Origin of the sequence: Acinetobacter sp. TGL-Y2 (genome assembly GCF_001612555.1) — a bacterium.
Lineage (GTDB): Bacteria > Pseudomonadota > Gammaproteobacteria > Pseudomonadales > Moraxellaceae > Acinetobacter.
This window is the reverse complement of sequence record NZ_CP015110.1, coordinates 57672-519044: the sequence shown is the minus strand read 5'-3', so window position 1 is coordinate 519044 and position 461373 is coordinate 57672. Positions and strand designations below refer to the sequence as shown.

Genomic DNA, 461373 nt, shown 5'->3' with positions numbered 1-461373 from the left:
CACGTGGACCTGTTGGACTTGAAGGTCTTACTTCACAGAAATGGATTGTACTGGGCGATGGTCAAATTCGTCAGTAAGCTAAGTTTTTAAGCGGAATAAAGCGCTCAAGCGGATGCATTCAAATCTAATTTTTTAAATATTTTTCACCTGTTCAGTTTCAACACTGAAGCTGAACAGAGCACCTACAGTTCCCTACCTTTAAATATTAGACTTCTTTCATAAGTCATTTTTTATTCAGCTCCATGTTGTAAATTCCAGCAATTAAATTGAATCTTAAGCCCAGTCTTTTTCCACGGTTACGATATCGCTCAGCAAGAATTTTGAAAGTTTTCAAACTACCAAATATATGCTCAATGCCAATTCTCCTTTTATTGATTTCTTGATTATACATTTTTAGCTCAGGATCCAGTTTGCAGCGCTTTTTTGCTTTTAATGGCAATAGGCTATTCGCATATACTGCATAAATCCCTTGATAGCCTTTATCTGCAAGAATGAAGGCACCTATAGGAATCTGATTCAAGTTACGTTTGAAGAGTTCAAAATCATGTACAGCACCACGACTCGTGCATAAACTTAGAATTTTCTGAGTCTTATAATGAATGATGGCTTGAACTTTGAAAGTATGTGCCTTCTTCTTCCCACTATAGCTTTTCTTCTGTTTTTTTAGGCCTTTGTATTGTAATTTCTGTGGCATCTACGATCACCACATTCCAATCAATGCCTTCGCCTTCTGGCAAATCCTTTGGTAAATTAAATAAATTCGACTTGATGAGGCAGTCCTCTACGTGGCGGACGATTCTTGAAGCTGTAGGCTCTGAAACACCATAACTTGTTGCGACATGGAACAATGTTCGGTATTCACGCCAATAACTTAAGCATAGAAGGATTTGATCTTCTATGCTCAATTTAGGTGGTCTGCCTTTGGCAGGAACATGCATATTAAGTTGCTCAACCATTAAATAAAAGGTTGACCATGAGATGCCTGTATATCGCTTGAACTGTGTTTCAGAAAGCTTTTTTGAATCGATGTATTTCATTCAAAGATTATGCATGATTATTGAAGAGGCTTTGGTACAAATAATCGGCAAAAGATTGATTATTTTTTGATTTATGAAAGAGATCTATTCTAATATCTATTTTTATACACTCTAAGCATCATTTTCGAGCCTTAATCTCAGAATCTAACCCTAAAGCCCTCATTTTAGAACTCCGATCTTAGAAACCCAATCTTAGAAACCCAGTTTTATAAACCTAGTCTTCAAACAAAAAACTTAGAAATATAATTTCCTCGCACCAATCTTAAGTACAACAATTTGAGAAAAAAGTATCAGAATGTTAATTTCAGAACCAACCATTTCAAAAGCAATAAGCCTAAGGTGACAAGATGTTCTATTACTTAATTATCACGACCTTTATTCTAGCCTTAAGTGTTTCATGGCTCGTCATGTGGCTTTTTTCCAGTTCAATTAATCAAATTTTAGCGCGGATTATCCATGATCCTATTCATCAGGCTTGGGCGAAGTACACCAAATTTTCAGGCATGGTGGTGGGCACGTCATCGGGCATTCGCATTTATGATATGGAGAAATACATCACGCCAATCAGCTACAACGGTGAAAATCAAAAAACTGTGATTTTAGAGCTGACTGAGCAGCGCTGGTTTTTAGAAATTTATCGTACAATTATTGAAACTTTACAAGGTTTAGCGTGGATGATGCTGTTATTTTTCATGGTGGCTTTGATTGCCTATGTGATTGTGCGTTGGTCTGAAATGAAGTACAAAAAGCCTTAAAATTTGAGCAAAAATTTGTTGAATATAGTACGAGCATGCTATTTTTATCAGTAGTCACGCAAGTTTAAGATTAAATAAAAAACACCAACATTTATTTAATAAATGCTTTTCCATTAATGGATAAATTTTAATGATTATTGGTCAACAGGTCGATAATGCTTAAGTCTAATCTCCTAAAGTCTATCTAGGAGATCAAAAAAACACATGATAAAACATCCCTATTGATCCGAATTGCATTGTTTTTAAGCAGCATGAAGATCACCTCAGGGATTAATAATTTCAATTAGAATTCGGGTAATAAAACGTGTCTATATCAGTATTGGTAATTAACTGTGGTTCTTCTTCAATTAAATACGCTTTGGTTTCTGAGCGCCATGAAGATCGTATTTTTGGTTTAGCTGAAAACTTAGGTTCTGCTGAAGCGCGTATTAAAGGCATCACCACAGGTGACAAAGCGCTTGAACTTTTGATTCCACATGCTGATCATGAAAAAGCACTGGAAACCATTTTAGAACGTTTGTCACATTATAACCCACAAGCCATTGGCCACCGTGTTGTACATGGCGGGACACTGACCAAAGCAGAATTACTCACCCCTGAAATTATAGATCGTATTCGTGCAGCGACACCGCTTGCACCATTACATAATCCTGCACACTTGGTCGGTATCGATGCCACCATGCGTCTGTTCCCTGAATTGCCTCAAGTCGCTGTTTTTGATACCGCATTCCATCAAACTATGCCTGCACATGCCTATCGCTATGCGGTACCAAAATTCCTTTATACTGAACATAACGTGCGTCGCTATGGTTTCCACGGCACCAGTCATGCCTATGTGTCTGAGCGTGGTTCAGAACTTGCGGGCAGTTATAAACAAGGCGGCTGGCTGACTGCACACTTGGGCAATGGTAGCTCGACCTGTGCCATTTGGAATGGTCAAAGTGTGGACACCTCTATGGGCTTAACCCCACTTGAAGGTTTGGTCATGGGTACTCGTAGCGGCGATGTCGATCCAAGCTTACACAGTTTTATTGCCAACAATTTAGGTTGGGACATTTATAAAATTGATAAAATGCTCAACAGCCAATCAGGGCTATTGGGACTATCGAACTTATCTAATGATATGCGTACTCTTATTGAGGCCTCAGAAGAAGGTAATGAAGATGCCGCGCTTGCCATTGAAGTTTTTTGCTACCGTTTAGCCAAATCTCTCGCCGCTTTAAGTTGTGGTTTACCGCGTTTAGATGGTTTGTTCTTCACCGGTGGTATTGGTGAAAACTCTGCCTACATTCGTGAAAAAACATTGTCATATTTACCGCATTTCGGTTTTAACTTTAGTCAAGAAAAAAATGACAGCTTAAAACGTGGTACTGAAGGTCGAATCGATGCAGGTACTGGACCACAAATTTGGGTAGTACCTACAGATGAAGAAGGACGCATTGCCAAAGAAACAGAGCAGGTTGTGATTCACGAGGTGAACCAAGCAACTTCAAAAAAGTCTGAGGCAGAATTTGCGATGGCATAAGCCTTCGCATTTTATGCATTCCAATCCTTATTTAAATTTTTGAAATTAGATTTTTTATGAAAACAATTGTACTTGTACCCACTGGGGAAGGCGTTGGACTGACGTCAGCATGTTTAGGACTGATTTATGCTTTGGAATGCCAAGGGGTAAAAGCAGGGTTTTTAAAACCTTTTTCTCAAGAAGCCAACAGTCATGGCGCAGATCGTACCACTGCCCTGTTTCGTCATATCTCTCAAAATGAAACAGTAGAGCCAATTCCATATAACACGTTAAACCAGCAGCTCAATGCGGGTGAAAGCGATGAATTACTCGAAGAAGCTGTACGGTTGCATCGTCAGATTGCCAAAAAGCATGATGTGATTATTGTTGAAGGTTTAGTACCGAACAGCCGTGATGCTTTTGCATCTGAGCTCAATGCCCAGCTTGCTCAAGCACTCGATGCGAAAGTGATTATTGTCAGCAGTGCAGATATTCATAAAGTGGTGGTTTCTGCTGAGAAAATTGACAGTCAATTGCGAAACTTTGGCGGTGCACACAACACACGTACTGCTGGCGTTTTATTTATGCGCACCAAGGGCTTGTCTGAAGAATCTGCACACATTCCAGTGACCATGGATCCAGGGTTACGTCTAAGTGCTGAAACTGAACGTTTTGTCGCTGAGATTCAAAAAACCCATCCTTGGATTGGTTCTGCTCAACTGCCTGTGATTGCGCTTGTTCCATTTAGCAATACCTTAAGCGTGCCTCGCATGTCTGATATTGCTCAACATATTCAAGCCGAGTGGATTAATTTAGGTGAAGCATCACAGCGCCGTGTATTACACAGCAGTTTATTGGCATCCAACATTGAACATGAATTACATAAATTTGTTGCGGGTGAACTGATTATCAGTGCATCTGACCGAATTGATGTTTTGCTCGCGGCCAGCCTTGCCAGCAGCAATGGAATTCCACTTGCAGGCTTGGTGTTGACTGAACATTATGCGCCAAATCCATTGGTGCTCGATTTCTGCCAAACTGCGATTAAACAAGGATTGCCCATCCTTCAAACACCATTAAGCACCTTTGAAACGGCGCAGCAGTTGTCGAATTTAAGCAATGAAATTCCGGTGGATGATACTGAACGTGCAGAACAAGTGACGCGCTTTGTGTCAAGCCATATCAATACAGAATGGATCACCCAGTTATTAAATGGCTCATACCAGCCACGTTTATCGCCATCAGCATTTCGTCATGAATTGGTTCAAAAGTCGATTGCGGCGAAAAAACGCATCGTACTTCCGGAAGGTGATGAGCCTCGTACCATTGAAGCCGCAGCGATTTGTCAATCTCGCGGGATTGCACATTGCATTTTGCTTGCGAAACCTGAAGCAGTCATTGAAATTGCCAAAGCGCGTAATATCGTCTTACCTGACAGTTTAGAAATTATTGATCCTGATTTAATTCGTGAAAATTATGTCGAAAAAATGGTTGAGCTACGTAAAGGTAAGCTCAATGACTTACAGGCGCGTGAACAACTTCAAGACACCGTAGTACTCGGCACAATGATGTTAGCACTTGATCAAGTCGATGGCTTGGTGTCTGGGGCAGTTCATACCACTGCAAATACCGTTCGCCCTGCCTTTCAACTCATTAAAACAGCGCCTGATTATTCATTGGTATCGTCTGTATTCTTCATGCTATTGCCTGACGAAGTCTATGTGTATGGCGACTGTGCGATTAATCCCGACCCAAATGCTGAACAGTTGGCTGAGATTGCCATTCAATCTGCAGACTCTGCAAAAGCTTTTGGTATAGACCCACGTATCGCCATGATTTCATACTCTACAGGCACTTCGGGTGCAGGTGCAGAAGTTGAAAAAGTGGCTGAAGCGACGCGTATTGCAAAAGAGCGCCGTCCAGATTTACTCATTGATGGTCCACTACAATATGACGCAGCATCGGTTGAAAGTGTGGGTAAATCTAAAGCCCCAGATTCACAAGTTGCCGGTCGCGCCAATGTGTTTATTTTCCCTGACTTAAATACAGGTAATACCACCTATAAAGCGGTACAGCGTTCTGCCAATGTCGTGAGTGTCGGTCCCATGCTACAAGGTTTAAATAAACCTGTGAACGATTTATCTCGTGGTGCATTGGTTGATGATATTGTGTTTACCATTGCTTTAACAGCAATTCAGTCTGAGCAACAGGAAAATTAATTTAATCTTTTAAGTTTATCGCCACCCTGTCGAAAGATCGGGTGGTTTTATTTTTTATAACAGCAATTATTTTAAATGATTATTAACTGATCTTATACGGAAATAATTTTATGGACTTTGACGTGAATGGATTTTTTTATACTGACAATTTCGGCGATGATTGTCGTAAATACTTAAATATTACAAGAAAAGCTACAACACTAACCTCACCTCAATTGATGATCGTAATGATGAATCCAGGTTCATCTGTACCAATAGATGAGACAGCAAATAACATCTTAACTCCCACTTTATATGACCCTACTCAGCTTCAAATAATGAGGATTATGGATAGAAAAGGAATAGATTTTGCACGCATTATTAATTTGTCCGACTTGAGGGAATCAAAATCTTCAAAATTTTATTCAAAAATTAAAAACTCCCGCAAAGATAATCAACATTCTATATTTCATGAATCTAGAATGAATGACTTAGCATCTTTATATGAAAAGAATGTTCTTGTAATTTTTGCATGGGGTGTTAATCCTGCTCTAGATGAACTAACGCAATTAGCTTGTAATACGCTCAAAGTTAGTAACCCGTTAGGAATTTTAAATAATAATAGGTATTATCACGCTAGACCAAGAACAGTATCAGAACAACGAAAATGGTTAGATTGTATTTTGAAACAAAAATAATTATATTTGTGTCAGAACAACAAATAAGATTAAAATTAGGCTAGATCTCCTTTTTGAGCGTAGATCCACTTTGCAGCAGATATATACTCAAGAATGCCCCTCCATCAAAATATTTGTAAAACATTTTAGTATCCCTCATTTCGAGATGAGTATTATGAAAAACTGATATGACACGTTTTTCGTCACTTATGCCACTTAACATCCATTCTGATACGCCAACATGCATATTAAACTTTTGCCCAAAAGCTATGCAAAAAAGCCACAATTGAATCAATTTGTCTTATAATTTAGCCCGCTAGCCAACAGCCCGCTCAAGAGATATTTGATATGACAACTATTATCAAGCAAGACGACTTGATCACATCGGTAAAAGATGCGCTACAGTTTATTTCTTACTATCACCCACAGGATTTCATCCAAGCGATGAGCCGTGCCTACGATCGTGAAGAAAACAAAGCTGCGAAAGATGCCATTGCGCAAATTTTGATTAATTCACGTATGTGTGCAGAGGGTCACCGCCCAATCTGTCAAGACACTGGTATTGTCAACGTATTCGTTGAAGTGGGTATGGACGTTAAATTTGATTTAACGATGGGCTTAGACGATGCAATTAACGAAGGTGTACGCCAAGGCTACTTAGAAAATTCAAACATTCTACGTGCATCTGTTTTAGCGGACCCTGCGTTCGGTCGTAAGAACACCAAAGACAACACCCCTGCTGTGATCTATCACAAACTTGTTCCGGGTAATAAAGTAGACATCACAGTTGCTGCAAAAGGTGGCGGCTCAGAAAATAAATCCAAACTAGCAATGCTTAACCCATCTGATTCAATCGTGGACTGGGTACTGAAAACTGTTCCAACCATGGGTGCAGGCTGGTGTCCACCGGGTATGCTCGGTATCGGGATTGGGGGTACTGCTGAAAAAGCCATGATGCTTGCCAAAGAAGCTCTCATGGAAGAAATCAACATGGACGAACTTCTACGTCGCGGCCCACAAAGCAAACTTGAAGAACTTCGTATCGAAATCTTCGAGAAAGTAAATGCGTTGGGTATTGGCGCACAAGGTCTTGGTGGTTTAACCACAGTTCTCGACATTAAAATCAAAGATTACCCATGTCATGCTGCTGGCAAACCAGTGGGTATGATTCCGAACTGTGCTGCAACACGCCATGCACACTTCACGCTGGATGGATCAGGGATTGCCAATATCGTTGCACCTAAACTGTCTGACTATCCTGCTGTGACTTGGGATTCATCAACCTCTAAACGTGTTGATCTGGATAACATCACGCAAGAAGAAATGAATGCTTGGCAACCAGGCGACACCTTGCTTCTTAACGGTACAATTTACACAGGTCGTGACGCTGCGCATAAACGTATGGTGGACATGATTAACAATGGTGAAGAACTTCCTGTTGACCTAAAAGGTAAGTTTATTTATTACGTTGGTCCTGTCGATCCAGTGGGTAATGAAGTCGTTGGTCCTGCTGGCCCGACCACTGCAACACGTATGGACAAGTTCACACGTCAAGTTTTAGAGCATACTGGCTTGTATGGCATGATTGGTAAAGCAGACCGTGGTCCGACTGCAATTGAAGCCATCAAAGATCATAAAGCGACTTACCTTATGGCAGTGGGTGGTGCAGCTTACCTTGTTTCTAAAGCGGTACGTCAAGCTGAAGTGGTTGCTTTTGCTGACTTAGGGATGGAAGCAATCTACAAGTTTGTGGTTGAAGATATGCCAGTATCAGTGGCTGTAGACGTAAATGGCACATCAATTCATGCGATTGCACCTAAAATTTGGCAGGCGAAGATTGGTAAAATCCCAGTCGTAGATGCTGCTGCTCACTAATATTTAAAATGTTATAAATAAAAAAGCACCTTCTGATGTGCTTTTTTATGAGAATCCTTCGTATATTTGAATCATTCGTTATAAGATTAAAACAGCTGATAAAACTCAGCTTTAAGTACTTTTATATTCGTATCAAAGCTAAAATTCCAATAGAGAACAGACAATGACTCATTTACTTCGCCATTTTATCGGTTCAACTTTACTTTCAGCGATAAGTCTATTTGTATTTGCTATCTCAACAACTTATGCAGCGCCTATTCAAAATGCGAGTGTCGATAAACTGATGCAACTTTCAAACATCAAAGGCATCCTTGAAAAATCAAATCAAGAACTTAAACCCATGTATGACCAGCAGGCAGAAACCATTTTAAAAGATACCTTGGCTGTAGACAGTTTGAATGAAGAAGAACAAAAGGCAGCCCTTAAAATATCAGAACTGATTGCTTCGCTCACATCGAATGTCACTGAAGATCAGCAATTTTACGACATGATCAGAAATGCCTACAAAAAAACCTATACTGAAGAAGAAGCACAGGCCTATATCACTTTTTTAAGCACCCCCATAGGACAATCGATTACTCAAAAAAGTACCTTATTGATGGGTGATTTAATGACGCAATCGATAGAAATTACACAGAAGCTTCTGGCCGATCCAAAGAAAAAAGCAGAATTTATGGCTCAATTTTCTGCCATCATGAAACCTTTGATCAAATCCAAAGATTAAATATCTGTTCTATATAATCCAATGATGCTTTGATGCCTGTAGATTACCAGGTCATTGGATTCCATAATTTAAAAGGTTGTTTCATACGAACATCGTCGCTGGCTTTGTACTTCCCACTGTCAATTTTTTCGCTGCTTTTTAAAATATTGCCTGTAGGTGTAACCTGTGCCACATAGTTTAAACCCGGTGATTTAAGCTGGGTCATGCCAATTTCTTTGAGTGCCTGACGCGTTGGCATTTGCATAAGAGGACCGACACGCAATAAATCAGCATCACCATTTGGCCCACCACGGAACTGCTCTTCTTCATATTTAAGAAAATACTGTTGACCCGCCTTCACACTAAAGTGAGCAGACAGTGGTTTTTGAAAATGCAGCACCGTTAAGGGACGGCTGAGGCTCAGTTGATAATCCCCCTCTGCCAATTCAATCCAATAATAGTGATTGCTGATTAGGCTCGGAATGCGCTTCCCATTTAAGAAAAAACTCTGTGCAATAATTTCTTGGCGATTCCACTTGCTGTCAGGGCGATACATATATAGGACTGCGGCATTGGGATGTTGCGGCTTGACCAGTTTAAAGAACTGTCCCGGCTGTTGATTTACCCATGAACCCACCGAAAAGCCTGTCACTTTATACTGATCTAATTTTGAAGAGATAAAACTCGGTTTTTCCGCAAAATCAACAGGATCTAAAGTAGAAATAATTTGGTTTTGAGCGACTTTGTCTTGACTCGGTGAATGACCACAAGCCACCAATCCACTGCTGCTTAAAAGAATAAAAGCCAAATAGCGCATGATTTTCCCTCATCACGTATTTTTTATTTTGTTTGAGTATAAATAATTTCCTATTTCGAGCTTAACATTTCGATGCAATATAAAAAATAAAAAAGGCGGGAAAAGTCACACTTTTCCCGCCTTTTCGGATGAAATACAGCGAATCAAAAATTCACTATAAAATCTTAAGCAGATTTACTGTCTAAAATTTTTAAATCCATTTTTTCTTCAATCACTTGTTCCATTTTTTGCTGACGCTCTGCTTGATACTCAGGCGCTGCTTTATCTTTGATGACCGCTTCATTGATTACCACAGTACCCACATCTGTACGACTTGGTAAGTCATACATGGTTTCAAGCAAGACATTTTCTAAAATTGAACGTAGACCACGCGCGCCAGTATTATGCTCTTGCGCTTTTTTCGCAATTGCACGTAGAGCGGACTCTTCAAAAACCAAATCGACATCTTCCATCTCGAAAAGGTATTGATACTGACGGGTCAAGGCATTTTTAGGTTCAGTCAGAATCTGCATTAACGCTTCTTCATCCAACTCTTCAAGCGTCGCGATCACGGGTAAACGACCGATGAACTCTGGAATTAAACCAAATTTCACCAAGTCTGCCGCTTCAACTTGACGGAACAATTCAGATAATTTTTTACCATCATCTTTCGTCTTCACATCTGCTGTAAAGCCAATACCGCCTTTTTCTTGACGCTGCTGTACTACACGCTCAAGACCTGAGAATGCACCACCACAGATGAACAAGATGTTCGAAGTATCAATTTGAATAAATTCTTGCTGCGGATGCTTACGACCACCTTGCGGGGGAATAGATGCAACCGTGCCTTCAATCATTTTCAAAAGTGCTTGTTGAACGCCTTCGCCAGACACATCACGCGTAATGGATGGATTTTCAGATTTACGAGTAATCTTGTCGATCTCATCGATATAAATAATGCCTTTTTGCGCTTTTTCGACATCATAATCCGCTTTTTGAAGAAGCTTCTGCACAATGTTTTCAACATCTTCACCCACATAACCCGCTTCGGTTAAGGTGGTTGCATCTGCCATCGCAAAAGGGACATCTAAAAGACGCGCCAAAGTTTGCGCAAGCAAGGTTTTACCTGAACCCGTAGGTCCAATCAGCAAAATATTACTTTTCGCAAGTTCAACTTGGTCATCTACTTTGCTGGCAGTTTGCGTCACTTTTAAGCGTTTGTAATGGTTATATACAGCAACTGAAAGGGTTTTCTTTGCCGTATCTTGACCAATCACGTATTGATCCAGTGCCGCACGGATTTCGTGTGGCTTAGGCAATGGACGCGTTGCCCACTCACCTGTTTCAACTTGTTGACTGGTCTGAACTAAGTCTAAGCACACATCTACGCATTCATTACAAATATATGCGTCCTCGCCTGCAATGAGCTTACCCACTTCAGACTGCGTTTTACCGCAAAATGAACAATGCTTTTGTCCTTGAGGATTTTCAGACATTTTCACTCCAAATATTTTATCTATGCTTTACAGCTTAAATTTGTGGACGTTTAGACAAAACTTCGTCGACTAAACCGTATTCTTTTGCAGCTTGCGCTGTCATAAAGTTATCACGATCTGTGTCACGCGCCACAGTTTCATAGTCTTGACCGCTATGTTCAGCCATTAAACGGTTTAAACGTTCTTTAATGAATAGAATTTCACGTGCGTGAATTTCAATATCAGATGCTTGACCACGGAATCCACCAAGCGGTTGGTGAATCATGACACGCGCATTTTCAAGACAGTAGCGCTTACCTTTAGCACCAGCATTCAATAAGAATGCACCCATTGATGCAGCTTGACCCATACAATAGGTCACTACATCAGGCTTGATGAATTGCATGGTATCGTAAATGGCCATACCAGCAGTCACAGAACCGCCTGGCGAGTTAATATATAAATGAATATCTTTTTCTGGATTTTCTGCTTCTAAAAACAGCATTTGCGCAACAATTAAGTTGGCCATGTTGTCTTCAACTTCGCCAGTTAAAAAAATCACACGTTCACGTAAAAGACGTGAATAAATATCAAAAGAACGCTCACCACGAGAAGATTGCTCAACCACCATTGGAACTAATGCGTTATCAATTGTTGGAACATACATACGTTATTTATTCCTGATTTTTTGTTACTCAACACATATTCACAATATGAGGGATAATTGTCGAAAATGCAAAATATTCCCCATTAAATATCAGATATTTTCAGAATAAGCATTGTGAATAGAGGACATTTAACAAAGATTCTACAGCATAAAAAAAGAGGCGCATGATGCGCCCCTTTTTTACAACTTTTGGCGATTAGCCTTGTTGTTGACGAGCTTGTTGCTCTTTCAACAATTCTTCATAGCTTACGGTTGCATCTGTTACTTTAGCAGACGCTAAGATGTAATCTACAACTTGGTCTTCTAACACAACACCTTCAATTTGAGCGCGTTGTTGTTTGTCATTTTTGAAGTATTCGATCACTTCAGTTGGATCTTCGTAAGAAGACGCCATGTCAGCGATATACGCTTCAACACGCGCTGGATCTAACTCAAGTTTAGCATCAGCTAAAATTTTGCTGACCAAGATACCCAATTTAACTGATTTTTCAGCTTGTTCTTTGAACAATTCATCAGGAAGCATGCTGCTGTCAAATGCTTTAGCACCTTGAGCACCAAACTGCTGAGTGAACTGCTGGATCATTTGTTGACGTTGACGGTCAACTTCTTGAGCCAACATAGACGCTGGAACTTCGACTTCGTTCGCCGCAACAAGCGCATCAAAAGTTGCACCTTTCACTTGGTTACGAAGACCGTTTTTCACTTCACGTTCCATGTTTTTACGAACGTCAGCTTTTAATTTCTCAACGCCTTCTTCTTCAGTTAAACCAAAGATTTTAAGGAATTCAGCATCAATTTCTGGAAGTTTAGGCTTTTCAACCAATTTAACCGTGATTTTGAACTGTGCAGCTTTACCCGCTAAGTTTTCAGCTTGATAGTCTTCAGGGAAAGTAACATCAATCACTTTCTCTTCGCCTTTCTTCATACCTACGATACCGTCTTCAAAGCCCGGGATCATACGACCTGAACCTAGAACAAGTTTAAAGTCTTCAGACGCGCCGCCTTCAAACTTCTCACCATCAACAGTCCCTTCGAAATCGAAAGTCACTTGCATGTCTTTTTTAGCCATGCCTTTGGTTTCAGCCCAATCTTGACGTTGCTTTTGAAGGTTTTCGATCATTTGATCTACGTCAGCATCATTCACTTCTGCTGTTTTACGTTCAACTTCTAAACCGTCAATTTTAACGTCAACTTCTGGATACACTTCAACAGTCGCTTCATAGACTAAAGCGTCATCTTTCATTTCAGTTTTTTCGATGTTTGGCATACCAACAGCGTTGATTTTCTCTTGTTGGATCGCTTCGAAAACTGTGTCACGGATGATATCGTTTACAACTTCTTGATAGATACCCGCGCCGTATTCACGACGTACAACGTCTAAAGGCACTTTACCTGGACGGAAGCCGTTAATCTTCGCAGTTTTAGCAGTGCGTTTTAAACGAGCTTCAAATTGCTCATTAACACGGCTCGTCGGTACAGATACATTTAAACGACGGGCAACGCCCGAAACCGCTTCAGAAGTTACTTGCATGGCTTCCTCGATATAGAAATAGTAATTGCAATTTTTAAAGAGCCACATTATATGACAACAAACGAAGATATACAAAATAGATTCAATTCACCATGATTTTTTTCTCAGATCCCCCCTTAAAGTGTTTTATATAGCGTAAAAACAGTTTTTTGCCATAATCTTGACTACTTTTTCACATCAACACGCATCTCGAATAATTTCTGTCTATTGATAACTTTCTATTTTTGATATTTTTATACCTCTTACTTACCCAAATTTTTATTATTTAATTCAAATTCTCATACTCAATGCTATAGTTTAAAATATACAAACAGCATATTGAGCAAAATATAAGATCTCTTTCATAAATCAAAAAATAATCAATCTTTTGCCGATTATTTGTACCAAAGCCTCTTCAATAATCATGCATAATCTTTGAATGAAATACATCGATTCAAAAAAGCTTTCTGAAACACAGTTCAAGCGATATACAGGCATCTCATGGTCAACCTTTTATTTAATGGTTGAGCAACTTAATATGCATGTTCCTGCCAAAGGCAGACCACCTAAATTGAGCATAGAAGATCAAATCCTTCTATGCTTAAGTTATTGGCGTGAATACCGAACATTGTTCCATGTCGCAACAAGTTATGGTGTTTCAGAGCCTACAGCTTCAAGAATCGTCCGCCACGTAGAGGACTGCCTCATCAAGTCGAATTTATTTAATTTACCAAAGGATTTGCCAGAAGGCGAAGGCATTGATTGGAATGTGGTGATCGTAGATGCCACAGAAATTACAATACAAAGGCCTAAAAAAACAGAAGAAAAGCTATAGTGGGAAGAAGAAGGCACATACTTTCAAAGTTCAAGCCATCATTCATTATAAGACTCAGAAAATTCTAAGTTTATGCACGAGTCGTGGTGCTGTACATGATTTTGAACTCTTCAAACGTAACTTGAATCAGATTCCTATAGGTGCCTTCATTCTTGCAGATAAAGGCTATCAAGGGATTTATGCAGTATATGCGAATAGCCTATTGCCATTAAAAGCAAAAAAGCGCTGCAAACTGGATCCTGAGCTAAAAATGTATAATCAAGAAATCAATAAAAGGAGAATTGGCATTGAGCATATATTTGGTAGTTTGAAAACTTTCAAAATTCTTGCTGAGCGATATCGTAACCGTGGAAAAAGACTGGGCTTAAGATTCAATTTAATTGCTGGAATTTACAACATGGAGCTGAATAAAAAATGACTTATGAAAGAAGTCTATAGTATTGATTATTTTTTTAACTCTATTTTTAAATATCTTCAATTATTAATTTTATTTCATTGTTAAAAATGATGATTTAGTATGATCAAGTAAATTTCATATTAAACATGTAAAGTTCAGCGCCTAGTTGACGATGTCAAATGAGACATTGTAATGACCAAAACTTCATGCATTCAAAATCCCAATCAAATTTCAACAATTGTAAGTTTTTTAGAATATCTATTATAATCATAAACTTAAATTAACAGTATTATGTTATTACATTTGTATTATAATTAATTATCTAATTGTTGAACGATAAATCCAATGCATCATTGGTGCGATTTATAACAAGAATCATTACTATTCGCATACAAATTCACAATGCCTATTTTGAGTTAGAAATGACCTTCATCAAAACCCGTAAGAAAATCGTATCATCTGCGATTGTGTCTTCACTCTCACTGATTGCTGGGAACGCAATGGCTCAAAATCAGGTGACCCAACTTGATACAATTCAAACTAAAGCAGACGCAGAACAAAGCTTAAAAGTAGATAAATCTGCAAACAGCAAATTTGTTGCTCCTCTTCTTGATACGCCAAAGTCAGTATCGGTCATTTCGAAACAACTGATTCAAGACACTCAAGTAACAACTTTAAGTGATGCTTTACGCACAGTGCCTGGTATTACCTTAGGCGCTGGTGAAGGCGGTAATCCGAATGGGGATCGTCCTTTTATTCGAGGTTATAACTCTGAAAGTTCGATGTATGTCGACGGCGTTCGCAATTCAACATCACAAAACCGCGAAATGTTTGCCATTGAACAAGTGGAAGTGACCAAAGGTTCAGCATCAGCTCTAGGCGGGGCAGGTAGCACTGGCGGTAGCATTAACATGATTTCTAAAGTTGCAAAACAAGGTGACTTTTTAGAAGGATCTGTGGGCGGTGGTACAGATGCGTATGCGCGTATCACTTTAGATGGTAACAAAGATTTTGGAAATGGAATTGCGGCTCGTGTTGCCGTACTGGGTCATCAAAATGAAAAAGCGGGTCAACATGATGGTGCTGAATACAAACGTGCAGGTATTGCGCCCAGTATCAGCTTTGGTCTTGATACAGCAACACGTGCAACCTTAAGTTATTATTATTTAAAATCAGACGATATTCCTGATTCTGGTATTCCGTATAACAATCCCTTTGCTGCAACAAATGCCAATGCAAACTTAAACGGCAATGGTAAGCCTATCGATATTAAACAAGGCATTTATTATGGCTGGAAAGATCGTGATTTTCAAAAACAGGAAAATCAAATTGGTACGATAAAGTTAGAACATGATCTGACAGACAATCTTACCTTGAGCAATACAGCTGTATATAACAATTCTAAGAATGATTATCTTTGGACCAATCCAGATGATTCAAAAGGAAATATCTACGATACTGCTTCAGGTGCCTTAACAGGTAATGTATGGGCACGTGCCAATTCTCGAGTTTCAGATACGACATCTTTAACAGATCAACTCGCATTGACAGGAAAATTTAACACTGGAAATCTTAAGCATAGTTTCAACTTAGGAGCTGAGTACTCAGACCAAGAAACAGACCGTACCCAATATATTATCAATGGTAAAGATGCTACAGGTACTGCTTACCCATGCTCAGGCGATGTTAATTCTACTGGCCCAGGTTGTATCAGTGTAAATAATCCAAACCAGTACCCTTTTGAAGGCTCGCTCAGCACTCAAGGGGCAGATCAATACAATATTGAATCTCAATCAACTTCGATTTATTTCCTTGACAGTATCGAATTCAATCCACAATGGATACTCGACCTTGGCGTTCGTTGGGATAAATTTGAAACCGAACAGGTCATGACTTACGGGGCTTTAAACAGTAATGTCACCAGTAATAAAGTTCAAGAAGGCGATCTACTTAAGCTTGATAGTGACTCAGACTTCTTTAACTACCAAGCTGGTTTAACGTTCAAACCTGTCGAAAATGGTTCAATTTATGTCAGTTATGCAACTTCAGCCAATCCTGTTGGAGTCGATGGTGGTGACGGTTCAGAAGCGATAGGCGCTCCAGGTCGTAACACGACTGAAGACCAAGCACGTGCTATCAATAATCTCAAACCAGAAGAAGTCAAAACCTATGAGATTGGGACAAAATGGGATTTGTTCAATGAAAAGTTAAATTTAACTGCTGCAATCTTCCGTACTGAAAAAGAAAATACACGTGCGGTCACCACAGATGGTTTTACACGCAATATCGGTGAAACTCGAGTTGACGGCCTTGAACTGGGTGTAAATGGTAACATTACGAAAAAATGGGCAGTTTCAGCTGGATATACGTATTTGGACAGTGAATTGGTTGATGATGGTCCAAAAGAAACAAATGAAGGTAATCAAGTTCAAAACGTTGCTAAAAACTCCGCAACATTATGGACAACATATCAAGTACTACCACAACTGAACTTAGGCGTAGGCGCAATTGCAATGGACAAAGTCTATGGCAATGCAGCCAATACTAAATTCGTACCTGGTTATGTTCGTTACGATGCGATGGCGCGTTATAATGTCAACAAAAATGTGGATCTACAGCTCAACGTCAACAACTTATCAGACGTTCGATACTTTAATAAGGCTTACTCTTCACACTATGCCACTGAAGCAGAAGGTCGTAGCGCCGTGTTATCAGCGAATTTTAAATTCTAAGCTTTAAATACGCGCTTTAAAAAGGAGATTGAATAGCCTCATAATGAGGCTATTTTTATATTCACAATAAATATTCAGTGTAGGTGCCAACGTGATTCATCATATTCCCAACGTACTCAGCAAAGAACAAGTTCAATACTTTCGCGACGAAATGGCTAAAGTCGAATGGGTCAATGGAAAAGTCACTGCTGGAACACTTTCTGCTGCAGTCAAACAAAACCAACAATTGGCTGAAGACCATCCCCTCACTCATCACCTGAGTACACTTATTTTAGAATCGCTGGGTCAGCATCCCCTATTTTTATCCGCAGCAATTCCACTCGATATTATTCCGCCCTTGTTCAATCGCTATGAACAAAATGAAGCTTTTGGTTTTCATGTTGATAATTCCATCCGTCGTATTCGTGGTAGTAATGACCGCCTACGTACCGATTTATCTTGTACGGTCTTTTTAAGTGAACCTGAAGAATATGAAGGCGGTGAACTCGTGGTTGAAGACACTTATGGCTACCATGAAGTCAAACTACCTGCGGGCGATATGATTCTCTATCCCTCGACCAGTGTGCACGAAGTTACTGCCATTACATCAGGTTGTCGTATTGCCTCATTTTTTTGGGTGCAAAGCATGATCCGTGATGATGCAGACCGTTTCATGCTCTTTAATTTGGATCAAAGCATACAAAAGTTACGTCTTGAACTGGGAGATCAGCATGCAGAAGTGATTAAACTGACCAGCATGTACCACAATCTGATGCGAAAATGGGCTGAACTCTAATTCGAGCGCAATCATTAAAAGCAATAAATTCGATGCTATTAGCTTAATTTCGAAAAATAAATAAAACCAAAAGCTAAATACTGAAAATATTTTTCACTAAGCTACATATATAAGAAATACTTTATTAAGATACGACTAAAATCTATAGAAATAGGAAAAACTTTTCGGCTCAGCTGGATTAAACTTTAAGCTATAAATTTACAAGAATACCTTTGGTAAAGCTAAATCATATAAATTTAAAGATTTATATTAAATCAATACCGACCTAAACAATGCTTGTAAATGGCTAAAATAGACACAATCTATCTTTGTAGCGCGCTGCCTTTACCCAAGATTCGAGCAACGCATACGACGCAAGGAGTTATCTCATGATGTTGGCAGATCCAAGTAAAAAATATCGTCGCATGTATCAACGTGTAGACTTGCCCGACCGCCAATGGCCAAATAATGAAATCAATAAAGCGCCAATTTGGATGAGTACCGACCTGCGAGATGGTAACCAAGCAATTTTCGAACCAATGGACATTGAACAAAAGTTTAAAATGTTCCAAATGTTGGTCAAAATTGGCTTTAAACATATTGAAATTGGCTTTCCTTCTGCATCACAAATCGACTTTGATTTCACGCGTAAATTGATTGAAGAGAATCATATTCCAGATGATGTTTATATCGAAGTTTTGGTACAAGCGCGTGATCATTTGATTAAACGTACCTTTGAATCATTGCAAGGCGCTAAACGTGCCATCGTGCATATTTACAATTCAAACTCACCGACCTTCCGTGAAAAAGTTTTGAATGTTGATGTTGCCGGTGCGAAGAAACTTGCAGTGAATGCCGCTGAAAAAGTCAAAGAATATGCTGCTCAATACCCTGCAACAGAATTCATTTTCCAGTACAGCCCAGAATGCTTTACAGCAACTGAACTTGAAGTTGCAAAAGAAGTCTGTGATGCAGTGACTGAAATTTGGGAAGCGTCACCCACCAATAAAGTGATCTTGAATTTACCTGCAACCGTGGAAGTTTCAGGCCCACATGTGTATGCCGATCAAATCGAATGGATGCACCGCAATATTGAGCGTCGTGATGGCGTGATCATTTCGGTTCATTGTCATAATGATCGTGGCTGTGGAATTGCGGCTTCTGAACTTGCCATTATGGCGGGTGCGGATCGTGTTGAAGGTTGTGTGTTTGGCAATGGCGAGCGTACAGGTAACGTGGACGTTGCAGCGATTGCATTGAATATGTATACCCAAGGTGTTGCGCCTGAACTTGATTTCTCAAATATCAATGAAATTATTGCCACCATTGAAGAGTGTACAGGTTTACCTGTTCATCCACGTCATCCGTATGCGGGTGATTTGGTCTTCACCGCATTCTCAGGTTCGCATCAAGATGCAATCAAGAAAGGTTTTGAGTTCCAAAAGAACCAAGACATGTGGGATATGCCCTACTTACCCATCGACCCTAAAGATTTAGGTCGTGATTATGATGCCGTGATTCGCGTGAATTCACAGTCAGGTAAAGGCGGAATTTCATATTTGTTAGAGTCAAATTACAATGTCGTGTTACCGCGTCGTTTACAAATTGAGTTTTCTCAATCTGTACAACAAGTCACGGATGAACAAGCCAAAGAAGTCACTGCACAAGACATTTGGGCGTTGTTTAATGAACAATATGTAAATACCAAACAAGGTTTTTACAACGTTCAAAACTATCGCTTGTCAGACGAAAATGGCAACCAAGTCATTACTTTAAATGTTGAAGTCGATGGTGAATCACAGCAATTACGCGGGGCAGGTAATGGTCCTATTTCTGCGGTATTAAATGCACTTCAATTGCCTATTGATGTCTTAAATTATGAAGAGCGTAGCATCAGTTCAGGTGCAAATGCCAAAGCTTTGGCTTTGGTTGAACTTCAAGTCAAAGGCACTGGTAAGTCTGCATTTGGTGCAGGCGTACATGACAATATTGTCACTTCATCCATTGAAGCGATTATTGCCAGCACCAACCGCTTGATCGCACAAGGTGTACTTAGCCCTGCGCAAGCTGTAGGCGCAGCGGTATAAGCAATTGCGATATGCAATAACATTAAAATGACTTTAGAAGGATACCCTCAAGTGGTATCCTTTTATTTATTCAAACTAAAGATTTAAGGCGAATCAATCCTGTGTCTTTTCCAGCTGACTCCGTGGGCTTAGTAAAGCCACAAAAGTTCCAATTTGAAGAACCACTCGCGTTAGAATGTGGTCGAATTCTTCCCTGTTTTGATATTATGGTCGAAACTTACGGTACGCTTAATTCGGACAAATCCAATGCCATTTTGATCTGTCATGCCTTATCTGGACATCATCATGCCGCGGGTTATCATCATGAGGATGATAAAAAAGTCGGTTGGTGGGATGCCTGCATTGGCCCGGGTAAAGCCATCGACACACTTAAGTTTTTTGTGGTGGCACTGAATAATATTGGTGGCTGTAGCGGATCGACGGGTCCCACCTCGCCAAACCCGGAAAATGAAAATCGACCGTATGGTCCAGATTTCCCACTTGTAACAGTACGTGACTGGGTAAAAACCCAAGCGATGCTGTCAGATCGTTTAGGGATTGATACTTGGTATGCGGTGATTGGTGGATCTCTCGGTGGTATGCAAGCACTACAGTGGTCGGTGGATTATCCTGATCGTTTAAAAAATTGTGTGATCATTGCCAGTGCGCCGAAATTGTCTGCACAAAATATTGCGTTTAACGAAGTGGCACGTCAGTCCATCTTATCTGATCCAGATTTTCATCATGGGCGTTATTTGGAAAATGACAGTTATCCAAAGCGTGGTTTAATTTTGGCACGTATGGTCGGTCATATCACTTACCTGTCCGAAGAAGCCATGAAACAAAAATTTGGTCGTGACTTAAAGTCCGGTAAATTTATGTATGGCTTTGACGTCGAATTTCAGGTGGAAAGTTATTTGCGTTATCAAGGTGAGCAGTTCAGCCGTAACTTTGACGCCAATACCTATTTGATTATGACCAAGGCTTTAGACTATTTCGATCCCGCGCGTGAGTATGAGCTTTCTCTGACTAAAGCGATGGCAAATACCCAATGTCGTTTCTTAGTGGTGTCATTTACCACAGATTGGCGCTTTACCCCGCAGCGTTCCCAAGAAATTGTTGATGCCTTAATTACCTGTCAAAAGCCCGTAAGTTATATTGATGTTGATGCAGAACAAGGACATGACTCGTTCTTATTCCCGATTCCGCTTTATGTAAAAACCTTAAGAGCATTTTTAGGTGGTCCTGAACATTTGAAAACTACGGCTCAGGAGGCAGTTTAATGCGTATTGATCAACAGTTAGCAGACAAATGGATTACACCGGGTTCAAGTGTGCTTGATTTGGGCTGTGGTGATGGTGAATTGCTGTCACAAATGGGGAAAAAACATCAAATTCGAGCATATGGACTCGAAATTGATCAGGAAAAGATTGCAATTGCCGTCAGTCGCGGGTTAAATATCATTCAACAAGACTTGAACCTCGGTTTGGGACGCTTTGCTGACCAGTCGTTTGACTATGTGGTTATGGCACAAGCTTTGCAAGCTGTAGACGCACCAGACGTGCTTTTGCGCGATATGGTTCGTGTTGGGAAGCAAGCGATTATTACTTTTCCTAACTTTGCGCATTGGAAGACGCGTTCTTTCTTGGCCATTAAAGGAAAGATGCCTGTTTCAGAAGCATTGCCGTATATGTGGTATAACACGCCCAATATCCACCTATGCACTTTTCGCGATTTTGAAGCACTGTGTGCTGAAAATCAGATCAAAATTATTGACCGACTTGCCGTGAATGGAAATCAACAAGGTAGCTTACTCAGTAAGCACCTTCCGAATTTGTTTGGTGAAGTCGCTATTTATCGAGTGAGCGCTCTATGAAAAAAAAATTATTAGGCAGTACCTTATTTTTGGGGTTAGTAAGCCTTCAAGTCCATGCGGACTATGTGCCAAAGCAGCAACAATCAATTTCGGCTCAGGCGGCACAGTACTCACGTATGCCAGTGGCTGATTTGCAAAGAGCTGCCAAAGCGGGTCAACCTGCTGCACAATTTTATCTTGCCAATCATTATCAGCAAGGTAAAGAAATCAACAAAGATTTAAAACAAGCATTTACATGGTTCAAAGCGGCAGCTGATCAAGGTATTTCAGCTGCACAGTTGAATGTCGGTCGTATGTACGCAGACGGCATGGGTGTCTCTAAAAATGAAGCACTTGCCCGTGCTTACTTTGAAAAAGCAGCCAGCCATGGCGATAACCGTGCCAGCTTTAACTTGGCTGTGATGGAAGAGCAAAAGAAAAATTACATGGGTGCATACCAGTGGTATGAACTTTCGACCCGTGATGGCATGCTGGACAATAAAGTTATCAATATGTCTGAAACCAAAAAGACCGCATTGGCTGCTAACTTAAGTCCTGAACAAATTCGTACTGCACGTGATCGTGCTGACAAATGGATTCAAGCACAGTAATTGCAAATGTCGCTAGACTGTCCTTTTAAAAATGCACCTTCGGGTGCTTTTTTATTGCCTCAAATCCCAAACAACTTTGCTACACTAAGCCCAATCTTTGGTTTTAATGATAAAGTTTTATGGCATCTACAGATTGGTTATCTCAAGGCACATTGGTTCTGGCAAGTAACAATAAAGGCAAAATTGCAGAGTTTGAAAAGCTGTTTGAGCAATTAAATCTTCCCGTTGAAGTGATTGCACAAGGCAAACTCAACATTGAAGATGCAATTGAAGACGGTTTAAGTTTTGTTGAAAATGCGATTATTAAAGCGCGCCATGCCGCTAAAATTTCAGGAAAACCTGCCATTGCAGATGACTCAGGAATTTGTATCCCCGTCTTAGGGGGGGCGCCAGGCATTTACTCTGCACGTTATGCGGGTGAGCATGGTGATGATGCTGCCAACAATGACAAATTATTGCGCGACTTAAAGCCACTGCGTAAACAAAGTGAAGTGATTGAAGCGTGTTTTGTCTGCGTTTTGGCTTTGGTTCAACATGCTGAAGATCCGTTACCGCAAATTTTCCAAGGCATTTGGAAAGGTGAAGTGCTCGAACACGCCCGCGGTGAACATGGATTTGGTTATGATCCGTTATTTTGGTTACCTGAACTTGGCATTTCAAGTGCCGAAATGATCAAACAAGATAAGAACAAAATCAGTCATCGTGGTCAAGCGATGCAGCTCTTTAAAGCGAGCTTAGAGCAGTAATTATTCATCAGAATTCATACTCTATGAAAAGATAAAAGATATCGGGCTATAGGAGAGGTCTCCATTTGAGCCCTCTCTTTTTTAAGTCTGGTGCTCGCATCCACATGTGTAGGTATAAATAAAACTTATAACTTCTGCATTCACCATTAAGTCCAAGTATGTAACACCAGCCCGTATATAGCCAGCAGGACAACACTGACCAACGTGCCAGAGGCGATATATTTTGCGGAGTGACCTGTTCCCTGATAATGCGTTTCTAAAGCAACAATATTCGCCGCAGGGGGTAAGAAGAAAAACATCAACATCACCGAAAAAATCACACCATCATGCGCTATAGGCAATACACGATAAGCCGCTAGACAAAACCCCACGCCAAGCACGAGTTTTTGTAGAGCGAAACCCAAACTTTCAATCAGATCTTGTTTTCGAATTTTAATCTGACTGAGCCACATCCCCAATATGCACATGCCCGTGAAGGTCATCAACCATTTATTCAGTTGATAAATTAACGCCACGAAACGATGATCTTGATATGCTGAAAAATCCCACAAGGACAGTATTGCCGCAATGCCGAGCGCAATAATCGGCGGTGATAGGCTCACTTTTTGAGCTATTTTAATCACAGGCTGTGGCTCGGTACTCACTGCCATAATGGCACAAATATTGCCAAAGATTGAACCCCCAATATACAGCGCCACCATAGGGCTACTGGCTTCGGCACCAAACAGCGCTAGAGCAAATGGAAACCCAAGCCAAGCCATATTTAAATAACTCAAACACAGCGCTTTTAACTGATCTTGATAACGAAAGTAAAAAAACACATACATCAAAAGGGAGGCAAAAAAGCTGAATAACATCAGCCAAACACTGCCCTGCTGATAAAACACCATGTTGTAGATAATAATCAGTGGAATGAGAATTCTGGCCAAAATCATGGCAAAAAAGGTGCGAAAACGTGTTAAGTGCTGCACCGCAAAATAACCAATTAAAAATGAAATAAAGGGAAGAATCAGTGCCATTGCATCTGCTGTCACGAATAAGGCTGCTCGTATGCTATCACAGCATATAAGCATTCATCGAACGGATCTGAGTATCTATTAAATGAATATTTCAGCGTCCTTTTCCTCTGTCCAATACACAGATTTATTCTTATATTTCTCACCTCTTTTTTACATTGTCGCCAAACTGCAACATTAACGTCAACGCAGTGTCATATTTACCTGTTCAAATCAGACATTATAAATTTGATAAGGTGACACTCATGGCTGGTCTGTCTATTTGGCACGTACTGATTTTTGCAATTGTGGTGCTTCTTCTTTTTGGTACATCAAAACTGAAAAATTTGGGTAAAGATGTGGGTGGTGCGGTGAAAGATTTTAAAAAATCGATTAAAGATGAAGATGAGCTCAACGCGTCAATCAGTGGATCGATGAGTGAACCGCGCACAATTGAACATCAAAATAAGCATGACTTAAACACCACCGCAAAACACTAAAAGGCGAATCTGCAATGCTCAATATAGGCATGACGGAACTTTTAGTGTTTGGCATCATTGCACTATTGGTTCTCGGACCAGATAAACTTCCTGAAGCTGCTCGATTTTCTGGAAAATGGTATGGAAAATTAAAGCGCCTCGTGAGCAATGTGCAAAATGATATTGATCGCGAACTACGTATGTCAGAGCTCAAAGAACAAATGCAAAACGAGATGAAGCGTATTCAAGATCTGGAACATAAAATGCATGCTCAAATGCAATTACTACAACAACAAAACCTTATGGCCCATAACGAGAACGAAAAAATAGCCATTTCAGACAATAAAAATTCTTCGCCCCTGTATATCTATGTAGAGCAAACGAAAAATAAAAAATATGCTTTGAAGCAAGCGAGCCTGTTCAGCGCTTTACAGCCTAAAAATGCAAACATGTCTATTCATCAAGTACCATCCACAATCATGTTGCAGGAGGCAGTATGAACCCATCTAGCTTGCCCAGCACAGTCGAGCCAACCGAAGTCACTGCTGCACTTGAAGAAATGCCCATTACCAAACATTTGGTGGTTTTAAGACAGCATTTGTTCAAAAGTGTAGGGCTAATTGTGGTGCTATTTTTTTGTTTATTGCCCTTTGCCAATACCAGTTATCAGTGGATGTCTGAACCTTTAAGGGCGCAGTTACCCATAAATTCATCCATGATTGCAACTGATGTCACCGCAACATTTATGGCACCTTTTAAACTGAATTTCTTTGTGGCATTGATGCTGGCGATGCCATTCATTTTGTATCAGATTTGGGCTTTCGTTAAACCTGCCCTATATGAAAAAGAAAAATCTTTGGCACTGCCTCTTCTGATTGGCAGCATCACGCTGTTCTATGCAGGCATCGCCTTTGCTTATTTTGTCGCTCTACCGTCGGTTTTGCACTTTTTTATCAGTGTTGCACCTGATACGGTTGCCCCAATGACCGATATCAACAGCTATTTAAGTTTCTGTTTGAAGTTATTTTTGGTGTTCGGGCTGACCTTTGAAATTCCTATTATCACCTTGCTCTTAATTTTAATCGGTGTGGTCTCGACCCAACAATTGGTGGAAAAAAGACGCTTTATTGTTGTCGGGTGTTTCTTTGTCTCTATGTTTGTCACCCCACCTGATGCCCTGTCCATGATCATGCTCGCGATTCCCATGTGGCTGTTATTTGAACTGGGCCTTGGGCTTGGAAAGTTGATCGAAAAAAGACGTGCTTAATCGATCATGATGATTTTAAAACAGACTTCGGTCTGTTTTTTTATGGTTGATGATTTCATCAAAGTGTCACCATACGGTCAAGGCATCGTCATAAACATCACTTAAGTTAGTAACAACTTTACACACTACCTAAAACCTGTGGACAATAAAAATGACTGACTTTACGCCATTCGATGATAACTACGATAGCAATACTTCAGGCAATCCAGAATTTACGGATTTACTTCAAAAAACCATTACACGACGTGATCTGATTACCAAAACAGCAGGTGGTGCAGTTGCGATCACGTTGGCCAGCACGTTGACAGGTTGTGGCGATGACGATGATTTTAATAACACAGCTCCACCTGTGAAGCCAGATGAAAATAAAACGCCAAGCTCACTCAAGTTCAAAACCGTTGATAAAAATAAACGTGACCAATTTACCGTGCCTGAAGGCTATGAAGCACGCATTCTATACGCACTGGGCGACCCCATTTCAGAAGGTCTAAGCGAATGGAATGAAAACCAAATTCCATCTGGCGCATCGTTTCTACGTCGTTCAGGTGAATGTCATGATGGCATGAGCTTTTTTGGGATGAGTAATAGCCGTTTTGATGCAAAGCAGTCTGCAACAGGTTTATTGGTGATGAACCATGAATATGTAGATGACAAAACAGTGCTACATCCTGCGATCAACACCATCAAAGCACCTGTACGCTCTGAAGATGAAGCACTTCGTGAAATTAACTGTCACGGCGTGTCAATTATTGAAATCCATAAAAACAATATGACCCAGCTCTTGAGCCTGAATAAAAGCTCTGTTTTCAACCGCCGTATTACCGCTGCATCGCGTATTAATTTTGCTGGACCTGTCAAAGGCAATGTGTTGGTACAAACCAAAATTAGCCCCAATGGTGACTTTACTCTAGGCACGATCAACAACTGCGGTAATGGCTACACGCCATGGGGCACTTATCTGACCACTGAGGAAAACTTTAACCAGTATTTCTCTCGTGATGATGCAAACCGCGATAGCAACAGCCTTGAATCTTTGGCACGCTACAAAATTCCATCTGCTAGTTCATATAACTGGCATACCGTACAAGCCACTGAAGTCTCGCGTACACCTGATATTCAAGGGATTCAAATTCAGGATATTTATGATCGCTGGTTAACCAAAGTCTCAGGTGCAAGTGCTGCAACAGATTTTCGTAACTCAAGCAATACCTTTGGTTGGATCGTGGAAATTGATCCGTTTGATAATCGTGAATATCCTGTGAAACGTACTGCTTTAGGACGTTTTGCGCATGAAGATTGCCGAGTCAGTCGTGCCATAGCAGGTCAGCCTTTGGCGTTTTATATGGGTGACGACTCGCAAGGCGAATACATTTATAAATTTATTTCAGATGCGAAATGGGATGCTAAAGACATTAACGCAGGCTACAAGGCTGGCGATAAGTATATGAACGCCGGCAAACTGTATGTCGCCAAGTTCAATTTTAATGATGCAACGCAAAAAAGCTCAGGTGAATGGATCGAGCTGAATATCAATAACCCACTGATTTCAGGCTACGCAAAGTATAAGTTTGCAGACCAAGCCGATGTTTTAGTCAATGCCCGTTTGGCTGGTGATGCTGTCGGCGCAACCAAGATGGACCGTCCAGAATGGGTGGCTGTGAATCCTAAAAATGGTGAAGTTTACGTCACCTTAACCAACAACTCACAGCGCGGAACGAATCACACCATTGATGCAGCCAACCCACGTCATTATGCAGACAATGACAAAGGTGGAATTGAAAAAGGCAACATTAACGGACACATCATTCGCTTCCGTGAAACAGGTGATACCGTTGCAGCGCTCAGCTTTGTTTGGGATATCTTCTTGTTTGGCGCAGAAGCAGATTCACTCCCGAATGTGAACTTGTCAGGTTTAAGCAACGCCAATGACTTTTCAAGCCCAGATGGCATGTGGTTCGATCCACGCGGTGTGCTTTGGATTCAAACCGATGATGGTGCTTATACCGACGAAACCAATTGCATGATGCTCGCAGCACTCCCAGGCGCGATTGGTGATGGTAAAGTGAATAGCGCTAAAGCAGGTGCATCAACTCAATTGACACCGACAGGTGCTGTGCTTGATGACAGTAAACTGCGTCGCTTCTTAACGGGTCCTGCGGGTTGTGAAATTACTGGGGTGACCATGACGCCAGATTACAAAGCGATCTTTGTTAACGTTCAGCATCCAGGTGGCGTGTGGCCATCCAATCATCCAAGTGCATTTAACCTAAGTAAAGGCATTAGTCCAAGCCGTCCACGCTCTGCAACCGTCGTGATTACCCGTGTCGATGGTGGAACCATTGCGGGTGAAGCGCTTGAAGAGCCTAAGAAAGAAGAGCCGAAGAAAACCGCATAATCGATTTTGAGTTTTAAAATGCCGACCTTTGTGTCGGCATTTTTTATTCTGTATTTACATTCATTTTTATGATCTTACCTTGATACTCACCCTGTTGAGTTTTCTCCAACCATTCAAAGTATTGATGCTTTAAACTGAGAAAATTCGAACACCGTGTGCCATAAACAGGACTTTGAATAAAGGTCGAGGACAACAATTCTTCCATTTCAATCGCAATACCCGTTTCTGGCAAAAGGGTTGGAATAATTTTTCGTTCATCTTCTAAGATGTCCCAAACCGCATATTCAATATCCCTTTGCGGTGTGTCATGATGTTGCAGCATCGGCAGAAACTCTTGGGTGAAGCGCTTACGTAAATGTCTGGTTTTTTCCCAATCATCGCTCATTAAGCCATTAGATACGACATAAACCCCTCTAGGCAAAACTTGCGGCGCTTCACCGCGATTACTCATATACACGGCTTGTGTTTGATCGCCCAAGAATAGATTAAAGCCTGCATAATCACATTGCACTTTTTCAATCTGTTTGGCAAAGCGAATGGGAGTTGCATCTGACTCTAGAAAGGCTTGAATCAGATGTCCACGAGACGTTGGATAAAGAGCTTTATGCCCACCTTCTCTAAAGTTGGTCACAACTGCCCATCGACCTTTTGGGGTTATGCCCATCCAGGTACCACCTGAATGTAAATCTTGCCCTGCAATAATTGAGCTATCTGGCCATGCATGAATGGTCGATGCGGGGCGATGATAGAACTCATCCCGATTCGAAATCATACACAGTGGTCTGTTTTCCAGTACTTGCCATGCGATTGCGACAATACACATTGTTCTGCCCTTTTAACTTTACACACTGAATGTACAACATTTTTTAAAGGTTTCAGCTAAAATCTGTGCAAAACAGAATATCAAGGAACAGGAATGCTGACCTACCCATCCATTGACCCCGTTGCGATATCGCTGGGTCCATTACAAGTCCATTGGTATGGGCTGATGTATTTGCTTGCCTTTTTATTCGCTTGGGGGCTTGCAAACTATCGGGCTAAACAGCGCGGTTGGACACCCGATATGGTCTCTGACCTCATCTTTTATGGTGCTTTAGGTGTGGTCTTGGGTGGTCGTGTCGGCTACGTATTTTTCTATGGATTTGAGCAGTTTTTGGCAAATCCACTGTGGCTGTTCCAAGTCTGGACAGGCGGCATGAGCTTCCACGGCGGATTCTTGGGTGTCATTCTGGCGATGCTGTTATGGTGCAAGAAATACAAAATGACATGGTTCCAAACCCTAGACTTTATTGCACCCTGTGTGCCAACAGGTCTGATGTTTGGTCGTATAGGTAACTTTATTGGCGGTGAGCTGTATGGTCGCCAAGTCTCTGATCCAAATTTTGCATTCGGGATGATTTTCCCCACAGACCCATTACAACTGGTTCGCCATCCCTCACAGCTGTATCAAGCGCTGTGTGAAGGTTTGATTTTATTCATTGTACTATGGTGGTTCAGCTCAAAACCTCGTCCACGTATGGCAGTATCTGCGCTGTTTCTGATCGGTTATGGTTTAGCTCGCTTTATCGTTGAATTCTTCCGTGAACCAGACAATGGTCAATTGTTTATTGCATGGATGAGCAAAGGTCAATTCCTGAGTCTACCCATGATTTTGATTGGTCTATGGATGATGTGGTATGCCTACCAAAAGAAAATTTATGACTGGGGTCCACAAAAGAATACTTGATAGCTAAAAATAGATTAAATAACTAAAAGCGAATATTGAATTAAATATTCGCTTTTTTATTCAATGACAGGCCCATAGGAAAACGACTTTAGAGAAATCTTTTTGCTTTAAATCTCTTGGGTGGATATACCATTGCGCAATACCGTTATCACACCACTCTAAGCCTTCATCAATATCTAACTGCATGAGCAATAGATAATCTTTAATTCCAAACTCAATTCGATTATCAGTGGAATGTAAATAATTTGCATATCCCCCTATTCTATGACCACCTTCTAATTGGAATTCTTCAGTGTAAGGTTTTTCATAATAATGATAGGCATGTAAGAGATCATCATCTTCCCAACTTTCAGCAACTTCATTGCGATTAAAAAGTAACGGCGCAAATCGATAATCAAAAAAAGTGATGTATTGTTGAACCTCTTTAAAAACCAGTCCACTTGCTCCAACCCATAATTCCTCTTCATCTTCAGGAATTTCAGAAAGCTGTTTTAATGTTTCACGATTTTTTAATAATTTTTCATTTTCGTCCACATCTGGAAAATATAGCACACGATGGTTTAATTGTAGTCTATCCAGACTTTCATCCATTCCCAAATCCCACTCTTTCATATTGAGATAAAACTGTAAAATTCCTTTTGCAGGAAAATTCTCTAAATGAGGAAAGTCCGAAAAATTGATCTGTGCCAAAAATTGTAAAGGCTCATTGGTCATCTTAGAACACGGATATTCAAAGTTTAAAGGTAAATATGGATATGCTCCTAAATTACTTTGCCATAAATAAATATGACTTTTTTCTTCACGATCAAACTCGATGCAAGTTTTTAAGGTTGATTCTATTTCCTTTAAAAATGGTGAAAACTGTGTAGGTAATTTTTCTATTTTTGACATTGTTATTATCCTTCTATAACTCTATATAGAAATAACTAAAGCTTATATTTGATCTTAATTAAACTATACTTATATAAACTTTTTTTTAAAAAAATATCTATGCTCGAATTTTGGTTTGACCCACGTGTTGCAACCCTACATAAATTCTTATTTTTTATCCTTCTCGCAGTCATCGCTGCGGTACTGTATTGGATGGATCCTTTACCGCTTCAAGCGATTTTAATGTTCGTGGGTACAGGGCTGATTTTCCTGATTTGTCGCTATTGCAAAATCCATTTTGCAGCCAAAAATCCCACCGGACTCTTGTATCGTGTATTGATTTGGATTCCCATTGCGCTATTACTCAGTCTCATTTTCATGCATATGAAAGACGGTGAAATATTACTCCCAGGCGCACAAGGGTTGGCCTTTATGGCATTGGCGATTTGTCTTTTTTCACCGTTGTCGCTGCTTAATCAAAATCAAAGTGAAAACACATAAGCCATGTTTAATTTTTGGTATTCTGAGCGTTGTACACGACCGATTAAACTCAGTGTCATAATTGGCACCTGTGTGGTGATTTTAACTGCATCTCAGTCATTACAACTCAGCACAACATTTACAGGATTCAGTTTAGCTTTAGGAGTTTTGCTACATTTTATTCGCGCGTGGTCACTGCAAATTAGACAAAACCACCCTGATAAAAAACACTTTCAACGACTCTTTTGGGGCACTCCGATTGTGGGAATATTGCTGTTAAGTCTGAGTTTAGCCGCAACAGATCTGATTTCGTTTTTGGTATTATGGGTGCAGTTACTGGGTTTTGTACTGATTGGTTTTTTCTTGGTTTCAACCGTAGAACATAGAGCAAAACGCAATGCTTAAAGTTTCTATTTGACCTAAGAGACTTAAAAAACAATGCCCAATCAGGTACACTGCTGAGTTAGACCAAACCCTCATCTGGAAGTCTTCAGTCGACTTTTTCAGGTCATTGAAACTTTATAGATTGTGCTACTTTTTTAGGAATTTTATGAAAGCGTATTTAGACCTATTACAACACATCCTAGACAACGGCGGCGATAAAGGCGACCGTACGGGTACAGGAACACGTTCAGTATTCGGTCATCAAATGCGCTTTGATCTGTCCAAAGGTTTTCCTTTATTGACCACCAAAAAAGTACACTTTCGTTCGATTGTGATTGAACTATTGTGGTTTTTAAAAGGTGATACCAATGTTCAGTATTTAAAAGACAATACGGTTCGCATTTGGGATGAATGGTCAACCGCAGAACAAACTGCACGTTTTGGTCGTCCTGAAGGTGAACTTGGCCCGATTTATGGTCATCAATGGCGTAATTTTGGCGCGACTAAAAAAGCAGATGGCTTGTATGAAAACGATGGCTTTGACCAAATTCAGTGGTTGATTAACGAGATCAAAACCAATCCTAACTCGCGCCGTTTAATCGTGTCGGGTTGGAATCCCAATGAAGCGGGTCAAGTGGCGCTACCACCGTGCCATACGCTGTTCCAGTTTTTTGTCCAAAATGGTAAATTGTCTTGTCAGCTCTATCAGCGCAGTGCTGATGTATTCTTGGGTGTGCCGTTTAACATTGCCAGCTATGCGTTATTGACGCATATGATCGCGCAAGTGTGTGACCTTGAAGTGGGCGATTTCGTCTGGACAGGGGGTGATACGCATCTGTATGCCAATCATTTTGAACAAGCAAAGTTACAATTGAGCCGTGAACCACTTGAACTGTGTCAGTTAAAACTGAATCCTGACATTAAAGACCTGTTTGCCTTTAAATTTGAAGACATTGAAATTGTCGGTTATGAGTCACATCCAGGCATTAAAGCACCTGTTGCGGTTTAATATCAATTACCCTCTAAAATCCCCCAATATTGGGGGATTTTAGAGCATTGCCTAGGATCATGGTTTGCGCTTTCACTACAATGATACTGAGTGCATTCAACGATATAAAGATATTGAGAAGATTATGGCATTTCAAAATTTAGAAGTGGTTCACGTGGTTGCGATGGATCAAAAGCACTGCATTGGTAAAGGCAATGACTTACCTTGGCACATTTCTGCTGACTTAAAGCATTTTAAAGACATCACCCAAGGCGGTGTAGTGCTGATGGGGCGTAAGACCTTAGAGTCGATGGGACGAACCCTACCCAAACGTGTGAACTGGGTGATTACCCGTGATACAGACTGGCATTTTGATGGAACCAAAGTCGCATACAGTATTGAAGATGCATTGACTCAAGCGGTTGCTGATGTTCAAGCCTCAGAAAAACCCTCCACATTGTTTATTATTGGTGGTGGTGAAATTTTCAAACAAACCTTGTCGATTGCAGATCGTTTAGAGCTAACCCATGTAGAACTCGATGTTCAAGGCGACGCACACTATCCAGATATTCCTGCTGAGTTTAAAAAGATCGCGTCTGAACAACATATCGACGACAAAACAGGGATTGCTTTTGAGTTCGCAACCTACCGAAAATAATCGATAATTTATACCTATAATGATCGAATATGCATAATATCGGCAACCGAGAGTTTTTCAGTGCGCTTGGCATGGGCGCACTGCATTTTGTATTTAGCATCTTCGTGGTTTTCTCCTCAATTTGGCTCTGCTTTGCACTTTGGATTCAGGAACCTTTCGGATGGCTGGTCAGTCGAGTGCTGATTGGGACATGGATTGCCTTCGCTTTAAGTATTTTGGGCATCTATGCCACTCAACATTTTTTTAGTCGTACTAAAGACGTTATTGTATATATTGTGATTTTCATCTTAAGTCTGGCTTGGTATTTCGGCTTAGAAGCCAAACAAGATCGAGAGTGGAGTCCAGAAGTCGCACGTATTTTAAATTACCAGCGACAAGGCGACATCGTTACGCTCAACAATGTCCGCAACTTTAATTGGCACAGCAATGGTACCTTTGATGAACGCTGGGAAAGTAGAATCTATGATTTAAATCAAATCACGGGCATCAATATTATTACGTCCTACTGGATGGGACCTCAGATTGCGCATACTTTGGTCAGCTTTGACTTTGCTAATACCAAACCTTTAACCTTCTCTATCGAAATTCGTAAAGAAAAAACCGAAGAATTCTCTGCCATTGGTGGCTTCTTTCGCAAGTACGAAGTCAGTTTAGTGGCTTCTGATGAAAAAGATATCGTATATACGCGCAGTAATATTCGAAATGAACAAGTGTATTTCTTTCCTGTCAATATGCCTCAAGCAGAGATGAAAGCCCTGTTTGAACAGTATCTACATAAAGCAGATGAATTAAACCAACAAGCAAAATGGTATAACACGCTGACCACCAACTGCACGACCTTGGTGTTTGATATGGTTCAAGCGGTGTCGAATAAAGAACTGCCGACAGATTATCGCTTATTGGCATCAGGATATTTGCCTAACTATTTATATGATCTGGGTGCAATCAATCAACACTGGGATATGAAAACTTGGTATCAACGCGCACATGTCAATCCAAGAGCCTTAGAATATAATGACTTTGATCATCAAAGCAGTTTAAATTATTCGGAAGTGCTTCGTTTGGGACTGCCTCAGAGCAATCCCGCTTTAGCGCCTTAAAACGCAGCTTAAAAAATGCAGCAAGATACACAGTTAATCTGGTGATTTTGCTATTTTTTTGCTTATATTAAGCAGACAACTAAACCAAATGGTTTGAGGGGATATTATGTTAAAAAAGTTACTCATTGTCGCTGCATTAAGTTCAACATTGGCATTCACAGGCTGTACAACCATGCAGAGCTCAGCGCAACAAGCAGAGAATCTGGCTTTATTGCAAAATAAGACTTGGATTTTGACGCATATTGGCACGGTAGAATACAAAACTGACCCAACAGCCCACAATGTACCCAGCATTCAGTTTGATGCAGCGACACAACGTGTAAGTGGTGCAGATGGCTGTAATCGTGTTATGGGTACATATAGCGTAGAAGGTCATCAACTGAATTTATCGCAGTTGGCGGGTACGCGTATGATGTGCCAAAATACCATGGAGCTTGCAGACAAATATAACCAAGCTTTGGCGAAAGTTGCAGGTTATCAAGTCTATGCGAAAACCTTAAGACTCTTAGACCGTCAAGGCAATCCAGTTCTACAATACGAGTCTACAATTCAACCGCGCTAAACGGATAGATTACAGCCTGTTCAATGCAGGCTGTAATCTTTGATTTAGGGAGAACGTGTCCCCATATATCAAACATAGATTGATTACATAGGATAAGACGATGCAACAAGCATTATTGGGTGGCGGTTGTTTCTGGTGTATAGAAGCAGTTTTTCTTCAGTTAAAAGGCGTGCACAAAGTCGTCAGTGGCTACGCAGGTGGTCATACCGTCAATCCGACTTATGAAGAAGTCTGCACAGGTGAAACCAATCACGCTGAAGTGATTCAGATTGACTATGATGAGTCGCAAATCTCTTATACACAATTACTCAATGTTTTCTTTGCACTGCATGATCCAACCACCTTGAACCGCCAAGGAAATGATGTCGGTACGCAGTACCGCTCTGTGGTGTTTTACTACAATGAAGACCAGCAGCGACAAACTCATGAAGTCATTGAATCGCTTAAAGCAATGGATTTAGACATTGTGACTGAAGTTAGCCCTGCCCCGACTTTCTATGCGGCTGAAGAGCATCACCAAAACTTCTTTGAAAAGAATCCAGGTCAAGGTTACTGTAACTTCTCCATTCCACCCAAACTCATGAAATTACGTAGCAAATTCCAAGATTTAATGAAATCCGAATAAGATTATTTTTTAGTTTTTGAGATCATCTTAAAAATTGAGTTCAAAAAAGCGACCTGATAATTTACATCGTCAGGTCGCTTTTTAAATATTCAGATTAATTATCCGTTGCAAAAGCAATATCGGAAAGCCCGGCTTCGCTTGCACGAGACATGACTTGTGCAACCGTGTCATAACGTGAATCTTTATCTGCTTTTAGAATAATCGTCGGTTGCTGTGCAGCTTGACCTGCGGTATCAAATCGCTTCTGTAATTCCTCAATCGTGATGATTTCAGCATCCCATGCCACTTCGCCTTGAGCATTAATGCTCACTTGAATTGACTCAGGGGGCGGATCAATAATATCCACCGTAGTTTTTGGTAAACTTAATGGAATTGATGGGTTTGCAACGGTTGCTGTCACCAAAAAGATGATCATCAATACCAACATAATGTCGATTAACGGGATGAGGTTCATCTCCGTCATGCCTGTTTCGTTGTCTTCACCCAATTGAAAAGCCATTAAACTTGACCTCCCACTAAACCGTCTTGTGTACTTTTCACTTCAGCTTTTTGCAATGACGAATCCTGCTGTAACATGGTATCAATCAACAAGCTATGCGCATGATCTTGTAATTCGTTGCTTAAAGTACGGTTAAAACGTACACAAATGTTGTATGCAATCACCGCAGGAATCGCAACCGCAAGACCAATACCAGTCATAATCAATGCTTCACCTACAGGGGTGGCAACTTGAGCAAGACCGGCTTGACCGCTTTTACCAACGGCAACTAATGCGTGGAAAATACCCCATACTGTACCGAACAAGCCAACAAATGGCGCAAGAGATGCAATGGTACCCAATACAGCAATGCCTTTCTCAGCAGAGGCTTTTTCGACTGAAATTTGACGCAATAATGCTTGTTCTGCCACTGCTTTACGCTGATCAAAACCCAGTGGCGCAAATTTAGCTTTCAAACTGTTTAATGCTTTCGAAAGTTGAGCATAAGCGTGTTCTTTCAGCTGACGTGTTCCCATCAGACGTAAAACGACGATGGTCCATGTCGCAATGGACATTGCCAACAACACGAAATACAGCGTTTTACTGACTGCATCTGCATGTTGCCAATACACTGAAAAGTTCATACTCGAACTCCTAATAATGGTTAGCCGTTAGAATTTAATTTTAATTCGAAGGGTTGCTCAGCCTTAAACGGATAAGCCACACCATTCTCCTTATAGGGTTTAAATTTTGCATTTTGTACCGAGCGAACAATTTTCTGATCCAATGCAGGAACCCCACTGGATTTGGTCACTCGAACATTGGTTACACGACCGCTTGTATCTGCTTCTATAGCCACCACAATGACACGGTCTGAACCTTGTAAATCTTTATTTGTATATGATGGTTTTGGTGAACGTACCCACGAAATTTGACCTTGACTCAAGGTTCTTGGGGTATTTCTTGCGGCTTGCTCACGCGCTAAACGATCACGTTCCGCTTGAGCCTGCTCTTGAGCTTTACGCTCGCGTTCCGCTTGATCTCTTTGTGATTGTTCGCGCTTTTGTTGCTCTAAACGTTCTTGATTTTGGCGTTGTTGCTCTAAACGCTCTTGCTCTTTTTTCAATTCTTCTTTGCGATCATCCACCACAATTGGCTTGGTCGCTTCAACTTTAGGTTTCGGCTTTTCCGCAATCACCTTGGGTTTGACTACAGGTTGAGGCTTTACCATTTTAGGTTCAGGTTTCGGCTGAACTTTTGGTTTTACTGGTTCTGCTGGAGGTGGCGGAGGGGGTGCATCTTCTTTAATTTGAACAAAACGTACCTTGATTGGATCTTTCTCAATTTTTTTGAGTTCTGGTGTCTTCATATGGCTCACCGCAAACAACACAGCCACATGCCCAATCACCACCGCCATAAGCGCAGCCAAGACTTTCTTTTTCATTGGGTTTGGAATATGTGACATTGGAGCAGAAGATTGACTCATTAAATTTTTGGACCTAATACAAGTGTTGAACTCCCAAAATGGTGAATTCAATCGAACTTATCGGTTAGCGCAATTAAAGTACGCCAATAATAAATGAGAAGTGTTTTCATTTGCAACTATTAATTCCACCCTTTTATGAGTTTTTTGAATCCCCAATAAAAAAGGCATACTTTAAGTATGCCTTTTTCGGTTTGTATCAAATACTTATTGGAATACCACTGTTTTATTACCATCGACAATAATACGATCTTCCAAATGCCATTTTACTGCACGAGCAAGCACGTTACGTTCAACGTCTTGACCCAAATCACGCAGTTGATCCACGGTGAAGTCATGGTTCACACGCTCTACATCTTGCTCAATGATTGGACCTTGGTCCAAATCTGCCGTTACATAGTGTGCTGTTGCACCAATCAACTTCACGCCTTTCTCATGCGCTTGTTTGTAAGGGTTTGCACCTACAAAAGCGGGCAAGAATGAATGGTGAATATTGATCACTTTCATTTCCCACTTGGCTACAAATTCTTCATCCAGAATTTGCATATAACGTGCAAGTACCAATAAATCATTGCCTTGCATCAGCTCATCAATGGTTGCATACGCTTCACGTTTGTTGTCTTTATTGACAGGAACAACTTCAAAAGGAATACCAAAGTTTTCAACTGACTCACGTAAAGCGTCATGGTTCGATACCACTTTGGTGATTTCACACGGCAAACCGCCACGCGCATGACGCCATAACAGCTCAAGCAAAGCATGATCAACTTTAGACACCAAAATACCGACTTTTTTCACATCAGCAACCAACGCCAAACGCCATTGCATTTCGTAGCGCTCAGCCACATTCGATGCGAACGTCTGTAAAATGTTTTCTTTACGACTTTGAAGATTATCTAACTCAAACTCAACACGCATAAAATAACGTCCGCCTTGAGCTTCTGTTGCATATTGATCAAGCGCAGTAATATTTGCCCCTTGATGATACAAAAAGCTCGATACAGCTTGCACGATGCCTGGCTTGTCTTCACAAGTAATCAGTAAACGTGCTGTGTTGGCAGTGGTCATATTCATGATGATTTATATCACTTAACAGTTAAATTGAAAAACAGCCGCGTATTCTAACGCTTTTTCACGGGCTTTCAAATTTTCTTTAATCAAATTAGTCGCGCTTATCTGCAGATAAACTGGCAAACAATTCAGAAGGTCCTAATGTCTCGAGCAAGCGCTCATAAGTTTGACGACTCTCGCCACGTAAATACGGCCCTTCCAAAAACACCATTTGACGTAGCGCTTGCCAGACCCATTTTTCATCTAAATGATTGGAGTCTTTTAAATGACCCGACATATACAGGAAGTTGGTCCAATTGGTCAGCACAATCCACAGGTTAATAATCAAGGCTTCAATTTCAGATGCGGTCATTTGCATCAGCCCAGCATCAACAAAGGCTTGATAAATCTTTTGACCCTGCTGCATCACTTTGCCAGCAAAGCGTGGATAAATCTTTCTAAAATCGTCATTGTTTTCAATTAAGTGATAAACATCGCGGTGCAAAAAGCGGTATTCCCACATTTGACTGCTTAAAACTTGAAAATAACGAACTTTATCATTCGCATTGACCGCACGGTCATCGGGTAAAGCCAGTAACTCAAGCGTGGCTTGTTGGTACTGCTCCATCAATTCTTTAATGATTTCTTGCTTATTGCGAAAGTGGTAATACAGGTTGCCCGGACTAATGCTCATCTCCGCAGCAATATGATTGGTGGTCACTGTACGCTCGCCGCGCTCATTAAAAAGTTGCAAACTAATCTGCAAAATCCTGTCTTTCGTTTTCAATGTTTTAGAGCTCGACATCCGCATACCAATTTTGACCATTTATACCGTTAGCAAACGCTAACACAAAAGTGACTTGACTTTTAGAGTAATTACTCTAAAAATGAAAATACATTAACCCTTACATTAGTGGTACTGGTCATGAACAGTCAAACAAAAACAAATCTTATGAAGACTGAAGCATCTGAAGTTCAACGCATCCATGACCTTCTTTCCCTACAGAAAGAAGCGTATCGACGTTATCCGCTGCCTACAGCACAACAACGCATTGAACGCTTGGCTCGTTTGAAAAAAGTATTGGTCAAATACCAAGACCAAATTGCAGAAGCCATTAACCAAGATTATGGTAATCGTTCAATTTCAGAAACCAAAATTGGTGAATTGCTGACGTGTTTAGAGCAGATCAAATATTATAGCAAGCATTTAACCCAGTGGATGAAACCATCGAAACGTCATATTGGGATTTTGCATCAACCAGCTAAAGCTTGGGTGCAATATCAACCGATGGGCGTGATTGGTATTATTGCGCCGTGGAACTACCCTTTACTACTGGCACTGAGTCCACTGATCTGCGCATTGGCTGCGGGTAACCATGCCATGATTAAAGTATCCAGTTCATCGCATCATTTTGGCTATGTCTTACAAAATGCCTTGTCTGAAGCCTTTCCTCAAGAATTGGTCGCTGTTGTGACGGGTGGTGGCGTCATCTCAGATACGTTTAGTCATTTGGCCTTCGATAAAATGGTTTTCACAGGATCGACCAATGTCGGTAAAACTGTCATGAAAGCCGCGGCTGAAAACCTAGTCCCTGTGATTTTAGAATTGGGTGGAAAATCACCTGTAGTGGTGCATCCGTCTATTGATTTAAATGTGGTGGCAGAGCGGGTTGCCTTTGGTAAGCTTTGGAATGCTGGCCAAACGTGTGTCGCGCCGGATTATTTGTATTTACCCCGTGGCAAAACTGCTGAGTTTATTCGCTGCTATAAAGCAGTAGTGAAAAGCATGTACCCAAGCCTCAAAGACAACCCAGATTACACCTCGATTATTAATGACAAGCAAAATCGCCGCTTACAAGGTTATTTAGACGATGCCTTAAAAAATGGTGCGCAAAGTGTCGAAATTAATCCACGTAATGAAGACTTAAGTTCGGTACGTAAGCTTGCTCCGACGATACTGACTGGGGTGACTGCTGATATGGAGATCATGAAAAATGAGATCTTCGGGCCGATCTTACCGATCTTAGAATATGATCAAATAGATGAAGTTATCGAGTTTATTAATGACCGACCCCGTCCTCTTGCATTATACTACTTCGACTTTAACGATGCGCGAGCTGAATATGTAGCTCAGCGCACTCATTCTGGACACTTTGGTCAAAATGCAGTTGTGACCCATGTCGCGCAAGATGACTTACCTTTTGGTGGTGTCGGCGCATCTGGAATGGGAAGATATCATGGGCCTGAAGGCTTCTTTAGTCTGTCTAATGAACGTTCGGTGATGTCTGTACCTAAGCTATTTAGCTTAAAATACATTCTGCCACCGTTTAATAGACCGATTCCAAGTCTGGTTAAGAAAGCCTTTCTTCGTTAAATGATCAAGGCATGATCTATCATACCTGATCACGTCGCATTTTTATCAATTCCGCTTGTCTTTTAAGCGGAATTTTGGTATAAAACGCCCCTTGAATGAATTCAATCCGTTTTTTTTGACTGGCCACACAGAATTGCTGTTGGCTAAATCAATGGAGTTACACCATGTCTAAGGTTTGCCAAGTTACCGGCAAGCGTCCAGTCGTTGGTAACAACGTCTCACACGCCAACAACAAAACTAAACGCCGGTTCCTGCCGAACCTGCATCACCACCGTTTCTGGTTAGAAAGCGAAAAACGTTTCGTACGTCTTCGTTTAACCACTAAGGGTATGCGTATTATCGACAAATTGGGTATCGAAAAGGTTGTTGCTGACCTACGTGCTCAAGGTCAAAAGATCTAAGGAGTCTGAACCATGCGTGATAAAATTCGCCTAGTTTCTTCTGCGGGTACAGGTTATTTCTATACCACGACTAAGAACAAACGTACTATGCCGGAAAAAATGGAAATCAAAAAATTTGATCCAAAAATCCGTCAACACGTGATTTTCAAAGAAGCTAAAATTAAATAATTTTAGATTTCTTAAAAAAGCGATCCTCTTTGGATCGTTTTTTTTCGCCTTTTTTTTGCTCGAGTTGTTAAACTCTATACGCGCTTTGGCACTGTTTGTGCTTATTTTGTACTGACTTAGGCTAGAAGCAGCTTATCCATTTATCTTCTATTCACTTGCCATAATTGAAGGGGGTTTTTAGTGCCACATGATGTAGATCTGATTATTTTGCTTGCGGTTGGTTTTGGTCTAGCCTTGGTGTTTGGCTATATCGCTGCTCGTTTACGTCTACCCCCCCTTGTTGGCTACCTTGTTGCCGGTATTGTTATTAGTCCAAAAACGCCGGGTATTGTTGCAGACCTCACGCTTGCCAACCAGTTGGCTGAACTTGGGGTGATGTTTCTCATGTTTGGCGTCGGGATGCATTTTTCACTCAAAGATTTGATGCAAGTTCGTCGCATTGCGATTCCCGGTGCAATTTTACAAATCACCGTGGCAACCTTGCTCGGTCTCGTCATTTCCATGACCTGGGGTTGGAGTTTTGGTTCCGCGTTGGTGTTTGGTCTCAGTCTGTCTTGTGCCAGCACTGTGGTGCTTTTAAAAGCATTGGGAGATCGTGGTCTACTCGACTCAGTGAACGGTAAAATCGCAGTCGGCTGGTTGCTGGTTGAAGACTTGGTCATGGTGCTTGCGCTGGTGCTATTGCCTGCAATGGCGGTACTTTTAGGCGGCAATGCATTAGAAGGTGCTGATCCTGACCAAAATATTTGGATGACGCTGGGCTTAACTTTATTAAAAGTCACCGGTTTTATTGCATTTATGCTGATCATTGGTAAACGCTTGGTGCCTAAGATCATGCAATTGGTCGTTCGTTTGGGCTCTAGAGAGCTGTTCACCTTAACGGTGGTTGCAGCAGCCATTTCCATTGCCTACGGCTCATACGCGATCTTTGGTGTATCTATGGCACTGGGTGCATTCTTCGCCGGTATGGTGGTCAAAGAGTCTGACTTTAGTCATCGCGCTGAAGAAGAAACGCTGCCTTTGCGTGAAGTTTTTTCGATCTTATTTTTCGTGTCAGTTGGCATGTTGTTTGACCCGAAAATCATCATTGAACAGCCTTTACATATTTTAGCGGTGATTGGCATCATCATGGTGGGTAAAACCTTGGCTGCTATGGCGCTGGTGTTATTTTTCCGCTACCCCCTCAACACTGCGCTAACGGTAGGCGCAAGTTTGGCACAAATTGGCGAGTTCTCGTTTATTTTAGCCACTTTAGGCTTATCAATCGGTTTACTGACCCTTGAAGCGCAGAACTTGATTTTAGCAGGGGCCCTGTTCTCCATTTCGCTGAACTCGCTGCTGTTCTCCGCAGTTGAACCGGTGCAAAAATGGATTCGTGAGCGATCACATTTGGCGCGGTTGCTTGAACGTAGCGGTGACCCACTTGCGATGCTCCCTGATGAAGTTTCTCAAGATTACTTACGGGATCAGGTGGTCATTGTTGGTCATGGTGAAGTCGGACGCCGTATTACTAAGACGCTCATGCAAGATGGCATTAAGGTAGTAATTGCAGAGGAAAATCGTGAAATTGTGGAAAATCTGCGTGAAAAAGGGATTGCCGCAGTGTCAGGTTCTGCCACCGAACCCGGTGTACTGATTCAAGCACATATTCAACATGCGCGTCTTTTGGTGATCTCACCGATGGATATTTTAGATATTCATAAGATCGTGGATACCGCTAAAATCTTGAATCCACAAATTCAAGTCTTGGTCTGTGCTGAAAATAAAGCTGAAGCGGATCTGATTCGTGCAGACCACCTAGGTGAAGTGTATCTTGCCAAGGAAGAGATGGCGAAAAATATGAGCAATTATATTTTGAATCAAATTGAAATTGCGCATCATCAGTCGCCTTCGCACTGATTGAGCACTCAGCTGCACATATAAAAAACCGCACGTCTTGTGCGGTTTTTTTGAAAGCATGGATAGATAGATCAACTCAAAAACTGCGGTTTTTCATCCAACACTTCAGCATTCCACTCATTTGATTGCTTTTCTAACAACGCCATTAAAGCCGCCTGAATCATGTGCTGCGCAATGACGGGCATTTGATCACCTAAAAGCGCTTTGATATCGTCATTAAATTGGATGGTGAGTAAAGGATCTTTTTCAGATTCAGCATTACGCAAAGCCAGCTCGCCACCTTCTAGCTGAACCAATTCCAGAATAGCCTCTTGAGTGCCAAACAACTCTTTTAACTGCTCTATAGACATACCACCCTCCATGACGCTCATGGTGGCAAAATGCTGAATGCACTTTGCATCACATCGACTTTCTTATATTGGAGCATATGAGCTAAATTTCAAGTCATTTTCTTAAACTGGCATGTTTAGTCTTAAAACTCAACCATTTCATTACGAAAACCATCAATGAGCTGGGTCAAATCACGATGCCATTCTCTTAAAATTTGTGCATCTGGCAACCATGCTTGTGGGGTTTGTGTCACCTTAATAATCAAATTTGAAGAGGTTTCTTGTTCAGGTTCAGGGGTACTCGGCTCAGGTGCATACTGACACATCCGATAGGCACGTTTCAGCTCTGCAATAAAACCATGCTTTGCCAATTGTTGTAATACGGTCACTTCAGGTGAGACTTGTCCTTTTTCTGCCATCAGCTCTTCAATCGATTTTAAGGTCGGCGCAGCGTCATTGAGTCGATAATACCGTACCAGTTCTTGCAGAAAAGCAAGCAATGCACCGTGCAAATGAAAGACCGCAGCTTCACGATGCGCTTGTGCCTGTTGCACATGATCAACTTGTTCAGCTTGCTGACATGACAAACGTGCAAAATATAATTTTTGGTTGGTACGATCAGCATGAAAGCGAGCTACACGGGACATGGACATCTTCCTTAAATTTGAACTTTTTGACTACACTCAAGAGTAAACTTAAAATTGTGAAGTTCACAATAAAAATAATGCTGATCCACTTTAATCAGACGAGAAAAAAGGAGCAAATGCTCCTTTTTGTTATTCCGCAACAGGTTTGTCTTCTGCTTGCTTAACGCGAATCCCTTGACCGTGTAAACGCAGTGTATTGAGCGCTTTAATCGCTTTCACACCTTCGCGTCCATTTGGCATTTCAACAAAGGCAAAACCTTTAGACTTCTTGGTGACTTCATCCATCACGATATTACATGCGTCTACTTTACCAAACTGTTGAAACAACTTAAGTAATTCAGGCTCTCGTACAGTACGCTCTAAATTACGAACTAAAATTTTCATCTTACAACCTTAAAATAGGCAAAATAATCAAAAAGCACTCGCCTACTCGACTTTTTGAACTTCGCAATTAAAAAAAAACCAAACAGCGCAATGTCGATAGTTTAATCGAGATCTATGCCAAAATCTAAATTAATCGACTGACGTTCAATTAAAGTACTTTTCACTGTTTGTTGACGGGTCTTGTAGTGGGTTTCTGTGGTACACAAATGTCGGGTCAAATCATTGAGAAAATAACTTTCAACTTTGCGCCCCTTCTCATCGACTTGCTCTTTCGCCCAAATGCTTAAATTTTGTTTGGTCAAAATCAGCTCATTTTGCGCACGTGTCAGCGCGACATAAAGCACACGGCGTTCTTCTTCGACATCATCAAAGTCACCTTGCGCACGTGCATTGGGGTACTGTCCTGCGGACACATTGGCCACATAACAGACCTTTTGCTCTGTTCCTTTGGCAGAGTGAATCGTGATCAGCGTCACCACATCATCTTGTGACTGACGTTCAATTTCACTGATCGAGACTGGATCGAGCACATAGGCCTCTAAAAATTCGCTCAATTGACTGTGTTTGGAGGCCAATTGTTTCACCAACTCAAAATCACCCTGACGGCGTTTCCAGTCTTTTTTATAATTTTCACTGAGCTGATGTTCAATCGCTTGTATCGCCAATCCCACACAGGCCTGTACTTCACTTCTAAGCACATCCATTTGTTTCATGATCAGTAAAGTTTCTTGCGGAATACGTCCAAACTTTTCCAGTTTATCGATAATTTTATCGGTGCTTGGTTCGAGCAGTAATTGCTGTGCTAGACGACTTGCGCCCACATCGCCCACACCATCCCACAGGGTTAAGAAACGCATCCAAGCGATATCATCCAATGGATTGGCAATCAGTCTCAATACACTCAACAGATCTTTTACATGTGCTGTTTCAAGCAGTTTCATCCCACCAATAAAACGATAAGGCACATTGGCTTGAATACAGGCTGCTTCAATATGGCGTGCGGCAAAGCTCGAACGTACTAAGACCATATGGTCGCGCCAAGGGCTGCCTTCTAAGAAATGGCGCTCTTTAATATCAATCGCAATCCATTTGGCTTCATCAAATTCATTCGGGAAAATATGCAACTTGGGTTTAATGCCATCCCCTCGATAGGCATCTAATCGTTTATCGTATTTAATTTCACTTTGATCGAGTAGCCAATTGGAGAGATCTAAAATCTCTTGCGTAGAACGATAATTTTTTTCTAATTTAAAAATTTCAGCATCGGGTACGCGGTCTTTAAAATGATGGATATTTTCAAAATCGGCCCCACGGAAACCATAAATCGACTGCGCATCATCACCCACACAGAACAAACTAACTTTGTCTTTTAAGGGTTCAAGCAGCGCCCATTGCAGTGGATTGGTGTCTTGCATTTCATCCACCAGCATATGCCGACAAATCGATGCCACATAATCCACCAGACCTTCGGACTGCTCTAAGGCAGACGCCACAATCGCCAAAATATCATCATAATCGAGAAAGCTACGTGCACGTTTTCGTGCCTCGTACTCTTTCATGATCTCTGCAATTTGATCTTTAAATGCCAAATGTTCAGGATGCTGCTTTTCTAAAGCCAAACTCAGTTTTTGACGTGTATTTCGTGCAAAAGAATACAAATCGCAAAGCTCCTGCGGCTTCGGCAATTGATTGGGATTCTTTTTGTCATCTTTACCGCGTATTAGGCGGAACATCATGATTTGGTCATCACGATCTATAATCGTGAATTGCTCCAAACCAAAGGCCTGCGGAATACGGCGCAGTAAATACATACAAAAGGTATGAAAAGTTGAGGCACGAAGTCCTTTGACTTGCTCACCCAGTGCCAATTCGACCCGCGCCACAATTTCACTGGCGGCACGGCGGGTAAAGGTTAAAATTTGAATTTGATTGGCAGGAATACCTTGCTCAATCAGGTAGGCTGCTCGCGCTACAATAGTCTTGGTTTTACCACAACCTGCCCCTGCAAGAACCAAACTGTGCTTGGTTTCAGTTGTCGCTGCTTGCTTTTGTTGAGCGTTTAACTCATTGATGAGCTGGGCCAGTGACATACAAATAATATCTTCAATATAAAAAATAGGATAGTAACATAAGTAAAAAAGTTAGATTTGAATGGCTTCACCCCAAAATAAGTATCACTTTGATTATGCAGAATACTATTCCACACCATATAGTGATAATGAAAATACTTTCACAAAGTTCGCCTTTCTTGTCGAATTCATTTTCACTCTTATTCTTACCTAACCATAAACTCAACAATAAAATTAAGATTAATACAACCAATCCCAGCATGTATGGAATTGCATTCAGTGCACTTAAATTCACAGCACTAATCATCTAGATGACATCCATTAAGAATTATTTTACTAACAGTATATTCCAAATTCTGCTTCCCATATTTTAATGCATTTTCTACATCCATCTGTGGCGGATTAATTGAAATAATTTGGCTAAAGCCATATGGATATAACTCTTCCACGCCCTCACCAAGCACACCTGCGAAAGCGATCACAGGTTTATTCAAAGCCTGCGCGAGCTGTGCAACCCCAAAGGGGGTTTTGCCCAATTGGGTTTGCCTATCTATTTTCCCTTCACCCGTAAAGACATAATCTGCGTTTGTTATTTTCTCAGCCAATTGGGTTTCTCGAATCATCAGTTCCACCCCCGACTGGATTTTGGTATGGGCAAAAGCCATCAGACCAAAACCGAGACCACCTGCTGCACCCGCCCCTGCCACATCACGTAAGTCGATGTTTAACTCCTTTTCAACCACATCTGCAAAATGCCGAAGATGATCATCGAGTTGTTGAACCATCTCTAGGCTAGCGCCCTTTTGTGGTCCAAAGACATAAGATGCGCCATGCTCACCGCAGAGTGGATTATTCACATCAGAAGCAATGATGATCTCGGTGTGTTTTAAACGCTTATCCAACGCTGACAAATCGATGCTTTTGATACGACCAAGCTGTCCGCCACCTGTGCTGACTTCCTCGCCCCATTCATCATAAAACTTGACACCCAAAGCTTGTGCCATGCCTGCACCCGCATCATTGGTCACGCTTCCACCCAAGCCAATAATGATTTTAGATACACCCAGATTTAAAGCATATTTAATCAGTTCACCCGTACCATAGCTACTGGTCAATAGCGGATTTCGCTGCTCAACAGCCAATAAATGAATACCGTTGGCGGATGCCATTTCGATGACGGCAGTGTGACCCGCATCAATCAAGCCAATTTCACTATGAAACTTTTGATGTGGCAAAGGTCCTGAAACTACACAGCTGTCTTTTTGACCTTTTAATGCAGTCACTAAAGCATCGACCGTACCTTCACCGCCATCTGCCATGGGAACAGACAGACAAATCGCATCTGGAAAAACCTGACGAATACCGCGTTGCATGGCAGCACAGGCCTGTTCAGCAGACATACATTCTTTAAAGCTATCGGGTGCAAGGACAAAGCGAAGTGGCATAATTGATTTTTTATGAAGAGGCTTTAGACCAACATACCTATTTTTTAAATCGAGATAAACGGTCATTCAAAAATATATGTGTTTAAGCCATAAAACTTTTGATGAATGCATGGAGTTGAATCGTAACCAGCTGCCTAGATCAAATCAGCGCTTAAGCATGTTTTGAGTCCCCAAAGCTCCTCTTATTCGGCAAGCTTGCCCTGCTGTGGATAAGTCATCCTTTATCCACACTGCTAAAATTACTTAAATAAAAAGTTTAAACACCATTTATTAGCGATAAAAAATGCCGACTTTCGTCAGCATTTTTCAGATTCTGAAACTAAAGTATTTAAGCTTCAGCCCATTTTCCATCACGATATACCATACTCCACTTGGTTTGTTTACCTTCAGCATTTTCAGAGCCAACATATTGTTCTTGGTTCTTACGACTGAATTTCACCAGTGTTGGATTGCCGTCTGGATCTTGATCTGGCGCCTTTAAAATAAATTGATACTTCGGATCAAGCTGTTCAGCCACAGAGCGCAGTTCTGATACCTTCGGTGCACGTGTTTCACGGACTTTAGGAAACTTGCTTGCTGCCAAGAATAATCCTGCCGCACCATCACGAAGGACAAAGAAGTCATCATGTTTGGTTGAACGCAAATGTTCCATTCGAATCGGGTCGACACGTGGAGGTGCAGGCTGACCGCTTTTCAACACTTTGCGGGTGTTGTCACAGCTGCCACAGGCAAAGTAAGGTCCAAAACGACCTGTCTTCAACTGCATTTCACCATCACACTTGTCACATGGAATACTTGGGCCGTCATAGCCCTTAATTTTGAACTCACCTTCTTCAAGTTCAAAACCGGCACAGTCTGGGTTATTCCCACAAACATGTAACTTGCGTCCGCCGTCAATCACGTAGCTGTCCATTGCGGTTTCACAAATTGGACAACGTTTTTTTGACATTAGGTCAGCAGTTTCTGCACCTTCATCATCCGACAAAACAGCAAGTGACTCAACAGGCGTCAAGTTAAACGTGCCCTTACAGCGCTCTTTTGGCGGTAAGTTATAACCCGAACAGCCCAAGAACACACCAGTTGTGCCCGTACGAATCTGCATCGGACGGTCACACTCTTTACAGTGAACCGATGCCACTTCCACAGGCTGATTACGGCGCATGCCGTCTTCACCTTGTGCCGTGGTTAAACGCTTTTTGAAATCACCGTAGAAGTTGTTCAGTAAATCTTTCCAATTACGCTCACCATCTGCGACTTTATCCAGCTGACCTTCAAGGTCAGCGGTAAAGGCATAGTTCATGAGGTTATTGAAGTTTTCGTCTAAACGATCCGTTACGATTTCGCCCATCTTCTCTGCAAAGAGACGACGGTTATCCAGCTTCACATAACCACGATCTTGAATAGTCGAGATAATCGCGGCATAGGTGGATGGACGACCAATGCCTTTTTTCTCGAGTTCTTTCACCAATGACGCTTCGGTAAAACGTGCAGGTGGCTTGGTAAAATGCTGCGAAGGATCAAGTTTATTTAGCTTCAGTACTTCACCGACTTTCACCGCAGGCAATAAAATATCATCATCTGCTTTGTTGGCACCACGGACTTTGGTAAAACCATCAAATACCAAAGTACGCCCTTTCGCTTTAAGCTCAACGCCATTGGCATTAACCAAAATCGTCGATGACAAATATTCAGCTGAGGTCATTTGACACGCCACAAACTGACGCCAAATCAGGTCATACAAACGCTGTGCATCACGATCTACACCAACAAGTTGATCACCGCTTAGGGTGATCGTTGAAGGGCGAATCGCTTCATGCGCTTCTTGCGCACCCGCTTTGTTGCCATAACGATTCGGTTTAGCCGGAATATAGGTTTCACCAAATTCAAGTTCGATGTAATTCCGCGCCATATTGACCGCATCATCACTTAAAAAAGTGGAGTCCGTACGCATGTAGGTGATAAAACCTGCTTCATACAAACGCTGTGCCATGGTCATGGTTTTCTTTACAGAGAAGCCCAAACGTGTGCTGGCTGCTTGTTGTAAAGTCGATGTGATGTAGGGCGCGCTTGGATTAACCTTGGTCGGTTTATCTTCACGAACTGAAACGGTATATTCAGCATCTTTTAGAATGTTTAGCAAAGCATCTGTTTGTGCTTTATTTTGCAGCTTTAAGGTTTTGCCACCTTGTTTGACTGCTTCTAAACGAATGTGATCTTTTTTCGACTGTGTATCTGCAAAAACCTGCCAATATTCTTCAGGAATAAATGCACGAATTTCACGTTCACGCTCAACCACCAGCTTCGCAGCGACAGACTGTACACGACCTGCCGATAACCCACGAGCAATCTTTTCCCACAGCAGTGGCGAGATCATAAAGCCCACAATACGGTCCAAGAAACGACGCGCTTGCTGAGCGTTGACTTTGTCTGTATCTAAGCGAGAAGGCTGTTTAAAGGCTTCTTGAATGGCATTTTTGGTAATCTCGTTGAAGACCACGCGTTGATAACGTGATTCATCTCCACCAATGACTTCTTTTAAATGCCAAGCAATGGCTTCCCCCTCTCTGTCCATATCCGTTGCGAGATAGATTTCATCGACTTGAGAGGCCAGCTTTTTCAGTTCAGCCACGACATGCTCTTTGCCCGGCAGCACTTCGTAATGTGCTTTCCAGTCGTGTTCTGGGTCTACCCCCATGCGATTGACCAATGCGGATTGTGCTTTTTCAGCCTTCTGCTCATCGGTCAACTTAGCACGTGTTGCGGTTTTTTTTTCCGTCGATTTTGAAGCTCCCGTAGGCAAGTCACGGACGTGACCTACAGAAGATTTCACAATATAGTTTGAACCTAAGTATTTATTAATGGTTTTCGCTTTTGCAGGCGATTCTACAATCACTAAGGCACGTTTTTTCCCAGCATCAGAGGTTTTTGCTGTAGCGCTTTTGGATGTGGACTTAGGAGCATTCGCCATAATGAACCGTTATTCCTATTTCTGTAAGAGTTAAATTTCAGCCAATTTTATTAAAAGTTCTTTCATATCATCAAGTTGTGTTGCTATCAAATCAGATTCTTCGTCCCAATAGAGCCCAACACAATTTGACTGCATATCAATAGCATAAATCCCCTTTAATGCAATGGGAAAATCATTAAATTTCTGATCACCCTGAACCACGTGAAGTTTTTGCTCTTCGACGCGTGCTCGCATTAACAGTAAACGACCTTCTGGAATAATGACACTATAGTACGCCACCATACTGGCACGATTTTCTGTCGCTTTTGGAATTTTCGTCCAATCCGGCGCCGCAATCAAACGGGGATGTAAACCCATTTTTCGTGCTTTATCACGCATGATACCGAGTGCTTTTTCTCTTGGACTGACACGTAAGCCAAAAATCGAACCCAATATAAAAACCACGATGAGGATCGTAATCCAAAGACCAGCATTTTCCATAATTCACCTTTTGATTCTTATATTAGAGTTGCATAAGGTGAATATAAAACGCAAGACGAAAATGAAAATAGCCCCAGAAATGCATCTTTAAGGCTACTTTTGCAAAATCCACACAGGTTGGATCCGCTCATTTAAAGCATGTTCTTGATAAAATTCCATCCATGACGCTGAAGATTCAATTGATGAATTTAAGCTTTTTCCGCATGCCCTCAACTGATATTCGACTGTAGGGGGTATTTCAAAATACATTTAATTGATGATCAGCTGATGCTTTTCTAATAACTTTAATAGTTTAGACAGGCTTTGTTGCACAAAGGTTTGAAAGGCAGAGCTACTCTAAGTGAGCCAAATTTAAGTGACAACTTGGGTATGAGGGCGACCTAATTCCGTAAATTTATTTAACACTGCTATACGTGCGTGAATCTCATTCACCTGACTAGGGAAACTCCTTGCTGTTAATTTATCGCCTAATAATTTGATGCAATGCATCTTGGTTTCTACCAAACTTCGACGGTGATAACCAGACCACCTTTTCCAAAGGGATCTTCCTGAGAAGCACTGCTTCGCAAGATTGACTGTTTTCAATAACTCATTCCGCTCTATAGACCTCGCTTGCTGATCTTTCCAAGGCTTTGCATTTTTCCTTGGTGGTATTACCGCATGTGCATCTCGATCTAAAATGACTTGTCGGCAATGCTTGGTGTCATAAGCACCATCCGTATAGACAGAATCAATTTGCTCATCCAAGGGAATTTGAGCAAGTAAATCTTCTAATACTTGTGAATCACTGACATCATTTGTAGTGAGTTGTACAGCCCGTATTTGTAGGGTTTTAGCGTCTATACCAATATGCAGTTTGCGCCATTGACGACGGTATTCAGGCTGATGTTTCTTACGTTTCCATTCACCCTCACCTAAAAATTTCAGACCAGTAGAATCGACGAGTAGATGTAGTCCATCACTACTTTTCTGATAGCTAATTGCGATATCAATATGCTTTTGTCTTCTGCATATGGTCGAATAATCTGGTGCTGCCCAATCTAATCCACAGAGTTTAATCAGACTTTGAACAAAGCCTGTGACCATACGTAAAGATAGGCGAAATAGAGATTTGATCATCAAACAGCATTGGATAGCGGTATCGGAATAGGTGTGATTTCGACCGTGTTTACCTTTTGGCTGGGCATACCACTGAGTGTTAGGATCAAACCAAATGGAGATATTTCCTCGGTTGATTAAGGTCCGATTATAGGAAGACCAATTGGTTGTACGATAAATTTTAGGCGTAGGCTTGTTCATTCAGAAATTATATTGCTGAATAAGCATCTAATGGTAGGTTTGTGCAACAAAGCCTGGCAAATGTATAACCTCTAATGATAAAAAGCGGCGTTTTGAAATCAAATGAAGACGATCATTCTCAATCGAAGCTCTCCATTAAATCTCTCTAAAACAGACTCGGCTTTAGAGAGATTATTGGAAGGAGTTTAATTAATTCAGAAACATTTCATGACTGTAAATGACCGAATTTCCATTCCAGTAAATGTAGCCTTTATCGAGCATTTCTTTGAGCAATAGTCGAACATCTGATTTTGGAAATAATTGCTCTAATAAATCACGTAGCTGATAAATATCTTTGGGTTTTTCAGACTTGAGTTGATTCAGCTTTTGAATGACTTCCATTTGAACGGGATCAATCTGCTCAAAGTTTTTAAACAAATCATCTTGAATGTTTTTAACTGCGATACGCGAGTCGACTTCAGCCAAAATTTGTTGAGAATTGGTCTGTAGTTTGGCAAGCAATGAATCGACTTTAGCCAGTTTTAATTCAGGTTGAATCGATGCGGGTTCAACATCAAGATCTAACTGTAGCCATTGTTTCAGAACTTTCTTACGAAATGAGATCTGTTCTTGTTCTTTTTTGACCAGTTTTAAATTGATCAGCATACCCAATATATGCTGGGTTTGATCTGTGTCTAGATTCAAAATATTGGCGATCGAGTTTTTGAGCTTCAAAACAGTATTCGGTTTACCTGACATTTTCGCCAAAGTATCACAGTATTTTTTAATCTGTTGCAGCTGTGGATTTGCCAAAATTGCATCAAGACTTGGAATCAAGCTTTTGGCTTTAGCATCTGCTGCATCACGTTTGAGCTGAATCAAATGACAACTGAGACCTGAGGCCGCCATCATCTCGATGAGCATGTGACTACTGTCCATGGTTGAAATGACTTCAATGTGGGCTTCAGGTTCAAGCAGCGCCAATAACTGCCCTACCACCACTGCATATTCAAACTCTTTTTCTTTGGCGGCTAAAGTATCTAAAACAATCACCTGACCACTATTGATCCAGCTCGCCAGTTCAGTTAAATCAATCAAAGGAAATTCAAAACGACCTTGTCCATTAAAGATATATAAAGTCGAAAAATGCTCAATAATATCTCTAAATAGTTGTGCTGTCGGAGGATTATTTTCCAGATCTAAAAGTACAACTTTGGCATTCATAGTCGTTTTCAAAAACTCGTAAAGTGAAGGGTTTATTACAACGCTGTTATCGATAAAGGTCAAATAAAATACATTCATCTGACAAGATTTAGATGAAGTGAACTCTTAATAATGCGGTGGACGGTCTGAAATCGGATCAAAGCTGGCAATTCCATCATCTAAGGAGGCGCCTTCAACACGTTGATACAAAATTTTCATTTGTTTCTTCAAATCATTGATTTCACGGTCTTGAATGGCAATTTGCGTGTTGAGTTGATCAACTAATTCATCTAAAAATGCAATTCGGACTTGCAAATCTTCTATGGGTGCGGAAAATGACGCCTGTTCATTAAAATTTATTTGTTTAGTCATTTTAAGTCCTCCTTGTAGGATTTCAGGAAACAGTATGGCCTATATTACGTTAAGGGATGTCCAACTTGCATTTGGCGGACCCTCCCTGCTCGACGGCGCGAACTTTAACTTAGAGCGCGGTGAACGAGTTTGTTTGATTGGCCGTAACGGTGAAGGTAAGTCTACTTTACTCAAGCTGATTGAGGGAAGCTTACTGCCAGATCGTGGTGAAGTTTCTTTACAAAATGGCATTACCATTTCAATGCTTGCTCAAGATGTACCCATGGATTCAGGCAAAGTGGCTGATATCGTGGCAGATGGTGCTGGTGAAGCAGCCACTGTGCTTCGTGCTTACCATGAAGCAAGTGATGCCTGTGTACTCGGTGATATGGAAGCATGTGACCGTATGGGCGAGCTTCAACACAAACTGGATCAAGTCGATGGTTGGGCACTTGAGACCAAAGTAAATTCAATTTTAAGTAAAATGGGTCTTGACCCAGATGCTGACTTGGCCGATTTGTCAGGTGGTCGTAAGCGCCGTGTACTGCTTGCTCGTGCCTTACTGACCCAGCCAGACGTATTGCTACTCGATGAGCCAACCAACCATTTGGACGTTGAAAGTATTGAATGGTTAGAAAAATTCTTGCTTGATCAAAACAATCTCACGCTTTTATTTATCTCGCATGACCGCTCATTCGTTGACAGCATTGCAACACGTATTGTTGAGCTTGACCGTGGCACGCTACGAAGCTACGAAGGTAACTATTCACGTTACTTAGAACTTAAAGCCATGCAAATGGAAGCTGAAGAAAAACAAAATGCTTTATTCGACAAAAAGCTGGCTGAAGAAGAAGTTTGGATTCGCCAAGGCATTAAAGCGCGCCGTACCCGTAATGAAGGTCGTGTGCGTGAACTCAAAGCCTTACGTGAAGAATCAAAAGCACGTCGTTCGCAGCAAGGCAAAGTCAATATGGGAACGCAAGATGCCAACCGTTCAGGCAAACTTGTATTCGATATTGAAAAATTAAGCGTCGCTTTTGGCAACAATGCACCCATCATCAGAGACTTCTCTGCACTGGTGTTACGTGGCGATCGTATTGGTTTAGTTGGCGACAACGGTGTAGGTAAAACCACCTTGATCAAAGCGATCTTGGGTGAGCTTGAACATACTGGTTCTGTGAAAACAGGAACGCAGCTTGAAGTGGCATATTTCGACCAATTGCGTAATGCCCTTGATCTTGAAAAATCGGTGAAAGATAACGTCTCTGAAGGTTCAGACTTTGTTGATGTTACCGGTGGTCGTCGTCATATTTATAGCTACCTACAAGACTTCTTATTCTCTCCAGAACGTGCACGTACACCTGTAAAAGCCTTGTCTGGTGGTGAACGTAACCGTATTTTGCTGGCGAAGCTACTCCTTAAACCATCGAACTTAATCGTGATGGATGAGCCAACCAATGACTTGGATATGGTGACGCTAGAGCTGTTAGAAGAAATGCTAGGCAGCTACAAAGGTACTTTGCTCTTGATCTCGCATGACCGTGCATTTATGGACAACGTTGTGACGTCGACTTGGGTATTTGATGGCAAAGGTCATATTGATGAATACGTCGGTGGTTATCAGGATTATTTAGAACAACGTCCTGACCAAACTGCGGTCGATCAAAAAAGTGATGTGAAAAAAGCCCTCGCCAAAGCTGAAGCAACGGCTGCAGCTGCTGCACCGAAAAAAGTAAAACTGAGCTATAAAGATCAGCGTGCTTTAGAACAATTGCCTGTTGAAATGGAAGCTTTGGAAAAAGAACAAGCCGACATCAATGCAAAACTTGCTGATGGATCACTGTTCATTTCAAACAATGATCAAGCGATGAAATTGTCTGCACGTTTATCTGAAATTGATGAGCAATTGCTTGAGAAATTAGAGCAATGGGAACAACTTGAAGAGATGAGCAAAGGCTAATCCTTTGGTCATTTTGACTGTTTAATTACTGATGTTTTAAACAAAAAACTCCGTCTACTTGACGGAGTTTTTATATCTAGATGTCTCTGCGCTTTCAGATTCTTAGGATTTAAACAGCCCTTGTTTTTCAATGAATGAAATAATCTCGGCTACACCCTCTTCAGTTTTCATATTTGAAAAAAGGAAGGGTTTATCACCCCGCATCCGTTTCGCGTCTTGATCCATCACCTCCAAATTTGCCCCCACCATCGGCGCTAAATCTGTTTTATTGATGATGAGCAAATCGGACTTGGTAATGCCCGGCCCACCTTTACGTGGGATTTTTTCACCGCCTGCAACATCAATCACATACAAGGTTAAATCAGACAATTCTGGACTAAAGGTCGCCGCCAAATTATCGCCCCCACTTTCAATGATAATCAGCTCTAAACCATCAAATTTTTCACACAGATCATCAATTGCAGCAAGGTTAATTGAGGCATCCTCACGGATCGCTGTATGCGGACAACCGCCTGTTTCCACACCGACAATTCGGTCTGGGCTCATCGCTTCATTGCGGGTGAGAAAGTTGGAATCTTCTTTGGTGTAAATGTCATTGGTGACCACTGCCATATTGTATTTATGACGTAAAGCACGGCATAAATTTAAAGTCAGCGCTGTTTTACCTGATCCGACTGGACCACCAATACCCACGCGAAGTGGCGAACGTTGTGTCATTTTTTATTTCCTTTTCCCTCTCCCCAACCCTCTCCCATAGGGAGAGGGGGAAGTTAGAATTCCCTCTCCTCTCAGGAGAGGGCTAGGGAGAGGTTTGTTTTAAATTTTAAGATCTAAACAATCTCGAATACTGTGTTTCATGATGCATACTGAGCATGGCGTACTGCGGTAAGGCACTACTCAGCTCATCATCTTTTAAGCTCAAGGCTTTCTCTATGGCCTGCGGAATTAGGCCATGCAAATGCCATAAAATCCGCTGTCCGCTCATCTGCCCAAGCGGAACAGTTTTGACTGCACCAAGTACTTGGTTTTCTAGAACGGTAAAGGTATAAGCGGTTAAAACATCCGCTTCATTGAGCGCCAAGCGACCGCAGAGCTGCCCATAAACAGGCACAAATCCCATCTGCTTTTTGACCAACACAGGCATTTTTAATACATCCCGAATCCAAGAATTCATCGAAAATGCCAACTGTTTTGATTCGGCTAAAAGCTCTTTAGACTCTCGACTGGCACGATAAAGATTGGCCCAATATTCAAATTGCTGTTCATCTGCATGAAACTGCATGAGACGTTTTAAAACAGGCAGTTCAAAACGTACCAACAGCATTTCCAGTACCTCTTCAAAGTAAGTCATACTTGAGGCTTCATCATGAATCATGCCGATATCAATCGCAGTTTCCACCCCTTGCGAATAGCAATATGCCCCAACAGGCAGTGCTGTGGATGACAACGTCAACAGTTTAAGCAGATGAGTGGCATTAGTGATGGGCATGCGCGTGAATCGCTTTGATTGGACTTAGACGATGCTCATGGGTATGTTGTGCATAGGCACCACTTTCAGGCTCAAAAGGATGATCAACCTCAGATACATTTAAACCTAAACCCATGACCATTTCTGCAAGCACATGATCAGGCTCAAAATACAGTGCTGCTGGCGTGAGCATGAGTGGCACATGACGGTTGCCCAAGTGATAGGCTGCTTTGAGTAAATCAAATTCAGTCGGTGCAGTGACTTGCATCAGTCGTTCTGCTTTGGCATCGACTCTTAAAATCTCGCCGTGTTCAGTGGCAATATATGATCCGCTACGGAGTATGCCTGTACGAGGCAAGTCTGCCCCAATGTCTGTTCCTGTTTTTAAGGTGGCACGAAAACGGCTTTTTTGGCGAGTGTCAAAGCTCAGTTCAACCGTTTCAAATGCGCTTCCCTCTGGGATATGTTCTATGCGCTGCGTATAGATATTCATGCTTTCCCTTTTGTCACGATTCAATTTAAATTTGAATGAATTAATACATCAAAACTAAGCATTATTCATGCCAAAAAAGTATTTTATTGGTGCAGTTTTCTTATTATTTCTCTATTAAACACTCATTAACCAAAGGCTTATTTTTAATATGTCTAAGCCCAAATCACCAAAATGGCCGCGATGACCACCAAGCCTAAGCCCCAATGTTCAGCCTTTGCTAACTTTTCCTTAAAGAAATAAGCTGAGATCATTAAACTAAATAGAATTTCAATCTGCCCCAAGGTTTTCACCACAGGCACACTCATCATACTCATGGCCGTGAACCAACCGAGTGATGCCATGAAACTACAGACACTCACTTTAAATGTGAGTCCTGCTCTTTGCCACATTGCAATCAAAGTCTGACGACTAAACAGACTCAGATAAATCAACATACTGATACATTGAAAACCAATCACAGACAGTAGCACCCATGCCGCACGGTGAATGATGGGCAACATGCTCAGTTCTAGACTTGCTTCACGAACCAGCAATGAGGTAATTGCAAAGCAAAAACCACTGCCAATACCTATGGCTAAAGTTTTGGCTGAGAATCCTGTAAAACCATGCCCACGACTCAGTAGAAATACTGCAAATGCACCCAGCAATACGCCAAACCATGCCCACCATGACAAATGATCTGACAGAAAAGCCACCCCAATGATCGCCGCTATAATCGCTTCACTTTTGGCAAGTCCAACACCAATGGCATAATTTTTTTGTTTAAACAGTTGTACCATTAAAGCTGTTGCCAGAATCTGACTGATTCCTGCAATCAAAATATAAACCCAATATTTTGTGATGAAAGTGACGGAAGCTGTGACTGGGGATAAATGATAAAGACTCCCCAGATAAAGCAGCGCAAACGGTAATGCAAAGATAAATCGTGCAAGGGTCACGCCCCATACATCGACCGTCGTGCTCAGTTGTTTTTGAAATGCATTACGCCATGCCTGCATAAAGGCAGCCATGAGGGTAAATAAAATCCAACTGAACGCCATACCAGCTCTACTTTGATTTGGAAAAGAGGTTTATTTTATGCCTTTGAATATCAGATGACTCATCAAAAAAGGCTCAGTCAGTAATAGCAAAAAGTTTGTAAAATTTTAACCCTGCTGAATGACTTATCTTAAAAAGTAGGCTTTCTCGATGGCTCGACGGTTGACTAAGCCTTGTACGGTTTGTCCGCCCGCTTTAATCCAGACATCGAACTGGCTGCTTGCGCCTGCACAATCGCCTTGATTGAGTAATCTGAGTAAGGTTGAATTTTTAAAGGCGCCTGCCCCAATGTTATAGGTGAGTGATACCAATGCATCAAACTGGTTTTGTGTGAGTGGGACTTTGACTGATGAACTGACGGCTTTTTCAAATCGATTGAGATCATGATGCATAAATGTTCTCGCTTGTTCGAGAGAACATTGATCATTCGGCTGTACAGGGATGCCATTGGGATAAACCGTTGTACCGTATCCAATGGTACAGACACCTGCACTATCGTGATATGCCTGCAACTTTAAGCCTTCAAAATTACCAATCAGATCAATGCCTGCTAGACTCAATTGCGTAATTTTATCTGATGCAAAACCATAGTCTTGATGAGATACGTCTTGATCGACCGCAACCCCAATATTGGAGTCAGAAGGACTGTTATTGTGACGAGCCTCTTTCGCTTTTGAAAATTCTTTCAGAAATGAGGTGATCAAGTTTTTCCAAAAAGTGCTCATTGATGATGATCCAAAGCATATAGTTATGAAATACAAAATTAGCTAAATACCATAACAAACTATTCGTTTCTATCGTTTACTCTTTGTATTTAGAAGCAGTCAGAATCCATACAATTCAAAGAGATTACGTTAATACAATTGTTCCTAATCTTTAATCAGCATTTAATTTCAAAAATATCACATAAATTTTATACCAAATATGAATAATCCCTCGAAAACTCAGGCACTCATTGGTGTCGGTATTATGCTAATCGATCAAAATCAAAAGATTTTATTAGGCTACCGCAATAAAAAGAATGAACCCGCAACTTGGTGTTTTCCAGGTGGAAAAATGGACGCGCATGAGTCAATTGAGTATGCTGCAATGCGCGAGCTTTTGGAAGAAACCGCTTTAGACCTTAGTCAAGATGTAGAGTCTATTCAACCATTGAATACAATAATTGATCAAAATTCAGATGCTGTGAAAGTCACGTTTGGAACGATTTATCAACTTTCAGATGAGAGTTTAAAAACTCAAATTTGCGTGACAGAGCCTGAGATTTTTGAGCGTTGGGAATGGTTTAATATCAATGAACTTCCACAACCTCTTTTTCCTGAAACTGACGTAATGATTAAATATTATTTAAATCAGCCACAGGATAAAGGTTGGGCTATCTACAGCATTGCACAACCTAAATGATAAACAATCAAAAATAGATAAGAATCTCATCATGTCTAAGTCATTCGCTGAATATACCGAAAATTTACCACATCGACCTATTTTGGAAAAAGCAATAAGCTTTTTTGAATACATCAAAAAAAAATTGCCGTTAATTGTGGTTGTGGTGCAGGAAATGAGTCTGCTTTTCTCATCAATCAAGGATTTAAAGTATATGCCTTCGATTCCTTTCTTGAATCCACAAGAATATGCCAAAAAAAATTAAGTATGGAGCCTAATTTTATATTTTCTCAACAATCATTCCAAACATATCCCTTTCCTCAAGCAGATCTCATTATTGCGCTTTTTAGTTTATTTTTTGTCCTAAGGCTGATTTTGAGCAAGTAATTAAAAATATTTCTAAGGCACCTCTTTCTAACGGGATATTACTCATTCAATTATTAGGTCATTCAGATGCTTGGGTAAAAAATAAACCTGATGTTTTCTTAGGCTTTTCCGCAAAGGAATTAGAATTGAAATTTTCTAAAGAATTTCAGATTTTATTTTCAGATGAAATAGAGGGCTATCGTCCCTTAGCAAATGGAAATATGAAATATTGGCATATACATACTTTAATACTAAAAAAATGATTAAATGAGTGCTTATCCAACTCATATAGAACATGTTTTTCGTAGATATTCCCTGTGGGTAATTCAGGGTGAATGAATTCCATAACTTTAGTCATGCCTAACCTCATCATCAGCTGTTCAGATGGTTGATTTTGGCAAGCGGTGAAAGCAACAATTTTTTTAGCATTTAATTCCTCAAACCCATACTTCAAAGCTGCCCTTGCTCCTTCAAAAGCATAACCACGTCGCCAAAACTTCTTTGATATTCTCCAACCAATTTCAATACACGGAGAAAGTTCGAATAGCGTTGGTTGACTATGCAATCCAATAAATCCGATAAACTCACCTGTTTCTTTCAGCTCTACAGCCCAAAAGCCCCAACCATTTTGCTGTATGAGTTCATGAATTTTTTTAGCCATCTCTAAACTTTTTTGAGGAGTTAACAATTCATAAAAATATCTCATCACATCTGGATCTAAACCCATTTTTACAAAGGGTAAGTAATCCGTTTCCTTCCATTGCCTTAATACTAATCTGTCCGTTTTTATCATTTTTAATTACCCATAGACGCTAAAAATTTAAGGCCTTCCAACAGTTAATTTTTTAATCAAACTCCTTAATGGCTACTATAACAAATTGAAATAAGTCAATTTAGATATTTGATAAAGACTTATTTCCAACAATGAGTCTTTATCACCCCGATCAATAATTTTTCTTTTTAATAACAAAAGTTAAAACAAGAAATACCTCTGCGCCATCGGCAATACTTCCGCAGGCTCACAGGTTAAAAGCACCCCATCCGCTCGTACTTCATAAATCTCAGGATCAACCTCCATTACAGGACAGTAGGTATTGAGCTTCATATCGGCTTTGGAGATATTTCGAGTATTTTTCACAGGTGAAATCAGCTTTTTCAAACCGAGCTTTTCAGCGACACCATTGTCAATTCCCGCTTGCGATAAAAAGGTAATACAGGTGTTATGCACACCACGGGCATTTGCCCCAAACATCGGACGGTAATGCACAGGCTGAGGGGTTGGAATCGAGGCATTAATATCCCCCATTGGCGCAGCGGCAATCATGCCTCCCTTAATAATCATCGAGGGTTTTACCCCAAAAAATGCAGGTTTCCAAAGCACCAAATCGGCAAGCTTTCCTTCTTCAACCGAACCAATTTCATGACTTAAACCATGGGTAATGGCAGGGTTAATCGTATATTTCGCGATATAACGCTTTACCCGATTATTGTCATGCGCAGCATTATCACCCTCAAGTGAACCCCGCTGAACTTTCATTTTATGTGCAGTTTGCCATGTACGGATAATGACTTCACCCACGCGCCCCATGGCTTGCGAATCCGATGACATCATGGCAATCGCACCCAAATCCTGCAAAATATCTTCGGCAGCAATCGTTTCACGGCGAATCCGACTTTCCGCAAAAGCCACATCTTCCGCAATTGCAGGATCTAAATGATGACAGACCATCAGCATATCCAAATGCTCATCAATGGTATTGATCGTATATGGACGGGTTGGATTGGTGGACGATGGCAATACATTCGGCTGACCAATCGCCTTTAAAATATCAGGTGCGTGTCCACCACCTGCACCTTCAGTATGGTAAGTGTGAATGGTGCGATTTTTAAAAGCAGCGAGCGTTTCTTCTAAGAAACCACTTTCATTTAAGGTGTCGGTATGAATCGCCACTTGTACATCATATTCATCGGCAACACTTAAGCAATTATCAATCGCTGCAGGGGTTGAACCCCAATCTTCATGCAATTTTAAACCCACCACCCCCGCTTCAATTTGCTCACGAATCGGATCGGGTAAACTCAAATTGCCCTTACCGAGTAAACCAATATTCATCGGTAAATCATCTATGGCTTGCAGCATGGTCGCAATATGCCAAGGTCCTGGGGTGACTGTGGTGGCTGATGTTCCTGCTGCTGGTCCTGTGCCTCCACCAATCATGGTGGTTGTACCTGACATTAGTGCGGTTTCAACTTGCTGCGGGCAAATCCAGTGAATATGCGTATCGATGCCACCTGCTGTCAGTATCTGCCCTTCGCCTGCAATCACTTCGGTGGCAGCGCCCAAAGGAATGGTGATATTGGGTTGAATATCGGGATTACCTGCTTTACCAATTTTCCAAATACGTCCGTTCTTGAGTCCGACATCCGCTTTGACGATGCCCCACCAATCCACAATCAACGCATTGGTAATCACAGTATCTGCAACGTCATCGGCTAAGAGTTGTGACTGCCCCATGCCATCACGGATGACTTTACCCCCGCCAAATTTAACCTCTTCACCATAGGTGGTGAAGTCTTGTTCCACTTGAATAAACAATTCGGTATCGGCTAAACGAACGCGGTCACCCACCGTTGGACCAAACATTTCCGCATAGGCACGGCGTGACATTTTCATGGCTTATATTTCCTTATTCTTTGATTCTTTTAACGCGGCTTCATCATCCAATTTCCCCATCACACGACCGGCAAAACCGTAGACTTCGCGCTTACCACTTAATGCCACCAACTCGATGTCTCGGCTTTGTCCTGGTTCAAAACGAACTGCTGTACCTGCTGCGACATTCAGTCGATAACCACGTGCCATAACCCGATCAAACTGCAAGGCATCATTGGCTTCAAAAAAGTGAAAGTGTGAGCCAATTTGAATCGGACGGTCACCTAAGTTTGCGACTGTCATTTTTAATTTTTGACGTCCGACATTCATTTCAATGTCTGTATCTGGGGTAAAGACTTCTCCGGGAATCATAGACTTACTCCTCTTTGCTCTTACTCACTAAATAATCGGCTGATGTACAGTCACCAGTTTTGAGCCATCTGGAAAAGTCGCTTCCACCTGAACTTCTGAAATCATCTCGGCAATGCCATCCATTACATCCTCTTTAGATAGCAAGGTCGTGCCATAGTGCATGAGGTCACTCACCGTCATGCCATCTCGCGCACCTTCCAAGAGTGCCGCTGATATAAACGCAATTGCTTCAGGGTAATTCAGCTTTAAACCTCTTGCTTTGCGACGCTCCGCCACCAAGCCTGCAGTAAAAATCAGCATTTTGTCTTTTTCTGTGGGATTCAGTTCCATAGTGATGTCCTACTCAATCTATATTTCGATGTTCTAACAAGTGATTAAGCAAGAACTGTGCAAGGTCGCATGTTCGCTTTATTTTAAATGTGTGGAATCTGGTAAAAATATGCTGTACATTTTTTAGTTGAACTATTTAGAAACGATATGCTGATAGGTTGTGAAGGATAACCATAAATTAAAAATCTCTTCACCCTCTGAGAGAAAGTTGAAATGACGAGGGTTAAATTTCAATTCACTTCTCATGAGTGATCATGAACTTACTCTTCCTCAGAACTCGAAAACTCATTTTGGAAAAACCGCTCCCTCAATCTCGTAATAGTGTTTCTCCTCTTAAATAAATAGGGTTTTAGCCTCCCTGAATAAGTTTTAAAGTAGCGCTTTGAAATAAAGTGTAAGAAAAGACAGGTTAGAGGAATTAAGTCCGCCAAATCCGTGGAAATTCTTCATCTAAACTAAACCAATAACGACGTAATCTGGCACGAATCGCAGCAAAAGCATCGTGGCATTGCCGAGCATCATGGCCCAAGTAACGTGCTGAGACCACATCCTCAAGTAAAGTCAAAGTCACGGGTGCTTTCATGCGCACCATCAGGTCACGAATAGTCCCCAGTTGTTGCTCAAGTTTCGATAAATCACGATGATGCACAGGTGCAACAGCCCAGAAACTTGCCAAGACCGCACAACCATTCATGCCTAAACATGACTGCAAAAAACGATCATTGCCTTTAAACCGTAAGCTATCTGCGATCAGCAGCTTGTTATTTCTCATTAATTTAAATTGATTTTGATACAACCCTTGGCTGAACTGTTCATGACGCGCCTGACGTCCTAGAACCAACATATCCCAACCGATAAAACTGGCCGTTTCAGCCAAATGAATTTGAGTTTCAGAATGGGCAAGCGCACCATTAAAGAGCATAGTTTCTTGTGGTAGCCATTCAAAAATAGCCTGATCTTTAATATGAATATCAATGTGTTGAAAGGCTTTTTTGAAATTGGTCTTGTACCACTTGCCGGCGCCGGGTGTTGTGACTAAAGCATGCGCATGAGCCTCAACATCAATATGAAAGGTCAGATGGTCTCCACCTGCAATCCCTGCGGGCGGGTGAACAATAATCGCGTGACAGACCCCGGTTTTTTCAGGCCACAGCATTTTCTGCACTCGGACAGGGCCATAATGTTTTCGATGCGCCAATACTGTGCGATTTTGCTCATGTTTAAATCCGAGATCTAACTTTGCAAACCAATATTGTGCATTTTCATGATGGTCTGGACTTAATGCCTGATTCATTCGCCTACATCTATCATTTTTACTTAAAGATAGTTCTGATTAAGCAATTAATACACCAAGCTTACTCATTTGCTGAATATCTCTATAAAAATGAATCTAATAGAAGATCAAACCCTTATTTCCAAAATTTTTCGGTGGGTTTCATCAACCAAAGCGACAGCATTCTGAGCAGCTGATCAAGTAACGGGTGTTGTAAAAGCCAGCAGCTTAAAACAGACAATACAAAACACAACGCAACTTCAATGCCCCAAGCGAACTGAAGTAAAAAGTGATTTTGAGATGAAAGATCCGTTAAAAAAGGATTTAATGACATCAAATGAGATATTGCGATGACCACAAAACCATGCAGCAAATACACCGGCAAAGTACGTTCACCTAAAGTGCGAAAGTTTGATCCCCAACGTGAGCTCAGCGCGAAAACGGCATAGATTCCAAAAGCGGAAAGCAGTAAACAGCCAATACGAATCAAACTGCCTTCAATCCAGTCCACCTTCAGTTGCTGATAACTCAAACTCCCATATAGCCAATAGGCTGACAGCTGCGTGAAGCTCATCACGGCTGCAATGACAATCAGAATCGCACTTGCTTTGGGCACCTTATATTTTTGCGTTCTGATCCATGAGATGATCCGCTTGCCATACAGATGCCCCATCATAAAAAATGGGAAAAATACCAAAATTCGCCCGATCGAATACTGATAATTATTCCATGTTGAAAAGCCGACCAACAAAGCCAGTATGATGGCAATCAAGAGCGGTAATTTGGTTCGAATCAAATAATGAGTCAGCGCTGTCCAGAGCATCATGCTGAGCAAATACCACAAAATCCAATAGGGCCGCTCAAACAGATTCCAACGCCACACCAACTTTGCTGTCCAAAGCGCATCAAATAAGGGATATAAAATTTGAAATGGCACGTATAAAGCCATAAAGAATAGAATATTTTTAAGCACATTTTTATCTTTAAACAACATGCCTGAGATAAAAATAAATGCAGGCATGTGAATACTATAGATCAGTCCTAAAAGCACATGGCTCTTGGGGTCGGACCATCCGATCATGCGCTCTAGAAAATGTCCAAAAACCACACAAAATATGAGTAATGCTTTACTGCTGTCTAAGAAGCTATCGCGCATGATTAAAAAAAACCACCAACTGTTCTGTTTATTTTAAGCACTTATTTAAAAAGTGGACATTTAAAAATACTGAAATCAATAAACCACCCAATTTGCATAAAATAGATTGCAAATTTATGCACAAAATCAGCTTCATGTTAAACTCAATCGATTCACGTCTTCCTTGTTCAAGTTGTTATGCCTAAAGAGCCAAATTTCCAGCCTGGTGAGTTTCAGTGGTCATTCTTATTGCCTAAATATTGGGGTATTTGGGTGGGTATTGTATTGCTGATGATTTTGGCCATTTTACCTTGGGCACTTCAGCATCGTTTAGCAGAAATTTTAGGCAATATTGCCTTTAAAAATCTAAAATCTCGTCGTGAAACCACGTTACGCAATTTAGAACTGTGCTTTCCAGAATGGATGCCTGAACTCGTTTATGAAAATGCACGCCAAGTCTTTATTGACCAAATGATTGGAGTGTTCGAAACCTTAAATGCTTGGTACTGCCCCCAATGGTTTAAAGGTCGTGTTTCAATTCAAGGTTTAGAGCATATTCATAAAGCGCAAGCCGAAGGTAAAGGTGTACTTTTACTGGGCATACATTCGACCTTACTTGATGCAGGCGGCTATATTTGCTCACAATTTTTTGAGCCCGATATTGTTTATCGTCCGCAAAATAACCCCCTACTCGACATGCTCATTTACCGTTGCCGCGCAACCATTTATGCCCACCAAATTGATCATGGCGATATGCGGGGCTTAAGCCGTCAGCTTAAAAATGGTCGAATGATCTGGTATAGTCCAGATCAAGACTTTGGCTTAAAGCAAGGAGTGATGGCACCCTTCTTTGGGATTCCAGCAGCCACGGTCACGGCACATCGTCGCCTGATGAAAATTGCTTCAGCAGAAGCGATTCCGCTTTATTTTTACCGCACTGGGGATATTTCCAATCCGCAGTATCATATCTTACTTGAGCCTGCTTTGGAGAATCTACCAAGCGATGATGAATTGGTTGATGCAACACGAACCAATCAAATCATTGAAGGGCTTTTACGCATCGCACCAACCCAATATATGTGGTTTCACCGCCGTTTTAAAACGCGCCCTGAAGGCTACGACAAGATTTATTAAAAGGTCATAAAGACTCTTCATTTGACGATCATTGTTATTGTCATTGTTAATCACGAAAATTTATTTTCATGGCGCTTGTAAGCCATCAAGATTGACTTTTAAAAGCTCGATGAAACTTGATAAGTCAACTATTAAAATGGCAATCAGTTCAAAAATACATTTGATCCTACCGTTACTCTCAATCATTTAATCGAATTAAGCGCAGAACTTGCAAGCATATGAGTTATCGATGATGGAAAGTCAATGAGAATCACATCTCCCATTATCCCATCAAAATTAACCTGACAAGATTCAGAAAAAGCATAAATTTAACCCGAGTTCTACATCCTGTAAAACTCGGGTTGATGAGGTTGTGCTTTTCAAAAGTATTCTTATTTTATAGGCTTTCCGTTCCTGCATCATATCCTTGATGACTATCCATCAGCTTCGTCTTCCATATTGGGATAGATCCATTCCCATTCCATGTGCCGATGAACTAAGCGTAAGCCCAATACCCATTTAATACTATTCGCCTCAGGACTAAATCCGTGTAAGCCTTGGATTACATGACTTTTGTAACAGTTTTCACTATAGCGCTGCACCCTATTAGGATGTCTTCACCCCATTTTTATAATCCTGAGCAATTTCATCGGTGACCATTTTCTCTTCACGTTCGGCTTTTTGAATACCTTCTTGAATCGCATCTTGTGCTTCTTTTTCATCAGCTTCAGTCTGTTCAAGCTCCTGTTGTATTTGTTCAAAAACTAGACCCGTTTGAAGCACTACATACACAGGGAAATGGTCTGATCCCATATGCGGTAAGCGCTTCATTTCGACCAATGCAAAGTCAGTGCTATGAAACACATGATCCAGAGACCAACGTAATAACGGATAATCTGCATGGAAGGTATTCACATAATGTCGTCCCACACGCGGATCAAGTAGCCCACTAATACGCTGGAACAAACGTGTGGTTCTTGACCAAGCCACATCATTTAAATCCCCCATGACAATACAGCTTTCATCCAAATCTTTAATCTGGTCACCCACGATCAGCAGTTCGGCATCACGCAGGGTTGAATCTTTGGCTTCGGTTGGACTCGGGGGCTTAGGATGCAAACAATAAATTTGCACGGGCTGACCTGACCTTAATTTAACCGTGGTATGAATAGAGGGAATTTCATCACTTAAAATAAATTTAACTTCAGTGTCTGACAGCTCCAACTTGCTATATAAATGCATCCCGTACAAATTGTCTAAAGGTACGGGAACACGGTAAGGATAATCTTTTTCTATGACACTCAGCTCGTTTTGCCAAGTCTGATCTGTTTCTAAGGTTAAGACCAAATCAGGTTGATATTTCTCAATTTCTTCAATCAATAAATGGTACTTGGTATTGGTGGTCAGCACATTCGACACCAACAGGGAAAGCTGCTTCTGTGCATCTAATTGCTCACCACGTACTTTCTTGACTTGTTTTTTCCAGATCAAGGTATAAGGCAGCACCATTTTCAGCTGATACGCTAAAGCTGCAATCAGGGCAATCAATACAATTTGGCGTCTTAAATCCCATGGGGCATCTAGCAGCAAAATTAAAACAAAGGCAATAACACCCAATGCCAAAATCTGTAGTCTTGGGAAATCGGCACCTCGAAACCACCATTCATCTCGAGGGATCAGAGACCAAAAACTTAACCATATTACCAAGCCTGCGATAATTTCCACCCAAATCATACTGTTTACTCTTTTGAATATTCTTAGTTTTTTTGCAATGAAATAAACTTTATCAATTTTGTATGTATCATAAAGCAGATATTCCCCTCAAGAATATTGATGTTTTGATTATGTAGCACTTGCAGTTGTGAACCCTTTTGATACACTCAAATCCCCTTTTTATTTTTTCACGCACCGAGGCACAATGACATGAAAGTAGGTCTGGTCGGTTGGCGCGGGATGGTTGGTTCTGTCCTGATGCAACGTATGGTTGAAGAGAATGATTTCGCTCATTTTGAGCCGTTCTACTTCTCTACCAGTAATGCTGGTGGTGAAGCACCTGCGTTTGGTGGTAAGACTGCTCCAGCACTTATGGATGCAACAGACATTAGTCGTCTGAAGCAAATGGATGTCATTATTACCTGTCAAGGTGGTGATTACACGTCTGACGTTTTCCCAAAGTTAAAAGCGGAAAACTGGAATGGCTACTGGATCGATGCTGCATCTACCTTGCGTATGGAAGATGAAGCAATCATCGTTCTAGATCCAGTAAACATGAACGTGATTAAAGATGGTTTAGTGAAAGGCACGAAAACATTCGTGGGCGGAAACTGTACTGTATCACTGATGTTAATGAGCATGGGCGCGCTTTACCAAAACAATTTGGTGGAGTGGATGACAGCAATGACTTATCAGGCAGCGTCTGGCGCTGGCGCACAAAACATGCGTGAACTGATTACGGGTATGGGTTATTTATACAACAATACCAAAGCGTTATTAGATGACCCACGTTCTCCTATTTTAGACATCGACTCTAAAATTGCAGACCTACAACGCAGCGAAGGTTTCCCATCGGCAAACTTTGGCGTACCACTTGCGGGTTCTTTGATTCCATATATCGACAAACAACTCGACAATGGTCAATCGAAAGAAGAATGGAAAGCGCAAGTTGAAACCAACAAAATTTTGGGCAATCAACAGATTGTTCCTATTGATGGTCATTGTGTGCGTATTGGTGCAATGCGTTGTCATTCTCAAGCTTTGACCTTAAAGCTGAAGAAAGATGTGCCACTGGATGAAATTGAAGACATGATTCGTCAATCTAATCCTTGGGCGAAAGTCGTTCCGAATACCCGTGAAGCATCGATGACAGACTTAACCCCTGTTGCAGTGACAGGAACCTTGACTGTACCGGTAGGACGTCTGCGTAAGCTCAATATGGGTAAAGAATACCTCGGTGCGTTCACAGTAGGCGACCAATTGCTTTGGGGTGCTGCTGAGCCTTTACGTCGTATGTTACGTATTTTGATTGATTATAAAAATGCCTAATCTTTGAAGTGAATTTTTAAAGATGCAAAAGCCGATCACATTTAATCGGCTTTTTTTGTAACTCCAATGTTAAAATTTTACATTCCTATTACAACTAGGTATTGTATGCAGATTGCCCTGAATCCTGTCAGCACAATGGATCGAAATGCCTGTATATAACAAACTAAAAATTGCCATTTTTGCCATTATAGCCTCACCTTCTCTTTCTGCCTTAACTATTGAACCTATCGAAATTTTATCGGATTCTGGCAATTTACTGTATGCGGAAATGAAATTCCACAATGCAGATCCAAACGCCAAAGTCGAAGCGAGTCTAGCTGAAACGCAAGATCTGATTGATTTAGGTTTAGCGCATCAACCGCCGGGCCATTTAAATTTTTTCACCCGAAAATCCCACGATGGAACAGGGGTGATTGTCATTACCTCATCTCGCCCCATGGTAGATGCCGAATTAAATATTTTATTAAAAATTAAAGAAGGCAGCGCCACCCATATTAAGCAAGTAAAGAAAACGCTGAAGCGTCCAAATAGTTCAGTCAAGGTTCCACTTTCTACTCGTGAAAACACACTTAGACCACAGACAGTGGTGAGCGAAAAAGATATTGCTTTAAATCTGCCGTCAAGCACCCAATATATAGCTCAAACCGCTGTTGCACAAAGTACGTCTCTGGCTTCCTCAACCAGCCAAGCAAGCCGATCAAACCCAATAGGCCAAGTAGCAGAGATACCACTCGCTATTAATGTTGCGCCCTTACCCAGTTTAAATCAAAACAATCAAGCTGTTGTCGTAACTAATACGTCCCAAATGGCAAGTGTAGCTGCTCCGCCTCAAGTGCCTACTACTCCAGTACCGACGAAAGTCGTCGCTGTACCTCAGCCAGTAGGCAATACAGCGGTTGTACCAGCTACTCAGCCTAAACTACAGATTGCAGCAAAGTTAGATGCACCTTTAAAAGCTGAATCGATTCAACCTAAGGCATTACAAAGCGCTGCAAAGCAAGCTGTAGACAAAAATATAGCCAATACAGCACTTGATAGCAAACCCAATAGTCCTGTAGAAAAAGCATCCGTTAAAGCTGCTCTACCAGTACAACAGGCAAAAGTACGAGCCGCACCTCAAAAAACATCACAACCAACACAATCATCACAGCAACATATTGTTCAAAGCAATGAGTCCCTGTGGAAAATTGCTGCCAATATTTCTGCACAAACCCAGCAAAGTATTCCTGACGTGATGAAAAAAATTCAAGCAGACAATGCCCATGCATTCATTGGCGGTAACATGAATCGAATTCGTAGAGGGGCTGCGCTTAATTTGGCGACCAGTTACAACCCAAAAGCCAAATTATCCGCAGTTCCAAGCGCGCCTCAAAGCAGCACGGCTCAAAAACAATCGGGTAAAGCCAAGTACAAAATTGACCAAGCAGAAATGAGCCTGATTACAGCCAGCCAGCAAGAGTCTGCACAAGGCTCTGCCCAACAAAAACAACAAAAAAATCAAACCTCTTCAGAATTGTCTGCAAAAGTTATGACAGCTCGTGAAAAAACGGTTAAATTACAGAAGAATGTATCTAAATTATCCCTGGCTTTACAACAAAAGGATCAAAGAATTCAATTATTAAATGCAAGACTTGCGCAGCTGCAACAACAATTGCAGCGCCAACAAGCTCAAGCAAAGAAGCCAGCTCACTAATTTCATTATTACAGGAATAAATTTCATTGTTTTCAATGAAGGGGTAAAAATATGTTGTACGTACTAATTCCTTGTTTAATCTTGCTTATTGTTGCTATTGTGCTAAAAAAGCGTGAAAGCGCAAATGAAGAAACTGGCGCTGAAAAAGGCAAAAAAACTGCCTCTAAAAAGACCAATAAAAAAGTACCTGCTCGCAGTCATCGTAGCTCAAATGCTGTGCCTGCTGCTACACGTACAACCACTCATGATACGGCGGTATCAACCGCAACGCCTTTAGACCCAGATTTCAAACGGACTATCGAGCAGTTAATTAAAGCCAAAAGCTATTTTTCAGCAGAAGCCAAAATTAACCAAGCGTTAAATCAAGACAATTCGCAACATGGGTTATATCTATATTTACTTGATATTCATCTCGCACAAAAAGATGAATTTGCAACCAAGCAATTGATCAATTTTTTACGTTCTTTAGGTCTTCATGAGCTTGCAGATCAAGCTGTACATAAGCAAACAAGTACAGCGACTGCACCACAGCAAGACATTGATCTCAGTTCAGGTTTTAATGCACCTGTGCGAAATTTAACGCCAAGTTCAAGCTCGCATGCTGCATTTGATGCGCTCATGGATCAAAACTCTGCAGCGACGCCAACGCCTCAAGCACCAGCGACTTTTGATTTAAATCTTAATGATGAGCCAGCTGTTGATCCGAATGACTACCGTGCTTTTGATTATGTGGTCGATGAGCAAACGTCGCCTCAAAAAGCTAAAACTGTAGAGCGCGATCATTCAGCTCCTGACATGCTCGCTTTCGATACGCTTACGCCTGTGCCTGAAACCTCTAAGTTTGTAGCACCATCAGCTGAAATTAAAACTGAGAAGACTGTACACATTGCACCGCTTGAATTCAATTTTGATTTAACGCCCCAAGCGCCTACACCTGTCACAGATACCCCCGCAGAAGTGCTGAGCCATCCGGCATTGGATTTTGACACTCAAGCGAAAAACGTGCCTCAAGATCAACCGATCATTGAGAGTAAATCCGAGTTTGAGTTTAATTTAGAAACGCCCGAGACCCCATCAAATCTTGGATTTGATTTTAAATTAGATCCCCCTGTTGCAACGAAACCTACTGATTTTAGCTATGATGCCCATGCGTTAAATCTAGCGCCTCAAGTGACTGCTGACACTCAAGCGGATACAGATCCTTTGGCACAGTCTTTTCCAGAGCTGATCAGTCACAATGAAATTCAACTGAACTTGGATTTGGCAAAAAAATATATCCAATTGGGTACTTATGCAGCAGCAACGCGCTTGCTGAATGAAAAAGCAGATCAATATTCTAGCGAGCAACGTGCTCAATCAGAAAAATTACTGAATCAAATAGCGTCATAAGCTTTTTCGTCTTAACATAAAGCAGTCATCCTTGGCTGCTTTTTTATTATGAAAAAAATTGCATTACTGTATATGGGCGGCACTTTTGGCTGTGTCGGTGAGCCTTTAAGTCCCATGCCAGAGGCTGAGTTTCTGCCGCATTTAAAGAAAATACTGCCCGTAAATCCTCAGATCGATTGCTTTAGCGCACCCAGTGTAAAAGACAGTAGTGCCTATACTGCAGTCGATTGGTTCTTATTGATTCAACAGATCCAACAGCTACAACAGCTACAAACACAAAATTATCAGCATTTTATTGTGATTCATGGCACCGACACGTTGAGCTATGCGGCTGCCACACTGGCACGTTTCTTAGCACGCTCATGTCATGTCATTGTGACAGGGAGTCAATATCCACTCCTCAACACGGCGGGACAGGATATTCGTGAATTGAGCGACGCCTTAAATAACCTTAATACCGCGATTCATCATATTGAAAAAGTATCTGCTGGCGTCTACGTTGCCTTTCATGATCAAGTCTTTCATGCCAGTACGACACTGAAAGTACATAGCACGGCACTGGATGCCTTTCGTGGCATAAGTTACGATGAAAAGATCGGGACGTCTGAACTACCACCATTTCAGATTCAAAATCAACATATAGACCAGATTGCATCACTGAATATTTTAAATATCTCCTTACAACCGATTGCGCAGCTGCAACTGAACCGACAACTGGAAGGTATTTTAAAGCAAGCGCCTCATGTGTTGATTATTCAAGCCTACGGTACAGGTAATTTGGCGGTCAATGAACCTATGATTACCCAATTCAAGTTGCTACAAAAACAGGGTTGTAGCGTGATTTTAGCCAGCCAAGTGGCTGCGGGGGGACTAGATCAGCGCTACGCCATCAGTCAATGGATCAAGCAATCCAATGTTTTGGTTAGTGATGCACAGAGTCATGCTGATCTTTATGCCAAAATTCTGAAAATGTATTTACAATACCCCTCCGCGAATCAATGGCATGACCATTGGTATAACCATTGAGATGAGCATTCAACATAGAGGTGGATATGCAACGTTTTGCCGTAGGGATTGAGTTTAATGGTGCACATTATCGAGGATGGCAAACCCAGCAATCTGGCGTCATCAGCGTGCAAGAAACCATTGAACAGGTGCTATCCAAAGTGGCCAATGAACCGATCATGCTACATGGTGCAGGACGCACCGATGCGGGCGTGCATGCCACCCATATGGTCGCACATTTTGACACTCATGCCATTCGTAGTATGGATGGCTGGCTCATGGGTTCAAACAGTCAATTGCCTAAAGATATTGTCATTTTATGGATAAAGGCAATGGATACAGAATTCCATGCCCGATTTAAAGCGCAGGCGCGTCGTTATCGCTATGTGGTTTATAACAGTCCAGTTCGACCTGCCTTGCTGCATAAACAAGTCACCCATATCTATGCATCGCTGAATATTGCGAAAATGATGCAAGCAGCCAAAAAGTTTGAAGGTACCCATAATTTTGAAAGCTTTCGTGCGGCTGCGTGCCAATCCAAGCAACCAGTGAGAACAGTCAGCCATTGCCGACTGATTCAGCACGGTGCTTATTTGGTTTTAGATATTCAAGCCGACGGTTTCTTGCATCATATGGTACGCAACATTATGGGGTGTTTGCTTGAAATTGGACAAGAGATGTACGACATTGATCATATTGATACTATTTTTGCAGCCGAAGATCGTAAAGCAGCGGGTGTGACGGCCCCTGCGGATGGCTTATATTTTATTCATGCCGATTATCCTGAGCGCTTTGAACTGCCAAAACCTGCCTTAGGCCCGCTTTGGCTGAATATGCCGGAATGAATCTAGATTTAAATGTAAAAATCCTCCCCTCTTGCGAAGCAGTGCTTCTCACCTTTTGGATAGGGAGGAGCTGTACCCTTAAAACTACAGTCATAAAAAATCCCTCTTTTTAGGAGGGACTTAGGGAGGTGCTTTGAAATTAACGCTGCTTTCGTTTACGATATTCCACAGGGGTTTCATTGGTCCAACGCTTAAAGGCCCGATAAAACGTACTCGGTTCAGAAAACCCTGTTAAATACACAATTCGCTCAACGCTTTCGTTCGTATTGGCCAAAAGCTTTTTGGCTAAACGACAACGATAATCCGATAGAATCTGCTGAAAACTGGTTTTTGCTTCAGACAACTGCGTACGTAAACGACGTGGTGTAATATTTAATTGTGCAGCAACGGTTTCTAAAGTGGTTTCACCACTTTCTAAGGTTGAACCAATCGCACGACGTACTTCACCCACCAGATCATAACGCGCCAGCTCTTGAAGCTTCTCAATGGCTAACTGTTCATGCAGTTGTAATAGCTCAGGTTCAGCTTGCCACAGTGGATAATCCAAAATGGTCGGATCAAAATACAAACGTGTCTCTTTCTGCCCCAGACTGACAGGACATTCATATACACGGAAATATTCTTCGTCGGATGCGCCCTCACTGAAGTTAAAGTCGATAAAAATCGGCTCAAAACGACCTTCTGTAATAAATTTAAAAAATCTTAAAATACCTGAAACCGCACATTCCGAAAAATGACGATTGACAATATTGTTTGCAAAATCGGGATTTACCCCATTGCTTAAGTAACAGCGGCCGTCTTCAATGACCAATTTTGCATGTAAAGCATCACTAATCAGACGTTGATACGCCAATGCACGTTTTAAGCCTTCACCAAAATTTTCAGATGAAATAAACAGATGTTCAATCACCTGACCACGATAGAGCGGTAGATGCTCCCCTAGATGTAAACCAATGTCTGGATCGCGACTGACTTCCTCAGCGGCCACCCAAAACGCATATTGCGCACCTAAGGGCGTACGGGCATTTTGATCGAGTTGGTTTAGGGCCACACCCGCTTTTGTTAATATTTCTTCTGTAGGCAATCCAGCACGACGTATCGCCTGATAGCCTAAACGCAGAACAACCGAAGCATCAGTTAGCTGACTCACGCAGTGCCCTTCCTTGTATGTTATTAATATTTACTTAAAACTTATGATTTAGATTACAGTCGATTGACCGAACTGACAACATAGTTCGGCATATTTTTGTTTAATTATTATATTTGTGTGTTCGCCTATTTTGACTACAGATACATTCGCTTCACAGCGTTTAACCTTGTATTTTTCCAAAATTTTGCCTATAATTTGCCCCTTTCCAATTTGATCATCAGGTAGGCTATGGCCAATAAAGAGGAACTTATCGAGTTCGAAGGCGTTGTCACCGAAACGCTTCCTAATACTATGTTCCGTGTACGTTTAGAAAACGGTCACGAAGTAATCGCACACATTTCTGGTAAAATGCGTAAACACTATATTCGTATTTTGACTGGCGACAGTGTAAAAGTAGAAATGACACCTTACGATTTGTCTAAGGGTCGCATTACTTACCGTGCACGCTAAGTGTTAGTAAGCAAAAAGCCACATTAAGTGGCTTTTTTTGTATCTACATTTTACTCAGTGTAATGCTGATGTCTTACATCCAATGGTTGTACATTCTCTCACGCGTTCGCGTAACCAATGATTACGCTCTTGCGTTGTGCTTAAACGACAACCAACATTTACACCTGTTGAAGTGGTGCATTCATTATCACGCTCACGAATCCAGCTCAGTTGCGATGTCTTCAAAATTGCTTTTTGATTACTGTTGAGCTTCGCTCGCAACAGTTGATAATTCTTATTGAGCTCAGCATCCGCACTTACATACACTTTATTCGTACAGTAGATATCATCATAAGTATTACGTGCCTGATCACAATTGTCCGCATACGTGACACTTGACCAAACCACAGCCACCATTAAAAAAAGGATTTTCTTCATATTTTTTACTCACTGCTTATTATTCATTTTTATACGCGTCTATGACGTCTTTATGTATTATGACTAAACAGTAAAATGAAAAATAATAAATTTTGTATCGATGATGACAGAATCACGCTTAAAAAGCTGAATGGTCTGCCACCACAATCCATTAAAAAGGCATTTCAAATGAATCTAGAACGCAGAAAAACAACAACATCATTTTTTTACCGTTACATTCGATTGGCTCTCATTCCTTGCATCGGGCTTACATTCAGTGCTTGTCAAACGACGCATCAGCAAAATAAACAAGCTCTTGCTCTGTATCTCAATCAATACGTAGGGGAACAAATCAATCAGTTGGAACAAAGCTTCAATCTCGATTCTTTTAATATTAAACTTAATCCGAATCCAATCATTACATCTGAACGCGCAATTTATAGTTTCGATCGCATACTGAGTATTCCCATCCCTGCTGGAAATATGATTAAAGATAGCCATGGAGTGATGATCCCTGTACAAATTTCGTCAGTCGACAACAATTACAAAACAAAGCAACCCTGCAATATCATCTTTGTCTTGAAAAATCATATTGTGCAATCTGTTTCAATAAAAGGTAAAGCTTGTTGAGAATACCTGCTCATTTACCTACAGGAATCAGTATAAAAAAACGCAGCCAAAGCTGCGTTTTAAATTTTAAAAAATCTTTTGAATTAGTTCAATGCAGCAACTACAGCTTGACCCATTTCTACTGTACCGACTTTTTTCATGCTCTCAGACATGATATCTGCAGTACGTAAACCTTGATCCAATACATGACCCACGGCATCTTCAATGGCTTTTGCAGCCACTTCCTCGCGGAAAGTGTAACGTAGCATCATAGCTACAGACAAAATGGTTGCAAGTGGATTGGCTACGTTCTGACCTGCAATATCTGGCGCTGAACCATGACATGGCTCATACATGCCTTTACCGTGTTCATCCAAAGATGCCGATGGCAACATACCAATAGAACCTGTCAGCATTGCAGCTTCATCAGACAAGATATCTCCAAATAAGTTACCGGTCACAATCACGTCAAATTGCTTTGGTGCACGGACCAATTGCATCGCTGCATTGTCCACATACATGTGTGACAAATTAATCTCTGGATATTCTGCTTCTTTCAAGTCAGTCACGGTTTGCTTCCAAAGCTCAGTCACTTCAAGTACGTTGGCTTTATCCACTGAACAAACTTTACCACCACGTAGGCTTGCCATTTCAAAAGCAACTTTAGCAATACGTTTGATTTCAGACTCAGCATATACATCTGTGTTGAAACCTTGTTTTTCCCCATTTTCAAGCACACGGATACCACGCGGTTGACCGAAATAAATCCCGCCCGTAAGTTCACGTACAATTAAGATATCTAAGCCCGACACGATTTCAGGTTTAAGACTTGAAGCATCTGCCAATTGTGGATACAAAATCGCTGGACGTAAGTTCGCAAATAAATTCAGCTCACTACGAATTTTAAGTAAACCACGTTCAGGTCGAATTGAGCGTTCAATCGTGTCCCACTTTGGACCACCGACTGCCCCCAACAAAATAGCGTCGGCTTTGTTGGCTTGAGTAGACGTTACCTCAGGATAAGGCAAGCCATGCGCATCAATTGCCGCGCCGCCCAATAAGCCATGCTCCCATGTTAAACCTAGATTGAATTTATCATTAACACGCGTCAGGACCTGTTCTGCTGCTTTTACAATTTCAGGACCAATGCCGTCACCAGCCAAAATCAAAATATGTTTAGACATGAGATGTTCCATTTAATAAGTAAGTTGTATTTCTAACGAGGTTTAAAATTTTTCTGCTCTACAAACTCACCCAAGCCATTTAAGACATTGTAAGGTTTGCAAAAGCGACGAATCGTTTTCGAATTTTGTTGTAAATCGACGCAGAGTGGATCGGGTGCGGACACCGTCAGCAAACTGCCCCTGTTCTGACCGCGTTTTCGGTACATTTTCAACTGATAGCGCTGATTTGCTTTAAACCGATGGATCAAGTGCAGGGTTTCTGCTTTATCTTGAGAAATCGGATAAAAGCGCACCACCAACTCATGTTGAGCCGCAGGCACAGACAAATAAATGGCATTGGGTTCTTTCACAGATGCCTTTTGTAAACGTACAATACCTTGCTGAATTGCCTGTTTTTCGAGACGATGATTATTCGCATCTACAATGTGGATTTGTCCCAAACGCTCAAATTCACAGTTTTCCGTGCCTTCACAAAAGATCAAAGCGTTGTATTTGGTTTGCTCAGTCTCTTTTACATTTTTAAGACGCGATGTATCCAAGCTCTGACAACCAGCCAATGTGAGCGTCAGTCCTGTCAAAATCGCTAATGTATTGAAAACCTTTGCCATGGTCTGTGCCCAACCTCACTCAAATTTGCAAAATGATTTAACTCAATCTGCAGCGATATTAACAAGAGTTGAGGATTTGCACTAGGGCACAATATCTCAAGTACTTAGCCACGAATCTCTTGATAAACCCAAGGGCGTGATTGCTGGGTTTTGGTTTCAAAGGCACGAATATCGTCTGCCGCTTGCAAAGTTAAACCAATATCATCCAAACCATTCAACAAGCAGTGCTTCCGAAATGGATCAACTTCAAATTTAAATGCTGCACCTGATGGGGTACGTACTTCTTGTGCTTCAAGGTCAATCGTGAGTTGATAACCTTCAGTTGCAAAACATTCTTGAAATAACTGCTCGACAATTTCTTCGGACAAGATCACGGGCAACATGCCATTTTTAAAGCTGTTGTTAAAGAAAATGTCGGCATAACTTGGCGCAATGACAGTACGGAAACCATATTCTTCAAGTGCCCACGGCGCATGTTCACGACTTGAACCACAACCAAAGTTGGCACGTGAAATCAAGATTGAAGCACCTTGATAACGTGGCTGGTTTAAAGCGAAATCAGGATTTTTAGGACGTTTAGCGTTGTCTAAACCCAAATAACCTTCATCCAAATAACGCAATTCATCAAATAAGTTTTCGCCAAAACCTGTGCGTTTAATGGATTTCAAAAACTGTTTTGGAATGATTAAATCTGTATCGACATTGGCACGGTCTAAGGGTGCAACGATACCCTGTTCAATGGTATATTTTTTCATATTGTTTGCTCCTATTAGCCCGAATTAGAATGAACGTACATCAACAAAGTGGCCTGCAATTGCAGCCGCAGCAGCCATTGCTGGACTGACTAAATGTGTACGACCACCATTACCTTGACGACCTTCAAAGTTACGATTCGAGGTTGAAGCACAGTGCTCACCTGGTTGTAATTTGTCAGCATTCATGGCCAAGCACATTGAGCAACCTGGCTCACGCCATTCAAAACCGGCTTCAATTAAAATTTTATCTAAGCCTTCAGCTTCAGCTTGTGCTTTGACTAAACCTGAGCCTGGAACCACCATCGCTTGTTTAATGCTTGCCGCGACTTTTTTACCTTGAGCCACTTCCGCAGCAGCACGAATATCTTCAATACGCGAGTTGGTACATGAGCCAATAAATACACGATCAAGCTGAATATCAGCCAATGCCTGACCGCCATTTAAACCCATATAGCGGTAAGCACGTGTCCAGTCATTGCGTTGTACCTCATCTTTGGCTTGCTCTAATGTTGGAACGGCTTGCGATACTGGAATCACCATTTCAGGTGACGTACCCCAAGACACTTGCGGTTCGATTTCTTCACCTTGAAGTACCACTACCGTATCAAAATGCGCGCCTTCATCAGAATGCAAGGTATTCCAATAGGCAACTGCTTGATCCCACTGCTCACCATTCGGTGCATAAGGACGGTCTTTCACGTAGGCAATAGTTTTATCATCAACTGCAACCATACCGACACGCGCCCCCCCTTCAATAGCCATATTACACACCGTCATACGCCCTTCAATCGACATATCACGGAATACTTGGCCACCAAATTCGATCGCATGACCTGTACCACCAGCCGTGCCAATTTTACCAATAATCGCTAAAACCACGTCTTTTGAAGTCACGCCTTGACCGAGTTTACCGTCAACACGTACCAACATGTTTTTCATTTTCTTTTGCACTAAGCACTGAGTCGCCAAAACGTGTTCAACTTCAGATGTGCCAATGCCATGTGCCAAACAACCAAATGCACCATGTGTTGCGGTATGTGAGTCACCACATACAACAGTCATTCCCGGTAAAGTTAAACCCTGTTCAGGTCCAACCACATGCGCAATGCCTTGACGGATATCATTGATATCGAACTGCACCACATTAAAGGTTTTACAGTTGTCATCTAAGGTTTGAACTTGAATACGCGAGGTTTCGTCCTCAATCCCAGCAATGCCGTCTGCCCGCTCTTTTCTAGATGTCGGTACATTATGATCAGGTGTTGCCACGTTAGCACTTAAGCGCCAAGGTTTACGCCCTGCAAGCTGTAAACCTTCAAAGGCTTGTGGAGAAGTGACTTCATGTAATAAATGGCGATCAATATAAAGCAACGCAGACCCATCATCACGCTGAGTGACCAAGTGATCATCCCATAACTTGTCATACAATGTTTTTGCTGGCTGAGTCTGGACGTTATGTTTTTTTGCGTTTTGAATTTCTGTATTTTGGGTTTCGCCTGCCATGTCGATGTGCTCCACTGGACTGGGTAAATTCATTCATTAATTCAATTATAACCACGAAATCACATAAATCTAATTTATCATTTTTATTAGTTTGTAAACTTTTTGGAATGTGAGTCGCCTCAATTTGTTACTCAAAAATTCGAATAAAATTCAATCTAAAAATCCGATCACTGTATTCAAAATATCCACCTTTACTTTAATAATGAGAATCATTATTATTTAAATCACAAAGACATCTTATTTAGAGGAACATCACATGATTCACGTTCAAAAGTTTGTTAACAACAATCAACGTATGTTTAAAAAGACTTTAAGTTATTACTTTATGCATTTAGTGGTTGCGATGGCTGTGGGATATTTAGTCACAGGCAGTTGGGCGATGGCTGTTGCATTCAGCTTATTAGAACCGACAGTTCAAGCGGTGGCTTTCTTTTTCCACGAAAAAGTGTGGGAACGTAAAGATTCAAAGCAGCTTGGGGAAGCCACCGTTTAAGGTATATATGTCGATGTTCCTCTGGAACCACCCATATTGGGTGGTTTTTTATTGTCTTTATCCAACTGATGTTACGTTTATCCGTGATGTTGAAATAGTGATTGCACCTCAATGCCCTCACTCAACTATGCAAGATTTTATTATTCAAAGAATAAAATGATTCGAGTAAAGACATTCAAATTTTCATTCACACGATTGAACGTCCAGTTTTAAATCACTGGATACAACTTTTGCTTTGATTTATTCTATAAATAGCATAACAATAGCATTATACATAAAAAATTTTTATAGGTATCTATAATGAATCTTGCTGCCTTTGAAGCCTTTATAAAAGTCATGGAAACTGGGTCAATTTCTATGGCAGCCGATCATCTGTTTATCACTCAGCCTGCTGTGACCAAACGTATTCACAGTTTAGAAGATTATTTTGGCGTGAAATTGTTTGAATCTGCAGGACGTGGGGTACAAGCCACGCATGCCGCGCACTCTTTACTGCCAAAAGTCAAAAACTGGCTGAATGAGTTGGGTGATATTCACCATACTTTAAGTCACGATCAAACCCAAATCAAAGGCAAGCTCAAGATTGGCACCAGCCATCATATTGGCTTGCATCATTTGCCTGCGCATTTAAGAAATTATGTTCAAGACTTTCCAGAAGTGACGCTAGATGTTCATTTTGTCGATTCTGAACAAGCGCATGAACAAGTGCTTGCAGGAGATTTGGAACTGGCATTTTTAACTTTACCGCCGAGTTTAGATGATCGTTTAAACTATGTGCCGCTTTGGAATGATCCACTGGTTTTTGTCGCTGCTGCTTTTCATCCTTTGGCGTCTGAAAAAAATCTCAGTTTAGAGCATTTGATGCAATATCCAAGTTTACTGCCTGCCTCTCATACTTATACGGCACAAATTACTTTGGCTGAGTTTGAGAAAAAAGGCTTAAAACCTAAAGTCACCATGAGCAACAACCCACTTGAGTCCATTCGGATGTTGGCATCCATTGGACTGGGATGGTCGGTTCTGCCGAAAACATTGGTCAGCCAAGATTTGGTGACTTTAGATTTAGATTTAGAAATGAAACGTCAACTCGGCATGGTTTGGCACCCTGCCCGTACCCAATCTAAAGCGGCGAAAGCACTGGTTGATTTAATGATTCATTAAGCTTTTAAAGCATTAAACATTTCAGCCCGAAATGTAGGTCAAAATTGCCGTTATTATGACGGCAGTTTTTATTTCTTAGATTCTCAGATCAATATGAGCGTTTTAACGCGTTCATTCAATTTGACTCAAATATAGGTCTCATTCTCCGTTGTTTATGCAGCAAAAAAGGATTAAATCCATGTATAGAGTGTTTGGATTGTTTGAAATGATTGAATGCTGCTAAATATTTATTATAGCTGCCTCCAATGCCGCTTGCCCTGCTTCTGTGGGTGCGGGTACGTATAATTCTGCTTCGCCCTCAATCACCCGTTCGCCATTTATGTTGCAAATGGTGTCAAAGTAAACCCGTTTACGTTCATGATCTACTTTGGTTACGATAGCGATGACATCAACAGTGTCACCCACATAAACTGGTTTTAAAAAGCGCAAATGGTGATTGACGTAAATTGCACCCGGGCCTGGAAGGTGCAGGCCAAAAATGGGAGAGAAAAAACTGGCGGTTAAAAATCCATGGGCAATGGGGCGTTTGAATTTGGTTTGCGCAGCCTAAGTTTCATCATGATGTATAGGATTGTTATCACCACATAATTTGATAAATTGAGCCATTTTTTCAGCATCTATCGTGCGGGTTAAGGTGTGTGATAAACCGAGATGGAAATCGTCTATGTGAGCCAATTTCATGTTTAGTCCTTAAAAATGCTATAGGAAGCTTTGAAGCGCCCTGTAAACCAGTCTGATTAGAATGAGCCGAACAGTGTCCCTAAGGTAATTGCTACAGTAACCGATATCATTGGAATCAATACCGTACACATGGCCACGTTGCCATAAGACTGCTTGTGCGTCATGCCACAAATAGACAGTAAGGTGATGACCGCGCCTGAGTGAGGCAAGGTATCCAAGCAGCCAGCTGCTAAAGCCGCAATACGGTGCAGTAACTCAGGGTTGATACCAGCCGCATTGGCCATGGCTAAGTAATCGGCACCCAAAGTCGATAAGGCAATCGACATACCACCAGAAGAAGAACCAGTAATGCCTGCCAAAATGTTCATGGCGATGGCTTCTGAAATCAACGGATTGCTTGAGACATTTAACACCATGTCGCGGATAATCACGAAGCCCGCCAAGGATGCAATGACCGCGCCATAGCCTACTTCAGAAGCGGTGTTGAAAATGGGCAACATCGAGCCCAACGCACCTTTATTCACTGTTTCTTTGAGGTTGTTCCATTTGCCCAGGCGTAACAAAATTAAGCTTAAACATGCGACCACCAAAGCAATCACCAATGCCCACAAACCTGTCTGTTTGCTAGGATCTAATTTTGGATAAAGTTCTTTAAACGAACTGAAGTCGATGCTTGGAAAAACAATGTAAGTAAACAAAGCATTGACGCCAATGACCAACAGAAGGGGTAAAAATGCTAAAAATACGGGCATTTGACCTTGAGAGGTCACGCCGTCTTCCAACTTTTCTCCTTCTTGGGTATCAATACCGTACCCTTCCCCATTTCTGTGGGCTTTATTGGCGCGACTTTGTAACCACATGCATCCTAAACCAAACATCACTAAACCAGAAATGGTACCAATACCTGGGGCTGCGAATACGTTGGTACCAAAAAAAGGAATCGGAATGGCATTTTGAATGGAAGGTGAACCGGGTAAAGCGGTCATCGTGAAGGTAAACGAACCCAAAGCAATAGCACCTGGAATGAGGCGCTTTGGAATGTTGGCTGCTTGAAACATGGACTTGGCAATGGGGTAAATAGCAAATGCCACCACAAACAGTGACACCCCCCCGTAAGCCAACACACCACATGCCAATACCACAGTCAAAATAGCGCGATTGTGCCCTAGTTTATTCATGATCGAGTTTGAGATGCTGGATGCAGCACCTGAGTCGACCATGAGTTGTCCGAATAAGGCACCCAATAAAAAAAATAGGAAAGAATTTTAATATATAGCCGCCCAAAGCAGACATAAAGGTTTCTGTGTATTGCGGCATCATGTAGATCATGTCACCAGACAGTAAAATGGCAACGGCCGCCATAATGGGGGCCAAAATCAGAACTGATATACCTCGATAGGCAAAAAACATCAGTAATGCCAATGAGATGATGATTGCTAAAGTGCCCATAACTTCTCCTTGTTTTTTATCTAGTCGTTATCCATAACGTTTTTTTCTGAAGACCTTGAATCATGGCTGCCTGATTAAGGTGACATCATCTTGATGCAAAGTCAGTGATACCAGTCAGTTTTACCTTAGCATAGCGAATTTAAATTGAGCAATTGATTTTCTTAAGTTAATAAGTGTGCTTACAGACTTTTTAGTTTTTAAGTTATGTGTAGATTGAAAGTAACACGGTCGTAAGGACTCAAAGAAATAATACACTTAAGTCTGGTGTGGTATCTGGTGCTTACATCACCTAAAGTGGCGAAAGCACTGGTTAATTTGATGAAAAAAATAAAGGTAGCGATAAAAAAGCCATCTAATCAGATGGCTTTTAAAAATTTGATTGTCACTATAGATTCATTATTTCACTGAATTTTCATGCAATGACTCATTCAGTTGATCCACCACCAATGCCCATTCACCATCCGATTTAATTTTTTCAGCCAAAAATTGACGCTGACCCGCTGACCAAAACTCAGCATCTAAAAGACTGACATGCGCATCCAACTGATGTGATTCCATAAAGGATTCAATCGCAGATTCACTTGCATCTAGACCTAATTGTTCAAATAAATGTGTCATACGCGGACGAGTATTTGACATACTTTTGTTCTCTCTTGATTGTTCTTCACCCACCATAACATGCTTTACTCAATATAAGAATACTGAATAAAATCGGGTTGTTGCTGAGGGAAATAGGTGTGTTGAATGATCGGTAGTATTACAAAAACCACTACAAGAAGCTGTAAAAATAGCCAAGTCAAAGGCACACTCCAAGTCACCCCTCAGCTTAACCGCAATATCTCCAAGCCGTCTCTTGGATTCGCCTGAAAGGCTTTTACCTTTTCGTTGACAAAACTTCGATAAAAAGAATCGCCAAACACGCTCAAACCCAATGAAATCAAAACATTTAACGCTGCAGCATATATCAAGGGAATACCTAAAACATAAAATACAAATACCCATGCCATGCTGATGAGTAGCGTATAAAATGCAAACATATACATCTTTCGATACAACAACCAAAATAGACCGAAAAATAGCCCTGCCCAGCAAAATCGATAGGTCTGGTTAGCCCATGAAGTCATATACTTTTGGGCGCGCGGGCCAATAAAAATTTGAGTAAGTTGTTCTATATTCATTTAAATGCTGACTACTATTTGAATATATTTGAATAAGTGATATTAACGATTTATTTTATGCTGAAGCTCAAGCCTCGCTCAGCCTTATATTTATAGGGGTGCTCGCTAAAGGCTTGTTGAAATTGAGTCGCATCCACTTGCGACCCAATAAAGCAAAAGATCAATGCCATTCCATCAAATTAGATCGACCAATCCTGAATATCCCAGCCCTGATCTTTTGCCAATATTTCAAGGCGATCATCAGGATTCACTGCAATCGCATGATCGGCATATTCAAGTAAAAAACGATCATTGATTGAATCTGAATAGGCCCAAGACTCAGTCACATTGCGCCCTTCAAGCCACTGATCCAGACGGGTCAGTTTGCCTTTTTGGTAACACGGCACATTCACGACTTTACCCGTGTATTTTCCATTGATCACTTCGGCATTGGTGGCAATAATCTCAGTAATGCCAAACTCACGGAAAATAGGTGCGGTAATAAAATCTGAAGTTGCGGTAATACCGACTAGAGCATGCCCAGCCTCTCTATGATGTTGAATCGCTTTAAACCCTTCTGGACGCATTTGACGTCGAATCACTTTTTCCATGAATAATTCATGTAGTTCAATAAGGTATGCATTGTCATGCTGAGTTAAAAATTCAAAAACGAATTCGTTATAGGCAATCGGATCGAGCTGCCCGGCTTTATAATCATCATAAAATTTGTCATTCATTTGGCTGTGTCGAACTGGATCTACCAAGCCTTCATTGACTAAAAACTCACCCCATGAATGGTCAGAGTCTGTATTTAATAAGGTGTGATCTAAATCAAATAACGCCAATTTCATGAAAATTCTCGTTCAAACTGAAATTTAAGAAAAAAAATGTAAATCTATCACCGCTAACCGATAGAAATTCGTTAAGATCATAGCAATTTTAAAACATTATTACTTTGAACTTTTCGAGCTGGGCATAGAGAGTGGATGCCCCCGAAACCAAAGTCAACGAATTTAATAAATTTTAGGTAGCCAAATGATCGACTCAGAAGGTTTCCGACCCAATGTCGGGATCATTTTGGCAAATGATATTGGACAAGTTCTATGGGCAAAGCGTATTGGACACAATGCTTGGCAATTTCCTCAAGGCGGTATCCATTTTGGAGAAACGCCTGAGCAGGCGCTTTTCAGAGAGCTGCGAGAAGAAGTTGGATTACTGCCAGAACACGTTCAAATGATTGCCCAAACAGAAGGTTGGTTGCATTATCGTTTGCCAATTCGATACATCAGATCGGATTCAGACCCAGTCTGTATTGGACAAAAGCAAAAATGGTTTTTATTGAAATTGGTGGCTTCGACCGCCCATATTCGATTGAATTTAAATGATCAGCCAGAGTTTGACCAATGGCAATGGGTCAGCTACTGGTATCCACTGGGTCAAGTGGTGAACTTCAAACGTGATGTTTACCGTCGGGCCATGTTGGAGCTGTGTATGCAATTGCCACAGCAAAATTTGGATCAAACAAAACGGATATAAATGCGTGTCAGTGAGATGCTGTCACCCATAAACCGAACACCCTAATCCCTTAAAGAGGAGCACACCTTCATGTCTAACATGCAATTAGACTCTTTACGACGCATTGTGCAAGAGGTCAATGCGTCTGTCAGTTTGCATGATTCTTTAGAAATTATGGTGAACCAGATTTCCAAAGCCATGCATGTCGATGTGTGCTCAATCTATCTTTTAGACGAACGCAATCAGCGTTATGTCTTAATGGCATCTAAGGGCTTAAATGCTGAGTCTATTGGTCATGTCTCATTACAATTGGGTGAAGGTTTAGTTGGCTTGGTCGGTCAGCGTGAAGAAATTGTCAATATTGACAATGCCTTTAAACATGAACGTTTTGCCTATTTTCCTGAGACAGGGGAGGAAATTTACAACTCCTTCTTAGGTGTGCCTGTGATGTATCGCCGTAAGGTGATGGGTGTATTGGTGGTTCAAAATAAAGAACCACAAGATTTCAGTGAAGCTGCCGAATCCTTTTTGGTGACATTGTGTGCTCAGCTTTCAGGCGTGATTGCACATGCACATGCCGTGGGAAATATTGACGTATTTCGTAAGCCGTCCAACTCCCCTACCTACAAAACATTTCAAGGTTCATCGGGTGCAGGCGGAATTGCACTCGGACGTGCGCTGATTCTTTACCCACCTGCGGATTTGGGTGCAGTTCCTGACCGTGAAGCCGATGATATCAGTGAAGAACTGGCTTTACTCGATCAAGCGGTCGCTGCTGTGCGTAATGAAATTCAGTCGCTTGATGATAAAATGCAAGACTCCCTCATGTCTGAAGAACGCGCATTATTTAGCGTGTTTTTACGCATGTTAGATGAAAATGCTTTACCTGCTGAAATTAAAGAACTGATTCGAGATGGCAATTGGGCACAAGGCTCGGTTAAGCGTGTGATTGATCGTCATATTGCAGTGTTTGCGCAAATGGAAGATGACTATTTACGAGAACGTGTCGCAGATTTAAAAGATCTTGGACGCCGAATTCTGGCTTCACTACAAGAAGATGACTTAAGCCATCGTGAAATTAGCAATGACAGTATTATTGTCGGTGATGAAATCAGTACAGCAGCACTGGTCGAATTACCCGTCGACCGTATTGCCGCGATTGTCACCTCTGAAGGCGCTGCCAATTCACATATGGTGATTGTGGCGCGTGCCTTAGGTATTCCGACAGTCGTAGGTGTTACAGAACTGCCCGTCAGTACCTTAGATGATGCGGAAATGATTGTCGATGCGTATCAGGGACGGGTGTTTGTGAATCCACCACGACGACTACGTCAGCGTTATAAAGAAATTCAAAAAGAAGATGAGCAAATTGCCAAAGATTTAAAACAGTACGAAACCAAAGATGCGATTACCCCGGATGGTGTTTCGGTTCGTTTATTCGTTAACACGGGTCTAATGATTGATGTGGTTCGTGGGGTGCAACGTGGCGCGAAAGGTGTTGGACTGTATCGTTCTGAAATTCCGTTTATGCTACGAGATCGCTTTCCAGGCGAAGAAGAACAGCGCGCCATTTATCGTCAACAGTTGAGTCACTTCGCCAACAAACCTGTCGTGATGCGTACTCTGGATATTGGCGCAGACAAAGACTTGCCGTATTTTCATATTGAAGAAGAAAACTCAGCATTGGGTTGGCGTGGCATTCGTTTTACGCTGGATCATCCTGAGATTTTTTCTTCACAAATCCGTGCCATGTTGAAAGCCAGTATCGGACTGAATAATTTGCACATTTTATTGCCGATGGTCACCAGCGTCAGTGAAGTTGAAGAAGCGCTGTATTTACTTGAACGTGATTGGATGGCGGTGCAAGAAGAAGAACAGGTGAAAATCAATAAGCCCAAAATTGGCATTATGGTTGAAGTGCCAAGTGTCTTGCTTCAAATTGGAGAGTTTGCTGAACTGGTCGATTTCTTCTCAGTGGGATCAAACGATTTGATTCAATATTTATTGGCCGTCGACCGAAATAATCCGCGCGTTTCAAGTGTGTATTCGCACTTCCACCCTTCGGTACTTCGAGCATTGCAGCGTCTGGTGCAAGAGTGCCATAAATACGATAAGCCTATCAGTATCTGTGGGGAAATGGCAGGTGATCCATTGTCTGCGATTCTGCTTATGGCTATGGGTTTCAATACTCTTTCAATGAGTTCAAGTAATATTTTAAGAGTGCGTAAGGCCATTTGTCATGTGCCTATGACGGATGCAGAAAAGCTGCTCGATGAAGTGGTAAAAATGAGTAATCCACTCATGGTGAAAAGTTGGATGGAATATTATTTTAAACATCATGGTTTAGCCGATATGGTGAAATCCAATCGAATGCTGAGCGTTTAAACACTGATCCAACTTGGCACACATATAGACTTTAAAAAAGGGAGATAATCATTCGAATATCTCCCCTTTTTATGTTTGCTATAACCGCGTTTTGCGTCTTTCTTTCGATCTACAAACACTTGGCTTTTATTCACCTCATGCATATGTTTTGCCACAAAGTTGTGTACCACAACCTCTGGCAATGCTTTTTTCTTTGCCATTTTACTCATCCTCATGATTGAACTGAATCAATACTTATAACACTTTTATGTCGATTAGATTATACGCCTAAAACGCGATCTGATCATAATTTATAAATGGGGCATATCTTCAGAATTTAAAGTCTACGGCCCCATTCATTTTCAAATTTAAAACTATAACAATTTAACGAACTAAGCTGCACCACGATGATGTACAGAGGTCGTAGGCAATACACGCTCTAATATCGCTGTAATGTCGATTTGAGTGATATCCACCATCCCTGCAACGCGCCCATGAAACGCACTATAACGTGTCTGAATAAATGCATCCGCCACAAAATCTGGTGCATAACGCTTTAATAAAACCGCTTGCGCCAAAATACTCAATCGACTGACCAAACTACGTCCCATAAACTGAAGCTCTTCACTCGATTGCTGGAATAATTTAAACAATCCTTGTAACTCATGATTCAAAATGTCATCTTCTGAGACTGTCGAAGCCAAATCTTGGAACAACAGCTCGATTGAATCGCGATCACGTTGAATCGCACGTAGCACATCGAGGCACATGACGTTACCCGAGCCTTCCCAAATGGTATTCACAGGTGCTTCTTTAAAAATACGCGCCATAATGCCGGTATCGACATAGCCATTTCCGCCAAAGACTTCCATCATCTCGCCAGTCAGTTCGACTGCGCGTTTACAAATCCAAAATTTCGATGCAGGCGTCATGATTCTTCTCCACGCCAAACACAAGGGATCTTCAGACTCATAACAATACGCCAGATGAAAACTGAGCTGAACGGCGGCTTCTGTTTCAAGGGCAATGTCCACCAATACGGCTTGCATTAACGGCTGCTCAGCTAAATATTTTCCAAACGCTTTACGCTGACGCGTATAAGAAACACATTGCACCAATGCCTGACGTAGCATGGCGCTTGAACCGACTGAACAGGTTAGGCGGGTATAGTTTGCCATTTCAATAATGGTCGGAATACCACGTCCCGCCTCGCCCATCATGATGCCCCACGCTTCATGAAACTCCACTTCCGAGCTTGAATTGCTGCGATTTCCGACTTTATCTTTTAAGCGCTGAATATGAATTGCATTTTTAGTTCCGTCCTCAAGCCAACGTGGCACAAAGAAACAGGTCAAGCCATCTTGTTCTGTTTTTGCGACCACCAAATGTGCATCGCACATCGGTGCGGAGAAAAACCATTTATGTCCCGTCAGTAAATAAGCCTGACCTCGCCCAGTCTCGCTCACTGGCACAGCAACAGTTTCATTGGCTCGAACATCTGAACCGCCTTGCTTTTCAGTCATGCCCATGCCAAGCCAGATCGATTTCTTTTGGCTTATGGGGAGATCACGTTCATCGTACTCGGTCGATAGTAGCTTATCGCCTATTTTTTTCCACAGTTCAGATTCTTTTTGAATGAGCGGAATACTGCCCAGCGTCATCGAGTTTGGGCATAAGTTTCCACATTCCACCTGTCCCCCTAAATAGAACTTAGCCGCCCAATCCACCCAACCGGTTTGCTGAGTAAAGTTTAAAAATGGATGCGCATGCACGGCATATTTTCGGTTTAAAGCCATCCATTTGTGCCAAGAGGGATGAAATTCGATACTGTCCTTACGTCGACCCCGCGCATCAAAGGCATGTAAAATAGGGCTATGCTTATTGGCTAAATCTGCATATTGATAATATTCTGCCGAACCCACCACATGACCAAACTCACTAAGGTGTACACGATTTCGACTGCCATAACGTTGCAAAATCTCTTGCAGAACTGCGTCAGTCTCATACACGTTATAGTCTTGCAACTCATCGACTTGATTATAAATTTGATGTGTCATCCATGCGTTCATTTGAATTTTCCTTATCTTTGTCTTTTGAGCGACCCTGTTCAGTATAATGAAAAACCCATACAATGCTGTTCAGCTTTTTATGATTTATTATAAACACTGCATCGAAGTCGAAATGGAAATGATCATTTTTATGCTGAATTAATTTAACAAAATTGCCCTCTATTCGCGTTAAAAAGCTCTAAATCGACACCTAAAATCTAGCTTTATCGTCTAAGGGTCAGCGCCATTTTTTCTTAAACAAATAGTGTTTAGAAAACACAATTAAAATTCAAATAACATGCTTCGCGCATCTTTTTTTTCGGCTTTGATTTAGATCACCATGATGTTTAAAGCTGGACCAAATATTTAAACTCAATATGAGATTTTAAATAGATCCTATTTAATGATTTGTATTTTTCCAAAATAACTTTTAAAGTGGAACAATAAAGGGATGAATCCTGATTTTTTCTCATAATACGTGGTTTAGTATTTGTGCTTTTCCACGGTTAAAATCTGACAATTTACTTTAACAATTGTCATTTATACGGAGCGTGTAAATACGTTGATCTCTTTAGATAGAAAAAAATGTGATTAGAATGATTAGCGTTTTAAATTTAAAACGATATTTATAAAAACGGAGAAATATAATGAGCCAAGACCCTAAAAAATGTCCTATCTCCCACCTAACGACTGCCTTTGGTGCACCTGTTGCAGACAACCAAAACAGTATGACGGCAGGTGCTCGAGGTCCTTTACTAGCTCAAGATTTATGGCTCAATGAAAAGCTGGCTAACTTTGTTCGTGAAGTGATTCCTGAGCGCCGTATGCACGCAAAAGGTTCGGGGGCTTTTGGTACATTTACCGTGACCCACGATATTACACAATATACCCGTGCAAAAATCTTCTCCCAAATTGGCAAAAAAACTGAAATGTTTGCGCGTTTCACCACGGTTGCAGGTGAACGTGGCGCAGCGGATGCGGAACGTGATATCCGTGGTTTTGCTTTAAAATTCTATACTGAAGAAGGCAATTGGGATCTAGTCGGCAATAACACACCTGTCTTCTTTATGCGTGATCCGCGCAAATTCCCAGACTTAAACAAAGCCGTAAAACGTGACCCGAAAACTAATTTGCGTAGTGCAACCAATAACTGGGATTTCTGGACTTTACTTCCAGAAGCACTACATCAAGTCACCATCGTGATGTCCGACCGCGGTTTACCCAAGTCATTTCGTCACATGCATGGTTTTGGTAGCCACACTTATAGTTTTATCAATGAAGCCAATGAACGTTTTTGGGTGAAATTCCATTTCCGTACCCAACAAGGCATTCAAAACTTAACGGATGATGAAGCTGCGGCAGTCGTAGCGGCAGATCGCGAAAGCAGTCAACGCGACTTATTTGATTCAATTGAAAAAGGAGACTTCCCGAAATGGAAACTTCAAGTTCAAATCATGCCAGAAACCGATGCTGAGAAAGTACCTTATCACCCGTTTGACTTAACTAAAGTTTGGCCACATGCAGATTATCCTTTAATTGATGTGGGCGAGTTTGAACTCAATCGTAACCCTGAAAACTTCTTCTTAGACGTTGAACAATCTGCTTTCGCACCAAGCAACCTCGTGCCAGGGATTAGCGTTTCTCCGGACCGTATGTTGCAAGCACGCTTATTTAACTATGCAGATGCACAGCGTTACCGTTTGGGTGTGAATTACCAACAAATTCCAGTCAATGCTGCGCGTTGCCCTGTACATTCAAACCATCGTGATGGTCAAGGCCGTGTAGATGCCAACTATGGTGGCTTACCACACTACGAACCCAACAGCTTTGGACAATGGCAAGATCAAGCCCAGTACCAAGAACCACCCCTGAAAATTTCAGGTGATGCGGCACATTGGGATTTCCGTGCGGATGACAACGACTACTTCAGCCAACCGCGTGCGTTGTTCAACCTTATGAACGATGAACAAAAACAAGCGCTGTTTAATAACACTGCTGGCGCTATGGGCGATGCACTTGATTTCATCAAATATCGTCATATTCGCAACTGCTATTCATGTGATCCAGCGTATGGTGAAGGCGTTGCTAAAGCACTAGGACTCACTGTTGCAGATGCACAAGCTGCACGTGAAACAGATCCTGCAAAAGGTCATCCTGGTTTCATCTAAGCTACGCGTATCTTCGAAAGCTTAGACACATCAGTTTAACCTCAAATAAAAAAACCACCTTCAAGGTGGTTTTTTATTTGAGCTAATAGCCAGTACTTAGCCATCATTAGCAATATTCATGTTCGAATTAAACAATCAACCGCTTGCCTTCGCGAATACAATAAAATGGACTCATCAGTTTCGATGAATGCTTCATGGCTTGATGCAAATCCAGTTCAGGTTGCTCACGGCTTTCGTCAGTCAACTGAAAAGTTCGATAATGAATCGCAAGTGAACGTCTGGCTTGTAGGTCAATATGCGCTTGAAAAGCGTCTTGTGGATTCATGTGCATATAACGCATTAAAGCTCGTGGCTCATACGCGCCTATGGGCAATAGAGCAACACGTGGTGCGCCCAAGCGCTTCTGAATCTCTTTAAAATGTGACGAATATCCAGTGTCTCCCGCAAAGAAACAATGTCCATGCTCAGAGACAATTGAAAACCCACCCCATAATGCTGCATTTTGATCGCGCATACCCCGCCCAGAACCATGCTGTGCAGGGGTATAGACAATTTTAATATTGTGCATGAGGGCAGATTGCCACCAGTCCATTTCAATCACATGAAAGACTTTTGGCAAATAGTAAGCGTTGCCTAAACCCGTATAAATAGGCATGGCAAACTTTTGATGTAACCACCTGAGACTGGCCAAATCCATATGATCATAGTGATTATGACTGAGTAACACCGCGTGAATGCGTGGTAGATCCTCTAAGGCAATACCTGCCGGTATCACGCGTTTTGGCCCCCGACCTTGCTTAGGGCTGGCATGTGCCGCCCACACAGGATCAGTTAAAAAATTATAGGGTCCGATTTGAATGAGTACCGTCGCATGACCAACGAACCAAATTTGCCAATCGTTTAAATCTGCATGTGGACGTTCTTCTGGCTTAGCTTTTTTAGCCGCCAAAAAATCGCTTTGCTCTTTCTTAAAATCACCCACCCATGTCGATGATTTACGGCGCATTAGCCATTTAAACAGATCCCAACGACGCCCACCTTCAGGATGTGGCAAAGGATTGGCAAAGCCATATTCATTATTAAATTGTTCAGACACAAAATTAAATTTAGGTTTTGCCCACGTATGACGTACGCAATCTTCATTTTCTAATTGATAATGTAGTGACGGTGTTTTATCCGCTTTAGTTTTTATACTCTTGTTACTCACTAAAGTGGAGTCTCCCATGCGTTCAATTTCTGTCAATTTAGACATTACGACTTTAAACATCCTTTCATTGGTTTCAACAGGTGTTTAGATGCCCTCAAAGACAGCTAAAGTTGAAAACAGACAATTATTGAGCATTTTTTTAGAATCAAATACTTATATTTGAATTCAGTACCCCTATCGACTCATATTAGCGAACTCAGCAGCACAATATCTTTATTATTTTGTTGTTTTTCTCAGTTCATTGAGTCAAATATGAACAGTTCGTTACTTAATCTGTCCAGATCAGATGCAATTCCACAGCGTTGTTATAGCTGGATTTAAATTTTAAGCTACATTGCCTTCAAGCCTAAATCGAGCGCTTCTTCTATGTTTTTGTCAAAACGGACAGCGATACTTTTAACTTTGGATTTTAGCACTGACCATGCTTTTTCAATTGGATTTAAATCTGGACTGTAAGCAGGCAAGTACATGATTCTACAGTTAAAGTCTTTGGCTAGTTTTTTGATATCTCCGTTCTTATGAATCGAAGCGTTATCTAGAATCAGCAGATGTCTTTTGGTCTTATCTTGATTATCTTTGGTTAAATTTTCAAGTAGATATCTCAACCATCCCGTGAACATTGCTCGATCGCATGAACCTTGAAAAATCAAAGGGTAAAGGAACTGATACGCTGAATTAGACCTCACAGCACTGATGATACTTAATCTTTTACCATGACCACCCAATTTTAAAGCAGCGCAACGACTGCCTAGTTTAGACCAACCATATTGCGCTGTATCTGTGGTGTTTATCCCAGACTCATCAATATAAAGAATCTGATCTTCCCCAAACTCCTCTTTCCATTGCGGAAGAAACCAGTTGAATACAGCCCTTGTTATTTTGTCGGCTTGCTTATAGAGAAAACTCTTTTTTTACGTGTCCAACCAAGTCTATGAATGGCTTTTAACAGGGTTGAGTAAAGGATTGGATACCCAAACTTTTGTTCAAATAAAGGGATGAGATCTTTCACTTGAGAAAATTCAGTAGTTTCAATAAAGTGTTTGAAAGCATCCATATCCTTGATTTTAGTGGGTCGACCTGCATTGATTTTAGGCTGTTTCAATTCTCCAGTGGTGTTTTGAAGAAGAATCCAATCATCCAAAGTGGTTCTAGATATTTTAAAGGTTTTACATGTATATGATTTGTGATTATTTTCTTCATAAAACTGCATGACTTTTTCACGTAAATCCACTGAATATACTTTAGGCATGATCTTGAACAAATTAATTTTTTATCATTGTATCCCAAAATAAGATTGCAGCTATACATTCAGGCATGAACGATTCGAATCAAAAGTTCTTTGTTCTTTTTTAAATATTGGTGGTTTAATCTTAGTTTGAAATATCGAGTTTTTGAGAAGACATTCGAACCTCATGATGTCCGAAGATGGTTTTATCTAAAATATCTGTCAAGCCGATTAAAGCGCTTTAAAACAGGTCTAAGCATTGAAATATCATAATCAATGCAAATCAGACAATATGACACCGAAAGCATACCAAACAAAAAATAAGTTTGAAATTTGCCTTTTATGTAGCTCAGGCTTCAATCATTTTAATATCGTTTCCCATGGTGATGAGAGAAATCTGTATGAAGAAAATCACGCTTGACTCTCTAGTGACCATAATCAAAACGAATATCCCCAAATACTCAATATACAACTAACCATTTATAAAATATTAATTATTTAGATAACAGATCTCATTTAAATTAATATTTAAAATGAGAATTACTCATCCATTAAAAATTTAGATACCCATTAAACTTGAGGATATTTATTAGCGAAATACTACAATCACATTCAACTTATAGCTGTTTATGCTTTATACTAAATTGTCTCAAAATTAAGATATTTTTTGAATTACTCTTTGGAAGAGTTATATGGAATTACGCCACCTCAGATACTTTATTACTGTCGCTGAAGAATTAAATTTTAGTAGAGCAGCTTTAAAATTATTTACTGCTCAGCCATCATTGAGTCAGCAAATTAAGGACTTAGAGGAAGATGTAGGTGTCCGACTCCTCAATCGTACGAAACGTAAGGTTGAACTCACCGAAGAAGGCGCTGTATTTTTAGAACAAGCGCGTTTAACCATTGCGCAATCTGAAAAAGCCATTGCTATGGCACGTCAAGTGTCTAAGGCCAAACAACAATTACTGCGTATTGGCTTTGTACCTGTTGCGGAAATGAAAATTTTTCCTTATGTCTTGCCTAATTTACGCGTACAAAGTCCTGAACTGAAAATTGAATTACAAAGCCTCAACAACAGTGATCAACTTCGTGGAATTAAAAAAGGTGAACTGGATATTACCTTTACCCGTGAAGATCTATCTTCAGATGAAATTGAAAGTCTATTCGTACTGCGTGAACCGTTAATTTTTCTCTTACCCAAGGATCATCCATTGGCGGATTACGAACGTATTCCAGTCAAAGCACTGGATGGCATGGACTTTGTGATTCCCTCTGAGTCTGAATCAAAACCCTTACATGACATCATTTTAAATTTCGCGCAGCTACATAACATTCGGTTCAATATTGTGCATAAAGCCGATAATATTTTATTTAATATTAACTCGATTGGAATGGGCTTAGGCTGCACCATTTTACCCGGCTATATTATTCCTCTGACCATGGAAAATACGATCATTCGCCCTTTAGAGATTGAATTGCCTTCATTAGATTTATTTGTGAGTTATCGTAAAAATACCACGGCAGTGGCTGTACAGAAGTTTATTGAATTACTCACCAAAGTGTTCAATCTCGATATTCATCGTGCTGACACTACAAAATAAAAATTACTTTTCCAAAAAAGCGCATATGACCTTTTCATACACGCTTTTTTATTAACAGCAAAACTTACATGGTTTGAGCACGAAGCTGAGCCACAATATTTTGCATGTCTTCCGGAAGCGGTGCTTCAATGACTGGATAACCTGGAATTTGTAGTCTCAGGGCATGTAAGCATAAACGACGTGCTTTCGGGCCTTTATAATCCGTTTCGTGACCGTATTTATCATCCCCCACCAAAGGATGACCAATACTTAAGCCGTGCACACGGATCTGATGGGTACGACCAGAAAGTGGAGATGCATACACCAAAGTGGCATGACGGAAACGCTCAGCGACATTCCATTGAGTTTTAGATTCCTTCCCATCTTTAGACACACAAACACGGCGTTCGCCATTGGCAAGCTCATAGCGATGCAAAGGCGCATTGATCAGTTGTTTATCTAAAATTACTTGCCCTTTGACCACTGCTGCATAAGTTTTTTGGATTTTGTGTTCACGTAACAAATCTTGCAATGTTTTCAATGTGCTGCGTTTTTTCGAAATCATCACTAAACCTGAGGTATCACGGTCAATACGATGAATCAGTTCAAGATATTTTTTACCTGATGCAGCACGTAAACCCTCAATTAAGCCGTACGCGACACCACTGCCACCATGTACAGCAATACCTGAAGGCTTATTGACCACCATTAAGCCCTCATCTTCATAGACCACACGGCTCAGCAGGCTTTGTGCAACTTTATCGGAAACAGGAACAGGCGTGTCATCTTTAGGTTCAAAACGAATCGGTGCAACACGAATCATGTCACCAATATTCAGCTTCGTTTCCGCTTTAATTCGTTTTTTATTGACCCGAACTTGTCCTTCACGAATTAAACGATAGATACGACTTTTCGGCACACCTTTTAAGCGGGAAAAAAGAAAATTGTCGATGCGCTGCCCCAATTGGTGCTCATCCACTTCAAACCAAGTGACGTCTTGCCATTCTTGCGTAGAATTCATACAGTTACGTTGACCTAAAAAAATACTAAATTTGATTAAAAAATGATCACTTAGACTATACTTTTCATCACAAATGACTGTATAGCCCATAGGCAGATGATCTAAGGTTTGCTATAGTCAGCGCACGGATACCGCCGTAAGTGAACATTAATTTAGAGATTTCAAAAACTTTGAAATTAAAAACTAACTTTTGATGTTTAGCATAATCTCGGAATGGTCCCAAAAGAATATGCCAACGCCGATGGCTTATTATATCGGCAAAAAGACAAACTGTTGCGTTTAATTGTGCTTTTGCACATAAATCAGTTTGTTTAAAAAATATGTCGCCAACGTCATGTTGGTTTTAAACGTAAACTGATACACATCAGAATAGTCGCAACCTGATTTAATATTCAGGCTACAGCGTTTGATGCATTGGATCTGCACATAAAGCACCGATACGATGATAATTCCGTATCAAGACGCTCTATCGAATAGAAGGGATGATCTTAAAGCTACGTGACAGTGAAAGTAATCAACATCCAATGCACCGTTTGTCCGCCAGTGAATATTCAGGTGTCTTTAATCGCTTACCGATTAAAGCCGTATTGCCATCATCAATACGTGAATCAAAAACCGAAGCCCACCAAAAAAGGCCGGTAAACCTCAGACTTCGAGAGGTTAATGCGAAGTCTGAGAATTGATCCATGAGGGTTGATGTTCGCTACGTGAATAGCGATTTTTGCTGTGTATCACTATTAGGTGCTACACCCATGAAACGTATGTTGATCAATGCAACACATGCCGAAGAAGTTCGCGTTGCACTCATCACTGGTCACCGTCTTTACGATTTTGATTTAGAAAATCGTACACGTGAACAAAAGAAAGCCAACATCTATAAAGGTCATGTGACTCGCGTAGAGCCTTCTTTAGAAGCTGTTTTTGTAGAATATGGTGCAGGTCGTCAAGGTTTTTTGTCGATGCGCGAAATTGCCAATTCCTATTACAAAGCTGATCCTCGTCAAACCTCTAATATTCGTGAACTGATCACTGAAGGCACTGAACTTCTTGTTCAAGTGGAAAAAGAAGAACGTGGCAATAAAGGTGCTGCCTTGTCTACGTTCATCTCTTTGGCAGGTCGTTATTTAGTTTTGATGCCAAACAATCCGAAAGGTGGTGGTATTAGCCGTCAAATTTCTGGTGCAGTTCGTGAAGAATTGAAAGAAATGTTGGCATCTCTCAACGTGCCTCGTGGTATGAGCGTGATCGTTCGTACAGCGGGTATTGGCCGTTCACAAGAAGAGTTGCAACTTGATTTACAACATTTGTTAGACCTTTGGGCACGTATTCAAACCACGTCAACTTCAGGTCCATCGCCAATGTTGGTTCATCAAGAAGCAGGCGTGGTGACACGTGCGATTCGTGACTACCTCCGTGATGACGTGGCCGAAATCTTAATTGACTCTGAGCAAGCGTATAACGAAGCCTATAACTTCGTAAAAGCGGTCATGCCCAATCAGTTAGATAAATTAAAAACCTATACTTTGAATGAGCCTTTATTCGCGCATTTTGCGATCGAAAGCCAAATTCAAACAGCCTATGAGCGTGAAGTAAAACTTCCTGCTGGCGGTTCAATTGTGATTGATCAAACAGAAGCCTTGGTATCGATTGATATTAACTCTGCAAAATCAACACGTGGCCATGACGTTGAAGATACGGCGCTAAGCACCAACTTAGAAGCAGCTGAAGAAATTGCTCGTCAACTTCGTTTGCGTGATATTGGTGGTTTAGTCGTGATCGACTTTATCGACATGACCAAAGAACGCAACCAACGTATGGTTGAAGCGAAACTTCGTGAGTCTACTCAAAGCGACCGTGCTCGTATCCAATTCGGTCAATTGTCTCGCTTTGGCTTAATGGAAATGAGTCGTCAACGCTTACGTCCTTCACTTGAAGAAGCCACAGGTTATGTCTGCCCACGCTGTCATGGCACAGGTATGGTTCGTGACCTGCGTTCACTTTCACTTTCGATCATGCGTAAAGTAGAAGAAATTGCACTGCGTGAGCGTCAAGGTGAAGTTCAAGTGGAAGTCCCTGTTGAAATCGCAGCCTTCTTATTGAATGAAAAGCGCCACACCTTGGTATACCTTGAACAAACCTCGAATGTCCGTGTGACAATCTTGCCTCACCCGCACTTAGAAACACCGCATTATGAAATCACTTATAATGCTGAAGGTTTCGCACCGACTAGCTATGAACGGACTGAAGCGACACGTTCAAGTGAAAAAGAGTTGGGGTACGAATCTTCTGACTGGCATTTGCAAGAAGAACCGATCGTTCAAACTGCGCCCGCTGCATCGCAACAAGATAAAAATATCAAACGTAAAAATGCCCCTGCTGCACAAACCAGTCCAGTGGCAGCACCTGCACCTGTTGCTCAAACACAAGCTATTGCACCTGCAACTAGTCCATGTGCATGGTTAGAAAATTTGTTTGTGCAAAAACAAGCATCAACCATCGATCAATCACGCACCGCAAATAATGCTGCCGCTGCGATTGAACAAATGGTCAATGGTGGTGCGGTAAGCCGTGGTCAATTCGGTCAAGTCTCACATGCTACACCTGTTGCCGTCGCTACTCCTGCTGTTGAAACCAATGCGTACATTTCACACACCTCTGCGACTAAGCATGAGGCACGTGAAGCGACTGAACGTCAACTTGAAAAAGAAGACCGTCCACAGCGTAACAACAATAAGAAACCTCGCAACAACAAGCCACGCGAACAACGCGAACTGAACCACGACCATCATGTAACTGAAGAAGTGGTTCAAGTACCGCGTCATGATCAACGTGTAGATCAACGTCAAGAACGCCATGATCCTCGTCAGGAACAGCGTCAAGACTCACGTCACTCTGAGCAACGTCAAGAGCGTCTTGACACACGTGAACAGCGCCAAGATCCACGTCAAGAACGTCGTGATCCGCGTCAAGACCCACGTCATGAACCGCGTAATGATGTTCATCAGGAACCACGTGAGCAAAAGCCACGTCATCCAAAGCGTCAACATCAAAATGATGCACAATTTGATGTAGCTCAGCCGCAAGATCAACAAGCGATTCCACGTCGTGAGCGCAATGCACAGCGTCCACAACGTCCAAATCGCCACCGTGATCCAGCCGCATTAAATGAACAAGCCGTAGTTGCTACGCCAGTGGTAAATGCAGCACCGCAAGTGAAAGTGGATGTGGTGGAAGTACCTCGTCATGCAGAGATGAAAACCGCTCTAATGGTCAACATCGATGAAGTGAAAAGCGAAATCGTGGCTTTAAACAGCACACAGCCAGAAACCATAGTTACTCCAGCTGAAGTGGCTGTACCTACCTCTGTAGAAACAGCACCTGTGATCGTGTCTACTCCTGCTGAAGCAAAAACAGCAACAGCTGTTGAAGCACCACAAGCTGAAGCGATAAAAGTAACTCAAGATCAACAACCTGTGCAACGCGCGGCAAATGACCCACGTCAACGTCGTCGCAATAAGCATAAGGATGCATCTAAAGGGAAACCGGTTGCGCCCAAAGTAAGCCCTTCCCAAGTTCCTGCTTTGGCACAGCACACGGTGATAAGTTTAATTCGCCAAGTTTACGGCACAGATTGTTCAGTTCTGATTGAACAATTTGGTTTAATCCCGACCTTCAACCGTGCTTTGCAAAAATTTGCGGACGAGTACGCAGCAACCTTAGCAGTGACATCGACTAACTCTGTCACTGAGAAAAAACCAGTGACACGTGATGCGGTCGTTTCAAATGCAGAAGTTGAAGCTGAACCAGCGCCAGTGTTGGATTTAACTCCGCCTAAACCAGTGACTGACACCCGTGTAGCCAATGATCCGCGTGAGCGCCGTCGTCTTGCTAAACTTGCTGCTGAACAAGCCAAACAAGCACGCCTAGAAGAAGTTGCTCAAGTCGAGTCTACTCCTAGTGAAAATCCTGTAGAGCCTGTAACTGAAGCACCTGTTGCAGAAACTGTGGAAGCGGTAAAGGTTGAGCCAGCGATTGCTGAGCAAGAACAACCGAAGCCTGCTCAGAAAGCTGAAAAAGCGACTCAGAGCAAAGTCAAACCTCAAGCGTCTGTAAGCACTGAGACAGCAGCGGTTAAACCTTCAGAGCCTAAGATCAAAGCTGAGCAACCAGCAGAGACAGCAAGCGAAGCCCATGATGAAGCGAAAGATGATGCTGACACCGATGAGGAAGACAAACCGATTCGTCCACGTCGTCCACGTGGTCGCCCTCCAAAAAAGGTAACACCACCGACTGCTGAGTAATTTGCTCAAAGTACATTCATTTATGATAAACCTAGTCATTACGATGGCTAGGTTTTTTTGTTATGGTCGATAAAGTTTTATCTTGATTCGCGCAGCTCTTGAATATCGTTAAAACATGCGCTACAAAATAAAAGCCAGCAAAAACACATTGAAATGTAAAGTTAAAGCATATTTAGATATTAAAATAACTGGAAATTGAAGAGATATGAGCCAAGACCCGAAAAGCGATCTGATTGGACTTTCAGATGTTGCAGCACGTTTACCGAACCTTTTAAAAAAACTTCCACATATCGCTGTTGGACTTAAACAAGCTTATATCCGAACCCCAAGTAGCCCTGCGGGCCTAGCAATGGCTTTTGAACGTGCGCTAAAGCGTAATCCGACTGGGATTGCCTTACTTTTCGAAGACCAGCGCTATAGCTACCATGCACTGAATCAATGGGCCAATCAAATTGCGCATCTTTATCTAGACAAAGGCGCAAAAAAAGGCGATGTCGTTGCAGTAATTATTGAAAATCGCGCTGAGCTGATTGCTACCGTGTTGGGTTTGGCTAAAATTGGTGTGATCAGTGCGCTAGTCAACACAGCCCAAACAGGAAAAGTACTGACGCATAGTATTAATCTAGTCAAACCGATTGCGGTCATTGTGGGTGAAGAATGCCGCGGCGCGGTGGATGAAATTCGTGAGGCTTTAAAGCTATCAAATGAGCACTTTTATTGGTTTGCAGATCAGAATACCCGTCAGAATGTGGGCGAGGCTCCTTCTGGTTATATAAATCTTGCTCAAGACATCAAAGCTTTCTCAAGTGAAAATCTAGATGAGACCAAAACGGTAACCGGGGCAGATGGTTTATTTTATATTTACACCTCAGGTACAACAGGCTTACCCAAAGCGGTGGTCTTCTCCAACAGCCGCTGGATGCTGGCTTACGGCACTTACGGCCATGTGCTCAATTTAAATAAAGACGATGTCATGTACGTAACATTGCCGCTTTATCATGCAACGGGTATGGTGGTGTGCTGGTGTGGGGTCATTGCGGGTGCAGCAGCTTTAGCGGTTAGACGTAAATATTCGACCTCTGCTTTTTGGTCCGATGTGCAAAAGTACAATGCCTCAGCTATTGGCTATGTTGGTGAGCTCTGTCGTTACCTCATGGACGCCCCATCTAACCCTCAAGAACGCCAGCACCGCGTCACCAAAATGATTGGGAATGGCATGCGTCCTAATATTTGGCATAAATTTAAAGACCGCTTTGGCATCGAAGAAGTTCTTGAGCTGTATGCGTCAAGTGAAGGTAATGTCGGTTTTTCCAATGTTCTTAACTTTGACAATACGGTCGGCTTTTCTCCAATCCCCTATGCCATCGTTCAATATGACAAAGAAAAAGAACAACCGATTCGAGATCCAAAGGGTTTCTGCATCAAAGTTAAAAAAGGCGAAGTCGGTTTACTGATAGGGAAAATCACCAACCGCTCACCTTTTGATGGCTACACCGACCCTGAAAAAAATAAATCTTCAATTATGAAAGATGTTTTTACACGTGGAGATTCATATTTCATCACAGGTGACTTGGTGCGTGATATTGGTTGTCGTCATGCACAGTTTATAGACCGCCTAGGCGATACCTTCCGCTGGAAAGGTGAAAATGTATCGACCACAGAAGTTGAAAATATCTGTAGTGACTATGAAAAAATCACCGAAGCTGTAGTCTATGGGGTCGAGATACCCGATACCAATGGTCGTGCCGGTATGGCCGCGATCACTTTAAAAGAAGGTGAGACGCTAAATGAGCAAGATTTAGCCCAAATGGCGCAGCGTTTTAAGAAAGAATTGCCCATTTATGCCGTGCCTGTTTTCTTGCGTGTACAAGAAACGCTCGAAACCACAGGTACATTTAAATATCAAAAGAGTAAATTAAAAGAACAAGGCTATGATTTAAGCAAAACCTCGGAGCGAATTTTGATTTTATTGCCCGATACAGAAGCCTATTGCGAGTTAAATGATGAAATTTATGCGAATATCGAACAGTATAAGTATCGTTTTTAACCGCCATTTGAGTGTTTTTTGACTATAAAATAGTAAATCGTGTCATTTCTAGCCAAACGTAACAAAGTTTTATAATTTTCGCTTGCGCTCTGCTGATAACTTGCTAAAATACGCAACATCAAAACGAGATGGGTCGTTAGCTCAGCTGGTAGAGCAGCGGACTTTTAATCCGTTGGTCCCGCGTTCGAATCGCGGACGACCCACCATCTTTTGTTTTGAAACCCCTATGGGTCGTTAGCTCAGCTGGTAGAGCAGCGGACTTTTAATCCGTTGGTCCCGCGTTCGAATCGCGGACGACCCACCAAATTCTTAAAAAACCCTATCATTCTTTGATAGGGTTTTTTATTGTCTCACATTTAAGATCCAGCATTTAATCTACTAAATTTAAGGTACTGCATTGAGCACTTAAAAGCTCATTCAGAGAATAATATCAAATCCCTTGTGCTGCTTATGTTATGGATGCTTAGGCTGTTTAACATCAGTTGCTTTCATTTGGATTAAGCTTTTTCTTCAGGATATATTCTTGCTGAGGTAAAAAGCTTGATTTAATGGATCAGCATGAGCAATTTTTTCTAAGTCCATTTTAAAATTCAGGTCAGGTTGAATCCCATAATAGAATTTAATGCCATTTTGTCGTTGCACCACGATTTGATGATTGATCTCATCATAAGATCAACGATCTTGATGATATTGATGTGAGGAATTAAACATAATCTTGCCCATATATACAATGCTTCGATGCGCCGTTCCATCTGCCAATAAATTGAGAATGAAATTCGCAGTTCCGCGCTCGCACCCTACATACGGATCTGAACAACTGATGTCAACCCGATAACGACCTACGTAAGGCATAGCATTTTTATTTAATGCCAAAGGTGTCTTGCGCTCCTCCATGTGCACGGGCATCGTAGCCTTACCCGCCAGATCAGTCAGCTTATGTCCAGTATCCTGTGCAGGACCTAGTGTAGTGTCTTGTGCATCATCATGATCCAGCTTTGCGCTGACTCGATGTCCACCATTGAATCTGTATTATGACAAGCGCCCAAGAACAGACTGACGGAGCAAATGACATAGAGTATTCGTTTCATAAGTATCAACACGTCATCGAATCAAGCACAAGAAGAGTTTTTGAAATAAATTTGCAAACGATAAGTGAGATTGTAGCGCAATTATGAGCAGGCCTTACAACCTCCAATACGCGATTCATATGGCAAAAAATATCAATAAAATTAAGCTGATCACTGAACTTCGTATCATTTTTCAATTACAGAATTTTACATTTTAATGGGGAATGCGGCTTTAAAAACCCAACCTTCATCTCCATAAAATATTCATACATCTGAGATATCTTATTGAGCATATCTAAGATATCTGATTGAAATAATTTTGAGTTATCTCATGAGTTATTGATGATGTATTCATATTTCTAGGTTTTAAGGAGACCTCAATGACCAATGTTGGTTTATATCGCTCTAATCGCCACAACATGATTGCGGGAGTAATGGGTGGTATTGCTGAACGTTTTGGTTGGAATGCGAATTTACTGCGCATTATTTTCGTGATCATATCGCTGATGAGCGCTGCATTTCCAGGGCTTTTAGTCTATTTGGTGCTGTGGTTAGTCATGCCAAAAAAGAATATACGCCTTGATCCGCACTCACCTTATGCAGGGCCTATTCGTACTTTAAATCAGGATTAACCAAGGCAAGCTTAAGGATTAAACCATCCGCTGCTCTGCTTTATTTTTGCTACGTCATCTCCCCCCAAGATGTCGTAGCTTTTTTTGTTTTAGATTCCCCGTCATTTCGTACTTAAGGTCATTTTCTTATTTAAACTCACTTTGAGATCTCTGCATCAGTTGTTGATTCAAGGCGGCAATCATATCCGCGCGACTAATCATGCCCACCAACTTTTGCTGCTCGACCACCGGTATATAATTAAATGAGCGCTCAACAAAATAGGGAATTAAGTCTTGAATGGGTTGTTCGGGCTTTACCGTGACGACTTGGTGTACCATGATGTGTTTGACTTGATGTTGCCACTGAGTACGCAGATCTGAAACTCGCTTAAACCATTCCATGACTTCATAAAGCGCCAAGGTGCCCACCAACTGTTCTTGCTGATTGGTGACAGGCAAACTCATTAAATTCATCGATTTAAATTTATCTAAAGCCACCAAAATATCATCTTGTTCATTCAGACTCATGACGTCTTTACTCATAATATCTGCGCAGATGAACTGCGTTGTTATACGTGCTTGAGCTTTTTCTTGTGCTTTCAAAATCAGTTTTTGTAGATCATATTCACTGATGTCTAAGAGTTCGGTTTGTTGTTCGAGCACATCTTGAATATCTTGCGGTTGAATGCTCACCTTTTGAGTGGGGGTGGGATCTTTTGTTCTCTCATTGAGCTGTGCGACTTGGGGATACTGTTTACCCAAGATACGGTTAAACGCGATAGCAACGATCAACAGTAAAATGGAATTAAGGAGTACGGGCGCAAATAAAAATTGATAGCCCAACTGATGAACACTCTCTCCCCCCCAACACTGCGGTAATCGCCACCGCGCCACTCGGCGGGTGTAAAGAATCGGTGCTTAGCATGAGAAATATTGACAATGCCACCGCGACACTAAACGCCACGGTTAAATGCGGAATAAAGAGATAACAGCTCACGCCAATGAAAGCCGCAATGGTATTCCCTATCACCACATTCCACGGTTGAGATAAGGGACTTGCAGGTACAGCAAACAGTAGAACCGAGGAAGCGCCCATCGGGGCAATATACCAAGCGTTGATATCGCCCAAGATCCACCAACTGATGAGGGAGGAAAGCGCAAGCCCCAGCAATGCCCCTAAACCACAGAGCATTCTTTCTTTTAAAGACAAGACTTTGAAATTGGGTTTAAGGATATTGAGCCAATGCAATTGAGTATGAAACACCGCAGTGCCTGCTGGTTATTGTATGAAGTTCAAATTATAAAAGCTTTAACCATGAAGCGGTATATCTCATCCGACTTAGGCTGCGCTCTCATTGCTAGGAATGATCAAGGGCTGCATGCTGATGAGCTCGATGTCGCCATAATAGGTCGCAAAAGCCACATCACTGGCATCAATCCCTGTTGCAATCCGTATCAAATCTTGTGGATTGGCGAGTCGTGTTGCATCAAACAGTACCCATCCACCCTCCAAATACACTTCAAAGATGGCATGAAAATCGGGGCTGAAATTTTCAATATCGACATAACCCACCACCATACGGGCAGGAATACCCAATGCACGGCAGATCGCGATACCCAAATGCGCAAAGTCACGACACACGCCTGCACGTTGAATCAGTACATCCGAAGCCACCGTGTTTCCATCCGATGAGCCTGACTCATATAGGATTTGCGCATAGATCCACTGTTCAATGGCCTTGATCCGTGTATAGCCTTTAAGCATCTCGTCAAAAGTACGAGTTGCCATTCCAACTAACTTTTCAGAGTCACAATAGCGACTGGCCAATAAATACGGCAATACCTCATTGGGCAAATCTGCGATCTCTAATTCTTTAAACTGACTTGGATCTATAGATGCTTGCTTTTGAACCGTAGCTGTATAACGAATCTCAAATACATCACAGGGTTCCACATTGAAGCGAACGTAACGGTTTTGATGTGTGGCATCGGAAAACTCATGCCATTTTACAGCCGGATGAAACTCAAGTTGTTCATTGAGAATCTGTTGCTCAGGATGCTGGGCGGCCTGGATCTGCAACAGCATGTTGGTGGTGGTGTTAATTTTATACTGCAATACACAATCAATCGTGTAGAGGTTCATGGCTTTACTCATTTTTTAAATTATCGTTGTGGGTAAAGATATAGGAGCATTTTTGAAACTTCTTAAAGTATAGTTGTTCTAGTTTGAAAGAGAAGAAAATAGTGCCATGAATAAAAAATCGATTTATAAATTTTAAATTTATTTATTAAAAATAAAAACTTAGACATAATAACAAAATAAACTCTAAGCTAAATTAAAAATCAATGAATCAGAATCGTGATGACCTTTTAAAACATCTAGCTGCATCTTTACAGGATGCCAAGAAAGATGGAGGCGCAATACTTCTAGTGGGTGCAGGTATTTCTGTATCCGCAGGTATACCTCCTGCTCAAAAACTCATGAAAATCGCGATTGAGAATTTCCCAAATTATTTTACTGAAGAAGAACAACGTCTTGCCCAAGAGGATTTAAGTCAGCTTCAATACAATGACATTATGACCAAACTTTCTAATGTTAAAAGGAAAGAGTTGTTTAAATGGTTTATTGAAGGGAAAAAAGAAAAAGGAATTGAAAAAGCTAAACTTAATTTTGCCCATATCGCAATTGCAGAACTTTTAAAACAAGGTTATTTCAGCCGAATACTCACCGTTAATTTTGACCCTTTACTTATTCATGCTTGTTATATGGTAGGCATGTACCCTTTCCCTGCAATTTATGATTTAGGTGCAATGGGACAAGTAAATGCAGAGCTTTTGCATGATCCCAGTATTGTTTATTTAAATGGTCAGCATGTCGGTTTTGTACAACGCAATACAACGGATCAACTGAAAGCACATACAGAAACACTAACTCAAATCGTGCGCTCAACTGGATGTAATAAAACTTGGGTGGTTGCAGGCTATAGTGGTGAAAATGATCCATTGATGGATGCTTTAAACGAATTGCGTCCATACAATAATTGGCTCTATTGGCTAGAGTACAATAATCAGGTTTTACAAAAAGACAGTCATCATTTTTTAGAGAATGATGAAGAATCCAAAGTAGTATATGAGTGTGATGCTGATGAAACTTTTATGGAAGTTGCAGAACTTTTGAATTGCAGTTTAGATTTTATAGAGCGTCCTTTTACTGAACTTGAACTTTACACTAAAGAAATCAACTTCAATACTTCAAAATCCAAAGGTAATTTATTACTTTCCAAAGTTAAAAATTATATTTCCATCTTAAAAAATGATGCAGTAATCAATAAATTTAAACTTGCTGAGATTGTCACAGACTACATTGGAAATGAAGAGTTTCATTCTTATTCAGATGACCCAAACTACTCAAGAGAAAAACTAATTTCCACATGTGAAGAACTCTATCCAATATTAAAAGAAACTTTGTCTGGTGATTTTTTTTATTGGTGGGCTAGCGCATATTTTGGTTCAAAGTATATTGATAAACTTGATCGAAATAGCCAAATAGACAGCTATAATAAAGCCATTAATATTTATAAATTAGGTGTGGGAAAAGACCCATCCTACGGAGGAAACCATCATTTTTTGGGTTATTGCCAATTAGAATTATCAAAATTAGTTAATGAAAAAAAATTAAAAAATATACTTCTAAAAGAAGCCATCTATAATTTTAGAAATAGTTGGGAGAGTATTGAACATATCATGTACTCAGTTGAGTGTTTTATTGAGCTTGATAATTACAAAGGTTTAACTAATTTTCTAAATGAATCGATAGTTCTAGACGTCGTAAAAAATCATAAAAATTATGTATTTCAAGCCGAATACATCGCTCCATTACTTAAAAGCCCAGAATTCTGTAGTTGGTATGAAGATACTTTTGAAGAAGACCCTAAGTTGCTCAAAAGCAAACGATAGGATTCCTTTACTTAACCCTTTGCCACTCCCCTGCAAAATCCTTATACTTAGAGCCAATTTTTATCTCATTTTAAGTGGATGACCATGAGTCGCGCCATATCGCATATTGATACATTTCAAGGCTTAATTCTTGCCTTACAAACTTATTGGGCTGAACAGGGTTGCGTGATTTTACAACCTTACGATATGGAAATGGGTGCAGGGACATTCCACACTGCAACATTCCTTCGTGCTTTAGGCCCTGAAACTTGGAACGCGGCTTATGTTCAACCATCACGTCGTCCAAAAGACGGTCGTTATGGCGAAAACCCAAACCGTCTACAACACTACTACCAATTTCAAGTGGTGCTTAAGCCAAACCCAGACAACATCCAACAGTTGTACCTTGACTCGCTTAAAGCGATTGGTATTGACCCATTGGTACACGACATTCGTTTTGTCGAAGACAACTGGGAATCTCCAACACTCGGTGCTTGGGGCTTAGGTTGGGAAGTGTGGCTCAACGGTATGGAAGTAACGCAGTTCACGTACTTCCAGCAAGTCGGTGGTGTTGAATGCTACCCTGTTACAGGTGAGATTACTTACGGTTTAGAGCGCCTTGCAATGTACTTGCAAGGTGTAGATTCTGTTTATGATCTTGTTTGGACCAAAGGTCAGTTCGGTACAGTAACCTATGGCGATGTGTTCCACCAAAACGAAGTGGAACAATCAACCTATAACTTCGAATATGCCAACGTTGAAAAAATGTTTGAATTGTTCGACTTCTATGAAGCTGAAGCGACGCGTCTCATTGAAGCTGAACTTCCACTTCCTGCATATGAACAAGTGATTAAAGCATCGCATAGCTTTAACTTGTTAGACGCGCGTGGTGCGATTTCGGTAACTGAACGTCAGCGTTATATTTTACGTGTACGTACTTTGGCACGTTCAATTGCGCAAAGTTATGTCGCTGCTCGTGCGAAATTGGGCTTCCCTATGGCTGAGCCCGCACTTCGTGACGAAGTATTGGCACAGTTAAAAGCTCAGGTTGAAGCAGAAGCAAAAGTTGAATCCAAGGAGAGCAAATAATGTCTAAACATACCATTTTGTTCGAATTGGGTTGTGAAGAACTTCCACCAAAAAGCTTAAAAAAATTACGTGATGCACTGCAAGTAGAAACGGTAAAAGGCTTAAAGGATGCAGGCTTGGCTTTCGATTCAATCGAAGCGTATGCAGCACCTCGCCGCCTTGCACTTAAAATCGTGAATGTTGATGGCGCGCAAGCGGACACGCAAAAACGTTTTGACGGCCCTGCAAAACAAGCTGCATTTGATAGCGACGGCAACCCAACAAAAGCTTTAGAAGGCTTTATGCGTGGTCAAGGCATCACTGTAGATCAAGTATCGACTTTCCAAGCGGGTAAAGTTGAGAAAGTGTGTTACTTCAAAGACGTCAAAGGTCAAAGCCTTGATGCGCTTTTACCGCAAATTTTGCAAAATGCCTTGGATAATCTTCCAATTGCAAAACGTATGCGTTCAGCGGTAAGCCGTACTGAATTTGTACGCCCTGTAAAATGGGTTCTATTGCTTAAAGATAATGCTGTAATTGATGCAACCATTCAAGATCTCAAAGCGGGTAACGTGACCTATGGTCACCGTTTCCATGCGCCTGAAGCCATCACGTTAACGCATGCTGATGAATATCTTGCGAAGTTAAAAGCAGCTCACGTTGTGGCGTCTTTTGAAGAGCGTCAAGCAATTATTGATGGTCAAGTCAAAGCACTTGCTGATGAAGTCAATGCCATTGCAATTGTGCCAAGCGATTTACGTGATGAAGTTACAGCACTGGTTGAATGGCCTGTTGCGTTACGTGCAAGTTTTGAAGAACGCTTCCTAGCAGTTCCTCAAGAAGCACTGATCACCACCATGCAGGACAACCAAAAGTACTTCTGCTTAGTGAACAGCGACGATAAACTTCAACCGTACTTCATTACGGTGTCAAACATTGAGTCGAAAGACCCTATACAAATTATTGAAGGCAATGAGAAAGTTGTTCGTCCACGTTTGTCGGACGCTGAATTCTTCTTCTTACAAGACCAAAAACAACCGCTTGCTTCTCGTAAAGAGAAATTAGCAAACATGGTCTTCCAAGCAGAACTCGGTACGCTTTGGGACAAGTCTGAACGTATTGCAAAATTAGCTGTGGCTTTAGCGCCGATTACAGGTGCTAATCCTCAAGATGCTGAAAAAGCGGCGCTTCTTGCGAAATGTGACTTAACTTCTGAACTTGTGGGTGAATTCCCAGAACTTCAAGGCATCGCAGGGACTTACTACGCACGTCTTGAAGGCGAAAATGATGAAGTGGCTGAATCTTTAGGTGAGCAGTACCTTCCTAAATTCGCAGGTGATGTTTTACCTAAAACCAAAACAGGTACAACCATTGCCCTTTCGGATCGTTTAGACACACTCACAGGTATTTTCGGTATTGGTCAAGCGCCTACAGGCTCTAAAGACCCGTTTGCACTTCGTCGTTCTGCCATTGGTATTTTGCGTCTAGTGACTGAAAACGAGCTTGATGTGTCGATTGAAGACCTCATCAAACTTGCACTCGCTGCTTATGGCGATGTATTGAAAGATCACGACAAGACTTTAAACGATGCAGTTGCATTCCTTGAAGGTCGTTACCGTGCGAAATACGAAGACCAAGGCGTTGCTGTAGATGTGATTCAAGCGGTTCAAGCTTTGTCGCCAAAATCACCACTTGATTTTGACAAGCGTGTAACTGCGGTGAATCACTTCCGTGCATTGCCTGAAGCGGCTGCCCTTGCTGCCGCCAACAAGCGTGTTGCCAACATTCTTGCAAAAGAAGCTGAGCCTACGGGTGAAATCGTCGAATCTAAGTTAGTTGAAGATGCTGAAAAAGCATTGTTTGCTGAACTTGCGAAAATTACACCTGTGGTTGAGCCGTTATTTGCTGCGAAAGACTATACTGCTGCGTTGTCTGCACTTGCTGCACTTCGTGCGCCAGTGGATGCCTTCTTTGAAGGTGTGATGGTGATGGCAGATGATGCTGAACTGAAAGCAAACCGTTTACGTATGCTTGCACAGCTTCGTGATTTATTTACGAAAGTGGCTGATATTTCGGTGTTACAGCACTAAGTAGAATTTGAAATAAAAATAAAACCCTGCTAGTAATAGTGGGGTTTTTTATATCAAAGTAGAATTATTATAGGAACAAAAAATATACTTTATAATTTTTTGTGATTTCAAGAATAATATAAAATAAATATCTAATTTTAAAAGATAAAATCCATGAAAAAAATTATTTATGCCATTTTCACTTTATTTATAGTAAATATCACCGGATGCAAAGATGAATATAAAGAATCATCATTTGAAAAAGATATTCCAATAGTAAGAAGCAATACAATTTACTTTCTGGGAAGTAGTACAATTGAATATTTCACACCATCATTAAAAATGTGGCCTGAAAAATATCAACTTAACACCATAAATTTAGGAAAAGGTGGTGAGTTAATTGATACGATGTGTATAAGAATAGGTGCACTTCCAGCACACGCAACATTTAGTAAAAACAAAATTAAAATAAACGAAAAAAATTATTTTAAAGCAGATTGGGGTATTGATAACTCTTTAAAGCCTTTTGAGGCAAGAATCGTAGACATAGATGGTATAATAGGAGTTGACACAGAAGGTTATTACTTCGAATCTCAGCAGGAAGCGTATATTGATATCAATCAAGCCTATCCGATTAAAAGCCTACAAAAACTAATACCAGATTCAATATTTATTCTGAATCTTGGTAAAAATAATTTATTGAATCTTTCTCACGGTCAAGATAGTTATAATTATGTTTTTGACAAGACTAAACAATGTGCTGAATGGATAAATAAAAATATCACATCACGTACTATTGTGGTGGGTCATTTTACTGCTGTAAATGCAAATGATGATTTATCATCAAATATCCAAGCTCTAAATAAAGATTTAAAATTATATTATTCAAGTAATTTTTTTGATTTGAATTACTTATTAAGCGATAGGAATATTTGGCAAAACTTACAAATTACGCCAACTACATCAGATTATGAGGCTCAAGTAAAAGGCGATCTAGCAGTAAGTCTGTCAAGCGATTCAATTCACTTGAACAATAAAACTAATCAATTTATAACCGATCAGATTTATAAAACCATGATAGAAAAAAAATGGATTAATTAAGCAACAATTAGTGTAAAATTCAATCAATTTTTCTTGCAAAATAATTAAATTGCTACAGAATTATCAAATTTATTGATTGTTGCAAGAAAATGGTTTCTTTTCCAAAAAAAATTATAGGCCTAGATTTACTTAGATTTATAATGGCGATTTTAATGGTTCTTTATCACGTACAAGTAAACTTAGAAAACTCTATTTTAAATAATTTAAGTTTAAATGGTTTTTATGGCACTTCTGTTTTTTTTATATTATCAGGCTTTATTCTATCTCATGTTTATTTAAAAAAGATCAAAGCAGGTGATTTTTCAAATCGTGAATTTCTAATAAAAAGGTTTAATTCACTTTACCCAATTCATATTTTCACAATGCTCTTGGCGGTTTTTACTTTTATATTTCTAAGCATTTTAACAAATAAGCAATTCCCAATAGAGGTAGACTATCAAACAGTCCCTACAATACTTCCATTGGGTCAAATAGAATTGCATATAAGCGACATTAAAAATTATATAATCCAAAGCCTATTACTTATACAATCTTGGGAAAATCGCTATCTTTTATTAAATGGTGCGGCTTGGTCGGTCTCAGCTCTTTTTTTCTTTTATGTGACATTCTATTACTTAGCTTCATGGATATCTAGTAAAAAAAATCTATTTATTTTATTAATTTTGATTTGGATGATTTCTTTATTTTACCCATTATACATGATTTCGAACTCTGATTTTAGTTCAGAAAGCCTAGGTATTCTTCACCGCAATCCCATACTAAGATTATCAGACTTCTTGGCAGGAATAATTTTTTATTGTATTTGCAATAAATATCCGTATCAAAATAAATTGAAATTTCCAAGTTTAATTTTTGCAATATTCGGTTTTTTTGCTATTTATTATTTTGTAAAATTATCTCCTTATTCTGGTTATGTACTTTCACACAATGGCTTATTTTTATTTACCCAACTTGCTTTAATTTATTATTTTTTAAGCTTTAATATTAATAGTATTAAGATAAGCAATCTAGTTGAACGCTTAGGTAAGGCCTCTTTGACAATTTATATGCTTCATCTACCACTGTTAGCAATTTATTTTATTCTTTATAAGTTAGTTCTAGCATCGCCACATTCTAAAAGCTTTACAGAATTAATAAATAATGCAAAAAATATCAACAACTTAGACAGTGTAGGTCTCATTGTATTTTTAATAATTTTGATTCCCTTGAGCATATGGATTCAGGAAAAAATCTTTACACCTTTGCAATTTAAATTAAATAGTAAGATCCTGAAGTCTAAACTCGATAGAAAACCTATCAAATCTTAATAGCCTTGGGTTGGTTGATACATAAAAATTTATCAATCAACCCTTATTATTAGAGTAATTTATATGATTTATAAATATTTTTTTACTACATTAACCTCAATATTATTAGCAGGCTGTTCAAATCTTCTATTAGACTCAAGTACACCTATGGTTCTAGAACAACACAAAAACATCTCTGCCCAACCTGAAACCAAACACAATCTTGCCAGACTCATCAAACAATCAGACAACTGCGTCATCGAGTTCACAGGCAACTTCCAAACAGGAAAAGCCACCGAATACTGGATTTTTAAAGGCGATCAACTGATTTCTGCATACACCAACTTAGACACGCAAGCAGAAGATAAACAAGTGATCTTCCATGTAAATGATCCAGACAAGCAAAAAAACTTCAAATCACTGAAAAACAATTTCTCTAAAAAGAACCTTGCCAAATGTGATTAATGAAAGCTAAAACACCATTAGAAAGTCCAAATTGGGCTTTCTAGTCCTTCACATCCGCGCGTATCATCACCGCTATTTCTCAATATTTTGCATTTACACAAACTTCACCATGTAACTCAAAAACAGCATCAGTTTTATTAGCTATTTAAAAACAATAAATTGCAGCATCGTGTTCAAATAGAGATATTCACAATACATTCATCTTTGTAACTCAGCCGTTGATGGCGTGTGTGGCTTTCATCACAAATCCGATATTCCTAAGCATTAGTCTTTAAGATGCATCCTGTCTGAACTTGATCGTCCATTTCAACGCATGAGCCATCAAGTTGAATTAAACAGGAGACACGCTATGAACAACGCAATAAAAACCACACTAGTTGTAACGTCACTTTTCGCTTCAGCATCTATTTTTGCCAATACCACCACCACAGGTGCATCGGCTTCGGGTCAAGTCACTACTTCGGCTGAAGTACAAACCAATCATAAAGGTGTAATTAGTTCCTTAAATCAAGGAGTACATAATGCCGCAGATAAAGTCGGTCATGGGATTGAGAAAGGTGTAGACAACACCAAGACCTTTACTCAAGAGAAATGGCAAGACACTAAAGAATTTGCCTCTGAAAAAAATGCAGTCGCGAAAGAAAAAACACAGGCTGTAAAAGACAAACTTTCAGAGAAGTCCGAAGCAAGTAAAGATGCCACCAAAGAGAAAAGCAAAAATGCTCAGGAAAAATTAGTGGCCGCGAAGGACAAAACCAAACAATCTGTAGCGAATGGTTGGCAGAAGACCAAAGGCGTTTTAACTCCTGATGCTAAACAAGCCGGTCTAAGTTCAAACAGTAATATTGAAGTAAATACACCGGTGGGTAGTGCCAAAGGAAGCTTAAGCACTGATGGTAATGTGAAAACACAATAAGCCTTGTGCCTGAAACGAGCAGCTTTGCGTAACATCCAATTTGCGCTGAGCGTCGCTCACTTGAGATCATCCTCCTCATTTAAACTCACAGAAAAGCTCACCTTTGGTGGGCTTTTTTGAATGAAGATGAGCTAAGCGCAGATTAAAATCAGCTATTTATAAATAGGATTTTGATTTTATTTCTTTTAAAATTTGATTGTAAATCATTAAATATTACAGTCACTTGCTCATATTATTTATGTATAGCTCTGGTTAAAAACCTACACCAGCGATGAGGCTCAGATTACTATTATGAACAGATTTGATGAGGTGATGATGCAAATACAATCAAAACCTCCATAGAGAAAGGGACACTTGCCACAATGAATATCAACAAAATCGCCTTACTCAGCTCGGCCTTGCTAATCAGTACACCACTTTTTGCCGATACTCAAACCAATAGCACCACAAAAACAGCACCAAGTTATGGTGATAATCCCAATTTACTCAAAGTTCTGGCAGTAAAAACTCAAGAGAAAGTACAATCCACCGCTGAAAAAGTAGGTGCTGCCACTGAGCGCGGGATTGCCAAGATCAAGCCAACGGTCGATAACACTTGGAACGGCACCAAAGAATACACCTCTGAACAAGCGGTGATTATGCGTGACAATACCCGTGAAGGGATTGATGTCGCGGTGCAAAAAGTCAAAAAAACCAAAGAGAATATTCTAGGTAGCAATGCGCCCAACAATGTACCCATCGAACGTGGCAGTTTAAGCCAACAAGCGAATACTGTTCAGCAAACTAACACCGCTCAACAACCTACACCGCAATATATTACGCCTGCCGTAGCGCCTACAGCTGTGGTACAAGAGACTCCCCCTGTGAGCCCAGCTTTAAATCAAGACAGTCCAACGACTGAAGCTGAAATTCAAAGACAGTCACTGCCTATACAGAATACTACTCAGAACAGTACTACTCAAAACAGCCAAAGTAGCACCAGCAATGATGATGCGGATGAAGGTCTGCCTCGATAATTCACAATGAAATAAAGTGTTCAACGGATTAAGTAGCATTTGAAATCAATGTAAGGATGATAGACCTCTCCCTAACCTTCTCAGACAAAGAGCAGGTTAGGTGCTCGAAAATGAATGCTTTAAACGCTTAGGTTTAAATCAAGTCACTTTAAAATCAATTCACTTGGCGAATAGGTGTACCTTGTTGAAACGCTTCGAGGTTTTCTAGCATTTGATCGACAATCCGCTATCGTGCATCTCGGCTTCCCCATGCACTATGTGGGGTAATGATTAAGTTTTGAATCTCATCGTTATTCAAGGCATCAATTAAGATATTGCCCTGTTTCGGCGGTTCAAGCGACAATACATCTGTAGCTGCCCCTGCAATTTTGCCTTGCTTCAAGGCATCGACCAATGCCTGTTCATTGACAATCCCCCCACGCGCGCAGTTAATTAAAAATGCCGTTGGTTTCATTGCATCAAAAACATCAGCATCAATTAAATCACGGGTATCTTCCGTTAAAGGACAATGCAGGCTCAGATAGTCCACTTGACCGATCAAGTCTTGAAAAGGAATACGATGCAACTGCTGAGGACGGTTCGGTAAGGCACCAATCAGCACCTTCATACCAAAGGCTTGTGCCAGTTTTGCAACTGCCTTGCCCAGTTCACCATAGCCCACAATGCCCAAGGTTTTGCCTGCCAATTCTACAATCGGGAAATCGAGTAAACAGAACTGAGAAGATTGATTCCATTGCCCTTGCTTGACTGCTTGGTTGTACTGAATCACAGAGGTGGATAACGCCAATATCAGCATTAAAGTATGTTGAGCCACCGCAGAGGTGCCATACGCCTGACAATTACATACCACGATGCCCTGTGCTTTGGCTTGCACCAAATCCACATTGTTGGTGCCTGTGGCTGAGATCAAAATCAATTTCAGCTGAGGGTTTTGTTTCAAGGCTTGAGCATTTAATAGAACTTTATTGCTAATCACCACATCTGCATCACGAATCCGCTCAAGCACTTGCTCGCTAGCTGTTTGGGGATACATGACCCATTCATCAAATACAGCCTCTAATGCTGAAAAATCTAAATCCTGCTGATCTAAAGAATGTTGGTCTAAAAATACTGCTTTCATTGGTCCTTCCTTTTAGCTGTACGGCAAAGCTTCTTTTATTGAGTTCTGAATTTAGCTGATCTTTATTCATGCATGACTGCATTGAAGCCTGAATTTTTCCCGGTGTTAATGTCTGTGTATACGCCGTTAAAAATAAGAAAATGGCTTCTCTCATCTGGCTTATTCCTTCTTTATATCCAACTGAAATGAATCATTTTTTAATGCGGTTAAGTAAGCAATCGCCATTCGATATACCTCTTGGCAAATCGCTTCTGATATATAGTTTTCCGTATAAAAACCGTGCTTCATGCAGGTAAACACCACCTCAATCAGAATGGTTAAAGTGTCTGGATTTAAGGGTACATAGTCATCGACCTGAATCGCAGTTAATGCATTTCGAATACCGCTGCTGACTTTACGCAGTTCTATTTGATATTCCACATAGGACTGCGGTGTGACTGGTCCACTTAAAATCAGCAGGCTTGCAATTTTAGACTGATTATAAAATTTCGCTGTGGTTTCAATCATTGCCGCCGTGATTAAACGTCCATACGTGGTGACTGATTCATTGGGATTCGACACCATTACTTGTAGCCCAACGGTCTTGAGCTGATTTATCAATTCATACAAATGTTGCAAGGTAATATGATGCAATAAATCGTATTTGGTCGGAAAAAACTGGCACGCGGCACACCCGAAGCATTGGCCACTTCATAAATATAAATCTTTTATAAATCAGTAATTAACATCAATCCCCCTGTGCTTTTGAGCACTTACTCCATGCGTTTTTGCGTCCGCTCTTGCTTGGGCTGGTTTAATTGTTTGCTCATTTTTTTAGATTCGGCTGTTGACTGAGTTTGTACCAATCATATACTTTCACCTGAAATCCGACATATGTTGGATTTTAGACACACTCCTTGCTATATGCTTTGTGGTACAGCTTTTTTGTTTATGAGCATGGCGAAACTCCGCATGAAAGCGCTAAGCATAAAGCAGCCGGCCAATCGTATTTGGACATGGTTTGATCAGACTACCAAATTCTATGCCGTGAGTATCGCTGTACCGAACTTCTTACGTACACTCAGCTTACACTTTACCAGTTCAAACATTCATTATTATGGTGATGTCGAAGACGGTAACGTGGTTCAGCAGTGCCAAATTTGGACAGATTGGCGGATGAAGCCCCTGCAAGCCTTTTGCTTTAACTTTGGCGGCACACATGGCATTCATCACTTTGTGGTACGTGATACCTTTTATATTCGTCAAGCCATTGCGAAAAATTGCTACCCTGTCATGCGTGAAAATGGCGTGCGTTTTAACGACTTTGGAACATTTAAACGAGCCAATCGTCGTTTAGAAAGATCTAAAAAAATTGCATGATAGACCAAACAAGGCTTTCGAATAGAAAGCCTTGTTTGTAAATAAAAAGCACATGAGTCTAAGCCGAATCAACTCACCACAAACTTTTGTAATTCATTTACTGTGTCAGACTCAAAGATGCAATTCCCCAATTCATCACAGTGCATATATAAATTCTTATATCCCAAACTATAAAAATCAGCGCCCTTCTTAATCACTAAAGGATTCATGTCTGAACTTAAAGATTCATCATGTTTAATCAGCTTGGTGACACGGCGGTCATTCATACAAATCAAATAATTTTGTTTTTTAATCTCAATTTGCGCAAGTCCGCTGTTTTCCACATGCAAAGGAATAATGTATTTTCCATTTAAATCAATCACTTGCTGATCATAGCTTTCGAGTTTTTGCGTAATCACATTGAAAACCAAAACTTTGCCAAAACTGTCGAGGAGTTGCGTTCGATTTTCAAAGGGCAAATTTACTGAAATACCCAATTTTTGCAGATCTTGCTCATCAACCCGTTTATTGGTCAATAAAATTCGGGTGATGGTTTGCTTAAGACTGGCATCGAAAAAAGTGCTGTCGAGCTGCAAATCAATGGTTTTTAAAATTTTGCCTAAAGCTTCATTATGCGTACCCAATAAATGTGCTATCACACTTCGATAATAGAACTTGCTGTTCTTTTTGACGGCGCGAATCTGCTGATAAAAATAGGTTCGATCAAAGGGATGTTCGATAAAATCATGCAGTAAAGCGGAGTTTGCGAGCACCGCAATGGCATCATGCCCCGTATAAGGCAAATGCAAAGTATTTAGCTGCGGAATTAACGGTTCAATTTTGTCGTAATGCTCACGATCCAAATCAAAATAAGGATCATAAACAATAATATATTCACAATCTTCTACAATGTCTTCGGCCTGAATGCGCATATTGGCATTCAGCTCCTCATCATAAAAGTCAGTATATCTGCGGTCATCCACTTCAGTGGGATCAATAGAATACTGCGGCACCATGGCGACTACGCGGGTCATGCCAAAGGCTTTGGCGTATTTAATTGCCGCATAGCCTCCCATAGAACCGCCATAAGCCACAATCGATTTAAACTGCGCCAAAATAGGCTGTATGGCTGCCAAGACTCCCAACATACTCACCGCAGGAAACCATGACTTCTGCTTCGGCATAAAGCCAATCACGCTGTATTCGTATTTACTTAATGATTTTTCTGCATTAATGGAATTTCCTTTGGCACGTGTGATTAAGTCACCAAAGGATAAAACCAAAGTTTCAGATGTTCCCTTTAAGTAAATTGCTCTGATGTGTTCGTCTTCAAATACTATCTGCTTATCCATGGCAATTTCCAAAAAAGGCTCTCATAACTTTTGTTTGCAAAATGAATCAATCCTTCACTTGCCTCGGCATTCAACCAAGTGTCATATTTTATAGATACTACTCAGATTAAAAAGCGCAAAATATGACACATTCATTGCACCCTGCTGCTGAACATGGGTTTAGTTCTGCCGCTGAACTGTATCAACAGGTTCGCCCCAACTATCCACAAGCCATCGTGCATTGGCTCAAAGAGGATTTAAACATTAATCCCCACTCCAAAGTGATTGATTTGGGTGCAGGCACGGGCAAGTTTTTAGATTATCTTAAACAAGCCACTACAAATATTATTGCGGTTGAACCCATTGCAGAAATGCTTGAGCAACTGAAAATAATACATCCTGAGGTACAAACACAACAAGCCTCTAGCGATCAGATTGCACTAAATGACCACAATGTTGATGCTATTTTATGCGCACAATCTTTTCACTGGTTTGCAAACATGGAAACCTTAACGGAAATGCACCGCTTACTCAAACCTCATGCCAGTTTAGCGTTGATATGGAATCAACGCGATGAAACCGTAAATTGGGTCAAGGCATTGGCGCAGCGACTGGCAGAATACGAAGCAGATACGCCACGTTTTCACAGCAATGAATGGCAAAATGTATTTGAGCAACAAAATTTATTTCAACTTGAAAGTAAAAAGGTCTTTGCTCACACACATACAGGCACAGTTGAAAATGTGGTGAGTAACCGTTTGCTCTCGACCAGTTTCATTGCAGCAATGCCAAGAGCACAGCAGCAGCAACTTAAAAATGAATTTGAAAATATTGTCGCAGAGTACACGTCCAAGCAACCTCAAGACGAGATCAGCTTCCCCTATCTCACCTATGCGTATCACTTTAAAAAAACCAGCTGATTTAGGGTGTAGAATAATCTGAGTAGCACACCGCGTCATACACAGCATCGTTTCAAATAAAATTTAAAATACTCAAAGGAACAGTCGAATGATCACATCTAAACGGCATCCGCTTTTCACCCCTATTCTGCTGATCAGCGCAGCCCTGATCAGCCCCTTAGTGCTTACCGCCTGTTCAGAATCCAATACACCGCTCAAGACTGAAGTTAAAGAATCGACTGATCCATCTGATGATTTAAAAGCACAAATTGAAGCAAAGCCCATTAAAACTTTTAGCAGTACACCGCAAGATGCTCATGATGTGGCACTTTTAAATGAATACCAAAGCAGTTTTAACGCATTAAGCAATGATTTAGAAACTGAGCTAGCGAAATTGGAACAACAAGGTCAACTGAGCGAAGAAATGAACAGTCAAAGAAAGCGCGATTTGATCTTGTCTTCATTAAACATGCTGAAGGAACTAGATTTAAAAACAGAACAAGGTCGTTATATTCAAGGTCTCTTTTATCAGTACTGGGAAAATCAAAGCAAAGTTTATACAGAGCTAGAAAGCTCGAACAATGGCGAGTTGAAAAATCCAGCGGATGCAGTTAAAAATATGAGTGACTACTATACTGCACAAGCTCAGTTACAGCACTGGATCTCCATGACTCAATAATGGTTCATACAAAACTCCATGGGAAACTTCAATAAAAAAAAGGAACTCAAGTCGTTCCTTTTTTTAATACCTATATTTCCAAAATCCACCTTTGCTGTAACACAGATTGAAGATTCAAAAACATTTTGAAGGAATAAATTAGGAAATACGCACACGACACTGCCACTGCTGTTCAGGTTGCTGGGTGGTTTCCCAAGCTCGCACATGAACCAGCTCAATCAACTCTTGACCCGGCTTTTCGGCATGAAAACGAAAAGACTTTTCACCACCTACTCCCAACATACCTTCTTCAGCTTCACCGGCTAAATAACTCTCTTCAACTTTAAACAATTTTAGAGGTTGCAATAATTGCCACTGAAAACCTGTGCTTGGATTTTCGGGTGCATTAAACACCAAGGTTTCACCGACTTTCATGACCATCAAGCTTGGGCATTTTTGCGCTAAGGTATAATGATGCATTTGCCCCTCACCTTGGGGTGTCGAACTTTGACATCCCGTCAAAGCCAAACCAGCCATCACACCACTTAGTAAAAACAAGGCTTTCATATCCATTACTCTTGTGGAGTTAATCTAAGGAATGAGTTTGAATGAGGTCTACAGATAAAGCTGTTTCAGCCTTGGGTTAGGTGTGTTGATCATCCAAATCCATTTGAAATAAAGCTTAATATGTCTAGCTTTAATTTATCCACCTTAGCAAAGATGCCAAATATGATCAAATATTAAGCTTAAGCTAATGGTATCCATCTACGCTGAAAAATCAGATTAGATATTTTGTTTCTCGACCCACTTGATTGAATCAACACGAATCAATTTACATGCTCCATCACCTACACCATTCCAATCCAGTGCAGACTTCCAGACTAAGTCTCTGGCATTGATTTGCACCAAATCGCCTTCGATTTGTACCAGATCACCGCGTTTAACTTGCTTAATTTTTTTGGCAATTTCAGGGTTGGCAGGAATAATGTGCATATTGCTTACCAATTGGGTCGCCAGTTTTGGCGGAATGGGTGGTTTAGCCATTTTCCAATTTAAATAACGATCATATTGATTGATTGAAATCTGACGCGCAATTTCAGGTTCAGTAAAAATACCACGCGTAACTGCATAATCTATTGGGGAAAACTGGGCTTGTGCATCATCGGTATATTCTTTTGAACCCAATATACGAAACTCACCATGAAAAGGTTCCAGCACTGAAATTTTTTGTGTATTAGAGACAGGGGCCAAACCCTTGGCAATATTATAATCCGTGGTGTGGACTGCCTGCGCATGTAAAGCACTGCTTGCCAATAATGCAGCAAAGAATATCTTTTTCAATGTTGAACCCTTATTTTCATTACATCTACGAACAATATAGAGCTTTATACGAGAAGGAAGATTTAAAAAAGGTAACAATATATCGTGAATTCGTCATTTTTTGTCTTTGGAACGAGTTTCATTGTGTGTTTGAAAATGAACAATGACGATAATTGACACTATATCCCACGCAAACTTTCTCGCTATTTTCTTTAAAATCATCATCCTTCAAATCAATCTTCTTTAAAATCGATTCGAACCGTCTCAAAACGAACACGCCCTTCATGAATCGCTTGTGCAATCGCCATTTGTCCTTTGGTCAGCCTTGCGCCGCCACTTTTAATATCGATCAGCACCACTTCAATATCTTCTGCTAGACCGTCACCATCTCTAAAGTCGGTATAACCATCAAATACCACATAATCAATCGGGTCGCCTAAAAATTTAGCATCGCTAGGTAAATACCGAAACTCAGGCATGATCGGTGCCATTTGTTCTGCCATTTTGCCCTTAAGTACCGCACGACTGGTATTGACACTACGCTTTTGTGCTTGTACTAACCGTTATTGATACTCTAATTCCAATTCAGCAATGTATTGCTCATATTCAGCTTTGATTTTTCCGTTTCGTGTACTGGACAACACAATGGTGGTCAGCACCACTCCAATACATGCCCCTATGAGCATTGCCATCCAAATGGACATTTTGGCTTCCCTAAAGGTGAACTCAGCCCAATGTAAACAAGATCTAGACTTTTGTCATGTATACACGCTTTTTAGTAAAATAATGCTAAGCTAGAAATTGGACTTCCTTTGCATATTTATAAAAATGTAGGCTCATGAAAACGATATTGATTGCAAACCAAAAAGGTGGCTGCGGCAAGACCGTAACAGCAATAACACTTGCAACTGCACTTGCCCAAAAAGGATATAAAGTGGCACTGGCAGATGCAGATAATCAAAAATCGGCTTTGCAATGGCTCAAACAACGTCCTAAAGAGGCCACCGAAATTCAAAGTTTAGATTGGCGTCATGAGAAATCAATTGGCGATGCACCCAAACATATTCAATATCTCATTATCGATGCGCCTGGTGCTTTAACGGGTGAACATGCTGAACAGTTGATTAGTGAATGTGATGCCGTAGTCACACCTTTACAGCCTTCTTTTTTTGATATTGACAGTACTCGTCGTTTTCTTAAACATATCCAAGAGATTAAGCGCATTCGTAAAGGCAAAGTTGAGGTTTTTTTACTGGCCAACCGAGTCAAACCGTCAGGTGCCAGTGCCAAAGACATTCAACAGTTTTTTGCCAAAATTGATCAAGAGCCTGTGGCGTGGATAGCAGAGCGTGCAGCTTACGGCACATTGGCGATGCAAGGTTTAAGCGTGTTTGATAAAAATCAGAAAGTATACTTGGCAATACAACAACAATGGCAACCCCTGTTAGATGCTTTAATTGATGATCCGAGTGATTGGTTCTAAACAAAGTAAGAAAGTTAACCCGTGGTAGATCAGCACTTTTTTTTAAATTTCGGATATGATGGGTTCCCCTCATTCAAAAAATGAAGTTTTCAAAAAAGGAATTTCATTTCTTTGAATATTAAAAATAGATTAGAGATATTAGTGCAAGATTTTAATCCGACCTTACAACGCGCTCTTTTATTTGGACTGTTCTTTATTCTGATTTATTTGGGATATGACATTCTAAAATACTTTATTGTCCCTGTCCTTTGGGCGTGTATTATCGCCTATATGACCTGGCCACTGTATAAACGTATTCTAAGGATATGTGGTGAAAATCGTCCCACACTAAGCGCAACTCTCATGACCTCATTACTGATGCTGGTGGTGGGTATACCGTTTGTGTTTGCTATTTTTTTACTGCAACACGAAGGTCGTAATCTATTTTTTGACATTCAACGCCAATTGGCATCGGGTCATTTGTCCGTTCCTGATATGGTTCGTGATTTACCCATTGTCGGTAAAGAAATCAGTCGAATTGTTCGTGAAATCAATGCCGATCCAAACTCATTGTTTAGCAACATTAGCACTTGGGTTCAAGGCCATTTGAACTACGGTAAGCTCGTCCTCAGTGAAATCACCAAAAATTTGGTTAAACTAGGATTTGCGATGATGTCGCTATTTTTCTTCTATCGTGATGGTCAAACCATTGTGCAACAAGTCAGTAAAGCCATGGAAAAAGTCATTGGCCCGCGGATTCAGCACTATATTGATACCATTTCTGAAACCACACGCGCAGTGGTCTATGGCGTTGGCTTAACCGCACTTGCACAAGCGATTTTAGCAGGCGTGAGTTATTACGTAGCAGATGTCCCCAATCCGATGGTTTTAACCATTATGACCTTCCTCATGGCACTGATTCCTTTTGGACCTCCAGTAGCCTATGGCGCAGTTTCACTATGGTTATTCTCACAAGGTCAAACCGTTGAAGCGATTGGTGTAATTGCATGGGGGGTTTGCGTGGTCAGTACCGCAGATAACGTGATTCGTCCTTTGGTCATTTCAGGTGCCACCCAAATTCCATTCTTATTGATTATGTTTGGTGTACTGGGTGGTTTGGCCAGTTTTGGCTTAGTTGGTTTATTTATTGGCCCTGTTATTCTTGCAGTGCTATTGGCAATTTGGCGTGAATGGTTACACGAAACCATTGAACCAGAGCCTGTGCCCAAAGCCACCATGATCTATGACGACGAAGACCTGCCTAGACTCTAAGTGCTTTAATTTACATTGAAAATGGTTAATAAAATCATACAAGAGAAACACCGATAAACATTGTTTCATGCTTTTAAGTTTGTTTGAATGGGATTAGATATTCAAAAAATAAGGATGAAACAATGAGATTGCAGGTTTTAAAAACAGCACTACTTGCCACTGTAGTGGGCATGATCAGTGTAGGTTGTAGCAGTAATCAGCCCCATAGCGAGCAAAAATCTCAAAAAATCTCTCATAAGAACAATGCGCCCATTCAAACCATTGCCGTGAATGCTGTGTCAGCACAAGGCATTGACGCCAAAATTGGTACAATCTCTTTTCAAGACAGTCCACAAGGCTTAGTGATCACACCTAAACTTTCAGAACTCCCGTCAGGTTTTCATGGCTTCCATATCCATGAAAAAGGTTCATGTGCGCCTGCGGAAAAAGATGGGAAAATCGGTGCTGCCTTAGCAGCAGGCGGACATTTTAACCCGCATCAAGCCGCAGGTCATGGGACGCCCAATGAAGGACACCTCGGTGATTTGCCAGTACTGAATGTCGATTCAACTGGTGAGGCTAAAACAGCTGTGGTTGCTCCGCGTTTGAAGTTGGCTGATATTCAGGGTTTAGCGATTATGGTTCATGCGGGGGGGGATAACTATGCAGATCACCCTAAGCCTTTAGGTGGTGGTGGTGACCGTATTGCCTGTGGTGTGATTCGTTAATCTAAATGATAAAAAGCTTGTGGATAAGTTTAAAGTTATTCACAAGTCCTCTCTCAAGGAGTTTTCTCACTCATTTGTAAAATAATGGGGTGATTAAACCCATCTTTAAACAAGCTATCGGATAAGAATAACAATTTATAAAACCCTTCAACAGAGTCAGCGATGCTCCCATTAAATAATGAATCAACCATTATCGAACCCTATTCGCTGCATGTTATTCATGGCAAATTTCAGAAAATTTTCCTAAAAATGTCAAAGGTCTATCGCGATAGCCTCTATTGTTCTGATTTTTTAGATGTGCAACAAGCCATTTTAGAGCATTACAGACAGGCGCTGGGCTACATGAATAAATCGATCATGGAAATTTATACCCAACACCCACTCACTCAAATCCATTCTTGCAACTTAGCCCACATGATTGGGCTTACGCCCCAATATTCATCCAAAATACCTTTACATCTACCACCCCAGATTTCAATCCATTCGATTCAACAGCAGATTCATCAATTAAACATTGAGATTGACCAACTTGCATTTATGGTCCGAGATTACCCTAACTTAGAAACTCGCGTCCATGTTTTATTCTTTGCTAAAGCAATGACCGAGCTTTTTGAAATTCAGCAGTTCTATATTTATCCCTTTTATCCAAATCTTATTCCTCTTTATTTAAGAAAAGGAATTTATAACAAAATTTAGAAAAGACCATTCAATAGAAACATACAGCAATCATAAAAAATTCGTCTTAAATTGACACTTTGCTCAAAAAAGTACAGTCTAGAAAAAATACAAAATCATCTATCCCAATAAACCACTTAATCATCCATGTGAAAAAATTGTGAATCACTTTAAAGCGTTGTTTTTAGACTTCAAATCCAATTCGATTTTGATTTATTGCTTACAAATTCTGATTGTTTTGTCTGGGACAACCTTAGGTTTATTGTTCTTGGGTTTTCAGCAGCTCATTGTTCCTGTGACCTTAGGCGCGATTGCAACCGCCCTCACCGACTTTGATGACAGACTCAGTATTCGTTTACGTAACTTATTTTATGTCTGTATTTTATTCTTCAGTGTCAGTAGCATCTTAGAATTTTTACATCCCTATCCCTTCATTTTCATCGTGTATTTATCGCTCTCTAGTGTCGCACTGATGTTGTTGGGTGCTTTAGGACAGCGTTATGCCACCATTTCATTTGGCACAGTATTACTGTCTATTTATACCCTATTTGGTCTTGGTGAATATGATACGTGGTATGCCCAGCCTAGCTACTTTGTTTTAGGTACACTGTGGTACGGCGTGAGCGCAGTACTGTTTTATCTGCTGAAACCCACGCAAGCGGTGCAAGACCATTTGGCACAGTGCTTTGAGCAATTGGCAAAGCTGCTTGACGCCAAGGCACTGCTGTTTGATCCTGACAATACTGACAATGTAGAACACCTGCTTTATGCACTTTCCTTACAAAACAGTCAGGTGGTGCACAGCTTAAACAGCAGTAAAGCCACCCTACTTACGCGCTTAAAAGCATCACGTGCCAATAAAAAAACCATGTATGGGCTGAACTTATATTTCTTAGCACAAGACATTCATGAGCAAGCCACTTCAAATTATTTGCATTATGAAAAGCTTCATCAAAATTTTAGTCGTACCGATCTCATCTACCGCATTCAAAAAAATATTCTATTACAAGCGCAGCATTGCCGGCGATTGGCCAACGCTATTTTACAAAATAAAAACTTTGAAGTGCCAAATAGCACGCCCATGTTTTTACAGCATCTTGAAGCCTCTATGCAGGACTGGATTCATGCCAACCCGAACAACATGGAAGTTAAGAATCTACTGTTGGTATTGAAAAATTTGCAGACTGTACAACAGCAATTTCAACATGTCGCCATTGAGCAAGGCAATGACCAACAGCATTATGCGCAAAAGCGAACAGAACAGTGGGACAATCAGAACTTACTTGATGATGATATTCAGGGCGCTGAGGATTTATGGCTCAAGCTGAAACAGCATTTAAGCCCGCAATCTGCCCTGTTTCGACATGCTATTCGGATCGGCTTTGTTTTCGCGGTGGGTAGTTTAATTTCGCTGTTGCCCTTTGCCAAAAATGGCTACTGGATTTTACTGACCAGTTTATTTGTCTGCCAAGTGAGTTATTTCGCGACCAAAAGCCGTCTAAGACTTAGAACTTTGGGTACGGTTTTGGGCGTTTTACTGGGCATACCTGTGCTGTATTTCGTACCGAGTATCGAAGGTCAATTGTTCCTCACCATCATTTTTGGGGTGGCATTTTTCTATTTAAGATCAAAAAAATATGCCATGGCAACCCTCATGGCGACCTTAATGGTCTTGCTGATTTTTAATTTAAAAGGCGCAGGGTATGCGATTATTTTACCCAGAATTATCGACACCCTCATTGGCTGTGGTCTGGCGTGGTTTGCGGTAAGTTTTATCTGGCCCGATTGGAATTTTCGTAATATTTCAAAGACCATTCAGAAAAGTAGTGAAGCCACTTTGGTGTATTTCACTGCGGTGATTGAGCAGTACAAACAGGGTAAAAACAACAGTATGGCCTATCGTATGGCACGCCGTGCTGCACACAATGCTCATATTGAACTCTCGAGTATGATTTCAAGCTTGAGTACAGAGCCACATCCGAATCAGGACCTGATTCATCATGCATTTCGATATTTGGTGTATAGCCACAGTCAGCTGAGCTATGTTTCCGCTTTAGGTAGTCATCGTGAATTAATCAATGATGTCCAAATTTTAGAACTGATGCATGATTGTGCGCAAAGCTTGGCTTCTGCCTTGGTACAGCCACAAGATTTTTCAGAGGCATTTTTTACTGAAAAATTGGCTGAAATCCAAGATTTAAGCCAGCAGCCAGATCTGCCTGATCATCTGCTTTTGATGCTCAAACAAATCAGCTTATTGCTCGAAACCTTGCCTGAATTGGTTAAACTGCGTCAAACTTTACTCAGTTTAGAGATCACATAGTCAACAGACCGCTGTAAAAAATCCAACATAAAATTGATAAAAATAGGCGATTTAAAATGAATAAACCCTCCAATATAAACAAACCATTTCTTCTTAGCAGCATTAGTCTGTTATTTACAGCACTGGGCTTAAGCCCTCATGTATTTGCTCATACAACAAATGTGGATCTTAAAAATCTGATTGAGTGCCAGTCAAATTATGCACAATATAGTGTTTTGGCTGAAGATTATGAGACTCAGCTGAAAAAGTTGGGTTGGCTTCGACAGGAAAATTCAGATCAACCTTTTATTTATATCTATCAACATAAAAAGCCACATACTTTTTTTGGGCAACCAACGCATGAAATCGGACTAACTGGCAATGCCATTGTCGCTATTTTCGGTGATGTTGAGATCAAAAAATTAGCGCAAATACATGGTTTAACACAACACCCATTCTTTAAAGCTGCGCCTTATTTTAGAGGCGAAAAAGTACTAAGAACAGAAACACCTTCAGAAGATCAAATAGCTGTTCATCACAAACTGATGCTCTCAGAAATGACTGGGCCGAAGCCAATGGTATTACTCGGATGTAATTATGAGCTTGACCGAGAATCGATGGAAAAGTTTCTCTCTGACTTAGACAAATAGTGTTAATCCCGAGTGTTTTAATAGGTATTAATTTTTTTAAATACAATAACTTAGTTTAAGTTAATGCATAGATAGCACTGTATATATCGTTGCATTCGGGTACACTCTAAGCCACATTTATCTGTTGCAAGTGAATCATGAATATCAAAACTTTACGTTGGGTCGGCTTACTCGAAGGTATTTCATTTTTACTGTTACTGTTTATTGCCATGCCGATGAAATACATGTTTGATAACCCCATTTTGGTCAAATATGTCGGCATGGGGCACGGTGTTCTGTTTGTTGCATTTTTGGCGGTTCTTTTTATTGTCTGCGAAAAACAGAAATGGTCCATTCAAATTTTTATTTTAGGATTAATCGCTTCGATTCTTCCTTTTGGACCTTTCATTTTTGACCGTAAAATTAAAGAATTAGCACAGCAACAATCTGCTTCATCTTTCATTGGATCATAAAGCTCAAGCTTGCTACTCAATGCAAAGGTGTCCAAAGCAAAGGTGCTCAAAGCAAATAAGGTTGGAGAGATCATGTATTTTCCAACCTTATTTATATCCAAATGCTGACGCTTATCGCATCAAAACTGCCCACTCACTGCGCGTTCTTGCATGATGCTTTTGACCACTGATCTTGGCACACTAAACCACAGTGCAATCAGTACAAAACACGCCACACTATATGCCCACATATCGACGTAGCCATAGAGTATCCGTACCACTTCAATCACCACAAAGAATGCCACCATCATCAGCATACCCACAGCCGCAGCAACAGTACCTTTTGACACGTCTGATGCACTCAAAGCAAAACGATACAATACCGAGAAGCTACAGCCTTCACCAAAGCTAATCAAGGTCATCCCCACGATTAAGCACCACAGCATATACTCTTGCCAAATGACCCCTGCGATTAAAATCAGCGTGCCAAACAACATTAACGGCAATGCCAACATCACGGTCTTACCCAGAGCCAAACGGTCAATCACGTTAATCAGTACAATATTACCCAAGATCAAACCGCCCAATACCGGCACTTGTGCCAAACCATATTGCATATTGGTCAGTCCCAGTTGCTCCACCAAAATCACCGGTGAGAGTGCAATCCAGAGAATCAAAGGAATCGAAACCATCGGCAATGACAACGCCAACGCTAAAAAACGTTTATTTTTAAATACAGCTTTAAAGTCATCCCAAATATAACTGATGGGTTGTTTAGGCACGCTGATCTGATGCTCAGGCATTTTGGCTTTTAAACCAAACCAACTTAAAGCAGCCAACACTGCAATACCGACAAAGCCCCAGTGCCATGACACATGATCAATCATAAATGCACCCAGCACTGGGCCTAATAACGGCGCAATGAGAGAAATATTGGCCATGAGTGCCATGACTTTAATCGCATCACGTTCTTCAAAAATTTCTTGAATGGCCGCATAACCCACCGCAGAAATAATGGTCAGTCCAATCCCCTGCAAAAAACGAAAGGCCAAGAACTGTTCAATACTTTGGGTGAATAGAATCAATAAGCAGCAGATGACGAAAAAGACCACACCCCACAGTAAAACTCTTTTTCGTCCGAGCCGATCTGATAACGGCCCCAACAGCCATGCCAAACATGCACCGCCCAATAGGAAAAATGACATAGAGGATGGTGCCCACGAACTGCTCACGCCAAAGTCTTGAGTAATGCTGAGCATTGCAGGTTGGACGAGGTCGTTACAGATATAGACTGAAAATTCAAACAGCACGAGTGCCAATGGGAACATAAAGGTGGCACGATTGAGTGTGGCTTTTGAAGCGGTCTGCATTATATTGTCTACGTTTATTGATATACTTTGGAATCAACGGTAGTTTAAGTCGAAAAATGAAAAACCCAATCAAAAAAGAGAAAAAATAACAAATTAGATGCAGCTCAGAAAATCATTTATCAGCTCATATCTACCCCTCAAAAATGCAAAAAACGCATCAAATTTGATACGTTTTTATACGGTACAGCTCACTCATTTATAAGCATGACTCATAAAAACTAAGCACATTTCGTCTTTTGAAAAGACTGGGTGTTTTTACCACGAGAACATTGATACGACTTTTCAGTGGCCACTAATTTCCAATTCTCATTTACATTTTTAAAACTATATATCGTTCGAATCGAACGCACCGAGTCATCCAACAAATTGGTTTCCGTGACTTTCACCTGCCCTACAGTTGGAGACTCAACACTGTTAAAGAACTGACGGATTTCAACCGTAGCTAAGTCTTTACGCAAATCTGGACGCTCTTTTAACACTTGAGCCAAAGGCGTTTCTGAACCACTGACTTTATTGAGCAAATTCTGAGTAGTGGCACAGCCAGATAATAAACCCAAACAGATTGCAGACGCTGCGACTAAACGAAACATAAAAAATTCTCCCATAAAAAAGGCATCACATTGATCATGTCATGCCTTCCTTTTTGACTCGATGAACTTTATGTAGTCATCTGTAAAACCAACTTCAAGCTCAGTTCATCTTAAAGATCAAATAACTTGCCCGGGTTCATAATACCGTTTGGATCGAATACCAATTTCAGCGCTTTCATGTATTCAATTTCTTCAGCAGAACGCGTGTAGTCTAAATATGGCTTTTTGGTCATACCCACGCCATGTTCCGCAGAAATTGAACCATCATATTTTTTCACCGTTTCAAATACGTATTTATTTACCACCTGACACTTGGCAAAAAATTCATCTTTAGACAAATCGGCAGGTTTTAAAATATTTAAATGTAAGTTACCGTCACCAATATGACCGAACCAACAAATTTCAAAATCAGGATAGTTATCAGACACAATTGCATCAATTTCTTGAATAAATGCAGGTACATGTGTAATCAGGACTGAAATATCATTTTTATACGGTGTAAATGGCGCGATTGATTCAGAGATGTCTTCACGCAGACGCCATAAGCTTTCCACTTGGTCTAGGCTTTGGCTGAGCACGCCATCATGTACCCAACCTTGTTCCATACAGTGCTCAAAGATTTCCATTGCCTTGTCCATAATCGGCTCAAACGGCGCTTCAAATTCAAGCAAGACATAAAATGGACATGCCGTTTCAAATGGACGTTGCACATGACCATGATCTAACACTTTCTGCATCGCAAGTTCACCAAAGAACTCAAATGCCGTTAAGTCAATTTTCGCTTGGAAGGCATGCAGTACAGGCATAATTGCATCAAAATCAGGTACACCTAGGACCATTACTTGAAGGTCTTGTGGTTGACGTTCCAGTTTGATTTCAGCTTCTGTTACTAAACCTAAAGTCCCTTCCCCACCAATAAATAAATGTTGAAGCGCATAACCGGTCGCGTTCTTAATCATGCCTTTGTTTAAACGCAGCACATCGCCCTTACCCGTAACTACAGTCAGACCCAACACCCAATTACGGGTCATGCCGTATTTAATCACTTTAATGCCGCCGGCATTGGTACCGATGTTACCGCCAATTTGACTTGAACCTGCCGATGCAAAATCTACAGGATAGTACATGCCTTGCTCGGTCGCATAGTTCTGCAGTTGCTCGGTTACCACGCCTGCTTGAACGCGTACCATACGGTCTGCTGGGAAGAATTCCAAAATCTGGTTCATCTTGTCCATGCTCACCACAATTTCGCCATCTGCAGCAACAGCGCCTGCCGACAAACCTGTACGCCCACCACTGGGTGTAATTGCGACATTAAACTGGTTAGCCAATTTTACAATCGCTTGAACCTGTTCAGTATGGGATGGAAAAACGATGACTGACGGGTTTGGATCGAACTGTTTGGTGTGATCACGCCCCCAATTTTCAAGGCTATCCGCATCAGTTTTAATACGGTTTTCACCCACAATTGCCGTTAATTGAGTCAGTAATTCAGGTGTTAAAGCGACTGGAGCATTCATCGTTTGCAGACCTAGCAAGAAATTTACAAGTTTTGGGAGGGTCCTAAATACGTTCCTTTGTGACTGATTTTTAAAGGAAGATTTAATGACTAATGTGCATAAAAACCGAGCATGAATAGCAGGCTTAATCCCACGATACATCATTATAAAGCATTTTCCTGCCAAACCCTGACAAAATCAGACTATTTGATAATGTATGTTAGATATGATGTAGTTAATTAGACCACCTTCAATAGAATGAGCTGCTAATCTGACAAAAACATGCATACTTCTGGTCATAAAGGAAATGTATATAGACCGTTCACGTATGGTATCATATCGCCACTAAATTTGGCCTTTGTAGCGGAGCCGTAATGAGCCAACATCTTTCTTTACCTAAAGATAAAATTCGTTTCTTGTTGTTAGAAGGCGTTCACCAAAACGCGATTGATACATTAAACGCTGCTGGGTACACCAACATTGACTACCGTAAAACTGCGCTTGAAGGTGAAGCGTTGAAAGAAGCGGTTAAAGATGCTCACTTTATTGGTATTCGTTCACGTACTCAATTGACTGAAGAAGTCTTTGAAGTGGCAAACAAACTGATTGCTGTGGGTTGTTTCTGTATTGGTACCAATCAAGTGAACTTAAATGCTGCCATGATTCGTGGTATTCCAGTATTTAATGCCCCTTATTCAAATACACGTTCTGTTGCTGAATTGGTATTGGCAGAAACCATTCTTCTACTTCGCCGTGTACCAGAAAAGTCTGCAGATACACATATTGGCGGTTGGAATAAATCTGCTGTGGGTTCATTTGAAACACGCGGTAAGACTTTAGGTATCGTCGGTTACGGTTCGATCGGCTCTCAGCTCTCAGTTTTAGCTGAAAGCTTGGGTATGAAAGTGATTTATTATGATGCAGTGACCAAGCTACCTTTAGGGAATGCACGTCAAGTTGGCACTATGGCTGAACTTCTTGCGACTGCTGACGTGGTGACACTTCATGTGCCAGATGTTCCATCTACACGCAACTTCTTTGGCAAAGAACAATTTGCTCAAATGAAGCAGGGTTCGATCTTCTTAAATGCTGCACGTGGTACATGTGTCGTGATTGAAGACTTGGCAGATGCGATTAAATCGGGTCATATTGCAGGTGCTGCAGTAGATGTATTCCCGAAAGAACCCAAAGCCAATGGTGAAGAATTTGTCTCTCCACTACGTAACTTGCCAAACGTGATTTTAACCCCGCACGTGGGTGGTTCAACCATGGAAGCGCAAGCCAACATCGGTCTTGAAGTGGCAGAAAAATTCGTTGCGTATTCAGATAAAGGTATGACTTTATCTGCAGTAAACTTCCCTGAAATTGCATTGCCATTGACTGAAGGTAAACACCGTTTACTGCACATTCATCAAAATATTCCAGGCGTATTGTCCAAAATTAACAACTTGTTCGCAGAGCAAGGGATCAACATTTCTGGTCAGTCTTTAATGACCAAAGGTGATGTCGGTTACTTAGTCATGGACGTCGATGCAACAGCATCTCATGAAGCTTTAGATATGCTTTCTCATGTTGAAGGTACAATCCGCGCGCGCGTATTGTTCTAAGTTTTCTGTAGTGTTTGAAACCACAGCTTTTCGGCTGTGGTTTTTTACTTTCAGTACAGTGCTGTACATGTTCGATGGCTCAAGCATGTACACAACTGGCTCCCATGCTTGTGCAAACTCCGTTGCCTCTCTCAATGCTTAATTTAAAAAGTATGCCGCATGTGCAGGCTCTATTTTTACTGCTGATTGCAATGATCAGCTTACAAAGTAGTGGCTCACTGGCCAAAGTCTTATTTAATCAGTTCCCCATCCTCACAGTTTCCGCGATGCGATTGTTACTGAGCGCGGTGATTTTGGCGCTGATTTTTAAAATTTGGCAGATTGCCTATCAGCAGATTAAATGGAAAGCCATTCTCAGCTACGGTCTTGCCTTGGCTGGGATGAATCTGCTTTTTTATCTCGCCATCAGCAGATTGCCTTTGGGCATTGCGGTGTCATTTGAGTTTATTGGACCCTTAAGTGTTGCGCTGTATTATGCACGGCAAAAGTTTGACTTTGTCTGGGTTGGACTTGCCATACTAGGACTGATTTTACTGTTTCCTTTTGACCAAGCCGCACAACGTTTAGATCCACTCGCAATTGTCTTTGCTTTGGCTGCAGGTGCGTGCTGGGCGCTATACATTGTCGCAGGGCAGAAACCCTCAGGTGTTTCAGGTAATCATACTGTTTGCTTAGGCATGTTCGTTGGTACGGCGGTACTTCTACCTTTGGCGCTGTTCAGCGGTTTTCCATTACATGTGTTTGAACCTTCAAATTTTGTCTATTTTATGGCACTTGCGGTACTTGCCAGTGCGCTGCCCTTTAGCCTGGAAATGATTGCTCTTCGAAATTTAACTGCTTTGAGTTTTGGGACATTGATGAGTGTTGAACCTGCAGTGGCTGCACTTTCAGGTTTTATCTTTTTGGGTGAGCAGTTACTGTGGAATCAATGGCTTGCCTTAATGACCATCATTAGCGCATCTGTGGGTTGTACCTATACTACCCAGCAAGCCAAGCAAAGAATAGCATCTAAATAAGTTAAAACCCGGTCGAAGCACTGCAATTACGCCGCTTCATAGGCTAAATCAATGTTAAAATTTAAACAATAATTCCAATACTCTTTCACCATGCCAAATACTCAATTGACTGCTGTCTTATTCATGGTTTTGTCCATGGTGGCTTATCAAATCAGTGCATCTTTTGCCAAGCAACTGTTTGAGGTTTTAGATCCACTCACCGTGGTGACCCTTCGCTTAGTCTTTGCCTCTATTCTTGTCATTTTAATGTTTCGATCATGGACAATCCTTAAAAAACTCCCTCAGCTAAAATGGAAATACTTACTGCTTTATAGCGGCTCAGTCTGCCTCATGAATGTATTGTTTTACGCTTCACTTGGACGACTCCCTCAAGGTATTGCTGTCGGTTTAGAGTTCATTGGTCCTTTAATGTTGGCATTTTTTTCAATTCAACATCGAGGTGATTACCTCTGGGTGATTCTGGCAATCTTGGGTGTGGGACTCATGATCCCTTGGCAAGATGCCAATGCAAGTAACTTCTCATATCTTGGCGCTGCAATGGCTCTAGGGGCGGGATTATTTTGGGCAGCTTATATTTACTATGCTCAAATTGTGGCACGTCAAAATATAGGTATGCATGCCTTAAGTATCGCAATTGTGCTCTCTGCACTGGTGTTACTCCCCATTAGTGCAGTGCATAATTCAACAGCGCTGATGCAATTTGAATATTGGCCACAGGCGTTAATGATCGCATTACTCGCGACTGCGATTCCCTATGCGCTCGATCTAAAAGCACTTCAGACCTTGAGTAAATTAAGTTATGGAACCTTATCGAGTTTATCTCCGGCATTGGCTGCTTTAGCAGGTTGGTTACTGCTGAAAGAACACATTAACCTGCTACAAACCGTTGCATTGTTTTGCATTATGTTTGCATCTGTTGGCGTGACGTATAGCGCAAGCAAGCGCATGAAGAATTTGCAATGATCATTTTTTTTAGATCAATCTAAAATGAAAAAAGATGGCAGATGCCATCTTTTTTAAATACTGATTTAGACCAAGCTGTCTTTTTCAATCTTCTTATATTTGCTGTATTCTTTTTGGTATTTTTTCGCCAAAGATTCTTTCTCTTTATCTTCCAAGATTTTTCCGGCTTGTTGGAAAAAGCCATGTTCTTCTTCCTGCAAATGGTGATGCACAGTTTCCGACAATTTTTTCGCAATAGCTAACCACCCCGGATTGCTAAACTCAGTTTCGGTGAGTTGTTCAAGCAACTCATCCATTTCATGATGTTCAGCCAATGCATGACGGCTAATATTCAGACCTGAATCTGTCATCATCAACGGGATATAAAAATAACGATCTTCTGCTACAGCATGTGCGAACAGCTCATTTTTTAATAAATCAAATAACTCACGACGTTCAGGTGTGTCCCCTGAGGTTTGTACCAATTTTTCAGCCAAATCACGTTGAATCTCATGACTTTCTCTTAATGCTTCAAAAATATTCATTGGTCTTCCTTATTTTGGACTGCTTTATGATCATTATTTTAAGAATGGATAAAAGAACACATCATTTAAAATGCCGCAATGATGCGCTGTGTAAGGCTCAATCTTAAGAAATCTAAAGCCAATAACACAGGCTAATCTTGCATCAATTTGTATGAATAAGTTTAATGTTGAGAATGAGTTACATTAAAAACATCTGATAAGCCAAACGACAAATCAGTACGCTGACCAGAATCAGAAACAGAATTCGAATAAAACCGCTGCCGTATTTGAGCGCCATTTTCACGCCCACCAATGAACCCAAGACATTGGCCACCGCCATCATGAGTCCCAAACTAAACAACACATGACCTGTTGGTACAAAAAAGCTCAGCGCTGCAAAATTGGTCATGAAGTTGCCTATTTTAGACAATGCCGACGCATGTAAAAAATCAACTTTCAAATAGCGAATAAAAAAGAAAATAAAAAAGCTGCCTGTGCCCGGTCCAAATATACCGTCATAGAATCCAATGGCCAATCCTCCCACACCTGCCAAAATTAGCATTTTTCGACTGAGTTCTTGTTGAAAATGCACCTGTCCAAATTGCTTTTTCATAAAGGTATAGAGGGCAATCACAATCAGCATAAACAGGACAAAAGGTCTGAGTACTTGCTGTGGCACCATTGAAACACAAGCTGCGCCCAAAAAAGAGCTGATAAATGCGGTGACCGCAATCACCGTTAAAAGTTTCCACTCAAGCTTCACTTGACGTAAGTAGGAAAATGCAGCGGACGCTGTACCGCAGATCGAGGCAAGTTTATTGGTACCAAAAATAGTGGCCGCGGAGGTATGTGGTAGCGCACCCATTAATGCGGGAATCTGAATTAAACCCCCACCGCCCACCGCAGCATCAATCGCACCTGCAAAAAAAGCAAAGAAGATGAGGCTGATTATAATCTCGACGTCCATGTCCTGTTCTCATCTTAAAAAAAGTAGCAGTTAATTATTTTAGAGGTTCAATACCCGTTTTGGCACTAAACGTTTTTTATCGGTAATTTCGGCAAGCCCTAAACATTTCTCACCTTCAAAAACCAAAACCTGTGCTTCGGCTTCATGCTCGATATTACTTTCCATACCGCGACTGAAAAATTCTGCACGACCTTCTGGGACTTGCACTTTTGGAAAATGATCGACGGGTGCATAAGCTGGCAACAACAATGCTTCACGCTCTTGCTCGGTCAGACTTTCCAAGTGCTCAATGGTATATTCTGGAATTAAAGCAAAATGCCCCGTTTGAATCCGATGTAAATAGGTCAAATGTCCATAGGTGCCTAAAGCTTTGGCAATATCTTCACCGACCACACGAATATAGGTACCTTTAGAGCAGCTAATATCTAAAGTAATACTCTGCGCTGTAAACGAGATCAATTCAATGGCAGACAAGTGAATGGGACGTGCTTCACGTTCAATTTCAATGCCTTGACGTGCCAATTCATACAGCGGGCGACCTTGTTTTTTTAGCGCTGAGTACATCGGTGGAATTTGGGTGGTGTCCCCAATAAATTTCGCCAAAACAGCCTGAATGCTTTGCTCAGTCAAAGCTGGAAGATCTGCTTCCGATAGCACTTCGCCTTCAACATCACCTGTAGTCGTGCTATGACCCAACTGAATGGTGGTGAGGTAGCGCTTATTTGAGTCGAGTAAATAATGCGAAAACTTGGTGGCTTCACCCAAGCAAATGGGTAAAAGTCCCGATGCCAAAGGATCTAAAGCACCTGTATGCCCGCCTTTATCCGCTCTAAACAACCAACGTACTCGTTGTAAGGCTGCATTTGAGCTGATTCCCAAAGGTTTATTAAGCAAAAATACACCACTAAGGCGACGACGAGCAATTTTGGAAGATGAAGCAGACATTCGAGATCATTCGTAACGGATTAAGCCGTATCTTAACAAATACCCCAGTCTATTTTATAAATTTTAGTTTTGATTTTTGAGTAAAATATGTCAAATTATCCAATCCATAGAAAAATAATTTAAAAATTTCAAAGGATTTGAAATGCAACAAAACCGAAAACGTATGCTGATGATTTTTGCTGTGCTTATTTTTGCAGTCCTGATTGCCTTAGTTTATTGGCTCAAACCCAATTCAATTGTATCTTCAGACGCATCTAACGCTACTCATTCCCCCCTCGATCAAGTTGAGTCCAGCACTGCTATCGCTGCTCAAGCCAAAACTGGAGCTTTAGCATTCGCCAGTGCCAGTCAACAAGACATTCAAATCAATTGCCAACTGAAAATAGATGGATCAAATCGTTTAATCGTGAATGAAGCCACTAAGAACTGTTTTGAGTTTTTTATTACTCAATATGGTGAAAAAGACATTCAGCAAATCAAAACCGATTTTGTCACTTATGCCAATGCTAGTTATACCGAACCGCTGCTATCTCAGCTGACAGATTTATGGTCGCGTTATATGCAGTATCGTGAACAACTCGGCAATCTGGAAAAACCCAATATAGATGAAGAAAAAGCGGGTTATTACAAAGCCATTTTTAATAATATGAAAAATCTGCGTAAAAAATTCTTCTCTGACTATGAAATTGAAGGACTTTTTGGCATTGAAGATACCTATAACGATTACACCATTGCTCGTATGGAAGTGTTAGACAATAAAAAATTGACCGAAGCTGAAAAAGCTCAAAAACTGCAAGAGCTGTTCAAAGATCTACCTGAAGATTGGAAAGAGAATTTAAAACAACTGTCACAACTTGAAGACCTCAGAAAACTGACGGCTGAAATTAAAGCACGCGGTGGTAGTGCTGAAGAATTACATCAAATGCGGACCAATTTAGTGGGTCCTGAAGCGACTCAACGTTTAGAAATATTAGATGCAGATCGTAATCAATGGAAAGGACGTGTTGGCTCGTATTTAACTGAAAGAGACAGCATTGTAAAAAGCAATATGAGTGATTCTGCCAAGCAGAGCGCAATTCAACAGTTACGTAGTAAAAATTTTAGCAATCCACAAGAACAATTACGCATTGAAACCTTTGAAAAAATTCATGATGAAGGAAGAAAACTGCCGTTGAGCGATTAAAACGCAGTCATAGGAAAAATTTAAAAATAAATTGCTCAAGGAATGCATATGAAAAAAAACTTGAATAAAACCAAAATAGCGATGTTGGGGATCATCACTGCGCTATCTTTCGGTTCAGTTGTAGAAACTCAAGCAGCTGCGGGAATTTTACAGATAAAAGAAACTGCAAAATCTGATTATGCCAAAACCAAATACCCAATTGTGATGACTCATGGTTGGCTAGGTTGGTCTCGAATCGGCAATGACAGTTTTAATATCGATTATTGGTACCAGATCCTACCCGATATGGCACGTAATGGATCAACTGTATTTGCTGCACAAATCTCACCAGCACACACCACAGAATTCCGTGGTGAGCAATTGATTGCTCAGGTGGAAGAAGTGATTGCACTGACAGGCAAAAACAAAGTCAACTTAATCGGCCATAGCCATGGCGGACCTACGGTTCGTTATGTTGCAGCAGTCAAACCAGAATATGTCGCTTCAGCAACTGGCGTAGGCGGTACATTCCGCGGTTCACAAGTAGCAGATAAAATTCAAAGCAATACTGCAACGCGTGCAATCTTCAATATTTTAGGCGATTACATCGTACCGCCATTGATTACATGGGCAGAAGGTCGCCCAGATATGCCACTGAGTTTTGATGCGTCTATGGCATCGCTTTCTGAAGCAGGTTCTACAAAATTCAATGCACGCTATCCAACGACTGCTTTGGCATCGGATTGCAATAAAACTGGTGCGAAAGTTGAAAATGGTATCTATTACTACTCTTGGGGCGGTGTCGCACAAACCACAAACTTACTCGATATTGACACCATTTTGATGCAACTTGGTCCATTAGCTTATGGCAACAAAGACAATGATGGTATGGTGGCGCGTTGTAGTACTCACTTGGGTCAAGTGATTCGTGATGACTACAACCTCAATCACACGGATCTTGCCAATATGATGTTCGGCTTAAAAGGTCTATTTGCACCAGACCCAGTGGCGATGTTCCGCCAACATGCAAATCGCTTAAAACTACAAGGACTATAAAGTCTCTAGCTTTCACTGTAGTTCGAATTAAAAATGCCATCCCTTAGGATGGCATTTTGCTGATATAAGCTGGGATCAAAGGAGGTCAAAGGAGGTCAAAGGAGGTCAAAGGAGGTCAAAGATAAAAATCCTTTCCACCCCTTTTATTCAATTAGAGCTTACGAAGTACTTTAAAATAACTACAGTTTTCCATTTTTAACAAATCTCTGCATAAAAAAGCGTTAACCATTGGTCGCTTAATCATGCAACAGCAAAAATATGACTATATACTCGTTTTCGCACTAAATTATGTAAAGAATCATAAAAATAGACGAGGAAAATTCATGAAAAACGGACTTTTAATCGCAACCCTAATCTCAAGTATTGGCATCACTTCTAGCTATGCAAACACTTCGACACAACCACAAAAAGCGGATGCCAAATTTGTCACTTCAAACTACGCAAAGACCAAATATCCTATTGTTTTTGCTCATGGTTTAACAGGATTCATTCGACTTGGCACTGAAAGTTTCGGCTTAGATTACTGGCATCAAATTTTGCCAGATCTAGCGCGTAATGGTGCAAATGCATGGGCAACCCGCGTTTCACCATTTAACTCCAATGATGTCCGTGGCGAGCAGCTGCTACAACAAGTTGAAGATGTACTTGCCATTACTGGGGCAGAAAAAGTGAACTTGATTGGTCATAGTCAAGGCGCACATTCTATTCGCTATGTAGGCGGCACTATTCCTACACAAGTTGCGTCTATGACTACGGTGGCTGGAGTGAATAAAGGCTCACCTATGGCAGATTTCATTTTAAAAACTGAAGGTACAAGTGTAGATTTGGCGTTGGCATCAGTCGTGAATTTTGTATCAGGTGCGATTGTATGGGCACAGGGTTTAAATCCAGACGCATTCCCTCACGACTCTTTGGCTTCAGCGAGAAGTTTATCGACTTCAGGTGCGATTGCATTTAATCAGCGCTTCCCTGCGGGTATTCCAAAAACTGCCTGTGGTGAAGGTGCCTATAACGAAAATGGTATGCGACTGTACTCATTCACAGGTAATTCACCGTTTAATAGCACGATGGATCCATCTGACTATATCATGCAAATCGCTTCAGTCATTGTGGGTCAAGAAGGAGCTAACGATGGTCTAGTTCCTGTATGCAGTGCTCGATTTGGTCAAAATATTCGAGATAACTATCGCTGGAATCACCTCGATGAAGTGAACCAGATCTTAGGTGTACGGGGTTTATTCTCTCAAGATCCAGTTCAAGTTTACCGTGAGCATGCCAATCGCTTGAAACTTCAAGGATTATAGGATTTTTCTTTGGTCTAAGATCTGTGTTTAAAGTGCCATATTCGTTTAAGTGCAATTGGAAAAAGAGTAATTTTGTAAACTGAAATTGCTCTTTTTTCTATTAAAGTGGTTTTAATTTTTATTCGAGACTTAAATCTCAAATAACACCCACTTACTTAATCCAGATATGCGACTAACCTCATTCGGCCCTACTACTGAGTGGATACTCCATGTCGGACCGGTTAGACCATGGAGCAACAAGCTCAACAAAGCGACCCGAGATAACTATCAAGACAATCATTTTGATGAGGTGGATATTTAGCGTCAGCACATAAATCGCCTGTAGCTATAAAGACTGTAACCCGCTATAAAAACGTGTTAGATAGAATAAAAAGTTCTATAGATCCCTTCAGAGATGACTATACCTTTTAAACATCATTGGATTTTTCAATTTACATACAAAACCCTCAGTTACATTTAATTTGGTATACCTCATCACATTTTATACATATTTTATAAAATTTCTTTATAATCAAATCAAGGTGAGAGGATTCATCTAAAAAAAATAAAATCAAGGAGTTTCATATGAAGTATAAAGTTGTATTTACTGGCCTTTTATCACTCTCAGCATTATGTAGCGGAACTCAAGCATCTCAATCCATTAAAGATCTTGCTGTACAAAATACAGCACCAGATGCCTATGCTCAATATGCTAAAACTCAATATCCTATTGTGTTAGCACATGGTTTATTTGGTTTCGGTAGCATCGTTGGCGTTGATTATTTCTACCAAATTGCGCCCGACCTTGCTCGTAACGGTGCAAATATCTGGGAAACGCGTGTTTCCACCATGAATTCAAGTGAAATTCGGGGTGAGCAGATGCTGAGCCAAGTTGAAGAAATACTCGCTATTACTGGTAAGGGTAAAGTAAATTTGATCGGTCATAGCCATGGTGGACAATCTGTCCGTTATGTCGCTGGAGTAATTCCCAATAAAGTATCTTCTGTAACCACCATCGGTTCCGGTAATAAAGGTGCAAAAGTAGCGGATACATTGGAAGGTGTTCTTGTTGGTGGAATTTTAGAACTACCCGCTCGTGCGCTCTTTGACATATTAGTATCACCTGTAATTACTTTTGCCTCGGGATTAGACCCAAATGTATTTCCTTATGACGCTAAGGCTGCATTACAAGCTCTAGGGACTGAAAAATCACTCGAATTTAATCAAAAATTTCCCAATGGTGTACCTACAAGCAGTTGCGGAGAAGGTGCATATCAAGTGAATGGAACTTATTATTATTCATTCATGGGGAATTCTGCTTTCAATACAGCACTAGACCCTAGTGACTATGGCATGATGAGTTCATCTGTTTTTGCAGGTGAGGGTGATGGTGTCGCAGGTCGTTGTTCTTCTCGCTTTGGTAAAGTGATTCGTGATAATCATCAATGGAATCACTTAGATGAAGTGAATCAATTACTTGGTCTAAGAGGCGTATTTTCAGCTAGTCCAGTTCAAGTTTATCGTGAACATGCAAATCGTCTAAAACTTCAGGGTTTATAAATCCAATAGAGACTATTCATAGTGGATAGTCTCTATTTTTTTGCAATCATTCCCGCAATGAATTCCACAATAGCCCTTCTCGCGAATATCGAAACAATTCGACTAAGTGCTGGTGTTTTTGATTTTTTTTAGCCTCTATTCGTCAGTTTACTCTTGTTTTCATTTTCATCTAATGCTTAATTAAATTGACAAAAAAAATTGTCAGACCAAGAACTAAAAATAGAAAATCTTAAGGATGTTATATATGAAATATGGACGATTGTTTACAAGCCTGTTCGCAGCAAGTCTACTGAGCTCAGTACACGCATCGAATGTCTCTCAAATTACAGCAACAGCTAGCAATAACTATGCCCAAACCAAATACCCGATTGTGTTTAACCACGGGATGTCTGGTTTTGTTCGCATTGGTACAGATGATTTAGGGCTCGACTATTGGTATCAAATTTTACCTGATTTAGCACGTAACGGTGGTAATGTTTGGGCTACACGTGTTTCACCTTTTAACTCAACTGAAGTTCGTGGTGAACAATTGGTCCAGCAAGTTGAAGAAATTATTGCTTTAACTGGTGCTACAAAAGTCAATTTGATTGGTCACTCACATGGTGGCCCAACAAGCCGCTATGCAGCAGGTGTGATTCCAAATAAAATTGCGTCTGTAACCTCTGTGGCCGGCCCGAATAAAGGCTCAGGTGTGGCTGATCTCATTTTAAAAGCCGAAGACACGGTTATTGAAGCACCACTTGTAGGCGCAGTGAATGTGTTATCTAAATTTATTACATTGGCTCAAGGGCTTGATCCCAAAAGTTTTCCTCATGATTCACTGGCCAGCGGCAGAAGTTTAACCTTGGCAGGCATGGATCAATTTAATGCAAAATTCCCTCAAGGTTTACCTAAAAGTGCATGTAGCGAAGGTGATTATCAACAAAATGGTATGCACTTTTATTCATTTACGGGTGTAGGGACAGTAACCAATTTACTCGACCCAGATTCAGCATTAAAACTCACTAGTCTGATGATTAATGACGGTAAAGATAACGATGGTTTAGTACCACGCTGTAGTGCAAAATTTGGTAAAACCATTCGAGATGACTACAACTGGAATCATCTGGATGAAGTCAATCAAGTACTGGGCTTACGTAATATCTTTGCACCTGATCCAGTCTCTGTATATCGTCAACATGCCAATCGTTTAAAACTTGAAGGTTTATGATTTAGTAACTTATGAATTTTGAAATGGTGGATGACTAAAATGTCAGAATAAAAAATGCGCCGATTGGCGCATTTTTTAACTCACGATAAAACTTAACTTTAGCCTAAACTTAAGAAGCTTTAACTTTACGAGCTGGTAACTTTTCACGGATACGTGCAGCTTTACCAGACAATTCGCGTAGGTAGTAAAGTTTAGCGCGACGAACGTCACCACGACGTTTCACTTCAACTTTAGCTACGATTGGAGAATGTGTTTGGAAAACACGTTCAACACCAATACCGCTAGAGATTTTACGAACTGTAAACGCAGAGTTGATACCACGGTTTTTAATCGCAATCACAACACCTTCAAAAGCCTGAAGACGTTCACGATCGCCCTCTTTTACTTTTACAGAAACAATAACAGTATCACCTGGTGCAAATGCAGGAAGATCAGTTCTTAATTGCGCGTTTTCAATAATTTGTACTAAAGGATGCTTACCGCTCATGGGGTATCTCCGGTATTGCGGCTCAGAAGAGGTCTGATCTCCGCGGGGTATAGAGGCTAAAGCGCATGTTACCCATTTAACTTTCTCTTTATGCTTGACCACTTCAATGCATAAAAAGCTGATTTAAAGAACATTTAAAAATTAAATATTCGAATCTTTGAGCCATTTTTTCTGCTGCTTGGTCAGTTCGACTTGTTCCACCAACTCTGGGCGGCGCTCAAGTGTACGCTGATAGCGTTGCAAAAACCGCCATTTTTCAATATTTGCATGATGCCCAGATTTTAACACCTCAGGCACATCCAAACCTTCAAAATGATCTGGCTTGGTATATTGCGGGCAATCTAAAAGACCATCCACAAATGAGTCTTGAACGTGTGATTGCTCATCAGACATGACATTCGGAAGCCTCCGAATAATACTGTCCAATAAAACCATCGCAGGAAGCTCGCCACCCGATAAAACATAATCTCCAATTGACCATTCCTGATCAATATAAGTCTGGATTAAACGTTCATCGACACCTTCATAACGTCCACACAGTACAATCAATCCATCATATTCAACGAATTGTTTAACCGCAGTTTCATTTAAGGTTTTTCCTTGCGGTGACATATACACCACAGGAACCTGAACACATCCTGCTTGCGCTGCAAGCTCTTTGGCATGGTTGATTGCTTGAGACAAAGGCTCAGCCATCATCACCATACCCGGACCACCACCAAATGGACGTTCATCCACTCTTTTATAGTTGCCCGTTGCAAAATCTCGTGGATTAATACAAGTCACTTGTATCAAATCACGTTTTGCTGCACGCCCGCTAATACCGTAGGCTGTAATCGCTTCAAACATTTCAGGAAAAAGCGTAATCACTGCAAAAAACATCGCAGATTCCTCTATTTTCAGAAATGCGTTCATCCTTAAAGGATTAGTAATCTACGCCCCAATTAACGTAAATACGACCAGCTTCAAGATCAACACGTTGTACCACATCTTTATGCCATGGAATCATACGCTCTTCAGCATCAACGCTGTCTGGTGTTGCGTGAACCACCATCACATCGTTTGCACCTGTCTCAAACATTTCATGGATTTTACCGAGGTTTACTTCTTGTTCAGCATCATCTAGACCCAATACAACTAAGCCTTTCAAATCTGTCCAGTAAAACTCATCCATGCCTGCTTTCGGAATTTGCGATTTTGAAATCCAAACATTCATGCCAACCAAGCTATCTGCGCCAGTGCGATCACTCACACCTTTAAGCGAAACAACCAAGCCTTTACCATGCGGTTTCCAACGTTTTACATCTACACTTTGCCAACCTTCTTTGGTCTCAATGTACCAAGGAAGATAATCAAAGATGTTGCTCATAGGTTCTGTATTGGAATAGATCCAGAGCCACCCATTTAATCCATATGCTGAACGTAACTGTCCAATCTGAATACGATCTTCGGGAACATTCTGTGTTGGTGTCATGGGCAATCTACTACCTAATTCGCAAAAATTATGCAGCAGCTGCAGCTTTCTTAGCTTGAGCAGCTAAAGAAGCAACACGTTCAGACGGTTGAGCGCCTTGAGAAACCCAATGAGCAAAACGATCAGCATCTAAACGAAGTTTTTCTGCTTTACCTTGAGCTGTAGGGTTAAAGAAACCAATACGTTCGATGAAACGACCGTCACGCGCATTGCGGCTATCAGTAACAATTACTTGATAGAAAGGACGTTTTTTAGCACCACCGCGTGCAAGACGAATTACAACCATGATAGAACCTTATAGTTTTTACGGATTATCCCTGTATCGACCATCGACACATTTCAAACCCCTTTCATAGAGGGCGATATTTTACTTTATATTTGGTTTGAAAGGAAGATCAAATTAAAGTTACCCACAGTTTTGAATTTATATTTAGCGACCGTCCCAGTTGGAGGTTACTGCTAAAGCACTACTACATGCTGCTGCAGTTGATGTTCCTTTAGACCAGTAACGCTGCCCCGTATCATCTAAACAACTTATTCCGTCATTTTTCTGACTTTCGCTTGTAATAGGTATAGCATTTAATATCCAACTAGTTGCTGCTGTATTAAAGCTTAAATTAATTGTATATAACCCATTCTGAGATGAAGGTGTAGTCGAAGAAAAACCGACCTTGGTTAAATCAATCGCAGTAGTTGAATTTACTTTGTAATTAAAATTGGTCAATTTATACTGCTGCAATCTGCTTGCTATATCGATTAATTCAGCTTGTACTTCTGTACGTTTTGTTTTTCTTACGTGTTCCTGATAAGAAGGGAATGCTATGGCAGCGAGAATAGCAATTAAGGCCACCACAATCATTAATTCAATAAGCGTAAATCCTGATCGATTTCTTACCATGTGTTCTCCCCCCCAGTTCCACACCCTGTGTAAGATACATTTGCTTGAGTAGTATTTTTACACTGGACCCCTGTACTTGTCATAAGAAAGGTAAAATTTTTAGGATCCCGGCTTTCTGCTTTAATGACCCATCTTTGTCCTAAAGCAGTCGTATCAGTTAGTAGTTTTGTGTTATTTATCCCATCCCGAATTGAAATAATATATTTAACTGCTGCCCCTGTACTCTCTAACGGCAGGTTTAATTGCGCATTAGTTGTACTATAACCAATAATATTGTCGCTATTATCTTTATAGAGATAGCTAGGTTCAAATCCTAAATAACTAAAATTTTTACCTTTATGACGCTCTAACTGCTCTGCCAGCTTTTGTATTTCCTGCTGTGCCTGACCAGCTATGGCTCTTCGAGCGTAGCTCTGATAACTTGGAATTGCAATTGCGGCAAGGATTGCCACAATTACAATCACAATCATTAATTCAATTAATGTAAATCCCTGCTGAGATATTCGCTTGGTCCAATTTTTATTGCGCATACTTTTCATACCATCGGTTTGGAATAAAACGTAAAGAACCGCCAGTTTCTAAGAATTTCCCACCTGTTCCACCTGTTCCACCTGTTCCACATGCTGCACCTTTACACGGGCTACAATTAGAACCTGAACAAACATCATTTGGATCAGGTACCACTAAACTTCGTTTATCAGGATCATTATCTGAACTACCCACATTTAGAGTTACAATTCCTGAACCCAGGTTATAAGTATAATTAGCGTCCTGCTTACATACCCCCGTAGGCAAACATAAACGTTGTGTGAAACTATGTCCTTTGACTCCAGCACCACAACTGGAAGTTGTACCATTATTAGAGGCATCATACTGTGTAACATATAAACTCCCTTCTAATGCTATGGGAGGAATCAGACCTTTAATAATGTTTGCAGCAGCTTCACTATTATCGAACTTCTTGTTAAATACATAATACCAGCCACCCCAGCCACTATTTTTATCGACTGTAGTCGTAGTGGTAACGCCATTGATGTAGCGTAGCTGAGTGGATACTGGAGTTGTCGCTGAACTGGCAGCCAGAGTCCGTGCTTGCATATTTGAAGTTGGATAACGCCCTTCAGCTGTACTCGGATAAATATCGTAGTCATAAATAGCGTAGGCTGCATCATATTGTAGACCTAAAGGATCTTTCTTTTGTGAAGAATCTGTCGTACCTACTAGTGGAGAACTCTGGTTTCCGGAAACAAAAGTAACTACCACAATATTGCCACCATGAATTGTGCTACTGCCTGCACTGTAATGAGCTGTAAATGCTGGCATTGTATAAAAACGCGGACTTGTACCATTACTTTGATTTAAATTTAAAATCCTAGTAGCTTGAGCCGTAAAATTTGAACTAACATCATTTTTAAAATCTACTCTAAAAGCTTGGCCTGCAAGATCACCAAAATATAAGTGATCAATAATCCCATCATTATTGCGATCTACGGTACGAATCTGACTTGCAACGCTGTATTTTAGTTCTACATTTGTACTTGAATCTGCATTCCACAATAAGTCGCCCGTGTCAGCATCAAACATATACACACCTGCACCAATTTTTTTATTAGTTGAAGTCGCATTTTCCTGTTTGTAATTGTAGGTTTCATATCCAGCATAACCCGTACGGATCCCATTGACCTTCAAACCATCACCATCACTACCACCTGCATCATATCCGCCACCGACAATCATGACGAGCCTACGTTTACCTTGCCAGTTAATATAACCTAGACTCGGCTTAGACCAGCTTTGTCCCATATTTGAAATTGCGCTGTAGGCTTTACCAGCAGGAGTTTGTTGTGAATAAACCTTGCCTGTACTTGGATCAATGTGAAATTTAATTTTTGGGCTATTAATATCGGTCAGATCAAGTGCATAGTAACTACGCCCACCCATTCGCATTCCGCCATATGCCCATTGCTTACCGCTCAGATTTTCAGTATTACCATCCAAGTCAGTACGAGAAGCTCCTTTTACAGTTAAAGTTCCATCACTTTTACTAATATAGTTAGTATGTGTGGTCCATTCACCGTCCATACCATAATAAAGCGCATCTTTACCACCTGCCAGACTTCCACCTTCATTTTTAAATGTTTCTGATTGGCTTTCTATAATTTCTTTAGGAACAAAAGAAAACTTTTCGACACCAGAGTCGGCATTCACGACATGTACCAGCCCTTGGGTCGAACCAAACAGTACATAATCCTCTCGGTTTGTACTTCCAATACTAATTTTACCCGTTGTACTGTCTTTTACCGCAACAGCTTTACCTTGTTGAGTGATCAGGATAGGTCGGGAATGTAGAACACTCCCCATTTGCTTTACAGTAGGTGTAGAGGTAGAAAGGTCCAGATCAGTAGTAGAAGTGTCACTTGGAATATTAAAACCCAGCAGACTCATGAGAGCTCTTGAATACTTGCTATCGGTTTTTGTTTTTGCATCGGTTGTGTAATTATAATCAATTTTAAGCAGATTTAAATTGCGACTGACTTGTTCTGCTACAGGTTTAGTACCATCATAACTATAGTCTGTCAAAAGCGTTCTTGCGGTGGCGAGTTCGCTATTTGTATTGATACCCAAACCTATAGGCAACTGACTTAGAGCACCACCTTTTTTAAAGATCGGTATATTTTCCGGATAGTTAACTCCAGATTTGGCCCAGATATCGGCTAAATCTTGTAGTTTACTTTTCTTTACCACCAGATTTGAATCACTAATAGTTTTGCTTGCATAAACTCCATTATTGACTACATAGAATTTTTTCAGGTTACCAAACCAGATTTGCTGACGCTCTACTGGATTCACTTTAGGTTCAAACTGCGGAAAATAAGAATAAGGTTGGACAACTGCAGGATTCAAATCATCCAGCGGAATCGTCGATGAACCGGTACTCATAGAAGGTATATCTTTATTTAACTGTTTAATAAACTTATTAATACTGTTAGAAACATCTTCGGGACTTGAGCCTGCGATCCACCCCCCATCTCCAACCACGCCCCAGTCTTTAGCATCTTTGACGTCATCAGACTCTATACCACCTGCACCAAAGCTACTTCCAAAACCCACGACTGCCGTTTGAATCTTCAATCCTGTTGGATTCTGTGCTGGATCTAATAAGGCTTGGGCAAGTTTACCAACACACGCCCAACCATTTTCAGGTGTATCATAGCCTGCCCTTTTACCTAAAGGACTCGTAGAACAACTAAAATCACTACCGTTGGTACCTAGAGCTTGCTTCATCAAGGCATAAGCCGTACCACTCTTTCCGTCATCACCGATAGCCCACCCCCCTGGTTGCGGTTGCCCGTCTGTCAAAAAGTAAATGCCCTGACCACTACATTCGCGTTTAGCTGTATTGGTTTTTTGACTAGTTATTGAAACAGGGGTAGCATAATTAGAATTAGCTATAGAATCACTGACTGAGGTTGAAAAGCCAGAATAGGTGGCACCATCTGATACTGTAGCGGATTCAGGCTCACCTGCATTATAAAATACTTCACGATCATAACCACCATTATCACGTCCATAAATAAAACTAGTTGATCCTACTGGGGGTGTCCAATTGTTAGGGTTATCATGATTACACCAGCGCATTATCATAGGTGTTCCATCTGGTTTTTGAAATTTTTGATAGCTATTTATTACAGAGGTACATCTATTATTATTTCTATTGTTAGAAGCAGTACGTCTATTTCCCAAGGATTGATAATAAAGGATATTATAATCACTAATACTGGTGTTCGTACCCAATAAATAAGCAGCTGCCTCAGCATAGGCATAAGGTGTAGGTGTTCCTCCATTTGCCTGTAAATCTTTAATTGTTTCTAGTAAAAGATCACGCTGGGTTACATTTTTAGTCACTTCACGCTGTTTTTGTACTTGTCTAGTTTTAGTTTGCCATTCTGTTAACGGAACTTCTCTAGTCCCGGTTGCATCTTCATAAAACTCCTTACACGTATTATTATTACCTTGTGTACAGACATTATATGACAATGTATTTTTAAACCCTGAAGGCACTGTTTCGGTTGCACTACTCCAATTACATGTCGAGGTGGGCATATTCCAAGTACATGTTTGATAATAAGTTTTTGTACTAGGTGCAGTTGGAGTACAAAAAAATTGCCACCACTCGCATGTTTTACCTGGTGTCGTAGTAATATATTGTATCCAACGAGGTTTCGCAAAGGTATATGCTTCCATTGCAGTACCAACCGTCACAAGTTCCTGATATTCCTCATTTTCCCAAGAAGTTTCCATCACTTTATATGATCGAATTACTTCATCGAGTGGTCTAGCAGGGACACGAACAAAACCATTACTACCGGCAAAAGTTGCCAACCCCATAACAATACGATCATTAACTCGCGGCACAGTTGCTGTTCCCTCAAGTACCTGACGCAAACCATCTTTTAATCGAGTTAAGCGGTCGTAACAACGGTAGCCTGTAACTCCTTCCGCTGCATTCTTTTGAGCCTCACAACCTGCCACCCATTTTCTATCTGGATCAGTTACATTTGGATACCAATACCCTGTTACTTTTTGATTTGAAGTACTTGAAGGAACTTCACAATAATAACGAGTATAATAAGAGGTCGTGGTTGTATCTGATTTAACATTATCTCTAGAACCGTGACAAACCCCTGAGATTAAAGTGCCATTAGCACTCACTACACTATAATCCTCTTGAATACTCATGGATGTATTATTGTATCCTACTCCATACCCCATACTTCCCGACAAATCCAGCATCATCATCAGCGTAGTATTACCCACACTATCTTCAGGAACTTTATAAATCTCAATATCGCTGGCGTAACTGGTCGGTAATACACTACATAATAATGTCGTTAATGCTGCGCAAATTCCTGCCACCTTAAATTTGGAGACCATCGTTTTTTTGGGAAATGGTGTCATATCCATTTTATTTTCTATATTTTTCATTATTGAAACTCCTCTACGATGTTCCCTTCACAGGTCTAAGGGTGTATTGCATTTCTTGATCACTATAAGGAACATTTTGTTCTTTCAGGCATTCTGCTACCGTCTTGTTTGTTGCCATAGAATCATAAAAACTGGTGTAATTAGATAAACAATTCTGGATATCTGTTGCCGAACTTTCACTTAAATTTGGAATAATCGAGATCACATTCACTGCTACTTTCTGGATTTGCTGAGTTTTTGATTGCATTGGATCATCTCCCTCTAACATATGCTCCCAGTCCAATCCAGAACTATCTGCCCGAATACCAACGCGAGTCATTACCGCCGAACGACCACTAATAAAATCTGCTTTACGGGAAATCTTACAAAAACCAATCGTGCCAAGTTGAGTATTTTTAATTTGGGTACCTTCCCAATAGACCACACTGGCATTACGGCTCCCCTCTAAAGTATTGGCATCTCCCCCGCGCATACAAAACACGAGTTCTTTTGCCTTATTTTCTGGCCTTAATACATAGGCCAACATTCCATCCCCAATCCGCATATTTGCCAAAGTCAAATCATTGGAGGTCTGGTTTTCAAGGCTAAAGAATATGGCATCAGATGCTTGTTGCAGTAGAGCTTGCGCTTGAGCATTTGTTGCAATATTTAAAGAAGTTAAACTTCCTCTAATTGCCCAAGTTCCAATCAGGGTTAAAAGAACAAGCATGACCAGAACAACGATTAAGGTTGCTCCACGCTGCGTAGATAAAGCTTTCATCGCGGAAGCTCCTGAATACCAAACCCATTTCTTAGCGCAACTGTTTGAGTTACGACTTGTCTCATATATAAATTATTCTTACTATTAGCAATTAAGGGTTTATTCAGACCAAAAATCTGGTAGCTTTTATTTGGATCAACAGAGCCGTTATTCCCAACTCTATCAGGTGAGCGAACTAACATTCCCAATTGCAGAGACACAATCTGAGGCTTATTCACTAAAGCTAAATAATCAGGAATACTAATATAACCAAAACGATCAAGCACCCCATCCTGACCTGTTGCAGCAGGTGATTTGGTGGCATCAATCGTATCACTTGCTACACCCAGTAAAATATGCAAATGATCAACTCGAGGAATGATAATTTCACCATTTCCATTTAAATTATCAAGCTTAGAATCATTATCACCGGAATAAGTAGTCGCCTTACAGGCCAAAGCTAAAGCAGTATTCGGGTCATTATTTACCTTAGTGTCTGCACGTAAAAAATAACGTTCTATCACATATACATTAGGTGCAATTTCAGTACCCTCACAGTTATATCTATTATTGACAGTATTACGGTATTGAATTACCAATTGATCACTTTTCAACCCTTGCAAATTCGAGGGCCCAACATTACCAGTTGTCATCAAATTATTACCTGCATCAGCCCCTGTAATCTGAAAAGTAGAATTTGTACTCAGATTAACCTTATTTAAAACAACTCCCCCATGTAATATTGAAGGATCTATAATAGGTTTACCCGAATTTAAATTGGCAAGACGTATATTACGCAGCATATATTCCAAACCAAAACTGGCACTATTTTGTAAGTTAGCTGCACCTTGTTGTATGGCTATATTTTTTTGAGCAGTAATATAAAGCTGTATGGCTGCGGCCGTAATGAGCAGTCCTATTACCATGGAAATCATCAGTTCAACAAGTGTAAAACCAAATTGCTGCTTCATGATTAATATGCCTCCATAACTAGGCACTGTGCATTCACCTTATAAACACCATTTATCATACAAGTGGATACATCATCTTTTGTAATCGCTGTTTTTCCCCAAGAAATATAAATACAAGTACGACTGCTTCCATCACATGTTTTCATAACAATTGTCTGTCCGAGGCTTTCTGCTTTACTTAAAAGCTGGGTTGCATCATATTTTGCTATTTTCTGGCTATTACATGCAGGAACATAAGTAGACGTACTTCCTAAACAATCTGTCTCTGTCTGTTTGGTATTGATTGCAGTTACATAATCACTCAGTGCTAGACGATTAATCCGCATTCGATCAGTTAAATCCCGGGCGACTGTCATGGCCATAGTACGATCTGTTGCTTCTGTCATTGCCTGTAATGCACGTAGTTGTAGGACTGAGAACCCCATTACCCCTATAGCTAAAATAAATAGCGCAACCAGAACTTCTATCAGCCCGACACCATATTGTGATCTGATCATGAACATGCTCCTGCTTTATCTTCAATCTTTTCAATCACCCCTGTCTTAGAAATATTAATCTCTTTTGAGGTTGCCAACCGGGTGCTACATAAAGTAAAGATCAGCGGGACTACCTGATCAATTTTTTTAGGATTAGTCGTGTTGTTTTCAGGTAAAAGTGGATTAAAAGCTGGATTATTAATTTGCTTATTTCTTTTAGTAACCAGCCCTATGGGTTCAAATACTACATCTGTAGTATCACTTGTAAGACTGATATGATTATATTTGGAGGTCCAATACAATGTAGTTGCATCATTGGTACCAGCCGTAAATTTAATGGTTACTTGTTTTCGCAGTGCCGCAGACTGGGCACGGGCCTGACCAAATAAATATGCAAGATCTTTAGCAGTAGTATTCAACTGTTGTTTTTTTATAATATTCCCAAAAGAAGGAGCAGCCATCATCGCAACAATGGCCAACACCGCAATCGTCACCATGAGTTCAATCAAGGTAAAACCCTTCGTGATTCGCAAAGCCGTCTCCAAAGCAGTTACAAAAAGATACACTTTGCAACATACATTCGAGCGAATAGTAAAGCAATACTCAACACGATGAAGTGTCTTTATAGCAGATGAAATATTTTTAAAATAAAAAATTAGATTTATATAAAAATTAAATTATTGTTTTTAATTAAAAATTTAACTTAAAAATCCAGTATTGTAAAATAAATCACACTTAAATAAATTTATGCATCACAGCATACATATTTATCAGCAGCTTAAACTTTCATAAAAAGAGGCGAATATTTTTATATTCGCTCTTCCAAATTTAACTTAATTTTTACAATTCTCTATTTACCATTCCAGTTTGATATTTCTGACAAAACACAACTCGATTTACCCTTATCCCAGCAGCGTTGATCTCGATGATTTAAACGAAAGGTACCATCCATTATTTGCGCCGTATTGCTCTTTGGCGTAGCAGTCAATGTCCATGCATTGGCTGTGACGTCTGTTAAGCTCACATCATATAGCGCATCCCCCGAATTCGGTAATACAGCATTGTGCCCTAGGTCTGCCAAGGTAATCGGGACTGTCTGATTTCCCTCACGTTTTTCAAAGGAAAAATTGGCCATTTTATAGCGCTGAAGCTGTCCTGCTAATGCAATCAGCTCTGCTTGTGATTCAATCCGTTTAGTTTTACGTACATATTCCTGATACGACGGATATGCAATCGCAGCTAATATCGCAATAATGGCCACCACAATCATCAGCTCAATTAAAGTAAAGCCTTTTATCGTTTTCACCATATTTCTGCTCCACGACAATCTAAGCTTATGCTTGTTCCTAATTTCTTACAGCGATTTCCCGTGCTAGAGATCAAAAAACTATGCAGTTTTGCATCTTGAGACAGCGCTTGAATTACCCATGTTTGACCTGCAGCCCCTGTATCAGTTAGAGACTTGCTTGGGGTATCACCATCATAAACTTTGAGCTTAAATTTTATCTCTGCACCCGTTGAACCTTTCGGCAATACCACAGGATCTGGAAGGGTTGCAAAGCCCAAATAATTAAAATTACGTGCTTTATGTCGCTCAAGTTCACTGGCAATCGTTTGAATCTGTTGCATTGCAGTCGATTCCAAATTTTTACGTATATAGGCCTGATAGCTTGGGATCGCAATTGCCGCAAGAATAGCCATAATGACCACCACAATCATCAGTTCAATTAATGTAAAACCTTGAGAATTTAAATGGTTTATTTTTTTCATTCTAAGACTCTACCTAAATGCCTGATACCAGCGCTGTGGAACCAAACACATTTTAGTATTATTTTTACCCGTCACCCCACCTTTGTGAGAAAGTCCAATTTGCCCTGTATCTAGACAGTAGTTTGCATTCCCAGAGGTTGAAGAGTGAGTGGTTGAACCGTTGCTTGTACAGCTTTCCCCTTCACATTTGATAGGCACAACAGTGGTGGTTTGTAAACCGACACCAATAGAGCATCCATCACCTGTTGTACATTCCACCACAGGATTCACAGGCGCTCCATTTGTACCCGAAGTGCTTTTAAGACATTGACCAAAAGGCATGCAGAAAGTTTGCAAGAAACTTTCGCCTTTAACGCCTGCTCCACATGCGCTACCTAAGCCGGCCTTACTGCTATCAAATGTAGATACATACATTCTATAATTGGTGACAATAGGTGAGGAAATGACTTTAGAGCTCTGCATTGCTGTGCCATTTTTAAACTTGTAATACCATCCTCTTGACGCATAAGAGGTTTTAGGCGTGCTGTTGCCAATACGATCTTGTTGGGTAAGTTCAACCAAATCGGTTTTAGCTGCCGTATTCTCAAAAGTATGATCGGTGGCATATAAGCTCGGTGAAGTCACATCTTTGTCAAAAATATTGTAAATCGCATCATAATCACGATCCGCTGTGTTCGCTGCATATTCTTGTAAGGGCAAACTTCGATTACCACTGCCAATTGAGATCACTGCAAATGATTTTCCAGCAGCGTCATAGATTGAAAAAGACGGCATTTCATAAAACCGTGGACTGGTCGCGCCTGAGTTTAAATTCAGGATACGCTGTGATTTATTTAAAAACCCACCGATGGCTGTCGCATTATTGTTGATATCCATGCGAAAGACTTGCCCACCCAAATCACCAAAATACAAATGATCGGTTAGACCGTCACTGTTTCGATCCTCCAGTCTAATTTCACTGACAACACTATATTTCAGATGGTCATCTTTTGTCGCAATGACTCCAGTGGTCGCTGCCTTGTTACTGGTGCTGGCTTGACTACTTGACCACCATAACAGGTCACCATTTTCAGCGTCGAACATGTAGACCCCTCCGCCTTGGGCAAAGCTTGGATTATACGAATCACTTTCATAACCAGCATACTGGCCTTTTACCCCATTGGTGCGAGCATCTCCATCGCTTCCACCTGCATCATAGCCACCTCCTACAAACATCACGCGTTTTCGGCTTGAACCCCATTTGACCCAACCTATCGCAGGTTTAGACCAACTTTGCCCCATGTATTGAAGCTGTGCAAAGGATTTGCTGCTGCCGTTGTAATAGACTTTTTGGTCTGCAGGAGAGATATGAAATTGAAGCTTAGGATCATCCATATTGGCAAGGTCCAGCGCGTAATAACTACGACCGCCCATTCGCAAGCCACCGTAAACCATTTGCTTGCCTGTTTGATCTTGTTTACCTTTTGCAACGGTTAATCCTTCAGTGCTTGCCACAACATATTCTGTGTACGCGGTCCATGGACCATCTATCCCGTAAAACAATTGATCTGTTCCACCGCTGCTCTGATCGGGTGTCAAAAAGGCTTCTTTTTGATTTTCGACCATTTCATTGGGTACAAATGCAAATTTTTCTTCGCCTGTCTTTTCATTCACCACATGCAAGACACCTTGCGTGGTACCAAACAGCACATAGTCTTCACGATCTTTGGAACTCAAGCTTTTTGAGCTTACATCATATTCCACAGTGCCTTTATTGGTCAGTAAAATAGGTGATGAATGCATGACTGCACCTATTTGTCTCAGTTCTGGCGCAGCGGTGAGTTCCGCTGAGCTAGGGATGGTTTTATTTAAAGCATAGCCCAACAGTGAAACCAGATATCCTCTATTTGGATCTGTTTTATATTTTGAATCTGAACCGTTTAAATCACTGACCCGTACTTGGCGTAAAGTGGTTCCGCCAATAAAGCTATTGGCATCGGTTGAACTTACTACGCGATTGGTCAACACCTTGCGATTTTCGACATTGCTGCCATTTAGTTTTAAATTTAATTGTGACCACACGCCGCCTTTCAAAGAAAATTTGCGACTCCCTATGGTGGTTACTTCTGCATCTTGAACTGCTGGATCAATCGCTTTTGACCAAAGGTCGAAGTTATCGACTAGATTTCCATTTACATCTAAAATTTTATTGTTGTTTTTATCTTTTAGCTGTCCATCAGCACCAATATTGTATTTTTTGAGATTGCCAATCCATAACCGATACTTTTGATCAGGGGTGGGTTGGAACTGTGGATAATACGCTATGGGCTGAATGACCGCAGGATTTAAGGAGTCTTTGGCAACGGTCGGTGCGCCGGTAGTGACAGAAGGAATATCCGCTGAGATGGAGTCAATAAGCGCTTGAATACTCGATACAATATCTTCAGATTTATTTCCTGAATACCATCCGCCTTGGCCACGTATCCCCAATTTTGCGGCATTTTTGACACTTTCACTTACCCCACTTACAGCGTCCACTTCCACTTCAGTTTTTATAGAGGATGGAATGCCGTTGAAATCATTACCAAATCCAACCATGGCTGTTTTGATAGAGACTTTAGAAGGGTTACGATTTGGGTTGGCTAAAATTTCCACCATCTTTAAGCTACATTCCGAACCTGTTTCGGAATCACTACAACTAATTTCTGAGCTATTGTCACCTAAAGCAGATTGCATGAGTGGAAGACTGTCTCTTCCGTTATTGGGCTCACCATCGGTCAACATATAAATGGCTTGACCATTACATGATTTTTCAGTATTGGAATAATTTAATTGCTTACTGATTGAAGTCGGATTTAAATATTTAGTTTTATCGCTTACTTTTGAAGCATCGACCGAGTATGGGAAGCCAGAAATCGTGGCAATAACATCTCTTGGCCTTGGCGTGGGATCGAACCATAATTCACGAGTATCAGAATATGATAATTGAACTAAGGAAGGGACATAGTTCGATGATTTAGGATTCCACGTAATATTTGGACCATCTTGACACCAAGCAATATCAATATTTTGACCTGCCATAGGCCCATGTGTAGCTTTATAAGTACGATAGTCGTTAGCAGTATTTGTAAGTGGTACTTTGCAACTCCAAGGGTCAGCGCCCAATACAATGAATCGATTACCTAAACTCTGGTAATAATTCCTCAAAAGTGGTCTCGCGTTTGTATTCGTACCCAGTAAATAAGAAGCAACTTCAGCATAAGACCTTGCCGTCGGTGTTGCCGATACCCCTTTTAGTTTTGCTACTTCTTCCACCATCACATCTCGGTGGGTCTTGCCTGTTGAAGAATCAACAATTGTATTGAGGGCTCTTGCAGGAACCAGTACAGTTCCCCCATTCACTTTTACAGAACCTAAGGTAGATAGGCCAATCATATATTTGCCATCTAGGGCATTCACTTTTTTATCCGTATTCCCCAATAAAACATCAATCATTGCATCTTTAACGCGAGTAATTCGATCATAATATTTAAGGTTATTACTCCCTAAGCAATAGACCCGCTCCAATGTCGTTTTAAAAGCTTGATTTGCCCCATGACTAATCTGCTTTAATTCTTTTTGCGCATTAGATGTGTCTTTAACCAAAGTTGGTAAATCACAGGCATAACCGGTGAAATATGCTGTATCGACAGAGCGATCCATTGATGTAGATACATCAATCATGAACATTAAAGTCCGGTCACCTTCCTTGGCTTTTTGATAAATATCAATATCGCTCGAGTTCACCGAAGCTGATAAAAGAAGTCCACTACACAGTAGCGAAAGCTGTGTAACCCAAAGCATTTTTGGAAACCGATTTAACATTTTTTTATTTTTTAATTGAGTTATCATTTTTCCCCAATCCCATTAAGAATATTCTGGAGTAATTGCGTATTCAGTGACATGTGTCGTAAACGGCACATTTAAAGCTGTTAAACACGTAGTTATACTTTGACGTACAGCACTATTTGCCGCGACTGTTGTTCCTTGAGGAATAGTGACTTCGCTCATTCTATTTTGAAGACACAGATTAATATCATCACGACTAGCGCTCGATAGCGTCGGCATCACAGAGACCGAAAATATTTTGACTCGCTTTGCTTCCTCGGCCAGACTTTGTTTAGCATCTGTTCCACGCTGTCGATCACTAAATGGAACACTTGAATTCACTGTCGAAAATTTCACAGCGACTTGCGTCATGACTACACGGCGCGTACTGGTAAAAAAGTTTTTTGTGGCATTTTTGGCATCACAAAAGCCATCTTTACCGATAAACGAATTGGTGGGTTCAGATTTGCCTTCTTCCCAAGCAATGATTGAGGCACGACCAATATTAAAAAATTGCTTTTGATCCCCTCGGAAGCAAAACACCAATTCTTTAGTAATGTCTTTATCATTATTGATATGACCAAACATACCGCTGGTACTTAAACTTTGGTTAAAATTATCCAGATCTTCGACATTGAAAAAAGTCGCATCTGTATTTTGGGTCAGCAATTGCTGAGCTTGACTGCTTGTTGCAACCTTTAACACCATGGAACTCTGTCGAATCGAAACAGTACCAATGATCGTTAAAATCAAAAGAACAAACAGTACAACGATGAGCGTGGCACCCTGTTGATGTTGTTTCATCGTCCCCTCTCCCCAAGTGCATTACGTAACGCTACATTTTGTGTGATCACTTTTCTTAAGTATTTGTTATGAATATTTTGATCGGTTTTAACCACCACATTTTGATCTAATACTTTATAAGTTTGATCATCTTTGATGACTGAGTCGCGCCCTACATGATCAAGCGATCTTGCCAACACACCAATTTGCAAAGCAACAATACGAGGTTTAGGGTCTACTAAATCCATATAGTCTTTAATTGAAATATAACGTCTAGTATTTGTGAGGGTTTGAATGCTCAGTAACACTCGGAAATGATCGACCCGTGGCATGATCACCTCCCCCCCACCGCCATAATGACTAATTGCAGTAGGATCGCCATTTCGGGCATAAAGACCTGCATCACATGCCAGCCCTAAACCACTATTCGGCTCATTCACTTGCTGATGATTGGCTCTCAAAAAATAACGCTGAACAATGACTTGTTCACCAAACACATTACTCGTGGCTTTTTTGATGACTGGGAAATTTAAGTCATTTCCCTCACAATCAAACCCACCCACAAGCTCGTCATCCTCCTGACTTGGTGTACCTTTATCGTCCAAAATATATTGCGGAATATATTGAATAACCAACTGATCACTGTGAATGGCTGACTTTGCCGTGGCATCATTGACATTAGAAGCACCCGTCCACTGCGTCGATGCGCCAATGGCATGACCATGGCTCCGAGACAATAAGTTCACAACTGCCGTATCACCCACAATGGATTGATTCAAATTACTTAACACAACGGCTGGATTCACACCGGTGTCTTTTTTGGCATTGACAGATGATGTCAAAACAATTCCACCAAAGGCCGTTTGGTCATTGATTTCGGACTTCTGGGTATTTAAGTTGGCCAAACGAATATCTTTGGTCACATAATTTAGACCGAAATTTGCATTGTCTTGTAGATTGGCCAAACCTTGTTGCATGGAGAAACTTTTTTGCCCAGTCCATAACATTAAAATGGCAGAAGCAGAGACCAAAAGCCCCAAGGTCAATGCGAGCATCAGCTCTATCAGGGTTAAACCCGCTTGTTTATTCATGATTAATATGTCTCCATAATAATGCATGTAGATGCTCTGTGATAAGCATTGTCTTGAGTACAATCACCGACCCCATCACCATTGGTTGGACTGGTGTCTCCCCATGCCACATAGATACAATTCAGGCTATTTTCATTTTTTGGACATGGCATAATGTTCATGCTCATTCCTAAAACATTGGCGTTGGTCACGACTTGAGCCACATCAAAATCGGCCATATCTGTTTCGCTACAATTGGTTTTTTCGCAATCGGTTTTATATTGGGTTTGTGCAGCTGCGGTTTTTAATTGGCTCGTATATACATTTAACGCGTTGCGGTTTACCCGAATACGTTCTGCCAAGTCGCGTGCCAAACCAATTGCTTCGACTCGTGAGCCTCCCTCTACAGTGGCATCTAAAGAGCGATATTGCAGTCCTACATAGCCAAGCACTGCCACAGCCAACAACAGTAAAGCGACCAATACCTCTATAAACCCGACACCCTGTTGTTTTTTACGCGCAGGACTTAGCATGTTGCGTTCTCCTGAGCGGCATTCAAGGAACCTAAAACATTGACCGTAAATACTTTATTGTGCGTAATGGCAATGCAGCCATTGGGAGGACGTTGTTTGACCTGACCCAGCATATCGAATTCAATATGATTCACTTGAGAAATTTGCGCATTTTGAGCCGACCAATAAAAATTGGTCGCATTATTTTGATCTGTTAATTGTTTTGAAAAATGCACTTTGACATCTTTTTTAAGGCTAATGGCTTGAGCACGGGCCTCGCCCATTAAGGTCAAAACGTCTCGAGTTTCATTATTAAACTTATGGTTTTGAATTTGCTGACTAAAACTGGGCGCTGCAATTGAAGTAATAATTGCAAGAATACTGATGCAGACCATCAATTCAATTAAAGTAAAACCCCGTCGGATATTTTTCATCTTGATCACGTTTGTTATTATTTTTTACATTAACAAAGTAATTCTTTACAGCGAAAAAAACAAAACAGTTTGGACAAAAGGCATGAAAAAGAGGACTAAGTCACACTTTCAAACATGACTTGGTCCTCATAAAACTTGTTGAGGTACTTATTAGGCCTGAGTGACCGGTATTCTCAATTCTTTCGGTAAGCTAAACGTAATATTTTCTTCACGACCATTCAATTCTTCTGGTGAGGTTGCACCCCAATCTTGTAGTCGCTGAATCACTTGTTTAATTAAAATTTCAGGAGCAGATGCACCCGCCGTCACACCAATTTTACTATTTGGCTCAAACCATTCTGCTTGTAATTCATCTGCATTATCGACCAAATACGCATGCTTACCCATTCGCTCAGCAAGTTCGCGAAGGCGATTCGAATTAGATGAATTCGGTGAACCGACCACTAAAACCACATCACATTTTTCCGCCAAATCACGTACTGCATCCTGACGGTTTTGCGTCGCATAACAAATGTCATCTTTGCGTGGTCCCTGAATTGCAGGAAACTTGGTCCGCAGAGCGTCAATGACTTTGGCTGTATCATCTATAGACAGTGTGGTTTGGGTCACAAATGCCAGTTTTTTTGGATCATGCACATTTAAAGCATGTACATCTTCTTCATCTTCCACCAAATAAATATGACCCCCTTTATTTAAGTCATATTGTCCCATGGTTCCTTCAACTTCAGGATGTCCTTCATGACCAATCAAAATCGCTTCGATACCTTCGCGGGCATACTTGGTCACTTCAATATGAACTTTGGTCACCAAAGGACAAGTAGCATCAAAGACTTTTAAACCCCGGCGCGCAGCTTCTAACTGAACAGCTTTAGATACGCCGTGTGCACTAAAAATCACAATATTGTCATCTGGAACTTCATCCAGTTCTTCAACGAAAATAGCACCGCGTTGGCGTAGATCATCCACGACAAATTTATTGTGAACCACTTCATGGCGGACATAGATCGGTGGACTAAAGCACTCAAGCGCTCGGTTCACAATCGCTATGGCACGGTCGACACCTGCGCAAAAACCACGTGGATTAGCCAAAACAATTTCCATAGGATCCTCAATGTTCACTTAATTTCATGGACGATTCGCAATAAATTTGCAAACAAAATGCGAATTGCTATTTTGTTTGAAACCCGTCTGCTCTAAAATAGAGAAGATATTTTATCATATCAGGAAAAATATCATGTCGGGTCTCTTGTTTGTCGTTTCAGCTGCATCTGGAACAGGCAAAACATCATTAGTTAAAGCCCTACTTGAGCGCGTAAGCAACTTACACGTTTCTGTGTCTCACACGACACGTGGTCAACGCCCTGGCGAACTTGAGGGTGTGCACTATCATTTTACCAGTCAAGAGCATTTCTTAGCACAGGTTCAGCAAGGCGGTTTCATCGAATATGCTGAAGTGTTTGGAAATTATTACGGCACCTCTCAACTGACCGTTCGCGAACAATTGGCCAAAGGTCATGACGTGCTGCTTGAAATTGATTGGCAAGGTGCTGAACAGGTCCGTAAACTTTTTCCTGAATCTAAACAAATTTTTATTTTGCCGCCCACTCAATTTGATCTACGTCAGCGTTTATCTAACCGTGGTACAGATGCTGTCGACATTATTGAACACCGTCTAAGCTGTGCAGTTGAAGATATGCAGCAATATGTGAACTTTGATTACATTATTTTAAATGATGATTTTAATAAAGCTTTGCATGATTTAGAGTCTGTAATTAATGCAAATCGCTTGTCGATGACACAGCAAGCCAACCGTTACCAAGACTTGATACAAAAATTAATTACCCCTAAACAGTGATTCACCTTGAGTCTAGACAGAAAGCCTTTTATACTGTGCAGTCTGTTAAAATTTCATATATAAACGAGAACATTTATGGCACGCGTAACCGTTGAAGATTGTTTAGACCATGTAGACAACCGCTTTGAGCTTGTACTAGTGGCAAGCAAGCGCGCGCGTCAACTTGCCCGTCAAGGTATCGAACCGACTGTTGAATGGGATAATGACAAACCTACCGTTGTGGCTTTGCGCGAAATCGCTGAAGGTCATGTCAGCAAAGATATTTTGAAGCAACGTGATCAAGATTATCAAACTTCAAGTTTGGATCTTGCTCTTTCTGCAAATAACTTAAACTTGGATGGCTTCTCTTTCCAATAAGTGGTATGCATATTAAAAGGCCTAGTATTTGTACTAGGCTTTTTTATTGCTATTTTTGAGAGAATCAATCGACAAAATTCAAAAAATTTGTTAAAAAAATAGAAAGGTGCCCTATTAAAAATCGTCACCTCTCCCAATATGCTTTTATTTGAAAGTATTTGATTATTTATCCTCCCAGCGAAACACACATAGGTGCAATATGCCAGGCCCATTGGTCAGCCAAGCGAAGCAGCAACTGCAAATCATTATCGATGCTTATCTCTCAGCGAGTGACGTCGAGCGAGTTCTTGTTGCTTGCGATTATGCTGACATTGCGCATGATGGCATTACCCGTAAAAGCGGTGAACCCTATATTCTTCATCCCATTGCCGTCAGTTGTATTTTGGCGCATATGCGCTTGGATGCTGAAACATTGATGGCAGCCCTATTGCATGACGTGATTGAAGATACTGATTTTAATAAAGATGATATAGCAGAAAAGTTTGGACGCACGGTGTCTGAATTGGTTGATGGTGTGACCAAACTTAGCCATTCAAGTGATAAGGAATATAATAAAGCGGCATCGTTTCGTAAAATTCTACAAGCAACCCTACAAGACCCTCGCGTCATCATTATTAAGCTTGCCGACCGTTATCACAACATGACCACACTTGAAGCGCTACGCCCGGATAAGCGAGCGCGTATTGCACAAGAGACCTTTGATATTTTTGTACCTATGGCGCGTCTTGTCGGTATGAATGAGATGGCAGACAACCTTGAGCACCTGTGTTATCAAAATTTAGATTTGGACATGTTCAATGATGTTCAAGAAGCATTACTCAAAACCAAACCCGAGCGCTGTAAATATCAGTCGGACTGGGAACAAAATCTCAGTAACTTATTAAATGAATCCAATATTCCTGGTCGAATTAAAAAGAAAAATAATAATATCGAATTACTACGTCACTTCTTCAAAAATGAAATCGATCTTCAGGAACTTTCACATAGCCATGCCTTTGAAATTATTCTACAAAGCATTGCGGACTGCGACCGTTTGGTTGAAGCATTAAAAGATAATTTCCAAGTGCTGAATTATCAGGATCATATTCGCCATCCGCTTCCCGGCGGCAATCAATCTTTAATGCTTCGTCTAAAAGGCGAAAAAACCACGCTGTCACTCACCATTCAAACCGAACTGATGCGAAAAGCTGCGCGCTTTGGCGTTGTACTCGGGGAAAATGCACCGCAAGCCTGTCGCTCTGCGATTCAAGCTTCGATGCAAAACCTAAATAATTTGGTCGGTGGTGACTGCGCTAAAACCACGTTTAGTGATTTGCTTGATTATTTGCATCAAGAAAAAATTTGGGTTTATACCCCCCAAGGTCATTTACACGAATTACCTCAAGGGGCAACTGCGGTTGACTTTGCTTATTCAGCCAGTTTGTTTTTGGGTAACCACGCTGTGGGTGCAAAAATTGATGGTGAAACCAAGCCTCTATCCACTCCACTTCATAGTGGGCAAGTGATTGAAGTGATCACTGACGTACTCGCGTCTCCAAATCCAGATTGGTTAAGCTTCATCAATACACAAAAAGCACGACGCTCGATTCAGAACATTCTGAAAGATCAAGATATTGAGGAACAGCGTCTAGTAGGTCAACAAGCCTTAAACCGTGCATTAAAATTATTTAACCTATCTATTAAAGACTTGTCCGATGAGGATTGGATTGAACTACTTCAGTGGCGTCATATTCCGCATAAAGATCAGCTTTTTGAGCAAATCGCAGTAGGTGATTTATTACCACAATTGGTTGCCAACCATTTGTTCGCACAAGACCAACAAGATTCACACAGCACATCAAATCGTTTAATCGTGGGTACAGATGGTATCGATGTGAAATATGCACACTGCTGTAACCCTGTACTGGGTGATCCAATTCAAGGGCATTTATCGCGCCGTGGATTGATCGTACACCGTGCCCGTTGTCATAACTTGTTGCATGAACAACATTTGCATCCTGAAAACATCATGCCTTTACACTGGTCTACTGAAGAAGACGATGAAATCAATTTCAACGCGTTCTTAAGCATAGATCTGCTCTTGAATGATGAGCAGGTTTCCGAGCTGATTTACATCTGCCGTAAAGCTAAAATTGGGATTGAATCTGTACGTAAACATGATGCCAAAACCTACCTCAATATTGTGGTGCATAGCCGTAAACAGATTGCACAAATCATTCGTGAACTGCGTATGCAATTTGGTTTCCCGCGTATTTCAAGAATGGCCATGCCTTTGGCTGTTGCCGAGATGTCTAAAGTCGGCTCATAATTTCTCTTTTATGGCTTTCATGAATAGATTTCATCCTTTATGATGAATGAAGATAAAATAAGGAGAAATTGATGTCCCGCCAAGTCATTCATACTGAAAATGCACCTGCTGCAATAGGCACTTACTCACAAGCGATTTTAGTGGGTGATACACTCTATCTTTCAGGTCAAATCGGTTTAGACCCATATAGCATGGAATTGGTTGAAGGCATTGAAGCTCAAATTCGCCGTGTGTTTGATAACTTAAAAGCAGTCTGCGAAGCTGCAGGTGGTACATTGGCAGATATTGCCAAACTGAATATTTTTCTGACTGACCTGAGTCATTTCCAATTGGTAAATCAAATTATGGGCGAATATTTTGCTCAGCCTTACCCTGCACGTGCAGCGCTCGGTGTGGCTAGCCTGCCTAAAAATGCTTTAGTTGAAATGGATGGCATTGTTATTATTTCAAAATAAAAACAAAAGCTTAGCGATTTAATAAAAATACCGCCTTGCGCGAAAATTCGAGCAACACTCAGAATTCCGCTCAGGTGGTATTTTTTTATTTAAAAATTCGATCACCATCAGTCGCCTTTTAAATGAATTTTATTGACAAACGATAATAATTATCAATAATACTAACTATCGCATTCACTTTGTGGTTCATCAATATGTACGTTTGCTTATGTCGCGGAATTACAGATCAAGATATTAAAGACGCTGTGGATAATGGCGCTGAATCATATCGTGAAGTACGTGACCTACTCGACTTAGGTACATGTTGTGGTCGCTGTGTGCCTGAAGCGCGTAGCATCATCAATGAAGAACTCTCGCTGGTTGCTGCTCGAATTTCGATTGCTGCTTAGCCCTTTACTCCCAGCCTAATATAATAAAAAACCTATCTACGACATTCCTCCCCTCACTTTTGACTCAAGTGGGGTTCTTTTTTAAGACTCGTCATTGATTGACTGTTGGACTGATTGCGATTTTCATTTGCCGTTCTATAAATTACTCGTAAGCCACCCAGTATTTGCTGTAAGATCATCTTATGCATTGCCTTTTTCATTTTAAGGCACAGATTATTTTGGAGCAAAGACAATGAAAGGCAATCGTGAGGTTATTAATCAATTAAATCAGGTTCTTTATCATCATCTGACCGCCATTAACCAATACTTTTTGCATTCACGTATGTTTAATGACTGGGGTATTGAAAAGCTCGGTTCTGCTGAATACAAAGAATCTATTCATCAAATGAAGCATGCAGACAAAGTCATTGCACGTATTTTATTTCTTGAAGGTTTACCGAATTTGCAACATCTGGGTAAATTATATATTGGTCAACACACCGTTGAAGTCTTGAACTGTGATGTGCGTAAAGTCAAAGAAAATATTGAAGCGCTTCAAAGTGCAATCAAACTTTCTGAAGTACATTTAGACTATGTCACACGTGATCTTCTGCAAGAAATATTAGAGAAAGAAGAAGCGTATTGGGATTGGAGCACCACCCAACTTGATTTGGTTGAAAGCGTCGGCATTGAAAATTATATTCAAAGCCAAATGTAATTAAAGTTCATATTTAATTAAAAAAAGCCCCAAATTCTGGGGATTTTTTTAACTTCAACTTTTCTGATCTCAAATTATTTTAATAGCGCTGCATAACTTCGCTTTTGCCCGTGTAGGGTTTCTAAAATCCACAACTGATGTTTGGCTTCCTCTGCTTTACCATTGAATGCCAAAACTTGGGCATATTTATATAAATCGTATTTAGAAGCGAGATTTGCGACCATTTTCCCTATATGCGTAAGCTCAGCTTCAGTCATTTGGGTTTTTGGATTGAGTTGAATCCACCAGATGCGCTCTTTAAACTGCGTCAGTAACCAAATGTCTTTTTGCATCACATTTTGCTGTGCATCTGTGAGCGGCGTTTTTTGACCTGCGATGACACTTTGCTGTTTATATAAGACATAATCACGCACTGAAACTGCAGAACCCGCGATGGCGAGGATAGCAATCAATACAAAATATTTGCCACTGACTTGAACAGCAGGCAAGCTTCGATATTGCGCTTGAATCATCCCGAGTAAGAAACCCGCAGGCAGTAAGAAATAAGCATAATGTAAAGGAAACTCAAGCATGCCATGAATGAGAATGGCGCAGACCATCAGGGTGGCAACAATTGAAACGGTGTCTTTTACGCCTTTGTTTAACCAATACAGCCACATAGCCAGATACAGTACAATCATACTACCCAGAATCACGCCATTCCAAATGAGTAGATCAAAGACAATATTGTGTGCGCTCTTATACCATTCATGCGAAGGATGTGCATCGATTGCGGCAATTTGCGCCATGCCTGTTTGATTCCAACCATAGCCGAACCATGGTTGCTGACTAAGTGCTACCCCAAGCTGTGACCACATATCGAGCCTGAGATACCCTGAAGATGCACGCTCAATTATTGATGCTGTCTCAACCATATTTTGATTTAAAACAGAGGCAACCCACTGCTGAACCATAGGGAGTGTACTAATCATGACAATAAATACACCGACCCAACCCAGTAGCTTAAGCACTCCCAAACGTGGTTTGGTATGCCATTGTTTAATGGTCAAATACACCAAAATAAACAGGCACACCACCCAAGAGGTACGTGATTGCGTCAGTGCAATACTGAACATGAGTAGGATTGAATACGGAACCAAATAGAGGGTTTTGATAATTCTTTTTTCATAAAAATACAAACATGCCAAGAGTGAAACTGACAGTAAAGTGGCTAAGTTATTCGGCTGTGCCAGATTGGCATAGGGACGATTGCCTTTAAAGGTATACATCCACGGTGAAAAGTATGAACTTAAGTTGAGCCACTGACAGATGGCAATCACACTTGAAATTAAACCGACCGCCAGTACCACAACAGAAAAAATTGAAAATACTCTTTCTCGTTCTGCTTCTCGTTGTTTAGCATCTTTTGATAGGTTAAAGCCCGCAATGACCATGCACCAAAACATCAGGATATAGGCGAAGCAAAGAATCGCATTGGAGGCGTAAAGGATTTGACCCGTCGCAAGCTGCATCAGCGGAATGCTCAGTAATGGAATAGCAAAAAGCTGAGGTCTGGGAATCTCTATTTTTTGAGTATAAAAGCTTAACAGCAAAAATGATGCTGAAAGAAACGTGAGAATTTCAGAGGAGAATGTGGGCCATGGGGTTTTATGGAAAGGGATGAGCCAAGCTAAAAATAGAAATACGATTGTAAAATAATATAGAAAACGAGTCATAGTTAAGCTAAATGATTTTTCGAACATTATAGCTTTTTTAGTTTACACCAGATGTAATTTAATCTATGACTTTCATAATATTTCACAACTTGCACCTAGTGACAAATCACATTGAATATTAATTTCAGGTGATTTTTTACTTTTTGCTTGAATCAATAATTCTACTGTATCCTTATTCCATTGGGATGCATCTGTAATCTGATCACAATTCGGAGCATTTGGTTTAGGTAATTCATCAGTGTTAATCTGTTCATCCAAGTTGTAATAAACCAAATTTGCATAGGACTTCACCTCAGACAAGCAAGCCGATACATTCGTTTTATATACATAACCTTGATATGAGGTAAATCCTAGAGCTGATAAGATACCAATAATTCCCAAAACAATCACTAGCTCTATAAACGTAAAGCCTTTATTAATTTTCATTATTTTCTCTTAATTATTCGTTGGACTATTTGTTTCTAATGGTACATTTACACTTGGTTTTTTGATAAATAAACTCTCATAACTTACATCCTCATCGTACATAATTTTCAAAATTTTGAGTTGGCGTATGGCTTTCTCTTTATCGCCATTGTGAGCCAGCAAGGTCGCATATTTGTGTAAATCGTAAGAAGTTAAATACGCATTTAAATTTCGCTCAGCTAAATCTAATGTTTTTTGATCAACTTCCATATAAGGATATTGCGCAATCCACTTTGCACGATCTTCAAACTTATCAAAGAATATTGAATCGTAAGGTAAAATAAGCTCTGTTTTAAACTCATTCATTTCATGTGTATTTGCTGCAACCATATTGTCTGTAATTTGGTCATATTCTTTGAATACTTGATACAACAATCCAAATCCGATGAGAACAATTAAATAGCCCCATTTATTGCTAATTTTAAATGTTTTAACCTTTTGTTCTGCTAAGCAAATACCACACAAGAAGCCAACAGGCAGTAGGAAATAAGCATAATGTAACGGATATTCAAGCATGGCATGTATAAGCACTGCTGAAATCATCAAAGTTGCACAGACTGTCTCAATAGATTTAGATTTAAAAAAGAAACTAAAATACAAATAAGCAAAATATCCAATGATAAGTAATCCTAATGGAATACCGCACCAAACTAAAATATCTAAAAGGATATTATGCGCACTAGATGCCCACTCTGTACCAGGATAGCGATCAATTACTGCATATTGTGCCGCTGTAGTTTGCCCCCAACCATAGCCAAACCATGGCTTTTCCCAAATAGCATGGATCATTTGATTCCATATATTGAGACGTAAATGCCCAGTCGTTGCACGCTCAATCAATGTACTACTTTGCGCAATATTGAAATATGGAGCAAGTAATTGATTGACATAAGGTAGACTAATCACCATTAACCAAAATAAGCTAAAAATTCCAGCCAATTGAATTTTTTTAATATTTAAACTCATCTTCTTTGATTTGAACAACAGAAATAAAGGGATGAAAAATATCACTATCCATGCTGTTCTAGATTGTGTAAGTACGATGCCCCATATTAAGAAAAATGATAATATCAATGAAAATAATGGCCTAATTTTATTTTTTTCAAATAAATAATATAAAGAAATCAAACTTAAAAATAGAAATGTTGCTAAATGATTAGGCTGGGCAAAATTTGCATATGGGCGATTCCCCACTAAACCTAAGATATAATTTTGATTTTGTGAAAAACCTAACCATTGGATATTAGCCAATAAAGCAGAGACTAAACCTAAAAAAAGAAAAATTAAAGAAAAATTAATTAAAGTATTTTTAGTACTATAAAGATTAAACCCCAAAATCCCCGTAATAAAAAATCCACACGAATATAAACTAATAAAAAAAATTGAAAATTCTAAAAAGAGCAAATTTAATATAAGTGATATTATAACTGGCAGTAGAATTAAAGAAAAATTAAAAATATAAATTTTTCTAATTTTTATAACTAGTGTTGATAAGCAAATTAAAGTACAAAAAGCGAGGTATTCAGATATAAAGCTACTAATAGGTTTAATGAAAATTGGATTCAAAATTACTAGACTATATAGTAAAAAAGATAAAATCATTTGATAGTTCATAAAAAAGGGAGCTCATCTGCTCCCCCCTATTTGTTAAATAGCAGTCGGTGAACCTTCACAAGTTTTAGGACGTAACTCTTCAACTACATTAGTTTTGCAAGTCCATTTACCCATTGTACCATCTACATTATCAGCAGTACGAACCCATTGGATAATCTGTCCATTAACAGATTTTGTACCTTTTAAAGTGCATTGAATAGTTGAAGCACCATCTGCTGCAACAGAGGCTTTGAGAGTGCAACGACTTGAATCATTAATACCTAACGCTGAAGCAGTCGCAATTGTTGCAGAAATTCCTTCAGCTAATTTCGCTTCAGCATTTGTTTTTGCTGGAGAAATTTCTGCAAGACCAGCAGCAGTTTGAGATTTAGCTGTGTAGTTTTGGTATGCAGGAATCGCAATCGCAGCCAAAATACCGATAATCGCAACAACGATCATTAATTCAATTAAGGTAAAACCTTTTTGAGCGTTCATAACATTTCTCCAATGATTTATGTTTTTATAGCTTTATGTTTAACTTTGAGATCAGCAACTAATCACTCTTGAAAAGTTCAATTGCCCATCAACTTAAGCTCTATTCTAGTTTTTGTGATGAGCTTTTCAATATTTATTTTACATTATGTTTTTATATGTAATTTTAAGTAAAAAACTGACAATTTTTGTCAGTTTTTTTAGTTTTCAATTCAATATGAGTGGTGAATTCGGCAACTCATTAAATTTATCATCAACTTGATGATCATAAAATGAATTTAAGATTTCTCCAATTTCATTCACACCCACAATAACCCCTTGGCGATAATGCTTTTGTCTTAACTCTAGAACAATGTGATCACAAATGGTTTGCCACACACTTTGCTGGGTTGCTTGTTTAATCCCACGGTCAACCACGATTTCAACTTTCTGTTCACACAGATTTAAATATAGCAGCACACCGCTGTTTTGCTCTGTATCCCACACACCCAGTTCTGCAAACAGCTGTTGCGCACGTAACTTGGTATCTTGTGTATAAGCGAGACTACTGGGGATATGACCTTCGATGACGACTTGAATTTCACCAATATGTCCATGCTCCGCGACTTTCACCGCTTCCGCGATGGCAAACTGATCTTGTTTAGAGAAATATCGTTTAGATGCAGGCATATAAAAAAAATGCTTGAGCCATCGCTTAAAACTAGGCTGAGCCTGTTCCCGAATTTTTGGTTGTGTAATAATTTCAGTTGTCTCTGTTTTCGTTACCATGAGCCTGATGCTCCTCCCCCGCCAAATCCACCGCCACCACCACTATAACCGCCCCCACCGCCAAATCCGCCGCCTCCGCCACCACGTCCAGCGCCTGACAAGAAGGCTCTAAAGATCAACTGTGCAATCGAGGTAAACAGTAGGAAGAAAATTCCGACCCCAAACATTAAGCTCATAATGATGCCAGAGCCAAAAATCATACTGGCAGCAAATGCAGTCACCCCTGCGACCGAAGCACTGAGTCGATTACCAATCATAAATGACGCAACAATGCCTGCAATCAAGATAAAAAAGACCGTACTCAAGGTTTTCTCTTTGGCTTGTTGCTCGTGTAAAGCTTGAGCTTGGCGCTCCTTTAATTCGTCTGCGGCTTGCTGTGCAATTTCAGGGTCTAAATTGACAATTCTTTCAATTTCAGTCACACCCGAAATCAAACCTTGACCATATTGTCCCGCTTTAAAATAAGGGGTAATTTGATCACGTATAATTCGACTGGCAATGATATCGGGGATGACACCCTCAAGACCATAGCCGGTTGCAATATGCAGTCTGCGATCATTGACCGCTACAGCAATCAGTAAACCATTGTCTTGTTTAGCAGACCCTAATTTCCATGCTTCAGCAGTGCGCATGGCAAAGTCAAAAATACTTTCTTGCCCTGTGGTCGGCACAATCACAATGCCAATCTGCGCTTTACCTTGATCATACACATTGCGAATTTGGCTTTCCAGCTGCGACTTTTGAGCTGCTGAAAGGATATTGGCTTGATCAATGACAGGCGCATTTAGAGTCGGTAATGTGCGAATAGACTCTCCATCCGCCATATCATTTTCAACAGGAGTAACGTTGCGATTCGCAGGTGTAGATGATGGGTCATTTGCCGAAGGGCTGACTGTAGAACCGCTCGCTGCTGAATTTGGCGCATTTGACTGTTGTTGATCGGGCTGAATGATTTTTTTGAGGATGACCGCTTCTTCAGTGTCTACAGCTGTTGCCGTTTCTGCATAAGCAGAGGGCACAACTATGCTCGCAAGCAAAATCAAACTGGCAATCAATAACGCCTTGAAGTTTTGCAGAAATCTGAAATCTCTCAGTTCAAGCATAGTTGCACCTTATCTCCCTAGACGCTTCATTTACGGTGATGTTGCAAACCACCGTTGAATGCTTTTGATCAATGTGATGTGTCAACGATTAGTTAAATGAAACCGTTGGTGCTTTTTGCGCGCTTGATTCAGCACTGAAGTTTTCTTTGGTGTCCATACCAATCACTTTTGCTGTCATCGCTTGTGGGAATTGACGAACGTAAGTGTTGTAATCTTGAACAGTCGAGATATAGCGGTTACGCGCCACAGCAATGCGGTTTTCTGTACCTTCAAGTTGTACTTGTAAATCACGGAACTGCTCATTGGCTTTTAAATCTGGATAGTTTTCTGTGACAGCAAGTAGACGTGACAAAGCACTGGTCATTTGTGACTGCGCTTCTTGATATTTTTTGAACAGTTCTGGATTTTCTAAAACTTCTTTATCAACTTTTAAGCCCGCAACATTGGCACGTGCTTCAGTGACTTCGGTGAGCACTTGCTCTTCATGCTTGGCATAACCTTTTACGACATTGACCAAATTCGGCACTAAATCTGCGCGACGTTGGTATTGGTTTTGGACTTCAGCCCACGAACCTGTCACAGATTCATCTTTGGCTTGTAACGTGTTATAGCCACAACCTGACAAGGTCAGTGTGCTTGCTAGCGCAATTGAAACCATGGTCATTTTTAACATTTTCATTGAGTTTTTCCTCAGTATTTATTTGTAATTGTTCATATAAAATCATTTTAAACAAATTTTAGTGCTGAATTGTATTCTTTCTTTATCCAGTAAATTTTAGTCATACCATTAAATGACGAAAGAAATGTGTTATTTCAGCAAAAACCCTTTTGAACGCATACCATTTTGAAGTAAGAATATAATTTTTACGTATCTCCAAGAGTTCTGGATGACTATAGCCTAGACGACTTGCAGTCGAATACAAAACAGGTGCTGCATCTTCTTCCCAGCTCATTTGAATGACTTCAATATTCGCCATATTAAATAAAATTTGAGCTGTAATTGGATCTTTTTCTACAAATCTTAATCGTTGATCCATCTGAATTTTACTGTGTGCTAAAATTTTTTCTAAATTATAATTTTGCTGATTAAATTGAATCATTTTCACTTTTACATGTGGCGCAGCACGATCACCGAAATCAAGACCAAGTACATCATTTGATCTAATCCAATTTGGATTTCTTTGTTGCTCCATTTGAGCATCTAAAATTTTAAGATGTATCCACTCACTACCTTCGTGTATGTTTGAATCACGCTTAATTCCTTCACCAATCCAATATGTTGCTTTTTTTAAATCACCTTTTAACTCATAAGCAGTACCTAAGTTAGCTGCCGTTTTTGCAAGTAAGGGATGATTTTTTTCAATCTCTTTAAAAATTTTGATTGCCTGATTATATTGATGTGCATAAATCAGCAAAACGCCATAATCATTCATTTCCTTATACGTTTTCGGCTTTTTATTTGAATTTTTTAATTTTTCTAAAGCTGTTTTTTTATCTATTCCATCACGCCCTAAATCAAAGACATAAGTATTAATACATGCATATGAAATAGATGAATTTAGGCAGATAAACACGGTTAACAGTAATTTTTTCATTTTCATTTTAATTCTATTTAATTCACTGAAATTATAGTAGAAGCCATAAAAAAGCCACCCGTAGGTGGCTTTTTTATATCAGTAATATTTATTCGTCGTCTTTCTTCGCTTCTTCAGGAGGTAAATCCTTCACAGCTTCAGCAATCAGACCGAACATATAGTTACCATATGCATTGGTTTTATCATAATGAAAACGCAGACGCGGTGTAATACGTGTCTTAATTTGACGGCTCAATTCGTGGCGTAAGAAAGCAGATGCCTTATTTAAAACATCAAGCGTTTCTTTATTCGCCGCTTCACTTTGCTCATCGCCAAGTTCACGACCCATCACGGTAACGTAAACTTCAGCATAACCAAGATCAGGACTCACTTTCACCGCAGAGATGGTCACGAGACCACCTAAGCGTGGATCTTTCAGCTCTTGACGGATCAGTACAGAGAGCTCTCTCTGCACTGTATCTGCCATGCGCTTTAGACGTTGACTACCCGCCATTAAAGACTCCGTTTAATCAATTGAACATCATATACTTCGATCTTATCAAGTGCTTTGATGTCTTTATAACCTTTCACCGCAAGACCACATTCCATGCCTGCACGAACTTCTTCAACCACTTCTTTATAGCGACGAAGAGACTCAAGCTCACCTTGGAACACAACCACGTCATCACGTAATACGCGAATCGGTTTGTTACGATGTAGCATACCTTCAAGCACCATACAGCCTGCAGCCGCACCAAATTTACTTGAGTGGAATACTTCACGTACTTGCGCAACACCTAGAATCGTCTCACGATGTTCAGGCGCAAGCTTACCGCTCATTGCCGCTTTCACATCATCAATCAATTCATAAATAATTGAGTAGTAACGAATATCAATGCCATCTGCATCAGATTTTTGACGTGCTGTAGTATCCGCACGTACGTTAAATCCAAGTAGAACTGCTTCAGAAGATTCAGCCAGTGTCACGTCAGATTCAGTGATTGCACCGACACCCGAACCAATAACACGTACGCCAACTTCGTCTGTAGACAAGCCATTCAATGCAACTGTAAGCGCTTCCAAAGTACCACGTACGTCAGTTTTAAGAACCACGTTGATAATAGGCACATCTTTCTTGCCCATAGACGCCATAAGGTTCTCAAGACGCATTGCGCTTTGACGCTCAAGACGTTGATGACGTTCACGGTCCATACGAGCATCAGCAACTTCACGCGCTTTCTTCTCATCGGTTACCACAAGAACTTCGTCACCCGCCATTGGCGCTTCTGGAAGACCTAAAATTTCAACTGGAATTGAAGGACCTGCAGTTTTAATGCGTTTGCCATTTTCATCTGTCATCGCACGAACACGACCGTAAGATGCACCTGCAAGAACAAGATCACCCACGTTCAATGTACCGTTTTGAATCAGAATTGAGGTTACCGCACCGCGGTTGCTGTCTACACGTGCTTCAATAACAACACCTTGTGCAGCACCTTCTTCAGACGCTTTAAGCTCTAGAAGTTCAGCTTGGATCGAAATCAAGTCTAAAAGATCATCAATACCTTGACCGGTATGCGCAGAAACCATTGCGACTGGAACATCACCACCCCATTGTTCAGGAACGATTTGTTTCGCAGTTAATTCATTCAATACGCGATCTGGATCAGCAGACTCTTTGTCCATTTTGTTAATGGCAACAATGATTGGCGTACCCGCAGCACGCGCATGATCAATGGCTTCCGCAGTTTGTGGCATTACACCATCATCTGCTGCAACAACCAGAACCACGATATCAGTCGCTTTCGCACCACGTGAACGCATAGACGTAAACGCCGCATGTCCAGGGGTGTCTAGGAAAGTAATCATACCTTTGTCAGTTGTAACGTGGTAAGCACCAATATGCTGAGTAATACCACCCGCCTCGCCTGCAGCAACTTTTGCACGACGAATATGGTCAAGAAGTGAAGTCTTACCATGGTCAACGTGACCCATGATCGTAACAACTGGCGCACGTGTGGTTTGAATACCACGCGCTTCTTCAGCTGCAACAAGTAAGTTGTCTTCAGCTTGCGTGTCAGATACACGAACTGGGTTATGACCCATTTCTTCAACCACGAGTGCAGCAACTTCTTGCTCAATCGCTTGGTTCTGAGTCACAAGCTCACCCATTTTCATGAGTGATTTAATCACTTCGCGAACTTTGATGGCCATTTTCGCTGCAAGATCTGCAACAACAATGGTTTCACCAATTTCAACATCATAAACTTGCTTTTTAACTGGTTTTTCGAAGCCGTGCTTGTTGCCTTGGCTTGTTTTTAAACCGCGTTTAGGCTGTTTATTGAAGCTTTGCTCTTCTTGACCACGACGTCCACCTTTTTTCGGTGCGCGAGCAGTCGGTGTATTGGTACCACGTTTGATTTCGCGGTCTTCTTTCGCAAATGAATCTTCATAAGCCTGACCCACAAGGCCAGCAGCAAGTGGAGAATCATCCACAACACGAATCGTTGGAGTCGTTTCGTCCGCAGAGTACTTAGACGCCATTTGACGCATTTGCTCAAGCGTACGTTGTTGTGCTTCTTCAGCAGACTTACGACGTGCCGCTTCTTCAGTTGCTTTTAATTGTGCAGATTGAGCTTCACGAAGTTTCTTCTGTTCAGCAGTTTCTGAAACCTTAACAACCTGCTTCACAATTGGCTTGTTCGTAGATTTGCGTTTTACAACCACGGCAGCTTTAGAAACTTCTTGCTTTGCAGTTTCGTTTTTCGCTGCAGCACGCATTGCGTTTAAATTTGCTGTCGCATTATTTACTACAACCGCTTGTGGCTTTTGCTCTGCAGAATCTGGCTTTTGTTCAGCTTGAACTTTAGACTCAGCCGCTTTTGCAAGCGCTTCTGCTTTAATTTGTTCAGGATTTGGCTTAGTAAACGTATGCTTCTTGCGAACTTCAACGTTAATGGTTTTAGCTTTACCTGAGGTACTCGCAACTTTTGCTGTACTTGTCGTTTTACGTTTCAACGTGATTTTTCCTGCGCTGCCGTCGTTTTGTCCATGCACTTTTTTCAAGTGAGAAACTAGACGGTCTTGCTGTTCAACCGAGATTGTGTCTTCTGGTTTTGCTTGTGGCAATCCAGCATCTCGCACTTGATCTAATAGTTTTTCAACTGGAAGACCTACGCTGACTGCTAACTCTTGTATTGACTTATCTGTCATGTATGACCTCCAATTAGTTAAACCATGATTCACGTGCTTTCATAATGAGTTGACCCGCTTTCTCAGTATCTAAACCTTCGATATCAGAAATATCGTCAGTTGCCTGATCAGCTAAATCATCTACAGTGATTACACCGCGAGCGGCTAGAGCTAAAGCAAATTGATTTGTCATCCCTTCCATTGCTAGAAGTTCTGGACTTGGATCTTGAATACTTTCTTGCTCTTTCAAAGCGTCTGCCAATGTAACTTCTTTGGCACGGCTTTGTAATAATTCTACAGTGTCTGCATCCAATTCGATTTCGTCGAATGTTTCAGCAGGTACATAGGCAATCTCTTCAAGTGAAGTGAAGCCCATTTCAACCAATGCCATTGCAAGGTCTTCTTCAATATCTAGACGACCAACAAACATGTCTAGGTATTGTTGTGCTTCGCTTTGCTGGCGTGCACGGTATTCATCTTCCAACATCATATCGAGTTTATAACCCGTTAATTCTGAAGCAAGGCGAACATTTTGACCTTGTGAACCAATCGCACGAGCCAATTGATCGCTGGTTGCAAAGATGATATCTGCAGTACGTGCATCTTCATCAATCACAATACCCGATACATCAGCAGGCTCTAGAGCACTTGCAATGTACTGTGCAGGATCATCAGACCAGATAACAACGTCAATACGCTCACCATTTAACTCAGACTGTACTGCTTGGATACGTGTACCACGCATACCAATACATGCACCGACTGGATCAATACGATGATCGTTGGTCTTCACTGCAATTTTAGCACGAACACCAGGCTGACGAGCTGCTGCCTTAATTTCAATAATTTCTTCAGCAATTTCAGGAATTTCTTTCTTCATCAACGCCATGAGCATTTCTGGTCTAGCACGTGTCAATTGTAGCTGAGCGCCACGACCTTCACGGTTTACGTTAAACAGAATTGCGTTAATGCGTTGCTTTGGACGTAGAATTTCTTTGGCGATCATTTCTTCACGCGCAAGATAACCTTCAGCATTTTCACCCAAATCGATAATGAAACCGTCTTTGGTTTGCTTTTTCACTTCACCATAAACAATTTCACCGACTTTAGATTCATACGCATCTGCGATTAATGCACGCTCAGCTTCACGAATTTTTTGCACGATCACTTGTTTTGCAATTTGTGCAGCAATACGACCAAACTCAATCGATGGTACTTCAAGCTCACGAACGTCGCCAATTGACCACTGTTCAGGATCTAGATCTGAAATTGCATCTTGGCAAGCAGGCATTTCATGATCTTCATCGGCAACCACTGTCCATTGACGGAAAGTGCTGTATTCACCAGTTTTACGATCAATTTCTACACGCAGCTCTGCTTCTTCAGAATTTGTGCCTTCGTAGAATTTTTTCTTCGTTGCAGCGACTAGCGCTTGCTCGAGTGCTTCGAAGATTGCTTCACGACTAACACCTTTCTCATTACTAACCGTCTCTGCAACGGTAAGAATTTCACGGCCCATAAGTCACCTACTATTCAAATTCTTTTTAGTTAAATTAATTTAGTCCTGATAGATCAAATTGGCTTTATCGATATTATGCGTATCGATCTCTAGCACATGTTGATTTTCTACTTCGACTTGAATTATTTCGTTTTCGATATCAACTGAAACCAGCTTCGCTTGGAATTTGCGACGATTTTCAACCGCAGAAATCAAACGTAGTGCAATTTGCTGACCTATGTAGGCAGGCATTTGTTCAAGTCTGAAAAATGGGCGATCCCAACCTGGAGATGAAACTTCTAATGCATATTCACCTGAAATCGGATCATGTACATCTAAAATTGCACCAACTTGTTGTGTCACGCGAACACAATCTTGTACACCAACACCACGACCAAGACTTTCTTCTTCGCCGTCTACAGAAATAATAGGCTCTGCAGTTTCAACCACTGGCTTATCAATAAAGATACGTACAAGTGAACGTTTGCCTTGAGGTGTAAATTCTACACCCCAAAGTTCAACATCGCATGCCGATACAGCAGGTGCGATAAGTTCATATAATGCTTGGGTTTTATTAGATAACTTCATTTACTCTCGTCATTTATGTGCGATTCAATCGGTCGTTTGACCGATACAAACTTACTATAGTGATAGCATGATAATTTGACCAATTGATGTCCACACTACACGATAGATAATAAAAAAGGGCGCAATCGCCCCTATTATTACACAGAAAACCAAAGTCCACTGTGCAAAAAGGCCCACCTAGTTGTGAGCCTCTTTAAGAAACTTGGTAGCGGGAGCTGGATTTGAACCAACGACCTTCGGGTTATGAGCCCGACGAGCTACCAGACTGCTCCATCCCGCATCAACGTGCAAAATTATAAACAAATTCGAATCATTTTTCAATCAAAATTCTTCGCACTTGTCTTGATTAGGTTGCACCCTTATCAAAAAGTGGTAGCGGGAGCTGGATTTGAACCAACGACCTTCGGGTTATGAGCCCGACGAGCTACCAGACTGCTCCATCCCGCAACAACATACATTTAAATTTACAAAAATTTCTTTTTGCTTTAATTAAGTTGCTTCTTAATTAAAATTGGTAGCGGGAGCTGGATTTGAACCAACAACCTTCGCTATATCTCATCAAGAGTTGAGCCCGACAAGCAAGCCAAGAATCAATGAAAAATAAGCACCAATAAACTTGGTAGCGGGAGCTGGATTTGAACCAACGACCTTCGGGTTATGAGCCCGACGAGCTACCAGACTGCTCCATCCCGCAACAAAATGCAAAAAATCTTCTCAGTTTAATTAAATCAAACTGCTCACTTTAGTTTGCTTCTAAAATAAGATTGATTGGTAGCGGGAGCTGGATTTGAACCAACGACCTTCGGGTTATGAGCCCGACGAGCTACCAGACTGCTCCATCCCGCAACAACAGAAAATTTAGCCACTTACACCAACTTATATTCTGGATTCATAAGTTGGTGCGGAAGGGGGGACTTGAACCCCCACGCCCGAAAGCACTACCACCTCAAGGTAGCGTGTCTACCAATTCCACCACCACCGCAGCTGTGTCGCATTCTAGTAGCTTCACCATGAAATTGAAAGCAAAATATTCAATTACTCGGCTGATTTTGGTGCAGTTGTCGAAGTTTCAGGCGTTTTTTGCTGAACCTGCTCTGTCGCAGGGATCGATTTCAAACCGTAAGCATCTGAGGTTTGCTGTTTTGCGAAATACGCCAAGCTAATACTGGTAATAAAGAAGATTGCAGTCAAAATACCGGTTAGACGTGTTAAAAAATTGCCTGAACCTGAAGCACCAAATACAGTCGCAGCACCGCCGCCACCGAATGAAGCTCCTGCATCTGCCCCTTTACCATGTTGCACCAAAATTAATACGATCATCAGAACGGCTAATATGATGTGCACCACCAAGACAAAAGATTGCATGCTGAACTCCTAATTATTTTGATTGAGCAAATGCATGAGCAATTTGATAAAAAGACTCTGCATTCAAAGATGCGCCGCCAACCAGCGCACCATTAATATCTGGACAAGCCGCTAACTCTACGGCATTTTCAGCTTTTACACTACCACCATAAAGAAGCGCGATGCTTGGACCTTGCGGGGTAATCTGGGTTAAGCCTTCACGAATTTTAGCATGCATCGCTTGAGCATCTTCTGGTGATGCGGTTTTACCTGTGCCAATGGCCCAAATCGGCTCATAGGCAATGGTGATATTTGCCCACTGCTCTGCCTCTACCACAGCACTGATATCACAAATTTGTTGTAGCACCACTTGTTCAGCCTGCCCAGCTTCGCGCTGCACTAAGCTTTCACCGACACAGTAAATAATATGTAAACCTGCAGCCAATGCATGTTTCACTTTTTCAGCCACTACAGATGCTGTATCTGCAAAAATTTCACGGCGTTCAGAGTGACCAATCAGTACATAGGTGATCTGGCTATCTTTGAGCAGATCCGCACTGACTTCACCTGTATACGCGCCTGTTCCTGCAATACGAGAAACGTCTTGCGCAACAGTAATCACATCTATTGCTGCATTTGCAAGTTCCGCTTGTACAGACGAAAGAGCTATAGAAGGTGGAGCAACACCAATACGGCATTGACCTTCTAAGATATCGCCCTGTTGTAATTGCTGTTTTAAATCTTGAATTAATTGTTGAGCGTTAGCCTGCATTGGGTTCATCTTCCAATTGCCTACAACCCACGGAGTAATTGTCGAACCCGACATAGATCTAACCTTCTCTCTAAAATGCGCACATTCTACACGGATTTTTTTAAATTAACGTATATTTTCATATTCAAGCGTTTGACCGAAGCGATATCTGCTAAAAAACAAACAATGACCGATTCCTCACTAATTCCTTAAACTGACCGTGATTCATGGTTTTTTAGATGAATCACTTGATATTATTTGTTTTAAGTATAGAAATTTTCAGTCAAAAACGTATAATTTTCGTATTCAAATTATAAAATAATTTAGGGCGCATTGGGGATGACTTTAGAGCAAAGTGTACCAAAATTTTCGGGGTTTAATCGTCGCTTGGTCGACGAAGGTGTTTTGACTGCCCAACAAATGCAAACTGCTTTGGATAGTTCTAAGAAAAATAAACAAAAACTTATTCCGTATCTCATTGAACATCTTAATATTAAACCACTTAAAATTGCTGAATTGGTGGCGCAAGAGTTTGGTGAACCTTTATTTGACCTAGATTCATTCAATCCTGAGTTATTGCCTAAAGACATTACTGATGCCAATTTAATCAATAAGCATTTGGTTGTGCCTATTTTTCAACGTGGCAGCTCACTGTTCGTTGCGACCAGCGACCCGACCAACATGGAAGCGCTGGATGCGATTCGCTTCAACACCAAACTTAATATTTCGTCCGTAATTGTTGAACATCACAAATTAGAAAAATTTATTGAGAAAAATTTTGCCGAAGCAGATGACTTTAATTTTGGTGATGAAGACCTAGACGTTGATGTCATCGACACAGATAACTCCAAGACTGAAGATGATAATGAGCCTTCTGGTGATGACTCTCCGATTGTAAAATACATCAATAAGTTGTTGGTCGATGCGATTCGCATGGGTGCATCAGATTTACACTTTGAACCTTATGAAAAGTCCTATCGGGTTCGTTATCGTGTCGATGGCGTTTTACGTCATATTGCCAATCCTCCCTTACAACTGGCGAACCGCTTAGCCTCACGTTTAAAAGTCATGTCACAAATGGACATTTCTGAAAAGCGCGTACCCCAAGATGGTCGTATTAAGCTTAAGCTGTCCAAAACCAAAGCCATTGATTTCCGTGTGAACGCCCTACCTACTCTGTTTGGTGAAAAACTGGTTTTACGTATCCTAGACGCATCCAGTGCCATGCTGGGTATTGATGCGCTGGGGTATGAGCCTGCTCAAAAAGCCCTGTTTATGGATGCTTTAGAGAAACCACAAGGCATGCTACTGATTACAGGTCCGACAGGTTCAGGTAAAACCGTATCGCTTTATACCGGTCTCAATATTTTAAATACAGAAACGGCTAACATTTCAACCGCCGAAGACCCAGTCGAAATTAACTTGGAAGGGATTAATCAGGTTAACGTTAACACCAAAGTGGGGCTAACCTTCTCTGCTGCATTGAAGTCTTTTTTACGTCAAGATCCAGACATTATTATGGTCGGTGAGATTCGAGACCTAGAGACCGCTGAAATTGCCATTAAAGCGGCGCAAACCGGTCATATGGTGATGTCAACACTGCATACCAACAGTGCACCAGAAACATTGACCCGTTTACGTAATATGGGCGTACCTTCTTTTAATATCGCAACCTCCGTCAATTTGGTGATTGCACAGCGTTTAGCACGTCGCCTATGTCATCACTGTAAAGCACCCGTAGATATTCCCAAACAAAGCTTATTTGAAATGGGTTTTACTGAAGTAGATTTAGCCGATCCTGATTTACAAATTTACAAGCCGGTGGGCTGTACAGAATGCCGTGACGGCTATAAAGGTCGTATCGGAATTTACGAAGTCATGAAAGTGACCCCTGAAATTTCTAAGATTATTATGGAAGATGGCAATGCACTTGAAATTGCAGCAGCCTCTGAAAAATCGGGGTTTAATAATTTAAGACGTTCTGGATTAATGAAAGTCATCAGTGGCTTAACTTCATTACAAGAAGTGAACCGCGTGACCAGTGAATAATTAAAAATATTACAAGGAACACAGTATGGCGGTCAAAAAAGCGCAAATGATGCCAACATTTGCATATGATGGGGTTGATCGAAAAGGCACAAAAGTTAAAGGGGAGCTGCCTGCACGTAATATGCAGTTGGCAAAGGTCACTTTGCGTAAGCAAGGCATCACCATCAAATCCATTCGAGAAAAACGTAAAAATATTCTCGAAGGTTTAATGAAGAAAAAAGTTTCGACTTTAGATATCACGATTTTCACCCGCCAGTTGGCGACCATGATGAAAGCAGGTGTGCCTTTGGTGCAAAGCTTTGAAATTGTGGCTGAAGGTTTAGATAACCCTAGCATGCGTGAAGTCGTCTTGGGGATTAAAGGTGAAGTCGAAGGGGGGAATACTTTCGCAGGTGCCTTGAAAAAATATCCACAGCATTTTGACCAATTGTTTTGCTCGCTGGTTGAGTCCGGCGAGCAGTCAGGTGCACTTGAGACCATGCTGGACCGCGTGGCCATCTATAAAGAAAAAAGTGAGCTGTTAAAACAAAAAATTAAGAAAGCCATGAAATATCCAATGGCTGTCATTGTGGTCGCTTTGATTGTGACCGTTATTTTGATGGTCAAAGTGGTGCCTGTGTTTTCGGAAATGTTCGCCTCTTTCGGCGCAGAACTTCCCGCTTTCACCCAAATGGTGGTGGGTATGTCCAATTGGACACAAAAATACTGGTTTGTTTTACTGATTGTGATTATTGCGGTGATTTTCGCTTTTTTAGAAGCCAAAAAACGCAGTAAAAAATTCCGTGACACTTTGGATAAAATGGCACTCAAAGCACCTATTTTTGGGGATTTGGTTTATAAAGCGATTATTGCTCGTTATAGCCGCACATTGTCGACCACCTTTGCAGCAGGTGTACCGCTGATCGATGCATTGCAATCCACTGCTGGTGCAACCAACAACGTGGTCTATGAAGAAGCCGTGATGCGTATTCGAGACGATGTCTCTACTGGTCAGCAGCTTCAATTTGCTATGCGTGCCACCAACCTATTTCCTTCTATGGCGATACAAATGGTGGCGATTGGTGAAGAGTCAGGTGCACTCGATGCCATGCTAGATAAAGTCGCAACCCACTTTGAAAATGAAGTCGACAATGCCGTAGATGGCTTAACCTCCATGATGGAGCCTTTAATTATGGCTGTGCTTGGGGTACTCGTCGGTGGCTTGGTGATTGCCATGTACCTTCCTATTTTCCAGATGGGCTCCGTGGTTTAATGAACGAATTTATTGTATATCTGATTCAAAACCCTCTCGCGCTGTATCTCACGATCGGGATTCTGAGTTTATGTGTGGGGAGTTTTCTCAATGTGGTGATCTATCGCACACCTAAAATGATGGAGCAAGAGTGGCATCAAGAATGCCAAATGCTGCTTCATCCTGAACAACCGATCATTGATGAAAGTAAGCTAAGTCTGAGCAAGCCGGCATCGACCTGCCCAAAATGCAAAACTCCCATTCGTTGGTACCAAAATATTCCGGTGGTGAGCTGGCTGGTGCTCCGTGGAAAATGTGGCGCATGCCAAAATCCGATTAGTATGCGCTACCCCTTGATTGAACTCTTGACGACCATCTGCTCACTCACTGTAGTGGCTGTCTATGGTCCTACCATTCAAATGCTGTTTGGCTTGGTCTTAACTTGGGTACTGATTGCACTAACCTTTATCGACTTTGATACACAGCTGTTGCCTGACCGTTATACCTTAACCTTGGCTGCTTTGGGCTTAGGCGTGAACAGTTACGCGATTTATACCTCACCCACATCTGCAATTTGGGGTTATCTCATCGGTTTCTTATGTCTTTGGATTGTCTACTATTTATTTAAAGTGGTCACAGGCAAAGAAGGTATGGGTTATGGAGACTTTAAGCTGTTAGCCGCCTTAGGCGCTTGGATGGGCCCTTTTCTGTTGCCTTTAATTGTTTTACTCTCATCATTGGTCGGTGCCATTATCGGCATCATTCTCCTCAAAATCAAAAAGCAAAATCAACCCTTCGCCTTTGGTCCTTATATTGCCATTGCGGGTTGGATTGCTTTTTTATGGGGAGAGCAAATCATGAAAATTTATTTGGGTGGATAATACATCCATCTTTTAGGAAGGCAGATGTCGTTTATTTTGGGTTTAACAGGGGGAATTGGCAGCGGCAAATCGGCTGCAAGTCAATGGTTTGAAACTCAAGGGATTACGGTCGTAGATGCCGACATAGTCGCTCGTGAAGTCGTCGCAAAAGGTCAACCTGCATTGGAACAAATCCAACAGCAGTTTGGCGATTGGGTGCTGTTAGACAATGGCGAGTTAAATCGCACTGCATTACGTGAATATATTTTCAAAGAAGCCTCAGCACGTCAGCAACTTGAAGCGATTACCCACCCTGCAATTCGACAGTCCATCATTCAACAATTAACGGCAGCCAGCAGTGCCTATGTGATTTTGGTCTCGCCTTTATTGTTTGAAACCAATCAGCATCAACTCACCGATCGAAGCTTATTAATTGATGCGCCGATTGAACATCAAATTGCACGTGCCAGCCAGCGTGATGGTCAGTCTATTCAACAGATCGAAAAAATCATTCAGGTTCAAATGTCGCGTGAAAAAAAGCTCACTCTTGCCCATGATGTGGTGTTAAATGATGGTGACCTGAATCACCTCTACGCCCAACTTGAAATATTACATCAAAACTATTTAAAGCTGAGCCATAAAAACAAGCCGTCTTAATTCGACGGCTTGTTTTGTTCATTGAGTTTTTGCTGCAAACTGTCTGTTCTCAACCAGCGCCACGGTTGTAATGCCCCAATGCCCATACCGATTAAGCCACATACAATCGCCAGACTTAAGGGTTCACCGAGTAGCGGCACGGCAATAATCGCCGCAATAAAAGGTGCCAAAGTCACGATACTTCCAGCTTTAAAAGCACCTAAACGTTTAATCGCTTCGATATAGGTCAAGGTGGCAATAATCACCACAAAAATCCCATGAAAAATGGTCTGAATGATTAAATGCTCCAGCTGCGGCTGAGCCAAATGTTTCGGAATAAATAGCAGATAAATCGGGATATATACCAGCGCCGACCAAATCGCGACCCCAGACATGGCATGCCAAGCAGAAATCTTCCACTGCTTTAGCAGGACTGTAAAAATACCCCACCAAATCGCACTGATGAAAAACAACAGATCGCCCAGACTAAAAGCAACGCCAGTGGCTTGATACATCAAAAATGACATTACTAGAATTGAGCACAGCATGATGCTTAAGCTTGCCCAGGTATGACCATCAAAAGGTTGCTTGAAAAACACAAAAGCGGCAACAGCGGTGGCAAGTGGAATACAGCCATTTAAAAAAATAGCCGCATGTGCCGCAGGAACAAATTGAAAAGCGCTATAACAGGTGAGGCAGTACGCCACCCCGCCGATCATCGCTAAAATAAAGGGTTCTTTTTTGAATAAAAATGCAGTGTCTTTTTTATAAATCAAAATCGGCATAAGAATGATAAATGCCAACATAAAACGCAGTGCAGTAATATCCCAAGCACTAATATGCCACAGCGCACTCAAACGAGAGCTAATAGTGAACCCACCCCAAATACACATTGTAATCGCTACAAATGCATAACCTTGATAACGGGTGGGCAGTACCATGTGAACTCTCTTTGGGCGAGCGTAAAGCGATGTGAAATTTGCTGACCATCACATCGCTAAACGACTCGGATTATTTTGCTTGACGCTGACGACATGCTTCATACAGCGCCATACCCGTTGCGACACTGACGTTTAAGCTTTGTAAATTTCCAGACATTGGAATAAATACTTTTTGATCACATTGCGATTGAGTAATTGGGCGTAAACCTGTGTCTTCAGCACCCATAATAAGGGCGATTGGACCCGTTAAATCACATTCATGAATGGGTAATGCTTGTTCATCCAACATCGTACCAATCACGCGAACATTAAATTCGTCTTTAATGTTATTCAAGGTACGTGCCAAATTGGTCACTTGAATAAATTTAACTTTTTCAGCACCACCCGCCGCCACTTTACGTGCTGTTGGGGTTAAGCCTACGGCGCGGTCACGCGGAACAATGACAGCATCAACACCCATAGCCGCCGCAGTACGAATACATGCACCGAGGTTATGCGGATCTGTAATTTGATCGAGCGCCAGTAACATCACATTCGGATTGGCTTGAATAAGCTCATTTAAATCATTTTCATTTAAAATGGGATGTGGACGAACCGCTGCCACCACACCTTGATGAAAAGGCTGACCCGCCAATTTTTCTAAACTTTCACGACTGGCTTTTTGAATGCTAACCCCGAACGGATCTGCCAATTCGAAAATACGTTTTAAGCGAACATCATCGCGGCCTTTTAAAGCAAATAAAGTCAAAACACGTTCAGGTTCTAACTCCAATAATGACTCCACAGAATGAATGCCATAATAATATTCGGGTTTAGCCATGAACGACCTCAATTGATTTGATTCAAAAATTAAAAAACAGAAAAGAAAAATCCCGCAAAGCCAACTTTACAGGATTTCATTTGAATTCTAGTTTAACTGATTTAGGTCAAAATTTCTTTGCCAAATTCAGTTCAGGCAGAGATTAGCCTTCTAAGTGGCAGACATAATCTAAAACATCATCTGTTTCAATTTTGAATTGGCTGTTGCCAGGCACATAGAAAGATTGACCTGCACGGAACAGCTCATGTTCTTCGCTATCCCCAATTTTTACACGGCATTCGCCTGAAATAATTTCCATACGTTCTGGCACATGCGTCTCAAAAGTCAGCGGCTGTTCAGTCGGCAGAATCACCCCAAGGGTCTTCTTTGTACCATCTTCAAATTGCACCGTATGGCTAATACACGCACCGCCAAAATAGACATTTGATTTTTTTAATACCGATACATGATCGAATCGTGAATTCATGCGTATTCTCCAAATAATGCGCATTTTATAAATTTTAATTGACGTAGTTTAATTGTGAAGTCACAACTAATCAATCAGTGTTTTCAGTCGGATACATAAACAATTTCCATTCTTCTGATTTGAGTTTTAGTCCATAACTGCGCGGCAACTCCAGCAAAATTTTAGCATCATGTAAAACATGTGTAGTATAGCGACAAACTGTTTGCGCATGCTCATCGACCAAAGTCCAATCGACACGATCAGCACCCAAAATACTCATCTTTGCCTAGACTTCAGATGAATCTTCATTCATCCCCACATGGAATGGTGCGAAATCTTCAAAATCCTTTGTAATGTGTAGAAGGTGGAAATGCCAAAGCGTTTGGATCCAAATTTTGACTGTCATGGATGAGTACACTTTGTGCCAAGATTGTTCAAATACAATAGCGCAAATAATCTTGATCCATTACTCGCTTAGCAGGATATCTACCTGTTGAAATATAATCTTTCATATATACTTTTAAATGCGTAAATACACCTTAAATCTGCCCCGCATACCTGCCAAAATTAGCTTTCTATGTGAATAAGAGTCATGTATGCAATGGAATCATTTGCTTCTATTTAACCATTCATCTACTGCTGCATGTTTGGTCATGGCAATTTCATTTTCATTTTCATAGTCGTTTTAAGTTAGAATTATCATCATTCATTTTACATTAGAATATTTAGTCACTTGTGACAAAAACAAAACTTCACTATCTTAGAACCACACTTCTCGCAGCTTGGATGCGTTTATGCTGACACACTTAACTCTGATCAATTTTGCCTTAGCAGATCATTTATCGATTGATATTGAACAAGGCTTCAATGTGCTCACCGGTGAAACGGGCGCAGGTAAATCGTTACTGCTCGATGCGCTTTCGGCATGCTTGGGCGAACGTACGGACACCCATTATGTCCGCTATGGATCAGATAAGGCAGATGTCACTGCGGTCTTCAGTTATCGTGAGCACAGTCCTGAAGCCGAATGGCTGAACACTCATGAACTGGCAGATGAATCGGGTGAAATTCATTTACGTCGGGTGATTTTTGCCACAGGTCGCACTAAGGCGTGGATCAATGGACGCCCGAGCAGTCTCTCGGAGCTCAAAGAAATTGGACGCTTGTTGGTACAACTGTATAGCCAACACAGCCAGCAGCAGCTATTAGAACCACCTTACCCCAAGCATTGGTTGGATCGTTACAGTAATTTTGCTGCCGACACTTTGGCGGTCAAAGACAGCTACAACGCGTGGCAAAAAAATATTCGTCAGCATCAAGCGGCGCTGGATGCACAGACCAACCGCTTACAACGCATTGAAAATTTAAATCTGCAACTTGAAGAACTCGAAGAAGTGATTCAAGTGGATTATAAAGAGATTGAACAAGAATTTGATCGCTTAAGTCATCATGAACACATCATGCAAGACTGTAGTTATGCGGTAAATGCACTGGATGAAGCCGAACAGAATATTACTCAAGAAATTTCGACCATTATTCGCCGTTTAGAAACCCATGCTGGACGTAGCGAACAGCTCTCTGGGATTTATACATCACTGATCAATGCACAAAGTGAACTCGATGATGCCAGCGCCAGTCTAAAACAGTTTATAGATCGTCAAAGTTTTGACCCTGAACGGATGGAAGAACTGAATACTCAACTCGAAGTGTTCCACCGTTTAGCGCGAAAATATCGAATTCAACCTGAGGAGCTGAAAGGGCAATTTGAGGCTTGGCAACTTGAGCTAGAACAATTGCATCAACTGGAAGACCCTGAAGCGTTGGCGGAACAGGTTGAAATTTCCCATCAACTGTTTTTAGAAAAAGCACAGCATCTCGATGATATTCGCCGTGCAGCTGCTGAGCCTTTAGCAAAGCATTTAACCGAACAGGTCAAACAGTTGGCGCTGCCTGAGGCGCATTTTGAGTTTAGATTTGATGCCTTAGAGCAACCTTCTGCTGAAGGTTTTAGCTTTATTCAACTTTTGTTTAGCGCAAATAAGGGCATACCACCTCAGCCGCTGGCTCGTGTGGCGTCAGGGGGCGAATTGTCACGTATTGCTTTGGTCATGCAAGTGATGAATGCTGAAAAAACTGAAGCAGAAGTCTTGGTCTTCGATGAAATAGACGTCGGCATCAGTGGTGGAACAGCCGAAATTGTGGGTCGCTTACTGGCAGGTCTGGGTCAACATGTACAGATTTTATGTATTACCCATCAAGCACAGGTTGCAGCGCAATCCGATCAGCATCTACTGGTGAAAAAATTACAAACTGATCCTGCCAGCAGTACCATTATTGAACTTGAAGAAGATGCGCGTATTGATGAACTAGCGCGTATGACCGGTGGTGTTGAGATTAGCGAAACCACATTACAGCACGCCAAGCAACTGCGTCAGTTGAAGTTTCAGCAGCCTTCTGGTGTATAGGTCTTCTCTTTTCTTATGTGATTTTCCATTTAGCATAGCTTTTTAGTTTAGACGGTCGGATTGCTCTAATTTAAATCACAGTGAATCAATGTATATATTAGTTCAGGTCAATAAAGTGTTTTTTCTGAAGCACGAAAAGCCTGATCAATATCTCTTTATTTTAAAAGATGCAGCTCGGTGTTCACACAAATGCGTTGTTGAATTTAATTGAGTCGAGTATGTTGATATTAAAGTACGCTGGATATCTATCTTTGAATGAAATGAGGAGAAGCCTTTAGGTGAGCAAACAATTTCTGACCCATCGTTGTCTAATTGCCCCGCCAGATTTGGCAGATGATTTCTTTGCCAATACAGTGGTGTATATCGCGCGGCACGATGAAGATGGCGCTCAAGGGATCATCATTAACCGTCCCGCAGGCATTCAAGTTAAAGAGTTGTTAAATGACTTAGACATTGAGGCAGATTTCGTGCGCCCGCATGAGGTCTTACAAGGCGGTCCACTGCGTCCAGAAGCGGGTTTTGTGATTCATACCGGTCAACCGACTTGGCACTCCTCCATTGCCATGGATGAAAACCTGTGTATTACCACCTCAAAAGATATTTTAGATGCAATTGCTCAAAATCAAGGCGTTGGACGCTATCAAATTGCTTTAGGCTATGCCAGTTGGGACAAAAACCAACTCGAAGATGAGATGTCACGCGGTGATTGGCTCATCTGCGACTCGGATATGGATTTAATTTTCAACCTACCTTATGACGATCGCTGGGATGCTGCCTATAAAAAACTGGGCATAGATCGGACTTGGTTATCTTCAGAGATTGGACATGCCTGATTTGAAACAGCCGAAGCTGATTATGGCTTTTGATTTTGGTACACAAAAAACAGGAATGGCGGTCGGCTCCTCAATCATTGAAAGCGCGACTCCTTTGGCGCTTTTCCCGATGAGAGATGGTATCCCCAATTGGGATGAACTGTTGAAAATTGTGAAGCAACACCAACCGAATCTGTTCTTGGTTGGCCTACCTTTAAATATGGATGATTCGGAATCTGAACTGTCTGCGCGCGCCCGTAAATTTGCACGGCGCTTACGTCATCAAACCAACATTGAAACATGGATGGTGGATGAGCGCTTAACCACACGTGAAGCACGGGATGAGTTAGATCACTATCAGGCACAAGGTCGCGGAAAGAACGTTTCTGCAGACAGTATTGCAGCAGCGCTGTTTATTGAAAGTTGGTATCGTCATCCACAAGGTATCCAGCCTTAAGTCGTGTTCTTTGAGTAATATAAAACATCCTTTGGGGTGTTTTTTTTTAAAGTTAAAGCTCTCTTTTAGCTGGTTCCAATATGCACTGTGGCTGTTCGACCCGCGACAAAGGCCAAATTATCATGCGGCACTTCATCTAAAATAATTTTTACCGGTACGCGCTGTGCCAAACGAACCCAACTGAATGTCGGATTAACATTGGCGAGTAACCCTGAAGTCGAACTACGCTCACGATCTTCAATACCAGTTGCAATACCTTGCACATGACCTTTGATTTTTTCAGAGTCGCCCATTAACTGAATTGTCGCTTGATCTCCGACATGAATTTTATTGAGTTTTGTTTCTTCAAAATATCCCACCACATAGAGTGCTTTACGGTCGACCAAAGCGGCGACAGGCTGTCCAACTTGAATATAGTTGCCTGCCTTCAATTCAAAATTTGACATGGTGCCATCTGCTGGAGCAACAACTGCCGAGCGCTTTAGATTCAACTGAGCTAAATTGACATGGCTTTGGGCCACCTCGATGAGCGCTTTTTGTTGAATAATATTTGCTTTGGCCTGCTCGATGACGGCTTCTAACTGTGTATGTTCAGCATGGGATTGATCACGGATCGCAAACATTTGGTCTTGTTCTTGTTTCGAAATTGCGCCATCCATCAAGCTAGCGTATCGACTGGCATTTTTATCCGCGAGTACAATATTGGCCTGAGATTTCACAATATTGGCTTTAGACTGCGCCATTTCAGCTTCTGCTTTCGCAAGCCCTGCTTTTGCATTGGCCAGATCAGATTTCGCCTGCTCCAATTCTACTGCTTGGCGGGCAACATCAATATTAAACAACACTTGCCCTTTGGTGACAGATTGATTATCCTCGACCAAAACCTCAGTAATTAAACCCGAAACGTCGGACGAAACCTCGATAACATCTGCACGTACACGCCCATCTCGTGTCCAGGGTTCCGCGTTATAGTAATTCCAAATATGACGAATAACCAAAACTGCAACTAATGCCATCACCGCCATGATGATTGGGCGCATATATGTTCTTAAACCGATGAGTGTCATTATCTGTTTCCTTCAATCATTTTAATCTTCAACCCATTAAGACAATAAAAAAGCCCAATGTACGCCGCCCAGTAACACCACATATAAACAGAGATAAAAAATGCTCGGTAAAGCAATCCAGCCTTTTTCAATCCAAATGTCTTCCCATCTTCTGATGATCATTAAGATCACGTAAGCCAGCACTGCTTGAATGAGCAGCATAGGGACATAGACCCCATAAATATTGAGTTCACCCATGAACGTGACTTACCTCTTGTGGCAATGTGAGAGGAGGACTCACATGACATAAACTACTTAGAATATTATTAAGTGAAATCTGTAACCGTTCCAAAACCTCATCATGGCTCAACGCCTTAGACTGCAGGTGTAGATGTTCAATCTTACTCACAATCTTAAAATGAGCTATTTGAGTATCTTGAGCCATTTCTTTAGCACGAAAATAATCATCAAAATGCTGCTGAAGTTCCACCATATTACGTTTTAAACTATCGTATTCTTGGAGCTGATTGAATAATTCTTGAAGCCGAGCTAAATCAATTACAGCGCTAGATTCCACTAATGCCAGATTGATCTTTTTCTTGAGTTCATTTGACTGAACCATCTTGGTATTGAGCACCCCAATCCGATCAAACATGCTTCGTAGATGCGTTCTAAATTGGACACCATAAGGCATATACAGTGCTTGACGTATCGCTTGATAATGTAAAGATAAAGTACGTTGCACCGTGATTTCAGGCGACATGGCTCGGACCAAATGAATGATATAAACAGAAATAATCGGACCTAATACTGTACCAATTGAAGCATCAAAGAAAAATGTCTGATCCAAGCTATAGCGATTTTGCAAGCTAAGCCCCATGACAGTGCCCATCAATAACGGCAACCCCACCCCAATCAACGGCGGATGTAAATAAAGCATCAGACAAAACATGATAAAAGGCGCGAGCACCAAAACTAATTGCCAAAATTCAGTAATATTGGGGAAAATACCATATGCGTAAATAAAGACCGCAATGGCGGCATACAGATTACCGCGAATGAACATTTTTAATGCAGGAACAGGGTTATCCATAGCGGTGAGAATACAGGCACTAATCGCAGCCATTTCAGCCATCATAAAACCAGCTTTCCAGCCACTTAAAATCCAAAAACCCGTCGCTACTATAATAATTAGAAACGCTGAAATCCCCCCCCGTACAGCCATGCCTTGGTCACGGTGTAAATGAGGATAATGCGTCGACATCGGTGATACTGACTCTGGAAGTGTGACATCACCCTTTTGAATACGTTGCCAAATCAATTCAATGGCTCGCATATTCTGAATAAAATGCCGAAGATCCATCTTCAAACTTCCCAATATAACCTGCTGACTATAGGGTGAAGCTTGGGTCATTTCTTCAAAATCAAGTTCAAACTGAGCGGGCAAATGATTCAATTCATGCGCCGAAATCACCTGATGATCTTGCAAAAATTCGGCAATATATTCATGCAAAATTGATATTTTATGACGATAGACTTGATCAATACGATCAAGTTGTTTAATCCGTTCAGACATGGCCACCAGATTACTGACCAACATGGTCATCTGATTGAGCATTTCTTGAAGCGGTTTGGTCATACCGCGCAAAGTCGACTTTTCGTAACTTAAATGCACGGCCATCACATGGATATCTGAAAGATCTCGCGCAAGGCTTCCTAAAGCATCAATGTAGTGTCCATCATTATTGTTATTGTTTAAAAGGCTTTGATTATTTGAAAGAATATGCTCAAAAATTTGATGGGTATCTTGAAAAGTCTGATCAATTTTAGTTTTGACCGTAGGCCCAATATGCATGGGGAAAATGGTGGTGGTCACAATTGCACTGCAAACAACACCCAATGTGATTTCAAGAAAGCGTCCGATTGCCATATCAAACAGTGATCCAGTATCAATGGAATAAACGAAATTGTAACAAATGATCACGGTAGTATAGCCTGCGAGCATAGAAACATAACTACGCGGCGTACGGTCAAGCAGAGATAAATACAAGCAACCGCCGACCCAGCTGGCCAAAAACAGAGTGAAAAGTAAAGGCGTGTTAATTAAAAGCGGCGTCACCACAATGGAGACGATCGCACCCAGCAATGTCCCTAAAATGCGATATATACTTTTAGATGACATCATTCCTGAATAAGGATTGGCAATCACAAATACCGTACCAATGGCCCATATCGGATAGGGCAAATCGAGTTGAAACGCCACATACAGTGCCAACATACCTGCAACAAAGGTTTTGGTCGCAAAAATCCAGTCCAATCGGGTCGGACGAAATGCGAGCAATTGTTGGGTTAACAGCATGTCTTGATCTCAATGTGCGGGATGGCTTGTTAAAATATCGATTACGTGTGAATGCTTGATACACCCACTCACTCAGATGATTGGGTTTTATAGCTTTACATTCCCATGCTTTAGCTCGGTGCCCCACCCTAAATGCATAAAAAAATCACGACATAGACGTCATGAAATGAAATATCTGGCTAAAAATAGCAGATTAAAAATTCATCATTCGATATTTGTTTAAGCTATTTTTTCAAAAAAAACATTTTAAGTCAATAAAAATATCTTATTATGATAATTTACCTAATTATATGCTTAATTATAATTAAAATATACAATGTTTTATCACCTAAATTGGGTTTTCTTGAGTTCACTACACACGATCAAACGATGTTAAGAAAGCTCTGCATGCACCTCATTTTTTTGTTATAAACTAGATATGATTTTGATTTAATATTATTTTCTCCTCATAGGTAAATATGGCACTTTCTAGTTTTGGTAAGATTCTCACCGTTTTAGATTTATTTTCGGTGGATCGTCCTGTCATTAATGTCGACATCATTAGCCAAGAACTTGGCCTGTCTACACCGACCAGTTATCGATATTTAAAAGAACTGGTTTCTGCTGAATTATTACAACGCTTAAGGGGAACGTCAGGCGATTACACTTTAGGGTCTAAAATTGCGGTATTGGATTACATTTCACGCACTACTGACCCTTTGGTTCAGATCAGCATTCCATTTATGCAAGAGATTGTAGAGCGTACTGAATTCTGTTGTTTACTGACGCATTTGAATTATGACTTCTGCATAGATATTCATCATGAGCTCTATAAAGATGTGAAATTACTGTCCTATGGTCGTGGTGCACCACGCCCTATTTTTGTGGGTTCATCACCGAAAGTCATCATGTCTCATCTGCCCAAGCAGAAATTACTCGATTATTACCAACGTTTTGATGAGCAGTTCAAATCTGTGGGGTTTGCCAGCGATGAAAATGCGTTCATGATCAAAATGAAAAAAATCAAAAAGCAGGGTTTTTATTTTTCAAATGGTGAGCTAAATCCAAATATCGCGGGATTATCTGTTCCAATTAACTTCTCGAGCAAAGAGCCCCCTCTGGCATTAACCCTATTGGCCTCGAAAAATCGCTTTGAGTTCATCGATCAAAATAAAATGATTGCAATACTGCATGAAAATGCGGCTTTAATTGAGAAAAAATGTATTGAAATCTCTGCGCATGAAAACGTGCTCAACTAACTCCCAAGCTATTTTTTCTGAAGATATCTACGCTTGCCGGTTACTTCGGATAAAAGTAGCGAAAAGTCAGATTAATCCGAGGCTCGATAATTTTGCTGGATTTGGCAATCATATGTTTCCAGTACTCTTGTGTTTGCCCTTTCATCACGATTAATTGACCTGAATATAAAAGTAGATCAACCGTTTCCGCTGTGATTTTATGTTTAAAACGGAACTTTCGAGCTACACCCAAACTTAAAGATGCAATGACCGTTCCATGTTCAGTCGAACGTAAAGACGCTTCGTTATCACTGTGCCAGCCCATGCCTTGTTTGCCATGTTCATAGAGATTTGCAAGGCATGAATTAAACGAATGTCCTGTCATGTATTCAATCTGCTGTTTCAGCTTAAGCAATAACGGATGCCACGACTGAGCTTGCTTTGACATACCTGAGTAATCATATTGATAGTCAGCATCGCCATACCAAGCCACTTTTCGATCGGTCTTAAAGTATTGACCATACAACATGACTTCATCTGGCTGCCATGCCAAAAATTGATAAAAATAATCAAAATATTGCTGACATTCATCTGCATCCAAAATTAAGCCATAGTCTTTCACCACCCCATCATAAGGCAACAAATTGTCGTGGGCTTCAGGCGCAAATAATTCAAGATTCATGCTTTAACCTTACAGTTCATTCGACTTCATGTTAAACGAAATGTCTCATTCACAATTTAAAACATTGTATATGCTTGTGAGGCTTTATTTTCAGGCTTAGACTACACTTAAATCTGATAATAAAAACAATCGCTTATGAATCTATGGTTGTTATTTCAAAAACTAAAACCTTTTGTAAGACCTTATAAACTGCTGGTTATTGCAACGCTTATTCTGACCTTGATCGGCTCACTGACCGCGCAGGTCAACGCCCTAACTTTGCAATATGCGGTCGACAGCATCAATGCCTTAGTTGAAGCAGGACAAGGCTTAGCGGCGGGTTGGAACATTCTGATTACCATCACCGTGATTTTACTGGGCAAAGAAATTATCAATGCCTTGGTACAGTTCGGTCAGAAGTTTTATGGCGAAAAACTTAGAATCTTGGTCTCACAAGATTTAGCCCAAGGAATTATTGTTAAATTCCTCACTTATCGACTGGCTTTTTTTAACCAAGAAAACAACCAAGCGGGCAAATTACAAACTCGTATAGACCGAGGAATTGGTTCACTGACCCGCTTGGTTCAAATCTTTTTTATTGATATTCTGCCGTTATTTACCAGTGCCTTTGTGGCACTTGGCCTGATGTTTTATGCCAATGTCTATGTCGGTTTGGTTGCACTGAGTATTGTACCGATTTACTTCTGGCTGACTTTTAAACAAGCGCAAAAACTGGGCGGATGGCGACGTAATTTACGTGATGGTCGTGAGAAAAAAAGCCAAGGCATTTTAAGCATTATTAACTCAATCACTGTCATTAAGTCTTTTAACCGTGAGTCGATTGAATCGGATAAACAACTCAAGCTTCAGCGCGAACTGACAGACAACCAAATGCAGACACGTCAAACCAGTTTTATTTTTGATGGGGTGAAAACTTTTATTGAACAAATTGGGATTGTACTGATCATTATTTTGACTGCTTATTTTGTCCTCGATGGGCAAATGAGTATTGGGATGATCATGTTCCACGTGCTGTTGTTTAACAACGTCTCTGCGCCGATTCGCTCGCTGCATCGTATCTATGATGAAATTAATGATGCCATGATTTACTCAGAAAGCTTTTTTCAAATTTTGGAAGCCGATCACGAGATTGAATCCAGTGGCTCAAATAAACCTCAAATTTCAGGGCAATTTCAGCTTAACAACGTCAATTTTTCTTATCCCAATGGTCATCAGGCTTTGCATGATATCCACATGACCATTCGCCCGAACAAAATCACCGCCTTGGTCGGACTCTCGGGTGCGGGTAAATCCACACTCATCAGCTTATTGGACAAGTTTTATCAGCCTGATTCAGGTCAGATTTTACTCGATGGTGTCGATATTGAAGACATGGACACCCAATATTTACGCGATCATATTGGGCTGGTGCTGCAAAAAAACCATATTTTCCAAGGTTCAATTTTTGAAAATATCCGCTATGGCAAAACCGATGCCAGCCTTGAAGATGTGGAACATGCGGCACGTAAAGCTTCAATTCATGATCAGATTTTACAACTTCCAGATGCCTATGATGCAGATGCACTGATGCTCTCGGGGGGCAGCAACAGCGGATTGCACTGGCGCGAATGTTCCTGAAAAACCCACCGATTATCTTCCTTGATGAGCCGACCGCAAGTCTCGATGCGATTGCGTCCGAGCAGATCAAGCAAAGCTTGGATGAGATTAAACAAGGTCGAACCGTGATCATGATTTCACACAGTCTTTCACAAATCATTGACGCCGATTATACCTATGTCATGAAAGAAGGACGTATTGTGGAACACGGCGAACATGATCAGCTGTACCAAATGAATGGCAGTTATAAAGAAATTTTTGATGCGATGGCAAAAAGCCTCAACATCGAAAAAATTGCCAAGACCTTTGAAGATGATGCTGAGGAAGAAACCCACAGTTAGGCGCATTATTCGTAGGAGGATTTATCTAGTGTATGTCGAACATAGGCTCGATATTCCTCTGAATAGGAAATCTCTAAACAACGCATCAAATAAGCAGGTATGCTTACGCCTTTATACCCACCTAGATCCTCTTTTAATTTTTGATCAATATATTTTTCAACATAATCCGCTGTCTTAATGCCATGGTTCCCAATTTGGAAATATCCACCCATTGCATTATCTGCTTCCTCTTTATAACGTTCAGCTTTAGACAAACAATATGCATACCGTGACTATGCAAATATTCTTTTGTTCTTGGTTCATCATGTGTATAACTATAAGTGCTAAACAGTAGGCTTAAGCCTAATATTATTTTTGTGATATTCATTATTTTTCTCAGTAAAAAAGCCCCGAGATCGGAGCTTTATCATTATTCATCAAGGTTGTTTTAGGTACGGCCAAGCTGCTTTTAAATAAATAAACATCGACCAAAGCGTCAAAATCACAGCGGTATAAAGCAGACCATAAGCCAACAGTTCAAGCGGCTGCCAATTCAGTAAAAATACTGAAATCGCAATCATCTGAAACGCAGTTTTATATTTACCCACCGCGGATACAGCCACGTTGGTACGAGCACCAAGCTCTGCCATCCATTCACGCAGTGCAGACACCGTAATTTCACGTGAAATAATCACAATCGCAGCAAATGCCATGGAAATGGTCGGTTCCCATTGCACCAGTACAATCAGTGCAGCAGCAACCATCAGCTTATCTGCTACAGGGTCAAGGAAGCGACCAAATGCAGAGGTTTGATTTAAAGTCCGCGCCAAATAGCCATCGAACCAATCTGTGATGGCTGCCACCACAAAAATACCGGTCAGAATAATATGACGCGTCATACTTCCTTCATGCCCACCTACACCAATTGCAGGAGGCCAATACGCGATAATCAAAAACACAGGAATTAACGCAATACGTGCTAGCGTCAAGATATTTGGAATATTCAGGATGCGACCTGTAGACATAGACACCGCCAGTTTGCCCCCTCATTGCTGATTCACTGAGCAATAAAAACTTGAGCTTTGATTCTTGAATTGGCTTACTTTAAACGATTCAGTACCGACTGTCGACTAGGCAAAAACAGTAACTGTTTGTCTTGAAATAGCAATTAAGCGGTTTTCGGCATCCCATATATGCGCATATTCTGTGGCATAGCCATTTTCTGCATGGTCAGTGAAGACCTTATATTTAAACCAATCTAAACGTTGATACGCAATTGGACCCAGCAAGGTAATGTACCAAGACAATGAACTTCCCGGCGCAGGCTGTTTCAATACATTAAATGCACCGCCTGGCCAGATATCCAGCAAAGTCACCAAGTCAGCAGCAGTCATGGGGTCATTGTTAAACTGAGCTTCATCAAAACGAAACCACCCGCCAAAGTCCGGCTGCTCTGCCCCTGAACACGGATATGCCCCTTCCGCCCAAGCCAGTTGAAAATTTTGATAGCACTGTGGCATTAAGGCATTAAAGGGTAAGATCAACAAATCTTCTACAGGTGGGTAATTCGGTGCAACCCGTTGCTGCTGTATATCGAGGTTAGAACTGCGCTCTAACCCAAAACTTGCCAGCAAAATACTTTGCACGGCATCATCTTGCCAAATGCGTGCTTCGACCGTGGTGACAAACTTGCCTTGTCTGAGTACCTCAACGGTAATTTTCACGGGTGCTTCTTTGACAGGACCAACAAAGGTCACACTGGTACTCAGCAGTCGCTTATTGGGATCATTGACTGCCAAAGTCGCCTTATGAATCATCATGCCTGTGGTCAAGCCCCCATAAATGGTGCGTCCTTGTAACCAGCCTTTAGGAATGTCGACCCACTCTTGATGCTCAATCTGATGAAATAATTGGCGAAATGGCATATGCTGTCCTGCAAATTGAACATGAACTTCATCATGCGTACTTTAGCGATTCAGGTAAATGATCAATGACTCATGCGTCAATGAGCATTTTGGCAAATCACTCATGCAACACTTTATACACCGTTCGAGCCATCACCCCACCTAATCCTGGCACCAATTTCAAATCATTTTCAGAGGCCTTGAGCACCCCCTGAATGCCCCCAAAATGGGTTAAAAGATCACGACGACGCTTTGGACCCAAACCTGGAATGACTTCAAGCACGGAGCCTGCACGGCGCTTGTCACGCTTCGCACGGTGCTTGGTAATGGCGAAACGGTGTGCTTCATCGCGTACCTGCTGAATCAAATGCAAGGCTTTATGGTCTTCAGGTAATTGCACCTTGGTCCCATCGGTAAAGTGTAAAGTCTCTAAGCCCGGTTTACGTCCTTCACCCTTGGAGACCCCTACAATAAATGCATCTAAGCCGAGTTCGTTCATCACATCCATGGCCATATGCAACTGCCCTTTACCGCCATCGATGAGTAACAAATCGGGCAACATGGCTTTTTTATAGCGTCGCGTTAGGGCTTGGCGCATTGCGGCATAGTCATCACCACCGGTAATATCTTCAATTGAAAATTGGCGATAGTCGCGTTTTCTGACACCACCTGAATCAAACACCACACATGAGGCAATGGTCGCCTCACCCATGGTATGGGAAATATCAAAGCACTCAATACGATCTACAGGGCGACCTAAAATCTGTTCTAACTGATGAAAGCGTTCATTTAACTCAAAATGATTGGCCAGCTGTCCTTTTATGGCATGCTGCACATTCATATTGGCAAGCTCTAACCATTCAGCGCGGGTCTCTCGAACGCTGTGTTTAATCTGAACTTTTTTATCGAAGGCTTGTTTGAGGGCTTCTTCCATATCTTTACTGTTGGGTAAAGCCGTATTCACTATCAATTCATTGGGCACTTCGTCTGCCACCTGAAAATAAAAGTTTGCCATAAAGTCAGACAGCATTTGTCCTAAGTCATCACCCATCATGTCTGGGAAGTAACTTTTACCACCCAGCATTTTACCATTACGTACATGCATAATTTGCACACAGGTCACCCCAGCGTGATAGGCAATTGCCAGAATGTCCGCCTCACCTTTGACTTTATAAATGGCTTGTTGGGTCTGTACGTCGCGTAGCAGCGCCATACGGTCACGGTAAAATACCGCTTTTTCAAACTCTAAGGCTTCCGCGGCGGCTTCCATTTTACTGATCAACTCTTGGTTGAGTTCTTTGGTGTCGCCTTGCAAAAAACGAATCGAATTGTCCACATCATCTTTATAGTCTTGCGGAGAAATCAGTCCAACACAGGGCGCACTACAGCGTTTAATTTGATACTGCAAACATGGGCGCTTACGCTGAGCAAAATAGTTATTTTCACATTGACGCACATTAAACAGCTTTTGTAACACCACCAAAGTATCTCTGGCGTTATAGGCACTTGGATACGGCCCAAAAAACTTTCCAACATGATGTTTGCCCTTGCCTCGTCCACTGGCAATGCGTGGATACGGTTTATCTGCGGAGACAAAGATATATACATAGGATTTGTCATCGCGCAGCATGATGTTATACGGTGGACGATGCAGTTTGATCAGATTTTGCTCAAGCAGCAGTGCTTCCGTTTCAGAGCGAACGATTAGCGTTTCAATGTCATAAATACGAGCAACCAAGGCCAAGGTTTTAGGATGTTCTATATTTTTGACAAAATAACTCGACACACGGTTTTTGAGATTTTTGGCTTTACCCACATACAACAGTTCACCCGATTTACCCAGCATGCGATACACGCCCGGCAAAGTGGTCATATGAGCTAAAATCTTGTTGATATGGTCCCGCGCATTTTCGTTCACATTGAGCCTTGGTCAAAGAGATAGGATGTATGAGATATATAATGTGATGCTCATTTATCCATTTTCAAGCAATTTTTTTGGATGAGTGTCAAATGACAACCCTATATTGATCTGTATGAACTAGGGAACAAAACTATGTCGCTAAAACCTTCAATAAAACCCAAGCCACTTTTATCGACTAAAATATATCTGCCTAAATTTGTCTGTTGAACATTTACTGGCTAAAACTGTCTGGCATCAAGGTGATATGAATCGCTGTATCAGTTATAAATTCAAAAATCTGATCTTGAGTCAGCACGATATAGGATTTGATTAAATCCACATAAATCGACTCACTCTCTACGTTAAACTGATCCAACAATTGCGACTGACCGGTCTTTAAAAGCCATGCTTTTCCATCAAATTTTTGAGTCGCCAAAGTGTGAAAAGCACAACCTTCTTCTATCATCCGAAAGCACAAGACGTGCTCACACCTGAGCAGCGTCTTAAGTGCGCCAAATTGTAAAGTAATCTGAAATTGGCATCCATCAAACTTAAATGTATCGAGGTATGGAATTCGATCGTTATCCATGGTGTCTACAGCTTCCCACAATGGATATGCTGAATGAATGCTCGTCTGGTTAGTGCTTGAATAATTAGACGGATTGGCACATAAATAATCTCGCTCAGGGTCTATCCCCTCCAAGCCTAGATCACTAAGCGCAATATCAAACACCTTAGCTTGCTGATAAAGTAAGGATATGACTTCATACATGGCCATCGAATAACCAAGCTCATAATCCCCTGAGATTTTTGCTTAATCGAAGCATCTGCTTTTTCTATTAATCCTTCACATATATCTGTCAGATAAGCAGTAATTTTAGTCTCTTGACGCATCGTCTAAATGTCCAAAAAAGAACGCCCTTAAGCGCTTTTTTAGTATTTTAATTTTTCAAATAGCGCTCAAAGACTTCCGAAAAATCATAATTCTCTATCTGCTTAATCCGCTGATTGGCGTACTCTTCCACTTGCTGTGCAGTCTGGTTAATAATTTCGGGTAAATTTAAAATAGCCTGTTCACTCAGCTCACGTAAGTTAAACATTTTTTGCACGTTATCTGTGCTTTGCAATAAAACACCCCGTTTACGATTGATCTCTTTACAGGTTTCACCAATGGTAAATAAAGCTTTATACAGGTCACGAATTTTTTCAATTTGCTTTTTATCAATATCAATTGAAAAAGTTTGCTCACCCAACTGAAATTTGATTTCCGCATCCAAATCTACCGTACCTGCGGTTTCTAAAAGCACATTTTTGATCGGATTGTGTTTATACAAATAACGATACAGCATTCGTTTTTTACTCATGGCACTTTTGCCATCTAGATGCATAAACGCCACGTTGGTGAAACAGTACTCGTCGGTTTTGCTTTTGATCACAAAGAAGATTTTTTCATTGTCTTCATGGAAAATATAATCATCAATATCGGTTTTATTAAAATCTTGCGGTTCAATAATGGTGCCAATATCACTGGTACCCATCATCTCCGAAGCTAAATTTTTAAACATTATTGTTCCAAGTCTTTTATAAATTATGTGATCAAATTAAAAAAATAATCCAAACAACGCAATATCATATTTGTTATCAAAAATTGCATATCAGATCGCATGATCTCTAGCTTCTGTCATCGTTTAAATAGCATCAGAGCATATGAATATGCTCAAGAAAATCTGCAACATTGAGCGCCGTTTTAAAGATCACAGCAGATCATAGGGTGTTGAAGGCTGAGCTGAATATTTGAAGCTGATGAATATAAACAAACCTCTGCTTTAAGACCCAAGTTTCATCACTCAGCTTAAGCTTGTATTGCCACCACCCAAAACAGATGTCATCTCAAGTCTTGATATCTTAAAGCCCTCCATCCAAGGTCTTGCAAGGTCTTGATATACCATGTCTTCACAGCCATTGCCTCTATCCAGATTTAAGATGATATAAGACCAATTTAAAACTGGTTTTAACTTTGAATTGAGCGATTCCATCTCATTCGAAAGGCTTTTTTCAGCGATTTAAGCTGATCATTTTGAGTCAATTGACTTTTTTGACAGCTTTTAAATTTCGAAAATGCTTGTAATTGAGTACTTCTCCCCGATATAAGTTAGTGAGCTTTACATGAAAATGCCAATTGAAACAAAAGCTTTACATTATTCAATGAAGAACAATAGCGGGCAGGCGTATGGCATGTCAGGGTTTGGCTTAGAAAAATAGATGACCCTTGCGTCACGGCTTGATACAACTTGTTATGTTCTTTTTCGATATAGTTATCGTAAGATTAGCGAAGTAAAAGTGCGCAGGAAATACGCACTCGCTTCAAAACATCAACTTAGAAGTCCTCCAAAAAAAGGAGATCAGGGCATGATCCACGCTGGCAATGCCATTACCGTCCAAATGCTTGCGGACGGAATTGCAGAATTCCGCTTTGACTTACAAGGTGAGTCGGTTAACAAATTCGACCGTGCAACAATTGAAGATTTTAAAGCTGCTATTGCAGCTGTTCAATCAAACGCTGAGATCAAAGGTCTTGTCGTAACCTCTGGCAAATCTACGTTTATCGTAGGTGCTGACATCACTGAATTTGGTGAAAACTTCGCTCAAGGTACAGATAAAATTGTTGAATGGGCAATGCCTGTTCACGAAATTTTCAATAGTTTTGAAGATTTAAACATTCCGAAAGTCGCTGCAATCAATGGTATGGCATTGGGCGGCGGTTTTGAAATGTGTTTGGTGTGTGACTATCGCGTCATGTCACAAGCAGCACAAGTCGGCTTACCTGAGATCAAACTGGGCATCATGCCAGGCTTTGGTGGTACCGTTCGTTTAAGCCGTGTTATTGGTATTGACAATGCGGTTGAATGGATGGCAATGGCCAATCCTAAACGCCCTGATGCTGCGCTTAAAGACGGTGCGGTAGATGCTGTGGTTGCTGCGGACAAACTGCAAGACGCTGCTGTTGACTTGGTCAAACAAGCCATTGCTGGTCGTTTAGACTGGAAAGCAAAACGCCAAGAAAAATTAGACCCAATCAAGTTAAACCCACTTGAACAGATGATGGCATTTAACTCATCTCGTGGTGTGGTGCTTGCAAAAGCAAATCCTGCGCAATACCCTGCGCCAAAACTACTTCTTGATGCCCTTCAAGCGGGTGCAAGTTTAGGTCGTGATGACGCACTGCGACTAGAAGCTGAACATTTTGCAAAAGCGGCAGTCACTCCACAAGCAGGTGCATTAATTGGTCTTTTCTTAAACGACCAAGTCGTTAAGAAGACCTCTAAAAAACATGAAAAAGGTGCGCATCCTGTGAACCAAGCGGCTGTACTTGGCGCTGGGATCATGGGCGGTGGTATTGCTTACCAAGCGGCGAGCAAAGGCACACCAATCATCATGAAAGATATTGGTAATCCACAGCTTGCACTGGGTATGGCTGAAGCGAACAAGTTGTTGACCAAACAAGTTGAACGCAAAAAAATGACTGCGGCAAAAATGGGTGAAACCCTTGCACGTATCCGTCCGACTTTAAGCTTAGATGAGTTTAAAGAAGTGGATATCGTGATTGAAGCCGTCACAGAAAATCCAAAAATCAAAGAAGCGGTGCTTGCCGATACTGAAAAATCAGTGCGTGAAAACACCATCATTGCATCGAATACCTCGACGATTTCCATCACACGTTTGGCGAAAGCATTACAACGTCCTGAAAACTTCGTGGGTATGCATTTCTTTAACCCAGTTCACATGATGCCTTTGGTAGAAGTGATCCGTGGTGAGAAAACCTCTGATGAAGCCATTGCAACGACTGTAGTACTCGCTCAGAAAATGGGTAAAACCCCAATCGTTGTCAATGACTGCCCGGGCTTCCTTGTGAACCGCGTGTTGTTCCCTTACTTCGGTGCGTTTGATCTATTGCTTAAAGATGGTGCTGACTTCCAGCAAATTGATAAAGTAATGGAACGTTTCGGCTGGCCGATGGGACCTGCTTACCTCATGGACGTTGTCGGTATTGATACTGGCGTTCATGGCGCAGAAGTGATGGCTGAAGGCTTCCCAGACCGTATGAAACCAAGTTTCAAAGGTTCAATTCAAACCATGTACGAAGCAAAACGTTTGGGTCAAAAGAACGATGTTGGTTTCTACAAGTATGAACTTGACCGTAAAGGCAAAAAAGCCAAAGCTGTCGATGCCACTGCATATGACGTGATTGCGCCAGTCGTGACGGGTGAAAAACGTGAGTTTGATGCTCAGGAAATCATTGACCGTATGATGATTGCCCTGTGTAACGAAACCGTTCGTTGCCTAGAGGACAACATTGTTGCTACACCTGCGGAAGCAGATATGGCGATGATTATGGGTATTGGTTTCCCGCCTTTCCGCGGTGGTCCAGCTCGTTATATCGACCAAACAGGTGTTGCTGAATATGTTGCGCTTTGCGACAAATATGCACACTTAGGTAAAGCTTATGAAGCGCCACAATTGTTGCGTGACATGGCTGCTAACAACAAAAAATTCTACGGTTAAGGAGCAACGTGAATGGCTACTTTAAATCCACGTGACGTTGTCATCGTTGATGGCGTGCGTTCAGCAATGGGTAAAACCAAAAATGGTATGTTCCGTAACGTTCGTGCCGACAATTTATCTGCTGAATTAGTACGTGCTTTGGTTGCTCGTAACCAGTTTGATACAAACGAAGTTGAAGATGTCATCTGGGGCTGTGTGAATCAAACCCTAGAACAAGGTATGAACATTGGTCGTAACATTGCGTTATTGGCGGATTTACCTAAGACGGTTGCAGGTCAAACGGTTAACCGTCTGTGCGGTTCATCTATGCAAGCGATTCATACCGCTGCGGCGCAAATTGCGACCAACCAAGGTGATGTCTTCATCATTGGTGGTGTTGAGCATATGGGTCACGTGGGCATGATGCACGGTATTGACTTAAACCCACAAGCGTCTAAGCACTATGCAAAAGCGTCGAATATGATGGGCTTAACCGCTGAAATGCTCGGTCGTATGAACGGCATTACCCGTGAAGAGCAAGATGCGTTTGGTGTGGAATCTCACCGCCGTGCTTGGGCAGCAACGGAAGCAGGTCGTTTTAAGAATGAAATCGTGGGCATTGAAGGTCATGATGCGAACGGTTTACTTCAGCTTTGCGACATTGACGAAGTGATTCGTCCTGATGCCAACCTTGAAGCATTCAAGGGCTTACGTCCTGTGTTCGATCCTAAAGGTGGTACAGTGACTGCTGCAACATCTTCAGCGTTGTCTGATGGAGCTTCTGCTATGCTCTTGATGTCTTATGAGCGTGCTCAAGCTTTAGGTCTTAAGCCACGTGCTGTGATCCGCTCTATGGCGGTTGCAGGCTGTGATGCTGCGATCATGGGTTATGGTCCTGTACCTGCAACGCAAAAAGCGCTTAAACGTGCTGGCTTGACCATGGATGACATTCAAACTATTGAGTTAAATGAAGCGTTTGCTGCTCAAGGTCTTTCTGTAATGAAGGGTCTGGGTGTGTATGAGAAGCAAGACATCATTAACTTAAATGGTGGTGCGATTGCACTCGGTCACCCACTGGGTTGTTCTGGTGCGCGTATTACCACCACGCTGCTTAACGTGATGGAACAACAAGATACGCAAATTGGTCTTGCGACCATGTGTATTGGTTTGGGTCAAGGTATTGCGACGATTATTGAACGTGTTTAATTCATAAATACGTGACCAAAAAACCCCGCTAATTGCGGGGTTTTTTGTAACCAAAAATATTAATCAGTTGATTTGATTATTTATAAACCTACCTTTATGTTATAAAAACGATATCTACACTTTAAATCAGAAGTAAAACAGGGGGAATATTTTGTCAAATCATGAGCTTTTTCCAGATGAAGAACAAGAAAACTTCAAAACAGAGATTTTTGAAAATGAAGATGCGCATCAAAAGGCATTAGCATTAGTTTTTTTTGATTGTAATTTACTTTTCAAAGCTTTAACTACAGTAGATAACATCTTTGAATTAAAGGATGGTAATAATGATATGAAGTTTGTTTCTCGTGCTGGAGATTTCAAACAAGAAATTGGATTAGAACTAAAAAGATCCCTTAATAATGACTGGATATTTAAGAATATTGAAGGTCAAAAATGTTTAGTAAATGATAAAGAAAAAAGTGTATTTTATTCGCTTCAGCTAACGATGGTCTAGGTCATCCAGAATCTCAGCTAACAAGTACAAGCGCCAAAGGTATAAAAACTAAAGAAAAAATACATAAGAATTATGGTTCTTATGAAGATAAAGAAGCATACAAAACATGGATATGCTTTTATCCGTCAAGAAAGGATATAAACTACTCTAAAGAGGAAAGATCTAAGCTTAAAATTGAATTAGTTTTCCCAACGGCTTACACAATCGTTAAAGAAAAATTTGAGGAAAAGTATCTTGCTAAAGATTATCTGATAAGAATAATACTAAATAATCGAAACTCTAATAATGACTTTGAACCTAATTTAAGAAAATCTAGTCCAATAGATGCTACATCTAGTACAATTACTGAAGAGGATTTTCCTATTAATTTGAAAACTGGTTAGAGGAAATGCAAGTAATTGATCGAAGTAGATTAAAAATTGCGAAAGATTTACGTTGTTTATCAAATAAAGATTTCGCAAGTCTTTTAGGGTGTTCTGAACCTAAAATTCGTAAAATTTTAACTGACGAAAATTATCATATTAGTCATGAAGATTTCTCACACATAATGGAGAAATTAAATCTGCCTGCAAGTTTTTTTTCTGGTGAAGATAATCTTTCGTTAATTCAGACTTGTGACATTTTTTACAGATCTGCTGCAAGAATCAAAGCTGAATATAGAAATGCTAATGAAGCATATACATTATTAGCAAAAAAAATAAATTTTTATTTTGAACAAAAATTAACATTACCTAAATTTAGCTTTCCTGAGCTAGAGATATTTGAATCTGATCACCCCAAATTCCCTTCTAATATTGCTAACAATTTACGAGGATTTTGGGGTTTAGGTATTCAACCAATTAATAATATTATTGCTTTGCTTGAATTAAAAGGCTTTCGTGTATTTCGCCTACCTTTTGAAACAAAGCAGATGGATGCATTATCTTTCTTTGATGATCAAAGTGGAAATCCATTTGTATTTTTAAACGATTTTAAATCTTTTGAAAGACAACGATTTGATGCCGCTCATGAATTAGGTCATATGATCATGCATAAAGATGATAAGGCTGAATATAATCGTACAAAGGAAAGTGAAGCAGATCAGTTTGCATCTGAATTTCTTATGCCTTATCAAGGGTTTATTAGTAAAATACCTAGCAACTTAAGTATTCAGTCTATGATTGAATATAAAAAGCAATGGCGAGTTTCTTTAAAGGCTATTAATTACAGATCTCATAAACTAGATTTGATATCTGATTGGAACTATAAAAATAATTCGATCAGGATTAATTCTTATGGATATCACATTAATGAACCTGAACCAACCCATCGTGATCATTCTCTTTTATTTACTAAAATATTGAAAGTTTTATCAAGCGAACATAATTTTAGTATAAATAAGATGCTCGATGAAATGGGCATCTCTAAAAAAGACTTCAATGATTTAACTTTTAACTCGCTTGAAACTCTAGAGTTTTCAAAAACAAAACCTAAATTATATTTAGTAGAATAAGGCTCTTCGGAGCTTTAATCTTTTTATAGTTTTATTTAATACCATCACGCCACTGATCCCCCAACAATTGATTCAATCGCTGCTCATCAAAATTAATTTGAAGTACCCCACCGCCATTACGCACACCATTTAAAGCTCGATCACGGTCTATCCCCAATGGCTCAAGCATCTTAAAAATACCAGAACTTGGGTCAGCCGACTGTAAGCTTGACGCCACACTCAGCACATACTCTCGCTGCAAAGGTGAGAGCTGACTTAAGTCAGGCATGGTGGTTTGAGGCTGAACACTCACTGCCTTTGCTTGATGACCAATTTCATAATTTTGAAGCTCTTGCTCTTTTTTAATGATCTGATGCTGTAAAGCCTTACGAACTTTTCGATCTTCCTGAAAAGGTTGAACGGTCGTTAAAACTTCATCACGTAATTCATCATCCGCCATCATCTGAATTGTGGGTAAGCTCGTCAGATCCTCCGCATACACAGTAAAAAAAGATGAGCAGATCATCACGCATGTCATTAGAGATACTTGGGCAAGCTTCATAAACTGAACTCTTTAGATAAATGACGCAATACGTCTATACATGTACCGTACCTATGATTCTAGGAATGCATCATGGGGAGAAAAAGTACCATCTAAGTAGGCTACAACATTCATCTGCGGGATTCATCCATGCTCAGATAAACGGTTCAAGCTGTAAAAAAACCTGTGAAAAAGCTGTGAAATTGATGATCGAAACAGTGAAGTAAATAAGATTTTATTGGGGACATAGGTCCGTTCTTAGACATTATTTATCATTGAAAATGAAGTGACGACTTTCTAAGCGCTAAACACGTATTGATTTTTGCCGCGGGCCTTGGCTTCATACAGATTTTTATCGACTTTTTGGATTAAGGTTTCGTAATTTTGTAAGTCAAACTGCTCAAAAGTTGCTGCACCCATGCTCACATTGACTGGGAACTGGATGTCTTTATAGACGAAAGGTTTCTCACGACAGCGCTGCATAATGCGATGACAGAGTGCTTTGCAGTCGGCATCACTGCCGTTCTTGACCGCTACCAAAAACTCTTCCCCACCCCATCTTGAAATCATTTTGCTGCACACGTCTAATTCACGCAAAAGGTCAGAAATATGCTGAATCACCAAATCACCAATATGATGCCCATACTCATCATTGACCCTTTTAAAGTCATCAATGTCCAATAACAACAAGAAACCCTGTTGATAGCTCGAATCGGTGAGTACCTTTTCACGTACAAAGCGGCGATTCTTCAGCCCCGTCAACTCATCACTCAACATCATCCGCTCATAGGCTTCATACAGACGTTTATTGGTCAAATAAATTTCACAGACAATTAGGAATATAATCAGATAACTGCCCAGTGCCAAACGATAAGCACTGATTCGAGACAGCATATAGACTTGAGCTTCAGACCAATACTCCCCTGCCAAAGGCAAGGACACATAGGTGGTACAGATCAGCGTCAACAGTCCAATGAGCAAACAGAACTCACGCAAACCATGTTTCAATGCGAAATAACACATTAAAAAGGGCAAGATAAAGCAGGCATAAAAAATTTGGTCGATCGAAATAAAATACTGTGCAAGAAGCGCCAAACACACCAATGCATAATCTTGAAATGAAATGCGCTTCCAAGCCTGTATCCCAAACAAAATGCACATGACACCCAAACCCGTGGAAAACTGCTCGAGGAAATAGTCTAAAAACTCATAATAGTTTTTACCAAACTTAAAAATGAGCATGAACAGCAGCCCCCCCATCAAAGCGCTGATCACACTCGGCACAGCCAACACGATGGTGTGGTAATACTTCAGTTGTTGTGTACGGATTTTGACGAAATAATAGAGGTAATTAAATATCACCACTTGCACAGCACCAAGCGCACAGAGCAAGGCTTTGGTTTCTAAATCTTTGACAGGATCAATCAGCACAGACGCTGTAAATACCGCACTAAACGCAAAGATGAAGTTGAATATTTGACTGTGAATTATTTTTCGAAATTTAATTAAATAATAAGACGTGAAAACGTTAACCACCCAAATTGGGCTGATTAAAAAATCATGGGTGTAGCCAATTGAGATTGCCGACAATGCAAAAACGCTGAACCACAATACGATCAAATTCTTCATACGGTCTAAGGTCAAAATGAGTCATGCTGGAGGAATATTAAACGCAATAGCGCTATAAATTTCGGTGCTTCCAACAGGCTTCAAGGGTTGGGCTGGGGTTTTAGGTTTTCAATTGAACCTTTCAACGTCGTATTTTAACTCACTTTAATCAACTCAGCTTAGCAAGCGATATATTCGTACATACAAAATCAGTGAAGTCATTAAGACAGATACAGAGATTGGCTCTTAAGGTCATTTTCAAGAAGTCATCTTAAACGAATTCGAGCCAAATCAAATTCAACGTACTGTGTATCATCTTCCGATGATTAAACGTCATCCCTACTATGTCACCAACAATAAAGCATATTTTTAAATGATGAAATTTATTTTTTGATTTCAGTTAATTACAGTACTCATGCTGCTAAATATCGCACAAAAAAACAACCTTTTTGATACTTTCAAAATCATGATAATGACTGTCTCAGTACTCTGATTTTGAAATGCCCATGCATCCTGATTAATCTTTGACTTCAAATACCTTGGCATTTTGTCGCTTCAACTCATCAATTTGTGCCTGAAATTCTAAAATTTCTGCATATAAAATATTAAACTGACGCACTTGTACATCTTTGGCAAAAAGGAAGGTGTTACCTTTTCTCAGCCATTTATGGTTACGCAGTAAAGTAAACATCTCTTCGGCTTTAGCAATGATTTGCAGCTCAATTTGGAGTAGTGCAGTTTCGTCATTGTCTTGACGGCTGTACAACAACTTCTCTTTCATCGCATCCCGCATTTTGCCATCGATTTTTAACACATCCACATCTGCTAGAGCTTGAGTAAAAATTTGCTCATGCTTTTTTTGGTATTCAGTGGTGGCTTTACTCACCGTACTGAACATTTGATGCGTCTGTTGATAAGATGATTTCCGATCTTTTTCTAAACGCTCAGCATTTAAAAACTCATCCCACTGTGCTTGATCAAGCTGACGTAAATAGCTATTTCTTGCCTCAATGTTGTCCATCCAATAGCGCAAAATAAACTCAGATATAATTTTATAATCGCCTGCTAAGCGATCATCAGGCACTGTCATCTTTAAGGGCTGTTTCCAGTCCCTTGCCTGCACATACAAAGTTTCCATTTTTTCGGACATGACCTTGTCAAACACTTCACGATTGACCTCTGCCATTTGATTTTTTTCATGATAAAAAAAGTAGCCACAAAGTGACAAAATCAGAATAAAGATAAGAATCAAGAGACGGCGCATAAGCACCTCCACATCCGAAAGCCATTTTTCAATATCAAAAGAGCATTTACCTGTTAATTTTTTATGTTTAATAATTAGCCATTTTACATCATAAAGTTTTGACAAGCTTAACATTTTTCTATTTTATTCGGTTTACAAACACAGTTTATGAATATATTTTCTCATAATTATTAAACCCGCTACGTAATTTTAAGCGTGTACATTCACGTTCATATCGCCATTCCACATCGCATTCGATATGACATTCCATACTATCTTGAAAAAAGGACACCGAGCAGCCCATGTAATATAGACTGAACTTTGTATTTTTATTCAGCAATAGGCTCAGATTGGCCCCGCAATACACTCCGTTTTATTTTTAGCTCTTTAATTTTGTCGCAATCACCTTCACTATAGAGCAGATTATGATTCTTAGAGAACTGTTATGCGTGTAGATATTTGGTCTGATGTCGTTTGTCCGTTTTGTTATATTGGCAAAAAACGTTTAGAAAAAGCAGCTGAACAAGCAGGTATTGAACTTGAAGTGCATTGGCACAGTTATCAGCTTGACCAAAACGCACCACAGCGCCAAGAGACTTCCAACACTGAACGACTTGCGGCAAAGTACAATCGTAGTATTGAAGAAGTCGAACAAATGCAGCGCAATATTGCAGCAATGGCAAAGGAAGAAGGGATTGAATTTAACTGGGAAAAAGCCAATTCAGGCAATACCTTTAATGCACACCGTATTATTCACCTTGCACAAAGCCAAGGGTTAGGCTCAGAAGCCAAAGAAGCTTTTTTCTTTAGTTATATGACTCAAGGTTTGAGTATTGGTGAACGTGAAACTTTAGAAGATGTTGCAGCACGTATTGGTCTAAATCCAGTGGAAGTGGACAATGTTTTAGACTCAGATGAATTTTCAGACTTTGTAAAATTCGATGAAGAAGTGGCACGTGAACAGCTTAAAGTCACTGGCGTACCGTTCTTTGTCTTTGATCAACGTGTAGCACTTGCAGGCGCACAGCCCGTGAACATCTTTAAAGACGTGCTTGAAAAAGCAGTAGCTACGATTAAAGATGAAGATACTGAGCATGACGCTGCACCGCACTGCGACGATGATCAATGCGAAACATCTACATCTTAATCTAAAAAGCGCATTGATATGACTTTTTAGAGTCAATGTGAGTTTTTAGAAAGTCCATGAATAGCGCTTAAAAAAATCCCCGTCATGGGGATTTTTTTAATTTCATATTGATTCTAAAGATTTATTCAACCAAGAAACTAATCTTTAAATTGACACGGTACTCTGTGATTTTATTTTCTTTAATAATGACTTTTTGCTCATTGATCCAAGCACCCTGAACATTTTTTAAGGTTTCTGTGACCTTAGCGATACCAGTTTGGATCGCATCTTCAAAACTTTTAGTACTGCTCGAATTCACTTCAACGACTTTTGCTATTGCCATGTTATTGACTCTCTTTTAGTTGTAATTGAATCTTCATCTTAGATTAAAAAAACGGTGCTGTGTTTATGACGATGTTTAAAGTAACCATTTCATCATGCAAACTTACAGCTGGATTACATGTTGCCGTCTTCACTCTTTAGACCCACTCAATTAAAGACCTTTGATTACCAAATAATCAAAAATAGGATGCAGCGTTGCATGAATAGATCTATCAACACCTGAAGCTTTTTTATAAAATAGCAACAGATTTAAGTCACACCCTTTTGATTTTTATTGTTTTGATATCCGCGCTGTAGTTTCTAACTTTTTCTTATTTTATAAGATAAAACGCCTCCTTTTTAGGAGGTTTTTTATGACCTGAATGTAATGCTTCAATAGTGATTAAGTGCCAAAGCTTCTTTACGAAAGTTTTGCCTAAGTTACATCCCCACCACAAGCCACAACATAGTCGGTCTAGTGATGACCTACTTTTTTTGTTTAAATCCTATTTGAGCACGATGCATTTTAATCACTTAATTTTTGAGGGAATACGAATGACACATACGCCAAATCATAACCAAGCTGAGAACCAAATTCAGAATCATCTCAATGATGATACAACCCAGACGCCAAATTCGGTATCAAAAAAATCTCGTTTTTCACCCACCGTTAAAGGTGCACTCATTGGTGCTGCAGCAGGAAGTGTATTGCCTGTCTTTGGTACTATCAGTGGTGCCGTCATTGGTGCAGTGTCAGGTAAAATCTACGAGAAGAAATATTGCACTGCAAAGGTCTAAGCTTTATATAGAAGGTTTAGCCTTTTTATAAATTATACTTTGTTTTAATCGTGTAGGTTAAATCCAAGACACAACCGTATTGCTTGAATTATATAAGCAAGTGCGCAAATCTGCCGAATCTTATTACGCTTATTCTCTCTACATTAAGATGGAATAAGCGGTGCAAGGTTCGGCTTTTCTTGATCTAAAGCTTTATAACCGACAAATGCAGTTTCCATATGTGATTCATATGGACGATATCGTTCAAATGGGTAGTTAAATCTCAATCTTGATTACTTTTATTCTTAGATTACGTTCACTCACTTAATTAAAACAGTCATTTTAAGCTTATTGCTCAATACTCAGTTAAATAAAAACAAGACAACCATGAACATCCAAGCAATTTAGTCCATTTGAGTTACTTTTTTTGCTCCAATATTTATGCCATTTTAAAATGAACGTTTCGATAGCTACATTTTTCTGATTTATTTCCGAGCTTTTTTTTGATAAAACTAAAACAGTTATAAGTACTTAACACTTTTTTTATAAAAACCCCAAATTTAGTGTGACGTAGATCGCCTTATTGGATGATTCATCAGGGAATCAATATTAATCACATGAATATATCAAAAACTGTCTATGCCCACCAAAAACTGCCACTGATTTTATTGTGTTGCCTTTCTGTAACAAGCACAGGGACGCAAGCAGAACAAACCAGCACAGCACAGCATACGAATCCCTATACGGCGCAATTTAGCGACTCAGCTCCTTATATCTCTCATCTAGATAGAGACGCTGAAATTTCAACGTCTAATGATCGTGGTTGGCTGGATTATATTCCACGCATGGTAGATGTAACTCCTACGTTGTTCCCCGAAGAGTCGAATAATAAGACACTGCCTTCAACCCTTGAAACAGAAGATAAAGCTTGGGCAGATCGTAAACAAAAATCAATCCGTAACTGGGCAGATCGCACTGCCAACCGTATTGATGGCTGGTTTGGCGAGACTAATCCTGAAAAACCTGCAAAAGCCACGCTGCGTATCATTTTGGACAATGATTGGGACAAGTATGATGGTTATGAGTTAAAGCCTCGTATCCGCGGTAAAATTGATTTACCGACATTAGAGAACAAGCTCAGCGTAGTGTTTGGTGATGACTCACTCGACAATGAAATTGAAAATAACATTGCCATTACAAATGAAAACCCAACGGGTGACCCAGACAAGCAAGTGGACAGCAAACGTATTCGAGATGACAACAGCTCCATAGCCCTACGCTGGTCTCAGCTGTCTAAAAGTCTCCCTTTTGACTTAGATGCAGATTTGGGATTGCGTTCAGGCGATGACATTTATGCCCGTTTAAAAGCCAAAAAGAATTGGGATTTGGGCGGCGATTTTTTTGTACATGCAGAACAAATCTATCGTTATGGTATTGATAGTGAAAATTATTTGCGTACCAATTTAGAGTTGACCCATGCACGTCCCAATCATGCCTTTTTATCGAATCAGTTTTTCCTTACCTATGCAGATGAACAAGACGATGATCTGACGTGGGATAATCGAACTTATCGTCAGCACCAATTTTTCCAAGGCAACCGTTTTAACTACGGTATGTATGTGGGCGGCTACATCAACAATAACGATACACGTATGAACAGTTGGGGTCCGTTCGTTTCATGGCGTCAGCCAGTGCTACGTGAATGGTTCTTCGTACAAGGTGACTTGAATTATTATAATGATGATCGTGAAGATCGCAGTCACTATGCCCGTGCTTTGGTCCGTTTAGAGGCGATCTTTTAACGCGGTATTGAGCAAGCACGTCATAAAAAGCCCTTCATAGAATGGGCTTTTTTGATTTTGCATGTTCATTTTAAAATCCAGATACAGGTTTGGATGGAATCACACGCTGATTTCGCATCATTCTTTGTGTATCAACATTCGCCATCGTAGTAAAAGGTCGAGCAAATAAAACAACAAAATTAGGTGAATAGCATATAACGGTGAATAGAATCATTTTTTCGGATATTGAATGATTCAAATTTTTATCGGATCTCAATATGGACGTGTTGAGTTATCAATAAGATTAAAAATTGAATTAAAACTCACCCATAAAAAAACCTCCCAAAGGAGGTTTTTTGATTCAAAAATTTTATCGCAACAATTATTTCAATAATAAACTGTTGATGCGTTTTAAGTATTCTGCTGGATCACTCGGTAAACCGCCTTCTGCAATGACCGCTTGATCAAAAATCACATTGGCCAAATCGTCAAATTGCGCTGAACCTTCAAGTTTTTTCACTAAAGGATGTTCAGGATTAATTTCCAAAATCGGTTTGCTTTCAGGCACCTCTTGACCCGCCTGTTTGAGCATACGAATCAATTGTGGAGACAGCTCACCTTCACTGGTCACAAGACACGCTGGTGAATCGACCAAACGCGTCGTGACGCGCACTTCAGACGTTTTGGCTTTGAGTGCATCGCTTAACTGATCGACCACCGGCTTAAACTGCTCTGCCGCGGCTTCAAGTGCTTTCTTCTCTTCAGCGTCTTGCAAATCCCCAAGATCAACTGCGCCTTTAGAGACATTTTGCAGCGGTGTGCCATCAAACTCATGCACAAACTCCATCGCCCATTCGTCTACACGATCAGTCATGAGCAATACTTGAATGCCCTTTTTCTTGAACAATTCAAGTTGTGGGGAATTCTTCGCAGCCGCAAGACTGTCCGCAGTCACATAGTAAATTGCTTTTTGACCTTCTTTCATCACCTCTTTATATGCCGCGAAAGTGGTGTTGACTTCGTCACTGGTCGAGGTCGCAAAACGAAGCAGTTTTAAAATACGATCACGGTTGCCCAGATCTTCACCCAGACCTTCTTTAATTACAGAACCAAATTCTGTATAGAACGTTTTAAACTTCTCTTGATCTGCTTCATCTTCAGACTTCGCCAATGCATCAAGCGTCGTCAAAACACGACGTGCGTTACCTTCACGAATGGTTTTAACATCACGGCTTTCTTGTAAAAGTTCACGGCTCACATTCAGTGGTAAATCTGCACTGTCGACTACACCCTGTACAAAGCGCAAGTAATTTGGAATCAGATTATCTGCATCATCCATAATAAACACGCGTTTCACATATAGTTTAATGCCTGCTTTGGCTTCACGGGTGAAAATGTTATGTGGCGCTTTGCTTGGAATATATAAAAGTTGAGTATATTCAGTGCTGCCTTCAACACGGTTATGTGCCCAAGCCAACGGTGCTTCATAGTCATGGCTCAAGTTTTTATAAAACTCTACATATTGCTCTTCTGTAATTTCAGACTTACTGCGTGTCCACAGTGCGCTTGCCGAGTTAATCGCTTCCCATTCATCTGTTTTTACATAATGACCAGGCTTGGTTTCTTCACCTTCAACCGCTTCTTCTTGCTGCCAAATCTCTTTTTGCATTTCAATCGGCAAACTGATGTGGTCAGAATATTTATTAATGATCTGTTTAACTTTTTGAGTTTCTAAATACTCAAGTGCATCATCACGCAAATGTAAAATGATGTCGGTTCCACGTGAAGCTTTTTCAATCTGAGCAACTTCAAAGTCCCCAGTCCCCGTACTAATCCAGCGCACACCTTCAGTCGCTTCTGTCCCTGCACGGCGTGATTCAACCGTAATTTTTTCTGCAACAATGAAACCTGAGTAGAAACCGACACCAAACTGACCAATCAATTGCGCATCTGACTTTTGGTCACCCGAAAGTTTCGACATAAAATCTTTGGTGCCCGATTTTGCAATCGTACCCAAGTTATCAATCGCTTCTTGTTGGCTCAGACCAATACCATTGTCCGAAATGGTGATGGTTTTATTGTCTTTATCCAAAGTGACACGAACATGTAAGTCTGGATCATTTTCATAAAATTCTGGATGATTAATCCCTTCAAAACGCAACTTATCGCACGCATCTGAAGCATTTGAAATCAGTTCACGTAAGAAAATTTCAGGATTAGAATAAAGAGAATGGGTCACTAAATGCAATAACTGAGCAACTTCGGCTTGGAAACTATGTTTTTGTGTATTTTGTTCGCTCATCAATAACTCCTTAAATTCATCAAAACATTTTCTTTGAATGCTTAATGAATGGAGTGACTTCCTCATTTTTCAATAGCGAAATTCAAATATTTTTTAAAAAGGTCCTTGTTTATAAATACGATCTAGATGTAGATCAAGTCTTTGCTGACGCATTTGATAGATATTTTTCAGGCATTCAAAACTATCCTGACATTGATTTCTCAGATTCAACCATTTCACTTGTTCAGTTTGAATCATAGAACGATTTCCCATAGGAATCAGTCGTCTGACTGATATTATACGTCGTCACCATTTGGACATCGGCATCATTCAGTACACGGTGTTCACAAATCGCATGCTCAGTTTTGCTTACTGCACGCTGGCAATTAAAACTGGCTGCGGAGCTGATCTGGGTGGCAGTAACACTGGCAAAGATCAGCAATACATTTAAACTAAGTTTCATTGTTATTCTCACATTAGAATAATCTAGCTTATGAAATTGGCTCAAATTTATATAGGGCATTTTCTCTCTTTAATTTATATTTAGATCAATGCCCCAAAAAAAGCCTTATCCATAGATAAGGCTTTTTTTTGATTCAGTGTTGCTTAGAATTTATAGCTATAACCCAATGTATAAATCACTGGATTGATATCTAAATCGAAATTTGCAACCCCATCAATTTGAACTTCTGGGCTGATTTGTGCATAACGAACGTCTACAAATGCGCCCCAATTTTTTGCATCTGCAGGTTGGAAGTTAAAACCAATTTGACCTGCAAAACCGAAATCCTCTTTGACTTTGACTTTGCCGAGTGCAGATTCCTCATCCCATGCAATAAATGCTGTTCCACCTACACCGATATAAGGGGTGAAGCCAGTTGAATTTTTGAAGTTGTATTTGGCAGTCAACGTTGGTGGTAAATGTTTAATTTTAACTGCTGAATGTCCATCCAATAAAACATCATGGCTAATGGGTGTCGCAAGTAATAACTCAGCAGAAATATTGTCATTAAAGAAATATTCTACAGACGGTGTAAATGCCAATTCACTATCCGCTTCAACGGTTGAAGCGCCCAATTGATAGTCACCTGTCGGTGCAACAGCAGAACCACCCAACTTCACTTGCCATTGACCTGCCATTGCAGATGCAGAAAGACCCATTAATGCAACGAGAGCAACTTGCTTGAACATTTTAATTCACCTCTGGAATAATATTATGTGCAACATGTATATTTAGGGTGATAATAAACAGATCATAAATTAATATGCAAGCACATTAATCATCAATTTTTTTGTTTATTTATAATATATTGTTTTATATGTATATTTATTTAAATATACTAAAATAGTTGGTTTTAAACCAAGTATTTCAATCAAGTATTAAAATAAAATTAATATTATAAAACCTAGCAAAGCACTCTGATTTAAATCTTTAAAATAAATGAAAATAAAAAACAAAATAATAAAAAAGGTGATTATAAAATCACCTTTTTTAACAGCATTGAGGTATTAAAGCACCATGGCTGCAATCCAACCGAAGATCAATAACGGAATATTGAAATGGATAAATGTCGGTACAACCGTATCCCAAATATGATCATGCTGACCATCCACACCTAAACCCGCTGTTGGCCCTAAAGTCGAATCTGAAGCTGGAGAACCGGCATCACCCAGTGCTGCTGCCGTACCAATTAAGGCAACCGTTGCCAAGGGTGAGAAGCCAAATTGAATACACAGTGGCACATAAATCACGGCCAGTACTGGCACACTTGAAAACGATGAGCCAATACCAATGGTCACAAATAGACCAATAAACAGCATCAAGAAAGCAGCCAAGGCTTTGTTGTCACCAATAATGCCTGTCACACTATTGACCAGATTATTAATGTCACCAGTTTGAGTCATGACTGCTGCAAAACCTGCTGCAGAAATCATAATGAATCCAACCAATGCCATCATTCTCATGCCTTGCACGAATACATCATCAGCTTGTTGCCATTTGAAGATACCTGCTGCCGAAAGTACAGCAAAACCGACTAAGCCACCCAAGATCATTGAACCTGAGTACAGTTGAGCAGCCAAAGTGAGTAAAATGGCTAAAATGGCCATCAAAATGGTTTTGGTCGCAATCACAGGCACTTGATGCGCTTCTTGAATCAGTGCTTCACCATCTGCTTTCAAAGCTTCTTCTTTTAAAGCTTCAGGGCTGATTGAACGAAGCGGCTTATCCAAATCAATCGTCGCGACTGTTTTCACCGTACGATCAGCATATAAACGCGGCTTGCGATAACTCACAAAAACTGCGATTAAAGTACCAATAACCATACCCAAAACAGGAATCGCCATTGCTGCAGGCATCATCCAACGCTCTACATGCAGACCACTTGCCTCACCCAGTTTGTTGATATTTCCCATCAAAATTTGTTCAAGAAAAATCGCACCAAAACCGACAGGCAGAAGGATATACGTTCCAACCAAACCAAGCGTCAGTACACAGGCTGCTGCACGACGATCCAGTTTTAAATGATTCATTACTTTAAGTAAGGGTGGAATCAATACGGGAATAAACGCAATATGCACAGGAATTAAGTTTTGTGAGCAAATGGCTGCAATGAGCAAGATTGACAACAACAAAAACTTCACTTTTTTTGCTTTTTTCTGAGTAGATTCAACACCCAACAATCCAATCAGTTTATGCGCCAATAAATCAGGCAATCCTGACTTTGATAAAGCCAGTGCAAATGCCCCAAGCACTGCATAGGCAAGCGCGACTTCAGCACCATCACCCAGACCTGCATTAAAGGCGGTGACTGTATCTTTTAAGCTTAGGCCTGAAACCAGACCACCAACCATGGCTGAAATCACCAAAGTCAGAACAACAGAAACGCGTGCCAGTGATAAAATAAACATCACGGCAATCGCTATGACGACAGCATTCATGAAGAGACTTACAAATAGAGAAAGTGGCTATTTTATCAGATTCAATACAATGAAACTGCATTTTCCAAACACCACCTTAGGCGGCTCATACAAGTGGAAGATGCAAGTGTCCATTGGATGAAACGTTCAAATCACGGCTGCTGCTTCAATGCAAATGTTTGAATATAGCCTGCAATTTCTTCAGGACGACTCAGCACTGCCCAGTGATTGGCATCGACATCGACGCGCTCGAAAGTCTGCGCCCATTTCGGTATCTCATCAATCAGTTCAGGACTGACAAAGTTATCGCGTTTTAACACCACCGCTTGAACAGGACAAATCGCATGGCGCTGACGAGGCATGGCTAGACGTGGAATAAAATTGGCCCGATACAAACCAATTCCGTGTTCGCCATCTTTAGAGATATTTTGGTTTAAAGGCAAACCTTGCTTTTTTTCTAGTTGAGCCAATACCTTGCCCCAGCGTTCAGCATTAAACAGATGCCAAATGGTGGGTGCCAATATAGGCAGCTGAAAAGCCACAATGTACCAAGACTTCATGAGCTGTTTAAAGAATTTGGGTTTTTGATGTTTAAACTGGTTTCGCATCCAAAATGCGGCATGGTCTAAACATGGTCCAGAAATGGTGGTATAGGACAATATCCGATCTTTGAACTTTGCCTCAGTCACTGACTCCCAGGTTTGAATCGAACCCCAGTCATGTGCTGCAATGTGAAACGGCCGATCTGGCAGCAACTGAGTTACCACACTGTCCAAATCCAAAGACAATTGTGACAAAGCATAGGCTTTTATTTTTTTGGGAATACTTGACTGCCCTGCTCCGCGTACGTCATAAGTCACAATATAAAAATGCGCGATAAGATGCGCAATAATTGGCTCCCAGACTTCTTGATTGTCCGGATAACCATGAACCAAAACCAAGGCGGGATGCTTTGGATTGCCCCATGTTTTAGCAAACAGCTGTTCATGATCTTGAGTTTCGATCCAATGCGATTCAAATGGCAAATTATGCATAATCCTGTCACCTTTATTATGAGACGATTGACCGCTTTATCAATTTTGTCAAATTTACGATCAATGTCAGAATGATTTTTCTACTTTAGTATGCTTGCTCATAGGATAAAAAAAATTGACCTGAATGAGCATTTTAAAAAAGCTAGTGACAATCCCTTTTATCTCAAAATATATGATTAATCACTTTGCCCCTTTTCAAGGTGCGGGGATTGAGTTAGATAAAATCGATTTAAAAAATTATCATATTCGCGTCAAGATGCCACTGACCCGAAAGAATAAAAATATTGTGGGTGTCCATTTTGGTGGCAGTCTGTATGCGATGGTTGATCCATTTTATATGACTTTACTGATGTATCACTTGGGTTCAGCCTATATTGTCTGGGACAAAGCGGCATCTATTGACTTCTTAACGCCAGGTCGTAGTACGGTTTATGCAGATATTCGATTAGATGCAGAGGAAATCCAAATCATTAAAAATTTGGCGGATAATTATGCTCCTATCTATCGAAATTACACCATTAACATTGTAGATGATTCAGGACTAAGAATCGCAGAAGTTCATAAGACGGTGTATATCCGCCGCAAAAAGCCCCATCCTACACGCATAAAATAAGCGCTCTAAAAGCGCTTATTTTTTAACTTTAACGGCTAAAATCTAAATTAACGGTTTTTTTGCTCAATTGCAGCGCCTGCGCCACCACCGATTGCTCCGCCGATTGCCGCCCCTGCGTTACCACCAAAAATGCTTTTACCCACTGCAGAGCCAACAGCACCACCTACACCACTATAAGTTGCGTTGCGATCAGAACCACTTTGGGTTTTACTGCCGACTGCAGCGCCTGCACCACCACCGAGGGCAGCACCTACACCACCACCGACGTTGTTACCCACACCACCACCGACTGCACCACCTAGAGCTGCAGCACCAATGCGTTGTTGTGATGAACTCATACTTTCACAGCCAGCCAATACAACACTAGATAAGGCAACGGCTACAATAACAGATGTTAATTTTTTCATGATCTTACACCTTTGTTGAATCTATCTTTAGCATAGCCTGTTTGTGTAGAGGCAATAACCGATTTATGTTACAGCAATTAGCTCATTTACATGCTTTTGTAAAAGAGCCTGCTCAGTCAAACGTAGATCGATGAAAATTAAACAATTCTGATTATTGATTTTCGTCAAAAACCACCACGTCTTTGGTCACCACACCATTTTCACTGATCACCGCATGACTCATTTTCTCACTGGAATCTGGACTGGTTTGCTGTTGTAATTTCAAGTCACGACGAATAGGTGCTTCATCTTTTTTAAACTCGACACCTGAAGCATCAACCGTTTTGTTTTCCGAGATTGTTTCATTGCCTTGTTTTACGGTAGCGGTCAACTCAATCTTAGAAGTCGGTACAATCAGTCCGCCTTTTTTGAGCACAGGATTTGACATCTGTTTTTCAGAAAAAGTCGATTCGTTGTCTTGTAAAATCACATCCCGCGCCACAATGTCTTGACCCTTATTCGACACTTCAAAGATGGTGGCTTCTACCGTTCTGACAGGAGTTTGGCCTTTCACAGTACGAATAATTTGAGTTTTTACAATCGGAATAATGGCTTTATCATCCACCAAAATTGAATTTGGCATAGGCTTAGCCACAGCTACTGATGCGATTGCACATACAGATATTGCCAAGACTTTTTGTATAAGTTTCATTTAATTCCCCGTCATCTATCATTGAATAAAATATGTGGTAATGGCTTTACACTTTCGATGTTGCTCTTACTATAAGAAATTTTGATGCAAGATCAAAGTTTTATCATAGTTTATTTTTCTCATAATTTAATGCAAAAAAAAGACACCCGAAGGTGTCTTTTTTTAATCAAGCTTTAAATTTAGAACTGATCTTCGTTTAAGGCTTGTGAGAATGCTTGGTCAACATCAGAGAAGTCATTGACAAGCTCATGCTCTGCAGCTTGAGCTTCTTGACGACGACGCTCTAAGTGATAAGCCAAACCTGTACCCGCTGGGATCAAGCGACCTACAACCACGTTCTCTTTCAAGCCACGTAATTCGTCTTCTTTACCTGTTACAGCCGCTTCAGTTAACACACGTGTTGTTTCCTGGAACGATGCAGCAGAGATAAACGAGTCAGTAGAAAGCGAGGCTTTCGTGATACCCATAAGTAAACGTTCAAACTTCGCTGGGAATTTGCTTTGCGCATTCACAGCTTCATTCTCGCCCACTACACGGATGTAGTCCACTTGTTCGCCTTTGATGAAGCTGGTATCACCACCGTCAGTGATATCAACTTTACGAAGCATTTGACGCACGATCACTTCAATATGCTTGTCGTTGATTTTCACACCTTGGAGACGGTATACGTCCTGAACTTCGTTCACGATATAGTTTGTCAGCGCAACTTCGCCTTTCAAACGTAAGATATCGTGCGGGTTCTGTGGACCTTCAGAAACGGTTTCACCACGGTTTACATGTTCGCCTTCGAACACGTTCATGGTACGCCACTTCGGAATCAGTTCTTCATAAATCTCAGAACCATCATCCGGCGTAATCACTAAACGGTTCTTACCTTTGGTCTCTTTACCGAAGCTAACAACACCAGAAACTTCTGCAAGAATTGCATGTTCCTTCGGTTTACGTGCTTCGAACAAGTCCGCAACGCGCGGCAGACCACCGGTAATATCACGTGTACGTGACGTTTCTTGTGGAACACGACCGATTACATCACCTACACCAATGGTTTCGCCATCACGGACAGTCACAATGGTGTTCTGTGGTAAGAAGTAGAACTGTTCGCCGCCATCAACTGTATCCAATACAATTGCTGGACGTAAATCTTTACCAGATGCAGGACGTGAAGTCACGGGTAAAATTTCAACAGTGGTCATACCCGTTGCATCATCTGTCTTAGAGGTCGCAGTTACACCATCAGCGATTTGGCTGAAACGTGCTTTACCGGCAACTTCTGTAACGAGTGGATGTGTATGCGGATCCCAAGTTGCTACGATACCGCCGCCTTCAACAGCTTCTCCATCTTTAAGCAAGATAGACGCACCGTAAGGAAGTTTGTAACGCTCACGTTCGCGACCTAAGTCATCCGCAATACCGATTTCACCTGAACGAGAAACAGAGACCAAGTGACCTTTCGCGTGATCTACAGTTTTCACGTTATGGAAACGAACTGTACCTTTGTTACGAACTTGAACACTGTTCGCAGCAGAAGTTCGGCTTGCAGCACCACCCACGTGGAATGTACGCATGGTTAACTGTGTACCTGGCTCACCAATTGATTGAGCTGCCATTACACCCACAGACTCACCTGGATTTACCATATGACCACGTGCAAGATCACGACCATAACATTTCGCACATACACCAAAAGTAGAAGCACAGTTTACAACTGAACGTACTTTCACTTCATCGACACCTTGCTCTTCAAGGAAGTTTGCAAGTTTCTCGTCAATGAGTGTATTACGAGGCAAGATCACCTCGTCAGAGCCTGCTTTTTTCACATCTTCAGCAATAACACGGCCCAGTACTCGAGTACCTAAGTTCTCGATAACATCGCCACCTTGAATGAACGGAGTCATTACAAGACCAGCCAATGTACCGCAATCTGGCTCAGTGATTACCAAGTCCTGTGCCACGTCAACTAAACGACGAGTCAAATAACCTGAGTTTGCTGTTTTCAGTGCTGTATCAGCCAAACCTTTACGCGCACCATGTGTCGAGATGAAGTACTGAAGTACCGTCAAACCTTCACGGAAGTTTGCTTTAATTGGGGTTTCAATGATCGAACCATCTGGTTTCGCCATCAAACCACGCATACCCGCCAACTGACGAATCTGAGCTGCCGAACCACGGGCACCTGAGTCAGACATCATGTAGATCGAGTTGAATGATTTTTGCTTCTCGTCTTCACCCTGTTTGTTTTTAACAGTGGTAAAAGACAAGTTATCCATCATCGCTTTCGCTACTTGGTCGTTTGTACGTGCCCAAATATCGACTACTTTGTTATAACGCTCGCCCGCAGTTACGAAACCTTGTTCGAACTGTTGTTCAATTTCACGTACTTCAACTTCAGCTTTTTCGATAATTGCATATTTAGCCGGTGGAATCACCATGTCTTCCATACCGACAGATACACCAGAGCGCGTCGCTTGACGGAAGCCCAAGTACATCAATTGGTCAGCAAAGATAACCGTATCTTTTAGACCGAGTTTACGGTAGCAAGAGTTAATGAGCTTCGAGATGTTTTTCTTGTTCATCTCTAAGTTAATTTGTTGGAAATCCATACCTTCAGGCACAACTTCCCAAAGTAGGCAACGACCAGGCGTTGTTTCTACAATAATGGTTTGTTGTTCACGGTTACCATCTTCATCAATCACAGTTTGGTGTACACGTGCTTTAACGCGAGCGTGTAAATCAACTTGACCAGTCGCAAGTGCACGGTTTACTTCATGAGTATCCGCAAACACCATGCCTTCGCCTTTGGCATTGATCGCATCACGAGTGATGTAATACAAGCCCAACACGACGTCTTGAGACGGTACGATGATTGGCTCACCGTTCGCTGGAGACAAAATGTTGTTGGTCGACATCATTAACGCACGCGCTTCTAACTGCGCTTCAAGTGTTAATGGTACGTGTACCGCCATTTGGTCACCGTCGAAGTCGGCGTTAAACGCAGCACATACGAGTGGGTGAAGACGAATCGCTTTACCTTCAATGAGGGTCGGTTCAAATGCTTGAAGACCCAAACGGTGAAGTGTCGGCGCACGGTTCAACATCACGGGATGTTGACGAATCACGTGAGCTAGAACGTCCCAAACTTCTGGCGTCTCGCGCTCAACCATTTTCTTCGCAGCTTTAATGGTGGTTGCTTGACCTGATGCTTGTAGTTTCGCAAAAATAAATGGCTTGAATAGTTCAAGTGCCATTTTCTTTGGAAGACCACATTGATGCAGACGTAAAGTAGGACCCACGGTAATCACCGAACGACCTGAATAGTCAACACGTTTACCGAGCAAGTTCTGACGGAAACGACCTTGCTTACCTTTAATCATATCGGCTAAAGATTTAAGCGGACGTTTGTTCGAACCTGTAATGGCACGACCACGACGACCGTTGTCTAGTAACGCATCTACAGATTCCTGCAACATACGTTTTTCGTTACGTACGATAATATCAGGGGCAGAAAGGTCAAGAAGACGTTTCAAACGGTTGTTACGGTTAATCACACGACGGTAAAGATCGTTCAAATCAGACGTCGCGAAACGACCACCTTCCAGTGGTACAAGCGGACGAAGATCAGGTGGAAGAACTGGAAGTACAGTCAACACCATCCATTCTGGCTTATTGTTCGAATCGTTAAATGCTTCCATCAACTTCAAACGCTTAGACGCTTTTTTAAGCTTCGTCTCAGACGTTGTTTGTGGAATTTCTTCACGAAGGCGCGCAATTTCGTTTTCAAGATCGATATCTTTCAACAAATCTTGAATCGCTTCAGCACCCATTTTCGCGCTGAATTCATCACCGTGTTCTTCTAATGCTGTGAAGTATTCTTCATCATTAAGAAGTTGGTATTTCTCCATTGGAGTCATACCCGGATCTGTTACAACGTATGATTCGAAATACAGTACACGTTCAATATCACGTAAGGTCATGTCTAATAATAGACCGATACGTGATGGCAATGATTTCAAGAACCAAATGTGCGCAACAGGTGATGCAAGGTCAATATGACCCATACGCTCACGACGTACTTTCGCAGTGGTTACTTCAACGCCACATTTTTCACAAATGACGCCTTTATATTTCATACGCTTGTATTTACCACACAAACATTCGTAATCTTTCACTGGACCAAAAATTTTGGCACAGAATAAACCATCACGTTCAGGCTTAAACGTACGATAGTTAATCGTCTCTGGTTTTTTCACTTCACCATGAGACCATGATTTGATCATTTCTGGTGACGCAAGACCAATACGAATACGGTCAAATTCAACTGGCGCATGACCATCTGAATCCGTCTTTTTGCGCATGATATCGAGCAAATCTTTCAATTTTTTTCTCCGTGTGTCAGGAAGTTTTTCTCGCTTCCCGACTGGGTCACAAATATTGTTTTTTAACTGAGAAATCCTCCCTCAGTCCCTCCTTTTTCTAAGGAGGGAAGCCCCTACTCTTTCGAATGAGGACTCTCCCCCTTTGACAAAGGGGGCTGGGGGGATTCAATGGCTAATTAGTCACCATTTTTCAGTTCAATGTTGATACCTAAAGAACGGATCTCTTTAGTCAATACGTTGAACGATTCAGGCATGCCCGGATCCATATAATGGTTGCCATCTACAATATTCTTATAGATGCGAGTACGACCTTCAACGTCATCCGACTTAACAGTAAGCATTTCTTGGAGCGTGTAAGCTGCGCCATATGCTTCAAGCGCCCAGACTTCCATCTCACCGAAACGCTGACCACCAAACTGAGCTTTACCGCCCAATGGTTGTTGCGTTACAAGAGAATAAGAACCAGTAGAACGCGCATGCATCTTGTCATCAACCAAGTGGTTCAGTTTCAACATGTACATGTAACCTACAGTTACTGGACGGTCAAAACGCTCACCGGTACGACCATCAAACAATACAGTTTGACCCGTACGTGGAATATCAGCGAGTTCTAACAATTCTTTGATTTGGCTTTCGTCAGCACCATCAAATACTGGTGTAGCAAGCGGAACACCTTTACGCAAGTTCTTACAAAGTGCCAAGATTTCATCATCGGTTAAGCTATCAAGATCTTCTTGTTCGCCACCCACTTTGTTATAAATCTTGTCTAAGAAAATACGAAGTTCTGCAATGGTACGTTGCTGTTCTAACATCTTGTCGATTTTATCGCCAAGACCTTTTGCAGCCATACCCAAGTGAGTCTCTAGAATCTGACCCACGTTCATACGTGATGGTACACCCAGTGGGTTCAACACGATATCAACAGGTACACCGTTTGCATCATGTGGCATGTCTTCTACTGGCAAGATGTTAGAGACAACACCTTTGTTACCATGACGACCCGCCATTTTGTCACCCGGTTGGATGCGACGTTTAACAGCCAAGTAAACTTTAACAACTTTCAATACACCTGTTGTTAGCTCATCACCTGTAGAAAGTTTGCGTTTTTTCTCTGCAAATTTCTCATCAATCTCAATGCTCTTCTCTTTCAAGAACACTTGGATTTGCGTTAAACGCTCAGCGATTGCTTCATCAACAGGTTGAATATCAAGTAAATCAACAAGTTCAAGTGCAGACAACACATCATCAGTCAATTTGTCGCCACGTTTAGTCGTGCCGCCACCATTTGACTCTTTACCCGTAAGTAAACGGATAACACGTTCACGTGCTGCTTCTTCGAAGATTTTGTATTCTTCTTTCAAATCTTTACGGTAAGCATCAAGTTGAGCTTTCTCAATTGCTTGAGCACGTTCATCTTTCTCAATGCCGTCACGTGTAAACACTTGAACGTCAATCACTGTACCTTTCGTGCCCGATGGAACACGTAAAGATGAATCTTTCACGTCAGCCGCTTTTTCACCGAAGATTGCGCGAAGCAATTTCTCTTCCGGTGTTAATTGCGTTTCACCTTTAGGCGTTACTTTACCAACAAGAATATCACCAGCAGTGACTTCAGCACCGATGTAAACAATACCCGATTCATCAAGTTTCGATAATGCAGCTTCACCCACGTTCGGGATATCGGCAGTAATCTCTTCAGAACCTAATTTAGTATCACGCGCAACACACGACAATTCTTGAATATGAATTGAAGTTAAACGGTCTTCTTGAAGTACACGCTCTGATAACAAGATCGAGTCTTCATAGTTGTAACCATTCCACGTCATGAACGCAACGCGCATGTTTTGACCCAGTGCAAGCTCACCGCCATCTGTAGATGGACCATCAGCGAGTACATCGCCACGACCGACTTTATCACCCATGTTCACCAGAACTTTCTGGTTGATACACGTGTTTTGGTTCGAACGCGTATATTTGATCAAGTTGTAGATATCAACACCAGCTTCACCAGCGATCATCTCTTCTTCGTTTACACGAATAACAACACGAGATGCATCTACAAACTCAATACGTCCACCACGACCTGCGATCACACATACACCAGAGTCATGCGCTACGTTTGCTTCCATACCTGTACCAACAAGCGGCTTGTCAGCAATCAGCGTAGGAACAGCCTGACGTTGCATGTTTGAACCCATCAATGCACGGTTCGCGTCATCGTGCTCAAGGAACGGAATGAGCGATGCAGCAACAGATACAACTTGCTGAGCAGAAACGTCCATATGTGTCACTTTTTCAGGCGACAAACGAACGAAGTCACCTTGATGACGTACAGAGACGAAATCTTCTGTTAAGTTACCCTCTGCATCCATACCAGAATCGGCCTGTGCAATCACAGTACCCACTTCTTCAATTGCAGATAGGTATTCGATATCCATAGTTACACGGCCATCGACAACTTTACGGTAAGGTGTTTCCAAGAAACCGAAGTTATTGGCTTTAGCATAAACAGAAAGCGAGTTGATCAAACCAATGTTTGGACCTTCCGGCGTTTCAATTGGACATACACGACCATAATGCGTTTGATGTACGTCACGTACTTCAAAACCTGCACGTTCACGTGTTAAACCACCTGGCCCTAATGCTGATACACGACGTTTGTGCGTGATTTCAGACAATGGATTGTTTTGGTCCATGAACTGTGACAATTGGCTTGAACCAAAGAATTCTTTGATTGCAGCAGCAACAGGTTTCGCGTTGATCAAATCTTGTGGAGACAAGTTATCCGTTTCTGCTTGAGATAAACGCTCTTTAACAGCACGTTCAACACGAACCAAACCGACACGGAATTGGTTCTCAGTCATTTCACCCACAGAACGAACACGACGGTTACCCAAGTGATCGATATCGTCGACTTCGCCTTTACCATTACGAATTTCAACTAAAGTCTTCAATACATCAATGATGTCAGCATTCGAAAGAATGCCTTCAACTTCACGAGACTTCTGATCCGTACCCACTTCGTAAGGACGACCCAAACGACGGTTGAACTTCATACGACCTACAGGAGATAAGTCATAACGTTCAGATGAGAAGAACAAGTTATTGAATAGGTTTTCAGCAGCTTCTTTTGTTGGTGGCTCGCCTGGACGCATCACTTTGTAGATTTCTACCAGTGCTTCTTCACGACCAGAAGTCGTATCTGCACGTAGAGAATCAGCAACGAATGAACCGCGGTCGATGTCATTGGTATAAAGGATGTTAAATTCTTTAACACCACCTTCAGCCAATTTTACCATTACTTCATGACTCAGTACTGTGTTTGCAGCAATAACGTCGCCATCATGTAATTTAATATCTTGTGCAGTAATACGCTCGTACAAGTACTCATCAGGAACAGGCAGCTTGGTTAAGCCAGAAGCTTCCATTTGACGCACGTGACGCGCATTAATACGTTTACCTTGTTCAACGATCGCTTTGCCATCTTTATCCAAGATGTCAAATTGAGCCATTTCACCGCGAAGGCGTTCAGGCACGAGGTCAATCTGGTAGCTACCCATATCTAGATATACAGGAACTTTTTCATAGAACATGTCTAGAATTTGTTCATTGCTGTAGTTAAGCGCACGTAAAATTACAGTCGCAAGCAGTTTACGACGACGGTCAATACGAACGAATACTAAGTCTTTAGCATCGAATTCAAAATCTAACCATGAACCACGGTAAGGAATGATACGTGCTGAATAAAGCACTTTACCGCTTGAGTGAGTTTTGCCTTTATCATGATCAAAGAATACGCCCGGAGAACGGTGTAACTGAGATACGATTACACGCTCAGTCCCGTTAATCACGAATGTACCGTTCTGTGTCATGAGTGGCATTTCACCCATATACACTTCTTGTTCACGTACATCTTTGATTGATTTTGTTTCGCGATCTTTAATGATCAAACGAATTTTAACGCGCATTGGTGCCGCATAGGTTGAGCCGCGTAGAATACACTCGCGTACATCAAACTCTGGTTTACCAAGGCTATACTCAACGAATTCTAAAGCAGCATTGCCAGAATAGCTTTCAATTGGAAAAACTGAACGAAATGCAGCTTGGAGACCGATATCTTCGCGGTTTTTTGGTGTTTTGCCATCTTGTAGGAATGTTCTGTACGAGTCGACTTGGATCGAAAGCAAGTACGGAGCATCCATTACGCTAGGCAATTTACCAAAATTCTTACGGATCCGTTTCTTTTCGGTATATGAGTATGCCATCTGGAGTCCTCGGAAAGTAAACTAAACCCGCCTGCAGAACGGGTTCAGAAGGAATTACGCAGGTCGATATGACCACCACTTTGTTCAAATGCTGCAATTTTAAGTGGTATTAAAACGCTTAACAATATTTTTAAACATGGAAAAATATTGGTAAGCATTTGATATTATTCAATTATTATAAAAATAATGCTTTTCACATCACGTAAACAAAAATCGAGCCGATTATTGTAACGCAAAAAGGCTGATGACCCAAGAGCCATCAGCCAAATTTCGGGGTCAAATTAATATTGACCCCTTGGCGAAATTACTTAACAGTAATTGTAGCGCCAGTAGTTTCAAGCTTAGCTTTAAGTTCAGCAGCTTCTTCTTTAGAAACGCCTTCTTTAAGAACTTGTGGAGCGCCTTCAACTAAATCTTTAGCTTCTTTCAAGCCAAGACCAGTAACCTCACGAACTGCTTTAATTACCGCAACTTTGTTCGCGCCGAAAGAAGTCAACTCAACGTTGAATTCTGATTGCTCTTCAGCAGCAGCAACAGCAGGACCCGCAGCAACAGCTACAGCAGCAGCAGAAACGTTGAATTTTTCTTCGAAAGCAGAGATAAGTTCAACAAGTTCAAGAACAGTTTTTTCAGCAACTGCGTTTAGGATTTCTTCGTTTGTTAAAGCCATGAGAGTAACTCCAAATGGATATTGAATGAGGTGTGAGTAGATTTAAGCTTCTGTAGTTTCTGTAACTTCTGGCGCTTCGTTTTTCTCTTGAAGCGCTGTAAGTAAGCGACCCAATTTCGAAATAGGAGCCTGAAGAACAGATGCAAGCATAGTAAGCGCTTTTTCTTGGTTCGGAAGATTCGCGATAACGCTAACGTCTGCACCTTGATAAAGTTTGCCGTCAAATGCAGCAGCTTTAAGTTCAAATGCTTTATTAGTTTTCGCAAATTCTTCAAACAAACGTGCAGCAGCACCCATGTCATCTTCAGAAGTAGAGAAAGCTAAAATTGTTGGGCCAACAAGATTTTCATCCAAGATCGCAAATTGCGTATCTTGAAGAGCGCGTTTAGCCAAAGTATTACGTACAACACGTGTAGCAACACCCAACTTACGAGCTTCAACACGAAGAGCAGTTAATTGCTCAACAGTTAAACCTTGGTAGTCAGCAACAACAGCAGCATACGCAGTAGAAGCAATTTCAGCCACTTCAGCTACGATCTGTTTTTTGCCTTCGATAAGAAGAGCCATTGTAAAACCTCCTAACGGTGATCTATGTGCTTACACGAAGCACACTCCCAATTCGTAAGTTCATGACTGAACTTACACGCGGAGGATGAACAAATCACACCACCGCGTCTACGCAGGCTGGACAATTAAGAAGAGAATTCCGAAAAACGCTCCTCGCCTGCGGTCTTTGACGCTGATAAACATATATTTATCAATTCAAAGTTTGCCTAAGTACCGCAAGAGACGTAAAGTTTCTTGCTTAAGATTTAGAGCATTGCTTTAAATCTTACTCAGGGCTTTAAAATTCTGTCTAAGTCGAACTTAGTTAGAAACGTTTGCAACATCAATTATAAGACCAGGACCCATAGTAGAGCTCAAAGTGATCTTTTTAATGTAAACACCTTTAGACGTAGCAGGTTTTGCTTTCTTAAGGTCAGCAACAAGTGCTTCAACGTTTGAACGAATTGATTCAGCAGTGAAACCTACTTGACCAATCGCAGCGTGGATAATACCACCTTTGTCAACACGGTAGCGCGCTTGACCAGCTTTAGCATTGCGAACAGCGCCAGCCACGTCAGGAGTAACCGTACCCACTTTAGGGTTAGGCATTAAGCCACGTGGACCAAGGATCGTACCAAGCTTACCCACAACGCGCATAGCGTCTGGTGCAGCAATCACAACGTCAAAGTCAAGGTTACCCGCTTGAATGCTTTCAGCAAGATCATCAAAACCAACGATGTCAGCGCCTTCAGCTTTAGCAGCTTCAGCAGCAGCGCCTTGAGCAAACACAGCAACACGTACAGTTTTACCCGTACCTGCAGGAAGTGTAGTCGCGCCACGAACAACTTGGTCAGATTTACGTGGGTCAACACCCAGGTTTACTGATACATCCATAGACTCTTTAAATTTAACAGCTGGAAGTTCGTTAAGAACTTGAACTGCTTCTTCTAAAGTGTAAACTTTTTGAGCTTCAACAACAGTAGCAATTGCTTTTTGACGTTTCGTTAACTTAGCCATGTCTTATAGCTCCACTTCCAAGCCCATAGAACGCGCAGAACCAGCAATGGTACGTACACGTGCGTCTAAATCAGCACCAGTTAAATCTGGTTCTTTAGTAGTCGCAATTTCTTCCAATTGAGCGCGAGTCAAAGTACCAACTTTAGTTTTGTTAGGTACAGCTGAACCCTTTTGGATACCAGCAGCTTTCTTAAGTAGAACAGCAGCAGGAGGTGTTTTCATGATGAATGTAAACGACTTGTCGTTATACACAGTAATCACGACTGGAATTGGAAGACCAGCTTCTAGTTTTTGTGTCGCAGCATTGAATTCTTTACAGAATGCCATGATGTTCACACCACGTTGACCTAGTGCAGGACCAATCGGTGGAGATGGATTCGCTTTACCAGCTGGAACTTGCAGCTTGATATAGCCGTCAATCTTCTTAGCCATTATCTATTACCTCTGGGTGCAAACGCCGATGAAGGCTCCCCAATAATTTCAAGTAACGTTAACCGTTACAACAACAATGCCCGATCCATAACAAATCGGGCGTTTTAAACCAACTTAACTTAATCTGACTTTTCGACTTGACGAAATTCCAATTCAACTTGAGTTGGTCGGTTAAATACATTAATCGTCAACGTTAAACGCGACTTTTCGTACTGAACTTCTTCCACAACACCTTTAAAGTCTGTGAATGGACCGTCAGTCACAAGTAATTCTTCGCCAGGCTCAAACATCGTCTTAGGACGTGGTGCTTCACCTGTATTGCGTACACGCGCAAGAATCGCATCAGCTTCTTTTTGCGTAATTGGTGCTGGTTTTTCAGCCGTACCACCAATAAACCCGAGTACTTTTGGACATTCTTTAACAATGTGCCAAGTATCGTCATTCATTTCCATTTCAATTAAAACATAACCTGGAAAGAACTTACGCTCTGATTTACGTTTCTTACCGTCCTTCATTTCCACCACTTCTTCGGTAGGAACGAGAACTTCACCAAAGCTATCGGCCACAGCGCTACGCTGGATTCGATCATTAAGCGAACGCATTACTTGTTTTTCATAACCTGAATAGGCATGAATAATGTACCAACGTTTCATAGCTCTTACCCGATAATAAACTTCATCAACCAACCAATAATGTAATCAAAACACCATAAACCAATGGAGGTGATCACCACAACAAGAAGAACTTGCCATGAGGCGGTTACTGTTTCTTGCTTTGTAGGCCAAACGACACGACGTAATTCTATACGTGAATCTTTAAGCAGCCGTACAAAGCCTTTGCCTTGATGGGTGGCGTATAATAAACCTAAAGCCACAACGATACAAGCCAAAATTACCCCAACGCGCACCCAAACACTATTTGCTGGGATCCAATACGCCGGAAGATGTTGATTTACCATAAATGCACCGGTTAATAATACCAATGCAATAACCCATAAAATCACATCAACTGGTGAACCAGACTGAACGACTTCAACTGAATTGTTTCTTTGAGGAATTGGCGCTTCGCTTAATGCGTCACGCGATTTATCATTCGACATTTTTGTACTCGTCGTAGGATTCGCGACTTATTATATGACCAGTTTAGCCAGCATCAAGCTTTTTATTGAAAATAATCTGGCAGGCCAGGAGGGACTCGAACCCCCAACATTCGGTTTTGGAGACCGACGCTCTACCAATTGAACTACTGACCTATAACAAAACCGAGAATCGCAACCCTCGGTTTTAACGTTTGAATCTATTATAGAGTTACTTTAGCAACTACACCAGCACCCACTGTACGACCACCTTCACGGATCGCAAAACGTAGACCTGGATCCATTGCGATTGGGTGAATAAGTTCTACTGACATTTCTACGTTGTCACCAGGCATAACCATTTCAACGCCATCTTGTAATTTGATCGCGCCAGTTACGTCAGTTGTACGGAAGTAGAACTGTGGACGGTAACCGTTAAGGAATGGCGTATGACGACCACCTTCTTCTTTAGAAAGTACGTATACTTCTGCATCGAATTTAGTGTGCGGCTTGATTGCACCTGGTTTAGTCAACACTTGACCACGTTGAACGTCTTCACGCTTAGTACCACGTAGAAGAACACCACAGTTCTCGCCAGCACGACCTTCGTCAAGCAATTTACGGAACATTTCAACGCCAGTCACTGTAGTTAAAACAGTGTCACGGATACCCACGATTTCAACTGACTCGCCGACTTTAACAATACCTGATTCAACACGACCTGTTACAACCGTACCACGACCAGAGATAGAGAATACATCTTCGATTGGCATTAAGAATGCTTTATCGATTGCACGTTCTGGTTCTGGGATGTAGGTATCAAGCGCTTCAACAAGTTGAAGAACAGCAGGAACACCGTACTGACCTTCTTCACCGTTAAGTGCAGCCAAAGCTGAACCACGGATCACTGGAGTGTCATCACCTGGGAAGTCGTAAGTAGAAAGAAGTTCACGAACTTCCATTTCTACCAATTCAAGCAATTCTTCGTCATCAACCAAGTCGCATTTGTTTAAGAATACGATGATGAAAGGTACACCTACCTGACGAGACAAAAGGATGTGTTCACGTGTTTGTGGCATAGGACCGTCAGTCGCAGCACATACAAGGATTGCACCATCCATTTGAGCAGCACCAGTGATCATGTTTTTAACATAATCGGCGTGACCTGGGCAGTCTACGTGCGCGTAGTGACGAGCTGGAGAGTCGTATTCTACGTGTGAAGTATTAATAGTAATACCACGTGCTTTTTCTTCAGGTGCAGAGTCAATTGCAGCGTAGTCTTTCGCTTCGCCACCGAATTGCTTAGCACATACAGTTGCGATAGCAGCTGTTAAAGTTGTTTTACCATGGTCGACGTGACCAATTGTGCCCACGTTTACGTGTGGCTTATTACGTTCAAACTTAGCCTTAGCCATGAGATCTTCCTCGTTTACATCGAACACAATTCTAGGATTGTTCAGTATCGACCAATCGCCTAAAAAATAGGCACCCATAAATACTTGAAAAGCAGACTAAATAGCCTGCTTCTTTGAAACCGTGTGATCTAGTCACTAAACTGTATATCTGGAGCTCTTATCGAGATTTGAACTCGAGACCTCTCCCTTACCAAGGGAGTGCTCTACCACTGAGCTATAAGAGCAAATATTAATTCTTCAAACTAAATGGAGCGGGAGACGAGGGTCGAACTCGCGACATGCAGCTTGGAAGGCTGCCGCTCTACCAACTGAGCTACTCCCGCACGATGTTGGTACATCCACTTAATTAAAGTCTTAAAAATTGGTGGTGAGGGAAGGATTCGAACCTTCGAAACTTTCGTAGCGGAGTTACAGTCCGCCCCCTTTGACCGCTCGGGAACCTCACCATTTTTACACTTATTTTCAGTGTTACCCCTAACACGAAACCTCAAACTTCTAAAATGGTGCCGGCACACGGATTCGAACTGTGGACCTACTGATTACAAGTCAGTTGCTCTACCAACTGAGCTATGCCGGCGTTTCTTAGCGTTTGATACGTTTCGTATCGGAACGGTGTGCAGTTTAGCAAAACTTAGAATCCGTGCAAGTGTTTTTTTCAAAAAAAACCTTAAAAACTCATAAAATCAAACCATTTGATGATAATTCAACCGCTTTGATCACTGCGCGAGCTTTTATTTGGGTTTCATTCCACTCAGACTCTGGATTTGAGTCCACCACAAGTCCCGCTCCTGCTTGCACATAGACTTTATTTTCACGAATGACGCAGGTTCGAATGGCAATCGACATGTCCATTTCACCATGCCAGCCCAAATAACCCACCGCCCCGCCAAAAATACCGCGCTTTACAGGCTCAACTTCGTCAATGATTTCCATGGCACGGATTTTAGGTGCACCCGAGAGTGTTCCTGCTGGAAATGTTGCTTTAAAGACATCTAGCGCATCAACACCATCTAGTACTTCACCCTGAACATTGGAAACAATGTGCATCACATGTGAATAACGCTCAATCACCATCTGATCTGTGACTTGCACTTTACCAATTTTAGATACACGCCCGACATCATTACGCCCTAAGTCAATCAACATGAGATGCTCTGCAATCTCTTTTTCGTCAGACAATAAATCTTGCTCCAGCGCCAAATCTTCTTCTTTGGTTTTACCGCGTGGTCGTGTGCCTGCCAAAGGTCTGACCGTTGCTATACCATTTTCCAAACGTGACAAAATTTCTGGCGATGAACCAACAATATGAAACGGCGTGTTATCCAGTAAAGTATTGCCTTGAACATGAAATAAATACGGCGAAGGATTGAGATGTCGCAGTGCGCGATAGACCTGCAAAGCATCACCATCGAAGTCAGAGACCATACGATGCCCAGGTACCACTTGCATCACATCACCCGCACGAATGTATTCTTTTACCCGCGCAATTGACTCGATGTACTTCTCTTTACCGGTCAGTGATACAAAGTTCGGTGCAGTATGCTTTTTGGCTTGTAGACTGACGGGTGTTGCGAGGATCGCCTCGATTTGATCCAGCTTCGCCTGCGCTTTGGCATACGCATCTTGTTCAGCTGTGTCTGCATGCACAATAATAAACAACGTGTCTTTTAAATTATCAAACACCACCACGGTTTTTGAGAGCATTAACCACAAATCAGGCAATCCAACTGGATCGGCTTCAGGGACATTTTTTAGACGTGGCTCAATGTAACGTACTGCGTCATACCCCAAATAACCCACCAAACCGCCAGTAAAGTTCGGCAGATCAGGCAGTTCTAACTTTGAAGGAACCTTGAGCTGGGCTTGAAAGTCACGAATATATTGAAATGGATCGCCACATGCTTCGGTTGAAATTGAGCCATCGACCTGTTTAATAGTGAGCTGCCCTGCATTGCAAGAAAAAACCGTTGATTCCCCCAAGCCGATAATCGAATAACGCGCCCAGTTTTCACCGCCTTCCACCGACTCAAACAAATAGGCTTGTTGGTCTTGTTTCAAACGAGCAAATACAGATAATGGTGTTTCAGTATCAGCCAACCGCTGACGATAAACAGGAATGAGGTTATAGCCTTGAGATTGTAATTGTTGAAATTGATGCGCTGTTGTCATGAGGAATTCTCTTAAGTTTTCGATAGTGCAACGTGATTAAAAATACTCAAACGAGCAACGCCATCGAAAAACGTTATAACTGTTCATCCCTCTTCCCTTTCTACAATATTCTTTAAATTTTTTTGAATCATTCAGTCAACAATTCACGCACATCATCCACAATCTGTTGGGGTTGGCAGAGCTGAATGTCTTCACCATGATTATAGCCATAGCTGACCACAATACAATCGATACCCGCACGTCTTGCTGCTTCGACATCATTACTTGAGTCACCAAACATTAAGGTTTTATCCAGACTTGAATGAAAAGCCTCAACACAGTGCAATAATGGCTTAGGATCAGGCTTACGTACTTCAAAACGATCTCCCCCTACGACATCGACAAAGTAGTGATCCATATTCAATACTTCTAAAATTTTTCGTGCAGGCAGTTCTGGCTTATTGGTCACACAGACCATGGTCTTTTTATTCGCTACGCCCCATTCTAAAAACTCAAGAATGCCCGCAAATGGTTTGGTGTCGACACACGGATCGGCATTGTAAATGTCTAAAAAAGTACTCAGCAGTAATTGATGCTGAGCTGGCTCTATACCGCCCTCGATGTGTTTCAAGACACTTTCACAGAATAAAGACGTCCCTTTACCAATCCAATTACGTACTTGTTGCTCTGTTACCCTTGGAAGCGCGAGCACACCCAAAGTGATATTCATGGCACGATATAAATCAAAGGCAGAATCCACCAAAGTTCCATCCAAATCAAACAGCAATAAATCACGTTCAGCCAATCGAGCAATATTCATTTTTAATCCTTAAAACATAAAAGGCATGCGAAAGCATGCCTTAACCCAAAGGGTTCATCAGGCTTATTGGAAAATATACCAAGCAATCATTGCCACAATCACCAATACAATGAGTGCCATCAAACCAATAGAGGCATTTTTTTGCGTCTCTTCTTCTTTGCTTGCGCAGTGTGGAGGAACATCCATACGATTTAAATCATCTCCAATCGGTTTCACCGCATGAATATCGACACCTTCAGGAATAGGTGCTGGTTTTGGAACGCCCACACTTTGCGGCATGCCATCACGGTTTAATTGCACATTTGCATCACGCTCTTTAAGATCCAGCATGCCTTGATCTGCCATTGTCTGAGATGCTGTTTTTTCCACTTGTGCTTCAATTTGCGGTTCAATTTGTGCAGTTTCAGAAGTCGCAATGGCTTCTGAAGGCTGTTGAATTGACTCAGCTAAAATCGGCTCAGCGGGAATTGACACAGACGGTACAGGCTGACTGTCGACAACAACTTCAGGGCTGACGACGGGCGCTGATTCCGCCGCTGCTAGAGTAACGGTTTCAAGTTGAACGCGCTTTGGCAAGTCAATAGGCTTTGCCTCAACCGCAGGCTCAAGTACAGAAAATTTGTGACTGGCAAACTGTACAATATCACCTTGCTTTAATAAGGTTTCATGCTCGATACGCAAGTCATTGACGAATGTACCGTTTGATGATTTGAGATCCTGCACCCAAAGTGCTTTTTCTTTTAATAAAAATGCCGCATGACGACGTGAAATATCCGCAGATTGAATTAGTAAATCAGCATCCTGATGACGACCGACCAACATATCACGCTCAATACTGACTTCGGTTCCGGTGAACTCGCCTGTGATGGTTTGTAACTTCCAAGTCATGATGATCTACCCATTACCCAATATTAATATCTAAATAATCTTAACATGGCATTGTCATATTTCTATGCGTTGACTGTTATGGAACTGCACGCAAGGTGGTGGTGGTCACGGTATTTTTGGTTTTCTCTACCCCCTGCTTAGGCACAACCGACTGCTGAACCACTGGTGCTTCTATGGCAACTGGCGTTGTGACCACTGCTTCAGTTTGAGTACCACCCGATGGCACACGCTGATAAGTCACTGGCTTTTCTGCGGTTTTAATTGGTGAGGTCAATGGCAACCGTTGTTGATAAACATCTTCAACCTGATCTGGAAGTTTTGAGAAACTTCCGTCTTTATCCATAGCCAATTGCAGACTATACAGACGATCATAACGCTGCTGCGCTAAACGTCTTACATCTGCATTATCTCCAATAATGGTCGGATGAATGAACACCAAAAGATTGCGCTTTTCATTGCTCTTGTTGTCTGAACGGAACAAGCGACCAATACCCGGTATTGAACCCAGTCCCGGAAGAGACTCACGGCTATGCATACTGTTGTCTGAAATCAATCCACCCAAGACGACAGTCTGACCATGCTCAGCAAGTACCGATGTTTTAATGGCACGTTTACTGGTCACCAAATCTTGTGCCTGACCACGATCTGCCGCAACCGCGGAAACTTCTTGCTCGACTTCTAAACGAACCGTACCGCCCTCACCCACATGGGGAATGACTTTGAGTGTCACACCCACATCCTTACGCTCTACAGAGGTATACGGGTTAACATTCCCACCTGTGGTTGAAACCGAACCCGTCACAAAGGGCACGTTTTGTCCGACCACAATATAAGCTTCTTCATTGTCTAAAGTCACAATCGAGGGCGTAGAGAGCAGATTGGATTTGGTGTTACTTTTTAAGGCTTGAATTAAAGCGCCGTATAACTTACGTGAACCATCACTGCCTTCACGATAATCACCCAGCACCAACGAACTACCTACGCCATTTTTATTTCCTGCCAATGCTGCGCCTAAACCCGCCGCACCACCACTTAAATAACCCGATGCCAAACTGGTCAGATTCGCGCCCACATTGGAGAAGTTAATTAGACCGACTCCGCTGCTTAAGTCACCGAGTGCCCACTGCACCCCCAACTGATCCGCGTCATTGCCTGCCACTTCTATAATTGCCGCTTCAATCAGTACTTGCTCACGGCGCATATCGAGCTGTTGAATCGCAGATTCAATTTCACGCATGAGCTGTGGTTCAGCTTTCACCACCAGCGCATTTTGGGAGTTGTCTGCAATAATACTCACACCATTACCATTAAAGCTGGTAATGCTATTTTTATTGCTTTGATTGCTACTGTTGTTCAGATTAATGGCAGGTGTGGAAATAGTTGAACCACCCGAGCCTGAATTTGAACTATTCGAATTATTCAGTGTGCCGGCTATATTGTTATTTTGACTGGTATTTGAATCCGTAGCTGAGTTCACCGCTTGACCCGTGACCAAACCTTGTAATATTTCTGCCAAACTTTTGGCGCTGGCATATTTGAGTTTAAAGACTTTTAATCCCCCTAACCGATCTGCCGAAGGTACATCGAGCATTTCAACCATTTGGCGAATGCGCTTGCGTGTGCCTGTATCGCCTTTAATCAAAATTCGATTGGTGCGTGCATCAGCGACAATACGCACCCGTGACCCCGATAAATCTTTTGAGGAACCTGTAGATGACATGGTTTCAAGCAGCGCAATCACTTCTTCAGCCTGACTCGATTGTAAATTGACCGCTTCAATGTCATTTTGCCCTGTTCCATCCAAATTTCGGATCAAGGTTTCCAGCTGAATAATATTACTCGCACGATCTGACACAATTAACGCATTGGTGCCCTGAATGGCAGCAAGATGCGCGAACTGCGGCATTAAAGGTCTTAAAGCTGGAATCAAATCATTCGGATTGGTGTTTTCTAACCAAATCACGCGTGTGACGACTTGATCACCCCGCGCATTTCGAGAAGGATCATACGGCACACCTGAATTCTTCACATTGCTATCAGGAACTAAGCGAATGGTATTACCTGAAGGAACAGCCACCACACCATTGACGTTTAAAACGCCTAAAAATAAATCGTAGACTTCATTTTTATTCAGCGCTTTGTTGGAAATCACGGTGACGTTGCCGCGTACCCGCGGATCGACTGCAAAGTTTTTCCCAGTAATGTCCGCCACTTCATTGATAAACGCTGTGAGATCAGCATCCCGTAGATTAATTTTCCACGTCTGTGCCTGAGCGGGCATGCTCATAGCTGCCAAAACAGGTGCTGCTGCAACCCATGCCCAAAGTGACCGATGCTGATTCAAAAAATCCATAACTTATTATATTTCCTAGTATTGTCTGTACTTTACAGGTTTACAATTCTTGTTGAAAGGTCATCACCTGATCACCACGTTTCACTTCAATTCTTACTTTGCCTTCTTTTTTAGCTTGTTCTAGCAGTTGTACATCGCTTTGTCCTTGACCGACCACTTGTCCATTTAAAGAAAGAATGCGATCTCCTGAACGTAGTCCAAATTTATTACGCAGTGCCGCAGGTGTTTGATCGGTGACTTCATAGCCCTGCCCACCTGTAGTATTCACGCCTAAACCCTTTAAATACTGATCACGATTTTCTTGTATTTTGTCAATTGCTTGACCCAACGCATTTTGATTGGAATTTTGCATTGGCGCAGTAGGATTGGAGGGTTGAGCATTATTTGACGGCAGCGAATTGTTTTGCATTGAGTTGTTTGGTAATGAGCCGTTTTGTTCTGGCACCATCGGCTGATTTAAATTTTCAATACCTGAAAATTGAAGCTCTCGCGTTGCCCCGCCGCCCTGACTGAGCACCACACGATCCCAATACACTTCCGCCAACTGCAAAGAACTGCCTTCCAAGGTTTGTCCAAGCACATAACGATCCGCAACCTCATTGACTTTAATCACCGCTGAAGAATTTGAACGCGGTGATGCCACAATCACGCCCTGCAATACCAAAACGAGATTAGCATCTGCATTTGAAGCAGTCGCTCCAGCTTCCTGAAATAATGAAAAACTAGAAATATTAGGTACTTGAGGCTGCTGTGACCCCAAAGCAACTTGTTCAGCTTGCAAAACTTGAGGCGGTGCAACCACCCACCAAAACAGTGAGGCCAACTTCCAACACAAAACTAAAATCAGCAGCAATAAAACGAATGGCGCTAAACGATCGGTATGCTGCCAAGATATTTGAGTAAATTTATCTTTAAATGCATTCATTAAAATCCTCCACCAAGCAAAGGCTGCCGAGAACTGACCACATAGGTATCAAGTCCCGCTTTACCGCTATATGAAGGAATATTTTGCAATAAACGCTGGGTCAACTGTACATCGAGCATAAGAGTAGAATCCAAGCTCAAGTTCGCCATTTTTTGACCACGTTGATCTTGAAGATTTAAACTTAACTTGCCAGATTCATCGGACACTTTCGCGAGCAAAGACGGCATATCCATACGGTCTTGACGCTGAGCAAATTGATAGATCAGTGCGCCCCCCGCCCATTGCAATGCACCATCGGCTTTTGAGAACCCCTGTTCGGGCTTAAAGTTAAACTGCACATCATTCAACTGAATGGGATTGGCTGGCCATTGCCAATTCACCACACTTTTAAGCGTGTCTGGAGAAATCTGACCCTGCATCTGTTTAACCACAATTTTTTTACCTAAGCCATAGCCGATTACGCCACTCAACTGGGTTTGTCCGCTATGAATCTCAAGATCTGCCCCAACTCGAAACAAGATTAAATCCAAAGGACGCGTTTTCCATGTCACAGAACCACGCAGCTTACCTTTCTTCCAGTCAGCTTGACCTTGCCAAATATTTCCACTGACATTTTGCAGCGTTTGATTATTTTTATAAAACTTAGAAATCAACCAAGATGCTGGAATTTGTAAAAGTACAAAGATCAGAAATGCGATGACTGCTGTGCCCCACCACAACAAGCGTTTTGATTTTTTTACCATCCTGCTCTTACCATTATTTTCATTTATTCTTCCTTGGGAAATGAAAAGCATCTCCAATCGCTATTATGCATATATTTTCAACATCTCCAATTCACTTATAAAAAAACCAAGCGATTTGGCTTGGTTTTTTTAATCTTAGATCTGTTCAATGACAGAAAGATGAAATTAGATTAGGAAATCTTCTAATTTTGCACCTTTATCAAGTTGAGCGACCAACCAACGGGGTTGTTTACCGCGACCAGTCCACGTCTCAGCACTGTTACTTTTATTGCGGTAACGTGGCTCAACTGCTTTACGTGTGGTTTTCTTACGTTTATGCGAACCGTATTCAATGAACTGCTCTAAGGTCATACCCGCAGATTCTGCAATCTTAATAATTTGATTGTAGGCTTCTTCCACTGCTTCATCTTTCTTTGATTCAATCAGTGCTTCAGCTTGAGCTGTTAACTTTTTCAACTCTTCAACGGATAGATTACTGATATCTGGCATTACCTATACTCCAAAAAATAATTAATAATTATTAGAAAATAATTTCGTTGCCATCATATTTTTATTAAATAAATTACGCAACGCACTTTTTTAACAATACACATAAATAAACAAAAAATTTAAATCATTTCCTGCTTAAATTATATTAAATCACGACCTAATTTTTTCTCTAACTGAATAATACTTTCTCGAATATCATTAGGGATTAAGGTTTTATTCATTTGAACTTGATCTACAAAGACCACAACGGCCTCACCTGTCGCCACAACTTGGGCTTGAGCGTGGCTATATAGTGAATACTCCATACGCATCGCAGAATTTCGAAGCTCAACGACACATGCACCTACACTTAAGGTATCTGGATAAAAAACTGGTTTAATATATTTACACTGACTCGATGCCACCACTGTATTTACATCCCGACCTAAAAGATTTAAATGTTCAAAATAGCGAATCCGTGCACTTTCAATATAACGATAATACATCACATTATTGACATGCCCAAATGCATCCATATCACCCCAAGCCACTTTCTGCTCGTGTACCACGGGGAATTGACTTAAATATTGCATACGTATACTCATATTTTAACTTGAATAAAATTGGCATCTTTTTCAAACACAGTATTTAACTGCTGAATCAAAGATACATCCCCATTTAATGTTGATTTAATTCTTAGGTAATTCATTAAAATATTATCTGGATAAAGCGATAATAATGTTTCTGCTTGAGTTTCACGTCCAGTTTCCATATAAATATGCCACAGTGCAAAACTAAACACCGGTAAGCTCGGATATTTAAGTTCTAAGTGATTAATCTGCTGTTCGATAGACGTATAATGAGGTACTTGTTTGAGTAATTGCTGCTGGAACCATAAATAAAATACCTCTTGATCAAAGCTTTCTTCTAATAATCCAATGGCCAAAATACGATGACTTTCTGCCATTTCAGGCATGCGAAATAATAACTTAAGCCATAGCGTTTTAATTTCAAAAGGTGCAGTTTGAATCTGCTCTTCTTGTAGATGATAACGCTCAATCAGCAATTGCCATTGATCTGTCGATGCATGATCGAATTCACTTAATAATCGAGACAGCCACAACTGCTTGGCTTGATATTCTAAATGACCATACTGCGTTGCACGTAAATATTCCCATGGGAATAACACAGCAAATCGCCCCCATAAATCATTCATGCGCTGCTGATAAATATCGGAGAGATCATGTAGCCACGGCGATAAATCATGCCCATGCAGAAACTCCAGATGGGTCAGTGCTTGCTCAGCATCTCCTTGGGCCAAGAAGATTTCAATCCGCTGAATTTCAGCCAACTCAAAAGCATCTGCAGGACTTTGCTGCAGCAGGTTCAATGCTTCAGCAAAATGTGCATTTTTGGTCAAACCACGTGCTTGTACAATATTTTTAAGTAAACCTGAAGGTTCAAATACCGGCTCGATAAAATCTTGCTTTTCAGCCTCACCGTCCAAAATCCACAAGACACCTAATTGCTCATAAGTATGTAAATTATTGAAATGATCGACCTGCTGTAGTTTTCTTTTTTCACGATTTAAATAGCGCTTAATCAAACGCCAAGCGATTTGAAAAATGAGACCCGTGAACAGCAAGAAAAAACTCACGAACCAAATATTGGTTTGAATCTGTATCCCATGCCATAGAATATAAAGATAACCTGCACCTGCGCCATAACTGAGCACACTTAAAATGGCGAAAAGGAGCAAACCAATAAACCCATACACCGCAAAAATATGCTTCATGTTATGACTCCAAGATCGCAGCACTGCTCAGCTTTGGAATAGGTTGCATTTGCGTTTGCTTCAGGTTTTGTAGTTTTAATTTGAGCTTTTGGCTAAATTGATCTGGCAATGCATCTAATTCTGAAATCATTAAGTCTAAAATATTTTGATATTCTAAGAACTGTCCACTTGAGAGTGCTTGCTGTGCCAAAAGCACCCGAACCTGTAGCTCTTTTAAGATGAGTTTGCGATTCATCAACTCAGGGGTTTGCTCAGCAATATGATCGATCTTGAACCATTTTTGCCAAAAATAGACTTTGGGTGGATTGGTCATATTCAGCTCAGTATTGTTTTGCTCTGCCTTTAAATTCATGTCGAGTTGTTGAAGAATATCATCCAGTTGAGCAACTTTTGCATGACGGGTCTGTACATAGCTTTGAATCATTTTACGATCATGTTCTGCCGCTTGATGCAATGTTTGCTTCAAGGTTTCTGCCACCGCATATTCTTCAATTTTAAAATCAAAATGATTCAACTGCTCTAAAGCGTACACATATTGCTGCTGATCCAAAGCAAATTGGATCAATCTCAGTTCTTGTTTAAGTAACAGAGTCGGATTAAACGGCGTTGTCTCTAATACAATTGCTGAGCTTACTTTACTTTGACTTTGACTTTGATCCAATGGTTGTGTAGCTGGTTGTACAGTACCACGCTGTAAAGCCACCAATTGATCATTCAACATGGCATTTTTTTGTTCACTTTGATGTAAGGTTTCTTGAATACCTGTGAGCTGTTTGGATAGCAAATACGTGTCGTAGCTAATTTTGACCAGCCAGATGATGCCAAATAAAATCAACAGATAAAGAAACTTCTTCATAATGTCCTTTGTAAAGCGTGGATACGATTTAATACGGTTGTAGGATTTAAGTCATTTAACTGATTCACCGTAAACTGAGCCTTTAAGTTATTCTTATCGTGGTTCAATAACTGGTTCAAACGCTCACCCAACACCAAATAATGACAATGATTGAGCATATATAGATGATTCTCACACAGTTTCAACCAGTTTTTCCAGCTGGCTTCACTACTCATACACACCCAGTATGGTGCCGGTTCAGTTAAAATTTCAGCGACCATTTGCTCAATTTTTTGAGAAGTCTCTTCTGGGCAGTACCGTTCATATAAAACAAAGTTCAGTACCTCGATGTCACGCTCAGCACATTGCTTCATCATAAACTGTCGACCGCCCTCACCGCGCCAAAATGCAATAGCGTGCAAATTGTGCATGTTGTTGAAAATCGGCAAACTGAGCATTCCTTCTGATGTTTCAACGTCGGGAACTAAGCTTTCAATACCAAAAGCAGCTAAGGCAGCGGCTGTGGACTTGCCCACTGTAATCCATCGCACATGCGTTAAAACACTCAGTGGAATTCCCGCTTGCTCAAGATATTGCATACCAATATCAACCGCAGTCGGACTGACCGCCACAATCACTTGTGTCTGCACCAAAGATGAATATAACTGCATCAAAGCTGAGTCAAAAGGCTTGGCTTTGAGTGCCAGTAATGGCACATCAATGACCTTAAAATCTGCTTGCGCCAAGCACTCTGTCAATGCTTGGGCACGTTCTACTGGGCGGGTATTAATAAATAACATTAGGGATGATAAAGCGCTTTCAATAACTCGCCTGCGCCTTGATCCAGCAACGCTTTTGCAAGTTTCACACCCAATTCTTCGGCTTGATCTGATGTACCTTGAACTGTCGCACACAGTAATGTTGTGCCATCGACGCTGCCGACACGACCTTCAAGCTGAAGTTGATCAGCAGCTAAAGTTGCATAGCCTGCAATGGGCACTTGGCACCCACCTTCTAAATATGCATTAAAAGCACGTTCAGCGCGTACACACGCATTCGACTCCTGATGCATCAGTGGCAAAATCAAATCCAGTACTGCCTGATCTTCACTTCGACACTCCAAGCCCAAAGCACCTTGCCCAACCGCGGGTAAACTAACTTCAGCACTGAGGGTATGACGAATACGTTCGGTTAGACCTAGACGTTTTAAACCTGCACTGGCCAAAATAATGGCATCATATTGACCCGCATCAAGTTTTGATAAGCGCGTACCCACGTTTCCACGAAGGTCAATCACCTCTAAATCTGGACGCTGCTTTAATATCTGACTTTTACGACGCAAGCTTGAAGTACCAAGTTTTGCACCTTGAGGCAAGTCCTCAAACTTTTGATAGTGGTTTGAAACGAAAGCATCAAAAGGATCTTCTCGCTCACAAATCACGGCAAGATCAAGGCCTTCAGGAAGTTGCATCGGAACATCTTTCATCGAATGTACAGCAAGATCTGCACGACCATCGAGTAAAGCTGCTTCAAGCTCTTTGACAAATAAGCCTTTGCCCCCAATTTTAGCCAAAGGCGTATCTAAAATTTTATCGCCTTGCGTGACGAAAGTGACCAACTCCACGGTTAGATCTGGATGTAAGCTTTCCAGACGAGCGCGAATATGTTCCGCTTGCCAAAGTGCCAGAGGACTTTGACGGGTTGCAATTTTTAAGCTTTTGATCATTTCAGCGCTGCCAAACATTAAACACCCTAAACTTAACCTGCCAGCTTAAAAATGCAAGCAAATTATTTATTCATGTCCTTTTATTCATGTCTTTAAAATGAAGCTTTAAAAATTTTGCATGCGCTCACGTAGCATGGGCAAATGACGACGGCTGACTGCCAGTCTTTCTTCTAATTCTTTGCAGCGCACCTGATATTGACCTGATGCAACCAATTCCAACCCATCTAAATAATCTAAAGCGATAAGTGCATTACGGTGAATACGAATAAATTTATTGGCAAATTCTGATTCCAAGTCTTTGAGGGTCTCATCTATTAATACACTGCCATTTTTGTGTCTGACAGTGACATATTTTTGGTCTGCTAAGAAATAGTAAATATTTTCGGTTGGAATCAGCTCCAACCCCCGATACGTTTTTGCAGCAATATGCTGTCTTTGGGCTTTTTCTTGCATATTTTCTTGTTGTTCTATGTTGGATATTTGGGCTTGGGTGAGTCGCGTTAAACTCTCCAATACATGTTCTAATTCTTCTTTGGCCACAGGTTTGAGCAAATAACCTTTGGCTTGAGACTTAATGGCAGTCAATGCATGTTCGTCATAAGCAGTACAAAACACCACTGCAGGCATCGGGTTGAGAGCAGTCAAATGCTGTGCACAGGTCAGACCATCCATTTCTGGCATTTTGATATCGAGTAAAACCACATCAGGTTCGTACTGCTGTACGTAATCTATAGCCTGCTGTCCATGATCTGCTGTTGCGACCACGTGATGCCCCAACTGAGTTACCAATCGAGATAATCTCTCGACCGCAAGCGGCTCATCATCACAGATTAAGATATCCATCTTTTCTCCTTGCCTACGCTAACCCTGATTATTTTAATATGTTAACCCGACTGTTTTTATTTATATTGGTATTGGAGAACCGTCGTAAAAATTCCATTTCCTGCATGATTCCTAAATTGCACCGAATAACCAAAATGCGCTTTCAATCTTTGCTTAACGTTTTCTACAGCAATACCATGACTTTCCCTAGACTCCATTTTATCGACTATGAAGGGGTTAGTAATGACTATAGTGACTTGATTTTGCAATATTTCAACCAGTATCACGATCTTAGTGTCTGTACGCTTTTTTTCTACTCCATGAAAAATACAGTTTTCAAGTAGGGGCTGTAAGGTTAATAGTGGAATCGTCACCTGATTGAGCTGCTCAGGCTGTTGAATACTCCAATCCACCTGTAACCTTGAACCCAAGCGTACTTTTTCAATCGCTAAATAATGCTGACAGAGCTGAATTTCTTCCTTCAATGTGACCAACTTCAACTCTTGGAAACTGGCACGGAATAAGCGTGACAGGTCGATCAACATTTGTTCGGCACGATCTGGATCACTGCCAATTAAACTGACCACACTATTTAAACTATTGAACAAAAAATGCGGATGAATCCGCGCTTGCATGGCTTGAATTCTGGCATTTAATTCGCTTTTTTGCTGCTTTAACCACTCACCGCGCACATAGATGTAGCGCAAGCAAAATGCCCCCAGAAGTACGCCATATCCCAAATGTAAAACAACCTGATCGAAAACCACAGCCCACGATAAATTTTGTAAGGAAAAATTACCCCCCCAATAGAATAGGACATTCAAACTAGAGGTGGTGATGACGACAATAATTTGCAGCAGTAGAAATCCAGCAATGGTCGATGTCACTGCATTCATTTTTTGCCAAACCGACTTCATTTGATCCAGTAAAGCAATGAAGACCAAAACAATCCAGTTAATGTACAACACATATTTGATCACATGCGTCGGATCCAGCTGAGACCACGACTGTGCTTCCGCCAATGCCAATAATAGCGCCAATACAATACTGGCAAGAAAAAGCTCAAAGAAGTATTGCCATTGCCCAATACGGATAAAAAAGTCTGAGTGTAGAACCGTCTTTTCATTTTTTCGCGCAGTTTGATTGCTCAAGCCTTCGGCAAGTGAAGTTGAATTTGCTATACTCTTGTCAAAATTACTGCTTTTAATTTTATTGAGCCGACATGACCACATCTTCTAATTCCTCAAATCCGTCACCAACGCAAACCTCAGGTATGTGGGGCGGTCGTTTTTCTGAAGCGACTGATGCTTTTGTTGCTGAATTTACAGCATCTGTTCAATTTGACCAACGCTTTTATAAACAAGATATTGCAGGTTCAATTGCACATGCAACCATGCTCGCAAAAGTCGGCGTACTCACGACTCAAGAACGTGATGACATTATTGAGGGTTTAACGGCCATTCAAGCCGATATCGAATCAGGCAATTTTGAGTGGCGCATTGATTTAGAAGATGTGCACATGAATATTGAGTCTCGTTTGACTCAGCGCATTGGCATTACTGGTAAAAAACTCCACACAGGTCGTAGCCGTAACGACCAAGTGGCAACCGACATCCGCTTATATGTCCGTGATGAAATTGATGCCATCTTGAAGTTACTAGAAAAGCTTCAAAAAGGGATTTTGAGCTTAGCGGCAAAAAATACTCAAACCATCATGCCCGGCTTTACTCACTTACAAACTGCGCAACCAGTGACTTTTGGTCACCATTTAATGGCATGGTTTGAAATGCTGGTACGTGATTCAGAACGCTTAATTGACTGTCGTAAGCGTGTCAACCGCTTGCCTCTTGGTTCTGCAGCACTTGCAGGTACAACTTATCCGATTGAGCGTGAATATACAGCCGAGCTTTTAGGTTTCGAAGCGGTATGTGAAAACTCACTCGATGCAGTATCTGATCGTGACTTTGCGATTGAATTCAATGCAGCGGCTTCACTCATTATGATGCACTTATCGCGCATGTCTGAAGAAATGATTTTGTGGACGTCTGCACAGTTCAAATTTGTCAACATTCCTGACCGGTTCTGTACCGGTTCTTCAATCATGCCACAAAAGAAAAATCCAGATGTACCAGAGCTCATCCGTGGTAAAACAGGTCGTGTATACGGTGACTTAATGAGTCTTTTAACACTGATGAAAGGTCAACCACTGGCATACAACAAAGATAACCAAGAAGACAAAGAACCTTTGTTTGATGCCATTGATACAGTTCGTGGCTCACTCATGGCATTTGCAGACATGATTCCTGCACTCGTACCCAATATTGAAATCATGCGCGAAGCTGCACTTCGTGGTTTTTCTACTGCAACTGACCTTGCAGATTACTTGGTAAAAAATGGTGTGGCTTTTCGTGATGCGCATGAAATCGTAGGTAAAGCTGTGGCGCTTGGCGTTCAAGAAAGTAAAGATTTGTCTGAACTGACTTTAGAGCAGCTTCAACAGTTCTCTGACTTGATTCAAGCTGACGTGTTTGAAAAAGCGTTGACCTTAGAAGCCTCTGTCAATGCTCGTAACCATATTGGTGGTACTGCACCTGCTCAAGTCGAAGCGGCCATTACATGTGCTTATACTCGCCTTGAAAAACTTTACGCTTAAGGATAAAACAGATGTCTCGACAAGTATTTTGCCGTAAATATCAGGCTGACATGGAAGGTTTAGACTTTGCACCTTTTCCAGGGCCAAAAGGTCAGGAATTCTTTGACAACGTGTCTAAACAAGCTTGGCAAGAATGGCTCAAACACCAAACGACCCTAATCAATGAAAAGCGTTTAAACGTGTTTGAACCGGATGCAAAGAAATTTCTTGAAGAACAGCGTGAAAAATTCTTCAGCAATGATGAAAGTGTTGAAATGGCGGAAGGCTGGAAGCCAGAAGCTTAATTCAAGCATATCGTTTAAAAAAAAGAGTCTGGATAAGACTCTTTTTTTTCGCACTATAAACTTCAAGAACATAAAAAGTACAATATATTGACTTAAAAATTTACCACCATTTTCAACTCAATACTGAAAATGACAGTTCTCACACTGTTGCACAGTTAAAAATTTAGAAGAATATTCATTTAACAAGTATATAAATTTGCTAATTTTGCAGGGAGATTGAGTGTTTATGAATATTCTTAGCCCAGTCAAAATATTAAAAAATGAGAGTCTATGATTATCTCTGTATTTATAAATATTTCTTTAAAATCAGTAATCAATTTTTAACTTACACAGCACAACAATAACATTACACAGCGTCACAATTTAGCGGGTGAAGATTACAATAAATCAAGATATATTAACTACATCACAAATGATTGCGTTAATGATTAATTTAGCACTCTCAATAATATACTACTGATTATTCAGTTTTCCTTCCTAGATTTCCCCCAAAATCTAGGAATTTTTTTGTCTAAAATTTAATAAATTTATTTAAAAATTCGTGAGCATCATAGAAAATAAACTCGTAAAAAAGCACCTATCATGAGGTGCTTTTGTTGTTCCTAAAAACGATTAATGTTAGGGAGTGCTGCCTTGTACTTTTTCTTCAATTTCTTCAATGCTGGTATGGCGCACGTCATATCCTTTGGCCATATAAATCACTTGCTCAGAAATATTGCGCGCATGATCTCCAATACGTTCAAGCGAACGTAAAATCCACATCACGTTTAGAACTCGAGAAATATGCCGCGGATCTTCAATCATATAGGTCATTAAAGTACGTGTTGCAGATTGATATTCACGGTCAATGTCTGCATCAGACAATAAAACTTTTAACGCTTGCTCTGCATCAACCCGCGCAAAAGCATCCAAAGCGTCATGAATCATGACACGTACTTGGTTACCAATATGACGTGTTTCCATATAACCACGTGGCGACTCCCCTTCTTCACAGAGGTTTTGCGCAATACGTGCAATCTTAGCAGCTTCATCACCAATACGCTCTAAATCAGTATTGGCTTTACTCATAGCAATGACCATACGTAAGTCACTCGCAGCAGGATGACGACGCACTAAAATCAGGGTCAGGCCTTCATCAATTTCACGTTCATAACGGTTAACCGTGTTGTCTTGAAACTGCACATCTATGGCCAAGCTCACGTTGGTGTCCAAAAGTGCATGAATTGCATTCGCCACTTGCTGTTCAACCAATCCACCCATGGTCATAAACTTAGTATGAACATCTTGCAAATCTTCATTAAATTGAGAAGAAATGTGATGGCTTAAAGCAGGATTGTTGGTGCTCAAATCGAGTTACTCCACGTAGGGCGAATGGTTATAGTTGTCGCAATATTAAAGCATAGTCATTATGAACATTTGATGACAACCGCATTTTCAGTGCACTATTTATACACCAGCCAAGTATTAATCACTTGCAACTCCTGCTCTGTCAACTGCCCCACCGCGGCCTTTAATCTCAGGACATTCAATACAGAATCATATTGCGCATTGACATAATCTTGCTGGGTTGAAAATGCATTACGCTGGGCAAGTAACACATCGACCATATTTTTTAGACCTTCGTCATACTGGGCTCTTGAGGCTTTCGAGACCAAAGCTGAAGACTCCATGGCTGCTTTTCGTGCTTGTAAAGTCGCTTGATCTGTTTCCACTTGCAGATAGGATTTTTTCACATCGGTCTTGGCTTTACGAATGGCTGCATCGAGCTGTGCATCGGTTTTTTTCACATTTAAGCTGGCTTTTTGAATGTTCTTTTGAGTACGCCCCCCAGTGAAAATATTCCAATTCATTTCTACGCCGACTTGATCGAACTGACCATCCCCCGAAATAATGGTTTTGGGGCTCTGTTCATTTTGTCCATACGTAGCAACCGCATCAATTTGCGGATAGATCGCAGCTTGCTCAACGCGGCGCTGATCATTGGCATATTGCAGTTGCAGTCGGGCTTGTAAAATATCCAAATTTTGATTTTGCGCCATGATGGTCCATTCATTCAATGAACTTGGCATAGGTTTTTGATATTGAAAATCTGCAGGCAAAACGGCTAATTTATCTTGATAAGGTCCAATCAGCTGTGCCAATTGTTCTTGTGCCAAAATCAGTTGTACGCCCGTCGAAATACGATTGGCTCGTGCATTTTGATACTGTGCATTGGCTTCACTGACATCACTTTTTGCCACCAATCCTTCTCTCAATTTGGCATTCATCATATTGAGTTGTTCAAGTAAGGCTTTTTCTTCTTGCACATTGGTCAGCGTTAGTGCCTGTTGTCTCAGCACATTAAAATATGCTTCAGACACTTTTAGCATATGTTGCTGCTGTTGCAGTTTCAGTGTGACTTCACTGAGCTGAACTGAAGTTTTAACTTGCTTATACCCTTGCCAAGCATCCATTCTAAATAAGGGCTGACGTGCGGTAATCGCGATTTGTTTTGAGGTTGATGTTGCCACCATCAAATCTGAAGGATTAAATCCAGCACCAGTCCCAGTACCTGCTCCACCGCCACTGGGTTGATTCACATCCTGATTTTTACGGGTAATATTGCCTGAAATGGTCACCGTGGGTAATAAGTTGCCCACCGCAAGTCCCAAATTCAACTGGTCAGCTTGGTATTGATAGACATTGGCCTGCCAGTTGGGATCTGTATTTTTGGCACGTTCATAAGCATCGACTAAATTTAAAGCAAAGCTAAGCGGACTAAGAATGAATAAACTGGTTACCAATAGGGTTTTTTTCATCATTTTTTATATCGCCTAAGCACTTGAATAAAGAAGTTTTTACGAACAGGTTGAGCAAATATTAATGCCAAGTTTGGCTTTTTTCGTATACTTTTTATTATTTTGCCTTAGAAAATACGGCTCAAAGTATGAAACTCAGGCGCTTTCATCATTTTAGTCGCTTATCTAGACAACAGATTAACCAATCATTGCGAATGAAATACAAATTATTTCATTTATTTAGCCTCAAATCAGTAAAAATTGACAACTTGCCCGTCACCGCTCGTGTCATTTTGACTGCCCCATGAATCTAGATGTAAAAGCTTACAAAATCTACAAAGTCTATATCGTGCTGTTCATCATCATGATGTGTGGTGTGTTGAGCGCCTGTAATCAACCTCTGCCTGAAGAAAAGCGGGTCGAGCAGCAAAAGCAAGATGAAATCAAAAATGTCACCCCAGATTTAAATTTAATTTGTGAACGATTGCAAAAAGAAATGCAACAGATGTCAGCCCAACGCACCACTTTTGCTTTACAACAAATCAATCAGGATATTCGTCTTTGTCTGCCTTTAATGCCTTTTCCAGAACAAAAAAAACTGATGCAACTTGCAGACCAAATGTATGTCCAATTTTTAAAAATTGATCGTAGCGTTGAGCAGCAAGCGGCGTTTGATCTATACGCACATGATCAATCACAAATTCCAACCATTCAACAAAGTCAATTTGAACAACTGCATATCCGGGATCAATATTTACTGCGCCATATGGGTCAAGCCTATATTGATTTGGTGGACACAAATGACCACAAAACCAGTTATCAGCGTAATGCCCTGTATTTGGCAAAAGTATTCGCGCCGTATTTCCCGGACTCTGAAAAAGAGTTTATGCAAGAACTTGCAGCACAAAATCAACAACCTGCTTTTAAAAAAAATATGGTTCTGATTACGCCTGATGAAGTGAGTCGCAGGGCACAGTTCTGGGAAAACTATTTAAAGAAATTCCCTAAGTCTAATTATAAATATGACGCGCAATATTTATTGGATGTGTATTCAAGCCTGTTGTTTATCGGCTTAGAAAACTCACCTGTTTCTATTTATTTTGAGGCTAACTTTGATATTCAGGCGGCAACCCTGTCTGAAATTGAGCATTTAGCAGAGCAAAAGAACAACCGACTGGCAGATCAAGCACGTTTATTTTTAAGATTTATTGAGATGGATGGTTCACAGCGTCTTAAAACTTTAGGCATAACTCAAAATGAATATAGTTCTCAGCCAGATGCTCGGGATCAATTACAACATTATCTACATCTAAAAGTCTTTGACTTTTCAAAGCCTGCTGCTCGTGACTGCTTTCGTGATGCGATTTGTCGCTAATCTGTAGGCTAAATGTCACGTCTTTACACATCCATTTGTGGATGAATTCACATAAAAATTTATAGAGCATTTAATCGAACAATTCATCGGACAATTCTTGATCCGCTATGATAATATTGATCCATCGCTTGACGGAGCGCGAGTAATCACTCGCTGAGATCACCTAAATGCTGAACATTTAAAGGTGAGTACCGTTGAACCTGATCAGGTTAATACCTGCGTAGGAATCAAGCCAGCTAAAATTCGGTCGTTTTTGCTCTCTCAATAGACCAATTCCGTCTTGTTTTTTGGTCATGCTTGATTCGTTGATGTCATTCATAAGGATCATTGCAATGAACCAATTAACGAATCTCTCTGCTGATACCTCAGCACAACTCGAACACGATGCCAAAAACTTAACGCGTATCTTACCCGCGTCGCAAAAAGTGTATCTACAAGGCTCTCGCCCTGACATTCAAGTGCCTATGCGTCAAATTGCACTTAGTGATACTCCAACTGGATTGGGTGGTGAAACCAATCCACCTATTATGGTCTATGACACCTCTGGCGCATATACAGATCCGAACATTGCTATTGATCTTAATATGGGATTGCCTCATGTTCGAGATGCTTGGATTGAGGCACGAAAGGACAGCGAAATTTTAGCTCACTTAACGTCTACGTTTGGACAACAACGTCTCAAAGACCTGCGTACTGCTAATATTCGCTTCAAGCATATTCAAAAACCTAGACGCGCCCAACTCGGCAAAAATGTCACCCAAATGCATTATGCCAAACAAGGTATCATTACCCCTGAAATGGAATACATTGCGATTCGGGAAAATCAGCGTCAACTGGATGGTGTAGATTGTCGTCAACATGCAGGGCAAAATTTTGGTGCGCATCATTTGATGGAAATCACCCCAGAATTTGTACGTAAAGAAGTGGCCGAAGGGCGCGCCATCATTCCAGCCAACATTAATCACCCTGAGCTTGAGCCGATGATTATCGGGCGTAATTTTTTGGTGAAAATCAATGCCAATATTGGTAACTCCGCGCTCGGCTCTAGCATAGATGAAGAAGTGGCCAAAATGACTTGGGCGACGCGTTGGGGCGCAGACACCATCATGGATTTATCGACGGGTAAAAATATCCATGAAACCCGCGAATGGATTATTCGCAATTCCCCTGTTCCGATTGGCACAGTGCCGATTTATCAAGCTTTAGAAAAAGTCGATGGCGTGGCAGAAGATCTGACTTGGGAAATTTTTAAAGACACGCTCATTGAACAAGCAGAACAAGGCGTGGATTACTTCACCATCCACGCTGGCGTACTTTTAAGATACGTGCCTATGACGGCGAACCGACTGACTGGAATTGTTTCGCGTGGCGGTTCAATTATGGCGCAGTGGTGCTTGGCACATCATCAGGAAAATTTCCTATACACTCATTTCGATGATATTTGCGACATCATGAAAGCCTACGATGTCTCATTCAGTTTAGGTGATGGCTTACGCCCAGGCTGCATTCAAGATGCCAATGATGAAGCGCAATTCAACGAGCTACGCACTTTAGGCGAACTCACCCAGCGTGCATGGCAACATGACGTACAGGTGATGATTGAAGGTCCGGGACATGTACCGATGCATATGATTAAGGAAAATATGGATCTACAATTGGAAGTCTGTAAGGAAGCGCCGTTTTATACGCTTGGGCCACTCACCACAGATATTGCACCGGGCTATGACCATATTACATCAGCCATTGGCGCTGCCATGATTGGCTGGTACGGTACAGCCATGCTGTGTTATGTCACCCCAAAAGAGCATTTGGGACTGCCCAATATCAAGGATGTCAAAGATGGCATCATTACCTATAAAATTGCAGCGCATGCCGCAGATCTCGCCAAAGGACATCCTGGCGCACAAGTTCGAGACAATGCGCTGTCTAAGGCACGCTTTGAGTTTCGCTGGGAAGATCAATTCAATTTAAGTTTAGATCCAGATACCGCGCGTTCGATGCATGATGAAACCCTACCCAAAGATGCCCATAAATCTGCTCATTTTTGTTCCATGTGCGGTCCAAAATTCTGCTCCATGAAAATCAGCCAAAACGTGCGTGACTATGCACAAAACAACCCCGTTATGGATCAAGAAAGCATGAAAAATCAGGAGATTGAACTGGGTCTAAATGCGATGAAGGCTGAATATCAAAAACACGGGAAAAAGTTGTATCAGAAACTGTAATTTGCTAAAAATTTGATTTGTCTTTCTGCATTTCTCAGTTAGGATGAAATGAATCTCTTTCATCCTAACTTAAGCGAATGAAAATTCTAGAACACGCTTCATATAACAAGAACGATTTTGAAATCAAGTCTCGTGAATTCCTATACACAGGTTTTATTCGGGTTGAAAAAATTAGCTTGCGTCATCAACTGTTCAATCAAACACAATACTCCGCGCTGATTCAACGTGAATTAATTCATCGCAAAGAAGCCGCTGGGGTACTGATCTATAATGACCAACAACAACGTTTTGCACTCATTGAACAATTCCGTGTCGGCGCTATCGACGATGCAGTTTCACCTTGGCAACTGGAAATTATTGCTGGGGTACTCGATGGCGATGAATCCCCTGAAAGCTGTATTCGCCGTGAAAGTTTAGAAGAATCAGGCTGTAAAATTGAAGGCTTAGCGCATTTATATAGCTTCTACCCCTCTGCGGGTGCTTGCGATGAAATTTTCCATCTGTATGTAGCAGAGGCTAAACTGCCTGAACAGGGCGGCATATTTGGTATGCCAGATGAAGGAGAAAATATTCAATTGCATATTATAAGTTATCAGGACTTACCCGCGTTATTCTCATCTCAGCGACTGCGTAACGCACCGGTGATTATGGCACTGCAATGGCTTAAACAGCATATTGCTGCATATTCAGCGCACTGAGGATAGGCCATGATTGCGCTTAATAAGACCACTGCCACTGAAAAAATCATTATTCAAATTTCAGATACGCATTTGATGGATCATCCAGATGCGACTTTTGTGGAAATGAATCCCGAAATGAGTTTTCATGCCGTCATCGAAGATATTTTGAAGCATTATCCTGAAATTGATGCAATTGTGCATACTGGTGATTTGGCTCAAGTGGCTAAACCTGAAACCTATGCACGTTATCAAGCGTTTATGCAAAAGCTGAATATTCCGTTTTATCAAATTCCGGGCAATCACGACGATATTCAGTATTTTCCATTTGAAACACCAGATCCGATGCCAACAGTCTTGGCATTTGCAGACTGGCGTATGGTTTTACTCAACAGTGCTGTATCCCAAAAAGTAGATGGGTGGATCAAAACCGAACAGCTTGAACATCTCAAAAATATTTTAGACGCCAATCAACAGTATTCTGTGGTCTTGGCCTGTCACCATCATCCGCTCGAAATGAAATCCAATTGGATTGATCGTCATAAACTGAAAAACACTGAAGAACTCACTGAAGTCTTGGCAAAGCACAACAATATTAAAGCGGTGATTTTTGGGCACGTGCATCAAGATTCGCTTAATCTTTGGAAAAATATTCAGTTCTTATCAACACCTTCGACCTCAGTGCAGTTTAAACCTTTGAGCTTTGATTTTGCTTTAGATGATATTGCACCGGGGTATCGCAGTATCTTGTTAAAAGACAATGGCGAGTTCGATACATTGGTGCATCGTGTACAAAAATACCGTCAAAAATTTAATAAAGAAATTTCAGGTTATTAGCTTTTCTTTTCGGCTTTTATAGATTAAGTTATCTCTCCGAAAGGATTCGCATATTCCACAAATGAATATTCATTGCTTTCATCTTTGATCAAAAATCTATATGATGACGCCCCCGATGGCAACATTCTATCGGAAGCGATAAAAACACTTGCATATCACCATATTTTTTGCGTATAGATATATGCATATGATGAGGAATGCCCTTTATGGCGAATGACAACCAGAATCAAGTCTTGGAAGAGACTAACGTAGTTGCTGGCGAAAAAGCTGTCAAACGCGTGCGTAAAACCAAACCAAAGACGACTGAAGGTGGCACTACAGCAAGTCTATTTGGTATCGAGCCTTATCAGCCGAAAAAAAATGAAGAATACATGTCTGAAGCACAGCTTGAACATTTCCGCCAAATTCTTTTGGCTTGGAAAGAAGAGTTGATGTCTGAAGTCGATCGTACTTTAAATACCATGCAAGATGAAAATACTGCATTGCCTGACGTCAACGATCGTGCAACTCAAGAAGAAGAGTTTGCGATTGAGCTACGTACACGTGACCGTGAACGTAAATTGATTCGTAAAATTGAGCAATCCATTGATGCGATCAAAAATGATGACTATGGTTTCTGTGAAACCTGTGGTATTGAAATCGGTTTACGTCGATTGGAAGCACGCCCAACTGCAACCCTTTGTATTGACTGCAAAACTTTAGCTGAAATCAAAGAGAAGCAAAATAACGGTTAATTGTGACTATTGATCAAGAATCTTTAGCGATACACAGCAATGCGCAGCAGCAAAACCAAGCTGCGCTGAGTCGCTACTCAGGTCGGTTCGCGCCATCGCCAACCGGCCCTTTGCATTTTGGCTCACTCATAACCGCAGTGGCGAGTTATTGTGAAGCCAAATCTCAGCACGGACGTTGGATTGTTCGGATTGAAGATACCGATATTCCACGTATCTATTCTGGCAGTGAACAGCATATCCTGAGCTGTCTTGATGCATTCGGTTTTGAATCCGATGCTGAAATCATTTTCCAAAAAGATCGTCTACATATTTACGAATCTGTCTTAGGACATCTTCAATCTCAAGATCTCATTTACGCTTGCCAATGTACCCGAAAAATGTTGGGTTCAAACCATATCTATACAGGTACCTGTCGTCATCTGGGACTGTCTTTTGATCAGCAAGCCATTCGGGTCAAGGTGTCCGAGCAAAATATTCAGTTTCATGATCTGCTACAAGGTCAGCAAAGCGCTAACTTGGCGCTTGAGTTAGGCGACTTCGTCTTAAAAAGACGTGATGGTATTATCAATTATCAGCTGGCTGTGGTGGTCGATGATTATTTGCAAGGCATCAGCCATGTAGTCCGAGGTGCGGATCTTTTGGACAATACTGCACGTCAAATTTGGTTAGGTCGCTTACTTGGCTATCCTGAGCTATGCTATATGCATCTGCCCTTAGCAATGAATGATCGTGGTGCAAAACTATCTAAACAAAATCATGCCCAAGCTTTAGATATCACTCAGTCCAGTACCCTTCTTCTAAAAGCCTTAATTGCTCTGGGACAATTACCTGTGGACTTAGATCAGCCAGAAAGAATGTTGACACAAGCGGTCGCGCAATGGGATCGGCGGCAAATTCCAAAAGGTGGTGAAATCCGAGGTATTTTTGCTTAGGCATTGAGCCAAATCTGCTACATAAATCATTTGCTCATTTTATTAAAATCCCGTGCAATAGATTTTTATCTATAGAGTTACACCTATGTTTTTTATTTTTGGGATTGGACCTAAAACCATTAAAATAAATAAGGGACAGTTTCTCTGCCCTGTCTGCAGAAGCGATAGTGCCTATGAAGTTAAGCAACAGCGTAATTATTTTTCTTTGTTTTTCATTCCGCTGTCAAAAGCCAAACAAGGTCAAGTGGTCTGTTTAAATTGTGGGACACATATGCCCACGAGTGTGCTACAAAACTAGTCATAGCACTCTCGGTACAGATTAAAATTCGACATTCAAATTTGAAGAAATTGCTTAGAAGCTGGATTCCTCTTTGGTTGGGTTTTTCACCTGTGTGGTTGAATCAATTTTCAACATTAAACTGATCATGACGGCACACATAATTAAAGATGAACCCCCGTAACTAATAAACGGTAAGGTTAAACCTTTGGTGGGTAAAACGCCCATGTTCATGCCTGCGTTGACGATAATCTGTAATAAGAAAATAATACTGATGCCATAAGCCAAATAACCTGCACGTAGGTATTGGTGACGTAAAGCACGATGTCCAATTTTGACACAAGTTGCAACCATGATAAATGATAAGCTCAACACCACGGTAATACCGAAGAAGCCAAATTCCTCAGCCAAAATTGCCAACATAAAGTCGGTATGTGCTTCAGGCAAATAAGACATTTTTTGGATGCTGTGTCCTAGCCCTACCCCAAACCACTCACCTCGACCAAACGCCATCAGCGCATTGGTCAGCTGATAACCGGTTCCCAAAGGATCTGCCCAGGGATTGGTAAAAGAAATGAGTCGTTCAAAACGATACGGCTCAAACACGACCAAAAATACAAATGCCGCAACAATAGCACCCAGTGCTATACCAAATTGAATTAAAGGCGCACCCGCCAAGAAGAACACGCCCAACATGGTCAATGCAATGACTACAGTTGCACCTAAGTCAGGCTCCGCAATAATCAGCCCCACGGTGAGCAGCATGATCACGCCCAACCGAACCAAGCCTTTAATGTTATTTCGCACCTCTTCGGCACGGCGTACCACGTAGTCTGCGGTAAAAATCGCCATCATCACTTTGGCCGCTTCCGTTGGCTGGAAGGTAAAGCCAGCCAGTCGAATCCAACGGGTTGACCCGTTGACTTCTGAGCCCACCACCAGCACTGCAATCAGCAAGACAATAGTAATTAACCATAGCGGAAAAGTATTGTTAAACCATCTATTTAAAGAAATACGATAGGCCAACACGGCAGCAAAAAAAGCCACCACAATCGAGATCCCATGTCGAATGACATAATGAAACGGGTTTTCATGTAAACGCTCTGCATAGGGCATGGACGCTGAGCCGACCATGACTGTACCAATACACAGTAAAGCCACCACACAAAAGATGAGTACATTACGCGTGGTGATTTCCTCGGGTACTTTGGGTAACCAGCGTTCATATGTTTTTGCCACTTTAGCAATTGTTGTCTGAGCTAACCCAGCCATAACGTATTCCTTATTATTCTTTAATTCAGTTCATTCACGAGTGCAACGAATTGACGACCGCGCTCTGGATAACCGGTAAACATATCAAAACTTGCACATGCAGGCGACAGCAGCACCACGTCATGTGCTTGAGTATGTTGTTCACACAGGGCCACCGCCTCTTTTAGACTATTTGCATGCATTAGGCATGTAGTGCCCTGAATCGCCTGCTCAATCACAGCGCGATCTTCACCAATCAGTACCGCTACTTTGGCATATTTGCTTAAGGCATTACACAGTGCGCTAAAGTCCTGACCTTTGCCTTGTCCACCTAAAATAATGGCAACACGACCACCTTGCGCTTCAATTGCAGCCCCTAAACCATCCAGAGCGGCTAAGGTCGCGCCAATATTGGTGCCCTTCGAGTCGTTATAATAACGGACGCCATTGAGCTCTTTTACAAACTCACAGCGATGCTCTAAACCCTTAAATGTTTTTAAGGTTTCAAGCATGCCCGCCAGAGGTAGACCAATCGCTTCACCCAGTGCCAAACACGCTAAAGCATTGGCAATATTGTGTAGCCCTTGCATATACATGTCAGAACTTTTCAATAAGCGTTCACGACCACGTGCGAGCCAAATGGTACCATCTGTGTCTCGCAATACACCATACTGATTCATGTCAGGTGCATTTAAACCAAAACTTTGCATTGGGGTTGCATCAGGTACCAAAGGGCGAGTCAAAGAGTCATCACGGTTGTGAACGACTTTTTTCACCCCTTGGAAAATACGATGTTTGGCAGTGTGATAAGCAAACATATCACCATGACGGTCTAAGTGATCTTCACTGATATTTAAAACCACTGCCACATCCGCATTCAAATGCGAGGTGGTTTCCAGCTGAAAACTTGATAGCTCTAAAATATAGAGCTCAGGATCATCTTTGGTTAAATCCAATGCTGGACGCCCTAAATTCCCCCCCACAGCCACATTGATACCTGCATCTGCTGCCATGAGTCCCATCAAGGTCGTGACCGTACTTTTGGCATTTGAACCGGTAATGGCAATGATGGGCTTGTCTGTTGCACGGCGTAGAATTTGAATTTCACTGACCACTGGAATGCCTTTTGCAATCGCAGCTTGAATTTCTGGAAGTTTTGGATCAAGTCCTGGACTAATAATAATTTCTTCAGCTTGTAATAATAATTCTAGATCAAATTGACCAAAACTGGTTTGAACTGCCGCTGGAATTTGATCATGCCCCGGCGGGATAGCACGGGAGTCTGTAACAGCAACACGGTAGCCTTTCTCATGCAAAAAATTTACCGCTGAAACACCTGAAATACCAAGCCCAGCAACAACTTTTAAACCACCACGTTGTATTAACATTTTGCCCCACTAGCATCTAATTTTTAAAATCTGCAAAATGTTAGCACTTTGCCGTTTTTATTGCTTTTTTTGTTTTAACTTTCTAGCAGTATTTTTGTGTCAGACCGTAAAAAGCCGTCAAATTTGACGGCTTTTTAGTTTTACCTAAATCCTATTTTAAGGATTCAAATTAGATTATTTCCATTTGACAGCTTGAACTTCAACTTTCTGCGCTGGTTTTTGGGCATCGTCCTGTGCATCGCAACCACAGTTCCCGCCACAGCCTGACGCCATTGCAGGTTTGAGCCATTTTGCCAGCATTGTCCAGTCACGATTTGCACATGCCGTCGACAATGAAGAAAAAAACGAATTTGATGTTTGAGGAAAAAATTTCTTAAACACCACCAGTGCGCTCCAAAGCACCAAAGCAGCGACAATCAACGTTTCAACCATTTCAATCTCCTATATTTCATTCAATGTACAAAGCATAATGCTCAGCAGTATTTCCATTTCATCTTAAAGTCTCGATCACATATCACATGCCACACACCTAAGCTTTCGTTTAAGTTTTACTCGAACTTAACCCCAGTAATGTGTCGCGATTTGATAGGTCAGGAATGCCATTAAATAAGCCAAACCGAACAAGTAAGCAGTCATTACACCCACTGTTTTCCACGAACCTGTTTCACGCTTAATGGTTGCAAGGGTGGCTAAGCAATGCGGTGCATAGATAAACCATACCAAGAGTGACAAGCCTGTTGCCAAAGACCAACCTAAGTCACCCCCACCACTAATAATGCTAGATAAGCCTTCGGTCATGGCGTCTTCATCAACAGCAGACAAGGCATACACCGTACCCAGTGCAGCCACCACCACTTCACGTGCTGCCATCGCTGGAATCAAGGCAATACAAATTTGCCAATTAAACCCAAGTGGCGCAAAAATCGGTTGGATCAGATGTCCCAACATGCCTGCAAGTGAATAATCAATCGCGGGTAAAGTCGCACCTTCTGGGGGTTGTGGGAAAGTACACAAGAACCAAAGAATGATCGACAAGGCAAAGATAATGCCACCGACACGTTTTAAGAAGATTTTTGCACGGTCCAGTAAACCAATAAAAACACTCTTAATATCGGGGAAGCGGTAGCTAGGTAACTCCATCAACAACATATGTTGCGACTTATCTTTTTGGAAAAACTTCATTACAAATGACACAGCCAATGCACTCACGATCCCAGCCATATACAATGCAAACAGCACCAAACCTTGAAGGTTAAATATACCCCACACGGTATGCGCTGGAATAAATGCAGCAATCAGCAAGGCATAGACGGGAAGTCGTGCCGAACAAGTCATTAAAGGGGCAACAAAAATGGTGGTCAGACGATCACGCGGATCTGAAATACTGCGCGTCGCCATAATGCCCGGAATGGCACAGGCAAAACTTGACAGCAATGGAATAAAGGCACGACCAGACAGTCCTGCTTTGAACATCAGTTTATCGAGTAAGAAGGCTGCGCGAGGCAAATAACCTGATTCTTCCAACACCAAAATAAAGAAGAACAGAATCAAAATTTGCGGCAAGAACACCACTACACCACCCGCGCCCGCGATCACACCATCGACCACGAGGCTGTTCAGCATAGGATGCGCAATCCAACCACCGACAACCTCACCTAACCAGCCAAAAAAGGTTTCAATCCCGTCCATAAACGGTGCAGCCCAAGCAAATACAGCTTGGAAGACTACAAACATCATCACAGCAAGGCTAACAAGACCTAGAACTGGATGTAAAAATATTTTATCGAGGAAGTCAGAGCGTTTATCTTCTTGATCTGCAAACTGCACCACGTCACTCATGATGGTTGCAATTTGCTGATGATGATCGCCTTTTAAACCACTGAGCTCAGTATGCGGTTTTGCATACTTGCCTTGTTCTAAAGCATTCATCAGGTTTTCAATACCGGCACTACGCACAGCAACGGTTTCAACCACGGGCACACCCAGACGCTGAGCCAGTTTTTGGCTATTAATTTGAATCCCCCGACGGCGTGCTTCATCCATCATGTTCAGTACTACGAGCATTGGACGACCCAGTTCGATCATTTCTAAGACCAAGCCCAAATGTAAATTCAAGTTGGTTGCATCGACCACACACAAGAACGCATTTTGTTGACCTTCTTCTGCAATTTTACCTTGCACTACATCACGGGTAATGGCTTCGTCTGGACTGGTCGCCTCTAAACTATAGGTGCCGGGTAGATCCAGTACACGAACCGCTTTACCCGAAGGCAATGTGAACTGCCCCATTTTACGCTCGACCGTTACGCCCGCGTAGTTCGCCACTTTTTGACGTGTGCCAGTTAAATGGTTAAATAATGAAGTCTTACCACAGTTTGGATTACCAACAAGGGCAATACGTAATGCATCACTCATGCCGTGACTCCCGATTCTATTTCAATTTTTTCAGCTTCAATTTTGCGTAAAGCAAAACGGGTAAATCCAATTTGAATTAAAATAGGATCACCACCAAAAATACCTTTGGTAATCACTTGAACAGCTGTTCCAGGTATGAACCCCAGCGTTTCTAAACGACTTGCCACAAGATCGGGTTGAGTTTGAGCATCCTGTGAATGACGATTCACTTTCACAATGACACCTTTCTCCTTCACTTTTAAATCTGATAAACGCACCGTAGTGTTCCTAAATACTTTTGTACAGTATACAAACAAATGAGAATAATTAACAAATAAGGTTTAGTTGCAACTGCGTTCTTATTATCCATCGACATGTCTAGAAAATTAATCTACAGTGAGTAAAATCGATCCATTCCATCGATTTAATGAGTGTAGTGTTTAATCACATGTTAAATAAAAAACCTCGAATTCCTGCTCCTGTCAGTATTCCTGAACCGCTGTCTTTTTTACAAGGTTTCCGTGACTACCTGATTGCTCAAACCGTGAGCCCGCATACTCGTAATGCCTATTTGTCTGATCTGGTGCAGTGTAGCGCTTCAGTGCCAAAAACCATGACAGATTGGAGCCATGATGATATTTCCGATGTCCTCATTAGTCTGACCAAGCAAGGTAAAAGTCCACGTTCCATTGCACGTACATTGTCTGCCCTACGCTCTTTTTATAAATTTTTACGTGAACAAAATATTCGTACAGACAATCCTATTGCTGCACATAAAACGCCGAAACTAGGTCGTGCGCTGCCAAAAGATCTCTCTGAAGCTGATGTTGAAGCTTTAATTCATACACCTGATATTCATACAGCACTGGGACTACGTGACCGAGCGATGTTTGAAGTGCTGTATGCCTGTGGCTTACGGGTCAGCGAATTGATTCATTTACGTACTGATCTGATCAATTTGAATCAAGGTTATTTGCGTATTTTAGGTAAAGGTAATAAAGAACGCTTGGTGCCTTTAGGACAAATTGCAGCAGAGTGGTTAGAAAAATATATACAAGATGCTCGTCCACAATTATACAAAGTTGCAACCGATTATGTGTTTTTAAGTCAGCAAGGCGGTATCATGAGTCGTCAAAATTTTTGGTACGCGATTAAACGTCACGCCTTAAAAGCAGGGATTCAAACTGAATTGTCTCCACATACCCTGCGACACGCCTTTGCTACCCATTTACTTAATCACGGTGCAGATTTACGTGTGGTACAAATGCTGCTGGGTCACAGTGATTTATCGACCACGCAAATTTATACTCATGTCGCACAAGTACGTATGCAACAACTACATGCCCAACATCATCCGCGCGCATAAAGATCATACTCATTTAAAGATAAGTGTGAACTTCGAGATTAGCTTGAAAATGTCAATCAGACGTCGTTCATCAAGATTTGATTATTCCGTTATTTTTTTTGTTATGCTAATGCGCTATACCATAATACTCAAAACTTAAAGGGTTGTTTATGCCATTTACCCGTTCAAAATTCGTCATTCTGTCTGCTCTAGTCAGTTGCATCATGCTCACCGCTTGCTCTAACGCTGAAGATAACAAAAAAAATGATGGTACTTTAACGGCCACCGCACCTGCGACGGGTCAAGCTTCGAATATCACTGAACGAAATGCGCAGCAACGCTTAATCAAGACCTTAGAAAAGAATTTTAAAACAGCCAATATCAATGCCAAAATTTTGGATATTAAGCCTACAGAAGTGCCCCATTTATATTGGGTCAATTTAGAAGGCATGGCTGCGGTTTATACCACGACAGATGGAAAATACATTTTACAAGGTGATTTACTGCGCCTGGGTGATAAACAAGTGCAAAGTATTGGTGAGTCATTTCAATCAGAACTCAGCAAAAAAATGTTTGCAGATTTGAAGACTGAAGATTTAATTGTTTACCCAGCTCAAGGTAAAGCCAAACACGTGGTCTATGTATTTACCGATATCAGCTGTCCGTATTGCCATAAACTGCACGAGCATATGGACGAAATCAATCGCAAAGGCATTGAAGTTCGTTATGTAGCATGGCCACGTGGTGAACAATACATGCCAGCGATGGAAAGTGTCTGGTGTAGCAAAGACCGCAAAACAGCGTTCGATCAAGCCATTGCTGGGGTGCAACTGCCTGCTGCAAATTGTAAAAATCCTGTGAAAGATCAATACCAAATGGGTCTGAATATGGGCGTAAATGGTACGCCAGCAATTTACAGTACAGATGGACTATATTTAGGTGGCTATATGACCGCAGATGAAATCTTGAGTCGTTTAAATAACTAATATTTATAGATTAAATTACTCAAGGTTATACATACAGATAAACGCAGATTTGCCTAGAGTCTGCGTGCTTTTTTAGCTATGATCTAGGCTCATTAAAATTTTTTATATATTTTTGGAGTGTGACGTGAAACCAGTTCGTCTGGCGATACTCGGTCTTGGAACCGTAGGTGGTGGAGCCCTTAAACTATTACAAGAAAACGCTGCTGAAATTAGACGTCGCACCGATCGTGAAATTAAAATTACCCATGTGGGTACTCGTCGTCCACGCGCAGATCTAGGTCTTGCTGACTCAGTAAAACAAAGTGCTGATTTGATGGAGATTGTACGTCAACCTGATGTGGATATTGTGGTGGAAGTGATGGGTGGTATACACCCTGCTTATGAGCTCATCATGGAAGCGATGAAGCACGGCAAACATGTGGTCACAGCCAATAAAGCCTTACTTGCTGAACACGGTACTGCGCTGTTTAAAGCGGCTGATGAATATAAAGTGCAGATCGCTTATGAAGCCGCTGTTGCTGGCGGTATTCCGATTATTAAAGTGATTCGTGAAGGTTTAGCCGCCAACCGTATCGATTGGTTAGCCGGCATTATCAATGGTACAGGCAATTTCATTCTTTCAGAAATGCGAGAAAAAGGACGTACTTTTGAAGATGTACTTGCTGAGGCACAAGAACTTGGCTATGCCGAAGCAGATCCCACTTTTGATGTTGAAGGAATTGATGCGGCGCATAAGCTGACCATTTTGGCATCCTGTGCTTTCGGTATTCCTTTGCAGTTTGACAAAGTCTTTACTGAAGGGATCAGCAAAATCACGGCACAAGATGTTAAATATGCTGAAGATTTGGGTTTTCGTATTAAACACTTGGGGATTGCACGTCGTGCAGCGACAGGTATTGAACTACGTGTGCATCCCACGCTGATTCCTGATGATCAATTGATTGCAAACGTCAACGGCGTTAAAAATGCAGTCTTGGTACAGGCCAACGCTGTTGGTCCAACCTTGTATTATGGTGCAGGCGCAGGTGCAGGCCCTACAGCATCGGCAGTCGTTGCAGATGTGGTGGATATTGTTCGTGACATTCTTTATACAGAAGATGGTGCGGGTACAATTCCTCAATTGGCATTTGAAAATCTATCCGACTTACCTATTTTAAGTCGTGAAGAAATGACCACCGGATATTACATCCGTATCAACGCTGAAGATCAAATGGGCGTACTTGCTGATGTCACCACGATCTTAAGTCGTGCAGGGATCAGTATTGATGCGATTATGCAACAACCGCGTTTAAAAGACCTTATTCCTATCGTGATTATGACAGACCCTATTGTCGAATCAAAAATGGATGAAGCGCTTTCTCAAATTCAGGCATTACCCGTCATTCATGGCGAAATTGTTCGAATTCGTTTAGAATCGCTTGATAATTAATCATCGGGTTGGGGGCACATTATGCCCTCACCAACTCTACACACAATTGGAACATCCTCATGTCTAATGCCAACCGTTATACTGGTTTAGTTGACCGTTATCGTGACCGTTTACCCGTGTCTGCAACGACTCGTGCTATTTCTTTGGGTGAAGGTAATACCCCACTGATTAAGCTTGAGAACATTCCAGGCATCATTGGTAAAGATGTTGAAATCTATGTGAAGTACGAAGGTTTAAACCCAACGGGCTCCTTTAAAGACCGTGGTATGACCATGGCAGTGACCAAAGCCGTTGAAGAAGGCTCTAAAGCAATTATCTGCGCCTCTACCGGTAATACCTCAGCTGCCGCGGCTGCCTATGCAGCACGTGCTGGCATCAAAGCCTTTGTGCTCATCCCAGAAGGCAAAATCGCCATGGGTAAAATGGCGCAAGCGATGATGTACGGTGCAATCACCATGCAAATTCGTGGTAACTTCGATGATGGTATGCGTTTGGTGAAAGAAGTGGCTGACCAAGCACCGGTGACGATTGTGAACTCAATCAACCCATACCGTTTACAAGGTCAAAAAACCATTGCTTACGAAATTGTTGAAGCCTTAGGTCGTGCGCCCGATTATCACTGTTTACCTGTCGGTAATGCAGGCAACATCACGGCGCATTGGATGGGTTATACCGAAGCGGTTGCCAATCAGCCGAAAGAGCAGTTTGAAGCGGTGATCTATGATGCTGAAACAGACCAGTTTACAGGACCTAAGCCTGCTGGCTTGCCCATCATGGCAGGTTATCAAGCGTCTGGTGCTGCACCTTTCTTACGTGGCGCTCCAGTTGAAAACCCTGAAACAGTGGCAACAGCCATTCGTATTGGTAATCCGCAAAGCTGGAACCACGCGAAAGCAGTGGTTCGTGATTCAAAGGGTTGGTTTGATGAATTAACGGATGCTGAAATTCTTGAAGCACAGCGCCTTCTTTCGATGTACGAAGGTGTGTTTGTAGAACCAGCTTCTGCGGCATCTGTTGGTGGCGCGATTCGTGACATCAAAGCAGGTAAAATTAAAGAAGGTTCAGTGATCGTATGTACCGTAACTGGGAATGGTTTAAAAGATCCTGATACGGCTATTAAACAGTGTGCAGATGCTGTGATGCTGTCTATTGATGCCACCATGTCTCAAGTCAAAGAATCGATCCTTTCAAACATGTAATTAAGATAGCTCATAAAAAACCCTGCATATGCAGGGTTTTTTAAAGCTTAGATTCTCAAACGAAGTGCAACAGAGATTAATTTTAGGTAGGAAGTAAAATGAGATAGCATTCTGCTTCCAGACCGACCAAAGTCAAAGTTGCATCATGAACTATACTCATCTTACCCAAGAAGAAAGATATCAGATTTATACATTACTACGCGAAGGTTTTTCTACGCGTCATATTGCCCTCAGATTGGCTCGTGCTCCCTCTACAATTTGTAGAGAGATCAAACGTAATCGTAATAGAAATGGCTACTTTGCTAAACATGCTCATAAACTGGCTAAAAGACGCCATATCTCGAATCATAGAACTGTAAGTTCCTCCCTATTGCAACAGATCGAAAGCTATCTTGCTTTGCAATGGAGTCCCGAACAAATCGCTTCTCACGTAGCTATCAGTATGCATTCAATCTATCGATATATTCAGCAAGATAAACTCAAAGGAGGCAGTCTTTATCTTCATTTACGTTTTAGAAATCAACGAAAAAGAAAGTATGGACAACCAGAAACTCGTGGGATGCTCAGTAACCGTAAAAGCATTCACGATAGGCCACACATCATTGAGAAGCGATCACGTTTTGGTGATTTAGAAATAGATACGATTGTGGGCAAAAATCAGCAGCAGTCTTTAGTTTCAATTGTAGATAGGAAAACAGGCTATCTTTGGTTAAAGAAATGTAGCACTCGCAAGAGTCAGGCGGTTTGTGAAGCCACTGTTGACTTGCTGGCTCCAATCAAAGAGAAGTTAAAGACGATTACTGCTGATAATGGCAAGGAATTTAGCCTACATGAACAAATCGCGAATGAACTGGAAATAGAATTCTACTTTGCAGATCCTTACAGTGCATGGCAGAGAGGCACAAATGAGAATACGAATGGTCTGATCAGGCAATACATCAGAAAAGGAAGTGATCTAAATAACTACACGGATGAATATATTTCAGAGATTACTAAGCGTTTGAATCATCGCCCAAGAAAAAGACTCGGATTTAAAAGTCCGAGTCAGGTATTACTCCAAGAACATGGTGTTGCACTTCAAGTGCTAATCTAAGAAGCTTAATTTTAAATAAATTCAATCACTAGATACGTTTTGGTAATTTGCTTGCCCAATTCATCAAACGAATAGCATCATCATTACGTGCTTGAGTATTGCTTGCCCCCAATAACACCACAACAGCCGGTCGTGAGTTCAAGGTCGTGTGCATGACCACACAGCGCCCTGCTTCATTAATAAAACCAGTTTTTGAAATATTAATATTCCAACCGCCATTACGCACCAAGGCGTTGGTGTTGTTGGACTTTAATACGCGATAACCCAAATTAAAGTCATAACTCGCTGTGGTTGAAAACTGACGGATGAGACCGTACTGAGAGGCCGTACTGACCAGAATGCCTAAGTCACGTGCTGATGCAACATTACGTGGGTCTAAACCAGAAGATTCAACAAAATGACTCGAATTCATGCCTAGAGAACGCGCTTTGCTGTTCATTGCAGAAATAAAAGCAGCTCGACCACCTGGGTAGGTACGTGCCAGTGCAGCTGCTGCTGGGTTTTCAGATTTCATTAATGCAAAAAGCAGCGCTTCTGCACGGTTCATGGTATCGCCAGCGCGAAGCGTTGAACTTGAATTTTTTCCACCTGCCCCTGCAAAATCAATACTTTGCAAGGTGATATTTTCAGACATATTCAGTTTTGCGTCAGCAATCACCACTGCTGTCATCAGTTTCGTCACAGATGCAATCGGCAAGGCGGTATTGGTGTTCTTACTGAATAAGACTTCACCCGTTTGCGCATCCATCACCAAAGCTGCGCGTGCATTGACAGAAGGTTGGTTGCTATAACTACTGGTGTCTAAAATTCGAACCGTTTGCGCGCTTGGATTTTGCGTTACCACACCATTCGATTTACGAATCGTCGTGGTCACCGTCGTGGTGGCTTGCGGCGTGATCTCTTCAGACACTTCTAGATCATCGCTGTTTAATAATTGACTTGCTTCTTCAGATGACCAATTCAGCGAAGCTTGACCTGCTGTAGGCTGAGCGTAATTAACAAGTTCTGCAAAGCTCAATGAGCTTAAACTGAGTAGTACTGATGCACTCAGTACATGCATTAACGTTTTTCTGGACTTTTTCACGATAACTTACTCATCTCAGGGAGGTTTTTTGCATCATTGCTAATCACCTCAAATATGACTTACATTTACACGCAAACGTGATTAATATTAAACCACGTGATTATGCACAATATTTTAGTAAAGATTAGGAATAGCATTGCTATTTTTGTTGCCACAATGCAAGTTTTTTTTGCATCATGTAACAAAAAACTTGCTTTTAAAAAAATTATAGGAGGTGTTTGTGATCACGGTTTTAGTCGTAGATGACCATGAGTTAGTCCGAACTGGCATATGTAGAATGCTAGAAGATCAATTAGATATCCAAGTGATAGGACAAGCTGAATCTGGAGAAGATGCGATTAGCTTGGTTCGTCAACACCATCCTAACGTTGTGCTACTCGACGTCAATATGCCTGGTATTGGTGGTGTAGAGACGACACGTCGTCTCTTACAGACTGCACCTGAGACCAAAGTTTTAGCGGTTAGTGGTTTGGCTGAAGAGCCTTATCCGTCGCTGTTACTCAAAGCTGGAGCACGCGGTTATATCACCAAAGGGGCACCCATTACTGAGATGGTTCGCGCCATTAATAAAGTGATGCAAGGCGGTAAATACTTTAGTGCAGATATCGCGGAGCAATTGGCCAGTTCATATTTATCTGATACTCAAACTTCACCGTTTGATGCGCTCTCTGAACGTGAAATGCAAGTCGCAATGATGGTGGTGAACTGTATTAGCGCGCAAGAAATTTCAGATAAACTTTTTGTCAGTGTGAAAACGGTCAATACCTATCGTTATCGTATTTTTGAAAAGCTGGGTTTAGACAGTGACGTGAAGCTGACCCATATGGCCATTCGCTATGGTTTAATCAAACCTTAATTGGACTTGAGTACTTCAATGACGCCAACGGTATCTATACCTATTTATCAGACCATTTACCGTCTTGGCACATTGTACTCAAGCTATCGGCTGATCATTGCGCTCAGTCTCACCCTGATTTTCTTGCTCACTATAGAAAATCAAACTGAATATTATCAATACCCTAAACTTTATTTCTATGCGCTGCTGTTTTATGTCGGATGCACTCTGGTACAGAGCTTAGCGCTTAAATATTTACCGCATGCGATCAGCAAACAAATCTTAGCGCTATTTGCCGTTGACCTGATTTTTCTGAGCGTGCTCACCTTTGCTTTGGGTGGCCCCAATATTGCCATCGGGCTGTTGTTTGTGATCTCAGTATTTGCAGCCAACTTTTTACTGAGCAAAAATCAAGCGTTGTTTATTACGTTGATCGCCGTGATTTGTGTGGTTTACCAACAGTTTTTTGGCAGTCTTTTTGCAGATGCTAGTTTAAACAATATTGGTAATAGTGCCTTTCTGGCCTTTTTGTTTTTTGTGGTGCATGCGATTGGTCAAGTCTCAATTCAACGCTTTCAATTGCTTGAGTCTTTAAATACCCATCAATCCAATGAATTATTCCAATTACAAAATATTAACCGCTATATTTTGGAGCAGATTGAAGTCGGTTATTTTGTACTAGACGAACAATGTAAAATTATTGTCAGCAACCCTGCCGCATGTTCTTTGCTGGGTATTTCTCCTTTATATGCGCATGAACAATTTCATTTGGCGACTTTCCAACCTGATTTATTTCACATTTTAAAAAATACGCTGTTGGCCGATGGCGAGCGCTTTCAATTCGAATCGCCGCAGTCGAAATACCATGTCGATGTCCGAGTACAAAACTTAATTGTGCCCCATCAAGCCCTGACCTTGTTGATTTTAGAAGATGCACAAAAAATCAATCAGCAAGTTCAACAGTTAAAACTGGCAGCGCTGGGACAGCTTTCTGCCAGTATTGCGCATGAAATTCGCAACCCTTTGGCAGCGATTGTACAAGCGAATGAGTTGTTTGAGCATGAGCAAGATGAACAAAAATTATTAAGCAATATGATTGCTAAGCAAGCCATCCGCATTGATCGAATTATTAAAGATACCTTGGCGCTAGCGAAAAATAAGAACACACATACTACGCGTATTCAGTTGCAACATTTTTTGCCTGAGATGATTCGACATGATTTAAATGACGTAAAAAATAATATTCGACTGGATGTGCAACAGGATCTCGTGGTTCATTTTGATGAGTCTCAGTTAAGCCAAGTCTTGGTGAATTTATCACGCAATGCGATTCGTCATAATGCAGCGGATGCGGATACGATTCTGCTTCATGCCTATCGCCATCAACAGATGGTTCATATTGATGTGATTGATTATGGAAAAGGGATTGAAAAACATGAACTCTCTCAGCTATTTCAGCCTTTTTTTAGTACCGAAATTAATGGAACTGGTTTAGGATTGTATTTATCACATAGTCTGTGTCAGGCCAATCAGGCCAAACTCAGCTATGTCGAGCAAAAACAACAAGGGGCATGCTTCAGAATTGAATGCCCACATATAAAATAATTTTGATTAGGTTTTTTTGGGGTTATGGCTAAACAACAACCACTGGTTTTACTGGTCGATGACGAAGTAGATTTATGTATGCTGATGCAAATGACCTTGTCACGCATGGGTATTAAAACCCATATGGCACATCACTTAAAACAGGCCAAATACTTTTTTAGCGAATATAAATATGATGCCTGTATTACTGACTTTAACTTGCCCGATGGTAATGGTTTAGAGTTGGTGAAACACGTCACACAGCATTATCCAAAGACGCCCATTGCCGTGCTCACCGCTTATGCCAATATGGACATTGCGATTTCCGTCCTCAAAGCGGGCGCATTTGATTTCGTCAGCAAACCGATTAACCAACAGCACTTGCATCAGCTTTTGCAAAAAGCCTTGCATGTACCGGTACTGGATCTAGATTCAGATGAGCTACCTTTAGAGGAGCGTCTGTTAATGGGTGAGTCGGTTCAAATTCAACAGTTACGCGAGTCAATCAAAAAAATTGCGCGCTCGCAAGCCCCTGTGTTTATTACGGGTGAATCGGGCACAGGTAAAGAAGTCGTGGCAAATTTGTTGCATCAACTGAGTAACCGTCAAGATGGACCCTTTATCGCGATTAATTGCGGTGCAATTTCTGAAGACCTGCTTGAAAGTGAATTGTTTGGGCATGTGAAAGGCTGTTTTTCTGGTGCAACGGAAGACAAACAAGGGCTGATTCAAGCGGCAGATGGGGGTAGTTTATTTTTAGATGAAATTGCTGAGCTTTCTCTTGCCATGCAAGCCAAACTACTCCGTTCAGTTCAAGAAAAGAAGATTCGACCACTGGGCAGTGATAAAGAAATTGAAGTGGATTTTCGGATTATCAGTGCCAGTCATCAAAATTTAGAGTCGCGAGTTCAGCAAGGTCAATTTAGACAGGATCTTTTTTTCCGTATCCATGTCATGGATTTGAGGATTGCACCACTGCGTGAACGTCAGCAGGATATTCTCATTTTGGCCCGACATTTTATCGATTTGATCTGCGCCGAATGGCGTATTTCAACCAAAACGTTGACTCCCCAAGCAGCGCAATTTTTAATGGCGCAGCATTACTCTGGCAATGTCCGTGAACTGAGGAATCTGATTGAGCGTGCCATTACCTTGAGTGATGCAGACAGCATTGAGGTTCAGCATTTACAGCCTTCAAATACGCGTAACCTTGAAAAAGCATCCATTACAGCAAGCCCGCCGAAAAGCCCCACCAGTTCCATATCTCCGCTTGCGCAAAATGCTTTAAGCCCTGCATATCCTCAAGCTTTGCCTGAAGAGGGACTTGAGCAGTATTTGGAAAAGGTTGAAAAAGAAGTGTTGATTAATGCCTTGAATTTAACCCACTGGAACAGAACATTGGCGGCGAAAAAGCTCGGCATGACCTTTCGTTCATTACGTTATCGTTTAAAAAAATTTGGACTCGATACGGAAGAGTAGACGCTCTCTCAGCCTGACATCTCGATCTTAAACTTAAAAACTTAAGACTTAAAATTTTGAGACTTAAATGCGTGATTTCAGCAGTTGGTCTGCAACATGCTGAATATAAGTGTCTTCTTTCATTTCGAGTGGCCAAGGATATTCAAAGTTTGGCTGAATCCCTTTGCCGTCTATAGCATTACCACTCGGTGTTAAGTAGTGGGACACCGTCATTTGTAGTGCGGCACCATTTTCAAGCGGGAAAAGCTTCTGCACCACACCTTTACCATAACTTTTTTCACCCATAATCAGCGCACGTTGATGCTCTTTCATAGCCGCAGTAAAAACCTCAGCTGCCGAAGCAGAGCGATTATTGATCAGTACGCCCAGTTTCAAATTGGTAAACTCATTACCTGGTAAAGCTTGAAACTGTTGATTGCCCTCAGAGCGACTTTCGGTTGAAACGATGATGCCTTGGTTTAAAAATAAGTCCGCTGTTTCTACTGCTGAAGAGAGTAAGCCGCCCGGATTATTGCGCAGATCAATCAGTACGCCTTTGAGACGCTGGGGTTGATGCTCATCGATATAACGTTTGATTTCGCTGGCAGTATCTTGCTGGAACACCTTCACTTTAAGGACCAAAACTTGGTTATTTAAAAGTGTCGGTTGAATATCGGCCACATCGAGTTTTTGATTACGGACCAAGGTTAAACTGGGACTGGCTGCATTTAATTGTAACTGTAAGGTGCTGCCGATTGAGCCATTGAGTAAATCATCCACTTGACCGGCATTTCGATTCTTGAGTTCTTGATTATCAATTTTAAATACGGTGAAACCATTTTTTAGACCCAACTTGTACGAGTCTGAATCTTCTCTGAGGTTTTTAATCTGCCACTGCGACTTGGTTGAATCAAAGGTCAAGTCGAAATCCACACTGGCCAGATCCCCTTCAGTATATTGTAAGAGTTGGCGATAATCTTCTGCAGACAAATAACGTGAATAACGATCCAGTCCTGAGACTAAGCCTTGAATCGCCTGTAGAAATAAAGCATCGTCACTTTTTTCACTGACATAGTTGTCTTTGACCGTACCGTAAATTTGCACAAATTGTTGAATAGATTCGATCGGCACTTCTGAGGTATTTTCAACCCATTCATTGTCAAAATTTGAAGCGACAGACGCCTTTGCATCCGCAGCCCAGAGCGAATGATTCATCCCCAACAACAAAGCTGTGAGTAAAACGCGATATGTTAAAGTTTGAATCATTCAAGCATCCTTATTGATTTATTTTATGCTATTGCTGTTAAGGTAACCAAGTTACGACCTTTCATATCGCTCGGTACAGGAAGTTGCATCAAGCTCAGTAGTGTCGGTGCAACATCTGCAAGCACACCCCCTTCTGCAATTGTAGCGGCAGTCGGACCAATATAGATAAAGGGCACATGTTCTGTAGTGTGTTGGGTATGAACTTGGCCACTGACGTAATCTTGCATTTGCTCAACATTACCATGGTCTGCTGTAATCAGCATATGCCCTTTTTGCGCCATCACCGCGTCATAAACACGTCCTAAACTCGTATCTACTGCTTCAACTGCTTTTACCGCAGCATCGAATACGCCCGTATGACCCACCATATCACCATTGGCATAGTTCACGACCAAAAGATCAAACTCACCTGAGTGGATCGCAGCAACCAATTCATCGGTGACCTCGAATGCACTCATTTCAGGCTTCAAGTCATAGGTTGCAACATTTGGAGATGGAATCAAAATACGCTTTTCACCCGGATATTCATCTTCCCGTCCACCACTAAAGAAAAAAGTCACATGCGCATATTTCTCAGTTTCTGCAATCCGAAGTTGCGTTTTACCTAAATTCGATAAGTATTCACCAATAGAGTTCACAAGTGCTTGTGGCATATATGCAACAGGTGCATCAATGCTGGCTTGATAACGCGTCAACATGACAAATTTAACCAAACTTGGCACGACTTTACGCTCAAAACCTGCAAAGTCTTTTTCGACAAAGGCTTTGGTAATTTCACGCGCACGATCCGCACGGAAATTCATAAACACCACACTGTCGCCATCTTCAATTTTAGCAAAGTCACCTATGCGGGTCGCTTTGACAAATTCATCCGACTCATCTGCGGCATAGGCAAGTTCAAGACCTTCCACTGCTGAAGCTGCTGTACGCACTGCTTCACCTTCAGTCAGTAAACGATAGGCTTGTTCAACGCGATCCCAACGATTGTCACGATCCATCGCAAAGTAACGACCAATGAGGGTCGCAATACGACCTTGACCTGGATACTGGGCAAAAAGAGCATCCAGTTTTTCTAAAGACGGTTGCGCGCTTTTGGGAGGGGTATCACGACCATCTAAAAATGCATGTAGATACACGTGAGCACCGCGTTTAAGCGCCAGTTCTGCCATCGCCACGATATGATCTTCATGCGAGTGAACGCCGCCTGTAGAGAGCAAACCTAAAATATGTACGGGTTTGTTGTTGGCGTTGGCTTTTTCAACCGCATCGACCAACACCTCGTGCTCAAAGAATGCACCTGTGCGGATGTCTTTGGTAATACGGGTAAAATCTTGATACAGGACACGACCTGCACCCAAATTCATATGTCCCACTTCAGAGTTGCCCATTTGACCGTCTGGCAAACCCACATCTTCACCTGAACCTGAAATTAAACCATGGGGATGATTTTGCTTCATTGCAGTTAAATTTGGTGTTTTCGCTGCAAGAAATGCATTGTCTTCGACCGCTTCACGATGACCCACACCATCCATAATTACCAATACGTGTGGGATTTTGCCAGCAGTTGCATCCGTCATGATTTACACTCTTTTCTGTATATAGATTGATCATTATATCTTACCGAATTTTTGGTTAAGACTCTATCTGAACCCGATGGCTTTGACTGATCTCCACCCTCGAAGCTCGAATTTAAACACTCGTCATTTTTGGCTTTATCGTGCCCGATAAAGCAAATAGCTGCCCGCGCTAAACATTAGCACAATCGGTAAAAACACGAACCATGCTGGTGATGGCGAATACACCAAACTTGCATAACCTAAAAAGTCTTGCAAATAGTAAAACCCTAAGCCGACAAATAAAGCGATGACCAAACGAAAGCCCATAGATTGTTGGCGCAGCGGTCCAAAAATAAATGAACACGCAACGAGTACCAGTGCCAGCAGCGCAAAAGGTGAAGCGACTTTTTGCCAAAAGGCCAACAAATAGGTTTTCGGCACTTGGCTGTATTCGTGCATATATCCCATAAAACTTACCAATTGGCTTGGGGCTAAATCTTCAGGATCAATCGTCACCATATGTACGTATTTAGGCTGGAGTGCCAAAGCTAAATCTTGTTTCTCGGTTTGAATCAGTTTGGCATGACCATCTGGGAAAATATCCATCTGATCTGCATTGGACAGTGTCCATTGACCATTTTTTACAAACTGTCCCTGATCTGCATTTAGTACAGATTTGAGTCGGTAGTCATGGTCAAAATCCAGCATTTGAACTTGCTTCAGCTGACCTTGCGCATTGGCATAATCAATATAAATAAAACGTTGACCTTCACGTGTCCAATAGCCTTTGACTTCACCCAACTGAGCTGCACTACGGTGGTCTTTAATACTTTTGGCTTTTTCATTGGTATGTGGAATCACATATTCACTGAGTAAAAAAGACAGTAAAACCAACAACATCGCAGAGCGCATGACCCAGCCGACAATACGCCAAAGACTAATACCCGAGGCGCGCATCACGATCAATTCACTGTTGGATGCCAATGTACCTAAGCCCAACACTGCCCCAATGAGTGCTGAAATGGGTAAGATTTCATAGAGATATTGTGGCGCACCCCACAGCACAAACAAGAAAGCTTGCCAAGCACCATAGCCATCTTTGAGGCTACCCAGTTCGCCCATATAAGTAAATAAAACTTGCAGCGCAGACAATATCGCGGTTGCCCCTAACATCGCGAGCGCCGTGGTTTTGGTCACATGCTTGGCGACAATTTTACGTGCTAACATTATGATCTCGCTCGCTCAATTCGTTTTTTCAGTTTTGGGGCCAGTTTTTGTTTTCTGGAAAAAATAGCCGCAGCAATGGCATAGACCAATAACACTGCAGGATAAGCCCACATGCCAATTTCATCTTTAGAAATACGGGTTTTAATCGCCATCAGCGCTACAATTAAGCTGGCAAAAATGAGCAGTGCCGGAAACAGTTTTAAATAGCGCCCTTGTCTCGGACTCACCTCAGACAATGCGGTTGCCAACATTAGTGCCACAATCATGGTAAAAGGTACAAATAGTCGCCAGCCCAATTCACTGGCCACCACTGGATCTTCACGCGTTTCAATCAACTTTGAAATGGGTAAGGCTTCAACTTCGCCACTTTCAAATTTGGCTTCTTTGTCACTTTCTAAGCGTAAACGATAAGACTCAAATTCGGTGTGACTATATTTTGGACTGTTGGGATAAATTTCATAACGGCGACCTAAGGTCAAATCCACCACACTGGCGGTGTCATTTTCCATTTCCACACGCGTGGCTTCTTTGGCCAAAATCATCACGTCAGGCTTGCCGTCTTTATCGGCCCGCTGATAAAAGAATACTTCTTTTAAATTTTGACGATCTTCAGACAAGGCACTGGCATAAATGGTATAGGGTCCAGAAGAAATAAACTCTTTTGGTCTAACTAAGTCAAAACCAGAACGTACCGCTTGACTGGTGGTCAAGGCTTCAAACTGACGAATGCCCCATGGTGACATCCATACCATTAACGCGGTTTGAACCACCAAGAATCCGACAGTCAAAGGCATCAGTAAACGCGCCAATTGATTTCGACTGACGCCACTGCCGTTGAGTACCGCCATCTCGTGGTCGACATACAAACGGCCAAAGACCAACATCAAACCGATAAAAAAGCCTAGAGGTAAAATTAAGGTCAAAAATTCAGGCAGACGATAGCCAATAATGCTAAATAAAATACCTGCATCTAAACGACCTTGAGCCGCAACCCCAAAATATTTGATCAAACGTCCACCCATCATGATGAGCGTTAGTAAAGAAATGACAACCAGCGAGGTCGACAACACTTGTTTGACGAGATAACGTCTTATAATCAAAGTATTCTTCCAAAATTGGGTTAATTCGGCTAGCGCTAGTTTACCCGAATGTTAAAAATATAAAACCTCATTGAAATTCTATCATTGGTAGTGGTTCAATGGTTTAATGATTGAAAACGTCTCCATAGGCACACCTAAAGCATATGAAACTTACTCTTAATACATCATTTCCAGAACAGTCTTCTAGCCAACATTTGTTGATTTTAGTCGATTCAAATTCGATTCAAAATGCCCAAAGCGCTTATCAAATCAATGATTTTCAACAAGCCGTTAATGCCACTCAATTTAAAGCGAGTTTAAACGAAAACTTGCCCTTGATTGGAAAAATTGCAGTACAACCCAACAGCGTTTTGATTGGTTTAGGTAAAGCAGCAGAATTAAAAGCTACGCAATTAGCAAAAATTGCACAAAGTATCATCAAAGCGTCACAAAAAAAATTCAAACAGATCAGCATTGATATCTCTGCACTGCCTCAAGAGCTACATTATGTGTTTGCGTTAAGCCTGACTCAAGCAGCCTATGCGTATGATGAATACAAATCCAAAAAGAATGAATTTGTTTTAGCTCACATTGATTTGATTTCTGCACAGTCAAATTTAAACGATGCGCAGCTCAGTCTGATTGCTGCGGTTGAAAAAGGTCAAACGACTGCGCGTGATTTGGCCAACTGTCCACCCAATATTTGCTTCCCAGAATACTTAGCAGAACAAGCACTAGAACTCGCCGCTGAATTTCCAGAGCTGCTCAAAGTTACTGTACTGAACGAGCAAGAAATTGCAGATTTGGGCATGAATGCTTTTCTTGCCGTGAGTAAAGGCTCTGACCGTCCGGGTCGTATTATCACGATTGAATATCAAGCCCATCTCGAGCAAGCACCTGTAGTGTTGGTGGGTAAAGGTGTGACTTTTGATACCGGTGGTATTTCATTAAAACCTGGTCTAGGCATGGATGAGATGAAATACGATATGGGCGGCGCTGCCTCTGTACTGGGTACCATGCGTGCGCTGTGTGAAGCGAATCTTCCGATTCATGTGGTGGGCGCTATTGCTGCCGCTGAAAATATGCCTTCGGGTCATGCAACGCGTCCAGGTGATATTGTCACCACCATGAGCGGACAGACGGTAGAAATTTTAAATACCGATGCTGAAGGCCGTTTGGTGCTTTGTGACACTTTAACGTATATCAAACGTTTTAAACCAGAACTTGTCATTGATATTGCGACTTTAACTGGTGCTTGTGTAGTGGCATTAGGCTCGGTTTTAACCGGTCTGTTTAGTCCAGATGATGCCTTGGCACAAGAAATTACAGTTGCAGGCGAGCAATCTTTTGATCGTGTATGGCGTATGCCAGTGATTGAAGATTATCAAGAACAACTCGACTCCCCTTTTGCCGATATCGCCAATATTGGTGGTCCAAAAGCAGGTGCAGTGACCGCGGCATGTTTCCTTCAGCGATTCACCCGTGAATACCGCTGGGCGCATCTAGATGTAGCAGGCACAGCATGGACTTCTGGGGCTGGTAAAGGCGCAACGGGTCGTCCTGTTCCTCTTTTGGTTCAATTTTTAGCAAACCGTAGTCATGGCTAAAGTTAGCTTTTATTTATTTGAAAAAAGCCCTGAACGACAAGTGGAAAGCACTTGTCGTTTATGTCGTAAAATATTGCGTCAGCCTGCAAAGATTTGGATTCATTGCCCTGACGTGGCGATCCAACAGGAATTAGATGAGCGCTTGTGGAGTTTTGATCCGCAGAGCTTTTTGGCACATGGCATTGATCAGTTCCATGCACCGATTTGTATTTCATCAGCACTCCCTGATTCAGCCGAATGGATTGTGTTTAATTTTAACAATCAAGCTCTTGATCAAATGAACGATTTTAGTCACATTATCGAAATTGTTGAAAATGACGAACAAGCCAAACAGGTCGGTCGTGAGAAATTCAAAGCCTATCGTCGGCTGGGTATCGCCCCTCAAACTCATAAGTTATAATGACTTAGTCCTCATATTGAATTGAAGCGTTAAAAGGAGATGCGTGGTGACTTTAAATGTCGGTCAAGATTTTAAAAAGCGATGGCTCAGTGCGCCTGATGCTGTACGCCAAACATTTCTAAATGACCTTCATCGCGTGACTGATCTTTTAAAACCCGAAAGCCACATTCAAGCGTGGCTAGACAATGATCAACGCGCTCAACAAGTGGCTCAGCTTAAAGTTGAACAGGCCTATGCCGATGAAAAAGCACGTTTAATTGAACAAGCACGCATACGTAAGCAACGGGCTTTAGAGAAATCTTTAGCCAATAAACGCGCGGCACAATACGCTTATAATCAGCAATTACTCCAAGATGAAGTTCAGAAAAATCAGCAGCAAATAGAATACTTGAGACAATTAGGGGGTGTAATTGATCAAGAAATTTCTGCTTATACTGCCCGTTATACGCAAAACCCTGTACAGCCTTTAATGGACTATGCTAAAGGGCATTTTCTTGTCGCAGATGATCAGATTCAATCGGAACTCGAAAGTGTACGTTTAAGATTAGAGCTTGAAGCAGAAACGGTGATTGAAGAATCTGTTACGGCATTTCGGGCCAGATTACAAGCCGCTGCAACTGAAGAAATTGGCTATATTTTAAAAAATTCCAATTTTAAATAATCGCTTCCATCAGCGCATTTTATCATCCTTATATTTTTTTGATCACTGCTGGCTGATTTGCGATTTGTCACGAAAATGGAATAAATTTGTCACATGATAGGTCTAAAATTTATGCATCACTCCTTGTACGTGAACATCAATTCAATCTATTAGGATGATCATTATGGATCTTATTCAACATGTTTCTGAACGGATTTCAGCTTTAAAAGCCGGCGAAATTGTCACGATTAGCGTGCAAGATCTGCTGATCAGCCGCACAGATTTTCAAGCGATCACTGTGTTTTTAAATCAACTATCACAAAATGGCTTATTTTCAGTAGCAGCGCCTTTGGCCTCTTCTTCTCGCTTTGAGCAGACCTCACTGACCATTACCAAATATTAATACTCGTTACATCACAATCATCACATCACATCATAATCGTCACATTCATATTCATCATGTAAAAAAGCCCATCTCGGGCTTTTTTACATGATGAACGCTTAGCGACTGAAAAAATTCAAGACACTTGAAAATAAATTGCCCATGCCATAGCCTATGCCTAACAGTAAGCTAATCCAAATCCAAGCGCCTATCACGTTATACAACATAAAACTTGGATAGCGCATGTAACCTGAGCCTGCTGCAAAAGGTGCAAATGAGCGAACAAAAGGAATGAAGCGCGCCATCAAAATGGTTTTACCACCATGCTTTTCAAAATAGTCTGTGGTTTTTTGCACGTATTCGGTTTTAAACCAACATGAATGCTGACTAAAAAATTTTAAGCCTAATGCACGGCCCGTATAGTAATTTAAGATATAACCCAATATTGAAGCAATAAAAAGTAAGATATCCATGTAATGCAAATGAATCAATTCTGTGGTCGAGCACAGCGCGCCAATGGTGATCAACAAACTGTCGCCCGGCAGAAAAAACATGAACACCGAGCCATTTTCCAACAGAATAATCAGAAATAAAATGGCGTAAATCCATAGACCATAGCTGTCTAATAGACTGGGTAACATCTGTTCTAAATGGAGTAAAAAATCAATCATTGGCAGATTTTCCGCAGCATGTTGTTCCTCGACTCCATGGATCTATATTTCAAGGTATCAAAAATAAAACAGCCTAATAAATTAGGCTGTTCGGTATTTTAGTCTGTTTTTATCTTAAAAAGCCATTTTTGGCTAAAAATTCCATACTGAGCTTTGACTCAGGTTTGTGTTCAGCGGCCTTATCACCTAATAATAAACGCTCGATATAACGCGCTAAGATATCCACTTCAAGATTTACTTTTGTGCCAGTTTGCCATGTGCCAATATTAGTTCTTTCCGCAGTATGCGGAATCAAATTTAAGCTCAGCACATTGCCACGGAGGTGGTTAATGGTCAGACTAATGCCATCGACTGTGATTGAACCTTTTTCAGCTAAGTATTTGGCAATCTCAGCCGGTGCGGTCACTTCAAAATACAGTGAGCGTGCATCTGCGCGCACCACGGTAATTTCACCGACAGCATCGACATGACCACTGACAATGTGTCCACCAAAGCGTGTGGTGGGAAGCATGGCTTTTTCTACATTGACAGGCTGACCGACTTTCCACTGCCCCAGAGTCGAACGATTTAAACTTTCACGCGATACATCTGCTGCGTACCAGTTGTCACCCCATTCAATCACCGTTAAACAAATGCCATTGGTCGCAATTGAGTCACCCAAGTGCACATCCGACATATCCAAATTGCTTTGAATCCGTAGACGAATATCACCGCCCACGCTTTGAAGGCTCAATACTTGCCCTACACTTTCAATAATGCCTGTAAACATTTGGCTAACCTTTTTACTTTTTAATCTGAATCAATGATCGCAATATACAGCATTCAAACTGTAAACATATCATTGCTCATAGTGCTTAACTCATTGGCTTTTAGCAATCCAAAACCCGGTCACTTTCGCATTCGGCTATGCAGAGACATAAATCACTCTTAAACGTACTACATATTCAGGATAGATATAAAACCGTTCATTTTTTCAAAACTCACCACAGATCTAATTGGGTTGCGACACCTGTCGTATCTACACCACCCAACTCAGCATAATGATGCAACTGTCCTAAAAGCTGACGAATGGGTGGACCTGATTTGGCATGAGTATCGGTAATCACAATAAACTCAAGCACACGTGCACGCTCAGATTGACGCTGTTTACTTACGCGGTAACGCGGCACATCTTGGGTTAACAACGTCACACGACCACGCTCCAAATTGGCTTTGAGCAAATCACCCGCTTCGATATTTCCATCGGTTGAATAACTGGTCAAAATATAACGTGCATTGATGGTGCCTAATAATTTCTCATAGGCTTCTTTGGCGTATTTGGCAGAGTTATATGGACTTGGGCGCTCTTTGCGCCATGCGCGATCAATCCCACTTTTATAGCCCTTGGTATCAGGCGTCGGTAGATCGTTCTGATCCCAAAGTGTTAATGCATTTAAGACATGATAATTACTGCTGTAGGCATGTTGGTTATACGGCGGATCTAAATACGCCACATCTACTTCAAAACCACTCATTTGATTGGCAAGATGCTGTGCATCGACACACCACATTTCCGCCATAGGCACTTTAGGCTCACCCAACTCACAGAAACGGCTCGGTGATAACCAAAGCAGCGATTCAATTCGCTCTAAAGCTGTTTGAGTTCTACCGCCCCAACCATGATGGAAACTTTTAAACACCCCACTGGTGTTACTGACAAAACTGGCTGAATATAAAAGTGGCGCCAGTAAAGCACTCATTTCAACATCATCAATTGCGCCCTGCGCTTGCCATGCTGCAATCTGCTGACGCATGGCATCAATACGCATTCCATTACGGCGTTTAAAGAACAGACGATCTTTTGCTGGATCATAAATTTCGTCATTTCGCGGACAAAGGTTATGGGTGACCCAACCTTTAACTTCAGGCAAGCGGTTTAAATAATCGATGGCTTTTTGATAGCCGCCTAATTCTTTAAAAGGCGGTGCATCAGTACACGACAAAATCGCATTATTTAATGCATGGCTATACGGTTCCCAGTCATTGGCAATCACGCGATAACCATTTTGACGCGCTAAACGTGAAACGACACCACTGCCGGCAAAAAAATCGGCAAAAATTGGCGCACGGCCTGCCTTGGTTTTTAACTTTAAGGTGCCCGTACTCTCGAGTGCTTCTAAAATCAAATGCAGTAAGCGACGTTTATTTCCAAGATACGGTACAAGTTGGTTGAACAGGTATTCATCTGTAGTACGCGCTGCATGGCGACGTTTATGGTAAACCGTAGAATCTGGATTCATACTGACTCTTGAGAAGGGAGGAGCTTTAAGCGAATGTCGTCACCCAGTTGAGTAACCTCGATGAGCTTAAAACGAAGCTGTTCTGCCATGGTGACAAAATCAGCATTGAACATAGCACGTGCAGATTGTCCTAGAAAGGTCGGAGCAACATAGCTGATCATTTCATCGACTAATTTTTCCTGCAAAAACGCACTGGAAAGTGTCGCACCCGCTTCAACCAAAACATCGTAAATATGAAAATCATTTAAGGTCTTCAATAAACTGCTTAAAGACTGAACATCCAATTGTATCACGCCTAGGCTGGCAAGTTCGCGTCGAAATGGTCCCATGACCATGACCGTATCGGGCTGTTGTAAAATTTTAGCATTTAGAGGCAGACGACCGTGACGGTCTAAAATCACGCGTTTAGGCTGTACAATATGTGCCAAATCTACGCCATCTAAATGACGCACATTCAGCCGACAATCATCTGCAAGCACAGTATCAATACCCGTAATCACAGCGCCCGATAGTGCCCGCCAGTGCTGCACATCTTGACGGGCAGCACTTCCCGTAATCCATTTCGATTCACCCGATGCCATGGCGGTACGCCCATCTAAACTCGATGCCACCTTTAAGCGGACATAGGGCATGCCGGTTGCCATGGCTTTAAGAAAGCCTAAATTTAGCTGTTTCGCCTCTTCTTCACTCACGCCCTGTTCAACCTCAATGCCGGCTTGACGCAAGATGGCCATACCTTTACCTGCAACCAAGGGATTAGGGTCAGCACAGGCCACCACCACCTTGGCAATACCTGCCTTAACCAAACCTTTGGCACAAGGCGGCGTGCGACCATAGTGCGCACAAGGCTCTAAGGTCACATAGGCAGTTGCTCCTTGAGCACGTGCGCCTGCTTCACGCAGCGCAAAAACTTCCGCATGCGGCTGTCCCGCTTGCGGATGAAAACCTTCACCCACAATCTGTCCATGTTGCACAATGACACAGCCCACATTCGGATTGGGCTTAGTCGAGTATTGCCCTTGCTTGGCTAAAGTGATTGCGCGGTTCATCCACGCTTGATCTTGTGCTCTTGAAGCTTGATCGAATTCAGACATGATTTTCCAAAACTTTTAAACAGTGCTTTTAAGACACTGCTTTTGAAACAATAATTTCGAAACAATGTTCTAAGACAAGAAAATTAGACAATGTTGCATTCAACTTCTATTAAAAGAAATAAAATGTTCTTAATGCTCTTGTCCACGATGCTGCATTTGTTCAATTTGGCGACGAAATGCTTCCACATCTTGGAAATCTTGATAGACCGATGCAAATCTGACATAGGCCACATGATCCAGTGCAAACAAAGACTGCATGACAATTTCACCAATGGTTCTTGAACGCACATCACGCTCACCTAAACGGCGAATTTGTAGTTGAATATCACTGAGCACCGTTTCAATTTGTTCTTGAGTAATGGGCCGTTTTTGAAGTGCGTGCATAAGCGAGCGACGTAATTTCGCTTCATCATACGGTTCATTTTTACCATTAGACTTGGTTACCCTTGGCATCACCACTTCAAAACTTTCAAAGGTGGTAAAACGCTCACTACAACCAATACATTCACGGCGACGGCGAATTTGACAGCCTTCCGCGGCTAAACGAGAGTCAATGACTTTACTATCTGCGGCGTTGCAAAATGGACAGTGCATAGCGGTTTAATTGAACAATTTGTATTTCACCAAGTGTAGCAAAAATTCAAGGCAATGTTGAGCTTTCAACCATATATAGAAAAAAAGCAGCCCAATTGGGCTGCTTCATACCATATGTTGATTCTTTTGTTTTTAATCGATACGTTCACCATGCTGACTTAAATCTAGCCCCATGCGTTCCTCATCAGACTCAACACGGATACCAATAAACAAATCAATCACTTTAAGAATGATAAAAGTACACACTGCAGAGTAAGCAATGGTCGCAAGAACACCTTCAACTTGAACCCACAACTGAGTCATGACATTGGCAGGCGCTTTATCCCCCATGATAAATTCACTTGCAAAGAATGCCGTTAAAATCGCACCGACAATCCCCCCCACACCATGCAGACCAAAAGCATCCAAAGAGTCATCGGCTTTAAGTAAACGTTTCAGTGCGGTAATGCCCCAGAAACAGACCACACCACCAATCAGACCCATGGCTAACGCACCGCCCACAGTCACATAACCCGCCGCCGGAGTAATCACCACCAGGCCTGCAACTGCACCAGAGACAGCGCCCAATACAGAGGCTTTGCCACGAACGATTCTTTCAGTAATAAGCCATGAGATTGCAGCAGCCGCAGCAGCCACTTGTGTCACAATAAGCGCATACGCTGCTGAACCATTGGCACCGAGTGCTGAACCACCGTTAAAGCCAAACCAACCCACCCAAATTAAACTCGCACCAATAACAGTGAGCGTTAAGTTATGCGGTGCCATTGACTCACGACCTAAGCCCATACGTTTACCCAACATATAAGCCGCCACTAAACCGGCTACACCTGAGTTAATATGAACCACAGTACCACCGGCGAAGTCTAATGCACCATCATTGAATAACCAACCGCCACCCCAAACCCAGTGCGTAATAGGTGCATACACCACCACCACCCAAATCGCAATAAAGGCAACAAAAGCACTGAACTTCATACGTTCTGCGATAGAACCACTAATAATGGCTACCGTAATAATCGCAAAAGTCATTTGGAAAATCACAAACAGAATTTCGGGAATCGTGCCTGTCAACGCTTGAGTAGTAATACCTGAGAGCATGAGCTTATCAAGGTTACCAATGAAGGCATTGCCCTCACCAAAAGCGAGGCTATAGCCTAGAGCGACCCAAACAATACTGACGACAGCAGCAGCCACAAAGCTGTGTGCCATCGTGCTTAACACGTTTTTTTTACGAACCATACCGCCATAGAATAAAGCTAAACCTGGAATGGTCATGAGCAAAACCAAGGCTGTGGACACTAAAATCCACGCGGTATCACCTGTGTCTAATTTTGGTTCTTCTTCTGCAGCGGGTGTCGCTTCAGTTGGAGCAGGCATTGCCACAACGTCGATAGAATCTGTAGAAGATGTTTCAGTTGCAACAACTGAAGCATCTTCCTGAGTAGGTGTTGGTTCTGAGACAGCATTTTCAGCCCATGCAACAGAACCACCTAAAAGGGCGCCAGACAAACTCAGCGCAAGTAGCATCTTTTTCATTCGTATCCCCCAACCTAGTTTTTCTGAGTTATTCGCTACTCAGCAAGCTTCGTGCCAAATCAAACAGCATCTGCACCTGTTTCACCTGTACGGATACGGATGACTTGCTCTAAGTTGGTTACGAAAATTTTTCCGTCACCAATTTTGCCAGTGCTTGCTACACGAGTAATCGATTCAATCACTGAATCAACCATCTCGTCGCTAATTGCAATTTCAATTTTTACTTTAGGTAAAAAATCAACCACATATTCAGCACCACGATAAAGTTCAGTATGACCTTTTTGACGACCAAAACCTTTCACTTCAGTCACGGTAATACCTTGAACACCAATCTCAGAGAGGGCTTCACGCACGTCATCTAATTTGAATGGTTTTACAATTGCTGTTACGAGTTTCATATTGTTTTCCTTCGGCTTTTTTCACCAGTAAGGTTTTACGTTCAAATTCCGTGCCAAAACGTCCTAAAGGTTGGGGGAATTAGTCGGTTTAAGCACGAGGGTCTTTATATCCTATTTTATACATCCTGATGAGTTTAAGCTTTAAAAATCCTACAAAATTAAGCGATTTTTTTATATTAATGATTGGATAAATGCATCTTAATCAGTTAATACTAGGGTCAAAATAAAAGCGATGTTACACTGTAAAAACAAGAAGATTCGGGACCTGTCATGATCGAAACATTATTAAATGCCATTTTGGAACAAGTTGATCAACCTAAAAAAGACTTGGAACATAACCTTCGTGCACTTTTAAATGAAGCCGTTGCGAAAATGGATCTGGTTTCTAAAGACGAAATTGAGCGCCAAAAGACAGCACTTGAAAATGCCAATGCACGTTTAAGTCAGCTTCAGGCACAAGTCAAAACACTGGAAGTCTTAATTTCAAAGCAAAATTAAAAATATGCACCATGAGTGTGCAATAAAGCAGCAATAATGATTAAAAATAAAGCAGTTTAATAAAAAACATTATAAATGGTCGATCACTATGTCTTTTGCCAAAATTTACACTCGAGGCTTACTGGGTTTACATGCCCCGCAGATCGAAGTTGAAGTACATGTCAGCCAAGGTCTGCCCTCTCTCACTATTGTCGGGTTGGCCGAAGCTGCCGTTCGAGAAAGTAAGGATCGGGTTCGCTCCGCGATCATTAACAGTGGTTTTCAATTTCCGACTAAACGCTTAACCATTAACCTCGCTCCGGCAGATCTACCCAAAGATGGCTCTCGGCTTGATCTGCCCATTGCCTTGGGCATTTTGATTGCATCGGGTCAATTACCTGAAAACAGCACGGATGACTTCGAATTTATTGGTGAATTGGCATTAGACGGTCATCTCAGAGCAGCATCGGGTACTTTAACCATTGCCATGGCATGCCAAGCAGCTCAACATAAACTCATGCTTCCACTTGAAAATGCTGAAGAAGCCGCACAATTACCTGATTTTAAGGTTTTTTCAGCATCGAGTTTAAAACAGGTCTGTGATCATTTTTTAAAAGTGCACGAAATTGATGCATTTTCATCCAACAGTACACATAAAAAAAATGAATATAAATTTGATTTGGCGGATGTTAAAGGTCAACTCAGACCTAGGCGTGCTTTGGAAATTGCAGCCGCTGGCGGGCATTCGATTTTATTTAAAGGTCCTCCGGGGACGGGTAAAACCTTATTGGCTTCTCGTCTGTCGAGTATTTTACCGCCACTCAATGCTCAAGAAAATTTAGAAGTCGCGAGTATCTACTCGATTGCCAGTGCACAACATCAATTTGGTCAGCGCCCCTTTCGAGCACCACATCACACGGCATCTGCTGTTGCATTGGTTGGTGGAGGTTCACATCCAAAACCGGGTGAAATCACCTTGGCGCATTTGGGCGTGTTATTTTTAGATGAACTACCTGAGTTTGACCGAAAGGTCTTAGAGGTTTTAAGGCAACCTTTAGAATCCAAAGAAATCGTGATCTCGCGTGCTTCAAGGCAGATGACTTTCCCCGCCAATTTTCAATTTATTGCTGCAATGAACCCTTGTCCATGTGGTTATGCTTTTAATCAGGACAGTCGTTGTCAGTGTTCGGCTGAATCTATCAAACGTTATCAGAACCGAATTTCAGGACCATTACTGGATCGTATCGATTTACATATCGATGTTCCACCACTCAACCCGCAAGACTTACAAGATACAAAGCCAGTTGAAAACTCGGAAACCGTCAGACAACGCGTAATTCTTGCCTATGAATTACAAATTGCAAGACAAGGCTTCTTAAACCAAGCCCTTTCTCCCCAGCAATTGGAAAAATTTGTTCAATTGGATGATGCCGCTCAGCGCATTATGGCCACCGCACAGCAGCGTTTAAATTTATCTGCACGGGCATATCATCGTATTTTACGTGTTGCGCGTACCATTGCTGACTTGGCTCAAAGTGAATCTATACAAAATAGTCATTTGACTGAAGCACTGTCTTATCGAAGTCAGCACTCCTAACTCTTCAAAAAAAGGCGACTCAACGTCGCCTTTTGGTAATACAGATTCTGCCTAAATATTAAAATCCATATTTAAGACCAAATACGACTTTATTTTTTTGCTTAACATCGTTACGGTCATAACCGCCTAAAGTGTAATTCATATTTGCGGTAAGACCAGTATCTGCCAATGTTTTGCTTAAACCAATATCGAAATGACGGAATCCAAAACTTTCAGATGAGTCTGAAATGAAATCACCTGTATCTTTATAGGCATACAGACCAAGTGCAGTATCTAAACTAAAATCTTTCGGCAATGGATAACTATAAACAGCTTTAAAATAGGTATCGCCAGTATTGCCCCAAATCGTATCTTCAAGTAATGTTTGCATGGTAAAACTGACATCTTTATAGGTTAATCCAAGCATGGTTTCAAAGCCATTTGCGTCACTCGTCCCAATGTCATAATAGTAATAATAGGTAGCCCCTAATGTGTAGCTGAGATCATCATTAATGGTTCCTTTGTATCCTGCATAAAAATCATTTTCGAATTCACTTCCATTATCAGATCCATAGTTAAGGGTTGAACCCCACCAACCTGCATAGAAGCCTAAAGCATGACTATAATCTAGCCCACCCTGAATAGTGGCATCTTTGTTTTCAGGAACATTAGTGATGCCGCGCAAGTTATAACTAGAAAGAACACCAATATTTCCAGAAACACTATGTGGAGAAGCCGGAGCTTCAGCAAATGTTAATGATGATGCAGATGCGACAACTGAGAGTCCTAGTGCTTTCAATGTAAATTTCATACTGTTGATTCCCCCACATCGTGAATCGATGCTTTTTATGGTTAATTTGATAAACGCATAGGGGAATTAGCAATTGCTATGCCAAAAAATTTTATTGTTAAATTATGAACAATTCCAATATGGATTAAATTTCATATCCAACTGTTTTTTAAAAATTATTTTCCATTTAAATTAAATCTATTTATTTCTTAATCAATGAAATTAAGGATATGCATTGAATAAAAATCGTATGATTTACAATGGCACACTTATTGAAAAGATGCTTCTTTTTAAGGCTGTTTTACAGTCGAAATATAACATCGCGCATAAAAAAGTGCATTTCCATTACTGAAAATACACGTCTTTTGAATCCAAATTTTAATTAAAAACTATAATTTACTGCAAACACTAAATGATCATCAAATTTTTCATTGAGACGGTTTTTTCCACCCCAAATGTAATCCAATGCAATATCAACACCAGAATCAGCCAGTGGCGTGCTCAAACCTAATCGGGTTTCATTTACGACAAACGTTTTTGTGGTTTGAATCAGATCATCATCACGATTGTCATTATAAATAGAAGCACCCACGCTGGTGTTCAATGAAATATCATAAATCAATGGATAGCCATACCCTGCACTTAAGTACACGTCCCCTGCATTACCATAGTTGGCATCGGAAAGTGCAACACCCAATCCTAAACTTAAGTCTTTAAAATCTAATGCTGTGAACCATTCTGTGCCTGTACTTCTACGGCTTTCAGTACGATCTGCATTGTATGAACGACCGCCATTTTGATATACAAAAGCAGTAACTTGAGTGCTATAACTTAAATCTTCATTAATTTTGTTGGCATAACCTATTGCAAAATCATGTTCAAAACCATGATCTTTATGTTCATCTGTTGAATCATAATCCAGCGTTGAACCCCAATAGCCTACAAATACACCGCTCTTGTGCGCGTACTGCAAACCACCCTGAAAAGCAATGTCATCATTTTCTACACCGCCACGGTAGACATACTTGGTGACTGCACCGATGCTGCCTGAAAGCACACCGTGCTCAACATTTTCTTGTGCGGCTAAAGCAGAGATTGAGCTTAAAGACAGCACGAATGCTAAACATGAATATTTCAACACAGATTGCATAATCATCCTTTGATCTGGGGTTCGATTTTGATTGGATGCGATCATAATGCTTTTTGAATAATCGGTATATTTATTAATGAAAATCCCATAAAAAAAACGAAAAAAAGTACAGTCTCACAAAAATCTAAGTATTTTTTCACACAGTCTAAATCGACTAGAGAGTCATACTCAAAAAAATTTAACATCAAAAAAAAATCTAAATCATTCATTTTTATTATAAATCCCCTTAATACTGAATCAATATCCTTTTGTTTCGCTTAAATCAATGCGGCTATATACCAAGATCTCATAACGTTTTTATGAAATAAAATGAATAATAGCTGATATTTTGTTATACATTATGTATACAATTTTTCCACACCATCCACCTATTTTGTATGAGGCGCTCTCCCAATGCAAAAATCAAAAAAATTAACATTGGTATTATTTATTCAAGCTGCTCTAATTTCTACAGCTTATGCAAGCGAACAAAGTGAAGCCAAAGGCTTTGTTGAAGATGCTACAGGATCGGTATTATTTCGCACTGGCTTCTTACACCGTGACAAAAAAAATGGTGTAGATGACACCAGCTCTACAGCACAAACCGCAATTGTTAAATTAGAGTCGGGTTACACAAAAGGTCTGGTCGGCTTTGGTGTAAATGCTGTTGGTGATGCATCTTTCAAATTAGGTAAAAATGATCATGCTGGCAACAACATGATTCCAAAATATGAAGATGGTTCTGCTTATGATCATTGGGCACGTGGTGGCGCAAGTGTTAAAGCACGTATTTCTAACACGACTGTAGAATATGGTACTCAAGTATTAGACTTACCTGTTCTTGCAAGTAATACAGCTCGTCTAGTTCCTGAATATTTCACGGGTGTACTCGCTAAAAGCCGTGAGATCGAAAACTTAGAAGTGATTGCAGGTAAATTCACTAAAAATCAATATTCTGATCAAATCTCTACAGACAGTAATGAGCTAGATAGCGCGATTGTTTGGGGTGCTAAATATAAATTTAATGATCAAATTAATGCAGCATATTACGGTACTGATATTAAAGATCGTTTAGATCGTCATTATGTGAATGCCAATTATTCACATAAATTAGCGGATAAAAGTACTTTAACATACGACTTCAGTGGTTATCACACTGAGTGGGATGCAACTCCTTCAGGTGGCGCATATACCTACTCACATACGTCTAATGATTTCAATAATTTAAGCAATAATATTTGGGCTATTTCTACAACCTATAATACTGGCCCTCATAATGTCATGGTTGCTTACCAACAAAATACAGGTAACACAGGTTATGACTATGGTCTAGGTAAAGGTGTAGGCGATGGTGGTCAAACTATCTATCTACCTAACTCTTACCTTTCAGACTTTATTGGTAATGATGAAAAATCTGTACAACTTCAATATACCTATGACTTTGGCGCTTTGAATGTTCCTGGTCTTTCTTGGACTTCAGCATTTGTTTATGGTTGGGATATTGATGTGTCTGCTGGCTTGGCTGACCGCTCATTACTTGCAACTGATGATGCTCAGGAACGTGAATTCTTCAACCAAGTGAAATATACAATTCAATCAGGCTTCGCAAAAGATGCAAGCTTACGTGTTCGTCATTCTTACTACCGTGCAAGCGATGACTACCAAAGTGCTTATATCGGTGATACCAATGAATGGCGTTTATGGTTAGATATTCCTGTGAAATTATTTTAATTTTAAGTAAAGTCTAGTCTAGTCCATAAAAAAACCTGCACCATGTGCAGGTTTTTTTATTTAGGTTGTTTATTTAGATTCTTTATATTTTATTCAGATCCTAATTTTAAAACCTAATGTCAAAAAGCCATTATTTGTTGGCTTCTTGGTAAGCTGCGATTGAGCTGAGTACTTCTTTTTTCGCAACATCAGCACCTTCCCAACCACTGAGCTTCACCCATTTGCCTAGTTCAAGATCTTTATAGTGTTGGAAGAAATGTTCGATTTGGCTGATCAAAAGCGGCGGAAGATCTGTATATTCTTGAACATCTTTGTAAATTGGAGTCAATTTTTCATGCGGAACAGCAACTAGTTTCGCATCGATACCACCGTCATCTTCCATGTTCAATTTGCCGACTGGACGGCAACGAATCACTGAACCTGGCTCAACTGGATATGGGGTAACCACTAACACGTCTAATGGATCACCATCAAGCGATAATGTATTCGGTACATAACCGTAGTTTGCTGGATAGAACATGGCTGTACCCATGAAACGGTCTACAAATAACGCGTCAGAATCTTTGTCGATTTCGTATTTGATTGGCGCTGCATTTGCAGGGATTTCAATAATTACATAGATATCATTTGGTGCATCTTTACCCGCAGGGATATTACTGTAGCTCATAGCAAACTCTTTAACAGTGAAGTGTTCAGTGAAATTTTTTCGATTATAACGCTTTATCAAGCAATCAGCATTCGATTATACAATTTGCAGAATAAAATTGGTGATCGTGTCGTCCGATTTGTGTTTAGACGGTTCGGATGACAATAAGCAACAACAAAATTGGACAGGTCATGGACAGGAACCAAATGATTGATCTTAACGTCGATAAATTGGCCAAATAGCAAATACCATAGATCATTCTAAGCACTAAATAAGCAATCCCCAGCATCATGATCAGGTCTTGACTGATCACCATGTATTCTGCCATGAGAACAGCCGCAATAAATAAGGGCAAGCTTTCAAAACTATTTTGTTGCACTGCATTGGCACGTGCCGCCAATCCCGAGGTTTTGGCTAAAAACTCACGCGGGTTTTGGTTATCTTTGATACTAAAACCACCCGTTATCTTCGCGAGAATGGTAAAAACATACGGCATTAAACAGGCAATTAAAATTAAATAAATGATGCCATCAATCCCATGCATGAATTTTATATCCAAATAATGATTTTCTGACCTATCATAGCATGGTGTATATGCGATAATTTTTGCTAAATTATGGTGTTTTTGAAAATGATGAGTGGACATAGCATGACAAATCCCGACCAAAAAGACCTGTTTAACGTGTTAGATCAACAGCGTCAGCACCAAAAACAAGTGGACCGTGTCATGTACATTGTCTTACCCATTCTGGCTTTTTTACTCAGTGTGATTTGTGCCAATATGAATTGGCAATCAACTATTGGCACGTTTGTCATGCTCCTGATTGCATTTTTGGCGGTGGGCATTAAGCGCCAAAGTATATGGCTTTGGTTGTCTTTTATAGCAGCGTATAGTCTGGTCGATATTTATTTCAGTTATTCAGGACAACTTCCACCTTCCGCTGTCGGTCGTCACATGGGTACTATGCTGACTTTCACTGGGATTCTCGGCATTGGGCGTCCATATTTCGACCGTTGGTTAATGAGATAAAATTACAGAGACAAAAAAAAGCGCCTTAAGGCGCTTTTTTTAAAGAGCTCAATTATTTACGTAGATCTTTACGCAAAATTTTACCCACATTTGATTTCGGCAATTCATCCATAAATTCAACATAACGTGGACGTTTATAGCCCGTTAAATTTTCTTTCGCGAATGCTAGAATTTCTTCTGTAGTTAAAGACTGATCTTTTTTCACTACGAAAAGTTTAGGCACTTCACCTGATTTTTCATCTGTCACCCCAATCGCAGCCACTTCCAAAACTTTTGGATGTGTGGCAATGACTTCTTCAATTTCAGATGGATAGACGTTAAAGCCAGACACCAAAATCATGTCTTTTTTACGATCGACAATTTTGAAATAACCACGTGTGTCCATAACCCCGATATCACCGGTACGGAAATAACCATCTGCGGTCATGACTTTAGCCGTTTCATCTGGACGATTCCAATAGCCTTTCATGACTTGAGGACCACGGATTGAAATTTCGCCCTGCTCACCTTGAGCCAGATGATTCCCATCATCATCTAAGATCGCAACGTCAGTAAGTGGTAATGGAATACCAATACTTGCGCTAAATTCTTCAGAAGCAGGTGGATTCGCCGTTGCAATTGGAGAAGTTTCAGACAGACCATACCCTTCAATGATATTGGTGCCTGTAATCTTTTTCCAAGCCGCAGCTGTCGAAGGTAATACCGCCATACCGCCGCCCATTGCCATCACCAATTTACTGTGATCGAGCTGTTTAAATTCTTCGTTGTTCACCAGTGCATTGAACAATGTATTTACTGCTGGGAAAAAACCCGGTTGGTATTTACGCAGTTCTTTTACAACTGCAGGCAAATCACGTGGATTTGGGATCAAGACGTTTGCCTGACCTTTATACATACCGTAAAGTGCGCACACCATAAATGCAAAGATGTGATAAAGCGGGAGTGCACAGAAGATACGATCATCTTTCGCGCCATCTTGCTTACCAAATTTACTTTGGAAAATACCATCAGCTTGAAGCAGGTTCGCCACCAAGTTACGATGGGTCAGCTCCGCACCTTTAGACACACCTGTTGTACCGCCTGTGTATTGCAAAACTGCAGTATCGCCTAAAGAGACCACTGGACGTTTATAATTGCTTGGATTGGCTTTTGCCATCGCAGCGTTAAAAGTCACATGCCCAGGAATGTTCCAAGCTGGAATTTGTTTACGTACTTTACGTAAAACAAAGTTCACCAATGTACCTTTAAGTACACCGAGCATATCGCCCACAGATGCAACAATCACATGCTTCACGGCTGTTTTACCAATAATTGCTTGATAAACAGATGCAAAGTTTTCAATAATGACTAGCCCTTCTGCGCCAGAGTCATTTAACTGATGTTCAAGTTCACGTGCAGTATAAAGTGGATTTACATTGACCAACACCAAACCTGCACGCAATACACCAAGTGCCACGACTGGATATTGCAAAACATTTGGCATCATGATTGCAACTCGCGACCCTTTTGCTAAACCTAAACCTTGTAAATAGGCAGCAAATTGGCGACTAGCAACATCAAGCTCATTGAACGACAATGTTTTATCCATGAAGATAAATGCATCACGTGAACCAAATTTTTTAAAATTACTCTCGAAAATATCAATAAGAGACGTATTTTCCTGTGGTAATTCTACAGTTTCTGGAATCCCAGTTTTTTGGTATTCAGCGAACCAGATCTTTTCCATAATGCCATGTTCTCCAATTAGTAATCCTTGGTTTTAAACTGTTCTTCTCGATATTGAGCATATTATTTAACTTGTTTGTGCTCAATAAAGCATCCATCTTAACAAATACGCTTCATATATAACGTATTTTGCTTAAAAGATGCTAGTGTTATCTTTGAATGAACAGTTTATTTGCTTTTTGATATCCTCGTGGTAGCAATTGACCTTTCGTCGCACGCTTCGCTACATATTTTTGAAGATCATCACCCTTCAGCTTTAACTGCTGTTGCCCAGCAACCACATGAATTATTTCATTTAAATTAAGTGTGGTTATGGATAAAATTCGTTCACTTGCATCCAATTGTATCAATTTATTGCCTTTACCTTTATTCAGCATTGGCAATTCTGACAAATCCGTCACCAGTAAACGCCCTGACGAACTCAAGATGGCAACATGGGTACTATCTTCTACCCCGTGCCAAGGCAGCGCTTCTGCACCTTCGCTTAAACTTAAGAAAGCTTTACCTGCTTTTGCATTGGTATCAAGTTGTCTCGCCTGCGTTTTAAAGCCATAACCTGTTGAGCTGACCGCTAAAATTTCAGCTTCATCATCTGCGATGAAAATTTGTTTAAACCCCACCCCATTTGCAGGTGAAAGTTTCGAACTTAAAGGTTCGCCCAAACCACGTGCAGACGGTAAGTTGTTAATGGCTAAGGCATAACTACGTCCAGCGTCATCCAGCACATAGACTTTCTGATTGGATTTGCCTTGTGCATGGCTTAAGTATTTATCGCCTGCACGGAAGTTGGTATTGATCGCATCCACATCATGCCCTTTCGCACAGCGAATCCAACCCGCTTCAGATAAAATAACCGTGACTGGTTCTGCAGGCATTAAATCTTGTTCACTAATTGCAGAAGCTTCTGCACGTTTTACGATTGGAGAACGACGATCATCACCATAACGTTTTGCATCATCTTTAAGTTCACCAATGATCAGATTTTTGAGAGACTCTGGATTACCCAATTGTTCACGGATAATCGCCGCTTTAGCCTCTAACTCCTCTTGCTCACGGCGCATCTCCATTTCTTCAAGCTTGGCCAAATGACGAAGTTTGAGTTCTAAAATGGCTTCGGCTTGAATTTCATCGAGTCCGAAACGTTCCATCAACACAGGTTTTGGCTGATCTTGTTCACGAATGATTTGAATCACTTCATCAATATTTAAAAACGCAACGATTAAACCACCCAAAATATGCAGGCGTTTTTCAATCTTGTTTAAATGATATTGCAGGCGAAGTGTGACCGTTTGTTTACGAATCTCGATCCATTCGAGCAAAATACGACGAATCGATTTCACTTGTGGACGACCATCTGCACCAATCATGTTCATATTGACGCGATAGCTTGACTCAAGATCAGTCGTTGCAAACAAATGACTCATCACGGCTTCAGCATCAATACGGTTGGAACGCAGTACGATGACTAAGCGAGTCGGGTTTTGGTGATCTGATTCATCACGCACATCGCTGACCAAAGGCAACTTCTTCGCTGTCATTTGATCTGCAATTTGAGAAATGATTTTTGATCCTGACACTTGATAGGGCAGTTCAGTAATCACAATTTCATTTTTTTCAATGCTAAATACCGCACGCATACGGTAGCTACCACGACCTGTACTTTGAATTTTCAATAATTCTTCAGGTGGAGTAATAATTTCAGCTTTGGTCGGTAAATCTGGTGCAGGAATATATTCTGCAATTTTTTCATCAGTTAAATTCGGGTTACGAATTAAGGCAATCGTGCCTTTGACCACTTCACGTAAGTTGTGCGGTGGAATATCGGTGGCCATACCCACCGCAATACCCGTCGTACCATTTAACAAAATATTCGGTACACGCGCAGGTAAATTGACCGGTTCTTTCATTGAACCATCAAAGTTGTCTTGCCAGTCACAGGTGCCCTGCCCAAGCTCTGACAATAAGACTTCACTATATTGAGACAGCTTAGCTTCGGTATAACGCATGGCGGCGAACGACTTCGGGTCATCGGGTGAACCCCAGTTACCTTGTCCTTCAATGAAAGGATAACGATAACTAAAAGGCTGTGCCATCAGCACCATGGCTTCATAACACGCTGAATCACCATGCGGATGGTACTTACCCAGTACATCGCCGACTGTACGTGCAGATTTTTTTGGCTTACCTGTATGCTTTAGCCCAAGTTCACTCATGGCGTAGATAATACGACGCTGTACGGGCTTGAGACCGTCACTGATGTGGGGCAATGCACGATCCATAATCACGTACATGGCATAATTTAGATAAGCTTGTTCAGTAAATTCTGCGACAGAACGGTTCTCTGTGGCTTGATGCGCAAGGCTTGTCATAAAACCTTTCGTCCTTTTAAATATTTCTTGTGTCTAGGGGGTATGCTAAGTCGCAGGATGCTGATGCACAAGAGTGTCAAGTAACACACTGCGACAATTTATGTCTTATGGTACGTCTTATGGCGTAAAAGTATCCATTTCTCGCTGCCTGATCAATGGAAAAAGCAGCGATAGATCACTTTTACATGCCTAAGGATTCTAAGGTTTTGCCTTTGGTTTCTTCACCCAAGATCACAATCACAAAAGCCACGGTCAGTAAAACTGCGGTGAACATCATAAATACATGACTAAAGCCATTTTCAGCCACCATCATATGCGTTACGACTAAGGGTGCAACAATCCCCCCAATACGCCCCACGGCTGCCGCCCAGCCTGAACCAAAGGCACGGATATTGGTCGGATACTGCTCTGGTGTATAAGTATACAACACACCCCATGCACCCAAGTTAAAGAAGGACATGAGACAGCCCCAGAACATAATGGTCGCAACGCTATCGGCTTGTCCAAAGAAATAAGCAGAAACCGCACAAAAGCCGATAAAACCAGCCAACGTCGGTTTACGTCCCAGTTTCTCCACCAGCCATGCTGCCACCACATAACCTGGCAACTGCGCCAAGATCATGATTAAGACATATTCAAAAGACTGAACAATGGTATAGCCTTCTTTGACCAAAAGGCTCGGTAACCAAGTAAAAATACCGTAATATGAATACACAATACCAAACCAAATCAGCCACAGCATTAAACTACGACGTGCAAAGCCCCCCGTCCAGAGCTGACGAAATGAGATATTTTTTTGACTTGAAACTGCTTTCACTTCAATTTTTTCAATGACTTCTACACCGCACTGGCGCTCAATTTTTTGTACCAATGCATGTGCTTCGTCAATCCGCCCACGGTTAATCAAATACGGAATAGATTCAGGTACTTTCTTTAAAATGACAAAGACATACAGCGCAGGTAATCCACCCAATAAAAAAGCCATCTGCCAATCAAACTTTGGAATGACAAAATAAGACACTAGTGCTGCCACCAACCAGCCTAGTCCCCAAAAGCTTTCCAAAAGGACAATAAAACGACCACGTACATGCGCAGGAATATATTCACTGACTAGGGTCACAGCAACAGGCAGTTGTCCGCCTAACCCCAAACCCACCACAAAACGAAATACCAACAGCCAGGTTAAATTTGGTGCAAAAGCACAAGCTGCGGTTGCAAGGCTATAGATGACCAATGTGCCAGCAAACACAGCTTTACGCCCAATCCGATCTGCCAATCCGCCTGAACAGACTGCGCCAATCGCCATGCCGACAAAACCAATTGAGACCACCCAACCTTTTTCAGCAGGTGACATCTGCCAGTCTTCCGCCATTTTTGCCAAAATAAAGGAAATCAATCCTGTATCCATGGCATCAAACATCCAGCCCAAACCAATCACCCAAAGTAAGGTGTAATGGAATTTGCCAATCGGGAGTCGTTGTACGCGTGAGATTAAATCCATATCAAGATCTCTGTATTTACTGCTGAGCAATAACTGAATATGAAAATGCCGTGTTCGCAACAGGGTTTATAATTATCAATATTTTTATCAAATCTAGCGCTCAGAATAACCGCATAATCCTAGATAGATTCGATTATTCTGAAATTTAACTGCTTTGTTACACGCCTTGATGAGATTGAGAAGCGAATGATCTCACTCCGTAAAAATCAATCTTATGATGCATCTTTTGAAGAGGCGGAGTGTTCATCATCTTCTTTATAAATAAATTTCGGCATTTCCAAACCAAAGTAAATCGCGATACAGCGCAGTGAAAAACCGAAAATTAAGGTCGAGATAATAGTGATGTCCTGTGGGAATCCAAGCTGAATACAGCCCCAATAAAAAATCACTGCGACAAATGAAACACTGGCATACAGTTCACGGCGGAAGACCAGCGGTACATCGTTACACAAAATATCGCGTAAAATACCACCCGACACGCCCGTCAGAACACCAGCTACCGCACAGACCACAAAGCCTTGTTCCATTTGAATAGCAATTTGACAACCAATGATGGTAAAGCCAATCAAACCGAGTGCATCAAGTAGCAAGAACACAGAGCGTAAATGGCGCATCCACTTGGCAATAAAAATGGTAAATAGCGCGGCACAGCAGGTTAATACCAAATATTCAGGATGTTTCACCCAAGTCAATGGATAATGCCCAAGTAATACATCCCGTACTGAACCACCGCCCAAGGCCGTGACACAGGCAATAATAGTCACACCAAACCAATCCATACTACGCCGACCCGCAGACAATGCCCCTGTCATGGCTTCTGCCGTAATAGCAATAATATAAATAACGGTAAGTAGCATCGCCCTTCTTCCATTGAGGGTAATTGATGCGCATTATTCTATGACATATTCGGAAAAAAACTACACAAATTGCGCGCAACATTGCTTAAATTTTTTCCCAGATCCACAAATACAATTCTGTTTCATGGTGATCTGTTGATCTGTGGTCGGATCAAGGAAGTACCATTGCTGTTGAAACTTCACAAAATGAGAAACTTCATGATGGATTTGCGCTTGTTTACCATCATGATAATGTGCTTTAAATTCTACTTTTCCATGATTTTTATCAATTTTTTCATTTGCTTGAACGACTTCCAACTGAAGCCATTGATTGGACTTTGCCCAGTCTACAATTGCTGTCATATCAAGTGCTGACTGCTGTCCTACTGCTGTGGTCTTGAGAATATAATCGACATCATGCTTTGCAAATGCACTATAACGCGATCGCATCAGCTGCTCTGCTGATTGGGCTTGGGTGTTCCCTAAATGCAAAGGCGCACAGCACTGATGATAAAGCCCTAAACCACACGGACAGGCAAGTTCAGACATAAAATTTCCAAAAAAATAGCACGTTTAAACGTGCTATTTTAACCCAGTTTTTAGATTAGGTTCGAAGACTTCAGCTTATTCGATGGCTTCATTTAGCCGGATATGCACTTTTTCAATTTTGTGCCCTTCCATGGTCACCACTTCGAAAATATAACCTTCGGCTTCAAAGCGTTCACCGCTGTTTGGCAAATGTCCCAAGTGAAACAAGATATAGCCTGACAGGGTCGAGTACTGTTCAGAATCGTCGACTAAATTTCGATCGAGCAATAATGAAATGTGACGAATGTCGGTTGAACCTTCGATGATTAAAGAACCATCTTCTAAGCTTTCAACCGCTGCTTCAAGCTCACTTTCATTCGGGAATTCACCTGCAATTGCCTCTAAAATATCAATTGGCGTGGCAATGCCTTCAATCGAGCCATATTCATTCAGCACAATCGCCATTTGTAACGGTGCTTGCCGAAGCTGTTCCATCACCATCAACACCTGCGCACTTTCATGCACAATCACAGGTTCACGCACATGTTTGTCAAAGTTGAACTGACCAAATTCGATGAAATCTTTCAAAATATTATGAGTCAACACCACCCCAGAAATATTGTCCAGTTCACCGCGTGCCACAATTAGACGCGAATGTTTCATGGCCAAGATTTGCGACTTAATGGTGTTCACATCATCATTTAAGTCAATCCATTCAAGCTCAGGGCGCGGTGTCATGACTGACTTTACAGGACGCTCAGACAGTCCCAATACACCTTGAACCATCACACTTTGATAAACTGCATTTTGATCTGAAAAAATGTCATCTGCGAGTGCTTGGGTGGTCAAAACATCTTCATTTTGATGTTGCTGTTCAGATGCACCGTTACTCTTTCCACCCAACATACGAATTACAGCAGATGCAGTACGAAAACGTAAATCATGAGTGGTGACGGTTTTTTCTTGGTTACGACGCATCAATTGGTTCAAGAATTCAATCAGAACAGAGAAACCAATCGCAGCATATAAGTAACTCTTCGGAATATGGAAACCTAAACCTTCCACAATCAAAGAAAAACCAATCATCATTAAGAAGCATAGACACAAAATCACCACGGTCGGATGTTTATTTACAAATGCCATCAGCGCTTTGGATGCCCACAGCATAATGCCGACTGCAATGATCACCGCAATCATCATCACTGAAAGATCTTTCACCATCCCCACAGCGGTGATCACGCTATCCAGTGAGAATACCGCATCCAAGACCACGATCTGAACAATCACCATCCAGAAAATTGCATGAGCAGGATTGTCGTCTTTCACCACCACCTTACTTTCAAGGCGCTCATGCAATTCGAGCGTTCCTTTCATCAGTAAGAATATCCCACCAAAGATCAAAATCAGATCTCGAACTGAAAATGGATGATCGAAGAGATAAAAAATCGGATGGGTGAGCGTGACAATCCAAGCAATAGACGCCAGTAAAATCAAACGCATACCCAATGCCAAGACCAAACCAATAATACGGGCTTTTTCGCGTTGCTCAGGTGGCAGTTTTTCCGCCAAAATGGCAATGAAAACGAGGTTATCAATCCCTAAAACAATTTCTAAAACAATTAAAGTGGCCAAACCGACCCAAGCAGAAGGATCAGACATCCATTCAAAAATCATGACAATGCTCCTTGCGGATTTGGCCTAAACTTCATAGGACTCAAAATCGCGTTGCAGCCAGCACATGACGAATGGGAAAAAAGAGAGGATGTGTGAATATTTGATCTTATAGAGCGATGTCTATCACGACTCATAATGGTTTAATTGTTGTGAAACAGATGTTCAGTATAGAAAAAATTCTCTCGAAATTCACGCTTTTTTGATTTTGCTAAGATTGGGTTTATCAATCATTTTTTCTTTTCACTACAAATTATTGCAAATCTCTTTCAATATATCTGTTCAGTTGTCACTATTCTTACTTAATGTAGAGACCAATAGAAAAGTCTAAAAATGAAGGTGAATGATTATTTATGAATACCGCACTCCCAGAAGTAATGATTGAAAAAGACAGCACTGAAACAACGAATATCGACAATATGCGCATGAAAAACACCTCAACTGAAAATAATACCCCTGCTCAGACCTCTGCGCTCAACGCAACCACACCCCATACCCGCACAGCCACACAATGTTTAATTGCGCTCTACTGCGGTTCACGTTTTGGACATAATCCCGTTTATAAAGAAAAAGCCATTGCCTTGGCTGAAAATATTGCCAAAAGTGGTTTAGGCATTGTCTACGGCGGCGCCAGCATTGGACTCATGGGTCAAGTCGCAGATAGCGTGATTGACCAAGGTGGTGAGGTGGTTGGCGTGATTCCAGAGTTCATGTTGGACTATGAAATTGCCCATAGCAAACTCACGGAACTGCATGTGGTTCAAACCATGCATGAACGTAAAGCCATGATGGCAGAGCGTGCCAGTGCATTTGTTGCCCTACCCGGCGGTCTTGGCACTTTTGAAGAAATTTTGGAAATTGCCACTTGGGGACAGCTCAACCAGCATCAAAAACCAATCATTATCTATAACGTCAATGGTTTCTATAATGCTTTGATTGCGCAGCTGGATCATGCCGTGCAAGAAGGCTTTTTACCCCTTCAACATCGTGCAAAAATTATTGTGTGTGAACAATCTGAACAAATATTAGATGGACTAGCCAACCTTAAATCACCGCATAGCTTTGTGGTCTAATTCATTTAAGCTAAATTACAGATTTCAACTTTCAAAAGAGCCCGATGGCTCTTTTTTGTTTACGCCATATATGAGTCAAATATACTTGAGTTGACTCCTCTATAGATTTCTGTATGGAATAACGAATTGTAAACCCAAGCTTTAACGCTTTGATTTACACTATTTAAAACAATTTATATCGCGTTGTTATGAATAGCACCCCCAACCATCAAGCATTACAGCCCGAATTTCGACTCTTGGTTTTTCTAGTGTCGATTGGATTTTTTATGCAAGGTCTGGACACGACCATTATTAACACAGCAATACCTGCTATTGCACAAAGTCTGAATGAAGACCCGCTCAATATGCACAGTGTAGTCGTAGCGTATGTATTGTCTGTTGCTGCATGTATCCCTTTAAGTGGTTGGCTTGCAGATCGTTTTGGCGTGCGAAATACATTCTTTTCAGCGATTATTATTTTCACCCTCGCATCACTGGGCTGTGCTTTTTCGAACAGTCTAAATCAGCTGTTATTTTTCCGCGTGATTCAAGGCATTGGCGGTGCGCTGTTACTGCCGATTGGGCGTTTGGCCATGCTGAAAATTATTCCCCGAACGCAATTTCTAGCCGCCATGAGCCTCATGAGTCTGGCAGGACTGATCGGCCCGCTCATCGGTCCAACCTTAGGCGGTTGGCTGGTTGAATACATGACCTGGGAGTGGATCTTCCTAATCAATCTTCCAATTGGCATTTTAGGGGTACTGCTGACCTTTAAAGCCATGCCGAATGTGACTGAACCGAATGTTGCTCGCTTTGATTTCTGGGGATTTATTCTATTGGTCATCGCCATGGTCGGGCTGTGCTTGGGCATTGAAAACTTTGCCAGTCCTTATTTGAGTCTGTGGTGGAGCATTGGACTGATAATGACGGGTATTGTTGCTGTGCTCTGGTATGCCTTCCATGCGCACACACATAGCAATGCACTGTTTCAATCTAAACTTTTTCGTAATCGAATCTATGCTATTGGCATCTTAGGCAACTTTTTTGCTCGTTTAGGTGGCAATGCCATGCCTTTTATGATCCCGTTAATGTTGCAAGTGGCATTTGGGTTCGAACCTTTTATTACCGGTTTATTGATGATTCCGACAGTACTGGGATCCTTGGCGTCTAAACCAATCATTCGTCATATTATTCAGCACTTTGGTTACCGAAATGTACTACTGGTCAATACTTTGTTGGTCGGCGCTTGTATCGCCAGTTTTGCACTGACCACAGCAGATACACCAACATGGATACGTGCGCTGCATTTCTTTGTCTTTGGTGTACTTAATTCTTTACAATTCGTCTCGATGAACACCTTAACCCTTAAAGATCTGCCTCAACAGGATGCCAGTAGTGGCAATAGTTTCTTGTCCATGATCATGATGCTGTCGATGAGTATTGGTGTGGCATTGGCGGGAACCTTAATCAACGTCTTTACTGCCTATGTCGGCGCTGAAAATATTGCGACTGCCTTTCATATCACATTAATTTTGCTCGGTTGTATTAATTTGATCACAGCGATTATTTTCTGGCAAATTCCCAAAGAGACCGCAGACTAACTCACCTCAATTACGCAAAGTTCGTGGTCTGTCCATGCAGATCACGCTATCATACTCAGCATTCGTTGTTATCCATTTGCAAGACTTATGTCCAAAGCCAAACTACAAAAAAAACAAAATAAGATTAAGCCTTATACTCTACTCGCATCTGTTGTGGGTGTGCTTCTGCTGTGTATTTCAGCGCTGTTTTTCTTTTTTGGCCTCCCTACTCAGCCTGCCTCTGCTCAAGAATATCCAGTGAAAGGCTTTGATGTTTCGCATCACCAAAATGAGATTCAATGGTCGCAAATTTCACCGCAAGAATTTAAGTTTGTCTATCTCAAAGCCACTGAAGGGGGAGATTTTAAAGACCGTAAATTCCAAGAAAATTGGCTCAAGGCGCGTGAGCATGGTTTTTTAGTCGGTGCATATCATTTTTATAGACTCTGCCGCGACGGTAATATTCAAGCACAAAACTTTATAGCCACCGTACCCCAGAAAGTCGATGCCTTACCACCTGTGATTGACCTTGAATATGACAGCAACTGTATTAATACCTATTCTAAAGATCAGCTATTACTTGAAATTCAAGACATGCATGATCAGTTAAAACAGCATTATGGCAAGCAACCGATTTTTTATATTTCCAAATCATTTTATAACATTGTGCTTGCAGGACAATTTGACCAAGTACCGCTTTGGGTTCGCGAATATCAAGGTAAACCCAAGCTAAAAGGTGAGCCTAAATGGCTGTTCTGGCAACACACCAACCAAGGCAAAATTAAAGGCATTTCTACCCCTGTGGATTTAAATGTTTTCAATGGTGACCATGATGCATGGCAAGCTTTTTTAGAAGAAAACAAACTGTATCCACTGCCAAAAATTGTTCAAGATTAATCAAAACTTTATGATTATTCACTTCTAATTCAGATAGACGATTGTAGCAAATATCCTCAAGACATCCATTGACGTGAAGCTATTTTAACGGCGCTCGAATATGCCATAATTGCGTTAAACTAAAGCAATATCTACACATTATTTAATGATTTATGAGAAAAATTATACATATTGATATGGATGCATTTTATGCCTCTGTTGAACTTTTGGAGCGTCCTGAATTAAGACACTTGCCTGTGGTGATCTCATCACACCATCCTCGTGCTGTGATTGCAGCAGCATCCTACCCTGCTCGTACCTTTGGCTTAAGATCGGCCATGTCGATGGGTCAAGCACGGAAGTTATGCCCACAATTGGTCGTGATTGAACCTCATTTTCAAAAGTATCATGACTTTTCTCAGCAGATTCATCACATTTTTCAGCAGTACACAGCTTTAATTGAACCACTCTCTTTAGATGAAGCATATCTTGATGTAACTGAAAACTTTAAACAGCTTTCCAGTGCCACCGAAGTTGCCATGCATATTCGAGAAGACATCTTTAAAACCACCGGTTTAACCGCTTCAGCTGGAGTTGCACCGAATAAGTTTCTTGCCAAAATTGCCTCAGATTGGCATAAGCCCAATGGCATTTGTGTGATTAAACCGCATCAAGTTCAGGACTTTATTCAACATCTACCCTTAAAAAAAATTCCGGGCGTAGGTAAAGTCATGCAAGAAAAACTCAAAGTCTTACAACTTGAAACTTTGGGGGAGTTACAGCAAGTTGAAGAAGCAGTGCTGATGCATCATTTTGGCAAGTACGGCAAACAACTGTTTTTATATGCGCAAGGCATTGATGAGCGTCCAGTGCAAACAGAGCGCAAACGTCAACAAATTTCTAAAGAAACTACTTTTGATCAGGACTTTAACCTTATACAGTGCGCACCGTTTTGGCATGATTTGCTTGAGCGAGTTTGGCTCAATTTAGAAAAGAAACAACTACATGCACGCGGCGTCAGCGTCAAACTTAAACTTAAAAATTTCCATGTGTTACAGCACAGTAAAAGCTTTAAACAGCCCTTAAATTCGAAGCAAGAGCTGGAACAAATTCTGCATTATTTGTTGGCAGAAATGCATATTTCGGAGGATCATCAGTTTCGTTTAATTGGTGTTGGGGTGTATGGGCTCTCGGAAAAACAAGCAGATTCACAACTTTCACTTTGGTAAACCAGCCTAAAAATGTTTAAATTTTATGCAAAAGAATAAAAAAAAAGCAAAAATTTATCCAAAATCGGCTTTTTTAGCGTAATCTAATTCGCGCTATACATTATCCATGTATATGCTGAGATGCCCAAAGATCATCTATATTTTGAGCATACCAGTCCTGCAATTGGCGTGACAATCAATCCGAATATTGCAGGACCCTCTGATATATCTTATGGGTTCTCTCTTTGTATAAAAACTGCACCTTATATTTCTGTACTTCAAGAAAAAACCAGCCCTCCTTCAAAAACTTCCCATTTTTCAGCCACTAAGCCAATACTTTAGAGCCTTATTGTAGATTATTACATTGCGCTTGGCAGCGCTACTCATCCCATGTATGGTCGCTAAGTTTGCTTCAACGATTCAAACTATAATTTGAGTATGGATAAGCAGTTATTTCTGAATATTAGCTTATGGTTGGGGTGATCAGATGATTCAGTATTGCATTTTTTGCATGGATCTCAGACAAAATTTCGCATAAAAGCATATATGTAGTTGGTGCTTTAGTCGGTATGGCTTTGGGCCGCGTATGTCACACCGTATTTGGCTGTAGGCTGTTTTGATTCCCGCACTCGTTGCTATGATTATGTCCAGCACCATCAAGCATCAAACGGCTAAAAGGTGTGTTAAAAAAATTGTCTCGTTTTCAATATAAATCCAACATCACGAAATGGCTTAAGTCTGACTTTGCAGAATGCAAACGCCTCACGTAAAATACCTATACACTTGTTTCTAAGAGCATTCGCATGGCTGTACAACGTCTACACGTAGCAAAGCGTTTTTCTGAAGTGGCTATTTCAGGAAATTTGGTTCATTTGGCTGGTCAATTGGCTTCAGATACAAGTCTAGATATTAAAGGTCAAACGCAGCAAACTTTAGATTTTATTGATCAGTTTTTAGCAGATGCAGGTACGGATAAATCTCATATTATGTCTGTGACTATTTTCCTTAAAGACATTGAAAATGATTATGCAGGTATGAATGAAGTTTGGGATGCTTGGTGTTCAGACATTCAAGCCTTACCCCGTGCATGTGTAGAAGCGAAAATGTATAAGCCAGAAGTGCTGGTTGAAATGACCGTGGTCGCGGTGAAACCTGAGTAATTTCAAACTTCAGGTAAGTTTCAAAGTAAATAAAAAAGCATGCCTGCGCATGCTTTTTTACGTTCTAATTCATTGGATAGATCTAAAAAATCGCAGTTATCCAAATACTCGGGTCTTGTTTATATAGCGTGCTGAGTATAGATTCAACTTTTCACCTTCTTGCTCGGATTCAGGCATTGTCTGCATGTCTTCATACTCAATTAAAAAATCTTCTCGCAACTGCTGATACTCGGGAACGTGTTGATAACGAATCACCCGATACCCTGCTGCATCTAACAATACATCTTGATCAATGCTAGAGTTTGCACGCCTTGTCGTCATGCCATCGCCCAGCGCGATAATCGCCATGACATGGAAGTCTTTATCAAGCAGTACAAAGTCCGCAAATAACTTTTGATACTTGCGCCGAGTACGTGGAAACTTAGTCGTAAGTAATGCGTCAAAGGACACATGTGCGAGTATATTCGCTTCAGGAAAAATGTCCTTTAAGCGTGTAAAGGTGAGTTGTTCAACAGTATTAAACACTGCTCTTTGGCGCAGCGCACTGTCTGAAGGTTGCTTATGTTTCAATCCTTTATAAGCAACAATCAACACGATCACAAGTATCGCTATACTCGCGATGATCATCATGTTCATAGTGTCTATCCTTATTCATATTCTTATAATTCATTTCTTCTTTCAATACCGGCGTTATAACATCCACCGAGCATCCCTGTTTTTATTGTATCGACCCAAATTCAATATCCATTTATTTAAGTTGGTTCTTTAGCTTACTCTTTAAACTAATTTTTTGACTGGTTTTTGATTAGGTTGAAAAAATCACCAAACTATAACGGTCTAAATTTTAAAATCAATATGGGCGAATTCAAAACTAACAATATGAGTCATTCACGATGATTCGATTTCACTATGACTCAAGTAAAAACACGCTATATATGTACCATCCGCCCAAAATCAGTATAACGAGGATTCATAATTTTAAATGTAGACCAGATATCATTTTTTAAGATTTCAATATACTCAGTTTTATTTTAAGATTTGCTCATGACACAAGTATGACAATAACAACACATTCTTTTATAGCTAATCATTTCATTAAAAACAATTTTTTTTCGGCTGAAATGAATTTATTCACTTTCTTTATCTTAGTGTTTAAGACTCTGAAAAAATGTTTTTTTTTGTAATCAAACTTATCAACACATGAAAATGAGTTATCCACAAAAAAGAGGACTTCTGGCGTCCTCTCTTTTTAAATCGTTTATTTAGGCTTTAGATCTGTTTTTACTTTTGGGTTTAGCTGACTGAGGGCGTTTTGCATCCCCTGTTTCACGTGGAGGCAAACCCGTATGTTGCGTCAAAATTTGACCACGATCAGGACGTTTCTTGGTATTAGAAGGACGACCTTGGCTACCCGCAGTTTGATTACGAACGGTATTATCACTGCTACGTTTTTGTGAGTCACCCGCAACCGTGGAATTCTTCTTGCGCGCAGATTGATACTCTCCTTCAGTACCCGCGGGCTGATAGGTCGGAATCAAATGATGTTTAGAGTTACCAATAAGATCCGCACGACCCATGTCTTTCAAGGCTTCACGAAGCAGTGGCCAGTTATTCGAATCATGATAACGTAAGAATGCTTTATGAATACGGCGACGCTTATCACCTTTCACAATGTCTAAATTCTCGGTATAACGCGCAACCTTTGCCAGCGGGTTTTTACCGGTGTAGTACATGGTGGTTGCGGTTGCCATTGGAGAAGGATAGAAAGTCTGTACTTGATCTGCACGGAAACCATTTTTCTTCAACCAAATCGCCAGATTCATCATGTCGTATTCGGTTGTACCCGGATGCGCCGCAATGAAGTAAGGAATTAAGTACTGCTCTTTTCCTGCTTCTTTACTATAACGATCAAACATTTGTTTGAAACGATCATACGCACCAATACCCGGTTTCATCATCTTGGACAATGGACCTTTTTCAGTATGTTCAGGCGCAATTTTTAAGTACCCCCCGACATGGTGCTGAACCAATTCTTTGACATATTCAGGGTTTAAAACTGCAAGGTCATAACGCAAACCCGAACCAATCAAAATCTTTTTAATGCCTTTGAGTGAACGTGCTTTACGGTACAACTGGGTCAGTGGTGCATGATCTGTCAATAAGTTCTGACATACGCCCGGATACACACAAGACGGCTTACGACAATTCTTTTCAATTTCAGGATCATTACAGTGCAAACGATACATGTTTGCCGTAGGACCACCCAAGTCCGAAATAATGCCGGTAAAGCCTGGCGCGGTATCACGAATTTTTTCGACTTCACGCAAAATCGATTCTTCAGAACGGTTCTGAATAATACGCCCTTCATGTTCGGTAATTGAACAGAACGTACAACCGCCGAAACAGCCACGCATAATATTGACTGAGAATTTAATCATGTCAAAGGCTGGGAAACGTGCTTCGCCATAAGAGGGATGCGGTAAACGCGCATAGGGGAAGTCAAACACGTAATCCATTTCTTCTGTGGTCAGCGGAATGGGCGGTGGGTTTAACCACACATCACGTTCACCATGTTTTTGCACCATGGCACGGGCATTGCCGGGGTTGGTTTCCAAATGCAAAATACGGTTGGCATGCGCATATAAAACAGGATCAGCAGATACTTCTTCAAAAGCAGGCAAACGAATCACAGCCAATTCACGTGGCGGTAATTTATGCTTAATGGCTTTGGATACAGGCTGAAGTCGAACAATTTGAGTGTCCGCGTCCAGCGTATCTCCTGCGCGAACAATCGGATTAGCAACAGCTTCTTTTTCAAAGCCTTGATATTGTGTCAGGCTATCATCTTTGCCCTTCTCAATTTCACAGCCTTCTAAATCTTCGGTCATTACATAGGGGTTAATGATCGGATCAACGCGGCCCACGGTATCAACATCATTCGATGCGATTTCGACAAATTTCGCTTTCGAAGGACGGTTTAATTTATTAACAATAAACGCTGTACCACGAACATCGGTAATCTCGTGAATTTTCTCACCACGTGCCAAACGATGCATCACTTCAGTGATCGAACGCTCACCATTACCGTACATTAAAAGATCGGCTTTAGAGTCCATTAGGACTGAACGACGAACTTTATCTGACCAGTAGTCATAATGGGCAATACGACGCAGTGAGGCTTCAATACCACCGAGCAGTACAGGCACATCTGGATAGGCTTCACGTACACGTTGGCAATACACCGTTGCTGCACGGTCTGGACGTTTGTTCGGTACATTGTCAGGTGAATACGCATCATCAGAACGGATTTTACGATCTGCCGTATAACGGTTGATCATGGAATCCATGTTCCCCGCCGTCACACCCCAAGCAATATTCGGTTTACCCAAAACGCGGAACGCATCCACGTTGGTCCAATCTGGTTGTGCAATAATACCAACACGGAAACCTTGCGCCTCTAGAGTACGCCCAATGATCCCCGAACAAAATGATGGGTGATCGATATAAGCATCGCCACAGACCAAAATAAAGTCACAAGAATCCCAACCGAGTAAGTCCATCTCCTCGCGTGACATCGGCAAAAATGGCGCAGGTTCAAAGCATGACGCCCAATATTTGTCGTAATCAAACAACGCCGTTGGCGCTGTCTGAGCAGTATAAGCTGTAGACATGGTGTATATATCTCGATTGGCAGTTGGCGATCGGGAGAGATCTAAATGAAAGCCGATCATTTTAACATGAATAGCTGTGAGGATGCTTGATTAAAAAACAATCTAACATAAAGATTGAGCAGATCACTATTTTGCAGCGCAAAATGAACGAAATTCAAATGAGATCCAAGCTAATTATTTGACAATATCCGACAAATGGAAGATTTTAAATAGCTGTATAAAATCAATGCTTCACATCTGTTTTAAACATAAATTGACTTAAATATAAACCTGACTGTCATTAGAGTAATATATCTCAAGCAAGCTAATAATTAATCTGAGTAAAAATAATAGGAGCAATGCATCATGCTCAAAACATTCTTTATGTCTGTATGTTTTCTTTCATTTTCAATCTTGGTGAATTCATTGGCTTGGGCAAACGTGTCCCAAGAAAAAAACTATGCTGAGCAAGAGGCATGGAAACAACTACAAAAACAATTTCCACCTGAGTATCAACTTTCATCAAACGAACTCCCGCAAGAATACTTTTGGACGTGGCAACAGCATCGGGTTCACATAGACCATTATCCTCGCCCAAATGCGAACGCAAAAGTGATTTTATTGCATGGTGTGGGCACCAATGGTCGGCAAATGAGTTTGGTATTGGGTCATCCTTTGGCACAAGCAGGTTATGAAACTATGGCTCTCGACTTACCCGGCTATGGACTGACAACCTATACGTCAAAAAGTAACATTCGTTATGAAGACTGGATCACACTGGTGAGTGATTTTATTGACAGTGAAGCTCTAAAAGATGATCGTCCAATTTTTCTCTATGGTTTGTCTGCGGGTGGTATGCTGACACTTCACGTTGCGATGCAAAACAAACACGTTAAAGGCATCATTGGCATGACCTTTTTAGACCAACAAGATTTGGACGTGAAAAAAGGCACAATGCGTTTTAGCCCCTTAAGCCCTATGTTATTGCCCGGCATGAACATCACTGCGAAAACCCCTTTTGGCAAAATTGCACTGCCTATGGCATGGGTATCTAAAATGTCAAAACTCACCAATGATCCGAAAGCCCTGAAGATTATGCTGCGTGATAAAACATCGGCGGGCAACACCATGTCGATTCAGTTTTTAAACAGCTATATGAATTATAGACCGCCCTATCACGTGTCTTCATTTGTGCAGTGTCCAGTACTTTTGACACAGCCTGCTGAAGACCACTGGACACCCCTGACACTCAGTCAAGAGGTCATGAAACATCTGAGCGTACCGCATCAAACTGTTATACTACCTAAAGGTGGGCATTACCCTGTAGAAAAAGAAGCACTTGATCAGCTTCAAAAAAGCAGTATTGCTTTTATTCAACAGCAGTTAAATTAATTTAAAATTCAATTGATTCATGAGTTCTCTAAATCGTTTGGCATACGACTCAGCTTCACTGCAATACCAATACCCAAAAGTAAAATCAAACTGATACTGAGCGTCAGACCCACCCACCCAAAGGCTTCCCAAATCAGTCCACTGCCACTTCCCAGCACGCTTGATCCTAAGTAATAGCAAAATAAATATAAGGCTGAACCCACCGCTCGATATTGTAAAGATTGTACTGACACCCAACTGCTTGAAGTGGAATGCGCTGCAAAAAAAGAGAATGTAAAAATGAGAAGTCCGATGAGGACCACGACCAAAGATGGAATCAACATCAGCCATAAACCGAACATCATCATGCAGAGCATAGCCACCAAGACACGACCGCGACCAAATCGATTACTCCACGAAGCCGCTCGCGGAGAGCTATAGATCCCAGACAGATACGCAATCGAAATCAGACCAATCTAGGCTTGCGATAGCGCAAAAGGTGCTTCTGACAAGTAATAACTCATATAGTTAAACACGGTGACAAAACAGCCCATCAAGATAAATCCTTGGGCAAACAGTAATCGAAGTTTGAGGTCTTGAAAGTTCTTAACGAAGGACTGTATAAAGCGATCTAAGCGGATGGGATAAGCTTTAAAGTGCTTTGAGTTGGGTAAGGTCAGATAGAAAATCACCGCAATGGTGAGATTCAATACACCAATCATCAGCATAGCGGTTTGCCATGGAATCACATCAATCAATACTCCAGCAATGAGTCTACCACTCATCCCGCCAATGGCTGTACCAGAAATATACAACCCCATTGCAAAGCCGACGTCTTGGGCTGCTACCTCTTCACCAATATAGGTCATGGCAACGGATGCCACCCCACTAATGGCCAAGCCGATGAATACTCTCGATAATAAAAAGACTTCCCAGAGTGGAAATCTCGAGCTTAAAATCAACAAAATAGCCGTCGAAAATAGCGAAATCACCATAATCTGTTTACGACCATAACGATCCGAAATTAAGCCTGCAAAGAGCAACCCAACCGCCAGAGCAATGGTTGAAAAAGACAAGGGAAAGCTACTATGTGTAGGGCTGACCTGAAAAAACTGTGCAAACATTGGCATCATCGGTTGTACACAGTACAAAGATGAAAAGACAGCGAAACCTGCTAAAAATAAACACAATAAAATTGCATAGAAAGGACGAGTTCCATACGCAATATGAGTTTCAGACATGGTAGTAGATAAACATTTTTTTAATGATGGCTCAAGTATACGACTTTTAAATTCGGTTCAACTCAACCTTAAACTCAAATTATTTTAAAAATATAGATGGAATTTTTATATTGAGGCCGTTTTTTTAATGCATGACAAGGGCGCACAAATGTGAATTTGGCGTTTGAAAAATGCAGAATCTCGAACTTTGTTGCAACAAAAAATTTTGAGTATTCACAGGCTTTTAAACAAACCACATCGAAAAGGCTACATAGCAAAGCGGATTAAGTTGTTAAGTTAAAGCCTAGTCCTTTATTAAATACTTAGGTGATAAACATGTCCAAAAAAGCATTATTTATTACGTCAAATCAAGGTATTGAACAAGATGAACTGATTAAACCGCTTACCTACCTTCAGTCCAAAGGAATAGAAGTAATTCATGCGGCAGAAACCTCAGATGACGTTCAAACTGTAAAAGCCGATAAAGACCCTGCGACCCGCTATACGCCAAACACTACCCTGTCTCAAGTGTCCTATGAGGATTATGATATTTTGGTGATTCCAGGTGGAACAGTGAATGCCGACACGCTTCGGATCAACGAAGATGCCCTTAAAATTATTCAATATTTCACCGACAACCAAAAGCCGATTGCAGCAATTTGTCATGCCCCTTGGGTGTTGATTAATGCTGAGCGAATTAAAGATAAAAATCTCACCTCATATCACAGTATAAAGCTCGATTTGCAAAATGCAGGCGGGAAATGGGTCGATGAAGAAGTACATCGCTGTAATACAGGCGGTTGGCCACTGATTACCTCACGTAATCCAGATGATATTTCAGCATTTAATCAGGCCATTGTTGAAGAATTAAGTACTTAGCGAATTTTGTACGCCAATGCTTACATCAAAAGCCTCTCTTGTCCGCTATTCATGTTTGATGAATTTGGATAATCTTTAGTTATCAGGAAGCAGGACGTTTCCCAAACAAAAAACAACAATAATCAGTTTGAGCATCAGGACGTGAGATTCGACAGGAGTCAAATCTAGACAACCCATACGAAGAAAAGCCCATCAGGATGATGGGCTTTTCTTTATTTAAAATTTGATCATTTAGAAATATATTGAATGGATTAGCATTGTTTTAGATAATCTACAACTTCACAATTTCCTGCCATTTCAGCAAGTTGTAATGCAGTATATTCAGTTTTGTACTGAACATTTGCACCATTAGCCACCAATAATTTAACGACATCTAGATGGTCGTTTTCAGCAGCAGCTTGCAATGCGCTATAACCTTCGTCATCGGTTTGGTTTACATCAATCCCCTGCTCAAGGACTTTTTCGACTTCTTCGACTTCACCGAGAGAAGCCCAATACACCAGCTCAGGAAGATGTAGTTCTTCATCATCTTCAGGGATCGGGGAGAATGAGTTGAGTTTCAATTTCAGTATTCCTTTATAAAATTTTCAATTAACTATAATTTTATACTAAGCCATTCAATAGTTTTTAGTAATTTATTCAATTCTGATTTATAGTTTTGCGTTGTGTACATAGTGACATATTTTTGGGATGAAAATTTTGCAGCTGTATATCGATGATTTCCTCCTTTTAAAGTTATTCCTGCTTCATTCATCATAATTACAGGTGGTGAAATACTGTTATTTTTATTGCTTAGATATATGATAATTTGTGCCAATTTATCTGGATAACCCACCTTCCATAAATCCTCTAATGTTCTTTTACTATACGAATTCAGATAACTATCTACTTCTTTCAATTCTGCTTTAAATGCTAAAAACCCTTCAGGATAATAATGATTAAGATCCTCCAAGCTATTAACGTTATCGAAAGATAATCTTTGATTTTTTTGTCTCAAATCCCAATTAAAATATAGTTTAGGCCATTTATTAGGTGAAAAATTCATGACCTTAGATGCTTCATATTGAATAATTTCTCTTTCAGTCTTTCTAATTAGATACTCTTCTCTAGTCAAACCATCCTGACTAGCCCAAAAGCTTAAAAACACTTCATCTAAATCGATATTTTCAAAGTTATCGTTCATTCCTAATCCAAATTATCAATTTAAAGATTAGGGCGTGTCCTCATTTGAAGTATATATTTCACTCATCAGTTTCATTCTATTAAAATAGCTTAACTCGTTGTCTAGAATTAAGCTTCAGATCATGTCACGTAGAGTCATCACAGACGAAATTTGGAATCAAATCCAACAAACTATGCAATTTTATGGCTGTTATCGTTCACGTAATAGTAAGAATATTATGGAAGCCATCCTATGGAAGCTTCGCACTGGTGCTCCTTGGCGTGATGTTCCTAAAGATCTTTGCCCATGGCAAACGGCTTACAACCGGTTTAATCGTTGGGCGAACAAAGGGCTCTGGGAGAATTTGTTTTTAAATTACGAGGCGTATTGGATAAAGAATGGGTATTCATTGACGGAAGCTATATCCGCGCGCATCAGCATGCAAGTGGAGCTCGGCATGGTGAAGAGAGAGCAATTGGAAAATCAAGAGGTGGAGCGACTACAAAAATTCACCTTGCCGTCGATGCGAGTGGATATCCGATTGATTTTGAAATCACTGGCGGTGAAGTCCACGACAGTCAAGTTGCAAGCCAATTAATTGAATTGGTGGGTGAAGCAGAGTATTTGATTGCAGACAAAGGCTATGATTCAGAGAATATCCGGGAAGTTGCTCGAAATCATCATATGATTCCGATCATTCCAAGAAAATCTAATAGTAAGAAAGTAAACGTTGAATTTGATCATTATCTTTATGGATTAAGACATCTCGTTGAAAATGCGTTTGCTCGCTTAAAACATTTCCGGGGTATTGCCACTCGTTTTGAAAAGTTAGCTCGTAATTACAAATCAATGTTATTTTTGGCTTGCTCATTCATTTGGTGTAAATCCAAATGAGGACAGACCCTAGTACAGCTTTTATAGTTTAGATTACTATTATTACAAATTGAAAACTTAATGTTTAAAGAATTGCTTGAATTAGACTATTTTATGACTAGAAAGAATGATATCGACAAACATTTTCATCCTCATATTTTAAAATCCCAATAAAAAACACCCCCTTCATCATTAAGATGAAGGGGGTGTTTTAGGAATTAATGAGCTGGCGATGACTTACTCTCACATGGGTAACCCCACACTACCATCAGCGCGAAGAGGTTTCACTTCTGAGTTCGGGAAGGGATCAGGTGGTTCACTCTTGCTATTGTCGCCAGCACAACTGTTTATGGATACTTGCATTGGTCTTATTTAGATGCCAAGGCGTTCTACCAAAAGAGTTATTAACAGAATAATATTTGAGTTGCAGTTTAGGTACTTGCGATTACTAAATCAAGGTTTTTGTATCAATTAGATCAACAACACCAACTGTTTGGGTGTTGTATAGTCAAGCCTCACGAGTAATTAGTATTGGTCAGCTTCACATATCACTATGCTTCCACATCCAACCTATCAACGTTGTAGTCTTCAACGGCTCTTTAGAGGACATATAGTCCTAGGGAAATCTAATCTTGAGGTAGGCTTCCCGCTTAGATGCTTTCAGCGGTTATCCCTTCCGAACATAGCTACCCGGCGATGCGACTGGCGTCACAACCGGTACACCAGAGGTTCGTCCACTCTGGTCCTCTCGTACTAGGAGCAGATCCTCTCAAATTTCCAACGCCCACGGTAGATAGGGACCGAACTGTCTCACGACGTTCTAAACCCAGCTCGCGTACCTCTTTAAATGGCGAACAGCCATACCCTTGGGACCTGCTTCAGCCCCAGGATGAGATGAGCCGACATCGAGGTGCCAAACACCGCCGTCGATATGAACTCTTGGGCGGTATCAGCCTGTTATCCCCAGAGTACCTTTTATCCGTTGAGCGATGGCCCTTCCATACAGAACCACCGGATCACTAAGACCTACTTTCGTACCTGCTCGACTTGTGGGTCTCGCAGTTAAGCGCGCTTTTGCCTTTATACTCTACGCGTGATTTCCGACCACGCTGAGCGCACCTTCGTACTCCTCCGTTACTCTTTAGGAGGAGACCGCCCCAGTCAAACTACCCACCAGACATGGTCCTCGCTCCAGATTATGGAGCAGAGTTAGAACCTCAATATTACCAGGGTGGTATTTCAAGATTGGCTCCACTTGAACTAGCGTCCAAGTTTCAAAGCCTCCCACCTATCCTACACAAGTAAGATCAAAGTTCAATGTCAAGCTGCAGTAAAGGTTCACGGGGTCTTTCCGTCTAGCCGCGGGTACACCGCATCTTCACGGCGAATTCGATTTCACTGAGTCTCTGCTGGAGACAGCGCCCCCATCATTATGCCATTCGTGCAGGTCGGAACTTACCCGACAAGGAATTTCGCTACCTTAGGACCGTTATAGTTACGGCCGCCGTTTACTGGGGCTTCGATCAAGAGCTTCGCTTACGCTAACCCCATCAATTAACCTTCCAGCACCGGGCAGGCATCACACCCTATACGTCCACTTTCGTGTTTGCAGAGTGCTATGTTTTTAATAAACAGTTGCAGGGGCCTGGTTTCTGTGGCTATCAATAGCTCAGGAAGTAAATTCCATCACCGTCGACAGCGTACCTTCTCCCGAAGTTACGGTACCATTTTGCCTAGTTCCTTCAGCAGAGTTCTCTCAAGCGCTTTGGTCTACTCGACCTGACCACCTGTGTCGGTTTAGGGTACGATTCCTGTGTAACTGAAGCTTAGAGACTTTTCCTGGAAGTATGGTATCAGCCACTTCGCTAATAAATTAGCTTGCTATCAGTTCTCAGCATAGAGCACCCCGGATTTGCCTAAGATGCATGCCTACTACCTTTCACCTGGACAACCAACGCCAGGCTGACTTAACCTTCTCCGTCCTCTCATCGCATTACACAGAAGTATTGGAATATTAACCAATTTCCCATCGACTACGCCTCTCGGCCTCGCCTTAGGGGTCGACTCACCCAGCCCCGATTAACGTTGGACTGGAACCCTTGGTCTTTCAGCGAACGAGTTTTTCACTCGTTTTGTCGTTACTCACGTCAGCATTCGCACTTCTGATACCTCCAGCAGACTTCTCAATCCACCTTCATCGGCTTACAGAACGCTCCCCTACCACTTGCAATAAATTGCAAATCCGCAGCTTCGGCATATAGTTTTAGCCCCGTTACATCTTCCGCGCAGGCCGACTCGACTAGTGAGCTATTACGCTTTCTTTAAAGGATGGCTGCTTCTAAGCCAACCTCCTAGCTGTCTATGCCTTCCCACATCGTTTCCCACTTAACTATAATTTTGGGGCCTTAGCTGGCGGTCTGGATTGTTTTCCTCTTGACTACGGACGTTAGCACCCGCAGTCTGTCTCCCGGATAGTACTCATTGGTATTCGGAGTTTGCATCGGTTTGGTAAGTCGGGATGACCCCCTAGCCGAAACAGTGCTCTACCCCCAATGGTATTCGTCCGAGGCGCTACCTAAATAGCTTTCGGGGAGAACCAGCTATCACCAGGCTTGATTAGCCTTTCACCCCTATCCACAAGTCATCCCCTGGCTTTTCAACGACAGTGGGTTCGGTCCTCCAGTTAGTGTTACCCAACCTTCAACCTGCTCATGGATAGATCGCCTGGTTTCGGGTCTACACCCAGCAACTAAACGCCCTATTAAGACTCGATTTCTCTACGGCTCCCCTATTCGGTTAACCTTGCTACTGAATGTAAGTCGCTGACCCATTATACAAAAGGTACGCAGTCACCGGACTCAATGCCGGCTCCCACTGCTTGTATGCATGCGGTTTCAGGATCTATTTCACTCCCCTCACAGGGGTTCTTTTCGCCTTTCCCTCACGGTACTGGTTCACTATCGGTCAGTCAGGAGTATTTAGCCTTGGAGGATGGTCCCCCCATATTCAGACAAGGTTTCACGTGCCCCGCCCTACTCGACATCATCATATAAGCCCTTTCGTGTACAGGACTATCACCCACTACGGTTGCACTTCCCAGAGCATTCCACTAGAACTTATATGACTTAATGGGCTTTTCCCCGTTCGCTCGCCGCTACTAAGGGAATCTCAATTGATTTCTTTTCCTAAGGGTACTGAGATGTTTCACTTCCCCTCGTTCGCCTTGCAACACTATGTATTCATGTTGCAATACCTACCTTATGGTAAGTGGGTTTCCCCATTCAGAAATCTCCGGATCACAGGATATTTGCCGCCTCCCCGGAGCTTATCGCAGGCTATTACGTCTTTCATCGCCTCTGACTGCCAAGGCATCCACCACATGCACTTAATTACTTGACTATACAACCCCAAACAGTCGTAGTACTTTACAAGCAGTACTAGGACAGAAGTCACTTACGTTACTTCATACAGTTCGTTGTTTCGTGTATTTAAACACTATATAGCTTCAATCTAATTCATATACCAAAACGCTTGATTCAGTTAATCGCTAGTTTCTCATCACTTCACTTTCATTCAATCGTTTCACTTGCGTGTAACAATTCAATGTCAATTTAGTTCTGAGCCTTAAACAATTTATTTCAACTCAAATATATTCTGTTAATGATTGCTCTAGCCTTCGTCAGGTCTAGAAACTGTGATAAATCACAGAGATTACCAAGTCCGCATATCTTAATGCTTGTACTTGTTAATCTCTATAAGCTATCTAGCTGTTTGCTTGTTTTGCATTCGAACATCGCTTCGTTTGATTAAAGCCTGCGCGAAGCATAGCTTCTTGCTTTAAATTTCAAGGAAAAGCATGCTTTTCTTGTCTTGAAATTTGGTGGAGACTAACGGAGTCGAACCGTTGACCTCCTGCGTGCAAAGCAGGCGCTCTACCAACTAAGCTAAGTCCCCAGCTTATCATATAGATTCGATATATCTTCTTATCCTTCACTCCGATGAATTGCTTCATCTTCGTTCGTTAGATTGGTGGGTCTGACAAGATTTGAACTTGTGACCCCACGCTTATCAAGCGTGTGCTCTAACCAACTGAGCTACAGACCCTCAGATACATCTTCATGAAGAACAACTTGTTGTGGATTCTTACCGATCGTCAATCTTTCGTTAAGGAGGTGATCCAGCCGCAGGTTCCCCTACGGCTACCTTGTTACGACTTCACCCCAGTCATCGGCCACACCGTGGTAAGCGTCCCCCCTAAGGTTAGACTACCTACTTCTGGTGCAACAAACTCCCATGGTGTGACGGGCGGTGTGTACAAGGCCCGGGAACGTATTCACCGCGGCATTCTGATCCGCGATTACTAGCGATTCCGACTTCATGGAGTCGAGTTGCAGACTCCAATCCGGACTACGATCGGCTTTTTGAGATTAGCATCCTATCGCTAGGTAGCAACCCTTTGTACCGACCATTGTAGCACGTGTGTAGCCCTGGTCGTAAGGGCCATGATGACTTGACGTCGTCCCCGCCTTCCTCCAGTTTGTCACTGGCAGTATCCTTAAAGTTCCCGGCTTAACCCGCTGGCAAATAAGGAAAAGGGTTGCGCTCGTTGCGGGACTTAACCCAACATCTCACGACACGAGCTGACGACAGCCATGCAGCACCTGTATCAGAGTTCCCGAAGGCACCAATCCATCTCTGGAAAGTTCTCTGTATGTCAAGACCAGGTAAGGTTCTTCGCGTTGCATCGAATTAAACCACATGCTCCACCGCTTGTGCGGGCCCCCGTCAATTCATTTGAGTTTTAGTCTTGCGACCGTACTCCCCAGGCGGTCTACTTATCGCGTTAGCTGCGCCACTAAAGTCTCAAAGACCCCAACGGCTAGTAGACATCGTTTACGGCATGGACTACCAGGGTATCTAATCCTGTTTGCTCCCCATGCTTTCGTACCTCAGTGTCAGTATTAGGCCAGATGGCTGCCTTCGCCATCGGTATTCCTCCAGATCTCTACGCATTTCACCGCTACACCTGGAATTCTACCATCCTCTCCCATACTCTAGCCAACCAGTATCGAATGCAATTCCTAAGTTAAGCTCAGGGATTTCACATTTGACTTAATTGGCCACCTACGCACGCTTTACGCCCAGTAAATCCGATTAACGCTTGCACCCTCTGTATTACCGCGGCTGCTGGCACAGAGTTAGCCGGTGCTTATTCTGCGAGTAACGTCCACTATCTCAGAGTATTAATCCAAGTAGCCTCCTCCTCGCTTAAAGTGCTTTACAACCAAAAGGCCTTCTTCACACACGCGGCATGGCTGGATCAGGGTTCCCCCCATTGTCCAATATTCCCCACTGCTGCCTCCCGTAGGAGTCTGGGCCGTGTCTCAGTCCCAGTGTGGCGGATCATCCTCTCAGACCCGCTACAGATCGTCGCCTTGGTAGGCCTTTACCCCACCAACTAGCTAATCCGACTTAGGCTCATCTATTAGCGCAAGGTCCGAAGATCCCCTGCTTTCCCCCGTAGGGCGTATGCGGTATTAGCAGTCGTTTCCAACTGTTGTCCCCCACTAATAGGCAGATTCCTAAGTATTACTCACCCGTCCGCCGCTAAGTTAGGTAGCAAGCTACCTTCCCCCGCTCGACTTGCATGTGTTAAGCCTGCCGCCAGCGTTCAATCTGAGCCATGATCAAACTCTTCAGTTTAATATTGCTTAGTACCTTAAAGGGTACCAATCTTGGCTCATCAATCTTCTGACAAATATTTCTCAAATAAACTTCGAGTAATTTCTACCAGTAAATCAATGAAAATAATTTCGATCGATCAATCAGTAAAAATCCACACAAGTTGTTCTTCATAATCTCTTAATGATCTTCTTGTTGGTTCGTCACCAGCAAGCTAGGTCGGCTATACTACTCTCTTTCGAAGAATAGTCAACAGGTTTTGCTAATTATTTTTTAACTCGTTCAATAAACTTAAATTTAACCACTTGGACTAAGCTATTGTTTATCAACAAGTTTTAATCAACATCACCGCCAATGGATGTGCATTCTACAGGATTTCAGATGTCTTGCAACCCTGTTTTCAAAAAAGATTTTCTATATGGGTGTTAAGTAATCGATATTAACAATAAGTTTTTGTTTTATATCATCTTAATATTTTAAATTATGTTGACTATTTATTTTGTTTTTCCAAATAAGCCAAGATCATGCTGCTTAATTCCAACTTAAGCTGTTGTTCTGAAATAAGAAAATCATTATTGCTCACATAACGCATCATAGTGAACAAGGTACTGTTAATGATCACAAACGATTTATGTTTAAGCGTCTCAAAGCTCCAATGCGGATAAAAGCTGTTAAATACATATAAACCCACTTCCAAAAAATGTTTTTCCAAAATTTGAGCGGCTTCAGAATTATTGTAGCCATGCCAATGTTTAAGGACTTCGATAAAGAAGCCATTGTCTTCACGCATGACATCAAAACCAAATTGCAAACTGGTATCGATCAATATTTTTAATTCAACTTGATCCTTTGACATTGAAAGCTGTTTGAGTGCCATGCCTAAGTTTTCACTTTTACGGCGCAGTAGTTCCAATATGATCTGATCTTTATTTTCAAAGTATTGATAAATTGAGCCGACACTGACCCCAGACTTCTCTGCAATTTTAGGGGTCGTCACTTGCATTAGGCCGTATTCAGCGACACACAATTGTGTCGCCTGCAAAATACTATCGACCACGTTTTTCGCTCGTTGTTGTTGGGGTCTTTTTCTCATTTTGGGCTCAATGATTCGCTCAGCTTAAAATGCGAATTGAATGCGAATAAATATTCATATTAAGCTTTGGTTAAACAATAATCAGGTTGACTCTCACATGTCAAATCTAAAAACACCAAAACGTCTGGCTTCATTCGAGAAAATGCAAAACAGCGATCTACTTTCCAAACTGCTCCATAAAGTCACTGATCAAAATTTTATTCCCAGTTATGACGACTACTTGGCTTTAAATCAAAGTATGTACACGGGCGATGAAGCCATGGACACAGTCATGGCTTGGGTAATGCTTAATCCAAGGCTTCACCGTAAGTATTTCGAAACGGCACTTTATCAAGGCTTGGATCAACTTCCGCTTGAGATTCCTGAACTGTCTATTTTTTTTAAGCAGGTCGAAACACCACCTGCCTGGTTCGATGCATCAAAAATTAAAACGTCGATTCAATTTACACATCGCCTCGGCACCAACAGTACTTTTGTCCTGCGTGATGTGGCTTTAATGACGGGATATCAATATCCAGGTTTCAATCAACCCCTCATTTTAACGGGTGCGCTCAGCAAATATGCGGGTAAACGAATGGCTGAAACCCATAAATGGTGGCTCGATGTAAATCAAGAACATAGCTTTGATCGGTTTAATACAGGATTCACTTCAACCATTTATGTGCGTTTCATTCATGCATTGGTCCGTTTTCAATTGGCCAAGTCTAAGGATTGGGACAATGATATGTGGGGCATTCCGATCAATCAGTTTGACCAAGCGCTGACCAATGTGGCTTTTAGTGGGGTGTTACTGTTAGGCATTCGCGGATTGGGCATTTTTCCGAACAAAGATGAAGTTGATGCGATGATGCATTTTTGGAAATATACAGGTTGGCTGATGGGTGTTGATGAAAAATGGCTGATCGATAAAGAATCTGAGGGTTGGAAATTACTGCAATGGATGAACTATGCACATCCAAAAGTGGACGAAAGTAGCCGAAAATTAGCAGTGAGTTTATCTAAAGAACCATTTGAACGTGAATACAAATATTTCAATGAATTTTTCCAGAAAAAAGCCTATCGCAATCATCTAGATGTGACTCAAATGTTTTTGGGTCCAAAGAAAATGAAGAATTTAGGGCTTAAACCGCGCATGGTGGCTTGGTATCCACTTTATCTATTGGCGAAAAACACAGTCATCTATAATAGCGCCAAACAAATTCCAAAACTTGATGCCTACTTACAAGTGCATGGTCGCAAACAGCAGGAAAATGCGCTTAAGCTGTATCAAAATGCAGGTAAGCGATTGGCGAGCATGCATTGATGATTGAAAACGCTTATACGCGACCATAAAAAACCGAGTCATGAGACTCGGCTTTTATCTTAATCTATGAGCATTGATTGTTTAAAACTTCATACTGACTCGAGCCCAGTAGTTACGACTCATATTGTTGAATTGCTCAGTTGCAGTCAGACCAGTACCCGCATCACCCAGTTTATTGAGATGTTCGGTATAGGTTTTATTGAACACATTATCGATACCGACTGATAGATCAACACCATCCTGAATGTGATACGTTCCGTTTAAAGAGAGCGTACTAAAACCTGCACTTGGTTTTAAATCATAACCGACAATATTGCCTTGATCCTCAGCAATACGGTTTTGACCATCCACCACCCGCCAATACGCACCTAAGGTATAATTATCTTGAATATAACGTAGATTGACTCGTGCTTCTAAAGGTGCAATTTGCGGCAAAGGTGCGTCATCTGTGGTGTTTCGCCCCCATGCATACATCGCACTAACATCGGCTTGAATATGATCGTTAAATTGATAGCCCATGCCCGCTTCAGCACCCGCAATCGTCGCATCGACATTTTTAGCACCTGCACTAAATGTAGAACCATGTCCATGATCCCCCATATTTGCATGATCATGATAACGCATCAAAATAAAATCATTGATCAAACCTGCATAACCCGATGCCCATGAACTGAATGCACCATGTTGATGTTGATAACCAAAATCAAGCTGTAAGGTTTTTTCAGTGTCCACCCCATTAAACGTATTGCTCGAGCCTGCATTGCCATGCTTAGGACTAAAAAGTTCCCAATAATCAGGCATACGCTCGACAAAACCCAACCCAATATAGGTTTTGCCATACTCATGTTCAGGATGTGCATTTTCAAAACGAATAAAACCACTGGCTAAAGTATTGTCCAGTTCACGATTAAAGCCCGCTTGAACCGACTGCTCTCGTAAATCTTCGACTTTCACTTGATCTACTCGCAAACCTGAAACGAGCTTATTGTTGTCACTCAATTGATAGCTCAATTCACCAAAACCACCATAGGAATTGAAATGCATATCCTCCGTTAACGGTTTATTCATTGCAGGCATCATTGGTGCAATCATACTGCCTGCGTGTTTATTGTTTTGGGTATCAAGACCTGTAATGAATTGAACTTTATCCCATTCATGTGTAACCGCCATGCGCGCATTCAAAGTACGGCGTGTCACTTGCATCGCTTTTGGATTAGGCATCATCATGCTCATCCCATGATGCTTCATTTCTTCAATCGGAGGAGAGCGTAAACTAAAGTTATCCATCACATGATCATTAAAGTTGTAATTGACTTGGGCTTCAATTTTTTTGATGACATCTGTGACATTTTTCTTTTCAAAACGCAGTCCTAAACTTTCACGTTTAAACTGTGATCCATCCATACCACGTCCTGCATACATGGCTTCACCATCTGCTTGACCGCCTGTCAGCTCCACCCACGTGTTTTCGTCGGGTGTCCATCCAAGGGCTAAATCAGCATTCCAACGCTCCCAAGCTGAAGGAACAGTATTTCCATCGCCATCTTGATAGCTATTTGACACCGAACGACTGGTATTTAAACGCACATACTTTTGCTCATCACCCACTGCTGCTTCAACATTTTGATCCACACGACCAAATGAACCCATGAGGACACTGGCTTGACCACGATAAGGTTGATCAGCACTTAAATTTTCTGGAAAGCGCTCAAAGATGACCGTTGCTGCTGAACCTGTGTTGGCATATTGCACCGTCTGCGGCCCTTTAATCACAGAAATACGATCATAACTTTCAGGGGAAATATACGAGGTTGGTGAATCCATACGACTTGGACAAGCACCCAAGTTTTCAGTGCCGTCGGTTAAGATTTTGATGCGCGAGCCAAACATACCGCGGAAGGTCACATCCCCATTGGTTCCTGCACCACTATTCACCGAACTAAAACCGACTATACTTTGTAAATAGTCTGCCCCATCGCTGGCTGGAATCGGTTGAATCGGCTGTTTCGGATCAGCGCGAACAATTAAACCATTGGCATCATTGCCCTGATGAGCTGTTGCCACAATTGGCGCCAAGCTTTGAATGGTTTTGACTGGTATTGCTTGTTTTGCAGATATCGCATCTGCCAAGGCTTCAACATTGGCAAAAGCAATAGGCGAATAACATACAACACAGATCGCAGCCGCAAGGGGCTGTAAATAAAATTTTGGCTGAGCCATTTTTGTATCTCACTTAATACATCAATATGCGCTGCAAAAGCAGCCCAAGGACTGGAGTCAGCAAACTCCAGATCTATAACATTTGATCGATGTAAAAAGTGGTGGCGCACGCCCTTGGGGCAGAAGATAGAGTCGTTGCAGGACAAAATAGACATGCTTAAATGCTTTTTGATAGGTAATCAGTCTGACCTGAATACGAATCAGCACTTCTTTGACATGCAATTCAGGCGGCAAAACCAAATGCCCAAATACAGTACAGTATTGGCATTGATGGTTCATATCATGATGATGTGAATCATGCGCATGCGTATTATGGATGCTGTGCGCTGAAGATTGATTTTGGGTTTGAAGATGTGCCTGATGCGAATGCTGAGTATGATCTTGATGATCTAGCGCTGTTTTCAGCGACGCTCCATCTGGATGTGGCTTTGTAAATAAAGCGCGGGTGATGGTTTCACAGACCGGAGCAATTTGATATTGCTGAGGCAATAACGGCTGCAAGAAAACAGCAATCTGTAAAAACACTGCGGCAAAGCCAAGCAGCAACCCAATCCGTAACAAGGCGTGATCTCACCCAATACATTCATCTGTCTTGAGTATAACAAAACCCAATCAGAATTGGGCTTTGTAAATGACTTTTGCGCACAGCTTCAATGGGGAGAACATTGAATACGACAATTAACGTTTTACAGGAATGTGTTCCTTTTGACGTTGACGCACGATTTTTTCAACTTTTTCACGCGCACGCTGACGTTTTAACGGCGATAAATAATCAACAAATAACTTTCCGTCTAAATGGTCCATCTCATGTTGAATACACACTGCCAGTAATCCATCTGCTTCAATTTCAAATGCTTTGCCATCTAAACCAAGCGCATTGATTTTGACGCGTGACGGACGATCAACTTTATCGTATATTTGAGGAACGGATAAACAGCCCTCTTCATACGGTTGGGTCTCTGCCGTTAATGGCATGACTTTGGGGTTAATAAAAACCATAGGCTGACTTTTATCTTCAGATAAGTCCATGACAATAAGCTGAATATGTTGATCAACTTGCGTTGCCGCTAAACCAATACCTGGGGCTTCATACATGGTTTCAAACATGTCTGCTGCAAGTTGTCGGATTTCATCCGTCACTTCACTGACAGGTTTTGCAATGGTGCGCAAACGGGGATCAGGAAAACTTAAAATAGGTAATAAGGCCATGCTGCTCCTCACTGGCTATGCCATTGATCTTAAAAACTAAATGAAGTTTATGCTTCATTAAATAATACGTGTAATATGCGTATTATAGCGCAAATAGATACATAATTTTAGGAATTATGATAATGAAAAAGCTTTTCAATAGCATGGCTCTTTTACATGCTACGGGGTTAAAAAAACAATGTCTTGCCCTCGCCATTTGTTTAAGCGCAGGGCTAATGAGCACTCAATTCATCCATGCCAGTCCGAATTTAAATCCACCGGCACTTAAAGCCAGTGCACCGCATGTTTATGTGGTAAAAAAAGGCGATACTTTATGGGATATTTCAGGTAAATTTTTAAGCTCGCCTTGGCGCTGGAAAGAGATTTGGGCCAGCAACCGCCATGTGAAAAATCCACATTGGATTTATCCAGGTGACCGTTTGTTGCTCTGTACGCTAGATGGTCGTCCGCTCATTGGTCGTGATGAAGGGGATGGTTGTGAAGGCGTGATTCGTCGCCATCGAGGTGGAACGTCTCTACAACCTCAAATTCGTGTTGAATCACTCAATAACACGATTCCAATTATTCCGTTGGCGCATATTCAACAGTGGCTTGATCATGGTCTGATTATTTCACCAGAATCACTCAAGTTTACACCTTATATTTTGGGTACAGCCGATAACCGTGTCATTGCAGGTAAAGGTCAAACCGTGTATGCGCGTGGCAATGGTTTAGTGACAGGACAGCGCTATGGTGTGTTCCGTGAAACCGAACCCTATATGGCGGTCGATGCCAAAGGTAAAAAATACGTCACGGCAATTGAGCTGTTAGAAGTGGCTTCAGCGACAGCAGTTGCTCATGAAAATGATGTCACTACCTTAGAGCTCACCGACAGCTACAATGCTGAAGTCCGCCGTGGTGATTATGTGTTACCTAAATATGATGCCAACTTACCGAGTTTGTTCTATCCAACAGCGACAGCAGATATTGTTGCTGATGGCAGTGTTATACGTGTCATGGGTTCCATTGGTACAGCCGCACAGCGTAGTGTGGTGACCATTGACCGTGGCATGGCACATGGCGCTAAAACAGGCCATGTGTTAAGTATTTACCAACAAGGTGAAGTCGTTCGTGATCCAAAAACCAAAGAAAGTATTCAATTGCCCAATCAGCGTATTGGTAATTTGATGATCTTTAAAACTTTCGATCAATTGAGCTACGCCTATGTCTTGGACAGCTCACTGCCTGTGAAAGTCGGTGCGCATTTGCAAGCACCGTCTATGACTGATCAATAGAGGCGAACTTTACTATGTTGAATGAGATATCTGATGTACATCTGCACCACATCAAATTGTGGTATCTCGTGCAACACTCGCTTTCTTCATTTCAAAAAGCCATGCAATTCTTCGGCTCTGCCGAGCAAGCGACCAGTGCTGCACATCTGGTCCGTTGGTCAGAACTGAACATTCATCAAAATCATGTGCAACGTGCGCAAGACTTTTTAAGCCATGACGGACAACTCAAGTTCGAACATTGTTTAAATAAAATCATTCAGCACAGCGACTTTATTTTGCTCGACAGTGATGATGATTATCCCAAACAACTGTTGCCTTATTCAGATCGTCCACCGATTTTATTCGGTCAAGGGTCATATCAAAACTTAAGCCAAGCGCAAGTCGCGATTGTGGGCAGTCGTAAACCCAGCCCACACGGTAAACAAGTGGCTTATGACTTTGCTTATTATTTAAGTGAAAAAGGCTTCTTCATTACCAGTGGTTTAGCCCAAGGAATTGATGAAGCCGCGCATTTGGGCGCACTCAAGAATCATCGAACCATTGCGGTCATTGGGACAGGTTTAGACCAAGTTTATCCTAGCCAAAATAAAGCGTTGCAACAGAATATTTTGCTACATTCGGGCACGATTCTTTCTGAGTTTTTACCCGAAACTAAACCTTTACAACATCATTTTCCACGGCGTAACCGTATTGTCAGTGGTTTAAGTTTAGGAGTGTTGGTCGCAGAGGCAACACTCGGCAGTGGTTCTCTCATTACTGCGCAAGCTGCAGCACATCAAGGTAAAACCACTTTTGCTATACCGGGTCATATTTACAGTGAGTTCCATCAAGGTTGTCATCAACTGATTCGTGAAGGTGCAATTTTGGTAGATCATCCTGAGCAAATTATTGAAGATTTGGCACTACCCACTCAGTGGCAATATCAACAACAAGATGCAGCGCAAAAAAACGATGCTGAAAAAAGCCCAAACTTTAAAGTGTCAGATCTGAAGCTATCAGATCTCAAAAACGTGGATCAACAAAAGATCGCGCCTAACCCCCTCATCATCAAAACAAAGACACGAGATTCTGATCAAAGTACCCCAAACAGCGTTTTAGATTCGACTTATTCAAATCCTGCAAGTTCACCCCGCATTGATGCCTTAGCCGAGATTCCCCCAAATTTATATAAACTTTACCAACAACTGGATTGGGTCGGTCAGGATTTAGATCATTTGGCTCAAGCCATGCATTTGGATGCTGCCGAATTGACAGGGGCATTGATGGAATTAGAGCTTATGGGCTTATGTATTCAACAATCAGGACTGTACTTGCGTTGCCGTCCGAGCCATTAAGGTTCACAATAGCTTTTTTCAGGCCATTATAGGTGAATCTCTATGCTTACAACCTCAGTTGCTGAGGCTGCCCAATGTTTAGCACAAGGCAAAGTTTTGGCCTATCCGACAGAAGCAGTATGGGGCTTAGGTTGCGATCCGTTGAATGAAACGGCTTTTTTAGAAATTTTACGCTTAAAGCAGCGCCCGATTGAAAAAGGCGTGATTTTATTGGCAGGACAGCTCAGTCAAGTTGAGCACTTGTTAAAAAATCTGACGCCTCAAATGCGTCAGCAAGTGATCGACAGTTGGAGCAACTTGTCCAACCAAAACCGCGCCACCACTTGGTTATTACCTGCAGATGACAGCATTCCCCACTGGATTAAAGGCAAACACACTCAAGTTGCGGTGCGTGTCACCAATCATCCGCTGTGTATTGCACTCTGCAATGCCTTTAATGGTTTCATTGTATCAACCAGTGCCAATCCTGCTGGTTTAAGCCCTGCCCGCTCGATCCAAGACGTCAATCAATACTTTGGTTCAGAACTCAATTACTTAAATGGGGATTTAGGCTTAAGCCAAGAACCGAGCAAGATTATTGATGCAATAACGGGCAAAGTGATCCGCGCCTAGCCTGATCTCGGTCTTATACTTATTTTAAATGGTGATGAGCGGAGATAGCGGTTAGACTTAAAAACGATCAATTTAGACAAAAAAAAGCTCAGTCTAAAAGTTTGACTGAGCATATAAATGGATGTGTCATCACATCCAGAGGGTTCAAAAATATCGAAGCAACCAGTTTTGAGCCACTTTAGAGTTCAAGATTTGCTATGCGGCGGATTATGCAACATATTCATTTAATGTACAAATGTTGAATATTTACTCTAAATTTATGATTTACCAAGGCCTGAAATAGATATTTAAATTATTGATATAAATAAGTGGTTATTTTTATTTGAAAATTAAAAAAATAAAAATATTACATAAGACTAAATAAACATAAGAATACCTATATCGATCGATATTTAAGCTAAAAAATAAAATTCCAAATGTATGGATTTTGAGCACTTGATAGATTTTAATCACTTGCCTTTAAGCCCATTATGCAGATTTGCCTTTACGCTGAGCCAAAGCAATCCCGAACAAGATGATCATTCCACCCGCGGTATGATAAATGCTCCATGCTTCATTCAGCCAAACATAAGCAATAATCGCCGTAAAGACTGGCATCAGATTCATAAAAATACTGGTACGGTTCGGTCCTAAATGCTGAATCGCCATCATCCACAGTAATGGTGCAAGAATAGACGGAAAAATACCAGCATACAGCACACTGCCTGCATTGTTCGTGGTGATCGGATCAAGTCCAAGTACGACCACAAAAGGCAAGTGATACAGAATTGCAAAACCAATTTGAACATACAGGCTGATCATTAAAGGCAATGTTAGTTGCCATTTCTTCAAAAATACTCCATAAAAAGCGTAGAAAAACACCGCCAGAATCATCAGGACATCGCCCCAATGCCCTCCCAGATTGAATAAGCTTGACCAACTGCCTTGGCTAATCACATACAACAGCCCTACAAATGACAAAATACTGCCCATTACGGCATAGCGCGTGGGAATTTCACGCAATAACAGCAGCGCCACAAAGATCGTAAAAATTGGAATAAAGGCATTAATAATGCCCATATTGGTCGCTGTGGTGTAATGTGCTGCCGTATAGGCCAAGCCTTGATACAGCACCATGCCACAAGCACTTAAAACGGCCAACTGTATAAGATGAGGACGAATCAACGACTTGTGCTGCCAGACTTTGGGCAAAATAAAAGGCGTCAAAACCAAGAAAGCAATCAACCATCGGTAAAAACTAATACTGACAGGAGAAATGTAATCTGCGACATAACGGGTAATGGCAATATTAAATGACCAAATGAGTACCGCCAGAATGGGAAATAAAACCGCCCAAGCTAAGTGTTTTGCGTGTAACTGCATAATTAAAGATATTCCTATCCATTTTCTAATGGTTTTTATATTTCATCTTGAGTTTGAGTTTTGAATTAAATCTTTGATATAAATAATGTTATAGATTTCATTTTTTCCCTCTCATCCATCCTATACAAGCGCTTAAACCCGCCAAACTACGCATCATAGCTTAAGCAAAGTTGCCATTTAAATTTACTTTAAAAGTAGCATATTTAAAGTATTTTGATTCAAGCATATCTAAAAACAAAAAAGTCGATTTTCTGTTTTTCTAAAAAGCTTATCTACAAAAGCACTACAGACCGTCATGCGGCGCTATGCCACCGTATAGGTTCAAATTCACTATTTAGAAAAAGAGATTGGAGAGGTTTTCTCTTTAGTTAAGCCATTTCAAGCTCTTTTTAACTATTTAGAATTGAAAAAATAAGAGGATAAATATGAAAAAACTTTTGATCGCATCTTTATGTATGACGGCTTTCACATTAACTGCATGTGATAAAAAAACCAATGAAAGTACGACGGCGCAACCTGAAACACAAGCACCCGCAACAATGGTTGCTTTAAGCAACAACGTGGTTGCAGACATAAAAAGTGACTTATAACAAATTGAAAGTCTTTCAAATACGAAAGCACAAGAAGCATTGAGCTTCCAAACTGAAGTAACTCAAGCTGCGCAAAATAGCGATAAAAAAGCATTAGATGCAGTCGTCGATAAAATGGAAAAGTATGTCAATAGCTTTAATAATGACTTAGAAGCATTAAAACTAAAAAGTACTGAAGCAGATGTACTACGTGACAAAATGAAAGATTCAAATGAATTAGGGCTAGAGTTGGCTGAAGCAGGTGTTGAAACCAAGCCCGATATGAATAAAGTGAATGAATTGCAGAAAAAAGCGGTGGATTTACAGCAGTCTATTCTAACCGATATGCAAGCGCTTCAAGCGAAAGTTAAAGCAGGTGCATAACTGGCTTTAAGGTTTGACTAAAAACAGGCTTCTGGCCTGTTTTTTTTATGCTTTATTGAAAGATTCAGATATAAAACTCTGCTTGTGAGATGTAGCAATTCACGCTAAAACATGGGTCAAGGTTTGATTATTTATTTAGGGCATGAAAATTATGGCATCGGTATACAATATTCCAGTGAACACCATTCAAGGTGAAGCAGTCGATTTAAGCCAATATGCGGGCAAAGTTTTATTGATCGTCAATGTCGCGTCAAAATGCGGTTTAACACCGCAGTACGAAGGTTTAGAAAAACTTTATACCGACAAAAAAGCTGAAGGCTTAGAAATTTTAGGTTTCCCAGCAAACAATTTCCTTGCGCAAGAACCTGGCAGCAATGAAAATATTCAAGAATTTTGCTCGCTTACCTATAACGTAGACTTTCCTCTCTTTGCCAAAATTTCAGTGGCAGGTGAAGACAAACACCCACTCTATGCAACCTTAACTCAAGCTGTACCTGAACGTATAGGTGAAGGTCCTTGGTGGAAAGATTTGGTCGATTATGGTTTAACACCAAATCCAAAACCTGAAGTACTGTGGAATTTTGAAAAATTCTTAATCAATAAACAAGGTGAAGTGGTCGCGCGTTTTGCACCTGATATTACGGCAGATGATGCGCGTATAGTCGATGCGATTCATGCTGAACTTGCAAAATAAGAGCTAAGCATCATGCAGGTATCCTGTATATAGACGGATACTTGCATTTATTTAATTTTTGAGATTCCTAAAATTCTAAATATCCATTCCCTCAGCTTCTCAATTCCTTCTTTATTTTATATTTCGCCCACACAGCATTCACCATTAATCACTTGATTAGGCCTATGATCCATTGATTAGCCCCATACCATGGATTTAAAAGGTGACCTATGAATACATTATTAAAAGCAATAGTTTTATCCATTTCAACTGCTTTGGTGGCCGCACCTGTAATGGCTGCTCCGCATGAATATCAAGCTGATAAATCACATACTCAGCAAAATCATAACGCATCTATACATCAACAGCAGATACAAAAAAATCATCAACATAAATTGGTGACTGATAAATCTGTCAATCCATCACGTGATTGGAGAACCGGTCAAAAAATACCTGCACAGTACTACGCTCATGCCGATAAACTAGATCACAAGCAGTACAAAAAACTGAGCAAACCCAGCAAAAACCAACAATGGATTAAAATCAATGGTGACTACGTTTTGACCAACGTAATCACCCATAACATTATAAAAATCATTGGTGGTTAATACCCCAAGATAAGAACTAGGGAGCTCAAACGCTCCCTTTTTTTTGCAAGTTTTTTGTTATGTCTTTGCAACAAGCTATTTTAACTCCACATTTAAGCCTTATATATAAATGAATATTTTCAATTTTTTGATTTAGCTATGAAAAAATTTATTCAGGGTGCGATTCTACCTTTTACGCTTTTTTCTTCAATGGTATTTATGCTGGGCTGTGATATTGCCCCGCAAAACGCTGCGGAGAAAGAATCGGTTGATAGCGAAATTGTTGTACCTGCAAAAACAGATTCTGAAAACGTAGAACAAACTTCAGCCAATACTAATGTACAACTCAAAAACGGAAATTACTTTTATATCGCGCGTGATGTGGCCGATATGCAACTTAAAGCGGGCGAGTATTTAGGTAAAATTCAGGATACCCAAAGCAATCTACAACAAGCGATTGATGCCAAAGACCATCAGCAACTGCAAACTGCTGCCACTACACTTCAACAACAACTTAAAGGCTTAGACAACGCCTTGAAAGGTCTAGATTTAAAGAGCCAAGAGATTGATCAAATTCGTCAAAATATTTTAAGCGTCAATCAGCAGGCACTGGCATCCCCTTTTCTCAATGGTCAAATGGATTTCAGCAAAGTCGATTTCCAAAAAATTGAACAACAAATGGGTTCTATTCAATCTGAAATGCTCAAACTTGCCACAATGCTGATTCCTCATTCTGATTCTGCTGAAAAATCAAGTGCAGACTCATCTTCAAGCTAACTGCTTGTCATGTGTGAATGCTTTGACAGTGCGATCATTTCTTGAGATTGCACTGTTCATCTAAACCTAAGGCTCTTTTGATATCTTGTTTAAAGCGCGCTTGGGCAAATGTGTAATTATTCGGGACATACAGCGTCAGTCTGGTGATATGCGGACTCATGCTTTCCACTGTAGTTTTATACAGATATACCCCACCTTTGCTTCGACCAAACAGCGTTGCCATTTTAAAATCAGGTTCAAAGCGATTGTCTGTATAGACAAAATCTGTTTCTCCTGTAAATGCAATGCATTGCCCATACGCGATTCTTAAATTTGTATAGGCATCTTCATAGGATATGTTCAGCTCGGTAGTTAAGCCATTTTGATAAGCATTTGCCACCAAAGCCGCTTCTGTCGGCAGAGTTGGACCGACCTTAAAATGTTGTTGGCATGCCGTGGTGCTCAGGAGCAGCGCCGTAATATGCAATACTTTAAATAGATGCGACACGTTTTTACCTTTTATTTTAATTATAATACAATTGTTTCGAGTTTAGATCTTTCAGTTGCTCTAGATGAATCCTTGAAGCTTACCTTTCACACATGCCATCATGATGCATGATTTCGAGGTCGATCACCACGTATGCAATTGATTATTTTTACAGGGGTTCAGGCGTCTGGTAAATCGAGTTTTTATCTGTTGAATTTACATCAAAGTCATCTACGCATTAACCTCGATATGCTCAAAACTCTGCATCGTGAAAATATCATTTTTGAAGCGTGTTTAGCATCTAAAACCAAAATGGTGATTGATAATACCAACCCCACACGTGATGACCGTGCACGTTATATTCAGCGTGCCAAGGATGCCGGCTTTGAAGTGATTTCATATTACTTTGAAACTGATTTGAGCAGCACTTTAGAGCGGAATAGCTACCGTAAAGGTAAAGCCAACATTCCCGAAGTCGGTATTCGAGCAACCTATAAAAAGCTTGAAGTGCCGAGTTTGGATGAAAGATTTGATGAGATTTTTAAGGTTAGGATTGTTGAGAATGGGGAGTTTTTCTATTCTCCCCTTATAATTGACTCATCATAACTTCTTTTTGGGTTTTCTTTTACGTGTTGTTTCACGTACTACGGGTATTGGCTGTCTTGGCGATGGTTTTAGTCCGACACCCTTAATTGCTTTTTTGAGGATTCTTCCCCCATTTTATAATAAACAAATAATTGATGAATCAAGTTTTCTAAAACTTTTAGATGCAGAATTAAATTTTTTCTAGATTTACTATCAGCACGATGTGCAGCATCATTGCCCAAGTAACGTATATCATCAAGCAGAGCTCGCTGTTTTGTTGATATAAATCCATCTTGCTCAAACTGATTTAAAATCACCCCCAAATCATCAGATTTACCGAAATGCTTAATGATTTGTTCTAAAAGCGTTCTTAAACCCAACACAGTTAATAAAGGCATTTTATTGTTTAATGCAACAACTACTTCCTCGTACGTATTATAAATTTCTATAGGTAAAATTTTTTCAAACTCAATCGAGAAAGCAGTTTCCTCATCCCTGATTGGAAAAACCTTATAAGTTGCATCTTCATGGTAAATGGGATCACCATTCAGCTCATATCCGACTTGATAAACATCTTCAGAACATAAATTTTTAGTTTGGTAAGTAATAGTCTCACAATTGATACATTTCAAAATCCTATAATTCAAATAAAACTCAATAGGACTATGCGTTTGGTCATATTCAGAAATATCGACTAAAACTTCATGTTTAATATGGGTTTTACACTCAATACAAAGTACTTTCTTGTATACAATTTTATTTTTAGATACTGAATCCTGAAAAATAGGATTTAAAGTGTTTAATTTCATCATTTTCTAGATATTAAAAAATTAAGTATATAAAAAAACCACCCTTTCAGGTGGTTTTTCAATCTCGAACCATCGCTTATTGAGCGCGGTTTTTGATTTTACGGATCGTTTCTAACTGAGCAACAGTTTCTGCCAAGACAGCAAGGGCCGCAGCAGTGTCCAACTCGCTCTTTTGATTGGCTAACAAGTTTTCAGCATTTTTACGCGCTTCAAGAATTGCAGCTTCATCTAAGTTTTCGGCACGAATTGCAGTATCTGCAAGAATCGTAACGACATGCGGTTGAACTTCAAGAACACCACCCGATACATAGATCAACTCTTCTGTACCGTTTTCCAACTGAACGCGAACTGCGCCCGGTTGAAGCAAAGTTACTAACGGTGCATGGCCAGGCATAATACCCAACTCACCGCCAGCACCCTTCGCAATTAGCATAGTTATAGTGCCAGAGTACAAAGACTCTTTTACACTTACAACGTCACATTGCATAGTCGCCATGAGAATCTCCTAAATTAGAGCAGCTAATTAAAGTTTCTCGGCTTTAGCAATAACTTCGTCAATACCACCAACCATATAGAACGCTTGTTCTGGGATGTGATCGTATTCACCAGCAAGAAGACCTTTAAAGCCACGAATCGTTTCTTTAAGAGATACTAATTTACCAGGCGCGCCAGTAAACACTTCAGCTACGTGGAACGGTTGAGAGAAGAAACGTTGGATTTTACGCGCACGGTAAACAACCAATTTATCTTCTTCTGCAAGCTCGTCCATACCAAGAATTGCAATAATGTCTTTCAATTCTTTATAACGTTGTAAAACGTTTTGAACTGAACGAGCAATTTCGTAATGCTCAGTACCAACAACTAATGGATCAAGTTGGCGTGAAGTTGAGTCAAGTGGATCGATCGCTGGGTAAATACCAGAAGATGCGATATCACGGCTCAGTACAACAGTTGCGTCTAAGTGAGCAAACGTTGTCGCAGGCGATGGATCTGTTAAGTCATCGGCAGGTACGTATACCGCTTGAATTGACGTAATAGAACCAGACTTAGTCGACGTAATACGTTCTTGAAGAACACCCATCTCTTCTGCAAGCGTAGGCTGGTAACCTACAGCAGATGGCATACGACCTAGAAGTGCTGATACTTCAGTACCCGCTAGTGTATAACGATAGATGTTATCTACGAACAATAGTACGTCACGGCCTTTACCGTTTTCGTCTTTCTCGTCACGGAAATATTCAGCCATGGTCAAACCAGTCAACGCTACACGCAGACGGTTACCCGGTGGCTCGTTCATCTGACCGTAAACCATTGCTACTTTGTCTAGAACGTTAGAATCTTTCATTTCGTGATAGAAGTCATTACCTTCACGAGTACGCTCACCAACACCAGCAAACACAGATAAACCTGAGTGAGCTTTCGCGATGTTGTTGATCAATTCCATCATGTTTACAGTTTTACCAACGCCGGCACCACCGAACAAACCAACTTTACCACCTTTCGCGAACGGGCATAGTAAGTCGATGACTTTAATACCTGTTTCTAAAAGGTCAGTAGACGCTGCTTGTTCAGCATAAGAAGGTGCTGCACGGTGAATCGGCAAACGCGCTTCAGTTGCAACTGGACCCGCTTCATCAATAGGGCGACCCAAAACGTCCATGATACGGCCTAAACAAGCAGTACCCACTGGAACAGAGATTGGCGCGCCAGTGTTGATGACGTTCAAACCACGTTTAAGACCTTCAGTAGATCCCATTGCGATTGTACGAACTACACCATCACCAAGTTGTTGCTGAACTTCTAAAGTAGTTTCAGTACCTTCAACTTGGAGAGCGTCATAGATCTTAGGAACGTTATTACGTTCAAACTCGACGTCGATAACCGCGCCGATGATCTGAATGATACGACCGCTACTCATTGCTGTCTCCTCAATTCAAAATAATGTTAAACGGCAGCGGCACCACCAACGATCTCAGAAATTTCCTGAGTAATCGCGGCTTGACGCAGCTTGTTATAAATAAGTTGTAGGCTCTTAATGATGTCGCCTGCGTTGTCTGTTGCAGCTTTCATTGCAACCATACGCGCAGACTGTTCACATGCGATGTTTTCAATCACACCTTGATACACCACAGACTCAATATATCGAACCAATAAGCCATTGAGAAGCTGTTCAGCTTCAGGCTCATAGATGTAGTCCCAACCGTATTGACGGTTTAGACCCTCGTCTTCTTCAGCAGCAGCCAAAGGAACGAGTTGTTCGATTTTTTGGTTTTGAGTCATGGCATTGACAAAGCCGTTTGACACAAGATAAATACGATCTAACTCGCCTTTATCATACGCATCCAACATCACCTGTACAGAACCAGATAACTGTTCAAGACTTGGTGTATCACCGACATTTGTCGTTGCACCAAGAACTTTACCGCCGTAGTTTTTAAAAAACGAAACCGCTTTTTGACCAATCAAAGCAAATTGAACTTCAATTGACTGCTCTTGTTGCTGTTGTACATGCTTAACCACTTTCTTGAACAAGTTAATGTTCAAGCCGCCTGCCAAACCACGATCTGAAGAAACAATGATATAGCCAACGCGTTTTACAGGGCGTTCAACCATATAACGATGTTTGTATTCAGGGTTCGCTTGTACTAAGTGAGCAATTACACGGTGCATATTTTCGGCATACGGACGGCCCTGAGCCATGCGCTCTTGCGCACGACGCATCTTAGAAGCTGCTACCATCTGCATCGCGCGAGTAATCTTCTGCGTGCTTTTGATACTAGCTACTTTGGCGCGAATTTCTTTTAAATTTGCCATACGCTAAACCTAGTATTCGAAGGCCCTTTCGAGCCTCCGAAGGTTGATTCCGTGAACCAAACTTAACTAAAGCTTATCTTAGTAAGTTTGAGTCGCTTTAAAGCTTTCAATACCTGCTTTGATTGCCGCTTCGATTTCTTTGCTGTAGTTGCCTGTGTTATCGATTTCTTGCATTAACGCAGTATGTTCTGAACGGAAGTAAGAAATAAGCGCAGCATCAAAGTCTACGATTTTCTTCACGTCAACGTCAGTCATATAACCTTCGTTAGATGCATAAATTGAAACAGCTTGGTCAGCAATTGAATATGGAGCATATTGTTTTTGCTTCATAAGTTCAGTTACACGTTGACCATGTTCAAGTTGCTTACGTGTTGCTTCGTCAAGATCAGAAGCAAACTGAGCAAATGCTGCCAATTCACGGTATTGCGCCAAAGCGGTACGGATACCACCAGACAATTTTTTGATGATCTTCGTTTGAGCAGAACCACCAACACGAGATACAGAGATACCCGCGTTCACAGCAGGACGAATACCTGCGTTGAACAATGATGTTTCAAGGAAGATCTGACCATCAGTAATCGAAATTACGTTAGTCGGTACGAATGCAGATACGTCACCCGCTTGAGTTTCAATAATCGGCAATGCAGTTAATGAACCTGTTTGGCCTTTAACTTCACCGTTAGTGAATTTCTCAACGTAGTCAACAGACACGCGAGAAGCGCGCTCAAGTAGACGCGAGTGAAGATAGAATACGTCACCTGGGTATGCTTCACGACCTGGTGGACGGCGTAAAAGCAATGAAATTTGACGATACGCAACAGCTTGCTTAGACAAGTCATCATAAATGATAAGCGCATCTTCACCACGGTCACGGTAGTATTCGCCCATTGTACAGCCAGAGTACGGAGCCAAATACAGCATTGCTGCTGGATCTGATGCACCTGCTGCGACAACAGTGGTATACGCCATAGCGCCAGTTTCTTCTAACTTGCGTACAACGTTAGCGATGGTCGATTGTTTTTGACCAATGGCTACGTATACACATTTGATGCCAGAGTGCTTCTGAGCGATGATCGCATCGATCGCCATTGCTGTTTTACCAGTTTGACGGTCACCAATGATCAACTCACGCTGACCACGGCCGACTGGGATCATTGTATCTACTGATTTATAACCAGTTTGTACAGGTTGATCCACTGATTGACGCCAAATTACGCCTGGTGCTACTTTTTCAACAGCATCAGTGAGTTTTGCATCAATTGGGCCTTTACCATCAATTGGGTTACCCAAAGCATCTACCACACGGCCAAGAAGTTCAGGACCAACTGGAACTTCTAATACACGACCTGTGCAACGCGCTTTTTGACCTTCTTGAAGGCTTAAGTAGTTACCTAAAACAACGACGCCCACTGAATCCTGTTCTAGGTTCAGTGCCATACCAAAAAGGCCGCCGTCGAATTCGATCATCTCACCGTACATTGCATCAGCAAGACCGTGAATACGCACAATACCGTCGGAAACCATAACAATGGTCCCTTCGTTCTTAGCGGTCGCGCTGGTGTCCAGATCGCCGATACGCTGTTTAATGAGCGCACTGATCTCGGATGGATTCAGTTGTTGCATTGCGCTATACCTCAATCTTTAATTAAGTTCAGTCTTCTATTACGCTGCTATTTTCAAGCAATATTACGCAAGAAGACGAGTCCGCATTTTTTCAAGCTTGTTAAGCGCAGAATCATCTATCACTTGGTCGCCTGCACGAATAACTACACCAGCAATAAGCTCTGGTTTAACTTCAACAGTCACAGCTACTTTTGCATTGAAACGTTTTTCTAATGCATGAGTCAGTAGTTGCTCTTGAACAGAAGTCATTGGCAATGCAGATTCAATCACTACATCAACAACGTTGTTATTTTGTGATTTAAGCAGTTCGTACTCTGTTTCAATTTCAGGTAAAAGCGTTAAACGATCATTTTCAGCAAGCAATGTCAAAAAGTTTGACACGTTTGCAGTTTGATCTTCACCTAAAACTTTAGCAAAAAGACTCACCTGCTCAACAGGAGTAAGCTCAGGGCGACTCAAGTAAGCGGAAAATGCTTCATCTTGCACCGCAGCACTAAGCACTTGTAACACATTAGACCAATTGTCAGTTGCACCTTGCTCAGAAGCGAAAGCAAATGCTGCTTTGGCATACGGGCGTGCTAACGTCAAGAATTCAGCCATAATCGCCTCGCTTAAAGTTTAGCAGCCAGCTGAGTAAGCATGGCATTGTGAGCTGCTTCATCAACTTGTTGGTTCAGAATTTTCTCTGCACCAGCAACAGCAAGCGCTGCAACTTGTTGACGTAATTCTTCGCGAGCAGTATTGATATCGGTATCAACAGCTTCTTTCGCTTGTTGACGAATACGCTCACCTTCAGCAGATGCTTGAGTACGAGCTTCTTCAACCAATTGTGCTGCACGACGATTCGCTTGTTCGATCAATTGAGCTGCTTGTACTTTAGCTGCATCAATTTCTTGCTTAACTTGCGACTGAGCATCAGCAAGATCTGCTTTTGCTTTTTCAGCTGCATTTAAGCCATCAGCAATACGACGCTGACGTTCACTAATCGCGTTGATTAGTGGTGGCCATACAAACTTCATGCAAAATGCGACAAACATCGCAAATGCAATCGCTTGGCCAAACAATGTGAGGTTGATATTCATTGCCATTCCTCAAATAGTTGATTTCGGAATTTAGCGAATTAAACCAAGCTAGCTAACAAAGTTGTAAACGGGTTAGCAAAGATGATGAATAAGCCAATACCAACACCAATCATAGGCACAGCATCAAGAAGACCTGCGATTAAGAACATACGAGTTTGAAGTTGTGGAGCCAATTCTGGTTGACGAGCAACAGCTTCAAGGAAACGACCACCTAAAAGACCAAAACCGATCGCAGTACCTAAAGCACCAAACGCGATTAAAAGAGCAGCTGCAACAGCAGATAAGCCAACTACTAAATCCATGAAAAAATCCTCAAAGGTTGAGTTTAAATCAAACAAAAAAACTTTAGCTCAACTGCTACATGCAGTCGAGCAATATAATTAATGCTTTTCGCTAGCCATACTCATATATACGATAGTCAGCATCATGAAAATGAACGCTTGTAAGGTAATAATAAGAATATGGAAAATAGCCCACGGCACAGACAATGCCCATTGAATCCAGAACGGTAATAGTGCGATGAGGATGAAGATTAACTCACCTGCATACATGTTACCGAACAGTCGCAGTGCCAATGAAATTGGACGCGCGATAAAAGTTACCAATTCAAGTAAAATATTCACAGGAATGAGTAGAGCTTTTAAAAATGGGTTACTTGGGTTAAATGGGTTAAGTGCAAATTCTGCACCGAATCCGACAAGCCCTTTCTCACGAATACTATAGAAAATAGTCAACGCAAATACTGATAACGCCATACCTAAAGTAACGTTTGGATCAGTCGTTGGAACAATTTTAAAGTAGACATGGTGAGGATCCATACCAAATACGTGTGCACCGATCAATTGAGCTGTATACGGGATAAAGTCAACTGGGATTAAATCCATTAAGTTCATGAGGAAAATCCACACGAAAATGGTTAATGCAAGTGGTGCAATTAAGCGTGATTTGCCATGGAATGTGTCGCGGACACTTGAGTCAACAAACTCGATGATCATTTCAATTGCAGCCTGGAGTTTGGTAGGAATACCAGAGTTCGCAGCTTTCGCTACGCACCAGAACAGCAAACAGAAAATAACACCAAGGCCGATTGACCAACCCATCGAATCCAAGTGTATAGCAGTGAACCCCATCTCTTTCGCTTCTTCAGCAGTCTCAGCTAACTTCCACGAACCATCTGGCATTTTGCCGTAGGTCATGTTCGTTAAGTGATGCTGAATATACTCAGACGAGGTAAGGGTATGTTCGTCAGCAGCCATAAATCACACCTGGTTAATGTCAAATACTAAATTAGAGTTAACGAATATCGCGTGCTGCTTGATATCTCGTTAATCGTCTAAAAAACTTTTCAATCTTTGTTGCGACTAAACTCATTTTGATAGGCGTGACGCCCAAAAAGGAGCGACCCACGTCATGGTCTGAACGAGTATAAAACCACAAAACAATGCCCCCGCTGACAACGGTTTAACATTGATTAAAATCAAAACGAATCCAACAATCACTATTGCAAACTTACCGAGCAAACCCCGATACATATTCGAAAGAACCTGTTTCGAAGCTCTTGCACCTGCAGCTCGGAACGACTGCCATGAAAAATAACAACTGGCAAGCCAACATACAAGTGCACCTAATGCTGCACTGAGAGCCGCAGTCGAGTCTTTCAAGACCCACGCTATCAAGGCTGAAACAGGTATCATACATGCTTGCAAGATGACTAAAGCTTTCGCTAATCGTCGGTCAATCAAGCGACTAGTTCGGCCCATTTATTACTCACTTATAGCATTTATGCTTGACAAGTTTAGCTGATGATTATTTTTAATCGCAGGCATTATAGAGTTAGCCCCCTCAACATGCAATCTTTTCCCGACCTTAGTCTGGTATTTTTAAATCGATGATTGATGTCGATATATACAATTTTAGATTACTTTTACACCAGTTTTAACCTTTTTGTACGCAAGATCTCACCACCTTGGCCAAAGACTGCCATGCCACGACAAACTTCTGCTGCTTAGAAAAACTCTCATCCACTGCTTGAAAATTTACGCTTCCTAGCTTGCGATATTGACTTGGGTTTGCCGTTGACTCTGCCAAAAGGCACATGGTTTTGAGTGGACGAGTGTCATTCAAATACTTAATTTGAGCCACCGTCGGCGCCATATGCGGATCTTCTGTCAGTGAGCCTGCAAACTTGATATTCAATGGGCGCTCTAAGTACTGATAAGCATCATGCAATGACCAATATGGTTTATTTCCGCCATTCATTTTGATTTGCTGCGATGCGACCAGCATTTCACGCGCAAAGCGTTTGGCGTTGTTCTGATACGCAGTTTTATGCTCAGGATGCTGCTGTGAGCGAAGTGCTGCAATGAAAAATCCAATCCGCACTGCATTATTAGGCTCTAACCAAACATGCGTATCAAGGGTATCTTTGATCGCAACACCACGGTTATTACGTAGCGGTAAAGTTTGCACAATGCCTGCATTTAACAGCGCAATCGCCTGCTTGTTTTTGCTTAAAACGCTATCTAAAGGGGCCTCATGTGCTTTACCCAACCAGATGACCAGTGAAGCATCTTGAATCAACTTACGATGTGCGGGCGTTAAATGAACATCATGTCCCGTTTGATTTTCCAGCAACAGTTTTGGCTCCTCCACCCCTTTGGTAATTTCTTTGGCAATCAAATAAATAGGATGAGTAGAAACCACTAGAGGTGCTTGAGCAAAACTGGTCATTGCAAACAATGACAATAGGCAAAAAGCGATTAAGCGCAACATGAACAAGAATACCAAAGTCAATTTCATGTTATAATATAACAAATGCGTAAAAATGCCTATGCCGTTCGTAAGTTGTTCTGGCTTCATGCTATTATTCAACGTTGTTCCCTATTTACTACGTAGCTTCGAGGTCAGCAATGAGTTTATGTTCTCATGCACATCATGATACTTTACACGGCGTGCATGACCACCCGAATGTCGATGCTCGCCTTGAAGAAGCTGAAAACATTTGTTCAGCTTCGGGTGCTCGCTTGACGCCGCTGCGTAAAGAAGTCTTAGCACTGATTTTAAATGCCTCAGGTCCTGTTGGCGCTTATGATCTTTTGGCAAACCTTAAAGGTAACTCGGTGCGCCCTGCTGCTCCTCCGACGGTCTATCGCACTTTAGACTTCTTATTGGAAAAAGGCTTTATTCATCGACTCACCTCAATTAATGCCTATATTCCCTGCTGTCACCCGCGCGCGGGCCACCAAGCTGCTTTTTTGATTTGTACCGAATGTAATACGGTGAAAGAAGCTTCTGCATTGGGTTTGATTCAACAGCTGGATCAGTTGGCCACCTCAGACCAGTTTAAAGCGCATCACAGCATTATTGAGATTTCAGGATTATGTCAGCAGTGTTCGAAGTAGCCTCAGCGCCTGCATTAATTCAACTACAACAGATTAATGTTCGAATTGATGACCGTGACATTCTGAAAAACATCGATTTTTCTATTCAAGAAAAAGAAATTATCACGCTGATTGGTCCCAATGGCGCAGGTAAATCCACCCTAATTAAAGTGCTTTTAGGCATTGTTAAACCCAATTCAGGCAAAATGCATAGCCATAAAAATCTAACCTTGGCTTATGTACCGCAAAAATTTAATCCTTCGCACAGTCTGCCTTTACGTGTGAAAGATTTACTCGAACTTGAACAATGTGACGCCCGCATTAAAGCCGAAATTATCCGTGATACGGGCATTATCAACTTACAAGATGCGAAAGTTCAACAACTCTCTGGCGGTGAACGTCAGCGTGTGCTTTTAGCACGTGCGCTGTTACGTCAACCTGATCTTTTGGTGCTCGATGAACCGATGCAAGGACTCGACATTCAATCTGAAGCTGAGCTTTATGCTTATGTACGTAGCCTACCCGATCGTTACGGCTGTTCGATTTTAATTGTTTCTCATGATCTGCAATGGGTCATGCAAGGCACGCAGCGTGTCATTTGTCTAAACAAACATATTTGTTGTAGCGGGCTGCCTGATTCAATTCAGCAACATCCAGAGTATCAAGCCATTTTCGGTACACAGCGCGTATTTTATCACCATCATCATGACCACTGCGGCCATGGTGACAGTGCCACGCCTTGCGAGCATGATCCTCGTCCGCATATTCACCCAGAGCCGGAAGCTTAAACCATGATGGAATGGTTACAACTCCTCTTACCTGCATGGACCATGGGCACGCTCTTGGTGTTTTTGACCGCCCCACTCGGTTGTCTGATGCTGTGGCGAAGAATGTCCTTTTTTGCAGACACCATGGCGCACGGTACATTACTCGGTGTTGCCATTGCAGGGGTGCTTACCCTCCCCCTCTGGCTAGGTGTGACGTTTACGGCACTCCTTCTGGTGGCTGTGCTGTGGGTGTTACATGATCCACGTTTACCGAATGATGCACTTTTGGCACTGTGCTCAGCGACTTTACTCTGTTCAGGTCTACTGCTGATTCAGCATTTACCGAGCTTAAGACCTGAATTAATGAGCTATTTATTTGGTGATCTTTTGACCATTTCATGGTCGGATTTACCAGTATTTGCTTTGGTGATTATTGCTGCGCTGAGCGTGCTGCATTACAACTGGAAGGCACAAATTCACATCGCAATTGATCCCGATATGGCGGTCAGTGAAGGTGTTAATGCCAAATGGCAGCGTCTGATTTTTATGTTATTGCTCGCACTGTTTACCGTGTTGGCACTGCGTGCTGTCGGTTCTTTGCTGATGGGTGCCTTATTGGTGATTCCCGCTTTAACTGCACGTTTGCTTGCACACTCACCTAAACACATGGTGATGTGGGCATTTATCATTGCACAAGTGGCTGTAACGGTTGGCCTATGGTCGAGCGCAGGGCTAGATATTTCAACAGGTTTAAGCATTGTGCTGACCATGTCGATTTTATTTGCATTGATTTTTATTGTGCAAAAGATCAAGAAAATGGCATGAATGTAATATCCAATACTTAGAATCTGAAATTTGAAATCTAAAAAAGCGGCGCTTTTTTTTGCTAGAAAATTAAGTCATGTCCAACAACTCTGTTTAAAATTATCATTTCTATACTCACTTATACTTGGATTTTGCCATACATGGTCTGTTGCAGATAAGATTTTTAGTAAGCCCGTATAGATACGTATAAGCCATAACTGGCTATCACCACCAGAATCACCCCACACAGCCCTAAAACCTTGGAATAATGCCGACTTTTAGCGAGTTGGTTAAAGCCTAAATACACCGCTGATAAGGTTAGAAAATCGAGAATAATCCATGCCACCACCAAGATCATCAGGCTGGTATTCATGTCAGGATGAATCCCGATAAATTGCGGAAAAAATGAAGAAAAGAAAATGATATCTTTGGGATTCGAAATTCCCACCAAGAAACCTTTTTGAAGCCCACCCTCCATTGGCTTTAAGGCTTGTATATTTTGTTCTTTTGAGAAGCGAAGCTCTTTTAGAATATCAAAGCCTAAATAACCAATGTATAGACAGCCTAAAACTTTAATCATCAGAAATAAGCTTTCATTAACGCTGAGCATGCCTTTTAAAATTAGAATCGATAAGGCAATCAGAATGAGTGAGGCTAAATTTGTCCCCAATATGGTGGCGAAAGCCTTCCGATACCCCCCTTTTAAGCCCGCACTTGCAACCAAAATCATAACCGGACCTGGGGTTGCAATCATGATAATTACACTGATCACATAAAGATAAAATTCAAAATAATTCATGTAGCTCCACCTTCTAGATGTGTGGTTGGGTTGAATATTTAATGTTAAAACAATCTAAAATTATTGATGTACCAAACTGAGTAAACTGGCTGCGCCTGCGAATAACACGGCAAAAGTGCGATTGAGATATTTTTGCTGTTTGGGCGATTTTAACAATCTTAAAACTTTAGCCGCTAAGCTGGTGTAGCCCGCCATCACGATCAAATCAATCGTGATCATGGTAATACCCATAATCAGATACTGCGGCCACTGCGGTTGAGACAAATCTAGAAATTGTGGTAATACGGCTAATAAAAAGACAATTGCCTTGGGATTACTCATATTGACCAAAAAGCCGTACATGACCAGTTTAGCAATGGACTTTTGTTTGGCATCGACTGCAATTTCAATGGTTTGAACAGGCGCTTTCCACTGTAAATAAGCCAAATATAATAGGTAAATCACACCAAACCATTTTATGGCTAAAAATGCCCAAGGTGAAGTTGCAAGTAACACCCCTGCCCCTGCTGCGACAATACCAATCTGAACCACCAGTGCCAGTTGTAAACCGATGGCATTCCAATAGCCACGTTTAAAACCATAGTTGAGACCGCTAGACATCGATGCAATGGCACCTGCACCCGGAGAGATACTAATCACCCAGCATGCAAGCATGTAGGCAAACCACATTTGGTAGGACATTGTTTAAATCAGTTTTGAGCAGAGCTTCAAATTATAGACTGATTTGACTCAATGACCTGACCTATTCAAGTTAAAAAAATCTGTAGATTTTCCTATTAAGGTCAAGGTGCTTGATGCACAATACGGCATAGCAAAGAAAATAATTGAGGAGCCATCGTTCAATGACAGCCCAATCTGTAATTCTGCCACTACCATCAGATCATGCTCGTTTTATCGTTTTGCGATTAAAAAATTTAAGCCTTGAAGCACTTAAAGACAAATTAGAAGAACTATTCACCACACGTGATCGTTTAATTACCCAACATCCGCATGCTCAAATTAAGACAGGGGTTGCATTTGGACCTGAGCTTTGGACAAAGCTTTCAGAAGCACCTCAAGGTTTTTCCCAGTTAGAACCGATTCAAGGTTCATTTACCATGCCTGTAGTGCCTGCAGATGTATTGATTCATATCGCTTCTGCACGTAGTGATATTTGTTTTGCTTTAAGCCAAGCTTTTTTTGAGGGCATTCAAGATCAAGTTGAAGTACTTGATGAGCGTGTCTGCTTCCGTAATTTTGATGGTCGTGACTTAACTGGTTTTATTGATGGTACTGAAAATCCACAATTTAAAGATGACCGTGCTGAAACGGCACTGTTAGGTGAGGATGCAGGTATCTTTGAAGATGGTTCTTTTGTCTTTGCTCAGCGTTATGCACATGATTTAGATAAATGGAAAAAATTAAAAGTTGATACTCAAGAGCAAGTCATGGGTCGTACCAAACTTGAAAGTATCGAACTTGATGATGACGTAAAACCCGATAATGCGCATGTAGCACGTACCGTTGTTGAAGATGAAGACGGTGAAGAACTCGAAATCTTGCGTCATTCTCTTCCTTATGGGGATGGTCGTGGTGATCAGGGTCTGTTCTTTATTGCGTATACCAAAGATTTGACTCGCATTGATCAAATGCTCGTTCGTATGTTTGGTACCAGTGGTGATGGCATTCATGATCGATTACTGCACTTTGTAACAGCGCTCGATGGTGCGTATTACTTTGCGCCGAGTGAAGAGTTGTTGGAAGAAGTTTTGTAAGGTTAAAATATTAAGGAGCGGCTTTAAGACCGCTTCTTAGTTCAAAGAAAGCTTTCAGAAATGTAATTGATTGATTTTTAAATTATCTTTGTAAATTTAATTTTTTTGTTTTAACTTTTCTTCCAAATTAGAACCATCAGGGTAAATAACATTTGAAATTAAACATTTATCACTGCAATCTAATAAAATTTTTAATTTACTTTTATTATCAAATAAAACGTCTACACTTCTATCACTTTCCTTCAAGGCATTTGATAATATTATCTTGTCTTGACTATTATAAAATGGGTCCATATCTAAGTTACATACATAACCCTCTTCTGTACATTTAATATCATCTAAAATCAATGATTTTAAATTATTTGTCAAAAATTCATCACCATTTTTTGATAGAAAATCGCTCAATTTATTTTCGCTATCTTGCCCTAAATTATAAGGGAAATATATTTTATAAAAGTTTAAAACAAAAGATACTAAATCAACTTTTTTTTGGCTTCTACTCTCTTTACTCACAGAATCAGATTTTGCTTTAGACTCTTGCGTTGGGTATTTTGAATCGCAACCAAAACAGAAAAATGTTAAAAATATTATATATAGTATTTTTTTAATATCAGTAAGCATCGTTACCCTCTAATCATAAGACCGAAAAATTCTATAACTAATGGTAGGCCGTCCTCTATAAATATTTATTCCATTTTGCCTGAAGTCCGAAATCCATTGTGACCCATTATAACCAGAAATATGCCCATGCACATGTGACCCAAATCTATCAATTATATATATATCACCAATTTGTGGTGTATATCCATCCTTATCTACTTCTCTAAACCCATTATCCTGCATAACTTTTACATATTGATACGCAGAGCCTGGTCTAGGATTAACTTTTCCACCAGCTGCTTCAAAAGCTAATCGAACATACATTGCACACAACCCTCGGCTTTTTGCCGTAGAGTTTGCTTTTAAAGTTTGGGCAAAAATAGCTTTATTAAACCCACCTTTAGATTTTGTTATATAAATCTTAATAGGAGACATATTTTCAATTACAGTATACTTCTCAATTAATATTTTATTACCACTTTTATACTTTATGCTTATTTCTTCATTTATCTCACATTTATGCAGTTTACGCCCAGTACTTCCACTAATATGGACACGAGATTGTCCTTTATAAACTATTTCATAACTTAAATTCGATGCTAGCGCTTTTGTAGTATCCAAGTAAGTCTCTACTTCAAATGTGCCTTCTTTACTGACCAATTTAATAGGATGCCCATTATTTCCACGCACATCATTTTGCGATATTGGTGCAGTTTTATTTTTTGAAACAACAATCTCACCATCTGTTTTTAATGGAGGAGTTTGTGTTGGCTTTGCCAAAGTAGGCTTTTCATATTTTTCAAACAAAGCCCGTTTATAAAATAAAACTTTATTATCAAAATATGTTTCCGGTAACACAACCTGACCTGAGGGTATAGTTAATTTCACTCCAAATCCGGCTAAGCCTTTTAAAATGATTGTGCCATCATTTTTTGTATATTTATTTTTCTTTGAACCCCTATATTCTGAAATAATATGATAATTTTCCATAGCCTTCGTTGAAGAGTGGTTCATTATCAACACTTTTATTTCTCTAATTGGAATTTTAATGATTTTTAATACATTCTCTTGAACATTAAATTCTTCAATTTTTTGATTCAGCTTCCCAGAAAAATCTTTAACATAAATCGTAATTTTTGAACCAGGTTCTGCACGGACCTGTTCCTCCCCCCTACTATCACCAACGTGTTCTTTCATTTTATTTTTGTAAAAAATTCCATATGAAAAATTTTCAATACTCTTATTAGTATCATTTTCTAAAAATTTTATTTTAAAAGAAGCTAGACTCTTATCAGTATTTGGCGCTTGTATAGAAGTTTGCGTTTGCTTTGAATTTTGTACAGGCGTTTGTCTCGTAGAAGGAGTGCCATTGTGTTGGTCTAATTTATCAGCTATAGGAGTTGACGCTTTAGTAATTTTAATATTTAGAGGAGCTTTAGCTGAAGGAATTTTAGCTGGAACAATAATATTATCTTTCTTAAAGCTAATAGTTCCATTTGGCTTTACAACTATACCCTTGATAATCGCATTACTATCTGTAACTTTTGTTATCTTAATATTTCCATCTATTAAGATTTCAACTTCTTTATTTATTTCTTTACTATTATCATCATCCAAAAACACAGCATTCACAATAGTACATTGTCCATTAGATTCACCTCTAGCTATAGCCTTTCTCATTGAAGGCCCTCTAAAGACTTCTACTAATTTATCTGCATATACTAATTCAAAACTCCCTGTAGCTTTATTTTTTTCCTTATGTGTAGCATATCCAGCATCTTCCAATGCTTGAGCTTCCCTTTCAAATATACCTCTCACCCCATTACTGAAAAATTTATGATACCTTTGATTTTCTTCTAAAAATTTAACTCTATCTTCAATTGCTTCTTCAAGATCTTTGTAATTTCTAAAATCATGGTATTCCTGTACACGCTTTCCATTAGGTTTATCTTCCCAGACTAAATGTTTACTTTTAGGGCCCTTCCACCTACTATCTGCTTTTATATTAAATATATTATTTGTACCTACTAATATTTTTTCTCCCCACCCAGTTTCTTGAGCAACTTGAGCTAATATAGTCTCCCAACTCACATCTTTCTTAAATGCTATTCTCCTTACAGAACAATAGATTGAAGCAATAAAATTTAGTTTATCTTCGTATGTAGAAGCCATTTATTTTACCTCAACCGCATATTTATTATATTTCAAATTTTCTGACTTATCTGCACAACTATAAAGGACTTCTAATTTATTATTTTTTTTATAAAAACCATCATCAATTTCACAAGTCCATTTTTTATTTATAAATTTATGTTCGTTTAAGCTTCCAAATTTATCAAAAATACTTACCACCAATATTGATTGAGCTAATGTAGTTGCAGGGTGAGTAATTGAACTAGATAAAATATAATATTTATTATTTTTAAATGCACAATCCTGTATAGTAGTTTCAAAATAATCAGGCTTAACTACAAATTTCGTATAGCTCTTAGACTTCCCTAATTTTATGAAGGATACATTTGCAGGAATCGTATCATCAAACTGAACTTTATAATCACACTTTTCAGCTGCTAAAGCAGAACTAGCTATAAAAAATAATAAAATCGATACTATCTTATTCATTACTCAACTCCATTGTTTTCATCAATATCATCTTCAGTGCCAATTTCATTTAAACAACTGAATAGCTCATCATCAGGATCCGATAAACTTATAAACATTGTTCCATTTTCTCCATTTTCGCTGTCAATAAATCTAAATTCTATCTGATCGGAAGCATCTGAAAATAAACGATTTGTTCTAAATTCATCTAATTTACCAATATATTCTACTTTTTTCGTTTGATTAATAATTTTATAGTTTAATTCTGTATTCAAAAGATTTTCTGGTACAAGATTTTTTAAATCAATTCGTTTACTGTACATTCCACTTTCAGGCATTTTTGGTAACTGGGCATTTACAGTTCCCCCACCCGTAAACAAATGTTGCCCTGCCTTACTCTCAAACTTGCCACCTGTCGTACTAAATACACCACTACTATTAATCTTGAGTTGCGAGCCGCCAGCAGTGAGTACTATTTCTTTCGGACTGGTGATTTCTATCTTGTCTTCAGTAGAAATTAACTTAATCACCTTACGAGCAATCAACTCAATTGCATCATCCTGCGCTTGCAGTTCCAACTTGCCTTTTGCTGCGAACGCTCGGAATCCTTTCTGCGCTGCAAATAAACTGATCTTGTCTTGCGCATGTCCCACAATATTTTTCTGAGCACTTAAATTAATTGAACCTTGTGCACTTTCCGCAATATCTTGTGAAGCTTGTAAAATAATATCTTCAGGTGTGGTGAGTGCAATTCCATTTGGGGATGCCAGTAACATAAGGGCTTGTCGAAACAACTTACCCTGTTCTTGTTTTTTGTCATCATGACTATTTTCTAAACCTTGAGTATAGCCTTCCATAAAGCCTTGCAATGAACTCAAAGCTTTAGATGGCGTAATTTCCGATAGACCTTTATCCCCTCCAAATCCAGTACATGAAATGAGCCATTTTTCATCTGTCAAATCAACACTTGAGATGGCTTTACCTACATCCTGTATGGCTTGAAGTGGGTTATCCTGTATCCCCTGCTTTATACTTGCGAACTTACCTTTGAGTAAATCAGAACCATGTGTCTCAACATTTTCAATAAATTCTTTTAAGTTATCGATCGCTTCTTTAGCATCTTCAAAATAGGCATTAAACTCATCCACAATGCCTTTCGCGCTCCCCCCAAATGAGCCAATATCTTCAATAAATCCGCCGCAATCTTTGAGTGCGTTTAAAGGATCATTGGCTAAACCGTCTTTGAAAAGATTCACCGTAGATTGTAATGCTTGAGCGGTGTTTTTAATTTGAAGGGATTGAATAAATTTAGGAAGTCGAGTGATCACGTTCAATGCATCGGTTTGCTGCTTTACCGCCAACTGACTGAGCATTTTCATGCTCTCTTCGCCCTGAGTAAGTAAAGACTGTGCTTGTGCAGCCTCCAAATGATCTGCAATGGCATTCTCTTGTGCATAGGTGGTAATCAGCATGCCCTTACCTGCACGCATTGCACCAAATGCATCCGTTCTCAGCTCAAATCCTTCACCTCGACCATTACTTTGTTCTTTGTCTTTAGGATGGCTTAAGTTTCCTAAATTCAATTGTGTCGCTGCATGGCTACTTTGTAATTGGGTACTGATCTGCCCAGTGGTGTCATCAAAACGCAGTTGGTTAAAGCCCGTGCCTCCTACCTCAGCAGATCGGATACCACTGAGTTTTTTAGTATCTGGGAGCTGTCCTTTGATATCAAACATCGTTTGATAACGCTCCGCTTCATGTAAACGTCCCACCACAAAAGGCCGATCGACATTGCCATCAAAGAAATCAATCACCACGATTTCACCAATACGTGGATGAAAACGTGAACCATAACCTTCACCTGCCCATGAAGTCAGTACATCCACCCATGCGGAGTCTGTGTCATTATCATTTGAACCTGCCCCACCATCATGCCCATGATCATCAGAACGGGTAAACACAAAACGCACTTTGATCCGCCCCCATTGATCGACATAGATGGTTTCACCTGCAGGTCCAACCACTTTGGCACGCTGAGGATAGGCCAATGGCCGATGCTTTAGAGGATCAAATTCTGGAACAACTGCAACACTTCGGCGCACCAAAGACAGCTCATTGGCTTGTCGCTCTTGGGTTTTTAAATGCTGCCAACGGCTTAAGTCGAGCAATGCATCGACTTGGTTTAACAAATCTTTTGGCAGATTATTTTGATTATAAAAATGCTTAGCTAAAATCAGGAGTTCACGGTCTGAACCTTGATGTTGATCAATTTCAGCATGACCAGAAAATTCAAACCAATAACCAACATGTGCATCACGTACACTGCTTTGCGCACTAAAGTATTTTGACTGTAAATCTTGATATTGGCTGAGCTGTGTATTTAACTTTGACAGCTGAGCGCTACTTGATGCAGTGGTCTGGTCTTCCCCATTTAAATCACTGATCCATGCGGGGCTAATGGTCCATGCTTGTTCCAAACTCAGTGTCTCATTGTCATGCTGTTCACTATGGATATGTGAGCTCAGACTTGCTTCGCCCTGATCTTGCGCCAATGTATCCGATTGCCAGCGCTGAAGCTGAATGGCATTAGAGTGAATATTCCGCTGTGCTACAAAGCTCGTAATGGTATCAAAGCGCTCTGTGGCACTGCTTCGATGGAAACGAATATGACGTCGATCTAAAGCCTCAAAGGAGCTATTGTCATCGATTAAGCGTAACTTTTGGGGCTGAATCTCAGACGCATTCATTGCAACGACATGCACTGTTTCATCCACTAACCAATTGATGCCTTCACTGCGCCACAGACGCGTTAAAAAATCATAATCAGTTTCATTGGCTTGCATGACAAAGGGACGAATATCGTAATCCTGCTGCAACTCTTTGGTGGTCAAATTTAGACTGGCACTAAACAGCGGGCTTTTACTTTGCCATTCCTTAAACATCACCTCTGTAATGTCGATGACGCTCTTATTCATAAACACCCGACTATTGCGTCGTTTGTGCCATAGAGCAGTTGCATCTTCTAAAGTGAGTTTATAAAGAGTTAATGCACCATCGCTTTGACCTTGACTTGCCCCTGTAATAATCCCCGTGGTGCGTGACAGCTTACCCAAATCTGTGACTTGATCGATAGCCACCTGACAACCAATGAATTGTTTCAATTGAATATGCGCATTGGTGGAGAGACACAGCACATCGGCCTTTAAACCAGTATTGATCTGATGTTGACCTTGAATGCGCTGAACAAATACCTGAGCATTTAAGGCAGGATTTGAAAACTGAATATGTAAGGCGCGTTTTTGTCGGCTAAGACCTAAATTTTCTAAAATCGAATGAATATTATTAAGCATATTCTTATACTATTTTATTTATTTAAAGATAAAAATATTCTATCTCATCAAAGCAATTTTTAGAATCACATTGTTGTTTTTTAGTGCTTAGATTAGCACTTGAAGTGCAACACCATGTTCTTGGAGTAATACCTGACTCGGACTTTTAAATCCGAGTCTTTTTCTTGGGCGATGATTCAAACGCTTAGTAATCTCTGAAATATATTCATCCGTGTAGTTATTTAGATCACTTCCTTTTCTGATGTATTGCCTGATCAGACCATTCGTATTCTCATTTGTGCCTCTCTGCCATGCACTGTAAGGATCTGCAAAGTAGAATTCTATTTCCAGTTCATTCGCGATTTGTTCATGTAGGCTAAATTCCTTGCCATTATCAGCAGTAATCGTCTTTAACTTCTCTTTGATTGGAGCCAGCAAGTCAACAGTGGCTTCACAAACCGCCTGACTCTTGCGAGTGCTACATTTCTTTAACCAAAGATAGCCTGTTTTCCTATCTACAATTGAAACTAAAGACTGCTGCTGATTTTTGCCCACAATCGTATCTATTTCTAAATCACCAAAACGTGATCGCTTCTCAATGATGTGTGGCCTATCGTGAATGCTTTTACGGTTACTGAGCATCCCACGAGTTTCTGGTTGTCCATACTTTCTTTTTCGTTGATTTCTAAAACGTAAATGAAGATAAAGACTGCCTCCTTTGAGTTTATCTTGCTGAATATATCGATAGATTGAATGCATACTGATAGCTACGTGAGAAGCGATTTGTTCGGGACTCCATTGCAAAGCAAGATAGCTTTCGATCTGTTGCAATAGGGAGGAACTTACAGTTCTATGATTCGAGATATGGCGTCTTTTAGCCAGTTTATGAGCATGTTTAGCAAAGTAGCCATTTCTATTACGATTACGTTTGATCTCTCTACAAATTGTAGAGGGAGCACGAGCCAATCTGAGGGCAATATGACGCGTAGAAAAACCTTCGCGTAGTAATGTATAAATCTGATATCTTTCTTCTTGGGTAAGATGAGTATAGTTCATGATGCAACTTTGACTTTGGTCGGTCTGGAAGCAGAATGCTATCTCATTTTACTTCCTACCTAAAATTAATCTCTGTTGCACTTCGTTTGAGAATCTAAGGTGCATAAAAAAGGAATCAACGAATTGATCCCTTTCAACTTTACTTAATTAAACTTGAGTATTCACGTGATTAAAAAGGAATACGCTTATAACGACGATATTCCGGTTTCCAAAAATTATCTTCAATGCTTTTGAGCAACAGTTCATCGCTGAGTGCCAATGCAACGCCATCCGCAATGGCAGCTTGTCCCACTTTAAATGCAATAATTTTAGAGACTTTTTGAAGATCATTTAGATCTGGTAATAGATCTGCATCTGGATTTTGCAGTTTTGGCGAACAATCTGCCAGTGCCATGCTGGATGCCATCAGCATATTATCTGTGACACGTGTGGCTTGAGCTGCAATCACTCCCAAACCAATGCCCGGGAAAATATAGGAGTTGTTGCACTGAGAAATATGGTGAACTTTACCGTTATGTGTCACTGGTAAAAATGGAGAACCAGTTGCAATTAAGGCTCTACCGTCTGTCCACTGAATAATATCGGCTGGCACAGCTTCAACGCGTGAGGTTGGATTGGACAGTGGCAATACAATTGGATGCTCACAGTTTGCCGCCAAGGTCCGAATGATTTCTTCAGTAAATAACCCTGGTTGACCCGATACCCCAATCAATACGGTTGGCTTGGCATTCTTGACGACATCAAGCAGTGAAATCATACCTTCAACATCAGCCCATGCCGCCACAGTTTCCGTTTTTTGAACCAATTTACGCTGGAAATCCACCAAATTCGGTTGATTGTCAGTGATCAGACCAAAACGATCGACCATGAAAATACGTGCACGCGCTTCGGCATCCGTTAAACCTTCAGCGATCATTTGCGCGACAATTTGTTCAGCAATCCCACAGCCTGCCGAACCCGCACCTAGGAAAGCCACCGTCTGATCTTTAAGCTGCTTGCCTGCGGCACGACTGGCAGCAATGAGGCTACCGACAGACACGGCAGCAGTACCTTGAATATCATCATTGAAGCAGCAGTATTGGTCGCGATATTTTTCAAGCAAAGGCATCGCATTTTTCTGGGCGAAATCTTCAAATTGAATTAAGGCTTTAGGCCAACGACGCTTCACTGCTATTAAGACATCATCAACAAAGCTGTAATATTCATCGCCACTGATACGTGGTTGATTCCAACCCAAATAAATCGGGTCATTTAACAGTTGTGGATTGTTGGTGCCTACGTCAATCGTGATCGGTAAGGTATACGCAGGACTAATGCCACCACACGCGGTATACAGTGATAATTTACCAATCGGGATTCCCATCCCGCCAATACCCTGATCGCCAAGACCTAAAATACGTTCACCGTCTGTAATCACAATCACTTTAACGTTATTTTTATTGACGTTTTGCAGAATATCATCAATATGTCCGCGGTCAGGATAGGAAATAAATACCCCACGATGACGACGGTAAATATCAGAGAAGCGTTGACATGCCTCACCTACTGTTGGGGTATATATGATCGGCATCATTTCTGACAAATGATTTTCAATCAGATGGTAAAATAGCGTCTCATTGGTATCTTGGATATTTCTTAAATAAATATGCTTGTTAATGTCATCATTAAAAGCAGTGTACTGTTGATACGAGCGCTGATGTTGTTCTTCTATCGTTTCAATCACGTGCGGCAATAAGCCATGTAGGTTGAAGTTCGAGCGTTCGTCTTCGGTAAATGCTGAACCTTTATTGAGTAGCGGAAGTTCTAGCAGGCTAAAACCAGCATAAGGCGTATAAAGAGGATGTTTGGTTTGTAAATTCGCAGATGTCATGTCCAGTCTCATTCATTTGGCACAAGGCCATAACTTCAGTCCAATTTGACTTCAGCACTTTATATAACAGATAGCTTAAGCCTATTTCAGCGCAATATGATATTTAGAAAATTGATAATGATATTTTGGGCATTTTTAATGATGATAAGCTGAATTTTTCAATTTATTTTGAATATTTGCACATTATTTCACAGTACTTTGAAGTAATTTGCACCAATTTGTTAATTTTCTCCATACCGTGCATTTTTTTGGCTAACATAAACACCACACATCACCTTAAAATTTATAATGACATGACGATGAAAATATCTTTTAAAGCACCTTGTGCACTATTAATTGTGACGGCATTCATCAGCGCTTCTGGCTGTCAAAGTATCTCTGAAACCTCCTCAAAATTCAGCGACAAAGCGCTGTCGATGATTGGACTTGGAGATAAAGAAAAAGCACCTGAAATTGATCAAAAAGGTGTGGTGGATATCAGTAAAACCACATTGGAACAGATTGAAAAACTTACCACCAATATGCCGACTGGACAGTGGGTTTATATTGAAAATGATCTACAAGGCATTTACAACTTACAAAACAAAGCCCAAGATGGGCATATGCTGTTTATGCGACTAAACTGCAAAACTACCACGCAAAAATCTAGCTTTTCGATTCAAAATAAAGACGGTCAAGACATTCTAAAATCAAGTGACCCTCAAGCAGGTGCTATTCAAGTCTTGTTGGACAATAAAAACTACAGCAATCCTTTCGATACGGTGAACTTGAAAAAATTAGAGACTTTTAAAGCTGCGCTTAAAAAAGCCAAAGTGGTTAAAGTCTTCAATGCCTCAAAGCTGTATACTTTTGAAAATGGCAAAGCCGAACTGCTGGATAAACCGGTCAGTTGCTATCTTTAAGCGTTCATGACTGGCTAACAATCAGTATGTCTGTAAGCACGCATAATTCAAGTCGTGCCACCTGTAAAGCCTTATTTCATGGGTGGCATATGAACCAATTTACCCGTCAGTTTTCGCACCATAGGCAATAACAATAAAACAATGGGAAAGGCAAATGCCCATGACAACATCCAGTTGTGAAACCAAAGGCTAATAAATCCATCGATCCAGCCCAAATTGCGCAGCATGTTGATCATGGAGATGATCCCGCTCATCAGGAAAGACAAGAAAAATGGAATGACTACGGTGGCCCATTTTGTCGGTAGTTTAGGGATGTTTCCTATGATTTTTGGCGAATCTACAGCCATAACAGACTCATCTATACATTTTAGAATTTGACCATCTTACGCTTTGGTTTTTAACTTTTCTGCACTTTGTTGATTTTTTATATCGAATAACTTTTATTCAATACAAATGCCTTTAGCTAAAGTGCCTGAAATTTGCTATATTTATCGTTTTTCTGCGACATTAATTTTTCGATAAATTATGAATACGGCAATACAAGCAGCTCTCGATCATGCAGTGCAATCTCTTCAAGTTGAAGGGATCCTTCCATCCGACTTTAAAAACAGCGGAAACTTAACGCGTACCAAAGACCGAAGCCACGGTGATTTCGCGTCGAATATCGCCATGATTGCCTCTAAAGCTGCGGGTATGAAGCCACGTGATTTAGCTGAAAAAATTCTTGCAGCACTTCCAGAAGTGGCAGACATTACTAAAGCTGAAATTGCAGGTCCTGGTTTTATCAATTTCTTCTTAAATGCTGACCAACGTTTTGCGGTCTTGGATCAAATTCAAGCGCAAAAAAGCCAGTATGGTCGTACGCAAGCCAATGCAGCAAAAAAAATCCAAGTTGAATTTGTATCTGCAAACCCGACCTCCAGCCTGCATGTAGGTCATGGTCGTGGTGCAGCTTACGGTATGACGGTTGCAAACTTGCTTGAAGCAACAGGGGCAACCGTTGACCGTGAGTATTATGTCAATGACGCAGGTCGTCAAATGGATATTTTGGCCACATCGACTTACCTGCGTTATTTAGAATTGAATGGTCAAGTATTGGTGTTTCCAAAGAATGCGTATCAAGGTGACTATGTTAAAGAAATCGCACAAAGCATTATGGACCAAGACGGCGATGCCTATGTACGCCCTGTTGCCGATGTGTATAAAGATGTGCCTGAAGATGTGCAGTTTGCTGAAGAACTCGATGCAGATGGCAACAAAGTTATACTGTCTGGCGATAAAGAAAAACACATTGATGGTTTGATTTTCAATTCTCAAGCATTGATTGGTACGGGTTACCGTGTATTCCTTCAAGCGGCATTGAAAGCGATTCTTGATGATATTAAAGATGACCTAGGTGAGTTTGGTGTGACCTTTAATCAGTGGTTCAGCGAAGAATCATTGACAGACAAAATTGAAGAAGCACTCCAAACTTTAGACCAACGTGGGTTCTTGTATGAGAAAGATGGCAACATTTGGTTCAAATCAACTGATTTTGGTGATGAAAAAGACCGTGTGGTGAAACGTCGTAATGGTCAAACCACCTATTTTGCCTCTGACATTGCCTATCATTTAAATAAACTTCAACGTGGCTATACTGACATTGTTGATATTTGGGGTTCAGATCACCACGGCTATATCGCGCGTGTGAAAGCCGCAATTGATGCGATGGGTTATGACTCTAAAAAATTAACCGTGCTTTTGGTGCAGTTTGTGAGCCTTTGGCGTGGCGGTGAGATGGTTCAAATGTCATCTCGTTCAGGTCAGTTCGTGACTTTACGTGACCTTCGTAAAGAAGTGGGCAATGATGCTGCACGTTTTTACTACGTGATGCGTAAATCAGAACAACACATTGATTTTGACTTAGACCTTGCTGTGTCACAAAGCAAAGACAATGCCGTATATTACATCCAATATGCACATGCGCGTATTTGTCGTATGCTAGAAAAAGCAGCATCGAATGATGTGAACTTTGATCCAGTTCAAGCCCGTACTTTAGCTTCACGTTTAGACCTAGAAGCGGAAACTGAAATTTTGGCTAAGCTTGCTGCTTATCCAGAAATTATTGTCCGTGCTGCCAATAGCTATGAGCCTCATCAAGTGGGTAACTACTTGAAAGAACTTGCGGCATTGTTCCATGGCTGGTACAACGACAATAAAGTCTTGGGTGATGATGCTGAATTAACACAAGCGCGTTTATTGTTGTCAAGCAACGTACAGCAAGTGCTCAAAAATGGTTTAGAGCTTTTAGGTGTATCTGCACCTGAGAGCATGTAAGTACTGCTTTGCATGCTTGCAAAAGATAATAACTTTGTTCGATGTAAGTATGTAAGCCCAGCACTGCTGAATATGCTTTTAAGCATATCAACATCACAATCAAAAAAATGATTCGAAATGGCTATGCAAAATAGCCATTTCACAATAAAGAATGAGAGAGGTTTCCACGTGTTTGGAAAAACGCAGCGCGGTGTATCTGAAAGACCCAATAAACCTAAAAAGCCGTTAATCCCGAAATGGTTAGGGATGCTTGTGCTTATTTTAATCGTGTTAAGTTTTGCCGTGGCACTTATGCTCTGGAAACCTTGGGAACCGGTTAAACCTCGCAGTAACGAAGTGACCTCTGAGCATTATCAAGAAGACACCAACAAAGATTATCGTTTTTATGACTTGTTGCCACAGCAACAAGTGACCCCGATTCCAGATCAAGCCGTGCCTGAAAATCAGCAAGTCGCAACTGCTCCTGTGATTGTCGAAGCGCCTGCTGCAGTGACGGCACAAACGACCACCGCTGAAGATGGTACCGTCACGCAAAGTGCTGAGGCAGTTGCAGTGAAACCAAGCTTTATTTTACAAGTGCGCAGTTACCCTGACCCTGACAGTGCAGACGCTCGCCGTGCTGAGATTATCTTAAATGGTCTGTCGGCCGATGTGATGAAAACCACCGAAGGCGGTCAAACATGGTATCGCGTGGTCTCAGGCCCCTATGAATCACAAGAAGCTGCCGTGATTGCCCAGCAAAGTTTACAACACAGTGGCATCGACTCGATTGTTGTAAAGCGTTAACCCAAAAAAGAACAATCTTAAAGATTGTTCTTTTTTATCTCAGCCTACATTAGCATTTTAATTCTCAAGGCTTAATCAAAGCATTGAGTAACCTTTTGGGTTTTGCAAATAAAATATAATTACCAAGTAAAATAAAGATAACCCCTAAAATTGATCCCAAATGCCACTGATAATTTTCCCATATCGTCGAAAGACTTAAAGCAACCAAAGGAAATAATAAAGTTGTATAGGCTGCTTGACTCGCACCGATCCGACCAATGAGCGCGAAGTAGGCAGTAAATCCAATCACAGAACCAATCACAGCCAAATACAGCAGTGCAAAAAATCCTGCATTCGATATTTGAGGAAAGAAGTCTTGCTGTAGAAATAATGCAATTAGCCCCATAATCATTGCACCATAAAGCATGCCAAATGCATTGGTGGTCAAAATATCTAAACCTTTTTTCTGATGTCGAATGCTCACCATGTTCCCGATGGAGAATCCATACGTACCAAATAAGCAGAGCCCTATCCCCCACAATGTCTTCAAATCAACCTCTGTTGATACGATGTCATGCCAAAATAATGCGACAATACCTGCGATGCCTAGAATTGCAGATGGATAAAAATATTGAGAGATTTTTTGACCAAAGAAGATACGATTATTCAAAGCATTAAATATAACGGCCATGGAAAAGATAATCGCCTCTAAACCACTATTGATATACGCAATTGCGGTATAGAAACATATAAAATTAAAGCCAAATACACATGCACCTTGAATGAGGCAAAACAAATGATCTTGTCTACTTAGTGCTTTTAATTTTTTGGTGATGATTAAAAAAATAAATAACAAACTAGATGCAATGATAAAACGCCAAAAAACACCGACTACAGGACTAAGTTCACCATGCTGAAATGAAATTGCAATCCAAGTCGCTCCCCAAATAAGAACCACTGAAAAATATAGAAATACATTCATTTTTATTTCATCTACAAGATTTATTGTGGTTATTCTGCTCAGGTTTAACTTTCGAAACTCACTCAATCTTGCGGACACTTACACAATCTTGCGCTTTTCTTTGGCTAAATTTTGTTTAACATCTTTTAAATGGTTAAACTGAATTTAAAGCCCTAGCGTTCTGTCTCTTAAAATGAAATACAAAACGATTGAACAATTACAGCAGCATAAAGCTCAACTTTTAGATACGGTACAGCTTGGTTCAGGGATGCAAATGGCATCTTGGTATAACCGTCATGATCGCGTAAATGTATATAGCAATCACCACACATTAAGCCTATATGTGAAAGATGGATATGAAAGCTATCGAAAGACAACAACAGGTTGGCGCAATGGGGGTTCTCCTGATCGATTTTGTTTGATGCCTCAAGGTCAAGATTCAACATGGGATATTCGTGGAGAACTTAGTTTTGTGCATCTTTATTATACGGATCAACATCTTCGAGATATCGCACTTAAGATTTGGGACAAAGAACCTTCTCATATTCATTTAGAAGAGCAGAATTTTGTTAAAGATCCATTGGTTAGTGCTGCATATCGTCAATTTTTGCTCAAATGTGACTGGCAAGATTCCAGCAATCAACTTCAGCTGAGCAGTGCCTCAAATTTACTCTTAAACCATATATTGCAAAATTACAGCAATGTGCAATGGAAATTACCGCGTGTTAGGGGTGGAATTGCACCACATGCTCTAATCCGCTTACAAAATTGGATTGAACAGAATCTACACTTAGCTTTAACCATTGCAGATTTGGCCAAGCAAGTCGAACTCAGTGAATATCATTTTGCACATATGTTTAAACAATCTACAGGGTTATCACCCCACCAATATGTATTACAAAAGCGACTGCAGAGAGCTCATCATTTTATTATCAATAGTAAAAAAGAATTAACAGAGATCGCCCTAAACTGTGGCTTTAGTTCAGCAAGTCACTTTAGTGCACGCTTTAAACAGTTGTATGGTTATGCTCCATCTCAACTGCGTAAAAAAAACACTATTTAGCAATTAAGTCTATTGGATTTTCTTTGAAGTGATGAATGTTCAAATCTGCTTATTCAATGGAATGAATCAAACCCTCGATCAAATCTGCAACCCGTTCAGCATATTTAAATGCCAAATCATGTTGCCCTCCCTCAATGATTTCCAAACGTGCCTGCTTAAATTGCTTTTCTGAATATCGTCCTACACTCAAAGGACTGATGGGATCATCGTCACCCCAAATCAATAAAACAGGGCATTTGATTTGATCCAGTTGATTATCTAAAGCTTCTCTACATTGAACAAACCAATCAGGTACTGAAAAATTTAATGAGTAATCTTCACGCCAGTCTGCAACAGCAAATCTGGATAGATCAATGCCACCTGAAGTCGTAACCAAAACCAATGCTTTGATGCATTTTTGGTCGCATAAATTCAAATGCAAAGCTGCTTGAACTGCAAATATTCCACCCATGGATTGAGCAATAACAACACTCGGTTGCTCTTGACTCAAACTTTTAATCGAACTAATGACATCCAGTTGTAAATCATCAAAACTTCGAACCCCTACTTTTGCAGGCATACCACCAAACTCAGGATAAGTCATGATTTGCTTCGTATAGTTAGGCGATAATAAAGACAGTACGGGTTGCCAAAACTCGATATTGCCCGATGCTCCTGGTAGGAAAATTAAATTTTCCAAATTTATTATCCTCAATCACCCTTGGCTTGAGCACGCTGATAGGCAGGTCGCTGCTTTATACGTTCAACAAAAGCTTTGATTTGAGGATGTTTGCCCTGCATGCGCTCTTGCATCGCAATCATGGGAAAGCTCATTTGAATGTCTGCAAATGAAAACTCCCCTGCAAAATACTCATGGGTCTTTAAGTGATTCTCTAAAAAAGGAATATGGTCATTTAAACGCGGAGTAATAAAGCCGCTTTTCACCCCATCGACGATTTTATTCGCCAACGGGCGAATAATAAAAGGTACACGCTGAGGCACGAAAGACATCACCAAGCTCATGACCAATAAAGGCATAAGAGATCCTTCGGCATAATGCATCCAGTAGTTATATTGGCGCTGCTGCGCTGAGTTTTGAGGTTTAAATTTCTGCTCAGTGTCGTAAGTGGCTTGTAAATATTCCAAAATCACCGCAGATTCTGCCAACGTCACATCACCATCGGTCAAAACAGGTGACTTCCCCAAAGGATGAATCGCTTTGAGTTCAGAGGGTGCGGTATAATTCGGCAAGCGTTTATAATGCTTAATCTCATACGCTACACCCAATTCTTCCAATGCCCAAATAATTCGAGAAGAACGTGATTTTTCCAAATGGTGCAATGTAATCATAATAATCGTCGCGTTTTTATGGTGATTTCGACTATACCCGATTTGTCCAAAAAAAAGACAGCCTACCTTACACAAAAGGTCATATTCAAATGAGACTTTTAAAATACTTTGTGTTGTGTTTATAGCACCGAGGTATTGATTTCTAGGCTACGCAACAAAGTCTTGGTCACTGGAGTTTTCTGACAAATATCCAGCACCTTTTGTGTTAATTCTGCAGATAAAGGCTCAGCAAAAGCCAAACGGCGTTCGATCCATTCTTGACCTTCTTTGTTGGCATGAAATTCTGCCTCGACACGAAATTCGCCCAGTGCCAAAGCTTTATGTTGTGCATACATACGTAAAGTAATCATGGTGCAGGAAATCAGCCCTGAACAAACAAAATCATAAGGTGCAAGCCCTTGATCTTGTCCGCCAAAAGATTCAGGTTTATCGGTCAATAACTGATGTTTGCCACTGCTGATATTGCCTGACCACGGTTCAGCCAAAGTCTTTACGCTTGCTTGCGCGATAATCGCCATAGCTATTTCCTATTTATTGATCTTAATGTTTTATCAGTTTAAATCTATTTCAATGGTATTTTTTTGAGCATTTTGATAGTTTTTTTTACTTAGACAACACACGCCTATTCAATCCTATGACTGTGATTTAAACAGGCAATTTAGACGTGTGATGCATATCCATAGGCTTGTGTTTATTTTGAAGCCCGCATTTTATCTGGGAAGGTCGGTGCTTCTAAACGTGGACCATCATAGTCTGGAATAAAGCCAAAGCGTGCATCCCCATTGACCCATTGTTCACGGGCGATACGCAGCTCTTCTTGGGTGCGACCGACAAAATTCCACCACAGTAAAATCGGCGATTCAAACGGTTCACCGCCCAGCAGTAAGATGCGACTGTCTTTATGCACTTGAATTTCGATTTCAGTCAGTCCCGTCTCAAGTACCACCAAATTGTCTTCATCCAGTTCATGACCATTGATCGTGGCCGTTCCTTCTAAGGCCATAAACCCATATTCAAAAGCAGGATTAAGTTCTAGCCGAGTCGTGACCGTTTCTTTTGCGCTTAAGTCTACACCCAATAACGGCGTATAGACTTGCACAGGGGATGTGGTATTTAAAAACTCACCGACCAACACGGTATATTCAATACCCTCTTTGTTCACCACAGGCAATTCTGGATAATGGTCAAACTGCGGATCAATATTGAGTTTATCATCTGGCAATGCAATCCAGAGCTGTGCGGCATGCATTTTGGTTTCAGTCTCAGGTGCAACTTCGGTATGTGAAATTCCACGACCTGCGGTCATGAGATTGACCTGTTTTGGGCGAATGAGCTGTTTGCTGCCCACACTATCGGTGTGCATCATAGTGCCTTCAATCATCCATGTGAAGGTTTGCAGACCAATATGTGGATGTGGACCGACATCTAAGCCATCGCCTTGAGGAAACACCACAGGACCTGCGTGATCTAAGAAACACCATGCGCCAATCAAGCGTTTATGACGGCTTGGTAGTGCACGTTTAATAATTGTACCCTTGCCAATTTCTGCTGATCGGATTTGGAAATCTTGGATAAATTGATTGACGTATTTTTCGCAATCATCCGAATGCGAAGTCTCAGTATAGTTGGTATTGGTCATAACATCATCCTTCCCATTGCCTGCTGATAAAACTCATTTCCAGCGTTTTATATTTTGTCATTATTTTCATTCTATCTCTTCGACATGCTTAAGCCTAGCTATAGGTCGATAAGCTGTATATCAGAAATAGGACAATTCTAAAGGAGAGATGTATGAGAGGTTAAAGATAATTGATAACATAAGCACTTCAATAATTCTTTTTTTCAGTCTAATCATAATTTTAGAAATTATCTTCATCAAAACGATCTTGGTCGATTTTATAGATATGAAAACTGCGTTCTATTTGTACGCCTAAACCAAATTCAATCATTAACGATGTCAACTTATCACCATCAATTAATACAATCCCTGATTTTTTAGCGGACTCAGTTGCCTCTTTGCTGAAACTTGATGTAGTAATGAATACGCCTTTTTTGGCAACTTGATCAGCTAAAGCACCTTTAAATTGTTGAATATCAGGACGACCAACCGTATTTTCCCAACGCTTTGCTTGAATATAAATTTTATCCAGCCCTAAACGATCTTCACTAATGACACCATCAATGCCTCCATCGTTTGTTTTACCAATGGCTTGAGCTGCATCTTGATGTGATCCGCCGTACCCCATAGCCACAAGAAGATCGACAACAAGCTTTTCAAAAAATTTTGGCGTATTAGCTTTGACTAAAGATAATAATTCATTGCTCAACTCTTCTTTTAATAACTTAGACTGTTCCAAAATAATTTCAGGAGGTGTTAGTTCTTCGTTATCGCTAGTTGGAACATTATTATTTTCTTTTTTTTCAGAAGTAATAGTTGTTACTCCAATTTTTCTAAATTCTTTAAATGTTTCAAATTGACTAAGAAACTTCATATCAACTTTTTGTAACTTATTTAAATCTAACTTCAAACCTAATTCTGTTAATTCAAAATGTGCTTTTTGTGGATATTCTAATAACCCAGCTTTTTTCAAATAAGTTTTAGCCCATTGTAAACGATAAAAAATAATATTCCTTCCATCATCCAAAGTCGCATTTTTTTCTCCATCGGAGCAATCAAGTACATTCAGTAATTCGTTATAAGCTTCACGTAAACTATAAGTTTTATTTTCTTTCTGCATAATTTTAAGCAAAGGTAACATCAAATCGTAATGAGTCAGCATTTAAATTATTAATATCAGATAAATTTTTATACATTATAGAATAAAAAGGACGCCTAAGCGTCCTTTTTTAAACAATTTCCTTTAACTGCCGCGAGCACAGCTCTTGGCGTAAAACTGGCATGAAGCAATGCTTCATGCCAGTTTTACTCCCATTCAATCGTTGCAGGTGGTTTACTTGATACGTCATAAACCACACGAGAAACGTCAGCAATCTCGTTCATAATACGCGTCGAAATCTTATCAACTAAGTCATACGGAAGATGCGCAAAACGAGCAGTCATAAAGTCAACTGTTTCAACTGCACGAAGCGCGATCACCCATGCATAACGACGACCATCACCCACAACACCCACAGATTTAACGGGTTGGAATACCGCAAATGCTTGCGCAGTTTTGTCATACCAACCACTTGCACGAAGTTCTTGCATGAAAATGTCATCTGCTAAACGAAGAATGTCAGCATATTCTTTCTTCACTTCACCCAAAATACGCACGCCTAAACCTGGACCTGGGAATGGATGACGGTAAAGCATTTCAAAAGGAAGACCTAAAGTTGTCCCTAAACGGCGAACTTCATCTTTGAACAAATCACGGATTGGCTCAACCAATTCAAAGGCTAAATCTTCAGGTAAACCACCCACGTTGTGATGTGACTTAATCACATGTGCTTTACCATTTTTAGTGGCAGCAGATTCGATCACGTCTGGATAAATGGTCCCTTGTGCAAGGAAGTTTACGCCATCAAGCTTACGTGCTTCTTCAGCAAATACGCCAATGAATTCACGACCAATAATTTTACGTTTTTTCTCAGGATCAACTTCACCTTTAAGCGCAGTTAAGAAACGCTCTTCAGCATCGGCACGAATCACGCGAATACCCATGTTTTTCGCAAACATGTCCATCACTTGCTCGCCTTCGTTCAAACGAAGTAAGCCGTTATCTACGAATACACAAGTCAATTGATCGCCAATCGCTTTATGAAGAAGTGCAGCCACAACAGAAGAATCCACACCACCTGAAAGACCGAGTAATACTTTCTGATCACCAATTTGCGCGCGAAGTTGTTCAACACGTAAATCAATAATATTTTCAGAGTTCCATAAGTTACGGCAACCACAAATGCCATGAACGAAGTTTGACAATAGCTCCGCGCCTTTTGCTGTATGCGTTACTTCTGGATGGAACTGAATACCATAGAAACGACGTGTTTCATCAGACACCATCGCGAATGGGCAACTTGGTGTACTTGCAGTCACTTGGAAACCAGCAGGAATTGCAGTCACTTTATCGCCATGACTCATCCATACTTTTAATTTGTCTACAGAATCCTCAAGATCGCCAATCAACTTATCACGAATTTGAATGTCTACTTCTGCATAACCAAACTCATGTACATCACCTGGCTCTACTTTACCGCCAAGCTGCGCTGACATGGTTTGTAAGCCATAGCAAATACCAAGAACAGGAACACCTAAGTTAAATACAACTTCTGGCGCGCGTGGACTACCCGCTTCATGAACACTTTCTGGACCACCTGAAAGAATGATCCCGTTTGGGTTAAATGCACGAATGTCTTCTTCAGACATATCATAAGCGTACATTTCTGAATAAACACCAGCTTCACGCACGCGACGTGCAATGAGCTGGCTATATTGAGAACCGAAATCCAAAATCAGGATGCGGTCTTCAGTAATTTGGGTATTGGTCGTCATGGTATACAACTATGTAGGCAACGAATATAAGCGCCACATTCTAACATTTTTCCCAAGACTTCGCACAAAATTCGACTTGGATGTTTTTCTGTGCAAATTTAAAATCTCCCTGCACTAAAAAAGCTGAAATTTTTATTGCAGCTTTTTGCTTCATATTCGGCTTTTATATAATTATTTTTCAATAAGATGATCTATGCTGATTTTACCCGCGCCATGCAAGACTAAAAATATTAGGCCACCCGCCATAGCGAAGTTCTTCATGAGATTAATGGCATCATCCGCACCACTGTGAAATATTAAAGCCGTGATTAAGCTAAATCCTGCCAATCCCAACGCTGCAAAACGCGCTTGAAAACCCAAAAGCAACGCGAGTCCACCACCCAATTCCACTAAAATAGTCAGCGGTAACATAAAGGCAGGTACCCCCATAGATTCCATATAACCGACTGTTGCTTGGTACGCAGTGAGTTTCCCCCAACCTGCAACAATAAAAATATATGCCATCAGCACGCGTGCGATCAGACTGAGTACTGCATCAATCTGACCGTGTTGAACGGCATTTTTCACGACTAGATTTGGATTGAACATATTGCACCTTTGAATTTTATTTGAATAATGAAGCTAGATTATTCTATTTAATACTTATAATAAATGATCATAAAACCAACTCTTCGTTGCAAAATTAGAATGATAGGCGTGCAGGATGATGATGAATTTAAATCAATTGCTTACTGACTTTATTGGATAGGACTGCTAGGATTTCTGCACACTTTTGCACAGTTTTCGGCTCATGGATTTAATTGATTTCATTCTGCATGTAGATGACCATCTACTTGAATTTATAAAAAATTATGGCATCTGGATATACGGGATTCTGTTCCTGATTATTTTTGTAGAAACCGGCTTAGTCGTAATGCCGTTCCTACCGGGTGACAGTTTGCTGTTTGCAGCAGGTGCATTAGCAGCATCCACAGGCGCAATGAATCCATGGGTTTTGGGTGTTTTACTGTTTATTGCAGCAGTGCTGGGCGACACCTTAAATTACCATATTGGTAAATATATTGGACCGCGTGTGTTTGAAATTGAATCTCGTTTTATCAATAAAAAGCATTTGGTTGCTACTCAAAAATTCTTTGATAAACACGGTGGAAAAACCATTATCTTTGCGCGTTTCATTCCTTTTGCACGCACTTTTGCGCCGTTTGTAGCAGGTGCAGGCAGCATGAACTACACCTTCTTTCTGACCTTTAACGTGATTGGTGCATTTTGCTGGATTGCATCCTTTATTACCTTGGGTTATCTGTTTGGCAATATGCCGATTATGAAGGATAATTTTACCTATTTGATCTTTGGTATTATTATTTTAAGCGTGCTGCCGGGTGTAATCGGGTTTATCCGTCATAAATTTTTCACTTCGAAAAAATCTGAAACCCTGTAAATGTGAATGTTGGGTGAAAGGGATAAATTTTAGAAAAAGCCAATCACCACAGGTAACATACTGAGCAGTAATAACATTGCCGATCCTTTATATACGCGGTCGGCAGTGACTACCTTTAAATTCCCTGCCAATACTTTGCGTCCAAAATAAATCCAAAACAAAGCGCAAGGCACTAAACACAAAGTAAAAATCGCCAACACATACGCATAATTTTGAAATGAATCCCACGTCCACGCTGGAAAGATCCCTACAGCAAACAAGATAGACTTTGGATTATGCAATGTCGATTTAAACAACATACTGCGATTTAAGGTTTTATTTTTAAGACTGTGCTGCTTTAGATGCGAGCTTTTCCACAAATGAAATGCCAGCCAAATCACATAGGATGCACTGACCAGATGCAAAAGATGAATCAACATCGGCCACGTAGGCATGGTCAAATGAATCAGTAGAGACCATAAACTGATCCCGTAGATGTAGCCCAACAACTCGATGGGAACGAGATAAAATGCTTTTAAGAGACCATGATGATGCGCTGCGCTAGCCAAAAGTGCATTGGTTGGGCCGGGAATTAACAGAACCGCAAACACTGCAAAAATAAAAAGCCAACTTGCGACCATATACATATCTGTGTGACATCAAAGGAGGCACACCTTAAACGAAAAAATCAAAAACAGACAAGTTTTAAATGTGAAAAAATCATGAAGATCGCGTCACAAAATGTAATTAACAACACTCAAGATATTGTTTTGATAAGAATATTTTTTGAAACACTTTTGTGCGTGGGCTGCAATTCACAAATGTGACGCACAGCCCACTTTTATTATTTTTTCGGTTCAATCGCGCGTTTTGGTACATAAGGGCAGTTTTTAAATTGTGCTGCTTGTGACAAGGCATCCTGTTGACCATATAGGCGTGATAATTCTGTTTTTTTAGTATCAGATGACTGTCCCATATTGACCGAAATAGAAGGACCAATGCCCCAACCGCCTCGACTGCCCCAGCCACCGCCTAACCCCAGACCTACACCCATACCAGTACGTTTCGGCGTTTGTACGCCGCTGTCAATATAGTTTTGAACACGATCGAACTCTGCCGCGAGCTGTACACAGTTCAGCGCTTGATACTGGGTAGGCGATACATAAGTCGGCTTCACCGTAGTGGCACAAGCCGAGATCAAACCGACACCCATAGCCAATAGGCTGAGTCGAAGCATTTTAGAAAAATTTAAGTTCATCACATTCTCAATTTTATTTTTTCTCAATCTCATTGAACAATAATTGATAAGCTGGCGTCAATTTATGATCTGTATTTAAATACATCAAAAGCAGCATTTTATGCTCAGGCTGTTGCATCAAGCATTAAAATTATTCATCTTTAAATTTCAGATATCACTCCAAGCGCTGATTGGCTTGTGCGTCAAAATTGTTGATGACCCTGTTTAGCCATAAGCATAAGACTTGCAAATATTTGCAAATATTGATCTTTCATTGATTTAGCATTTAGGCTCATCGTCTGGCTAGATCCAATAATATCAAATCATTAGCCAAAATTCGGCTTGATCATAATCAGACCAATCAGTGCAATAAAGGCCACAGTGGTGACCAATAAACCCGCTCTACGCTGGGTCATTGCAATGCTGTCATCTTGTTTATAGGTTTTGATGACTGAAGATAAAATCACTAGAAATAAAACCACTTTGGCATAGAACCAAGGCTGAACTTGGAAATTGTTCATACTCAACAGAATTAATCCAGTGACCGCCACCAAGCTGAAGGAAAAGTGCTGTAAACCGACATAGAGTTTACGTCTTTGTGGATTAGGTTGATTGTTTTGCACGCCCACAAACAAAGTGGTAGCACGCAGCAGCAATACCACGATGGCCAGTGACACACTCGACATATGAATAATTTTAATCAGTAAATGCGTATCCATAATGCTCTCTTAAGATTTTGGTGCATGAGCACAGTCAGGGCTTGCAGGTGCAGTGCCTGTCCATTCAGTGGCAACATAAGCATGAATGGCCAGCGCATGGATTTTACCTGGACTGAGTAAATCGCCCGCCGCTGCGTATATTTTTTGATGTCTTTGCACCAAACGCAAACCATTAAAGGTATCGCTCACGATGCTGACTTTAAAATGGGACTCTTTACCGGGAAAATAACCGCCATGACCGGCAGACTCATTGACTACTTCAAGATAAATTGGCGTCAAAGTTTGTAAACGCTCAATCAATTGTTGTTCTAAACTCACCAGTAACTCCAGATGACTCGATACCTATATTGGGCAGTATACTCTGTTCTCATGCAAATTTTATGTGGCTCATTCAAGCGAATAAGCCCTTTAAGACCTGATTTTCATGTGAATTGGCTGATGTGATGATGTTTTCAACAGGAAATGCTTTTATTTTATTCAATCAATATTTTTTTTACATAAAGGTGTTGACCGTATTTTTGCATGCTGTATTATACACGGCATGCGGGAATAGCTCAGTTGGTAGAGCATAACCTTGCCAAGGTTGGGGTCGAGAGTTCGAGTCTCTTTTCCCGCTCCAAATTTTTTAGTGAAAGTTTTCAAAAAACTGCTCAATTGCGGAAATAGCTCAGTTGGTAGAGCATAACCTTGCCAAGGTTGGGGTCGAGAGTTCGAGTCTCTTTTTCCGCTCCAAATTCAAAAAGCCCTTATCGAAAGATAAGGGCTTTTTTATGTGTCAGAATTGCTTTTAATACTCTACTTCTCAACGCCCTGATGCAACACCTCTCACACCACTTGAATACATTTAATAAACCAAACAACTTATTGATTTTAAAAATTATTAAAAATAACAGTTTAAATCGCTTTTAGAAGACAGCAAACATCACTGAAAAAAACTAAAATTAAGCTCGATTTACTACTTCTATAAAAACGTCCTGTAGCATTGTGGTTTTAAATTGATACGCTCAATACGTATTCTGTTCTGAGTATTATATAATTGGGTTATTCCACTCACTTTAGCGATTAGAATCATTAAATTATGAATAAATTGACATGTTTTAAAGCGTATGACATTCGCGGTAAATTGGGCACAGAACTCAACCAAGATATCGCATACAAAGTTGGTCGTGCATATGGACAAATTTATCAACCGCAAAAAGTGGTGATTGGCTGTGACATCCGCCTGAGCAGTGAAGGTTTAAAACAGGCCACCATTCGCGGACTCAATGATGCGGGTGTAGATGTACTTGATTTGGGGATGACGGGAACGGAAGAAGTCTATTTCGGCGCATTTCATTTAGATGTGCAAGGGGGTATTGAAATCACCGCCAGTCATAATCCGATGGACTATAACGGCATGAAATTGGTGCGTGAGAATGCCCGCCCGATTAGTGCAGACACCGGCTTAAAAGAAATTCAGGCGTTGGCTGAATCTGAACAATTTGAAGATGTTAGCAAAAAAGGACAGACCTCAAGCTATAACATTTTAGCTGAATTCGTCGATCACCTCATGGGCTATATTGACCCTGCCAAAATTCGCCCAATGAAATTGGTCATGAATGCAGGCAACGGTGCAGCAGGCCACGTGATTGATGCGATTGAAGCGAAATTTAAACAGCTCAACATTCCTGTAGAATTTGTCAAAATTCATCATGAAGCCGATGGCAGTTTCCCCAATGGTATTCCCAATCCAATTCTGATTGAAAATCGCGAGAGTACACGCCAAGCGGTGATTCAGCATCAAGCCGATATGGGCATTGCTTGGGATGGTGACTTCGACCGTTGTTTCTTATTCGATCAGAAAGGTCAATTTATTGAAGGCTATTATATCGTCGGTTTACTTGCACAGGCATTCTTGCTTAAACAAAAGGGCGAGAAAATCGTTCATGATCCACGACTGGTTTGGAATACTTTAGATATTGTCGCGCAATTTGGCGGTGAAACGGTTCAGTCTAAATCGGGTCATGCTTTTATTAAAGATGTAATGCGTGAGCACAATGCAGCTTATGGCGGCGAAATGAGTGCACATCACTATTTCCGTGATTTTGCTTATTGTGATAGTGGTATGATTCCGTGGTTATTGGCGATGGTGGTGCTCTCTGAAACCAAACAGACGCTTTCAAGTTTGGTCGAAGGCATGATTACCAAATTCCCATGCAGTGGGGAAATCAACTTTAAAGTGACTGACACAAAAGCCACCATTCAAAAACTGTTTGATCATTATGCAGATCAACATCCGAAGATTGATGAGACTGATGGGGTAAGTTTAGATTTTGGTACATGGCGTTTCAACGTTCGTGCATCCAATACCGAACCTTTACTGCGCTTAAATATTGAAAGTCGTTTAGATCACAATCCTAAACCTATGCAAGATTATGTCGATGAATTAACAGCATTGATTCAAGCATAAGAAAATTTAAGCATAAAAAAGGAGCATTGATTGCTCCTTTTTTATTTGATCAGTTAACCATTAAGCGAATAATCACTTATAACCATTTGGATTTTGCTTTTGCCAGTGCCAACTGTCGGCCAGCATACCTTCCAAGCCAAATTTTGGCGTCCAACCTAACTCTGCAATAGCGCGCGCGTTATTGGCAAATGAAGTTGCAACATCGCCTGAACGACGAGAAAATATCCAAGTGTAAGTTTTGTAGGTTTATTTCTAAAATGTATTAAACAACAATGAAAAAGAAACAAAGCCCTTTAAATCATTTTTTTAATAAAATTTTAATGAGACCTTGCGTCGAAGCATCCAATTGCGACACATCCGCTTGCGTGCCATTTAAAACAGGTAAAATTTGATTGGCGATTTCTTTACCTTTTTCAACCCCCCATTGATCAAAGGGATTGATATTCCACATGACTGATTGTACAAACACTTTATGTTCATATAACGAAATTAACATTCCTAGACTGTAGGGATTTAACTCATCTAATAACAAAGTCGTACTCGGCTGATTGCCTTCATATTGTTTATATTCTGGTAAATCATTCAGCTCTTTTTGATCCAAAGCTTGATTACCGAAGGCCAGCAGTCGTGACTGAGCTAAACAGTTCGACAGCGCCAAATGGTGCTGCTCAATCAAAGCCTCTGCATTTTCGGCATAGGTAAATTGATTGGCATTATAACGTTGTACTGGGGCAATAAAATCACAGCTGACGGAATGCGTACCTTGATGTAACAGTTGATAAAACGCGTGCTGCGCATTTGGACCCACTTCACCCCAAACAATGGGACAAGTGTCCATTTCGACTTTTTGACCACTGCGCTGAATCGACTTACCATTCGATTCCATCTCAAGTTGTTGCAGGTATGAAGCAAAATATTTTAGGCGACCATCATACGGCAGTACGGCATGGGTTTGAATATCGAGGAAGTTATTGTTCCATATTCCAAGTAAAGCCATTAAAGCAGGGATATTTTCAGACAGTGGTGCATGTTGAACATGCTGATCCACTGCGTAGGCACCTGCCAATAACTGCTTAAAACCGTCTACACCAATACTGAGTGCAATGGGTAAGCCAATACACGACCAAAGCGAATAACGCCCCCCGACCCAATCCCAAAGTAGGAATTGATTTTGCGGTGCAATACCCCATTCGGTCATTTTCTCAGGTTTAGTCGACACCCCAATAAAATGATGTTTTACCGCGCAAGCATTATTTCCTAAAGATTTGTCGAGCCACTGACGCACGGTTTGCGCATTGGACAGCGTATCAACCGTACCAAATGACTTGGAAGAGATAATAAAAAGCGTGGTTTCTGGCCTGAGTTGATGTAACAACTCAGAGAGCTGACTACCATCCATCGTTGAAACAAAATGTACATTCAATGGCTTAGCAGTCGCCACTTTAAAGTCGGATAAAGCATGAGTGACCATCAGTGGGCCCAAATCTGAGCCCCCCACGCCAATGTTCACCACATCTTGGATGACTTCACCTGTACAGCCGCGATATTGCCCGGCATGAATCTGCTCAACCAATTGATACATTCGATCAAGTTGCTCATGCACCTGTTTACTCAGTTTAGGGTGCTTTGCATCATGCTTGGGTAAGCGTAAAGCCCAATGCATGGCTGCACGATGTTCGGTATAGTTAATCGCTTCGCTTGAAAATAACCGAGCAGTCCATTCATTCAACTTCTTTTGATCTGCAAAATCGTATAAGTTTTGCATAATGTCTTGATCAATTCGATGCTTACTATAATCAAAGGTCAGTTGATCAAACTGGATAGAATGCTGTTCAAAGCGCTGAGGATTTTCAGCAAATAAACCGGTTAAATGTTGCTGTTTTTTTTGGTTCGCCTGTTGCGTTAGATCCTCAAGCAATGCCTGATCATCTAAGCCTTGTGTATTCATCGTTACATTCATGCGCGACCCACTCCTTGGTAGCTAAAGCCTTGTGCTTTCACATAGTCAGGATCATAAATATTACGACCATCTAAAATTAAAGCATGTGCCATATGCTGTGCTAGATACGCAAAATCAGGACTCCAATATTGCTTCCAAGCAGTCAATAAACACAGTGCATCCGCATTTTGAGTGGCTTGGTACTGATCGTGACATAAAACCAAGTCTTCACGCTGACCGTACATATTCTCAATTGCACCCAGTGCCTCAGGGTCATGTAAATACACCACCACCCCTTGCGCCCAAAGTGCCTTCAATAAGGGATGAATAGATGAATTTTGAATACTATTGGTGTTTTCTTTAAATGAAGCACCCCAAATCGCCACTTTTCGACCTTTTAAATCACCTTGAAACTGATTCCACAGTTTTCTAAACAAAATTTCTTTTTGTTGTTCATTGATCGACCACACTTGATCTAATAGTCTACTTTTGACACCTGTGGCAGAGACGGTATTGGATAGGGTTAAAATATCATGTGAGAAATTCTCCCCTCCAAACCCTGCACCCGGCGACAGATACGAGCCACCAATCCGATTATCAGCTGCGAGACCGTGTTGAACATTCTGGATATCAATGCCCAGTTTTTCAGACACATTAGCAAGATCATTCATATAACTGATGCGAGTGGCCAACATCCCCGAAATACTCAGTTTGGTAAATTCGGCATCCAGTATCGGCATAAAAAGATACTGCTGTTTCGCAGGGAATAAAGGTCTCAACAGTTCAGTAATCATTTTGGCAGTTGGGTCATTCGACACCCCTACAATGATTTTCTGCATTTGAAGTACACTGTTTAAAGCATTGCCTTCTTGAATATTATCCGGCAAATATGCCCATAAATGTTGTGGACATAAATGAGATAATTTTTCTGTTTCATGCAGGCCAAAAGTCGAACCATTAATGATCAGCTTTTGCTGAGATGAATCGTGCTGAGCAAGACGTTGAATAACATGTTCAGCAAGTGCATACTCAGTATTTGCATAACTCAGTAACAAAACATCATGTTTGAAATCACACTGCTGCTGGGTCACGCGCTTTAAAAAACCCGTTTTTTGCTGTTTTTCAATCAACTGATTGACGTGATGATCTTGATATTCTGGTGTTTGTGTCTCATCACAGTTTGAGGGATAAAGACACCATTCCACATGGTGTCCTGATTCTGCAAACAAACCAGCAAACACTGCCGCTTGAAGGGTTGAACCGAAAATATTAATTTTCATATGTCACCAAATTTATTTCTTATATAAAGCAATTACACATCCAGCGCTTGAATCATCGCTTTAAATTCAGCCCCTAATTTTGGATGTGCCAAACCATAATGTAATACTGCTTTGAGGTAGCCAATTTTGCTACCGCAGTCAAAAGTCTGACCTTTCATACGGTAGGCTTCAACCTGCTCGGTTTTTTGTAGCATGGCAATAGCATCTGTAAGCTGAATTTCATTGCCCGCTCCACGTGGAGTTTGCTCAAGAAGCTGCATGATTTTTGCAGGTAAAATATAACGACCCACCACCGATAAATTAGACGGTGCAGTGCCCACACTCGGCTTTTCCACAATGCCTTGCATCAATATACTTTGACCTTCATCTGGCATCTTTGCAACATCCACAATTCCATATTGATCCACCAAATGGTCTAGCACAGCCTCTACCATAATTTGTGCGGCCTGTACTTGATTAAATCGATTGATCATTAAACTGAGATCATTTTGATCACTGTGATCTTTCACCAATACATCAGGCAATAACACCGCAAAGGCGTCATTACCAATAATATCTTTTGCACAAAGCACCGCATGCCCAAGTCCCAAAGGCTGAGGCTGACGAACACTAATTACAGAAATATGACTTGGAATAATATTATTAATTTCATCCAATAAATCGAAACTCTTTTTATTTCTAAGTACACTGTCCAATTCGGAATTATGATCAAAATAATTTTCAATTGCACCTTTAGAAGAATGAGTGACCAATATAATTTGCTCGATCCCGGCGGCAACCGCTTCTTTCACCACATATTCGATAGCGGGACGGTCCACCACAGTCACCATTTCTTTAGGAATGGATTTACTCGCAGGTAAAAAACGTGTACCTAGGCCTGCAACAGGGAGAATTGCTTTTTTGATCATAATATGACTACTGTATTACAGAATTTAAGAATTTGAAGAGGACTTTGGATCTATATTTTTTATATTATCACGAGTTGAAAATCGTGTTGCACCCACTGCTTGATCTGGAGCATTAATTCCCTCTTTATTCAGCAAAACCTGAACCGTTTTAAACATAATTTTAAAGTCAAGCAAGACGGTTCTTGAGTCGACATACTCAACATCAAGCGCAAATTTTTCTTCCCACGATAAGTTGTTACGACCACTCACTTGGGCAAGTCCAGTCATACCCGGTCTAACTTCATGTCGACGCATTTGATGTGGTGTGTAGTGCTCCATAAACTCGCACAGTTGGGGTCTTGGTCCAACAATACTCATATCGCCTTTTAAAACATTGATGAGTTGAGGCATTTCATCAAGAGTGGTTGAACGCAATTTATGACCAAAGGGTGTGATTCGCTCTTCATCAGGTAAAGGATGACCATTTTTGTCGACAGCATCTTTCATTGACCTAAATTTGATCATTTTAAATATTTTGCCGTTCTGCCCCGGTCTTTCTTGTAAAAAAAAGATCGGAGAACCTAGGTTTTGGCGAACTTTAAGTGCAACCAATAAGAAAATTGGTGAAAGGAGCAAAAGTGCAAGACCTGAAATAAGCACATCAAAAAATCTTTTCATAGCAAGCCCTTAGTTTTATAACGCTCTTAACATAAAAATTATAGCATCAACACGTATAAAGAAATAATTCATTGATTATTCAATTTTTATACAGGATATAATGTAACCATACCTTTAAATACTTTTATTTGGTATTTATTGCAAATAATTAACAAATAATCTTAACTATTTAAAAATATCATAAAGCCAACCGTCAATTGAATAGCTTTCATAAAGCTCAAAACTTAAAGGTAAGTATTTATTTTTAAAGAAATTTATATCTAATTGAATATTATGTCTATCTATCAAAAAAATATTATTTTCATTGTAAAAAGGGTATTTTTTTATGTTTACATTTGTAGTGATAAGCTTTTTTCCCGCACCAATAGCTTCAAAAGTACGCATAGTTAATCCAGATTGATAAGGATGGCTAATGTCAAGAATAACTTCACTTTTATCATAAAAATCAACTATTTGATCCAAATTCAAGCTATTAAAACTTAGCTTACTATAGTCAAACATTTGAAAACTTTTATCAAAATACTTTTTAAAGAAATAAACTAGACGTCCTTGCATATAGTAATAACAATAGCTTGTAAGATTCTGTGCATTACACCAATCTGAAATTTGTGTACTAATCAAATATCGATCCGAATGAGCTGTTCCTAAAAAAAGTAAATTATAAACTTTCTTTTGGTTACTATCATAAATCTTTCTATATTTATCTGTAAAATACAAAGGTCTATGTTCCAAGTCATATTTTTCAGCATCTTCATGATCAAAAGTCATTTTTTTATCAAAATATTTAAGTATAGATAAACAATGCCCATTATTTTGAAAGCTATCCCAAGTATAAAAAATATTTTTACAACTATCTTGAGTTTGCATAAATTCTTTTAAGAAGAATTCTGGTACTACCTCACCTCGATTTACAAATAAGTAATCAAATTGTTGATCCTTTAGATTTTTCAGAATTCTCTTGTAATATTTTACTATCTGAGATTTTAAAAAATTTCGATTTAAACGAATAATTCCCTTTGTAAAGTTATTATTTGCAGGACGTTCGTCATAATAGGTAACTAGAGCACCGTGTTTCTGCAATTGATTAACAATATCTTTTTCTAAGTTAAAAGACTGCACACAAAAGAATAGGATTTTTTTGCCGTTTAGATGCTCTAGTTTACTCATATTATTTATACAGACCTTTTTTCTTCATTTCATCAATTGATTTTTGGTATTTATCTTCTTGAATTTCTTGAGTATTAACCCAATTGGCGAAATTTTCTAAACCTTGTTCGAAAGATACCTTTGGACTAAAACCAAGTAATTTATTAATCTTGGTTAAATCTGCGTAATTATGACGAATATCACCTAAACGATAATTACCAGAAACATTTATTGAAACGTCAACACCGTAGTTTTTTACAAGTTCGTTTGCCACAGTGAGTACATTCGTTGCAACACCAGTACCGACATTAAACACTTGATTATTGGCTTCTTCTTTCTCTAAACCTAGAATTGTCGCATCTACAACATCATCAATATAAACAAAGTCACGACTCTCAAGACCATCTTCAAATATATTGATATTATTTCCATTTTTAATTTGAGTTGAGAAGATGGATAAAATTCCTGTATACGGATTTTTTAATGATTGCCCTGGACCATAGACATTTTGGTATCTAAATGCGACCCCTGCAATTCCAACTGTTGGACACACAATCAAGACCATTTGTTCTTGGTTTTGTTTAGTAATACCGTATACAGATGAAGGGTGTATTTTAGAGTCTTCATCTGTACCTACCAAGGTCAATGCTGAAGAATTTGGATATTTGACTTCAAAATCACCTTGATCCATATGGATTGAATCACGTTGCGTAGGATATACAGCACCTAACTCTTTGCTGATGTATTTTCCTTCACCGTAGATCGAGCGAGATGATGCAACAATCACTTTTTTTACATTGTATGAGCCGTTAACCAAAAGGTTTAACATTAACGCAGTACCGTTAATATTCACGTCTACATATTTTTCGACTTCGTACATCGACTGACCAGTACCGGTTTCAGCAGCATAGTGAACAATAGCATCTTGTCCTTTTAATGCATCTTCCCAATCCGCTTTATTTGTCACAGTACCATGAATAAATTTTACTTTATCTTTAATACTTAAATATAGTGGAGATGTCTCGGTTGGGTTTTCGCCATGAATTTGGGGAGATAGATTATCTAATACTGTAACTATATAGCCTTTTTCGATAAGCTTTAAAGCCAAATTTGAACCGATAAACCCAGCACCACCTGTAATTAATACATTTTTAATTGACATATTTTTCCCATCTTTTACTTTCGAAATTATAAAACTTAATTGGTTTGGCCGGTGAACCAACAGCAATTACATAAGGGGGAAGGCTTTTAGAAACCACCGAATTTGCCCCAACAATTGTTCCTTTACCAATCGTCACTCCTGGCAGTACCGAAACAAACTCTCCCAACCACACATTATCTTCTATTTTTACAGCTTTAACAGATAAAGGGCGATCTATAGGTAAGGTCATCGGATCACTATCATCATCATTTCCAATATAGCTACCATGAGTACAATCAGAAATATATATTTTACTCGCCATAAGTACATTGTTGCCAATTTCAATAGAATAGGCGGCTGTTATATGTACATAGTCATTTAATTGAACATTTTCCCCAAATTTTAATAATTTCAATGGAGTAAGCATCTGAGGAAAAGTCTCAATTCTACAACCGATACCTGTTGTAAGATTTCCCCCAAAATCTATATACTTTTTATTTCTTATATCGATAGGAAAACGTATTAAACGTGCATTAGAATAAAGTATTTTTGTTTTGATTAGGTTTATTACTAAATTAAAACTTCCAAAAAAACCATATTGTTTTAAATAACTCACACTAAATCCTTTTAAGCAAATGAATAAGAGTATAAATTCTAACCTTTATTTTATGTGAAAGACTGTTCTTACTTTTATCGCCACCATTTGAAGCATTGAGACCATGGCGTCTATATTTAATTAAAGGCGTATCAACCAGTTCTACTCTGTAATAAAGTTCACCCACATTCGCGATCCAATAGTCATGAGCGCATAATTTTGAATTAAGAGGAAATGGGAGTACTTTAGTTAAAATTTCTCTTTTGAATGCCATGCAAGCACCAATATATCGAGTCATAATAAAATTGTGTAAAAATCCAGATCTAGTTGAGTGCAATTCAAAATGAGAACCTAATGTAGTATTTAATAACTCATCGCAAATTAATGCATCTGAAACCACAAGATCTGATCTTTGTAATGCAGACATCATAGTAGATACTTTATTCTCCATCCAAACATCATCTTGATCACAAAGAAAGATAAACTCTCCAGAACTTTTTTTTATCGCATTTTCAAAATTATGAGTATAACCTTGACCTAAGTCATTGATGAAAATTTTAATTCTATGATCACCAATCGATCTAATTAAACTCAATGTATTATCAGTTGAATTATCATCGGAAATAATTATTTCATCATTATTTGACAATTGCAATAAAATAGAATTTATTTGCTCAACAATGTATTTTTCACCATTATAAGTAGCAAGACAAACTGAAATCATATCTTTTCATCCAAAAATAAAATAATTATTTATTTAACAATATTAGTATTCACATCAAAAAGATACCTACAACTCAACATAGATACAACAAGAAGTATAATACCCATAGGCGTAAAAATAAACGGATTAGTCTGTGAAAATAAAAATGCAAATGTTGTAAAATATAAAAAAGGATTATACTTATTATTCTTATGTAAAAAAATATAAACTACTATTACCAAAGAGCTGAGTAACCCTAAGAGCCCTGATTTATAAAAAATTTCCATAAATACATTTTCTAATTTAGCTCTATCTCTTATCTCTGCACCCCATCCATGTCCCAAAAGAGTATGAAAAATATTATCAATATTTAATAAAAATTCTAAATCTTTAAATCTTACTACATTTGAATCACCGACATCCTCTCGTAAAAAAAGAATTTTCAATGTAATTAAATATAGTATATAGAAAACAAAAGGTGATACTAAGAAAAAAGTAAATGCTACATGCTTTCTACTTGTAACAACTACGTATAACAATATAGAAAAAATTGAAGCAAGGAGTAAGCCTCTTGTTTGTGTCAGGTAAATACATACAAATAAAAATAATGCTATAAAGTATTTTTTCTTAATAAAAGCATAGATACACCCAACGCCCAAAAAGAAAAACCCTTTATAAAAAAACAAACCATCCTCACCTCTGAACATAATTTCATTCGATGTACTCTCACCCAAAGCATAAAAAGCATAAAAAGATAAAAAATTATACTTAATCAATAATATCAAGATAATTTGAATAATGCCCATTAAGATAGGCACGATTAATAAATAGGTTAGAAATTTTTCAATTATTAATTTTGAATTTTCTTCACTCTGACTTAAGATCATAAAACTTAATAAAAAAAACAAAAAAGGCTTAATATCATTCATAGCTATGGATAAATCATTTAATCCCATACCAACAAATCCCAAGGGAATAAAAAAAGTACCTAGTAAAAGGACAATCATTTCTTCTTTTTTAATAATTATTTTTGAAAAGCAAAATTTATAAAATAAAATCAATAGCCCCAAAAAAAACATAATGTATCTAAAAGTTATACCATTTGTAATTTCTAATAGACGCCCCGAACCTCCACCTATAATATCTATAAACAATAGTTTTAAATACAATATTTCCATTAATTCAACTCAAACCAATAATCCGTTTATAAAACTTATCTTAAAAGATATTTCACGCCATCTTTTATAGCTTTCAAAAAAACAATAAAATATTGTTTACTCATTTTACCCATTGTTAAAATTAAAAAAAATTGATGTATACAGTTAACAATTAATTGATGAGTTACAAATTTTTTTGGTATATAGCTTTCTTTAAACATGTAAAAATTATTCCTTATAATATGATAGCGTCTAAAGGGAGAGTGTATAGGGATAGTCAAAAAGCCAAAATTTTTTATGTTATCTCCAATTGAATGTACCATCTTTCCTTTAGAAGAAATAAAATTTTTGTATCCTTTAGACTCTGCCCTTATGCACCATTCAGTGTCCACATAATCAATAAAGTAATCCTCCCTCATAAAACCAGTATTTAAGAAGACTTTTTGACTTACTAGACTCCCTGATGATATCAAAAGCTTAGAATGAATTGGATTTTCCAACTTTTCAACATCCAGTTTAATTCTTTTCCCATTTTCAGATATCGTAATAGCTTTATAATAAAAACCTTGTCTTTGATCAACAAATCTAGGTCCCAAGGCGCCTACATTATCATATTTTGAAATCAAAATTTCGTAATCGTGAATCATATCATCAACAAAAGAATCATCGATTATACTATCTTGATCGAAAAAAAATAGAAATTCAGCTGACATTTCAACAGCTTTTTTTACACCTTCATTTTGAGCTTTAGCTATACCATAATTCTCATGTAATTTAATCAACGTAGTATCATGATCATTCTCAATATCTCTAAAGTCAAAATTCTCACTTCCATTATCTACTACTATTGAGTAAACATTTTGTTTTTTTAAAGAATTAACTAAATTGAAAATATTATCAGTTGGATTAAATGTTACTATAATCGCTTTTATACACATTAATACACCTTGACTTCAATAACTATATTTAAAAAATTGGATAGTTTCAGTTAAAAACTTAATATTTATTTTTAATAAAATCATACTATACCTTCATCTTTAGATATGATTCGTATGTTTTTTTTGCAGTGTTAATCCAACTAAATTCTTTTATTAAATTCTCTTTAGGAGTACTTAGTAGCAAAGCTTGCTCCATCGCACTCTTAATTGATTTCTTACTATAAGGATCACAAACAAACACATGTTTATTTATTAATTTATTAAAATATGTGTCGGTTGGACAATAATTACTTTCACAGACGACTACATTCATGCCACTTCCTAATGCTTCAAGAGAACTAAGACCTGGAGATTCTCTAAATGATGCCAATATATGAACTTTATGTTTATTAAACAAAGCACCGAGTTCACTTTGATCAACATTTTGAGCAATTAACTGAATATTAGTTACCCCCGAGGATTTTTTCTTTACTGCATCTAGGTAGTTCATATTGTTTGGAGTGACGCCTCCAACCAGCGTTAAGTCGAATCCAGACTCCTTACATATATCTACTATTTGTAATTGATTCTTTATAGGTTCAATTCTGGCAGCTGATATAAAACCTTTTCTCTGTGTATTTGAGAAGAAAGGAAATTTATTAAAATCTACACTATTAGGAATAACAGAATAATTTTTATAGTTTGTATTAAATACATGATTGACTATTTGCATTTCTTCTTCAGAATTAGGTAAATGCCAATCAAATTCTTGCAAAAAACCTCGTACCTCATCTTTATATTTTTTTGTCGCTGAGGTTGGTTTGCCAAACATAGAAGCTACAACGGATTCTGTATTTTTGTATAGATGATATAATGTTTTATAATTTTCACCTGTACAGAAAAAGCCAAGTTTAGCAAAATTAACAATAAATCTCGCATGACTCATATCCCAGTAAATAGTTGAAAGGACTGTTTTTGCTCCTAAACTTTTTGCTTCTTTGAGATATTCACTACTTTCTTCAATAGTTTGCATATTAAAAATATGTACGATATCGGGTTTAAAAACCTTTAGTTCATTAATGTTATCAATAATTTTAATGTTAACATCATAAGCTTTTTCAATTTCAGCTTTTGTATTAAGCATTTGAACAACATCGCCGCCATGTGCAACCTTCCAGTTTTTTCGAATACAGTATGCGACTTTCATTATAGATCCTGCATTAACTGAACTATACGCTCACATGCCTTACCATCACCATATGGATTATGAGCACGTGACATAATTTCATAATCACCCTTATTATGAAGTAACTTTTCTGCTTCTCGCACTAGAGTCTCTTGATCACAGCCTACTAGCTTTACAGTACCCGCAGCAACGGCTTCAGGTCTTTCAGTGGTATCACGCATGACAAGTACAGGTTTACCAAGTGAAGGAGCTTCCTCTTGAATACCACCACTGTCAGTAATAATGAAATGTGCTTGACTCATTAAGTAAATAAATTCTTCATACTGCAGAGGGTCAATCAAATATATATTTTCGATATTAGAGAGAATTTGATTGACAGGTTTCTGTACATTGGGATTTAAATGAACTGGATAGACGATATCTATATCAGGATTATTCAGTGCGATCTGCTTTAGACCTTCGCAAATATTGATAAAACCTTGTCCAAAGTTTTCACGTCTGTGTCCAGTCACTAAGACAACCTTTCTCTCGTGATCCAATGGATATTGAGTACTGATCTTATTTTTTATTTTTTGTTTAAGATCAGTTTGATTGTCAATTCTTTGTAAAACATACATCAGCGCATCAATGACAGTATTTCCTGTCACAAAAATGTCGCTCTGGTTTTTACCTTCTTTTAACAAATTTTCTTGGCTCTGAGCTGTTGGTGCAAAATGATAATTTGCCAATACACCCGTTAACTGACGATTACCTTCTTCCGGCCACGGCGAGTAAATATCGTAGGTTCTTAATCCAGCTTCAATATGCCCGACTTTTACCTTTGCATAATATGCAGCAAGACTAGCAGAGAATGTTGTTGATGTATCGCCATGAACAAATACAACATCGGGTTTAAAATCTGCTAAAACATCTCGTACACCGACCAAGACATTTGCCGTAATATCATACAAATCCTGTCCAGCTTTCATAATATTTAGATCATATTCTGGAACAATCTCAAAAATCTCTAAGACTTGATCCAGCATTTGTCTATGTTGTGCTGTCACGCAAACTCTAGTTTCAAAGTTGTTATTTTTTTGAAATTCCTTAACTAAAGGTGCCATTTTAATAGCTTCTGGTCGCGTACCAAAAACAATTAATATTTTCTTCATATTTTAAACCTTGAAATAAAATAAATCATAAAAATTGTTAGCAAAATCTCGCCAAAAATCATTGAAAAAAGAATGCCATTAATTAAGAAATACGGGACTAATACAATATTAAGCAGAACAGTAATGATGCCTGCTATAAAAAAGGAATACATATAATATTTATCATTCTTACTTGCTGATAAATATTGAATACCTATAATATTATTAATCACACCAAAAAATAACCAGATCATCATAATAGCCAAAATATAACTATATGCACTGAAGTCACTTCCATACATGAAATTGACTACATATTCAGAAAATATTGCAAAGCCTATCGCTACTACTAATGCTGCACTACCTATAAAATATAAAAGTTTACGTATATAAATTTTACCAGCAATTGGATCTTGCACTTTATTACAACTAATAGGATATAAGGCTTGAGTTAAAGGTGAGAAAAGCCCTACTACAGCCCTAAATAACTTTTCAATCGCTGAGAAATATCCTACCACAGTATTGTTAGTCACTAATGACAATACAATAACACCTGATGATGTCAAAAGATTACTTAAAGCAGATGTATAAAAAAGATGCGAGCCACCTTTTAAATACATTTTTATAGTCGCTACTTTTTGAAATTTGAATTTAACATTGAAACTAAAAAATACAATGTATAGAGAAATCAAGGAAGCAATGATAATTCCGATTGAGGTTAAAAGAGGTACCAGCAAATAATCAGAAGTATGTTTAACCAGTAAAAATATAGCAACAGTGAAAATTGTTTTAGAAATAATATTAATAATCGTAATATATTTCATACGTTCTACGCCCTGAAAAAACCACACAGGGAATAAAACCTGACCAACTACTGTACCAAAGGTTAAAATATAAAGTTGGGCATCATTTCCGATCTTTTCAAAACATAGAATTAAAAACAGTAGAATAATAAAAGAAACCAACAATAGTAATATTTTAATAGTCATAACGCTACTAAAGATTTCAACTAATTTATTTTTATCATCCTTATGATTTGCAACTTCACGTGTTGCTGAAAAATTGAACCCATAATCTGTAAGTACAATGAAGTAACCAACTACAGCTGTTGCAAAAGCGATCAATCCAAATTTTTCAGCTCCTAAAACTCTTACCAAATAAGGTAAGGTTAGTAAAGGTAAAATATAATTTAACCCCTGCAAGGTCGCCAAAGAAATAAAATTTCCAAGGAACCTTTTTTTTTCAGCTATATTCATAATTATTCAACAACAGGGATTAAAGATATTATTTATGTAAAACAATTATTTCAAGCTTTTAAAACTTGCTGCTACTTTATCTTTATCAGAGAGTTGGATTTGCTCAAGACTTACTGGCCATTCAATCGCTAAATCAGGATCATTCCAAAGAATCGCACCTTCACTTTCCTTGTTATAATAATTCGTTGTTTTATATAAAAAATGTGTATTATCTTCTAAAGCGACGAACCCGTGCGCAAAACCGTCTGGAATCCAGAACTGCTTATTATTTTCACCTGTGAGCTCTACACCTACCCACTCCCCATATGTCTCAGAGTGTGGTCGAATGTCAACTGCAACATCCCACGCTCTACCCTGTACTACTCGAACCAGTTTACCTTGTGCATGAGGTGCTTTTTGAAAATGTAGACCACGCAGTGTCCCTTTTTGCGAACATGAATGATTATCTTGAACAAAATATGGAATATCTAAACCACGCTCAGTCAATGCTTTTTCAAAATTTTGCTGATTAAAGCTTTCCATAAACCAACCACGATCATCCCCAAATACCCGTGGTTCTAAAATCAGTAAGCCTTTAATTTTCGTTTCAATAATATTCATTCAATTCACTCATTTTGCATTTAAACACGTATGTGATTTATTTAAGTGATTTTAGATCAGGTTGAATTAAAACCACTTAAATTGCCATATTCATTGACGTTAAGCTTAAATTTTGGGTTGATGCTCTTTATGCAATTTCAACAAATATTGACCGTACCCTGTTTTTTTAAAGAAATTGGCACGTTCTAATAGCTGCTGATCATTAATCCAACCATTGTTAAATGCAATTTCCTCAAGGCAAGCAATTTTTAAGCCTTGGCGATGCTCTACTGTTTGAACAAATTGACTTGCCTCAAGTAAAGAGTCATGTGTTCCAGTATCAAGCCAAGCAAAACCACGTCCAAGCAGTTCAACACTTAGTTGTTGCTGCTGCAAATACACATTATTCACATCTGTGATTTCAAGCTCACCACGGTGTGAAGGCTGAATACTTTTGGCAATCTCAACCACGCTATTGTCATAAAAATACAAACCTGTTACAGCATAATTAGACTTAGGCTGTTCCGGTTTTTCTTCTATACTGAGTGCCTTACCTGTCTCATCAAAATCTACTACACCAAAGCGCTCAGGATCATTCACATAATATCCAAAAACTGTAGCACCTTTTTCTTGCTCTGCAGCACGTTTTAGCTGTTTACCAAAACTCTGACCATAGAATATGTTATCGCCTAAAACCAAACAGACATTGTCTTGACCAATAAACTCTTCACCCAAAATAAAGGCTTGCGCCAATCCATCCGGTGAAGGTTGAACTTTATAAGAGAGCTTTAAGCCTATTTCTTCGCCTGTACCTAATATTTTTTCAAAATTAGGTAAGTCTTCTGGAGTTGAAATAATTAAAATTTCCTTTATCCCTGCTAACATCAGCACAGACAAAGGATAGTAAATCATCGGCTTGTCATAAATAGGTAACAATTGCTTTGATGTTCCCATGGTAATCGGGTACAAACGTGTACCTGACCCGCCTGCCAATATAATACCTTTTCTATTTTTTTGAGTCATTTGATGATTTCCTGTAACACTTGCTCTACACCCTGTTTCCAATGTGGCAAATGTATTTTGAATGTTTGTTGTAATTTCTGCGTATTTAATCGTGAATTTAATGGTCGTTTAGCTGGTGTCGGATATTCCACTGTATTAATTGGGTTAACCAGATTCACCTTGAGGTCTTGACCCAAAATTCTGGCTGTCTTAAAGATATATTGCGCATACTCAAACCAGGAACATGTACCCGCTGAGGCAAGATGATAATGTCCGATTAATCCTATTTTTTCTTCATCATTAGTTAAACTATATAAACGGATGACTTGCGCCGTTACATCTGCAATTAAAGCAGCACCTGTAGGTGCCCCGACTTGATCATGAATAATATTGAGTTCATCTTTAATTTGACCCAATTTAAGCATGGTTTTGATGAAATTATTGCCTTGCGCTCCATACACCCACGAAGTGCGAAAATTAATAAAATCAACTTGGCTTTGCTCTAAGGCAATTTCACCATCTCGTTTCGTCTGACCATACACGTTTATTGGAGCGGCATGATCATCTTCACTCCAACCCTCTACACCCTCACCATTAAAGACATAATCAGTAGAGTAATGGATCAACAAAGCGTTATGTTGCTTGCATAATTCAGCTAAGTTTTTTACTGCTATGTGATTAATATGATTGGCTTGATCGACCTCAGACTCTGCCTTATCCACTGCCGTATAGGCCGTCGCATTGACCACAATATTTGGCTTGATGCCATCCATTACTTTAGAGATCGCTAAAAAATCACCTATATCGCCAGATAAACCCGTATCATTTACACTACGATCTAAAGCGATGATCTCACCTAAAGGCTGTAAAGCACGTTGAAGCTCCCAGCCAACTTGGCCGCGCTTACCCAATAATAGTATTTTCATGATCAATCCTAGTATTGCTTCGTCAACCAGTTTTGATATTCACCACTTTTTACATGGTCCACCCATTGGGTATTATTCAAATACCATTCAACTGTTTTGCGAATACCAGTTTCAAAGCTTTCTTCAGGTTTCCAGTCCAGCTCGTTAGCCATTTTCGACGCATCAATGGCATAGCGTAAATCGTGCCCTGGACGGTCTTTTACAAAAGTGATTAAAGAGGCATAAGGTGTGTTATTCGCTTGAGGGCGTAATTCATCCAAAATAGAACAAATGGTTTTCACCACATCTATATTTTGCTTTTCATTGTGTCCACCAATGTTATAAGTCTCACCTACCACACCTTCAGTCACCACTTTATATAGCGCTCTGGCATGATCTTCAACATAAAGCCAATCGCGGATTTGATCGCCCTTTCCATAAATAGGAAGTGGCTTAGCCTCAAGTGCATTTAAGATGACCAATGGGATCAACTTCTCTGGAAAATGATAAGGGCCATAATTGTTTGAACAATTGGTCACAATCACCGGTAAGCCATAGGTTCTATGCCACGCCCGAACCAAATGATCTGAACTGGCTTTACTCGCTGAATAAGGTGAGCTTGGCGCGTAAGACGTGGTTTCAGTAAACAAGTCCGTGGTGCCTTCTAAATCACCATAGACCTCATCTGTTGAAATATGATGAAAGCGGAATTTTTGTTGTTTTGTTTCATCCAGATTTTGCCAATACTGACGTGACACTTCAAGAAGTGTATAAGTCCCAACAATATTGGTCTGAATAAACTCAGAAGGACCATCAATAGACCGATCTACATGAGACTCAGCAGCAAGGTGCATGACCAAATCAGGTGCAAAAGTAGCAAAAATTTGAGTTAAAGCAGCAGCATCACAAATATCCACTTGAGCGAAGTGGTAGCGCTCATTTTGGTCAATCTCTGCCAGAGACTCTAAATTGCCTGCATAGGTGAGTTTATCGATATTAATAACTTCATTTTCTGTATTTTTAATAATATGTCGAACCACGGCAGAACCGATAAAGCCCGCACCACCTGTCACTAATATTTTCATTTTTACCTATAAACCCTTTTTTACATGTTTGAATTAAAAGCACGAATGCTATTGATCAAAAATGTTATTTAAAATGTATTTCTGTAGTGAGTCATATCACATTCATTATAAAATTTAATCAATACGCATTTTTCATATCGATTTCGCATAATTATACCGAATCCTTATGATATTGAACATACGGTCAAATGCTCTAAACACATCATTTCATCACTTAACATTAAACAATATGCAAGAACTTAAATTTAGAATAGAATTTGCTGCATATAGAAACACTCCAAGCAACAATATATTACAAATTAAGGGTTTTGAATGTGAATTACAAAAGCACATCACTTTTTCTAGCAATTTCTTTTTTATTTTCAGGGTGTGCGATCACTTCGGGTCTGCAAACCTACGATTTGCCAGAACAAGGTGCGTACACCACTGAGCAAGGATCAAGTTTGTCGGTGGTTCAACTGAATCAACAAAATGTGAATGCTTCTGCTTTTAATCATGCGCAAAACTCACATTCGTCTGCGATTTCACATCTATTTAATGGTAATCAACGCGCTTATACCCTAAGCGCAGGTGATGTACTCTCGATCCAACTTTGGGCCTATCCTGAAATTACCCCGCCTATTCAGGATATATCTAATATTAAAGCTTCAGGTTATCCGATTGATTCGAGCGGTAATGTCCAGCTCCCATTGATTGGTCAAGTGCGTATTGCAGGCAAAACGTTGGCAGAGACGAATCGCTTTTTACGTAGTCAGTTTGCGCGTTATTTAAAACACCCCGATGTTGTGGTTCGGGTACTGTCTTATGAAGGACGCCGTTACTTCGTCAATGGTCAAGTGATGAAAAGTGGACAGTACACTTTGAATGATCAACCGATTAGTATTTATACGGCACTCGGTCAAGCGGGAGGTATCAATACTGAAACGGGTGATAACACCAATATTCAACTGATTCGTCAGGGTCAAACTTACGACCTCAACGCAGTGCAATTGGAAAAACAAGGTTTTTCTTTGCATAACTTACTGATTCAACCGAATGACACCCTATTTGTAAACACCAAACAAAATCAAAAGCTTTATGTCATGGGTGAATCAAGTAAGAGTCAGGCGATTGCACTACGTGATCAAGGCATGACCTTAAGTGATGTACTTGGTGAAAGCGAAGGCATTAATCCTTACTCAGCGAGTGCTGCCAAAATTTATGTGATGCGTACTGACCTCAAAACTAAACAGTCGACGGTTTACCACTTAAACTTAAGTAGTTTTGGTAACTTAGGCTTGGCCAATCAGTTTGAAATGCAAAAAAATGACATCGTGTATATTGATGCGACTGGCCTGACACGCTGGCAACGTGTAGTCAACCAAATTGTGCCGTTCTCAAGCGCATTGTACTCTTTTGATCAGCTAGGTAAGTAATATGCAGATTGAAAACATTTTAGTCGTCTGTGTCGGTAATATTTGTCGCAGCCCCATGGCTGAATACTTGGTTAAAAAGCAGCACCCTAAACTCACTATTGATTCAGCGGGGCTATCTGCGATGGTGGGGCACACTGCTGATGACAAGGCAATTGCCTGTATGGATACGCTGGATATTGATATGCGTTCTCATATAGCCAAACAAATTAGTGCAGAGTTGATCAAAAAAGCTGATCTGGTTTTGGTGATGAGCAGCAATCAACAAAAACATATCGAACAAAAATGGCCTTTTGCCAAAGGTAAAGTGTTTCGACTGGGTCACTGGCAAGGACAAAATGTGCCCGACCCTTACAAACATGATCAAGCTTTTTTTGAAGAAACGTGTCGTAACATTCAGTCTTATGTTGCGGATTGGCAATCACATATTTAAATTTATTTAGTAGTTTTTTATGAACCAAAATTCAAACATGAATGACGACACCATTGACTTAAAAGAGTTGTTTTTTTCACTAATTGCACAGTGGAAAGTGATTGCACTGTGTGTGATTTTAAGCTTAATTTGCGCTTTGCTGTATTTACGTGTCACTACCCCTGTCTACTCAACCGACGCTTTAGTACAAGTTGAGGAAAGTAAAGGTGCCGGTGCGGCAGCACTACTGGGCGACTTAAGCAAAGCCGTTCCGGGAGTTGGTGGAAAATCTCCTGCAGATGCAGAAATTGAAATTTTAAACTCTCGTATGATTTTAGGTACAGTCATTGAAGATTTGCGTCTGGATATTCGTATTCAAGACAATGAAGATACATTATTCAATCGCGTCTTAGAAAAGAGTCAGCGTGAAGTGAGCTATAATAATAATGTGGTCATTTTTAAGAATAAATCATCTGAATTTGTGGTTAAGACACTAGACGTTCCGACGTATTATGTAGACAAACCGCTTGAGTTACAGTTTAAGGATCAACAGCAATTTAGCTTAAGCTATAAAGATCAAGAAGTATTTAAAGGCACACTGAATAAACCCAACTCAGCTCAAGATAAATATGGCCAGTGGAAAGTTGAGCTCTACAACAAAACCCCATTTAAGCAAAGTTTTACGCTTAGAAAACTCTCTATGCCTTCGGCGGTGAATTTGGTCCGCTCACAATATGGCGTGGCTGAGCGTGGCAAACAATCTGGCGTGATTGGTTTAAGTTACAATGGTACAGATCAAGAACATATCACTAATGTTTTAAATAACATTCTCACCGTCTACCAAACTCAAAACGTAGAACGAAAAAGTTTAGAATCGAAACAGACCTTAAGTTTCTTAGATAAACAGTTGCCTGAACTTAAACAGCAGCTCGAAGCATCTGAAATTAAGTTCAATCAGTTCCGAGAAAAATATAATACGATTGATGTGACACAAGAAGCGGAGCTGATGCTCAAGCAAAATGTTGAGCTTGCAAAAATTAAGATTGAGTTACAACAGCAACAAGCTGAATTGTCCTCTAAATACACCAATGATCATCCCTTACTTTCCGCGATCAATGCTCAGCTTGCTGAGATTAACAAAAAAACTGCTGAGATGACGCAAACAATTAAGCGTTTGCCAGAAACCCAGCGTCTATATTTGCAGTTGTATCGTGATGTAAAAGTCAATACTGAGCTGTATACGGCTTTATTGAATAGTTATCAACAGCTTAAAATTGCCAAAGCAGGTGAAATTGGTAATGTGCGTGTCATTGATCATGCCATTGAACCCGTTAAACCGGTTAAACCTCGCTCACTGATTGTGCTGATTCTGTCTATTTTTGTCGGTGGTTTTATTGGCGTACTGATTGCTTTGCTTCGTAATTTATTGCAATCCGGTATTAAAGATTCAACTCAAATTGAAAATGAATTTGGACTACCTGTGTATGCCACAGTACCTCGTTCGCCTATTCAAGAAAGTCGCATGAGCAATATCAAGAAGAAGAAAAAAATTCCTATTCTTGCAATGAAAAACAGTGAAGATGTGGCCGTAGAAAGCTTAAGAAGTATTCGTACAGCGATTCATTTTGCCTTAGCCAATGCAAAGAATAATGTGATTGCCATTTCAGGCCCAGCACCTGAAGTGGGTAAATCTTTTATTTCGATTAACTTAGCCACGATATTTGCACAGAGCAATAAACGCGTTTTACTGATTGATGTTGATTTACGTCGTGGTTACTTGCATAAATATTTTGATCGTGACGTTAGCCCTGGTCTGACTGAAGTAATGAATGGTGACATCACAATTGAAAATGCGATTTATGATACGGGTATTGCAAATTTAGACTATTTGGCACGCGGTAAAAGCCCAAGTAACCCATCTGAGATGTTAAGCTGCCAACAATTTCAAGACTTGCTTGAAAAACTCTCTACACAATATGATCATATCATTATGGATACTCCGCCAATACTGGCGGTAACCGATGGTATTATTCTTGCGCAGTACTCTGGTGTAAATTTACTTGTTGCTCGTTATGCCAAGACCCATATCAAAGAACTTGAGCTGTCGATTGCTAAATTTGAGCAAGCGGGAACTAAGGTCAACGGTATTATTCTCAATGACGTACGTGCGACACCTGGCGGCGGCGGTTATAACTACTCGTATGCCTATGCTGCCCATAAAGATGATTAATTGACACAATTAAGCGTTCTCTTTATAAAGCCAGATTTCGATCTGGCTTTTTTATATGATGTTTTCAAACAAGTGATTACTCATAGCGTATTTGGGGAGTGATGGTCAAAGATTTGAATTTTTTTCTATGAAATAGATATATTTTATATACTCAAAAGAATACGCCAAATTGTGTATTTTTGGTTGATTTTATTGAAATTGTATATCGTTTCTTCTGTAGACGTTATATGCTGTAACTGTGAAGCTATAGCAAATTTAAGATTAAAAATTGGGAAAACTCATGAGTAAAGCCTTACCCATCGCTGTTGCAGTTCTACTAGGCGGCGCTGCACTTGTACCTGTTTATTATGCGACGCAAAACCCTGCGGATGCTGCAAAAAGTGTCATGAAAAAAGATTCACCACCGGTTGAAAAAATCAGTTATGCGCTGGGTTATGAAGTTGCAAGCCAAACTCCGCCTGAAGTCGATCTGGATACGTTTATTACTGGTATTCGTGATGCGCATGCAAAAAAAGAGCGTGCCTATACGGATGAGGAATTACAAGCAGCCTATATTGAGTTTCAAAAGCACATGGTCGAAAAGCAAGCCGCAGACAGCAAAGCTTTGAATTCAAACAATCAAACCTTCTTGACCGAAAATGCAAAAAAACCAGGCGTGCAAACTACAGCCTCAGGTTTACAGTATAAAGTGACGAAGCAAGGTACAGGTAAACAACCGACTGCATCTTCTGTCGTGACTGTGCATTACACTGGTAAGCTTCTCGATGGCAAAGTGTTTGATAGTTCAGTAGAACGTGGTGAACCGATCGAATTTCCACTCAATCAAGTTATTCCGGGCTGGACTGAAGGTCTACAGCTGATGAAAGAAGGGGGCAAGGCCACGCTTTATATCCCCTCGCAATTGGCTTATGGGGAACAAGGTGTTCCAGGCACCATTCCTGCCAATAGCACTTTGGTATTTGATGTTGAGCTGATCAAAGTCAACTAAGACCCATAAAAAGAGAGCATCGGCTCTCTTTTTTTACCTACGTTTTAAGAGATCAACATAAAATGAAAAAAATAGCCCTATGTACTGGCATGTTGTTACTTGGCTCTACCAGCTTTGCCAATACCATTAACAATAAAAGCCCAGAAAAGGATCAGCTCGGTTATAGTTATGGTTATGTCATGGGCCGTACCAATGCTGAAACACTCAAATATATCAACCTTGAAGCCTTTATTCAGGGTCTAAAGCAAGGATCAAACGGTCAACAACCTAATTTGACTGAGCAAGAAATGGCGCAAGCGCTTACGCAATATAAAAAGAGTAATGAATCAAAACAGTTGGAACAGTTTAAGCAACTGGCTGCAAAAAACCTTAAAGAAGGCGAAATATTCTTGGCCAACAATGCTAAGCAAGCAGGTGTCATGACGCGTCCAAGCGGATTGCAATACCAAATGCTAAAAGCAGGCAACGGTCAAACCCCCAAAGCGACTTCAAAAGTCAAAGTCGACTATGAAGGTCGTTTAATTGATCAGACCGTATTTGACAGCTCCATTGCCCGCAATCAATCTGTAGAGTTTCAAGTCAGCCAAGTGATTGCAGGGTGGACTGAAGGTTTACAATTGATGAAAGAAGGTGCTAAATATCGCTTCTTTATTCCAGCTCGATTGGGCTATGGTGAAATAGGTTCCGGCGATTCAATTGCACCGAATAGTACGCTGATTTTTGATGTAGAACTGATTCAAGTCTTACCCTAATATTAGCGATTTAACGTTTAGTTTGAGCCATAAAAAAACATCGCCTGAGCGATGTTTTTTATTTTAAGCGTTGAATCTGTGCGTGATCAGGAATGTTTTAAATGACGTGGTCTGAAACCAGAAATCAATAAACCCATTGCATATGCCACTACACCAAGTACGCACAGCCCAATCACTTCAAGCACGCGTAACCAAGGTGCAAGTGTGCCATCATACCAAGTCAGTCCATACCATAACGCAGCCACCATCACTAAATTTCCAATGATGAATTGAACAAATAGCATTTTCCAATGGGATCCAAAGCGGAAGATGTTACGCTTATGCAAATAAAAATACAGCATGCCTGCATTGACGAGTGCCGAACCTGAAGAGGCAATCGCCAAAGCCATATGCTGTTCTTGCCAGCCGATATATTTGAAAAAGTTAATCAAGATCACGTTTAAAATGGCATTCGCGGCAACCGCCATTAAGCCAACTCTTACAGGAGTTTTGGTGTCTTGAATGGCATAGAAACCCGGGGCAAAGACTTTAATCAGCATAAATGCCAATACGCCCGCACTCATGCATTGTAGTGCCAAAGCCGTCATTTGAGTGTCATGTAGGGAAAAAGCACCATGTTGAAATAGCGCTTGAATGATGGGTGTTGATAACATAAACAGTGCAATGCTGGCTGGAATCCCTGCGAAGACAATGACACGTGCAGCCCAATCCAGCATGTCTTTAAATTTGTTTTGATCTTGTTCAGCTTTACGCATAGACAGTGCCGGTAAAATCACCGTACCAATCGCCACGCCAATCAAGCCCAAAGGCAGTTCGGTCATACGTTCCGCAGTATATAACCAAGATACAGAACCATCTTGCATAAAGGATGCCCAAATGGTGTTCAGTAGTAAATTGATCTGAGTGACAGACACACCAAACAAAGCGGGCAACATCAATTTTAAAATGCGCTCGACACCTTCATGCTTGAAATCCACCTTTGGGGGAATCAAAAGTTTCTTACGCCAAAGCTCTGGAATTTGAAGTGCGAGTTGCAATATTCCTGCGACAACGACGGCCCAACCCAGCGCCATAATCGGTTCAGCCATATAGGGCGATAACCACCAAGCCCCTGCAATCATGGTGATATTGAGCAGTACTGGTGCAAATGCGGGTGTGGTAAATGAGCCATAGCTATTTAATATACTGCTGGCAAAAGCCGTGAGCGACATAAACAACAAATATGGAATGGTTAAGCGAAAAAGATCGACTGCCAAATCAAATTTCAGCGGATCATTGTGAAAACCCGGTGCATAGATATATAAAATAGCCGGTGCGATCACCATACACAGCACGGTTAAGCTGGTCATGACCACCAACAAACAGCCAAACACCCGACTAATCAGAATTTGGACTTCGGCATGTAATTTACTGGTTTTATATTCGGTGAGCACCGGAATAAAGGCCTGAGAGAATGCGCCTTCGGCAAACAGGCGCCTGAAAAAGTTCGGAATACGAAAAGCCACCACGAAGGTATCGAAATCTTTACCTGCACCAAAGACATTAAGTAAAACCATGTCACGAACCAGTCCCAATACCCGAGACAACATGGTCATTGCACTGACTATAAAGGTGGATCGCCAAAGCGCCATCGTATTCACCAACTTAAAAGAATGTCGTTATTGTAATGAAACTCAAAAAGAATTTCGTTATTTGATGTTCAGGTTTATTGCTCAATTTTAAGCTGTTTTGATCTGATTGAGTAAGCTGCGAAAATGTGCCCATTGAAAATGCGGTCCCGGATCAGTTTTACGACCTGATGCGATATCGGAATGCCCAGCAATATGATTCATCACTTTTGGATAAGCCTGCTGTAAAGTGGCCACCACTTGTGCCAGTACTGTATATTGGACAGCCTCAAAATCGGTATCATCACTGCCTTCCAGCTCAATGCCAATAGAGTAGTCATTACACTCTTTTTGCGCCAAATAACTTGAACGCCCGGCATGCCAGGCTCGATCATGAAAATTGACAAACTGTAGTACCTCGCCACTGCGCAAAATCAGCAAATGGGTCGAGACTTGCATGCCTTCAATGGTTTTAAAATAAGGATGTGCCGAGCCATCTAATTGATTTTGAAAAAACTGCTCAATATAGCCTCCACCAAATTGCGAGGGCGGTAAACTGATATTGTGAATCACCAACAATTGAATCTCGGTCTGTTCAGGTCGCTGATTAAAATTCGGTGAAGCAATCCATCTCGCACCTTGCAACTGCCCGTTGATCACTTGGAATAGTGGTACTTGGAATGGTGGTGCTTTCAATTGCGCTGCTCCATAGACTTGAGAGATTATTATCCCTGCATTTTATCGTAATTCAGCCTATGCTAAACCTTTTCGAAATAAAAACAGCACAGAATCATTCAGGGTAATGCTAATATATTGCTCATTTTTTAGCTATTCAGCATAGGGACATGATGAGCATACCGCAACCTTTACTTGAGCAAGCCATTCAAATCAATATTCAACAGGCTTTAGCTGAAGATATTGCAGATGGTGATATTACTGCCCTACTCACGCCTGAAAATGAACAAGCCAACGCGAGTATTTTAACGCGTGAACCTATGGTTTTGGCTGGTCAGCCTTGGGTCAATGCCTTAATTCAGCGCTTTGATGCAAATGTTCAGATCAATTGGCTCAAAAATGAGGGCGATGTCGTTCACGCCAATGAAGTTTTTTTACAACTTTCCGGTTCAGCACGTAGCTTACTGACCGTTGAACGCGCGGCTCTCAATTTTATTCAAACCTTATCTGCTGTAGCGACCAAAACAGCAGAGTATGTTAAACAGCTAGAGGGTTTAAACACACGGCTCCTCGATACCCGTAAAACCTTACCCGGTTTACGCATTGCACAAAAATATGCGGTTGCTATTGGTGGTGGAAAGAATCACCGTTTAGGGCTTTTTGATGCATTTTTAATTAAAGAAAATCACATTATGGCCGCAGGTGGCATTCAGCAGGCGATTGCACAAGCACGTCAGATCGCACCGAATAAACCTGTCGAGGTTGAAGTTGAAACTTGGGATGAGCTGAATCAAGCACTTGAAGCAGGTGCCGATATTGTCATGCTAGACAACTTTAGCCAGCAGCAAATGATTGATGCCGTGAAGCATGTCACTGGGCGATGTAAACTGGAAGCATCTGGAAATATTACCATTGATAATTTACGCGAAGTGGCGACGACAGGCGTTGACTATATTTCCATGGGTGTCTTGACCAAAGATGTGAAAGCCATTGATTTGTCGATGCGCTTTCAAGCTGAGTAAGTGGTTCAGCTCAGTTGAATGGGATCACCGTGTTTTGATCGAAATGACGTGATCTCCTCCAGCACACGTCATTGAAAAAAAGGAGCGACACCCTATAATAGTCAGCTCCTTTATTCTTATATTTGATCAAAATGTCCACATTCAAACAGCAGGCATGGTTCTTTCTTGTCTCGCTACTCTCTGTTGTCATTTTTTTCTTTTATCAAGAAGATTTACAGCGTTTCTTAAAATTATCTGATGCTCAATTTAAGCTCAGACTCTATAAATATAGCTTTTCAGTATTGATCAACTTTGCACTGATTAGCTTGGTCTATTTGTGTTTAAGAAAAACTTGGATCACGCTATTTTTGAGTCAGTCTGTATTTTTCAGCCTAACCTTCATCAACATTAAAAAAGAACAATATTTATCAGCAAGCCTAGTACCCAGTGATTTTTTATTGTTACCAGAGACCTTAACGGCAGCCCCATTTTTGCTTAAAGTCTGTGTCTTTATCGGGCTGGGTGTATTCTTTGTCTTAGCGGTACTTTTATACCGAAAAGAAAAAATAGAACCGTTGAAATTACTCATTCCAAATAGTCTCATTTCACTGGGTTTACTCAGCTTTTTTGTCAGTGCCAATTTCAGCAATAATTTTAGCGAATACTGTACAGCCAACAGACAACAATTGATTTGCCCTTATGCACATGCGCTACCGAATACCAGTGGTGATTGGGTCGGCGATCATCTCACCATTAAAAATATGGGCTATATGAGTTTTTTTGTGTCCAAGTCTTTGGACAGTGTAAATACCAAAATTTTTAAAACGGAAGATATTGCTGAACCGCACATTCAATCGATTTTAAAAATGCCCCAGCACAATAATGCCGTCACGCCAGTGGTTACTGCTGAGACGCTACAACCAAATGTTATTTTTGTGATGAGTGAAGCGCATTGGGATGCTCGACAGCTGGATAAAAGTATTCCTCGAAATATTACCCCCACGCTTGATCGATATCAGGTGGCAAATTTCTTATCACCGTCTTTTGGTGGTGGCACCGCAAATGTTGAATTTGAAGTCTTAACCAGTCTCAATGTCATGCTCAATCACAATGAGTTGGCTTATGTGTCAAAACTCAAGCGCCCGACCTATTCATTGGCGATGCACATGAATCAGCTAGGCTATGACACAACCGCGATGCATAACAACGGTAAATATTTTTATAACCGCAGTGCGGTCTATAAGAACCTTGGCTTTAATCGTTTTACATCGATCGAAAATATGGTCAGTGCTACCGATCGTAAAAAATTCACCAATCAAGGGGGCTGGGCCAATGATGATCTGATTTATCAAAGTATTTATGCGCAACTGCAAAAATCAGTCGATCAGCCCCAATTTATTTATGCCATCACGGTGGAAAATCACTTCAATTACAATGATGATCGTTTTGGGAAAGATAATTTTAAAATCACAAAATCTGGTATTACAGACCTGAACAAACGTCAGTTAAACACCTATTTATCAGGTATGCAACGCGCAGATCAGCAATTTAAACAGCTGATTGCTGAAGCCAAAAAAATCGAACGCCCGACCCTGATCATTTTCTTTGGCGATCATTTACCGAATCTTGGCGAAGTGTTTGATCAATACGGTTTCTACGCCAATGCCGAACAAAAGACACAGAAAAACCATGCTAAATTTTTCAGCACCCCTTTAGCGGTATGGAGTAATTTCCCCATCGATAAAGCTCAGTTTGACGGCGAATTTGTACCTGCGCATTTCTTAGGACAAAAAGTACTGACTGCAGCCAAGCTTCCATCTTCACCTTATTATGATGTCATCGCGAGTGTAAATGCGTGTTATCGTCAAATTCACCAAACAGGTACAGCTATCGATGCAAAATGTTCGAATAATCCAGCCGAGGTTTTACAGCAGTACAAAGACTTGAATATGGACGTGCTAAACGGAAAGAATTTTACTTATAACGCTTTAAATCCTGAAAAAGCTTTGTAGGAGAATCTCTAAAATGAGGCTCCATTTGGCATAGGTTCATTATCAGCTTATCGATAAGCTGATAGCAAAACATTCAGCTTAATCGTCTTCTTTTTGATTTTTATTCTCGCCGCGCTTATTGTCGTTATCGTTATCGTTATCGTTATCGTTATCGTTAACAAAATTTTGATTCAAAACCGATTCTTTTTCATTGTTTTCACGATCACTACGTGAATCACATGCAGTCATAAATACGGCAAAAATACACATTAAAATCATCGCCAACTTCATATTCATTCCTCTTTATTGGTAAATTACTTACAGCTCAATCTATTTTTATCTTATTTAAGTTGACGCTTTTATTCTGTAGATTTATTTTAATCAAAACCATCTCACCCTTCCATAAAAAAACGCATCAAGCGATGCGTTTTTCAATGTGCTGAGTGCGAATTACCAGCCTAAAGCCTCTTGTTGTTTTTTCACAAGCATTGCAATACCCTTTTCCGCCATATCTAACATGGCATTCGACTGTGCACGAGTAAATGGTTTTTCTTCAGCAGTCCCCTGAATTTCAATAAATTCGCCTGCTTGCGTCATCACCACGTTTAAGTCGGTTTGGCAGTTTGAATCTTCTTCGTAGCAAAGATCAAGCAGGACTTCATCTTGGAAGATCCCGACAGAAACCGCAGCAACCAAACCTTTCAACGGATCTTGTTTGATTTTCTTTTTCTCAAGCAATACATTCATGGCATCAATCAAAGCCACGGCTGCACCCGTAATGGCTGCGGTACGTGTACCACCATCGGCTTGAATCACATCACAGTCAATCGTGATCGTATTTTCACCGAGCTTTTTCAAATCAACCATGGCACGTAAGCTACGACCAATCAGACGTTGAATTTCTTGGGTACGGCCGCTTTGCTTACCACGTGCTGCTTCACGATCACTACGGGTATGCGTTGAACGTGGCAACATGCCGTATTCAGCCGTGACCCAACCTTGTCCCTTACCTTTCAAAAAGCGAGGTACAGAGTTATCAATACTTGCAGTACAAAGCACTTTAGTATGACCAAATTCGACCAATACTGAACCTTCTGCATAACGCGTGTAGTTACGGGTAATTTTTACATCACGTAGTTGGTCTAATGTACGTTGGTCAATACGCATGATTTGGCCTATATGGTTTTAAAAAATATTGCGAGGAATTATAGCAGATCCAACAGAAATGGTTTTGTTACGAGTAGCGTTTTCGGACTGGCGTTAGCATATTTAAAATATAATCATAAAAGGATAAGTTAAATTTAGAATTTTACTTATCCTTATTTCAGATAACACCCATTATGTTAAATAGGCTCAAAATTAGGCGGAACTTCTTTTAATTCGATTGCTTTATTATGTGTATTAGGGATGTGGCCAAAGACATATTCATCTTTGCTTTGAAAGAAGATATCAAAGCTTTGACTCATGAGTGAGTCGACTTGGCTTTGCTTTTGATAGATCGGTGTAATTCGATTGATGTAGTGGTTCATCCAATCAGTTTGGTTTGCAAAGACTGAGTAATCTTTAAGATCGAGATATAGGTTTTTTAAGTCCAACGTAATGCTTTCTACATTAGGATTAAACATCCAAACGGTGATGTCCATCGGTTCTACAACCGTCATGCTGTAGCTTTTCTCATCATCGATCCGTTCGACTTTATATAGTTGAGCACCTTTTTCGCTGTAGCTTGAGCATAGTAGTTTGGTGTTTTGCACCTGAAAGTGATCAGTACCGATTTCGTGTTCTCGAATTTGGCGTGAAATTTCTAAACATTGAGGTAAAGATTCTAATTCTGATCGAGCGAATTCTTTAAATAAAGCGATGCTGCGATTGATCACATAGCTTTCGCCTGTACCGGTAATGATTCCCTCATCCCATGCATGGATTTTTGACGTTAAATTGTCTATTAGCTGATTTGGTTGGTCTTCTTTGAGTATGATTTCCTTATTGTCTGCTGCGACAATGATGCTATCATTCAGTTGAATTGCTATGATGAAAGTCATACTTTGATTAAAAATATTGAATTATTATGCATTTATAATAAGCTAAATTTTGTTTTAATTTTAAAAAACTATAAAAAAGGTAAATCTATGGCTGGTGGTTCTCAAATCATAATTAATAAGAATGGGATTACATTCATTACGCCTGCAAAGTTTGAGGCGAAAGCAGGGCAACACAAGTTTGTTGGTGGAAAAAAAGTGCTAAATGATTTACCAATTTTACCACTACCGATTTTGAGTAAAACAGAGTGCCCTCTAAGCTTTAAATTTGGAAAAAATCCAACGTCAAATAATCAATCTAATTTTACGGATAAAAATAGTATTAAATCCCGAGAAAGTGGTAGTCTATATCTTAATCAATATCCGCCACAGCCGACTTCAGCAGCTAGTCTAAAGCAAAATGTTCAGTCATACCCTCCAATTCCCATAATCGATTTGTCAAAAATTAAAGGGCATAGCTGTACTATTATTCCTTCATTTAAGAACAAAGTAACACTGCCAAACTTGTCAGGAACATATTACAAAACTAAATACCCTGCAGGAGGACCTGATGGAGTTACTTATTCCCCTGAACATGAAAAGTATAAAGCTCAATATCACATTGATATAGATCAGAAAGGTCAAAAAATTTCAGTTCCTATTCGTAATTTTGCTGTTGCTAAAGGCAGGTTAGTAGATTTAGAGTTTGATCAAAATAAAAATACTTTGACAGCATCGATAAAGATTAAGTTATTTGCTTGTAAAGTTATAGATTTAGTTACAGGGGAGGAAATCGAATATAATTCAGATATACATAGTGGTATTCAGGATAATTTTAAATTCGAGAAAAGAGAACTGACTGAAGAGTTAATTAGTATTGTTAAAGAAAAAGAAAGATTAGTTAACTCTATTCTTAATAAAGATGGATTTTATTTATCACCTAAAAACTGCCATTTATCTGGTGGATGTACTTGTAAAGTTGCTGTGATATTTAAGGTTGAATATAGTTTCACAGCCACAAAACCCTCTGTTTTCGGATCAAAAGATGATGAGGTGTTTTTCTTTAAATTTGCAAAAAGACAAGATGCGAAACATTGGAGTGAGTTCGAGGTTAAATATGTAACCACCACAACTCCAACAAGCTATTCTTATGAAAATGGGAGTGTTGTAACTAAAGGTGGAGAATTAATAAAAGAAAAACAAATTTTCGAAACCGCTACTATTTTTTGTCATGAATCTGCTCATCTTTTTGGATTTCCTGATGAATATTTTGCTAATGGCGGTGCAGTACATAAAATGTACGTTGGTTCTGATAATTATATTGATGTAAAAATAATAGAACCTGAAAATGATTGGAAAAGGCATGCTCAAGGTAATTTAATGTCTAGTCCAAATCCTAATCAGTTACCATTAATACATGCATACTACTATGAAGAATACAGAAAAATATTTGAACAACAAACTCGACTTGAGTGGGAAATAAAAAGAATATGAGCAAGTATCTTTTAGTTTTAGTTCTAGGAATTACGAATATGACTCAAGCAAATGAGCCAATAATAGAAAATATTTATACATTTTATCAGGTTAAACCTTCTTCGACTTATCCAGAAAATTCATTTACTTTTGCTACAACTGCTGAAAATCAACTTTATACTGCTGATTTAAAAGGGACAATTGAAGTAAATAAAATTAATAAACCTAATCCTCATTTTGGGGTGTATTTAATTCCTCTAAGTAAAGACTTAATTCAACGTCTTAATAGAGTCAATAATTTATTAGCAAATAAAAAACGTATGGCTGCTTTTAAAGAAACTGGCTATATGCATTTTAATTACAGTATTAAAAAAGGATTAAGTGATTATTCTGATTCTATTTATTTTTCATTAGCTGACGACTTTAACACTGATTTTAGGCAAGAAAACTTAAGCAAAGAACTCCGTGATTTAAATAAAACTGCACATATTATTGGAAAAACACTGCAGGAAGTTGCTAGTTTTTCTAATAAAGATAGACAGCTTTACTCAACTATCAAGACCAGTCATTCAATCGAGCAATTAAAGGATGGCTTAAAAGTAAAAATGATTTTTAAAAGCATAGGCAATACAGGTGCTTCTATATCCCATCCAGCTAAGTGGAAAAAATTAGAAGCAGGTTCAGATATACAAGCTTTTGATCAATGGGCCAAAATATCTTATGGCGGTGTATATAACAATGAATCCTACTCACTTGATCTTTATCTTTTACCTGAATATTTAGACAAGACATCCTTAAGTGAGGATGAAGTCAAAAATAAAGATTTTTTAAAAATTAAACCTAATACAGTTAGAACAATATCTTTCATTATTCCATATAAAAATATTTCATTTTATTCTGCCAAAGATGAAACTTTTTTGGGTTGGAATGAGGGAAATAGAGATTCACAAGGTCGAATATTATTCGACCATTCTGCTATAAGTGGCTCTTGGTACTTAGAGATTTATATGAGTATTTTTTCAAAATATGTTTTACATAAAGGTGAAGAATTAACTCAACTTAATTAAGTTACCTAAAATTAACAAAATACACCTTATGCGAATTCTGAATCTTATCCTGATTTGATTTAATTACAGATCACCACTCTTTAAGCCCATTCATCACCGAATGGGCTTTTTTGTGGATTTCTACCGTTCCACGAATAAAATTTAGCCAATATTCCACAATATTGGTGAATTAAATAATATAACCCAAGTCTAACCTTAAGCAAACAGCCCTTTCAACTTTTGCCAAGAATTACTGATCGAATCATTCACCGATTGTGGTAATGAGCACTTCGCCAACCGCACCCATACACTGCCAAACTGCTGCATAAAGTTGGCTTCGTTATAATTGATGTCATATTCAGCACACAGTGCTTTGATTTTTGGTGCCGCTTCGGCATAGCGGTTTCCAGGCATGTCTGGAAATAGATGATGTTCAATCTGATGACTCAAATTACCACTTAAAATATGCAGCCAATCTGTGCCCGTAAAATTACTTGAACCTCGGATTTGGCGTAAATACCATTCAGCTCGGGTTTCGTTGTCGGTATTGTCTGCTTCAAAAGTTTCAGCATCTTCAGTAAAGTGACCATTAAAAATCACCGCGGATGCCCACAAGCTGCGAATCACATTGGCGACCGCATTTCCTGCAAATACCGGCAATGCATTAGGACCTGCAATGACAGGGAAAAATACATAATCCTTTAGCACCTGACGGCGCACTTTTTTACGAAATTTGCTCGAATCTGCCCAGACTTGTTTCCATGTTTTGGTTTTATAAACCAAAGCATCTTCTAAATGTAAATTTTGCATTCCCACATACCATTCAAAAAACACCATGAGCTGAATCGCAAGAGGGATATTGAGTAAAAAACGTGGCTCCCAAGCCTGTGATTGACTCACCCGAAGCAAGCCGTAACCCACATCATGGTCTTTACCCACAATATTGGTATAGGTATGATGGATATAGTTATGCGTGTATTTCCAGTCATCACCTGTGGACATGGTATCCCAATCATAATTGGCACCGTTTAAGGAAGGATCATTAAGCCAATCAAACTGACCATGCATCACGTTATGACCCAGCTCCATATTCTCCACAATTTTAGAGAGTCCCAAAAGACCTGTACCGACAAGCCATACAGGTGGAATCCACCCCCCAAACATCAGTAATGCACGTGATGAAATTTCGCTATAACGGACAAAGTTACGGATCTTGTAAATATATTGGGCATCTTTCTCGCCAATATCCGCCATGATCGTTTGACGAATCTCTTCAACACGGCGACCAAACTCTGCCACTTGCTCTGGGTTTAGATGTTTAGATTTGCTTGAACTTGGAAATGTGACTGACATATTCATCGTTATTCTCACTTTTACATGGCTGTTCTATCAGCCCGTTAAAGAATTCATATTTATAGGTTAATGACCACGGGGCTGACTGCTTGGCTAATACACAGTTTAATTTGAGTATTGCTGCCGTGATCGATTTCACCGGTGAATACATTTTTGGTTGAACCACTGATTTTGGTACAGGTACAGGTATTACAAATACCCATTCGACAACCATGGGTAGGTTTTAGTCCAGCTTGCTCAGCACTGACCAATAAATTTCGATCTGCTGTGAATTCCACTTGCGAGCGCTGAAAGCGAATGGGTTGAGTGGGTAGACTCTCGTCTACATTCAACTGGAAATATTCTTGTTTAAGCTGTGCAGTTAAGTTTTGCTGCTGATAAATCTGATTGAGGCTTTGCATCATGCCAGCCGCACCGCAGGCATAAGTCATGGCATTTTTATAATCTGGGCACAGCTGTGTTAATAGATCTAAGTCCAAATGCTGTTTCTGGGCTACCGTATTTATATGATGATAATGAAACTGCGAATATTGCTGTGCCAGTGCCATCAACTCCACGTGGAACGCATCATCACGGGTGAAATAGATCAGGTCAATTGAATTCGAATTTGAAGCAAGTGCTTGTTTGAGGAGTGCATAAATAGCAGTAATCCCACTCCCCGATGCCATCAAGAGTAAAGGCGTATCCGTAGCATCTAAAACAAAATCACCTTGAGGTACTGAAATTTCAACAACTGCACCTTGCTCTAAGCGATGAAGCACATGAGAGACTTTACCTTGAGCTTTTACCCCAAGAATAAGATCACCATTGCCCAATACCTCGACAATAGAATAACTGCGCTGCTGACGAATACCAGCAACCACCACAGTCAGTAAAATACTCTGCCCCGCTTTCACCGTTTGATGGGGGAAATTACGGTTCGGACGAAGCTGAATTTTGACAAAATCTGTGCTGAGTGGATCGATCTTCACTACTGTGGCTTTGATTCTTTTCCAAGCCCAAACAGGGTTGATCTTTTCAGCAATAAAATCGACAAAATCCTCACGGATCCATTCAGGTTTGTAAGAGATATAACTGCTCATGGCGTTCCTCTTTATCTTTCAATTTAATTGAGTGAACATACGTTCTTATAGTGAACAGTTGTACACTAAGCTTATTTGTATACTGAGTCAACACCTGTTCACTGACATTGGTCGTTTAATTTGTGACATTTTTTGATAGACTCATCCCGATCAAATATTTTAGGTATAACGATGTCTATTCGGGATGAACGAAAACAGCAAAGTCGTCAGGCTTTATTAGATGCTGCGCTCAGTTTAAGCACATCGGGTCGTTCATTTAGTAGCATTAGCTTGCGTGAAGTCGCTCGCGAAGTTGGTTTGGTGCCTACGGCGTTCTATCGGCATTTTCAAGATATGGATGAGCTGGGTCAGGAATTGGTCGATCAAGTAGCCCTGTATCTAAAAACTGTACTGCATCAACTCGGTCAAGGTTTAACCCAGCCTGAAGCCAAAGCAGAAACCAGTATGGCTTTGTTTTTTGACGCGATTGATCACAACGCGATGCCTTGGATTTTTATGATCGCGGAGCGTTGGGGTGGTTCAGAAATGGTTCGCCGTGCGATTGCCCGTGAAATTGAATTTTTAAATATTGATCTGGCACAAGACTTAGAAAAATTCGAAATTATGCAAAATTTCCACCATGCAGATGATTTAAAAGTGCTCTCCAATATCTTGATCAATTTATGTTTCACTTGGGCCATGTCGTGGATTACGTTAAGCAGGCAGTATTCGGGCATGGAACTTGAATTACAAAAATTAGTCCTCAAAAAGCAATCGATTACCCAAGTTCTACTGATTTTTAAGGGTATTGTAAATTGGCAACCCACAGCGCAAGCTGAGTAAAACGATCATTCCAGATCTGCTGGTCATGTCAGTATTTTTTTCTGCAATAAAAAGCCCCACATAATGCAGGGCTTTTTTTAACTTAGATTATTTGGCTTTACGTTCTTTATTTAATAGGTATTCAACCACTTTCACCACTTTACCATCATCGCCTTGCACCACATATTTACCATTGACTACCACTGCAGGTACGCCGGTCAATTGGTATTGCTGTGCCAGTTTATTGGCTTGTGCCACTTTTGCAGTAATCGCAAATGAGTTGTAAAGACTGTTAAATTTCGCTTCTGGTATGCCATATTTGGTGAAGAATTTGGCTTGAGATTTTTGGTCGAAAATCTGCTGGCCATTGTCATGAATCGCATGGAACAATGGCAAATGGGTACGCTTACGGACACCAAGTGCTTCAGAGACATAATAACCACGCGCATTTTGTTCCCAGACTTTATTCATTGCGGCAGGTGTACGCACAAAATTGACATCTTTAGGGATTTTTTTCAGCCATGCTTGCATATGTGGCTCTAAACTAAAGCAATGGCCACAGCCGTACCAAAAGAACTCACGAACTTCGAGTTTGCCTGCAACCTCCACTTTGCCTGGATTCTGTACCACGGTATAGTCTTTACCTTCGACAAAGTTTGCCATTGCAGCACTTGAAAGTGCCATCAATACAGCCGCTGTCACACCGCCTAAAATCAATTTTTTCATTGCGTTTTTATCCTCTGAATCATTTTGTCTAGCTTATGGCCTCACTATAAAACAAATATGGGAAAATCGTTTTCCTTCTGTGAACTTTTTTATATGATTTATCGCTTTTTTTAGAATTGACGCTACACTAACCCGCATAGACTTCATTTTTTTCATTTTATAAAACTAACTCTGCTGAGGTGGCTCCAATGACGCAACTTAATGTTGATCCACAAGAAATTGCTAAATTTGAAGCGCTTGCATCGATCTGGTGGGATCAGCATTCAGAGTTTCGCCCGCTGCATCAAATTAACCCGCTGCGTTTAAATTGGATTGATGAACACGCAGGCGGTTTAAGCGGTAAAAAGATTTTAGATGTGGGCTGTGGGGGCGGTATTTTGGCAGAAAGCATGGCACGCCGCGGTGCAGACGTATTGGGCATTGATATGGGGCTTGCACCTTTAAATGTTGCACGCCTGCATGCAGAACAAGAAAATGTCACCAATATTGAATACCGTCAAATTCCAGTTGAACAGCTCGCTGAAGAACAAGCGGGTCAATACGACATTGTGACCTGTATGGAAATGCTCGAACATGTTCCAAATCCTGCATCCATTATTCAAGCCTGCCAAAAATTGGTAAAACCCAATGGTCATGTGTTTTTCTCGACCATTAACCGTAATCCAAAATCCTATTTGTTTGCGATTATTGGCGCAGAATATGTACTTCGTCTACTGAAAAAAGGCACGCATGATTATCACAAATTCATTAAGCCTTCAGAGCTTGCACATGACATTCGTGGGGCAAATTTAAAACTTAAAGACATGACTGGTTTACATTACAACCCACTCACCAAAAACTATTGGCTTGCACCAAACGTCGATGTGAATTATATGGTTTATACCGTAAATGAGGTGGCTGAATGAAAGCGGTTCTGTTTGATTTAGATGGGACTTTAATTGACACAGCGGCAGATTTTATTCGCATCATTCAAGACATGTGCCGCGCAGAACAACGCACTGTGGTCGATGCAGCCTTGATTCGCAGCCAAGTGTCCGAAGGCGCACGCGCCATGGTCAAATTGGTTTATCCTGAACTTGAGGTCGATGATCCTGTATTTTTGGCCCATCGGCAGCGTTTTTTAGATATTTACGGCGCAGATATCGCTGTAGACACTGATCTTTTTGAAGGGATGTATCCGCTTTTAGAGGCATTAGAAACCAAAGGTATTCCTTGGGGAATTGTCACCAACAAACCGCGTTGGCTCAGTGAAGCATTACTCAGTGCTTTAAATTTAAGTGAGCGCTGTGCTGTTTTGGTTTGCCCTGAAGATGTTAAAAACACCAAGCCTGATCCAGAGCCGATGTATTTGGCTGCCAAGCAAATTCAGATCAATGCCCAAGATTGCATTTATGTCGGCGATCATCCCCGTGATATCGATGCAGGTCGCAATGCAGGTATGTATAGCATTTTGGCCGCTTACGGTTATTTACCTTTAGAACACAAAGATGACTTAACAGCGTGGCATTCAGATTGTATAGTGGAGACTGTGTCGCAATTACATCAAGTGATCTTTGAACTGCTTGATGTCAATCAAAAAACTGCTTAACCATGCTTCGTAATGCTTAATACTAATTAACAATGATATTGAGAAAAACCAATAATAAGGAGGTCGTCTATGAACTATTCAGAATATCAACCTCGCCCTGACTTATTGAAAGATAAGATCATTTTGATTACTGGTGCGGGTGATGGTATTGGTCGTGCTGCTGCCCTGAGCTATGCCTTACATGGTGCTACAGTGGTGCTTCATGGACGTACTTTAAATAAACTTGAAGTCATTTATGACGAAATTGAAAGTTTAGGTGCGCCGCAGCCTGCCATCTTGCCTTTACAGCTCTCGACTGCCAACTCACATGACTATGAACTGCTCTATGACACGCTAGCGCAGCAGTTTGGTCGCTTAGACGGTATTTTGCATAATGCGGGCATCTTGGGCGAGCGTGTTGAATTGGCACATTATCCGATTGAAGACTGGGATGATGTGATGGCAGTTAACCTCCGTGCACCCTTTGTGATGACGCAGGAATTGATGCCTTTACTGCAACAATCAGACAATGCATCTGTGGTTTTTGCCAGCTCAGGCGTAGGACGTGAGGCTCGCCCGAAATGGGGTGCGTATTCTGTGTCTAAAATTGCCATTGAAGCGGTGAGTCAAATTTTTGCCAAAGAAAATGTGTATCCGAATATTCGTTTTAACTGCATTAATCCAGGGGCGACACGTACAGCGATGCGAGCGAAAGCCTATCCTGACGAAGATCCGAAGATTTTGGCGACCCCTGAAATGATTATGCCAGCGTACTTGTATTTAATGGGTGAAGACAGTTTAGACATGAATGGTCAAAGCATTGATGCGCAAGCTTGATGCTCACTGAGTAAAAAAGGAGATCAATATGGTCTCCTTTTTTCATCTCTATTCAATTAAAAAAGTAGAATAAGTAAGATGCTTAATAAAATTTTAATGAGTTGTTTTTTAGTTCTGTGTACTGTGTGTACTCAGATAAGCGCAAAAAGCTTAGCTTTAAGTTTTGATGATGGATTAGATCCTTCTTTAAATCCTGATGCACAGCAAATTAATCACGATATATTAAAAGCGCTAAAACAGAATCAAGTTCAAGCCATTCTTTATCCAAGCCTCAGTAAAATTGGCGGAAATCAAGGCTTAAGCCTCGTGGCCGAATGGGGGCAACACGGACATCGGATTGCCAATCATGGCAACTTACATCTCAACCTCAATAAAAATGAAGTGAGTTTAGACGCTTATTTACATGATATTCAGCAAGGGCACGAGGCATTTTCGACATTAGACGGATTTGTAGCGCGCTATCGTTTTCCATTTCTGAAAGAAGGCAATACATTAGAGAAAAGAGATGGTGTGAGGCGTTGGATTAAAGACCACCACTATCAGTCAGGTGCTGTAAGCATTGATGCAAGTGATTGGTATTACAATCAATTATTTCTTAAATTTCAGCAAAATAATGACGCTAATAGCTTGAAAAAATTAAAGCAAGCTTATATTTCTCATCTACTTGATCGCGCAAAATATTATGATGGCTTAGCCATAGAGACATTAGGTCGTTCACCCAAACACATTCTTTTACTGCATGTGAGAGCCATCAATGCAGCATGGCTCAAAGATGTGATTGCGGCTTTTCAGGATTCAGGATGGCAATTTATAGACAGTGATTCAGCCTATCAAGATCCGCTTTATACAATTGAGCCTCAAGCTCTGCCGGCTGGTGAAAGTATTCTTTGGAATATCGCAAAAAATTATGGTGTGCCTAATTTAAGGTATCCCGCAGAAGATGCAGGCTATGAATATGCGCATTTAAAAAAGATGGGCTTAGATATTCAGCTTCAATAAAAACCAATCTACAGAATTTAAAAAGCCCGACTCATGGTCGGGCTTTTTTCATCTGATCAATTAGTCAAACAAACGGTCGAAGAATGATTTTTTCTTCGGTGAAGACTTACTGTCTTCTCCATCCATCGACTCTTGCAATTCTTTTAACAGCTCACGCTGGCGTGAGGTTAAATGTACGGGCGTTTCAACCACAACACGGCAAAGTAAGTCACCTTGCATACTGGTACGAACAGGTTTTACACCTTTACCCCGTAGACGGAACATTTTGCCCGTTTGTGTACCTTCAGGCACTTTCAAGTTCACACGACCATCCAGTGTTGGAATTTCAATTTCTTTACCCAGCGCTGCATCTGCAATGCTAATAGGTACGTCCATATACAAGTCCGCACCATCACGTTGGAAGATTTCATGCTCGCGCACATTAACTTCAACGTATAGATCACCTGACTGACCATCACGAATCGCTTCACCTTTAGCGGTTAAACGTACACGATCGCCATTGTCCACGCCTGCAGGAATGGTGACTTCAAGGGTTTGTTGACGGTCTTTGACACCCGAACCATGACAAGTTCCACATGGGTTCTTGATGATTTTACCTTGTCCACGACAGCTGCTACAGGTTTGCTGAACAGAGAAGAAACCCTGTTGCATACGCACCTGACCTGCACCATGACAGGTTTTACAGGTTTCAACATCTTGCGGGTTTTTAGAGCCTTTGCCATCACAAGTTTCACATGGCGCAGGTGCGGTAAAGGTAATGGTTTTTTTAACGCCTTTAACCGCTTCTTCTAAGCTGAGTTCTAAAACATAACGTAAGTCAGAACCGCGCTTTTGACGTTGCTGGCCACCACGGCCACCCCCACCAAAAGCACCACCGAAGATATCACCAAACTGACTGAAAATGTCTTCTGCGCTGAAACCACCACCGCCACCGAAGCCACCTCCGCCCATGCCGCCTTCAAATGCATTATGTCCCATACGGTCATACATACTGCGCTTTTCGCCGTCAGATAAAATCTCGTAAGCTTCTGCTGCTTCTTTAAATTTATCTTCAGCCTCAGCATTATCTGGGTTACGGTCTGGATGATACCTCATCGCCAACTTACGGTAGGCTTTTTTAATTTCATCATCACTAGCGGTTTTAGATACCCCTAAAACCTCATAATAATCACGTTTAGCCATGTCTGGCGATGCTCCACAAAAAATTGAGATTACTTCACTGCGAAGTATGTTGGGGTCATCACTCGATATTACAAGTCAATCTGATGTTTTTTTAGAAAACGGCTTTCTGCTGCATGTATTTACTCAAGCCTTTGAGCCATGCATTGAGTAAATACAACCATGCGACTGCACTGAAAATCACACCTAAAACGGTACAACTCTTGACCCAAAGCACACTGTCCCAGTAGATAAAAAGAGATGGGATAAACCATAAAGATGCAAAAAATGCCAAAATCAAAAACATAATCGCACTGCGCATAACCCAAAGCGCTTGCGCCTGCATCCAAACTTCAGCTGTATCTGAATGTGCCACTTTTCGAGACAAAAAATAGGCGACTACAGCGCTAAACACTGTAAATAATGCAACAAACATAAATACATAAGACAACGTCATAAACCGACGATGTCCTTCTAGATTGTCTCGCCCCATGGATACTTTTCGACCTCAACCCACTGCATGCTCAATTGTTCTTATGCAGCGGATTCATTGTGTTATTTTGTGTTAAAAACTAGGGACTACTATATTGAAATTTTCAATTATTCGCACCTAGTATTCAAGCATTCTACGCATTTTTTGTGTCTTTTTTTACTTTAAACCAAGTTGCATAAAGTGCGGGCAAGAAAAATAATGTCAATAAAGTCGCAATAATCAGTCCACCCATAATCGCAACCGCCATTGGGCCGAAGAAAATACTTCGAGAAAGTGGGATCATCGCCAGTACCGCTGCCAACGCCGTTAAGATAATCGGGCGAGAACGGCGCACGGTTGCATCTAAAATGGCATCCCACTCGGCATGTCCTGCGCGTATATCTTGTTCAATCTGATCAATTAAAATCAGTGAATTTCGCATGATCATGCCCGACAGTGCAATCGTACCGAGCATAGCCACAAAACCGAACGGTTTGTTAAAAATAAGCAGGAACAACACTACACCAATCAAACCCAAAGGCGCAGTCAAAAACACAATCAATGCGCGAGAAATACTCTTGAGCTGAATCATCAGCAAAGTGAACACTACCGCTAAAAACAGGGGCATACCCGCATTGACTGAGCTTTGTCCCCGTGCTGACTCTTCCACTGTGCCGCCAACTTCAACCAAATAACCACTGGGTAAATCTGCACGGATTTTTTCAATGCTGTCATTAAGCTCACCGACCACAGTCGCCGGCTGTAATTGAGTGCCAATATCCGCACGAACCGTAATGGTCGGTAAGCGATTACGATGCCAAATCAATCCATCTTCAAATTTGTACTGAATATTGGCGATTTGCGCCAAAGGTACGGTACCACCATTTGCGGTGGGTACGGCCAAACTTTCCAAAGAACCCACATCAATACGCTCAGCTTTATCTCCTCTTAAGCGAATATCAATCAACTCACGTTTTTCACGGTACTGATTAATCACAGCACCACTGATTGAACTGTTCAAGAAATTTGCCAGTTCTAAACTGCTGACGCCCATCTGACGTGCACGATCTTGATCAATTTCCAGTGAAATGACTTTGCTCGGCTCACCCCAATCCAAATGTACATTGGCCACGTTCGGATTTTCACTTACAGTTTGAGATACTAACTGCGCACGTTGACGCACGATATTTAAATCTTCACCCGACACGCGAAACTGAAGTGGATAGCCGACGGGTGGGCCATTTTCAAGCAATGAAACGCGCGTTCGAACTTCTGGCAATAATTTGCTGATTTCCTGACTTAAGTTTTTACGAATTTGATCACGCTCATCCAGTGAAGAAGCCAGTACCACAAATTGGGCAAAACTGGCTTGAGGCAATTGTTGATCGAGTGGTAAGTAAAAGCGTGGTGAGCCTGTTCCTACATAGGCCACATAATTATCAATGCCTTTTTGAGTGGATAAGAACTTCTCCACCTTTTTTACCGCCTGTTCTGTTGCGGTCAGGGATGCACCTTCCTCAAGCTTTAAATCCACCAAAATTTCAGCACGATTTGACGGTGGGAAAAATTGCTGTGGCACCAGTTTAAACATCAAAATGGACAAGATAAATAGACCCACCGTGGCTGCAATCACGGTTTTTCGATAGGTAATACAGCGGTTCACGACAGATCTAAAGCGCTGATAGGTCTTGGTTTGATAGGGGTCATGCTGCGCGCCATGTGCATGCACAATAGGACGTGGCTCGGGTTGCTTACGTAACCTTGCCCATAGACGCTGATACCACGGTGCTTTTTGCGGTAAGTGTGTAAAATCTGGCAGGAGTTTATCTCCCAAATACGGTACAAAAAGTACCGCTGCAAACCATGACACCACCAAGGCAATGGTCACCACTTGGAAAATTGACCGAGTATATTCACCGGTACTTGAGGCAGCCGTTGCAATGGGTAAAAAGCCCGCTGCAGTAATGAGTGTCCCCGTCAGCATCGGAAAAGCGGTCGAGGTCCAGGCAAAACCTGCCGCTTTCATTCGGCTATAGCCCTGCTCCATCTTAATCGCCATCATCTCCACGGCAATAATGGCATCATCCACCAACAGCCCTAACGCGAGAATCAGAGCACCGAGTGAAATCTTATGTAATCCCACATCAAAGAAATTCATGCCCGCAAAGGTCATCGCTAAAACCAGTGGAATGGACAATGCCACCACCAAACCGGTGCGAAAACCCAAGGAGAAAAAACTCACCAACAGGACAATAATCACCGCTTCCGCAAGCACTTTAATAAACTCTTGAATACTGCGCTCAACCGCCACAGGTTGATCCGAGACTTTTTTCAGCTGCATACCCAAAGGCAAAGCTTGTTGTAGATCGTTAAATTTCAGCTCAAGATTTTCTCCCAGCGCAATAATATCTCCGCCTTTACGCATCGACACGGCAATCCCAATGCCGTTTTCGCCCATAAAACGCATGCGTGGCTGTGCAGGTTCACTAAAGCCTCGATAGACCTCTGCCACATCTCCCAACTGAATGGTTTTATTGCCCACCAACAGTGGCATTTGCTTTAAGTCATCAATAGATTTGAGCTGTCCACTGACACGAACCTGAATACGATCTGAGCCTGTTTCAAAAAAACCGGCACTGGCCGTGGCATTTTGTTTTTGTAAGGCCTCTTGAATCGCGGTAATCGGAATACCCAGCTGGGCAGATTTGGTATTTGAAATTTCAATCCAAATTTTTTGATCTTGCAAACCGACCAAATCCACTTTGCCCACGTCTTCAACGCGTTGCAGTTGCAGCTGCACCCGATCTGCATATTCTTTTAAAACACCGTAGTCAAAATCTTGACCGGTCAGCACATAGATATTGCCAAAGGTATCGCCAAATTCGTCATTGAAAAATGGACCCTGTACACCACTGGGCAATTGATGCTGAATGTCGCCGACTTTTTTGCGGACTTGATACCAAACATTGGGAAGATCAGAGGACTTGAGGGAGTCTTTGGCGATAAAAGTCACCATCGATTCACCTGGTCTGGAATACGCCACCACACGCTCGTAAAGCCCGGTGCTCATTAACTGCTTTTCAATTCGATCGGTCACTTGTAGCGAGACTTCTTCAGCCGTCGCACCCGGCCAATAGGTCTGCACCACCATCACTTTAAAACTAAATGGCGGATCTTCACTTTGAGAGAGTTTGGCATAAGAATAAATGCCTAAAATACCCATCAAAATCATGAAATAAAGAATCAGTCCTTTATTTCGAAGTGCCCACTCAGACAGGTTAAAATTCATTTTGCTGTTCATGGCTAAGCCCCTGCCTGAATTTTCACGCTGCGGTTTTGACGGTCAATCGGTTGTATTTTTTGTTGATCTCGCAGTAAGTGTACGCCGCCTACCACCACCCAATCTGTGGCTTTAAGCCCAGAGAGCACAGGTACGTGGTCACGGCCATAAGCACCTAAGCTCACATTAACTTTTCGAATCTTTTGATTTGAATCCACCACCCAAACATAGGCTTGGTTTTCTGTCGCTGATACACTGGTCAATGGCACACTGAGTACATTTTGAATATTAGATGCAAAAAATACGCGGGCGCTTTGTCCCAGCTGAATCACATACTGCCCTTCTTTTAACGCCACTTTGACGCTAAAGGTACGTGACTGATCTGCCGCAGGTGAAATTTCACGGACATAAGCGGCAAAGCGCTCATCGGGTTTTGACCATAAGGTAATCCACGCATCTTGCCCAACTTTAATGTTCGCCACCGCCTGCTCAGGAACCCCAATCACCACTTCACGCTCGCCATCAATGGCCAACTGATAAGCCGCTTGCCCCGCAGCCACGACTTGACCGACCTCAATATCACGCTGGGTAATCACGCCATTTTTGTTGGCCACCAACTGGTTGTACCCAGTCTGATTACTACTCATTGCATAATTCGACTGTGCTTGCTTCAAGGTCGATTGAGCAGACTTGTACTGATTTTCCACGGCATCGTACTGCGAACGACTCACGGCGTTGATCGGCAGTAATTGTTTAAACCGCTTGAACTCATCTTCGGCAATTTTGACCGCAGATTGCGCTGCCTCAAGTTGCGCTTTGGATGCACTCAGTTGTAGCTGGGCATCTTTTACATCCAATTTAGCAAGCACTTGCCCGACTTTGACGCGATCACCGACATCCGCATAGCGCTCTGTGATTTGACCTGCCACACGAAATGCCAAAGCTGTTTGCTGTCTGGCTTGCACATCACCTGCATAGCTTTTAAGTTCATCATGCGTGGTGTTCGGCTGTGCGACCATCACAAAAGGCACTTGTTCAGTGACTTGTTTTTCCTGACTACACGCCGATAATGTGATATGACACAGCATGATTAGACCAACGACAGCAAATTTATAATGACTCATGCGAACTGCTCTTGTTTAATTGTTTGGGCAAATGTTTCGACGAGAGATTCATCTGTACATTTTTAATTAATATACCGCATGGTACACTAATTAAAATTAATCTTTCAAGTTATGGCTTAATTACTTTTTTTTGGAGTTTTTTGTGCAAACCAATGTGGGTCGTCCGAAGGACTTAGAAAAACGTGCGCTCATTTTACAAGCAGCTAAAGCGTTATTTTTAAAAAATGGCTTTCATGGCTCAAGCATGAATCAAATTGCCAAGTCAGCAGGTGTCACTAAGCTCACGGTCTATAACCATTTTCAGGACAAAGAGAATTTATTTACCTGCGCAATTGCACAAACCTGTGAAGAATCCATTAAAGCTCATCCGATTGTTCTTCAACCCCAAACTAACTTTAAAGAAGCACTGTATCAACTCTGTGATTTAGCTTTAAAAATCATCAACTTGCCTGAAGCGATTAAGCTTGAACATTTATTATTAGAATTGGCAGCTGAACAAAATCCGTTGGCTTTATCTTTTTATAATGCTTCACATCAACGATTGTTTTTGGTCTGGTCTGATTTTCTCACCCAAGCCGTCGAATTTGGTTTCATCCGAGCGGACAGTATTGAAAAACAATGCAATCTTTTACTGTCCCTGCTGCTGGGTCATCGTCATCATGAAGTTTTGCTCGGTGTGCGTGCTGTGCCCACTTCAAGCGAGTGTCATGGCATTATCACGGATGCAATTGAGTTATTTTTAATGAAATATCAAGCTGCATGACGTGTTTAAACTTCATCCATTTAACGGCTTAAAACGCTTTATTTTGTTTATTTTTATCCTAAAGTTGTAGCTAAATGACTTGGCTTCTCAGGGAATAGCGGTATATTCGAAAGGAAAAGAATAGGAGAAAAAAATGATTCAACACATCGATGCTCCATTACGTGAAGACGTACGTTTACTTGGAAATCTTTTGGGTGAAACCCTAAAAGAACAAGCAGGACAAGATTTGTTTAATCAAATTGAGCAAATTCGTGCGCTGTCTAAAGGCGCACGCGATGGCAATATTGAAGCAGAAAAACAGCTCGAACAGCTTTTTCTCACCCTTGAAGATGATGAGATTTTACCGCTGACCCGTGCATTTTCTCATTTTCTTAATTTCACCAATATCGCTGAGCAATATCACGTGGTGCGCAGTCGCCGCCAAAATGAATGTGATGAAGATGCTGCTTCTCCCAACGTGCTTGATCCCTTATTTGATAAATTTAAACAACAACAAATTTCAGCAGATGTACTCTATCAACAAATTTGTGAGCTGAACATTGAGCTGGTGCTGACAGCGCATCCAACCGAAGTCAGCCGTCGTACCTTGATTCAAAAATATGACGGCATCAATGACTGCCTGTCTCAATTTGATCAACAAAAACTGACCCCGAAACAACGCGCGCGCGTATTAGAAAACTTAAAACAATTGGTCTGTTCGGCATGGCAAACCGACGAAATTCGTCAGCATCGCCCGACCCCGATTGATGAAGCCAAATGGGGCTTTACCACCATTGAACAAACCTTATGGAATGCCATTCCTAAATTTATTCGTGAACTCGGTGACTTGGTCAATGCGCACTGTGAACGTACGTTACCTTTAGACATTGCCCCTGTGCGTTTCGCCTCTTGGATGGGCGGTGACCGCGACGGCAATCCAAACGTAACCCACAAAGTGACCCAAGAAGTGTTGTGGTTATCGCGTTGGAAAGCAGCTGATTTGTACTTGCGTGATATCGAAGATTTACGTTGGGAACTGTCCATTCAAGCCTGTAGTGATGAGCTCAAAAATGCGATTGGTTATGCGCATGCCGAGCCGTATCGCGAATATTTACGCAGTACCCGTGAACGACTGAAAATTACCCGTGAATGGTTGGCGGCCAAACTACAAGGTCAACACAGTGATGTAGATCGCAGTCAAATCATTCATCATAAAGATGAGCTACTGCAACCGCTGTTGCTGTGTTATCGCTCATTGATGGACTGTAATTTGGCTGAGATTGCCAATGGTAAATTACTCGACTTTATTTATCGCGTGAATTGCTTCGGCATTGAGTTACTTAAACTGGATATTCGTCAAGAATCAGGACGACATCGTCAAGCCATTTCAGCGATTACTGAATATTTGGGTTTAGGCAATTTTGAAACCTGGACCGAACAAGCCCGCCAAAATTTCTTATTACAAGAATTACAAAGCAAACGTCCCCTGTTGCCTAAGCATTTACATGTACCTGCGCAAAGCCTGATTGAACACCCAGATGTACAAGAGGTGTTTGCCACCATGCGTACTTTGGCTGAACAACCGAAAGAGAGTTTAGGGGCTTATATTATTTCCATGGCAGAGTACCCAAGTGATGTTTTGGCGGTGCTGTTACTGCAAAAAGAAGCCGGAATTGAACATCCTTTACGCGTTGTGCCGTTATTTGAAACTTTAAAAGATCTCGATGGTGCAGCAGACACCATGAACACGTTGTTCAATATGCACTGGTACAAACAGCATATTCAGTCTAAACATGAAGTGATGATTGGTTATTCGGACTCAGCCAAAGACGCCGGCTTTATGTCTGCCAACTGGGCGCAGTACCGTGCCCAAGAAGAGCTGACCTCGATTGCGAAAAATCATGATGTTCAGCTGACTTTATTTCATGGTCGTGGTGGATCAATCAGCCGTGGCGGTGCGCCTACTCAACAGGCATTGTTCTCTCAACCACCGGGTTCAATCTCAGGAGCAATCCGAGTCACTGAACAAGGTGAAATGATTCGCTTTAAGTTTGGTTTAGAAGAAATTGCCTTACAAAACCTTGAAATTTATACAGCAGCAACCTTAGAAGCGACGCTATTGCCACCGCCAGAACCGAAACCCGAATGGCGTGAACTGATGCATAAGATGACTGATCTATCGGTGCAAGTGTATCGTCAAACGGTACGTGATAATCCGCATTTTGTGCAGTACTTAAGAACTGTTACCCCTGAACTTGAACTGCAAATGCTACCGCTCGGCTCACGACCGGCAAAACGCAAAGTCAGTGGCGGTATTGAATCACTGCGTGCGATTCCTTGGGTATTTGCTTGGACACAGATTCGTCTCATGCTTCCTGCTTGGCTTGGCACTGGTGCTGCGATTAACCAAGTCATTACCCAAGGTCACAAACCCGAACTGGATGAAATGTTGCAGCAGTGGCCGTATTTCCAAACGTTAATTGATATGTTGGAAATGGTGTTGTCTAAGGCAGACAGTAATATTGCGCTATATTACGAATCTCATTTGACCGACGACGAAAATTTGAAAGTTTTGGGTGCAGAACTGCGTACCCGTTTACATGATGCCGTGCAAACTTTGCTGGCCATGAAAGGTGAATCTAAACTGCTCAGTTCCAATGACGTCTTGGATCAGTCCATGAAAGTGCGTAAGCCATATTTACTGCCCCTGCATTTACTTCAAGCTGAACTCATGAAACGCCGTAGAGAATACTTATCGCATCAATCTGCGGAGCAAACCCCTGTAGATCATGCGCTGATGGTGAGCATTGCAGGGATTGCCGCAGGGCTTCGCAACACAGGTTAATTTACGCCATAAAAAGAAGAGGGAGCATATTCCCTCTTTTTTTATTAATATGCGTGACTTTGGCTGAGTACGTCTTCATCGTTATTCGATAAACATCCTTATCTTATTCTTCTTTATCAATTTTATAAGTGATCAAATTTACTCCTTTGATCAAGATTAACTATTCAAAATGCCTAGTGATTTAATGACGGTTGATCCTTTAACGCAAATTTTAAATCGTCGGGGGATTTCCAACCGCTTCAATGAAATTCAAAATAATAGAGCTTCAAGCGAACATAGCATCTGTGTCGCACTCATCGATATCGATTATTTTAAAAAAATTAATGATCAATATGGACATGATGCAGGCGACCAAGTGCTGATCGATATCGCACAACTTCTGAGACTCAATACTATGCAACCTGATCATGTCGGGCGTTTTGGCGGTGAAGAGTTTTTAATTATTTTTGAAGATACCTCTACAGAGGTTGCACAGCAGATTTTAGAACGATGTCGCCTCGCCATTGAACAGCATCGGCTTAATTATCAAGATTACAGCATTCAATTGACTGCCAGTTTTGGACTGAGTTGTTCAAGCCAGATTGGCATTGATCAACACAGCTTAATTTTGGTTGCTAATCAGGCGCTGTATCAAGCAAAAAATGCCGGACGCAATCAGATCTGTATCGCTTAAGTCCGCTAAATTGCACCCATATTTAGAAATCCATTTTAGCCATTCATTATTTTCGATCACTTGAGTTTTCATATTATTTATTTAAATATCTGATAAGCTCATCAATTAATCCTATGATTATACGTCATTTTTAATTTTTATTTTTTACCGTGTAGTAAAAATAAAATAAAAGTCAGTGGATTAGTTTTAACATTTTTGAAACCGCATGCTTAAATCAATGAAAAAGAAGCGTATGATGTGCACAATTTATCTTTGGAGTGCTCATTTTATGTCCAACTGGTTTCCAAAATGGCGCCCGTATGAAGGCAATATCGATGCACGTCCAGTCGGCACCAACGAATACCTCCCTCCCGCACAAAGTATTGTTTTAGGTATTCAGCACGCTTTCGCCATGTTTGGCGCAACGGTTCTGGCTCCATTTTTAATGGGGTTTGATCCTAATCTTGCCATTTTAATGTCGGGTATTTGTACCATTTTGTTCTTCTTGATGACCGGTGGTCGAGTTCCAAGCTATTTGGGTTCAAGTTTTGCTTTTATTGGGGTGGTGATTGCAGCCACGGGATATACCGCCGCAGGGGGATTAAACCCTAATATTGCCGTGGCCGCTGGCGGGATTATCGCATGCGGTGTATTGTACGCGCTGTTTGGCTTTTTGGTCATGGCAACCGGCACAAAATGGATTGAAAAACTCATGCCACCTGTGGTTACGGGCGCAGTAGTCATGATCATTGGTTTAAACCTTGCCCCTGTCACGGTTAAAGCTGTTGCGGGCAACCCGTTTAATATGTGGATGGCCTTAGTGACCATTCTGTGTATGGGTTCTATTGCAGTCTTCACCAAAGGCTTGTTGCAACGTCTGCTGTTATTGGTCGGTTTATTGTTGGCTTATTTGGCCTATTACATCGTCTCCAACGTCATGGGTTATGGGGTTCCAATTAATTTTGTCCCTATGCAACAAGCGGCATGGTTTGGCGTACCTGATTTTCATCAGCCTGTGTTTGATGTTAATGCCATGCTCATTATCGCGCCCATCGCTCTCATTTTAGTGGCTGAAAACTTAGGTCACATAAAAGCAGTCAGTGCCATGACCGGTGAAAACCTTGATCCGCATATTGGTAAAGCCTTCTTTGCAGATGGTATCGCTACAACTTTGGCGGGTGGTGTGGGTGCGCCGGGTATGACCACTTATGGTGAAAATATTGGGGTGATGGCGGTCACCCGTGTGTATTCGACGATTATTTTCGTCATCGCGGGTGTTTTTGCAATTTTCTTGGGACTGTCACCCAAATTTGGTGCTGTGATTCATACCATTCCAACCGCAATTTTAACTGGTGCATCGATTGTGGTTTTCGGTTTAATCACCATTGCTGGTGCCAAGATTTGGATTGAGAACAAAGTCGATTTTTCTCAAAACAAAAATCTGATGATTGCAGCAGTGACCATTATTCTAGGAACAGGTGATTTTGCGATGCAATTGGGCGATTTCAACTTGGGTGGTATTGGTACGGCAACGTTTGCAGCACTGTTTTTAAACTGGTTCTTTAGTTTGGCTGATCAGAAAGACGCCCAATATAATATTTAAAAAAATCATTTCACTTTATAGCAGCCGAAAGGCTGCTTTTTTATGCTTCTAATACCAGTTTTCATACATTTTTGCGTATGATGAATCATATTGAACTGAATATGGCTATACGGATGCGCCTCGATTTTTTTGATCTACAACTGGTTTTAAATATTGTAGACACAGGCAGCTTGACTAAAGGTGCCCAGCGCTCTGCAATTTCATTACAAGCCGCCAGTGAACGAATTAAGAAAATTGAGCAAAGCGTTGAGGTTCAATTGTTCACACGGCATGCCTCTGGGGTCAAACTCACTCTAGCTGGGCAGACCTTTGCAACCTATGCTGAAGGCTTACTCACACAAGTTCAGCAGCTGCAACAGGCCATGTTGCCTTTTTCTAACCGCTCTGAACACTTAGATCACGCGCATATCGAAATGACCCTCTGGTGCAATTCTTCGGCGCAGAGTGAGTACCTACCACTACTACTTCCGCAATATTTAGTTGAAAACCCGCATACCCAAATCGAGCTTAGAGAAGCCGAAACCCAAGAGATTATTCAGGCATTGCAACAAGGTACAGCCCAATTGGGGCTCATTTCAAGCTTCTTTGATGCTAAAAATTTGCAAACTTTGGATTTTTCAAAAGATCCGCTGGTGCTGATATGTCCTGTAGCGCATGCCCTTACGAGCAAAGCACAAATCCCTTTGGCAGAGTGTTTGTCCTATCCTTTTGTCGGACTGATGCCATATCACTCTTTGCAACAATCCATTGAAGCTCAGGCCAAACAACTCGGCTGTGCGATTCAATATCGCTTACGTTTACCCAATTTTGCTGCAATTGCTCAAGTGGTCGCCAGTGGGGTTGGCATTGCGATCATGCCAAAACGTGCCGCACGGCGTTTAGCTGAACATTATGCATTTAGGCAAATTGAACTTTTAGGGGCTTGGGCGAATCGAAAGCTGCTGTTGGCGGCACAAGATTTTGAGCAATTGCCAGTGTCTTATCAGCATTTTAGTCAATTTTTACGTTCACAGCATGACATCTTAAGTTTGGATTGAGCGCGGATTAAATCCAACCCCACTGATGCACGACCATATAACTGCCAAAAATAACCAATCCAGCAAAGAAAATTTTTCTAAATTTTTGTTCCGAAATACGGTAGCGAATTTTGGTGCCTAGCCACATCCCGACTAACGCTGGAATTAAAGCAATAAGCGATAAAGCATAATCAATCGGTACATTGTCCACGGGGTTTAAATGTAGATATACCGCTAAACACAGGGTCGATACTGTGAAGGCCAATCCCAACGACTGAACCAAATCATCCCGTTTTAAATGTAAAGACTGCAAATAAGGCACCACAGGAATCACCACCACGCCTGTCGCTACAGTGAGTGCTCCCCCCAAATAGCCCACGATAGGCGATAAGTATTTTTCATGGGGAGCGAGATTGGGCATACTTTTGGCAAATAGGCCATACAGCCCATACAGCGCTAACATGCCTCCCAATAAAGCTTCACTTTGAAATTCACCCTGCCCCAAGCCTGGAAAGATACTCCAGATTGAACCGACCACAATGCCCAGCAATAATGCCCAAAAGCGTCGAATCAGTTTAAGTACATGACCTTCTGCAAAGAGCTGCCAAATATTGGTGACCATTGAGGGAATAATTAATAAGGTTGCCGCTTGAAATGGACTGATCACGAGACTAAGTAAGCCCATCGATACTGCAGGCAGACCCAGTCCAATCGTCCCCTTGATCATGCCCGCAATCGCAAAGACCGCTATAACAAAAGGCAGCATCTAAATTCTCTAAAATATGTGCTAAAAATATAGCGACATGGTATAGCGTGGCAGTCGATTTAAATATCATTGAATTTAGGATCAAGCCTCAATCTATGCTTGAGACTCGCAATACGACTTATGAACAACGCTATTTTCCAAGGCTTACAAGATTTTATCTTTAAAATTTTGACTAAATATCAAAGCATTGATCACTTTCATGAATGAAGCTTAGCAGCACAACCGTCATGGAGAAGGATTACTTTTGGCGCCAAACATGCGATAGTATATTGATCTCGTTACAATCGAATATGGCGTATTGAATATGATGAATTATTTCAAAAAGAAAAATAAAGCTGCTTTTGTATTCTTCATTATTACGCTTTATTCCGTGATCGGCTTTATTATTGGACATATCATTTGGAAATATGTGCTTTAAAGTCAGTATGCCATGGTCGTTAAAACCATGCTCAAAGAACCATTGATGCAAAAAAATCCATTGATCTTTCGCATATCAAATATGAAAGCGCTGAAAATGCAATGCATTCAATCCTCAAAACGTCATGGCATCCTATACATTTTAAGGGCGAAGCTCTTTTAATTCACGTTGAATAAAATGTTGAATCATTTCCCGATAAATTTTTTCAACCAAATCCGCACTAACGCCCTGCTCTGCTGCTTCTGCGCGTACCCTAGCAATGACTTGATTGGCACGTTCTGGTGACTGTACGTCTTGAACACTACTTTTAAAACGCACCGCCTGATCCACATAAAACTGACGCTGTACAATCAATTCAATCATGGCGCTGTCAATTGAATCGATCTTTTCACGTGCTTGGACAAGTGACTCACATTTCTCTTTCTTCATCTTCGCTAGATTCTGCATGTTGATGCTCTAAGTCATTATCACTTTTGTACTTTTGTTCTAACACATTACTGAAAATACTTTCAATCATCCAGACCCGATATAAACTATTAAATACATAACTTTTACCATCGAGTCTGAGTTCAAGCACGGGAAAGTCAGGTTGTGACTTCATTTCACAGTGTAAATCATTGTCTTTAAGCTTCTTGTCGATATCTTCTTCAGTCAGCTGGCTGATATTCAGTTCTTGCTTTAATTGCTCAAAATGAGCGGTATAGGATAGATCCTTGCCCGCACTCCAAACCGCTTCTAACAAGGTATACATCGCATCGACGCGGCGCTCTTCAGGCACACTATAAAACAGCTTTGCAATATCAGGTGTGCTGTCTGCAGTCGGTCTACAAAATGGGGTAAAGGCCACCCCTGTTCGTTTGGATAAACGGGTTGCCAAACTCCAATCGAATTGATCACGCCCCTGATAACTTAAGGGATAGACATTCAATTCAATATCGTAATAATCCGCCAGTTCTTCTTTGATATAGGCAAGTAACAACCAACTGATCGGATCTTCTAAAGCAATATACAAATCCAGCTCTGGACTCATGGCCTGAATTTCGCTGAGTTCCTCAGCATCATTCATTAAGTGCTCACGCCATTCAATATGATTGATTAAAAAAATGGGATTGTCGGTTAATAATTTTTGTTGTTTCAAACGGCGGGTTAATCGCAGCAAATCATCCACGGCATGGTATTTACGATCGCCTATTTCAAAATAGCTGGCCAATACTGGTGTATGTTCAAACTTTCGCTCAACACGCGCTTTTACAGTTTGATGCTGACTGGCCATGACAAATAAGGTGCGTAATTTGCCATATTGTTGTTGCCACAGCATATGAAATACATCTTCGAGTAAATACAGAAAATTCTGACCCGAAAGGGGGGTATTTTTTAAAATGGTTTCGGCTTGTTGTATAGCTTCTGCACTGGGTAATTCCGGCTTTTCATTGTCAAAACCAAAACGATGTTGGTAGGCCAAAATTTGTGCATCTCTTAAGCTATAGTCACGCCATTCATCCGCGCTCATTCCATTCGGTGCTTCAGCTGCGACATCAGACACCACCACTTTAAGCGGTTTAATCTCATCACTTAAAATTTCGTCGAGCTGTGCCAACTGTTGCACGGCCAAATAACTATAGACATCATCTAAACGCAGGTAGATGGTCAATCCCTGTTCTGTCGATAACAGCGTTTGGCGGTTGGGTTTTTGATAAAACCAACGCGACCGGATGGGATCAAACCAACGGCGTAGCAGTGACATGAGATTAGCCTCGAAAAATAAACTTTGAGCGAACCATTCATTCAGTTTGAGTGATTCTGAAGATTATTCATCGCTCCAAATATAAATGTAAAAAATAGAAAACCTATGCAAAACTTATAACAATTCAAGACCAAATGTTCAATGTTTAACATCAATCTAAACTTCAATATAAAGTCAAAGAATCGATCAAATGATTGATATCGCTATTTTTGCAATATCAAAAAAAGCATCCAATGGATGGATGCTTTCTTCAGATAACTTAAACAGACCTGATCTTAAAGTTCACGTACCGCACCTTTAGATGCACTAGTGGTATGCATTGCATAAGCTTTAAGTGCTTTAGATACTTTACGTGGACGTGTTTCAGCAGGCTGCCAACCTTTGGCTTCTTGAATGGCACGGCGTTCTGCCATGACGGCATCTTCGACTGCCAAATGAATGGTACGGTTTGGAATATCAATTTCGATACGATCACCTTCCTCAACCAAACCAATTGCACCACCTTCAGCTGCTTCTGGAGACACGTGACCAATGGATAGACCTGATGAACCGCCCGAGAATCGACCATCAGTTAACAAGGCGCAGTCTTTACCTAAACCTTTTGATTTTAAGTAACTGGTTGGATACAACATTTCTTGCATACCTGGACCACCACGTGGACCTTCGTAGCGAATCACAACGACATCACCTGCGGTAATTCCACCATTTAAGATACTTTCTACAGCAGCATCTTGGCTTTCAAAGACGCGCGCGGTACCATTAAATTTCAAGATTGAATCATCCACACCTGCTGTTTTTACAATACAGCCATCCAGTGCAATATTGCCATACAGTACAGCCAAACCGCCGTCTTGAGAGAAGGCATTGGCTGCATTACGAATCACGCCTGATTCACGGTTACCATCTAAACTTTGATAATAACGATTTTGTGAGAATGCAGTTTGAGTGGGTACACCACCCGGTGCTGAACGGAAGAATTGATATACGTCTGGATCTTCAGTACGAATGATATCCCATTTATCTAGCGCATCTTTTAAAGTTTTTTCATGCACAGTCGGTACAGATGTATCGAGTAATCCCGCACGATCAAGTTCGCCAAGGATTGACATAATACCGCCAGCACGATGTACGTCTTCCATATGTACGTCTTGTTTTGCAGGCGCAACCTTACACAGCACAGGTACGTTACGAGACAAACGATCAATATCGGTCATGGTAAAATCGACTTCAGCTTCATGCGCTGCCGCCAATAAATGCAGTACGGTGTTGGTTGAACCGCCCATTGAAACATCAAGGGTCATGGCATTTTCAAACGCTGCTTTGCTCGCAATTGAACGCGGTAAGAGACTGTAATCATCTTGCTCATAATGACGCTTGGTGATTTCAACAATCAGTTGGCCCGCGCGTTCAAATAATTTTTGACGGTTGGCATGTGTTGCAAGTGTTGAACCATTGCCCGGTAAAGATAAACCCAAAGCTTCGGTTAAGCAGTTCATCGAGTTTGCAGTGAACATGCCTGAACATGAACCACAGGTTGGACATGCTGAACGCTCATAGGCTGCCACTTCTTCATCAGTGAAACTATCGTCCGCTGCAACCACCATCGCATCCACAAGATCAATGGCATGTTCATTGCCACGAATCTTGATTTTACCCGCTTCCATAGGTCCGCCTGAAACAAAGACCACAGGAATATTCAGGCGCATTGCAGCCATGAGCATGCCCGGCGTGATTTTGTCACAGTTCGAGATACACACCATCGCATCCGCACAGTGGGCATTGACCATGTATTCAACCGAATCTGCAATCAGGTCACGTGAAGGCAATGAATACAGCATGCCGTCATGTCCCATCGCGATGCCGTCATCGACTGCAATGGTATTAAATTCTTTCGCCACACCGCCCGATGCTTCAATTTGACGTGCAACCAGTTGACCCAAATCTTTTAAATGGACGTGGCCTGGAACAAATTGCGTAAATGAATTGACTACCGCAATAATCGGCTTACCGAAATCTTCATCTTTCATTCCTGTTGCACGCCATAATCCGCGTGCGCCAGCCATATTTCTTCCGTGTGTCGATGTTTTTGAACGATAGTCAGGCATTTTTTATTTCCAACTTAAGTTGAGCTTGATATGAATCAGTATTCATTCTGGCTTAGTGTGACTGAAATATAAATCTAAATCAGTTAAATGATCAGCCCTATTATTACAGCTTTTTGTGCAACGGTTAATCACTGCATCTTTTCAGCCGTTTTCGGTATGTTAGCTCACTCAACTGTAATTAAAGCAGGGTTAAAAGAGTTCACTTAGCATAAAACCACTATAAACTGATATGAAGCCTTGCAATACAAAACTTTCATGAATCTTTTTTAAATTTTATATAAATTTAATTTATATAAGTAAGACTCTTTCCAAAAAAATGGCCTCCGAAGAGGCCATTTTAAAATCAGTACTTATTTTTGCTTAATCAAATATAAGCTACTGCATTGCTTGCCTTCAGTATCAGAACAAACCTGTGCTGTATTTTGAGAGATCCATTTCAAGCCTAAACTTAAAGTTTGACCCGTAAAATTTTTCGGTGATTGGGCACATGATGCCTTTTTATTATCCGTGGTCACTTTCATCGTCAGAATATCTAATGCTTTTGTATCTGCATTACGCATCACTGCAAAGTTTCCAGACATTGATTTCAATTTACTGGTGTACTGGAACTGGCCCGGTTTTTTAAATTGATACGTTTCGGTACATTTATTTTGAGCATTATAAATTGACCACGTGCCCCAAAAATCATTCGCCAAAACCATTTGTTTCTTTTCAAATGCGTGCACTTGAAATGTACACGCTAAAGCAGCTGTGATTAATCCAATTTTTTTTAGCATATTCGTTTCCATTTCTCTATAAATAATTTAAATCAATGTTCTGGACGTAAATATACGGGGCAATCTTTACCCAGCGCATCATTACAAAAATATATTTCTTTGTCTGAAACTTTTTTCAGAAAATTAGTCGTGGATGTACCTGCTTGGTTAATTGAATTTCCTGCACAATCAGGTTGTCTGTTATCAGTTTTGAAATTGATTACAACAGCTGGTAATTCAAAGGATTGCGTATTTTCTAAAAAACTATACTGTCCCGTTATACGTTCTAAATGACTAGAAACCAATATTTCACCTGAAGGTAAAAAGTTATATTTTTCAATACACGTATTATCCGATTGAACCAACCCCCAAAATTGAGTGCCTTTCAACACATTAAAAACATCCGATTTTTGCTCTTGAGAATGGGCACTTAATGTTGCGAATAAACCTAAAAGTAATACGCATCCAGTCCAATACTTTTTCATTTATGATCCTAAATTTAAACTCTATTTACCATTGAATATTAACCCGACGATTCGGTGCAAGACATTCAATCAATTCAATTTTCTGATTCGAAGCTGTACATTTTCGGTATTGATCCGTTTTATTCTTCGCCTCAAATTTAATACGTTCAGATGCAATGCCTTGCTGTTCAAAAATGTGTACTACGGTTTGAGCACGCTGCGTAGATAATTTTTGGTTGTATTGAAATGAACCGAGGTGATCAGTATACCCAGACACATAAATCGGTGTAGCTGGATCAGCTTGTTTAATTGTATTGATAATAGCATCAATTTTCTCTGGGTTTTTTATACCCGCTAAATCTGAGCGATCAAAATAAAATAATACACTGGCCGATTGATCTTGCACAGTATACGTGGTCTGTTCCTGATCAGATTGATTGTTGACACCCCACGTGACCAAGCCTTGGCACTCCTCACCTTTCCAGTAATATTGATCTGCCAATTTCTGCTTATCAAAATCAATTCTGAGCTGGCAGCGTTTATAATTTTGGGTATTTGGTTCTCGAATATCGAGTACATAATTCCAAGTCTTGACTGCAAAAAGACCTTCAGAAAAGTGAGGATTACCCAGAATAAAACGAATTTGATCTTTCGTTAAACCTTTATCTAAACGTGCAACTTCATCATATTCATAACGATGGACTTGTTTAAGATAGCTGTTTTTAAGCTCAGGGAAATGAACCTCTGTGGATGTATTTTGTGTTGCAATATCATTCGCATGTGTCATTGAAATCATTAGGCCACTAAGCAAACTGAATAACATCATTTTTGTGAATGTTTTCATTTATGTGTTCTCTCATTTATTTTTAAATTAAAAGAAAGGAAGCTCTTTAAGAGCTTCCTCGACCTAATTAATCAATTAAACCACTGATACCGATACGAACGCTTGGGTCACCTTCTGATGCTGCGGAAACACCACCGGTCAATGACCAACGACCATTATCCGCAGTTTTACGAAGTGTTACCCCCACTGCATTTTCACCACCGTGATACGCAGCACCCGCAGCATAGGTATATTTACCTGGTATATATGGTGCAGCTTCGAGAGCTAACGCAGCAGCAATACCTGCGTTAGCACGCTTTTCAACATCATCAATACGTTTATTGGTGGTACGGAATGCGTCCTGTAACTGATTGCCAACGTTGTCAATTTTATTATTCAATGCTTGATCGGCTTGATTTAAAGCATCTACTGCACCACCGACATTGTTGTAATCTTTATCTCCAACCGTATAGGTCGGTGCTTCAAAACTATTGGTAATGTTGTTGTATCCTGCACCACCACCTAAGTAATCGACGACCGCTTGATTGGTTGTATTTAATTGTGAACCGTTTACAGCATCAGTTGATGTGCTGTTTACCGCACCATTGGCAACCCCTGTTACAACACGATCCCCATCTGCACCTGCTACATTGACCTTAGTACCACCGGTATCTTTAGCAACCGTTACATCTGCAGTCGGATTTTCTTGTTTAACCAGACCGATTGCACCTGAGTTCACATCGTTTTTGATATTGGTGATATCAGATGTATTTTGATTAATCTGCCCTTGTAGATTATCTCGAACATCCGCCAATTGACCGCCATTCACTGCATCTTTAGAGCCTGTTTCAAGCTTTCCATCAGCAACATTATGTAAACCTGTTGGACCATTGTCAGGATTTCCTAATGTGACAGAGTCTTTATCAGCACTGTCATATTGAACAGCATTGGCAGCAATTTGATTGACATCAGATGAGACTTTATCAATCGCAGCATCCATCTGACCTTTGTTTACAGCATCACCAGCATTAATAGCATTCGAGACATTGGTAATGGTTTTATTACCTGCATCAATACCCGCTATGGTGATACTTGGTCCGCCGACGATGGTCAAGCCTGCGTTATCCAGTGTGCTGGCACCTGCTGTCACGCTATCGACGTTAATGTTTTTGTTCAGGGAAAGCATTGCTTTACCTTGATCAACTGTCGTGGTGATATTGCTATCGCCTAGAATCTCAAGCGTACTACCCAATACATTACTTGATCCCGTACCTGCATCCCCTGTAAACATTAATGGTGTAGTGACAGCAGCATTTAAACTATCTAATGCCGCACCTACATTATTTACAGTGGTTGTAGCAGTCGGATCATTTGGATTACTGGTCACGCTATAGCTTGGGTTGCTGATAATCCCTGTGCTCGGATCGTAGGTTGCACCACCCCCTAAGTTGTTGGCCGTGCTGTTGCCCAAGGCATCAGTATTTTGTGCTGCGCCCGCTTTTACGCTATCCAATTGGTCTTTGTTGACCGCATCTTTGCCATTAATTGCATCTGCAACGTTGTTGATGGTGTTGCCACCCACGTCAACTTTTTCTGAGGTAATGATCACAGTACGACCATTCGCACCCGTGATGGTCGTACCATTAGCGCCATACACTGTGCTGTTGCCTGTGCTGTCAACCACGCTTGTACCAGCCGCAGTTTGGATCGCTGTGTTGCCCGAACCATCAGTGGTTTCAACTGACGTTAAGCCTTTTAAGTCTTTGTTCAGTGCAATCGCTGCTTGGCCTTGGCTCACGGTGGTGGTGATGTTGCTGTCCCCCACAATCGCCAATTCGCTGCCCAGTGGATTGGTTGAACTGCCGCTCGCTGCATCTTTGAAGGTCAGTGGTTTGTTCACCGCTGTGTTTAAGCTGTCCAGCGCATCGCCAACATTGCTCGCCGTGTTCGCAGCACCTGTGGTTGGATCGTTGGTGATGTAGCTTGGTGCACTGAGCGCACCTGTGCTTGAGTCGTATGTCGCACCACCGCCTAAGTTGGCTGCGGTGCTGTTGCCCAAGGCATCGGTGTTTTGTGTTGCACCCGCTTGTACGCTATCCAATTGGTCTTTGTTGACCGCATCTTTGCCCGCCACACCATCTTTGACATTGCTAATGGTGTTGCCTGCCGCATCAATGCCCGTTTTGGTAATGCTTGGTCCACCCACAATCGTTAAGCCATCGGTATTGAGAAGGCTATCGCCTGCAGTCACGCTGTCTAAACTGATGTCTTTGTTCAGTGCAATCGCTGCTTGGCCTTGGCTCACGGTGGTGGTGATGTTGCTGTCCCCCACAATCGCCAATTCGCTGCCCAATGGATTGATCGAACTGCCGCTCGCTGCATCTTTAAAGGTCAGTGGTTTGTTCACCGCTGTGTTTAAGCTGTCCAGCGCATCGCCAACATTGCTCGCCGTGTTCGCAGCACCTGTGGTTGGATCGTTGGTGATGTAGCTTGGTGCACTGAGCGCACCTGTGCTTGAGTCGTATGTCGCACCACCGCCTAAGTTGGCTGCGGTGCTGTTGCCCAAGGCATCGGTGTTTTGTGTTGCACCCGCTTGTACGCTATCCAATTGGTCTTTGTTGACCGCATCTTTGCCCGCCACACCATCTTTGACATTGCTAATGGTGTTGCCTGCCGCATCAATGCCCGTTTTGGTAATGCTTG

General features: G+C 40.9%; 425 protein-coding genes, 16 tRNA genes, 3 rRNA genes, 10 pseudogenes and 1 riboswitch (2 of these 455 running past the window's edge). Of the genes and pseudogenes, 179 read left to right on the top strand and 275 right to left on the bottom strand.

Going from position 1 to position 461373, the window contains the following annotated elements; genetic code table 11:
* Positions 1 to 77: the 3' portion of a glutamate-5-semialdehyde dehydrogenase gene (locus tag AMD27_RS02430; protein ID WP_067655858.1), read on the top strand. 1189 nt of this gene lie to the left of the window's left edge; only the last 77 of its 1266 coding nucleotides appear in the window; its start codon lies off the left edge, out of view; its stop codon occupies positions 75 to 77.
* A gap of 146 nt (positions 78 to 223) precedes the next feature.
* Here the strand turns inward: AMD27_RS02430 and AMD27_RS02425 are convergent, their stop codons facing one another.
* Complete coding sequence (locus tag AMD27_RS02425) at positions 224 to 694, bottom strand: transposase family protein (protein WP_067655823.1); 471 nt, start codon at positions 692 to 694, stop codon at positions 224 to 226.
* Entirely contained in the window at positions 642 to 1037 is a 396-nt protein-coding gene (locus tag AMD27_RS02420) for a transposase family protein (protein WP_067655826.1), read from the bottom strand. Before AMD27_RS02420 ends, AMD27_RS02425 begins: the two co-directional genes overlap by 53 nt.
* Positions 1038 to 1384: 347 nt before the next feature.
* Between AMD27_RS02420 and AMD27_RS02415 the strand changes: the two genes are divergently transcribed.
* The 6 genes from AMD27_RS02415 (at position 1385) to AMD27_RS02385 (ending at position 8770) form a co-directional block, all read left to right on the top strand.
* A complete protein-coding gene (locus AMD27_RS02415; protein ID WP_067655854.1) occupies positions 1385 to 1792 on the top strand; it encodes a hypothetical protein in 408 nt (135 codons plus the stop codon).
* A gap of 304 nt (positions 1793 to 2096) precedes the next feature.
* Complete coding sequence (locus tag AMD27_RS02410) at positions 2097 to 3317, top strand: acetate/propionate family kinase (protein WP_067655851.1); 1221 nt, start codon at positions 2097 to 2099, stop codon at positions 3315 to 3317.
* A gap of 56 nt (positions 3318 to 3373) precedes the next feature.
* A complete protein-coding gene (gene pta / locus AMD27_RS02405; protein WP_067655847.1) occupies positions 3374 to 5515 on the top strand; it encodes a phosphate acetyltransferase in 2142 nt (713 codons plus the stop codon).
* Between the two features lie 110 nt (positions 5516 to 5625).
* The gene (locus tag AMD27_RS02400) at positions 5626 to 6192 is read left to right on the top strand and encodes a DUF1643 domain-containing protein (RefSeq protein WP_067655844.1); all 567 of its coding nucleotides are present in this window, start codon (positions 5626 to 5628) and stop codon (positions 6190 to 6192) included.
* Positions 6193 to 6519: 327 nt separating this feature from the next.
* Positions 6520 to 8046, top strand: a complete 1527-nt coding sequence (locus tag AMD27_RS02390; protein WP_067655838.1) for a fumarate hydratase — start codon at positions 6520 to 6522, stop codon at positions 8044 to 8046.
* 163 nt (positions 8047 to 8209) lie between these two features.
* A complete protein-coding gene (locus AMD27_RS02385; protein ID WP_081405908.1) occupies positions 8210 to 8770 on the top strand; it encodes a DUF2059 domain-containing protein in 561 nt (186 codons plus the stop codon).
* Positions 8771 to 8813: 43 nt separating this feature from the next.
* Here the strand turns inward: AMD27_RS02385 and AMD27_RS02380 are convergent, their stop codons facing one another.
* The 4 genes from AMD27_RS02380 to tig form a co-directional block, all read right to left on the bottom strand.
* Positions 8814 to 9566, bottom strand: a complete 753-nt coding sequence (locus tag AMD27_RS02380) for a DUF2846 domain-containing protein (RefSeq protein ID WP_067655835.1) — start codon at positions 9564 to 9566, stop codon at positions 8814 to 8816.
* 164 nt (positions 9567 to 9730) lie between these two features.
* Positions 9731 to 11041 carry an ATP-dependent protease ATP-binding subunit ClpX gene (clpX, locus tag AMD27_RS02375; protein ID WP_067655832.1) on the bottom strand — a complete coding sequence of 437 codons (1311 nt, stop codon included), beginning with the start codon at positions 11039 to 11041 and terminating at the stop codon, positions 9731 to 9733.
* 34 nt (positions 11042 to 11075) lie between these two features.
* Positions 11076 to 11687 (bottom strand): ATP-dependent Clp endopeptidase proteolytic subunit ClpP, encoded by a 612-nt coding sequence (clpP, locus tag AMD27_RS02370; protein WP_067655829.1) that lies wholly within the window; start codon positions 11685 to 11687, stop codon positions 11076 to 11078.
* A 196-nt stretch (positions 11688 to 11883) separates the two neighbouring features.
* Positions 11884 to 13218 (bottom strand): trigger factor, encoded by a 1335-nt coding sequence (gene tig / locus AMD27_RS02365; protein ID WP_067662707.1) that lies wholly within the window; start codon positions 13216 to 13218, stop codon positions 11884 to 11886.
* A gap of 418 nt (positions 13219 to 13636) precedes the next feature.
* On the opposite strand from tig, the gene AMD27_RS02360 reads away from it, so the two are divergent.
* From AMD27_RS02360 to rdgB, 9 genes are all read left to right on the top strand, one after another.
* Positions 13637 to 14032 (top strand): transposase family protein, encoded by a 396-nt coding sequence (locus AMD27_RS02360; RefSeq protein ID WP_067655826.1) that lies wholly within the window; start codon positions 13637 to 13639, stop codon positions 14030 to 14032.
* Entirely contained in the window at positions 13980 to 14450 is a 471-nt protein-coding gene (locus AMD27_RS02355) for a transposase family protein (RefSeq protein WP_067655823.1), read from the top strand. The genes AMD27_RS02360 and AMD27_RS02355 overlap by 53 nt, the downstream gene beginning before the upstream one ends.
* Before the next feature lie 401 nt (positions 14451 to 14851).
* Positions 14852 to 17161: a TonB-dependent receptor gene (locus AMD27_RS02350; RefSeq protein WP_067655820.1), complete on the top strand. Its 2310-nt coding sequence runs from the start codon at positions 14852 to 14854 to the stop codon at positions 17159 to 17161.
* A 91-nt stretch (positions 17162 to 17252) separates the two neighbouring features.
* Positions 17253 to 17936: a Fe2+-dependent dioxygenase gene (locus AMD27_RS02345; RefSeq protein ID WP_067655817.1), complete on the top strand. Its 684-nt coding sequence runs from the start codon at positions 17253 to 17255 to the stop codon at positions 17934 to 17936.
* A 368-nt stretch (positions 17937 to 18304) separates the two neighbouring features.
* On the top strand, positions 18305 to 20002 hold the full coding sequence (gene leuA / locus AMD27_RS02340; protein ID WP_067655814.1) for a 2-isopropylmalate synthase: 1698 nt from the start codon (positions 18305 to 18307) through the stop codon (positions 20000 to 20002).
* 101 nt (positions 20003 to 20103) lie between these two features.
* On the top strand, positions 20104 to 21264 hold the full coding sequence (gene metX, locus AMD27_RS02335) for a homoserine O-succinyltransferase MetX (protein ID WP_067655811.1): 1161 nt from the start codon (positions 20104 to 20106) through the stop codon (positions 21262 to 21264).
* Entirely contained in the window at positions 21264 to 21857 is a 594-nt protein-coding gene (gene metW, locus AMD27_RS02330) for a methionine biosynthesis protein MetW (RefSeq protein WP_067655808.1), read from the top strand. The genes metX and metW overlap by 1 nt, the downstream gene beginning before the upstream one ends.
* Positions 21854 to 22447 (top strand): tetratricopeptide repeat protein, encoded by a 594-nt coding sequence (locus tag AMD27_RS02325; protein ID WP_067655805.1) that lies wholly within the window; start codon positions 21854 to 21856, stop codon positions 22445 to 22447. Before metW ends, AMD27_RS02325 begins: the two co-directional genes overlap by 4 nt.
* Positions 22448 to 22566: 119 nt before the next feature.
* Positions 22567 to 23193 (top strand): RdgB/HAM1 family non-canonical purine NTP pyrophosphatase, encoded by a 627-nt coding sequence (gene rdgB, locus AMD27_RS02320; protein ID WP_067655802.1) that lies wholly within the window; start codon positions 22567 to 22569, stop codon positions 23191 to 23193.
* Positions 23194 to 23339: 146 nt separating this feature from the next.
* Here the strand turns inward: rdgB and AMD27_RS02315 are convergent, their stop codons facing one another.
* A complete protein-coding gene (locus tag AMD27_RS02315; RefSeq protein WP_067662704.1) occupies positions 23340 to 24212 on the bottom strand; it encodes an AEC family transporter in 873 nt (290 codons plus the stop codon).
* Between the two features lie 242 nt (positions 24213 to 24454).
* On the opposite strand from AMD27_RS02315, the gene AMD27_RS02310 reads away from it, so the two are divergent.
* The 4 genes from AMD27_RS02310 (at position 24455) to AMD27_RS02295 (ending at position 28329) form a co-directional block, all read left to right on the top strand.
* Positions 24455 to 24688, top strand: a complete 234-nt coding sequence (locus AMD27_RS02310; RefSeq protein WP_067655799.1) for a Sec-independent protein translocase subunit TatA — start codon at positions 24455 to 24457, stop codon at positions 24686 to 24688.
* Between the two features lie 14 nt (positions 24689 to 24702).
* Entirely contained in the window at positions 24703 to 25167 is a 465-nt protein-coding gene (tatB, locus tag AMD27_RS02305) for a Sec-independent protein translocase protein TatB (RefSeq protein ID WP_081405907.1), read from the top strand.
* Positions 25164 to 25934 carry a twin-arginine translocase subunit TatC gene (gene tatC, locus AMD27_RS02300; RefSeq protein ID WP_067655796.1) on the top strand — a complete coding sequence of 257 codons (771 nt, stop codon included), beginning with the start codon at positions 25164 to 25166 and terminating at the stop codon, positions 25932 to 25934. Before tatB ends, tatC begins: the two co-directional genes overlap by 4 nt.
* A 151-nt stretch (positions 25935 to 26085) precedes the next feature.
* Positions 26086 to 28329, top strand: coding sequence for a PhoX family protein (locus AMD27_RS02295; RefSeq protein ID WP_067655793.1), 2244 nt, complete (start codon positions 26086 to 26088; stop codon positions 28327 to 28329).
* 43 nt (positions 28330 to 28372) lie between these two features.
* On the opposite strand, the gene AMD27_RS02290 is transcribed toward AMD27_RS02295, so the two are convergent.
* On the bottom strand, positions 28373 to 29152 hold the full coding sequence (locus AMD27_RS02290; RefSeq protein ID WP_067655790.1) for an NRDE family protein: 780 nt from the start codon (positions 29150 to 29152) through the stop codon (positions 28373 to 28375).
* A gap of 93 nt (positions 29153 to 29245) precedes the next feature.
* Between AMD27_RS02290 and lgt the strand changes: the two genes are divergently transcribed.
* Positions 29246 to 30055, top strand: a complete 810-nt coding sequence (gene lgt, locus AMD27_RS02285) for a prolipoprotein diacylglyceryl transferase (protein ID WP_067655787.1) — start codon at positions 29246 to 29248, stop codon at positions 30053 to 30055.
* Between the two features lie 60 nt (positions 30056 to 30115).
* Here the strand turns inward: lgt and AMD27_RS02280 are convergent, their stop codons facing one another.
* A complete protein-coding gene (locus AMD27_RS02280; RefSeq protein ID WP_067655784.1) occupies positions 30116 to 30946 on the bottom strand; it encodes a YwqG family protein in 831 nt (276 codons plus the stop codon).
* A gap of 99 nt (positions 30947 to 31045) precedes the next feature.
* Between AMD27_RS02280 and AMD27_RS02275 the strand changes: the two genes are divergently transcribed.
* The 7 genes from AMD27_RS02275 to msrA all read left to right on the top strand — a co-directional run bounded on the left by AMD27_RS02275 (position 31046) and on the right by msrA (position 35722).
* Positions 31046 to 31426: a hypothetical protein gene (locus AMD27_RS02275; protein WP_067662701.1), complete on the top strand. Its 381-nt coding sequence runs from the start codon at positions 31046 to 31048 to the stop codon at positions 31424 to 31426.
* A 3-nt stretch (positions 31427 to 31429) separates the two neighbouring features.
* On the top strand, positions 31430 to 31810 hold the full coding sequence (locus AMD27_RS02270; RefSeq protein WP_067655780.1) for a hypothetical protein: 381 nt from the start codon (positions 31430 to 31432) through the stop codon (positions 31808 to 31810).
* 145 nt (positions 31811 to 31955) lie between these two features.
* Positions 31956 to 32798: a thymidylate synthase gene (thyA, locus tag AMD27_RS02265; RefSeq protein WP_067655777.1), complete on the top strand. Its 843-nt coding sequence runs from the start codon at positions 31956 to 31958 to the stop codon at positions 32796 to 32798.
* A gap of 124 nt (positions 32799 to 32922) precedes the next feature.
* Positions 32923 to 33435, top strand: a complete 513-nt coding sequence (locus tag AMD27_RS02260) for a dihydrofolate reductase (protein WP_067655773.1) — start codon at positions 32923 to 32925, stop codon at positions 33433 to 33435.
* Positions 33436 to 33464: 29 nt separating this feature from the next.
* Positions 33465 to 34535 carry a DUF4105 domain-containing protein gene (locus AMD27_RS02255; protein WP_067655770.1) on the top strand — a complete coding sequence of 357 codons (1071 nt, stop codon included), beginning with the start codon at positions 33465 to 33467 and terminating at the stop codon, positions 34533 to 34535.
* A gap of 106 nt (positions 34536 to 34641) precedes the next feature.
* Positions 34642 to 35097: an META domain-containing protein gene (locus tag AMD27_RS02250; RefSeq protein ID WP_067655767.1), complete on the top strand. Its 456-nt coding sequence runs from the start codon at positions 34642 to 34644 to the stop codon at positions 35095 to 35097.
* 100 nt (positions 35098 to 35197) lie between these two features.
* Positions 35198 to 35722, top strand: a complete 525-nt coding sequence (gene msrA / locus AMD27_RS02245; RefSeq protein ID WP_067655764.1) for a peptide-methionine (S)-S-oxide reductase MsrA — start codon at positions 35198 to 35200, stop codon at positions 35720 to 35722.
* Between the two features lie 94 nt (positions 35723 to 35816).
* On the opposite strand, the gene AMD27_RS02240 is transcribed toward msrA, so the two are convergent.
* The 5 genes from AMD27_RS02240 to AMD27_RS02220 form a co-directional block, all read right to left on the bottom strand.
* Entirely contained in the window at positions 35817 to 36221 is a 405-nt protein-coding gene (locus AMD27_RS02240; protein ID WP_067655761.1) for an ExbD/TolR family protein, read from the bottom strand.
* Positions 36221 to 36844 carry a MotA/TolQ/ExbB proton channel family protein gene (locus AMD27_RS02235; RefSeq protein WP_067655758.1) on the bottom strand — a complete coding sequence of 208 codons (624 nt, stop codon included), beginning with the start codon at positions 36842 to 36844 and terminating at the stop codon, positions 36221 to 36223. The genes AMD27_RS02240 and AMD27_RS02235 overlap by 1 nt, the downstream gene beginning before the upstream one ends.
* Positions 36845 to 36864: 20 nt before the next feature.
* Positions 36865 to 37686 (bottom strand): energy transducer TonB, encoded by an 822-nt coding sequence (locus AMD27_RS02230; RefSeq protein WP_067655755.1) that lies wholly within the window; start codon positions 37684 to 37686, stop codon positions 36865 to 36867.
* Between the two features lie 204 nt (positions 37687 to 37890).
* Positions 37891 to 38757, bottom strand: coding sequence for a formyltetrahydrofolate deformylase (gene purU, locus AMD27_RS02225; protein WP_067655752.1), 867 nt, complete (start codon positions 38755 to 38757; stop codon positions 37891 to 37893).
* A gap of 88 nt (positions 38758 to 38845) precedes the next feature.
* On the bottom strand, positions 38846 to 39538 hold the full coding sequence (locus AMD27_RS02220; RefSeq protein WP_067662698.1) for a TetR/AcrR family transcriptional regulator: 693 nt from the start codon (positions 39536 to 39538) through the stop codon (positions 38846 to 38848).
* A 120-nt stretch (positions 39539 to 39658) separates the two neighbouring features.
* Here AMD27_RS02220 and AMD27_RS02215 point away from each other — a divergent pair, with 120 nt between their 5' ends.
* The 4 genes from AMD27_RS02215 to AMD27_RS02200 all read left to right on the top strand — a co-directional run bounded on the left by AMD27_RS02215 (position 39659) and on the right by AMD27_RS02200 (position 43575).
* Positions 39659 to 41107 carry a coniferyl aldehyde dehydrogenase gene (locus AMD27_RS02215; RefSeq protein ID WP_067655749.1) on the top strand — a complete coding sequence of 483 codons (1449 nt, stop codon included), beginning with the start codon at positions 39659 to 39661 and terminating at the stop codon, positions 41105 to 41107.
* A gap of 164 nt (positions 41108 to 41271) precedes the next feature.
* A complete protein-coding gene (gene rpmB, locus AMD27_RS02210) occupies positions 41272 to 41508 on the top strand; it encodes a 50S ribosomal protein L28 (RefSeq protein ID WP_067655746.1) in 237 nt (78 codons plus the stop codon).
* 12 nt (positions 41509 to 41520) lie between these two features.
* Complete coding sequence (rpmG, locus tag AMD27_RS02205; RefSeq protein ID WP_001205031.1) at positions 41521 to 41676, top strand: 50S ribosomal protein L33; 156 nt, start codon at positions 41521 to 41523, stop codon at positions 41674 to 41676.
* A 180-nt stretch (positions 41677 to 41856) separates the two neighbouring features.
* Entirely contained in the window at positions 41857 to 43575 is a 1719-nt protein-coding gene (locus tag AMD27_RS02200) for a cation:proton antiporter (protein ID WP_067655743.1), read from the top strand.
* A gap of 71 nt (positions 43576 to 43646) precedes the next feature.
* Here AMD27_RS02200 and AMD27_RS02195 read toward each other — a convergent pair whose 3' ends face one another.
* The 10 genes from AMD27_RS02195 to AMD27_RS02145 all read right to left on the bottom strand — a co-directional run bounded on the left by AMD27_RS02195 (position 43647) and on the right by AMD27_RS02145 (position 54750).
* On the bottom strand, positions 43647 to 43925 hold the full coding sequence (locus AMD27_RS02195) for a hypothetical protein (protein WP_067655741.1): 279 nt from the start codon (positions 43923 to 43925) through the stop codon (positions 43647 to 43649).
* 122 nt (positions 43926 to 44047) lie between these two features.
* The gene (locus tag AMD27_RS02190) at positions 44048 to 44551 is read right to left on the bottom strand and encodes a DUF6586 family protein (RefSeq protein WP_067655738.1); all 504 of its coding nucleotides are present in this window, start codon (positions 44549 to 44551) and stop codon (positions 44048 to 44050) included.
* A gap of 129 nt (positions 44552 to 44680) precedes the next feature.
* Positions 44681 to 44935: an RNA recognition motif domain-containing protein gene (locus AMD27_RS02185; protein ID WP_067655735.1), complete on the bottom strand. Its 255-nt coding sequence runs from the start codon at positions 44933 to 44935 to the stop codon at positions 44681 to 44683.
* A 101-nt stretch (positions 44936 to 45036) separates the two neighbouring features.
* Positions 45037 to 47025, bottom strand: coding sequence for an ATP-dependent helicase (locus tag AMD27_RS02180; protein WP_067655732.1), 1989 nt, complete (start codon positions 47023 to 47025; stop codon positions 45037 to 45039).
* Positions 47026 to 47303: 278 nt separating this feature from the next.
* The gene (locus tag AMD27_RS02170) at positions 47304 to 48449 is read right to left on the bottom strand and encodes a glycerate kinase (protein ID WP_067655726.1); all 1146 of its coding nucleotides are present in this window, start codon (positions 48447 to 48449) and stop codon (positions 47304 to 47306) included.
* Positions 48450 to 48777: 328 nt separating this feature from the next.
* Positions 48778 to 51417: a type I DNA topoisomerase gene (gene topA, locus AMD27_RS02165; RefSeq protein WP_067655723.1), complete on the bottom strand. Its 2640-nt coding sequence runs from the start codon at positions 51415 to 51417 to the stop codon at positions 48778 to 48780.
* 30 nt (positions 51418 to 51447) lie between these two features.
* A complete protein-coding gene (locus AMD27_RS02160) occupies positions 51448 to 51897 on the bottom strand; it encodes a hypothetical protein (RefSeq protein ID WP_067655720.1) in 450 nt (149 codons plus the stop codon).
* 351 nt (positions 51898 to 52248) lie between these two features.
* Positions 52249 to 53196 (bottom strand): IS5 family transposase, encoded by a 948-nt coding sequence (locus AMD27_RS02155; RefSeq protein WP_081405906.1) that lies wholly within the window; start codon positions 53194 to 53196, stop codon positions 52249 to 52251.
* 189 nt (positions 53197 to 53385) lie between these two features.
* A complete protein-coding gene (locus tag AMD27_RS02150; RefSeq protein ID WP_067655717.1) occupies positions 53386 to 54399 on the bottom strand; it encodes a hypothetical protein in 1014 nt (337 codons plus the stop codon).
* A 105-nt stretch (positions 54400 to 54504) separates the two neighbouring features.
* Positions 54505 to 54750 carry a SlyX family protein gene (locus tag AMD27_RS02145; RefSeq protein WP_067655713.1) on the bottom strand — a complete coding sequence of 82 codons (246 nt, stop codon included), beginning with the start codon at positions 54748 to 54750 and terminating at the stop codon, positions 54505 to 54507.
* 34 nt (positions 54751 to 54784) lie between these two features.
* Here AMD27_RS02145 and AMD27_RS02140 point away from each other — a divergent pair, with 34 nt between their 5' ends.
* Positions 54785 to 56689, top strand: a complete 1905-nt coding sequence (locus AMD27_RS02140; protein ID WP_067655710.1) for an ATP-binding cassette domain-containing protein — start codon at positions 54785 to 54787, stop codon at positions 56687 to 56689.
* A gap of 102 nt (positions 56690 to 56791) precedes the next feature.
* On the opposite strand, the gene ureG is transcribed toward AMD27_RS02140, so the two are convergent.
* From ureG to AMD27_RS02115, 5 genes are all read right to left on the bottom strand, one after another.
* A complete protein-coding gene (gene ureG / locus AMD27_RS02135) occupies positions 56792 to 57406 on the bottom strand; it encodes an urease accessory protein UreG (RefSeq protein ID WP_067655707.1) in 615 nt (204 codons plus the stop codon).
* 106 nt (positions 57407 to 57512) lie between these two features.
* Positions 57513 to 58178, bottom strand: coding sequence for an urease accessory protein UreF (locus AMD27_RS02130; protein ID WP_067655704.1), 666 nt, complete (start codon positions 58176 to 58178; stop codon positions 57513 to 57515).
* Entirely contained in the window at positions 58165 to 58650 is a 486-nt protein-coding gene (gene ureE, locus AMD27_RS02125; protein ID WP_067655701.1) for an urease accessory protein UreE, read from the bottom strand. The genes AMD27_RS02130 and ureE overlap by 14 nt, the downstream gene beginning before the upstream one ends.
* 152 nt (positions 58651 to 58802) lie before the next feature.
* Positions 58803 to 59690, bottom strand: a complete 888-nt coding sequence (locus AMD27_RS02120) for a DMT family transporter (protein WP_067655698.1) — start codon at positions 59688 to 59690, stop codon at positions 58803 to 58805.
* 123 nt (positions 59691 to 59813) lie between these two features.
* Positions 59814 to 60413 carry a lysozyme gene (locus AMD27_RS02115; protein WP_067655695.1) on the bottom strand — a complete coding sequence of 200 codons (600 nt, stop codon included), beginning with the start codon at positions 60411 to 60413 and terminating at the stop codon, positions 59814 to 59816.
* Between the two features lie 199 nt (positions 60414 to 60612).
* On the opposite strand from AMD27_RS02115, the gene AMD27_RS02110 reads away from it, so the two are divergent.
* The 3 genes from AMD27_RS02110 to AMD27_RS19350 are packed head-to-tail and all read left to right on the top strand — an operon-like array spanning position 60613 to position 61458.
* Complete coding sequence (locus AMD27_RS02110; protein ID WP_067655692.1) at positions 60613 to 61092, top strand: nucleotide triphosphate diphosphatase NUDT15; 480 nt, start codon at positions 60613 to 60615, stop codon at positions 61090 to 61092.
* A 31-nt stretch (positions 61093 to 61123) separates the two neighbouring features.
* Positions 61124 to 61336, top strand: a complete 213-nt coding sequence (locus tag AMD27_RS18980; protein ID WP_067655689.1) for a hypothetical protein — start codon at positions 61124 to 61126, stop codon at positions 61334 to 61336.
* Positions 61264 to 61458 (top strand): hypothetical protein, encoded by a 195-nt coding sequence (locus tag AMD27_RS19350; protein WP_416202811.1) that lies wholly within the window; start codon positions 61264 to 61266, stop codon positions 61456 to 61458. The genes AMD27_RS18980 and AMD27_RS19350 overlap by 73 nt, the downstream gene beginning before the upstream one ends.
* Before the next feature lie 175 nt (positions 61459 to 61633).
* Here the strand turns inward: AMD27_RS19350 and AMD27_RS02100 are convergent, their stop codons facing one another.
* From AMD27_RS02100 to AMD27_RS02075, 6 genes are all read right to left on the bottom strand, one after another.
* Entirely contained in the window at positions 61634 to 62230 is a 597-nt protein-coding gene (locus AMD27_RS02100) for a GNAT family N-acetyltransferase (RefSeq protein WP_081405904.1), read from the bottom strand.
* Between the two features lie 180 nt (positions 62231 to 62410).
* Positions 62411 to 64111, bottom strand: coding sequence for an urease subunit alpha (gene ureC, locus AMD27_RS02095; RefSeq protein ID WP_067655686.1), 1701 nt, complete (start codon positions 64109 to 64111; stop codon positions 62411 to 62413).
* Between the two features lie 3 nt (positions 64112 to 64114).
* Complete coding sequence (locus AMD27_RS02090) at positions 64115 to 64462, bottom strand: urease subunit beta (protein WP_067655683.1); 348 nt, start codon at positions 64460 to 64462, stop codon at positions 64115 to 64117.
* 27 nt (positions 64463 to 64489) lie between these two features.
* Entirely contained in the window at positions 64490 to 64792 is a 303-nt protein-coding gene (ureA, locus tag AMD27_RS02085) for an urease subunit gamma (protein WP_067655680.1), read from the bottom strand.
* A gap of 418 nt (positions 64793 to 65210) precedes the next feature.
* Positions 65211 to 66086, bottom strand: a complete 876-nt coding sequence (locus AMD27_RS02080) for an urease accessory protein UreD (RefSeq protein WP_067655677.1) — start codon at positions 66084 to 66086, stop codon at positions 65211 to 65213.
* Between the two features lie 115 nt (positions 66087 to 66201).
* The gene (locus AMD27_RS02075; RefSeq protein ID WP_067655674.1) at positions 66202 to 67221 is read right to left on the bottom strand and encodes an acyltransferase family protein; all 1020 of its coding nucleotides are present in this window, start codon (positions 67219 to 67221) and stop codon (positions 66202 to 66204) included.
* Positions 67222 to 67398: 177 nt separating this feature from the next.
* Between AMD27_RS02075 and AMD27_RS02070 the strand changes: the two genes are divergently transcribed.
* Positions 67399 to 68334 carry a lauroyl acyltransferase gene (locus AMD27_RS02070; protein ID WP_067655671.1) on the top strand — a complete coding sequence of 312 codons (936 nt, stop codon included), beginning with the start codon at positions 67399 to 67401 and terminating at the stop codon, positions 68332 to 68334.
* A gap of 585 nt (positions 68335 to 68919) precedes the next feature.
* On the opposite strand, the gene AMD27_RS02065 is transcribed toward AMD27_RS02070, so the two are convergent.
* The gene (locus AMD27_RS02065; RefSeq protein ID WP_067655664.1) at positions 68920 to 70047 is read right to left on the bottom strand and encodes an endonuclease/exonuclease/phosphatase family protein; all 1128 of its coding nucleotides are present in this window, start codon (positions 70045 to 70047) and stop codon (positions 68920 to 68922) included.
* 189 nt (positions 70048 to 70236) lie between these two features.
* Here AMD27_RS02065 and asd point away from each other — a divergent pair, with 189 nt between their 5' ends.
* From asd to truA, 5 genes are all read left to right on the top strand, one after another.
* A complete protein-coding gene (gene asd, locus AMD27_RS02060; RefSeq protein ID WP_067655661.1) occupies positions 70237 to 71355 on the top strand; it encodes an aspartate-semialdehyde dehydrogenase in 1119 nt (372 codons plus the stop codon).
* Positions 71356 to 71500: 145 nt separating this feature from the next.
* Positions 71501 to 73048, top strand: a complete 1548-nt coding sequence (locus AMD27_RS02055) for a FimV family protein (RefSeq protein ID WP_067655658.1) — start codon at positions 71501 to 71503, stop codon at positions 73046 to 73048.
* A gap of 51 nt (positions 73049 to 73099) precedes the next feature.
* Positions 73100 to 74437, top strand: coding sequence for a hypothetical protein (locus AMD27_RS02050; protein ID WP_067655655.1), 1338 nt, complete (start codon positions 73100 to 73102; stop codon positions 74435 to 74437).
* 45 nt (positions 74438 to 74482) lie between these two features.
* The gene (locus AMD27_RS02045) at positions 74483 to 75463 is read left to right on the top strand and encodes an asparaginase domain-containing protein (RefSeq protein WP_081405903.1); all 981 of its coding nucleotides are present in this window, start codon (positions 74483 to 74485) and stop codon (positions 75461 to 75463) included.
* A 26-nt stretch (positions 75464 to 75489) separates the two neighbouring features.
* Positions 75490 to 76287 carry a tRNA pseudouridine(38-40) synthase TruA gene (truA, locus tag AMD27_RS02040; protein WP_067655649.1) on the top strand — a complete coding sequence of 266 codons (798 nt, stop codon included), beginning with the start codon at positions 75490 to 75492 and terminating at the stop codon, positions 76285 to 76287.
* Between the two features lie 139 nt (positions 76288 to 76426).
* Here truA and AMD27_RS02035 read toward each other — a convergent pair whose 3' ends face one another.
* Complete coding sequence (locus AMD27_RS02035; protein ID WP_067655646.1) at positions 76427 to 77437, bottom strand: AraC family transcriptional regulator; 1011 nt, start codon at positions 77435 to 77437, stop codon at positions 76427 to 76429.
* 228 nt (positions 77438 to 77665) lie between these two features.
* On the opposite strand from AMD27_RS02035, the gene infA reads away from it, so the two are divergent.
* Positions 77666 to 77887: a translation initiation factor IF-1 gene (gene infA / locus AMD27_RS02030; RefSeq protein WP_004692529.1), complete on the top strand. Its 222-nt coding sequence runs from the start codon at positions 77666 to 77668 to the stop codon at positions 77885 to 77887.
* Between the two features lie 54 nt (positions 77888 to 77941).
* Here infA and AMD27_RS02025 read toward each other — a convergent pair whose 3' ends face one another.
* Complete coding sequence (locus tag AMD27_RS02025; RefSeq protein WP_067655643.1) at positions 77942 to 78304, bottom strand: lysozyme inhibitor LprI family protein; 363 nt, start codon at positions 78302 to 78304, stop codon at positions 77942 to 77944.
* Positions 78305 to 78379: 75 nt separating this feature from the next.
* Here AMD27_RS02025 and AMD27_RS02020 point away from each other — a divergent pair, with 75 nt between their 5' ends.
* Positions 78380 to 78913 carry a hypothetical protein gene (locus tag AMD27_RS02020; RefSeq protein WP_067655640.1) on the top strand — a complete coding sequence of 178 codons (534 nt, stop codon included), beginning with the start codon at positions 78380 to 78382 and terminating at the stop codon, positions 78911 to 78913.
* An 83-nt stretch (positions 78914 to 78996) separates the two neighbouring features.
* On the opposite strand, the gene leuB is transcribed toward AMD27_RS02020, so the two are convergent.
* From leuB to leuC, 4 genes are all read right to left on the bottom strand, one after another.
* Positions 78997 to 80076, bottom strand: coding sequence for a 3-isopropylmalate dehydrogenase (gene leuB, locus AMD27_RS02015; protein ID WP_067655637.1), 1080 nt, complete (start codon positions 80074 to 80076; stop codon positions 78997 to 78999).
* Between the two features lie 32 nt (positions 80077 to 80108).
* Positions 80109 to 80684, bottom strand: a complete 576-nt coding sequence (locus tag AMD27_RS02010) for a hypothetical protein (RefSeq protein WP_067655634.1) — start codon at positions 80682 to 80684, stop codon at positions 80109 to 80111.
* 104 nt (positions 80685 to 80788) lie between these two features.
* The gene (gene leuD, locus AMD27_RS02005; RefSeq protein WP_067655631.1) at positions 80789 to 81439 is read right to left on the bottom strand and encodes a 3-isopropylmalate dehydratase small subunit; all 651 of its coding nucleotides are present in this window, start codon (positions 81437 to 81439) and stop codon (positions 80789 to 80791) included.
* Positions 81440 to 81463: 24 nt separating this feature from the next.
* On the bottom strand, positions 81464 to 82942 hold the full coding sequence (gene leuC / locus AMD27_RS02000) for a 3-isopropylmalate dehydratase large subunit (protein ID WP_067662692.1): 1479 nt from the start codon (positions 82940 to 82942) through the stop codon (positions 81464 to 81466).
* A gap of 256 nt (positions 82943 to 83198) precedes the next feature.
* Here leuC and AMD27_RS01995 point away from each other — a divergent pair, with 256 nt between their 5' ends.
* Positions 83199 to 83435 (top strand): DUF2061 domain-containing protein, encoded by a 237-nt coding sequence (locus AMD27_RS01995; protein WP_067655628.1) that lies wholly within the window; start codon positions 83199 to 83201, stop codon positions 83433 to 83435.
* Positions 83436 to 83735: 300 nt separating this feature from the next.
* Positions 83736 to 84596 carry a LysR family transcriptional regulator gene (locus AMD27_RS01990; protein WP_067655625.1) on the top strand — a complete coding sequence of 287 codons (861 nt, stop codon included), beginning with the start codon at positions 83736 to 83738 and terminating at the stop codon, positions 84594 to 84596.
* A gap of 219 nt (positions 84597 to 84815) precedes the next feature.
* Here AMD27_RS01990 and AMD27_RS19345 read toward each other — a convergent pair.
* The 5 genes and pseudogenes from AMD27_RS19345 to AMD27_RS01965 form a co-directional block, all read right to left on the bottom strand.
* A pseudogene (locus AMD27_RS19345) lies at positions 84816 to 85130 on the bottom strand (MaoC family dehydratase); the annotation flags it as partial.
* A gap of 203 nt (positions 85131 to 85333) precedes the next feature.
* Positions 85334 to 86726, bottom strand: a pseudogene (locus tag AMD27_RS01980) (GntP family permease).
* A 396-nt stretch (positions 86727 to 87122) separates the two neighbouring features.
* On the bottom strand, positions 87123 to 87365 hold the full coding sequence (locus AMD27_RS01975; RefSeq protein WP_067662689.1) for a DUF2789 family protein: 243 nt from the start codon (positions 87363 to 87365) through the stop codon (positions 87123 to 87125).
* A 182-nt stretch (positions 87366 to 87547) separates the two neighbouring features.
* A complete protein-coding gene (locus AMD27_RS01970) occupies positions 87548 to 87904 on the bottom strand; it encodes a DUF2628 domain-containing protein (RefSeq protein WP_067655619.1) in 357 nt (118 codons plus the stop codon).
* A gap of 179 nt (positions 87905 to 88083) precedes the next feature.
* Complete coding sequence (locus tag AMD27_RS01965) at positions 88084 to 88734, bottom strand: HAD family hydrolase (protein WP_067655616.1); 651 nt, start codon at positions 88732 to 88734, stop codon at positions 88084 to 88086.
* Positions 88735 to 88918: 184 nt separating this feature from the next.
* Between AMD27_RS01965 and AMD27_RS01960 the strand changes: the two genes are divergently transcribed.
* Both AMD27_RS01960 and ptsP read left to right on the top strand, forming a co-directional pair.
* Entirely contained in the window at positions 88919 to 89419 is a 501-nt protein-coding gene (locus tag AMD27_RS01960) for an RNA pyrophosphohydrolase (protein WP_067655613.1), read from the top strand.
* A 69-nt stretch (positions 89420 to 89488) separates the two neighbouring features.
* Positions 89489 to 91783 (top strand): phosphoenolpyruvate--protein phosphotransferase, encoded by a 2295-nt coding sequence (gene ptsP / locus AMD27_RS01955; protein WP_067655610.1) that lies wholly within the window; start codon positions 89489 to 89491, stop codon positions 91781 to 91783.
* Here the strand turns inward: ptsP and AMD27_RS01950 are convergent.
* Complete coding sequence (locus tag AMD27_RS01950) at positions 91780 to 91983, bottom strand: hypothetical protein (RefSeq protein ID WP_067662686.1); 204 nt, start codon at positions 91981 to 91983, stop codon at positions 91780 to 91782. The genes ptsP and AMD27_RS01950 overlap by 4 nt on opposite strands.
* Before the next feature lie 171 nt (positions 91984 to 92154).
* A complete protein-coding gene (locus AMD27_RS01945; RefSeq protein ID WP_067655607.1) occupies positions 92155 to 93831 on the bottom strand; it encodes an acyl-CoA dehydrogenase family protein in 1677 nt (558 codons plus the stop codon).
* 626 nt (positions 93832 to 94457) lie between these two features.
* On the opposite strand from AMD27_RS01945, the gene AMD27_RS01940 reads away from it, so the two are divergent.
* Positions 94458 to 95978 (top strand): catalase, encoded by a 1521-nt coding sequence (locus tag AMD27_RS01940; RefSeq protein WP_067655604.1) that lies wholly within the window; start codon positions 94458 to 94460, stop codon positions 95976 to 95978.
* Between the two features lie 127 nt (positions 95979 to 96105).
* On the opposite strand, the gene AMD27_RS01935 is transcribed toward AMD27_RS01940, so the two are convergent.
* The 3 genes from AMD27_RS01935 to AMD27_RS01925 all read right to left on the bottom strand — a co-directional run bounded on the left by AMD27_RS01935 (position 96106) and on the right by AMD27_RS01925 (position 98434).
* On the bottom strand, positions 96106 to 97230 hold the full coding sequence (locus AMD27_RS01935) for an MBL fold metallo-hydrolase (RefSeq protein ID WP_081405999.1): 1125 nt from the start codon (positions 97228 to 97230) through the stop codon (positions 96106 to 96108).
* Positions 97231 to 97514: 284 nt separating this feature from the next.
* Positions 97515 to 98063: an IS630 family transposase gene (locus tag AMD27_RS17930; RefSeq protein ID WP_081405901.1), complete on the bottom strand. Its 549-nt coding sequence runs from the start codon at positions 98061 to 98063 to the stop codon at positions 97515 to 97517.
* Entirely contained in the window at positions 98060 to 98434 is a 375-nt protein-coding gene (locus AMD27_RS01925; protein ID WP_067655598.1) for an IS630 transposase-related protein, read from the bottom strand. Before AMD27_RS01925 ends, AMD27_RS17930 begins: the two co-directional genes overlap by 4 nt.
* A gap of 668 nt (positions 98435 to 99102) precedes the next feature.
* On the opposite strand from AMD27_RS01925, the gene hcaR reads away from it, so the two are divergent.
* Entirely contained in the window at positions 99103 to 100014 is a 912-nt protein-coding gene (gene hcaR / locus AMD27_RS01920; protein WP_067655593.1) for a DNA-binding transcriptional regulator HcaR, read from the top strand.
* Positions 100015 to 100078: 64 nt separating this feature from the next.
* On the opposite strand, the gene AMD27_RS01915 is transcribed toward hcaR, so the two are convergent.
* Positions 100079 to 101014: an RluA family pseudouridine synthase gene (locus tag AMD27_RS01915; RefSeq protein WP_067662680.1), complete on the bottom strand. Its 936-nt coding sequence runs from the start codon at positions 101012 to 101014 to the stop codon at positions 100079 to 100081.
* A 752-nt stretch (positions 101015 to 101766) separates the two neighbouring features.
* Here AMD27_RS01915 and AMD27_RS01910 point away from each other — a divergent pair.
* The 4 genes from AMD27_RS01910 (at position 101767) to AMD27_RS01895 (ending at position 107666) form a co-directional block, all read left to right on the top strand.
* Positions 101767 to 105315, top strand: a complete 3549-nt coding sequence (locus AMD27_RS01910) for an Rne/Rng family ribonuclease (protein ID WP_067655590.1) — start codon at positions 101767 to 101769, stop codon at positions 105313 to 105315.
* A gap of 205 nt (positions 105316 to 105520) precedes the next feature.
* The gene (locus tag AMD27_RS01905; RefSeq protein WP_067655587.1) at positions 105521 to 107362 is read left to right on the top strand and encodes a long-chain-acyl-CoA synthetase; all 1842 of its coding nucleotides are present in this window, start codon (positions 105521 to 105523) and stop codon (positions 107360 to 107362) included.
* A 130-nt stretch (positions 107363 to 107492) separates the two neighbouring features.
* Positions 107493 to 107568, top strand: a tRNA-Lys gene (locus AMD27_RS01900).
* A 22-nt stretch (positions 107569 to 107590) separates the two neighbouring features.
* Positions 107591 to 107666: transfer RNA gene (locus AMD27_RS01895), tRNA-Lys, on the top strand.
* Positions 107667 to 108034: 368 nt separating this feature from the next.
* Here AMD27_RS01895 and AMD27_RS01890 read toward each other — a convergent pair.
* A complete protein-coding gene (locus tag AMD27_RS01890; protein WP_067655584.1) occupies positions 108035 to 108256 on the bottom strand; it encodes a hypothetical protein in 222 nt (73 codons plus the stop codon).
* Between the two features lie 553 nt (positions 108257 to 108809).
* Here AMD27_RS01890 and AMD27_RS01885 point away from each other — a divergent pair.
* Entirely contained in the window at positions 108810 to 109061 is a 252-nt protein-coding gene (locus AMD27_RS01885) for a PspC domain-containing protein (RefSeq protein WP_067655581.1), read from the top strand.
* 126 nt (positions 109062 to 109187) lie between these two features.
* On the opposite strand, the pseudogene AMD27_RS01880 reads toward AMD27_RS01885, so the two are convergent.
* Together AMD27_RS01880 and AMD27_RS01875 are read right to left on the bottom strand one after the other, a co-directional pair.
* Positions 109188 to 110304 (bottom strand): annotated as a pseudogene (locus AMD27_RS01880) (HPP family protein).
* Positions 110305 to 110379: 75 nt separating this feature from the next.
* A complete protein-coding gene (locus AMD27_RS01875; protein ID WP_067655578.1) occupies positions 110380 to 111183 on the bottom strand; it encodes a transglutaminase-like domain-containing protein in 804 nt (267 codons plus the stop codon).
* Positions 111184 to 111386: 203 nt separating this feature from the next.
* Here AMD27_RS01875 and AMD27_RS01870 point away from each other — a divergent pair, with 203 nt between their 5' ends.
* From AMD27_RS01870 to AMD27_RS01835, 8 genes are all read left to right on the top strand, one after another.
* Positions 111387 to 112997, top strand: coding sequence for a hypothetical protein (locus tag AMD27_RS01870; RefSeq protein ID WP_067655575.1), 1611 nt, complete (start codon positions 111387 to 111389; stop codon positions 112995 to 112997).
* 84 nt (positions 112998 to 113081) lie between these two features.
* A complete protein-coding gene (glyQ, locus tag AMD27_RS01865) occupies positions 113082 to 114065 on the top strand; it encodes a glycine--tRNA ligase subunit alpha (protein WP_067662677.1) in 984 nt (327 codons plus the stop codon).
* Positions 114065 to 116134, top strand: a complete 2070-nt coding sequence (gene glyS, locus AMD27_RS01860) for a glycine--tRNA ligase subunit beta (protein ID WP_067655572.1) — start codon at positions 114065 to 114067, stop codon at positions 116132 to 116134. Before glyQ ends, glyS begins: the two co-directional genes overlap by 1 nt.
* 153 nt (positions 116135 to 116287) lie before the next feature.
* Positions 116288 to 117214, top strand: a complete 927-nt coding sequence (locus tag AMD27_RS01855) for a hypothetical protein (protein WP_067655569.1) — start codon at positions 116288 to 116290, stop codon at positions 117212 to 117214.
* Positions 117215 to 117303: 89 nt separating this feature from the next.
* On the top strand, positions 117304 to 118521 hold the full coding sequence (locus AMD27_RS01850) for an acyltransferase family protein (RefSeq protein WP_067655566.1): 1218 nt from the start codon (positions 117304 to 117306) through the stop codon (positions 118519 to 118521).
* Positions 118522 to 118584: 63 nt separating this feature from the next.
* A complete protein-coding gene (locus AMD27_RS01845) occupies positions 118585 to 118965 on the top strand; it encodes a hypothetical protein (RefSeq protein ID WP_067655563.1) in 381 nt (126 codons plus the stop codon).
* A 349-nt stretch (positions 118966 to 119314) separates the two neighbouring features.
* On the top strand, positions 119315 to 119881 hold the full coding sequence (locus AMD27_RS01840) for a hypothetical protein (RefSeq protein ID WP_067655560.1): 567 nt from the start codon (positions 119315 to 119317) through the stop codon (positions 119879 to 119881).
* Between the two features lie 362 nt (positions 119882 to 120243).
* Positions 120244 to 120897 carry a hypothetical protein gene (locus AMD27_RS01835; protein WP_067655557.1) on the top strand — a complete coding sequence of 218 codons (654 nt, stop codon included), beginning with the start codon at positions 120244 to 120246 and terminating at the stop codon, positions 120895 to 120897.
* Between the two features lie 154 nt (positions 120898 to 121051).
* Here AMD27_RS01835 and AMD27_RS01830 read toward each other — a convergent pair.
* Together AMD27_RS01830 and AMD27_RS18975 are read right to left on the bottom strand one after the other, a co-directional pair.
* Positions 121052 to 122017, bottom strand: a pseudogene (locus AMD27_RS01830) (2-hydroxyacid dehydrogenase).
* A 159-nt stretch (positions 122018 to 122176) separates the two neighbouring features.
* Positions 122177 to 122581, bottom strand: a complete 405-nt coding sequence (locus tag AMD27_RS18975; RefSeq protein WP_228140692.1) for a hypothetical protein — start codon at positions 122579 to 122581, stop codon at positions 122177 to 122179.
* 477 nt (positions 122582 to 123058) lie between these two features.
* Here AMD27_RS18975 and AMD27_RS01820 point away from each other — a divergent pair.
* Positions 123059 to 123376: pseudogene (locus AMD27_RS01820) on the top strand (fatty acid desaturase); the annotation flags it as partial.
* Between the two features lie 68 nt (positions 123377 to 123444).
* On the opposite strand, the gene AMD27_RS01815 reads toward AMD27_RS01820, so the two are convergent.
* Positions 123445 to 124707, bottom strand: coding sequence for a hypothetical protein (locus tag AMD27_RS01815; RefSeq protein ID WP_067655554.1), 1263 nt, complete (start codon positions 124705 to 124707; stop codon positions 123445 to 123447).
* 122 nt (positions 124708 to 124829) lie between these two features.
* On the opposite strand from AMD27_RS01815, the gene AMD27_RS01810 reads away from it, so the two are divergent.
* Together AMD27_RS01810 and AMD27_RS01805 are read left to right on the top strand one after the other, a co-directional pair.
* Positions 124830 to 125606 carry a class I SAM-dependent methyltransferase gene (locus AMD27_RS01810; RefSeq protein WP_067655551.1) on the top strand — a complete coding sequence of 259 codons (777 nt, stop codon included), beginning with the start codon at positions 124830 to 124832 and terminating at the stop codon, positions 125604 to 125606.
* Between the two features lie 88 nt (positions 125607 to 125694).
* The gene (locus tag AMD27_RS01805) at positions 125695 to 126264 is read left to right on the top strand and encodes a hypothetical protein (RefSeq protein ID WP_067655548.1); all 570 of its coding nucleotides are present in this window, start codon (positions 125695 to 125697) and stop codon (positions 126262 to 126264) included.
* A 138-nt stretch (positions 126265 to 126402) separates the two neighbouring features.
* Here AMD27_RS01805 and AMD27_RS01800 read toward each other — a convergent pair whose 3' ends face one another.
* The 3 genes and pseudogenes from AMD27_RS01800 to AMD27_RS01790 all read right to left on the bottom strand — a co-directional run bounded on the left by AMD27_RS01800 (position 126403) and on the right by AMD27_RS01790 (position 128267).
* Positions 126403 to 126810, bottom strand: a complete 408-nt coding sequence (locus tag AMD27_RS01800; RefSeq protein WP_067655545.1) for a protease inhibitor I42 family protein — start codon at positions 126808 to 126810, stop codon at positions 126403 to 126405.
* 216 nt (positions 126811 to 127026) lie between these two features.
* Positions 127027 to 127575, bottom strand: coding sequence for a hypothetical protein (locus AMD27_RS01795; RefSeq protein WP_416202810.1), 549 nt, complete (start codon positions 127573 to 127575; stop codon positions 127027 to 127029).
* 221 nt (positions 127576 to 127796) lie between these two features.
* A pseudogene (locus AMD27_RS01790) lies at positions 127797 to 128267 on the bottom strand (Holliday junction resolvase-like protein).
* A gap of 134 nt (positions 128268 to 128401) precedes the next feature.
* Between AMD27_RS01790 and AMD27_RS01785 the strand changes: the two are divergent.
* The 7 genes from AMD27_RS01785 (at position 128402) to AMD27_RS01755 (ending at position 135083) form a co-directional block, all read left to right on the top strand.
* A complete protein-coding gene (locus AMD27_RS01785) occupies positions 128402 to 129046 on the top strand; it encodes a ParA family protein (RefSeq protein ID WP_067655541.1) in 645 nt (214 codons plus the stop codon).
* Positions 129047 to 129187: 141 nt separating this feature from the next.
* Positions 129188 to 130297 (top strand): AI-2E family transporter, encoded by a 1110-nt coding sequence (locus AMD27_RS01780; RefSeq protein ID WP_067655538.1) that lies wholly within the window; start codon positions 129188 to 129190, stop codon positions 130295 to 130297.
* 122 nt (positions 130298 to 130419) lie between these two features.
* Positions 130420 to 131004, top strand: coding sequence for a superoxide dismutase family protein (sodC, locus tag AMD27_RS01775; protein ID WP_067655535.1), 585 nt, complete (start codon positions 130420 to 130422; stop codon positions 131002 to 131004).
* 162 nt (positions 131005 to 131166) lie between these two features.
* A complete protein-coding gene (locus AMD27_RS01770; RefSeq protein WP_067655532.1) occupies positions 131167 to 131700 on the top strand; it encodes a hypothetical protein in 534 nt (177 codons plus the stop codon).
* A gap of 139 nt (positions 131701 to 131839) precedes the next feature.
* Entirely contained in the window at positions 131840 to 134002 is a 2163-nt protein-coding gene (gene yccS, locus AMD27_RS01765; RefSeq protein WP_067655529.1) for a YccS family putative transporter, read from the top strand.
* Positions 134003 to 134058: 56 nt separating this feature from the next.
* A complete protein-coding gene (locus AMD27_RS01760; protein WP_067655525.1) occupies positions 134059 to 134631 on the top strand; it encodes a hypothetical protein in 573 nt (190 codons plus the stop codon).
* A gap of 137 nt (positions 134632 to 134768) precedes the next feature.
* On the top strand, positions 134769 to 135083 hold the full coding sequence (locus tag AMD27_RS01755; RefSeq protein WP_067655522.1) for a DUF3817 domain-containing protein: 315 nt from the start codon (positions 134769 to 134771) through the stop codon (positions 135081 to 135083).
* A gap of 119 nt (positions 135084 to 135202) precedes the next feature.
* On the opposite strand, the gene AMD27_RS01750 is transcribed toward AMD27_RS01755, so the two are convergent.
* The 3 genes from AMD27_RS01750 to AMD27_RS01740 form a co-directional block, all read right to left on the bottom strand.
* Entirely contained in the window at positions 135203 to 136432 is a 1230-nt protein-coding gene (locus tag AMD27_RS01750; RefSeq protein WP_067655519.1) for an MFS transporter, read from the bottom strand.
* A gap of 218 nt (positions 136433 to 136650) precedes the next feature.
* A complete protein-coding gene (locus AMD27_RS01745; RefSeq protein ID WP_067655516.1) occupies positions 136651 to 137022 on the bottom strand; it encodes a hypothetical protein in 372 nt (123 codons plus the stop codon).
* A 110-nt stretch (positions 137023 to 137132) separates the two neighbouring features.
* Entirely contained in the window at positions 137133 to 138542 is a 1410-nt protein-coding gene (locus tag AMD27_RS01740) for an FAD-binding oxidoreductase (protein ID WP_067662671.1), read from the bottom strand.
* 353 nt (positions 138543 to 138895) lie between these two features.
* Between AMD27_RS01740 and serA the strand changes: the two genes are divergently transcribed.
* The 3 genes from serA (at position 138896) to AMD27_RS01725 (ending at position 142107) form a co-directional block, all read left to right on the top strand.
* A complete protein-coding gene (serA, locus tag AMD27_RS01735) occupies positions 138896 to 140128 on the top strand; it encodes a phosphoglycerate dehydrogenase (protein ID WP_067655513.1) in 1233 nt (410 codons plus the stop codon).
* Positions 140129 to 140262: 134 nt separating this feature from the next.
* Positions 140263 to 141144, top strand: coding sequence for an EamA family transporter (locus tag AMD27_RS01730; protein WP_067662667.1), 882 nt, complete (start codon positions 140263 to 140265; stop codon positions 141142 to 141144).
* 90 nt (positions 141145 to 141234) lie between these two features.
* A complete protein-coding gene (locus AMD27_RS01725; RefSeq protein ID WP_067655510.1) occupies positions 141235 to 142107 on the top strand; it encodes an EamA family transporter in 873 nt (290 codons plus the stop codon).
* Between the two features lie 65 nt (positions 142108 to 142172).
* On the opposite strand, the gene AMD27_RS01720 is transcribed toward AMD27_RS01725, so the two are convergent.
* The 3 genes from AMD27_RS01720 to truB all read right to left on the bottom strand — a co-directional run bounded on the left by AMD27_RS01720 (position 142173) and on the right by truB (position 144522).
* Complete coding sequence (locus AMD27_RS01720; RefSeq protein ID WP_067655507.1) at positions 142173 to 142631, bottom strand: hemerythrin domain-containing protein; 459 nt, start codon at positions 142629 to 142631, stop codon at positions 142173 to 142175.
* Positions 142632 to 142809: 178 nt separating this feature from the next.
* Complete coding sequence (locus AMD27_RS01715; RefSeq protein ID WP_067655504.1) at positions 142810 to 143577, bottom strand: sulfite exporter TauE/SafE family protein; 768 nt, start codon at positions 143575 to 143577, stop codon at positions 142810 to 142812.
* A 39-nt stretch (positions 143578 to 143616) separates the two neighbouring features.
* Complete coding sequence (gene truB / locus AMD27_RS01710; protein WP_067655501.1) at positions 143617 to 144522, bottom strand: tRNA pseudouridine(55) synthase TruB; 906 nt, start codon at positions 144520 to 144522, stop codon at positions 143617 to 143619.
* 142 nt (positions 144523 to 144664) lie between these two features.
* Between truB and AMD27_RS01705 the strand changes: the two genes are divergently transcribed.
* From AMD27_RS01705 to AMD27_RS01685, 5 genes are all read left to right on the top strand, one after another.
* Positions 144665 to 145705 carry a lipase secretion chaperone gene (locus AMD27_RS01705; RefSeq protein ID WP_067655498.1) on the top strand — a complete coding sequence of 347 codons (1041 nt, stop codon included), beginning with the start codon at positions 144665 to 144667 and terminating at the stop codon, positions 145703 to 145705.
* A gap of 48 nt (positions 145706 to 145753) precedes the next feature.
* Positions 145754 to 146740, top strand: coding sequence for an esterase/lipase family protein (locus tag AMD27_RS01700; RefSeq protein WP_067655495.1), 987 nt, complete (start codon positions 145754 to 145756; stop codon positions 146738 to 146740).
* A gap of 323 nt (positions 146741 to 147063) precedes the next feature.
* Positions 147064 to 148044 carry a lipase family alpha/beta hydrolase gene (locus AMD27_RS01695; RefSeq protein WP_067655492.1) on the top strand — a complete coding sequence of 327 codons (981 nt, stop codon included), beginning with the start codon at positions 147064 to 147066 and terminating at the stop codon, positions 148042 to 148044.
* Positions 148045 to 148608: 564 nt separating this feature from the next.
* Positions 148609 to 149583 (top strand): lipase family alpha/beta hydrolase, encoded by a 975-nt coding sequence (locus tag AMD27_RS01690; protein WP_067655488.1) that lies wholly within the window; start codon positions 148609 to 148611, stop codon positions 149581 to 149583.
* 244 nt (positions 149584 to 149827) lie between these two features.
* Positions 149828 to 150793: a lipase family alpha/beta hydrolase gene (locus AMD27_RS01685; RefSeq protein WP_067655485.1), complete on the top strand. Its 966-nt coding sequence runs from the start codon at positions 149828 to 149830 to the stop codon at positions 150791 to 150793.
* Between the two features lie 109 nt (positions 150794 to 150902).
* Here AMD27_RS01685 and rplS read toward each other — a convergent pair whose 3' ends face one another.
* The 19 genes from rplS to ispH form a co-directional block, all read right to left on the bottom strand.
* Positions 150903 to 151280, bottom strand: coding sequence for a 50S ribosomal protein L19 (rplS, locus tag AMD27_RS01680; RefSeq protein ID WP_067655482.1), 378 nt, complete (start codon positions 151278 to 151280; stop codon positions 150903 to 150905).
* A 141-nt stretch (positions 151281 to 151421) separates the two neighbouring features.
* Positions 151422 to 152162, bottom strand: a complete 741-nt coding sequence (gene trmD, locus AMD27_RS01675) for a tRNA (guanosine(37)-N1)-methyltransferase TrmD (protein WP_067655480.1) — start codon at positions 152160 to 152162, stop codon at positions 151422 to 151424.
* Between the two features lie 43 nt (positions 152163 to 152205).
* Positions 152206 to 152754 (bottom strand): ribosome maturation factor RimM, encoded by a 549-nt coding sequence (gene rimM / locus AMD27_RS01670; RefSeq protein WP_067655477.1) that lies wholly within the window; start codon positions 152752 to 152754, stop codon positions 152206 to 152208.
* Between the two features lie 28 nt (positions 152755 to 152782).
* Positions 152783 to 153040: a 30S ribosomal protein S16 gene (rpsP, locus tag AMD27_RS01665; RefSeq protein WP_067655474.1), complete on the bottom strand. Its 258-nt coding sequence runs from the start codon at positions 153038 to 153040 to the stop codon at positions 152783 to 152785.
* A 144-nt stretch (positions 153041 to 153184) separates the two neighbouring features.
* Complete coding sequence (locus AMD27_RS01660) at positions 153185 to 153652, bottom strand: type IV pilin protein (RefSeq protein WP_067655471.1); 468 nt, start codon at positions 153650 to 153652, stop codon at positions 153185 to 153187.
* Entirely contained in the window at positions 153646 to 154191 is a 546-nt protein-coding gene (locus tag AMD27_RS01655) for a type IV pilin protein (RefSeq protein WP_081405900.1), read from the bottom strand. Before AMD27_RS01655 ends, AMD27_RS01660 begins: the two co-directional genes overlap by 7 nt.
* Complete coding sequence (locus tag AMD27_RS01650; RefSeq protein ID WP_067655464.1) at positions 154172 to 158638, bottom strand: PilC/PilY family type IV pilus protein; 4467 nt, start codon at positions 158636 to 158638, stop codon at positions 154172 to 154174. Before AMD27_RS01650 ends, AMD27_RS01655 begins: the two co-directional genes overlap by 20 nt.
* Before the next feature lie 13 nt (positions 158639 to 158651).
* Positions 158652 to 159398 (bottom strand): PilX N-terminal domain-containing pilus assembly protein, encoded by a 747-nt coding sequence (locus tag AMD27_RS01645; protein ID WP_067655461.1) that lies wholly within the window; start codon positions 159396 to 159398, stop codon positions 158652 to 158654.
* Complete coding sequence (locus tag AMD27_RS01640) at positions 159395 to 160348, bottom strand: PilW family protein (protein ID WP_067655458.1); 954 nt, start codon at positions 160346 to 160348, stop codon at positions 159395 to 159397. The genes AMD27_RS01645 and AMD27_RS01640 overlap by 4 nt, the downstream gene beginning before the upstream one ends.
* 2 nt (positions 160349 to 160350) lie before the next feature.
* The gene (gene pilV / locus AMD27_RS01635; protein ID WP_067655455.1) at positions 160351 to 160845 is read right to left on the bottom strand and encodes a type IV pilus modification protein PilV; all 495 of its coding nucleotides are present in this window, start codon (positions 160843 to 160845) and stop codon (positions 160351 to 160353) included.
* Positions 160842 to 161390, bottom strand: coding sequence for a prepilin-type N-terminal cleavage/methylation domain-containing protein (locus tag AMD27_RS01630; protein WP_322843236.1), 549 nt, complete (start codon positions 161388 to 161390; stop codon positions 160842 to 160844). Before AMD27_RS01630 ends, pilV (AMD27_RS01635) begins: the two co-directional genes overlap by 4 nt.
* 284 nt (positions 161391 to 161674) lie before the next feature.
* A complete protein-coding gene (locus AMD27_RS01625) occupies positions 161675 to 162133 on the bottom strand; it encodes a type IV pilin protein (RefSeq protein ID WP_067655452.1) in 459 nt (152 codons plus the stop codon).
* Complete coding sequence (locus AMD27_RS01620; protein ID WP_067655449.1) at positions 162127 to 162594, bottom strand: type IV pilin protein; 468 nt, start codon at positions 162592 to 162594, stop codon at positions 162127 to 162129. Before AMD27_RS01620 ends, AMD27_RS01625 begins: the two co-directional genes overlap by 7 nt.
* A gap of 9 nt (positions 162595 to 162603) precedes the next feature.
* Positions 162604 to 166464 carry a pilus assembly protein gene (locus AMD27_RS01615; protein WP_081405898.1) on the bottom strand — a complete coding sequence of 1287 codons (3861 nt, stop codon included), beginning with the start codon at positions 166462 to 166464 and terminating at the stop codon, positions 162604 to 162606.
* 15 nt (positions 166465 to 166479) lie between these two features.
* Positions 166480 to 167244, bottom strand: a complete 765-nt coding sequence (locus tag AMD27_RS01610; protein ID WP_067655445.1) for a pilus assembly PilX family protein — start codon at positions 167242 to 167244, stop codon at positions 166480 to 166482.
* Positions 167241 to 168314: a PilW family protein gene (locus AMD27_RS01605; RefSeq protein ID WP_067655442.1), complete on the bottom strand. Its 1074-nt coding sequence runs from the start codon at positions 168312 to 168314 to the stop codon at positions 167241 to 167243. The genes AMD27_RS01610 and AMD27_RS01605 overlap by 4 nt, the downstream gene beginning before the upstream one ends.
* Positions 168315 to 168316: 2 nt before the next feature.
* Complete coding sequence (gene pilV, locus AMD27_RS01600) at positions 168317 to 168826, bottom strand: type IV pilus modification protein PilV (protein ID WP_067655439.1); 510 nt, start codon at positions 168824 to 168826, stop codon at positions 168317 to 168319.
* Positions 168820 to 169239, bottom strand: coding sequence for a pilus assembly FimT family protein (locus tag AMD27_RS01595; protein WP_067655436.1), 420 nt, complete (start codon positions 169237 to 169239; stop codon positions 168820 to 168822). Before AMD27_RS01595 ends, pilV (AMD27_RS01600) begins: the two co-directional genes overlap by 7 nt.
* A 150-nt stretch (positions 169240 to 169389) precedes the next feature.
* Entirely contained in the window at positions 169390 to 170340 is a 951-nt protein-coding gene (gene ispH, locus AMD27_RS01590) for a 4-hydroxy-3-methylbut-2-enyl diphosphate reductase (protein WP_067655433.1), read from the bottom strand.
* 133 nt (positions 170341 to 170473) lie between these two features.
* Between ispH and gmk the strand changes: the two genes are divergently transcribed.
* The 6 genes from gmk to bfr all read left to right on the top strand — a co-directional run bounded on the left by gmk (position 170474) and on the right by bfr (position 175300).
* Entirely contained in the window at positions 170474 to 171094 is a 621-nt protein-coding gene (gene gmk, locus AMD27_RS01585; protein WP_067655430.1) for a guanylate kinase, read from the top strand.
* 75 nt (positions 171095 to 171169) lie between these two features.
* Entirely contained in the window at positions 171170 to 171451 is a 282-nt protein-coding gene (rpoZ, locus tag AMD27_RS01580) for a DNA-directed RNA polymerase subunit omega (RefSeq protein ID WP_004809957.1), read from the top strand.
* 199 nt (positions 171452 to 171650) lie between these two features.
* The gene (locus AMD27_RS01575; protein ID WP_067655427.1) at positions 171651 to 173759 is read left to right on the top strand and encodes a RelA/SpoT family protein; all 2109 of its coding nucleotides are present in this window, start codon (positions 171651 to 171653) and stop codon (positions 173757 to 173759) included.
* 71 nt (positions 173760 to 173830) lie between these two features.
* Positions 173831 to 174214 carry a RidA family protein gene (locus tag AMD27_RS01570; RefSeq protein WP_067655424.1) on the top strand — a complete coding sequence of 128 codons (384 nt, stop codon included), beginning with the start codon at positions 173831 to 173833 and terminating at the stop codon, positions 174212 to 174214.
* Positions 174215 to 174408: 194 nt separating this feature from the next.
* Positions 174409 to 174603, top strand: a complete 195-nt coding sequence (locus AMD27_RS01565; protein ID WP_067655420.1) for a bacterioferritin-associated ferredoxin — start codon at positions 174409 to 174411, stop codon at positions 174601 to 174603.
* Between the two features lie 232 nt (positions 174604 to 174835).
* Positions 174836 to 175300, top strand: a complete 465-nt coding sequence (bfr, locus tag AMD27_RS01560; RefSeq protein ID WP_067655417.1) for a heteropolymeric bacterioferritin subunit Bfr — start codon at positions 174836 to 174838, stop codon at positions 175298 to 175300.
* Between the two features lie 74 nt (positions 175301 to 175374).
* Here the strand turns inward: bfr and AMD27_RS01555 are convergent, their stop codons facing one another.
* From AMD27_RS01555 to tpiA, 19 genes are all read right to left on the bottom strand, one after another.
* Complete coding sequence (locus AMD27_RS01555; RefSeq protein WP_322843235.1) at positions 175375 to 176892, bottom strand: PglL family O-oligosaccharyltransferase; 1518 nt, start codon at positions 176890 to 176892, stop codon at positions 175375 to 175377.
* Between the two features lie 195 nt (positions 176893 to 177087).
* Positions 177088 to 177441: a type IV pilin protein gene (locus tag AMD27_RS01550; protein WP_067655414.1), complete on the bottom strand. Its 354-nt coding sequence runs from the start codon at positions 177439 to 177441 to the stop codon at positions 177088 to 177090.
* 9 nt (positions 177442 to 177450) lie between these two features.
* Complete coding sequence (locus AMD27_RS01545) at positions 177451 to 179094, bottom strand: PglL family O-oligosaccharyltransferase (protein WP_081405897.1); 1644 nt, start codon at positions 179092 to 179094, stop codon at positions 177451 to 177453.
* Between the two features lie 33 nt (positions 179095 to 179127).
* The gene (locus AMD27_RS01540; RefSeq protein WP_067655408.1) at positions 179128 to 179568 is read right to left on the bottom strand and encodes a pilin; all 441 of its coding nucleotides are present in this window, start codon (positions 179566 to 179568) and stop codon (positions 179128 to 179130) included.
* Positions 179569 to 179772: 204 nt separating this feature from the next.
* Positions 179773 to 180333 (bottom strand): TPM domain-containing protein, encoded by a 561-nt coding sequence (locus AMD27_RS01535; protein ID WP_067655405.1) that lies wholly within the window; start codon positions 180331 to 180333, stop codon positions 179773 to 179775.
* Positions 180327 to 181436, bottom strand: a complete 1110-nt coding sequence (locus AMD27_RS01530; protein ID WP_067655402.1) for a TPM domain-containing protein — start codon at positions 181434 to 181436, stop codon at positions 180327 to 180329. Before AMD27_RS01530 ends, AMD27_RS01535 begins: the two co-directional genes overlap by 7 nt.
* 88 nt (positions 181437 to 181524) lie before the next feature.
* A complete protein-coding gene (locus tag AMD27_RS01525) occupies positions 181525 to 182115 on the bottom strand; it encodes a LemA family protein (RefSeq protein ID WP_067655399.1) in 591 nt (196 codons plus the stop codon).
* A 100-nt stretch (positions 182116 to 182215) separates the two neighbouring features.
* Positions 182216 to 183037 (bottom strand): tetratricopeptide repeat protein, encoded by an 822-nt coding sequence (locus tag AMD27_RS01520; RefSeq protein ID WP_067655396.1) that lies wholly within the window; start codon positions 183035 to 183037, stop codon positions 182216 to 182218.
* 82 nt (positions 183038 to 183119) lie between these two features.
* On the bottom strand, positions 183120 to 183524 hold the full coding sequence (locus AMD27_RS01515; protein WP_067655393.1) for a ribosome-binding factor A: 405 nt from the start codon (positions 183522 to 183524) through the stop codon (positions 183120 to 183122).
* A complete protein-coding gene (infB, locus tag AMD27_RS01510; protein WP_067655391.1) occupies positions 183524 to 186223 on the bottom strand; it encodes a translation initiation factor IF-2 in 2700 nt (899 codons plus the stop codon). Before infB ends, AMD27_RS01515 begins: the two co-directional genes overlap by 1 nt.
* A 13-nt stretch (positions 186224 to 186236) precedes the next feature.
* Positions 186237 to 187721 (bottom strand): transcription termination factor NusA, encoded by a 1485-nt coding sequence (nusA, locus tag AMD27_RS01505; protein WP_067655388.1) that lies wholly within the window; start codon positions 187719 to 187721, stop codon positions 186237 to 186239.
* Positions 187722 to 187760: 39 nt separating this feature from the next.
* A complete protein-coding gene (gene rimP / locus AMD27_RS01500) occupies positions 187761 to 188288 on the bottom strand; it encodes a ribosome maturation factor RimP (RefSeq protein WP_067655385.1) in 528 nt (175 codons plus the stop codon).
* 203 nt (positions 188289 to 188491) lie between these two features.
* Positions 188492 to 188568 (bottom strand) — tRNA-Met (locus AMD27_RS01495).
* A 90-nt stretch (positions 188569 to 188658) separates the two neighbouring features.
* Positions 188659 to 188735: transfer RNA gene (locus tag AMD27_RS01490), tRNA-Met, on the bottom strand.
* Between the two features lie 170 nt (positions 188736 to 188905).
* Positions 188906 to 188982 (bottom strand) — tRNA-Met (locus tag AMD27_RS01485).
* Between the two features lie 75 nt (positions 188983 to 189057).
* A tRNA-Met gene (locus AMD27_RS01480) sits at positions 189058 to 189134 on the bottom strand.
* A gap of 51 nt (positions 189135 to 189185) precedes the next feature.
* Positions 189186 to 189270: transfer RNA gene (locus AMD27_RS01475), tRNA-Leu, on the bottom strand.
* 53 nt (positions 189271 to 189323) lie between these two features.
* Positions 189324 to 189653 (bottom strand): preprotein translocase subunit SecG, encoded by a 330-nt coding sequence (gene secG / locus AMD27_RS01470; protein ID WP_067655382.1) that lies wholly within the window; start codon positions 189651 to 189653, stop codon positions 189324 to 189326.
* A gap of 13 nt (positions 189654 to 189666) precedes the next feature.
* Positions 189667 to 190458 (bottom strand): triose-phosphate isomerase, encoded by a 792-nt coding sequence (gene tpiA / locus AMD27_RS01465; protein ID WP_067655379.1) that lies wholly within the window; start codon positions 190456 to 190458, stop codon positions 189667 to 189669.
* Positions 190459 to 190722: 264 nt separating this feature from the next.
* Between tpiA and pilB the strand changes: the two genes are divergently transcribed.
* From pilB to coaE, 4 genes are read left to right on the top strand one after another with little or no spacing between them, the layout of a single operon-like run.
* Complete coding sequence (pilB, locus tag AMD27_RS01460) at positions 190723 to 192432, top strand: type IV-A pilus assembly ATPase PilB (protein WP_067655376.1); 1710 nt, start codon at positions 190723 to 190725, stop codon at positions 192430 to 192432.
* 25 nt (positions 192433 to 192457) lie between these two features.
* Positions 192458 to 193684, top strand: a complete 1227-nt coding sequence (locus AMD27_RS01455) for a type II secretion system F family protein (protein ID WP_067655373.1) — start codon at positions 192458 to 192460, stop codon at positions 193682 to 193684.
* Positions 193684 to 194544, top strand: coding sequence for a prepilin peptidase (locus AMD27_RS01450; RefSeq protein ID WP_067655370.1), 861 nt, complete (start codon positions 193684 to 193686; stop codon positions 194542 to 194544). The genes AMD27_RS01455 and AMD27_RS01450 overlap by 1 nt, the downstream gene beginning before the upstream one ends.
* A gap of 24 nt (positions 194545 to 194568) precedes the next feature.
* Complete coding sequence (coaE, locus tag AMD27_RS01445; protein ID WP_067655367.1) at positions 194569 to 195180, top strand: dephospho-CoA kinase; 612 nt, start codon at positions 194569 to 194571, stop codon at positions 195178 to 195180.
* Here coaE and AMD27_RS01440 read toward each other — a convergent pair.
* The 4 genes from AMD27_RS01440 to AMD27_RS01425 all read right to left on the bottom strand — a co-directional run bounded on the left by AMD27_RS01440 (position 195177) and on the right by AMD27_RS01425 (position 197645).
* Positions 195177 to 196100, bottom strand: a complete 924-nt coding sequence (locus AMD27_RS01440; protein ID WP_067655364.1) for a DMT family transporter — start codon at positions 196098 to 196100, stop codon at positions 195177 to 195179. The genes coaE and AMD27_RS01440 overlap by 4 nt on opposite strands.
* 70 nt (positions 196101 to 196170) lie before the next feature.
* Entirely contained in the window at positions 196171 to 196920 is a 750-nt protein-coding gene (gene rlmB, locus AMD27_RS01435) for a 23S rRNA (guanosine(2251)-2'-O)-methyltransferase RlmB (protein WP_067655362.1), read from the bottom strand.
* Between the two features lie 142 nt (positions 196921 to 197062).
* Positions 197063 to 197386 (bottom strand): pyrimidine/purine nucleoside phosphorylase, encoded by a 324-nt coding sequence (locus tag AMD27_RS01430; protein ID WP_067655359.1) that lies wholly within the window; start codon positions 197384 to 197386, stop codon positions 197063 to 197065.
* Between the two features lie 70 nt (positions 197387 to 197456).
* Positions 197457 to 197645: a hypothetical protein gene (locus AMD27_RS01425; RefSeq protein WP_067655357.1), complete on the bottom strand. Its 189-nt coding sequence runs from the start codon at positions 197643 to 197645 to the stop codon at positions 197457 to 197459.
* 514 nt (positions 197646 to 198159) lie between these two features.
* Between AMD27_RS01425 and recN the strand changes: the two genes are divergently transcribed.
* The 3 genes from recN to ruvX all read left to right on the top strand — a co-directional run bounded on the left by recN (position 198160) and on the right by ruvX (position 201099).
* Positions 198160 to 199830 carry a DNA repair protein RecN gene (gene recN / locus AMD27_RS01420; protein ID WP_067655354.1) on the top strand — a complete coding sequence of 557 codons (1671 nt, stop codon included), beginning with the start codon at positions 198160 to 198162 and terminating at the stop codon, positions 199828 to 199830.
* Positions 199831 to 200108: 278 nt separating this feature from the next.
* Positions 200109 to 200663, top strand: a complete 555-nt coding sequence (locus tag AMD27_RS01415; RefSeq protein ID WP_067655351.1) for a YqgE/AlgH family protein — start codon at positions 200109 to 200111, stop codon at positions 200661 to 200663.
* Entirely contained in the window at positions 200656 to 201099 is a 444-nt protein-coding gene (gene ruvX / locus AMD27_RS01410; RefSeq protein ID WP_067655348.1) for a Holliday junction resolvase RuvX, read from the top strand. The genes AMD27_RS01415 and ruvX overlap by 8 nt, the downstream gene beginning before the upstream one ends.
* A 65-nt stretch (positions 201100 to 201164) precedes the next feature.
* Here the strand turns inward: ruvX and AMD27_RS01405 are convergent, their stop codons facing one another.
* The 3 genes from AMD27_RS01405 to AMD27_RS01395 are packed head-to-tail and all read right to left on the bottom strand — an operon-like array spanning position 201165 to position 204504.
* Positions 201165 to 202166 (bottom strand): HlyD family secretion protein, encoded by a 1002-nt coding sequence (locus AMD27_RS01405; RefSeq protein WP_067655345.1) that lies wholly within the window; start codon positions 202164 to 202166, stop codon positions 201165 to 201167.
* Between the two features lie 36 nt (positions 202167 to 202202).
* A complete protein-coding gene (locus AMD27_RS01400; RefSeq protein WP_067655342.1) occupies positions 202203 to 202403 on the bottom strand; it encodes a DUF1656 domain-containing protein in 201 nt (66 codons plus the stop codon).
* Positions 202396 to 204504 (bottom strand): FUSC family protein, encoded by a 2109-nt coding sequence (locus AMD27_RS01395; RefSeq protein WP_067655339.1) that lies wholly within the window; start codon positions 204502 to 204504, stop codon positions 202396 to 202398. Before AMD27_RS01395 ends, AMD27_RS01400 begins: the two co-directional genes overlap by 8 nt.
* 458 nt (positions 204505 to 204962) lie before the next feature.
* On the opposite strand from AMD27_RS01395, the gene AMD27_RS01390 reads away from it, so the two are divergent.
* Positions 204963 to 205742, top strand: a complete 780-nt coding sequence (locus AMD27_RS01390) for an IclR family transcriptional regulator (RefSeq protein WP_067655336.1) — start codon at positions 204963 to 204965, stop codon at positions 205740 to 205742.
* Between the two features lie 40 nt (positions 205743 to 205782).
* Here the strand turns inward: AMD27_RS01390 and AMD27_RS01385 are convergent, their stop codons facing one another.
* Positions 205783 to 206403: an alpha-ketoglutarate-dependent dioxygenase AlkB family protein gene (locus AMD27_RS01385; protein WP_067655333.1), complete on the bottom strand. Its 621-nt coding sequence runs from the start codon at positions 206401 to 206403 to the stop codon at positions 205783 to 205785.
* A 135-nt stretch (positions 206404 to 206538) separates the two neighbouring features.
* Between AMD27_RS01385 and AMD27_RS01380 the strand changes: the two are divergent.
* Positions 206539 to 208340, top strand: a pseudogene (locus tag AMD27_RS01380) (ABC transporter ATP-binding protein).
* Between the two features lie 5 nt (positions 208341 to 208345).
* Here AMD27_RS01380 and AMD27_RS01375 read toward each other — a convergent pair.
* The 6 genes from AMD27_RS01375 to AMD27_RS01350 form a co-directional block, all read right to left on the bottom strand.
* Positions 208346 to 208594, bottom strand: a complete 249-nt coding sequence (locus AMD27_RS01375) for a hypothetical protein (protein ID WP_067655331.1) — start codon at positions 208592 to 208594, stop codon at positions 208346 to 208348.
* A 162-nt stretch (positions 208595 to 208756) separates the two neighbouring features.
* Entirely contained in the window at positions 208757 to 209344 is a 588-nt protein-coding gene (pgsA, locus tag AMD27_RS01370; RefSeq protein ID WP_067655326.1) for a CDP-diacylglycerol--glycerol-3-phosphate 3-phosphatidyltransferase, read from the bottom strand.
* Positions 209345 to 209449: 105 nt separating this feature from the next.
* A complete protein-coding gene (locus tag AMD27_RS01365; RefSeq protein ID WP_067655322.1) occupies positions 209450 to 210244 on the bottom strand; it encodes a thioesterase family protein in 795 nt (264 codons plus the stop codon).
* A gap of 97 nt (positions 210245 to 210341) precedes the next feature.
* The gene (uvrC, locus tag AMD27_RS01360) at positions 210342 to 212141 is read right to left on the bottom strand and encodes an excinuclease ABC subunit UvrC (RefSeq protein ID WP_067655319.1); all 1800 of its coding nucleotides are present in this window, start codon (positions 212139 to 212141) and stop codon (positions 210342 to 210344) included.
* Positions 212142 to 212355: 214 nt separating this feature from the next.
* On the bottom strand, positions 212356 to 212895 hold the full coding sequence (locus AMD27_RS01355) for a hypothetical protein (protein ID WP_150115739.1): 540 nt from the start codon (positions 212893 to 212895) through the stop codon (positions 212356 to 212358).
* Between the two features lie 169 nt (positions 212896 to 213064).
* Complete coding sequence (locus tag AMD27_RS01350) at positions 213065 to 213688, bottom strand: PH domain-containing protein (protein ID WP_067655314.1); 624 nt, start codon at positions 213686 to 213688, stop codon at positions 213065 to 213067.
* An 844-nt stretch (positions 213689 to 214532) separates the two neighbouring features.
* Here AMD27_RS01350 and fadB point away from each other — a divergent pair.
* From fadB to AMD27_RS01325, 4 genes are all read left to right on the top strand, one after another.
* Positions 214533 to 216686, top strand: coding sequence for a fatty acid oxidation complex subunit alpha FadB (gene fadB, locus AMD27_RS01340; RefSeq protein WP_067655308.1), 2154 nt, complete (start codon positions 214533 to 214535; stop codon positions 216684 to 216686).
* Positions 216687 to 216698: 12 nt separating this feature from the next.
* Positions 216699 to 217871 (top strand): acetyl-CoA C-acyltransferase FadA, encoded by a 1173-nt coding sequence (fadA, locus tag AMD27_RS01335; RefSeq protein ID WP_067655305.1) that lies wholly within the window; start codon positions 216699 to 216701, stop codon positions 217869 to 217871.
* Between the two features lie 151 nt (positions 217872 to 218022).
* Positions 218023 to 218364, top strand: coding sequence for a hypothetical protein (locus tag AMD27_RS18970; RefSeq protein ID WP_228140691.1), 342 nt, complete (start codon positions 218023 to 218025; stop codon positions 218362 to 218364).
* 388 nt (positions 218365 to 218752) lie between these two features.
* Positions 218753 to 219856 (top strand): ImmA/IrrE family metallo-endopeptidase, encoded by a 1104-nt coding sequence (locus tag AMD27_RS01325; RefSeq protein ID WP_067655302.1) that lies wholly within the window; start codon positions 218753 to 218755, stop codon positions 219854 to 219856.
* Between the two features lie 31 nt (positions 219857 to 219887).
* Here AMD27_RS01325 and AMD27_RS01320 read toward each other — a convergent pair whose 3' ends face one another.
* The 3 genes from AMD27_RS01320 to AMD27_RS01310 all read right to left on the bottom strand — a co-directional run bounded on the left by AMD27_RS01320 (position 219888) and on the right by AMD27_RS01310 (position 223248).
* A complete protein-coding gene (locus AMD27_RS01320; protein ID WP_067655299.1) occupies positions 219888 to 220397 on the bottom strand; it encodes a hypothetical protein in 510 nt (169 codons plus the stop codon).
* A 276-nt stretch (positions 220398 to 220673) separates the two neighbouring features.
* Positions 220674 to 222005, bottom strand: coding sequence for a GGDEF domain-containing protein (locus AMD27_RS01315; protein ID WP_067655296.1), 1332 nt, complete (start codon positions 222003 to 222005; stop codon positions 220674 to 220676).
* 496 nt (positions 222006 to 222501) lie between these two features.
* Positions 222502 to 223248 carry a hypothetical protein gene (locus AMD27_RS01310; protein ID WP_150115738.1) on the bottom strand — a complete coding sequence of 249 codons (747 nt, stop codon included), beginning with the start codon at positions 223246 to 223248 and terminating at the stop codon, positions 222502 to 222504.
* Positions 223249 to 223672: 424 nt separating this feature from the next.
* Here AMD27_RS01310 and AMD27_RS01305 point away from each other — a divergent pair, with 424 nt between their 5' ends.
* Complete coding sequence (locus tag AMD27_RS01305) at positions 223673 to 224374, top strand: DsbA family oxidoreductase (RefSeq protein WP_067655290.1); 702 nt, start codon at positions 223673 to 223675, stop codon at positions 224372 to 224374.
* Positions 224375 to 224495: 121 nt separating this feature from the next.
* Here AMD27_RS01305 and AMD27_RS01300 read toward each other — a convergent pair whose 3' ends face one another.
* A complete protein-coding gene (locus tag AMD27_RS01300) occupies positions 224496 to 224696 on the bottom strand; it encodes a dodecin family protein (RefSeq protein WP_067655287.1) in 201 nt (66 codons plus the stop codon).
* 533 nt (positions 224697 to 225229) lie between these two features.
* On the opposite strand from AMD27_RS01300, the gene AMD27_RS01295 reads away from it, so the two are divergent.
* The gene (locus AMD27_RS01295; protein WP_067655284.1) at positions 225230 to 225472 is read left to right on the top strand and encodes a glycine zipper family protein; all 243 of its coding nucleotides are present in this window, start codon (positions 225230 to 225232) and stop codon (positions 225470 to 225472) included.
* A 143-nt stretch (positions 225473 to 225615) separates the two neighbouring features.
* Here AMD27_RS01295 and AMD27_RS19265 read toward each other — a convergent pair whose 3' ends face one another.
* Positions 225616 to 225738, bottom strand: coding sequence for a hypothetical protein (locus tag AMD27_RS19265; protein ID WP_265733172.1), 123 nt, complete (start codon positions 225736 to 225738; stop codon positions 225616 to 225618).
* A gap of 330 nt (positions 225739 to 226068) precedes the next feature.
* Here AMD27_RS19265 and AMD27_RS01290 point away from each other — a divergent pair, with 330 nt between their 5' ends.
* Positions 226069 to 227253 (top strand): hypothetical protein, encoded by a 1185-nt coding sequence (locus AMD27_RS01290; protein WP_081405896.1) that lies wholly within the window; start codon positions 226069 to 226071, stop codon positions 227251 to 227253.
* 361 nt (positions 227254 to 227614) lie between these two features.
* Here AMD27_RS01290 and htpG read toward each other — a convergent pair whose 3' ends face one another.
* The 5 genes and pseudogenes from htpG to AMD27_RS01265 all read right to left on the bottom strand — a co-directional run bounded on the left by htpG (position 227615) and on the right by AMD27_RS01265 (position 233457).
* On the bottom strand, positions 227615 to 229534 hold the full coding sequence (htpG, locus tag AMD27_RS01285; RefSeq protein ID WP_067655281.1) for a molecular chaperone HtpG: 1920 nt from the start codon (positions 229532 to 229534) through the stop codon (positions 227615 to 227617).
* Between the two features lie 93 nt (positions 229535 to 229627).
* Positions 229628 to 229976 (bottom strand): annotated as a pseudogene (locus AMD27_RS01280) (lysozyme inhibitor LprI family protein).
* Between the two features lie 143 nt (positions 229977 to 230119).
* The gene (locus AMD27_RS01275; RefSeq protein ID WP_067655278.1) at positions 230120 to 230704 is read right to left on the bottom strand and encodes an OmpW/AlkL family protein; all 585 of its coding nucleotides are present in this window, start codon (positions 230702 to 230704) and stop codon (positions 230120 to 230122) included.
* A 318-nt stretch (positions 230705 to 231022) separates the two neighbouring features.
* Positions 231023 to 232453: a Na+/H+ antiporter family protein gene (locus AMD27_RS01270; protein WP_067655275.1), complete on the bottom strand. Its 1431-nt coding sequence runs from the start codon at positions 232451 to 232453 to the stop codon at positions 231023 to 231025.
* Positions 232454 to 232584: 131 nt separating this feature from the next.
* A complete protein-coding gene (locus AMD27_RS01265) occupies positions 232585 to 233457 on the bottom strand; it encodes an alpha/beta fold hydrolase (RefSeq protein ID WP_150115794.1) in 873 nt (290 codons plus the stop codon).
* 133 nt (positions 233458 to 233590) lie between these two features.
* Between AMD27_RS01265 and AMD27_RS01260 the strand changes: the two genes are divergently transcribed.
* The gene (locus AMD27_RS01260; RefSeq protein ID WP_067655269.1) at positions 233591 to 234079 is read left to right on the top strand and encodes a PaaI family thioesterase; all 489 of its coding nucleotides are present in this window, start codon (positions 233591 to 233593) and stop codon (positions 234077 to 234079) included.
* A gap of 47 nt (positions 234080 to 234126) precedes the next feature.
* On the opposite strand, the gene AMD27_RS01255 is transcribed toward AMD27_RS01260, so the two are convergent.
* From AMD27_RS01255 to AMD27_RS01110, 30 genes are all read right to left on the bottom strand, one after another.
* Positions 234127 to 234486, bottom strand: coding sequence for a DNA transfer protein p32 (locus AMD27_RS01255; protein ID WP_067655266.1), 360 nt, complete (start codon positions 234484 to 234486; stop codon positions 234127 to 234129).
* A 151-nt stretch (positions 234487 to 234637) separates the two neighbouring features.
* Positions 234638 to 235177, bottom strand: coding sequence for a hypothetical protein (locus AMD27_RS01250; RefSeq protein WP_067655263.1), 540 nt, complete (start codon positions 235175 to 235177; stop codon positions 234638 to 234640).
* Positions 235178 to 235356: 179 nt separating this feature from the next.
* On the bottom strand, positions 235357 to 239550 hold the full coding sequence (gene rpoC / locus AMD27_RS01245; RefSeq protein ID WP_067655260.1) for a DNA-directed RNA polymerase subunit beta': 4194 nt from the start codon (positions 239548 to 239550) through the stop codon (positions 235357 to 235359).
* 176 nt (positions 239551 to 239726) lie between these two features.
* The gene (rpoB, locus tag AMD27_RS01240; RefSeq protein WP_067655257.1) at positions 239727 to 243815 is read right to left on the bottom strand and encodes a DNA-directed RNA polymerase subunit beta; all 4089 of its coding nucleotides are present in this window, start codon (positions 243813 to 243815) and stop codon (positions 239727 to 239729) included.
* 304 nt (positions 243816 to 244119) lie between these two features.
* Positions 244120 to 244485, bottom strand: coding sequence for a 50S ribosomal protein L7/L12 (gene rplL, locus AMD27_RS01235; protein ID WP_067655254.1), 366 nt, complete (start codon positions 244483 to 244485; stop codon positions 244120 to 244122).
* 42 nt (positions 244486 to 244527) lie between these two features.
* Entirely contained in the window at positions 244528 to 245052 is a 525-nt protein-coding gene (gene rplJ, locus AMD27_RS01230; RefSeq protein WP_067655252.1) for a 50S ribosomal protein L10, read from the bottom strand.
* 300 nt (positions 245053 to 245352) lie between these two features.
* Complete coding sequence (gene rplA / locus AMD27_RS01225; RefSeq protein WP_067655249.1) at positions 245353 to 246048, bottom strand: 50S ribosomal protein L1; 696 nt, start codon at positions 246046 to 246048, stop codon at positions 245353 to 245355.
* 3 nt (positions 246049 to 246051) lie between these two features.
* A complete protein-coding gene (rplK, locus tag AMD27_RS01220; RefSeq protein WP_067655246.1) occupies positions 246052 to 246480 on the bottom strand; it encodes a 50S ribosomal protein L11 in 429 nt (142 codons plus the stop codon).
* Between the two features lie 119 nt (positions 246481 to 246599).
* Positions 246600 to 247133, bottom strand: coding sequence for a transcription termination/antitermination protein NusG (gene nusG, locus AMD27_RS01215; protein ID WP_067655243.1), 534 nt, complete (start codon positions 247131 to 247133; stop codon positions 246600 to 246602).
* Positions 247134 to 247138: 5 nt separating this feature from the next.
* Positions 247139 to 247579 (bottom strand): preprotein translocase subunit SecE, encoded by a 441-nt coding sequence (gene secE, locus AMD27_RS01210; RefSeq protein WP_067655241.1) that lies wholly within the window; start codon positions 247577 to 247579, stop codon positions 247139 to 247141.
* Between the two features lie 77 nt (positions 247580 to 247656).
* A tRNA-Trp gene (locus tag AMD27_RS01205) sits at positions 247657 to 247732 on the bottom strand.
* Positions 247733 to 247779: 47 nt separating this feature from the next.
* Positions 247780 to 248970, bottom strand: a complete 1191-nt coding sequence (tuf, locus tag AMD27_RS01200) for an elongation factor Tu (protein ID WP_067656421.1) — start codon at positions 248968 to 248970, stop codon at positions 247780 to 247782.
* 149 nt (positions 248971 to 249119) lie between these two features.
* Positions 249120 to 249194: transfer RNA gene (locus AMD27_RS01195), tRNA-Thr, on the bottom strand.
* A gap of 23 nt (positions 249195 to 249217) precedes the next feature.
* A tRNA-Gly gene (locus AMD27_RS01190) sits at positions 249218 to 249293 on the bottom strand.
* A 39-nt stretch (positions 249294 to 249332) separates the two neighbouring features.
* Positions 249333 to 249416, bottom strand: a tRNA-Tyr gene (locus tag AMD27_RS01185).
* Positions 249417 to 249471: 55 nt separating this feature from the next.
* Positions 249472 to 249547 (bottom strand) — tRNA-Thr (locus AMD27_RS01180).
* A 98-nt stretch (positions 249548 to 249645) separates the two neighbouring features.
* Complete coding sequence (trpE, locus tag AMD27_RS01175; RefSeq protein ID WP_067655238.1) at positions 249646 to 251139, bottom strand: anthranilate synthase component I; 1494 nt, start codon at positions 251137 to 251139, stop codon at positions 249646 to 249648.
* A gap of 127 nt (positions 251140 to 251266) precedes the next feature.
* Positions 251267 to 251938 carry an HAD-IA family hydrolase gene (locus AMD27_RS01170; RefSeq protein ID WP_067655235.1) on the bottom strand — a complete coding sequence of 224 codons (672 nt, stop codon included), beginning with the start codon at positions 251936 to 251938 and terminating at the stop codon, positions 251267 to 251269.
* 63 nt (positions 251939 to 252001) lie between these two features.
* Positions 252002 to 252826, bottom strand: a complete 825-nt coding sequence (locus tag AMD27_RS01165) for an FHA domain-containing protein (protein ID WP_067655232.1) — start codon at positions 252824 to 252826, stop codon at positions 252002 to 252004.
* 76 nt (positions 252827 to 252902) lie between these two features.
* Positions 252903 to 255179 (bottom strand): type II secretion system secretin GspD, encoded by a 2277-nt coding sequence (gene gspD, locus AMD27_RS01160; RefSeq protein ID WP_067655229.1) that lies wholly within the window; start codon positions 255177 to 255179, stop codon positions 252903 to 252905.
* A gap of 40 nt (positions 255180 to 255219) precedes the next feature.
* Positions 255220 to 256104: a type II secretion system protein N gene (locus tag AMD27_RS01155; protein WP_067655226.1), complete on the bottom strand. Its 885-nt coding sequence runs from the start codon at positions 256102 to 256104 to the stop codon at positions 255220 to 255222.
* Complete coding sequence (gene gspN / locus AMD27_RS01150; RefSeq protein WP_067655223.1) at positions 256104 to 256847, bottom strand: type II secretion system protein N; 744 nt, start codon at positions 256845 to 256847, stop codon at positions 256104 to 256106. Before gspN ends, AMD27_RS01155 begins: the two co-directional genes overlap by 1 nt.
* A gap of 165 nt (positions 256848 to 257012) precedes the next feature.
* The gene (locus AMD27_RS01145; protein ID WP_067655220.1) at positions 257013 to 257336 is read right to left on the bottom strand and encodes an H-NS family nucleoid-associated regulatory protein; all 324 of its coding nucleotides are present in this window, start codon (positions 257334 to 257336) and stop codon (positions 257013 to 257015) included.
* 140 nt (positions 257337 to 257476) lie between these two features.
* Entirely contained in the window at positions 257477 to 257908 is a 432-nt protein-coding gene (locus tag AMD27_RS01140) for an acyl-CoA thioesterase (protein WP_067655217.1), read from the bottom strand.
* 8 nt (positions 257909 to 257916) lie between these two features.
* Complete coding sequence (locus tag AMD27_RS01135; protein ID WP_067655214.1) at positions 257917 to 259110, bottom strand: hypothetical protein; 1194 nt, start codon at positions 259108 to 259110, stop codon at positions 257917 to 257919.
* Between the two features lies 1 nt (position 259111).
* Positions 259112 to 259966, bottom strand: coding sequence for a hypothetical protein (locus AMD27_RS01130; protein ID WP_067655211.1), 855 nt, complete (start codon positions 259964 to 259966; stop codon positions 259112 to 259114).
* Positions 259963 to 260745 carry a uroporphyrinogen-III synthase gene (locus AMD27_RS01125; protein WP_067655208.1) on the bottom strand — a complete coding sequence of 261 codons (783 nt, stop codon included), beginning with the start codon at positions 260743 to 260745 and terminating at the stop codon, positions 259963 to 259965. The genes AMD27_RS01130 and AMD27_RS01125 overlap by 4 nt, the downstream gene beginning before the upstream one ends.
* On the bottom strand, positions 260745 to 261668 hold the full coding sequence (gene hemC / locus AMD27_RS01120; RefSeq protein ID WP_067662655.1) for a hydroxymethylbilane synthase: 924 nt from the start codon (positions 261666 to 261668) through the stop codon (positions 260745 to 260747). Before hemC ends, AMD27_RS01125 begins: the two co-directional genes overlap by 1 nt.
* A gap of 108 nt (positions 261669 to 261776) precedes the next feature.
* Positions 261777 to 262514: a LytR/AlgR family response regulator transcription factor gene (locus tag AMD27_RS01115; RefSeq protein ID WP_067655205.1), complete on the bottom strand. Its 738-nt coding sequence runs from the start codon at positions 262512 to 262514 to the stop codon at positions 261777 to 261779.
* Positions 262515 to 262570: 56 nt separating this feature from the next.
* Positions 262571 to 263725, bottom strand: coding sequence for a sensor histidine kinase (locus AMD27_RS01110; RefSeq protein WP_067655202.1), 1155 nt, complete (start codon positions 263723 to 263725; stop codon positions 262571 to 262573).
* On the opposite strand from AMD27_RS01110, the gene argH reads away from it, so the two are divergent.
* Positions 263716 to 265146 (top strand): argininosuccinate lyase, encoded by a 1431-nt coding sequence (argH, locus tag AMD27_RS01105; protein ID WP_067655196.1) that lies wholly within the window; start codon positions 263716 to 263718, stop codon positions 265144 to 265146. The genes AMD27_RS01110 and argH overlap by 10 nt on opposite strands.
* An 11-nt stretch (positions 265147 to 265157) precedes the next feature.
* Positions 265158 to 265430, top strand: a complete 273-nt coding sequence (locus AMD27_RS01100) for an oxidative damage protection protein (protein WP_067655193.1) — start codon at positions 265158 to 265160, stop codon at positions 265428 to 265430.
* A 618-nt stretch (positions 265431 to 266048) separates the two neighbouring features.
* On the opposite strand, the gene phoU is transcribed toward AMD27_RS01100, so the two are convergent.
* Positions 266049 to 266777 carry a phosphate signaling complex protein PhoU gene (phoU, locus tag AMD27_RS01095; protein WP_067655190.1) on the bottom strand — a complete coding sequence of 243 codons (729 nt, stop codon included), beginning with the start codon at positions 266775 to 266777 and terminating at the stop codon, positions 266049 to 266051.
* A gap of 95 nt (positions 266778 to 266872) precedes the next feature.
* A complete protein-coding gene (locus tag AMD27_RS01090) occupies positions 266873 to 268228 on the bottom strand; it encodes a TolC family outer membrane protein (RefSeq protein WP_067662652.1) in 1356 nt (451 codons plus the stop codon).
* Between the two features lie 283 nt (positions 268229 to 268511).
* Between AMD27_RS01090 and AMD27_RS01085 the strand changes: the two genes are divergently transcribed.
* From AMD27_RS01085 to AMD27_RS01055, 7 genes are all read left to right on the top strand, one after another.
* Positions 268512 to 269582, top strand: coding sequence for a hypothetical protein (locus AMD27_RS01085; RefSeq protein ID WP_067655187.1), 1071 nt, complete (start codon positions 268512 to 268514; stop codon positions 269580 to 269582).
* A gap of 122 nt (positions 269583 to 269704) precedes the next feature.
* A riboswitch (TPP riboswitch) is annotated at positions 269705 to 269826 on the top strand.
* 88 nt (positions 269827 to 269914) lie between these two features.
* Positions 269915 to 271807, top strand: coding sequence for a phosphomethylpyrimidine synthase ThiC (gene thiC / locus AMD27_RS01080; RefSeq protein ID WP_067655184.1), 1893 nt, complete (start codon positions 269915 to 269917; stop codon positions 271805 to 271807).
* Between the two features lie 77 nt (positions 271808 to 271884).
* Positions 271885 to 272505, top strand: coding sequence for an NUDIX domain-containing protein (locus AMD27_RS01075; protein WP_067655181.1), 621 nt, complete (start codon positions 271885 to 271887; stop codon positions 272503 to 272505).
* 9 nt (positions 272506 to 272514) lie between these two features.
* Positions 272515 to 273321 carry a 3',5'-cyclic-AMP phosphodiesterase gene (gene cpdA, locus AMD27_RS01070; protein WP_067655178.1) on the top strand — a complete coding sequence of 269 codons (807 nt, stop codon included), beginning with the start codon at positions 272515 to 272517 and terminating at the stop codon, positions 273319 to 273321.
* Between the two features lie 206 nt (positions 273322 to 273527).
* Positions 273528 to 274055, top strand: coding sequence for an RNA polymerase-binding protein DksA (gene dksA, locus AMD27_RS01065; RefSeq protein ID WP_067655174.1), 528 nt, complete (start codon positions 273528 to 273530; stop codon positions 274053 to 274055).
* A gap of 29 nt (positions 274056 to 274084) precedes the next feature.
* Positions 274085 to 274987 carry a tRNA glutamyl-Q(34) synthetase GluQRS gene (gene gluQRS, locus AMD27_RS01060; protein WP_067662649.1) on the top strand — a complete coding sequence of 301 codons (903 nt, stop codon included), beginning with the start codon at positions 274085 to 274087 and terminating at the stop codon, positions 274985 to 274987.
* An 85-nt stretch (positions 274988 to 275072) separates the two neighbouring features.
* The gene (locus AMD27_RS01055) at positions 275073 to 275285 is read left to right on the top strand and encodes a zinc-ribbon domain-containing protein (RefSeq protein WP_067655171.1); all 213 of its coding nucleotides are present in this window, start codon (positions 275073 to 275075) and stop codon (positions 275283 to 275285) included.
* Positions 275286 to 275339: 54 nt separating this feature from the next.
* Here the strand turns inward: AMD27_RS01055 and ftsW are convergent, their stop codons facing one another.
* The 5 genes from ftsW to AMD27_RS01030 all read right to left on the bottom strand — a co-directional run bounded on the left by ftsW (position 275340) and on the right by AMD27_RS01030 (position 280575).
* Positions 275340 to 276536 carry a putative lipid II flippase FtsW gene (gene ftsW, locus AMD27_RS01050; RefSeq protein ID WP_067655167.1) on the bottom strand — a complete coding sequence of 399 codons (1197 nt, stop codon included), beginning with the start codon at positions 276534 to 276536 and terminating at the stop codon, positions 275340 to 275342.
* A 20-nt stretch (positions 276537 to 276556) separates the two neighbouring features.
* Positions 276557 to 277903 (bottom strand): UDP-N-acetylmuramoyl-L-alanine--D-glutamate ligase, encoded by a 1347-nt coding sequence (murD, locus tag AMD27_RS01045; RefSeq protein WP_067655164.1) that lies wholly within the window; start codon positions 277901 to 277903, stop codon positions 276557 to 276559.
* A gap of 174 nt (positions 277904 to 278077) precedes the next feature.
* Entirely contained in the window at positions 278078 to 278335 is a 258-nt protein-coding gene (locus AMD27_RS01040; RefSeq protein ID WP_067655161.1) for a DUF6587 family protein, read from the bottom strand.
* Between the two features lie 126 nt (positions 278336 to 278461).
* On the bottom strand, positions 278462 to 280318 hold the full coding sequence (gene feoB / locus AMD27_RS01035) for a ferrous iron transporter B (RefSeq protein ID WP_067655157.1): 1857 nt from the start codon (positions 280316 to 280318) through the stop codon (positions 278462 to 278464).
* Positions 280315 to 280575 (bottom strand): FeoA family protein, encoded by a 261-nt coding sequence (locus tag AMD27_RS01030; RefSeq protein ID WP_067655155.1) that lies wholly within the window; start codon positions 280573 to 280575, stop codon positions 280315 to 280317. The genes feoB and AMD27_RS01030 overlap by 4 nt, the downstream gene beginning before the upstream one ends.
* 170 nt (positions 280576 to 280745) lie before the next feature.
* Here AMD27_RS01030 and xerD point away from each other — a divergent pair, with 170 nt between their 5' ends.
* The 5 genes from xerD (at position 280746) to AMD27_RS01005 (ending at position 286349) form a co-directional block, all read left to right on the top strand.
* On the top strand, positions 280746 to 281663 hold the full coding sequence (gene xerD, locus AMD27_RS01025; protein WP_067655152.1) for a site-specific tyrosine recombinase XerD: 918 nt from the start codon (positions 280746 to 280748) through the stop codon (positions 281661 to 281663).
* A 149-nt stretch (positions 281664 to 281812) separates the two neighbouring features.
* Positions 281813 to 282628 (top strand): DsbC family protein, encoded by an 816-nt coding sequence (locus AMD27_RS01020; RefSeq protein WP_067655149.1) that lies wholly within the window; start codon positions 281813 to 281815, stop codon positions 282626 to 282628.
* A gap of 124 nt (positions 282629 to 282752) precedes the next feature.
* Positions 282753 to 284057, top strand: coding sequence for a homoserine dehydrogenase (locus tag AMD27_RS01015; RefSeq protein ID WP_067655146.1), 1305 nt, complete (start codon positions 282753 to 282755; stop codon positions 284055 to 284057).
* A 59-nt stretch (positions 284058 to 284116) separates the two neighbouring features.
* Entirely contained in the window at positions 284117 to 285256 is a 1140-nt protein-coding gene (gene thrC / locus AMD27_RS01010) for a threonine synthase (RefSeq protein WP_067655143.1), read from the top strand.
* A gap of 145 nt (positions 285257 to 285401) precedes the next feature.
* Entirely contained in the window at positions 285402 to 286349 is a 948-nt protein-coding gene (locus AMD27_RS01005) for an IS30 family transposase (protein ID WP_067656902.1), read from the top strand.
* Between the two features lie 28 nt (positions 286350 to 286377).
* Here the strand turns inward: AMD27_RS01005 and AMD27_RS01000 are convergent, their stop codons facing one another.
* Positions 286378 to 287433 carry a serine hydrolase gene (locus AMD27_RS01000; protein ID WP_150115737.1) on the bottom strand — a complete coding sequence of 352 codons (1056 nt, stop codon included), beginning with the start codon at positions 287431 to 287433 and terminating at the stop codon, positions 286378 to 286380.
* A 220-nt stretch (positions 287434 to 287653) separates the two neighbouring features.
* On the opposite strand from AMD27_RS01000, the gene AMD27_RS00995 reads away from it, so the two are divergent.
* From AMD27_RS00995 to AMD27_RS00985, 3 genes are read left to right on the top strand one after another with little or no spacing between them, the layout of a single operon-like run.
* Positions 287654 to 288289 (top strand): response regulator, encoded by a 636-nt coding sequence (locus AMD27_RS00995; RefSeq protein WP_067655138.1) that lies wholly within the window; start codon positions 287654 to 287656, stop codon positions 288287 to 288289.
* An 18-nt stretch (positions 288290 to 288307) separates the two neighbouring features.
* A complete protein-coding gene (locus AMD27_RS00990; RefSeq protein WP_067655135.1) occupies positions 288308 to 289873 on the top strand; it encodes a sensor histidine kinase in 1566 nt (521 codons plus the stop codon).
* Between the two features lie 24 nt (positions 289874 to 289897).
* Positions 289898 to 291331, top strand: a complete 1434-nt coding sequence (locus AMD27_RS00985; protein ID WP_067655129.1) for a sigma-54-dependent transcriptional regulator — start codon at positions 289898 to 289900, stop codon at positions 291329 to 291331.
* A gap of 63 nt (positions 291332 to 291394) precedes the next feature.
* Here AMD27_RS00985 and AMD27_RS00980 read toward each other — a convergent pair whose 3' ends face one another.
* The 4 genes from AMD27_RS00980 to lptF form a co-directional block, all read right to left on the bottom strand.
* Positions 291395 to 292576 carry a S41 family peptidase gene (locus tag AMD27_RS00980; protein ID WP_067655125.1) on the bottom strand — a complete coding sequence of 394 codons (1182 nt, stop codon included), beginning with the start codon at positions 292574 to 292576 and terminating at the stop codon, positions 291395 to 291397.
* A 23-nt stretch (positions 292577 to 292599) separates the two neighbouring features.
* On the bottom strand, positions 292600 to 294153 hold the full coding sequence (gene gpmI, locus AMD27_RS00975; protein WP_067655122.1) for a 2,3-bisphosphoglycerate-independent phosphoglycerate mutase: 1554 nt from the start codon (positions 294151 to 294153) through the stop codon (positions 292600 to 292602).
* Between the two features lie 135 nt (positions 294154 to 294288).
* Complete coding sequence (gene lptG / locus AMD27_RS00970) at positions 294289 to 295359, bottom strand: LPS export ABC transporter permease LptG (protein WP_067655118.1); 1071 nt, start codon at positions 295357 to 295359, stop codon at positions 294289 to 294291.
* Positions 295359 to 296459 carry an LPS export ABC transporter permease LptF gene (gene lptF, locus AMD27_RS00965; protein ID WP_067655115.1) on the bottom strand — a complete coding sequence of 367 codons (1101 nt, stop codon included), beginning with the start codon at positions 296457 to 296459 and terminating at the stop codon, positions 295359 to 295361. The genes lptG and lptF overlap by 1 nt, the downstream gene beginning before the upstream one ends.
* A 143-nt stretch (positions 296460 to 296602) precedes the next feature.
* Between lptF and AMD27_RS00960 the strand changes: the two genes are divergently transcribed.
* The 4 genes from AMD27_RS00960 (at position 296603) to AMD27_RS00945 (ending at position 299488) form a co-directional block, all read left to right on the top strand.
* Positions 296603 to 298045 carry a leucyl aminopeptidase gene (locus AMD27_RS00960; protein ID WP_067655112.1) on the top strand — a complete coding sequence of 481 codons (1443 nt, stop codon included), beginning with the start codon at positions 296603 to 296605 and terminating at the stop codon, positions 298043 to 298045.
* The gene (locus AMD27_RS00955) at positions 298038 to 298445 is read left to right on the top strand and encodes a DNA polymerase III subunit chi (RefSeq protein WP_067655109.1); all 408 of its coding nucleotides are present in this window, start codon (positions 298038 to 298040) and stop codon (positions 298443 to 298445) included. Before AMD27_RS00960 ends, AMD27_RS00955 begins: the two co-directional genes overlap by 8 nt.
* A 46-nt stretch (positions 298446 to 298491) precedes the next feature.
* Complete coding sequence (locus tag AMD27_RS00950; RefSeq protein WP_067655107.1) at positions 298492 to 299106, top strand: hypothetical protein; 615 nt, start codon at positions 298492 to 298494, stop codon at positions 299104 to 299106.
* A 163-nt stretch (positions 299107 to 299269) separates the two neighbouring features.
* Complete coding sequence (locus tag AMD27_RS00945) at positions 299270 to 299488, top strand: hypothetical protein (protein WP_067655105.1); 219 nt, start codon at positions 299270 to 299272, stop codon at positions 299486 to 299488.
* A gap of 98 nt (positions 299489 to 299586) precedes the next feature.
* Here the strand turns inward: AMD27_RS00945 and AMD27_RS00940 are convergent, their stop codons facing one another.
* The 7 genes from AMD27_RS00940 to glnK form a co-directional block, all read right to left on the bottom strand.
* On the bottom strand, positions 299587 to 300138 hold the full coding sequence (locus AMD27_RS00940; protein ID WP_067655102.1) for a VTT domain-containing protein: 552 nt from the start codon (positions 300136 to 300138) through the stop codon (positions 299587 to 299589).
* A gap of 109 nt (positions 300139 to 300247) precedes the next feature.
* Entirely contained in the window at positions 300248 to 300907 is a 660-nt protein-coding gene (locus AMD27_RS00935) for a riboflavin synthase (protein ID WP_067655099.1), read from the bottom strand.
* A gap of 211 nt (positions 300908 to 301118) precedes the next feature.
* Complete coding sequence (locus AMD27_RS00930; RefSeq protein WP_067655096.1) at positions 301119 to 302417, bottom strand: DNA adenine methylase; 1299 nt, start codon at positions 302415 to 302417, stop codon at positions 301119 to 301121.
* Complete coding sequence (ribD, locus tag AMD27_RS00925) at positions 302414 to 303511, bottom strand: bifunctional diaminohydroxyphosphoribosylaminopyrimidine deaminase/5-amino-6-(5-phosphoribosylamino)uracil reductase RibD (RefSeq protein WP_067655093.1); 1098 nt, start codon at positions 303509 to 303511, stop codon at positions 302414 to 302416. Before ribD ends, AMD27_RS00930 begins: the two co-directional genes overlap by 4 nt.
* Before the next feature lie 129 nt (positions 303512 to 303640).
* The gene (gene nrdR / locus AMD27_RS00920) at positions 303641 to 304105 is read right to left on the bottom strand and encodes a transcriptional regulator NrdR (RefSeq protein ID WP_067655091.1); all 465 of its coding nucleotides are present in this window, start codon (positions 304103 to 304105) and stop codon (positions 303641 to 303643) included.
* A 132-nt stretch (positions 304106 to 304237) separates the two neighbouring features.
* Positions 304238 to 305641 (bottom strand): ammonium transporter, encoded by a 1404-nt coding sequence (locus tag AMD27_RS00915; RefSeq protein WP_067655089.1) that lies wholly within the window; start codon positions 305639 to 305641, stop codon positions 304238 to 304240.
* A 59-nt stretch (positions 305642 to 305700) separates the two neighbouring features.
* Positions 305701 to 306039 (bottom strand): P-II family nitrogen regulator, encoded by a 339-nt coding sequence (gene glnK, locus AMD27_RS00910; RefSeq protein WP_004650081.1) that lies wholly within the window; start codon positions 306037 to 306039, stop codon positions 305701 to 305703.
* Between the two features lie 270 nt (positions 306040 to 306309).
* Between glnK and AMD27_RS00905 the strand changes: the two genes are divergently transcribed.
* Entirely contained in the window at positions 306310 to 306537 is a 228-nt protein-coding gene (locus AMD27_RS00905; RefSeq protein WP_067655087.1) for an accessory factor UbiK family protein, read from the top strand.
* A gap of 88 nt (positions 306538 to 306625) precedes the next feature.
* Entirely contained in the window at positions 306626 to 308113 is a 1488-nt protein-coding gene (locus AMD27_RS00900) for a YifB family Mg chelatase-like AAA ATPase (RefSeq protein ID WP_067655085.1), read from the top strand.
* A gap of 58 nt (positions 308114 to 308171) precedes the next feature.
* Here AMD27_RS00900 and AMD27_RS00895 read toward each other — a convergent pair whose 3' ends face one another.
* Complete coding sequence (locus AMD27_RS00895) at positions 308172 to 308903, bottom strand: TorF family putative porin (RefSeq protein WP_067655083.1); 732 nt, start codon at positions 308901 to 308903, stop codon at positions 308172 to 308174.
* 361 nt (positions 308904 to 309264) lie between these two features.
* Entirely contained in the window at positions 309265 to 310032 is a 768-nt protein-coding gene (locus tag AMD27_RS00890) for a TorF family putative porin (protein WP_067662646.1), read from the bottom strand.
* Between the two features lie 393 nt (positions 310033 to 310425).
* Between AMD27_RS00890 and AMD27_RS00885 the strand changes: the two genes are divergently transcribed.
* Positions 310426 to 311742 carry an OprD family outer membrane porin gene (locus AMD27_RS00885; RefSeq protein WP_067655080.1) on the top strand — a complete coding sequence of 439 codons (1317 nt, stop codon included), beginning with the start codon at positions 310426 to 310428 and terminating at the stop codon, positions 311740 to 311742.
* 130 nt (positions 311743 to 311872) lie between these two features.
* Here AMD27_RS00885 and ppa read toward each other — a convergent pair whose 3' ends face one another.
* Both ppa and AMD27_RS00875 read right to left on the bottom strand, forming a co-directional pair.
* Positions 311873 to 312409 (bottom strand): inorganic diphosphatase, encoded by a 537-nt coding sequence (gene ppa, locus AMD27_RS00880; RefSeq protein WP_067655077.1) that lies wholly within the window; start codon positions 312407 to 312409, stop codon positions 311873 to 311875.
* Between the two features lie 124 nt (positions 312410 to 312533).
* Positions 312534 to 312932 carry an MAPEG family protein gene (locus tag AMD27_RS00875; RefSeq protein WP_067655074.1) on the bottom strand — a complete coding sequence of 133 codons (399 nt, stop codon included), beginning with the start codon at positions 312930 to 312932 and terminating at the stop codon, positions 312534 to 312536.
* 105 nt (positions 312933 to 313037) lie between these two features.
* Here AMD27_RS00875 and AMD27_RS00870 point away from each other — a divergent pair, with 105 nt between their 5' ends.
* A complete protein-coding gene (locus AMD27_RS00870; RefSeq protein WP_067662643.1) occupies positions 313038 to 313418 on the top strand; it encodes a hypothetical protein in 381 nt (126 codons plus the stop codon).
* 52 nt (positions 313419 to 313470) lie between these two features.
* On the opposite strand, the gene AMD27_RS00865 is transcribed toward AMD27_RS00870, so the two are convergent.
* The 6 genes from AMD27_RS00865 to AMD27_RS00840 form a co-directional block, all read right to left on the bottom strand.
* Positions 313471 to 315144: an AMP-binding protein gene (locus AMD27_RS00865; protein WP_067655071.1), complete on the bottom strand. Its 1674-nt coding sequence runs from the start codon at positions 315142 to 315144 to the stop codon at positions 313471 to 313473.
* Positions 315145 to 315292: 148 nt separating this feature from the next.
* Positions 315293 to 317512: a DNA topoisomerase IV subunit A gene (gene parC, locus AMD27_RS00860; RefSeq protein WP_067655067.1), complete on the bottom strand. Its 2220-nt coding sequence runs from the start codon at positions 317510 to 317512 to the stop codon at positions 315293 to 315295.
* A gap of 181 nt (positions 317513 to 317693) precedes the next feature.
* On the bottom strand, positions 317694 to 319013 hold the full coding sequence (locus tag AMD27_RS00855) for an MFS transporter (RefSeq protein WP_067655064.1): 1320 nt from the start codon (positions 319011 to 319013) through the stop codon (positions 317694 to 317696).
* Between the two features lie 212 nt (positions 319014 to 319225).
* Positions 319226 to 319870: a trimeric intracellular cation channel family protein gene (locus AMD27_RS00850; RefSeq protein ID WP_067655061.1), complete on the bottom strand. Its 645-nt coding sequence runs from the start codon at positions 319868 to 319870 to the stop codon at positions 319226 to 319228.
* A gap of 60 nt (positions 319871 to 319930) precedes the next feature.
* Positions 319931 to 320398 (bottom strand): YchJ family protein, encoded by a 468-nt coding sequence (locus AMD27_RS00845; protein ID WP_067655058.1) that lies wholly within the window; start codon positions 320396 to 320398, stop codon positions 319931 to 319933.
* Positions 320399 to 320473: 75 nt separating this feature from the next.
* The gene (locus tag AMD27_RS00840) at positions 320474 to 322051 is read right to left on the bottom strand and encodes a TerC family protein (protein WP_067655055.1); all 1578 of its coding nucleotides are present in this window, start codon (positions 322049 to 322051) and stop codon (positions 320474 to 320476) included.
* A gap of 422 nt (positions 322052 to 322473) precedes the next feature.
* Between AMD27_RS00840 and AMD27_RS00835 the strand changes: the two genes are divergently transcribed.
* The 5 genes from AMD27_RS00835 (at position 322474) to AMD27_RS00815 (ending at position 327924) form a co-directional block, all read left to right on the top strand.
* Positions 322474 to 323121, top strand: a complete 648-nt coding sequence (locus AMD27_RS00835; RefSeq protein ID WP_067662640.1) for a TIGR00730 family Rossman fold protein — start codon at positions 322474 to 322476, stop codon at positions 323119 to 323121.
* A gap of 188 nt (positions 323122 to 323309) precedes the next feature.
* Complete coding sequence (gene mdtD / locus AMD27_RS00830) at positions 323310 to 324701, top strand: multidrug transporter subunit MdtD (protein ID WP_067655052.1); 1392 nt, start codon at positions 323310 to 323312, stop codon at positions 324699 to 324701.
* Positions 324702 to 324788: 87 nt separating this feature from the next.
* On the top strand, positions 324789 to 325577 hold the full coding sequence (locus tag AMD27_RS00825) for a GH25 family lysozyme (RefSeq protein ID WP_081405894.1): 789 nt from the start codon (positions 324789 to 324791) through the stop codon (positions 325575 to 325577).
* A gap of 152 nt (positions 325578 to 325729) precedes the next feature.
* Positions 325730 to 326785 carry a DNA polymerase IV gene (gene dinB, locus AMD27_RS00820; protein ID WP_067655049.1) on the top strand — a complete coding sequence of 352 codons (1056 nt, stop codon included), beginning with the start codon at positions 325730 to 325732 and terminating at the stop codon, positions 326783 to 326785.
* Between the two features lie 782 nt (positions 326786 to 327567).
* On the top strand, positions 327568 to 327924 hold the full coding sequence (locus AMD27_RS00815) for a RidA family protein (protein ID WP_067655047.1): 357 nt from the start codon (positions 327568 to 327570) through the stop codon (positions 327922 to 327924).
* A 96-nt stretch (positions 327925 to 328020) separates the two neighbouring features.
* Here the strand turns inward: AMD27_RS00815 and AMD27_RS00810 are convergent, their stop codons facing one another.
* Together AMD27_RS00810 and AMD27_RS00805 are read right to left on the bottom strand one after the other, a co-directional pair.
* Positions 328021 to 328560 carry a DUF2726 domain-containing protein gene (locus AMD27_RS00810; protein ID WP_067655045.1) on the bottom strand — a complete coding sequence of 180 codons (540 nt, stop codon included), beginning with the start codon at positions 328558 to 328560 and terminating at the stop codon, positions 328021 to 328023.
* A 626-nt stretch (positions 328561 to 329186) separates the two neighbouring features.
* Positions 329187 to 331595: a YgiQ family radical SAM protein gene (locus AMD27_RS00805; RefSeq protein WP_067655042.1), complete on the bottom strand. Its 2409-nt coding sequence runs from the start codon at positions 331593 to 331595 to the stop codon at positions 329187 to 329189.
* 345 nt (positions 331596 to 331940) lie between these two features.
* On the opposite strand from AMD27_RS00805, the gene AMD27_RS00800 reads away from it, so the two are divergent.
* Positions 331941 to 332966, top strand: coding sequence for an alpha/beta hydrolase (locus AMD27_RS00800; protein WP_228140689.1), 1026 nt, complete (start codon positions 331941 to 331943; stop codon positions 332964 to 332966).
* Positions 332967 to 332983: 17 nt separating this feature from the next.
* Here AMD27_RS00800 and AMD27_RS17920 read toward each other — a convergent pair.
* Positions 332984 to 334186: pseudogene (locus AMD27_RS17920) on the bottom strand (MFS transporter).
* A gap of 315 nt (positions 334187 to 334501) precedes the next feature.
* Here AMD27_RS17920 and AMD27_RS00785 point away from each other — a divergent pair.
* Positions 334502 to 335044 (top strand): type 1 glutamine amidotransferase domain-containing protein, encoded by a 543-nt coding sequence (locus tag AMD27_RS00785; RefSeq protein WP_067655029.1) that lies wholly within the window; start codon positions 334502 to 334504, stop codon positions 335042 to 335044.
* 251 nt (positions 335045 to 335295) lie between these two features.
* Here AMD27_RS00785 and AMD27_RS00780 read toward each other — a convergent pair whose 3' ends face one another.
* Positions 335296 to 335607 (bottom strand): ankyrin repeat domain-containing protein, encoded by a 312-nt coding sequence (locus AMD27_RS00780; protein WP_067655026.1) that lies wholly within the window; start codon positions 335605 to 335607, stop codon positions 335296 to 335298.
* A gap of 32 nt (positions 335608 to 335639) precedes the next feature.
* Positions 335640 to 336227 (bottom strand): hypothetical protein, encoded by a 588-nt coding sequence (locus tag AMD27_RS00775; protein WP_067655018.1) that lies wholly within the window; start codon positions 336225 to 336227, stop codon positions 335640 to 335642.
* A gap of 121 nt (positions 336228 to 336348) precedes the next feature.
* Between AMD27_RS00775 and AMD27_RS00770 the strand changes: the two genes are divergently transcribed.
* Positions 336349 to 337100 (top strand): IS5 family transposase gene (locus AMD27_RS00770; RefSeq protein ID WP_416202799.1). Its coding sequence is split into 2 segments (ribosomal slippage): positions 336349 to 336562 and positions 336562 to 337100, totalling 753 coding nucleotides; the frame shifts between segments, so codons are not numbered across the junction.
* Between the two features lie 203 nt (positions 337101 to 337303).
* On the opposite strand, the gene rrf is transcribed toward AMD27_RS00770, so the two are convergent.
* The 6 genes from rrf to AMD27_RS00740 form a co-directional block, all read right to left on the bottom strand.
* Positions 337304 to 337418, bottom strand: a 5S ribosomal RNA gene (gene rrf / locus AMD27_RS00765).
* A gap of 165 nt (positions 337419 to 337583) precedes the next feature.
* A 23S ribosomal RNA gene (locus tag AMD27_RS00760) occupies positions 337584 to 340478 on the bottom strand.
* 479 nt (positions 340479 to 340957) lie between these two features.
* Positions 340958 to 341033: transfer RNA gene (locus AMD27_RS00755), tRNA-Ala, on the bottom strand.
* Between the two features lie 73 nt (positions 341034 to 341106).
* Positions 341107 to 341183, bottom strand: a tRNA-Ile gene (locus tag AMD27_RS00750).
* A 61-nt stretch (positions 341184 to 341244) separates the two neighbouring features.
* Positions 341245 to 342782 (bottom strand): 16S ribosomal RNA (locus AMD27_RS00745).
* The 16S, 23S and 5S rRNA genes sit together here with 2 tRNA genes alongside, the layout of an rRNA operon.
* 469 nt (positions 342783 to 343251) lie before the next feature.
* The gene (locus tag AMD27_RS00740) at positions 343252 to 343854 is read right to left on the bottom strand and encodes a TetR/AcrR family transcriptional regulator (protein WP_067655007.1); all 603 of its coding nucleotides are present in this window, start codon (positions 343852 to 343854) and stop codon (positions 343252 to 343254) included.
* A gap of 97 nt (positions 343855 to 343951) precedes the next feature.
* Here AMD27_RS00740 and AMD27_RS00735 point away from each other — a divergent pair, with 97 nt between their 5' ends.
* A complete protein-coding gene (locus AMD27_RS00735; protein ID WP_067662631.1) occupies positions 343952 to 345157 on the top strand; it encodes an oxygenase MpaB family protein in 1206 nt (401 codons plus the stop codon).
* Between the two features lie 81 nt (positions 345158 to 345238).
* Here the strand turns inward: AMD27_RS00735 and AMD27_RS00730 are convergent, their stop codons facing one another.
* From AMD27_RS00730 to def, 3 genes are all read right to left on the bottom strand, one after another.
* Positions 345239 to 347377 carry a TonB-dependent copper receptor gene (locus tag AMD27_RS00730; RefSeq protein WP_067655004.1) on the bottom strand — a complete coding sequence of 713 codons (2139 nt, stop codon included), beginning with the start codon at positions 347375 to 347377 and terminating at the stop codon, positions 345239 to 345241.
* Positions 347378 to 347434: 57 nt separating this feature from the next.
* A complete protein-coding gene (locus tag AMD27_RS00725; RefSeq protein WP_067655001.1) occupies positions 347435 to 347938 on the bottom strand; it encodes a DUF2946 family protein in 504 nt (167 codons plus the stop codon).
* A gap of 117 nt (positions 347939 to 348055) precedes the next feature.
* Positions 348056 to 348586: a peptide deformylase gene (gene def, locus AMD27_RS00720; RefSeq protein ID WP_067654998.1), complete on the bottom strand. Its 531-nt coding sequence runs from the start codon at positions 348584 to 348586 to the stop codon at positions 348056 to 348058.
* Between the two features lie 122 nt (positions 348587 to 348708).
* Between def and AMD27_RS00715 the strand changes: the two genes are divergently transcribed.
* Genes AMD27_RS00715 through AMD27_RS00705 form a run of 3 tightly spaced genes read left to right on the top strand, consistent with a single transcriptional unit; the run spans position 348709 to position 351806 of the window.
* Positions 348709 to 349860 carry a LysM peptidoglycan-binding domain-containing protein gene (locus AMD27_RS00715; RefSeq protein ID WP_067654995.1) on the top strand — a complete coding sequence of 384 codons (1152 nt, stop codon included), beginning with the start codon at positions 348709 to 348711 and terminating at the stop codon, positions 349858 to 349860.
* A 14-nt stretch (positions 349861 to 349874) separates the two neighbouring features.
* The gene (gene dprA, locus AMD27_RS00710; RefSeq protein WP_067654993.1) at positions 349875 to 351194 is read left to right on the top strand and encodes a DNA-processing protein DprA; all 1320 of its coding nucleotides are present in this window, start codon (positions 349875 to 349877) and stop codon (positions 351192 to 351194) included.
* A gap of 42 nt (positions 351195 to 351236) precedes the next feature.
* Complete coding sequence (locus AMD27_RS00705) at positions 351237 to 351806, top strand: Sua5/YciO/YrdC/YwlC family protein (protein WP_067654989.1); 570 nt, start codon at positions 351237 to 351239, stop codon at positions 351804 to 351806.
* 468 nt (positions 351807 to 352274) lie between these two features.
* Here AMD27_RS00705 and AMD27_RS00700 read toward each other — a convergent pair whose 3' ends face one another.
* Positions 352275 to 353168, bottom strand: coding sequence for a DMT family transporter (locus tag AMD27_RS00700; RefSeq protein WP_067654987.1), 894 nt, complete (start codon positions 353166 to 353168; stop codon positions 352275 to 352277).
* A gap of 425 nt (positions 353169 to 353593) precedes the next feature.
* Here AMD27_RS00700 and AMD27_RS18965 point away from each other — a divergent pair, with 425 nt between their 5' ends.
* The 5 genes from AMD27_RS18965 (at position 353594) to AMD27_RS00680 (ending at position 356158) form a co-directional block, all read left to right on the top strand.
* Complete coding sequence (locus tag AMD27_RS18965; protein ID WP_228140687.1) at positions 353594 to 353758, top strand: hypothetical protein; 165 nt, start codon at positions 353594 to 353596, stop codon at positions 353756 to 353758.
* Between the two features lie 39 nt (positions 353759 to 353797).
* On the top strand, positions 353798 to 354121 hold the full coding sequence (locus AMD27_RS18960; RefSeq protein ID WP_228140686.1) for a hypothetical protein: 324 nt from the start codon (positions 353798 to 353800) through the stop codon (positions 354119 to 354121).
* 148 nt (positions 354122 to 354269) lie between these two features.
* Positions 354270 to 354815 carry a glutathione peroxidase gene (locus AMD27_RS00690; protein ID WP_150115793.1) on the top strand — a complete coding sequence of 182 codons (546 nt, stop codon included), beginning with the start codon at positions 354270 to 354272 and terminating at the stop codon, positions 354813 to 354815.
* Between the two features lie 209 nt (positions 354816 to 355024).
* Entirely contained in the window at positions 355025 to 355402 is a 378-nt protein-coding gene (locus AMD27_RS00685) for an RcnB family protein (RefSeq protein ID WP_067654984.1), read from the top strand.
* Positions 355403 to 355540: 138 nt separating this feature from the next.
* Positions 355541 to 356158, top strand: a complete 618-nt coding sequence (locus AMD27_RS00680; RefSeq protein ID WP_067654981.1) for a hypothetical protein — start codon at positions 355541 to 355543, stop codon at positions 356156 to 356158.
* Between the two features lie 34 nt (positions 356159 to 356192).
* On the opposite strand, the gene AMD27_RS00675 is transcribed toward AMD27_RS00680, so the two are convergent.
* Positions 356193 to 356645, bottom strand: coding sequence for a hypothetical protein (locus tag AMD27_RS00675; protein WP_067654978.1), 453 nt, complete (start codon positions 356643 to 356645; stop codon positions 356193 to 356195).
* A gap of 132 nt (positions 356646 to 356777) precedes the next feature.
* On the opposite strand from AMD27_RS00675, the gene AMD27_RS00670 reads away from it, so the two are divergent.
* Positions 356778 to 357230: an AAA family ATPase gene (locus AMD27_RS00670; RefSeq protein ID WP_067654975.1), complete on the top strand. Its 453-nt coding sequence runs from the start codon at positions 356778 to 356780 to the stop codon at positions 357228 to 357230.
* A gap of 68 nt (positions 357231 to 357298) precedes the next feature.
* On the opposite strand, the gene AMD27_RS00665 is transcribed toward AMD27_RS00670, so the two are convergent.
* The 11 genes from AMD27_RS00665 to AMD27_RS00615 all read right to left on the bottom strand — a co-directional run bounded on the left by AMD27_RS00665 (position 357299) and on the right by AMD27_RS00615 (position 366309).
* Positions 357299 to 358021 carry a DUF4145 domain-containing protein gene (locus tag AMD27_RS00665; RefSeq protein ID WP_228140685.1) on the bottom strand — a complete coding sequence of 241 codons (723 nt, stop codon included), beginning with the start codon at positions 358019 to 358021 and terminating at the stop codon, positions 357299 to 357301.
* Between the two features lie 73 nt (positions 358022 to 358094).
* A complete protein-coding gene (locus AMD27_RS00660; RefSeq protein ID WP_067654972.1) occupies positions 358095 to 358514 on the bottom strand; it encodes a F0F1 ATP synthase subunit epsilon in 420 nt (139 codons plus the stop codon).
* Between the two features lie 27 nt (positions 358515 to 358541).
* A complete protein-coding gene (atpD, locus tag AMD27_RS00655; protein WP_067654970.1) occupies positions 358542 to 359936 on the bottom strand; it encodes a F0F1 ATP synthase subunit beta in 1395 nt (464 codons plus the stop codon).
* A 26-nt stretch (positions 359937 to 359962) separates the two neighbouring features.
* Entirely contained in the window at positions 359963 to 360832 is an 870-nt protein-coding gene (gene atpG / locus AMD27_RS00650) for a F0F1 ATP synthase subunit gamma (protein WP_067654968.1), read from the bottom strand.
* Positions 360833 to 360910: 78 nt separating this feature from the next.
* Positions 360911 to 362455, bottom strand: a complete 1545-nt coding sequence (gene atpA / locus AMD27_RS00645) for a F0F1 ATP synthase subunit alpha (RefSeq protein ID WP_067654965.1) — start codon at positions 362453 to 362455, stop codon at positions 360911 to 360913.
* A 63-nt stretch (positions 362456 to 362518) separates the two neighbouring features.
* Positions 362519 to 363055 carry a F0F1 ATP synthase subunit delta gene (locus tag AMD27_RS00640; RefSeq protein WP_067654963.1) on the bottom strand — a complete coding sequence of 179 codons (537 nt, stop codon included), beginning with the start codon at positions 363053 to 363055 and terminating at the stop codon, positions 362519 to 362521.
* 11 nt (positions 363056 to 363066) lie between these two features.
* The gene (locus AMD27_RS00635) at positions 363067 to 363537 is read right to left on the bottom strand and encodes a F0F1 ATP synthase subunit B (RefSeq protein ID WP_067654959.1); all 471 of its coding nucleotides are present in this window, start codon (positions 363535 to 363537) and stop codon (positions 363067 to 363069) included.
* A gap of 38 nt (positions 363538 to 363575) precedes the next feature.
* Positions 363576 to 363839 (bottom strand): F0F1 ATP synthase subunit C, encoded by a 264-nt coding sequence (atpE, locus tag AMD27_RS00630; protein WP_067654956.1) that lies wholly within the window; start codon positions 363837 to 363839, stop codon positions 363576 to 363578.
* 78 nt (positions 363840 to 363917) lie between these two features.
* Complete coding sequence (gene atpB / locus AMD27_RS00625; protein WP_067654945.1) at positions 363918 to 364793, bottom strand: F0F1 ATP synthase subunit A; 876 nt, start codon at positions 364791 to 364793, stop codon at positions 363918 to 363920.
* Positions 364794 to 364904: 111 nt separating this feature from the next.
* Positions 364905 to 365297: an ATP synthase subunit I gene (locus tag AMD27_RS00620; protein WP_067654943.1), complete on the bottom strand. Its 393-nt coding sequence runs from the start codon at positions 365295 to 365297 to the stop codon at positions 364905 to 364907.
* Between the two features lie 175 nt (positions 365298 to 365472).
* Positions 365473 to 366309: a metal ABC transporter solute-binding protein, Zn/Mn family gene (locus AMD27_RS00615; RefSeq protein WP_067662625.1), complete on the bottom strand. Its 837-nt coding sequence runs from the start codon at positions 366307 to 366309 to the stop codon at positions 365473 to 365475.
* Positions 366310 to 366446: 137 nt separating this feature from the next.
* On the opposite strand from AMD27_RS00615, the gene AMD27_RS00610 reads away from it, so the two are divergent.
* From AMD27_RS00610 to znuB, 3 genes are read left to right on the top strand one after another with little or no spacing between them, the layout of a single operon-like run.
* On the top strand, positions 366447 to 366938 hold the full coding sequence (locus tag AMD27_RS00610) for a transcriptional repressor (RefSeq protein WP_067654941.1): 492 nt from the start codon (positions 366447 to 366449) through the stop codon (positions 366936 to 366938).
* Positions 366917 to 367705 (top strand): zinc ABC transporter ATP-binding protein ZnuC, encoded by a 789-nt coding sequence (gene znuC, locus AMD27_RS00605; protein WP_067654939.1) that lies wholly within the window; start codon positions 366917 to 366919, stop codon positions 367703 to 367705. Before AMD27_RS00610 ends, znuC begins: the two co-directional genes overlap by 22 nt.
* A gap of 3 nt (positions 367706 to 367708) precedes the next feature.
* Positions 367709 to 368509 (top strand): zinc ABC transporter permease subunit ZnuB, encoded by an 801-nt coding sequence (gene znuB / locus AMD27_RS00600; protein ID WP_067654937.1) that lies wholly within the window; start codon positions 367709 to 367711, stop codon positions 368507 to 368509.
* A 163-nt stretch (positions 368510 to 368672) separates the two neighbouring features.
* On the opposite strand, the gene AMD27_RS00595 is transcribed toward znuB, so the two are convergent.
* Positions 368673 to 369287, bottom strand: coding sequence for a LysE family translocator (locus tag AMD27_RS00595; protein ID WP_067654935.1), 615 nt, complete (start codon positions 369285 to 369287; stop codon positions 368673 to 368675).
* Positions 369288 to 369347: 60 nt separating this feature from the next.
* A complete protein-coding gene (locus tag AMD27_RS00590; RefSeq protein ID WP_067654933.1) occupies positions 369348 to 369968 on the bottom strand; it encodes a LysE family transporter in 621 nt (206 codons plus the stop codon).
* A 161-nt stretch (positions 369969 to 370129) separates the two neighbouring features.
* On the opposite strand from AMD27_RS00590, the gene AMD27_RS00585 reads away from it, so the two are divergent.
* Positions 370130 to 371041, top strand: a complete 912-nt coding sequence (locus tag AMD27_RS00585) for a Dyp-type peroxidase (RefSeq protein ID WP_067654931.1) — start codon at positions 370130 to 370132, stop codon at positions 371039 to 371041.
* Positions 371042 to 371137: 96 nt separating this feature from the next.
* Here AMD27_RS00585 and AMD27_RS00580 read toward each other — a convergent pair whose 3' ends face one another.
* The 6 genes from AMD27_RS00580 to AMD27_RS00555 form a co-directional block, all read right to left on the bottom strand.
* Positions 371138 to 371662: a hypothetical protein gene (locus AMD27_RS00580; protein ID WP_067654929.1), complete on the bottom strand. Its 525-nt coding sequence runs from the start codon at positions 371660 to 371662 to the stop codon at positions 371138 to 371140.
* A 9-nt stretch (positions 371663 to 371671) separates the two neighbouring features.
* Positions 371672 to 373813, bottom strand: coding sequence for a glycoside hydrolase family 73 protein (locus tag AMD27_RS00575; protein ID WP_067654926.1), 2142 nt, complete (start codon positions 373811 to 373813; stop codon positions 371672 to 371674).
* On the bottom strand, positions 373814 to 374263 hold the full coding sequence (locus AMD27_RS00570; protein WP_067654923.1) for a hypothetical protein: 450 nt from the start codon (positions 374261 to 374263) through the stop codon (positions 373814 to 373816).
* Positions 374263 to 377592: a type VI secretion system Vgr family protein gene (locus tag AMD27_RS00565; RefSeq protein WP_067654920.1), complete on the bottom strand. Its 3330-nt coding sequence runs from the start codon at positions 377590 to 377592 to the stop codon at positions 374263 to 374265. Before AMD27_RS00565 ends, AMD27_RS00570 begins: the two co-directional genes overlap by 1 nt.
* A gap of 87 nt (positions 377593 to 377679) precedes the next feature.
* Positions 377680 to 378627, bottom strand: coding sequence for an IS30 family transposase (locus AMD27_RS00560; protein ID WP_067656902.1), 948 nt, complete (start codon positions 378625 to 378627; stop codon positions 377680 to 377682).
* A gap of 169 nt (positions 378628 to 378796) precedes the next feature.
* Positions 378797 to 380497, bottom strand: a complete 1701-nt coding sequence (locus AMD27_RS00555) for an NAD-dependent malic enzyme (protein WP_067654916.1) — start codon at positions 380495 to 380497, stop codon at positions 378797 to 378799.
* Between the two features lie 299 nt (positions 380498 to 380796).
* On the opposite strand from AMD27_RS00555, the gene AMD27_RS00550 reads away from it, so the two are divergent.
* Positions 380797 to 381399, top strand: a complete 603-nt coding sequence (locus tag AMD27_RS00550) for a hypothetical protein (RefSeq protein ID WP_067662622.1) — start codon at positions 380797 to 380799, stop codon at positions 381397 to 381399.
* A 71-nt stretch (positions 381400 to 381470) separates the two neighbouring features.
* Here the strand turns inward: AMD27_RS00550 and AMD27_RS00545 are convergent, their stop codons facing one another.
* A complete protein-coding gene (locus AMD27_RS00545; protein ID WP_067654912.1) occupies positions 381471 to 381746 on the bottom strand; it encodes a DUF2798 domain-containing protein in 276 nt (91 codons plus the stop codon).
* 178 nt (positions 381747 to 381924) lie between these two features.
* On the opposite strand from AMD27_RS00545, the gene argS reads away from it, so the two are divergent.
* Positions 381925 to 383715: an arginine--tRNA ligase gene (argS, locus tag AMD27_RS00540; protein WP_067654909.1), complete on the top strand. Its 1791-nt coding sequence runs from the start codon at positions 381925 to 381927 to the stop codon at positions 383713 to 383715.
* Positions 383716 to 383883: 168 nt separating this feature from the next.
* Positions 383884 to 384501, top strand: a complete 618-nt coding sequence (locus AMD27_RS00535) for an SPOR domain-containing protein (protein WP_067654906.1) — start codon at positions 383884 to 383886, stop codon at positions 384499 to 384501.
* A 64-nt stretch (positions 384502 to 384565) separates the two neighbouring features.
* Here AMD27_RS00535 and AMD27_RS00530 read toward each other — a convergent pair whose 3' ends face one another.
* Positions 384566 to 385462 carry a DMT family transporter gene (locus tag AMD27_RS00530; RefSeq protein ID WP_067654903.1) on the bottom strand — a complete coding sequence of 299 codons (897 nt, stop codon included), beginning with the start codon at positions 385460 to 385462 and terminating at the stop codon, positions 384566 to 384568.
* A gap of 172 nt (positions 385463 to 385634) precedes the next feature.
* On the opposite strand from AMD27_RS00530, the gene AMD27_RS00525 reads away from it, so the two are divergent.
* Positions 385635 to 386504, top strand: coding sequence for a helix-turn-helix domain-containing protein (locus AMD27_RS00525; RefSeq protein WP_067654899.1), 870 nt, complete (start codon positions 385635 to 385637; stop codon positions 386502 to 386504).
* 49 nt (positions 386505 to 386553) lie between these two features.
* On the opposite strand, the gene AMD27_RS00520 is transcribed toward AMD27_RS00525, so the two are convergent.
* The 7 genes from AMD27_RS00520 to AMD27_RS00490 form a co-directional block, all read right to left on the bottom strand.
* Positions 386554 to 387183 (bottom strand): alpha/beta fold hydrolase, encoded by a 630-nt coding sequence (locus AMD27_RS00520; RefSeq protein ID WP_228140684.1) that lies wholly within the window; start codon positions 387181 to 387183, stop codon positions 386554 to 386556.
* Positions 387184 to 387194: 11 nt separating this feature from the next.
* Positions 387195 to 387833, bottom strand: a complete 639-nt coding sequence (locus AMD27_RS00515; protein WP_067654896.1) for a glutathione S-transferase family protein — start codon at positions 387831 to 387833, stop codon at positions 387195 to 387197.
* A gap of 119 nt (positions 387834 to 387952) precedes the next feature.
* Positions 387953 to 388351: an OsmC family protein gene (locus AMD27_RS00510; RefSeq protein WP_067654893.1), complete on the bottom strand. Its 399-nt coding sequence runs from the start codon at positions 388349 to 388351 to the stop codon at positions 387953 to 387955.
* Between the two features lie 173 nt (positions 388352 to 388524).
* Positions 388525 to 389472, bottom strand: a complete 948-nt coding sequence (locus tag AMD27_RS00505; RefSeq protein WP_067654889.1) for a pirin family protein — start codon at positions 389470 to 389472, stop codon at positions 388525 to 388527.
* 220 nt (positions 389473 to 389692) lie between these two features.
* Positions 389693 to 390613, bottom strand: coding sequence for a restriction endonuclease (locus AMD27_RS00500; RefSeq protein ID WP_067654886.1), 921 nt, complete (start codon positions 390611 to 390613; stop codon positions 389693 to 389695).
* A gap of 143 nt (positions 390614 to 390756) precedes the next feature.
* Positions 390757 to 392325, bottom strand: coding sequence for a glutamine-hydrolyzing GMP synthase (gene guaA / locus AMD27_RS00495; protein ID WP_067654883.1), 1569 nt, complete (start codon positions 392323 to 392325; stop codon positions 390757 to 390759).
* A 171-nt stretch (positions 392326 to 392496) separates the two neighbouring features.
* Positions 392497 to 392913 (bottom strand): DoxX family protein, encoded by a 417-nt coding sequence (locus AMD27_RS00490; RefSeq protein WP_067654880.1) that lies wholly within the window; start codon positions 392911 to 392913, stop codon positions 392497 to 392499.
* A gap of 202 nt (positions 392914 to 393115) precedes the next feature.
* On the opposite strand from AMD27_RS00490, the gene AMD27_RS00485 reads away from it, so the two are divergent.
* Positions 393116 to 393763, top strand: coding sequence for a DedA family protein (locus tag AMD27_RS00485; RefSeq protein WP_067654878.1), 648 nt, complete (start codon positions 393116 to 393118; stop codon positions 393761 to 393763).
* 29 nt (positions 393764 to 393792) lie between these two features.
* Here the strand turns inward: AMD27_RS00485 and AMD27_RS00480 are convergent, their stop codons facing one another.
* From AMD27_RS00480 to AMD27_RS00465, 4 genes are all read right to left on the bottom strand, one after another.
* On the bottom strand, positions 393793 to 394383 hold the full coding sequence (locus AMD27_RS00480; RefSeq protein WP_067662616.1) for a LysE family translocator: 591 nt from the start codon (positions 394381 to 394383) through the stop codon (positions 393793 to 393795).
* A 203-nt stretch (positions 394384 to 394586) separates the two neighbouring features.
* Positions 394587 to 394979, bottom strand: coding sequence for a hypothetical protein (locus AMD27_RS00475; protein WP_416202809.1), 393 nt, complete (start codon positions 394977 to 394979; stop codon positions 394587 to 394589).
* 326 nt (positions 394980 to 395305) lie between these two features.
* Positions 395306 to 395698, bottom strand: a complete 393-nt coding sequence (locus AMD27_RS00470) for a SirB2 family protein (protein ID WP_067654872.1) — start codon at positions 395696 to 395698, stop codon at positions 395306 to 395308.
* A 9-nt stretch (positions 395699 to 395707) separates the two neighbouring features.
* A complete protein-coding gene (locus AMD27_RS00465; protein WP_067654869.1) occupies positions 395708 to 396016 on the bottom strand; it encodes a BolA family protein in 309 nt (102 codons plus the stop codon).
* A 225-nt stretch (positions 396017 to 396241) separates the two neighbouring features.
* On the opposite strand from AMD27_RS00465, the gene AMD27_RS00460 reads away from it, so the two are divergent.
* The 3 genes from AMD27_RS00460 to AMD27_RS00450 all read left to right on the top strand — a co-directional run bounded on the left by AMD27_RS00460 (position 396242) and on the right by AMD27_RS00450 (position 398147).
* Positions 396242 to 396317 (top strand) — tRNA-Gly (locus tag AMD27_RS00460).
* 37 nt (positions 396318 to 396354) lie between these two features.
* Positions 396355 to 396430: transfer RNA gene (locus AMD27_RS00455), tRNA-Gly, on the top strand.
* A 346-nt stretch (positions 396431 to 396776) separates the two neighbouring features.
* Complete coding sequence (locus tag AMD27_RS00450) at positions 396777 to 398147, top strand: phosphomannomutase/phosphoglucomutase (protein WP_067654865.1); 1371 nt, start codon at positions 396777 to 396779, stop codon at positions 398145 to 398147.
* Positions 398148 to 398219: 72 nt separating this feature from the next.
* Here AMD27_RS00450 and AMD27_RS17915 read toward each other — a convergent pair.
* The 18 genes and pseudogenes from AMD27_RS17915 to rfbB all read right to left on the bottom strand — a co-directional run.
* A pseudogene (locus AMD27_RS17915) lies at positions 398220 to 398363 on the bottom strand (UDP-glucose 4-epimerase); the annotation flags it as partial.
* 82 nt (positions 398364 to 398445) lie between these two features.
* The gene (gene pgi, locus AMD27_RS00445; RefSeq protein WP_171254763.1) at positions 398446 to 400107 is read right to left on the bottom strand and encodes a glucose-6-phosphate isomerase; all 1662 of its coding nucleotides are present in this window, start codon (positions 400105 to 400107) and stop codon (positions 398446 to 398448) included.
* Positions 400104 to 401366 carry a nucleotide sugar dehydrogenase gene (locus tag AMD27_RS00440; RefSeq protein ID WP_067654862.1) on the bottom strand — a complete coding sequence of 421 codons (1263 nt, stop codon included), beginning with the start codon at positions 401364 to 401366 and terminating at the stop codon, positions 400104 to 400106. Before AMD27_RS00440 ends, pgi begins: the two co-directional genes overlap by 4 nt.
* 32 nt (positions 401367 to 401398) lie before the next feature.
* Positions 401399 to 402274 carry a UTP--glucose-1-phosphate uridylyltransferase GalU gene (gene galU / locus AMD27_RS00435; protein ID WP_067654859.1) on the bottom strand — a complete coding sequence of 292 codons (876 nt, stop codon included), beginning with the start codon at positions 402272 to 402274 and terminating at the stop codon, positions 401399 to 401401.
* A 24-nt stretch (positions 402275 to 402298) separates the two neighbouring features.
* Positions 402299 to 402931, bottom strand: coding sequence for a sugar transferase (locus tag AMD27_RS00430; RefSeq protein WP_067654856.1), 633 nt, complete (start codon positions 402929 to 402931; stop codon positions 402299 to 402301).
* 165 nt (positions 402932 to 403096) lie between these two features.
* Positions 403097 to 404098 carry a lipopolysaccharide biosynthesis protein gene (locus tag AMD27_RS00425; protein WP_067654853.1) on the bottom strand — a complete coding sequence of 334 codons (1002 nt, stop codon included), beginning with the start codon at positions 404096 to 404098 and terminating at the stop codon, positions 403097 to 403099.
* A 1-nt stretch (position 404099) separates the two neighbouring features.
* Positions 404100 to 405239, bottom strand: a complete 1140-nt coding sequence (locus AMD27_RS00420) for an NAD-dependent epimerase/dehydratase family protein (protein WP_067654850.1) — start codon at positions 405237 to 405239, stop codon at positions 404100 to 404102.
* Complete coding sequence (locus AMD27_RS00415) at positions 405229 to 405834, bottom strand: DapH/DapD/GlmU-related protein (protein WP_067654847.1); 606 nt, start codon at positions 405832 to 405834, stop codon at positions 405229 to 405231. The genes AMD27_RS00420 and AMD27_RS00415 overlap by 11 nt, the downstream gene beginning before the upstream one ends.
* 1 nt (position 405835) lies before the next feature.
* Positions 405836 to 406537: a glycosyltransferase family 2 protein gene (locus AMD27_RS00410; RefSeq protein WP_067654844.1), complete on the bottom strand. Its 702-nt coding sequence runs from the start codon at positions 406535 to 406537 to the stop codon at positions 405836 to 405838.
* A gap of 29 nt (positions 406538 to 406566) precedes the next feature.
* Positions 406567 to 407694, bottom strand: coding sequence for a hypothetical protein (locus AMD27_RS00405; protein WP_067654841.1), 1128 nt, complete (start codon positions 407692 to 407694; stop codon positions 406567 to 406569).
* 35 nt (positions 407695 to 407729) lie between these two features.
* Positions 407730 to 408611: a glycosyltransferase family 2 protein gene (locus AMD27_RS00400; RefSeq protein ID WP_067654838.1), complete on the bottom strand. Its 882-nt coding sequence runs from the start codon at positions 408609 to 408611 to the stop codon at positions 407730 to 407732.
* Positions 408612 to 408696: 85 nt separating this feature from the next.
* Positions 408697 to 409797, bottom strand: a complete 1101-nt coding sequence (locus tag AMD27_RS00395; protein WP_067654835.1) for a glycosyltransferase — start codon at positions 409795 to 409797, stop codon at positions 408697 to 408699.
* A complete protein-coding gene (gene wecB / locus AMD27_RS00390; RefSeq protein WP_067654832.1) occupies positions 409797 to 410927 on the bottom strand; it encodes a non-hydrolyzing UDP-N-acetylglucosamine 2-epimerase in 1131 nt (376 codons plus the stop codon). Before wecB ends, AMD27_RS00395 begins: the two co-directional genes overlap by 1 nt.
* A complete protein-coding gene (locus AMD27_RS00385) occupies positions 410924 to 412162 on the bottom strand; it encodes a flippase (RefSeq protein ID WP_067654829.1) in 1239 nt (412 codons plus the stop codon). Before AMD27_RS00385 ends, wecB begins: the two co-directional genes overlap by 4 nt.
* Positions 412163 to 412207: 45 nt before the next feature.
* On the bottom strand, positions 412208 to 412762 hold the full coding sequence (gene rfbC, locus AMD27_RS00380) for a dTDP-4-dehydrorhamnose 3,5-epimerase (RefSeq protein WP_067654826.1): 555 nt from the start codon (positions 412760 to 412762) through the stop codon (positions 412208 to 412210).
* A 105-nt stretch (positions 412763 to 412867) separates the two neighbouring features.
* Positions 412868 to 413764, bottom strand: a complete 897-nt coding sequence (gene rfbA, locus AMD27_RS00375) for a glucose-1-phosphate thymidylyltransferase RfbA (protein ID WP_067654823.1) — start codon at positions 413762 to 413764, stop codon at positions 412868 to 412870.
* A complete protein-coding gene (gene rfbD / locus AMD27_RS00370; protein ID WP_067654820.1) occupies positions 413761 to 414669 on the bottom strand; it encodes a dTDP-4-dehydrorhamnose reductase in 909 nt (302 codons plus the stop codon). The genes rfbA and rfbD overlap by 4 nt, the downstream gene beginning before the upstream one ends.
* Positions 414670 to 414677: 8 nt before the next feature.
* On the bottom strand, positions 414678 to 415733 hold the full coding sequence (rfbB, locus tag AMD27_RS00365) for a dTDP-glucose 4,6-dehydratase (protein ID WP_067654817.1): 1056 nt from the start codon (positions 415731 to 415733) through the stop codon (positions 414678 to 414680).
* A 314-nt stretch (positions 415734 to 416047) separates the two neighbouring features.
* Between rfbB and AMD27_RS00360 the strand changes: the two genes are divergently transcribed.
* From AMD27_RS00360 to AMD27_RS00340, 5 genes are all read left to right on the top strand, one after another.
* The gene (locus tag AMD27_RS00360; RefSeq protein WP_067654814.1) at positions 416048 to 417148 is read left to right on the top strand and encodes a polysaccharide biosynthesis/export family protein; all 1101 of its coding nucleotides are present in this window, start codon (positions 416048 to 416050) and stop codon (positions 417146 to 417148) included.
* Position 417149: 1 nt separating this feature from the next.
* On the top strand, positions 417150 to 417578 hold the full coding sequence (locus AMD27_RS00355) for a low molecular weight protein-tyrosine-phosphatase (protein ID WP_067654811.1): 429 nt from the start codon (positions 417150 to 417152) through the stop codon (positions 417576 to 417578).
* Between the two features lie 19 nt (positions 417579 to 417597).
* Positions 417598 to 419787, top strand: coding sequence for a polysaccharide biosynthesis tyrosine autokinase (locus AMD27_RS00350; protein ID WP_067654808.1), 2190 nt, complete (start codon positions 417598 to 417600; stop codon positions 419785 to 419787).
* Between the two features lie 280 nt (positions 419788 to 420067).
* Positions 420068 to 420775 carry an FKBP-type peptidyl-prolyl cis-trans isomerase gene (locus AMD27_RS00345; protein ID WP_067654805.1) on the top strand — a complete coding sequence of 236 codons (708 nt, stop codon included), beginning with the start codon at positions 420068 to 420070 and terminating at the stop codon, positions 420773 to 420775.
* Between the two features lie 62 nt (positions 420776 to 420837).
* Positions 420838 to 421527, top strand: coding sequence for an FKBP-type peptidyl-prolyl cis-trans isomerase (locus tag AMD27_RS00340; protein WP_067654802.1), 690 nt, complete (start codon positions 420838 to 420840; stop codon positions 421525 to 421527).
* Positions 421528 to 421613: 86 nt separating this feature from the next.
* Here the strand turns inward: AMD27_RS00340 and murJ are convergent, their stop codons facing one another.
* Together murJ and ampD are read right to left on the bottom strand one after the other, a co-directional pair.
* Entirely contained in the window at positions 421614 to 423167 is a 1554-nt protein-coding gene (gene murJ / locus AMD27_RS00335; protein WP_171254762.1) for a murein biosynthesis integral membrane protein MurJ, read from the bottom strand.
* A gap of 78 nt (positions 423168 to 423245) precedes the next feature.
* A complete protein-coding gene (gene ampD / locus AMD27_RS00330; RefSeq protein ID WP_416202808.1) occupies positions 423246 to 423794 on the bottom strand; it encodes a 1,6-anhydro-N-acetylmuramyl-L-alanine amidase AmpD in 549 nt (182 codons plus the stop codon).
* A 188-nt stretch (positions 423795 to 423982) separates the two neighbouring features.
* On the opposite strand from ampD, the gene nadC reads away from it, so the two are divergent.
* Both nadC and AMD27_RS00320 read left to right on the top strand, forming a co-directional pair.
* Positions 423983 to 424831 carry a carboxylating nicotinate-nucleotide diphosphorylase gene (nadC, locus tag AMD27_RS00325; RefSeq protein WP_067662610.1) on the top strand — a complete coding sequence of 283 codons (849 nt, stop codon included), beginning with the start codon at positions 423983 to 423985 and terminating at the stop codon, positions 424829 to 424831.
* Positions 424832 to 424962: 131 nt separating this feature from the next.
* A complete protein-coding gene (locus AMD27_RS00320; RefSeq protein ID WP_067654793.1) occupies positions 424963 to 426822 on the top strand; it encodes an LTA synthase family protein in 1860 nt (619 codons plus the stop codon).
* Positions 426823 to 426900: 78 nt separating this feature from the next.
* Here AMD27_RS00320 and AMD27_RS00315 read toward each other — a convergent pair whose 3' ends face one another.
* The 3 genes from AMD27_RS00315 to AMD27_RS00305 all read right to left on the bottom strand — a co-directional run bounded on the left by AMD27_RS00315 (position 426901) and on the right by AMD27_RS00305 (position 428843).
* Positions 426901 to 427092 (bottom strand): hypothetical protein, encoded by a 192-nt coding sequence (locus tag AMD27_RS00315; RefSeq protein WP_067654790.1) that lies wholly within the window; start codon positions 427090 to 427092, stop codon positions 426901 to 426903.
* 159 nt (positions 427093 to 427251) lie between these two features.
* Positions 427252 to 427968 carry a ribonuclease PH gene (gene rph / locus AMD27_RS00310; RefSeq protein ID WP_067654787.1) on the bottom strand — a complete coding sequence of 239 codons (717 nt, stop codon included), beginning with the start codon at positions 427966 to 427968 and terminating at the stop codon, positions 427252 to 427254.
* A 176-nt stretch (positions 427969 to 428144) separates the two neighbouring features.
* Positions 428145 to 428843, bottom strand: a complete 699-nt coding sequence (locus AMD27_RS00305) for a hypothetical protein (protein WP_067654784.1) — start codon at positions 428841 to 428843, stop codon at positions 428145 to 428147.
* Positions 428844 to 428846: 3 nt separating this feature from the next.
* Between AMD27_RS00305 and AMD27_RS19260 the strand changes: the two genes are divergently transcribed.
* Both AMD27_RS19260 and AMD27_RS00295 read left to right on the top strand, forming a co-directional pair.
* Positions 428847 to 430313 (top strand): hypothetical protein, encoded by a 1467-nt coding sequence (locus tag AMD27_RS19260; protein WP_171254757.1) that lies wholly within the window; start codon positions 428847 to 428849, stop codon positions 430311 to 430313.
* Between the two features lie 38 nt (positions 430314 to 430351).
* Positions 430352 to 431359: a hypothetical protein gene (locus AMD27_RS00295; RefSeq protein WP_067654778.1), complete on the top strand. Its 1008-nt coding sequence runs from the start codon at positions 430352 to 430354 to the stop codon at positions 431357 to 431359.
* A 195-nt stretch (positions 431360 to 431554) separates the two neighbouring features.
* Here the strand turns inward: AMD27_RS00295 and AMD27_RS00290 are convergent, their stop codons facing one another.
* On the bottom strand, positions 431555 to 432697 hold the full coding sequence (locus AMD27_RS00290; protein WP_067654776.1) for a fatty acid desaturase family protein: 1143 nt from the start codon (positions 432695 to 432697) through the stop codon (positions 431555 to 431557).
* A 53-nt stretch (positions 432698 to 432750) separates the two neighbouring features.
* Positions 432751 to 433773: a ferredoxin reductase gene (locus AMD27_RS00285; RefSeq protein WP_067654773.1), complete on the bottom strand. Its 1023-nt coding sequence runs from the start codon at positions 433771 to 433773 to the stop codon at positions 432751 to 432753.
* Positions 433774 to 433944: 171 nt separating this feature from the next.
* Here AMD27_RS00285 and AMD27_RS00280 point away from each other — a divergent pair, with 171 nt between their 5' ends.
* A complete protein-coding gene (locus AMD27_RS00280; protein WP_067654770.1) occupies positions 433945 to 434595 on the top strand; it encodes a TetR family transcriptional regulator in 651 nt (216 codons plus the stop codon).
* Positions 434596 to 434682: 87 nt separating this feature from the next.
* Here AMD27_RS00280 and AMD27_RS00275 read toward each other — a convergent pair whose 3' ends face one another.
* Positions 434683 to 435300 carry a thiol:disulfide interchange protein DsbA/DsbL gene (locus tag AMD27_RS00275; RefSeq protein ID WP_067654767.1) on the bottom strand — a complete coding sequence of 206 codons (618 nt, stop codon included), beginning with the start codon at positions 435298 to 435300 and terminating at the stop codon, positions 434683 to 434685.
* A 188-nt stretch (positions 435301 to 435488) separates the two neighbouring features.
* On the opposite strand from AMD27_RS00275, the gene ubiG reads away from it, so the two are divergent.
* From ubiG to AMD27_RS00255, 4 genes are all read left to right on the top strand, one after another.
* Positions 435489 to 436205, top strand: a complete 717-nt coding sequence (ubiG, locus tag AMD27_RS00270; protein WP_067654764.1) for a bifunctional 2-polyprenyl-6-hydroxyphenol methylase/3-demethylubiquinol 3-O-methyltransferase UbiG — start codon at positions 435489 to 435491, stop codon at positions 436203 to 436205.
* The gene (locus AMD27_RS00265) at positions 436202 to 436888 is read left to right on the top strand and encodes an HAD family hydrolase (protein WP_067654761.1); all 687 of its coding nucleotides are present in this window, start codon (positions 436202 to 436204) and stop codon (positions 436886 to 436888) included. Before ubiG ends, AMD27_RS00265 begins: the two co-directional genes overlap by 4 nt.
* 69 nt (positions 436889 to 436957) lie before the next feature.
* Positions 436958 to 437704, top strand: coding sequence for a YciK family oxidoreductase (locus tag AMD27_RS00260; protein WP_067654759.1), 747 nt, complete (start codon positions 436958 to 436960; stop codon positions 437702 to 437704).
* A 78-nt stretch (positions 437705 to 437782) separates the two neighbouring features.
* The gene (locus tag AMD27_RS00255; protein ID WP_067654756.1) at positions 437783 to 438703 is read left to right on the top strand and encodes a polysaccharide deacetylase family protein; all 921 of its coding nucleotides are present in this window, start codon (positions 437783 to 437785) and stop codon (positions 438701 to 438703) included.
* 60 nt (positions 438704 to 438763) lie between these two features.
* Here AMD27_RS00255 and dnaJ read toward each other — a convergent pair whose 3' ends face one another.
* From dnaJ to AMD27_RS00235, 4 genes are all read right to left on the bottom strand, one after another.
* The gene (gene dnaJ, locus AMD27_RS00250; RefSeq protein WP_067654753.1) at positions 438764 to 439885 is read right to left on the bottom strand and encodes a molecular chaperone DnaJ; all 1122 of its coding nucleotides are present in this window, start codon (positions 439883 to 439885) and stop codon (positions 438764 to 438766) included.
* 91 nt (positions 439886 to 439976) lie between these two features.
* Positions 439977 to 440354 carry a hypothetical protein gene (locus AMD27_RS00245; protein WP_067654750.1) on the bottom strand — a complete coding sequence of 126 codons (378 nt, stop codon included), beginning with the start codon at positions 440352 to 440354 and terminating at the stop codon, positions 439977 to 439979.
* Positions 440355 to 440487: 133 nt separating this feature from the next.
* Positions 440488 to 443622, bottom strand: coding sequence for an efflux RND transporter permease subunit (locus tag AMD27_RS00240; RefSeq protein ID WP_067662607.1), 3135 nt, complete (start codon positions 443620 to 443622; stop codon positions 440488 to 440490).
* 14 nt (positions 443623 to 443636) lie between these two features.
* Entirely contained in the window at positions 443637 to 444737 is a 1101-nt protein-coding gene (locus AMD27_RS00235; RefSeq protein ID WP_067654747.1) for an efflux RND transporter periplasmic adaptor subunit, read from the bottom strand.
* A gap of 142 nt (positions 444738 to 444879) precedes the next feature.
* Here AMD27_RS00235 and AMD27_RS00230 point away from each other — a divergent pair, with 142 nt between their 5' ends.
* The 5 genes from AMD27_RS00230 to AMD27_RS00210 all read left to right on the top strand — a co-directional run bounded on the left by AMD27_RS00230 (position 444880) and on the right by AMD27_RS00210 (position 451616).
* Positions 444880 to 445500, top strand: coding sequence for a TetR/AcrR family transcriptional regulator (locus AMD27_RS00230; protein WP_067654744.1), 621 nt, complete (start codon positions 444880 to 444882; stop codon positions 445498 to 445500).
* A 133-nt stretch (positions 445501 to 445633) separates the two neighbouring features.
* The gene (ppc, locus tag AMD27_RS00225) at positions 445634 to 448324 is read left to right on the top strand and encodes a phosphoenolpyruvate carboxylase (protein ID WP_067654741.1); all 2691 of its coding nucleotides are present in this window, start codon (positions 445634 to 445636) and stop codon (positions 448322 to 448324) included.
* A gap of 169 nt (positions 448325 to 448493) precedes the next feature.
* Entirely contained in the window at positions 448494 to 448997 is a 504-nt protein-coding gene (locus AMD27_RS00220; RefSeq protein ID WP_067654738.1) for a GGDEF domain-containing protein, read from the top strand.
* A 268-nt stretch (positions 448998 to 449265) separates the two neighbouring features.
* A complete protein-coding gene (locus AMD27_RS00215; protein ID WP_067654736.1) occupies positions 449266 to 450579 on the top strand; it encodes a solute carrier family 23 protein in 1314 nt (437 codons plus the stop codon).
* 113 nt (positions 450580 to 450692) lie between these two features.
* Positions 450693 to 451616 (top strand): LysR family transcriptional regulator, encoded by a 924-nt coding sequence (locus AMD27_RS00210; RefSeq protein ID WP_067654734.1) that lies wholly within the window; start codon positions 450693 to 450695, stop codon positions 451614 to 451616.
* Positions 451617 to 451623: 7 nt separating this feature from the next.
* On the opposite strand, the gene AMD27_RS00205 is transcribed toward AMD27_RS00210, so the two are convergent.
* Positions 451624 to 452361 (bottom strand): sulfite exporter TauE/SafE family protein, encoded by a 738-nt coding sequence (locus tag AMD27_RS00205; protein ID WP_067654732.1) that lies wholly within the window; start codon positions 452359 to 452361, stop codon positions 451624 to 451626.
* A 307-nt stretch (positions 452362 to 452668) separates the two neighbouring features.
* Between AMD27_RS00205 and AMD27_RS18950 the strand changes: the two genes are divergently transcribed.
* Positions 452669 to 452779, top strand: a complete 111-nt coding sequence (locus AMD27_RS18950) for a hypothetical protein (protein ID WP_228140731.1) — start codon at positions 452669 to 452671, stop codon at positions 452777 to 452779.
* Positions 452780 to 452920: 141 nt separating this feature from the next.
* Here AMD27_RS18950 and AMD27_RS00200 read toward each other — a convergent pair whose 3' ends face one another.
* The 7 genes from AMD27_RS00200 to AMD27_RS00170 all read right to left on the bottom strand — a co-directional run.
* Entirely contained in the window at positions 452921 to 453208 is a 288-nt protein-coding gene (locus tag AMD27_RS00200; RefSeq protein WP_067654729.1) for a chorismate mutase, read from the bottom strand.
* Positions 453189 to 454523 (bottom strand): hypothetical protein, encoded by a 1335-nt coding sequence (locus tag AMD27_RS00195; RefSeq protein WP_067654726.1) that lies wholly within the window; start codon positions 454521 to 454523, stop codon positions 453189 to 453191. The genes AMD27_RS00200 and AMD27_RS00195 overlap by 20 nt, the downstream gene beginning before the upstream one ends.
* A 275-nt stretch (positions 454524 to 454798) precedes the next feature.
* Complete coding sequence (ilvD, locus tag AMD27_RS00190) at positions 454799 to 456628, bottom strand: dihydroxy-acid dehydratase (RefSeq protein ID WP_081405893.1); 1830 nt, start codon at positions 456626 to 456628, stop codon at positions 454799 to 454801.
* A 350-nt stretch (positions 456629 to 456978) separates the two neighbouring features.
* Complete coding sequence (locus tag AMD27_RS00185) at positions 456979 to 457404, bottom strand: hypothetical protein (RefSeq protein ID WP_067654723.1); 426 nt, start codon at positions 457402 to 457404, stop codon at positions 456979 to 456981.
* A gap of 32 nt (positions 457405 to 457436) precedes the next feature.
* Positions 457437 to 457868: a hypothetical protein gene (locus tag AMD27_RS00180; protein WP_067654720.1), complete on the bottom strand. Its 432-nt coding sequence runs from the start codon at positions 457866 to 457868 to the stop codon at positions 457437 to 457439.
* A 25-nt stretch (positions 457869 to 457893) separates the two neighbouring features.
* A complete protein-coding gene (tpgA, locus tag AMD27_RS00175) occupies positions 457894 to 458691 on the bottom strand; it encodes a trimeric autotransporter adhesin/peptidogylcan-associated protein TpgA (RefSeq protein WP_067654717.1) in 798 nt (265 codons plus the stop codon).
* 67 nt (positions 458692 to 458758) lie between these two features.
* Positions 458759 to 461373, bottom strand: the end of a protein-coding gene (locus AMD27_RS00170) for a YadA-like family protein (protein WP_322843240.1). It continues 6526 nt past the right edge of the window; only the last 2615 of its 9141 coding nucleotides appear in the window; its start codon lies beyond the right edge, outside the window; the stop codon is at positions 458759 to 458761.

What these genes read in the sequence shown, in the direction of transcription:
- AMD27_RS01800 (WP_067655545.1), bottom strand. Translation starts at nt 126,810, where the DNA reads ATGAAAGCCTTGTTTTTACTAAGTGGTGTGATGGCTGGTTTGGCTTTG.
- AMD27_RS00180 (WP_067654720.1), bottom strand. Translation starts at nt 457,868, where the DNA reads ATGAAAAAGTATTGGACTGGATGCGTATTACTTTTAGGTTTATTCGCA.
- AMD27_RS02360 (WP_067655826.1), top strand. Translation starts at nt 13,637, where the DNA reads ATGAAATACATCGATTCAAAAAAGCTTTCTGAAACACAGTTCAAGCGA.
- AMD27_RS01455 (WP_067655373.1), top strand. Translation starts at nt 192,458, where the DNA reads ATGGCGGTCAAAAAAGCGCAAATGATGCCAACATTTGCATATGATGGG.
- AMD27_RS00410 (WP_067654844.1), bottom strand. Translation starts at nt 406,537, where the DNA reads ATGATTTCAGTTTGTCTTGCTACTTATAATGGTGAAAAATACATTGTT.
- AMD27_RS02325 (WP_067655805.1), top strand. Translation starts at nt 21,854, where the DNA reads ATGAAAAAAAAATTATTAGGCAGTACCTTATTTTTGGGGTTAGTAAGC.
- metW (WP_067655808.1), top strand. Translation starts at nt 21,264, where the DNA reads ATGCGTATTGATCAACAGTTAGCAGACAAATGGATTACACCGGGTTCA.
- AMD27_RS02155 (WP_081405906.1), bottom strand. Translation starts at nt 53,196, where the DNA reads ATGAACAAGCCTACGCCTAAAATTTATCGTACAACCAATTGGTCTTCC.
- pgi (WP_171254763.1), bottom strand. Translation starts at nt 400,107, where the DNA reads ATGAATGTAACGATGAATACACAAGGCTTAGATGATCAGGCATTGCTT.
- AMD27_RS01935 (WP_081405999.1), bottom strand. Translation starts at nt 97,230, where the DNA reads ATGTCTAAATTGACAGAAATTGAACGCATGGGAGACTCCACTTTAGTG.
- murD (WP_067655164.1), bottom strand. Translation starts at nt 277,903, where the DNA reads ATGTTAATACAACGTGGTGGTTTAAAAGTTGTTGCTGGGCTTGGTATT.
- AMD27_RS02270 (WP_067655780.1), top strand. Translation starts at nt 31,430, where the DNA reads ATGTTTAATTTTTGGTATTCTGAGCGTTGTACACGACCGATTAAACTC.
- AMD27_RS00260 (WP_067654759.1), top strand. Translation starts at nt 436,958, where the DNA reads ATGAACTATTCAGAATATCAACCTCGCCCTGACTTATTGAAAGATAAG.
- leuC (WP_067662692.1), bottom strand. Translation starts at nt 82,942, where the DNA reads ATGGCAGGCGAAACCCAAAATACAGAAATTCAAAACGCAAAAAAACAT.
- AMD27_RS01850 (WP_067655566.1), top strand. Translation starts at nt 117,304, where the DNA reads ATGGTTTCTTTTCCAAAAAAAATTATAGGCCTAGATTTACTTAGATTT.
- AMD27_RS01695 (WP_067655492.1), top strand. Translation starts at nt 147,064, where the DNA reads ATGAAAAACGGACTTTTAATCGCAACCCTAATCTCAAGTATTGGCATC.
- AMD27_RS01400 (WP_067655342.1), bottom strand. Translation starts at nt 202,403, where the DNA reads ATGGGTGAACTCAATATTTATGGGGTCTATGTCCCTATGCTGCTCATT.
- AMD27_RS01295 (WP_067655284.1), top strand. Translation starts at nt 225,230, where the DNA reads ATGACACATACGCCAAATCATAACCAAGCTGAGAACCAAATTCAGAAT.
- AMD27_RS01945 (WP_067655607.1), bottom strand. Translation starts at nt 93,831, where the DNA reads ATGAACGCATGGATGACACATCAAATTTATAATCAAGTCGATGAGTTG.
- AMD27_RS00485 (WP_067654878.1), top strand. Translation starts at nt 393,116, where the DNA reads ATGGATTTAATTGATTTCATTCTGCATGTAGATGACCATCTACTTGAA.
- AMD27_RS01270 (WP_067655275.1), bottom strand. Translation starts at nt 232,453, where the DNA reads ATGAATGCTGTCGTCATAGCGATTGCCGTGATGTTTATTTTATCACTG.
- AMD27_RS01125 (WP_067655208.1), bottom strand. Translation starts at nt 260,745, where the DNA reads ATGTTATTTATTAATACCCGCCCAGTAGAACGTGCCCAAGCATTGACA.
- AMD27_RS02275 (WP_067662701.1), top strand. Translation starts at nt 31,046, where the DNA reads ATGCTCGAATTTTGGTTTGACCCACGTGTTGCAACCCTACATAAATTC.
- guaA (WP_067654883.1), bottom strand. Translation starts at nt 392,325, where the DNA reads ATGACGACCAATACCCAAATTACTGAAGACCGCATCCTGATTTTGGAT.
- AMD27_RS01885 (WP_067655581.1), top strand. Translation starts at nt 108,810, where the DNA reads ATGACCAATGTTGGTTTATATCGCTCTAATCGCCACAACATGATTGCG.
- AMD27_RS00385 (WP_067654829.1), bottom strand. Translation starts at nt 412,162, where the DNA reads ATGAATATAGCTGAAAAAAAAAGGTTCCTTGGAAATTTTATTTCTTTG.
- glnK (WP_004650081.1), bottom strand. Translation starts at nt 306,039, where the DNA reads ATGAAACTCGTAACAGCAATTGTAAAACCATTCAAATTAGATGACGTG.
- AMD27_RS01020 (WP_067655149.1), top strand. Translation starts at nt 281,813, where the DNA reads ATGCCATTTACCCGTTCAAAATTCGTCATTCTGTCTGCTCTAGTCAGT.
- AMD27_RS18950 (WP_228140731.1), top strand. Translation starts at nt 452,669, where the DNA reads ATGAATTATTTCAAAAAGAAAAATAAAGCTGCTTTTGTATTCTTCATT.
- parC (WP_067655067.1), bottom strand. Translation starts at nt 317,512, where the DNA reads ATGACAAGCCTTGCGCATCAAGCCACAGAGAACCGTTCTGTCGCAGAA.
- ppa (WP_067655077.1), bottom strand. Translation starts at nt 312,409, where the DNA reads ATGAGCTACAGTAATATCCCTGCGGGTAAAGATGCACCAAATGATATC.
- glyQ (WP_067662677.1), top strand. Translation starts at nt 113,082, where the DNA reads ATGAGTCGCGCCATATCGCATATTGATACATTTCAAGGCTTAATTCTT.
- ureC (WP_067655686.1), bottom strand. Translation starts at nt 64,111, where the DNA reads ATGAAAATGTCACGCCGTGCCTATGCGGAAATGTTTGGTCCAACGGTG.
- AMD27_RS02310 (WP_067655799.1), top strand. Translation starts at nt 24,455, where the DNA reads ATGGCTGGTCTGTCTATTTGGCACGTACTGATTTTTGCAATTGTGGTG.
- AMD27_RS00940 (WP_067655102.1), bottom strand. Translation starts at nt 300,138, where the DNA reads ATGATTGATTTTTTACTCCATTTAGAACAGATGTTACCCAGTCTATTA.
- AMD27_RS01390 (WP_067655336.1), top strand. Translation starts at nt 204,963, where the DNA reads ATGGCACTTTCTAGTTTTGGTAAGATTCTCACCGTTTTAGATTTATTT.
- AMD27_RS00490 (WP_067654880.1), bottom strand. Translation starts at nt 392,913, where the DNA reads ATGTTCAATCCAAATCTAGTCGTGAAAAATGCCGTTCAACACGGTCAG.
- AMD27_RS00945 (WP_067655105.1), top strand. Translation starts at nt 299,270, where the DNA reads ATGGATCTTATTCAACATGTTTCTGAACGGATTTCAGCTTTAAAAGCC.
- AMD27_RS01135 (WP_067655214.1), bottom strand. Translation starts at nt 259,110, where the DNA reads ATGAAGCATATTTTTGCGGTGTATGGGTTTATTGGTTTGCTCCTTTTC.
- ureE (WP_067655701.1), bottom strand. Translation starts at nt 58,650, where the DNA reads ATGAATATCTATACGCAGCGCATAGAACATATCCCAGAGGGAAGCGCA.
- AMD27_RS00730 (WP_067655004.1), bottom strand. Translation starts at nt 347,377, where the DNA reads ATGGCTCAGCCAAAATTTTATTTACAGCCCCTTGCGGCTGCGATCTGT.
- atpA (WP_067654965.1), bottom strand. Translation starts at nt 362,455, where the DNA reads ATGCAACAACTGAATCCATCCGAGATCAGTGCGCTCATTAAACAGCGT.
- glyS (WP_067655572.1), top strand. Translation starts at nt 114,065, where the DNA reads ATGTCTAAACATACCATTTTGTTCGAATTGGGTTGTGAAGAACTTCCA.
- AMD27_RS02025 (WP_067655643.1), bottom strand. Translation starts at nt 78,304, where the DNA reads ATGAAGAAAATCCTTTTTTTAATGGTGGCTGTGGTTTGGTCAAGTGTC.
- feoB (WP_067655157.1), bottom strand. Translation starts at nt 280,318, where the DNA reads ATGAGTGATGCATTACGTATTGCCCTTGTTGGTAATCCAAACTGTGGT.
- atpE (WP_067654956.1), bottom strand. Translation starts at nt 363,839, where the DNA reads ATGGATTTAGTAGTTGGCTTATCTGCTGTTGCAGCTGCTCTTTTAATC.
- AMD27_RS00635 (WP_067654959.1), bottom strand. Translation starts at nt 363,537, where the DNA reads ATGAATATCAACCTCACATTGTTTGGCCAAGCGATTGCATTTGCGATG.
- AMD27_RS02090 (WP_067655683.1), bottom strand. Translation starts at nt 64,462, where the DNA reads ATGATTCCCGGAGAAGTCTTTACCCCAGATACAGACATTGAAATGAAT.
- rplL (WP_067655254.1), bottom strand. Translation starts at nt 244,485, where the DNA reads ATGGCTTTAACAAACGAAGAAATCCTAAACGCAGTTGCTGAAAAAACT.
- AMD27_RS01620 (WP_067655449.1), bottom strand. Translation starts at nt 162,594, where the DNA reads ATGAAAAAAATAAACCATTTAAATTCTCAAGGTTTTACATTAATTGAA.
- AMD27_RS02010 (WP_067655634.1), bottom strand. Translation starts at nt 80,684, where the DNA reads ATGGCAAAGGTTTTCAATACATTAGCGATTTTGACAGGACTGACGCTC.
- AMD27_RS01875 (WP_067655578.1), bottom strand. Translation starts at nt 111,183, where the DNA reads ATGAACCTCTACACGATTGATTGTGTATTGCAGTATAAAATTAACACC.
- AMD27_RS01525 (WP_067655399.1), bottom strand. Translation starts at nt 182,115, where the DNA reads ATGAAAATGTTAAAAATGACCATGGTTTCAATTGCGCTAGCAAGCACA.
- AMD27_RS01990 (WP_067655625.1), top strand. Translation starts at nt 83,736, where the DNA reads ATGAATCTTGCTGCCTTTGAAGCCTTTATAAAAGTCATGGAAACTGGG.
- clpX (WP_067655832.1), bottom strand. Translation starts at nt 11,041, where the DNA reads ATGTCTGAAAATCCTCAAGGACAAAAGCATTGTTCATTTTGCGGTAAA.
- AMD27_RS02190 (WP_067655738.1), bottom strand. Translation starts at nt 44,551, where the DNA reads ATGTCCCGTGTAGCTCGCTTTCATGCTGATCGTACCAACCAAAAATTA.
- trpE (WP_067655238.1), bottom strand. Translation starts at nt 251,139, where the DNA reads ATGACAACAGCGCATCAATTTCAACAATTACAATCTCAAGGCTATAAC.
- AMD27_RS02350 (WP_067655820.1), top strand. Translation starts at nt 14,852, where the DNA reads ATGACCTTCATCAAAACCCGTAAGAAAATCGTATCATCTGCGATTGTG.
- cpdA (WP_067655178.1), top strand. Translation starts at nt 272,515, where the DNA reads ATGATTGCGCTTAATAAGACCACTGCCACTGAAAAAATCATTATTCAA.
- AMD27_RS01385 (WP_067655333.1), bottom strand. Translation starts at nt 206,403, where the DNA reads ATGAATCTTGAATTATTTGCGCCTGAAGCCCACGACAATTTGTTGCCT.
- atpG (WP_067654968.1), bottom strand. Translation starts at nt 360,832, where the DNA reads ATGGCAAATTTAAAAGAAATTCGCGCCAAAGTAGCTAGTATCAAAAGC.
- AMD27_RS00560 (WP_067656902.1), bottom strand. Translation starts at nt 378,627, where the DNA reads ATGAACTATACTCATCTTACCCAAGAAGAAAGATATCAGATTTATACA.
- AMD27_RS00580 (WP_067654929.1), bottom strand. Translation starts at nt 371,662, where the DNA reads ATGCTTACTGATATTAAAAAAATACTATATATAATATTTTTAACATTT.
- thiC (WP_067655184.1), top strand. Translation starts at nt 269,915, where the DNA reads ATGAACCAATTAACGAATCTCTCTGCTGATACCTCAGCACAACTCGAA.
- AMD27_RS00245 (WP_067654750.1), bottom strand. Translation starts at nt 440,354, where the DNA reads ATGGGGCGAGACAATCTAGAAGGACATCGTCGGTTTATGACGTTGTCT.
- AMD27_RS01685 (WP_067655485.1), top strand. Translation starts at nt 149,828, where the DNA reads ATGAAATATGGACGATTGTTTACAAGCCTGTTCGCAGCAAGTCTACTG.
- fadB (WP_067655308.1), top strand. Translation starts at nt 214,533, where the DNA reads ATGATCCACGCTGGCAATGCCATTACCGTCCAAATGCTTGCGGACGGA.
- leuD (WP_067655631.1), bottom strand. Translation starts at nt 81,439, where the DNA reads ATGAAAAAATATACCATTGAACAGGGTATCGTTGCACCCTTAGACCGT.
- AMD27_RS00275 (WP_067654767.1), bottom strand. Translation starts at nt 435,300, where the DNA reads ATGAAAAAATTGATTTTAGGCGGTGTGACAGCGGCTGTATTGATGGCA.
- topA (WP_067655723.1), bottom strand. Translation starts at nt 51,417, where the DNA reads ATGGCGAATGCTCCTAAGTCCACATCCAAAAGCGCTACAGCAAAAACC.
- AMD27_RS01320 (WP_067655299.1), bottom strand. Translation starts at nt 220,397, where the DNA reads ATGAAGCTTGCCCAAGTATCTCTAATGACATGCGTGATGATCTGCTCA.
- rpmB (WP_067655746.1), top strand. Translation starts at nt 41,272, where the DNA reads ATGTCTAAGGTTTGCCAAGTTACCGGCAAGCGTCCAGTCGTTGGTAAC.
- AMD27_RS01355 (WP_150115739.1), bottom strand. Translation starts at nt 212,895, where the DNA reads ATGTATGAAGTCATATCCTTACTTTATCAGCAAGCTAAGGTGTTTGAT.
- AMD27_RS01005 (WP_067656902.1), top strand. Translation starts at nt 285,402, where the DNA reads ATGAACTATACTCATCTTACCCAAGAAGAAAGATATCAGATTTATACA.
- AMD27_RS00195 (WP_067654726.1), bottom strand. Translation starts at nt 454,523, where the DNA reads ATGTCACTGCTACGCCGTTGGTTTGATCCCATCCGGTCGCGTTGGTTT.
- mdtD (WP_067655052.1), top strand. Translation starts at nt 323,310, where the DNA reads ATGAATAGCACCCCCAACCATCAAGCATTACAGCCCGAATTTCGACTC.
- AMD27_RS02240 (WP_067655761.1), bottom strand. Translation starts at nt 36,221, where the DNA reads ATGGCTTTTCAATTGGGTGAAGACAACGAAACAGGCATGACGGAGATG.
- AMD27_RS01575 (WP_067655427.1), top strand. Translation starts at nt 171,651, where the DNA reads ATGCCAGGCCCATTGGTCAGCCAAGCGAAGCAGCAACTGCAAATCATT.
- AMD27_RS00595 (WP_067654935.1), bottom strand. Translation starts at nt 369,287, where the DNA reads ATGAATTATTTTGAATTTTATCTTTATGTGATCAGTGTAATTATCATG.
- AMD27_RS01300 (WP_067655287.1), bottom strand. Translation starts at nt 224,696, where the DNA reads ATGGCAATAGCAAAAGTCGTTGAAGTGAATTCGAGCAGTACTAAAAGT.
- AMD27_RS02195 (WP_067655741.1), bottom strand. Translation starts at nt 43,925, where the DNA reads ATGTCTATAGAGCAGTTAAAAGAGTTGTTTGGCACTCAAGAGGCTATT.
- AMD27_RS01625 (WP_067655452.1), bottom strand. Translation starts at nt 162,133, where the DNA reads ATGGTGAAAACGATAAAAGGCTTTACTTTAATTGAGCTGATGATTGTG.
- AMD27_RS00545 (WP_067654912.1), bottom strand. Translation starts at nt 381,746, where the DNA reads ATGGCTGTAGATTCGCCAAAAATCATAGGAAACATCCCTAAACTACCG.
- ptsP (WP_067655610.1), top strand. Translation starts at nt 89,489, where the DNA reads ATGTCTAACATGCAATTAGACTCTTTACGACGCATTGTGCAAGAGGTC.
- truB (WP_067655501.1), bottom strand. Translation starts at nt 144,522, where the DNA reads ATGTCTGCTTCATCTTCCAAAATTGCTCGTCGTCGCCTTAGTGGTGTA.
- pta (WP_067655847.1), top strand. Translation starts at nt 3,374, where the DNA reads ATGAAAACAATTGTACTTGTACCCACTGGGGAAGGCGTTGGACTGACG.
- AMD27_RS00515 (WP_067654896.1), bottom strand. Translation starts at nt 387,833, where the DNA reads ATGATTACATTGCACCATTTGGAAAAATCACGTTCTTCTCGAATTATT.
- AMD27_RS00815 (WP_067655047.1), top strand. Translation starts at nt 327,568, where the DNA reads ATGGCTGTACAACGTCTACACGTAGCAAAGCGTTTTTCTGAAGTGGCT.
- AMD27_RS01845 (WP_067655563.1), top strand. Translation starts at nt 118,585, where the DNA reads ATGATTTATAAATATTTTTTTACTACATTAACCTCAATATTATTAGCA.
- AMD27_RS00470 (WP_067654872.1), bottom strand. Translation starts at nt 395,698, where the DNA reads ATGGATACGCATTTACTGATTAAAATTATTCATATGTCGAGTGTGTCA.
- AMD27_RS01450 (WP_067655370.1), top strand. Translation starts at nt 193,684, where the DNA reads ATGAACGAATTTATTGTATATCTGATTCAAAACCCTCTCGCGCTGTAT.
- AMD27_RS01430 (WP_067655359.1), bottom strand. Translation starts at nt 197,386, where the DNA reads ATGAATTCACGATTCGATCATGTATCGGTATTAAAAAAATCAAATGTC.
- AMD27_RS01055 (WP_067655171.1), top strand. Translation starts at nt 275,073, where the DNA reads ATGTTTTTTATTTTTGGGATTGGACCTAAAACCATTAAAATAAATAAG.
- xerD (WP_067655152.1), top strand. Translation starts at nt 280,746, where the DNA reads ATGTTAAATAAAAAACCTCGAATTCCTGCTCCTGTCAGTATTCCTGAA.
- AMD27_RS00785 (WP_067655029.1), top strand. Translation starts at nt 334,502, where the DNA reads ATGTCCAAAAAAGCATTATTTATTACGTCAAATCAAGGTATTGAACAA.
- AMD27_RS01170 (WP_067655235.1), bottom strand. Translation starts at nt 251,938, where the DNA reads ATGAATATTGCTCGATTGGCTGAACGTGATTTATTGCTGTTTGATTTG.
- AMD27_RS01540 (WP_067655408.1), bottom strand. Translation starts at nt 179,568, where the DNA reads ATGAACGCTCAAAAAGGTTTTACCTTAATTGAATTAATGATCGTTGTT.
- AMD27_RS00280 (WP_067654770.1), top strand. Translation starts at nt 433,945, where the DNA reads ATGTCTATTCGGGATGAACGAAAACAGCAAAGTCGTCAGGCTTTATTA.
- AMD27_RS00200 (WP_067654729.1), bottom strand. Translation starts at nt 453,208, where the DNA reads ATGAAGAAAGAGAAATGTGAGTCACTTGTCCAAGCACGTGAAAAGATC.
- AMD27_RS01650 (WP_067655464.1), bottom strand. Translation starts at nt 158,638, where the DNA reads ATGAAAAATATAGAAAATAAAATGGATATGACACCATTTCCCAAAAAA.
- secE (WP_067655241.1), bottom strand. Translation starts at nt 247,579, where the DNA reads ATGTCGAATGATAAATCGCGTGACGCATTAAGCGAAGCGCCAATTCCT.
- AMD27_RS02290 (WP_067655790.1), bottom strand. Translation starts at nt 29,152, where the DNA reads ATGTGTATTGTCGCAATCGCATGGCAAGTACTGGAAAACAGACCACTG.
- AMD27_RS00550 (WP_067662622.1), top strand. Translation starts at nt 380,797, where the DNA reads ATGAAAATATCTTTTAAAGCACCTTGTGCACTATTAATTGTGACGGCA.
- AMD27_RS01100 (WP_067655193.1), top strand. Translation starts at nt 265,158, where the DNA reads ATGTCTCGACAAGTATTTTGCCGTAAATATCAGGCTGACATGGAAGGT.
- lgt (WP_067655787.1), top strand. Translation starts at nt 29,246, where the DNA reads ATGCTGACCTACCCATCCATTGACCCCGTTGCGATATCGCTGGGTCCA.
- AMD27_RS00395 (WP_067654835.1), bottom strand. Translation starts at nt 409,797, where the DNA reads ATGAAAGTCGCATACTGTATTCGAAAAAACTGGAAGGTTGCACATGGC.
- AMD27_RS00980 (WP_067655125.1), bottom strand. Translation starts at nt 292,576, where the DNA reads ATGATTCAAACTTTAACATATCGCGTTTTACTCACAGCTTTGTTGTTG.
- AMD27_RS00935 (WP_067655099.1), bottom strand. Translation starts at nt 300,907, where the DNA reads ATGTTTACAGGCATTATTGAAAGTGTAGGGCAAGTATTGAGCCTTCAA.
- ispH (WP_067655433.1), bottom strand. Translation starts at nt 170,340, where the DNA reads ATGGAAATTGTTTTGGCTAATCCACGTGGTTTTTGCGCAGGTGTCGAC.
- rph (WP_067654787.1), bottom strand. Translation starts at nt 427,968, where the DNA reads ATGCGTATTGACCAACGTACATTAGACCAACTACGTGATGTAAAAATT.
- AMD27_RS00850 (WP_067655061.1), bottom strand. Translation starts at nt 319,870, where the DNA reads ATGCTACTTACCGTTATTTATATTATTGCTATTACGGCAGAAGCCATG.
- AMD27_RS00800 (WP_228140689.1), top strand. Translation starts at nt 331,941, where the DNA reads ATGCTCAAAACATTCTTTATGTCTGTATGTTTTCTTTCATTTTCAATC.
- AMD27_RS01165 (WP_067655232.1), bottom strand. Translation starts at nt 252,826, where the DNA reads ATGACTTGGAAGTTACAAACCATCACAGGCGAGTTCACCGGAACCGAA.
- AMD27_RS00855 (WP_067655064.1), bottom strand. Translation starts at nt 319,013, where the DNA reads ATGGATTTAATCTCACGCGTACAACGACTCCCGATTGGCAAATTCCAT.
- AMD27_RS01260 (WP_067655269.1), top strand. Translation starts at nt 233,591, where the DNA reads ATGAGCATTTTAAAAAAGCTAGTGACAATCCCTTTTATCTCAAAATAT.
- AMD27_RS01785 (WP_067655541.1), top strand. Translation starts at nt 128,402, where the DNA reads ATGAAAACGATATTGATTGCAAACCAAAAAGGTGGCTGCGGCAAGACC.
- AMD27_RS00685 (WP_067654984.1), top strand. Translation starts at nt 355,025, where the DNA reads ATGAATACATTATTAAAAGCAATAGTTTTATCCATTTCAACTGCTTTG.
- znuB (WP_067654937.1), top strand. Translation starts at nt 367,709, where the DNA reads ATGATGGAATGGTTACAACTCCTCTTACCTGCATGGACCATGGGCACG.
- AMD27_RS00590 (WP_067654933.1), bottom strand. Translation starts at nt 369,968, where the DNA reads ATGTCCTACCAAATGTGGTTTGCCTACATGCTTGCATGCTGGGTGATT.
- AMD27_RS00990 (WP_067655135.1), top strand. Translation starts at nt 288,308, where the DNA reads ATGACGCCAACGGTATCTATACCTATTTATCAGACCATTTACCGTCTT.
- AMD27_RS02215 (WP_067655749.1), top strand. Translation starts at nt 39,659, where the DNA reads ATGAACAGTCAAACAAAAACAAATCTTATGAAGACTGAAGCATCTGAA.
- AMD27_RS02420 (WP_067655826.1), bottom strand. Translation starts at nt 1,037, where the DNA reads ATGAAATACATCGATTCAAAAAAGCTTTCTGAAACACAGTTCAAGCGA.
- recN (WP_067655354.1), top strand. Translation starts at nt 198,160, where the DNA reads ATGCTGACACACTTAACTCTGATCAATTTTGCCTTAGCAGATCATTTA.
- AMD27_RS01815 (WP_067655554.1), bottom strand. Translation starts at nt 124,707, where the DNA reads ATGGATAAGCAGATAGTATTTGAAGACGAACACATCAGAGCAATTTAC.
- AMD27_RS01040 (WP_067655161.1), bottom strand. Translation starts at nt 278,335, where the DNA reads ATGGTTGAAACGTTGATTGTCGCTGCTTTGGTGCTTTGGAGCGCACTG.
- sodC (WP_067655535.1), top strand. Translation starts at nt 130,420, where the DNA reads ATGAGATTGCAGGTTTTAAAAACAGCACTACTTGCCACTGTAGTGGGC.
- AMD27_RS00615 (WP_067662625.1), bottom strand. Translation starts at nt 366,309, where the DNA reads ATGTTGCGCTTAATCGCTTTTTGCCTATTGTCATTGTTTGCAATGACC.
- AMD27_RS00930 (WP_067655096.1), bottom strand. Translation starts at nt 302,417, where the DNA reads ATGAATCCAGATTCTACGGTTTACCATAAACGTCGCCATGCAGCGCGT.
- AMD27_RS00475 (WP_416202809.1), bottom strand. Translation starts at nt 394,979, where the DNA reads ATGCTTCGACTCAGCCTATTGGCTATGGGTGTCGGTTTGATCTCGGCT.
- AMD27_RS00805 (WP_067655042.1), bottom strand. Translation starts at nt 331,595, where the DNA reads ATGTCTACAGCTTATACTGCTCAGACAGCGCCAACGGCGTTGTTTGAT.
- tig (WP_067662707.1), bottom strand. Translation starts at nt 13,218, where the DNA reads ATGCAAGTAACTTCTGAAGCGGTTTCGGGCGTTGCCCGTCGTTTAAAT.
- AMD27_RS01395 (WP_067655339.1), bottom strand. Translation starts at nt 204,504, where the DNA reads ATGCTGTTAACCCAACAATTGCTCGCATTTCGTCCGACCCGATTGGAC.
- thrC (WP_067655143.1), top strand. Translation starts at nt 284,117, where the DNA reads ATGTCTAATGCCAACCGTTATACTGGTTTAGTTGACCGTTATCGTGAC.
- ureA (WP_067655680.1), bottom strand. Translation starts at nt 64,792, where the DNA reads ATGGAACTGAATCCCACAGAAAAAGACAAAATGCTGATTTTTACTGCA.
- AMD27_RS02230 (WP_067655755.1), bottom strand. Translation starts at nt 37,686, where the DNA reads ATGAGTCAATCTTCTGCTCCAATGTCACATATTCCAAACCCAATGAAA.
- AMD27_RS01655 (WP_081405900.1), bottom strand. Translation starts at nt 154,191, where the DNA reads ATGAAAAGTATGCGCAATAAAAATTGGACCAAGCGAATATCTCAGCAG.
- AMD27_RS01515 (WP_067655393.1), bottom strand. Translation starts at nt 183,524, where the DNA reads ATGGCGGGTAGTCAACGTCTAAAGCGCATGGCAGATACAGTGCAGAGA.
- AMD27_RS00870 (WP_067662643.1), top strand. Translation starts at nt 313,038, where the DNA reads ATGACAAATCCCGACCAAAAAGACCTGTTTAACGTGTTAGATCAACAG.
- AMD27_RS00420 (WP_067654850.1), bottom strand. Translation starts at nt 405,239, where the DNA reads ATGTCAATTAAAAATGTATTAATTACAGGTGGTGCTGGGTTTATCGGT.
- nusG (WP_067655243.1), bottom strand. Translation starts at nt 247,133, where the DNA reads ATGAAACGTTGGTACATTATTCATGCCTATTCAGGTTATGAAAAACAA.
- AMD27_RS00575 (WP_067654926.1), bottom strand. Translation starts at nt 373,813, where the DNA reads ATGGCTTCTACATACGAAGATAAACTAAATTTTATTGCTTCAATCTAT.
- AMD27_RS00205 (WP_067654732.1), bottom strand. Translation starts at nt 452,361, where the DNA reads ATGCTGCCTTTTGTTATAGCGGTCTTTGCGATTGCGGGCATGATCAAG.
- AMD27_RS01975 (WP_067662689.1), bottom strand. Translation starts at nt 87,365, where the DNA reads ATGTCAAATACTCGTCCGCGTATGACACATTTATTTGAACAATTAGGT.
- leuA (WP_067655814.1), top strand. Translation starts at nt 18,305, where the DNA reads ATGATGTTGGCAGATCCAAGTAAAAAATATCGTCGCATGTATCAACGT.
- AMD27_RS01740 (WP_067662671.1), bottom strand. Translation starts at nt 138,542, where the DNA reads ATGAATGCTCCAGTCGCTTTAACACCTGAATTACTGACTCAATTAACG.
- AMD27_RS01855 (WP_067655569.1), top strand. Translation starts at nt 116,288, where the DNA reads ATGAAAAAAATTATTTATGCCATTTTCACTTTATTTATAGTAAATATC.
- AMD27_RS00405 (WP_067654841.1), bottom strand. Translation starts at nt 407,694, where the DNA reads ATGGAAATATTGTATTTAAAACTATTGTTTATAGATATTATAGGTGGA.
- AMD27_RS02220 (WP_067662698.1), bottom strand. Translation starts at nt 39,538, where the DNA reads ATGTCGAGCTCTAAAACATTGAAAACGAAAGACAGGATTTTGCAGATT.
- AMD27_RS01690 (WP_067655488.1), top strand. Translation starts at nt 148,609, where the DNA reads ATGAAGTATAAAGTTGTATTTACTGGCCTTTTATCACTCTCAGCATTA.
- AMD27_RS02075 (WP_067655674.1), bottom strand. Translation starts at nt 67,221, where the DNA reads ATGCGCGATAGCTTCTTAGACAGCAGTAAAGCATTACTCATATTTTGT.
- AMD27_RS00355 (WP_067654811.1), top strand. Translation starts at nt 417,150, where the DNA reads ATGCAGATTGAAAACATTTTAGTCGTCTGTGTCGGTAATATTTGTCGC.
- AMD27_RS00775 (WP_067655018.1), bottom strand. Translation starts at nt 336,227, where the DNA reads ATGAACGATAACTTTGAAAATATCGATTTAGATGAAGTGTTTTTAAGC.
- hcaR (WP_067655593.1), top strand. Translation starts at nt 99,103, where the DNA reads ATGGAATTACGCCACCTCAGATACTTTATTACTGTCGCTGAAGAATTA.
- AMD27_RS02080 (WP_067655677.1), bottom strand. Translation starts at nt 66,086, where the DNA reads ATGAATCAGGCATTAAGTCCAGACCATCATGAAAATGCACAATATTGG.
- AMD27_RS01760 (WP_067655525.1), top strand. Translation starts at nt 134,059, where the DNA reads ATGAATAAACCCTCCAATATAAACAAACCATTTCTTCTTAGCAGCATT.
- AMD27_RS00400 (WP_067654838.1), bottom strand. Translation starts at nt 408,611, where the DNA reads ATGTGTATAAAAGCGATTATAGTAACATTTAATCCAACTGATAATATT.
- AMD27_RS01660 (WP_067655471.1), bottom strand. Translation starts at nt 153,652, where the DNA reads ATGGTAAGAAATCGATCAGGATTTACGCTTATTGAATTAATGATTGTG.
- AMD27_RS00345 (WP_067654805.1), top strand. Translation starts at nt 420,068, where the DNA reads ATGAGTAAAGCCTTACCCATCGCTGTTGCAGTTCTACTAGGCGGCGCT.
- AMD27_RS01550 (WP_067655414.1), bottom strand. Translation starts at nt 177,441, where the DNA reads ATGAAAATTAATAAAGGCTTTACGTTTATAGAGCTAGTGATTGTTTTG.
- AMD27_RS01365 (WP_067655322.1), bottom strand. Translation starts at nt 210,244, where the DNA reads ATGCCATTTCGCCAATTATTTCATCAGATTGAGCATCAAGAGTGGGTC.
- AMD27_RS01940 (WP_067655604.1), top strand. Translation starts at nt 94,458, where the DNA reads ATGAGCCAAGACCCTAAAAAATGTCCTATCTCCCACCTAACGACTGCC.
- AMD27_RS00340 (WP_067654802.1), top strand. Translation starts at nt 420,838, where the DNA reads ATGAAAAAAATAGCCCTATGTACTGGCATGTTGTTACTTGGCTCTACC.
- AMD27_RS01910 (WP_067655590.1), top strand. Translation starts at nt 101,767, where the DNA reads ATGAAACGTATGTTGATCAATGCAACACATGCCGAAGAAGTTCGCGTT.
- nusA (WP_067655388.1), bottom strand. Translation starts at nt 187,721, where the DNA reads ATGGGCCGTGAAATTCTTACCGTTGCAGAGACGGTTAGTAATGAGAAA.
- rpoZ (WP_004809957.1), top strand. Translation starts at nt 171,170, where the DNA reads ATGGCACGCGTAACCGTTGAAGATTGTTTAGACCATGTAGACAACCGC.
- AMD27_RS00425 (WP_067654853.1), bottom strand. Translation starts at nt 404,098, where the DNA reads ATGAGTAAACTAGAGCATCTAAACGGCAAAAAAATCCTATTCTTTTGT.
- AMD27_RS01965 (WP_067655616.1), bottom strand. Translation starts at nt 88,734, where the DNA reads ATGAAATTGGCGTTATTTGATTTAGATCACACCTTATTAAATACAGAC.
- ppc (WP_067654741.1), top strand. Translation starts at nt 445,634, where the DNA reads ATGATTCAACACATCGATGCTCCATTACGTGAAGACGTACGTTTACTT.
- AMD27_RS00220 (WP_067654738.1), top strand. Translation starts at nt 448,494, where the DNA reads ATGCCTAGTGATTTAATGACGGTTGATCCTTTAACGCAAATTTTAAAT.
- AMD27_RS01715 (WP_067655504.1), bottom strand. Translation starts at nt 143,577, where the DNA reads ATGGACGTCGAGATTATAATCAGCCTCATCTTCTTTGCTTTTTTTGCA.
- AMD27_RS02315 (WP_067662704.1), bottom strand. Translation starts at nt 24,212, where the DNA reads ATGGCACTGATTCTTCCCTTTATTTCATTTTTAATTGGTTATTTTGCG.
- AMD27_RS02260 (WP_067655773.1), top strand. Translation starts at nt 32,923, where the DNA reads ATGGCATTTCAAAATTTAGAAGTGGTTCACGTGGTTGCGATGGATCAA.
- AMD27_RS02295 (WP_067655793.1), top strand. Translation starts at nt 26,086, where the DNA reads ATGACTGACTTTACGCCATTCGATGATAACTACGATAGCAATACTTCA.
- AMD27_RS01640 (WP_067655458.1), bottom strand. Translation starts at nt 160,348, where the DNA reads ATGAAGCAGCAATTTGGTTTTACACTTGTTGAACTGATGATTTCCATG.
- AMD27_RS02425 (WP_067655823.1), bottom strand. Translation starts at nt 694, where the DNA reads ATGCCACAGAAATTACAATACAAAGGCCTAAAAAAACAGAAGAAAAGC.
- AMD27_RS00315 (WP_067654790.1), bottom strand. Translation starts at nt 427,092, where the DNA reads ATGAAGTTGGCGATGATTTTAATGTGTATTTTTGCCGTATTTATGACT.
- AMD27_RS18975 (WP_228140692.1), bottom strand. Translation starts at nt 122,581, where the DNA reads ATGGTGTCGAATCCCAATGAATCAGTCACCACGTATGGACGTTTAATC.
- AMD27_RS00430 (WP_067654856.1), bottom strand. Translation starts at nt 402,931, where the DNA reads ATGAAAAGATTTTTTGATGTGCTTATTTCAGGTCTTGCACTTTTGCTC.
- tatC (WP_067655796.1), top strand. Translation starts at nt 25,164, where the DNA reads ATGAACCCATCTAGCTTGCCCAGCACAGTCGAGCCAACCGAAGTCACT.
- AMD27_RS01950 (WP_067662686.1), bottom strand. Translation starts at nt 91,983, where the DNA reads ATGGCAAAGAAAAAAGCATTGCCAGAGGTTGTGGTACACAACTTTGTG.
- AMD27_RS01840 (WP_067655560.1), top strand. Translation starts at nt 119,315, where the DNA reads ATGAACAACGCAATAAAAACCACACTAGTTGTAACGTCACTTTTCGCT.
- AMD27_RS00620 (WP_067654943.1), bottom strand. Translation starts at nt 365,297, where the DNA reads ATGGGCCGAACTAGTCGCTTGATTGACCGACGATTAGCGAAAGCTTTA.
- AMD27_RS01250 (WP_067655263.1), bottom strand. Translation starts at nt 235,177, where the DNA reads ATGAAACTTATACAAAAAGTCTTGGCAATATCTGTATGTGCAATCGCA.
- AMD27_RS02050 (WP_067655655.1), top strand. Translation starts at nt 73,100, where the DNA reads ATGTTGTACGTACTAATTCCTTGTTTAATCTTGCTTATTGTTGCTATT.
- AMD27_RS00660 (WP_067654972.1), bottom strand. Translation starts at nt 358,514, where the DNA reads ATGGCGACTATGCAATGTGACGTTGTAAGTGTAAAAGAGTCTTTGTAC.
- AMD27_RS01960 (WP_067655613.1), top strand. Translation starts at nt 88,919, where the DNA reads ATGATCGACTCAGAAGGTTTCCGACCCAATGTCGGGATCATTTTGGCA.
- AMD27_RS00210 (WP_067654734.1), top strand. Translation starts at nt 450,693, where the DNA reads ATGCGCCTCGATTTTTTTGATCTACAACTGGTTTTAAATATTGTAGAC.
- AMD27_RS01595 (WP_067655436.1), bottom strand. Translation starts at nt 169,239, where the DNA reads ATGAAAAATATCCGACGGGGTTTTACTTTAATTGAATTGATGGTCTGC.
- AMD27_RS01275 (WP_067655278.1), bottom strand. Translation starts at nt 230,704, where the DNA reads ATGTTCAAGCAAGTTGCTCTCGTTGCATTAATGGGTCTTTCTGCATCT.
- truA (WP_067655649.1), top strand. Translation starts at nt 75,490, where the DNA reads ATGCAACGTTTTGCCGTAGGGATTGAGTTTAATGGTGCACATTATCGA.
- AMD27_RS01075 (WP_067655181.1), top strand. Translation starts at nt 271,885, where the DNA reads ATGAAAATTCTAGAACACGCTTCATATAACAAGAACGATTTTGAAATC.
- AMD27_RS00290 (WP_067654776.1), bottom strand. Translation starts at nt 432,697, where the DNA reads ATGAATATGTCAGTCACATTTCCAAGTTCAAGCAAATCTAAACATCTA.
- AMD27_RS00265 (WP_067654761.1), top strand. Translation starts at nt 436,202, where the DNA reads ATGAAAGCGGTTCTGTTTGATTTAGATGGGACTTTAATTGACACAGCG.
- AMD27_RS00305 (WP_067654784.1), bottom strand. Translation starts at nt 428,843, where the DNA reads ATGACTTTCATCATAGCAATTCAACTGAATGATAGCATCATTGTCGCA.
- dnaJ (WP_067654753.1), bottom strand. Translation starts at nt 439,885, where the DNA reads ATGGCTAAACGTGATTATTATGAGGTTTTAGGGGTATCTAAAACCGCT.
- AMD27_RS01770 (WP_067655532.1), top strand. Translation starts at nt 131,167, where the DNA reads ATGCTCCCATTAAATAATGAATCAACCATTATCGAACCCTATTCGCTG.
- ilvD (WP_081405893.1), bottom strand. Translation starts at nt 456,628, where the DNA reads ATGCCTGACTATCGTTCAAAAACATCGACACACGGAAGAAATATGGCT.
- AMD27_RS00670 (WP_067654975.1), top strand. Translation starts at nt 356,778, where the DNA reads ATGCAATTGATTATTTTTACAGGGGTTCAGGCGTCTGGTAAATCGAGT.
- AMD27_RS01835 (WP_067655557.1), top strand. Translation starts at nt 120,244, where the DNA reads ATGAATATCAACAAAATCGCCTTACTCAGCTCGGCCTTGCTAATCAGT.
- msrA (WP_067655764.1), top strand. Translation starts at nt 35,198, where the DNA reads ATGCAACAAGCATTATTGGGTGGCGGTTGTTTCTGGTGTATAGAAGCA.
- pilV (WP_067655455.1), bottom strand. Translation starts at nt 160,845, where the DNA reads ATGATCAGATCACAATATGGTGTCGGGCTGATAGAAGTTCTGGTTGCG.
- AMD27_RS02250 (WP_067655767.1), top strand. Translation starts at nt 34,642, where the DNA reads ATGTTAAAAAAGTTACTCATTGTCGCTGCATTAAGTTCAACATTGGCA.
- AMD27_RS00440 (WP_067654862.1), bottom strand. Translation starts at nt 401,366, where the DNA reads ATGAAAATTAATATTTTCGGTTCAACCCTTCAAGCGGCAGTGTTTGCT.
- AMD27_RS00530 (WP_067654903.1), bottom strand. Translation starts at nt 385,462, where the DNA reads ATGAATGTATTTCTATATTTTTCAGTGGTTCTTATTTGGGGAGCGACT.
- AMD27_RS01325 (WP_067655302.1), top strand. Translation starts at nt 218,753, where the DNA reads ATGCAAGTAATTGATCGAAGTAGATTAAAAATTGCGAAAGATTTACGT.
- wecB (WP_067654832.1), bottom strand. Translation starts at nt 410,927, where the DNA reads ATGAAGAAAATATTAATTGTTTTTGGTACGCGACCAGAAGCTATTAAA.
- AMD27_RS00565 (WP_067654920.1), bottom strand. Translation starts at nt 377,592, where the DNA reads ATGCTTAATAATATTCATTCGATTTTAGAAAATTTAGGTCTTAGCCGA.
- rfbD (WP_067654820.1), bottom strand. Translation starts at nt 414,669, where the DNA reads ATGAAAATACTATTATTGGGTAAGCGCGGCCAAGTTGGCTGGGAGCTT.
- AMD27_RS02385 (WP_081405908.1), top strand. Translation starts at nt 8,210, where the DNA reads ATGACTCATTTACTTCGCCATTTTATCGGTTCAACTTTACTTTCAGCG.
- AMD27_RS00825 (WP_081405894.1), top strand. Translation starts at nt 324,789, where the DNA reads ATGTCCAAAGCCAAACTACAAAAAAAACAAAATAAGATTAAGCCTTAT.
- rpmG (WP_001205031.1), top strand. Translation starts at nt 41,521, where the DNA reads ATGCGTGATAAAATTCGCCTAGTTTCTTCTGCGGGTACAGGTTATTTC.
- AMD27_RS01130 (WP_067655211.1), bottom strand. Translation starts at nt 259,966, where the DNA reads ATGAAGAAGTTTCTTTATCTGTTGATTTTATTTGGCATCATCTGGCTG.
- AMD27_RS01350 (WP_067655314.1), bottom strand. Translation starts at nt 213,688, where the DNA reads ATGTTTAAAAATTTAGCTTCGGAGATGATGGGTACCAGTGATATTGGC.
- bfr (WP_067655417.1), top strand. Translation starts at nt 174,836, where the DNA reads ATGAAAGGCAATCGTGAGGTTATTAATCAATTAAATCAGGTTCTTTAT.
- AMD27_RS01115 (WP_067655205.1), bottom strand. Translation starts at nt 262,514, where the DNA reads ATGGATATCTTAATCTGTGATGATGAGCCGCTTGCGGTCGAGAGATTA.
- AMD27_RS01545 (WP_081405897.1), bottom strand. Translation starts at nt 179,094, where the DNA reads ATGAACTATCAAATGATTTTATCTTTTTTACTATATAGTCTAGTAATT.
- AMD27_RS00735 (WP_067662631.1), top strand. Translation starts at nt 343,952, where the DNA reads ATGTCAAATCTAAAAACACCAAAACGTCTGGCTTCATTCGAGAAAATG.
- rplK (WP_067655246.1), bottom strand. Translation starts at nt 246,480, where the DNA reads ATGGCTAAGAAGATTGACGGCTATATCAAGCTGCAAGTTCCAGCTGGT.
- AMD27_RS00955 (WP_067655109.1), top strand. Translation starts at nt 298,038, where the DNA reads ATGGCTAAAGTTAGCTTTTATTTATTTGAAAAAAGCCCTGAACGACAA.
- coaE (WP_067655367.1), top strand. Translation starts at nt 194,569, where the DNA reads ATGTCGTTTATTTTGGGTTTAACAGGGGGAATTGGCAGCGGCAAATCG.
- dprA (WP_067654993.1), top strand. Translation starts at nt 349,875, where the DNA reads ATGTTGAATGAGATATCTGATGTACATCTGCACCACATCAAATTGTGG.
- AMD27_RS01535 (WP_067655405.1), bottom strand. Translation starts at nt 180,333, where the DNA reads ATGGTAACGAAAACAGAGACAACTGAAATTATTACACAACCAAAAATT.
- AMD27_RS00295 (WP_067654778.1), top strand. Translation starts at nt 430,352, where the DNA reads ATGACTCAAGCAAATGAGCCAATAATAGAAAATATTTATACATTTTAT.
- AMD27_RS00570 (WP_067654923.1), bottom strand. Translation starts at nt 374,263, where the DNA reads ATGAATAAGATAGTATCGATTTTATTATTTTTTATAGCTAGTTCTGCT.
- AMD27_RS02150 (WP_067655717.1), bottom strand. Translation starts at nt 54,399, where the DNA reads ATGAATGCCAAAGTTGTACTTTTAGATCTGGAAAATAATCCTCCGACA.
- leuB (WP_067655637.1), bottom strand. Translation starts at nt 80,076, where the DNA reads ATGTCTAAACATATTTTGATTTTGGCTGGTGACGGCATTGGTCCTGAA.
- AMD27_RS18965 (WP_228140687.1), top strand. Translation starts at nt 353,594, where the DNA reads ATGAAAAAACTTTTGATCGCATCTTTATGTATGACGGCTTTCACATTA.
- AMD27_RS00895 (WP_067655083.1), bottom strand. Translation starts at nt 308,903, where the DNA reads ATGAAATTTACATTGAAAGCACTAGGACTCTCAGTTGTCGCATCTGCA.
- AMD27_RS02100 (WP_081405904.1), bottom strand. Translation starts at nt 62,230, where the DNA reads ATGATAAAAACGGACAGATTAGTATTAAGGCAATGGAAGGAAACGGAT.
- ribD (WP_067655093.1), bottom strand. Translation starts at nt 303,511, where the DNA reads ATGTCTGAATTCGATCAAGCTTCAAGAGCACAAGATCAAGCGTGGATG.
- gmk (WP_067655430.1), top strand. Translation starts at nt 170,474, where the DNA reads ATGTCGGGTCTCTTGTTTGTCGTTTCAGCTGCATCTGGAACAGGCAAA.
- tpiA (WP_067655379.1), bottom strand. Translation starts at nt 190,458, where the DNA reads ATGTCGGGTTCGACAATTACTCCGTGGGTTGTAGGCAATTGGAAGATG.
- AMD27_RS00525 (WP_067654899.1), top strand. Translation starts at nt 385,635, where the DNA reads ATGAAATACAAAACGATTGAACAATTACAGCAGCATAAAGCTCAACTT.
- AMD27_RS02160 (WP_067655720.1), bottom strand. Translation starts at nt 51,897, where the DNA reads ATGGAAAATGCTGGTCTTTGGATTACGATCCTCATCGTGGTTTTTATA.
- atpB (WP_067654945.1), bottom strand. Translation starts at nt 364,793, where the DNA reads ATGGCTGCTGACGAACATACCCTTACCTCGTCTGAGTATATTCAGCAT.
- AMD27_RS00240 (WP_067662607.1), bottom strand. Translation starts at nt 443,622, where the DNA reads ATGAATTTTAACCTGTCTGAGTGGGCACTTCGAAATAAAGGACTGATT.
- AMD27_RS00715 (WP_067654995.1), top strand. Translation starts at nt 348,709, where the DNA reads ATGAAAAAGCTTTTCAATAGCATGGCTCTTTTACATGCTACGGGGTTA.
- AMD27_RS02415 (WP_067655854.1), top strand. Translation starts at nt 1,385, where the DNA reads ATGTTCTATTACTTAATTATCACGACCTTTATTCTAGCCTTAAGTGTT.
- AMD27_RS00185 (WP_067654723.1), bottom strand. Translation starts at nt 457,404, where the DNA reads ATGCTAAAAAAAATTGGATTAATCACAGCTGCTTTAGCGTGTACATTT.
- AMD27_RS00555 (WP_067654916.1), bottom strand. Translation starts at nt 380,497, where the DNA reads ATGACATCTGCGAATTTACAAACCAAACATCCTCTTTATACGCCTTAT.
- AMD27_RS00810 (WP_067655045.1), bottom strand. Translation starts at nt 328,560, where the DNA reads ATGAACATGATGATCATCGCGAGTATAGCGATACTTGTGATCGTGTTG.
- rplJ (WP_067655252.1), bottom strand. Translation starts at nt 245,052, where the DNA reads ATGGCTCTTCTTATCGAAGGCAAAAAACAGATCGTAGCTGAAGTGGCT.
- AMD27_RS01255 (WP_067655266.1), bottom strand. Translation starts at nt 234,486, where the DNA reads ATGAAAAAATTAACATCTGTTATTGTAGCCGTTGCCTTATCTAGTGTT.
- AMD27_RS00640 (WP_067654963.1), bottom strand. Translation starts at nt 363,055, where the DNA reads ATGGCTGAATTCTTGACGTTAGCACGCCCGTATGCCAAAGCAGCATTT.
- rdgB (WP_067655802.1), top strand. Translation starts at nt 22,567, where the DNA reads ATGGCATCTACAGATTGGTTATCTCAAGGCACATTGGTTCTGGCAAGT.
- AMD27_RS01440 (WP_067655364.1), bottom strand. Translation starts at nt 196,100, where the DNA reads ATGGTACTGCCCACCCGTTATCAAGGTTATGCATTTGTAGCGATTACA.
- rfbB (WP_067654817.1), bottom strand. Translation starts at nt 415,733, where the DNA reads ATGAAAATATTAGTGACAGGTGGTGCGGGCTTTATCGGTTCTGCCGTG.
- tuf (WP_067656421.1), bottom strand. Translation starts at nt 248,970, where the DNA reads ATGGCTAAGGCTAAGTTTGAACGTAATAAGCCACACGTAAACGTGGGC.
- AMD27_RS01570 (WP_067655424.1), top strand. Translation starts at nt 173,831, where the DNA reads ATGTCCCGCCAAGTCATTCATACTGAAAATGCACCTGCTGCAATAGGC.
- AMD27_RS00350 (WP_067654808.1), top strand. Translation starts at nt 417,598, where the DNA reads ATGAACCAAAATTCAAACATGAATGACGACACCATTGACTTAAAAGAG.
- AMD27_RS02070 (WP_067655671.1), top strand. Translation starts at nt 67,399, where the DNA reads ATGCCTAAAGAGCCAAATTTCCAGCCTGGTGAGTTTCAGTGGTCATTC.
- AMD27_RS00610 (WP_067654941.1), top strand. Translation starts at nt 366,447, where the DNA reads ATGAGTTTATGTTCTCATGCACATCATGATACTTTACACGGCGTGCAT.
- AMD27_RS01995 (WP_067655628.1), top strand. Translation starts at nt 83,199, where the DNA reads ATGATTCACGTTCAAAAGTTTGTTAACAACAATCAACGTATGTTTAAA.
- AMD27_RS00740 (WP_067655007.1), bottom strand. Translation starts at nt 343,854, where the DNA reads ATGAGAAAAAGACCCCAACAACAACGAGCGAAAAACGTGGTCGATAGT.
- AMD27_RS01090 (WP_067662652.1), bottom strand. Translation starts at nt 268,228, where the DNA reads ATGAAAAAAACCCTATTGGTAACCAGTTTATTCATTCTTAGTCCGCTT.
- AMD27_RS01610 (WP_067655445.1), bottom strand. Translation starts at nt 167,244, where the DNA reads ATGAAACAACATCAACAGGGTGCCACGCTCATCGTTGTACTGTTTGTT.
- rplA (WP_067655249.1), bottom strand. Translation starts at nt 246,048, where the DNA reads ATGGCTAAGTTAACGAAACGTCAAAAAGCAATTGCTACTGTTGTTGAA.
- AMD27_RS01720 (WP_067655507.1), bottom strand. Translation starts at nt 142,631, where the DNA reads ATGAATATTTTTGAAGCATTAAGAGAAAGTCATGAGATTCAACGTGAT.
- AMD27_RS02065 (WP_067655664.1), bottom strand. Translation starts at nt 70,047, where the DNA reads ATGATTTGGGTGGAAATTATCGCAGGCTTGGTAATATGGTTAAGTTTT.
- ruvX (WP_067655348.1), top strand. Translation starts at nt 200,656, where the DNA reads ATGCCTGATTTGAAACAGCCGAAGCTGATTATGGCTTTTGATTTTGGT.
- gspD (WP_067655229.1), bottom strand. Translation starts at nt 255,179, where the DNA reads ATGGATTTTTTGAATCAGCATCGGTCACTTTGGGCATGGGTTGCAGCA.
- rplS (WP_067655482.1), bottom strand. Translation starts at nt 151,280, where the DNA reads ATGAGCGGTAAGCATCCTTTAGTACAAATTATTGAAAACGCGCAATTA.
- AMD27_RS02380 (WP_067655835.1), bottom strand. Translation starts at nt 9,566, where the DNA reads ATGCGCTATTTGGCTTTTATTCTTTTAAGCAGCAGTGGATTGGTGGCT.
- tpgA (WP_067654717.1), bottom strand. Translation starts at nt 458,691, where the DNA reads ATGAAAACATTCACAAAAATGATGTTATTCAGTTTGCTTAGTGGCCTA.
- gpmI (WP_067655122.1), bottom strand. Translation starts at nt 294,153, where the DNA reads ATGACGGATGCAACTGCTGGCAAAATCCCACACGTATTGGTAATTATG.
- lptG (WP_067655118.1), bottom strand. Translation starts at nt 295,359, where the DNA reads ATGTTAGCACGTAAAATTGTCGCCAAGCATGTGACCAAAACCACGGCG.
- AMD27_RS02390 (WP_067655838.1), top strand. Translation starts at nt 6,520, where the DNA reads ATGACAACTATTATCAAGCAAGACGACTTGATCACATCGGTAAAAGAT.
- infB (WP_067655391.1), bottom strand. Translation starts at nt 186,223, where the DNA reads ATGACAGATAAGTCAATACAAGAGTTAGCAGTCAGCGTAGGTCTTCCA.
- AMD27_RS01140 (WP_067655217.1), bottom strand. Translation starts at nt 257,908, where the DNA reads ATGCAATATTTAAGTCAATTCCCCGTGGTACACGAGCAGAAAGTGGCT.
- trmD (WP_067655480.1), bottom strand. Translation starts at nt 152,162, where the DNA reads ATGTTTTTTGCAGTGATTACGCTTTTTCCTGAAATGTTTGAAGCGATT.
- AMD27_RS02355 (WP_067655823.1), top strand. Translation starts at nt 13,980, where the DNA reads ATGCCACAGAAATTACAATACAAAGGCCTAAAAAAACAGAAGAAAAGC.
- ubiG (WP_067654764.1), top strand. Translation starts at nt 435,489, where the DNA reads ATGACGCAACTTAATGTTGATCCACAAGAAATTGCTAAATTTGAAGCG.
- dksA (WP_067655174.1), top strand. Translation starts at nt 273,528, where the DNA reads ATGGCGAATGACAACCAGAATCAAGTCTTGGAAGAGACTAACGTAGTT.
- AMD27_RS01915 (WP_067662680.1), bottom strand. Translation starts at nt 101,014, where the DNA reads ATGAATTCTACGCAAGAATGGCAAGACGTCACTTGGTTTGAAGTGGAT.
- pilB (WP_067655376.1), top strand. Translation starts at nt 190,723, where the DNA reads ATGACTTTAGAGCAAAGTGTACCAAAATTTTCGGGGTTTAATCGTCGC.
- AMD27_RS00510 (WP_067654893.1), bottom strand. Translation starts at nt 388,351, where the DNA reads ATGGCGATTATCGCGCAAGCAAGCGTAAAGACTTTGGCTGAACCGTGG.
- AMD27_RS01805 (WP_067655548.1), top strand. Translation starts at nt 125,695, where the DNA reads ATGATCACATCTAAACGGCATCCGCTTTTCACCCCTATTCTGCTGATC.
- pgsA (WP_067655326.1), bottom strand. Translation starts at nt 209,344, where the DNA reads ATGTCTACAGGTCGCATCCTGAATATTCCAAATATCTTGACGCTAGCA.
- AMD27_RS00235 (WP_067654747.1), bottom strand. Translation starts at nt 444,737, where the DNA reads ATGAGTCATTATAAATTTGCTGTCGTTGGTCTAATCATGCTGTGTCAT.
- AMD27_RS01405 (WP_067655345.1), bottom strand. Translation starts at nt 202,166, where the DNA reads ATGACACTCATCGGTTTAAGAACATATATGCGCCCAATCATCATGGCG.
- AMD27_RS01890 (WP_067655584.1), bottom strand. Translation starts at nt 108,256, where the DNA reads ATGGAGGAGCGCAAGACACCTTTGGCATTAAATAAAAATGCTATGCCT.
- AMD27_RS02145 (WP_067655713.1), bottom strand. Translation starts at nt 54,750, where the DNA reads ATGACTAAACAAATAAATTTTAATGAACAGGCGTCATTTTCCGCACCC.
- nrdR (WP_067655091.1), bottom strand. Translation starts at nt 304,105, where the DNA reads ATGCACTGTCCATTTTGCAACGCCGCAGATAGTAAAGTCATTGACTCT.
- AMD27_RS01315 (WP_067655296.1), bottom strand. Translation starts at nt 222,005, where the DNA reads ATGAAGAATTTGATCGTATTGTGGTTCAGCGTTTTTGCATTGTCGGCA.
- AMD27_RS00255 (WP_067654756.1), top strand. Translation starts at nt 437,783, where the DNA reads ATGCTTAATAAAATTTTAATGAGTTGTTTTTTAGTTCTGTGTACTGTG.
- rfbC (WP_067654826.1), bottom strand. Translation starts at nt 412,762, where the DNA reads ATGAATATTATTGAAACGAAAATTAAAGGCTTACTGATTTTAGAACCA.
- AMD27_RS01730 (WP_067662667.1), top strand. Translation starts at nt 140,263, where the DNA reads ATGCTTAATTTAAAAAGTATGCCGCATGTGCAGGCTCTATTTTTACTG.
- clpP (WP_067655829.1), bottom strand. Translation starts at nt 11,687, where the DNA reads ATGTATGTTCCAACAATTGATAACGCATTAGTTCCAATGGTGGTTGAG.
- dinB (WP_067655049.1), top strand. Translation starts at nt 325,730, where the DNA reads ATGAGAAAAATTATACATATTGATATGGATGCATTTTATGCCTCTGTT.
- AMD27_RS01905 (WP_067655587.1), top strand. Translation starts at nt 105,521, where the DNA reads ATGAGCCAAGACCCGAAAAGCGATCTGATTGGACTTTCAGATGTTGCA.
- ftsW (WP_067655167.1), bottom strand. Translation starts at nt 276,536, where the DNA reads ATGGCTGGGTTAGCTCAGACAACAATTGCTAAAGTGGCAAAAACATAT.
- AMD27_RS00700 (WP_067654987.1), bottom strand. Translation starts at nt 353,168, where the DNA reads ATGCAGTTACACGCAAAACACTTAGCTTGGGCGGTTTTATTTCCCATT.
- AMD27_RS00875 (WP_067655074.1), bottom strand. Translation starts at nt 312,932, where the DNA reads ATGCATGGGATTGATGGCATCATTTATTTAATTTTAATTGCCTGTTTA.
- rlmB (WP_067655362.1), bottom strand. Translation starts at nt 196,920, where the DNA reads ATGGCTAAACCCGAATATTATTATGGCATTCATTCTGTGGAGTCATTA.
- AMD27_RS00915 (WP_067655089.1), bottom strand. Translation starts at nt 305,641, where the DNA reads ATGAAAAAGATGCTACTTGCGCTGAGTTTGTCTGGCGCCCTTTTAGGT.
- AMD27_RS02115 (WP_067655695.1), bottom strand. Translation starts at nt 60,413, where the DNA reads ATGAGCACTTTTTGGAAAAACTTGATCACCTCATTTCTGAAAGAATTT.
- AMD27_RS00450 (WP_067654865.1), top strand. Translation starts at nt 396,777, where the DNA reads ATGAATAAATTGACATGTTTTAAAGCGTATGACATTCGCGGTAAATTG.
- gspN (WP_067655223.1), bottom strand. Translation starts at nt 256,847, where the DNA reads ATGGTAAAAAAATCAAAACGCTTGTTGTGGTGGGGCACAGCAGTCATC.
- pilV (WP_067655439.1), bottom strand. Translation starts at nt 168,826, where the DNA reads ATGCTAAGTCCTGCGCGTAAAAAACAACAGGGTGTCGGGTTTATAGAG.
- AMD27_RS00665 (WP_228140685.1), bottom strand. Translation starts at nt 358,021, where the DNA reads ATGATGAAATTAAACACTTTAAATCCTATTTTTCAGGATTCAGTATCT.
- rimM (WP_067655477.1), bottom strand. Translation starts at nt 152,754, where the DNA reads ATGACACCAACACAGAATGTTCCCGAAGATCGTATTCAGATTGGACAG.
- AMD27_RS00680 (WP_067654981.1), top strand. Translation starts at nt 355,541, where the DNA reads ATGAAAAAATTTATTCAGGGTGCGATTCTACCTTTTACGCTTTTTTCT.
- AMD27_RS01530 (WP_067655402.1), bottom strand. Translation starts at nt 181,436, where the DNA reads ATGCTTGAACTGAGAGATTTCAGATTTCTGCAAAACTTCAAGGCGTTA.
- secG (WP_067655382.1), bottom strand. Translation starts at nt 189,653, where the DNA reads ATGCAATCTTTTGTCTTGGTGGTGCACATCATATTAGCCGTTCTGATG.
- AMD27_RS00705 (WP_067654989.1), top strand. Translation starts at nt 351,237, where the DNA reads ATGCTTACAACCTCAGTTGCTGAGGCTGCCCAATGTTTAGCACAAGGC.
- AMD27_RS02255 (WP_067655770.1), top strand. Translation starts at nt 33,465, where the DNA reads ATGCATAATATCGGCAACCGAGAGTTTTTCAGTGCGCTTGGCATGGGC.
- AMD27_RS02180 (WP_067655732.1), bottom strand. Translation starts at nt 47,025, where the DNA reads ATGTCACTGGCCCAGCTCATCAATGAGTTAAACGCTCAACAAAAGCAA.
- AMD27_RS01645 (WP_067655461.1), bottom strand. Translation starts at nt 159,398, where the DNA reads ATGAAAGCTTTATCTACGCAGCGTGGAGCAACCTTAATCGTTGTTCTG.
- AMD27_RS01870 (WP_067655575.1), top strand. Translation starts at nt 111,387, where the DNA reads ATGAATCAGAATCGTGATGACCTTTTAAAACATCTAGCTGCATCTTTA.
- AMD27_RS02140 (WP_067655710.1), top strand. Translation starts at nt 54,785, where the DNA reads ATGGCCTATATTACGTTAAGGGATGTCCAACTTGCATTTGGCGGACCC.
- AMD27_RS01110 (WP_067655202.1), bottom strand. Translation starts at nt 263,725, where the DNA reads ATGTGGTCATGTCGGCTCAATAAAATTAAAAGCAGTAATTTTGACAAG.
- AMD27_RS00505 (WP_067654889.1), bottom strand. Translation starts at nt 389,472, where the DNA reads ATGACCAATACCAACTATACTGAGACTTCGCATTCGGATGATTGCGAA.
- def (WP_067654998.1), bottom strand. Translation starts at nt 348,586, where the DNA reads ATGGCCTTATTACCTATTTTAAGTTTTCCTGATCCCCGTTTGCGCACC.
- AMD27_RS01750 (WP_067655519.1), bottom strand. Translation starts at nt 136,432, where the DNA reads ATGCAGACCGCTTCAAAAGCCACACTCAATCGTGCCACCTTTATGTTC.
- AMD27_RS02170 (WP_067655726.1), bottom strand. Translation starts at nt 48,449, where the DNA reads ATGCCACTTCGCTTTGTCCTTGCACCCGATAGCTTTAAAGAATGTATG.
- AMD27_RS01925 (WP_067655598.1), bottom strand. Translation starts at nt 98,434, where the DNA reads ATGCCTAAAGTATATTCAGTGGATTTACGTGAAAAAGTCATGCAGTTT.
- atpD (WP_067654970.1), bottom strand. Translation starts at nt 359,936, where the DNA reads ATGAGTAGCGGTCGTATCATTCAGATCATCGGCGCGGTTATCGACGTC.
- ureG (WP_067655707.1), bottom strand. Translation starts at nt 57,406, where the DNA reads ATGACACAACGTTCGCCACTTCGCGTGGGTATTGGTGGTCCAGTCGGA.
- galU (WP_067654859.1), bottom strand. Translation starts at nt 402,274, where the DNA reads ATGATCAAAAAAGCAATTCTCCCTGTTGCAGGCCTAGGTACACGTTTT.
- AMD27_RS01970 (WP_067655619.1), bottom strand. Translation starts at nt 87,904, where the DNA reads ATGAATATAGAACAACTTACTCAAATTTTTATTGGCCCGCGCGCCCAA.
- AMD27_RS00480 (WP_067662616.1), bottom strand. Translation starts at nt 394,383, where the DNA reads ATGGTCGCAAGTTGGCTTTTTATTTTTGCAGTGTTTGCGGTTCTGTTA.
- AMD27_RS00500 (WP_067654886.1), bottom strand. Translation starts at nt 390,613, where the DNA reads ATGCTGACTCATTACGATTTGATGTTACCTTTGCTTAAAATTATGCAG.
- AMD27_RS00585 (WP_067654931.1), top strand. Translation starts at nt 370,130, where the DNA reads ATGACAGCCCAATCTGTAATTCTGCCACTACCATCAGATCATGCTCGT.
- infA (WP_004692529.1), top strand. Translation starts at nt 77,666, where the DNA reads ATGGCCAATAAAGAGGAACTTATCGAGTTCGAAGGCGTTGTCACCGAA.
- AMD27_RS00905 (WP_067655087.1), top strand. Translation starts at nt 306,310, where the DNA reads ATGATCGAAACATTATTAAATGCCATTTTGGAACAAGTTGATCAACCT.
- AMD27_RS02235 (WP_067655758.1), bottom strand. Translation starts at nt 36,844, where the DNA reads ATGAACTTTTCAGTGTATTGGCAACATGCAGATGCAGTCAGTAAAACG.
- rfbA (WP_067654823.1), bottom strand. Translation starts at nt 413,764, where the DNA reads ATGACTCAAAAAAATAGAAAAGGTATTATATTGGCAGGCGGGTCAGGT.
- argH (WP_067655196.1), top strand. Translation starts at nt 263,716, where the DNA reads ATGACCACATCTTCTAATTCCTCAAATCCGTCACCAACGCAAACCTCA.
- purU (WP_067655752.1), bottom strand. Translation starts at nt 38,757, where the DNA reads ATGAATATGACCACTGCCAACACAGCACGTTTACTGATTACTTGTGAA.
- AMD27_RS00985 (WP_067655129.1), top strand. Translation starts at nt 289,898, where the DNA reads ATGGCTAAACAACAACCACTGGTTTTACTGGTCGATGACGAAGTAGAT.
- AMD27_RS01155 (WP_067655226.1), bottom strand. Translation starts at nt 256,104, where the DNA reads ATGAATGCATTTAAAGATAAATTTACTCAAATATCTTGGCAGCATACC.
- AMD27_RS02130 (WP_067655704.1), bottom strand. Translation starts at nt 58,178, where the DNA reads ATGCCCATCACTAATGCCACTCATCTGCTTAAACTGTTGACGTTGTCA.
- AMD27_RS01615 (WP_081405898.1), bottom strand. Translation starts at nt 166,464, where the DNA reads ATGATAACTCAATTAAAAAATAAAAAAATGTTAAATCGGTTTCCAAAA.
- AMD27_RS01310 (WP_150115738.1), bottom strand. Translation starts at nt 223,248, where the DNA reads ATGCGCCGTCTCTTGATTCTTATCTTTATTCTGATTTTGTCACTTTGT.
- serA (WP_067655513.1), top strand. Translation starts at nt 138,896, where the DNA reads ATGAGCCAACATCTTTCTTTACCTAAAGATAAAATTCGTTTCTTGTTG.
- AMD27_RS02120 (WP_067655698.1), bottom strand. Translation starts at nt 59,690, where the DNA reads ATGGCGTTCAGTTGGATTTTATTTACCCTCATGGCTGCCTTTATGCAG.
- AMD27_RS00960 (WP_067655112.1), top strand. Translation starts at nt 296,603, where the DNA reads ATGAAACTTACTCTTAATACATCATTTCCAGAACAGTCTTCTAGCCAA.
- AMD27_RS02185 (WP_067655735.1), bottom strand. Translation starts at nt 44,935, where the DNA reads ATGAAAATTTTAGTTCGTAATTTAGAGCGTACTGTACGAGAGCCTGAA.
- AMD27_RS00285 (WP_067654773.1), bottom strand. Translation starts at nt 433,773, where the DNA reads ATGAGCAGTTATATCTCTTACAAACCTGAATGGATCCGTGAGGATTTT.
- AMD27_RS01290 (WP_081405896.1), top strand. Translation starts at nt 226,069, where the DNA reads ATGAATATATCAAAAACTGTCTATGCCCACCAAAAACTGCCACTGATT.
- AMD27_RS01605 (WP_067655442.1), bottom strand. Translation starts at nt 168,314, where the DNA reads ATGAATAAACAAGCGGGTTTAACCCTGATAGAGCTGATGCTCGCATTG.
- AMD27_RS01565 (WP_067655420.1), top strand. Translation starts at nt 174,409, where the DNA reads ATGTACGTTTGCTTATGTCGCGGAATTACAGATCAAGATATTAAAGAC.
- tatB (WP_081405907.1), top strand. Translation starts at nt 24,703, where the DNA reads ATGCTCAATATAGGCATGACGGAACTTTTAGTGTTTGGCATCATTGCA.
- AMD27_RS00840 (WP_067655055.1), bottom strand. Translation starts at nt 322,051, where the DNA reads ATGATTTTTGAATGGATGTCTGATCCTTCTGCTTGGGTCGGTTTGGCC.
- htpG (WP_067655281.1), bottom strand. Translation starts at nt 229,534, where the DNA reads ATGAGCGAACAAAATACACAAAAACATAGTTTCCAAGCCGAAGTTGCT.
- AMD27_RS00320 (WP_067654793.1), top strand. Translation starts at nt 424,963, where the DNA reads ATGTCCACATTCAAACAGCAGGCATGGTTCTTTCTTGTCTCGCTACTC.
- AMD27_RS01425 (WP_067655357.1), bottom strand. Translation starts at nt 197,645, where the DNA reads ATGAGTATTTTGGGTGCTGATCGTGTCGATTGGACTTTGGTCGATGAG.
- AMD27_RS01745 (WP_067655516.1), bottom strand. Translation starts at nt 137,022, where the DNA reads ATGTTTCGTTTAGTCGCAGCGTCTGCAATCTGTTTGGGTTTATTATCT.
- nadC (WP_067662610.1), top strand. Translation starts at nt 423,983, where the DNA reads ATGAGCATACCGCAACCTTTACTTGAGCAAGCCATTCAAATCAATATT.
- AMD27_RS01700 (WP_067655495.1), top strand. Translation starts at nt 145,754, where the DNA reads ATGAAAAAAAACTTGAATAAAACCAAAATAGCGATGTTGGGGATCATC.
- asd (WP_067655661.1), top strand. Translation starts at nt 70,237, where the DNA reads ATGAAAGTAGGTCTGGTCGGTTGGCGCGGGATGGTTGGTTCTGTCCTG.
- argS (WP_067654909.1), top strand. Translation starts at nt 381,925, where the DNA reads ATGAATACGGCAATACAAGCAGCTCTCGATCATGCAGTGCAATCTCTT.
- AMD27_RS00865 (WP_067655071.1), bottom strand. Translation starts at nt 315,144, where the DNA reads ATGGAAAAGATCTGGTTCGCTGAATACCAAAAAACTGGGATTCCAGAA.
- AMD27_RS00835 (WP_067662640.1), top strand. Translation starts at nt 322,474, where the DNA reads ATGAAAAACACCTCAACTGAAAATAATACCCCTGCTCAGACCTCTGCG.
- AMD27_RS01145 (WP_067655220.1), bottom strand. Translation starts at nt 257,336, where the DNA reads ATGCCAGATATCAGTAATCTATCCGTTGAAGAGTTGAAAAAGTTAACA.
- znuC (WP_067654939.1), top strand. Translation starts at nt 366,917, where the DNA reads ATGTCAGCAGTGTTCGAAGTAGCCTCAGCGCCTGCATTAATTCAACTA.
- rpsP (WP_067655474.1), bottom strand. Translation starts at nt 153,040, where the DNA reads ATGGTTGTAATTCGTCTTGCACGCGGTGGTGCTAAAAAACGTCCTTTC.
- thyA (WP_067655777.1), top strand. Translation starts at nt 31,956, where the DNA reads ATGAAAGCGTATTTAGACCTATTACAACACATCCTAGACAACGGCGGC.
- AMD27_RS00885 (WP_067655080.1), top strand. Translation starts at nt 310,426, where the DNA reads ATGCAAAAATCAAAAAAATTAACATTGGTATTATTTATTCAAGCTGCT.
- rimP (WP_067655385.1), bottom strand. Translation starts at nt 188,288, where the DNA reads ATGAAGTTATCTAATAAAACCCAAGCATTATATGAACTTATCGCACCT.
- AMD27_RS00215 (WP_067654736.1), top strand. Translation starts at nt 449,266, where the DNA reads ATGTCCAACTGGTTTCCAAAATGGCGCCCGTATGAAGGCAATATCGAT.
- rpoB (WP_067655257.1), bottom strand. Translation starts at nt 243,815, where the DNA reads ATGGCATACTCATATACCGAAAAGAAACGGATCCGTAAGAATTTTGGT.
- AMD27_RS00845 (WP_067655058.1), bottom strand. Translation starts at nt 320,398, where the DNA reads ATGTCTGAACTTGCCTGTCCGTGTGGTTTAGGGCTTTATCATCAGTGC.
- AMD27_RS01520 (WP_067655396.1), bottom strand. Translation starts at nt 183,037, where the DNA reads ATGAAAATGAAAAAATTACTGTTAACCGTGTTTATCTGCCTAAATTCA.
- AMD27_RS00890 (WP_067662646.1), bottom strand. Translation starts at nt 310,032, where the DNA reads ATGCAATCTGTGTTGAAATATTCATGTTTAGCATTCGTGCTGTCTTTA.
- AMD27_RS02280 (WP_067655784.1), bottom strand. Translation starts at nt 30,946, where the DNA reads ATGTCAAAAATAGAAAAATTACCTACACAGTTTTCACCATTTTTAAAG.
- AMD27_RS00900 (WP_067655085.1), top strand. Translation starts at nt 306,626, where the DNA reads ATGTCTTTTGCCAAAATTTACACTCGAGGCTTACTGGGTTTACATGCC.
- AMD27_RS02055 (WP_067655658.1), top strand. Translation starts at nt 71,501, where the DNA reads ATGCCTGTATATAACAAACTAAAAATTGCCATTTTTGCCATTATAGCC.
- AMD27_RS01705 (WP_067655498.1), top strand. Translation starts at nt 144,665, where the DNA reads ATGCAACAAAACCGAAAACGTATGCTGATGATTTTTGCTGTGCTTATT.
- AMD27_RS02020 (WP_067655640.1), top strand. Translation starts at nt 78,380, where the DNA reads ATGAAAAATAATAAATTTTGTATCGATGATGACAGAATCACGCTTAAA.
- AMD27_RS18980 (WP_067655689.1), top strand. Translation starts at nt 61,124, where the DNA reads ATGTCTAAGTCATTCGCTGAATATACCGAAAATTTACCACATCGACCT.
- AMD27_RS02400 (WP_067655844.1), top strand. Translation starts at nt 5,626, where the DNA reads ATGGACTTTGACGTGAATGGATTTTTTTATACTGACAATTTCGGCGAT.
- AMD27_RS01755 (WP_067655522.1), top strand. Translation starts at nt 134,769, where the DNA reads ATGAATATCAAAACTTTACGTTGGGTCGGCTTACTCGAAGGTATTTCA.
- AMD27_RS01085 (WP_067655187.1), top strand. Translation starts at nt 268,512, where the DNA reads ATGAATCTAGATGTAAAAGCTTACAAAATCTACAAAGTCTATATCGTG.
- AMD27_RS02110 (WP_067655692.1), top strand. Translation starts at nt 60,613, where the DNA reads ATGAATAATCCCTCGAAAACTCAGGCACTCATTGGTGTCGGTATTATG.
- fadA (WP_067655305.1), top strand. Translation starts at nt 216,699, where the DNA reads ATGGCTACTTTAAATCCACGTGACGTTGTCATCGTTGATGGCGTGCGT.
- AMD27_RS01810 (WP_067655551.1), top strand. Translation starts at nt 124,830, where the DNA reads ATGACACATTCATTGCACCCTGCTGCTGAACATGGGTTTAGTTCTGCC.
- AMD27_RS01305 (WP_067655290.1), top strand. Translation starts at nt 223,673, where the DNA reads ATGCGTGTAGATATTTGGTCTGATGTCGTTTGTCCGTTTTGTTATATT.
- AMD27_RS01725 (WP_067655510.1), top strand. Translation starts at nt 141,235, where the DNA reads ATGCCAAATACTCAATTGACTGCTGTCTTATTCATGGTTTTGTCCATG.